This window comes from Mesorhizobium sp. AR07 (assembly GCF_024746815.1).
Taxonomy (GTDB): domain Bacteria; phylum Pseudomonadota; class Alphaproteobacteria; order Rhizobiales; family Rhizobiaceae; genus Mesorhizobium.
Window position 1 is genome coordinate 1,215,088 of record NZ_CP080525.1, and the last position, 444,736, is coordinate 1,659,823.

At 63.3% G+C, this 444,736-nt stretch carries 422 protein-coding genes, 7 tRNA genes, 1 other RNA gene, 5 pseudogenes and 2 riboswitches (1 of these 437 cut by a window edge); of the genes and pseudogenes, 190 read left to right on the forward strand and 245 right to left on the reverse strand.

Going from position 1 to position 444,736, the window contains the following annotated elements; genetic code table 11:
- Positions 1–129 precede the first annotated feature (129 nt).
- Entirely contained in the window at positions 130–1,095 is a 966-nt protein-coding gene (locus BPNPMPFG_RS06340; protein WP_258594048.1) for a tyrosine-type recombinase/integrase, read from the reverse strand.
- 682 nt (positions 1,096–1,777) lie between these two features.
- Here BPNPMPFG_RS06340 and BPNPMPFG_RS06345 point away from each other — a divergent pair.
- The gene (locus BPNPMPFG_RS06345; RefSeq protein WP_258594051.1) at positions 1,778–2,554 is read left to right on the forward strand and encodes a hypothetical protein; all 777 of its coding nucleotides are present in this window, start codon (positions 1,778–1,780) and stop codon (positions 2,552–2,554) included.
- A 193-nt stretch (positions 2,555–2,747) separates the two neighbouring features.
- Here the strand turns inward: BPNPMPFG_RS06345 and BPNPMPFG_RS06350 are convergent, their stop codons facing one another.
- The 4 genes from BPNPMPFG_RS06350 to BPNPMPFG_RS06365 form a co-directional block, all read right to left on the reverse strand.
- Positions 2,748–3,047, reverse strand: coding sequence for a DUF6074 family protein (locus BPNPMPFG_RS06350; RefSeq protein WP_413776835.1), 300 nt, complete (start codon positions 3,045–3,047; stop codon positions 2,748–2,750).
- A 175-nt stretch (positions 3,048–3,222) separates the two neighbouring features.
- Entirely contained in the window at positions 3,223–3,519 is a 297-nt protein-coding gene (locus tag BPNPMPFG_RS06355) for a DUF982 domain-containing protein (RefSeq protein ID WP_258594054.1), read from the reverse strand.
- A 211-nt stretch (positions 3,520–3,730) separates the two neighbouring features.
- Positions 3,731–3,967 carry a hypothetical protein gene (locus tag BPNPMPFG_RS06360; RefSeq protein ID WP_258594056.1) on the reverse strand — a complete coding sequence of 79 codons (237 nt, stop codon included), beginning with the start codon at positions 3,965–3,967 and terminating at the stop codon, positions 3,731–3,733.
- Between the two features lie 112 nt (positions 3,968–4,079).
- Positions 4,080–4,457 carry a hypothetical protein gene (locus BPNPMPFG_RS06365; RefSeq protein ID WP_258594057.1) on the reverse strand — a complete coding sequence of 126 codons (378 nt, stop codon included), beginning with the start codon at positions 4,455–4,457 and terminating at the stop codon, positions 4,080–4,082.
- Positions 4,458–4,703: 246 nt separating this feature from the next.
- On the opposite strand from BPNPMPFG_RS06365, the gene map reads away from it, so the two are divergent.
- On the forward strand, positions 4,704–5,531 hold the full coding sequence (map, locus tag BPNPMPFG_RS06370) for a type I methionyl aminopeptidase (RefSeq protein ID WP_258594059.1): 828 nt from the start codon (positions 4,704–4,706) through the stop codon (positions 5,529–5,531).
- A 46-nt stretch (positions 5,532–5,577) separates the two neighbouring features.
- Here map and BPNPMPFG_RS06375 read toward each other — a convergent pair whose 3' ends face one another.
- The gene (locus BPNPMPFG_RS06375) at positions 5,578–6,372 is read right to left on the reverse strand and encodes a sensor histidine kinase (protein ID WP_258594061.1); all 795 of its coding nucleotides are present in this window, start codon (positions 6,370–6,372) and stop codon (positions 5,578–5,580) included.
- Positions 6,373–6,483: 111 nt separating this feature from the next.
- On the opposite strand from BPNPMPFG_RS06375, the gene BPNPMPFG_RS06380 reads away from it, so the two are divergent.
- Positions 6,484–6,933: a hypothetical protein gene (locus tag BPNPMPFG_RS06380; RefSeq protein WP_258594063.1), complete on the forward strand. Its 450-nt coding sequence runs from the start codon at positions 6,484–6,486 to the stop codon at positions 6,931–6,933.
- On the opposite strand, the gene BPNPMPFG_RS06385 is transcribed toward BPNPMPFG_RS06380, so the two are convergent.
- Both BPNPMPFG_RS06385 and BPNPMPFG_RS06390 read right to left on the reverse strand, forming a co-directional pair.
- Positions 6,900–7,667 carry a response regulator transcription factor gene (locus tag BPNPMPFG_RS06385; RefSeq protein WP_258597077.1) on the reverse strand — a complete coding sequence of 256 codons (768 nt, stop codon included), beginning with the start codon at positions 7,665–7,667 and terminating at the stop codon, positions 6,900–6,902. The genes BPNPMPFG_RS06380 and BPNPMPFG_RS06385 overlap by 34 nt on opposite strands.
- Positions 7,668–7,684: 17 nt before the next feature.
- Positions 7,685–8,542: a MipA/OmpV family protein gene (locus tag BPNPMPFG_RS06390; RefSeq protein WP_258594065.1), complete on the reverse strand. Its 858-nt coding sequence runs from the start codon at positions 8,540–8,542 to the stop codon at positions 7,685–7,687.
- Positions 8,543–8,801: 259 nt separating this feature from the next.
- Between BPNPMPFG_RS06390 and radC the strand changes: the two genes are divergently transcribed.
- From radC to BPNPMPFG_RS06415, 5 genes are all read left to right on the forward strand, one after another.
- The gene (gene radC, locus BPNPMPFG_RS06395) at positions 8,802–9,563 is read left to right on the forward strand and encodes a RadC family protein (protein WP_258594067.1); all 762 of its coding nucleotides are present in this window, start codon (positions 8,802–8,804) and stop codon (positions 9,561–9,563) included.
- A 149-nt stretch (positions 9,564–9,712) separates the two neighbouring features.
- Positions 9,713–11,140 (forward strand): coiled-coil domain-containing protein, encoded by a 1,428-nt coding sequence (locus tag BPNPMPFG_RS06400; protein WP_258594068.1) that lies wholly within the window; start codon positions 9,713–9,715, stop codon positions 11,138–11,140.
- 232 nt (positions 11,141–11,372) lie between these two features.
- Positions 11,373–11,711, forward strand: a complete 339-nt coding sequence (locus BPNPMPFG_RS06405; protein WP_258594070.1) for an ArsR/SmtB family transcription factor — start codon at positions 11,373–11,375, stop codon at positions 11,709–11,711.
- Positions 11,708–12,157, forward strand: coding sequence for an SRPBCC family protein (locus BPNPMPFG_RS06410; protein WP_258594071.1), 450 nt, complete (start codon positions 11,708–11,710; stop codon positions 12,155–12,157). The genes BPNPMPFG_RS06405 and BPNPMPFG_RS06410 overlap by 4 nt, the downstream gene beginning before the upstream one ends.
- The gene (locus tag BPNPMPFG_RS06415) at positions 12,145–12,786 is read left to right on the forward strand and encodes a glutathione S-transferase family protein (protein ID WP_258594073.1); all 642 of its coding nucleotides are present in this window, start codon (positions 12,145–12,147) and stop codon (positions 12,784–12,786) included. The genes BPNPMPFG_RS06410 and BPNPMPFG_RS06415 overlap by 13 nt, the downstream gene beginning before the upstream one ends.
- Before the next feature lie 51 nt (positions 12,787–12,837).
- Here the strand turns inward: BPNPMPFG_RS06415 and BPNPMPFG_RS06420 are convergent, their stop codons facing one another.
- Genes BPNPMPFG_RS06420 through BPNPMPFG_RS06450 form a run of 7 tightly spaced genes read right to left on the reverse strand, consistent with a single transcriptional unit; the run spans position 12,838 to position 20,158 of the window.
- A complete protein-coding gene (locus BPNPMPFG_RS06420; protein ID WP_258594075.1) occupies positions 12,838–13,764 on the reverse strand; it encodes an acetamidase/formamidase family protein in 927 nt (308 codons plus the stop codon).
- A gap of 26 nt (positions 13,765–13,790) precedes the next feature.
- Positions 13,791–14,744, reverse strand: a complete 954-nt coding sequence (locus BPNPMPFG_RS06425) for an ABC transporter permease (protein WP_258594077.1) — start codon at positions 14,742–14,744, stop codon at positions 13,791–13,793.
- A 5-nt stretch (positions 14,745–14,749) separates the two neighbouring features.
- On the reverse strand, positions 14,750–15,775 hold the full coding sequence (locus BPNPMPFG_RS06430; RefSeq protein WP_258594079.1) for an ABC transporter permease: 1,026 nt from the start codon (positions 15,773–15,775) through the stop codon (positions 14,750–14,752).
- Positions 15,775–17,313 carry an ABC transporter ATP-binding protein gene (locus tag BPNPMPFG_RS06435; RefSeq protein ID WP_258594080.1) on the reverse strand — a complete coding sequence of 513 codons (1,539 nt, stop codon included), beginning with the start codon at positions 17,311–17,313 and terminating at the stop codon, positions 15,775–15,777. The genes BPNPMPFG_RS06430 and BPNPMPFG_RS06435 overlap by 1 nt, the downstream gene beginning before the upstream one ends.
- Positions 17,314–17,373: 60 nt before the next feature.
- Complete coding sequence (locus BPNPMPFG_RS06440; protein ID WP_258594082.1) at positions 17,374–18,390, reverse strand: BMP family lipoprotein; 1,017 nt, start codon at positions 18,388–18,390, stop codon at positions 17,374–17,376.
- The gene (locus tag BPNPMPFG_RS06445) at positions 18,387–19,397 is read right to left on the reverse strand and encodes a nucleoside hydrolase (protein ID WP_258594084.1); all 1,011 of its coding nucleotides are present in this window, start codon (positions 19,395–19,397) and stop codon (positions 18,387–18,389) included. The genes BPNPMPFG_RS06440 and BPNPMPFG_RS06445 overlap by 4 nt, the downstream gene beginning before the upstream one ends.
- An 8-nt stretch (positions 19,398–19,405) precedes the next feature.
- Positions 19,406–20,158 (reverse strand): glutamine amidotransferase, encoded by a 753-nt coding sequence (locus BPNPMPFG_RS06450; protein ID WP_258594086.1) that lies wholly within the window; start codon positions 20,156–20,158, stop codon positions 19,406–19,408.
- A 223-nt stretch (positions 20,159–20,381) separates the two neighbouring features.
- On the opposite strand from BPNPMPFG_RS06450, the gene BPNPMPFG_RS06455 reads away from it, so the two are divergent.
- From BPNPMPFG_RS06455 to BPNPMPFG_RS06500, 10 genes are all read left to right on the forward strand, one after another.
- Positions 20,382–21,266, forward strand: a complete 885-nt coding sequence (locus BPNPMPFG_RS06455; protein ID WP_258594088.1) for an alpha/beta hydrolase — start codon at positions 20,382–20,384, stop codon at positions 21,264–21,266.
- Positions 21,267–21,312: 46 nt separating this feature from the next.
- A complete protein-coding gene (locus tag BPNPMPFG_RS06460; protein WP_258594090.1) occupies positions 21,313–22,314 on the forward strand; it encodes a LacI family DNA-binding transcriptional regulator in 1,002 nt (333 codons plus the stop codon).
- Positions 22,315–22,570: 256 nt separating this feature from the next.
- On the forward strand, positions 22,571–23,758 hold the full coding sequence (locus tag BPNPMPFG_RS06465) for a carbohydrate kinase family protein (protein WP_258594093.1): 1,188 nt from the start codon (positions 22,571–22,573) through the stop codon (positions 23,756–23,758).
- A gap of 72 nt (positions 23,759–23,830) precedes the next feature.
- Positions 23,831–24,604, forward strand: a complete 774-nt coding sequence (locus BPNPMPFG_RS06470; protein WP_258594095.1) for a glutamine amidotransferase — start codon at positions 23,831–23,833, stop codon at positions 24,602–24,604.
- A 27-nt stretch (positions 24,605–24,631) separates the two neighbouring features.
- Positions 24,632–25,402: an ATP-binding cassette domain-containing protein gene (locus BPNPMPFG_RS06475; RefSeq protein ID WP_258594097.1), complete on the forward strand. Its 771-nt coding sequence runs from the start codon at positions 24,632–24,634 to the stop codon at positions 25,400–25,402.
- 34 nt (positions 25,403–25,436) lie between these two features.
- Positions 25,437–26,423, forward strand: coding sequence for an autoinducer 2 ABC transporter substrate-binding protein (locus BPNPMPFG_RS06480; RefSeq protein WP_258594099.1), 987 nt, complete (start codon positions 25,437–25,439; stop codon positions 26,421–26,423).
- A gap of 68 nt (positions 26,424–26,491) precedes the next feature.
- Positions 26,492–27,418: an ABC transporter permease gene (locus BPNPMPFG_RS06485; protein ID WP_258594101.1), complete on the forward strand. Its 927-nt coding sequence runs from the start codon at positions 26,492–26,494 to the stop codon at positions 27,416–27,418.
- A complete protein-coding gene (locus tag BPNPMPFG_RS06490; protein ID WP_258594103.1) occupies positions 27,415–28,371 on the forward strand; it encodes an ABC transporter permease in 957 nt (318 codons plus the stop codon). The genes BPNPMPFG_RS06485 and BPNPMPFG_RS06490 overlap by 4 nt, the downstream gene beginning before the upstream one ends.
- Before the next feature lie 2 nt (positions 28,372–28,373).
- Complete coding sequence (locus BPNPMPFG_RS06495) at positions 28,374–29,690, forward strand: M20 family metallopeptidase (protein WP_258594105.1); 1,317 nt, start codon at positions 28,374–28,376, stop codon at positions 29,688–29,690.
- Between the two features lie 97 nt (positions 29,691–29,787).
- On the forward strand, positions 29,788–30,414 hold the full coding sequence (locus BPNPMPFG_RS06500) for an isochorismatase family protein (protein ID WP_258594107.1): 627 nt from the start codon (positions 29,788–29,790) through the stop codon (positions 30,412–30,414).
- A gap of 86 nt (positions 30,415–30,500) precedes the next feature.
- Here BPNPMPFG_RS06500 and BPNPMPFG_RS06505 read toward each other — a convergent pair whose 3' ends face one another.
- Together BPNPMPFG_RS06505 and tig are read right to left on the reverse strand one after the other, a co-directional pair.
- Positions 30,501–31,025 carry a hypothetical protein gene (locus BPNPMPFG_RS06505; protein ID WP_258594109.1) on the reverse strand — a complete coding sequence of 175 codons (525 nt, stop codon included), beginning with the start codon at positions 31,023–31,025 and terminating at the stop codon, positions 30,501–30,503.
- A 163-nt stretch (positions 31,026–31,188) separates the two neighbouring features.
- Positions 31,189–32,664: a trigger factor gene (gene tig / locus BPNPMPFG_RS06510; RefSeq protein WP_258594111.1), complete on the reverse strand. Its 1,476-nt coding sequence runs from the start codon at positions 32,662–32,664 to the stop codon at positions 31,189–31,191.
- 584 nt (positions 32,665–33,248) lie between these two features.
- On the opposite strand from tig, the gene BPNPMPFG_RS06515 reads away from it, so the two are divergent.
- Complete coding sequence (locus BPNPMPFG_RS06515; RefSeq protein WP_258594113.1) at positions 33,249–34,259, forward strand: zinc-binding dehydrogenase; 1,011 nt, start codon at positions 33,249–33,251, stop codon at positions 34,257–34,259.
- A gap of 562 nt (positions 34,260–34,821) precedes the next feature.
- A tRNA-Leu gene (locus tag BPNPMPFG_RS06520) sits at positions 34,822–34,904 on the forward strand.
- A gap of 106 nt (positions 34,905–35,010) precedes the next feature.
- Here the strand turns inward: BPNPMPFG_RS06520 and BPNPMPFG_RS06525 are convergent.
- The 3 genes from BPNPMPFG_RS06525 to BPNPMPFG_RS06535 all read right to left on the reverse strand — a co-directional run bounded on the left by BPNPMPFG_RS06525 (position 35,011) and on the right by BPNPMPFG_RS06535 (position 38,221).
- Positions 35,011–36,459, reverse strand: coding sequence for an aromatic amino acid lyase (locus BPNPMPFG_RS06525; RefSeq protein WP_258594115.1), 1,449 nt, complete (start codon positions 36,457–36,459; stop codon positions 35,011–35,013).
- Between the two features lie 65 nt (positions 36,460–36,524).
- On the reverse strand, positions 36,525–37,106 hold the full coding sequence (locus BPNPMPFG_RS06530) for a GDYXXLXY domain-containing protein (RefSeq protein WP_258594117.1): 582 nt from the start codon (positions 37,104–37,106) through the stop codon (positions 36,525–36,527).
- Positions 37,103–38,221, reverse strand: a complete 1,119-nt coding sequence (locus BPNPMPFG_RS06535; RefSeq protein ID WP_258594118.1) for a DUF2157 domain-containing protein — start codon at positions 38,219–38,221, stop codon at positions 37,103–37,105. Before BPNPMPFG_RS06535 ends, BPNPMPFG_RS06530 begins: the two co-directional genes overlap by 4 nt.
- A gap of 236 nt (positions 38,222–38,457) precedes the next feature.
- On the opposite strand from BPNPMPFG_RS06535, the gene BPNPMPFG_RS06540 reads away from it, so the two are divergent.
- The 3 genes from BPNPMPFG_RS06540 (at position 38,458) to trmFO (ending at position 40,569) form a co-directional block, all read left to right on the forward strand.
- Positions 38,458–38,598 (forward strand): DUF1127 domain-containing protein, encoded by a 141-nt coding sequence (locus tag BPNPMPFG_RS06540; RefSeq protein ID WP_013531315.1) that lies wholly within the window; start codon positions 38,458–38,460, stop codon positions 38,596–38,598.
- A gap of 48 nt (positions 38,599–38,646) precedes the next feature.
- A complete protein-coding gene (locus tag BPNPMPFG_RS06545) occupies positions 38,647–38,787 on the forward strand; it encodes a DUF1127 domain-containing protein (protein WP_019858543.1) in 141 nt (46 codons plus the stop codon).
- 372 nt (positions 38,788–39,159) lie between these two features.
- Positions 39,160–40,569 carry a methylenetetrahydrofolate--tRNA-(uracil(54)-C(5))-methyltransferase (FADH(2)-oxidizing) TrmFO gene (gene trmFO, locus BPNPMPFG_RS06550; RefSeq protein ID WP_258594120.1) on the forward strand — a complete coding sequence of 470 codons (1,410 nt, stop codon included), beginning with the start codon at positions 39,160–39,162 and terminating at the stop codon, positions 40,567–40,569.
- A 16-nt stretch (positions 40,570–40,585) separates the two neighbouring features.
- Here the strand turns inward: trmFO and BPNPMPFG_RS06555 are convergent, their stop codons facing one another.
- The 7 genes from BPNPMPFG_RS06555 to yajC all read right to left on the reverse strand — a co-directional run bounded on the left by BPNPMPFG_RS06555 (position 40,586) and on the right by yajC (position 48,506).
- Positions 40,586–42,745, reverse strand: coding sequence for an SGNH/GDSL hydrolase family protein (locus tag BPNPMPFG_RS06555; protein ID WP_258594121.1), 2,160 nt, complete (start codon positions 42,743–42,745; stop codon positions 40,586–40,588).
- An 83-nt stretch (positions 42,746–42,828) separates the two neighbouring features.
- A complete protein-coding gene (locus BPNPMPFG_RS06560; protein WP_258594122.1) occupies positions 42,829–43,782 on the reverse strand; it encodes a sterol desaturase family protein in 954 nt (317 codons plus the stop codon).
- Positions 43,782–44,216, reverse strand: coding sequence for a hypothetical protein (locus tag BPNPMPFG_RS06565; RefSeq protein ID WP_258594123.1), 435 nt, complete (start codon positions 44,214–44,216; stop codon positions 43,782–43,784). Before BPNPMPFG_RS06565 ends, BPNPMPFG_RS06560 begins: the two co-directional genes overlap by 1 nt.
- An 82-nt stretch (positions 44,217–44,298) precedes the next feature.
- Positions 44,299–45,141 (reverse strand): phytoene/squalene synthase family protein, encoded by an 843-nt coding sequence (locus BPNPMPFG_RS06570; RefSeq protein ID WP_258594131.1) that lies wholly within the window; start codon positions 45,139–45,141, stop codon positions 44,299–44,301.
- Between the two features lies 1 nt (position 45,142).
- Positions 45,143–45,535: an Mth938-like domain-containing protein gene (locus tag BPNPMPFG_RS06575; RefSeq protein WP_258594133.1), complete on the reverse strand. Its 393-nt coding sequence runs from the start codon at positions 45,533–45,535 to the stop codon at positions 45,143–45,145.
- 28 nt (positions 45,536–45,563) lie between these two features.
- Positions 45,564–48,113 (reverse strand): protein translocase subunit SecDF, encoded by a 2,550-nt coding sequence (gene secDF / locus BPNPMPFG_RS06580; RefSeq protein ID WP_258594134.1) that lies wholly within the window; start codon positions 48,111–48,113, stop codon positions 45,564–45,566.
- Between the two features lie 51 nt (positions 48,114–48,164).
- Positions 48,165–48,506, reverse strand: coding sequence for a preprotein translocase subunit YajC (gene yajC / locus BPNPMPFG_RS06585; RefSeq protein ID WP_010909882.1), 342 nt, complete (start codon positions 48,504–48,506; stop codon positions 48,165–48,167).
- A gap of 292 nt (positions 48,507–48,798) precedes the next feature.
- On the opposite strand from yajC, the gene BPNPMPFG_RS06590 reads away from it, so the two are divergent.
- Together BPNPMPFG_RS06590 and BPNPMPFG_RS06595 are read left to right on the forward strand one after the other, a co-directional pair.
- The gene (locus BPNPMPFG_RS06590) at positions 48,799–49,674 is read left to right on the forward strand and encodes an ATP-binding protein (RefSeq protein WP_258594136.1); all 876 of its coding nucleotides are present in this window, start codon (positions 48,799–48,801) and stop codon (positions 49,672–49,674) included.
- A 90-nt stretch (positions 49,675–49,764) separates the two neighbouring features.
- Entirely contained in the window at positions 49,765–50,430 is a 666-nt protein-coding gene (locus tag BPNPMPFG_RS06595; protein WP_258594138.1) for an HAD-IA family hydrolase, read from the forward strand.
- A gap of 69 nt (positions 50,431–50,499) precedes the next feature.
- On the opposite strand, the gene BPNPMPFG_RS06600 is transcribed toward BPNPMPFG_RS06595, so the two are convergent.
- The 14 genes from BPNPMPFG_RS06600 to BPNPMPFG_RS06665 all read right to left on the reverse strand — a co-directional run bounded on the left by BPNPMPFG_RS06600 (position 50,500) and on the right by BPNPMPFG_RS06665 (position 66,451).
- Entirely contained in the window at positions 50,500–52,017 is a 1,518-nt protein-coding gene (locus BPNPMPFG_RS06600) for a peptidoglycan DD-metalloendopeptidase family protein (RefSeq protein WP_258594140.1), read from the reverse strand.
- A 190-nt stretch (positions 52,018–52,207) separates the two neighbouring features.
- On the reverse strand, positions 52,208–52,867 hold the full coding sequence (locus BPNPMPFG_RS06605) for a protein-L-isoaspartate(D-aspartate) O-methyltransferase (protein WP_258594142.1): 660 nt from the start codon (positions 52,865–52,867) through the stop codon (positions 52,208–52,210).
- The gene (gene surE / locus BPNPMPFG_RS06610; RefSeq protein WP_258594144.1) at positions 52,864–53,622 is read right to left on the reverse strand and encodes a 5'/3'-nucleotidase SurE; all 759 of its coding nucleotides are present in this window, start codon (positions 53,620–53,622) and stop codon (positions 52,864–52,866) included. Before surE ends, BPNPMPFG_RS06605 begins: the two co-directional genes overlap by 4 nt.
- Positions 53,622–54,926 carry a serine--tRNA ligase gene (gene serS / locus BPNPMPFG_RS06615; protein WP_258594145.1) on the reverse strand — a complete coding sequence of 435 codons (1,305 nt, stop codon included), beginning with the start codon at positions 54,924–54,926 and terminating at the stop codon, positions 53,622–53,624. Before serS ends, surE begins: the two co-directional genes overlap by 1 nt.
- Positions 54,919–55,098 (reverse strand): hypothetical protein, encoded by a 180-nt coding sequence (locus BPNPMPFG_RS06620; RefSeq protein ID WP_258594147.1) that lies wholly within the window; start codon positions 55,096–55,098, stop codon positions 54,919–54,921. Before BPNPMPFG_RS06620 ends, serS begins: the two co-directional genes overlap by 8 nt.
- Positions 55,099–55,118: 20 nt before the next feature.
- Positions 55,119–55,994, reverse strand: coding sequence for a twin-arginine translocase subunit TatC (gene tatC / locus BPNPMPFG_RS06625; RefSeq protein ID WP_258594149.1), 876 nt, complete (start codon positions 55,992–55,994; stop codon positions 55,119–55,121).
- Positions 55,991–56,794, reverse strand: coding sequence for a Sec-independent protein translocase protein TatB (tatB, locus tag BPNPMPFG_RS06630; protein ID WP_258594151.1), 804 nt, complete (start codon positions 56,792–56,794; stop codon positions 55,991–55,993). The genes tatC and tatB overlap by 4 nt, the downstream gene beginning before the upstream one ends.
- A gap of 30 nt (positions 56,795–56,824) precedes the next feature.
- Positions 56,825–57,046, reverse strand: coding sequence for a twin-arginine translocase TatA/TatE family subunit (locus tag BPNPMPFG_RS06635; RefSeq protein ID WP_013895102.1), 222 nt, complete (start codon positions 57,044–57,046; stop codon positions 56,825–56,827).
- Between the two features lie 169 nt (positions 57,047–57,215).
- Positions 57,216–57,980, reverse strand: coding sequence for an SMC-Scp complex subunit ScpB (gene scpB, locus BPNPMPFG_RS06640; RefSeq protein ID WP_258594154.1), 765 nt, complete (start codon positions 57,978–57,980; stop codon positions 57,216–57,218).
- Positions 57,977–58,777, reverse strand: a complete 801-nt coding sequence (locus tag BPNPMPFG_RS06645) for a segregation and condensation protein A (RefSeq protein WP_258597079.1) — start codon at positions 58,775–58,777, stop codon at positions 57,977–57,979. The genes scpB and BPNPMPFG_RS06645 overlap by 4 nt, the downstream gene beginning before the upstream one ends.
- A 61-nt stretch (positions 58,778–58,838) precedes the next feature.
- Positions 58,839–59,858 (reverse strand): beta-N-acetylhexosaminidase, encoded by a 1,020-nt coding sequence (nagZ, locus tag BPNPMPFG_RS06650; protein ID WP_258594155.1) that lies wholly within the window; start codon positions 59,856–59,858, stop codon positions 58,839–58,841.
- 137 nt (positions 59,859–59,995) lie between these two features.
- Positions 59,996–63,301: an SPOR domain-containing protein gene (locus BPNPMPFG_RS06655; protein ID WP_258594157.1), complete on the reverse strand. Its 3,306-nt coding sequence runs from the start codon at positions 63,299–63,301 to the stop codon at positions 59,996–59,998.
- A gap of 103 nt (positions 63,302–63,404) precedes the next feature.
- Positions 63,405–65,162: an arginine--tRNA ligase gene (gene argS, locus BPNPMPFG_RS06660; protein WP_258594159.1), complete on the reverse strand. Its 1,758-nt coding sequence runs from the start codon at positions 65,160–65,162 to the stop codon at positions 63,405–63,407.
- A 74-nt stretch (positions 65,163–65,236) separates the two neighbouring features.
- Positions 65,237–66,451 (reverse strand): deoxyguanosinetriphosphate triphosphohydrolase, encoded by a 1,215-nt coding sequence (locus tag BPNPMPFG_RS06665; protein WP_258597081.1) that lies wholly within the window; start codon positions 66,449–66,451, stop codon positions 65,237–65,239.
- Between the two features lie 76 nt (positions 66,452–66,527).
- Between BPNPMPFG_RS06665 and erpA the strand changes: the two genes are divergently transcribed.
- The 4 genes from erpA (at position 66,528) to BPNPMPFG_RS06685 (ending at position 68,470) form a co-directional block, all read left to right on the forward strand.
- Positions 66,528–66,875: an iron-sulfur cluster insertion protein ErpA gene (erpA, locus tag BPNPMPFG_RS06670; protein ID WP_258594160.1), complete on the forward strand. Its 348-nt coding sequence runs from the start codon at positions 66,528–66,530 to the stop codon at positions 66,873–66,875.
- 2 nt (positions 66,876–66,877) lie between these two features.
- The gene (locus BPNPMPFG_RS06675; protein ID WP_258594162.1) at positions 66,878–67,273 is read left to right on the forward strand and encodes a VOC family protein; all 396 of its coding nucleotides are present in this window, start codon (positions 66,878–66,880) and stop codon (positions 67,271–67,273) included.
- A 17-nt stretch (positions 67,274–67,290) separates the two neighbouring features.
- Entirely contained in the window at positions 67,291–68,085 is a 795-nt protein-coding gene (xth, locus tag BPNPMPFG_RS06680) for an exodeoxyribonuclease III (protein ID WP_258594163.1), read from the forward strand.
- Positions 68,086–68,170: 85 nt separating this feature from the next.
- Positions 68,171–68,470: a hypothetical protein gene (locus BPNPMPFG_RS06685; protein WP_258594165.1), complete on the forward strand. Its 300-nt coding sequence runs from the start codon at positions 68,171–68,173 to the stop codon at positions 68,468–68,470.
- A gap of 218 nt (positions 68,471–68,688) precedes the next feature.
- Here BPNPMPFG_RS06685 and BPNPMPFG_RS06690 read toward each other — a convergent pair whose 3' ends face one another.
- The 8 genes from BPNPMPFG_RS06690 to BPNPMPFG_RS06725 all read right to left on the reverse strand — a co-directional run bounded on the left by BPNPMPFG_RS06690 (position 68,689) and on the right by BPNPMPFG_RS06725 (position 79,629).
- Entirely contained in the window at positions 68,689–69,516 is an 828-nt protein-coding gene (locus tag BPNPMPFG_RS06690) for a tetratricopeptide repeat protein (RefSeq protein ID WP_258594167.1), read from the reverse strand.
- The gene (gene ilvD, locus BPNPMPFG_RS06695; protein WP_258594169.1) at positions 69,503–71,227 is read right to left on the reverse strand and encodes a dihydroxy-acid dehydratase; all 1,725 of its coding nucleotides are present in this window, start codon (positions 71,225–71,227) and stop codon (positions 69,503–69,505) included. Before ilvD ends, BPNPMPFG_RS06690 begins: the two co-directional genes overlap by 14 nt.
- 289 nt (positions 71,228–71,516) lie before the next feature.
- Positions 71,517–72,764, reverse strand: a complete 1,248-nt coding sequence (locus BPNPMPFG_RS06700; protein ID WP_258597083.1) for an OmpP1/FadL family transporter — start codon at positions 72,762–72,764, stop codon at positions 71,517–71,519.
- A gap of 359 nt (positions 72,765–73,123) precedes the next feature.
- Complete coding sequence (locus BPNPMPFG_RS06705; protein ID WP_258594170.1) at positions 73,124–75,907, reverse strand: valine--tRNA ligase; 2,784 nt, start codon at positions 75,905–75,907, stop codon at positions 73,124–73,126.
- Between the two features lie 293 nt (positions 75,908–76,200).
- Positions 76,201–77,028: a PopZ family protein gene (locus tag BPNPMPFG_RS06710; protein WP_258594172.1), complete on the reverse strand. Its 828-nt coding sequence runs from the start codon at positions 77,026–77,028 to the stop codon at positions 76,201–76,203.
- Between the two features lie 196 nt (positions 77,029–77,224).
- Positions 77,225–78,610: a TolC family outer membrane protein gene (locus BPNPMPFG_RS06715; protein WP_258597085.1), complete on the reverse strand. Its 1,386-nt coding sequence runs from the start codon at positions 78,608–78,610 to the stop codon at positions 77,225–77,227.
- A 186-nt stretch (positions 78,611–78,796) separates the two neighbouring features.
- Positions 78,797–79,465 carry a protein-L-isoaspartate O-methyltransferase family protein gene (locus tag BPNPMPFG_RS06720; RefSeq protein WP_258594174.1) on the reverse strand — a complete coding sequence of 223 codons (669 nt, stop codon included), beginning with the start codon at positions 79,463–79,465 and terminating at the stop codon, positions 78,797–78,799.
- Between the two features lie 90 nt (positions 79,466–79,555).
- A tRNA-Cys gene (locus BPNPMPFG_RS06725) sits at positions 79,556–79,629 on the reverse strand.
- Between the two features lie 225 nt (positions 79,630–79,854).
- On the opposite strand from BPNPMPFG_RS06725, the gene BPNPMPFG_RS06730 reads away from it, so the two are divergent.
- Positions 79,855–80,061, forward strand: a complete 207-nt coding sequence (locus BPNPMPFG_RS06730; RefSeq protein ID WP_258594175.1) for a hypothetical protein — start codon at positions 79,855–79,857, stop codon at positions 80,059–80,061.
- Positions 80,062–80,079: 18 nt separating this feature from the next.
- On the opposite strand, the gene BPNPMPFG_RS06735 is transcribed toward BPNPMPFG_RS06730, so the two are convergent.
- Entirely contained in the window at positions 80,080–80,337 is a 258-nt protein-coding gene (locus BPNPMPFG_RS06735) for a hypothetical protein (RefSeq protein ID WP_258594177.1), read from the reverse strand.
- 223 nt (positions 80,338–80,560) lie between these two features.
- Between BPNPMPFG_RS06735 and BPNPMPFG_RS06740 the strand changes: the two genes are divergently transcribed.
- Positions 80,561–80,635, forward strand: a tRNA-Asn gene (locus tag BPNPMPFG_RS06740).
- Positions 80,636–80,766: 131 nt separating this feature from the next.
- On the opposite strand, the gene BPNPMPFG_RS06745 is transcribed toward BPNPMPFG_RS06740, so the two are convergent.
- Positions 80,767–81,138, reverse strand: coding sequence for a YybH family protein (locus BPNPMPFG_RS06745; RefSeq protein WP_258594179.1), 372 nt, complete (start codon positions 81,136–81,138; stop codon positions 80,767–80,769).
- A 139-nt stretch (positions 81,139–81,277) separates the two neighbouring features.
- Between BPNPMPFG_RS06745 and BPNPMPFG_RS06750 the strand changes: the two genes are divergently transcribed.
- Together BPNPMPFG_RS06750 and BPNPMPFG_RS06755 are read left to right on the forward strand one after the other, a co-directional pair.
- Entirely contained in the window at positions 81,278–81,502 is a 225-nt protein-coding gene (locus BPNPMPFG_RS06750; protein ID WP_258594181.1) for a hypothetical protein, read from the forward strand.
- Positions 81,503–81,597: 95 nt separating this feature from the next.
- Entirely contained in the window at positions 81,598–81,927 is a 330-nt protein-coding gene (locus tag BPNPMPFG_RS06755) for a hypothetical protein (RefSeq protein ID WP_258594183.1), read from the forward strand.
- 81 nt (positions 81,928–82,008) lie between these two features.
- On the opposite strand, the gene BPNPMPFG_RS06760 is transcribed toward BPNPMPFG_RS06755, so the two are convergent.
- A complete protein-coding gene (locus tag BPNPMPFG_RS06760; RefSeq protein WP_258594184.1) occupies positions 82,009–82,200 on the reverse strand; it encodes a hypothetical protein in 192 nt (63 codons plus the stop codon).
- 130 nt (positions 82,201–82,330) lie between these two features.
- Here BPNPMPFG_RS06760 and BPNPMPFG_RS06765 point away from each other — a divergent pair, with 130 nt between their 5' ends.
- Positions 82,331–83,155 carry a class I SAM-dependent methyltransferase gene (locus tag BPNPMPFG_RS06765; protein ID WP_258594185.1) on the forward strand — a complete coding sequence of 275 codons (825 nt, stop codon included), beginning with the start codon at positions 82,331–82,333 and terminating at the stop codon, positions 83,153–83,155.
- 248 nt (positions 83,156–83,403) lie between these two features.
- On the opposite strand, the gene BPNPMPFG_RS06770 is transcribed toward BPNPMPFG_RS06765, so the two are convergent.
- From BPNPMPFG_RS06770 to BPNPMPFG_RS06775, 3 genes and pseudogenes are all read right to left on the reverse strand, one after another.
- A complete protein-coding gene (locus BPNPMPFG_RS06770; RefSeq protein ID WP_258594187.1) occupies positions 83,404–85,281 on the reverse strand; it encodes a polysaccharide biosynthesis protein in 1,878 nt (625 codons plus the stop codon).
- A gap of 262 nt (positions 85,282–85,543) precedes the next feature.
- Positions 85,544–85,651: pseudogene (locus tag BPNPMPFG_RS43605) on the reverse strand (ATP-dependent DNA ligase); the annotation flags it as partial.
- A 106-nt stretch (positions 85,652–85,757) separates the two neighbouring features.
- Positions 85,758–86,222 (reverse strand): hypothetical protein, encoded by a 465-nt coding sequence (locus BPNPMPFG_RS06775; RefSeq protein WP_258594188.1) that lies wholly within the window; start codon positions 86,220–86,222, stop codon positions 85,758–85,760.
- A gap of 223 nt (positions 86,223–86,445) precedes the next feature.
- Between BPNPMPFG_RS06775 and BPNPMPFG_RS06780 the strand changes: the two genes are divergently transcribed.
- The 6 genes from BPNPMPFG_RS06780 (at position 86,446) to BPNPMPFG_RS06805 (ending at position 90,019) form a co-directional block, all read left to right on the forward strand.
- Positions 86,446–86,697, forward strand: a complete 252-nt coding sequence (locus tag BPNPMPFG_RS06780; protein ID WP_258594190.1) for a hypothetical protein — start codon at positions 86,446–86,448, stop codon at positions 86,695–86,697.
- A gap of 383 nt (positions 86,698–87,080) precedes the next feature.
- Complete coding sequence (locus tag BPNPMPFG_RS06785) at positions 87,081–87,377, forward strand: hypothetical protein (RefSeq protein WP_258594191.1); 297 nt, start codon at positions 87,081–87,083, stop codon at positions 87,375–87,377.
- Positions 87,378–87,582: 205 nt separating this feature from the next.
- Positions 87,583–88,014, forward strand: coding sequence for a cupin domain-containing protein (locus BPNPMPFG_RS06790; protein ID WP_258594193.1), 432 nt, complete (start codon positions 87,583–87,585; stop codon positions 88,012–88,014).
- Between the two features lie 198 nt (positions 88,015–88,212).
- Positions 88,213–88,971, forward strand: coding sequence for a copper homeostasis protein CutC (locus BPNPMPFG_RS06795; RefSeq protein ID WP_258594195.1), 759 nt, complete (start codon positions 88,213–88,215; stop codon positions 88,969–88,971).
- Positions 88,968–89,465 (forward strand): GNAT family N-acetyltransferase, encoded by a 498-nt coding sequence (locus BPNPMPFG_RS06800; RefSeq protein ID WP_258594197.1) that lies wholly within the window; start codon positions 88,968–88,970, stop codon positions 89,463–89,465. Before BPNPMPFG_RS06795 ends, BPNPMPFG_RS06800 begins: the two co-directional genes overlap by 4 nt.
- Positions 89,466–89,533: 68 nt before the next feature.
- The gene (locus tag BPNPMPFG_RS06805) at positions 89,534–90,019 is read left to right on the forward strand and encodes an SRPBCC family protein (protein WP_258594200.1); all 486 of its coding nucleotides are present in this window, start codon (positions 89,534–89,536) and stop codon (positions 90,017–90,019) included.
- Between the two features lie 20 nt (positions 90,020–90,039).
- Here the strand turns inward: BPNPMPFG_RS06805 and BPNPMPFG_RS06810 are convergent, their stop codons facing one another.
- From BPNPMPFG_RS06810 to BPNPMPFG_RS06825, 4 genes are all read right to left on the reverse strand, one after another.
- Complete coding sequence (locus BPNPMPFG_RS06810; protein ID WP_258594202.1) at positions 90,040–90,882, reverse strand: acyltransferase family protein; 843 nt, start codon at positions 90,880–90,882, stop codon at positions 90,040–90,042.
- Positions 90,883–91,248: 366 nt separating this feature from the next.
- Positions 91,249–92,046, reverse strand: a complete 798-nt coding sequence (locus BPNPMPFG_RS06815) for an FAD binding domain-containing protein (protein WP_258594203.1) — start codon at positions 92,044–92,046, stop codon at positions 91,249–91,251.
- Between the two features lie 116 nt (positions 92,047–92,162).
- Positions 92,163–94,511, reverse strand: coding sequence for a xanthine dehydrogenase family protein molybdopterin-binding subunit (locus BPNPMPFG_RS06820; protein WP_258594204.1), 2,349 nt, complete (start codon positions 94,509–94,511; stop codon positions 92,163–92,165).
- A 130-nt stretch (positions 94,512–94,641) separates the two neighbouring features.
- Positions 94,642–95,139, reverse strand: a complete 498-nt coding sequence (locus BPNPMPFG_RS06825; RefSeq protein WP_258594206.1) for a (2Fe-2S)-binding protein — start codon at positions 95,137–95,139, stop codon at positions 94,642–94,644.
- Between the two features lie 249 nt (positions 95,140–95,388).
- Here BPNPMPFG_RS06825 and BPNPMPFG_RS06830 point away from each other — a divergent pair, with 249 nt between their 5' ends.
- Entirely contained in the window at positions 95,389–96,573 is a 1,185-nt protein-coding gene (locus tag BPNPMPFG_RS06830) for an FIST signal transduction protein (protein ID WP_258594207.1), read from the forward strand.
- Between the two features lie 4 nt (positions 96,574–96,577).
- On the forward strand, positions 96,578–97,918 hold the full coding sequence (locus BPNPMPFG_RS06835; protein ID WP_258594208.1) for a hybrid sensor histidine kinase/response regulator: 1,341 nt from the start codon (positions 96,578–96,580) through the stop codon (positions 97,916–97,918).
- A gap of 460 nt (positions 97,919–98,378) precedes the next feature.
- Here BPNPMPFG_RS06835 and BPNPMPFG_RS06840 read toward each other — a convergent pair whose 3' ends face one another.
- A complete protein-coding gene (locus BPNPMPFG_RS06840; RefSeq protein ID WP_258594210.1) occupies positions 98,379–99,062 on the reverse strand; it encodes a response regulator in 684 nt (227 codons plus the stop codon).
- Between the two features lie 217 nt (positions 99,063–99,279).
- Between BPNPMPFG_RS06840 and BPNPMPFG_RS06845 the strand changes: the two genes are divergently transcribed.
- From BPNPMPFG_RS06845 to BPNPMPFG_RS06855, 3 genes are all read left to right on the forward strand, one after another.
- On the forward strand, positions 99,280–99,975 hold the full coding sequence (locus BPNPMPFG_RS06845; protein ID WP_258594212.1) for a fumarylacetoacetate hydrolase family protein: 696 nt from the start codon (positions 99,280–99,282) through the stop codon (positions 99,973–99,975).
- 4 nt (positions 99,976–99,979) lie between these two features.
- Entirely contained in the window at positions 99,980–100,630 is a 651-nt protein-coding gene (gene maiA / locus BPNPMPFG_RS06850; protein ID WP_258594214.1) for a maleylacetoacetate isomerase, read from the forward strand.
- A 137-nt stretch (positions 100,631–100,767) separates the two neighbouring features.
- Positions 100,768–101,808, forward strand: coding sequence for a zinc-dependent alcohol dehydrogenase family protein (locus BPNPMPFG_RS06855; protein WP_258594215.1), 1,041 nt, complete (start codon positions 100,768–100,770; stop codon positions 101,806–101,808).
- A 30-nt stretch (positions 101,809–101,838) separates the two neighbouring features.
- On the opposite strand, the gene BPNPMPFG_RS06860 is transcribed toward BPNPMPFG_RS06855, so the two are convergent.
- Entirely contained in the window at positions 101,839–102,702 is an 864-nt protein-coding gene (locus BPNPMPFG_RS06860; RefSeq protein WP_258594216.1) for a DMT family transporter, read from the reverse strand.
- 105 nt (positions 102,703–102,807) lie between these two features.
- Between BPNPMPFG_RS06860 and BPNPMPFG_RS06865 the strand changes: the two genes are divergently transcribed.
- A complete protein-coding gene (locus BPNPMPFG_RS06865; protein WP_258594217.1) occupies positions 102,808–104,211 on the forward strand; it encodes an aminotransferase-like domain-containing protein in 1,404 nt (467 codons plus the stop codon).
- Between the two features lie 258 nt (positions 104,212–104,469).
- On the opposite strand, the gene BPNPMPFG_RS06870 is transcribed toward BPNPMPFG_RS06865, so the two are convergent.
- The 3 genes from BPNPMPFG_RS06870 to BPNPMPFG_RS06880 form a co-directional block, all read right to left on the reverse strand.
- A complete protein-coding gene (locus tag BPNPMPFG_RS06870) occupies positions 104,470–104,967 on the reverse strand; it encodes a MaoC family dehydratase (protein WP_258594218.1) in 498 nt (165 codons plus the stop codon).
- 193 nt (positions 104,968–105,160) lie between these two features.
- Positions 105,161–105,589, reverse strand: a complete 429-nt coding sequence (locus tag BPNPMPFG_RS06875) for a phasin family protein (RefSeq protein ID WP_258594221.1) — start codon at positions 105,587–105,589, stop codon at positions 105,161–105,163.
- Positions 105,590–105,699: 110 nt separating this feature from the next.
- Positions 105,700–106,995, reverse strand: a complete 1,296-nt coding sequence (locus tag BPNPMPFG_RS06880) for a DUF445 domain-containing protein (RefSeq protein WP_258594223.1) — start codon at positions 106,993–106,995, stop codon at positions 105,700–105,702.
- 275 nt (positions 106,996–107,270) lie between these two features.
- Here BPNPMPFG_RS06880 and rirA point away from each other — a divergent pair, with 275 nt between their 5' ends.
- Entirely contained in the window at positions 107,271–107,735 is a 465-nt protein-coding gene (gene rirA, locus BPNPMPFG_RS06885) for an iron-responsive transcriptional regulator RirA (RefSeq protein WP_258594224.1), read from the forward strand.
- A gap of 148 nt (positions 107,736–107,883) precedes the next feature.
- On the opposite strand, the gene BPNPMPFG_RS06890 is transcribed toward rirA, so the two are convergent.
- From BPNPMPFG_RS06890 to hemP, 5 genes are all read right to left on the reverse strand, one after another.
- Positions 107,884–108,675, reverse strand: a complete 792-nt coding sequence (locus BPNPMPFG_RS06890; RefSeq protein ID WP_258594226.1) for a heme ABC transporter ATP-binding protein — start codon at positions 108,673–108,675, stop codon at positions 107,884–107,886.
- Between the two features lie 40 nt (positions 108,676–108,715).
- On the reverse strand, positions 108,716–109,819 hold the full coding sequence (locus BPNPMPFG_RS06895; protein ID WP_258594227.1) for a FecCD family ABC transporter permease: 1,104 nt from the start codon (positions 109,817–109,819) through the stop codon (positions 108,716–108,718).
- Between the two features lie 12 nt (positions 109,820–109,831).
- Positions 109,832–110,698: a heme/hemin ABC transporter substrate-binding protein gene (locus BPNPMPFG_RS06900; RefSeq protein ID WP_258594228.1), complete on the reverse strand. Its 867-nt coding sequence runs from the start codon at positions 110,696–110,698 to the stop codon at positions 109,832–109,834.
- A 71-nt stretch (positions 110,699–110,769) separates the two neighbouring features.
- Positions 110,770–111,831 (reverse strand): hemin-degrading factor, encoded by a 1,062-nt coding sequence (locus BPNPMPFG_RS06905; RefSeq protein ID WP_258594230.1) that lies wholly within the window; start codon positions 111,829–111,831, stop codon positions 110,770–110,772.
- Between the two features lie 19 nt (positions 111,832–111,850).
- Positions 111,851–112,057, reverse strand: coding sequence for a hemin uptake protein HemP (hemP, locus tag BPNPMPFG_RS06910; protein WP_258594231.1), 207 nt, complete (start codon positions 112,055–112,057; stop codon positions 111,851–111,853).
- A 200-nt stretch (positions 112,058–112,257) separates the two neighbouring features.
- Here hemP and BPNPMPFG_RS06915 point away from each other — a divergent pair, with 200 nt between their 5' ends.
- Both BPNPMPFG_RS06915 and BPNPMPFG_RS06920 read left to right on the forward strand, forming a co-directional pair.
- Positions 112,258–114,429 carry a TonB-dependent hemoglobin/transferrin/lactoferrin family receptor gene (locus tag BPNPMPFG_RS06915; protein ID WP_258594233.1) on the forward strand — a complete coding sequence of 724 codons (2,172 nt, stop codon included), beginning with the start codon at positions 112,258–112,260 and terminating at the stop codon, positions 114,427–114,429.
- Between the two features lie 5 nt (positions 114,430–114,434).
- Entirely contained in the window at positions 114,435–114,878 is a 444-nt protein-coding gene (locus BPNPMPFG_RS06920; RefSeq protein ID WP_258594234.1) for a hypothetical protein, read from the forward strand.
- A 348-nt stretch (positions 114,879–115,226) separates the two neighbouring features.
- Here BPNPMPFG_RS06920 and BPNPMPFG_RS06925 read toward each other — a convergent pair whose 3' ends face one another.
- Positions 115,227–115,445 (reverse strand): hypothetical protein, encoded by a 219-nt coding sequence (locus tag BPNPMPFG_RS06925; protein ID WP_258594235.1) that lies wholly within the window; start codon positions 115,443–115,445, stop codon positions 115,227–115,229.
- A gap of 55 nt (positions 115,446–115,500) precedes the next feature.
- Between BPNPMPFG_RS06925 and BPNPMPFG_RS06930 the strand changes: the two genes are divergently transcribed.
- Both BPNPMPFG_RS06930 and hmuQ read left to right on the forward strand, forming a co-directional pair.
- Positions 115,501–115,992, forward strand: coding sequence for an energy transducer TonB family protein (locus BPNPMPFG_RS06930; RefSeq protein WP_258594236.1), 492 nt, complete (start codon positions 115,501–115,503; stop codon positions 115,990–115,992).
- Positions 115,993–116,057: 65 nt separating this feature from the next.
- Positions 116,058–116,372, forward strand: coding sequence for a heme-degrading protein HmuQ (gene hmuQ / locus BPNPMPFG_RS06935; RefSeq protein WP_258594238.1), 315 nt, complete (start codon positions 116,058–116,060; stop codon positions 116,370–116,372).
- 7 nt (positions 116,373–116,379) lie between these two features.
- Here the strand turns inward: hmuQ and putA are convergent, their stop codons facing one another.
- Entirely contained in the window at positions 116,380–119,988 is a 3,609-nt protein-coding gene (putA, locus tag BPNPMPFG_RS06940) for a bifunctional proline dehydrogenase/L-glutamate gamma-semialdehyde dehydrogenase PutA (protein WP_258594239.1), read from the reverse strand.
- Between the two features lie 162 nt (positions 119,989–120,150).
- Here putA and BPNPMPFG_RS06945 point away from each other — a divergent pair, with 162 nt between their 5' ends.
- Positions 120,151–120,603: an Lrp/AsnC family transcriptional regulator gene (locus tag BPNPMPFG_RS06945; RefSeq protein WP_027029407.1), complete on the forward strand. Its 453-nt coding sequence runs from the start codon at positions 120,151–120,153 to the stop codon at positions 120,601–120,603.
- Between the two features lies 1 nt (position 120,604).
- Here the strand turns inward: BPNPMPFG_RS06945 and BPNPMPFG_RS06950 are convergent, their stop codons facing one another.
- Both BPNPMPFG_RS06950 and BPNPMPFG_RS06955 read right to left on the reverse strand, forming a co-directional pair.
- Positions 120,605–121,804 (reverse strand): cytochrome-c peroxidase, encoded by a 1,200-nt coding sequence (locus tag BPNPMPFG_RS06950; RefSeq protein ID WP_258594241.1) that lies wholly within the window; start codon positions 121,802–121,804, stop codon positions 120,605–120,607.
- 7 nt (positions 121,805–121,811) lie between these two features.
- Positions 121,812–122,261, reverse strand: a complete 450-nt coding sequence (locus tag BPNPMPFG_RS06955; RefSeq protein ID WP_258594243.1) for a FixH family protein — start codon at positions 122,259–122,261, stop codon at positions 121,812–121,814.
- A gap of 151 nt (positions 122,262–122,412) precedes the next feature.
- Between BPNPMPFG_RS06955 and BPNPMPFG_RS06960 the strand changes: the two genes are divergently transcribed.
- Entirely contained in the window at positions 122,413–123,333 is a 921-nt protein-coding gene (locus tag BPNPMPFG_RS06960; protein WP_258597086.1) for a sugar kinase, read from the forward strand.
- 167 nt (positions 123,334–123,500) lie between these two features.
- Here the strand turns inward: BPNPMPFG_RS06960 and BPNPMPFG_RS06965 are convergent, their stop codons facing one another.
- From BPNPMPFG_RS06965 to BPNPMPFG_RS06975, 3 genes are all read right to left on the reverse strand, one after another.
- On the reverse strand, positions 123,501–124,523 hold the full coding sequence (locus BPNPMPFG_RS06965) for an aldose epimerase family protein (protein WP_258594245.1): 1,023 nt from the start codon (positions 124,521–124,523) through the stop codon (positions 123,501–123,503).
- Between the two features lie 94 nt (positions 124,524–124,617).
- Positions 124,618–126,075, reverse strand: a complete 1,458-nt coding sequence (locus tag BPNPMPFG_RS06970) for an NAD-dependent succinate-semialdehyde dehydrogenase (RefSeq protein ID WP_258594246.1) — start codon at positions 126,073–126,075, stop codon at positions 124,618–124,620.
- A gap of 224 nt (positions 126,076–126,299) precedes the next feature.
- The gene (locus tag BPNPMPFG_RS06975) at positions 126,300–127,247 is read right to left on the reverse strand and encodes an AEC family transporter (protein ID WP_258594247.1); all 948 of its coding nucleotides are present in this window, start codon (positions 127,245–127,247) and stop codon (positions 126,300–126,302) included.
- Between the two features lie 125 nt (positions 127,248–127,372).
- Here BPNPMPFG_RS06975 and BPNPMPFG_RS06980 point away from each other — a divergent pair, with 125 nt between their 5' ends.
- The 11 genes from BPNPMPFG_RS06980 to BPNPMPFG_RS07030 all read left to right on the forward strand — a co-directional run bounded on the left by BPNPMPFG_RS06980 (position 127,373) and on the right by BPNPMPFG_RS07030 (position 136,780).
- Complete coding sequence (locus tag BPNPMPFG_RS06980; RefSeq protein ID WP_258594249.1) at positions 127,373–128,182, forward strand: caspase family protein; 810 nt, start codon at positions 127,373–127,375, stop codon at positions 128,180–128,182.
- A 3-nt stretch (positions 128,183–128,185) separates the two neighbouring features.
- Positions 128,186–128,734: a histidine phosphatase family protein gene (locus BPNPMPFG_RS06985; protein ID WP_258594251.1), complete on the forward strand. Its 549-nt coding sequence runs from the start codon at positions 128,186–128,188 to the stop codon at positions 128,732–128,734.
- A 218-nt stretch (positions 128,735–128,952) separates the two neighbouring features.
- Positions 128,953–129,027: transfer RNA gene (locus BPNPMPFG_RS06990), tRNA-OTHER, on the forward strand.
- Between the two features lie 2 nt (positions 129,028–129,029).
- Positions 129,030–129,099: transfer RNA gene (locus BPNPMPFG_RS06995), tRNA-Met, on the forward strand.
- Positions 129,100–129,460: 361 nt separating this feature from the next.
- Positions 129,461–130,603, forward strand: a complete 1,143-nt coding sequence (locus BPNPMPFG_RS07000; protein ID WP_258594253.1) for a slipin family protein — start codon at positions 129,461–129,463, stop codon at positions 130,601–130,603.
- Between the two features lie 176 nt (positions 130,604–130,779).
- Positions 130,780–131,061, forward strand: coding sequence for an acyl carrier protein (locus BPNPMPFG_RS07005; protein ID WP_010909964.1), 282 nt, complete (start codon positions 130,780–130,782; stop codon positions 131,059–131,061).
- A 56-nt stretch (positions 131,062–131,117) separates the two neighbouring features.
- A complete protein-coding gene (locus BPNPMPFG_RS07010) occupies positions 131,118–132,308 on the forward strand; it encodes a beta-ketoacyl-ACP synthase (RefSeq protein WP_258594255.1) in 1,191 nt (396 codons plus the stop codon).
- A 51-nt stretch (positions 132,309–132,359) separates the two neighbouring features.
- Entirely contained in the window at positions 132,360–133,631 is a 1,272-nt protein-coding gene (locus BPNPMPFG_RS07015; RefSeq protein ID WP_258594257.1) for a beta-ketoacyl-ACP synthase, read from the forward strand.
- Positions 133,632–133,667: 36 nt separating this feature from the next.
- A complete protein-coding gene (locus BPNPMPFG_RS07020; protein ID WP_258594259.1) occupies positions 133,668–134,696 on the forward strand; it encodes a zinc-binding dehydrogenase in 1,029 nt (342 codons plus the stop codon).
- 127 nt (positions 134,697–134,823) lie between these two features.
- Complete coding sequence (locus BPNPMPFG_RS07025; protein ID WP_258594261.1) at positions 134,824–135,804, forward strand: lipid A biosynthesis lauroyl acyltransferase; 981 nt, start codon at positions 134,824–134,826, stop codon at positions 135,802–135,804.
- A gap of 142 nt (positions 135,805–135,946) precedes the next feature.
- On the forward strand, positions 135,947–136,780 hold the full coding sequence (locus tag BPNPMPFG_RS07030; RefSeq protein WP_258594263.1) for a class I SAM-dependent methyltransferase: 834 nt from the start codon (positions 135,947–135,949) through the stop codon (positions 136,778–136,780).
- Here BPNPMPFG_RS07030 and BPNPMPFG_RS07035 read toward each other — a convergent pair.
- The 3 genes from BPNPMPFG_RS07035 to BPNPMPFG_RS07045 all read right to left on the reverse strand — a co-directional run bounded on the left by BPNPMPFG_RS07035 (position 136,759) and on the right by BPNPMPFG_RS07045 (position 139,992).
- Positions 136,759–137,979, reverse strand: coding sequence for an NAD(P)-binding domain-containing protein (locus BPNPMPFG_RS07035; RefSeq protein ID WP_258594265.1), 1,221 nt, complete (start codon positions 137,977–137,979; stop codon positions 136,759–136,761). The two genes, BPNPMPFG_RS07030 and BPNPMPFG_RS07035, sit on opposite strands and share 22 nt — an antisense overlap.
- A gap of 159 nt (positions 137,980–138,138) precedes the next feature.
- Positions 138,139–139,347 carry a carboxylate--amine ligase gene (locus tag BPNPMPFG_RS07040; protein WP_258594267.1) on the reverse strand — a complete coding sequence of 403 codons (1,209 nt, stop codon included), beginning with the start codon at positions 139,345–139,347 and terminating at the stop codon, positions 138,139–138,141.
- Between the two features lie 216 nt (positions 139,348–139,563).
- Positions 139,564–139,992: a L,D-transpeptidase gene (locus tag BPNPMPFG_RS07045; protein ID WP_258594269.1), complete on the reverse strand. Its 429-nt coding sequence runs from the start codon at positions 139,990–139,992 to the stop codon at positions 139,564–139,566.
- Between the two features lie 223 nt (positions 139,993–140,215).
- Here BPNPMPFG_RS07045 and BPNPMPFG_RS07050 point away from each other — a divergent pair.
- From BPNPMPFG_RS07050 to BPNPMPFG_RS07075, 6 genes and pseudogenes are all read left to right on the forward strand, one after another.
- Positions 140,216–141,498: pseudogene (locus tag BPNPMPFG_RS07050) on the forward strand (acetylornithine deacetylase/succinyl-diaminopimelate desuccinylase family protein).
- Positions 141,499–141,647: 149 nt separating this feature from the next.
- Positions 141,648–143,126 carry an ABC transporter substrate-binding protein gene (locus tag BPNPMPFG_RS07055; RefSeq protein WP_258594271.1) on the forward strand — a complete coding sequence of 493 codons (1,479 nt, stop codon included), beginning with the start codon at positions 141,648–141,650 and terminating at the stop codon, positions 143,124–143,126.
- Positions 143,127–143,400: 274 nt separating this feature from the next.
- Positions 143,401–144,348 (forward strand): ABC transporter permease, encoded by a 948-nt coding sequence (locus BPNPMPFG_RS07060; RefSeq protein WP_258594273.1) that lies wholly within the window; start codon positions 143,401–143,403, stop codon positions 144,346–144,348.
- Positions 144,345–145,214, forward strand: a complete 870-nt coding sequence (locus tag BPNPMPFG_RS07065) for an ABC transporter permease (protein ID WP_258594276.1) — start codon at positions 144,345–144,347, stop codon at positions 145,212–145,214. The genes BPNPMPFG_RS07060 and BPNPMPFG_RS07065 overlap by 4 nt, the downstream gene beginning before the upstream one ends.
- Complete coding sequence (locus tag BPNPMPFG_RS07070; protein WP_258594279.1) at positions 145,211–146,833, forward strand: ABC transporter ATP-binding protein; 1,623 nt, start codon at positions 145,211–145,213, stop codon at positions 146,831–146,833. The genes BPNPMPFG_RS07065 and BPNPMPFG_RS07070 overlap by 4 nt, the downstream gene beginning before the upstream one ends.
- Before the next feature lie 142 nt (positions 146,834–146,975).
- Positions 146,976–148,085 carry an SEL1-like repeat protein gene (locus tag BPNPMPFG_RS07075; protein ID WP_258594281.1) on the forward strand — a complete coding sequence of 370 codons (1,110 nt, stop codon included), beginning with the start codon at positions 146,976–146,978 and terminating at the stop codon, positions 148,083–148,085.
- Positions 148,086–148,123: 38 nt separating this feature from the next.
- Here BPNPMPFG_RS07075 and BPNPMPFG_RS07080 read toward each other — a convergent pair whose 3' ends face one another.
- Positions 148,124–148,609: an NUDIX domain-containing protein gene (locus BPNPMPFG_RS07080; protein ID WP_258594283.1), complete on the reverse strand. Its 486-nt coding sequence runs from the start codon at positions 148,607–148,609 to the stop codon at positions 148,124–148,126.
- A gap of 47 nt (positions 148,610–148,656) precedes the next feature.
- Positions 148,657–149,088: a TerB family tellurite resistance protein gene (locus BPNPMPFG_RS07085; RefSeq protein WP_258594285.1), complete on the reverse strand. Its 432-nt coding sequence runs from the start codon at positions 149,086–149,088 to the stop codon at positions 148,657–148,659.
- Positions 149,089–149,263: 175 nt separating this feature from the next.
- On the opposite strand from BPNPMPFG_RS07085, the gene BPNPMPFG_RS07090 reads away from it, so the two are divergent.
- The 3 genes from BPNPMPFG_RS07090 to BPNPMPFG_RS07100 all read left to right on the forward strand — a co-directional run bounded on the left by BPNPMPFG_RS07090 (position 149,264) and on the right by BPNPMPFG_RS07100 (position 151,720).
- Positions 149,264–150,049: a TSUP family transporter gene (locus BPNPMPFG_RS07090; RefSeq protein ID WP_258594287.1), complete on the forward strand. Its 786-nt coding sequence runs from the start codon at positions 149,264–149,266 to the stop codon at positions 150,047–150,049.
- A gap of 293 nt (positions 150,050–150,342) precedes the next feature.
- Positions 150,343–151,173 (forward strand): helix-turn-helix domain-containing protein, encoded by an 831-nt coding sequence (locus BPNPMPFG_RS07095; RefSeq protein WP_258594289.1) that lies wholly within the window; start codon positions 150,343–150,345, stop codon positions 151,171–151,173.
- Between the two features lie 127 nt (positions 151,174–151,300).
- Complete coding sequence (locus BPNPMPFG_RS07100; protein WP_258594291.1) at positions 151,301–151,720, forward strand: VOC family protein; 420 nt, start codon at positions 151,301–151,303, stop codon at positions 151,718–151,720.
- Positions 151,721–151,722: 2 nt separating this feature from the next.
- Here BPNPMPFG_RS07100 and BPNPMPFG_RS07105 read toward each other — a convergent pair whose 3' ends face one another.
- Entirely contained in the window at positions 151,723–153,198 is a 1,476-nt protein-coding gene (locus BPNPMPFG_RS07105; RefSeq protein ID WP_258594293.1) for a cobyric acid synthase, read from the reverse strand.
- A 2-nt stretch (positions 153,199–153,200) separates the two neighbouring features.
- Positions 153,201–153,815 carry a dimethylsulfoniopropionate lyase gene (locus BPNPMPFG_RS07110; protein WP_258594295.1) on the reverse strand — a complete coding sequence of 205 codons (615 nt, stop codon included), beginning with the start codon at positions 153,813–153,815 and terminating at the stop codon, positions 153,201–153,203.
- Between the two features lie 144 nt (positions 153,816–153,959).
- On the opposite strand from BPNPMPFG_RS07110, the gene BPNPMPFG_RS07115 reads away from it, so the two are divergent.
- Both BPNPMPFG_RS07115 and mmsB read left to right on the forward strand, forming a co-directional pair.
- Complete coding sequence (locus tag BPNPMPFG_RS07115; RefSeq protein WP_258594297.1) at positions 153,960–155,126, forward strand: isobutyryl-CoA dehydrogenase; 1,167 nt, start codon at positions 153,960–153,962, stop codon at positions 155,124–155,126.
- 26 nt (positions 155,127–155,152) lie between these two features.
- Positions 155,153–156,037, forward strand: a complete 885-nt coding sequence (gene mmsB / locus BPNPMPFG_RS07120; RefSeq protein ID WP_258594299.1) for a 3-hydroxyisobutyrate dehydrogenase — start codon at positions 155,153–155,155, stop codon at positions 156,035–156,037.
- Between the two features lie 272 nt (positions 156,038–156,309).
- Here the strand turns inward: mmsB and BPNPMPFG_RS07125 are convergent, their stop codons facing one another.
- From BPNPMPFG_RS07125 to BPNPMPFG_RS07145, 5 genes are all read right to left on the reverse strand, one after another.
- Positions 156,310–156,954, reverse strand: a complete 645-nt coding sequence (locus BPNPMPFG_RS07125; protein ID WP_258594301.1) for a cytochrome c oxidase assembly factor 1 family protein — start codon at positions 156,952–156,954, stop codon at positions 156,310–156,312.
- An 85-nt stretch (positions 156,955–157,039) separates the two neighbouring features.
- On the reverse strand, positions 157,040–157,405 hold the full coding sequence (locus BPNPMPFG_RS07130) for a hypothetical protein (RefSeq protein WP_258594302.1): 366 nt from the start codon (positions 157,403–157,405) through the stop codon (positions 157,040–157,042).
- Positions 157,406–157,547: 142 nt separating this feature from the next.
- Positions 157,548–158,927 carry an aspartate aminotransferase family protein gene (locus BPNPMPFG_RS07135; protein WP_258594304.1) on the reverse strand — a complete coding sequence of 460 codons (1,380 nt, stop codon included), beginning with the start codon at positions 158,925–158,927 and terminating at the stop codon, positions 157,548–157,550.
- Between the two features lie 247 nt (positions 158,928–159,174).
- A complete protein-coding gene (locus tag BPNPMPFG_RS07140) occupies positions 159,175–161,244 on the reverse strand; it encodes a prolyl oligopeptidase family serine peptidase (RefSeq protein WP_258594306.1) in 2,070 nt (689 codons plus the stop codon).
- A 226-nt stretch (positions 161,245–161,470) separates the two neighbouring features.
- Positions 161,471–162,652, reverse strand: coding sequence for an MFS transporter (locus BPNPMPFG_RS07145; protein ID WP_258594308.1), 1,182 nt, complete (start codon positions 162,650–162,652; stop codon positions 161,471–161,473).
- A gap of 267 nt (positions 162,653–162,919) precedes the next feature.
- On the opposite strand from BPNPMPFG_RS07145, the gene BPNPMPFG_RS07150 reads away from it, so the two are divergent.
- The 4 genes from BPNPMPFG_RS07150 (at position 162,920) to BPNPMPFG_RS07165 (ending at position 169,306) form a co-directional block, all read left to right on the forward strand.
- The gene (locus BPNPMPFG_RS07150; RefSeq protein ID WP_258594310.1) at positions 162,920–164,497 is read left to right on the forward strand and encodes a trimethylamine methyltransferase family protein; all 1,578 of its coding nucleotides are present in this window, start codon (positions 162,920–162,922) and stop codon (positions 164,495–164,497) included.
- 391 nt (positions 164,498–164,888) lie between these two features.
- On the forward strand, positions 164,889–165,374 hold the full coding sequence (locus tag BPNPMPFG_RS07155) for an endonuclease domain-containing protein (RefSeq protein ID WP_258594312.1): 486 nt from the start codon (positions 164,889–164,891) through the stop codon (positions 165,372–165,374).
- Positions 165,371–167,941, forward strand: coding sequence for a GcvT family protein (locus tag BPNPMPFG_RS07160; protein ID WP_258594314.1), 2,571 nt, complete (start codon positions 165,371–165,373; stop codon positions 167,939–167,941). Before BPNPMPFG_RS07155 ends, BPNPMPFG_RS07160 begins: the two co-directional genes overlap by 4 nt.
- A gap of 9 nt (positions 167,942–167,950) precedes the next feature.
- A complete protein-coding gene (locus BPNPMPFG_RS07165; protein WP_258594316.1) occupies positions 167,951–169,306 on the forward strand; it encodes a M24 family metallopeptidase in 1,356 nt (451 codons plus the stop codon).
- On the opposite strand, the gene BPNPMPFG_RS07170 is transcribed toward BPNPMPFG_RS07165, so the two are convergent.
- On the reverse strand, positions 169,271–170,098 hold the full coding sequence (locus BPNPMPFG_RS07170; protein ID WP_258594318.1) for a phosphate/phosphite/phosphonate ABC transporter substrate-binding protein: 828 nt from the start codon (positions 170,096–170,098) through the stop codon (positions 169,271–169,273). The genes BPNPMPFG_RS07165 and BPNPMPFG_RS07170 overlap by 36 nt on opposite strands.
- Before the next feature lie 82 nt (positions 170,099–170,180).
- Complete coding sequence (locus BPNPMPFG_RS07175) at positions 170,181–171,191, reverse strand: fatty acid desaturase (RefSeq protein WP_258594321.1); 1,011 nt, start codon at positions 171,189–171,191, stop codon at positions 170,181–170,183.
- Between the two features lie 229 nt (positions 171,192–171,420).
- Here BPNPMPFG_RS07175 and BPNPMPFG_RS07180 point away from each other — a divergent pair, with 229 nt between their 5' ends.
- From BPNPMPFG_RS07180 to bmt, 3 genes are all read left to right on the forward strand, one after another.
- Entirely contained in the window at positions 171,421–172,278 is an 858-nt protein-coding gene (locus BPNPMPFG_RS07180; RefSeq protein WP_258594323.1) for a helix-turn-helix domain-containing protein, read from the forward strand.
- A 74-nt stretch (positions 172,279–172,352) separates the two neighbouring features.
- Entirely contained in the window at positions 172,353–172,955 is a 603-nt protein-coding gene (locus tag BPNPMPFG_RS07185; RefSeq protein ID WP_258594325.1) for a DUF1989 domain-containing protein, read from the forward strand.
- A gap of 104 nt (positions 172,956–173,059) precedes the next feature.
- Complete coding sequence (gene bmt, locus BPNPMPFG_RS07190; protein WP_258597088.1) at positions 173,060–174,082, forward strand: betaine--homocysteine S-methyltransferase; 1,023 nt, start codon at positions 173,060–173,062, stop codon at positions 174,080–174,082.
- Positions 174,083–174,101: 19 nt separating this feature from the next.
- On the opposite strand, the gene BPNPMPFG_RS07195 is transcribed toward bmt, so the two are convergent.
- The 3 genes from BPNPMPFG_RS07195 to BPNPMPFG_RS07205 all read right to left on the reverse strand — a co-directional run bounded on the left by BPNPMPFG_RS07195 (position 174,102) and on the right by BPNPMPFG_RS07205 (position 177,289).
- On the reverse strand, positions 174,102–174,386 hold the full coding sequence (locus tag BPNPMPFG_RS07195) for a hypothetical protein (protein ID WP_258594327.1): 285 nt from the start codon (positions 174,384–174,386) through the stop codon (positions 174,102–174,104).
- 213 nt (positions 174,387–174,599) lie between these two features.
- Positions 174,600–176,726, reverse strand: coding sequence for a VWA domain-containing protein (locus tag BPNPMPFG_RS07200; RefSeq protein ID WP_258594329.1), 2,127 nt, complete (start codon positions 176,724–176,726; stop codon positions 174,600–174,602).
- Between the two features lie 2 nt (positions 176,727–176,728).
- Positions 176,729–177,289 carry an RNA polymerase sigma factor gene (locus BPNPMPFG_RS07205; protein WP_258597089.1) on the reverse strand — a complete coding sequence of 187 codons (561 nt, stop codon included), beginning with the start codon at positions 177,287–177,289 and terminating at the stop codon, positions 176,729–176,731.
- Between the two features lie 156 nt (positions 177,290–177,445).
- On the opposite strand from BPNPMPFG_RS07205, the gene BPNPMPFG_RS07210 reads away from it, so the two are divergent.
- The 6 genes from BPNPMPFG_RS07210 (at position 177,446) to BPNPMPFG_RS07235 (ending at position 179,849) form a co-directional block, all read left to right on the forward strand.
- Complete coding sequence (locus BPNPMPFG_RS07210) at positions 177,446–177,769, forward strand: ArsR/SmtB family transcription factor (protein WP_258594331.1); 324 nt, start codon at positions 177,446–177,448, stop codon at positions 177,767–177,769.
- Entirely contained in the window at positions 177,766–178,191 is a 426-nt protein-coding gene (locus tag BPNPMPFG_RS07215) for an SRPBCC family protein (RefSeq protein WP_258594333.1), read from the forward strand. The genes BPNPMPFG_RS07210 and BPNPMPFG_RS07215 overlap by 4 nt, the downstream gene beginning before the upstream one ends.
- 58 nt (positions 178,192–178,249) lie before the next feature.
- The gene (locus tag BPNPMPFG_RS07220) at positions 178,250–178,468 is read left to right on the forward strand and encodes a hypothetical protein (RefSeq protein WP_258594334.1); all 219 of its coding nucleotides are present in this window, start codon (positions 178,250–178,252) and stop codon (positions 178,466–178,468) included.
- A gap of 14 nt (positions 178,469–178,482) precedes the next feature.
- Complete coding sequence (locus BPNPMPFG_RS07225; protein WP_258594335.1) at positions 178,483–178,932, forward strand: DUF1801 domain-containing protein; 450 nt, start codon at positions 178,483–178,485, stop codon at positions 178,930–178,932.
- 89 nt (positions 178,933–179,021) lie between these two features.
- A complete protein-coding gene (locus BPNPMPFG_RS07230; protein ID WP_258594336.1) occupies positions 179,022–179,414 on the forward strand; it encodes a VOC family protein in 393 nt (130 codons plus the stop codon).
- Positions 179,415–179,441: 27 nt separating this feature from the next.
- Positions 179,442–179,849: a DUF1801 domain-containing protein gene (locus BPNPMPFG_RS07235; RefSeq protein WP_258594338.1), complete on the forward strand. Its 408-nt coding sequence runs from the start codon at positions 179,442–179,444 to the stop codon at positions 179,847–179,849.
- Positions 179,850–179,860: 11 nt separating this feature from the next.
- Here BPNPMPFG_RS07235 and BPNPMPFG_RS07240 read toward each other — a convergent pair whose 3' ends face one another.
- From BPNPMPFG_RS07240 to BPNPMPFG_RS07265, 6 genes are all read right to left on the reverse strand, one after another.
- Positions 179,861–181,039 (reverse strand): BaiN/RdsA family NAD(P)/FAD-dependent oxidoreductase, encoded by a 1,179-nt coding sequence (locus BPNPMPFG_RS07240; protein ID WP_258594340.1) that lies wholly within the window; start codon positions 181,037–181,039, stop codon positions 179,861–179,863.
- A gap of 103 nt (positions 181,040–181,142) precedes the next feature.
- Complete coding sequence (locus BPNPMPFG_RS07245; RefSeq protein WP_258594341.1) at positions 181,143–181,880, reverse strand: dienelactone hydrolase family protein; 738 nt, start codon at positions 181,878–181,880, stop codon at positions 181,143–181,145.
- Positions 181,881–181,986: 106 nt separating this feature from the next.
- A complete protein-coding gene (locus tag BPNPMPFG_RS07250) occupies positions 181,987–183,291 on the reverse strand; it encodes a CynX/NimT family MFS transporter (RefSeq protein WP_258594342.1) in 1,305 nt (434 codons plus the stop codon).
- The gene (locus BPNPMPFG_RS07255; protein ID WP_258594344.1) at positions 183,288–183,965 is read right to left on the reverse strand and encodes a FadR/GntR family transcriptional regulator; all 678 of its coding nucleotides are present in this window, start codon (positions 183,963–183,965) and stop codon (positions 183,288–183,290) included. Before BPNPMPFG_RS07255 ends, BPNPMPFG_RS07250 begins: the two co-directional genes overlap by 4 nt.
- Before the next feature lie 74 nt (positions 183,966–184,039).
- Positions 184,040–184,735 carry a hypothetical protein gene (locus BPNPMPFG_RS07260; protein ID WP_258594345.1) on the reverse strand — a complete coding sequence of 232 codons (696 nt, stop codon included), beginning with the start codon at positions 184,733–184,735 and terminating at the stop codon, positions 184,040–184,042.
- Positions 184,736–184,824: 89 nt separating this feature from the next.
- Positions 184,825–186,399 carry a trimethylamine methyltransferase family protein gene (locus tag BPNPMPFG_RS07265; RefSeq protein ID WP_111547485.1) on the reverse strand — a complete coding sequence of 525 codons (1,575 nt, stop codon included), beginning with the start codon at positions 186,397–186,399 and terminating at the stop codon, positions 184,825–184,827.
- 275 nt (positions 186,400–186,674) lie between these two features.
- Between BPNPMPFG_RS07265 and BPNPMPFG_RS07270 the strand changes: the two genes are divergently transcribed.
- Positions 186,675–187,373 carry a corrinoid protein gene (locus tag BPNPMPFG_RS07270; protein WP_258594349.1) on the forward strand — a complete coding sequence of 233 codons (699 nt, stop codon included), beginning with the start codon at positions 186,675–186,677 and terminating at the stop codon, positions 187,371–187,373.
- A gap of 79 nt (positions 187,374–187,452) precedes the next feature.
- Here the strand turns inward: BPNPMPFG_RS07270 and BPNPMPFG_RS07275 are convergent, their stop codons facing one another.
- Positions 187,453–187,608, reverse strand: a complete 156-nt coding sequence (locus BPNPMPFG_RS07275) for an entericidin domain-containing protein (protein WP_258594350.1) — start codon at positions 187,606–187,608, stop codon at positions 187,453–187,455.
- Positions 187,609–187,672: 64 nt separating this feature from the next.
- On the opposite strand from BPNPMPFG_RS07275, the gene BPNPMPFG_RS07280 reads away from it, so the two are divergent.
- A complete protein-coding gene (locus BPNPMPFG_RS07280) occupies positions 187,673–188,305 on the forward strand; it encodes a DUF1638 domain-containing protein (protein ID WP_258594351.1) in 633 nt (210 codons plus the stop codon).
- Here the strand turns inward: BPNPMPFG_RS07280 and BPNPMPFG_RS07285 are convergent.
- Positions 188,302–189,225 (reverse strand): NAD-dependent epimerase/dehydratase family protein, encoded by a 924-nt coding sequence (locus BPNPMPFG_RS07285; RefSeq protein ID WP_258594352.1) that lies wholly within the window; start codon positions 189,223–189,225, stop codon positions 188,302–188,304. The two genes, BPNPMPFG_RS07280 and BPNPMPFG_RS07285, sit on opposite strands and share 4 nt — an antisense overlap.
- Before the next feature lie 135 nt (positions 189,226–189,360).
- Between BPNPMPFG_RS07285 and BPNPMPFG_RS07290 the strand changes: the two genes are divergently transcribed.
- The 6 genes from BPNPMPFG_RS07290 to BPNPMPFG_RS07315 all read left to right on the forward strand — a co-directional run bounded on the left by BPNPMPFG_RS07290 (position 189,361) and on the right by BPNPMPFG_RS07315 (position 194,188).
- On the forward strand, positions 189,361–189,936 hold the full coding sequence (locus tag BPNPMPFG_RS07290) for a DUF4893 domain-containing protein (protein WP_258594353.1): 576 nt from the start codon (positions 189,361–189,363) through the stop codon (positions 189,934–189,936).
- Between the two features lie 99 nt (positions 189,937–190,035).
- Positions 190,036–190,818: a formyl transferase gene (locus tag BPNPMPFG_RS07295; RefSeq protein ID WP_258594354.1), complete on the forward strand. Its 783-nt coding sequence runs from the start codon at positions 190,036–190,038 to the stop codon at positions 190,816–190,818.
- A 304-nt stretch (positions 190,819–191,122) separates the two neighbouring features.
- A complete protein-coding gene (locus tag BPNPMPFG_RS07300) occupies positions 191,123–191,425 on the forward strand; it encodes a virulence factor (RefSeq protein ID WP_091575482.1) in 303 nt (100 codons plus the stop codon).
- Positions 191,418–192,044: a methylenetetrahydrofolate reductase C-terminal domain-containing protein gene (locus BPNPMPFG_RS07305; protein ID WP_258594355.1), complete on the forward strand. Its 627-nt coding sequence runs from the start codon at positions 191,418–191,420 to the stop codon at positions 192,042–192,044. The genes BPNPMPFG_RS07300 and BPNPMPFG_RS07305 overlap by 8 nt, the downstream gene beginning before the upstream one ends.
- Positions 192,041–193,132, forward strand: coding sequence for a methylenetetrahydrofolate reductase (locus BPNPMPFG_RS07310; protein WP_258594357.1), 1,092 nt, complete (start codon positions 192,041–192,043; stop codon positions 193,130–193,132). The genes BPNPMPFG_RS07305 and BPNPMPFG_RS07310 overlap by 4 nt, the downstream gene beginning before the upstream one ends.
- Positions 193,133–193,213: 81 nt before the next feature.
- Positions 193,214–194,188, forward strand: a complete 975-nt coding sequence (locus BPNPMPFG_RS07315) for a methyltetrahydrofolate cobalamin methyltransferase (RefSeq protein WP_258594359.1) — start codon at positions 193,214–193,216, stop codon at positions 194,186–194,188.
- 79 nt (positions 194,189–194,267) lie between these two features.
- On the opposite strand, the gene BPNPMPFG_RS07320 is transcribed toward BPNPMPFG_RS07315, so the two are convergent.
- Positions 194,268–194,510: a hypothetical protein gene (locus tag BPNPMPFG_RS07320; protein WP_258594360.1), complete on the reverse strand. Its 243-nt coding sequence runs from the start codon at positions 194,508–194,510 to the stop codon at positions 194,268–194,270.
- Between the two features lie 89 nt (positions 194,511–194,599).
- Here BPNPMPFG_RS07320 and BPNPMPFG_RS07325 point away from each other — a divergent pair, with 89 nt between their 5' ends.
- The 3 genes from BPNPMPFG_RS07325 to BPNPMPFG_RS07335 all read left to right on the forward strand — a co-directional run bounded on the left by BPNPMPFG_RS07325 (position 194,600) and on the right by BPNPMPFG_RS07335 (position 198,249).
- Complete coding sequence (locus BPNPMPFG_RS07325; protein WP_258594362.1) at positions 194,600–196,690, forward strand: ASKHA domain-containing protein; 2,091 nt, start codon at positions 194,600–194,602, stop codon at positions 196,688–196,690.
- A 192-nt stretch (positions 196,691–196,882) separates the two neighbouring features.
- Positions 196,883–197,062, forward strand: a complete 180-nt coding sequence (locus tag BPNPMPFG_RS07330) for a hypothetical protein (RefSeq protein ID WP_319945978.1) — start codon at positions 196,883–196,885, stop codon at positions 197,060–197,062.
- Between the two features lie 233 nt (positions 197,063–197,295).
- Entirely contained in the window at positions 197,296–198,249 is a 954-nt protein-coding gene (locus BPNPMPFG_RS07335) for an alpha/beta hydrolase (protein WP_258594365.1), read from the forward strand.
- A gap of 28 nt (positions 198,250–198,277) precedes the next feature.
- Here BPNPMPFG_RS07335 and BPNPMPFG_RS07340 read toward each other — a convergent pair whose 3' ends face one another.
- On the reverse strand, positions 198,278–199,177 hold the full coding sequence (locus BPNPMPFG_RS07340; RefSeq protein WP_258594367.1) for a LysR substrate-binding domain-containing protein: 900 nt from the start codon (positions 199,175–199,177) through the stop codon (positions 198,278–198,280).
- A gap of 221 nt (positions 199,178–199,398) precedes the next feature.
- On the opposite strand from BPNPMPFG_RS07340, the gene BPNPMPFG_RS07345 reads away from it, so the two are divergent.
- The 3 genes from BPNPMPFG_RS07345 (at position 199,399) to BPNPMPFG_RS07355 (ending at position 201,342) form a co-directional block, all read left to right on the forward strand.
- Complete coding sequence (locus BPNPMPFG_RS07345) at positions 199,399–199,584, forward strand: hypothetical protein (RefSeq protein WP_258594368.1); 186 nt, start codon at positions 199,399–199,401, stop codon at positions 199,582–199,584.
- Positions 199,585–199,923: 339 nt separating this feature from the next.
- Positions 199,924–200,058 carry a hypothetical protein gene (locus tag BPNPMPFG_RS07350; protein ID WP_013894968.1) on the forward strand — a complete coding sequence of 45 codons (135 nt, stop codon included), beginning with the start codon at positions 199,924–199,926 and terminating at the stop codon, positions 200,056–200,058.
- Positions 200,059–200,403: 345 nt separating this feature from the next.
- Complete coding sequence (locus BPNPMPFG_RS07355; RefSeq protein WP_413776900.1) at positions 200,404–201,342, forward strand: GlxA family transcriptional regulator; 939 nt, start codon at positions 200,404–200,406, stop codon at positions 201,340–201,342.
- Positions 201,343–201,360: 18 nt separating this feature from the next.
- Here the strand turns inward: BPNPMPFG_RS07355 and BPNPMPFG_RS07360 are convergent, their stop codons facing one another.
- The 15 genes from BPNPMPFG_RS07360 to BPNPMPFG_RS07430 all read right to left on the reverse strand — a co-directional run bounded on the left by BPNPMPFG_RS07360 (position 201,361) and on the right by BPNPMPFG_RS07430 (position 219,285).
- Complete coding sequence (locus BPNPMPFG_RS07360; protein WP_258594370.1) at positions 201,361–202,161, reverse strand: ABC transporter ATP-binding protein; 801 nt, start codon at positions 202,159–202,161, stop codon at positions 201,361–201,363.
- Complete coding sequence (locus tag BPNPMPFG_RS07365) at positions 202,158–202,931, reverse strand: ABC transporter permease (protein ID WP_258594371.1); 774 nt, start codon at positions 202,929–202,931, stop codon at positions 202,158–202,160. Before BPNPMPFG_RS07365 ends, BPNPMPFG_RS07360 begins: the two co-directional genes overlap by 4 nt.
- Positions 202,932–203,022: 91 nt before the next feature.
- Complete coding sequence (locus BPNPMPFG_RS07370; protein ID WP_258594373.1) at positions 203,023–203,973, reverse strand: ABC transporter substrate-binding protein; 951 nt, start codon at positions 203,971–203,973, stop codon at positions 203,023–203,025.
- Between the two features lie 162 nt (positions 203,974–204,135).
- Positions 204,136–204,480 carry a peptidase inhibitor family I36 protein gene (locus BPNPMPFG_RS07375; protein WP_258594375.1) on the reverse strand — a complete coding sequence of 115 codons (345 nt, stop codon included), beginning with the start codon at positions 204,478–204,480 and terminating at the stop codon, positions 204,136–204,138.
- A gap of 89 nt (positions 204,481–204,569) precedes the next feature.
- Positions 204,570–205,418 carry a DUF1194 domain-containing protein gene (locus BPNPMPFG_RS07380; RefSeq protein WP_258594377.1) on the reverse strand — a complete coding sequence of 283 codons (849 nt, stop codon included), beginning with the start codon at positions 205,416–205,418 and terminating at the stop codon, positions 204,570–204,572.
- An 88-nt stretch (positions 205,419–205,506) separates the two neighbouring features.
- Positions 205,507–208,068, reverse strand: coding sequence for a GcvT family protein (locus BPNPMPFG_RS07385; RefSeq protein WP_258594378.1), 2,562 nt, complete (start codon positions 208,066–208,068; stop codon positions 205,507–205,509).
- Positions 208,069–208,225: 157 nt separating this feature from the next.
- Entirely contained in the window at positions 208,226–208,984 is a 759-nt protein-coding gene (locus tag BPNPMPFG_RS07390; protein ID WP_258594379.1) for an FkbM family methyltransferase, read from the reverse strand.
- Positions 208,981–210,213 carry a hypothetical protein gene (locus BPNPMPFG_RS07395; protein ID WP_258594381.1) on the reverse strand — a complete coding sequence of 411 codons (1,233 nt, stop codon included), beginning with the start codon at positions 210,211–210,213 and terminating at the stop codon, positions 208,981–208,983. The genes BPNPMPFG_RS07390 and BPNPMPFG_RS07395 overlap by 4 nt, the downstream gene beginning before the upstream one ends.
- Before the next feature lie 34 nt (positions 210,214–210,247).
- Entirely contained in the window at positions 210,248–211,678 is a 1,431-nt protein-coding gene (locus BPNPMPFG_RS07400) for an aspartate aminotransferase family protein (RefSeq protein ID WP_258597091.1), read from the reverse strand.
- A gap of 105 nt (positions 211,679–211,783) precedes the next feature.
- Entirely contained in the window at positions 211,784–212,791 is a 1,008-nt protein-coding gene (locus BPNPMPFG_RS07405) for an NAD-dependent epimerase/dehydratase family protein (protein ID WP_258594382.1), read from the reverse strand.
- Positions 212,788–213,219, reverse strand: a complete 432-nt coding sequence (locus BPNPMPFG_RS07410) for an EamA family transporter (protein WP_258594383.1) — start codon at positions 213,217–213,219, stop codon at positions 212,788–212,790. The genes BPNPMPFG_RS07405 and BPNPMPFG_RS07410 overlap by 4 nt, the downstream gene beginning before the upstream one ends.
- A 124-nt stretch (positions 213,220–213,343) precedes the next feature.
- A complete protein-coding gene (locus BPNPMPFG_RS07415; RefSeq protein WP_258594384.1) occupies positions 213,344–214,696 on the reverse strand; it encodes an FAD-binding oxidoreductase in 1,353 nt (450 codons plus the stop codon).
- A gap of 2 nt (positions 214,697–214,698) precedes the next feature.
- The gene (locus BPNPMPFG_RS07420; protein WP_258594385.1) at positions 214,699–216,132 is read right to left on the reverse strand and encodes a UbiA family prenyltransferase; all 1,434 of its coding nucleotides are present in this window, start codon (positions 216,130–216,132) and stop codon (positions 214,699–214,701) included.
- Between the two features lie 222 nt (positions 216,133–216,354).
- The gene (locus BPNPMPFG_RS07425; protein WP_258594386.1) at positions 216,355–216,618 is read right to left on the reverse strand and encodes a hypothetical protein; all 264 of its coding nucleotides are present in this window, start codon (positions 216,616–216,618) and stop codon (positions 216,355–216,357) included.
- Positions 216,619–216,795: 177 nt separating this feature from the next.
- Positions 216,796–219,285, reverse strand: coding sequence for a mechanosensitive ion channel family protein (locus BPNPMPFG_RS07430; RefSeq protein WP_258594387.1), 2,490 nt, complete (start codon positions 219,283–219,285; stop codon positions 216,796–216,798).
- A 248-nt stretch (positions 219,286–219,533) separates the two neighbouring features.
- On the opposite strand from BPNPMPFG_RS07430, the gene BPNPMPFG_RS07435 reads away from it, so the two are divergent.
- From BPNPMPFG_RS07435 to BPNPMPFG_RS07455, 5 genes are all read left to right on the forward strand, one after another.
- Complete coding sequence (locus BPNPMPFG_RS07435; protein ID WP_258594389.1) at positions 219,534–220,793, forward strand: sarcosine oxidase subunit beta; 1,260 nt, start codon at positions 219,534–219,536, stop codon at positions 220,791–220,793.
- A gap of 89 nt (positions 220,794–220,882) precedes the next feature.
- Positions 220,883–221,179, forward strand: a complete 297-nt coding sequence (locus BPNPMPFG_RS07440; RefSeq protein ID WP_258594390.1) for a sarcosine oxidase subunit delta — start codon at positions 220,883–220,885, stop codon at positions 221,177–221,179.
- The gene (locus BPNPMPFG_RS07445) at positions 221,176–224,184 is read left to right on the forward strand and encodes a sarcosine oxidase subunit alpha (protein ID WP_258594392.1); all 3,009 of its coding nucleotides are present in this window, start codon (positions 221,176–221,178) and stop codon (positions 224,182–224,184) included. The genes BPNPMPFG_RS07440 and BPNPMPFG_RS07445 overlap by 4 nt, the downstream gene beginning before the upstream one ends.
- Entirely contained in the window at positions 224,177–224,764 is a 588-nt protein-coding gene (locus tag BPNPMPFG_RS07450; RefSeq protein ID WP_258594394.1) for a sarcosine oxidase subunit gamma, read from the forward strand. Before BPNPMPFG_RS07445 ends, BPNPMPFG_RS07450 begins: the two co-directional genes overlap by 8 nt.
- A gap of 176 nt (positions 224,765–224,940) precedes the next feature.
- Positions 224,941–226,383 carry an MFS transporter gene (locus tag BPNPMPFG_RS07455; protein ID WP_258594396.1) on the forward strand — a complete coding sequence of 481 codons (1,443 nt, stop codon included), beginning with the start codon at positions 224,941–224,943 and terminating at the stop codon, positions 226,381–226,383.
- A 38-nt stretch (positions 226,384–226,421) separates the two neighbouring features.
- Here BPNPMPFG_RS07455 and BPNPMPFG_RS07460 read toward each other — a convergent pair whose 3' ends face one another.
- Positions 226,422–227,126 carry a nitroreductase gene (locus BPNPMPFG_RS07460; protein ID WP_258594398.1) on the reverse strand — a complete coding sequence of 235 codons (705 nt, stop codon included), beginning with the start codon at positions 227,124–227,126 and terminating at the stop codon, positions 226,422–226,424.
- Positions 227,127–227,330: 204 nt separating this feature from the next.
- Here BPNPMPFG_RS07460 and BPNPMPFG_RS07465 point away from each other — a divergent pair, with 204 nt between their 5' ends.
- Genes BPNPMPFG_RS07465 through BPNPMPFG_RS07480 form a run of 4 tightly spaced genes read left to right on the forward strand, consistent with a single transcriptional unit; the run spans position 227,331 to position 234,003 of the window.
- Complete coding sequence (locus tag BPNPMPFG_RS07465; RefSeq protein ID WP_258594400.1) at positions 227,331–227,894, forward strand: helix-turn-helix domain-containing protein; 564 nt, start codon at positions 227,331–227,333, stop codon at positions 227,892–227,894.
- A 27-nt stretch (positions 227,895–227,921) separates the two neighbouring features.
- On the forward strand, positions 227,922–230,375 hold the full coding sequence (locus tag BPNPMPFG_RS07470) for a GcvT family protein (protein WP_258594401.1): 2,454 nt from the start codon (positions 227,922–227,924) through the stop codon (positions 230,373–230,375).
- On the forward strand, positions 230,375–231,556 hold the full coding sequence (locus BPNPMPFG_RS07475; RefSeq protein ID WP_258594403.1) for a pyridoxal phosphate-dependent aminotransferase: 1,182 nt from the start codon (positions 230,375–230,377) through the stop codon (positions 231,554–231,556). The genes BPNPMPFG_RS07470 and BPNPMPFG_RS07475 overlap by 1 nt, the downstream gene beginning before the upstream one ends.
- On the forward strand, positions 231,553–234,003 hold the full coding sequence (locus tag BPNPMPFG_RS07480; protein WP_258594404.1) for a GcvT family protein: 2,451 nt from the start codon (positions 231,553–231,555) through the stop codon (positions 234,001–234,003). Before BPNPMPFG_RS07475 ends, BPNPMPFG_RS07480 begins: the two co-directional genes overlap by 4 nt.
- 132 nt (positions 234,004–234,135) lie before the next feature.
- Here BPNPMPFG_RS07480 and BPNPMPFG_RS07485 read toward each other — a convergent pair.
- The 7 genes and pseudogenes from BPNPMPFG_RS07485 to BPNPMPFG_RS07515 form a co-directional block, all read right to left on the reverse strand.
- Positions 234,136–234,721: pseudogene (locus tag BPNPMPFG_RS07485) on the reverse strand (NAD(P)H-dependent oxidoreductase).
- Positions 234,721–235,302, reverse strand: a complete 582-nt coding sequence (locus BPNPMPFG_RS07490) for an NAD(P)H-dependent oxidoreductase (protein ID WP_258594405.1) — start codon at positions 235,300–235,302, stop codon at positions 234,721–234,723. The pseudogene BPNPMPFG_RS07485 and the gene BPNPMPFG_RS07490 overlap by 1 nt, the downstream one beginning before the upstream one ends.
- A 205-nt stretch (positions 235,303–235,507) precedes the next feature.
- Positions 235,508–236,911, reverse strand: coding sequence for an FAD-binding oxidoreductase (locus BPNPMPFG_RS07495; RefSeq protein WP_258597092.1), 1,404 nt, complete (start codon positions 236,909–236,911; stop codon positions 235,508–235,510).
- Positions 236,911–238,224: a cytosine deaminase gene (locus BPNPMPFG_RS07500; protein ID WP_413776836.1), complete on the reverse strand. Its 1,314-nt coding sequence runs from the start codon at positions 238,222–238,224 to the stop codon at positions 236,911–236,913. The genes BPNPMPFG_RS07495 and BPNPMPFG_RS07500 overlap by 1 nt, the downstream gene beginning before the upstream one ends.
- Positions 238,225–238,405: 181 nt before the next feature.
- A complete protein-coding gene (locus tag BPNPMPFG_RS07505) occupies positions 238,406–239,257 on the reverse strand; it encodes an ABC transporter permease (protein ID WP_258594407.1) in 852 nt (283 codons plus the stop codon).
- On the reverse strand, positions 239,244–240,074 hold the full coding sequence (locus BPNPMPFG_RS07510; RefSeq protein WP_258594408.1) for an ABC transporter ATP-binding protein: 831 nt from the start codon (positions 240,072–240,074) through the stop codon (positions 239,244–239,246). The genes BPNPMPFG_RS07505 and BPNPMPFG_RS07510 overlap by 14 nt, the downstream gene beginning before the upstream one ends.
- 11 nt (positions 240,075–240,085) lie before the next feature.
- Entirely contained in the window at positions 240,086–241,090 is a 1,005-nt protein-coding gene (locus BPNPMPFG_RS07515) for an ABC transporter substrate-binding protein (RefSeq protein ID WP_258594410.1), read from the reverse strand.
- 268 nt (positions 241,091–241,358) lie between these two features.
- Here BPNPMPFG_RS07515 and BPNPMPFG_RS07520 point away from each other — a divergent pair, with 268 nt between their 5' ends.
- Both BPNPMPFG_RS07520 and BPNPMPFG_RS07525 read left to right on the forward strand, forming a co-directional pair.
- Positions 241,359–241,742, forward strand: coding sequence for a RidA family protein (locus tag BPNPMPFG_RS07520; protein WP_258594412.1), 384 nt, complete (start codon positions 241,359–241,361; stop codon positions 241,740–241,742).
- Between the two features lie 55 nt (positions 241,743–241,797).
- Positions 241,798–242,601: a creatininase family protein gene (locus BPNPMPFG_RS07525; RefSeq protein ID WP_258594413.1), complete on the forward strand. Its 804-nt coding sequence runs from the start codon at positions 241,798–241,800 to the stop codon at positions 242,599–242,601.
- Positions 242,602–242,607: 6 nt separating this feature from the next.
- Here the strand turns inward: BPNPMPFG_RS07525 and BPNPMPFG_RS07530 are convergent, their stop codons facing one another.
- Entirely contained in the window at positions 242,608–243,117 is a 510-nt protein-coding gene (locus tag BPNPMPFG_RS07530) for a tyrosine phosphatase family protein (protein ID WP_258594414.1), read from the reverse strand.
- Positions 243,114–244,160 (reverse strand): threonine-phosphate decarboxylase CobD, encoded by a 1,047-nt coding sequence (gene cobD / locus BPNPMPFG_RS07535; RefSeq protein WP_258594415.1) that lies wholly within the window; start codon positions 244,158–244,160, stop codon positions 243,114–243,116. The genes BPNPMPFG_RS07530 and cobD overlap by 4 nt, the downstream gene beginning before the upstream one ends.
- Here cobD and cbiB point away from each other — a divergent pair.
- Positions 244,159–245,130, forward strand: coding sequence for an adenosylcobinamide-phosphate synthase CbiB (gene cbiB / locus BPNPMPFG_RS07540; protein WP_258594417.1), 972 nt, complete (start codon positions 244,159–244,161; stop codon positions 245,128–245,130). The two genes, cobD and cbiB, sit on opposite strands and share 2 nt — an antisense overlap.
- Positions 245,131–245,541: 411 nt before the next feature.
- Here cbiB and cobO read toward each other — a convergent pair whose 3' ends face one another.
- Genes cobO through BPNPMPFG_RS07560 form a run of 4 tightly spaced genes read right to left on the reverse strand, consistent with a single transcriptional unit; the run spans position 245,542 to position 247,694 of the window.
- Entirely contained in the window at positions 245,542–246,186 is a 645-nt protein-coding gene (gene cobO, locus BPNPMPFG_RS07545; protein WP_258594419.1) for a cob(I)yrinic acid a,c-diamide adenosyltransferase, read from the reverse strand.
- Between the two features lies 1 nt (position 246,187).
- Complete coding sequence (cobU, locus tag BPNPMPFG_RS07550) at positions 246,188–246,703, reverse strand: bifunctional adenosylcobinamide kinase/adenosylcobinamide-phosphate guanylyltransferase (protein ID WP_258594421.1); 516 nt, start codon at positions 246,701–246,703, stop codon at positions 246,188–246,190.
- Positions 246,696–247,499, reverse strand: coding sequence for a CbtA family protein (locus BPNPMPFG_RS07555; RefSeq protein WP_258594423.1), 804 nt, complete (start codon positions 247,497–247,499; stop codon positions 246,696–246,698). The genes cobU and BPNPMPFG_RS07555 overlap by 8 nt, the downstream gene beginning before the upstream one ends.
- 15 nt (positions 247,500–247,514) lie before the next feature.
- Positions 247,515–247,694 (reverse strand): CbtB domain-containing protein, encoded by a 180-nt coding sequence (locus tag BPNPMPFG_RS07560; protein WP_258594425.1) that lies wholly within the window; start codon positions 247,692–247,694, stop codon positions 247,515–247,517.
- 36 nt (positions 247,695–247,730) lie between these two features.
- A riboswitch (cobalamin riboswitch) is annotated at positions 247,731–247,928 on the reverse strand.
- A gap of 142 nt (positions 247,929–248,070) precedes the next feature.
- Here BPNPMPFG_RS07560 and BPNPMPFG_RS07565 point away from each other — a divergent pair.
- The gene (locus tag BPNPMPFG_RS07565) at positions 248,071–249,240 is read left to right on the forward strand and encodes an aromatic ring-hydroxylating oxygenase subunit alpha (RefSeq protein ID WP_258594427.1); all 1,170 of its coding nucleotides are present in this window, start codon (positions 248,071–248,073) and stop codon (positions 249,238–249,240) included.
- Between the two features lie 3 nt (positions 249,241–249,243).
- On the opposite strand, the pseudogene BPNPMPFG_RS42865 reads toward BPNPMPFG_RS07565, so the two are convergent.
- Positions 249,244–250,442: pseudogene (locus BPNPMPFG_RS42865) on the reverse strand (MFS transporter).
- A gap of 370 nt (positions 250,443–250,812) precedes the next feature.
- On the opposite strand from BPNPMPFG_RS42865, the gene BPNPMPFG_RS07575 reads away from it, so the two are divergent.
- Both BPNPMPFG_RS07575 and BPNPMPFG_RS07580 read left to right on the forward strand, forming a co-directional pair.
- A complete protein-coding gene (locus BPNPMPFG_RS07575) occupies positions 250,813–251,808 on the forward strand; it encodes a heparan-alpha-glucosaminide N-acetyltransferase (protein WP_258594431.1) in 996 nt (331 codons plus the stop codon).
- Positions 251,805–252,281 (forward strand): methyltransferase family protein, encoded by a 477-nt coding sequence (locus BPNPMPFG_RS07580; protein WP_258594432.1) that lies wholly within the window; start codon positions 251,805–251,807, stop codon positions 252,279–252,281. Before BPNPMPFG_RS07575 ends, BPNPMPFG_RS07580 begins: the two co-directional genes overlap by 4 nt.
- A gap of 167 nt (positions 252,282–252,448) precedes the next feature.
- Here the strand turns inward: BPNPMPFG_RS07580 and BPNPMPFG_RS07585 are convergent, their stop codons facing one another.
- From BPNPMPFG_RS07585 to mgtE, 3 genes are all read right to left on the reverse strand, one after another.
- The gene (locus BPNPMPFG_RS07585) at positions 252,449–253,654 is read right to left on the reverse strand and encodes an integrase core domain-containing protein (protein ID WP_258594433.1); all 1,206 of its coding nucleotides are present in this window, start codon (positions 253,652–253,654) and stop codon (positions 252,449–252,451) included.
- A 267-nt stretch (positions 253,655–253,921) separates the two neighbouring features.
- A complete protein-coding gene (locus BPNPMPFG_RS07590; protein WP_006203215.1) occupies positions 253,922–254,308 on the reverse strand; it encodes a MerR family transcriptional regulator in 387 nt (128 codons plus the stop codon).
- Positions 254,309–254,458: 150 nt separating this feature from the next.
- Positions 254,459–255,877 (reverse strand): magnesium transporter, encoded by a 1,419-nt coding sequence (gene mgtE, locus BPNPMPFG_RS07595; RefSeq protein ID WP_258594434.1) that lies wholly within the window; start codon positions 255,875–255,877, stop codon positions 254,459–254,461.
- A 498-nt stretch (positions 255,878–256,375) separates the two neighbouring features.
- On the opposite strand from mgtE, the gene BPNPMPFG_RS07600 reads away from it, so the two are divergent.
- The 5 genes from BPNPMPFG_RS07600 to sucD all read left to right on the forward strand — a co-directional run bounded on the left by BPNPMPFG_RS07600 (position 256,376) and on the right by sucD (position 261,380).
- Complete coding sequence (locus tag BPNPMPFG_RS07600) at positions 256,376–256,945, forward strand: LuxR C-terminal-related transcriptional regulator (protein ID WP_413776864.1); 570 nt, start codon at positions 256,376–256,378, stop codon at positions 256,943–256,945.
- 134 nt (positions 256,946–257,079) lie between these two features.
- Entirely contained in the window at positions 257,080–258,270 is a 1,191-nt protein-coding gene (locus BPNPMPFG_RS07605) for an aminotransferase class V-fold PLP-dependent enzyme (RefSeq protein ID WP_258594438.1), read from the forward strand.
- 12 nt (positions 258,271–258,282) lie between these two features.
- On the forward strand, positions 258,283–259,263 hold the full coding sequence (locus BPNPMPFG_RS07610) for an HpcH/HpaI aldolase/citrate lyase family protein (protein WP_258594440.1): 981 nt from the start codon (positions 258,283–258,285) through the stop codon (positions 259,261–259,263).
- A gap of 19 nt (positions 259,264–259,282) precedes the next feature.
- Positions 259,283–260,467: a malate--CoA ligase subunit beta gene (locus BPNPMPFG_RS07615; protein WP_258594442.1), complete on the forward strand. Its 1,185-nt coding sequence runs from the start codon at positions 259,283–259,285 to the stop codon at positions 260,465–260,467.
- Positions 260,468–260,480: 13 nt separating this feature from the next.
- Positions 260,481–261,380, forward strand: a complete 900-nt coding sequence (sucD, locus tag BPNPMPFG_RS07620) for a succinate--CoA ligase subunit alpha (RefSeq protein ID WP_258594443.1) — start codon at positions 260,481–260,483, stop codon at positions 261,378–261,380.
- Between the two features lie 26 nt (positions 261,381–261,406).
- On the opposite strand, the gene BPNPMPFG_RS07625 is transcribed toward sucD, so the two are convergent.
- Positions 261,407–263,845 carry a GcvT family protein gene (locus tag BPNPMPFG_RS07625; RefSeq protein WP_258594444.1) on the reverse strand — a complete coding sequence of 813 codons (2,439 nt, stop codon included), beginning with the start codon at positions 263,843–263,845 and terminating at the stop codon, positions 261,407–261,409.
- 270 nt (positions 263,846–264,115) lie between these two features.
- Positions 264,116–264,200: transfer RNA gene (locus BPNPMPFG_RS07630), tRNA-Leu, on the reverse strand.
- 237 nt (positions 264,201–264,437) lie between these two features.
- Between BPNPMPFG_RS07630 and lipB the strand changes: the two genes are divergently transcribed.
- Entirely contained in the window at positions 264,438–265,181 is a 744-nt protein-coding gene (lipB, locus tag BPNPMPFG_RS07635; RefSeq protein WP_258594445.1) for a lipoyl(octanoyl) transferase LipB, read from the forward strand.
- 165 nt (positions 265,182–265,346) lie between these two features.
- On the opposite strand, the gene BPNPMPFG_RS07640 is transcribed toward lipB, so the two are convergent.
- From BPNPMPFG_RS07640 to proS, 4 genes are all read right to left on the reverse strand, one after another.
- Positions 265,347–266,597 carry a site-2 protease family protein gene (locus BPNPMPFG_RS07640; protein WP_258594446.1) on the reverse strand — a complete coding sequence of 417 codons (1,251 nt, stop codon included), beginning with the start codon at positions 266,595–266,597 and terminating at the stop codon, positions 265,347–265,349.
- Between the two features lie 523 nt (positions 266,598–267,120).
- Positions 267,121–267,813 carry an ABC transporter ATP-binding protein gene (locus BPNPMPFG_RS07645; RefSeq protein ID WP_258594448.1) on the reverse strand — a complete coding sequence of 231 codons (693 nt, stop codon included), beginning with the start codon at positions 267,811–267,813 and terminating at the stop codon, positions 267,121–267,123.
- Positions 267,810–269,096, reverse strand: coding sequence for a lipoprotein-releasing ABC transporter permease subunit (locus BPNPMPFG_RS07650; protein WP_258594449.1), 1,287 nt, complete (start codon positions 269,094–269,096; stop codon positions 267,810–267,812). The genes BPNPMPFG_RS07645 and BPNPMPFG_RS07650 overlap by 4 nt, the downstream gene beginning before the upstream one ends.
- Positions 269,093–270,421, reverse strand: a complete 1,329-nt coding sequence (gene proS, locus BPNPMPFG_RS07655; RefSeq protein ID WP_258594451.1) for a proline--tRNA ligase — start codon at positions 270,419–270,421, stop codon at positions 269,093–269,095. Before proS ends, BPNPMPFG_RS07650 begins: the two co-directional genes overlap by 4 nt.
- Positions 270,422–270,638: 217 nt before the next feature.
- Here proS and BPNPMPFG_RS07660 point away from each other — a divergent pair, with 217 nt between their 5' ends.
- Positions 270,639–273,137: a caspase family protein gene (locus tag BPNPMPFG_RS07660; RefSeq protein ID WP_258594453.1), complete on the forward strand. Its 2,499-nt coding sequence runs from the start codon at positions 270,639–270,641 to the stop codon at positions 273,135–273,137.
- 501 nt (positions 273,138–273,638) lie between these two features.
- Here BPNPMPFG_RS07660 and BPNPMPFG_RS07665 read toward each other — a convergent pair.
- The 19 genes from BPNPMPFG_RS07665 to BPNPMPFG_RS07755 form a co-directional block, all read right to left on the reverse strand.
- Positions 273,639–273,923 (reverse strand): DUF1467 family protein, encoded by a 285-nt coding sequence (locus BPNPMPFG_RS07665; RefSeq protein ID WP_258594455.1) that lies wholly within the window; start codon positions 273,921–273,923, stop codon positions 273,639–273,641.
- Positions 273,920–274,324: a methylmalonyl-CoA epimerase gene (gene mce / locus BPNPMPFG_RS07670; RefSeq protein ID WP_258594456.1), complete on the reverse strand. Its 405-nt coding sequence runs from the start codon at positions 274,322–274,324 to the stop codon at positions 273,920–273,922. Before mce ends, BPNPMPFG_RS07665 begins: the two co-directional genes overlap by 4 nt.
- Before the next feature lie 120 nt (positions 274,325–274,444).
- Positions 274,445–276,115 (reverse strand): ribonuclease J, encoded by a 1,671-nt coding sequence (locus tag BPNPMPFG_RS07675; protein WP_258594458.1) that lies wholly within the window; start codon positions 276,113–276,115, stop codon positions 274,445–274,447.
- A gap of 34 nt (positions 276,116–276,149) precedes the next feature.
- Entirely contained in the window at positions 276,150–276,971 is an 822-nt protein-coding gene (locus BPNPMPFG_RS07680) for a biotin--[acetyl-CoA-carboxylase] ligase (protein ID WP_258594459.1), read from the reverse strand.
- 5 nt (positions 276,972–276,976) lie between these two features.
- Complete coding sequence (gene nuoN / locus BPNPMPFG_RS07685) at positions 276,977–278,413, reverse strand: NADH-quinone oxidoreductase subunit NuoN (RefSeq protein ID WP_258594461.1); 1,437 nt, start codon at positions 278,411–278,413, stop codon at positions 276,977–276,979.
- 19 nt (positions 278,414–278,432) lie between these two features.
- Positions 278,433–279,938, reverse strand: coding sequence for an NADH-quinone oxidoreductase subunit M (locus BPNPMPFG_RS07690; protein WP_258594463.1), 1,506 nt, complete (start codon positions 279,936–279,938; stop codon positions 278,433–278,435).
- Positions 279,938–281,911 (reverse strand): NADH-quinone oxidoreductase subunit L, encoded by a 1,974-nt coding sequence (gene nuoL / locus BPNPMPFG_RS07695; RefSeq protein ID WP_258594465.1) that lies wholly within the window; start codon positions 281,909–281,911, stop codon positions 279,938–279,940. The genes BPNPMPFG_RS07690 and nuoL overlap by 1 nt, the downstream gene beginning before the upstream one ends.
- Before the next feature lie 10 nt (positions 281,912–281,921).
- Positions 281,922–282,230: an NADH-quinone oxidoreductase subunit NuoK gene (nuoK, locus tag BPNPMPFG_RS07700; protein ID WP_027025980.1), complete on the reverse strand. Its 309-nt coding sequence runs from the start codon at positions 282,228–282,230 to the stop codon at positions 281,922–281,924.
- A 1-nt stretch (position 282,231) separates the two neighbouring features.
- Positions 282,232–282,852, reverse strand: a complete 621-nt coding sequence (locus BPNPMPFG_RS07705) for an NADH-quinone oxidoreductase subunit J (protein ID WP_258594466.1) — start codon at positions 282,850–282,852, stop codon at positions 282,232–282,234.
- A 124-nt stretch (positions 282,853–282,976) separates the two neighbouring features.
- Positions 282,977–283,468 carry an NADH-quinone oxidoreductase subunit NuoI gene (gene nuoI / locus BPNPMPFG_RS07710; protein ID WP_136622278.1) on the reverse strand — a complete coding sequence of 164 codons (492 nt, stop codon included), beginning with the start codon at positions 283,466–283,468 and terminating at the stop codon, positions 282,977–282,979.
- Complete coding sequence (gene nuoH, locus BPNPMPFG_RS07715) at positions 283,468–284,511, reverse strand: NADH-quinone oxidoreductase subunit NuoH (protein ID WP_258594467.1); 1,044 nt, start codon at positions 284,509–284,511, stop codon at positions 283,468–283,470. The genes nuoI and nuoH overlap by 1 nt, the downstream gene beginning before the upstream one ends.
- 2 nt (positions 284,512–284,513) lie before the next feature.
- Positions 284,514–286,595: an NADH-quinone oxidoreductase subunit NuoG gene (gene nuoG / locus BPNPMPFG_RS07720; protein WP_258594468.1), complete on the reverse strand. Its 2,082-nt coding sequence runs from the start codon at positions 286,593–286,595 to the stop codon at positions 284,514–284,516.
- Between the two features lie 73 nt (positions 286,596–286,668).
- Positions 286,669–287,364: a helix-hairpin-helix domain-containing protein gene (locus tag BPNPMPFG_RS07725; RefSeq protein WP_258594470.1), complete on the reverse strand. Its 696-nt coding sequence runs from the start codon at positions 287,362–287,364 to the stop codon at positions 286,669–286,671.
- An 80-nt stretch (positions 287,365–287,444) separates the two neighbouring features.
- The gene (nuoF, locus tag BPNPMPFG_RS07730; protein ID WP_258594471.1) at positions 287,445–288,749 is read right to left on the reverse strand and encodes an NADH-quinone oxidoreductase subunit NuoF; all 1,305 of its coding nucleotides are present in this window, start codon (positions 288,747–288,749) and stop codon (positions 287,445–287,447) included.
- Between the two features lie 10 nt (positions 288,750–288,759).
- Positions 288,760–290,046, reverse strand: a complete 1,287-nt coding sequence (locus tag BPNPMPFG_RS07735; protein WP_258594473.1) for an NADH-quinone oxidoreductase subunit E — start codon at positions 290,044–290,046, stop codon at positions 288,760–288,762.
- Positions 290,047–291,237, reverse strand: coding sequence for an NADH-quinone oxidoreductase subunit D (locus tag BPNPMPFG_RS07740; RefSeq protein ID WP_258594474.1), 1,191 nt, complete (start codon positions 291,235–291,237; stop codon positions 290,047–290,049).
- A gap of 9 nt (positions 291,238–291,246) precedes the next feature.
- Positions 291,247–291,852, reverse strand: a complete 606-nt coding sequence (locus BPNPMPFG_RS07745) for an NADH-quinone oxidoreductase subunit C (RefSeq protein ID WP_258594475.1) — start codon at positions 291,850–291,852, stop codon at positions 291,247–291,249.
- 4 nt (positions 291,853–291,856) lie between these two features.
- Positions 291,857–292,438, reverse strand: coding sequence for a NuoB/complex I 20 kDa subunit family protein (locus BPNPMPFG_RS07750; protein ID WP_023720749.1), 582 nt, complete (start codon positions 292,436–292,438; stop codon positions 291,857–291,859).
- The gene (locus tag BPNPMPFG_RS07755) at positions 292,429–292,794 is read right to left on the reverse strand and encodes an NADH-quinone oxidoreductase subunit A (RefSeq protein ID WP_095087214.1); all 366 of its coding nucleotides are present in this window, start codon (positions 292,792–292,794) and stop codon (positions 292,429–292,431) included. Before BPNPMPFG_RS07755 ends, BPNPMPFG_RS07750 begins: the two co-directional genes overlap by 10 nt.
- 387 nt (positions 292,795–293,181) lie before the next feature.
- On the opposite strand from BPNPMPFG_RS07755, the gene BPNPMPFG_RS07760 reads away from it, so the two are divergent.
- The 8 genes from BPNPMPFG_RS07760 (at position 293,182) to BPNPMPFG_RS07795 (ending at position 303,348) form a co-directional block, all read left to right on the forward strand.
- The gene (locus tag BPNPMPFG_RS07760; protein WP_258594479.1) at positions 293,182–294,381 is read left to right on the forward strand and encodes a winged helix-turn-helix domain-containing protein; all 1,200 of its coding nucleotides are present in this window, start codon (positions 293,182–293,184) and stop codon (positions 294,379–294,381) included.
- 29 nt (positions 294,382–294,410) lie between these two features.
- Positions 294,411–294,617, forward strand: a riboswitch (cobalamin riboswitch).
- Between the two features lie 39 nt (positions 294,618–294,656).
- Positions 294,657–295,085, forward strand: coding sequence for a DUF1636 family protein (locus tag BPNPMPFG_RS07765; RefSeq protein ID WP_258594481.1), 429 nt, complete (start codon positions 294,657–294,659; stop codon positions 295,083–295,085).
- 2 nt (positions 295,086–295,087) lie between these two features.
- On the forward strand, positions 295,088–296,125 hold the full coding sequence (cobW, locus tag BPNPMPFG_RS07770; RefSeq protein WP_258594483.1) for a cobalamin biosynthesis protein CobW: 1,038 nt from the start codon (positions 295,088–295,090) through the stop codon (positions 296,123–296,125).
- 18 nt (positions 296,126–296,143) lie between these two features.
- Positions 296,144–299,719 (forward strand): cobaltochelatase subunit CobN, encoded by a 3,576-nt coding sequence (locus tag BPNPMPFG_RS07775; RefSeq protein ID WP_258594484.1) that lies wholly within the window; start codon positions 296,144–296,146, stop codon positions 299,717–299,719.
- On the forward strand, positions 299,716–301,197 hold the full coding sequence (gene cobG, locus BPNPMPFG_RS07780; protein ID WP_413776837.1) for a precorrin-3B synthase: 1,482 nt from the start codon (positions 299,716–299,718) through the stop codon (positions 301,195–301,197). Before BPNPMPFG_RS07775 ends, cobG begins: the two co-directional genes overlap by 4 nt.
- Positions 301,198–301,199: 2 nt before the next feature.
- Positions 301,200–301,832 (forward strand): precorrin-8X methylmutase, encoded by a 633-nt coding sequence (locus tag BPNPMPFG_RS07785; RefSeq protein WP_258594486.1) that lies wholly within the window; start codon positions 301,200–301,202, stop codon positions 301,830–301,832.
- Entirely contained in the window at positions 301,829–302,587 is a 759-nt protein-coding gene (locus BPNPMPFG_RS07790) for a precorrin-2 C(20)-methyltransferase (protein WP_258594488.1), read from the forward strand. Before BPNPMPFG_RS07785 ends, BPNPMPFG_RS07790 begins: the two co-directional genes overlap by 4 nt.
- On the forward strand, positions 302,584–303,348 hold the full coding sequence (locus tag BPNPMPFG_RS07795) for a precorrin-3B C(17)-methyltransferase (protein ID WP_258594489.1): 765 nt from the start codon (positions 302,584–302,586) through the stop codon (positions 303,346–303,348). Before BPNPMPFG_RS07790 ends, BPNPMPFG_RS07795 begins: the two co-directional genes overlap by 4 nt.
- On the opposite strand, the gene BPNPMPFG_RS07800 is transcribed toward BPNPMPFG_RS07795, so the two are convergent.
- Positions 303,336–304,085: a cobalt-precorrin-6A reductase gene (locus BPNPMPFG_RS07800; protein ID WP_258594490.1), complete on the reverse strand. Its 750-nt coding sequence runs from the start codon at positions 304,083–304,085 to the stop codon at positions 303,336–303,338. The genes BPNPMPFG_RS07795 and BPNPMPFG_RS07800 overlap by 13 nt on opposite strands.
- A gap of 112 nt (positions 304,086–304,197) precedes the next feature.
- Between BPNPMPFG_RS07800 and cbiE the strand changes: the two genes are divergently transcribed.
- Genes cbiE through cobT form a run of 7 tightly spaced genes read left to right on the forward strand, consistent with a single transcriptional unit; the run spans position 304,198 to position 310,569 of the window.
- On the forward strand, positions 304,198–305,427 hold the full coding sequence (gene cbiE / locus BPNPMPFG_RS07805) for a precorrin-6y C5,15-methyltransferase (decarboxylating) subunit CbiE (protein WP_258594492.1): 1,230 nt from the start codon (positions 304,198–304,200) through the stop codon (positions 305,425–305,427).
- Positions 305,424–305,810, forward strand: coding sequence for a cobalamin biosynthesis protein (locus tag BPNPMPFG_RS07810; protein ID WP_258594493.1), 387 nt, complete (start codon positions 305,424–305,426; stop codon positions 305,808–305,810). Before cbiE ends, BPNPMPFG_RS07810 begins: the two co-directional genes overlap by 4 nt.
- Entirely contained in the window at positions 305,807–306,571 is a 765-nt protein-coding gene (gene cobM / locus BPNPMPFG_RS07815) for a precorrin-4 C(11)-methyltransferase (protein ID WP_258594495.1), read from the forward strand. The genes BPNPMPFG_RS07810 and cobM overlap by 4 nt, the downstream gene beginning before the upstream one ends.
- Positions 306,568–307,386: a uroporphyrinogen-III C-methyltransferase gene (gene cobA, locus BPNPMPFG_RS07820; protein ID WP_258594496.1), complete on the forward strand. Its 819-nt coding sequence runs from the start codon at positions 306,568–306,570 to the stop codon at positions 307,384–307,386. Before cobM ends, cobA begins: the two co-directional genes overlap by 4 nt.
- Entirely contained in the window at positions 307,383–308,696 is a 1,314-nt protein-coding gene (locus BPNPMPFG_RS07825; RefSeq protein ID WP_258594498.1) for a cobyrinic acid a,c-diamide synthase CobB, read from the forward strand. Before cobA ends, BPNPMPFG_RS07825 begins: the two co-directional genes overlap by 4 nt.
- Before the next feature lie 60 nt (positions 308,697–308,756).
- Entirely contained in the window at positions 308,757–309,518 is a 762-nt protein-coding gene (gene cobS / locus BPNPMPFG_RS07830) for an adenosylcobinamide-GDP ribazoletransferase (RefSeq protein ID WP_258594500.1), read from the forward strand.
- A 40-nt stretch (positions 309,519–309,558) separates the two neighbouring features.
- Positions 309,559–310,569, forward strand: coding sequence for a nicotinate-nucleotide--dimethylbenzimidazole phosphoribosyltransferase (gene cobT / locus BPNPMPFG_RS07835; RefSeq protein ID WP_258594501.1), 1,011 nt, complete (start codon positions 309,559–309,561; stop codon positions 310,567–310,569).
- A 70-nt stretch (positions 310,570–310,639) separates the two neighbouring features.
- Here the strand turns inward: cobT and BPNPMPFG_RS07840 are convergent.
- Positions 310,640–310,715 (reverse strand) — tRNA-Lys (locus tag BPNPMPFG_RS07840).
- A 106-nt stretch (positions 310,716–310,821) separates the two neighbouring features.
- Positions 310,822–311,730: a PhzF family phenazine biosynthesis protein gene (locus BPNPMPFG_RS07845; RefSeq protein WP_258594503.1), complete on the reverse strand. Its 909-nt coding sequence runs from the start codon at positions 311,728–311,730 to the stop codon at positions 310,822–310,824.
- 101 nt (positions 311,731–311,831) lie between these two features.
- On the opposite strand from BPNPMPFG_RS07845, the gene BPNPMPFG_RS07850 reads away from it, so the two are divergent.
- The 4 genes from BPNPMPFG_RS07850 (at position 311,832) to BPNPMPFG_RS07865 (ending at position 315,420) form a co-directional block, all read left to right on the forward strand.
- A complete protein-coding gene (locus tag BPNPMPFG_RS07850; RefSeq protein ID WP_258594504.1) occupies positions 311,832–313,124 on the forward strand; it encodes an efflux RND transporter periplasmic adaptor subunit in 1,293 nt (430 codons plus the stop codon).
- 4 nt (positions 313,125–313,128) lie between these two features.
- Positions 313,129–313,830: an ABC transporter ATP-binding protein gene (locus tag BPNPMPFG_RS07855; RefSeq protein ID WP_258594505.1), complete on the forward strand. Its 702-nt coding sequence runs from the start codon at positions 313,129–313,131 to the stop codon at positions 313,828–313,830.
- A gap of 2 nt (positions 313,831–313,832) precedes the next feature.
- The gene (locus BPNPMPFG_RS07860; RefSeq protein ID WP_258594506.1) at positions 313,833–315,050 is read left to right on the forward strand and encodes an ABC transporter permease; all 1,218 of its coding nucleotides are present in this window, start codon (positions 313,833–313,835) and stop codon (positions 315,048–315,050) included.
- Between the two features lie 127 nt (positions 315,051–315,177).
- Positions 315,178–315,420 (forward strand): hypothetical protein, encoded by a 243-nt coding sequence (locus BPNPMPFG_RS07865; protein ID WP_258594508.1) that lies wholly within the window; start codon positions 315,178–315,180, stop codon positions 315,418–315,420.
- A gap of 97 nt (positions 315,421–315,517) precedes the next feature.
- On the opposite strand, the gene BPNPMPFG_RS07870 is transcribed toward BPNPMPFG_RS07865, so the two are convergent.
- Positions 315,518–316,234 carry a hypothetical protein gene (locus tag BPNPMPFG_RS07870; protein ID WP_258594510.1) on the reverse strand — a complete coding sequence of 239 codons (717 nt, stop codon included), beginning with the start codon at positions 316,232–316,234 and terminating at the stop codon, positions 315,518–315,520.
- Positions 316,235–316,241: 7 nt separating this feature from the next.
- Positions 316,242–317,354, reverse strand: a complete 1,113-nt coding sequence (locus BPNPMPFG_RS07875) for an endonuclease/exonuclease/phosphatase family protein (protein WP_258594512.1) — start codon at positions 317,352–317,354, stop codon at positions 316,242–316,244.
- A 189-nt stretch (positions 317,355–317,543) separates the two neighbouring features.
- Here BPNPMPFG_RS07875 and BPNPMPFG_RS07880 point away from each other — a divergent pair, with 189 nt between their 5' ends.
- Positions 317,544–318,107: a BA14K family protein gene (locus BPNPMPFG_RS07880; protein WP_258594513.1), complete on the forward strand. Its 564-nt coding sequence runs from the start codon at positions 317,544–317,546 to the stop codon at positions 318,105–318,107.
- Between the two features lie 96 nt (positions 318,108–318,203).
- Here BPNPMPFG_RS07880 and ilvC read toward each other — a convergent pair whose 3' ends face one another.
- Entirely contained in the window at positions 318,204–319,223 is a 1,020-nt protein-coding gene (ilvC, locus tag BPNPMPFG_RS07885) for a ketol-acid reductoisomerase (protein WP_258594514.1), read from the reverse strand.
- A gap of 24 nt (positions 319,224–319,247) precedes the next feature.
- Positions 319,248–319,901: a TetR/AcrR family transcriptional regulator gene (locus BPNPMPFG_RS07890; protein ID WP_258594515.1), complete on the reverse strand. Its 654-nt coding sequence runs from the start codon at positions 319,899–319,901 to the stop codon at positions 319,248–319,250.
- Between the two features lie 152 nt (positions 319,902–320,053).
- Between BPNPMPFG_RS07890 and BPNPMPFG_RS07895 the strand changes: the two genes are divergently transcribed.
- Positions 320,054–320,482 carry an anthrone oxygenase family protein gene (locus tag BPNPMPFG_RS07895; protein ID WP_258594516.1) on the forward strand — a complete coding sequence of 143 codons (429 nt, stop codon included), beginning with the start codon at positions 320,054–320,056 and terminating at the stop codon, positions 320,480–320,482.
- 43 nt (positions 320,483–320,525) lie between these two features.
- On the opposite strand, the gene BPNPMPFG_RS07900 is transcribed toward BPNPMPFG_RS07895, so the two are convergent.
- The gene (locus BPNPMPFG_RS07900; RefSeq protein WP_258594518.1) at positions 320,526–320,984 is read right to left on the reverse strand and encodes a MarR family winged helix-turn-helix transcriptional regulator; all 459 of its coding nucleotides are present in this window, start codon (positions 320,982–320,984) and stop codon (positions 320,526–320,528) included.
- Between the two features lie 100 nt (positions 320,985–321,084).
- On the opposite strand from BPNPMPFG_RS07900, the gene BPNPMPFG_RS07905 reads away from it, so the two are divergent.
- Positions 321,085–321,390 carry a Rieske (2Fe-2S) protein gene (locus BPNPMPFG_RS07905; RefSeq protein ID WP_258594520.1) on the forward strand — a complete coding sequence of 102 codons (306 nt, stop codon included), beginning with the start codon at positions 321,085–321,087 and terminating at the stop codon, positions 321,388–321,390.
- Between the two features lies 1 nt (position 321,391).
- A complete protein-coding gene (locus BPNPMPFG_RS07910) occupies positions 321,392–322,120 on the forward strand; it encodes a glutathione S-transferase family protein (protein ID WP_258594522.1) in 729 nt (242 codons plus the stop codon).
- Positions 322,121–322,159: 39 nt separating this feature from the next.
- On the opposite strand, the gene BPNPMPFG_RS07915 is transcribed toward BPNPMPFG_RS07910, so the two are convergent.
- The 4 genes from BPNPMPFG_RS07915 to BPNPMPFG_RS07930 form a co-directional block, all read right to left on the reverse strand.
- Positions 322,160–323,743, reverse strand: coding sequence for a CHAT domain-containing protein (locus tag BPNPMPFG_RS07915; RefSeq protein WP_258594523.1), 1,584 nt, complete (start codon positions 323,741–323,743; stop codon positions 322,160–322,162).
- 1 nt (position 323,744) lies between these two features.
- Positions 323,745–324,965, reverse strand: a complete 1,221-nt coding sequence (locus tag BPNPMPFG_RS07920; protein ID WP_258594524.1) for a tetratricopeptide repeat protein — start codon at positions 324,963–324,965, stop codon at positions 323,745–323,747.
- Between the two features lie 36 nt (positions 324,966–325,001).
- Positions 325,002–326,207 (reverse strand): FAD-dependent oxidoreductase, encoded by a 1,206-nt coding sequence (locus tag BPNPMPFG_RS07925; RefSeq protein ID WP_258594526.1) that lies wholly within the window; start codon positions 326,205–326,207, stop codon positions 325,002–325,004.
- A gap of 129 nt (positions 326,208–326,336) precedes the next feature.
- Complete coding sequence (locus tag BPNPMPFG_RS07930) at positions 326,337–326,747, reverse strand: winged helix-turn-helix transcriptional regulator (RefSeq protein WP_258594527.1); 411 nt, start codon at positions 326,745–326,747, stop codon at positions 326,337–326,339.
- A gap of 127 nt (positions 326,748–326,874) precedes the next feature.
- Here BPNPMPFG_RS07930 and BPNPMPFG_RS07935 point away from each other — a divergent pair, with 127 nt between their 5' ends.
- On the forward strand, positions 326,875–327,765 hold the full coding sequence (locus tag BPNPMPFG_RS07935; protein ID WP_258594528.1) for an SDR family oxidoreductase: 891 nt from the start codon (positions 326,875–326,877) through the stop codon (positions 327,763–327,765).
- A gap of 41 nt (positions 327,766–327,806) precedes the next feature.
- Here the strand turns inward: BPNPMPFG_RS07935 and BPNPMPFG_RS07940 are convergent, their stop codons facing one another.
- From BPNPMPFG_RS07940 to BPNPMPFG_RS07950, 3 genes are all read right to left on the reverse strand, one after another.
- Complete coding sequence (locus BPNPMPFG_RS07940; protein ID WP_258594530.1) at positions 327,807–328,847, reverse strand: SDR family oxidoreductase; 1,041 nt, start codon at positions 328,845–328,847, stop codon at positions 327,807–327,809.
- 41 nt (positions 328,848–328,888) lie between these two features.
- Positions 328,889–330,808 carry a potassium transporter Kup gene (locus BPNPMPFG_RS07945; RefSeq protein WP_258594531.1) on the reverse strand — a complete coding sequence of 640 codons (1,920 nt, stop codon included), beginning with the start codon at positions 330,806–330,808 and terminating at the stop codon, positions 328,889–328,891.
- 103 nt (positions 330,809–330,911) lie between these two features.
- The gene (locus tag BPNPMPFG_RS07950; protein WP_258594533.1) at positions 330,912–331,652 is read right to left on the reverse strand and encodes a pyridoxine 5'-phosphate synthase; all 741 of its coding nucleotides are present in this window, start codon (positions 331,650–331,652) and stop codon (positions 330,912–330,914) included.
- Between the two features lie 112 nt (positions 331,653–331,764).
- Between BPNPMPFG_RS07950 and BPNPMPFG_RS07955 the strand changes: the two genes are divergently transcribed.
- Positions 331,765–332,169 (forward strand): SpoIIAA family protein, encoded by a 405-nt coding sequence (locus BPNPMPFG_RS07955; RefSeq protein WP_258594535.1) that lies wholly within the window; start codon positions 331,765–331,767, stop codon positions 332,167–332,169.
- Positions 332,170–332,188: 19 nt separating this feature from the next.
- Here the strand turns inward: BPNPMPFG_RS07955 and BPNPMPFG_RS07960 are convergent, their stop codons facing one another.
- The 10 genes and pseudogenes from BPNPMPFG_RS07960 to BPNPMPFG_RS08005 form a co-directional block, all read right to left on the reverse strand.
- Positions 332,189–333,316, reverse strand: coding sequence for an ATP-dependent DNA helicase (locus BPNPMPFG_RS07960; protein WP_258594537.1), 1,128 nt, complete (start codon positions 333,314–333,316; stop codon positions 332,189–332,191).
- Positions 333,317–333,372: 56 nt separating this feature from the next.
- Entirely contained in the window at positions 333,373–334,302 is a 930-nt protein-coding gene (locus BPNPMPFG_RS07965) for a DMT family transporter (protein WP_258594539.1), read from the reverse strand.
- Between the two features lie 38 nt (positions 334,303–334,340).
- A complete protein-coding gene (locus BPNPMPFG_RS07970) occupies positions 334,341–334,712 on the reverse strand; it encodes a nitrile hydratase accessory protein (protein WP_258594540.1) in 372 nt (123 codons plus the stop codon).
- On the reverse strand, positions 334,699–335,358 hold the full coding sequence (gene nthB / locus BPNPMPFG_RS07975) for a nitrile hydratase subunit beta (RefSeq protein ID WP_258594542.1): 660 nt from the start codon (positions 335,356–335,358) through the stop codon (positions 334,699–334,701). The genes BPNPMPFG_RS07970 and nthB overlap by 14 nt, the downstream gene beginning before the upstream one ends.
- Positions 335,355–335,960 (reverse strand): nitrile hydratase subunit alpha, encoded by a 606-nt coding sequence (gene nthA, locus BPNPMPFG_RS07980; RefSeq protein ID WP_258594543.1) that lies wholly within the window; start codon positions 335,958–335,960, stop codon positions 335,355–335,357. The genes nthB and nthA overlap by 4 nt, the downstream gene beginning before the upstream one ends.
- A 73-nt stretch (positions 335,961–336,033) precedes the next feature.
- Complete coding sequence (locus tag BPNPMPFG_RS07985; protein ID WP_258594544.1) at positions 336,034–339,198, reverse strand: efflux RND transporter permease subunit; 3,165 nt, start codon at positions 339,196–339,198, stop codon at positions 336,034–336,036.
- Positions 339,195–340,458, reverse strand: a pseudogene (locus tag BPNPMPFG_RS07990) (efflux RND transporter periplasmic adaptor subunit). The gene BPNPMPFG_RS07985 and the pseudogene BPNPMPFG_RS07990 overlap by 4 nt, the downstream one beginning before the upstream one ends.
- Positions 340,459–340,584: 126 nt before the next feature.
- A complete protein-coding gene (locus BPNPMPFG_RS07995; protein ID WP_258594546.1) occupies positions 340,585–341,253 on the reverse strand; it encodes a LysE family translocator in 669 nt (222 codons plus the stop codon).
- A gap of 114 nt (positions 341,254–341,367) precedes the next feature.
- Positions 341,368–341,943, reverse strand: coding sequence for an acetolactate synthase small subunit (gene ilvN, locus BPNPMPFG_RS08000; RefSeq protein WP_258594548.1), 576 nt, complete (start codon positions 341,941–341,943; stop codon positions 341,368–341,370).
- 85 nt (positions 341,944–342,028) lie between these two features.
- Positions 342,029–343,810 (reverse strand): acetolactate synthase 3 large subunit, encoded by a 1,782-nt coding sequence (locus BPNPMPFG_RS08005; protein ID WP_258594550.1) that lies wholly within the window; start codon positions 343,808–343,810, stop codon positions 342,029–342,031.
- 440 nt (positions 343,811–344,250) lie between these two features.
- On the opposite strand from BPNPMPFG_RS08005, the gene BPNPMPFG_RS08010 reads away from it, so the two are divergent.
- On the forward strand, positions 344,251–346,053 hold the full coding sequence (locus BPNPMPFG_RS08010) for an NAD(P)/FAD-dependent oxidoreductase (RefSeq protein ID WP_258594551.1): 1,803 nt from the start codon (positions 344,251–344,253) through the stop codon (positions 346,051–346,053).
- Between the two features lie 252 nt (positions 346,054–346,305).
- Here the strand turns inward: BPNPMPFG_RS08010 and tmpB are convergent, their stop codons facing one another.
- Positions 346,306–346,890 carry a (R)-1-hydroxy-2-trimethylaminoethylphosphonate oxygenase gene (gene tmpB, locus BPNPMPFG_RS08015; protein WP_258594552.1) on the reverse strand — a complete coding sequence of 195 codons (585 nt, stop codon included), beginning with the start codon at positions 346,888–346,890 and terminating at the stop codon, positions 346,306–346,308.
- Positions 346,887–348,038, reverse strand: a complete 1,152-nt coding sequence (gene tmpA / locus BPNPMPFG_RS08020) for a 2-trimethylaminoethylphosphonate dioxygenase (RefSeq protein WP_258594553.1) — start codon at positions 348,036–348,038, stop codon at positions 346,887–346,889. The genes tmpB and tmpA overlap by 4 nt, the downstream gene beginning before the upstream one ends.
- A 118-nt stretch (positions 348,039–348,156) precedes the next feature.
- Between tmpA and BPNPMPFG_RS08025 the strand changes: the two genes are divergently transcribed.
- The gene (locus tag BPNPMPFG_RS08025) at positions 348,157–349,053 is read left to right on the forward strand and encodes a LysR family transcriptional regulator (protein ID WP_319945979.1); all 897 of its coding nucleotides are present in this window, start codon (positions 348,157–348,159) and stop codon (positions 349,051–349,053) included.
- 59 nt (positions 349,054–349,112) lie between these two features.
- Here BPNPMPFG_RS08025 and BPNPMPFG_RS08030 read toward each other — a convergent pair whose 3' ends face one another.
- The 3 genes from BPNPMPFG_RS08030 to BPNPMPFG_RS08040 are packed head-to-tail and all read right to left on the reverse strand — an operon-like array spanning position 349,113 to position 350,576.
- Positions 349,113–349,643, reverse strand: a complete 531-nt coding sequence (locus BPNPMPFG_RS08030) for a GNAT family N-acetyltransferase (RefSeq protein WP_258596667.1) — start codon at positions 349,641–349,643, stop codon at positions 349,113–349,115.
- Positions 349,644–349,699: 56 nt separating this feature from the next.
- Positions 349,700–350,008, reverse strand: coding sequence for a hypothetical protein (locus BPNPMPFG_RS08035; protein ID WP_258594554.1), 309 nt, complete (start codon positions 350,006–350,008; stop codon positions 349,700–349,702).
- 4 nt (positions 350,009–350,012) lie between these two features.
- A complete protein-coding gene (locus tag BPNPMPFG_RS08040) occupies positions 350,013–350,576 on the reverse strand; it encodes a helix-turn-helix domain-containing protein (RefSeq protein ID WP_258594555.1) in 564 nt (187 codons plus the stop codon).
- 154 nt (positions 350,577–350,730) lie between these two features.
- Between BPNPMPFG_RS08040 and BPNPMPFG_RS08045 the strand changes: the two genes are divergently transcribed.
- Positions 350,731–352,563 (forward strand): ATP-binding protein, encoded by a 1,833-nt coding sequence (locus BPNPMPFG_RS08045; protein ID WP_258594556.1) that lies wholly within the window; start codon positions 350,731–350,733, stop codon positions 352,561–352,563.
- A 224-nt stretch (positions 352,564–352,787) separates the two neighbouring features.
- Here BPNPMPFG_RS08045 and BPNPMPFG_RS08050 read toward each other — a convergent pair whose 3' ends face one another.
- Positions 352,788–353,579, reverse strand: coding sequence for a GGDEF domain-containing protein (locus BPNPMPFG_RS08050; protein WP_258594557.1), 792 nt, complete (start codon positions 353,577–353,579; stop codon positions 352,788–352,790).
- A 128-nt stretch (positions 353,580–353,707) separates the two neighbouring features.
- The gene (gene miaA, locus BPNPMPFG_RS08055) at positions 353,708–354,676 is read right to left on the reverse strand and encodes a tRNA (adenosine(37)-N6)-dimethylallyltransferase MiaA (RefSeq protein WP_258594558.1); all 969 of its coding nucleotides are present in this window, start codon (positions 354,674–354,676) and stop codon (positions 353,708–353,710) included.
- Between miaA and serB the strand changes: the two genes are divergently transcribed.
- Together serB and BPNPMPFG_RS08065 are read left to right on the forward strand one after the other, a co-directional pair.
- On the forward strand, positions 354,666–355,553 hold the full coding sequence (serB, locus tag BPNPMPFG_RS08060; protein WP_258594560.1) for a phosphoserine phosphatase SerB: 888 nt from the start codon (positions 354,666–354,668) through the stop codon (positions 355,551–355,553). The genes miaA and serB overlap by 11 nt on opposite strands.
- Positions 355,550–356,122: a GNAT family N-acetyltransferase gene (locus tag BPNPMPFG_RS08065; RefSeq protein ID WP_258594561.1), complete on the forward strand. Its 573-nt coding sequence runs from the start codon at positions 355,550–355,552 to the stop codon at positions 356,120–356,122. Before serB ends, BPNPMPFG_RS08065 begins: the two co-directional genes overlap by 4 nt.
- A gap of 46 nt (positions 356,123–356,168) precedes the next feature.
- On the opposite strand, the gene BPNPMPFG_RS08070 is transcribed toward BPNPMPFG_RS08065, so the two are convergent.
- The 6 genes from BPNPMPFG_RS08070 to BPNPMPFG_RS08095 form a co-directional block, all read right to left on the reverse strand.
- Positions 356,169–357,686, reverse strand: a complete 1,518-nt coding sequence (locus BPNPMPFG_RS08070; RefSeq protein ID WP_258594563.1) for a DegQ family serine endoprotease — start codon at positions 357,684–357,686, stop codon at positions 356,169–356,171.
- A 192-nt stretch (positions 357,687–357,878) separates the two neighbouring features.
- Positions 357,879–358,067, reverse strand: coding sequence for a DUF2065 domain-containing protein (locus BPNPMPFG_RS08075; RefSeq protein ID WP_258594565.1), 189 nt, complete (start codon positions 358,065–358,067; stop codon positions 357,879–357,881).
- Between the two features lie 6 nt (positions 358,068–358,073).
- The gene (hflC, locus tag BPNPMPFG_RS08080; RefSeq protein ID WP_258594566.1) at positions 358,074–359,042 is read right to left on the reverse strand and encodes a protease modulator HflC; all 969 of its coding nucleotides are present in this window, start codon (positions 359,040–359,042) and stop codon (positions 358,074–358,076) included.
- A complete protein-coding gene (gene hflK, locus BPNPMPFG_RS08085; protein WP_258594567.1) occupies positions 359,042–360,157 on the reverse strand; it encodes an FtsH protease activity modulator HflK in 1,116 nt (371 codons plus the stop codon). Before hflK ends, hflC begins: the two co-directional genes overlap by 1 nt.
- Before the next feature lie 150 nt (positions 360,158–360,307).
- The gene (locus BPNPMPFG_RS08090; RefSeq protein ID WP_258594568.1) at positions 360,308–360,826 is read right to left on the reverse strand and encodes a dihydrofolate reductase; all 519 of its coding nucleotides are present in this window, start codon (positions 360,824–360,826) and stop codon (positions 360,308–360,310) included.
- On the reverse strand, positions 360,826–361,842 hold the full coding sequence (locus BPNPMPFG_RS08095) for a DUF4424 domain-containing protein (RefSeq protein WP_258594570.1): 1,017 nt from the start codon (positions 361,840–361,842) through the stop codon (positions 360,826–360,828). The genes BPNPMPFG_RS08090 and BPNPMPFG_RS08095 overlap by 1 nt, the downstream gene beginning before the upstream one ends.
- A gap of 131 nt (positions 361,843–361,973) precedes the next feature.
- Between BPNPMPFG_RS08095 and cobF the strand changes: the two genes are divergently transcribed.
- A complete protein-coding gene (gene cobF / locus BPNPMPFG_RS08100) occupies positions 361,974–362,747 on the forward strand; it encodes a precorrin-6A synthase (deacetylating) (protein WP_258594571.1) in 774 nt (257 codons plus the stop codon).
- A gap of 12 nt (positions 362,748–362,759) precedes the next feature.
- Here the strand turns inward: cobF and BPNPMPFG_RS08105 are convergent, their stop codons facing one another.
- The 4 genes from BPNPMPFG_RS08105 to modA all read right to left on the reverse strand — a co-directional run bounded on the left by BPNPMPFG_RS08105 (position 362,760) and on the right by modA (position 365,810).
- Positions 362,760–363,101 (reverse strand): winged helix-turn-helix domain-containing protein, encoded by a 342-nt coding sequence (locus tag BPNPMPFG_RS08105; protein WP_258594572.1) that lies wholly within the window; start codon positions 363,099–363,101, stop codon positions 362,760–362,762.
- 81 nt (positions 363,102–363,182) lie between these two features.
- A complete protein-coding gene (gene modC / locus BPNPMPFG_RS08110) occupies positions 363,183–364,295 on the reverse strand; it encodes a molybdenum ABC transporter ATP-binding protein (RefSeq protein ID WP_258594573.1) in 1,113 nt (370 codons plus the stop codon).
- On the reverse strand, positions 364,292–364,996 hold the full coding sequence (modB, locus tag BPNPMPFG_RS08115; RefSeq protein WP_258594574.1) for a molybdate ABC transporter permease subunit: 705 nt from the start codon (positions 364,994–364,996) through the stop codon (positions 364,292–364,294). Before modB ends, modC begins: the two co-directional genes overlap by 4 nt.
- A 19-nt stretch (positions 364,997–365,015) precedes the next feature.
- Complete coding sequence (modA, locus tag BPNPMPFG_RS08120; protein WP_258594575.1) at positions 365,016–365,810, reverse strand: molybdate ABC transporter substrate-binding protein; 795 nt, start codon at positions 365,808–365,810, stop codon at positions 365,016–365,018.
- Positions 365,811–365,982: 172 nt separating this feature from the next.
- Here modA and BPNPMPFG_RS08125 point away from each other — a divergent pair, with 172 nt between their 5' ends.
- Together BPNPMPFG_RS08125 and tsaA are read left to right on the forward strand one after the other, a co-directional pair.
- Positions 365,983–366,192 carry a TOBE domain-containing protein gene (locus tag BPNPMPFG_RS08125; protein ID WP_095202217.1) on the forward strand — a complete coding sequence of 70 codons (210 nt, stop codon included), beginning with the start codon at positions 365,983–365,985 and terminating at the stop codon, positions 366,190–366,192.
- A gap of 15 nt (positions 366,193–366,207) precedes the next feature.
- Positions 366,208–366,699: a tRNA (N6-threonylcarbamoyladenosine(37)-N6)-methyltransferase TrmO gene (gene tsaA / locus BPNPMPFG_RS08130; protein WP_258594576.1), complete on the forward strand. Its 492-nt coding sequence runs from the start codon at positions 366,208–366,210 to the stop codon at positions 366,697–366,699.
- 15 nt (positions 366,700–366,714) lie between these two features.
- Here the strand turns inward: tsaA and BPNPMPFG_RS08135 are convergent, their stop codons facing one another.
- Positions 366,715–367,509 (reverse strand): thymidylate synthase, encoded by a 795-nt coding sequence (locus tag BPNPMPFG_RS08135; RefSeq protein WP_258594577.1) that lies wholly within the window; start codon positions 367,507–367,509, stop codon positions 366,715–366,717.
- A gap of 366 nt (positions 367,510–367,875) precedes the next feature.
- A complete protein-coding gene (locus tag BPNPMPFG_RS08140; protein WP_258594578.1) occupies positions 367,876–368,187 on the reverse strand; it encodes a DUF2853 family protein in 312 nt (103 codons plus the stop codon).
- 169 nt (positions 368,188–368,356) lie between these two features.
- On the opposite strand from BPNPMPFG_RS08140, the gene ssrA reads away from it, so the two are divergent.
- Both ssrA and BPNPMPFG_RS08150 read left to right on the forward strand, forming a co-directional pair.
- Positions 368,357–368,716, forward strand: a transfer-messenger RNA (tmRNA) gene (gene ssrA, locus BPNPMPFG_RS08145).
- Positions 368,717–368,825: 109 nt separating this feature from the next.
- A complete protein-coding gene (locus BPNPMPFG_RS08150) occupies positions 368,826–369,383 on the forward strand; it encodes an AAA family ATPase (protein WP_258594580.1) in 558 nt (185 codons plus the stop codon).
- A 44-nt stretch (positions 369,384–369,427) separates the two neighbouring features.
- Here BPNPMPFG_RS08150 and BPNPMPFG_RS08155 read toward each other — a convergent pair whose 3' ends face one another.
- Positions 369,428–370,633 carry a multidrug effflux MFS transporter gene (locus BPNPMPFG_RS08155; RefSeq protein ID WP_258594582.1) on the reverse strand — a complete coding sequence of 402 codons (1,206 nt, stop codon included), beginning with the start codon at positions 370,631–370,633 and terminating at the stop codon, positions 369,428–369,430.
- Positions 370,634–370,817: 184 nt separating this feature from the next.
- Between BPNPMPFG_RS08155 and BPNPMPFG_RS08160 the strand changes: the two genes are divergently transcribed.
- The 4 genes from BPNPMPFG_RS08160 (at position 370,818) to BPNPMPFG_RS08175 (ending at position 372,694) form a co-directional block, all read left to right on the forward strand.
- Positions 370,818–371,507: a TetR/AcrR family transcriptional regulator gene (locus tag BPNPMPFG_RS08160; RefSeq protein ID WP_258594583.1), complete on the forward strand. Its 690-nt coding sequence runs from the start codon at positions 370,818–370,820 to the stop codon at positions 371,505–371,507.
- 118 nt (positions 371,508–371,625) lie between these two features.
- Positions 371,626–372,165, forward strand: a complete 540-nt coding sequence (locus BPNPMPFG_RS08165) for an SspB family protein (protein WP_258594585.1) — start codon at positions 371,626–371,628, stop codon at positions 372,163–372,165.
- Positions 372,166–372,180: 15 nt separating this feature from the next.
- Positions 372,181–372,426, forward strand: a complete 246-nt coding sequence (locus BPNPMPFG_RS08170) for a DUF4169 family protein (RefSeq protein ID WP_258594586.1) — start codon at positions 372,181–372,183, stop codon at positions 372,424–372,426.
- Between the two features lie 46 nt (positions 372,427–372,472).
- Positions 372,473–372,694 (forward strand): ribbon-helix-helix domain-containing protein, encoded by a 222-nt coding sequence (locus BPNPMPFG_RS08175; RefSeq protein ID WP_258594587.1) that lies wholly within the window; start codon positions 372,473–372,475, stop codon positions 372,692–372,694.
- 63 nt (positions 372,695–372,757) lie between these two features.
- Here the strand turns inward: BPNPMPFG_RS08175 and BPNPMPFG_RS08180 are convergent, their stop codons facing one another.
- Entirely contained in the window at positions 372,758–374,560 is a 1,803-nt protein-coding gene (locus tag BPNPMPFG_RS08180; RefSeq protein ID WP_258594588.1) for a chloride channel protein, read from the reverse strand.
- A 164-nt stretch (positions 374,561–374,724) separates the two neighbouring features.
- Here BPNPMPFG_RS08180 and BPNPMPFG_RS08185 point away from each other — a divergent pair, with 164 nt between their 5' ends.
- From BPNPMPFG_RS08185 to BPNPMPFG_RS08195, 3 genes are all read left to right on the forward strand, one after another.
- Complete coding sequence (locus BPNPMPFG_RS08185) at positions 374,725–375,147, forward strand: MarR family winged helix-turn-helix transcriptional regulator (protein ID WP_258594590.1); 423 nt, start codon at positions 374,725–374,727, stop codon at positions 375,145–375,147.
- 121 nt (positions 375,148–375,268) lie between these two features.
- Positions 375,269–375,574 (forward strand): hypothetical protein, encoded by a 306-nt coding sequence (locus tag BPNPMPFG_RS08190; RefSeq protein ID WP_258594591.1) that lies wholly within the window; start codon positions 375,269–375,271, stop codon positions 375,572–375,574.
- Positions 375,575–375,590: 16 nt separating this feature from the next.
- Positions 375,591–376,493 (forward strand): RNA polymerase sigma factor, encoded by a 903-nt coding sequence (locus BPNPMPFG_RS08195; RefSeq protein ID WP_258594592.1) that lies wholly within the window; start codon positions 375,591–375,593, stop codon positions 376,491–376,493.
- A gap of 43 nt (positions 376,494–376,536) precedes the next feature.
- On the opposite strand, the gene BPNPMPFG_RS08200 is transcribed toward BPNPMPFG_RS08195, so the two are convergent.
- Positions 376,537–380,490 (reverse strand): AsmA family protein, encoded by a 3,954-nt coding sequence (locus BPNPMPFG_RS08200; protein ID WP_258594594.1) that lies wholly within the window; start codon positions 380,488–380,490, stop codon positions 376,537–376,539.
- A gap of 176 nt (positions 380,491–380,666) precedes the next feature.
- Between BPNPMPFG_RS08200 and BPNPMPFG_RS08205 the strand changes: the two genes are divergently transcribed.
- Positions 380,667–381,653, forward strand: a complete 987-nt coding sequence (locus BPNPMPFG_RS08205; protein ID WP_258594595.1) for a Dyp-type peroxidase — start codon at positions 380,667–380,669, stop codon at positions 381,651–381,653.
- A gap of 35 nt (positions 381,654–381,688) precedes the next feature.
- Here the strand turns inward: BPNPMPFG_RS08205 and BPNPMPFG_RS08210 are convergent, their stop codons facing one another.
- The 3 genes from BPNPMPFG_RS08210 to BPNPMPFG_RS08220 all read right to left on the reverse strand — a co-directional run bounded on the left by BPNPMPFG_RS08210 (position 381,689) and on the right by BPNPMPFG_RS08220 (position 384,268).
- Positions 381,689–382,210, reverse strand: coding sequence for a hypothetical protein (locus tag BPNPMPFG_RS08210; protein ID WP_258594597.1), 522 nt, complete (start codon positions 382,208–382,210; stop codon positions 381,689–381,691).
- 150 nt (positions 382,211–382,360) lie between these two features.
- Positions 382,361–382,849, reverse strand: a complete 489-nt coding sequence (locus BPNPMPFG_RS08215) for a hypothetical protein (protein WP_258594599.1) — start codon at positions 382,847–382,849, stop codon at positions 382,361–382,363.
- The gene (locus BPNPMPFG_RS08220) at positions 382,850–384,268 is read right to left on the reverse strand and encodes an FAD-binding oxidoreductase (RefSeq protein ID WP_258594600.1); all 1,419 of its coding nucleotides are present in this window, start codon (positions 384,266–384,268) and stop codon (positions 382,850–382,852) included. It lies immediately after the preceding gene.
- A 122-nt stretch (positions 384,269–384,390) separates the two neighbouring features.
- Here BPNPMPFG_RS08220 and BPNPMPFG_RS08225 point away from each other — a divergent pair, with 122 nt between their 5' ends.
- On the forward strand, positions 384,391–384,876 hold the full coding sequence (locus BPNPMPFG_RS08225; RefSeq protein WP_258594601.1) for a thioesterase family protein: 486 nt from the start codon (positions 384,391–384,393) through the stop codon (positions 384,874–384,876).
- Between the two features lie 148 nt (positions 384,877–385,024).
- Positions 385,025–385,222, forward strand: a complete 198-nt coding sequence (locus BPNPMPFG_RS08230) for a hypothetical protein (protein WP_056582983.1) — start codon at positions 385,025–385,027, stop codon at positions 385,220–385,222.
- A 25-nt stretch (positions 385,223–385,247) separates the two neighbouring features.
- On the opposite strand, the gene BPNPMPFG_RS08235 is transcribed toward BPNPMPFG_RS08230, so the two are convergent.
- Positions 385,248–385,727, reverse strand: a complete 480-nt coding sequence (locus BPNPMPFG_RS08235; RefSeq protein ID WP_258594604.1) for an Lrp/AsnC family transcriptional regulator — start codon at positions 385,725–385,727, stop codon at positions 385,248–385,250.
- Positions 385,728–385,816: 89 nt separating this feature from the next.
- On the opposite strand from BPNPMPFG_RS08235, the gene BPNPMPFG_RS08240 reads away from it, so the two are divergent.
- A complete protein-coding gene (locus tag BPNPMPFG_RS08240; protein ID WP_258594606.1) occupies positions 385,817–386,719 on the forward strand; it encodes an EamA family transporter in 903 nt (300 codons plus the stop codon).
- 5 nt (positions 386,720–386,724) lie between these two features.
- Here BPNPMPFG_RS08240 and BPNPMPFG_RS08245 read toward each other — a convergent pair whose 3' ends face one another.
- Positions 386,725–387,612 (reverse strand): dienelactone hydrolase family protein, encoded by an 888-nt coding sequence (locus tag BPNPMPFG_RS08245; protein WP_258594607.1) that lies wholly within the window; start codon positions 387,610–387,612, stop codon positions 386,725–386,727.
- A 263-nt stretch (positions 387,613–387,875) separates the two neighbouring features.
- Between BPNPMPFG_RS08245 and BPNPMPFG_RS08250 the strand changes: the two genes are divergently transcribed.
- On the forward strand, positions 387,876–388,031 hold the full coding sequence (locus BPNPMPFG_RS08250; protein WP_258594609.1) for a hypothetical protein: 156 nt from the start codon (positions 387,876–387,878) through the stop codon (positions 388,029–388,031).
- A gap of 9 nt (positions 388,032–388,040) precedes the next feature.
- On the forward strand, positions 388,041–388,478 hold the full coding sequence (locus tag BPNPMPFG_RS08255; RefSeq protein WP_258594610.1) for a hypothetical protein: 438 nt from the start codon (positions 388,041–388,043) through the stop codon (positions 388,476–388,478).
- Positions 388,479–388,500: 22 nt separating this feature from the next.
- Here the strand turns inward: BPNPMPFG_RS08255 and BPNPMPFG_RS08260 are convergent, their stop codons facing one another.
- The gene (locus BPNPMPFG_RS08260) at positions 388,501–389,055 is read right to left on the reverse strand and encodes a TetR/AcrR family transcriptional regulator (RefSeq protein ID WP_258594612.1); all 555 of its coding nucleotides are present in this window, start codon (positions 389,053–389,055) and stop codon (positions 388,501–388,503) included.
- Between the two features lie 109 nt (positions 389,056–389,164).
- Here BPNPMPFG_RS08260 and BPNPMPFG_RS08265 point away from each other — a divergent pair, with 109 nt between their 5' ends.
- Positions 389,165–389,587: a tautomerase family protein gene (locus BPNPMPFG_RS08265; protein WP_258594613.1), complete on the forward strand. Its 423-nt coding sequence runs from the start codon at positions 389,165–389,167 to the stop codon at positions 389,585–389,587.
- An 18-nt stretch (positions 389,588–389,605) separates the two neighbouring features.
- Here the strand turns inward: BPNPMPFG_RS08265 and BPNPMPFG_RS08270 are convergent, their stop codons facing one another.
- Positions 389,606–391,924, reverse strand: a complete 2,319-nt coding sequence (locus BPNPMPFG_RS08270) for a glucose/quinate/shikimate family membrane-bound PQQ-dependent dehydrogenase (RefSeq protein ID WP_258594614.1) — start codon at positions 391,922–391,924, stop codon at positions 389,606–389,608.
- Here BPNPMPFG_RS08270 and BPNPMPFG_RS08275 point away from each other — a divergent pair.
- Entirely contained in the window at positions 391,911–392,948 is a 1,038-nt protein-coding gene (locus BPNPMPFG_RS08275) for a DUF2059 domain-containing protein (protein WP_258594616.1), read from the forward strand. The genes BPNPMPFG_RS08270 and BPNPMPFG_RS08275 overlap by 14 nt on opposite strands.
- Positions 392,949–393,028: 80 nt before the next feature.
- Entirely contained in the window at positions 393,029–395,725 is a 2,697-nt protein-coding gene (locus BPNPMPFG_RS08280) for an ATP-dependent helicase (protein WP_258594618.1), read from the forward strand.
- Between the two features lie 242 nt (positions 395,726–395,967).
- Here BPNPMPFG_RS08280 and BPNPMPFG_RS08285 read toward each other — a convergent pair whose 3' ends face one another.
- The 5 genes from BPNPMPFG_RS08285 to BPNPMPFG_RS08305 form a co-directional block, all read right to left on the reverse strand.
- On the reverse strand, positions 395,968–397,005 hold the full coding sequence (locus BPNPMPFG_RS08285) for an ABC transporter permease (protein WP_258594620.1): 1,038 nt from the start codon (positions 397,003–397,005) through the stop codon (positions 395,968–395,970).
- Positions 397,002–397,799 carry an ATP-binding cassette domain-containing protein gene (locus BPNPMPFG_RS08290; protein ID WP_258594621.1) on the reverse strand — a complete coding sequence of 266 codons (798 nt, stop codon included), beginning with the start codon at positions 397,797–397,799 and terminating at the stop codon, positions 397,002–397,004. The genes BPNPMPFG_RS08285 and BPNPMPFG_RS08290 overlap by 4 nt, the downstream gene beginning before the upstream one ends.
- 73 nt (positions 397,800–397,872) lie before the next feature.
- A complete protein-coding gene (locus BPNPMPFG_RS08295) occupies positions 397,873–398,880 on the reverse strand; it encodes a substrate-binding domain-containing protein (protein ID WP_319945980.1) in 1,008 nt (335 codons plus the stop codon).
- Positions 398,881–398,985: 105 nt separating this feature from the next.
- The gene (locus BPNPMPFG_RS08300) at positions 398,986–399,891 is read right to left on the reverse strand and encodes a sugar phosphate isomerase/epimerase family protein (protein ID WP_258594624.1); all 906 of its coding nucleotides are present in this window, start codon (positions 399,889–399,891) and stop codon (positions 398,986–398,988) included.
- Positions 399,891–400,925 carry a Gfo/Idh/MocA family protein gene (locus BPNPMPFG_RS08305; RefSeq protein WP_258594626.1) on the reverse strand — a complete coding sequence of 345 codons (1,035 nt, stop codon included), beginning with the start codon at positions 400,923–400,925 and terminating at the stop codon, positions 399,891–399,893. Before BPNPMPFG_RS08305 ends, BPNPMPFG_RS08300 begins: the two co-directional genes overlap by 1 nt.
- 196 nt (positions 400,926–401,121) lie before the next feature.
- Between BPNPMPFG_RS08305 and BPNPMPFG_RS08310 the strand changes: the two genes are divergently transcribed.
- A complete protein-coding gene (locus tag BPNPMPFG_RS08310; protein ID WP_258594629.1) occupies positions 401,122–402,192 on the forward strand; it encodes a LacI family DNA-binding transcriptional regulator in 1,071 nt (356 codons plus the stop codon).
- On the opposite strand, the gene BPNPMPFG_RS08315 is transcribed toward BPNPMPFG_RS08310, so the two are convergent.
- Positions 402,155–402,469: a ferritin family protein gene (locus BPNPMPFG_RS08315; protein ID WP_064988189.1), complete on the reverse strand. Its 315-nt coding sequence runs from the start codon at positions 402,467–402,469 to the stop codon at positions 402,155–402,157. The two genes, BPNPMPFG_RS08310 and BPNPMPFG_RS08315, sit on opposite strands and share 38 nt — an antisense overlap.
- 184 nt (positions 402,470–402,653) lie before the next feature.
- On the opposite strand from BPNPMPFG_RS08315, the gene BPNPMPFG_RS08320 reads away from it, so the two are divergent.
- From BPNPMPFG_RS08320 to BPNPMPFG_RS08345, 6 genes are all read left to right on the forward strand, one after another.
- Entirely contained in the window at positions 402,654–403,733 is a 1,080-nt protein-coding gene (locus BPNPMPFG_RS08320) for a sensor histidine kinase (protein ID WP_258594630.1), read from the forward strand.
- A gap of 5 nt (positions 403,734–403,738) precedes the next feature.
- Complete coding sequence (locus tag BPNPMPFG_RS08325) at positions 403,739–404,350, forward strand: response regulator transcription factor (protein WP_258594631.1); 612 nt, start codon at positions 403,739–403,741, stop codon at positions 404,348–404,350.
- 360 nt (positions 404,351–404,710) lie between these two features.
- Complete coding sequence (locus BPNPMPFG_RS08330; RefSeq protein ID WP_258594633.1) at positions 404,711–404,947, forward strand: hypothetical protein; 237 nt, start codon at positions 404,711–404,713, stop codon at positions 404,945–404,947.
- A 186-nt stretch (positions 404,948–405,133) separates the two neighbouring features.
- Complete coding sequence (locus tag BPNPMPFG_RS08335) at positions 405,134–406,888, forward strand: ABC transporter permease (RefSeq protein ID WP_258594634.1); 1,755 nt, start codon at positions 405,134–405,136, stop codon at positions 406,886–406,888.
- A 23-nt stretch (positions 406,889–406,911) separates the two neighbouring features.
- Positions 406,912–408,228 (forward strand): ABC transporter ATP-binding protein, encoded by a 1,317-nt coding sequence (locus BPNPMPFG_RS08340; RefSeq protein WP_258594635.1) that lies wholly within the window; start codon positions 406,912–406,914, stop codon positions 408,226–408,228.
- A 208-nt stretch (positions 408,229–408,436) separates the two neighbouring features.
- On the forward strand, positions 408,437–408,730 hold the full coding sequence (locus tag BPNPMPFG_RS08345; protein ID WP_258594636.1) for a hypothetical protein: 294 nt from the start codon (positions 408,437–408,439) through the stop codon (positions 408,728–408,730).
- 18 nt (positions 408,731–408,748) lie between these two features.
- Here BPNPMPFG_RS08345 and BPNPMPFG_RS08350 read toward each other — a convergent pair whose 3' ends face one another.
- Positions 408,749–410,302 (reverse strand): trimethylamine methyltransferase family protein, encoded by a 1,554-nt coding sequence (locus BPNPMPFG_RS08350; RefSeq protein WP_258594638.1) that lies wholly within the window; start codon positions 410,300–410,302, stop codon positions 408,749–408,751.
- 12 nt (positions 410,303–410,314) lie between these two features.
- Positions 410,315–412,729 (reverse strand): GcvT family protein, encoded by a 2,415-nt coding sequence (locus BPNPMPFG_RS08355; protein ID WP_258594640.1) that lies wholly within the window; start codon positions 412,727–412,729, stop codon positions 410,315–410,317.
- Between the two features lie 306 nt (positions 412,730–413,035).
- Here BPNPMPFG_RS08355 and BPNPMPFG_RS08360 point away from each other — a divergent pair, with 306 nt between their 5' ends.
- The gene (locus BPNPMPFG_RS08360; RefSeq protein WP_258594641.1) at positions 413,036–414,517 is read left to right on the forward strand and encodes an esterase-like activity of phytase family protein; all 1,482 of its coding nucleotides are present in this window, start codon (positions 413,036–413,038) and stop codon (positions 414,515–414,517) included.
- Between the two features lie 146 nt (positions 414,518–414,663).
- Here the strand turns inward: BPNPMPFG_RS08360 and BPNPMPFG_RS08365 are convergent, their stop codons facing one another.
- Positions 414,664–415,452 carry a L,D-transpeptidase gene (locus BPNPMPFG_RS08365; protein WP_258596669.1) on the reverse strand — a complete coding sequence of 263 codons (789 nt, stop codon included), beginning with the start codon at positions 415,450–415,452 and terminating at the stop codon, positions 414,664–414,666.
- Positions 415,453–415,593: 141 nt separating this feature from the next.
- On the opposite strand from BPNPMPFG_RS08365, the gene BPNPMPFG_RS08370 reads away from it, so the two are divergent.
- Positions 415,594–417,066, forward strand: coding sequence for an MATE family efflux transporter (locus BPNPMPFG_RS08370; protein ID WP_413776838.1), 1,473 nt, complete (start codon positions 415,594–415,596; stop codon positions 417,064–417,066).
- Between the two features lie 31 nt (positions 417,067–417,097).
- Here the strand turns inward: BPNPMPFG_RS08370 and BPNPMPFG_RS08375 are convergent, their stop codons facing one another.
- The 3 genes from BPNPMPFG_RS08375 to BPNPMPFG_RS08385 all read right to left on the reverse strand — a co-directional run bounded on the left by BPNPMPFG_RS08375 (position 417,098) and on the right by BPNPMPFG_RS08385 (position 419,147).
- On the reverse strand, positions 417,098–418,006 hold the full coding sequence (locus tag BPNPMPFG_RS08375; protein ID WP_258596671.1) for an MFS transporter: 909 nt from the start codon (positions 418,004–418,006) through the stop codon (positions 417,098–417,100).
- Entirely contained in the window at positions 417,891–418,307 is a 417-nt protein-coding gene (locus tag BPNPMPFG_RS08380; RefSeq protein ID WP_258594644.1) for an MFS transporter, read from the reverse strand. Before BPNPMPFG_RS08380 ends, BPNPMPFG_RS08375 begins: the two co-directional genes overlap by 116 nt.
- Before the next feature lie 174 nt (positions 418,308–418,481).
- A complete protein-coding gene (locus BPNPMPFG_RS08385; RefSeq protein WP_319945981.1) occupies positions 418,482–419,147 on the reverse strand; it encodes an SH3 domain-containing protein in 666 nt (221 codons plus the stop codon).
- Here BPNPMPFG_RS08385 and BPNPMPFG_RS08390 point away from each other — a divergent pair.
- On the forward strand, positions 419,123–419,698 hold the full coding sequence (locus BPNPMPFG_RS08390) for a TMEM175 family protein (RefSeq protein ID WP_258594647.1): 576 nt from the start codon (positions 419,123–419,125) through the stop codon (positions 419,696–419,698). The two genes, BPNPMPFG_RS08385 and BPNPMPFG_RS08390, sit on opposite strands and share 25 nt — an antisense overlap.
- 84 nt (positions 419,699–419,782) lie before the next feature.
- Here the strand turns inward: BPNPMPFG_RS08390 and BPNPMPFG_RS08395 are convergent, their stop codons facing one another.
- The gene (locus BPNPMPFG_RS08395; RefSeq protein ID WP_258594649.1) at positions 419,783–420,064 is read right to left on the reverse strand and encodes a hypothetical protein; all 282 of its coding nucleotides are present in this window, start codon (positions 420,062–420,064) and stop codon (positions 419,783–419,785) included.
- Positions 420,065–420,247: 183 nt separating this feature from the next.
- On the opposite strand from BPNPMPFG_RS08395, the gene BPNPMPFG_RS08400 reads away from it, so the two are divergent.
- Positions 420,248–421,114: an SDR family NAD(P)-dependent oxidoreductase gene (locus tag BPNPMPFG_RS08400; RefSeq protein WP_258594650.1), complete on the forward strand. Its 867-nt coding sequence runs from the start codon at positions 420,248–420,250 to the stop codon at positions 421,112–421,114.
- Between the two features lie 8 nt (positions 421,115–421,122).
- On the opposite strand, the gene BPNPMPFG_RS08405 is transcribed toward BPNPMPFG_RS08400, so the two are convergent.
- Positions 421,123–421,548, reverse strand: a complete 426-nt coding sequence (locus tag BPNPMPFG_RS08405) for a low affinity iron permease family protein (protein WP_258594651.1) — start codon at positions 421,546–421,548, stop codon at positions 421,123–421,125.
- Positions 421,549–421,810: 262 nt separating this feature from the next.
- Here BPNPMPFG_RS08405 and BPNPMPFG_RS08410 point away from each other — a divergent pair, with 262 nt between their 5' ends.
- A complete protein-coding gene (locus BPNPMPFG_RS08410) occupies positions 421,811–423,082 on the forward strand; it encodes a hypothetical protein (RefSeq protein ID WP_258594652.1) in 1,272 nt (423 codons plus the stop codon).
- 102 nt (positions 423,083–423,184) lie between these two features.
- Here the strand turns inward: BPNPMPFG_RS08410 and BPNPMPFG_RS08415 are convergent, their stop codons facing one another.
- From BPNPMPFG_RS08415 to BPNPMPFG_RS08425, 3 genes are all read right to left on the reverse strand, one after another.
- A complete protein-coding gene (locus BPNPMPFG_RS08415; RefSeq protein WP_258594653.1) occupies positions 423,185–423,478 on the reverse strand; it encodes a hypothetical protein in 294 nt (97 codons plus the stop codon).
- A gap of 191 nt (positions 423,479–423,669) precedes the next feature.
- On the reverse strand, positions 423,670–424,311 hold the full coding sequence (locus tag BPNPMPFG_RS08420; protein WP_258594654.1) for a DapH/DapD/GlmU-related protein: 642 nt from the start codon (positions 424,309–424,311) through the stop codon (positions 423,670–423,672).
- Between the two features lie 85 nt (positions 424,312–424,396).
- Positions 424,397–424,900: a CreA family protein gene (locus BPNPMPFG_RS08425; protein ID WP_258594656.1), complete on the reverse strand. Its 504-nt coding sequence runs from the start codon at positions 424,898–424,900 to the stop codon at positions 424,397–424,399.
- Between the two features lie 188 nt (positions 424,901–425,088).
- Between BPNPMPFG_RS08425 and BPNPMPFG_RS08430 the strand changes: the two genes are divergently transcribed.
- From BPNPMPFG_RS08430 to BPNPMPFG_RS08440, 3 genes are all read left to right on the forward strand, one after another.
- A complete protein-coding gene (locus BPNPMPFG_RS08430; protein ID WP_258594657.1) occupies positions 425,089–425,667 on the forward strand; it encodes an SCO family protein in 579 nt (192 codons plus the stop codon).
- Between the two features lie 10 nt (positions 425,668–425,677).
- Positions 425,678–426,550 carry a 50S ribosomal protein L11 methyltransferase gene (locus BPNPMPFG_RS08435; protein ID WP_258594658.1) on the forward strand — a complete coding sequence of 291 codons (873 nt, stop codon included), beginning with the start codon at positions 425,678–425,680 and terminating at the stop codon, positions 426,548–426,550.
- A gap of 146 nt (positions 426,551–426,696) precedes the next feature.
- Entirely contained in the window at positions 426,697–428,541 is a 1,845-nt protein-coding gene (locus BPNPMPFG_RS08440) for an aminopeptidase P family protein (protein WP_258594660.1), read from the forward strand.
- A 222-nt stretch (positions 428,542–428,763) separates the two neighbouring features.
- Here the strand turns inward: BPNPMPFG_RS08440 and BPNPMPFG_RS08445 are convergent, their stop codons facing one another.
- From BPNPMPFG_RS08445 to murC, 13 genes are all read right to left on the reverse strand, one after another.
- Complete coding sequence (locus tag BPNPMPFG_RS08445) at positions 428,764–429,060, reverse strand: AzlD family protein (RefSeq protein ID WP_258594661.1); 297 nt, start codon at positions 429,058–429,060, stop codon at positions 428,764–428,766.
- Positions 429,057–429,785 carry an AzlC family ABC transporter permease gene (locus tag BPNPMPFG_RS08450; protein ID WP_258594663.1) on the reverse strand — a complete coding sequence of 243 codons (729 nt, stop codon included), beginning with the start codon at positions 429,783–429,785 and terminating at the stop codon, positions 429,057–429,059. The genes BPNPMPFG_RS08445 and BPNPMPFG_RS08450 overlap by 4 nt, the downstream gene beginning before the upstream one ends.
- Before the next feature lie 213 nt (positions 429,786–429,998).
- A complete protein-coding gene (locus BPNPMPFG_RS08455; RefSeq protein WP_258594664.1) occupies positions 429,999–430,691 on the reverse strand; it encodes a DUF2461 domain-containing protein in 693 nt (230 codons plus the stop codon).
- Entirely contained in the window at positions 430,691–432,895 is a 2,205-nt protein-coding gene (gene ligA / locus BPNPMPFG_RS08460) for an NAD-dependent DNA ligase LigA (RefSeq protein ID WP_258594666.1), read from the reverse strand. The genes BPNPMPFG_RS08455 and ligA overlap by 1 nt, the downstream gene beginning before the upstream one ends.
- 192 nt (positions 432,896–433,087) lie before the next feature.
- On the reverse strand, positions 433,088–434,761 hold the full coding sequence (recN, locus tag BPNPMPFG_RS08465) for a DNA repair protein RecN (RefSeq protein ID WP_258594667.1): 1,674 nt from the start codon (positions 434,759–434,761) through the stop codon (positions 433,088–433,090).
- Between the two features lie 120 nt (positions 434,762–434,881).
- The gene (locus BPNPMPFG_RS08470; RefSeq protein WP_258594669.1) at positions 434,882–435,751 is read right to left on the reverse strand and encodes an outer membrane protein assembly factor BamD; all 870 of its coding nucleotides are present in this window, start codon (positions 435,749–435,751) and stop codon (positions 434,882–434,884) included.
- A gap of 262 nt (positions 435,752–436,013) precedes the next feature.
- Positions 436,014–436,964 (reverse strand): UDP-3-O-acyl-N-acetylglucosamine deacetylase, encoded by a 951-nt coding sequence (lpxC, locus tag BPNPMPFG_RS08475; RefSeq protein ID WP_258594671.1) that lies wholly within the window; start codon positions 436,962–436,964, stop codon positions 436,014–436,016.
- Between the two features lie 279 nt (positions 436,965–437,243).
- Positions 437,244–438,923, reverse strand: a complete 1,680-nt coding sequence (gene ftsZ, locus BPNPMPFG_RS08480; RefSeq protein WP_258594674.1) for a cell division protein FtsZ — start codon at positions 438,921–438,923, stop codon at positions 437,244–437,246.
- A 66-nt stretch (positions 438,924–438,989) separates the two neighbouring features.
- Positions 438,990–440,297, reverse strand: a complete 1,308-nt coding sequence (gene ftsA / locus BPNPMPFG_RS08485) for a cell division protein FtsA (RefSeq protein ID WP_258594676.1) — start codon at positions 440,295–440,297, stop codon at positions 438,990–438,992.
- The gene (locus tag BPNPMPFG_RS08490; RefSeq protein ID WP_258594677.1) at positions 440,294–441,235 is read right to left on the reverse strand and encodes a cell division protein FtsQ/DivIB; all 942 of its coding nucleotides are present in this window, start codon (positions 441,233–441,235) and stop codon (positions 440,294–440,296) included. Before BPNPMPFG_RS08490 ends, ftsA begins: the two co-directional genes overlap by 4 nt.
- Positions 441,223–442,149 (reverse strand): D-alanine--D-alanine ligase, encoded by a 927-nt coding sequence (locus BPNPMPFG_RS08495; protein ID WP_258594678.1) that lies wholly within the window; start codon positions 442,147–442,149, stop codon positions 441,223–441,225. The genes BPNPMPFG_RS08490 and BPNPMPFG_RS08495 overlap by 13 nt, the downstream gene beginning before the upstream one ends.
- 473 nt (positions 442,150–442,622) lie before the next feature.
- Entirely contained in the window at positions 442,623–443,588 is a 966-nt protein-coding gene (gene murB, locus BPNPMPFG_RS08500; RefSeq protein ID WP_258594680.1) for a UDP-N-acetylmuramate dehydrogenase, read from the reverse strand.
- Positions 443,585–444,736, reverse strand: partial view of a UDP-N-acetylmuramate--L-alanine ligase gene (murC, locus tag BPNPMPFG_RS08505; protein ID WP_258594681.1) — the 3' portion only. It continues 255 nt past the right edge of the window; the window shows 1,152 of its 1,407 coding nt (coding positions 256–1,407); the start codon falls outside the window, past its right edge; the stop codon is at positions 443,585–443,587. The genes murB and murC overlap by 4 nt, the downstream gene beginning before the upstream one ends.

The following is a 444,736-nucleotide window of genomic DNA, read 5'->3' on the forward strand; positions in this document are numbered from 1 at the left end:
ATAGTTCGCCCATTTTTTCCCCCATCTACTATTGAGATGCCCGTCGATCAGATAGCAGGGGCGCAATCAAAGCAATGCCCTGTGAGACGAGCCTCCGTGCGATCCATACGCTGAAACCTCTGTAGATTGTCAAATGTCCGGCGCCAGCCGCCGGATTGTGTCCGCTACATACGACGGCGCTAGGTGTGCGTAGTGCTTCTCTGCCATGCGGGTGTCGCTGTGGCCGAGCGCCTGGGCGACAATTATCAGCGGCGCTCCATTCCTGACCATCGTGCTAGCGTAGGTGTGCCGGAGCTCGTGGAGCGTCACATCAGAGAGGTTCGCTTGCTTTAGAAGCGTTTTCCAAGGCCGATGGTAAACTGCAGCGGCCCAGGCCACGCCACTGTCCTGTGCCAGAAGTGGCTCACTGCCTCCCCTGCCCTTTGCAAGTCGCTCAAACAATTCTGCGCCGCCCGCAGGCAGAGGGATGTGGCGAGGCTTGCCACTTTTGCTTTCAGCAACGAAGACCGATTTATTGACGGCGTCGTAATCCGTCACCCTGAGTCGTGCCAGTTCGCTGAAACGCGCGCCCGTAACCAACGCCGCAGAGACCAAATCTCTTATTGCGCCGTTGCTGGCGGCAACAAGTGTCTTCTGCTCCGTCGGAGTGAGAAAGCGAATCCGCGCGGCCGTGGTTCCACGGTAGGGCCTGACCAAACGCCAGGCTGTGTCGTCGCTGACCAGTCGATTGTTGAAAGCCCAGTTGAGAGCGGCTTTCAGCGTCGTCAGGGTTCGGTTGGCTGTGTCGCGCCGGCGCCGGATCACCTCCGGATCGGTGAGATCGACAGTGACAGAGTTAATCTTCTCCGCGTACTTTCCGGTTCGAAGCCGCTTTTGCGACGAAACCATGCCGTCCCGCCACGCACGAACCTTCTCGATAGTCAGATCGACAACCTTGACGCTTCCAAGCTTCGGCCGGATGTGAAACGCAGCTCGCCCCTTCGCATCGTCGATCGACTTCATGCCTTCAGCACCCCGAGCTTCGAAATATCGATCGAGGGCGGCATTGACCGTCAAAGCCGGAGCCGTTTCGTTTCCAGCACACAGGGTCTTCACCCAGGCCCTCGCCGCGGCTTTGGCCTGTTCATGGGTCAGAACGTCGGCCCCGTCAGCCGGCAACACATCATCAGCGCGCCCAAGCTTGGCCTGGAGACGCTTTCCATCTGTGGACCTCGAGGCACCCAGCCATGAGCCCCCGCGCCCATGCGTGCCGCGTCCTCGCCGGTATCCAAGTCTCACGCCGGGGCTGATGACCTCCCACTCCGGAGTGTCGGATGCGGGAAGCATCGCTCTGCTAGTCCTGCTGGCTAGGGTGCTGCGTCTCTGGGCCATTCGTGTCCTGGAGTTGTCGTTGTCGATTTCGTTGCTTTGTGAGCCACGAAACCGCATTATCGGCCTTGAGACTATATGCGATAAAGCCTAGCAAAATCAAATGTCTAATAGAATCTCACCAAGTCTCACTTTGTGCCAGACATCGCCCTTTCACGGCGGTAACAGGGGTTCGATTCCCCTTGGGCGTACCAGAGATTTCAAGCATCTAGTGGCCTTTTGAGCTGGCAAGCGACATCGCCTCAACCTTGCCTTGTGTTCAACGTTCATTTGGGTGCAGCAATCTGTGAATCTCTCGCGGCCACGCACAAGCACCATCTGACTCCGATGTATCAAAAAAGTTGCTTTCGTTCCTTTGTCAGAGAGCAAATCCTGTGAAACTATAAAATGCTGGACTCGGGCGGAGCAAATGAAGGCTATCGATCGTTACAAGAAGGATGTTGATGCCTTGATTGCTCGCGGCGAAAGGCTCCGGTTAGCTATTCGCTATGAAACGGTTCCCGAGAATATGGGTCCACAAGGATTGACTAAGGAGCAGATCGCAGCACTTCCCTCCGTAACGGAAACCTACCAATCATGGTACTCGGAGGCTCTGGCTCTCATTAAGCAAATTTTGCCAGACCGAGCAGACGATTTTCAATCGTACTACATGCCTCCAAAGACAAGAAAAGACGTTAAGTATGAGAACTATACTATGTTCGATTATCTGAAAGGTCTTCAGTCACGCTGGGGTGACGGGGTAAAAACTTCAGCTGGAATTACGGTTCTCGACCAACAATTTCAGATTGTACGAGCGTTGCGAGCGCGATTCGAGTCGTCTCTCTTCGACATAAAGGCACTTGTCCAAGCAGATTTGTTAGATGACGAACTGGCCGCCGCCGAAGAGCTTAACAAGAACGGTTTTACCCGCGGCGCCGGAGCGATTGCGGGGGTGGTGATTGAAGCACACCTCTCCGAGGTTTGTGATCGACACCAGATTCAGCCTAAGAAAACGAATGCAAGCATTGCGGATTTCAACGACGCATTGAAGGGCGCTTCAGTAATAGAGGTTTCGACGTGGCGGTTTATCCAGCACCTCGCGGATATTCGGAATAAATGCGACCACAAAAAGACCGTAGAACCAACAAAAGCAGAAGTTGCCGACCTCATTGATGGGACACGGAAGATAACAAAGACGATATTCTAAACGGCAGACCGCCGCCGTCCCCCACCCGACCTGAGGCAAGGTCGCAATTGCTCCTCCCTCTCCGATCACCCTGGCCCGACATTGCCGGCCAGTCGGGAACTTGCCATCGAAGGTGGCGAGCACCGATGTATTGCTGCCCCAGTTCAGCTTGACACCGGCGTTGATGGCAAACCTTGCAGAGCAATTTCGGCCTTCAGGCAGAAAGACCCGGCGCCGACCCCGCGTCCGCACCCGCCGACATCTCCCTCTGCACGGCCAGAAAAAACCTGCGCACTTCATCGCTGGCTGCTGTTCTGTCCCTGCCCGACCCGACAACGAGATCGAGCAACTCGGATGCCTTGGCCCGCCAGAACGAGGTGGCGGGCTCGCCGTGCAGATTGCCGAGCTTGGCGGCAACCTCTCTGACCAGGAACACCTGACGGTCGATCGGGAACGCACGGACTTTTTCTGGCGACATCTTCCGAACCATGAACTGACGCAACGAATCAACCATTGCTGAACAAGCACTGGCGTAGCCGCGAAGGTGGAAACGGAAGCTTAACGGCACCGACGTTGACGCGCCTTGATACATTCGCATGAGATGAAAATGACGCGCTCACGGCATCGCCGCATGGGTTCAAACGCGATCGTTGATGGTTCAATCGGGCAAGCAGAACGGTGGACGGCCTTTAGGCCTGCAGCGGTCTCGCCTCACTGCTACGCCTGCTCGGCGTCATCATGTCCCTGGCCATCAGTCCGCTGGCACGACAAAACGCCATGAATGCACGGCATGCCTCCTCGGTCTTGACCACGTCCACCGTGGCGCCGAAGCAGGCATTGAACGCCTTCTGATAGAGCGGGCCCCGACGGCGCACGGGCCAGTCCTGAAGAATATCGAGCGCCTGTTCAACGCCGTAAATCTCCTCCACCGGCAGGCCGGGCGCGGGTGCGATCCGCACCGGCACCTCGAATTGCAGTCTGTCCATTTCTTGGTCTCCCGAACTGGCGTCGCCAAAGCAACGCCGTTCGTCGTCAAAAGTTGCTTTGACCGGCCTCTAGCCAAGAAATGTGTCGTCACTGCGGTGCGACCAATTGGTCGTCACTGCGGTGCGACCAATTGGTCGTCACTACGGTGCGACCAACTGGTCTGCGGTCGCGACCACTGCGTGAACGCGACCGCGCCAGGGTCCGCCAGGCTTACTGGTTGGCCGGATCTGTCTCCGCTTCGAAAGCCATGCGGGTGGCGGTGATCAGCACGAAGACCGTCGGCACTGCGAAGATGCCGCCGAGAACAAGGGCCGCCGTTGCCGACAGACGAAGCGTCTCGGCGACCGCCCAATAGACAGTGCCGATGCAGATGAGCGCCTGGACGGAGAGGAAAGCGGCCGCCGAGGCGGCGCGCGACAGGGTTTTGAATGTCTTGATGCGTTGCATTGAAATAATCCGGAAACGACGCGCCGCATGACCGGTGCGCGGCCGACAGCCGCCGCAAGATCACGACGCGAACAGGGATAGGTATGAGGTGAAAGCTGCGGTCCTGGACCGCTCAGGCCGCGATGAACGGCGGTGCGCGCGGCTGGTGGGCATTGGCCTTGGGCGCGGAGACCGTCCCGTGTCCGGCAACAAACGTTGAAGGCGAAGCACGGTCGAAGCGAAGGAAAACAGCTTCGGGAACCGGTAGGCCGGGATGACCGCTGGCAAATTTGGTCAGCACCGGCCGGCCGGCGCGAACCTCCAGCGCCGGCGCCTTGCCGGTGACACGCAGCAGCGCCGCCACCTCGCCGGACCGTTCCAGGCCGACGCTGGCGCCAGCTTGCGCGGGGTTCGCGAAGGCCGGCACGTCGGGGCGGCCAAGGCACAGCATCGCCAGCAGCACCATGCCCATCAGGCATGAGCAGGCTGCCGTCAGCGGCGCTTCAAGCAACCTGGTTTGCCTGGCCGCCGTGAGGGGACGCGATCTCCAAAACATCACCCGCCCTAACGCACGATGGCCGGAAAGGAAAGCAAGCCGGGCAAAAACCGGCAAGACATCGCCCATTCGAGGCGAATATCCCGAACTGAGCGGCTGCATCAGGCAGTTCTTCCTTGAACCTTTTGCCCTCAAGTGCCAAATCTGGGTGGATTTTCACGTCGGCTCTCTTGCAGGGCTCTACCCGGCACTACGGAAAAAATGGTCACCTATCTCGACGCCGCCACGGCACCGCTTAGAAACACCGGCCAGATCCGCCTCTATGGCGAGGAAGGCTTTGCCGGCATGCGCAAGGCATGCGATCTCACCGCGCGTTGCCTCGACGCGCTGGTGCCGATGGTCGAGCCGGGCGTCACCACCGAAACAATAGACCGCTTCGTCTTCGAATTCGGCATGGACAACGGCGCGCTGCCGGCGACGCTCAACTATCGCGGTTATACCAAATCGTCCTGCACCTCGATCAACCATGTCGTCTGCCATGGCATTCCCGACAACAAGCCGCTCAAGGATGGCGACATCGTCAACATCGACGTCACCTACATCCTCGACGGCTGGCACGGCGATTCCTCGCGCATGTATCCTGTCGGCACGATCAAGCGCGCCGCCGAGCGCTTGCTGGAGGTGACGCATGAATGCCTGATGCGCGGCATCGCGGCGATCAGGCCCGGCGCCCGCACCGGCGCCATCGGTGCCGCCATCCAGACCTATGCGGAGGCCGAGCGCTGCTCGGTGGTGCGCGATTTCTGCGGCCACGGCGTCGGCCAGCTTTTCCATGACGCGCCGAACATCCTGCACTATGGCAGCGCCAACGAGGGCGTCGAGATGCGGCCCGGCATGATCTTCACCGTCGAGCCGATGATCAATCTCGGCCGCCCGCACGTGAAGGTGCTGTCGGACGGCTGGACGGCGGTAACGCGCGACCGCTCGCTGTCGGCGCAGTACGAGCACACGATCGGCGTCACCGACACCGGCTGCGAGATTTTCACGCTGTCGCCCAAAAAGCTCGACCGCCCCGGCCTGCCGGCCTAGTTTTGCCGCGGAGGCATGGGCATCGGGTTACCCGGCAGGAGACCGTCTAGGACGGTTGGGCACTTGGACCATTCGGCAGGTCGACGGTAACGATAAGCCCGTTGGGTTGGTTGTCTTGCAATGCGATCTTGCCGCCATGGCCCTGGATGATGTCCGCAACGATCGAGAGGCCCAGGCCAAAGCCATGCTTCGACGCAACACCGCGTGACGTGTCTTCCTTGAAGAAAGGCTCGAAGACCCGAGCGCGGGCCGGCATCGGAATGCCCGGCCCATCGTCGCCGACCGTGATACGCGCCGCCATGTCGGTCTCTGTCAACGCGACGATGACGTTGCCGGCGAATTTGACCCCATTGTCGCAGAGATTCGTGATGGCGCGTGCCAGCGCATTGGGTTTGCACCAGCCCAGAAGCCGGTCCGGTCCGGAATAGGAAACCGAAAACCCTACATCGGAGAATTCGGCGCAGACGGTTTGCAGCACGCTGGCAATGTCGGCACGCTGCAGCTTCTCCGTCGAGACATCGTTGCGCAGATAGGTCAGGGTCTCGTCGATCAGATCCTCGATGTGCTGGACATCGGACAACATCGCGGTTCGGATGGGTCCGTCGTCCATGCGCTCGGCGCGAAGCCGCAGCCGCGTCAAAGGTGTGCGCAGATCATGACTGACGCTGCGCAACATGCGCGTGCGGTTTTCGATCATGGTGCGGATACGGGTTCTCATCCGGTTCAGGGCGCGCGCCAGGCCGACCATTTCGATGGAGCCGCGTTCGACGAAAAGCTCGTCGCTATTCTCGATCGCGGCCGAACTTACAGCCGCCGAGATACGTTTCAGCGGGTCCGTCACGGTCCATACCGCAAAGAGCCAGATCAGGAGGGGCAAGGCAATGAAAGCCATAAACCTGTAGAACAAGCCACGGACGAAGCCTGATGTCAGCAAAGTATCGGGTACGCCGAAATGAGCCAGGACGGTCTGCTGGTCCAGGTCAAGGACAAACGCGTATTGACCGTCGACTGTGAGCCATCGTCCGTCAACCGGCTCCTTCCCGACCCGGAAAACCCATTCGATATTTCGCCACAATGCATAAGAGTTTGGACCGCTATCGATCTGTTTTTTCGGCAGTATCTTGAAATCGAGACCCGCACGAGCCGCCGCCGCAAGGATGGTGTTGCGAGTCTCCGCTGGCGCTTCGCGCAACAAGGCACCAACCACTGCGGCTCGTCTGCCGCTATCGTCCATGACCGGCAGGTCGATACTCCTGGTAAAAGTTTCGACGGCCGATCCGACCGACATGATGACGATCACTGCCATGAAAATGATTGCCGCAAGCTGCCCACGCACAGACTGCGGCAGGCCGCGGCGGATGAAATCCCTCATACTTCCTCAACCGTCGCGGTGAAGATGTAACCGCCCAGCCGAACAGTCCTGAGAAGCAGCGGATCGCGCGCATCCTTTTCTATCTTCTGGCGGATCCGGCTGACATGGACATCGACGCTTCGCTCGATCGGCCCGGCAAGCCCGGCATGGGTTACGCCGAGAAGTTCCTCGCGCGAGAGAACCCGGCCCGCATTGCGGCAGAACGCGAGCAACAGGTCGAATTCATGTGTCGTGGTCGCAACGCGCGCATTGCTCGGATCATGCAATTGCCGACGTATGGGGTCGAGGCGCCAGCCGTTGAAGCGAAGCACCTTCGAGCGATCCCGTTCGTCGGGAGCGTAGGCCGTGCGGCGCAGCAACGCCCGTATCCTGGCCGTCAGTTCGCGCGCGCTGAACGGTTTCGTCACATAATCGTCCGCGCCGATTTCCAGTCCGAAGATGCGGTCGATTTCTTCGCCAAGCGCGGTAAGTATCAGGATCGGAACGTTCGTTCCCACACGAAGACGGCGGCAGATGCTGAGACCGTTCTCACCGGGCAGCATGACATCGAGCACGATGAGATCGAACTTCTGGTTGCGAAGCGCGGCATTCATTTCGACGCCGTTCCCGGCTATTTCCACGATCATGCCGTTGTCGGTGAGTGTCTCGCCCAGCATGCGCGCGATCTCGATATCGTCTTCGACAATCAGTATGCGCGAACCTTGCCTCGCCGATTTGAACTCGGCGTTCAAATCGCTCCAGCTTGAGTTTGCCGCAGCCTGCATTGTTACCTGTGTGGTCATCAAAACCGATATCCGACAAGAAGCATCCCTGAAGGCTGAACCTTGTCGACGACAATGGGGCTGTCGGCGGCGTCACCCACAAGAATGCCGACCCCCGCCTGGCCACGCACCATCCATTTCTGGTTGAGCATATATGTGGCGGAAATCGAAAAATCGGCGCGCTTCAACCCGGCGCGGGCATCATAACGCGCCAGCCCCGAGCGGGCCGATTGTTCAGGCGTGACACCAAAATAGGCCTGCATGTAATTTGCGTCGGCGAAGACGACGGATGCGCCGGCGCCGATTATCAACGATTGGGACAGAGGCTGGGTCACCTCAATCCCGACCGTGCCCAGCAGGCCGTCGCTGCCGCCGATGGTCTTGTCCAGCTGTGCGAAGATTTCAGCCGGGCCGAACTTCACTGCAGCCTTGGCGCCGACTGTCGCGCCCATGTCGACATCCCCCAGGCCGCGCAGGCGATCGGAGTCGTCTTCCTTGCGGCCCATCTCATAGCCAAGGCGCGCGCTGAGTTTGAACGGCCCTTGTTCATAGACAGCGATGTTGGCGCCTGTCGGATCGATCGTCACTGTGTCGCGGAATGTCGCTGTGACGAAAGGCACCGGCATGATCTTGAACTCATCGCTGCCCTCGTATTTGGGGACGATGATGGCGCCGCCGCCAAGCACGACATGCCAGTCGGCCAGCTTCTGTTCGAGGCGCCCGAAACGGGAAGGCTCGGGCGGCGGAATGAAATCGTCGGAATTGACCGCAATGGCGTCGGCCGCCAGCACGATCCCCGAATGCGTTGAAAACAGGATTGCCATCGCCGCAAGAGAGGTCCGGCCGGCAAACATTCCAGAATCTATTTTGGCTAACATGCATGCTCCAGAGCAGCGAGGCAGTGAGCCCCTGATGCTCTGACTATTTCAGGTGAAAGTGGCTGCATGCGTGAAGTGATGTTAAGTTTTGTTGCGCAATCTTGGTCTCATCTTGGCGCTTGCATGAGAGACGTTGGAAGCGGGCAACCGCAGCCGGCACGGCGCGCTCGCGTGGGTCGTCTCACGCTGGCAGAACAGAACGGTTTCAATCCAAGCCAGAACGGTTTTAATGTCTGCGCCAGAGGAGTGTGGGCGGCATATGGGGAACACAAGCGACGACGAGCGGGGGTTCTTCCCGCAAAAGCCGATCCAGCCTCTTGCGAAAGCGAAGGCCAAGTCGAGCGAGGAAAAACCGCATTATCTCGGCCATCGTGACCGCTTGCGCGAACGCTTTGCCTCGGCCGGTCCGGACGCCCTGCCCGACTACGAATTGCTGGAACTCCTGCTCTTCCGCCTGATCCCCCGCGCCGACACCAAACCGGCCGCCAAGGCGCTGCTGGCGCGCTTCGGCACGCTGGCCGAAGTGCTCGGCGCTCCGCTCGGCCTGTTGCAGGAGGTCAAGGGCATCGGCCCGGCGGTGGCGCTCGACCTGAAAATCGTCGCGGCGACCGCGCAGCGCATGGCGCGCGGCGAGGTCCGCGGCCGCGAAATCCTCTCGTCCTGGACGCAGCTTCTCGACTATTGCCGCTCGGCAATGGCGTTCGAGGAGCGCGAGCAGTTCCGCATCTTGTTCCTCGACAAGAAGAACGCGCTGATCGCCGACGAGGTGCAACAGGTCGGCACCGTCGACCACACCCCTGTCTACCCGCGCGAGGTGATCAAGCGCGCGCTCGACCTCTCGGCGACCGCGATCATTCTGGTCCACAACCACCCGTCAGGCGATCCGACGCCATCGCGGGCCGATATCGAGATGACGAAGGAGATCGTCGACGCAGCCAAGCGGCTGGGCATCGCTGTGCATGACCACATTATCATCGGGCGGAAAGGTCACTCCAGCATGAAGGGCCTGTTGCTGATCTGATCATGCGCGTTGCGTGCGAGGCTCCTTCGAAGACTCCCGGGCATCGTTTGATTGCACGAAGACGGCTGGCCGGAGGCTCGATATAAGACGGCTATCTTAAACCCGCGTACCTTGCCGAGTGAGGGTGAGCGCAAGGGGGGTGTTCGGTCATGAAATTCAGGGGTCTGATCAAGCGCGCTGACAATGCGGACAGGGCATTCGAAGAGCTCCAAACAGCGTTGGCGGACGCGGTCGAGGAGTGTCTCGGCCTCGAGGACTTGCCCGTGGTGGAAAACGACACCGTATCGGATGAGAACCCTGCGGCAAAGGATGACGGCTCGCAGCCTGAGGACAATCCGGACACTGCCGAACCCGCGCGACGGCTGACTTCGCATACGCAAAGCCGTCTGGCTGGGTTGAGTTCCTTTGATGGGCTCTTTCGCGATGCGCAGGAGTATTTCGAGGAGATCAACGCGAAACTGTCGGACATCGCGAACTCGCACCATTTGACACGCGAATTCTTCTACATCCTTCATGCCGACATTCTTCGCGCCAACGAACTGGAACTGGCAAATGTCAGCCTTACCGCGGAACAAAGACTGCTGTTGGAACAGCTCCATGATGCGACCAGAAAGCAGCACGAGCTCGAAAGCACTGTTGAGGCCTTGCATCAGCGCGAGACAAGCTTGGCCCAAGACAATGAGGCGCTTCGCGGTGCGCTGGCTGCAGCAAGGCTGGAACTCGTAGAGGCAGCGAATACGAGCGCAAAAAACGAAGCGGAGTTCGGTGACGTCGCTAAGACGCTTTCCGCCATAACGGTCGAGGCCGATAGACGCGCCCACGAGAACAAGCTGCTGCGGGAAAAGCATGTCAACCTGTCGATCGATCTCGACAAGGCGCTAAAGCGGGAAGCCGAGGCGCGGCACAGGCTCGACGAACTCTCGACGATGCATGCCAACGAAGCAGTGCGACAATCGGAACTGCTAGCTGCGCTTGGCAAGAGCGAGAAGGAGTCGGCGCGGCTCCAGAAGTCGCTTGAGATCGCCCAAGCGAAGATGGCAGAAATGACGGAAGCCGGCCGTATCATGGAAGGCGACAGGGAAGCCGAGCTTGAACGCAGTCGCGCGGAGATTCGAGGGTTGCGTTCTGAAATCCGGAGCCTCCACTCGCGACTGGAACTTGCCTCGAACGAAAATAGTGGAGCCGCAAGCGAGATCGCGAAGCTCAAGGTTCAATGGAGCGACGCCGTAACCGAAAGGCAAGTGGCGGATGAAAGGTTGTCCGCTCTCCTCAAGGAGAACGAAAGCGACAAGAATAACCTTTCGAAGGTGAGCGCAAATTTTTCGCAACTTTCCCTGCAGCAGGCATCCGAACAGATACAGCTCGATATCCAGAGACAGGAATGCGAGGATCTGCGCGCCGAAATTGCGTCGCTCAACGCTCGGATCAAGGAACTGTTGCCCTATGAGCGGCTCCATAGGGTCACGAACGCCAAGCCGCGCGATAGCGGCATCGTCGATGCTGCCGGCGGGGTAGTGGAGACGGCGCACGCCACAAGCAGGCGGCGCGTTCGTCGGAGCCTACGCGCTACGTCCTAGCTAAGGGCGGCTGCTTTCACCGAGAAGAAGAGTGTGCGGATTCCGTGGCTGATCAGGGCGTGAGGGTACTGAGTAAATAGCCGTGCGTGACCACATCATCATCGGGCGGAAGGGCCATTCCAGCATGAAGGGCCTGCTGCTGATCTGACGATGTCGGCTTTTAGGACGAAGGCGTTCGTCGGATTGCTGCCAATGGTTGACGCCGCCAGTGACAAGAGCGATACTTCGCTACATGGTGAAGTATCAAGCATCAGCTATCGACCGCACCTTCTCCGCGCTCGCCGATCCTACCCGGCGGGACGTCCTGCTGCGGTTGAAGGAGGAGCCCGGCCTGTCGGTTAGCGAACTCGCCCGGCCGTTTTCGCTAAAGCTTCCTGGAATGATGAAGCATCTGGATGTCCTATCCGATGCGGGATTGATCACACGGGCCAAAGCCGGTCGCATCGTGTCGGTTCACCTATCTGTCGGGCCGATGCGGGAGGCAATGGATTGGCTCAAGCGGTATGAACGCCTCTGGACGGTAAGCCTCGATCGGCTTGTCGCGCTCGTCGAAGAGGATGGCGAGCGATGACCAAGAGCCTCCCGAGCGTGACCATCGTGCGCAGAATCAAGGCACCGCCAGCCAAGGTTTACGCGGCGATCACACAGCCCAAACTGATGATGCGGTGGTGGGGGCCTGATGCAGGGCCGACGCTCAGCGCCGAGGCGGACGTGCGACCGGGAGGTCGATTTAGCGTCGTATTCCGGTTGCTGAACGGCGATGAGCACAATCCTACCGGGGTCTATCAGGAAGTGGTTCCCGAGAAGAAGCTCGTTTTCACCTGGGAATGGCCCGGAATGCCAGAACGAGAGTCGCTGGTGACGTTTCTGCTTGAGCCCTTTGACGGCGGCACCGAGCTGACGCTGATCCACGAGCATCTTCCCGACGAAGAGGCGCGCAAGAGCCATGAGGAAGGCTGGAGAGGCCTCCTCGACAAGCTGCCAGTTTTCCTTGGAGATGCCGGATGGTCGACCTGATTCTCACCACCTTCGACTGGGTTCCCGAGCCGCCGCGCGGCTATGTGCGCGACATACGGGTGCGTTGGGCCTTGGAAGAGGCCGGCTTGCCCTATCGCGTCGAGAGCGTGCCATTTCGCGCTCGCAATGCCGAGCATTTCGCCCACCAGCCGTTTGGCCAAGTGCCGTGGTTGACCGATGGAGACATCTCGATCTTCGAGAGCGGCGCGATCCTGCTGCATCTCGGCGAGCGTAGCGATGCGCTGCTGCCCGCCGATCCGCGCGATCGCAGCGACGCCAAGGAATGGCTGTTCGCGGCCCTGAATTCGGTCGAGGCGGCGAGCCTGCCCTGGTCCATATTGGTGTTCTCGGGGGAGAGCCACGATACGGCGGCCTGGAAGATTTTGGACGGGTTTCTCAAGCTTCACCGACTCCAGCGTATGGAGCCGGTATTGGCGGGACGCGAATGGCTCGCCAGGAGCTTCTCCGTCGCCGACATCCTGATGGCGGATGTGCTGCGCCTCGTCGATCGGTTCGACGGGCTAGCGAATTATCCCGCTTGTCGCGACTACGTCGCGCGCGCCACGGCTCGCCCGTCCTTCGTGAAGGCACGCGCAGACCAGATGGCACATTTTGCTGCGGCAGACTGAGACCGGGAAAGTCGCCGCGCTATGACAATAGCCGGACCGCCTGGAGCATCCTCAAATGGGCAACGCGCTCTTTGGTATCGAACACAGCACGCTGAACGACGGGTTGACCAGGTTTCCGACGCGCAGTTTGCAGCATTGGCTGACAAGCTGGTGCGCGTCCATCAGATCCAGTTTCGTTCGCCGTGCAACCCACCGGACCAGGCCGGATGCGGCGATCCGGACGGCGTCGTCGACTGGTCGTGCGCCGCCGATGACGCCGATGTGGCTGGCGGTTTCCAGCCTCGGCCAATCGAAACCGTCTTCGGGCGCAAGCCGCTCGATTGAAAGCGTCGTGTTGAAGGCGCCTTCGATCGCGGTGCCCGCGATCTCGCCGTCGCCCTGCGCATAATGTCCGTCGCCGATATAGACGTGCCCGCCATCGACATTGGCGCGAAGGTAAAGCGTGGCGCCGGGGCCGAGTTCCGGAATGTCGAGATTGCCGCCAAAATCACCTGGGACGACGCCGAGACGGACTTCGCCATGCGCCGGCGCGACCCCCAGGGTTCCATGAAACGGCTGGAAAGGGACCTGCAACTGGGCGCCAGAACGCGTTGGTGTCACAAGCGAGGTCCGCTCGGCGGCGAATCTCCAGATCCAGACACGTTCGTCCTGCGGCTGTTGAAGATTCGGATTGGCACGCGTGCCGGAGAGCAGCCCGAAATCCGGCGAGATCGTCGCAACACCCCAGTCGCGGGCGGGTTCCAACGCTATCAGGCGGATGGCGAGAATATCTCCGGCCACAACGCCGTCGACGGCAATCGGTCCGGTCAGCGGGTTGACCTTCGGGTATGGCGCAACCTCGCGCGGTCGGCCGTCGACATCGGTCAGCCTGCCGGAAAAGCAGTCCTCGGTGAAAACGGTGAAAATCTCGCCTGGACGCACGGTCCTGCGAGGCGCATGGCCGCCGAAATGAAACACGAAGTCGTTTTCTCGCTGCATGTCTTGGCCGCCTTGCGTGATGATGGTCAAAGGTTTGAACGTTGCGGATCGGATGGCTCGCGCATCGGCCCTGGTTTGAGAATTCTGGCTGGGCGGTTGCGGACGTGAAGCCGCCAGCGCGCGAATGTCAGCCCGAGAATGGCCGCGAGATAGGGCAGCATCAGGACGAACTGCGAGGGGATGGCCAGCGCCTGGAGGCGGTCACCCAACGCCCCGAAGAAGCCGAACAGCACCGCCGCGGCAGCCGTTGTCCAAGGCAAGCCGCCGCTGAACAGGGTCGCGGCAAGACCGATGAAGCCGCGACCGCTGGTCATTTCCGGGAGGAAGAAGTGCAGCTTGTCCATCGAGATCTGCGCGCCGGCCAGACCGGCGAGCAGGCCGCTGATGGCAAGCGCCAGCGCCTTCATGCGCGCAACGTCGATGCCGGCGGAGCGTGCCGCATGTTCATCCTCTCCCGAAGCGCGCAGGTAGGAGCCGATCGGCGTCTTGTAGAGGAAGACAAAGCACGCCGGCACGGACAGGAAAGCCAGGATGACGACGATGCTCTGCCCCTCCAGCGCCGGACCGAGCACCGGCACATAGGACAGCGCACCGGCCGGGATGTGCCAGAGATCCGGGAAGGTGACTGGGCGCAGGCCCCCTGGGCTTCGATAAAACCATTCCAGCGCGAACAGACTGCCGCCCGCGCCCAGAAGGTTGATGCCGAGGCCGGCAACGATGAAATCCGCGGAAAACCGCAAGGTCATCAGCGCCAGAAGCTGGGACATCAGGATCGACGCGACCAGCGCGCACAAAAGCGCAAATGCCGCACTTCCGGACGCATTGCCGACGGCAATGGCCGTAAACGCGGCTACCAGCATCATGCCCTCCACGGCGACGTTGAGGATGTTGGCCCGCAGCGTGATCATCGCCGCCAGGGCCGCCAGCACGATCGGCGAGGATTGTTCGAGCACCGAGGCGAGAAAAGAGATGTATGCCATCTGCTCTAGTCCCGCGCACGGGCGCTGAGCCGCGCCGTCATCAAGAGCACGAGAAGGCCGGTGAGGAGATTGACGAGCGACCGCGGCACATCGGTGGAGATCTGCATGTAGGCGGCGCCGTTGATGATCATAGCATAGAACAAGGCCGTCGCCAGCGCTCCGATTGGGTGGATGCGCGCCAGCAAGGCGCATGTGAGGCCAACCAAACCGTAGTTGGGGGAGAAATTCTGCTCAAAGCGATGGCCGATCCCCAGGACGTAGAGTGTACCCGCCAAACCGCCGAACCCGCCGGCCAGCAGCATGGCCATGACAATGCGCTTGTCGGCGGGAACGCCAATGGTCCTGGCAAAGCGCAGATTGGTGCCTGATGCACGCAGTTGCGCGCCCCATTCCGTCCTGAACAAGGCCACCCAACTGACCACCGACAGCACGGCAGCGACGATGATTCCGCTGGTGGCGCCGGGCACGCCGGGAAACGCCGGAAGCCATATCTTTTGCGGCAGCAACTCGCTTACGGCGCCGTAGCTGGTCGGATCGCGGATGACCTGATTGGCGAGATAGGAGGTGAACAGCAGCACAATGATGTTCAACATCAGCGTCGTGACGACCTCGTCGACGGCTAGTCTGACCTTCAGCACCGCGGGAATCCAGCCGAGCAACGCGCCGGCCAGGATGCCCCCCACGACCACCAGTGGAAACAGCACGACCGCCGGAAGGCCGGAAAGAAAGACGCCGATCACGGTGGCCGTGATGGCACCGGCGTAGAGTTGGCCTTCGCCGCCGACATTGAAGACGCCGGCCCGGAACGAAAAGATCACGCCGAGCGCGATCAGCGTCAACGGCGTTGCGCGATTGAGGAACAGGGCGAAATTGCCGAGCGAATCGAAATTGGCCAGAAGCAGGTCGCGATAGGCGCGGACCGGCTCGTCGGTAATGGCGGCAACCAGCACGAAGCCGATAGCGAGCGTCAGCGCGATAGCTGCAACCGGCGCGCGAATGGCCTTCAGCAGGTCGATGACGACGCGGCGCATCAGTTGACCGTCCCGAGCGAGCCGTTCATCAGCGCCCCGACCGTCACCTCGTCCGCATCGCCGCGCTCGAGGACCCGCAAGAGCTTTCCTGAATACATCACGCCGATCCTGTCGGAGAGCGCGAAGATCTCGGACAGCTCGGACGATATCAAAAGGACGGCACGGCCGCGATCGGCGGCCGCCATGATGCGCTCGTAGATGAATTCAGCGGCACCGATGTCGAGGCCGCGCGTCGGCTGGCTGACCACCAGAAGCGTCGGATCCCGGTTCAGCTCTCGTGCGATCACGACCTTTTGCATGTTGCCGCCCGACAGGCTGCCGACCGGCGTCGAGGGCTGCGCGCCTCGAATGTCGAACTCCGCGATCTTGCTTGCCGCGAAGGCGTCGACCTTGTCGGTGCGCACGAATCCGTGCCTGATCAGACCCGCGAGCCTGTAATTGGTCGCGGCCAGATTCTCGCCAACGCTCATGGTGGCGCCAAGGCCACGATCCAGACGGTCTTCCGGGACGAAGCCGAGGCCCGCCTGCTGGCGGCCCGGTACGCCGACGGTGGTGACGTCCTCGCCGTCGAATTCGATCGATCCGGCCTGGAGATCGGTGAATCCGGCGATGACTTCAGACAGCTCGGTTTGCCCGTTGCCGTCGACGCCGGCGATACCGACGATCTCGCCGGCCCGAACCTCGAAGGAAATGTCATCGAGCAGCAACCTTCCGGCGGCATTGGACACCGAGACATTGCAAAGCCTGAGCCTGGTGGGGCCGAAGGCGCGCTTCCGCGGCTGACCGGTGCGGCCGACAAGAAAGACATCGCGGCCGACCATGTCGCGGGCAATGTCAGCCTCGCTGACATCGCGCGTGAGATGCGTCGATATGGTTTTGCCGTGGCGCAGCACCGTCACCCGGTCGGAGACCGCCTTCACCTCACGAAGCTTGTGAGTGATGAAGAGGATCGTCCTGCCGCGTGAGCGCAGCCCATCGATGATGCTGATCAACTCGTCGACTTCCGGAGGCGTCAGCACCGCGGTTGGTTCATCCAGGATCAGCAGTTCCGCATTGAATGCCAGCGCCTTCAGGATCTCGACACGCTGACGCTGTCCGACAGACAGTTCGCGGACCGGCGTCAGCGGGTCGAGGCCGAAATTATAGCGCTCAATAAGGGCCGCGGCCCGCGCGACCATTGTCCGGCGGTCGGAGAAGATCGCCAGCCGGGTTACGTGCCGGCCGAGGAATATGTTTTCCGCGACTGTCATCGAGGGGACCAAGGTAAAATGCTGGTGGACCATGCCGATGCCGAGCCGGCTCGCCGCGATCGGGCTGGCGATCTCGACCTTGCGGCCGCCGAGTTGAATGACACCCGCGCTCGGCTGGTGAATGCCGGCCAGAATGTTCATCAGAGTCGATTTGCCCGCGCCATTCTCGCCGCAGATGACATGGACTTCACCGCGCCGGACGCTCAACTCGACGTCTCGCAGCGCCACCTTCTCGCCGAACGTCTTGGCGATGGCCGAAAGGTGCAGGATTTCATCCGAGCCGGTCATGGCACAAGTCCACCAACAAGACGACGGGCGGGATCGAACCCGCCCCATCTGCTTTCAAGCCTACTTGAAGGCCGTCTCGACCTTAAGCGCGCCGTTCACGACTTTTGCTTTCGCCTCGTCGATCTTGGCCTTTACCGAGGCCGGCACCAGGGCATCGTTATAGACCAGGCCGACACCGTCATTGGCCAGGCCATAGATCTTGAGCTTGCCGAACTCGGCCTTGCCGTCACGGACCTGCCCGATCGAGTCGTAGATCGAGTTGCCGATCTGCTTCAGCATCGAAGCAAGGACGTTCTCGGGGTGCAATCCGTTCTGGTCGGAGTCGACGCCGATCGCATATTTTTTGGCGTCCGCAGCGCCTTTCAATATGCCCAGGCCTGCAGGACCGGCGACGTTGTAGACGACGTTGGCGCCATTCTCGATGGCGGTCTTGGTGAGGTCATAGGCTTTCTGGGCATCGTTGAAGTTGCCTATGAAGATCACCTGGACTTCGATGTTCGGCACCACTGTCTTGGCGCCCTGCTTGAAGCCGACGATGAAGTCCTGGATGACCGGGAGGTCCATGCCGGCGACCACCGCGATCTTCGGCTCACCGGAGGAAAGCGGGAATTCCGCCTTGTCCGTCGCCGCAATCGCCGCGAGTGCCCCGGCGAGATAAGATCCCTCGTTCTGCGCATACTTCACCGAAAGAACGTTCGGCAGATCCAGCTGATCGTCGAAGAAGACATACTTCTGTTCGGGATGCTGGGGCGCGACGGCCGCCAGGTTGTCGTGCATGTTCGGCCCGGTGAAGATGATGTTCCATTCGCCGGAATTGGAGACCGCTTCAAGATTCTGGCGCCACAATTGCGGATCGCTCGGCGAGGCCTGCAGCAGGCGCGTGCGCACGCCGTCCGCCTCCGCACGCGCAAAGCCGGTTGCGGCATTGTCGTTAAAACCCATGTCGCCCAGATTGTCGCTCATCACATAGACGGCGCTGAGCTTGTCGGCCGCGTTCGCCGCGCTCGCCATGATCGAGACGGACAGCAATCCGCCGGTAACGCCGGCCAGTAACTTCGAAAGGATCCTCATCATCATCGTGTTCCCTGTTGTTGTATCGTTTGATGTGCTGCTGCTGGAATTGCGTTGCGGGCTTCGGCATCGCCGAGTTGGAGTGACGCGATCGACGCGATCGACACCAAAAGAGCCTCCTGCGTGGCCGCGACGTCGAACTCGATCACCACGTCGCAGTTGGCGGGCTTGTCTGACCTGCCCAGGAAATCGACGACGGTGCGCCCGTAGTTCAGCCCCGGCGCCGTCTCGATGTCGACGCGGGCCCTGACGGTCCTTGCAATGCCCGGCTGCGCGGCCACGAGCACGGCGCAGGGATCATGCAGCGGTGCTTCAGCCGGCGTGAGGACATTCGGCTTGTGTGTTGCACGCAGGGACGCCAGCAATTCTGCCGCGAATTTCGCGGCAGGCGCGCTAAGCGCCGCGACGCGCGCAATCAGCGTGTCCGTGATTGGCACCGTGCCACTCGCATCCACCGGCACCATGGTCAGCGGAATCCCCGAACCGTAGACGATCGCCGCTGCCTCGGGGTCGCACAGGATGTTCCATTCGGCCGCCGCCGTTTTCGTCCCCAACCCCCACGCACCGCTGAGCGTGACGATCCTGCCGATCACTGGCTGGATCCGCGGGTAGCGGCGCAGGGCAAGGGCGATATTGGTCAGCGGTCCGGTTGCGACGATCGTCAGGCCGGGCCGCGCGACGGCCTCGGCTGCGATCCGATCGACGGAATGCTCCGGGTCCAGTTCCACGCGCGCCAGGTCGTCGCGAACGGGGTCGAGTGCGCTCTCCATGTCGAGAATGCGGGCGATCAGGCGCTCCCGAAGCAGCGGCCCGACAGAGCCTTCGCACACAGGCGCAACCAGCGGAAGGGCCGCGGCGACGGCAATCGCGGCATTGATGGCTGTCCGATCGCTCGAAAGATGTCCGGCCCCCGTCGTCACGGCCAGAAGGCGGACCGCCGGATGTCCCAACGCGGCCAGGATGGCGAGTGCGTCGTCGTTGCCGGGGTCGCAGTCGTGCACAAGGTCAAGCATCGGCGTCGTCAGCCGCGACCCGTCCAGGCGACGAGATTGCACCACATGGCCTTGTAGCCGGGCCAGTTGGTGAATTCGGCGGGACACCAATGCGGACTGCAGTCCGACATGAAGGCAGCCGTGCGGCCCTTGCCATGTTCGGTCAATGCCAGAAGCGGATCGTCGCCGACGGTCGCCAGGAGCTCCGCGCCTTGCGCCAGCGTCACGCGATTGTAGCCGAGCAATGCCGGCAACGGCCCTTGCACCCCGTCGAGCACAGGATGGGTATCGCGCACGATCTGGCCGACAACGCCTTCGGGATGTTCGCGCCGGTCGTCCGTCGCCATCAAGCGAACGGGAAGACAGGCCTCGACCGGCGTATCCTTCCAGCAGCCCTTGGCTTCGATCCCGGTAAAAGTCAGGTAGCCGCCGACCATGACCAGCCCGCCGCCGCCCTGCACGTAATCCGCGATCACGTTCAGCCTGTTGGGAGACCGCTGCGCGTGCAGCCAGGTCTTGGGGGCGAGCAGCAGCGTGTTGGCCCCGATGTCGCTCAGGATTACGGTCGCGTATTTCCGCAACCCGTCGACAGTGTCGGGAAAATCCGTCGGAGCGGCATGGTTCTGGATGACATCGACCTGGTAGCCGCCGGCCTCGAGCGCGGCCTTGAGGATCGAATAGCCCTCCCCGAACGATGTCGTGGTGAAGGAATCGAACCCCTTGGTGTGCGTCGCCGTCGTGAACCAGGTCTCGCCGACAATCAGGATTCTCTTGCCAGTCATCACATTCTCCCGACCTTGTATTCGGAGGCGGATGTCGCGTATGGGCGATTGGCCAGATGCTCGACATTGCCTTGTCTGGATGCTATCTACACGAGTAGAATTGCACTTGCAAGCATTGCGGACCGAAGCGCCTGTGCAAAAATTAAAGCGTCGTGCCATGGCTGGACGTGACAGGACGCCTGCGGCACGCTGCGTGCGCGGATCAGAGGAAGAGGTCGTTCGAATGCCGCTGTATCGTCAGTTCGAAACGCAGGAACAGCTCGACTGGGAGTACAGGCCGGAGCTCAGGATAGACGACCCCAAGGCGTTCGAGAACATTATCGCCGGCCGCATTGCGGAGGCCGAAGCGGCGAGAAAAACCCTCAACCGCACGCCCGACGTTCACTACGGGCCGACCCGAATGGAGAAGCTCGACATCTATCCCGCCAGCAAGGCCGGTGCTCCGATCGTGATCTTCATCCATGGCGGCTACTGGTTCGACGGACGCCTGAAAAAGGAGAACTACATCTGGGTGGCCAAGGGCTTTACCGGCAATGACGTGACCACCGTCATTATCGACTACGACGTTTGCCCCAAGGTCACCGTGGACGAGATCGTCCGCCAGTGTCGGGCCGCGATTGCCTGGGCTTACAAGAACGCCAGCACATTCGGCGCCGACGGCAACCGGATCTATGTGACCGGCAATTCCGCCGGCGGCCATCTGACGGCGATGATGGCGGTGACCGATTGGGTGAACGATTACGGGCTGCCGGCGGACGTCATCAAGGGGGGCTGCCCGATCAGCGGCCTCTATGACATCGAACCCTTCCAGTACACATGGATCCAGCCGAAGATACAGTTCAACGGCCAGCAGGTCAGGCGCAACAGCCCGATACTGCACGTACCGCACAATGGGATTCCGCTGCTCGTCAGCTGGGGTTCCAACGAGAGCACGGAATTCTGGCGGCAATCGGAGGAGTTCTGCGCGGCCTGGCAGGCCAAGGGCAACAAGGTCCAGGCCCATCCGCAGGAGGGCTGCGATCATTTCACGGCCATCAGCGCCTTTGCCGACAAGGAAAGTTCCTTCTTGAAGCAGATCATGAAACACATGCATGAATGCTGGGTCTGAGGACACGGAAAGTTCGGCCGGTTTCCCGAGGGGCAAGGCAGGTGTGATGGTCACCCGATCGGACGTTGCAAGGCGCGCAGGGACTTCGACAGCCGTCGTCAGCTATGTCGTCAATGACGGGCCGCGGCCTGTCGCGACCGAAACCCGGCAACGCGTGCTCGACGCCATCGCCGCGCTCGGCTATCGCCCGAACCGCGTCGCACAGTCCTTGCGAGGGCAACGGTCGCGCGTCCTCGGCCTGATCGTCCCCGACATTTCCAACCCGTTCTACGCCGAGCTGGCCCGGGTGATCGAGAACTGCGCCGACCTCTCGGGATACACGCTTGTGCTCGGCAACAGCGAGCAGGATGCGCAACGCGAGCTGCGCTATGTCCGCACCTTTCTCGACCGGCAGGTCGATGGCCTCTTTCTGATCAGCGGCAGCAGTTCCGATGAACTGACCGCTCTGTTCTCGGAGATTGCCATTCCCTTCATCCTGCTCGATCGCCGCCTCAACTATGCGCCGAACGCCTTTCTCCTGGCGACGGACAGCTTCGCCGGCGCGGTCACCGCGACCAGGCATCTTCTCTCGCTCGGCCACACCGACATAGCCGCACTTTGCGGCCCGGTTCGGGTGCCAAGCGAGCGCGCACGAGGATACGCGCATGCGATGGCCGATGCTGGCCTCAAGCCGGTCCTGCATCACAGCCAGGAGTACGACCGCCAGTCATCCTATGAACTCGCCCGCATCATGTTGGCGGCACCGGAAAGGCCGAGCGCCATCTTCGCCACCTATGATCTCGCCGGGATCAGCATCTTGCGCGCCGCCGCAGATCTGGGGCTCAAAACTCCAGCCGACCTCGCGGTCGTGGCCTATGACAACATTCTGGAGGGACAATACACCGTCCCTCGCCTGACGACGGTCGCCCAGCCGACCGAAGAGCTGGGCAGCAGCGCTACCAGACACCTCATCGGCCTGGTCGAAGGCGACATCGAAGTCAAATTTGGAATGGAATTCATCGTGCCAAGGCTGATCATACGTGAAAGCTGCGGCGGCAGCCGCGCATAGGCGGCCGATGAATCAAGCCCTGCTCCGAACGCCCGATTGAGCCGCACGGACCAAACAAAGTGCAGACAATTCGCGTGCACAATCTTTTTGCCGAAAATTTGAAATTTGTTCAATCGCAGAAAGAACGATCCTGCAATTGGCTTTCATACGGTACAATCTTCCAAGAAAAGACGGGTACCATCTCCTCTTTTAGAAGATGATTTCATTGAGGCGTGACCTTTCCGCTGTTACCGTTTGAAACGCTTCAATTGGAACCATGCAATTGCTACGCAAGCGCCCGACGATAGCGGATGTCGCACGAACCGCCGGTGTTTCCATCGGAACGGTGTCGAACTTCATCAATGGGACCGCCGGCCTCAAGGAAGGCACGCGCGACCGGATCGAGAAGGCGGTTGCCGCGCTGATGTACCGGCCGAGCTCCTTTGCGCGCTCGCTGCCGGGCCGCGCGCCTCGCAGGCCAAAAAACCTCGATCATCTGCCAAGGCTTCTGGTCGCTGGCCGGGTGAGCGTCGACTTCCTGTGCCGCGTCGACGTGTTGCCACATCGTGACGACCGGATCACCGCCAGCCATATCGAAAAGGCGTTGGGCGGCCCCGCGGCCAATCTCGCGGTTGCTGCCGCCGGGGTCGGAGCGCCCTACGCTCTCGATGTCGAGTTGGCGACGGCGGTCGGCGAGGATGCCGAGAGCGACTGGGCACTCGGCGCACTTTCGAAACTGGGCGTCCACGCCTTGCCGATCCGCAGCACGCCCAACAACCGCCTCTCCCAAGCCATCGTCATCATCGAGCGCAACGGCAGCCGCACGATCATCAGCGAGCCGTTCGAGCTTGGCGAGGTCGATTTGACCGCCAATCTCGATATCCAGCCCGAGCAACGTCCGGCCTGCCTTCATATCGAGGGCTTTCACTGTGAAACGATGACCGCCTCCATCGCGCGTTTTCACCAGGCAGGCTGGAAGGTGAGCCTGCATTCGGCCGGCCTGCCCAAGAGCGCGCGCACGCCGGAAACCTTCACGCAGATGGTCAGACAGATCGACCTGACCTTCATCAACGACGTCATGATGCGGGAGATTTTCGACTTTCGCACCCGCATGGCGACAATGATCGAGGAGGTGCGGCTGATGCTGTCACGCATCAAGCGGCGCGGAACGGTCGTGCTCACCCTCGGCGAATTTGGCGCGGTCGTCTTTCCGGCAAATGGCGGCCCGCAGATCGAGGTGCCGGCACTGCCGGTCAATCGCGTCGATGCGACGGGCGCCGGCGACAGCTTTGCCGGCATCTTCCTCAGCCTCTGGCTGCACGGCGCATCGCTGGACGATGCCGCCCGCCATGCGGCGATTGGCGCAAGCCTGACGACAACGGTCGAAGGCGCGCAGGGATACATCGCGGACTTCGCGACACTGAAGGCTGCCGCCTTGGCGAACAGCCCCATGATGGCAAGCTGAATCAATGGCTTATCGACGTTTAGATATCCAGCAGACGGGCGTCCGATCTGGCGACATCAGGAGAATATGATCATGGCGAAAACAAAAGTCCTTCTGGTCGGCGAGAGCTGGGTGAGTTCGGCGACCCATTACAAAGGCTTCGATCAGTTCGGCAGCGTTACCTTCCATCTCGGTGCAACGCCTCTGGTCGACGCCTTGAAAGACAGCGAATTCGATCTTGACTACATGCCGGCCCACGAGGCTGTCGAAAAGCTGCCTTTCACCATGGAGGGGCTGTCGCAATACAAGGCGATCATCCTGTCCGACATCGGTGCGAACTCGCTCCTGCTCCATCCCGACGTCTGGCTGCACGGCAAGACGGTTCCCAACCGGCTCAAGCTGCTGCGCGACTGGACGCTGGCCGGCGGCGGCCTGATCATGATCGGCGGCTATTTCAGCTTCCAGGGCATCGACGGCAAGGCCCGCTGGCATCGCACGGCGGTCGAGGATGCGCTGCCGGTGACCTGCCTTCCCAACGATGACCGACTCGAAATTCCCGAAGGCTTTCGGCCCTCGATCACTGGCCCCAGGGATCATCCGATTTTTGCCGGCATCGAAGGCGAATGGCCCCTGCTGCTCGGCGCCAACGAGGTCATCGCCCGCGATCGGGACGATATCGAGGTTCTGGCGCGGCTACCACAGGACCAGGGCAGCCATCCCTTGCTGGTCACCGGACGCCATGGCGAGGGCCGCACGCTGGTCTGGACATCGGACATCGGTCCGCACTGGCTGCCCAACAGCTTTGTCGAATGGCCCGGCTACGCACGCCTTTGGACCAACGTGCTTCACTGGGTCAGCAAGGCCTAATCAAACAGCAATCGCCGGGGAACCGCCATGACCGCACCTTTTCTTGTGGCCAGAAACATCGCAAAACGCTTCGGTGCGCTGACCGCGCTGGCAAATGTCGACCTCGAGATCCGCTCCGGCGAGGTGCTGGCGCTTCTCGGCGACAATGGCGCGGGCAAATCGACTTTCATCAAGATCCTGGCGGGCGCCCATCCGCCCAGCGATGGCGAACTCGTCATCGAGGGCACTCCGGTGGCCTTTTCTTCACCCAAGGACGCGGCGTCATCGGGAATCGCGACGATCTTCCAGGAACTGGCGCTCTCGGAAAACCTGTCGATCGCCGAAAACGTCTTTCTCGGCCGGGAATTGAAACGCTCGATTTTGGGCATTCCTTTCCTGAAGCGCAAAGAGATGCGGCAGCGCGTCGACGGCCTTCTGAAAGAACTCGACGCTCATATTTCCGATCCGGAAGCGCCTGTCGGCAGCCTGTCAGGTGGCCAGCGTCAGGCCGTCGCCATCTGCCGGGCGCTCAATCTCAATGCCAGGCTGGTCATCATGGATGAGCCGACGGCAGCGCTTGCCGTTGCCGAGACGCGCAAGGTGCTGGCGCTGACGCGGCGTCTTGCCGCGCGTGGCTGTGCCGTCGTCCTCATCAGTCACAACATTTCCGAGGTCTTCGAAGTCGCCGACCGGATCGTGGTGTTCCGGCGCGGCCGCAAGGTGGCCGAACGGCAGGCCTCCGAGACCAATCACGAGGAAGTCGTTTCGCTCATAACAGGCGCTCATCCCGACGTGCGGGCGCTTGAAAAAGCAAACTGAAACGCACGTCATTTCCAGAGAGGATCAAACCACAATGCTTTCACAGTTCAAGAAAATGCTCACCGCTTCCGTGCTGTCACTTGTCGTTGCGACGGCGGCGCATGCCGCGGACAAGCACAGAGTAGCCTTCGTCCCGCAGCTGATCGGCATCCCCTATTTCAACGCGATGGAAGCCGGCGGCAATCGCGCCGCCAAGGATCTGGGCGTCGATTTCATTTATTCTGGTCCGGTCGACACCAATCCGGTCGACCAGTTGCAGATCGTCCAGAACCTGATCGACCAGGGTGTCGAGGCGATTTCGGTCAGCGTGCTCGATGCCTCCAGCATCGCCCCCGTTGTCGAGAGCGCCAAGGCCAAGGGCATCAAGCTGTTCACCAGCGACAGCGATGCGCCCGACAGCGGCCGCGCGGTCTATGTCGCCCAGGCGACCGACGAAGGCTTGGGCACGACGATCGTCGACGAACTCGTCAAGCGCGTTGGCGAGGACGCAACGATCGGCATCGTATCCGGCGAGGCAACGGCGTCCAATCTCAACGCCTGGATCGGCTTCATGCAGAAACAAGCCGCCGGCAAATATCCGAAGCTGAAGCTGCTCGCGCCGCAGTTTGCCGGCGGCACGGCGGAGCGTGCCGCGCAGATCTCCGGTGACCTCATGGCCGCCAACCCCGATATCAAGGCCATCATCGCCGTTGCGTCCTCGACATGCCCGGGCGTTGCCCAGGCCATCGAAACCGCCGGCAAGATCGGCTCCGTCATCGGCGCCGGCTATTGCAGCCCGAACACGGCACGCTCCTACCTGAAGAGCGGCGCCTTCGGCTTCACCGTGCTGTGGGATCCCGAGCAGCTCGGCTATCTCACGGTCTGGACCGGCAAGCAGCTGATCGACGGCAAGACCTTCGCGGCGGAAAACAAGGTTCCGGGCTTCGACAAGCCGGTCACCTACGACGCAGCAAAGGGCATTCTGCTGCTCGGACCACCGGCTGTCTTCACCAAGGACAATGTCGACAAGTTCAACTTCTGAGCCCCGGCATGAACGCGGTGCGACAGTTTGGAAACGGTATTGTCTCCATGAACGGGCGGGAGTGGTCTTTGCTTGTCGCCTGTTTGCTGGCGATCATCATTTTCTCTATCGCATCGCCCCACTACGCGACCTCTGGCAATGCTGCCACGGTCCTGCGCAACAGCGTCGAGCTGCTGCTGATCGGCCTTGGCATGACCCTGTTGCTGGCTATGGGCGGCATCGATGTGTCGATCGGCATCGTCATGGGTCTCGCGGCCATCGCAATCGGCCGTGTGCTGGGTGCCGACGGCAATCCGCTGCTGGCGCTCCTTGCAGGCCCTCTGGTCGGCGCGTTGCTGGGCTGTGTGACGGCTACGGTCGTCGTCCTCGGCCGCGTTCCGGCGATCGTCGGAACGCTCGGCCTGCTCGGTGTCTACCGCACCTGTGTCTTTGTCCTTCTCGGCGGGCAATGGCTTTCCGGCCTGCCGTCGAGCCTCACCAGCCTGCTCGCAACCACCGTGCTCGGCGTCCCCGTCCCTGCCCTGGTGATTGCCGTGGCCTATCTGGCCGTCTGGCTGGCGTTGCGGCGAACCCCCTATGGGCTGCACTTGCTGGCGATCGGCAATTCGGAGGAGAAGGCGCGGCTGTCGGGCATCCCGGTGATCAAGACCCGCTTCATGACCTTCGTCATCAGCGGCGTTCTGACCGGTATTGCCGCCACTTTCTATGTCGCCACCTACCGCAATGTGGAAATGACGATCGGCAGCACGCTGGCGCTCGATGCGATTGCCGCGGTCATTCTCGGCGGCACGAGCATATTGGGCGGCAGATGCAGCCTGATCGGCACCGTACTCGGCGTGCTTCTCCTCAGAATCCTCCAGAACGGATTGCTGCTGATCGGCATCCCCTCTCTCTGGCAGCCCGTCGTCACCGGCATTCTCATCATCGGCGTGCTTGGCTTCGAAGCCGTCTCCAACCGCTTCCCTGTGGCTCAACTCCTGCGAGGCCGCGCATGAAAATGCTTGGCAAGCTGCAGGGCCCAGCCCTCACCCTGGCTTTGCTGTGCGGGCTTTGGCTGATCGTGATCTTTGGCTTGGCTGCGCTCAAGCCTTCAGCCTTCAATCTCGGTACCGTCACCACCATCCTGCAATTCTCGACGATCCTGGCCCTGGTCGGCCTTGGACAAGGGCTGGCCATCCTGGCCGGTGGCGCCGGCATCGACCTGTCGGTCGGCGGTGCGGTCTCGCTCTCCGCCATCGTTGCAATGCTCTCCCTCAAGCTGGGACTGCCGCCGGTTCTGCTGCCCGCCGTCTGCATCCTGGCCGGCGCGATGCTGGGTGCCTTGAACGGATGGCTGGTGAACGGCCTCGCCCTTCTCCCCTTCATCGCCACACTGGGCACATTCTTCGTCTATTCCGGTCTGGCGCTTGCCGTCACCGGCGGCGCGGCCCAGGCGGGCGTGCCCTCCTGGCTGCTTGTGTGGGGGCGCGGCGTCGTCATGGGCATCCCGGTGCCCTTTCTCACGCTTGCCATCCCCTGCTTTGCGCTTGCCGGCCTGGTGCTGATGTCGACGGCCTGGGGGCGCTGGATCTACGCGATGGGCTTCAACGAACGCTCAGCCAAGCTGGTTGGCATTCCGGTCGACCGCGTTCGCTTCATTCTCTACGCCTTGAGCGGCGCGCTTGCGGGTGCCGCCGGCCTTGTCTCGATTGCCTGGCTCGGCAGTGGCAGGCCCAATATCGGCCAGAACCTCGAACTCGAATCGCTGACCGCCGCCATGCTGGGGGGCATCGTCATCACCGGCGGGCGTGGTGGCGTCGGCGGCGTGTTCGCAGCCGTCCTGCTGCTGGTCACCCTGAAGACCGGTCTTCTACAATTGAACATCAACACGGTCTGGCAGGTGGGGATTGTCGGCGCCCTTCTGGTTTTCGTCCTGCTCGTCGATCGACTGTCCCAACGTTGGAGATAACAATGCCGTCCATGGAAGAGATCATTGCCGCGCGCGTCGAGGCAAACGCCGATCGCATCGTCGAAACGCTGAGCGATCTCGTCGCCTTCCCCTCGATCGTGAAATCCAACCCGAGGGACGCCGGCCCCGGCGAGCGTGATTGCCAGCTGTATCTGCAAAAGCGCCTGGAGGTCCTCGGCTTCTCGACCGATCTCTGGGATCCGGACGGCCCGGCGCTCTACGCCAAATATCAGGGACGCGCCGGCGCCAATAAGGGCAGGACCTTCGAGGGCAGACCCAATCTCGGCGGCGTCTTGAAGGGCACCGGCGGCGGCCGCTCCATCATGCTGACCGGCCATATCGACGTCGTCCCGCCGGGCGCCGCCGGACACTGGACGACCGACCCGTTCCAGCCCGTCCTCAAGGATGGATTTCTGCACGGCCGCGGCACGGTCGACATGAAGGGCGGTGTCGCCTGCATGCTGATGGCCGTCGAGATTTTGAAGGGACTCGAAATCTCCCTGTCCGGCGACGTCGTCTTCACCACCGTCGTCGATGAGGAAATCGGCGGCATGGGGTCGCTGGCCATGGTCGATCGCGGCTTTCACGCCGATGCCGGCATCATGACCGAACCGACGGCTAACAAGATCGCGCCGCTTTGCCACGGCATTCTGTGGGGAAAGATCGTCATCGACGGCATTGGTGGGCATGCGGAACTGACGCCGAATGCCTGGTATTCGAGCGGTCCGGTCGATGCCGTCCAGCTTTGCCGGCAAATCCTCGACGGCATCGACATCCTTAACCGGCGCTGGATGTTCGATCCCAGAAAGAACCATCCGTTGATGGAGCTGCCGAACCAGATCATCGTCACCCAGATCAATGCCGGCGAACACCCCTCCTCCATGGCGGGGCGCGGCGAAATCATCATCGACGCGCAGTATCTGCCAAGCGAGCATGACGAGTTCAAGCTGGGCGGCAACGTCAAGCGCGAAATCGAAGAGCATATCGCCAATGTCTGCCAGGCAGATCCCTATCTGCGCCAGCACCCTGCCCGGGTCGAGTGGATCCTCGACGCGGATTGCGCCGAGATCCCGTCGGACAATCCTTTCGTCAGCGTCTTTCAGGAGGCCGTCAAGGAAGCCAACCTGTCGCCGGTGCTGAGTGGTTTTGGCGCGCACAGCGACATCGGACTGCCGACCGGCCTTGGCAACACCCCGACTGTCAACTTTGGCCCAGGCGACCCGGCGCAGGCGCATCAGCCGAACGAACGCGTCTCGGTGCGCGATCTCGTCGATTGCACAAAGGCGATTGCAATCGCCGTCGAGAGATGGTGTCGCTAAAGCAATTCCAGGAAAAGTGTGAAACGATTTTCCAAGGAAAAGCGCGTAGCGCTTTCCCCTTAGGGAATTGCGTCAAGACGAACGGGACGAATGGGCAATGCCTCGACAAAGCAAGCAACCATGGCCTTTCGACAAGGAGCGTGCAGCGCTTCTGGTCATCGACATGCAAAGGGATTTCGTCGATCAAGGCGCAATCATGGAGGTGACGGCGGCTCGCCATCGCATCCCGGTCATGCGGCAAGTTATCGACTTTTGCCGCGCCGCTAGCATTCCGGTCGTCTACACGCGCCATGTTCTCAGCGACGGTTTCGAGATTTCGCCGCTGGAGACGACCTATCAACCTAAGCTGAAGACCACGGGCATGCGCGAGGGCAGCGTCGGCACCGAGATCGTGGCGGAGCTGGCGCCGCAGCCCGGTGATGTCGTCGTCGACAAGCACCGCTACGACGCGTTTTACAACACCCGGCTCGACACGGTGCTGCGCAACATCCGCGGCACCGGCAAGGTGGACACGGTCATCATCATCGGCACGGTTACCAGCATCTGCTGCGAATCGACGGCGCGCAGCGCTTTCATGCGCGACTACAAGGTCGCCTTCATCAGCGATGCCAATGGCGGGCTGGATGAAGCCTCTCACAACGCAACGCTCGATATCATCGGCAAGGTCTTTGGGCGCGTTCTAACAGCCGGAGAGCTTGCGGAAGAGATCCAGGCGAGTGCCTAGAGCGGTTCGACGTTCCGTGAAACGGTGAACCGTTCCAGCAAACAGAGCCAGGCACCAGCCTGTCGCCGCCCTGCCTCGCGATTCGGTCACGGCGGCCTGGTGTTGCAGCTGCCGGCAACCTGGTTGACCGCTTCGCCGAGCCCGGCGAGGTTGAAATCGGCCTCCCCGCGCCCCGACAGCAGCCCGAACCGCCATGAAAGCTGGAGCCGGTTGGCGGCCGCAAGGCGTTTGATGCCGTCGGCACCCTCGCGCACCAGCATCCGGCCGCGCGGCCCGACCGACCAGCTTTCATCGAACTTGTTGCCCTGGTCGAGCGTGATCGACACGGTGATCTTGCGGCTGGCCGAGACGGCGTCGTTCAGTTGCAGCCATTCGGTCCAATGCGGTTCGCCGTTCGCCCGGCAGGCAATGGTCAGGACCGGGCTGTAGCTCAATGCGCCACCGCCGGTGATCAGCTTGTTGGTGGCATAGAGCGACGCTGTGACAAGGCCGCCTTCGCCCCTGTCGAACCGCCAATTGTCAACCACCGTGTCGGCCTGGGCAATGCCGCAGACCGAGACAAGGACCAACGCTATTGCCGCAGCGTGGCCCACTTCGACGAACAGCCTCAACGACCCCTCCAACAACCCAAGCGGCTTGCAGTAGAAGCGCAGATAATGATCAAAGGTTGCTCGCCACAGGCCGTCGCTCGCGAAGCATCGCGGCTGTTGCAGTTTGGCAACGAAAAAGGCCGCCTCGGGGGCGGCCTTCGTCGATTCCATGGGAGCGCAGGGCTTATTCGGCGTCCTTGGCGGCCTTCTTCTTCGGCGCGGCCTTCTTCTTGGGCTCTTCCGCGTCGTCGGCCTTGTTCTCGTCGGCCTTCTTGGCGGCGGCTTTCTTCGCCGGCTTCGCCTTGGTCGCGGTTTCGGCCTCCTCGTCGTCGGCCATCAGTTCTTCCTTGCTGACCTTGACGTCGGTCACGGAGATCTGGCCGAGCAGATGGTCGACCACCTTCTCCTCGAACATCGGCGCCCGCAGCGTGTTCAACGCTTCCGGGTTGCTGCGGTAGAACTCGAAGACTTCCTGCTGCTGGTTGCCCGGATAGCGGCGCACCTGCTCGAACAGGCCGCGCTGCAGCTCTTCGTCCGACACCGTGACGCCGGCCTTCTCGCCGATCTCGGCCAGCACCAGGCCGAGACGCACACGGCGCTCGGCAAGACGCAGATATTCGGCGCGTGCCTCTTCTTCCGTCGTCTCTTCGTCGGCGAAGGTGCGGCCGGCTGCCTCCAGGTCGCGATTGACCTGCGCCCAGATGTTGTTGAACTCGGCGTCGACGAGCTTCGAAGGCGCCTCGAACGAGTAGGAGGCGTCGAGCTGGTCGAGCAGCTGGCGCTTGACCTTCTGGCGCGTCATGGCGCCGAACTGGTTCTCGATCTGGCCGCGCACGACGTCACGCAGGCGCTCCAGCGACTCGAGGCCAAGGTTCTTGGCGGTCTCGTCGTTGATTTCCAGTTCGCCGGGCTTGGAGATTTCCTTGACCGTGACGTCGAAGGTCGCTTCCTTGCCGGCCAGATGCGCCGCCTGATAGTTTTCCGGGAAGGTCACGGTGACCTGCTTTTCGTCACCGGCCTTGGCGCCGACCAGCTGATCCTCGAAGCCGGGGATGAACTCCTTCGAACCCAGCACCAGCGGCTGATCGGTGCCGGCGCCGCCATTGAAGGCCTCGCCGTCGATCTTGCCGACATAGTCGATGGTGACGCGGTCGCCGGTGGCTGCCTTGCCGGTCTTCGGCTCATAGCTGCGCGCCGATTCGGCAACGCGCTGGACCTGCTCGTCGATCTCGCTGTCCGGCACGTCGAACACCTGACGCGTCACCTTGATGTCGGAGAAATCCTTGATCTCGATCGTCGGAATGATTTCATAGTTGAGACGGAATTCGAAGTCGGCGCCGCCGGCCAGGATCTTCTCGGCTTCCTTCTCGTCCTCGGTCATGATGACTTCAGGCTGCATGGCAGCCTTTTCGCCGCGCCCGGTAATGATCGAGCGAGTCGAATCATTGAGGATTTCGTTGACCACTTCGGCCATGAACGACTTGCCGTAGACCTTGCGCAGGTGCTGCACCGGCACCTTGCCGGGGCGGAAGCCGTTGATGCGGACCTTGTTCCTGGCGTCCGAAAGCCGAGCCATCAGCTTGGCTTCCATATCACCGGCCGGCACGGTGATCTTGATCTCGCGCTTGAGACCGGAGTTGAGCGTTTCGGTGACCTGCATCGTAAAACCTTTGTTTTCACCAATGAGACTGCCACGGCCTCTGCCGTTCACAGCCTGCCGGTATAATCTTGCCGGGAATGGCTTTTGGTACGGAACCTGGCAATTTGACCGAAAATACGGCTCAAATTTTCCCAAACTGCGTTCCAAAATGTGAATAAGTTCTTGTTTTTCCTACTTCTTATCACATCTTGTAGAAGCGGATCGTCGCGTCCCGTCACATTCGACACGCCTTTTGTCACAGGCGGGGCTAATTTTCAACCATCTTCGCATTTCGGCGAATAACCATCATTTTGGCCCCTGACCCAACATTTGGTCCTGCCCCAACACTTGTTCCTGACATTGACAGAATGATGGCTACATGGATTGCCGGTCCATGCGGATGTGGCGGAACTGGTAGACGCGCCCTGGATTTAGGTTCCCGCAGTCAGTTCGCTACCGGAGTCGCCACGGTGGCTCGGACACCTCGTGGGGGGTGGACGCATAATATCAGGCCTCACCTATGGAATCGAATGTGCTACGGTTCCGCAATGTCTTGGCAACACGTTCGTATATCCCACTTCGGTGGCCCCGAGGTCTTGGAGCTGGTGAGCGAGCCAACAATCCCAAATCCGGGTGCTGGCGAGGTACGCATCAAGGTTCTGGCAGCCGGAACCGGTTTCACGGATAGCTTCATTAGGCGTGGCCGTTACCCCGACTTCAAAGGACCGCTGCCGTTTACTCCCGGCTACGACCTGGTAGGTGTCGTGGAGAAGGCTGGTCTCGACGTTGTCTTGCCGCGTGAGGGGCAAATCGTTGCCGATCTCTGCGTGGTCGGTGGTTACGCACAATATGCGATTCGTCCCGCGCGTTTTCTTGTGCCGGTTCCTGCTGGCGTCGATGCGGCAGAGGCCGTTTGCATACCGCTCGCCTACCTGACAGCCTTTCAGATGCTCACGCGCTATCGGCGCTTATCACCCGGCGATACGATTCTCGTTGTCGGCGCATCAGGCTCGGTCGGTACGGCGCTACTCGATCTCTCGCGTCATCTTGGCCTCAAGGCAATCGGCACGTGTTCGGCGGCGAACCTCGCCGTGGTTGAGCGATTTGGTGGTAAGGCAATCGACTATCGGGCTGGCGACTTCGTTGATGAGGTCCGCAAACTCACGACTGGGCGGGTTGGCGGCGCCGGTGTCGATGCGGCATTCGATGCGATCGGAGGGGCGCATTTCAACCGGTCATTCGCCTGTCTCGCGCCGGGGGGCATCCTCATCGGCTACGGCTCCCAGACAATGGCAATCGGGCGCGAAAGCTTGATCGCGGCAGGGCTAGGATTGGCACGCCTGAAGCTATGGGGCGCATTGAGCTTCCTGTTCCGTGGCCGTACGGCGCTTTGGTACAGCGTCACAGACCGCCGCTTGTCGCATCCTGAAGAGTTCAGGACTGACATGGCTGCTTTGTTTGAGTTGCTCCGCAACGGCGCCATTCATCCGATCGTTGTCGGTCGCGAACCACTAGCCGCAGCGAAAGATATCCACACACGTATCGACGCCGGCGGGTTCGGCGGCAAAATCGTTATGCTGCCCTGGCTAGCGACGCAGGTGGCTACCGACAAGTAACCGCTTCGCACTGCCAAAGGCCCCGCGCCAGCGCCTGTCACTCCACCCGCCACGGAGGTCGCCTGCGGCTGGAGAACCGGAAGAACGGGAGCTTCGGGGGCATCCCATTGACCAAGCGCGCCGCCCTCGCGCTGGAACGCCACCGCATCCACAGCAAGACGCCTGACCGGCCCTTCGGTGACTTCAAGTACCGTTGGGCGCTGCTCATCGGATAACATGCTGTTTATAAACGCTTTTTTATGTCATGACAGGATCAGTATATATCACGCCTCGTGAATGGAATGGTAGCAACCTTTAAAAAGGTGTGGAAAATACCGAATCGATGCACACACGAGAGGCTGCCCACAACGGTTCTTAGCTTCCTAAACGGTCCGCAATGTTGATTGGGCTAGATGACGCGCCATTCCGCAGCGCGGAGACTCGCAGAAGTCGGCCCCTAGGACGTCAGTCGTCGAGAGAGTGCGAGGTCGCTACCTTCACACTGTCGCGTTCAGCGGGTCCGAATTGAGCTTGAAGTTGTGACATGGCCTGTGACATAGACGTGGCACAGGTCACCAGATCGGCGGGTATGGCGGAATTGGTAGACGCACCAGATTTAGGTTCTGGCGTGAAAACGTGGGGGTTCGAGTCCCTCTACCCGCACCACCCTTCGCTCTTCGAGCTTCGGGTGGCAGGCCACCTGAAGCTCGTTAGCGAAGGAGTCCTCCGAAGCCTTGGCGAAGGAGGACCGCGACAGTCCTGGCATCAGTGCCTACGCCTCGAACGCTCTCCCTGTGAACCATGCGGCGAGCTTTGCAAGCTCTGGCCCCAGCACACGATCATCACCGACAGGCGGCACGATAGCCCTGATTTCATCGACGAAGGCCTGAAGCGCCGGTGGCGCCGCGCGTTCGGTGACGTGCAGCGCCTGCGATGCGATCATCGCCAGCATTGCCATCGCAGCATCCAGGCAGCGGCCGGCGGTCGCCTCCTTGGTCCATGCGAAGAACGCCGTGGTGGCGACATCGTCCTGTCCGGCGCCGGCCGATTCGGTGCCGGGAATGAAGGTGCGTTGCGCCGCAAGCTTGGCCTGCTCGAGATAGCCGGTGATCGCCATCGGCACATAGCCGACATTGCCGTGGCCATCGCTGTCGGCCCAATGCCGGCCGGTCATCAGGAGATCGGGCAGCAGCGAGACCTTGCCGTTGAGCAGCTTGGAGGCGTGACGGTCGCAGAGCAGGCAGATATCGGCCCATATCGCCGCCAGGTCGTCCAGCGCCGGCGTCGCCATGGCATTGTGGTAGCCGCCGGTGCTGATGCAGCGCCCGAACGGATGGGCGTCATCGGGTGGGATGTAGACCGGGTTGTCCGATATCGAAGCCAGCGACACGGTGGCCGCCCGCTCGGCCCCCGCCAGAGCACGATGCATTTGTCCAAGCACGCGCGGCACGATCCGGTAGCTGACCGGCGCCTGATAGTTGCGCCGCCCGTCTCCGGCGCCGACGAGAAATTCCCGCAACCCGCGCAGGGCTGCCGCCTCATGCTCATCGCCCCATAGCGTGTCGAGCGCGGCATCGTAGTGCTCGAGCGGGGCGCGAAATGCTTCGATCGACAGTGCGAACACCTTGTGCGCCATGCGGATGCGGCGGCGTGCCGCGAGCGCTGCGTCCGCCACCAGGGCGGCGGCGCACGGCGAGCCGTTGATCAGCGAGCCCCGTTCCTTGACTTCCAGGTCGAAGCGCGTCGAAAGCTCGGCAAACAGCGGATAGAGCGCCAGGATCTCACCGGCGCCGCCTTGACCCGAAGCCGGCACCGTTGGCATCGGCCCGCCATCGAGCATCGCCGCGACAGCAAGCGCGATGCGCGGCGTGGTGGCGGCGTTGCCCTCGATGAAGTTCGTCAGGCGGGCAAGCACGATCGCCCTGACCACCCGATCCGGCAGCGGGTCGCCGAACGAGGTCGCCGCAGCGAACGCCTTGATGCGGGCATGGCGGTCCCGCTCGTCCGGTTCGAGCTTGCGGCTCGCCAGTTCCCCCATCGCGGTGGTGACGCCATAGATGACCGGCGGTGGATCGGATTCGATGAGCCTGAGGAACGAGGCACGGCATTCGGCGATGCGCCGCAAGGCCTTCTCGCCGATCTCCACCGTGTCCTTCTCCCAGGCGACGCGCAAAACGGTGTCGAGGTTGATGTCTTCACGCGTCGACAGGGTAACTGGCATGCTTCTTACCGTCCAAGGGGGGCTGCCGAGGGCTTGCGTCGACCATCAAGGTCGACATCATTGGTCTAATAAAGCGGCTCTTCGAACAGCGTCTTGTCGCCATCCATCAGCGCCTTGATCTGCGCCGTGCCGTTACCGGCGAGCGCAATGCGGATCCCGAACGGCCGCACCCGCATGTCGTTCTGGATCTGCATCCCCTCGCCCTCAGGCAGATAGAACCGCTCGATGCCGTAGTCCGGTGCGATTGTGGCATCTGGCTCAAGGCCCCAGCCGGACGCAACCTTGCCGACAATATCGGCTTCGTCGGGACCGGCAGCTGATGGAGCCTGGCCGAGCCATGCTGTCGTTGCCAGCCAATAACCATCGGCACCCTTTTTCAACCTGACCACAAGGGATGTGTCGTCCGTAGTCAGTTTTCCGGTCGGGATGTTGGCGATCAGCTTCACCGGTATCCGGGAAATGTCATAGCCAAGGAGAATGTAGTCGCCACGCAGAAGATCGCGCGGATCTATCGGCTCGACCTTGAGCAGCACTTCCTTGCCGTTGCGCAGGACCGCTGCCCGCCCCGCAATGATCCAGCTCAGGAAGCCGATCTGGATGAGCGACAGCACCAGCGCCGAGATAACAAGTCTCTTCCCGGTCATCATGCTGCTGCTCCCTGAACGGCTGGACCCTTCATGCGTTTCTCGATGCGTATGATGATGAGGGCAAGAATGCCGAGCAGCACGGCCGCCGCAAGGAAGAAGCCTGCCGTGTCGAGCATCGACTGCAAGGTCACCACATAGATAATGGCGAGTTCGAAGGCGAAGCCGGCATAGGCAAGCCAGCGCAAGCCTCGGCTTTCCCGTCCCGCCAGCACGATCGCCGCGACGATGCCGGCCAGGGCGACGACCGAAGCGATGGCGAAACCGCTGTTGTAGGTGCTTTCATTGGCCAGTTCGAGCTGGATCATTGCCAGTCCGGTGAGGAAGCCGAGCAAAGCGTGCAACGGCAAGCGGCCGCCGAGCTGGACGATCCTGTCGACCGGCTCCGGCGCGAACACGGAAGCCGCGAACAGCAGTGCCGATACCGCGACCAGCGGGATCGCCACCTGCAGCGTGTCGTGGTTCGTGACCAGCAGCACGAGGTAGAACAGCAGCGACAGGATGATCAGGTGCCGGGCCGCCTGGCTGCGGGTCCAGAAGGAGATCGCGAACAACACCAGGGCCATGGCGATGAAGGGGTGCGGAAAATCCCTGCTCCGGAAATAATCGAACCCTTCCAGGAACAGCCATGCATCGGCAATGCCGACCGAAGCGACAGTCAGGGGATTGGAGCGCAGCGCGACCGCGGCAAGCGCCGTGCCGACGCCCCAGGTGATCACCGCCGACGATTCGTCCCCGGAAAAATGATACATCTGGCCGATCAGCGCGATCGAGCCGCCGAAGGCCGCTGCCGCCACGATCCACAGCGCCTCGCCGATCGCCGCATGGTCGCGCGTCTTCAACACCGCACCGCCGACATAACCGCCAAGGATGACGGCAAAGAGGGCCGCCACCCGCGCCAGCCTTGGGATGGCTTCCCAGTTGGCGGCGACGAAAATCAGGATGGCGGCGCCGAACAGCAAGGCGGCCATCATCGCCAGGATCGAGCCGAAGCTGAGCGACTTGCGCTCGTTGGCTTCGACATCCCGCGCCAGGGAATCAGCCGTCTCGGTATTGATCAGGCCGGCCTGCAGCCAGCGCGCGATATCCGACTTCACTCGCGACGAATAACCCGCCATGCCGCTTTCCCCCCAGTTTGGTCTTTTTTTCAACCGATCCGGTCAAACCGTTGACGCAACGGCATTTTCCGATTCGGGTTTCTTTGTGTCAGGTCCGTGAACGCGCGTTAATGCTGCATTGCACAATTTGCATTGCTGCCATGCAGCCATAGCGCTTTTAAATCGATATGGGCACGCCTATTTATGGTTCGTACACAAACGGAATGATCCGCAAGAAAGACGAAACGAGAAATACCATGAACCTGATCCGCAACTACCGCAACTGGCGCCGCTACAGGGACACCGTGTCCGAGCTGAGCCGCCTGAGCAACCGTGAACTGACCGACCTCGGCATCAGCCGCAGCGACATTCCTTACGTCGCTCGCAAGGCGGTCTAATTCTTCGGACCGCGAATGGTCCGAACAAGTTTTGAAAAGAGAACGACAATGAACCTGATCCGCAACTATCGTAACTGGCGCGTCTATCGCGAGACGGTTACCGAGCTGGGTCGCCTTTCGAACCGCCAGCTGCATGACCTCGGTATCGTCCGCGACGAAATCAAGATCATCGCTCGCCGGGCTATCTAACCAGAATTTCGCCAGGGTCGACCTCCTCCCCGACCCTGACGGATCCGGTCAACCTTCACCTCCTCCCGAGGGTTGACCACCAAAACGGCGCCCGCCGCACCTCCTCCCGCGGCGGGCGTTGTTTCCCAAAAAAGGGTTTCGCCCCTTTTAAAAACGGCGAAAGAAATTTCGTCAAAGCCGACCTCCTCCCCGGCGATGACGAATACGGTCGGCCTTCACCTCCTCCCGAGGGTCGACCCCAAAAACGACACCCGCCGGACCTCCTCCCCCGGCGGGTGTTGTTGTTTTCAGGGTTGGTTGCGCTCACGGCTTTCCGCCTTGCGCCGCGCCCGGCAATTGCAATCGCTGCACCAAGCGATTATTCCGGCGCTCATGAGCAAAAATCCCATCCATATCATCGGCGGCGGCCTCGCTGGTTCCGAAGCCGCCTGGCAGGCAGCGCAAGCCGGCGTTCCGGTTATCCTGCATGAAATGCGGCCCGTTCGCGGCACCGACGCGCACAAGACCGACAGCCTGGCCGAGCTTGTCTGTTCCAATTCCTTCCGCTCCGACGACGCCGAAAACAACGCCGTCGGCCTGCTGCATGCCGAAATGCGGCTGGCCGGCTCGCTGATCATGAGCGCCGGCGACGCCAACCAGGTGCCGGCCGGCGGCGCGCTTGCCGTCGACCGAGACGGCTTCTCCGACGCCGTGACGAAAAAGCTCGAAGCGCACCCGCTGATCACCATCCAGCGCGAGGAAGTGCCTGATCTGCCGCCGGTGGATTGGGACCAGGCGATCGTCGCCACGGGTCCGCTGACCGCGCCTTCGCTTGCCCAGTCGATCGCGGAGGCGACCGGCGCCGACGCGCTCGCCTTCTTCGATGCCATCGCGCCGATCGTCCATTTCGACACGATCGACATGGACACCTGCTGGTTCCAGTCGCGCTACGACAAGGTCGGGCCAGGCGGCACCGGCAAGGACTACATCAACTGTCCGATGGACAAGGAGCAATATCTCGCCTTCGTGCAGGCGCTGGTCGACGGCCAGAAAACCGAATTCAAGCAATGGGAAGGCACGCCCTATTTCGACGGCTGCCTGCCGATCGAGATCATGGCCGAACGCGGCGTCGAAACGCTGCGCTATGGGCCGATGAAGCCGATGGGCCTGACCAATGCGCACAATCCGACGGTAAAAGCCTATGCCGTCGTCCAGCTGCGGCAGGACAATGCGCTGGGTACGCTCTACAACATGGTCGGTTTCCAGACCAAGCTGAAGCATGCCGAGCAGGTGCGCGTGTTCCGCACCATACCGGGTCTCGAAAACGCCGACTTCGCCCGCCTCGGCGGCCTGCACCGCAACACCTACATCAATTCGCCGACCTTGCTCGACGCTTCGCTGCAGCTGAAATCGCGCCCCGGCCTGCGTTTCGCTGGCCAGATCACCGGCTGCGAGGGCTACGTCGAAAGTGCGGCGATTGGTTTGCTCGCCGGACGCTTCGCCGCCGCTGAGCGGCTTGGCCATGCACCGTCCCTGCCGCCGCTCACCACGGCCTTCGGCGCCCTGCTCAACCACATCACCGGCGGCCACATCGTTTCGGACGATGAACCGGGAAAACGCTCCTTCCAGCCGATGAATGTCAATTTCGGCCTGTTTCCGCCCGTCGAAGCACCGAAGATCGAGGGCAAACGCATGCGCGGAAAGGACAAGACCGTCGCCAAGCGGCATGCGGTGACGTCACGTGCGCTGGCCGATTGCCGGCAGTGGCTCGGCTTGGCGGCGCAAGCGGAAGCGGCAGAGTAGCCCTCCCTCCTCCGCTTCAGTGCGGCCGCACATCCGAGACCGTTGGCCGTGGCAAGTTGAGCATCGTGGTTGCCGTCGCGAACACAGCGTCGGCAATGTGGGAATGGCCTTCCGCGGTCGGATGGAACGGACCACCTAGGCAAACCTCAACCAGATCGAGCAGCGCCCAGTCTTGCGGCGGCGGCGGCGTGCCGCTCGCCTTGGACTGCACGAAGAGGCAGATGTCGTTGATGGTGCGGAACCAGCGCTCGCGCGGCGCATAGGCACGCGTGTCGCGAGACGCCTTGAAATCGGCGTCGCGATAGGCGGAAAACGGCTCAAACTCCGACCACTTGTCCGGTCGCGGTCCGTCCGCGTGATAATAGGGCAGCATCAGGCTCTCGGCGGCCGTGACGCCGCTCGACGAGCTCTTTTGCGCACAGATCCCATGCTTGGCGAACGCGGCACGCTGGGCATCGACGAAATGCCAGTTTCCAGCGCGGGCGGCGTCGCGCGTCGCCGGATAAAGCACATTGTTGGCGAAGTCGCTGATGGGACGGAGCGTAGGCACATCGATCGACAGCACCCCACCGACGTTGAAGCCTTCAAGCCTTTCACGTGGTGTGGCTTCGCCACAGAGCCTTCCGTCCTGGTTGAATTCGATCTTGGGAAACGCGGTCAGCACGATGTTGGGCATTCCGCCATTGCTGGCGATCGGCAGCGGCGCCAGCGCCTTTCGCAAGGCGGCAAAGCGTGCCGGCAGCTCCTTTGCCCGGATTCGCGCCGTGGCAACATCATGCGCCTTGGCGATGCGCGCGACAGTTCGAATGACTGACGCGCCGAGGGCGTTGGCGCGGAACCTGCTCTCGACATCTGCGTATGGAGGCGTTGTCTTGGTCAGCGCATCCACGATGAGCGGTGTGAAGCCGACATCGTTTCCACCGATCGACACGATCAGCATGTCGATCGTCCGCAGGAACCGCCCCGGTTTGCAGTCGAGGAGTTTGGCGCTGCGCAATGCGCGGCCTTGCTCGTCGGTGAGCGGCGTGTCGAAAGCCACCGTTCGGCTTGCATGGGTGCGCAGAAGATCATCGCGGCATAGTTCGATCATCAGGCGATCGATCTGTGACAAGTCGCGACGCAGTTTGCCGCCGGACGAAAAATAGGAATCGTTGACTGTCTCAACCCCGGCATAGGAAAAAAGCAGCCCTTCCGTCACCTCGGCCCCCGAGCAGGCGAAGCCGAGGAACGTCACCGCGCTGTGCTTGGGATCGGCAAGAGCGACCTGCAAGGCGGTGCGCAGATGATAGCTATAGGCCGAACGATGGCATTTGCGGTCGAGCCAGCCAGCCGGCGCATTCTGATAGCGAACCGGCAACGAATAGGCTGGCACCGATTTGATCGCCTGAGTATCGGAGTCATAGACGAAGGAGATGTTGAGAAGTCTCCGTCTTGACAGCGGATCGATCTCCACCGGCGAATCGGGATTGCCCTCGCCCGACGAAAAACTGTCGCCGATACCGGCGATGAGCCGGTCGCGAACCCAGATGGCAGGCTGCGAAAGCACCGTGCCGTCGGGCAAGGTCACAGACACATCGACACCGCGCGCTGCTTCCGGAATATCTGGTTCGAAGGGAATGCGCGCTTCAAAGAGCGCGGCGCAGGGCTGTTCCGCCGTGGCCGAAAGCCGCCCGCGGCCGGCAACGAAAATCGGCCGCGCGGCCTGCCATCGGCAGATACCGGCCGGCGCATCCGTCACACTGAAGACAACGGTGTGGCCTTGCGGGCGCACGTAGTCGGTACGAAGCGCCGTTCCGAAACTGTCGCTGGCGCAGGACGAATGCCACTGTTCGCGACTGTCCCAGCAGGTGGAGCGGCGAAGATTGACAGGATTGGCCCAACCGCGTTCAGGACGGCCCGCACCCCTGGGATTTGGATAGAGCGTGGCGTCCTGTTTGTACCACTCACGCAGCCAGCGCGGATCGTTGAGCAGCCGTTCGAGATCGGAAACAGCCGTCGCCGTGAAGGCGCCGCCATGGGTTGTCATGACTTCGGCCATGGCCTCGCGCTGCATGTCGAAATCGGTGGTTTCGGTGAAATACCGGAACGGATGCTTGACCCACCAGTCGATGGCCGGCGCCGCGTAAGTCAATGTTGTGACAAAAAGAAAGAAGCAAGTGGATACAAGACGAAGCATGATCACCACCCCCAAAATACTAAGTAGTCAAAATTAGTACCAAGTCCTCATGCTGTCAAATGGACACCAGATCGCATTTAACTTCACTCTGCGGCCAGATAGACACTCGCTGCAGGTAGCCCCGGCTTGCCAGCCTCATCAGGATTTCGCCGGACATAGGCGGCCTTCAGGCTCTCCGAGGTTTCGCGCGAGCCGTCATGGCTCCAGCCCGGCGGCTTGATCAGATAATTCAGGCGATCGCGCAACGTCAGCCCTGGGGCAAAAGCATCCCTGAACATGCCGATCCATTCGTGGAATGCCACTTTCAGCGGGTTGAAGGTGCCCAGATTCTTGACGATGCCGTAGCGCGGCCGGTCTTCCTCCAATTCCTCGACGAAAGTGCCGAACATCCGATCCCAGATGATCAGCGTGCCGGCATAGTTGGCGTCGAGATAGCGCGGATTGGTGGCGTGGTGGACGCGGTGGTGCGAGGGCGTGTTGAAGACGAATTCGAACCAGCTCCACATCTTGCCGATGGTCTCCGTGTGGATCCAGAACTGCCAGACCAGGTTGAAGCCGAAGGTGAAGGCAATCACCGCCGGATGAAAGCCGAGCAGCACCAGCGGCGCCTGCAGCACGAACATGAAGGTGAACAGACCGGTCCAGCTTTGTCTCAGCGCCGTCGACAGATTGTAGTGCTGGCTGGAATGGTGGTTGACGTGCTCGGCCCACACCCAGCGCACCCGATGCGCAATGCGGTGGTAGACATAGTAGCGCAAGTCATCGAGCAGGAAGGCGGCCAGGAACACCCAAACCGACAGGCCGAGATTGAAGACGCGGAATTGCCACAGCCACAGCAGAGCCCAGTAGGACACAACGCCAAGCAGCAGCCCGGCAACGACATTGCCGGTGCCCATCATCAGGCTGGTCAGCGTGTCGCGCGTCTCGAACGAGCCCTTGGCGCGGCCGGTGCGCACCAGCCAGAGCTCGATCAAAATGGCGGCGACGAAGAACGGGATGGCCAGCTGGGTGACTTGCGGAAAATCGTAGCTGTCCATCACGCAGCCTCCCCTACGGAATTTGAACGGTGCGGCTCGAGCGCTTTCAGCACGCCTTGCGCATCTGCTGCACTGGCAAAGCGGAAGCGGCCGCCCTTCCAGGTGAAATCGGCAAGCCGGAACGAAACCGTGTTTGCATCGTCGCCGGCCAACGCCATGATGTCTCGAGAGATGACGATGCGGGTCAAAAAGCAGTCGCCTATGCTGTGCACGATGCCGACGCGCCCTCGCTCGATATCCAGAAATGCCGTCCTGGCATCCGCCGTCAGGCGGACCATCGTCGCGATCTCGTCGGGAAAATCCTCGGCAAAACGGCTTATTGCCTGATCCGTGCCGGTAAGCGTGGCCGTCTTGCTGCCACCGGTGAGATGCACTGAAGCAACCGACAGCGCAATGCCAAGGGCGACGATCGCGACCAGCAAAGGCAAGCTCATGGATGGGTATCTCCTCCGGCCCCCCTGTTGTCTGTGGCAACAGTTCTGGCTCGGGGACTCCTTAGCACGATTGACGTTTACGTCAAAGTGCCAGCCAGCCCTTGCTAGCGCGACGCAGCAACAGCCAATGTCGGCGCAAGGCCGACAGCCGCGTCACGCCGTCGAGCGGCGAGCCATTCTCCATTTTCGTGAGATAGGCCCGCGACAGCGCCAGCGGCAGAAATGCCTGATGCAACGAGGCCGGCAGAGCCGATGCGCCCTGTTCGAAAGCCGAAAGATGATCCCGCGCCAGCGCGATCATCGCCGCCACCGCGCGCTTGGCGCCTGGACCTCCGTCCCCAGCGAGGAATTCTTGCGGCGAAGAGCCTGCCGCAGCCAGAATATCGGCCGGGACAAAACACTGCCCGCGCCGGCGGTGCAGCGGCAGCAGAAGTAAAAGACCGGTCATCGCCTGCGCGCAGCCGGCCCTGCCCGAAAGCTCGGCAAAACCAGGCGCCTCAACGGGATCGAGCGTCATCGCCGCAAGCTGGATGAGCGCGGCTGCCGTCTCGCCGCAATAGCCTTCGAGATCTGTGCGCGACGGCATCGGGTCGTCGTAAAGATCGAAAACGCGCGCATCGAGCATGTTCCCGAAGGCCTGTTTCGGCAGATTGTACGTTGCTATCGTGGCATTCAGGGCTTCGGCAACAGGATGGCCGGCGCCCGCCTCTCCGCCGGCGGCAATGACATCGCGCCACCATTGCAGCCGCACCTCGCCCGGCAGTGGCTCGTGGATGCGATCGCGAATGCTTGCGATTTCGGCGTTGAAGGCATAGAGCGAAAACAGCGCGTCGCGCTTTTCGGCCGGCGCGTAGAGCGCTGTGAGGTAACGGTCATGGTCGGCGGCGCGCACCGCGTCCATGACGATTTTGGCATTTTGGGACATGTCAATCGACGGCGATGAGCGCGGCGGCCACGGCGCGCTCTTCCGCCAGAAGGACGTTGTAGGTCCGCACCGCGGCTCCCGTCGACATCGGGTCGGACGCAATGCCTGCCGCCTTCAGCGCGACCCGCAGTGCCGCAGGCAATGGCCGGAGTTCCCTGCCCATGCCGACCAGCAGGATCTCGACCTTGCTTGCCTCGGCCAGCAGTCTGTCGAAATCCGCCACCGTCAGCGCCAGGGGATCCGCCGGCTCCCAGCCATGGATCCCGGATGGCAGGCACATGAGCGAACCGCGATGCGACATGTCGGCAAAGCGGAACCCGCCATTGCCGTAGGCCTCGATCGGCGCGCGGCCGGGAAAATGCGCCTCGCGGATGACGATGCCTTTGCCGGTCACCGTTTTGTCACCCCCTCGGGGCCGCGCGTCAGGTCGCGACCGCCTTGCCGCCGCTGACCGGCTTCTCCTCGTCGGCTGTGGTCTGCGGCCGCAGCTTGAACAGGATCAGCAGCGGTGCCGCGATGAAGATCGACGAATAGGTGCCGAACACGACGCCGAACAGCATCGCCATGGTGAACGAGCGGATCACCTCGCCGCCGAACAGCACCAGCGCCAGCAGCGCCAGGATCGTCGTCACGGAGGTCAGCGTCGTTCTCGACAGCGTCTCGTTGATGGCGTTGTTCAGCAACTGCGGGAGCGGCATGCGCTTGTATTTCCGCAGGTCCTCGCGAACACGGTCATAGACCACGATCGTGTCGTTCAGCGAATAGCCGATAATGGTCAGGATCGCCGCCAGCGATGATTGGTTGAACTCGAGCCCTGTGATGACGAAGAAGCCGATGGTCATGACCACGTCGTGCACCGTCGCAACGATGGCGCCAACCGCGAACTGCCATTCGAAGCGGAACCACACATAGACCAGGATGCCCAGCAGCGCGATCAACATGGCGATCGTGCCTTGCTTGGCGAGTTCGCCCGAAACTGTCGGCCCCACCACTTCGACGCGGCGGAAGTCATAATTATCCTGCAGTTCGCCGCGCACCTTGTCGATGACCGTCTGCTCGGCATTCTCGCCGCCATCCTGGGTACCGACGCGGATCAGCACGTCGTTCGGCGCACCGAACTGCTGTACCTGGACTTCACCGATGTTGAGGCTCGACAGCCGGCCTCTGATGTCTGCGAGATCGGCATTGCCACCTTTGGCCTGCACCTCGATCAGCGAACCGCCCTTGAAATCGATGCCGTAATTGATGCCGACGGTCATGAACAGCACCACGGACAGGATCGAAAGTGCGCTCGAGAGCGTGAACGTCCAGCGCCGGATGCCCATGAATGGGATCTTGGTGCCCGGCGGAACGAATGTGACCGGCGCGCGCGGCATTTCCTTCGGTCGCGCACGGCGCAACCAGATCGATACCAGCATCCGGGTGAAGGTGAAGGCGGTGAAGACCGTGGTCAGGATGCCGATGGCGTAGGTGATGGCAAAGCCCTTCACCGGCCCGGTGCCGAGATAGAACAGCACCACGGTGGCAATCAGCGACGTGACGTTGGAATCGACGATGGTCGCCAGCGCCTTCGAGAAGCCAGTGTCGATCGCCTGGATCACAGAGCGTCCGGCGCGTCGCTCCTCGCGAATACGCTCGTAGATCAGCACGTTGGAATCCACCGCCATGCCGATGGTCAGCACGATACCGGCGATACCCGGCAAGGTGAGCGTCGCGCCGAGCAGCGACAACAGCCCGACGATCATCGCCACGTGCACCGCCAGCGCGATGTTGGCAAGGAAGCCGAGGAAACCGTAGGCGACGAACATGAACACGACCACGAGGATCGAGCCGATGATGCCGGCGACCTTGCCGGCATGGATGGAATCCTGGCCGAGGCCCGGGCCGACTGTGCGCTCTTCGATCACCGTCAACGTCGCCGGCAAGGCGCCGGCGCGCAGCAGCACGGCAAGGTCGTTGGCGCTCTGGGCTGTGAAATTGCCGGAAATCTGGCCGGTGCCGCCAAGGATCGCCTCGCGGATCTGCGGCGCCGAGATCACCTGATTGTCGAGGATGATGGCGAACAGCTTGCCGACATTCTGCGCGGTCGCCTGGCCGAAGCGCGCCGCACCTTTCGAATCGAAGCGGAACGACACCACCGGCTCGTTGTTCTGCGAATTGTATGTCGCCTGCGCATCGACAAGGTTCTCGCCCGAAACGATGACGCGGTTTTCGATCAGATAGGGAACCGGCGGATCGTCCTGCGAATACAGCACTGTCGAGCCGGCAGGCGGACGGCCATTGAGCGCGTCCTGCACCGGCATCGACTGGTCGACCATCTGGAAGGTCAGCTTGGCGGTCTGGCCGAGGATCTCCTTCAGCCTTTGCGGATCCTGCAGACCCGGCACCTGGACCAGGATGCGGTCGTCGCCCTGCCGCTGGACGATAGGCTCCGTCGTGCCGAGTTCGTTGACGCGGCGCCCCACCACCTCGATCGACTGCGTCAGCGCGGTCGATGTGCGGTATTTGATGCCGGCGTCGGTGACATTGAACTTGAGCAGGCCGGGCTCGGAATCGTCGAGCGTCATTTCCTTGATAGAGCCGCCGGTGAACAGGCCGGCCGCGACTGGTTCGGTCAGCGACTTCAGCGCCGTCTTGGCAACGTCGAGCTGAGCGGGATCGGTGATGCGGACCTGCAAGGTCCGTCCGGTGCCGGCAAGGCCAGTATAGCCGATCTTGGCGTCACGCAGCAGAGTGCGGATTTCGTCGCGCGTCGTCTCCAGCCGGTCCTTGATCAGGTCGTTCTGATTCATCTCCAGCAGGATGTGCGAGCCGCCCTGCAGGTCGAGGCCGAGCGTCATCTGCCGCTTCGGTACCCAGCTTGGAAGCTGCGCCAAAGTGCTTGCGGGAATGAGATTGGGCGCGGCGAGGATCACTGTGATGGCCACGGCCACCCAGATCAGGATCATCTTGAAGCGCGAAAAATAAAGCATATGGCGTCGTCCGTCAGAGCGTATCCGCGGATCGCTCCGCCTGAAATTCGGTTATTTCTTGGCGTTCTGGTTCGCCACCGGCTCGCCCTTGACGCGCACATCGGCAATCGTCGAACGCAGCGCGGTCACCTTGGTGCCACCACCGAGGTCGATCTCGAGCTCGTTGTCGTCAATCACCTTGGTCACCTTGCCGACGAAGCCGCCGCCGGTGACGACCGTGTCGCCACGACGAACCGCGGCCAGCATCTCGCCGCGCTTCTTCAGCTGCGTGCGCTGCGGCCGGATGATCAGAAAATACATGATCACGAAAATCAGGACAAACGGCAAAATGCTGATGAACATATCGGGAGAGGCGCCGCCGATGCCTTGGGCGTATGCCGGTGTCACGAACATCGAGGTACTCCTGAATTTTGAAAACAGCCGCCAACCGTCCTGTGGAGTTTGGCGGCCCCTTGAAATTTGGCCGGAATATAGTCGGTAAAGTTGTCAATGCAACTGCGCGGCCGACCAAATCGGCTGCTTTTCCGGCCTGTTGAGCCGTGTTAGAGCATGATCGCGAAAAGCGCGAGCCGGTTTTCGGAAAAGATCACGCTCGAACAAAAGGTTGCAACCGGTTTCGAACCCGACGGAATCGGCCAGCTTCCCGCTCCCCACACGTCAAAACCGCGAAAAACAAAAGACAGACATGACCGACAGCAGCATCGACGCCCTCAACAAGAAACTCGACCGGCTGATCGAGGCGGTTAGCCGCCTCGCCCCGCCGCCAGTGCTTGAAACCGACATCGGCGAGGCTGACTGCTTCGTCTGGCAGGCCGATCCCGGCTATCTGGAGCCGGTGCGCAAGGTCAACCGCGTCGACATCGGCCTGATCCGTGGCGTCGACCGGGTCCGTGACATCCTGGTCGACAACACCGAGCGCTTCGCCGCCGGCTACGCGGCCAACAACGTGTTGTTGTGGGGCGCGCGCGGCATGGGCAAATCGTCGCTGGTCAAGGCCGTGCATGCCGAAATCAACGCCAAGGCCAAGTCCGACCTGCCGCTGAAGCTGATCGAGATCCACCGCGAGGACATCGACACGCTGCCGAAGCTGATGGGTTTGCTGAAGGCAGCCCCCTTCCGCTTCATCCTGTTTTGCGACGACCTCTCCTTCGATCACGACGACACCTCCTACAAGTCGCTGAAGGCAGCGCTCGAAGGCGGCGTCGAGGGCCGCCCGGCCAATGTCATCTTCTACGCCACCTCGAACCGCCGGCATCTTTTGCCGCGCGACATGATCGACAATGAGCGCTCGACCGCCATCAACCCGTCCGAGGCGGTCGAGGAAAAGGTGTCGCTGTCCGACCGCTTCGGCCTGTGGCTTGGCTTCCACAAATGTTCGCAGGACGAATACCTCGACATGATCGACGGTTACATCAGCCATCACGGCCTTGCCATCGATCCCGAGACGCTGCGCGCCGAGGCGCTGGAATGGGCGACGACGCGCGGCAGCCGCTCGGGCCGCGTCGCCTGGCAGTTCACCCAGGACCTGGCTGGCCGGCTCGGCAGGCCGCTCAAGGACTAATGTGTAGACAGTTGCTGACTTGACCACGGATCGATACGGAACCGTTTCGACCCATCGTCATATTCTCAAGCCCGAAACCGGGGGAGAAGAATGCGCACGATCATGATGGATGTGGATGGCGTTTTGGTCAGCGGCCGTCCAATCGACGGCGCTCATCTCTTTACCGATCTGGAGAAGGACCTAGGTATCCCGCTCGACTTGCTGCAACGCGAATTTTTCGTGCCGCGTTGGCCTGCGATTGTCACCGGTCAGCGGCTTCTCGAGCCGGAACTCGCCGATGTGTTAGCTGCCATCGCACCTGATGTCGCAGCTGAAACCCTTATCAAATACTGGTTTGAGAACGATTCCCGAATTGATCGGGAGGTGCTCGGCGCAATTTCTGAACTTCGAAGGGACGGCAAGCGAGTTTTTCTAGCCACCAATCAGGAGCACAGGCGCGCGAGCTACCTGATGAACGATATGCGCCTCGCTGACCACGTGGACGGCATCATCTATTCGGCAGCACTTGGTCATCGCAAACCTTCCGCCAAATTCTATGAGCTTGCTACTAAATTTGCGCAGACCAGGGCTTCAGACATAGTCCTGATCGATGACGCGCAGGACAATGTGCTGGCCGCCAGGGCCTGTGGGTGGGGCGCCCTACACTGGAAGGAAGGCGTGACCGCTGCGACGCTGATTGCATTCTCCGCCAAGGGCGCGCCAAACTTGTCGGATGCACCCCAACTGAAAAAGCCCGCTCCTTGCCGGGCGGGCTGAGCCGGCGGGCCGGACTGGAGGTCAGGCGGCCCGCAAATCGCTTTTTTTCTTCTATTCGAGATAGCCCGACTATTCGAGATAGCCAGAGGGGTCGACCGGGGCGGAATTCTTGCGCACTTCGAAGTGCAGCTTCGGCGAGTCCGTCGTGCCGCTCATGCCCGACAGTGCGATTTCCTGGCCGCGCTTGACCTTCTGGCCGCGCTGCACCTCGATCGAACTGGCATGGCCGTAGACGGTGACCAGGCCATTCTCGTGGCGCACCAGCACCGTGTTGCCGAATTCCTTGAGGCCGTCGCCGGCATAGATGACGACGCCATTCTCGGCCGCCTTGACCGGCGTGCCCGTCGGCACGGCGATGTCGACGCCGTCCTTGCCCGCGCCAAAATTGGAGATCACCCGGCCACGCACCGGCCAGCGCATCTTGCCGATGCCGGTGGCGTCAGGCGCGACGGCATCGTCGGACTCCGCCTGCTGGATGACCTTCGAATCTTTCTTCGGCGGCGTGTAGGACGCCAGCGTTTCCGACGGCGTCGCCTTAGCCGCGGGCTGCGTGGTCGCCGTGGTCACCGGATCGATCTTCGCCGGCTTGGCGCTGGCGACGGTCGCGGTCCCGCCGGCCGGCACCTTCAGGGTCTGGCCGATCTTGAGCAAGCCATCCTGCATGCCGTTGGCCTGCTTGATGGCGACGACACCGACACCGGTTTTCCTGGCGATGGAAGAAAGCGTGTCGCCCGACTGGACCGTATAGGTGCCGGCGGCACCGGTCGCCTTGGCCGCGGCCACCTGCGGCTTGGGTTCCTTGGGCTGGCTTGCGGCGGCCGAAGCATCCACCTGAGCGGCGGACTTGCCCTCCTTGAGCTTCGGCTGCTGCGGCAGCACGGCGACCTTGTCCGGCGCGGTCGCCGGCAGGTCGTGCTTGCCGTCCTTCGCCGGCTTGGCGTCGGCGACTTTCGGCTCGGTTTTGCTCGAATAGGCATAGGCCGGGATGACCAGCTTCTGGCCGGTCTTCAGCCCCTTGGTCGCGCTCAGCCCGTTGACCTTCATGATCACGTCGGCCGGCACCTTGTAGTGCTGCGCCAGGCCGGAAATCGTTTCGCCATCCCTGACGACGATCTCGGTTGCATGCGGGGTACCAGCCTCGGCCACGCGCGGTGCATCAGGCTGCGCGACCTTGAACGGCGATGACGACGGAGCAGCAGTGCCGGTCGCTGTCCTGACATGCGGCGCCGCGGCCAATGCGGTGCGCACCGGCCTTGAAGCAGGCGCAAGCACGGGAGCCGGCTGCGCCTGAGCAGAAACGGGCGGAGGCAGCGGCCGCGTCGAGACCGGTTCGAGACTGGAGCGGCTGACCGACTGAGTATGGGTGCCGTCGAGCGGAGCGGCCGCGACATCGCCCGGATAGGGCTGCACGGCATCCTGCTTGTTGATGATGGCGCGCTGATTGTTGGTCGATGAGGTAAAGACGTCATCGACGCTGTTGAAGCGTGAAGCCTGGGAGCTGCACCCCGCCGCGGCACCAGCGACCATGAGTACGGCGCAACCACGCATCAGGTTGCGTCCATTTACCTTCAAAACACTGAGTTGCATCGCACTGACCCGCACATACCCGGTACAAACTAGGCATGATTAAAGCGCGTTAATGTTACTCGTCGGTTAACCCTATGGAATCCGCCGCGATTTTTCTTAAAATATTAGAGGATGGGCTTGGGGATGGTCCGTGGGTACCGGAAGCGCAGGAAGCCTGCCAATCGCAGGCCGGCTGGATATCGACGATACGCTAGATGATGGCAGCGACGCTGGGCAGGATGGGCTGCAGGCGCACGAGGCCGATGTCCTCGCGCTCGAAACGGCTGCCGACCTTGGTCAGCTTGGCCAGCACCTGTTCGCCCTCTTCGGGCCCGATTGGGGCGATGACGATGCCGCCGCTCGACAATTGGTCGAGCAGGAAGCGCGGCAGGCTGTCGAAGGCGGCCCAGGCGACGATGCGATCGAACGGCCCTTCGTTCGGCAGACCGCCGGAACCATCCGCCTGGCGCACGATGACATTGCCGATACCGAGCGCCTCGAAGCGCTGCCTGGCCTGCTCGACAAGCGTCTTGTAGCGATCGGCGGTGACGATCCGCGCCGCCAGCCGCGACATCACCGCGGCCGTGTAGCCCGAACCGGTGCCGATCTCGAGCACCCGGTTGCCCTCTTCGATGGCGAGTGCCGCGATCACCGCCGCCTGCAGGTCAGCACCCTCGATCGCCTCGCCGCATTCGATCGGCAGCATGCGATCCGACCAGGCGATCGGATGGAACTGGGCGCCAAGAAAACCGCGCCGCGGTGTCGCCTCGAAAGCCGCGATCAGCGCCTTCGGCACCGTCCCCCTGCCGCGCAAACGCAGCAGAAAGGCGGCAAAGCCTTCGCGGTCATCGATTGGAAGCCCCTGATTCATGCGAGCGCCTTGCTCAGCTGGTCACGGATTTCATGCGCGGTGAGGTCAAGCTGCAATGGCGTCACCGATACAAGCCTGTTGCGCAAGGCGTAAAGGTCGGTGCCTTGCTTGCCTTCGACCGGCTCGCGGCCGAAGCGCAGCCAGTAGTAAGGCAGGCCGCGCCCGTCGCGGCGCTCGTCGACCCACAGGCTGTGCACGAGCTTGCCTTGCGAGGTCACCACCGTACCGGCGACGTCTTCGGGAAGGCAGTTCGGAAAATTGACGTTGAGCAGCACGCCGTCCGGCAGTGGCGTCGCGACCAGCTTCTTCAGCAGTGCCGGCGCCAGCGCCTCGGTCGTCTCATAGGGAACGACGCGATCCTCGCCGACATAGCTGTAGCCCTGGCTGAGCGCAATCGACCGGATGCCGAGCAGCGCGCCTTCCATGGCGCCGGCGACGGTGCCCGAATAGGTGACGTCGTCGGCGATGTTGGCGCCGGAATTGATGCCGGACAGGATCAGATCGGGCGCGCCGGGCAGGATCTTCTTGACGCCCATGATGACGCAGTCGGTCGGCGTGCCGCGCACGGCAAAATGCTTCTCGCCGATCTTGCGCAACCGCAGCGGCTCCGAGATCGACAGCGAATGCGCATAGCCGGACTGGTCCTGCTCGGGCGCCACCACCCAGACATCGTCGGACAGCGTGCGTGCGACCCGTTCGAGCGACGCAAGCCCCTCGGCATGAATGCCGTCGTCATTGGTCAGGAGAATCCGCATTATTTCGATTCGATCTTTTCCAGGCCGCCCATGTAAGGCCGCAGCACTTCAGGAATGGTTACGCTGCCATCCTCATTCTGGTAGTTTTCGATGACAGCTATGAGCGCGCGACCGACGGCGGTGCCCGAACCGTTGAGCGTATGGACGAAACGATTGCCCTTGCCGTCCCTGTCCTTGTAGCGGGCGTCCATGCGGCGCGCCTGGAAATCGCCGCACACCGAACAGGACGAGATTTCGCGATAGGCGTTCTGGCCGGGCAGCCAGACCTCGATGTCGTAGGTCTTGCGCGCGCCAAAGCCCATGTCGCCGGTGCACAGCGTCATGGTGCGGAACGGCAGGCCGAGCCGCTTCAGCACTTCCTCGGCGCATTGCGTCATCCGCTCGTGTTCGGCAAGCGACGACTCCTGATCGGTGATCGACACCAGCTCGACCTTGTAGAACTGGTGTTGGCGCAGCATGCCGCGCGTGTCGCGCCCGGCCGAGCCTGCCTCCGAGCGGAAGCATGGCGTCAGCGCGGCGTAGCGCAGGGGCAGTTTTTCATGCGCGGTGATCTCTTCGCGCACCAGATTGGTGAGTGGCACCTCGGCGGTCGGGATCAGGCCAAGCCTGCCCTCCCCATGCGGCGTGAAAAACAGATCCTCCTCGAACTTCGGCAGCTGGTTAGTGCCGAAAAGAACGTCGTCCTTGACCATCAGCGGCGGGATGACTTCCTCATAGCCATGCTCGGTCGTGTGCAGGTCGAGCATGAATTGTCCGAGTGCGCGTTCCATCCGCGCCAGCCCGTTCTTCAGCACGGTGAAGCGCGAGCCCGACAGCTTTGCCGCGCGCTCGAAATCCATCATGCCGAGCGCTTCGCCGATCTCGTAATGCTCCTTCACCCAGTTCGGGCGCGCCGGCACCTTGCCGACGATGTGCTTGACGACATTGTCGTGCTCGTCCTTGCCTACAGGCACATCGTCGAACGGCACATTGGGCAGCACCGCCAGCGCGTCGTTCAGCGCCTTGTCGAGCTCGCGTTCTCGCGCCTCGCCATTCTGGATGAACGTCTTTATATCGCCGACTTCGGCTTTCAGCCTTTCGGCAAGTGCTGCATCGCCCGAGCGCATGGCGTTGCCGATCTCCTTCGAGGCGGCGTTGCGGCGCTCCTGCTTGGTCTGCAGCTCGGTGACGTGTTCGCGCCGTGCCTCGTCCGAGGCGATCAGCCCGTCGACCGTGGACTGCGCCTCGCCCGCCGACCACGAGCGCTTGACCAGCGCCTCGACAAGGGCCTTCGGGTTGTCGCGAATCCATTTGATGTCAAGCATGATTTGAACGCTCCTGGGTAGCATGTCGCCCAAAAGTGCACAGCGGTTTTGGGACAACGACATGCTTCAAAACAAAACTGAAACGCATCGCCATGATGGCGATGCGTTTCAGCCAGAGGGCGTAAACCGCATCCTTGATCGATGCAAGATGAGGCTGGGCGGCGGTTGTCATTTTCCGCCGCCGGCGCTTGCCTACGAGGCTGCCGGCGTCGGAGGCTCGTCTGGGACTTTGTCCGCCACGGTTTCCGCCGCGTCCTGCTTCTCGCGTGCCACCCGCTGCTTTTCCTGATCGCGTTCGATCAGCCGGGCAGCCCAGATGGAGACCTCGTAGAGCAGGATCGTCGGAATGGCCAAGCCGATCTGGCTCATCGGATCGGGTGGCGTCAGCACCGCCGCGACGACGAAGGCGATGACGATCGCCCATTTGCGCTTCTCCGCCAGCGCCTTGGACGACAGCATGCCGACCCGCGTCATCAGGCTGGTCACCACCGGCAGCTGGAACACCAGGCCGAAGGAGAAGATCAGCGTCATGATCAGGCTGAGATATTCCGACACTTTCGGCAGCAGCGAAATCTGCACCTGATCGTCGGTGCCGGCCTGCTGCATGGCGAGGAAGAACCACATCACCATTGGCGTGAAGAAGAAATAGACCAGCGACGCGCCCAACAGGAACAGCACGGGCGATGCGATCAGGAATGGCAGGAAGGCATTGCGCTCGTTCTTGTAGAGGCCGGGCGCGATGAACTTGTAGATCTGCGTGGCGATCAGCGGAAACGCGATGACCATGCCGCCGAACATGGCGAGCTTGACCTGGGTGAAGAAGAATTCCTGCGGCGCGGTGTAGATCAGCTCGACCTTGTGCGGATCAAGCCCGGCCCATTTCGTCGCCCATTTGAACGGGACGACCAGAAGGTTGAACAGCTTCTTGGCGAAGAAGAAGCAGACGAGGAAGGCGACGAAGAAGCCACCGAGCGACCAGATCAGCCGCCGGCGCAGCTCGATCAGATGCTCCATCAGCGGCGCCGACGATTTTTCGATCTCGTCCTTTTCCTTGTCCGAAACGCTCACTTGGCGGCTCCCGCCGTCTTTTTGGCCGCCGGCTTCTTCGCCGGGGCAGGCTTCGGTTCGGCTTTCGCCCCGGTCTTGGTCGAGATCGGCTTGGTCGGGATCGGCTTCGTGGCTTTGGGCGTTTCAGGCTTTGCCGCCGTCACCGCCTTCGCCGGCGCCTTGGATGCAGGCGTGGCCTTGGCGGTCGCCGCTTTCGCGGGTGCGGAAACCTTTGCGTCCTTTGCCGACGCCTTGGCAGGCGCTTTTGCAACCGGCGTCGCCTTGGCCGGCGCGGCCTTGGCGACTTTCTTCGCCGTCGACGCCTTCGCCGCCACAACCGGTTCCGTCGGCGCCGACGCCGTCACCACCGATTCGTCGGTCATTGCCGGGAAAATCGGCTCTGCCGGCGCCGTTTCCGGTCCGCTGACGCCAGGCATGGTCGTCGCACCGTTCTTCAACGGTTCGGCCGCCTGCGGCGTCGAAGCGGCGGGTGCTGCCGGATCGGCGGCCGGCTTCGGCTTCATCGCCGCGTCGACGCCCGAGCGCACATCGGCTGCCGCCTGTTCGAACGGATTGAGCTGCTTCTTGATCTCGGCCATCGGGCTGAGGCCCCTGAGCTCGTCGACCGACTTCTTGACGTCGTCGAGCTCGGCTTCCTTCAGCGCTTCGTTGAACTGTTTCTGGAAATCGGCCGCCATGGCGCGCAGCTTCGCCGTCGTGCGGCCGAAGGTGCGCAGCATATTGGGCAAATCCTTGGGTCCGACGACCACGATCATGACGATCGCGATGACCAGCATTTCGGTCCAGCCGACTTCAAACATGGCACTCTGTTCCGACTAGAACTGTTTGGCTCAGCTCTTGCTGGCCTTTTCCTTCACGGCCGAAACGGTCTCGTCGGCACGGTGTTCGACGGTCCGCTTGTCTTCGGCAACGTCATCATCGGCCATGCCCTTCTTGAAGCTCTTGATACCCTTGGCCATGTCACCCATCAGCTCGGGAATCTTGCCGCGGCCGAACACCAAAAGCACGATCACCAGCACGATCATCCAGTGCCAAATCGAAAATGAACCCATAGCAAATCTCTCTCGAATGTTTTCCCTGGCGATGATCTATGCGTTTTCGCGTTGGGATTCAAACACAACTGCGACAGAGTTTATGAAAGGGTGGCGGATGTCACGCATTTTCGGCGTGATGGCCCGCTACGAATCCGCGCATCCTCGACAGATTGGCCGCTATTGCCAGTCAATCTTCCGTGACGCGCGGCGTCAGCAGGCCGAGTTCCTCAAGATCGATATCGGTCAGCGCATCCTCGTCGTCGGTCAGCGCATCGGGATCGGCAGGCGGTTGCGGAATGGAGAAATTCGATGGCATGCGGCCCGACAGCAGGCCGGCCCCCTTCAGTTCCTCCATGCCGGGAAGATCGCGGATCTCCTCCAGCGCGAAATGGTCGAGGAAGGTCTCGGTGGTGCCATAGGTAACAGGACGTCCCGGCGTTTTGCGCCGGCCGCGCATGCGCACCCATTCGGTTTCCAGCAGCGTGTCGAGCGTGCCTTTCGAGGTTTCGACGCCTCTGATGTCCTCGATCTCGGCGCGCGTCACCGGCTGGTGATAGGCGATGATCGCCAGCACCTCGAGCGCCGCGCGCGACAGCTTGCGCTGCTGCACCGTGTCGCGGCTCATCAGGAAGGCCAGGTCACCGGCGGTGCGGAACGCCCAGGCGTCGCCGACGCGGACCAGATTGACGCCGCGCCGCGCATAGATCTGCTGCAGGTCGGCCATCGCCAAGGCGACGTTGATGCCGTCGGGCAGGCGCGCCGCGAGCTGCTTTTCGCTGACCGGCTCGGCGCTGGCGAACACGATCGCCTCTGCCATGCGCACGGCTTCCGCCATATGCAGCCGCTCGGCCGGGTTCTGCACCTGCTCGGTCGGTTCCTGGGTAAACAACGCCCCTTCCGATTCGTCGTCGACCTTGAACGGGATAACCGAAGCGTTGGCGCGTTCGCTCATGATGCCACCTCGACTGCCTTGATTGCCTGCGCGCGGCCGCGCAGATAGATCGGTGCGAACACTTCGTCCTGCCGCATATCCATCCTGCCTTCGCGCACCAGTTCCAGCGTGGCCGCGAACGAACTGGCGATCGCCGTGCGCCGCTCCTCGGGGCTGGTCATGTACTCGATCAGAAAGCTCTCCAGCGTCGCCCAGTCGCGCAGCGACCCAACCAGGCGGGTCAGGATATCGCGCGCGTCCTTGAGCGACCAGACACCGCGCCTGGCGATCGTCACATTGGTGATCGCCTGCTTCTGCCGCTGCTGGGCGTAGGCGGTCAAGAGATCGTAGAGCGAGGCCGAATAGGTGTTTCGTTTTTCGATGATGACCATTTCCGGCATGCCGCGCGAAAACACGTCGCGGCCGAGCCGGTTGCGGTTGACCAGGCGCGCCGAGGCGTCGCGCATCGCTTCCAGCCGCTTCAGCCGGAACTGCAGCACCGCCGCCAACTCCTCACCGCTTTCGCCCTCGTCGCCCGGCTGCTTGGGAATGAGAAGCTTCGACTTGAGGAAGGCCAGCCACGCCGCCATCACCAGATAGTCGGCGGCAAGCTCGAGCCGGAGCGCCCTCGCCGTCTCGACAAAGGTCAGATATTGCTCGACCAGCGCCAGGATCGATATCCGCGCCAGGTCGACCTTCTGCGTGCGGGCAAGATGCAGCAGAAGATCGAGCGGACCTTCGAAGCCGGCCACATCGACGACCAGGGACGGGTCGCCGGTGACGCGTGAATCGTCATTCTCGGCCCACAGACGGTCCATCGGCGCTGCCTTCGCGGCCTTGCTTTCCAATGTTTCCGCCACGTCCCGTTCTTCCTTCGTGTCAGGCCACCGCGTCAAAGTAGGTGGCGAATTCGGCGCGTATCTCGGTTTCTTCAACCGCGTCATGTTTCCTAATATAGGTCAGCGCCCGTTTTGCACGCTCCAGCGACTTGCCCTCAAGGCTCGTGGTCCGCGATGCGATGCCGGCCATTTCCTCGAAAACGCCATTGCAGTGAAGGACCAGATCGCAGCCGGCCGCAAGGATCGAGGCCGCCTTTGTCGGGAAATCCCCAGAAAGTGCCTTCATCGAGGTATCGTCGCTCATCAGCAAGCCGTCGAAGCCGATCTCGCGCCGGATGATCTCGTCGATGACCTTGCCGGAGGTCGTCGCCGGGTTCTTCGGGTCGATCGCGCTGTAGACGACATGCGCGGTCATCGCCATCGGCAGATGGTTGAGTTCCTTGAACGGGGCAAAGTCATGCCGCTGCAGATCGCTCAGCGAGGCATTGACAACAGGCAATTCGAAATGCGTGTCGGCAAAAGCGCGCCCATGACCCGGAATGTGCTTCATCACAGGCAGCACACCGCCCGCCATCAGCCCTTCCGCGGCGGCGCGGCCGAGTTCAATCACCGGTCGCGGCTCCTTGCCATAGGCACGCGCGCCGATGACGTCGCTGGCGCCTTCGATCGGCACATCGAGCACCGGCAGGCAATCCGCCGTGATGCCATAGCGGAGCAGGTCGAACGCATGCAGCCGCGCCATCAGCCAGGCCGCGCGGGCGCCGGCATCATGATCGTCGCGCCACAGCGCGCCAAGCGCACCGCCGGCCGGATAGTTCGGCGCCAGCGGCGGCCGCAGGCGCTGCACCCGGCCGCCCTCCTGGTCGATGAACACCAGCGCGTCCGGGCGCCCGATGCAGTCGCGCATCTCGGCGACCAGATCGCGAATCTGCTCGGTTTCGCCGATGTTGCGCGCAAACAGGATGAAGGCCCACGGGCATTCATTGCGATAGAAATTGATTTCTTCGCGGGTGAGCGATTTCCCGGCACAGCCGAGGATCATGGATTTTGATTCGGTCATGCTAGGAGTTTAGGACTTCGCGCGATCAAAGGGAATCGTCCCGGACCACATGCGGTGAGCCGCCCGGTCTGCGTCCACATGAAAAAGAAAAAGCCGGCGCGGTCCGAGACCGCGCCGGCTTTTTTCGTGTTCGGCTGCTAGCGCGAGACGAAGCAGTTGCCGCCGGCGGCCTTGTAGCTGGTGCACAGGTTGATCGCATCGTTGCGCGACTGCGCAGGCACGCGGACCCGGTAGAACGTCCCCTTGCCGGCGATCTCGGCCTTGACGATGTTGGCGGTGCGGCCGGCAAGCACGCTGCCGTAGCGGCGCTGCAGATCCTGATAGCTGGACTGGGCGCTTTCGACGGTCGGCTGCGAAGCGATCTGCATCGACCACGAGCCGCCACCGGTCGCGGTGGATGCCGGATCGATGGATGCTACCTGATCGGGCTTGACCTCGCCGACGACATCGACCGGCTGATCGGACGGGCGCTGCGGCGCGACCGGAACCTTGGCCGGGGTGTTGGCCGACTGCGCCTTGGCGTCAGCCTTGGGCTTGGCTACGGGCTTTAGTGCCGGCTCGTTGTCTGCCTGTGCGGCGGCGATCGGTACGGTGCCGGTCTGGTCCGCGTTGGCCTGACCCGACGGGGCGACATGCTGCGGTGCCGGATCGGTCGGCTCAGCGGCGGCCACCTGCGGTGCGGCGGGCGCCGGATCCTCCCGCGGCACCAGCGAACCGTCTGATTTGACCACCATGGTTCTCACCTTGCGCGGCGCAACGGCGATGACATCGGTGTTGGTACCCTTGTCGGTATCCTGCAGCACCTGCGCGATGCGATCCTCCGACTTAGGTGCCGGCGCCGCGTTCTCGGCGGGTGCCGCGCCAGCCGTCGACACGGCGTTGCCATCACCCGTTCCACCGGCGGCTGCGTTCTGGTCAGCCGAAAGATCAATGGCGCGGGCCGGATCCTTGGCTTGCACATCCACCGGCACTTCGGTGTTGGTGACCAGCTTTTCCTGGACCGGCACGGCGGGCTTCGTCCCCTTGGCCACCGCGTCATAGACCTTGTTGTCCTGGTTCGGCACCACGGCACCGCCCGGATTTTCCGGCTTGACCTTGATCGGCGTGTTGTCTGCCTTGACGATCACCGGCGCTTCACTGCCGCCCTTGCCGCCGAAAGACAGCGCAAAGGCACCGAGGCCGCCAGCGACCGCCACCGCGCCGACAATTGCGGCAATGACCAGGCCACGGCCGCGCGAGTGCTTCGTGGCCTCCCGCTCTAGACCTGGAACGGCCATCGCCTCGTCCAGTTCTGGGTCGTAGTCGAGTTCATCGACGGTGAAATCGTCCGCCTGCGAAGCCTGCTGGCTGCCGGGCAAATTGTCGAGGTCGAAGCCATCGGCGGCATCGGCATAGGCTGCCGGCGCGCGGGCAGGCATTTCCGTCGGCCGCGCCGCATAGGTCCGCGCTTCAGGCTGATAGGCCGGTTTGACACCGTCATAACCCGGCTTGGGCTCCTCATGGCCCCGATTGAACCCGGCATTGTAGGATTCATCGCTATAAGAGGCACTGCTTGCGGGAGCGGCAGCAACCTCGACCGCGTTCATCTCGGTGAGAAGGCTGGAGAACTCGGCGTCGAGATCGTCATAGCCGGGCGTCGCCGGTTCATCCTCCTCGAAGTGCAGTTCCGGGATGTCGAGATCGTCCGCCAGGGCCACGACACGCTCGGGCACATCGACTGTCTCGACATCGGGCATATCTTCGTAACGCGCGGACTGTCGCGGTTGCGGCACGGAGACAGGGGCCGCATGGGCGACGGTCTCGACCGGCTCGCTCGGACGGTAGGACGGCATCGCGGCCACTGCCGGCGCTGCGGCCCGGGGCGTTGTCGAAGCGGTCGGCTGAGCGCTGAACGCCGGCTGGGCGCTAAACGTCGGCTGCTGCGGAACCGGCGTCACGCGGCTCCACGAACGGGCAGGCTCAGCCGGTGTCGAACGTTCCGCCAGCCAATCGAGAGAATCCACCGAATTGTCCCGGGAAGCGGCCGCATCACGCGGATCGAGGCTTTTGGCCAAAGCTGCGTCAAACGCATCATCGTCGAAATCGACATCGCCATGCCCGGCGATGTCCGAGCCCAAATCGTGGTCCTGAAGTTCGTCAAGCAGAAGATCGTCGAGATCCACATCGGCAGCCTGGGCGGCGCCAAGGTGCCGAGGCTCCTCGGGCGCGGGTTCGTCAAGACCCCAATCGAGATCGCCGACAAGATCAGCCGGCTCCTCGGTGGTCCTTGCAGCCACTGCGACAGGCGGCTGAACGGCGACAGCCGGCTGAGCCACGGGCTCCTTGGCCGCCGGCACCGTGCGTGCGGTCATGGCGCCCAGAAGCGCGTTCAACTCGTCTTCCAGGCTTCGTTCGTCCGCGACGGGGGCCGCAGGCGCGACGGTGGCTGCTGGCGCCATCGGCTGGACCGCGGCGGCGGCAACCTCAGCGACCGGCTCATTGGCCGTCTCGGCAGCCGCGTCGTCAAAGCTCAGGTCGAAAGCATCATCCAGCGCGTCTTCACGGCTGGACATCTCGCCCGTCGCATCCGCGAAATCGGCAAGCACATCATGCGCCTCATGCTCATGGAACGCGGCCGGCTCATCGGCGCGACGGTCAAAATCCATGTCGACATCAGCCATGGCGTCGTCGAAATGGCCGGCAAAATCCGCGTCGGAGATTGCCTGGGCGTCACGCGCGGTCGCCTGCGCCGGCACAGGGTACTCCACCGGATCCGCAGCCATGTAGGGCTGCTCCGCCGAATGGTCGTCGAGCATCAGCTCGTCTTCAAGCGAGATCGCAACCGCGTCGTCGAATTCATGATCGGAGGCTGGTTCGACGGAGGCAGGCACATGAGCAACGGCAACAGCGTGCTGGGCCTCTTCGGCTTCGTCATCGATCCGGAAGCCCCGATCGAGCGACGCGGCAAGCTCGTCCTCCATCGGCTGGTCGTCTTCGAAAGGCGAAACATCTTCGAGCGAACTGGCAACGGCATCGTCGAAATCGGAATCGAAAGCCGGCTCGGCGGACGGCGCGGCTTCGGCAGCGCCAAAACCCGCATGGCTGGCGACGGCCACGTGGTCGTCGAGATCAGCCATATCCAGATGGAAATCGTCATCGAGCGACGCCGCGAGCTCGTCATCCATCGCGCCGGCATCGGTCGTTTCGAATGCCGGCTCATGAGCCTGGGCGGCAACGTCACTGTTGTCAGCGCCGAAATCGCCCATCAGCTCCTTTTCGAGATCGATGTCGAAATCGCCCTCTTCCGCCGGATGATCGGCGGCAGGGGTTTTCGGCTGGGCGGGCGACTGCGGCTTGACCGGCTGGCGCGGGTCGAACCCCATGATCCTGGTCAGTTCCGCGAACGGATCATCGTCAGAGACGTCGTTGTTGTCGGCTACTCTCAGCTGGGTTCTGTCTGCCATTATTGTTCCCGAACTCGCACTCATTCGGACGCCATGGACGTCGCGCAGGGTTGGCCCATACCAGCGCAATGTGGGCAAATGGTGACAGGTTTTTTAGTCAAACCTAACGCATTTCGGTTGGCGCGGCGGCTCCGATCAGCGTCAGGCCGGACGTCAGAACGTCCGAAACAGCCTGCACCAGCCCTAGTCTGGCATGTGTCAATTGTCGGTCGTTAACCTTAACAAAACGTAAGTCCGGATTATCAGTGCCACGGTTCCAGTGCCCATGGAAACTGGAAGCCAGATCATAGAGGTAAAATGCCAGCCGGTGCGGCTCGAGCGCAAGTGCGGCGGACTCGATCAGGCGCGGATATTCGGCAAGCTTGCGGATCAGGCCGATCTCGCCCTCGTCGGTCAGCAACGCCACCGCGGACGCCAGGCTGTTGCGGTCGAAATTGGCCTCGCCCAACTGCTCGCTCGCCTGCCGGAACACCGAATGGCAGCGCGCCGAGGCGTACTGCACATAAAACACCGGATTGTCCTTGGACTGCTCGGTCACCTTGGCGAAATCGAAGTCGAGCGGCGCATCGCTCTTGCGATAGAGCATCATGAAGCGGATCGCGTCGCGGCCGACCTCTTCCACCACTTCGCGCAGTGTCACGAAATCACCCGACCGCTTCGACATGCGCACCGGCTCGCCATCGCGAAACAGCTTGACCAGATTGCACAGCAGCACAGTGAGTTTCACCTCGCCGTCGGCAATCGCCCGCGCCAAGGCCTCCAGCCGCTTGACATAGCCGCCATGGTCGGCGCCGAGCACATAGATCAGGTCGACGAAGCCGCGATCGACCTTGTCCTTGAGATAGGCGACGTCGGCGGCGAAATAGGTGAATGAGCCATCCGACTTGACCAGCGCCCGGTCCATGTCGTCGCCGACGGCCGTCGAGCGGAACAGCGTCTGCTCGCGATCCTCCCAATCGTCCGGCTTCTCGCCCTTGGGTGGCGGCAGCTTGCCCTTGTAGATATGGCCCTTCAGCGTCAGGTCGTTGATCGCCGAGCGGATCTTCCTTGCGTTGTCTGCGTGCAGCGTGCGTTCCGAGAAGAACACGTCGTGATGCACGTTGAGCAGCGCCAGATCCTCGCGGATCATCGCCATCATCGCATCGATGGTGCGGTCCTTGACGATGGCCAGTGCCTCGTCATCCGGCATCTGCAGCAACGAGCGGCCAAACTCCTTGACCAGTGCCTGGCCGACTGGAACGAGATAATCGCCAGGGTAAAGCCCGGCCGGAATCTCGCCGATATCGTCGCCAAGCGCCTCGCGGTAACGCAGCACGACCGAACGGCCGAGTACGTCGATCTGCGAGCCGGCATCGTTGATGATGTATTCCTTGGTCACGTCGTAGCCGGCGAACGCCATCAGATTGGCGAGCGTGTCGCCGACCACGGCGCCCCGGCAATGGCCGACATGCATCGGCCCCGTCGGATTGGCCGAGACATATTCGACGTTGGTTTTCCTGCCGCCGCCAATTGTCGAGCGGCCATAATTGCGGCCTTCGCCAAGCAGCGCGGTCAGATGCGTCTGCCAGAAACCGTCCTTCAGCCTGAGATTGACGAAGCCGGGACCAGCGACCTCGGCGGCGGCGACATCCTTGTCGTCGCGCAGCGCCTGCGCCAGTCTTTCGGCCAGCGCGCGCGGATTCTGGCCGGTCGGCTTGGCAAGAACCATGGCCGCATTGGTCGCCAGGTCGCCATGGCTGGCGTCACGCGGCGGCTCGACGGCGATACGCGACAGGTCGGGCGAAACGCCGTCATTGTCTTTCAAATCAAGCGCTTCGACGGCTTTTATGATTCGCGCGCTGAAATCGGCGAAGATATTCATCTGTGTGACTCTGGGGTCTGGCTCTGGGGCTTTGCAAAGAATCCGGCTCGTTGGCCGGCAAAATCGAGCCCGCCCTAGCTCAAATCCGGAGTGCGGTCAAACAAACGCCGGTGTTCCTTCAGCGCGTAGGTGTCGGTCATGCCGGCCAGGAAGTCGGCAACGCTGCGCGCCTTGATGCGGTCGTCGGCCCGATCCAGCCCCTCGCGCCAGCCATCAGGCATGGCGCGCGGGTCGGCGAAATAGGCGTCGAACAGATCGTTGACGATCCGCTCGGCGTCCGCGCGCACCCGCATGACCTCCGCATGCCGATAGAGGTGCTTGTAGAGAAACGCCTTCAGTTCCTTCTCGAAGGCAGCCATTTCGGTCGAGAAAGTTACCATCGCCTCGCCGGCCGACCTCACCGCTTCGGCGCTCCTCGGCCTGATGCGCTCCAGATTGGCTGACGTGGAAACGATGACGTCCTCGACCATAGCGGTGATCTGCCGCCGCATCAATTCGTGGCCGGTGCGCACGTCATCGAGTGCCGGATAGCGCGCACGCACGCCCTTCAGGATCGTTCCTGGCAGCGAAACCGTCTCCAGCATGTCCAGCGTCAGCAGCCCTGCCCGCAGGCCGTCGTCGATGTCATGCGTGTTGTAGGCGATATCGTCGGCAATCGCCGCGCACTGCGCCTCGATGCCGGCAAACCGGTCCAGTTCGAGGTCGTGCAGCTGCGAATAATCACGGATCGCCTGCGGCACCTGCCCTTTCAGGCCGTTTCCGTGGGCATCCGTCAGTGGCCCATTGTGCTTGACCAGGCCCTCCAGCGTTTCCCAGGTCAGGTTCAGCCCATCGAATTCGGCATAGCGCGCCTCGAGCCTTGTCACGATGCGCAGCGATTGCGCATTGTGGTCGAAGCCGCCCCAGGCCGCCATCTTCTCGTTCAGCGCATCCTCGCCGGTGTGGCCGAAGGGCGTGTGTCCGAAATCATGCACCAGCGCCACCGCCTCGGCGAGATCCTCGTCGCCGCGCAACGCCCGCGCCAGCGCACGCGCGATCTGCGCCACTTCGATCGAATGCGTCAGGCGGGTGCGATAATGGTCGCCTTCATGGGCGATGAAGACTTGCGTCTTGTGCTTGAGTCGCCGGAACGCCGTCGAATGGATGATGCGGTCGCGATCGCGTTGGAACGGCGTACGCGTCGGGCTTTCCACCTCGTCGAACAGCCGTCCGCGCGACTTTGCCGGATCGCAGGCATAGACCGCGCGTGGCCGATAGCCGAATCCGATGTCGCCAAGCTCATTTGTCATGGCTGATGCTGCCGCAGTTGACTTGCCCCGTCGCGCTTCATACCTATCATGTGAAACCGAAAGCAAGGTGACGCCCATGGGCGCTGATGCCAAGACCGCCATGAAAGTCGACATGACCGAGGCCGCCGCCAGGCGGATCGCCAGGATTGTCTCGGGCGAAGCCGGCAAGACGGCGCTGCGCGTTTCGGTCGAAGGCGGCGGTTGCTCCGGCTTTTCCTACAAGTTCGACCTGGTCGAGAAACGCAACGACGACGATGTCGCCATCGAGAAGGATGGCGCCACGGTGCTGATCGACGACCTGTCGCTGGTCTATATGGGCGGCTCGGTGATCGATTTCGTCGACGATTTGATGGGCCAGTCGTTCCAGATCAGGAACCCGAATGCGGTCGCTTCCTGCGGCTGCGGCACGAGCTTTTCCATATAGGGATGCCTGCTGTCGGTGCGGTCCGTCAGATCGCGCTGTCGGCTGGACGCGACCTCGACGCGACGCTTGCCTTCTGGCGCGACGTGCTCGGCATGGGCCTGCATGCACGCTTCGATCCGCCCGGCATCGCTTTCATCATGGCCGGCGACGTGCGCTTGCTGTTTACCGATGGCATACCAGCCGGAACCGTCTATCTCGACATATCGGGCCTCGACGATTTCCACGGCCAGGCGAAAGCCGCCGGCGTCCCCTTCATCGCGCCGCCGACGCTCGTCCACCGCGACACCGAGGGCCAGTTCGGCCCGGCGGGGGAAAGCGAATGGATGGCCTTCCTAAAGGACCCGGCTGGCAATACGATCGGCTTGGTCGAACGCCACCCGCCGCACGAACCCCATTGAACAGCATCGAGATCGCCATGAAAATCGTCACCTGGAACATCAACGGTGTCCGCGCCCGCATCGGCAACCTGACCCACTGGCTGACCGAGAGCGCGCCCGACATCGTTTGCCTGCAAGAGATCAAGACCGTCGACGACCAGTTCCCGCGCGCCGAGATCGAGGCGCTTGGCTACAATGTCGAAACGCATGGCCAGAAGGGTTTCAACGGCGTCGCCATCCTGTCGAAACTGCGCTTCGACGAGGTTATCAGAGGCCTGCCCGGCGACGATGCCGACGAGCAGGCGCGTTTCATCGAAGGCGTGTTCTCGACCGACAAGGGCGCGTTGCGCGTCGTCTCGCTCTATCTGCCAAACGGCAATCCGATCGATGACGAGAAGAAGTATCCTTACAAGCTGTCCTGGATGGCGCGGCTGGAGCGCTGGGCCGAGGAACGGTTGAAGCTGGAGGAAGCACTCGTGCTGGCCGGCGACTACAACGTCATTCCCGAGCCGATCGATGCGCGGTTTCCCGAGAACTGGCTAGGCGACGCGCTGTTCCAGCCGCGGACGCGGCAGTCCTTCCGCCGGTTGCTCAATCTTGGTTTCACCGAGGCGGTGCGCGCGGTCACCGATGCGCAGGACACCTATACGTTCTGGGACTATCAGGCCGGTGCCTGGCAGAAGAACAACGGCATCCGCATCGACCATCTGCTGCTGTCGCCGGAAGCCGCCAACCGATTCTCTTCCGCTTCGATCGAAAAGCATGTGCGCGCCTGGGAAAAGCCGTCCGACCACGTCCCGGTGGCGATCGATCTCGCGCTGCAGCCGGCCTGACAGGCGCCCTCTGTCCTGACGCCGGACCTCATATAGCCACATTCCGGCGCATGATGGGGGATCATCATGGCGGCCGGGGGTTCCCATGACCATTCGAATTGCTCTTTGTCCAATCGGCCTGGCATTTGCCATGGCCGCTCCTGTGGCGGCCCTTGCCGCTCAGGAATGCCTGGCCAATGGAAAATCGTACCAGGTCGGCCAGGTCGCCTGCCTGACGATTGCCGACCAGAGCCATCTTGCCCGCTGCGACATGGTGCTCAACAACACATCGTGGACAAAGGTCGGGGACAGCTGCCCTGAAAACACGATGGCGCCGCATCCCCATGTGACGCCGATCTCGACGCCGACTCCCAGCATGGTGCCGACGGAGCCGACGCAGAACTGATTTTCCCGAGAGCCGATCTCCCCCTTGTGGGGGAGATGTCCGGCAGGACAGAGGGGGGCGCTGTCCCGCCAACATATCAGCTGATTGCAAATTGCATACTAACGCGGGTCTTCGGCGCTTCCAGGTTTGACCGAAGAGAAGCGATTCTTCGCGCCCCCCTCTGCTCTGCCGGGCATCTCCCTCACGAGAGGGGAGATCAGCAGTTCGGCTGTCAGGCCCTACTGGTCGGCGTTGCTGCCCTTGGTGAGGATATCATCGGCCAGCGAGATCGCGGTGCGGCGGTCGGCTTCGCCGGCGGTGGCGAATGCCTCTTCCTGCATGCCTCGAATCCAGGGCTGATCGGCCGGCGAGGCGCGTTCGAGCGCCGCCGTCATCATCGCCAGACCACGAACGATCTTGCCGCTCTGGAACAACAGGTGGCCCAGCGTCGCCTGCGCGCCGGCATGGCCCTTCTCGGCGGCGAGCTGGAACCAGCGTCCGGCCTGCTTGACGCTGGCCTTCACGCCGCCCTCGCCCTTCAGGAACATCTGCCCCATCTCGAACTGTGCGTTGGGATTGCGGTAGTTGGCGGCGGCGCGCATGTAATATTCCTGGGCAGCCACCTCGTTTTCGGTGACCGGACTGCCGGGAATGCCCTTGCGCAGGTAATCGCCGAGCGCCACCAGCGCGTCGGAGACATAGCTCTCCTCGGGAGAGCCGGGTTCGACATCCTGGTCGACGATCTCCGAGAAGAACTTGAACGCCTCATAGTCGTCGCGCGCCACGCCGTCGCCTTCGGCATACATGCGGGCAAGCTTCCAGGTGGCGCCGATCTGGCCGTTCTCGGCCGCGTATTTATAGGCTTCGGCCGCCTGTTCCTTGTGACCGTTCTTGTAGGCGGAAAAGCCGAACTGGAACACCGCCCACGGGCTGGACTGCGGCTTCACGCCGGTCTTGTCGTCGAACACCTTGTCGTCGAAGGCCATGGCCTGGCCCACGGCGCCAAAGATCGCAACCGCGACCAGTGCCGGAAGGACAGATGACCTCAACAACTCAGATATCCGCATAGCAGTGTGTTTCTTTGGCACCGCCCGGATGGGTGACCGCGCCATCGCGCGCCGGCCCTACCGTCTGTGCATATTTCCATATCGCGCCCGACTGATAGTCGGTGGTGCGCGCCTTCCAGGTCTTTGCCCTCGCCGCCAGTTCGCTATCGGACAACGCCACCTCGATCGTGCCGTTCACCGCGTCGATCGAGATCACGTCGCCATCCCGGAGCAGCCCGATCGGACCGCCCACGGCTGCCTCAGGCCCGACATGGCCGATGCAGAAACCACGCGTCGCGCCCGAGAAGCGCCCGTCGGTGATCAGCGCCACCTTGCCGCCCATGCCCTGTCCGTAGAGCGCTGCCGTCGTCGACAGCATCTCGCGCATGCCGGGGCCGCCGCGCGGCCCTTCGTAGCGAATGACGAGAACCTCGCCTTCCCTGTAGTTGCGATGCGTCACCGCCTCGAAGCATTCTTCTTCCGAATCGAAGCAGCGCGCCGGGCCGGAGAATTTCAACTCCGACATGCCGGCGACCTTGACGATCGCGCCTTCGGGGGCAAGGTTTCCCTTCAACCCTACGACACCGCCGGTTTGGGTAATGGGTGTGTTGGCCGGTCGGACCACATCCTGGTGTTCATTCCAGGCAACGTGCTCCATATTTTCGGCCAAAGTACGGCCAGTCACCGTCAGGCAGTCGCCATGCAGGTAGCCGTGGTCGAGCAATGTCTTCATCAGCAACGGAATGCCGCCGGCCTCGAACATGTCCTTGGCGACGTACTTTCCGCCCGGCTTGAGGTCGGCGATGTAGGGCGTCTTCTCGAAGATTTTCGCCACATCGAACAGGTCGAACTTGATGCCGGCTTCATGGGCGATCGCCGGCAGGTGAAGTGCTGCGTTGGTCGAGCCGCCGGTGGCCGAAACCACGGTCGCCGCATTTTCCAGCGCCTTCAGCGTGACGATGTCGCGCGGCCGGATGTTCTTTGCGATCAGCTCCATGATCTTTTCGCCCGAGGCGAAGTTGAAACGGTCGCGCATCTCGTAAGGCGCCGGCGCGCCACAGGAATAGGGCAGCGCCAGACCGATCGCCTCGGCGACGGTGGCCATGGTGTTGGCCGTGAACTGGGCGCCGCAGGAGCCGGCCGACGGACAGGCCGCCTGCTCGATTTCGAGAAGCTCGGAATCATCGATCGTGCCGACCGAGTGCTGGCCCACCGCCTCGAACACATCCTGTACGGTGATCTGCCTGCCGCGATAGCTGCCGGGCAGGATCGAGCCGCCATAGATGAAGATCGACGGCACGTTGAGACGCACCATGGCCATCATCATGCCGGGCAGCGACTTGTCGCAGCCGGCCAGCCCGACTAGTGCATCGTAGCAATGGCCGCGCATGGTGAGCTCGACCGAATCGGCGATGACCTCGCGCGACACCAGTGACGACTTCATGCCCTGGTGACCCATAGCGATGCCGTCGGTGACGGTGATGGTGCAGAATTCGCGCGGCGTGCCGCTGGCGGCCGCGACGCCCTTCTTGACCACCTGCGCCTGGCGCATCAGCGAGATGTTGCAGGGTGCCGCCTCGTTCCAGCAGGACGCGACGCCGACCAGCGGCTGCGCGATCTCGGCCGCCGACAATCCCATGGCATAGAGATAGGAACGGTGCGGCGCACGCGCCGGACCGACGGTCACATGGCGGCTAGGGAGCTTAGCCTTGGAAATGACTTTGGCGTCCATACTCTTCCTTGCCGCGGGCGGTGCGGCCTGCCCCATCGCCGAGCCTTTTGGCGCGTGTCCCGAGACAAGATCGAGGTGCGCCGGGTTTATGGCGGGAAATAGGCAATTTCCTCGACCTGACTTTTAGCGCAGGGGTTGTTCAGAAAGTGTTGCTAAAACGTCACAATCGCACGAAGCGAAAGCGGTGCGGCTTGAATGCAACGCAGCTTGGATGCACAGGCGCCTGCTGCACCCGCTCAACGAAAAAGGCCGGGCATTGCCCGGCCTTTTTATTCGATTTTCCAGAGGCTTAGAACTTAATCTTGAGACCACCCGAAAACGCCGTGACCAGATCGTTGCCGAAGTCGTAGCTGACTTCCTGCCCGGCCACGTAGCCGTTTTCGCCGGCCACTGTTCCGGAGTGGCCGCTGGTCAGCACACCGATCGCGCCGGCCAGGCGAACTTCGATGTTGGGCCTGGGCGTATAGGCGACGCCGCCGCCCAGCGTCCAGGTGTCGGTTTGGGAGCCATAGCCATGCGAGGTGCCACGATCCCAGGAAAGCTGGCCAGCCGCACTCCACTCATCGTTGAATTTGTGGCCGATACCGCCGGTGACAGTCCAGCCATCACGATACATCAGGTCCAGCGAGGTGATCTGACCTGAATGAAGAGCATCACCCGTAACGCATGCCGCGGCGGGAGTACCTTGGACGCAGATCGGAACACTCTGCAGCAGGCTCCAATTGACCCACTTGAGAGAACCAAAGGCGAGCCAACCGGGCGCAATGCCCGACTGCAACTTCAATTCGACCGTGTCCGGCATGTATTCCGTGGCGCCGTAAATCGGGAGCACGACACTGCCGACATGCGTCAAATCCAGCGTACCTGAGATGTTGTCGAGCTTGACCCGCGAATTGTAGACGAGGCTCGCACGCAGCGCGATATCGGGGATTTCGTAGGCAAGGCCGGCGCGCCAGCCCCAGCCGGTCCCTTTGAGATCAACACGACCGGTTCCCTGGAAACCTGGCACCAGCGGCGACACCAGGTCTTCCTTGAAGCCATAGACTTCCTGATAGTAGACGCCGCCGATGAAGCGAAGCTGGCCTTTGCCGGCATCCATCTTGTAGGAACAAGTGCCAGCGTAGTTGTTGCTCTTGATGTCGGTTTCGATGTTGGACTCAGCACCGGCCCACAGACCCGGATTTGTGTGCGCGCCCCAAGGCTGGGAATAGTCGAACATACAGTCGACGCCCTTGACGAGCTCGGCCTTAACGCCGATGCGCGGCACCCAGTAACTCTTGCTGTCGTTCGCCGTGCTGCCCAGGAACGTCAAATTGCCGTTTAACGGGTTGGTATCCACTGCATTCTTGAGTTTGCGTTGCGGCATCACATAGGTCGATTCCGCTTCGGTAGCGAACGGAGCCGGGTCGAACAAAAGATCGATGTCGTAGCCGCCGCGCTCTATGCCGCCAGCATGCGCCGCGTGCATGGCCGTCCCGATCAAAGCCAGCGAAAAGCACCCCGCCCCCAGCAATGCTTTCAGTCGCAGAATAGTCATGAATATCCTCCCCGAATTCGAGTGCACCAAGCTAGAACCAATTCAGGTTAACCGTGCAACAACGAATTCAAGAGGCGTACATGTACATGTCCGCCAGGCGCATTTTCGACATAATGCGAGCCGGCGTCGTTGGGTCGAAAAACGGCTCCCAGGGCGTATGTTACCCCTGAAACGGGAGAAAAACCGACCCGAAAGGCTCAAAAACGGCGACTTTTGGGGGTCCAGAGCCCCATTGTTACATTATGGCAACAATGGGGCGCAAACTTTCCGTTTACGTCAACATTAACGCAACGGAATGCATGTTTTCGAGGCAAAAAGCCCCTTTTTTCGGGAGGGCCGAGGCGCCGCGAATCTACTCCTCAACCGGCATCGCGGACCCTGGTCAACGCCACCGACAGCTTGTCCTGCGCATCGCGGTATTCAGCGAGCTTTTCACGCTCGGCGTCGACGATCTCGGCCGGCGCGCTGGCGACGAACCATTCATTCGACAGCTTCTTGTGCAGCCGCGCGATTTCCTCAGTGACCTTGGCCAGCTCCTTCTGCAACCGTATTGCCTCGGCTGCGAGATCGATCAGGCTGCCAAGCGGCAGGCAGATTGTCGCCTCGTTGAGCACGATCTGCGCAGAACCCTTTGGCGCGACATCGGCCAGCGAGATCTCGCCGACCCGTGCCAGCCGCTTGATCGCGGAGTCCTCGCGAACCAGCCTTTCGCGTGTCAAATCGTTGGCGCCGACCACGACGAGTGGTGCAATGGCCGCCGGCGGCACGTTCATCTCCGAGCGCACGGAGCGGATGCCCGAGACGAGATCGACCAGCCAGTTGATGTCGGCGGCAGCGTCAGCGTCCTCGAAGTCCGGCGACGGCCATGCAGCATGACACAGCAGCGACGGCCGTTCCTTGCCTTCGCCAGCGGTCTGCGCCCACAGTTCCTCGGTCATGAACGGCATCATCGGGTGCAGCAGCTTGTAGATCTCGTCGAGCACGAAGGCGACGCAGGCGCGGCTCTCGGCCTTGGCCGCCTCGTCCGTGCCCATGAACACCGGCTTCAGCAGCTCCAGATACCAGTCGCAGAACAGGTTCCAGACGAAGCGGTAGGCGGCCCCTGCCGCCTCGTTGAAGCGGTATGAGGTGATGCCGTCGGTGATTTCGCGCGCGGCCCGCGTCAGCTCGGTCAGGATCCAGCGGTTGACCGCCAGCTTGGCATCGTTGAGCCAGAAATCGTCATTGCGCGCGACTTCGTTCATCTCGGCGAAGCGTGTCGCGTTCCACAGCTTGGTGCCGAAATTGCGATAACCGGCGATGCGCGCCGGATCGAGCTTCACGTCGCGGCCTTGCGCCGCCATCACCGTCAAGGTGAAGCGCAGAGCGTCGGCGCCATATTCGTCGATGAGATCGAGCGGGTCGATGACGTTGCCTTTCGACTTCGACATCTTCTGCCCGTTCTTGTCGCGCACCAGCGCATGGACGTAGACCGTGTGGAACGGCTCCTCGTCCATGAAATGCAGGCCCATCATCATCATGCGGGCGACCCAGAAGAAGATGATGTCGAAGCCGGTCACCAGCACGTCGGTTTGATAGTAAGTCTTCAGCTCGGGCGTCTGGTCCGGCCAGCCGAGCGTCGAGAACGGCCACAGCGCCGACGAGAACCAGGTGTCGAGCACGTCCTCGTCGCGGGTCAGGATCTCGCCCGGCTTGAAATTCTCGAGCTTGTCCTCGACCCAGGCCTTCCATGGCCCTTCCAGCGCCAGGTAATATTCGATCGCCGCGCCCAGCGCCTCTTCCTCGGTCTTCTCGACGAAGACGCGCCCGTCCGGCCCGTACCAGGCCGGGATCTGGTGGCCCCACCACAGCTGGCGCGAGATGCACCAGGGCTGGATGTTTTCCATCCAGTCGAAATAGGTCTTCTCCCAGTTCTTCGGCACGAAATTGGTGCGGCCCTCGCGCACCGAGGCGATCGCCGGCTTGGCCAGTTCCGCCGCGTTGGCATACCACTGCTCGGTCAGGAACGGCTCGATCGGCACGCCGCCGCGGTCGCCATGCGGCACGGCGTGGCGATGCGGTTCGACCTTCTCCAGGAATCCGCCTTCTTCCATCAGCTCGACGATCTTCTTGCGCGCGACGAACCGGTCGAGGCCGTCGAGTTCATCCCAGACCGCCTGGCGTTCCGGCGTCACTTCGAGACCAACGAGGAAATCCTCATTGTCCTTGAGGGTCACTGCCGCCTCGACGGTGAGGATGTTGATCGCCGGCAATTTGTGGCGCTTGCCGACCTCGAAGTCGTTGAAATCATGCGCCGGCGTGATCTTGACCGCGCCAGAGCCCTTCTCCGGATCGGAATACTCGTCCGCGACCACCGGGATCTTGCGGCCGACGATCGGCAGAACGATGTTCTTGCCGACCAGATGCCGGAAACGTTCGTCGTCCGGATGCACGGCGACGGCGGTGTCGCCCAGCATCGTCTCGGGGCGCGTCGTCGCCACGGTGATGAAGGTTTTTGGATTTTCCGGATCGAAGACCTCGCCCTCGATGGGATAACGGAAGTGCCAGAGATTGCCGTTGACCTCGTGCTGCTCGACCTCGAGATCGGAGATCGCGGTCAACAGCTTCGGGTCCCAGTTCACAAGGCGCTTGTCCTTGTAGATCAGCCCTTCCTTGTAGAGCGTGACGAAGACTTCGAGCACCGCCTTGGACAGGCCCTCGTCCATGGTGAAGCGTTCGCGCGACCAGTCGGCCGAGGCGCCGAGCCGCTTCAGCTGGTTGAAGATCGCGCCGCCGGATTCGGCCTTCCACTCCCACACCTTTTCGACGAACTGTTCGCGTGTGAGATCGCGGCGGTGGATCTGCTTTTCCATCAGCTGCCGCTCGACCACCATCTGCGTGGCGATGCCGGCATGGTCCATGCCGGGCTGCCACAGCACGTTCTTGCCGCGCATGCGCTCGAAGCGCACGAGAATGTCCTGCAGCGTGTTGTTGAGCGCGTGGCCCATATGCAGCGAGCCGGTGACGTTGGGCGGCGGGATGACGATGGTGAAGGCTTCCGCCCCCTCCTCGGCCCCGGCGCCGGCGCGAAACGCGTCGGCCTCTTTCCAGACTTTGGCGATCTTCGGCTCGACGGTTTTTGCGTCGTAGGTCTTTTCAAGCATGGGAAAATGGTCCGCGCTGTCGGGAGTTTTGCTGGTCCGGTGTAAATCGGAAGGTTTTGGCCAAGTCAACCGCAAGGGCCGCCTGCACCCTCGACGTCAAATAGATGTGGGCTGGATCAGGTCAAGGAAGACCCGCTTGCGAGACATTGCAAACCGAACCCTGGGGCGCCCCCACGTTCATCGTCAGGGACCCCGACGGCAATCTCATTTGCTTTGCGGCCGGCACCGGCTAACCGCACCAACAGAAACGCCGCCTCACCGGCGGCGTTTCTGTTGGTAACCGGCATGCGAGATTACTGCGCCCCGCGCGCCACGCGCTCGATTTCCTCGCGCACCAGCCTTTCGACCAGCGTCGGCAGATTGTTGTCCAGCCAATCCTGCAGCATCGGCCGCAGCATCTCTTCGGCCATCTCGTCGAATGTCTTCTTGCTGCGGCTGGCAAACGCATCGGACAGCTCGCCAAAGGCGGCGGCAACCTGCCGGCCGGTGTGCTCGGAAACGATTGCCGGACGCGGCGCGTCGCTGGCCGCCACCGGCCGCGCCACGCTTGCGCCCGGATGAGACGGCTCGACGGCTGCTTTCGCGGTCGGTTCGTCCCCTGGAGTCGCCACTGGCGGCTGGGCCACCGGCTTGCGTGCCTCGACCCTGTCCGGCACCGCCCTGGCCTGCTCGCCGACCGCTGCGATCTCACGCCGCCAATCGGCAACGGGGGCTTCAGTGACAGAACGCGCCGCCGGCACGTTGGCCGTGGCTAGCGGGGCCGGCTCGGCGGCGACCCGGGCGCTGACCTCAGCAAGTGTCATCGATGGCTTTGCCGGAGCGGGATCGGGGCGCATCGGCGTTTCCATGTGCGCGATCACCGGCTCGGACGCCGGCAGTTGCGCCTCGACCTCCGCCAGGGTGACCGGCTTCCTGACCTCCGGAGCGGCATGCAGGTCGGCACGGAATGCCTCGACATCCGGAGCTGCATCGGCGCTCGCCGCCGGCTCCAGATCCTGGCGCAGCTCATCGGCGTCGCCCGGCTGCTTGCGGCCGCTGTCACTGTCCTCGATGATCCGCCTGATGGAAGCCAGTATCTCTTCCATGGAAGGTTCGCGCTGTGCGCTGCTTGCCGTTGCCATCGTCACATCCGCCGCCCTTGTGACCCGTTGCAGATTTCCGCTCCGGCAAAGCCGGATCGAATCATGGCGACAGCGTAACCGACGGATCGCCGCACGAGAATCCCCAATCTGGGGACTTGTGGGATTTCAACAGATTAGAGAACTTCGGGAAAGATCACGTTCAAACAGGATGATCGCGAAATCCGGACGAACGCTCTCAGCGGCCGTCCGGCGTGCGCAGGCCGAACCACTTGTCCTTGACCGCGTTATAGTGCTCTTCAGGCTTGTATTTCGTCACCTGCAAGCCAAGGCGGTCGACGGACAGGCGGCCGGTCGCCTGCAGAATGGCATAGCTTGCCACCACCACATCATGCTCATAGCCGGCCTGGTTGATCTCGGCGGTGATGACCGTCGCCTGTGCGTTGAGGACATCGAGCGTGGTGCGCTGGCCGACATTGCGCTCTTCGATGACACCGTTCAGGGCCAGCTTCGCGGCCTCGATCACTTGCCGGTTGGCCGCAAGGCTTTGCTGCGCCGCAGTGTACGCGGTCCAGGCGGCGGTGACGGCCTGGCGTACTTGGTCGCGGCTGACATCGACTTCGATACGGGCCTGGCTGAGCTGTTCCTTGCTCTGCCGCACGAGCGCCGAGGTGCGGCCAGCGGAATAGATCGGGATGCTCAGCGTGGCTCCGACACTGGCCGAATTGGTGGTGCCGTCCTGTGTCCCGAAGACGCCCGGCACGGTGTTGCGATAAGCGCTCGAGACACCGGCATTCGCGGACAGCTGCGGCAGCAGCGCGCCTTCGGACGATTTCACCGAAAAGGCGGCGGCGTCGACCGCGTGCTGGGTGGCAAGGATGGCCGGGTGCTCGTTCGAGGCCACTCCGACGGCGGCGGCGAGGCTCGACGGCAACAGCTTTGCCACCGGCGAAGCGGCTTTGAGCTTGCCTGGTTCGTCGCCGACGATCTGGCGATAGGTCGCGGCACTTGCCAGCGCCTGCGCCCGGGCGGCGCTCAGCGATGCCACGGCGGCGGCCCGCGAAGCGTCGGCCTGCGCCACGTCGGTACGCGTGCCTTCGCCAACCTCGAAGCGTGAACGCGCCGCACGCGCCGTTTCGGTCAGGAATTGCAGGTTCTGTTCGGTCAGCACGGCGATCTGCCGGTCGCGAATGACGTTCATATACGCCTGCGCCGCGCTGAACAGCGTGTTCTCTTCGGTGTTGCGCAGGTTTTCGACCTGGGCACGGACCTGCGATTCGGCGGCAGCGACATTGTTCCTGGTCTGAAAGCCGTCGAACAACGTCTGATTGATCTGGACGCCAAAATTGCCGGTGGTCAGCGCCACGCTTGTGTTGCCGCCGTTGAGATGGCTGCTGGAGTAATCGATACTCGCCGAACCGGTGACCGTCGGGCGCCAGCCCGACTTGGCGATGGCGACGCTCTCATCTGTGACACGCACGCCGGCGCGGGCCGCATTCAGCGTGGAATTGTACTGATAGGCCTTTGCAAGGGCACCAAGGATGGTTTCCGCCGAGGCTGAGAATGGAGACAGCGCTGTCGCGGAAACGAGGACGGCGGCGAAAAGACTCTTGCGTACAGGCAGCACGGTATATCCCTCATTCGTTTTCCATGGGAACCGCGCCGCGCCAGCTTCTCCTTTTGAGCAGCGGGCGCCGCGTGTTTAATGTTCCCTGCTGCTCAGCCCCAAAGCGCCCCCAGTTTGCGGATCAGCAACAATTGTTCAAATGCAAGCGACCATGACAAAGCCTCTCCTGCAAGGCAAATTCACTCAGAATTCGAAGGCACGAATACGTTCAAATCCCGGTAGTGGCTTAATTGCCGCATTAAACGCGCGTCTTCCGGTTACAACCCCCCCGGCTTTAAAAAAAAGTCGGGCCACACCGGAATTGCCCTGCCCTTCGACCGCGACGAGTCGGCCGCCTTCGGCAAGCTGGTCGAGCAGCGGCGCCGGCACTTCCGCGACGCTGCCGCCGATGAAGATGACGTCATAAGGCGCCCGGGCGGCGTGACCTTGCGACAGCGCCCCCTGGACAACGGTCACATTGCCGCAGCCCAGTGACGAAAGCGTCGACCTGGCTGTTTCGGCCAACGCCGAATCGCTTTCGAGCGCCACCACGGACTTGGCCAGCCGGGACAGAATGGCCGAGGCGTAGCCGGTGCCGCAGCCGACATCGAGCGCCGAATCGGTCGGATTGATCTCGGCCAGCTGGATGAGTTTGGCCAACGGCGAGGCTTCCATGAGGTAGCGCGCGCCGTCCACGCCGGCGGCAATGCGGATGTCCTCGTCGATATAGGCGAGATCGCGCTGGGCGGCCCCGACAAAGACCTCTCTGGGGACGACAAGCATGGCGTCGAGCAGCGGCGCGCTGGTCACGTCGGTGGTGCGGACCTGACCATCGACCATCTTGACGCGAAGCTCGGAGAAATCAGTGCTCATGTCCCAACCAATCCGCTTGCCGCGCCAGAACCGCGGTTCATTGTGTCAGGAGCTTCAGGCCCCGGCGCTGCTGCGCGGGGGCCTGGGTATTGGAGGCCTCGCCCGGAATCGAACCGGGGTGCAAGGATTTGCAGTCCTCTGCGTAACCACTCCGCCACGAGGCCTCATTGCTCCCGGCGTTCCACCCGGTTCCAATAGGTTGCGGCGAAAATGCCGTCAAGCGGCCACGGTGCATTCGCAGCGGTTTCCTCCGCGCCAATCCGGGCGGCATCCCGTCAAATCGTCAGGCCCGGGCCTCGGGGCGACATATTAGCGGGCTGTTAAGTATGACTCGCCGCCGGAGGAAACTCATCGACGGCCCATACGTTGAGCACGGCAGGAGGCAAGCCATGCGTACGGCAATGGCGGCGAAAGGCAAGAAAGCGGTGTCCGGCCTGTCGCTGCCGCAATGCGAAGAGCTTTTGCGCTACGCCATCGACCGCCTCTGCATCAGCAGTGCGAGCAGGTTGTCGCCGCACGACCGCGCAAAGCTTGCCTCGGCCGCGGCGATTCTCAAGCAGATATGCGAAGCACTGGAAGAGCACGCCGATCGTTGAGTCGCTGCGCTGTCGGCTTCAGTCCGGCCGTCGGCGCCGTTCCCACCAGACAACGAGGCGGCGGCGGTGGCGGCGAACCAGGGCAAATTCATAAGACAGCACCAGCAATCCGATCGGAACCATCCAGAAGCCGAGGATCGGCAGGAAGCCGAGGATGCCGCCGATGGTCAGCAGGATACCGAGGGTGATTCTGAGGCCACGCGACTGCGGCATCTTGAACTCGCGCCCGAAAGCCGAGATTTTCCGCGCCGGCATCTGGTTGTCTTGTGCTGTCATCGTCTCGAAATGTTGACCCGTTTGATCGTTGAGGAGCATTGATAAACCAAAGCCGCGGCCGCGCTTTCGGTTCCGTACCCCTGCCAAGACGGCTAATATGAGCGCGTCCGTGAACGATTGCGAGAAACGCCCGCGCGAAAAAGCCTCGGAAAAATGCGAAATCCTTCTTTGCAAAGCCGAAAAGGGCAGCTATAGGCTGCGCCACTCACATAAGAGCATCCGTTCCCCGGTAGCTCAGTGGTAGAGCAACCGGCTGTTAACCGGTTGGTCGCTGGTTCGAATCCGGCCCGGGGAGCCAATCTTTTCAAGCACTTAGGCAAGTATCGCGTCGGCGCAAATTTGCGGCTAATTCGCTGCGGGCTACGTTCGGGGCTACATTTCCCTTGGTACAGTTCTGTCGCCCGATGTAGGTTGTGGCCGGCTGGTCGGTCATTCTGCGGCGAGGTCGCTGCTGTTCAGGCTACACATGCGGATCAACCATCCTCCGCCGGCCTGACGCTCAAAGACGCTAAGCGAAGTTCCGTTTCCGGTCGCTTCCCCTTCCGAATAGGCCGCGAGAGACCAAGCCAAGTCCCCGGAGCCTCCTGCCTCTATCACAGCAAGTGTTTTGTCTGGACCGGCGTGCTGGGTCCAGATGCCATGCAGCGTCTCTATTGCGGCGCGGCCGCGAGCCGGGGGCGCATAGGGAGAATGCACTTCCGCGTCATCTGTGAATATGGATGCACAACCGGCAGCATCCCCGGCTCGATAGGCCACAATGTAGATGTCCCAAAGTTCCTGCAGTTCATTGCGGATCGACATTTATCCCTCTCCGTAGCCTGCTCCTTCGTTCGCATGTTTCGTCGATATTAGCAGGAGCGCATACATCTTAGCCAGCCGGCGCCTGGGCAGCGCGGGGACGATCCTGGCGCTTGTTGCTCAAAACAGAGCGGAGGCCCAAATGGGCGGCGATAAGCCCTGGCATGATGTTATTCACGACCATCAGGTCGAATGTTTCGCTTCGGAGAACGGTTTGACTTCGGACCTGGCTTGGGAGTTGATCCTAAAACACGGTAACAGCCGCAAGGCCGTGACTAAAGCTGCGCAGGGTTTAAAAGGTATGCAAGGCAACACGGCCGATCAGCACCCTGCTCCCCTGTGGAGCCGACGCCGCCGCTGGCGATGAGCGTGAGCCGACGAAAGCGATGATTGCGCCGTTTCATCCGCTGGAAGGTTGGTCTGGGGGCGCAGACTTGAACGTAGGCCGTTATGAAAATCTCGATGTCTCTTGTAGCGATGATTGTACTTTCTGTGCTCTGCTTTTCAGCCCAGGCCGCCGAAGCCAACACCGGCCACAAAAAGCTCACACCAGAACAATTTGCCAATCTCACGCCAGATCAGCAGGCGGCAATTAGGATCTGCAGGACTAGAATGAGAGCTGCAGGAAATGGGCCTAACCCTGTTTTTATGCAAAGCTGCCTGAAGAATCCTGGGAATCTTAAAGCCAACAACGGCGGTAGAGGTTTTGCCGGCCCAAAGCGTAAGGCGTTGATGAAAACGCACCGCTATCAGGCAAGACTGCGTTACCAACGGTTACATGGGGTGCCCTAAAAATGTGCCCGCCACCCTGAGGCAGCGGGCCAAACCAACGGCAGTGTTGGATTGCTCGGAAGCACAACGGCACGTTGGACTTTACAGCCCTTGCCCTCCCCCACCCGGCGTCAGAGCGTTGATCAGCTGAACCTGATCAAAGTCATCCCATTCGATGAACGTCCTACACGATGCCATGAATTCGCCCTTACGCGCCGCTTCGGCCATGTTCGTCGGCCGGTGATCGAACAGGGCTTGGCGCGTCTTGGTGACGAGCGCGTTGGCCCGCGCCACGCCCGGCGATTTCGGGTCATCGCTGGACTCGGCATCATATGCGCCGCCAGCAGTGTCCTCTTCGCATTTCGTTTGAGACTATCGCGACCTCGCCAAGGGCCTGATCGAGGCTGTCGGCCACGAAAAGGCGATGCACCAGGGCGTCGGCGGCGAATATGAAGGCATTGGCAAGATCGAGGCTGCGTTGCTGACGCATCTCGGGCTTGCCGAGGGACATTTCGTCGTCGATGTCGGTTGCGGTTCCGGGCGATTGGCGGCCGCGCTCTCGCGTGGACCAAAAATCGCCTATCACGGCACTGACGTCGTGCCCGAATTTTTGGACTATGCGAGGGCGCATTCGGCGGAGGATTTTCGTTTCAGCCTTGTCGACGGATTGTCGATACCCGAGGCGGATAGTGTCGCCGATTTCGTGACCTTCTTTTCGGTCATGACGCATTTGATGCTCCACGAAACTTATACCTACCTTTTGGAGGCCGCGAGGGTGGTCAAGCCAGGTGGCCTGATCGTGGTGTCATTTCTCGACCCTTCAAACACTTGGCATTGGGAAACCCTCCGGCGCACAGAGGCGGAGGCTCGTGCTGGGACGTTGGTTCATCTGAACGCGTTCATCGAGCCGAAAACAATGATGACGCTCGCCAATCGGCTAGGCATGGAGCTCCAGGCCATCCACAAACGGGCACGCCGTTCATCCCCGTCACAGAGCCAATTGCGCTGTCCTGGGGCGGGATGGTTCGAGCTGGAACGATTGACTATTCTCCCGGGGACCTTTGCGAGCTGGGTCAATCCATCGCTGTCCTTCGCAAACCCCCGCTCGATGAGTTCCCATCCGAGACCTGACAATGTCGGCGTCATCGAAATTGGGTCAGGTCAAAGCAGGGGCGCCTTCGCGCGCCCGCGCGTTTTGGGTGGCAAATTCTCGCGTGCGCGCGCTAATGGTTCGCCAAGCGTCGTTTAAACACGCTTCCCGGTGGCCGCTAGGCCCCAGTGAAACCGGGGCTGAACAAGTGCTTCACGCGACCAATCAGCCCCGGTTTGACCCATTGTGCCGCCGGGCGCTTCATGCCCTTCGGCGGCCACCCTGCTTCATGGCCTTGTTGATTCTTAGACGATGCGCCGCCTCCCCCTCACTTCTGGCAGGCAACCGGCGCGATGGCGAATGAGGGTCTTCCGATTGTCAGCTTCGCAGGTGACACCGCGATGAGATCAGTGTTTGCGCGAGTCCTCCCCGCTCATCAGCAGGTGAATCTCGCTTCCTGGAGTAAACTCCCCGACGGTCGATTTCAGAAGCCGTAGGGCACCGGGCAAATCTTGGGCGTCGATCCTGCGCTTCATTTCGTCGAAGATGCGCACGATCAGCGCTCCCTCGATCGACCGTGGAGATGCAGCCAGGATCCCCGATGCAGCGGTCCCGCTCAAGGTTTCCTTGTTGTCGAAAAGTTCCTCGTAAAGTTTTTCCCCAGGCCGGAGCCCGGTGTAGACTATCTGAATGTCGGTGTCCGGGCGGCGCCCCGAGAGACGGATGAGATTTCGAGCAAGATCGACGATCTTCACCGGCGAGCCCATGTCTAGAACGTAGATTTGGCCGCGCTCCTGTTGCCGCTCCCGGCTATGCGCCGCCGCCTGCAGGACGAGGAGGCAGGCTTCCGAAATTGTCATGAAAAAGCGTTCCATTTCCGGATGGGTAACTGTCACAGGGCCGCCGGCTCTGATCTGCTTCTCGAACAGCGGTACCACGGATCCGGCCGAGCCCAGGACGTTGCCGAACCGAACGGTGACGAAACGTGTGCCGTTGACCGCCGAGTCCAGATCCATTGCCTGGCAGAACATCTCCGCCATCCGCTTGGTCGCGCCCATAACGCTAGAGGGATTCACAGCCTTATCGGTCGACACCATAATCATCGTGGAGACGTTGGCACGAAGCGCGGCCTCAGCGACATTGCGCGTCCCGATCGCGTTGGTGAAAAGGCCTTCAAGCGGCTGAGCCTCAACGATCGGCACATGCTTGAGTGCTGCTGCGTGGAACAGCACGTCGGGCCCATGGGCGGCGACGATTCTGTTGACTACGTCCTTTTCGCGCACGTTGCAGAGGGCAGCATGCAACTCGAGGCTCGGCCGGGTTCCAGCGAGTTCAGTCTCGATAGAGTAGAGAAGGTGTTCGCTGGCGTCGACGAGAATTAGGCCGCGTGGGTTCAGGGCTGCAACCTGTCTTGCCAGCTCGGATCCAATCGAACCGCCGGCGCCGGTGATCATGACGGTCCTGCCCTCGACCATCGAGGCGATCTTGAGCGCATCAAGTCTAACGGGCGGCCGATGCAGCAGATCTTCCAACTTGATCGGACGCGGCTCAATTTCAGCATCGATGCTTTGCATATCGAGAAGGTTCGGTAGCTTCAGGATTTCGACTTTCTGCTGTGCCGCAATCTCAACCAACGCTTCGATGCTGGCGTGCCGTTGATAATCCTCGCGGGAACGCGTCAGGATGAGCGCTTCGGGTCGCCGCCCCTGTGCCTCAAATTGACTGAGGATCTGCGGCAGTCTTTCCAGCGGACCCAACACTGGAACCCCGCGAATAGAACGTCCGGTCCTGCGACTCCGTTCGTCGATTATCGCAAGGATATTGAATGACGCATTATTTCTCTCCTTAGTGGCCCTCAGGAAGGCGTCGGCGTTGTCGGTGGCTCCAACCAGCAGCACGAACTTACAGGTGCCGCGATCGAACAAGCGACCGGTGTCGTGGCGATTACGATAGAGCCGATATGCGGCACGCGGCCCGGCTAGCAACAGGATCAGGAAGGCCCAGGCGATCAAGATCGAAGAGCGGGGAATCGAGCCCAGTCGATACAGCAGGAATTGGGCCACTGTGAAACTAGCGACGGACGCGCTAGCAGCATAGGTGATTGCTAGGAGATCCGAGAGCGACGCATAGCGCCAAATACCACGGTTCAGGCCAAACAAGAAACCGACGCCGCTGACAATAAGCCCGAATAGAGCCGCCGCACCAAGGAAATACGTCAGGCTTTGAACGACAATATCGAAATCAAACCTCAAAACGAGCGAAAGCAACATCGCGACAGCACCCATTATGCCGTCGTGAGTCAACGCCAATCCCCGCAATACTAGCGGCCGAGAAATCCTCCAAGACCGAGTCGTATTGTCTCCGGTATCAACACGCTCTCGCCGTTTGCGTTCTGCCAGAGACACTAGTTTAGACCTTTAAGGCGGCGATCATCCGCCGACATCTAATTTCCAAACAACCAAGGCTCGGTCGCCCGGGTCTCAGTATAGAGCTCTGGCGCTGACATGTGCCAGCAACTTCTGAAATGGGAATCGTTCACGCGCGATAGACCCGCGAGCGGTCGCCGTCGAACTTAACCTCGTGAATCCACTCGTCGCCTTCAGGAGGCTTCTCTACCAAGGTCGGCAACAGAGGCTCGACAAATTTCAAACGCATGCACTGACAATCCCAAACCCGCGTTCCGCGGGTGCTCATGCAGGCACAAGCACCACGCTCCCATTAGGCTAAAACGCCTCTCGGGTGCGCGATGGCTGTATTTTGATCATTGCTTGACGAGCACGCCCGTGTAGGTCTGGCCCGCAAGCGTAACCGTTCCGGCAAGCGCTCCGTCGGGCTGCATCGCGAAATTGACGTCCGCGCCGTTCGGGAGGCGCTTAAGCTTCAGCGTGGATCCTACAATTCTTCCAGTACCGGCGGCCTCTCCCGGAGAATTGTCGCCTAGGTTCCCCCACGCATAGGTGGCCGTCACCGTTCCATTCGACGAAATCGTCTGGACCGTCAGTTTGGTTTCATCCATCCCCTCCGGTCGCCCAGCCCAGATGCCCGAAAATGCCGCATACTTGGTTGGAACAGCCTTGTCAGGGGGAGTGACCGCCACAGATTGATCCGAAATTGCGGAGCTGGCGGGCGCCAAGGCTGGCGCGGAAGGAGTAGGCTGCGACGCCTCAGGGGCCGATTGGCAGGCGGCCAGAGCAAGCGCTGCCAAGCCGAGCACCGCGTTGAACATTCGGTATGCCATTTCCGAAACCCTCTGGCCCGTCCTTATCACTATTCACTATTTGGCCCCAAACCCTAGCGTACCTGCGTAACGTCGTGGGCTTCAAACCAATTCTGCGGAAAACCCTCCGAAGCGGCAGCGACGGTAGGAACGCGATGGCTCCAGGCCGCCCGCCTTCGCGAAAAAGCGATAAGCAGCGGGGAACCCGCGACATGCGAGCGCGTTTCTTGGCATGCTCAAGAAGATCGCCTTCGTAGCGGTGCTGATCCAGGTCGCCGCCTTTTCGGCCCTTACAACTCAGACGGTTCTTTTTGCGTCATCCACTGCTACGCAAGCCGCCAACGTGCGGCCCGGCGAAACTGTCGCGGTCACTGAGAAAGAATGCGCCAAGGGCAAATTTGGCTCTAGTGGCATCAAGTGCCTCGGAACGACAGATGGGCGGCGAATTCCTGCAGAATATCAACGCCTTCAATGTGCGCCGTGACGCCTTAGGTTTTGACGGCCTACCGTTGCTACAATCAATTGGCCGCTGGGGCGTTTCGTTCTTCGACGCTTGCCTATTCGGACCGGATGAGGGCAACGTACGGGAGCGGGTAATCTACACCGTCTTGTTTCCATCTTCGCCTGAGTTGTATCATGGTGGAGGCGGTTAGCGTAGTCGAGCAGTGCATGCGGTTCCACTCCGGAGCCTTCTTCTTCCGTGGTGAGCGTCTGTACGAGTTTGATTTTGGCGCAATGATCCGGCACTTGCCGCTTCAATCCGCGGCATCAACTCCCCGCTCGGCGCTCCAATGAAATTATCCGCGTCTTAACTAATATAGACAATTCTACTAAATGGCGTTGCATCGACTCGCGGGGAGCGGAGTGGTGACTGACCTTGTTGATGGGGATGACGTTCCAAAATCCAGCCCGTCCAAGCGCTGGCGAGCAATCGCTCTGGCGGCAACACAGTTCATCCCATCCATCATTTCGATAGGATGTGCGGTCGCGGTCGGGTATTTTGCGTATGCGGCCGCCAACCAAAAACCACCAGCCGACATGGCTGCGCTGGCGGTGTCGATCCTGAAGTCCAGCGATGCCTCCCCGGAAATGCGAGAATGGGCCGCGGACGCTATAGGAATACAGACCGAGATTGGAATGCGCGCCAAAACCATTCAGCAATGAACTGTGGCACTTCAGATGAAATGGCTGGTGGATTGAGTTTGGGTAACGCGGCACCTCCAACACGCAGGACATATCCTCCGGTTTGCGCGCGATAGTCCCATATTCCGCCGCCGAAACCTTTCGCCTCTTTCAGACAGCGCTTTCACCGAGTAGTGCTTGCACGCCGATGTCCGCCGCGCGATAGATGCGTTGGTTTGGAGGAATCATGCGGAAAATCTTGGCATCGGCATTGCTGCTCGCGGTCGCGTCATTTGTACTCCCCGCCCATGCGCTGGACAGCAGCGGCACGCCCGTCGTCGTTACCCCGCTTGCCTCCCGCACGACGACCGCCTCAGGCCAGCCGATCACGCTGCCGCAGAAAAACTTGCAGGTTCTGGTGTCGACCTACGACATCGCGCCGGGTGCCACCTTGCCGGTGCACAGGCATCCCTTCCCGCGCTACGCCTATGTCGAGGCCGGGAGGCTGAAGGTCACCAATGTCGAGACCGGCAACAGCAACACCTACAAGACTGGGGATTTCATCATCGAAATGATCGGCCAGTGGCATCAGGCCACCAATGTCGGTGACACCGAGGTCAAGCTGCTGGTGATCGATCAGGTCGAGGAAGGCGCCAAGAACACGGAGTTGCGCCAATAGCGTTGGGCTGATCCGTACCCAAGGGCCAGGAAAGCCTTTCGCCGCGCGTCGCTGTATCGGCGTTGTACAGCTTGGCCGAATGCCGCACGTCCAGGCTTCGGCTTTCCGCCTGGCCCAAATGGCGGCGCGCTGTCCACGCTTTCGCGCCAGCCGGCCCGATGCTAGGGCTGGCACCGACATCATGAACTGGATCGCCCCTTGACCAAAGAAACTCGCCTGCCGCTGATCGAAATCTGTGTCGAAGGCATCGATGGCCTGCTGGCCGCGCAGGCTGCCGGCGCCGATAGGGTCGAACTGTGCGCCAGCCTGATCGAAGGCGGTATCACGCCGAGCCTCGGCACGGTGCGCGCCGCCCTCGACCAGGCGACCGTGCCGTTTCACGTCATGGTGCGGCCGCGCGGCGGCGATTTTCTCTACAGCGAAACCGAATACCGTTCGATGCTCGCCGATGTTATCGCGCTGCGCGACCTCGGTGTACCCGGCGTGGTGTTCGGCTGCCTGAACGCCGACGGCACGATCGACGAGGCGCGCATGAGCGAGTTGACGGAGGCGGCAGGCTCCCTGAACGTCACCTGCCACCGTGCCTTCGACATGACGCGCGACCCCGCCGAGGCGCTCGAAACGCTGATCCGCAGCAAGGTCGGCCGCGTGCTGACCAGCGGCCAGCGCGACAGCGCGGTCGAGGGCATGTCGCTGCTGACGGATCTGGTGCGACAGGCCGGCGACCGCATCGTCATCCTTGGCTGCGGCGGGCTCGACCTCGGCAACATCGCCGAAGTGCGGGGAAAAACCGGTCTGTCGGAAATGCATTTCGCCGCTCTCAAGGATGTGGCGAGCGCCATGGATTACCGCAACCCGCATGTCGGCATGGGCGGCTCCGACCTCGACCGCGAGTACCGCAACACCTTGACCGACATCGACCTCGTGGCGGCCACCATTGCGGCTGCCAAGGCATGAACCCGCCCCCTGCCCTGATCAGCCGTGTATCGGCCGAGGACGAGGCGGCGATCCTCGCGCTCAACAATGAGCATGCCGCTGAACTGTCGTGGCTCGAGCCGGAGCGGCTGTCCGTCCTGCTCGGCGAGGCGTTTTACGCGCGCCGCATCGGCGATCTCGAAGCCTTCATCATGACCTTCGACCAGGATGCCCGTTACGACAGCCCGAATTTCGTCTGGTTCCGCGAACGCTACAAGCGCTTCGTCTATGTCGACCGTGTCGTCGTGGCGGCAGCCGCGCGCGGCCGGGGCCATGCCCGCCGGCTTTATCAGGACCTATTCGGCCATGTTGAGCGCGCCGGCCACTCGCTGGTCACCTGCGAGGTCAACATCGACCCGCCCAACCCTGCCTCGGACGCCTTTCACGCCGCCCTCGGCTTTGTCGAGGCCGGCGACGCCGTCATCCATGGCGGCAAGAAGGCGGTGCGCTACTACGTCAGGCAAATCTCTGCCTGATCCGCTGGCGCTAGCCGCACAAAGAAGCCGCAGCTAATATAATGTTTCCGCCAACTGGAGGAAACGCCATGCCAAGCAACGTCTTCCGCTTCGACGAAAGCTGGCACATCCCAGAGGGCACGCCGCAGGAAGTTTGGGAGGTGCTCTCGGATGCCGAATTGCTGCCGCTCTGGTGGGGTGACGTCTACAAGGATGTGGTGCCGCTCGACGGCAAGGGCAAGGCGACCATCGGTTCGCGCGCAAGAGCACGGGCTCGCGGCGCCCTGCCCTATGAGCTGAATTTCATCATCGAGGCCGCTGAACTCGAACCCGGCCGACTGGTGGTGGTGAAAACCCTTGGCGATTTCGACGGCCTGTGGCGGGCGGAATTGTCGCCGTTCGGCACCGGCACGCATGTGCAATTGACCTGGCAGGTCACGGTGCTGCGGCCGATCCTCAAATTCCTCGCACCGTTGCTGCGACCGGCCTTCGCCTGGAATCATCGCTGGACTACGCCGCGCGGCGAAGCCGGCCTCAGGCGCTATCTGATCGAGAAAAAGAGCCGGTCGGTTTAGCGCCAACAGCGCTACGGCACTCACCAGTTACGATTAAGCCATTCACGCGCCGGTCGCTCGATGAGGTAGTAGCTGCAGAGCGCGCAGGCAAAGACTCCTGCCAGCATCGGGATCGGCGCGCTGCCCTGCTCATAGACGAATTTGTAGAACGGCTGCTGCCACAGATAGAGCGAGTACGACCACAGCCCAAGCGTCGCCATCGGCCACGACGACAGCAATCCGGTCAAGTATCGCGGACTGAAATCGAGCGCGTTGACGGCCAGCGCCAGCAGTGGCACCGCGAAGAGATAGTGGATCGGTGTTGGCACCTTATCGAGAAACAGCACAATGGCGCAGATCGATGCCGCCAGCGCCACATACTTGCCGCTGAAGACCGCCGGCAGCCTGCCGTCGGCCTTGAGCAGGCAGATCGACGCCGACAGCAGGATCGACGCGATATGCACATCGGTGCGCCAGTAGGTGGTTTCGTAGTCCATCCCGAAGACCCAGTACGAAACCGCGCCGTTGGCCATCGCAAGCAAGGCCAGCGCCAGCAGCAGCAGGATGACGCGGGAGCGGCTCGAAACGATGACGCTGATCAGCGCCAGGATGATATAGGCGTGCTCCTCGACGCAGAGCGACCAGATATGGTCGAGCGCTCCCGCCCGCGTAACCAGAATTCCAGCGTAGTTGTAGGTGAATGTCAGCGCGGTCAGCGCCGCCTTCCATTTGAAGGCGATGAATGTGCCGGAGAGCGCGATCATCGCGACGATGACGAAGACCAGAAGTGCGGGATAGATGCGCGAGAAGCGGCGTTTGAAGAATTTCTTCAGCGGGTAGCGTTCGATGAACAGGATCTCGCCCATCAGCCGGCCGCTGAGCACGAAGAAGAATTCGACGCCCCAGCACCCCGAGATTGATTCCGGGAACGGGAAAAAAATGGCCGATCAGCACCAGGGCGATCGACAGGCCGCGCCAGCCGTCGAGATAGGCGAGCCTTGTTCTGGCCGACCGGTCGGCGGCGGACCGGGTCACGGCAGGAAGAGTAGCGGAGATATCGGCCATGCCGGCGCCTTTCGCCTTGAAGCTGCGAAAGGCCACGGTTCAACATCTGCTCCGTAGCCCGGCTCGCATTCCCGCCCAAACCCATATTGCAGTGCAATATAAACTTGTGCAAGCGCGAGATGCCGATACCGGGGAAAAGAAAAGGGGCCGCGAAGGCCCCCTCCCCAAACCGGTGATTCGCCTGTTCAGGCGTTGGCGGCAGCCACGGCGCGCTTGGCCATCACCGTGATCAAGTTGGCGCGGTAATCGGCCGAGGCGTGGATGTCGGTCATCAAGTTCTTCGCCGGCACCTTCACGCCATCGAGCGCCGAGGCAGCGAAATTCTTGGCTAGGGCTGCCTCGATCTCCTTCGAGCGGAAGACGCCGTCGTCGCCAGCGCCGGTGACGGCGACGCTGACGCCATCCTTGCCCTTGGCCACGAACACGCCGACGATCGCATAGCGCGATGCCGGGTTGCGGAACTTCTCATAGGCCGCCTTGGCCGGCGCCGTGAAGGTGACCGCGGTGACGATTTCGCCTTCCTTCAACGACGTCTCGAACAGGCCCTTGAAGAACTTGTCGGCGGCGATCTCGCGCTTGTTGGTGACGATGGTGGCGCCCAGCGCCAGCAGCGCCGCCGGATAGTCGGCCGCCGGATCGTTGTTGGCGATCGAGCCGCCGATCGTCCCCTTGTGGCGCACCGCCGGATCGCCGATCAGCGACGCCAGATGGGCAAGCGCCGGGCAGGCCTTCTTCAGCTTCTCGTCATTGGCAACGTCGTGATGCGTCGTGGCGGCACCGATGGTCACTGTCTTGCCCGACACCTTGACGCCCTGCAGCTCCTTGATCCGCGACAGGTCGACAAGATCGGACGGTGCGGCGAGCCGCGTCTTCATCGCCGGGATCAGCGTCATGCCGCCCGAAAGCAGCTTCGCGTCACCGGTCTTGATCAGCTTGGCGGCCTCGGTAACCGAGGCGGCGCGGTGATAGTTGACTGAGTACATTTGTCTTTCTCCCTTCGGGGAAAGAGCGAATAGGGAGTTGCAAATAGCGAGTAGGAATCTCATGCCTACGCACTCTTCTTTTTCCCTATTCGCTACTCCCTATTCGCTATTCGCTTTCAATGCTTCGTCGCGCGGATCGCTGCCCACACGGAGGAGGGCGATGCCGGCATGGCAAGATCGTTGCTGCCGATGGCGTCGGTGATGGCGTTGATGACCGCCGGCGGCGAGCCGATGGCGCCGGCCTCGCCGCAGCCCTTGATGCCGAGCGGATTGCCCGGGCATGGTGTGTTCGAGGTCGACACCTTGAACGATGGCAGGTCGCTGGCGCGCGGCATGGTGTAGTCCATGTAGCTGGCCGTCAGCAGCTGGCCGCTGTTGTCATAGTGGGCGCCTTCGAGCAGCGCCTGGCCGATACCTTGCGCCAGTCCGCCATGCACCTGGCCTTCGACGATCATCGGGTTGATGATGTTGCCGAAATCATCGGCGGCGACGAACTGGATGATCTCGGTCATGCCGGTTTCCGGGTCGACCTCGACCTCGCAGATGTAGCAGCCGGCCGGGAAGGTGAAGTTCGAAGGATCGTAGAACGCGGTCTCCTTCAGCCCGGGCTCCATGCCGCCCGGCAGATTATGGGCGGTGTAGGCGGCGAGCGCCATCTGGAACCACGGCACGTTCTTGTCGGTGCCGGCGACTTTCAGCGCGCCGTTCTCGATGATGATGTCGCCCTCGTCGGCCTCGAGCAGGTGGGCGGCGATCTTCTTGGCCTTGGCCTCGACCTTGTCGAGCGCCTTGACGACGGCAGACATGCCGACCGCGCCCGAGCGCGAACCATAGGTGCCCATGCCCATCTGCACCTTGTCGGTGTCGCCATGGACAATGGATACGGAATCGAGCGGCACGCCGAAGCGCTCGTTGACCAGTTGCGCGAAGGTCGTCTCATGGCCCTGGCCGTGGCTGTGTGAGCCGGTCAGCACCTCGATCGTGCCGACTGCGTTGACGCGCACCTCGGCACTTTCCCAAAGTCCGACACCCGCCCCAAGGCTGCCGACCGCCGCCGACGGCGCGATGCCGCAGGCCTCGATATAGCAGCTCATGCCGATGCCGCGCAGCAGCCCGTTCTTGGCGGCGGCGGTCTTGCGCTTGGCAAAGCCGGCATAGTCCGACGCCTTCATCGCCGCGTCGAGCGAGGTTCCGTAATCGCCGGCGTCGTAGCACATGATGACCGGCGTCTGGTGCGGGAACGAGGTGACGAAGTTCTTGCGCCGCAATTCCGCCGGTGACACGCCGAACTGACGTGCCGCGGTCTCCATCATGCGTTCCATGACGAAGGTCGCTTCCGGCCGCCCTGCCCCGCGATAGGCATCGACGGGCGCGGTGTTGGTGTAGATCGCCTTCACATTGGCATGGATCGCCGGGATGTTGTACTGGCCCGACAGCAGCGTCGCATAGAGGTAGGTCGGCGTCGCCGACGAGAACAGCGACATATAGGCGCCGAGATTGGCCTTCGTCTCGACCTTCAGGCCAAGGATCTTGTGATCCTTGTCAAAGGCCATTTCGGCATGGGTGTGATGGTCGCGGCCATGCGCGTCGGTCAGAAAGCTCTCGGTGCGGTCGGCCACCCATTTGACCGGCACGCCGGTCTTCTTCGACGCCCACAGGCAGACGATTTCCTCGGGATAGATGTAGATCTTGGAGCCGAAGCCGCCGCCGACATCGGGTGCTATGACACGCAGCTTGTTTTCCGGCGCCACATTGTAGAAGGCGCTCATCACCAGCCGCGCCACATGCGGGTTCTGTGATGTCGTCCAGCAGGTGTAGTGGTCTTCGGCCTTGTCGTAATGGCCAAGAGCCGCGCGCGGCTCCATGGCGTTAGGCACCAGGCGGTTGTTGATGATGTCCATCTTGACGACATGGGCCGCCTTCGTGAAGGCCGCGGCCGTCTCGTCGGCATTGCCGATGTCCCAGTCGAAGATCAGATTGTTGTCGGCCTCCGGGTGGATCTGCGGCGCCCCCTTGTCCATCGCCTTCGAGGCATCGACGACGGCCTTCAGCTCCTTGTAGGTGATCTCAACCGCCTCGGCCGCGTCGCGCGCCTGGCCCTTGGTTTCCGCCACCACGACGACCACCGCATCGCCGACATAGCGGACCCGGTCGAAAGCGAGCGGCGACCATGCGCCCATCTTCATCGGCGAGCCGTCCTTGGAGTGGATCATCCAGCCGCAGATGAGGTTGCCGATGCCGTCGGCCTTGAGCTCCTTGCCGGTCAAGACGCCAATGACGCCGGGCATGGCCTGGGCCTTTTTGACGTCGATCTTCTTGATCTGCGCATGCGCGTGCGGGCTGCGCACGAAGGCCGCGTGCTTCATGCCGGGAACCACCATGTCGTCGACATAACGGCCGGCGCCGGTGATGAACCTTTTGTCTTCCTTGCGCGCGACCCGAGCGCCAACACCTTCAATGCCCATCAGAAATTCCTCCCGAAATGCTGAAATAGCGAATAGCGAGTAGCAAGTAGCGAGTAGTGAATTGTGGTGAGTTGGCGTTTGGTCAGACTGCTGACCATTCGCTACTCCCTATTCGCTACCCACTTCCCTCTCACGCCGCTTGCCTGGCTTTGCCCTTCGACCCCTTCATCGTCTGCGACGCGGCGAGAATCGCCTTGACGATGTTGTGGTAGCCGGTGCAGCGGCAGATGTTGCCTTCGAGCTCGGCGCGCACCGTCGCCTCGTCGAGGCCTTCGGGATGGCGGTTGATCATGTCGGTCGCCGTCATGATCATGCCTGGCGTGCAGAAGCCGCATTGCAGCCCGTGATGTTCCTTGAAAGCGGCCTGCACCGGATGCAGGTCGGCGCCATTGGCCAGGCCTTCGATCGTCACCACGGTCGAGCCGGAGGCCTGTATCGCGAGCATCGAGCAGGATTTGACCGCCTTGCCGTCGACATGGACGACGCAGGCACCGCATTGCGAGGTGTCACAACCGACATGAGTTCCGGTAAGGCCGAGATTCTCCCGCAGGAAGTGAACCAGAAGTGTTCGGTCCTCGGCAGCCCCGCTGACCCGTTTTCCGTTCACCATCAACGAAACGTCCGACATGGTTCCTCCCTGGGTATCAACCTTGGTCATCACGCTGCCGATGCGGTGTTGGCGCTTCGGCCATGCGTTATTCGTACACCGCATAACGGACAAAAAACAGCGCGTCGGAAACGCCGCACATTGTACTTTCGGTCATGGCCGAGCCCAGGCGTGCAGCCCAGGTCGCCCCATTGCCAAAATACCGATTGAGGGCAACAATGCCGGTCGACGCTCGCGCCTCCGACGCGCACAAAAAACGCGTCGGAGGAAATGCGGAGAACATCGCTGGCCAGTTCACGGACGCGCTATGGATGCGGCCTGTCGGCGCTCACCACGGACGAGCCCGACATGGGCGCGTTCGCCAAGGCGATCGCGTTGGAAGCCGCGGCGATCGATGCGGGCTTTGCCCTGCTGTTCTTTTCCCAGAGCCTGATCGAGGCTGGCGCCCTTTCCCAGGCGCTCATGACCCACGCGCCGACGCTCCACCATGCGGGCTGCTCGACCGCCGGCGAGATCACGCCGCAGGGCCTCGAGGACGGTCATGTGCTCGCCATGCTGCTTCCATCCGCGGCGTTCACCGCGGTCAGCGCGATGGTCGACAACCTGTCCTCGTCGGGCATGGACAGGATCACCAGCGAGGTCGAGGCTTTGCGGCGGTCGCTGCGCGGGCGCCTGGGTTATGATCGCACCAAAGGCACGTTCGCGCTCTGCTTCATCGATGGCCTCTCCTATGCCGAGGAAGCGGTGAGTTCGGCCATCCATTGGGGCCTCGACGACATACCGTTGATCGGCGGCTCGGCCGGCGATGACCTGAAGTTCGAGACGACGCGCCTGATCTCGAACGGCAAGGTCACCTCCGACAGCGCCATCATCGTGCTGATCGCCACTGAAATTCCCTTCCATGTCTTCAAGACCGACAACTTCGTTCCCACCGACGAAAAACTGGTGGTGACGGCGTCCGATCCCGATCACCGCATCGTGCGCGAGTTCAACGCCACCAATGCGGCGGAGGAATATGCGGCTTCCGTCGGCATCGTCCCGCGGACGTTGACGCCGCTGAGCTTTGCCTCGCATCCGGTGGTGGTGAAGGTGGGCGGCGAATATTATTGCCGGTCGATCCAGAAGATGCACCCGGACGGCTCGCTGTCGTTCTTCTGCGCCATAGACGACGGCGTCGTGCTATCGATCGCCCAGCCCAAGGACATGGTCGAAGCGACGCGCGCAGCACTCCGGGACGTCGAGGAGAGGCTTGGCGGCATCGACATGATCCTCGGCTTCGACTGCGTGCTGCGCCGCCTGGATGCGCGCAACCGCCAGGTCTTTCGCGACATTTCGGAGCTCTACCGGCTCAACAACGTCATCGGCTTTGGCACCTACGGCGAACAGTATCGCTCGATGCACCTGAACCAGACCTTTACCGGCATCGCCTTCGGTGAGCGCCAGGCGGCGGAATGACAAGATGCCGCTCAAGGACATAAACGATCTCGAGAAGCTGAAGAAGATCAACGCGGCACTGGTCAGCCGGGTCGAGCGCTCGATGGACCAGCAAGGCAACGCTTTCTCGCTGTTCCAGACCGCGATTTCGCTGGAAAATCGGGTGCGTACGCGCACCGAGGAACTGCATTCGACGCTGCGTCGGCTGGAACAATCCAACATAGACCTCAGCGCCGCCAAGGAAAACGCCGAACTGGCGAACCTGTCCAAGACCCGCTTCCTCGCCGCCGCCAGCCACGACGTGCTGCAGCCGCTGAATGCGGCCCACCTCTCGGTGTCGGCGCTGGCCGAAGTGCAGACCAGCGACGAGGGCAAAAAGCTCGTGCGGCAGGTCGAGCGCTCGCTGGAGACGATGGAGGACCTGCTGCGCACGCTGCTCGACATCTCCAAGCTCGATGCCGGCGTGGTGCAACCTGACATCGGCGACGTCAGCCTGGAGGCGCTGTTCTCGTCGCTGCGTTCGGATTTTCAGCCGGTGGCGGAACTGAAGGGGCTGTCGCTGAAATTCCGGCCGGTCAACGCCGTGGTCCGCTCCGACCGCACATTGTTGCGCCGCATCCTGCAGAACATTCTCTCCAATGCGCTCGGCTATACCCGCTCGGGCGGCGTGCTTGTCGGCACCAGGCATCGCGGCGACACCATTCGCATCGACGTCGCCGACACCGGTTGCGGCATTCCCGACGACCAGCGCGAGGCCGTGTTCGAGGAATTCCATCGCGGCACCTCATCAGTCAATGCCGAGCTGGACGGCGGCGGTCTCGGGCTCGGGCTCGCCATCGTGCGGCGCATGGCCAGCGCGCTCGGCCATCCCGTGACATTTTCATCGAAAGTCGGTCGCGGCACGATTTTCCACATCGATGTGCCGGTCGGCATCGGCGCCACGGCGGATGCCGTCGCCAGCGCCGCCAGCATGGAACGGCCACGCGGCTACGGCCTGTTCGGCACCAAGGTGCTGCTGGTCGAGAACGATGTCGAGGTGCTGCAGGCCATGACCTTCCTGCTCGAACGCTGGCAATGCCTGGTGCGGGCAGCGACCTCGACCGACGATGCCCTTGACATGCTTGGCGACACCGACTGGGTGCCCGACATCGTCATTGCCGACCAGCATCTCGACGGCGGCGATCTCGGCACCGCCACCATCGCCGAAGTCCGCGACTATCTCGGCCGCGCCGTGCCGGCGCTGATCGTCACCGCCGACAGTTCCGAGGCTGTCGCCAAGGCGGCGCGTGCGGGCGGCATCGAGCTGATGCGCAAGCCGCTGAAACCGGCGCAGTTGCGCGCGCTGCTGGCGCATTTGCTCGCCTAACCCTTCTTGTGTCGAACTGGAGGACAGCGAGGCAATTTTGGACCGGATGCGAGCTGGAAAGCCGAGAAGCCGGAAAAGCGAGGCAGGCGGCGAAAGGAAAATGGTGCACTGTCACCGTAATTGGAAGCACACATGTTCAACAGTACAGCGCGGGCTGTAGCTTACCGCGACGGGTTACGCTTGCCCAGTAGCCTCGTCCGCTCTGCCGCCAAAATCATGCCGGCCAAATGAGGCCTCTTCAGCGCTATTTATGAATTACGTCAGCGCCATTATGAATTACGGTGGAATTACGGTGACAGCGCACTTTTTGCCATGTTCGCCCGGCCATCGTCGAACGCGGCGCCTGGCTTACCCTCCCCTCGATGGGGAGGGTCGGCGCGTAGCGCCGGGGTGGGGTGCGGCGCCGACCCCCACCCCGCTCCGCTTCGCGGATCGACCCTCCCCACAAGGGGGTGTAGTCTCAAAACCCCGCCTGATCCCGAAACAACTCCGCATTGTCCAGCTTCGACACCTCGATCACCGCTTGCGTGCGGCTATACACATTGAGTTTGCGCAGGATTTCGGAGACATGCGCCTTGACCGTGGTTTCGCCGACCTGCAGCTCGTAGGCGATCTGCTTGTTGAGCAGGCCCTGGCGCAGCATCTGCAGCACGCGCAGCTGTTGCGGCGTCAGGGTCGACAGGCGCTGCACCATGTCGGCGCGGTCGGTGCTGTCGGCGTCGGGTGTGCGGCCTTCATAGGTTTCCGGCACGTAGATCGCGCCTTCCATCACCGAGCGTATCGCGGCGGCCAGGTCGCTCTTGCGCGCCGATTTCGGGATGAAGCCGGCGGCCCCGTAGGACAGCGCCTCGGAAATGATCTTCGGCTCCTCATAGCCCGAGACGATGACCACCGGCAGGCGCGGATAGCGGGTCCTGAGCTGCAGCAGCCCGTCGAAGCCATGCACGTCGGGCATGCTGAGGTCGAGCAGCGCCAGATCGAACGGCTTGGCGCCGGCCAGAAGATCGAGCGCCTCGGTGATCGAGCGCGCCTCCACCGTGTCGACTTCCGGATAGGCCATCTGCACGGCGCTGTGCAGCGCCTCGCGAAACAGCGGATGGTCATCGATGATCAGGAACCGGGCGCGATCATTGATTGCGGTCATGGCGTTCGTTGCGAAGCCCCGTTTCAGTTTTCCGACATAGCCTAGTCCCGCGAGCATGGCCGGATTATTGCCAAATAGTCTACCGTCAATCTCCTCATTCCTTGTACAAGCCTTGCGGAGCGGTGCCTTATCAAATGCGACGCCTTGCCCGACCTCGAAAATCGGCCGAATGTACCGCCAGCCCTCCGACACCCAAGACCCAATCCAGAGACAGATCATGACCGCCTTCGCTCTTCCCGCCCCGCCAACGCCTTCGGTGGCGATCAGCGGCTCGCCCGAGCGTTTTGCGGTGCGCCGTATCTTCTGCGTCGGCCGCAACTACGCGGCGCATGCCCGCGAATTCGGCAATGACGAGCGCGACCCACCTTTCTTCTTCACCAAGCCGGGCGACGCGGTGGTCGATTCCGGCGCCACAATCCCCTACCCGCCCCTGACCGGCAATCTGCACCACGAGATCGAGCTGGTTGCCGCGATCGGCAGACCGGGCTTTCGCATTGCGCGCAGCCAGGCGCTGGATCATGTCTGGGGTTACGGCGTCGGCATCGACCTCACCCGCCGCGACCTGCAGGATGAAGCCAAGAAGACGGCGCGGCCCTGGGACTGGTCGAAAGCGTTCGACCGCTCCGCCCCTTGCGGTCCGCTGATCCCCGCGGCAAAATCCGGCCACCCGCAAAAGGGCCGCATCTGGCTCGCCGTCAACGGCAAGGTCAGGCAAGATGCCGACCTCGCCGAGCTGATCTGGCCGATATCAGATATCGTGTCGATCTGCAGCGAGGCGGTGGAACTGGAGCCCGGCGACCTGATCTTCACCGGCACACCGGCCGGCGTCGGCGCGGTTCGTGCCGGCGACACGATGACCGGCGGCGTCGACGGCATCGGCACGATCGAAGTCACCATCGGCCAGTCGAAGTGAACGCATGAGCGACATCGTCCTGCACAACTACTATCGCTCCTCCACCTCCTATCGGGTGCGCATCGCGCTGGAGATGAAGGGGCTGACCTACGACTATGTCCCGCATCATCTGCGCCATGGCGAGCATCTGGAAGCAGCCTATCTCGCGGTCAATCCGCAGGGGCTAGTGCCGGCGCTGATCCTCGGCGACGGCACGCTCTTGATGCAATCGCTGGCGATCATCGAATTCCTCGACGAGACCCGCCCCGAACCGCCGCTGCTGCCGAAGGATGCTCCTGGCCGGGCGCGGGTCAGGATGCTGGCGCAGATGATCGCCTGCGACATCCATCCCGTGAACAATCTGCGCGTGCTGACCTCGCTGCGCACTCTGTTCGGCGCCGGCGACGAGGACATCGCCAACTGGTTCCGCCACTGGGTGAACGAAGGTTTTCGGCCGCTTGAAAAGATCCTGGCTTCCGCGGCCGAGACCGGAGAATTCTGCCATGGCGACAGGCCGAGCCTGGCCGATATTTGTCTCGCCGCGCAAGTCACCAGCAATGCCCGCTTTGGCGTCGACCTGACGCCCTACCCGACGATCGCGCGCATCAACGCCGCCTGCATGGCGCTGCCGGCCTTCCAGAAGGCGGCCCCCCAGAACCAGATCGATGCCGAGTAAGGCTTCATTCGCCGACTCGTTACGTCAGCACCGAAGCGACCGGCCAACCTGTCTGGCGGAATCGATTTTCGCTTGACCAGACAAGGAATCGGCTATCGTCGCTTTCGATATGCCTGCGTGAAGGGTGGGAGTTGCCAATGAAAGCCGTCGTCTTCGAGAAATTCGGCGAAGCGCCGACGATTCAGACCGTTCCCGATCCGAAACCGGCTGCCGATGGCGTCGTCATCAAGGTCGAGGCGACCGGGCTGTGCCGCAGCGACTGGCATGGCTGGATGGGGCATGACGACGGCATCCGCCTGCCGCATGTGCCGGGCCACGAACTGGCCGGCATCGTGGTTGCCGCCGGCAAGCATGTTACCCGCTGGAAGGCCGGCGAGCGCGTCACCGTGCCGTTCGCCGTCGGCTGCGGCCACTGCTTCGAATGCACCTCGGGCAATCACCAAGTCTGCGAACATCAGACGCAGCCTGGCTTTACCGGCTGGGGTTCCTTCGCCGAATATGTCGCCATCGAACACGCGGACACCAACCTCGTGCGCTTGCCCGACGAGATGGAATTCGCCACCGCCGCCAGCCTCGGCTGCCGCTTCGTCACCTCGTTTCGCGCCATCGTCGACCAGGGCCGGGTGACGCCTGGCGAATGGGTGGCGGTGCATGGCTGCGGCGGCGTTGGCCTGTCGGCGATCATGATCGCCAGCGCCATGGGCGCCAATGTCATCGCCATCGACCTCACCGACGAGAAGCTCGATTTCGCCAAGAAGATCGGCGCCGTCGCCACCATCAATGCGTCGAAGACGCCGAATGTGGTCAAGGCCGTCAAGCAGATCACCAATGGCGGCGCGCACATGTCGATGGACGCGCTCGGCCACCCCACCACCTCGTTCAATTCGATCGCCAATCTGCGCCGGCGCGGCCGCCATGTGCAGGTCGGCCTGATGCTCGGCGACCACGCGAAATCTGCGGTGCCGATGGACAAGGTGATCGCCTTCGAGCTCGAAATCCTCGGCAGCCACGGCATGCAGGCTTATCGCTACCAGGCGATGATGGACATGATCCGCAACGGCAAGCTCAGGCCCGAATTGCTGGTCGGCAAGAAGATCAGCCTCGATGAGGCGCCGGCCGCCTTGATGGCGATGGGCGGCTTCGAGGGCATCGGCATCGGTGTGGTGACGAAATTCTAGAGAGCTACCGCAAGGCCGTCAGAGCCAAACCTACCTTGCAAACTTCTTCGCGCCGAACACGCATAGCACCACGCCGAGCGTGACGACGATCATCAGCGGGCTGACCTGTTCGTGCAGCAGCGTCGCCGCCAACGCGAGGCCGAAGAAGGGCTGAAGAAGCTGCAACTGCCCGACGGCGGCGATGCCGCCTTGCGCAAGGCCGCGATACCAGAAGACGAAGCCGATCAGCATGCTGAACAGCGAGACATAGGCCAGCCCGATCCACGCATTGGAGCCGACGGCGGCGAAGGACGGCGGCAGCGTCGCAAACGTCAGCACCAGCATGATCGGCAACGACAGCACCAGCGCCCAGCAGATCACCTGCCAGCCGCCGAGCTTGCGTGACAGCGCCGCCCCTTCCGCGTAGCCCAAGCCGCAGGCAATGATGGCGGCAAGCATCAAACCATCGCCGACCGGCGACGCGGTCACGCCTTGCATCAGGGCAAAACCGGCGACCAGCGCGCTGCCCGCGCACGAAAACAGCCAGAACACCGGGCGAGGACGTTCACCGCCGCGCAACACGCCGAAGATCGCGGTTGCCAGCGGCAGCAGGCCGACGAAGATGATGGAATGAGCCGAGGTGACATGCTTGAGCGCCAGCGCCGTCAGCAAGGGAAAGCCGACCACCACGCCGAGCGCGACAATGACCAGCGACAGCAAATCCCTGCGCCCGGGCCGCTTCTGACGAAACAAAAGCAGCATCGCCAGACCAAGCAGTCCGGCAATCGCCGCCCGGGCCGACGTCACGAATGTCGGATCGAAATCCATCACGGCGACGCGCGTTGCCGGCAGTGAGCCGCTGAAGATCAGCACGCCAACGAATCCGTTCACCCAGCCGCTCGCCGTCTTGTCCATTCCAGGCTCCATTTCTTTCGCCCTCTATCGACCAGCAGGTATGGTCTGGCTAGAGACAATGGGGTACAATTTCATGAAACTGTAATGGCAAATCGAGCAGTACGGATGACGGTAGCAGCGTTCGAAACCGAAGACACACTCACCCTTGTCGAGACTGTAATGGCGACCATCCGCCAGCGGATTGCCGCGCGCAGCCTGACGCCGGGGGCGCGACTGCCGTCGATCCGCGCCTTCGCCAAATCCATGCAAGTGTCGAAGTCCACCGTGGTCGAAGCCTATGAGCGGCTCGCCGCCGAAGGCGCGATCCGGTCCCGGCCGGGCTCGGGCTTTTATGCCGCCGGATCGCTGGCGCCGCTGTCGCTGGCCGAGATCGGTCCCCGGCTCGACCGCGCCGTCGATCCGCTCTGGATCTCGCGCCAGTCGCTGGAAGCAGGCGACGACACCCTGAAACCCGGCTGCGGCTGGCTGCCGGCCTCATGGATGCCCCAGGCTGGCCTGCGCCGGACGCTGCGCACGGTGGCGCGTGCCGACGACGTCGCGCTCGCCGACTACGGCACACCGCTCGGCCTGCCGCCGCTGCGGCACCTGCTGGCCCGGCGCATGGCCGAGCACGGCATCGAAGCCTCCCCCGAGCAGATCATGCTGACGGAATCGGGCACGCAGGCCATCGACCTGCTTTGCCGTTTCCTGATCGAGCCGGGCGACACGGTGCTGGTCGACGATCCCTGCTATTTCAATTTTCATGCCCTGCTGCGCGCCCACCGGGCCAAGGTCGTCAGCGTTCCCTACACGCCGTCGGGGCCTGATATCGAACTGTTCGCGCAGGCATTGGCCGAGCATCGGCCGCGCCTCTACATCACCAATTCCGCCATCCACAACCCGACCGGCGCGATCCTGTCGCCTGTCACCGCGCACCGGCTGCTCAAGCTCGCCGATCAATCGGATCTGACCATCGTCGAGGACGACATCTTCGCCGATTTCGAACATGCCCCCGCCCCCAGGCTGGCGGCGTTCGATGGCCTGAGCCGGGTCATCCATATCGGCAGCTTTTCCAAAACGCTGTCGGCGTCGGTTCGCTGCGGCTTCATCGCAGCGCCCCGCGACTGGATCGAACCCCTGACCGACCTCAAGATCGCCACGACCTTCGGCGGCGGCAGGCTTGCGGCCGAACTGGTGCTGACTCTGCTGAAGGACGGCAGCTACCGCAAGCACATGGATCTGCTGCGGGCGCGGCTTTCGCTCGCCATGGGCGAGACGGGCGCCCGCCTGAAATCGATCGGCATCACGCCCTGGATCGACCAGCCGTCCGGGCTGTTCCTGTGGTGCAGCCTGCCGGATCGCGTCGATGCGGCCGAAGTCGCCCGCCGCGCTCTGGCCGACGCCGTCGTGCTGGCGCCCGGCAATGCGTTCAGCCTGTCCCAAACGGCCAGCCGCTTCCTGCGCTTCAACGTTGCCCAATGCGCGGACGAGCGGATCTTCAAGGTGCTCGAGGCGGCGATGGCGCATTGATATTGCGTTGTCATCGGTTAGCGAGCCGTACAGACCTCCCGCACGCAGTCGCGCAACCAGCGCTGCGCGAGGATATTCTGAGTTCAGAGGCCGCCGCGCGGGGGATGCAACTCACCTTTCAGACAGCAACGGCGCTGGCCCTGGTCGCACTGCTCTTTGCGCTTCTCTCAGCCCACGCCGCTGGCCGCGCGGTGCCCAATGCTTCGCAAGGCACGACGCCATCAGATGGCGGCCTGAGTAGAATTCCCAAATAGGCTCTCAGGCCCCTGCCCGCTTGCGGCGCTCATAGAGCATGACCAATGTTTCAGCCGTCAAAGCAGGCTTTTCCTCGCCTTCGATCTCGACCGTATTGGCCGCTTTCATCAGATACTGGCCGGGGCCTCTGTCCTCCATGGACAGCAGCGTGGAGCGCAGCCTGATGCGCGCGCCGACCTTGACCGGTGCCAGGAAACGCACCTTGTCGAAGCCATAGTTGAAGGCAGCCTGGGTGTTTTCCGGCACGATGCCCATGCCGAGCGCCAGCGCGCCGATGATCGACAGCGTCAGGTAGCCGTGCGCGATCGTGGTGCGGAACGGGCTTTGCCGTCGCGCCCTCTCGGGATCGACATGGATCCATTGATGGTCGCCGGTGCATTCGGCGAACTGGTCGATACGATTCTGGTCGACCGTCGTCCACTCCGACACACCAAGCTCCTGCCCAGCCATCGTCCTCAACTGCTCGTAGGTCGGCGGCGTCTTAGGCCGTATTTCAGTCATTCCTGGTTTCCCGATCGCTTCCAACGCCTCCGGACCACGAACTGGCGGCCCCTGTCAATTCGCCCTGTGCGAATCCGTTCCGCCGATTTTGGCCGCAATGGTGCCATGCGGCCCGGCGCAGTGGCAGGTCAAATCGGGATTTCTTGGCTTTCAGGGCTGACGGCGGCAACAAAGCCACCTTGGCCGCAGGCCGCTACTTCTTGTCGTAGCCGGCGCGGATTTCCTCCATCGCCTCCTTGATGCGCGTGCGCAGGATGTCGACCGATTCGGTGCCGGATTTCTTGACCAATTCAGCCACTTCGCTGGCATTCTTCAACGCCGCCTCGAAGGATTTTCTGGCGAACTCTGTTTGTTTGCTCATCAATTCCTGCGGGTTGCCCGGCGCCCTGTAGCTTTGCGCCATGTCGGTGACCTCGCGCAGCGTGTCCTGCAGCATCTCGCGTTGCCTGGACAACAGCGAGGACGCGCCGGCGGCACTGGCGCGCGCCGATTTCTCCAGCGCCTCGAGGTTCTTGCGGTGATGCGCGAGAATCGTCTCGATATCGACGTTAGGCACTTTCAGGTCGCGGCCGAACTTGCCGAACATGTCCATGAAGGAATCGGAATCCGGTTGCTTGGCCATGCTGGTCTTCTCCCCTGTCGCCGCCGATTGGGCTCCCGGACGAGAGAATAGCACCGAAGTGCTGCGTGTCCATTCGAACGCAGTGGAATCGGCCCAGGCCCGAACGGACGTCAGCCGACGAGGAACAGCCGCTCGGCGACATAGAGCACGATGCCGGCAAGCCCACCGATGATCATGCCGTTGAAGCGGATGTATTGCAGGTCCCTGCCGATGTTCATCTCGATCAGCCGCGTCAGCTGTGCAAGGTCCCAGCGCTTGACCTGGTCGGCGATGAATTTCGACACGCCGCTCTTCTGGCTCTCCACGAACGAAGCGAGCGCCACCACGAAGCCCTGGTTCATGTCGGCCCTGATATGCGCATCGCCGGCAAGATGCCGGCCGACCTCGACGAGCATGTTGGCGAGATGCGCGCGGATGATCGATTCAGGCGCCTTGGTATCTTGCTCGATGAACTGGCTGAGGCTTGCCCACATGTCGCCGGCCAATCCCCTGACCTCCGGCCGGGCGAGGAAATCGCGCTTCAGCTTCTCGGCGCGTTTGGCATATTGCTTCGATGTCCTGAGCTTCTCGATGAAGGCCTGCGCGAAACGGTCGAATTCGGCGCGCATCGGGTGGTCGGGATCGGCCCGCACCTCGTCGAGCAGCGAGCCGGCCGAGGCAACGATCTTCTTCAGGAGATAAGCGTCGGCACGAAACAGGTTGAACAGCGACGGCAGTTCCTCGCGGATCTTCTCGCGCATCGTCGCCAGCGCCTGTTCGTCGTTGAGGAACCGGCCGATCACCTTGGTGAATTCGTCGAACAGTTTCTGGTGGCGACGGTCGTCGGTGAGCGCCGACAGCAGCTCAGCGGCCAGCGGCGCCAGCGGCACCTTTTCGATCTGCTCGAGCATGCGGCTGGTGACGAAGCCACGCAGGCCGGATTGCTCGACGGCGGCGAGCGTCTGCGGCACCAGCCGCACGACGAAGCGCGACAGGCCGGCGGCGCGTTCGGCATCGGCAAGCCAGTCGGCGACGAGCGCCGAAAAATCGACCTCGGCAAGCTTTTCACGCACCGGTTCCGGGGCGAGGAAGTTGACCTCGATGAAGCGGCCGAGATTGTCGGCAATACGGCTCTGGTTCTCGGGAATGATGGCTGTGTGCGGGATCGGCAGCCCCAGCGGCCGCCTGAACAGCGCCACCACCGCGTACCAGTCGGCCAGGCCGCCGATGGTCGCGGCCTCGGCAAAGGCGGCGACGAAACCGAGCCACGGATAGGCGTGCTCGAATGACTTGGCGAGCCCAAACACCACCACGCAAAGCGCCAGCGCTGCCGTGGCGGCAAACTTTGTCCGCCGCAACGCGGAAAGCTTGGCATGCGCATCGGTATCGAAACGGACAGGCGCCAGGGGCGGAGCCGATTGTGACATGGATGAGCCGCTCCTCGTCAATCTCGGGCCTATTTAGTGTTTCATCAGCCGATTTGCCCGTGACAGTCGATTTTGCCTCACATCCTGCCGCTGCGCACATAAAGTTGAGCAGAATATTCATCTATCATGGGCAGCTAGTCTGGAATTGTTCCAAGGTATAGGCCATATTCCGCCCAGGCCAATGTGGCGAATCCGAAATTCCGGATCAAAGCCGCATCAGCAAAAAATTCCAGATCTGGCGTGGTTGCACCGCACCAGCGCCTTGTGAGGACAAAATGCGGCTTACGCGCCAGACCAACTATGCCATGCGCATACTGATGTATTGCGCGGCGAACGATGACCGATTGAGCCGCATCCCCGAGATCGCCGCCGCCTATTCGGTGTCGGAGCTGTTCCTGTTCAAGATCCTGCAGCCGCTGGTCGAACATGGCCTTGTCCAGACCGTGCGCGGCAGGAATGGCGGCGTCAAGCTTGGCCGGACGGCCGAAGCCATCAGCCTGTTCGATGTCGTGCGTGTGACGGAAGAGAGCTTCGCCATGGCCGAATGCTTCGAGAACGATGCCGCCGAATGCCCGCTGGTCGACAGCTGTGCGCTGAATTCGGCGTTGCGCGAGGCGTTGAACGCGTTCTTCGCCGTCCTCGCCCGCTACACGATCGCCGACCTGGTCGCGGCGCGGCCAAACGTGCGCAACCTGCTCGGCATCGACATGCTGGTGGAGCGCCGCGCCCCGGCTGCCTGAACCAGAGCACATCGACCAGGTCTGTTGAGATTCAGGTCAGGCCGAGTCGAGAATGGTGGTTCCGAGAACCGGAACGGAGCGTACGTTTGGGTACGTGAGTACCGGGAGCGCAGGATACCGTCATTCGCAGGCCGGCCTCACCTGAATATCAACTGACCGACGATTGCGGCAACACGAACGGCACGTTGCCGGCCGGCAGCACGCCGACCCTGAGCCGGCAGTCGAACACTTTTTCGATCAGATCGTCGCTCAGCACATCCTGCGGCGACCCGGTGGCGGCGAGCCTGCCGCCATGCATGACAAAGATCCGGTCGGCAAACATGGCCGTCAGGTTGAGGTCGTGCAGGATGGCGACCACGCCGCCGCCCCTTCTGGTGAAGTCGCGGGCGATGTTCATGATGATCAGCTGGTGCTTGATGTCGAGGCTGGAAACCGGCTCATCGAGGAACAGATAGCGCGGCTTGCCGTCGAGCACCGGCGCCCAGACCTGGCACAGCACGCGCGCAAGCTGGACGCGCTGTTGCTCGCCGCCCGAAAGCTCCTGGTAGAAACGCCCGGCAAAACCGTCGAGATCGACGCGCGCCAGCGCCCGTTCCGGCAGCCGCATGTCCTCGCCCGGCAGGACACCCGAACGGCCGCCGACAAGGCCGAGCTTGACCACCTCTCGCACCGTGAACGGGAACGACAGCGCCGTCGCTTGCGGCAGCACCGCTCGCTGGGCGGCAATCTCGACCGGCTTCATCGCCGAGAGATCGCGGCCGTTGAGGGCGACATGCCCGGTGTAAGCAAGCTCTCCCGATAGCGCTTTGAGGAAGGTCGTCTTGCCGGAGCCGTTGGGGCCGACGATGGCCGCCACTTCGCCTGGCCGCGCGGCGAAATCGACACCGGTAACGATGCGTGTGCCGGCGATCGCCACGGAAACATCCCTTGCTTCGATCATCCAAGCCTCACAGGTTCCAAATCTTACAAATCCCCAAATCTTACAAATCAGCCACGCCGCGCTTGCGCAGCAGGATCCACAGGAAGAACGGCGCGCCGGCGATCGCGGTGACGATGCCGATCGGCAATTCGGCCGGCGCCACGATGGTGCGCGCGACGGCGTCAGCCAAGAGCAGCAGCGACGCACCGAGCAGCGCCGACGCCGGCAACAGATAGCGATTGTCCGGCCCAATCAGCAGGCGCAGCAAATGCGGCACGACAATGCCGACGAAGCCGATGCCGCCGCTGACGGCGACAGAGGCACCGACCGCCGCCGAGACGCCGACGATGGCCGTGTATTTCAGCCGTTGCACCGGTATGCCGAGATGACCGGCGGTCGCCTCGCCCAACGCCAGCGCGTTGAGGCCGCGCGCCAGGAACGGCATCGCCGCCAGCGCCAGCACGATGATTGGTCCGACCGAAGCGATCTTCGCCCAGGTCGCGCCGCCGAGCGAGCCGAGTTGCCAAAAAGTCAGGTCGCGCAACTGGCGGTCGTCGGCCATGAAGATGAGGATGCCGGTCAGCGCCATGGCGAGCGCCGTCAGCGCGATGCCGGCGAGCAGCATGGTGGCGACCGAGGTTTGCCCCCGTCGCGTGGCGACCTGATAGAGCACCAGCGTCGTGGCGAGCCCGCCGCAGAAGGCCGCCAGCGGCAGCGCGAGCGTGCCGAGCATGGCCGTCACCGGCGCCAGCACCGTGGCGCCGAGCACGATGACGGCAACCGCGCCAAGGCTGGAGCCGGCCGAAACGCCGATCAGGCCGGGGTCGGCGAGCGGATTGCGGAACAGCCCCTGCATGACCGCGCCGGAGACCGCAAGTGCGGCCCCAACCAGCATGCCGAGGACGACGCGCGGCAGTCGGATGTCGTGGACGATCAGGCTGTCGCGGGCGCTCAGCGCGGCGTCGGCCGGCACGGTGCCGAACAGCCAACCGCTGATGACGTTGACGGCCGACGCGTCCGATGCTCCTGACGTGAGCGACAGCAGCACGGCAATGACGAGCCCCAGGCACAGCAGCAGGATAACGATACGGGCGCGGCCCGAGCGATCGCCTTCGGATGCACCCGCCATCGCCTTCACCGGTCCGGCGATCGATTGATCGACCATGATCTGCCCCGCTCAGTCCGTGACCTGCCCGCCATAGAGCGAGACGGCGAGGTCGTGGATGGCGTCGGCCGTGCGCGGCCCGAAGCCGAGCAGATAGGCACCATCGATGCGGATCAGCTTGCGTGCGGCACCCGCCGGCGTCGAGGCGATCGAAGGGTTGGAGAACAGTTCGTCGTCCGATACCGGGGGACCGGCATTGCTCATCATCAGGATCACGTCCGGCCTGGCGGTGACGATCGCCTCGTCGGACATTTGCTTGTAGCCGGAAAAACCTTCCGCGGCATTGACCCCGCCCGCCAGCTTGACCATGCCGTCGGCGGCGGTCTCGCTGCCGGCGGCCAGGATCTTGCCGCCCTGTATCGACAGCACGAACAGGATGCGCCTGCGCTCCTTGATAGAGGCCGTCTTCTGTTCGGCGGCCGTGAGCTTGGCATCGAGTTCCTTGGCCAGCACTTCGGCCTTGGCGTCGACTCCGAGAGCCTTGCCAACGATGCGGACCTTTTCCAGGATGCCTTCGTGGCTATAGTGCTCGGGCACTTCGATGAAGGGAATGCTCGTCTTCTTCAGCACATCGACGGCTTCCCTGGGACCGCTGCCGTGCAGTGCCAGGATACCGGTCGGATTGACCGACAGGACGCCCTCCGGCGACAACTGGCGCATGTAGCCGACATCGGGCAGCTTAAGCGCTTCTTTTGGGTAGCGGCTGGTGGAATCGCGAGCCACCAGACGCTTCTCCTCGCCGAGCGCATAGACGATCTCGGTGATCGAACCGCCAATGGCCGCGATCTTCGAGGGATCGGCAAAGACGGTCGCGCCCTCCGCGGCGTTGCCGGGTTGCAAGGCGACAAAGGCCAGGGAAAGACCGAGCGCCGGCCCCATTGCTGATCTTAGAATGGGCGCCAGCCTGAGAACAGGCGCCATTCTTGAGAAGGAAACCATTTCTATCGTCCTCAGGCTGCGGTCGGGCTTGGGATGCGCGGCAGGTTCTCCGCCAGGAATCGCCAGTCGTCGCGCTCGCTCTCGCCTTCATGGCGCTTGCCGAAGAACTGGATGATCATCTTGCCATCGGCGTCATAGACCTCGAGCGAGGTGACATGACCGTCCTTGGTCGGCTTGCGCACGGCCCAGACCTCGTGGATGTGGTCGGTCCGCAAATGCAGATGGAAGGTCTCGTCCAGCACGTTGATCCATGGTCCCATCGGCTTGATGGATTTGATCGGGCCGGAATGGATCTGGATGCAGCCGCGATTGCCGACAAAGCACATGATCGGCATTTCGCCCTCGGCGGCATGATGGAACATGGCACGGACGGCATCATTGTCGAGCAGCCAGGCATAGTCCTGGCCGACCATGCGCACCGCCTGCCGGCGGCTGAGCTTCAGCGTTTTCAGCATGCCGAAGAACTGGTGCACGTCGGTCAGCCGGCTCCAGCGGTCGCGCAGATCGTCGAGATTGGCGATCGCTTCCGCATCCTGGACCTCGTCGTCGGAGATCGGTCCTGAAATGTCGACCGAAGGCTCCTGATTCGACGATTCGAGCGCGGCAACCAGCTTTTGGTAGGCGTAAAGGCTGGAGGCCGGCCGCAGATGCACCTTGTGCACCGCCTCGCCGGCTGCGTCGAAGAACTGCAGGCTGCGGCGGATGTCGTCGCCATCGCGCTTTTCCACGGCAAAGCCGTGCGCCCAGACTTTCGGGAAGATGCGCAGGTCGATGTTTTCGCCGAGCACCATGGCATTGTGGTTGCCGGTGACGACCTTGTCATAGACGCCGATCTTTTCGTGTACGGCGCTTTCATTGCGGGTCAGCGCCATGACTTCGCCGACGGCTTCGAGGCCGGTCAAAAGATCGTTGACGCGCGGCTCGATGCGAACGACGCCGTCGCCGCAATGCGCGGCGACCAGCTCGGCTTCCGAAATGCCAAGTTGGCTAGCCAGATCACGCTCGCGCGTCTTCGGATTTTCCGTCCGTGCCCGCCGGATTTCATGCGGGGCGGGTTTTACGCGCTGGTCCATGTGTCTCGTCCCTACTGCCTTACTTGTTGAGAATGAGCTTGCCCTGACGGGTGATTTTCAGCCGGTAGAGCGCGCCATGATGCTCGATGCCGATCTCGTGCTCACCCTGGAACAGGGTGTTGCTGGAGAGAGTGCGTACCGCCAGCGGAACCCGGTCGAAGCGGGTGGAGGCATCGTCGGAACGGCGGACGCGATAGCGAAAATCGTTGGGATTGTGCGTGTTCATCTGGATCGATCCCTTTCCTGTGCCGGGCGTCTGGCTAGGCGTTACGTGAGTGCCGATTCATTTCTTGACTTGGATAGTCATGTTTATTAGTCAGTGCAATACCGGATTAAATGAGTCAACATTTAAGACACCGGATACGATCAAAAATGCCAGCAAGCCCAGGCCAGCCAGCATGAAACCTGGATTTTTGGAGTTGGGGCATGGGGTTATTGGTTTGGAATCAACGCGGCTGGTCCGCGGCGAACGGTGCGGCGGCTTTGCTGGCAAGTGTGGCGGCAATCGCCCTCCTCACGCCACTCGCCAACGCCCAGCAGGCAACGCAGCAGACGGATCAATCGAAGACCGGGCAGGAAAACGCCCCGGCGGGCGCGACGTTGCTCGACAAGATTCTCGTTATCAGCCGCACCGGTGAGACGGCGATCGAGTCGCTGGCATCGGCCAGCCATGTCGATCAGGAACAACTCGACCGCCGCATGGCGACGACACCCAACGAGATGCTGCTCGGCGTGCCCGGCGTCACGACACAAGCTGATGCCAGGCACGTCAGCTCCAGCATCAACATCCGTGGCCTGCAGGATTTCGGCCGTGTCGCGGTCATCGTCGACGGCGCGCGTCAGGATTTTCAGCGCTCCGACCACGGCACGCAGTCGACTTTCTACATCGACCCCGAAGTCGTCAAATCCGTCGACGTGATCCGTGGTCCCGTCGCCAACACCTATGGCTCGGGCGCCATTGGCGGCGTCGTCTTCTTCGACACCAAGGACGCCGAGGACTTCCTCAAGCCGAACGAGACATGGGCTGGTTCCGTCACCGGGCGCTATGAGAGCAACGGCAAGGGCTGGACCACCAGCGCATCCGGCGCCTACCGCTTCAACGAGAACTGGGACGCGCTCGGCAACATCGTCTACCGCAACTATGACGACTACAAGGACGGCGGTGGGGACGTCGTCAAGGGCACCGGCTTCGACGTGCTCAGCGGCCTCCTCAAGACCACCATCCGGCCGACCGACAACAGCGAGCTGAAGCTCGGCTGGGTCGGCTCGAGCGACGGTTGGGACGAGATCAGCGGCGGCGCGCCGGTCAACGACGTCGACCTGAAGTCGAACACCTTCACCGCCCGCTACAACATCACGGACGAAGACAAGAGCTGGCTCGATCTCCACATCAACACCTCCTACAACAAGACCAACCTCGATCTGACCAGCCTTGTCGCTCAGAGGCGATTCGACCCTGTCACGGGCCTTCCGATTGTTTTGCCGGCGGGATCGCAATCGACGTTCGACGTCGGCACCACCGGTATCGACATCTGGAACACGTCACGCTTCGAAACCGGCGGGATCGCGCATGAACTGACCTATGGCGGCGACTGGGTCGGCGACAACGTCAAGACGGGCGGCGCAGCCGGCGGCGACAGTTTCTATACGCCTTCGGGCAAGCGCAACGTGTCCGGCGGCTATGTCCAGGACAAGCTCACCTGGGAGTGGCTCGAAGTCATCGCCGGGCTGCGCTACGACAATTACAGCCTCAAGGATGACACCCACAACACGTCTGGCGATCGGCTGTCGCCGCGAGTCACTGTCGGCGTCTCGCCCTTCGAAAGCGCAGGCCTTGCCGGCCTGCAATTCTACGGCACCTATGCGGAAGGCTACCGGTCGCCCTCGCTGACGGAGACGCTGATCAGCGGCAACCATCCGGCGGGCGTTTCTTTCCCGTTCCTGCCCAACCCCAATCTGCGGCCTGAAACCGGCAAGACGACGGAGTTCGGCATCAACTACAAGCAGAACGATATTCTCGAATCCGGCGATGCACTCCGCATCAAGGCGGCCTATTTCAACAACGATGTCGACGACTACATCGAAGGCGTGACGTTGTCGCCGTTCAACCCGACCAGCGGTTGCCCTTTTGGTCCCGGCATCCCGATCTGCTTCCAGTACCAGAATTTCGCCAAGGCCAAGATCAATGGCTTCGAGCTGGAAGGCGTCTACGACGCCGGCTGGGGCTATGCCGGCCTCTCCGCTTCGATCACCAATGGCCACACCATTTCCTACAAGAGTGTGGAAGCGGACCTCGCCACCATCCCGTCCTCACAGGTCACGGCCCAGCTCGGTCTGCGCTTCCTCGAGGACAAGCTCACCGTCGGCGGCGAGGTGCAGTACAATGGCAAGCCGAAGGGCAATGCGGTGGCCAAGAACTATACGCTGGTCAACGCCTTTGCCAGCTATCAGGCGACCGACAATCTGAAGGTCGATTTCCGCGCCGACAATCTGTTCGATGTCAAATACGCCAACCCGTTGAACGGCAGCACGACGGTTGCCGTCCATGAACCGGGCATAACGCTGAAACTGGCCGCGACGATGCGTTTTGGGGGCTGACGACAATGACGAGCTTGATGACATCGCTTCGTCTGCTGACCTCGACGGTGGCGATGTCGCTTGCGATGGTTCCGGCGTGGGCTGAGCAGTCCGCGCCGGTCCCCGCCCTGACCCTCGAACTCAATGGCGCGCAAGCCTCCGACAAGGGCTGCCGCCTGACCTTCGTGGTCAACAACACTCTCGGCGCCGACCTCTCCAAGGCGGCGTTCGAGATCGCCTTGTTCAACGAAGCCGGTGTCGTCGACCGGCTGACCGTACTCGACTTCAAGGAATTGCCGGCCGGTAAGACCAAGGTGACGCGGTTCGACCTGGCCGGCACCGATTGCGCCAAGGTCAGCCGTGTGCTGATCAACAGCGCGACGGAATGCGCGGGTGCGGGCGTCGAGCCGAATGCCTGCATGCGCAAGCTGAAGACGGACACCAAGACCGGTATCGCTTTCGGCGTCTGAGGTGGGACTGCATCCTGCATTCACGCGAAACCCGGCGGCTTGGCCCTTGGCCGGCTGTCATGTGTTGTCGTTCGGACCAAACGATCTTGATTTGACAATTCTGCGCGGGTCGCTGCAGGTCTCGCGGCGAGACATGCAGGAAATCAACCCTCTCCCCAACGCCGGCGCCGAGCTGGCGATAACGCCAACCGAGCCGCTTGCGCAACCACGGCCGTCGGTCTGGAATCGCAAATGGACGGCGGCGATCGTCGTCTCCTGCCTGCTCCATGCCGCGGTCGCGGCGGCTTTTCTGATCTCGCCCTCGGGGACATTCGATTCCCAGGATGCCATGCAGTCGGAAGGCAGCGATCAGTCGGGCACCAACGTTGTCGGCAGCGCGTTGGATCGTGATCCGGCGGCAATAAATGTTGCGCTGGTGCCGAACCCGCAACCGACCAAGCCAGAGCCGGCAAAGGCGGCCAGGCCGACGCCGCCAACGCAGCCTTCCCAGCCCGCGCCGGAAGCGACGAAGCCGCCCCCGAAGCCTTTGCCGGAACCTGTCAAACAGCCTGCGGTGACGCCGGACATATTGGTGGCTAGCGCCCCACGCTCCGATGGCCAGAGCGTGGCGCCGAAGGCTGAAATGCCGGCACAGCCGACCGTTCAGGCTGAGAGCGCCGAGGCGCCTGTCGCCGTTCCAGAGCAGCCGCCGATTCCCAGCGTCAGGCCAACTCCGGCAGCCGCGCCGGCAACTGCAAGCGAAGCATTTGAGAAGCGCGGCACGGCGGATGGCCACGAAATTAAGGCGGCAATTGCCAGCAAAGGCAGAAAGCAGACTGATGCCGGCAATGCGGCTGCGTCTCGCTACAGCGGCGAGGTGGCAAGCAAGTTGGCTCGCGCCAACCGCCGCATTTCGAAAACAGCGCAAACGAAGGCTCGCAATAACGCATTGGTCGCATTCGAGGTGCTGGCCAACGGCAACATCGGTGACCTGCAACTTGCCAGGAGTTCAGGCTCTCCGGAGCTCGATCGATTCGCCTTGGACCTTGTACGCCAACAGGCCCCTTTTCCTCCCATCCCCCCTGAGACCGGCCTGTTAAGCTGGCGGTTCAAAGCACCGGTCGGTCCATTCTGAGCGCCCGGCGCGCTGTAAAACCCAAGCGCCAACAATCACAGTTCATCAACATTGAAAGGAACCCGATGTACATCGCCATGAACCGCTTCAAGGTGCAGAACGGCTCGGAAGCCGATTTCGAAGCCGTCTGGAAGAACCGCGATTCCAGTCTTGCGGAGATGAAGGGCTTTCGGGAATTCCATCTGCTGCGCGGCCCGGTCAACGAGACCGAAGGCTACACGCTGTTTGCGTCGCACACGGTGTGGGCGAGCCATGACGATTTTGTCGCCTGGACCAGGTCCGAGAATTTTCGCGCCGCCCACAGGAATGTCGGCACGACAAAGGTTCACTACCTGGGCCACCCGCAGTTCGAGGGCTTTTCCGTCGTCGAAGGCGCGTAAACCAAGCTCAAGCCCCGGCCAGCAGGCTGGCATTGCCGCCCGCCGCTGTGGTGTCGACGCAGACGGCGCGCTCATGCGCATAGGCCGCCGGGTTCAGCACCTCGCTGACCAGCAGCACGATCGGGCCGGAGCGGTCGGCGATGACCTTGCGCACGATGCGCACGGCCTCGGGCGTGCCGGAAAAGGCGACCACGTCGACGCGCAGCGAGCGCGCTTCGACCGGATCAGGCCGGCCATCTATGGCTGCCAGCGGCAGGCCCTTGCCGGTCAGCGCCGAGAGCGCAGCCGGTGCGCCCGGCGCAACCGCCAGCACCGCATTGCCGGCGGCGAGTGCCTGGATCGCCTGGGCAAGCAGCGTGTCGGCGTCGGGGCCGAGGCACAGCACCCGTCCGCGCGGTGACAGCGACAGCGTGTTGGCTTCCCCGGTCGGCCCGGGCAAATCGACCTGGCCGAAATCGATGCCGGCGGCGGCACCAATGGCCGCCGCACCCTTGCCGCGCAGATGCTTCCTCAGGATGGCGACGCGGTCAGGCCGCGTCGACCAGCCGCCCAGCGTTGGATCGGGCAGATTGTCGGCAAGCTCGGTCGCCGTCACCTTGTGGCCATCGGCGAGGTGCGTGCCTGCCTCCGGCCCCTTGCGGAAGCGGCGGAGGTAGTGCGGGCCGCCGGCCTTTGGCCCGGTGCCTGACAGGCCTTCGCCGCCAAACGGCTGCGAGCCGACGACGGCACCGATCTGGTTGCGGTTGACATAGATGTTGCCGGCATGGATGCCGTCGACGAAATGCTGCACGCGGCCCTCGATGCGGGTGTGCAAGCCAAAAGTCAGGCCGTAGCCCTTGCGGTTGATGGCCGCGATCACCGCGTCGATCCCGTCGGCATCGAACGTCGCGACATGCAGCACCGGCCCGAACACCTCGCGATCCATCTCCTCGATGCCCTTGACCCGGAAGACGTGCGGCGCGACGAAGCGGCCATCCCTGGGCGCCTCGAGCTTGGCGATCAGCCGGCCCTGCAGCCCCATCTTCGTGCAGTACTCTCGGATCGAAGTCTGCGCCTCGTCGTCGATGACCGGGCCGACATCGGTCGAAATCCGCCAGGGATCGCCGATGCTGAGCGCCTCCATGGCGCCCTTCAGCATCTCCAGCATCTTCTTCTCGACGTCTTTCTGCACATAGAGCACGCGCAGCGCCGAGCAGCGCTGGCCGGCACTCTGGAAGGCCGAGGCCAGGATGTCGCGCACCGCCTGCTCGGGCAGCGCTGTCGAATCGACGATCATAGCATTCAACCCGCCGGTCTCGGCGATCAGCATGGCGTCGGGCGCGGCGGTCTCGGCCAGTTGCTTCTCGATCAGCTTGGCGACCTCGGTCGAACCGGTGAAGCAGACGCCGGCAATGCGCGGGTCTGCGGTCAGCGGCGCGCCGACCGATGGACCGTCGCCGGGCAAAAGCTGGATGACATCTTCCGGCACGCCGGCCTCGCGCAGCAGTTCGACGGCGCGGAAGGCGATCAGCGGCGTCTGCTCGGCCGGCTTGGCGATCACCGAATTGCCGGTGACGAGCGCCGCGGCGATCTGGCCGGTGAAAATGGCGAGCGGGAAATTCCACGGCGAAATGCAGACGATGGCGCCGCGCGCTTGCGTGCCCGTTTCCGCATTGGCCGCCTCGGCCGCGTAGTAACGCAGGAAGTCGACCGCCTCGCGAACTTCTGCAACCCCGTCGGCCAGCGATTTGCCAGCCTCACGGGTGGCCAGCGCGAAGAACTCGACGGCATTCGCCTCATAGAGATCGGCGGCGCGGTTGAGGATGGCGGCGCGCTCTGCGACGGGACGTTTTGCCCACGCCGGCTGCGCCTCCGCCGCGATGCGCACCGCGGTCGTTACCTGCTTGGCGGTGGCTTCGCTGACCGTGCCGACCACTTCGGACGGCTTCGCCGGATTGGCCACCGGGCGCTGCTTGCCATAGCCGGCGGCCCGCGTGATCGGCTTGGCATGCCAGCGGTCGGGGCCTGCAAACGCCGCCTTGGCCTTGTCGATCGCCGCCAGCGTCACCGTGTCGGTGATGTCAAAACCCTTGGAGTTGCGGCGCCCAGTGCCGAAGATCTGGGATGGCCGGACAATCGCCGGATTGGCGGCGGGGCCCTGATCCTCGACCGTTTCGAGCGGATCGCGGGCGATGTCCTCCGGCTCGACCTCCTCGTCGGTCAGCTGATGCACGAAGGAAGAATTGGCGCCGTTCTCCAGCAGCCGGCGGACCAGATAGGCTAGCAGATCGGAATGCGCGCCGACCGGCGCATAGATGCGGCAGCGCGTGCCCTCGGCCTTGCGCACCGTTTCGTGCAGCGCCTCACCCATGCCATGCAGGCGCTGGAACTCGAAAGAATCGCGATTCTCGGCCATCGACAGAATGGCGGCGACGGTGTGGGCGTTGTGGGTGGCGAATTGCGGATAGATGCGGTCGGTCATCGACAGCAGCTTCTTCGCGCAAGCCATGTAGGAGACGTCGGTGTTGGCCTTGCGGGTGAAGACGGGATAGCCGGTAAGTCCAAGCACCTGCGCCCGTTTGATCTCGGTGTCCCAATAAGCGCCCTTGACCAGCCGCACCATGATGGTGCGGTCGTATTTCTTGGCAATCGCATAGAGCCAGTCGATGGCAAAGGCGGCGCGCGGGCCGTAGGCCTGGACGACGACGCCAAAGCCGTTCCAGCCGGCGAGCTCCGGCTCGGCCAGCACCCGCTCGATGACGTCGAGCGACAGGTCGAGGCGGTCGGCCTCCTCGGCGTCGATGTTGAGACCCATACGCGAATGCCGTGCTGCCAGTGCCAGCGATAGCAGGCGCTCGGACATGACAGGCAGCATCTCGTCCTTCTGCGCCACCTCGTAGCGCGGATGCAGCGCCGACAGCTTGACCGAAATGCCGTGGTTCTGGCGGATGTCCGGGCCGTTGGAACCGGCATCGAGCGAGGAAATGGCGTCAGCATAGGCCTTGTGATAGCGCAGCGCATCGGCCTCGGTGCGAGCCGCCTCGCCCAGCATGTCGAAGGAATAGAGATAACCCTTCTGCGTCATCGGCCGGCCGCGCTTGACGGCCTCGGCGATGGTGCGGCCAAGCACGAACTGCTCGCCCATCTCGCGCATGGCGGCGGCCACCGCCTTGCGGATGACCGGTTCGCCCAGCCGGCGCACCATCGAGCGCAGCGTGCCTTCGATGCCGCCCTCGCCTTCATCGAGAACGCGGCCGGTCAGCATCAGCGCCCAGGTCGAGGCGTTGACGAAGATGGAGCTCGAACCGCCCGAATGCGCCGACCAGTCGTGCGGCGCGATCTTGTCAGCGATGAGATCGTCCATGGTCTCGGTGTCGGGCACGCGCAGCAATGCCTCGGCCAGGCACATCAGCGCCACACCTTCCTTGGTGGAGAGACCGTAGGCTGAGAGGAAGACCTCCATCAGCCTCGGATCGGAGGAGCCGCGCACCGCCCTCACCAGATCGGCGGCGCGGGCCGAGATCGCCTTGCGGTCTTTCGCGGAAAGCCCCGTCGCCTCGGTCAGTCGTTTCACCGCCTCGTCTTCGTCGGGCAGGTAGTTGGCACGGATCTGCTGGCGAATGGTATCGAGCGGCATGGTGGTCCTGCGGAGCGAGCATCAGGAAGCGGGCCGGCGGTCACCGGACCGAATGGCGCAAGCTAGCACAGGTACGGATTTCAGTCGGTCCAAAGAAATCGACATGATGGAACGTTCGATCTATCATAGCGGCCCAATACAGGCATATGGACTGCTCTTTCGATGACAGAAGACCAATTGGACCGCATCGACCGAAACATCCTGTCGGCGCTGGCAAGCGATGGCCGGCTTTCCATGTCCGAACTGGCGGCAAAGGTCGGCCTGTCGAAGACGCCGGTGCAGGCGCGGGTGAAGCGACTGGAGAAGGACGGCTACATCAGGGGCTACCAGGCGATCATCGATCGCGAGCGCATGGGCGAAGGCCATGTAGCCTTCGTCCAGGTCAAATTGTCCGACACCCGTTCCGCCGCGCTCGATGCCTTCAACCGGTCCGTGCAGGCCGTGCCGGAGATCGAGCAGTGCCACATGATGGCGTCGAGCTTCGATTATCTGCTGAAGGTCCGCACCCGGGACATCGCCGCCTATCGCCGCGTGCTGGGCGAGCGCATCTCGGCCCTGCCCCACGTCGCCCAGACCTCGACCTTCGTGGCGATGGAAACGGTGAAGGACAGGTAATTTACTCCGCCAGAGTCTTCAAAAATGCCACCAGTGCCGCACGTTCGCGGTCCGACAACTCCAACGGGTGAATTTCGGATGTCCCCTCCACGCTCGGCGCAGCCTTGGCGTAATGCGCCACCACCTCGTCGAGCGATGAAAACTGTCCGGCATGCATATAGGGCGGCCGCGTGGCGGCGCCGCGCAATGACGGCGTCTTATAGGCGCGAATGAGCTGCGGCCCATCCTTGACCATGAAACGCAGTTCGCCGCAGGCGCTGACATTGCCGTCGCGAAAATCGCCCATGCAGTTGAACGGGTCGGCCTCGACCTGCGCCACGGCATCGATACGGCCGCGATCCGGCGGCAGATCCGAGACGGGCGGCACGCCGGTGTTGTGAAAACTGTTGTCGGTGAAGCGCGGGCCGTCATGACAGGTCACGCAATTGGCCTTGCCGATGAACAGTTTCAGCCCGAGGATTTCCTCTTGGGAAAAGACCGCATTGCCTTTCGGCTCGGCGCCGGTGACCAAGTCCAGCGCAAAGCGGTCGAAGCGCGTCGGCGCCGGCTCGATCGACCGTTCGAAGGCGGCGATCGCCTTGCCGACATTGGCAAAGACGCCGTTGATCGCGTGGCGCTGCGCGCCGCTCATCGCGTTCCACGCGGCCTTCTCGGCGTCGGTGCCAAGCGGGCTCGCATTCGACGGCATGCCGGAAAAATCGGGCAATGGCCCGAAGATGCGCTCATAACGTTCGCCGAAGCGCGCCTTGATGTAATGCGCGTAGGCGGCGCGGTTTCCCGCCTGCTCCAGCGGGTTTTCGAGCGGGGTCAGCGCTTGCGCCCAAAGACTGTCACGGCGGCCGTCCCAGAAGAACCAGGGATCGCGCGCCACACCCGCCAGTGGCATGGTGCGCCGGTTGGTGCGGCCGACGCCCACCGCTTGCGGCAGGTCGTCCTGGAATTGCCGGTCGATCTTGTGGCAGGTCGAGCAGGAGACCGTGCCGTCGCGGCTCATCCCCAGATCGAAGAACAGCGTCGAACCAAGGGCGGCAGCGGCCGGCACGTCGGCAAAGCGGTTGGTGGTATCGGGCTTCAGCGACGGCAGCGCCGACAGCGCCAGCGAGGCGATGGTCTTCTTCTCGTCGTCGGAAAAATCCGGCTTGCCGCAGCCGGCAAGGATGAAGACCACCATCAGCGCCAGAAAAAGCGAAAGGCGCCTCATTGGTTGCTCACAGCACCACGTTGAAAAGCACCGTGTCGGAGCCGGCGCCGGCCGAAATGGCGAAATGCAGCTGCCACCAGCCGCTCATGGTGAATTTCACCCCTTCGATCCGATAGCGCCCGTCGCCGAGATAGTCGGTCGCCTGCGGGCTGGTCGGCAGGCCGTGATTGTGCTGCGGCATGCCGCCGGAGATCGTGATCGCGGCCCCTTCCACCGAAGCTCCTGTCTTTGTCTTCAGCGTCAGCAGCCAGGATTCCAGTTCGCCTTGCCGCACAACGCCCCGCTCCGGTGCGAAGCTGGCCACGAACAATCCGTTGTCGGTGTTCTTCGTCCGCGAGACGTCCGGGCCGGCAGGCTGCGACGATCGCGGCGCCGTCAGATAGACGACGGCGAGAATGCCGGCCAGCAAGGCAGCCAGACCAAGACCCGCCAGAAGATAACGCCATAACGATGCCAAACCGGTTCCTCTTCTACAGACAACGTTTTGCCGGACGGATCGCGTCCCGCCAGCCTGTGGGAAAACGCTGTGGCGTAAAAAACCCTGCTTGCCAAGCATGGCGCTGCCGATGGCAAAAAGCTACATCACCGGGATCACTGGAGGATTGCAGATGGCAGGAAACGGCGTCGCCTCGATCGGCGAATGCATGCTCGAACTGTCGGGCCAGACCGGCCCGAACTGGCGCATGGGCTTTGCCGGCGACACGTTCAACACGCTGTGGGCGCTGCATGCGTTGAGCGGCGACCGGCCGGCAACTTATGTCTCGGCCTTCGGCGATGATCCCTTCTCGCAAGGCCAGATCGGCTTCCTCGCCGAAAACGGCATCGGCATCGGTTCCAGCCCGATCATAGCGGGAACGCGGCCCGGTCTTTATGCCATCACGCTGACCGGCGCCGAGCGCTCCTTCACCTACTGGCGCGGCGACGCCGCCGCCCGGCAGCTCGCCTCCGATCCGGCGGCGTTGTCGAAAAACCTGGAAAATCAGTCGCTTGTCTATTTCAGCGGAATCACTTTGGCAATTCTGGAAGATGCCGCGCGCGCTACGTTGCTGACAGCCGTGGCCAAGGCACGGGCGGCGGGCTCGACTGTCGCCTTCGATCCCAACTACCGGCCGCGGCTCTGGCGCAAGCGCGGGGATGCGCAATCGGCGATCACCGAAGCACTTGCCGTCACCGACATCGCCTTGCCGACCTTCCCCGACGAACAGATGCTGTTCGGCGACGCGACGCCGCAAGCGACCGCGGAGCGGCTCGGGCAACTGGTCGCCGAGGTGGTCGTCAAGAATGGCGAGCAGCCGGCGCTGATCGCCGAAAACGGAACATCGCACGATGTGCCGGCGATCCATGTCGCAGAACCCGTCGACACGACCGGCGCCGGCGATTCCTTCAATGGCGCCTATCTGGCCGCGCGCCTTGCGGGCCACGCTCCGGCGGATGCCGTATTGCGCGCGCACCGCGTCGCCGCCGCCGTGGTGCAGGTGCGCGGCGCGCTGGCGCCGTTCGAGATTCTACGAACCGCGTTCGACGGCTAAGGTCTGTTGAGATTCAGGTCAGGCCGAGCCGGAGTCGAAGACGGGCGCGAAGCGACCAAACAAGGTGGGTTCCGAGAACCGGAGCGGAGCGTACTTTTCGTACGTGAGCAGCGGAAGCGCAGGAAGCCGCCATTTGCAGGCCGGCCTCACCTGAATATCAGCAGACCTTAAGGCAACCGGAAGCGATATTCCGTCACATGATGGTAGATCGCGCCCGGCCACAGCGTCGCCTGCGGGAAATACGGTCGGTTCGGCGCATCCGGCCATATCTGCGGCTCCAGGCAGAAGCCGCAGAAGGCCTTGTAATCTCGCCCTTCCAACCCCTTGCGCGGCGTCACGTACTGGCCGGTGTAGAGCTGGACGCCGGGCTCCGTGGTCCACATCTCCATCTCGACACCGGAACTCGCCCCTTGCGTCCACGACGCCTGCTTGAGCGGCCCGCGCGTCGGAGCGAGGCAGAAATTCTGGTCGTAGGGCAGCTGGTCGCCTTCGGTTTCCATGCGCAGCGGCCGCGCCTGGCGGAAATCGAAGGGCGTGCCGTCAACCGGCTTGACCACGCCGGTCGGGATCATGTCGCCATCGACCGGCAGGTAGGCGCCGGCATTCAGCATCATCCTGTGGTCGAGAATGTCGCCGGCGCCGCCATCATCGAGGTTGAAATAGGAATGCTGGGTGAGATTGCACAGCGTCGGCTCCTCGCAGGTCGCGGTCAGTTCGACGCTGAGCGCACCGGGGATCTTCAGCCGGTAGGTGCAGGTGACGTCGAGCGCGCCGGGAAAGCCCATCGTCCCGTCGGGGTCGTGCAGCGTCAGCGTGACGAAATCCCTGCCATGCAAGGAGACCGTCCACGGCCGGTGGGAATAGCCTTGCGAGCCGCCATGCAGCGTGTGCTTGTCGAGGAAGTTGCGCTCGGTCTGGTAGCGCTGGCCGGCGACGGTGAAGCGGCCGTCGCGAATGCGGTTGGCATAACGACCGACGACCGCGCCGAAGAAGGCGGTGTCGGTCTCGTATGGTTCAAACCTGTCATAGCCGAGCACCAGCGGTGCATCATGCCCGGTCAGGCGCAGATCCTGGATGATCGCGCCGAGCCCGAGAATGTTGGCGGTGAGACCACCGCCCCTGATCGTGAAGCGACGCACCGGCTCGCCTGCCTGCGTCGTACCGAAAACCTCACCGTCCTTCATCGCCATGCCCGCAAACGCCAGTTGATCCAGAGGATTTCGGCTGGTTTTCTCCATCCGAGGCAGGCAGGTCACAGGCCTGCCTGCCTTGGGGATAGGGTTATCAAAAGCCGAGGCCGCCGATGCAGACATATTTGGTATCGAGGTAATCCTCGATGCCCTGATGTCCGCCTTCCTTGCCGAGGCCGGATTCCTTGACGCCGCCAAACGGCGCCTCCGGCGTGGTGATGAGGCCTTCATTGACGCCGACCATGCCATATTTCAGCCCTTCCATGACGCGGAAGGCGCGGCCGAGATCGCCGGTGTAGAAATAGCAGGCAAGGCCGAATTCGGTGTCGTTGGCGAGCGCGACGGCCTCTTCTTCGGTCTCGAACTTGAACACCGGTGCGACCGGGCCAAAGATCTCTTCCTTCATGAAGCGCATCTTGGGGGTTGCGTTGGCGATGACCGTCGGCTGGAAGAACGAACCGCCGAGCGCGTGGCGCTTGCCGCCGGCAACGATCTTGCCGCCCTTTGAGGTGGCGTCGGCGATCAGTTCCTCGACCTTCTCGACCGCCTTTTCGTCGATCAGCGGCCCCTGCTGCACGCCGTCCTCGAGGCCGGAACCGACCTTCAGGCCGTTGCTGGCGGCGGCGAGCTTCTCGACGAACTTGTCATAGACGCCGGACTGAACCAGGAAGCGGTTGGTGCAGACGCAGGTCTGGCCGGAGTTGCGGTATTTGGCGGTGATGGCGCCGGCGACGGCACGTTCAAGGTCGGCGTCGTCGAAGACGATGAACGGCGCGTTGCCGCCAAGTTCCATCGACACCTTCTTGACGGTGACGGACGACTTCTGGATGAGAAGTTTGCCGACCTCGGTCGATCCTGTGAAGGTGATCTTCGACACCAGCGGATTGGCGCAGATCTCGTCGCCGATCTCGCTAGCCGAACCGGTCAGGATGTTGATGACGCCCTTGGGGAAGCCGACTTCCTCGGCCAGCGCGCCCCAGGCCAGACCCGAATACGGCGTCTGCGACGCTGGCTTGACCACCGCAGTGCAGCCGGCGGCGAGCGCCGGTCCGAGCTTGCGGGCCAGCATCGAGGACGGGAAATTCCACGGCGTGATGGCGGCGATGACGCCGACCGGTTCCTTGGTCACCAGGATGCGGCGATCGGCCCATGGCGAGGGCACCACGTCGCCATAGGTGCGGCGACCTTCCTCGGCGAACCACAGGATATAGGACGCGGCCGAGCCGATCTCGCCCTTCGATTCGAACAGCGACTTGCCCTGCTCGATGGTCAGCAGCTCGGCCAGCACATCCTGGTTGTCCATCATCGCATCGTGCAGCTTGCGCAGCAGCTTCGAGCGCTCGAGCGCCGTCGTCTTGCGCCAGGTCTTGAATGCTTTTTCGGCGGCTTCGATGGCGCGGCGCGTCTCGGCCTTGCCCGACTTCGGCACGGTGCCGATTTTGAGGCCGGTGGCCGGATTGTTGACGTCGACCGTCTGGCCGCTGTCGGCCTGCACCCATTCGCCGTTGATGAGATTGGCCTGCCGCATGAAATGGCTGGTTTTCTGAAGCATGGTCTATCCTCCGTTCGGCGCTTACGGGCCGGTCTGTGAAGTCTTCGATGAGCGTGCGCCATGGACTGAAGCCGGCACGCCGGAGCCAGTGCTCTTTACCGAGAGCAAGGCCCGCAAGCAATCGCAAGATGGCATATAGGGGTTGGGCCAGCCAGAGACGAGAGCAGCTGACGTATGGCATGCCGACCGCAGGCCGGCATCATCTGTAATATCGACATGTTCTATCAGAAAACGTGGAGCGCCACGGTCAGCCAGAAAGCGGTGGTGACCGCGGCGCAGGCCGTCGCGATGGTCATCTGGTTCGAGGCCAGCGCCTGGCCAGTGTTGAACTGCACGGCGATGAGATAGGAATTGATGCCGGACGGCAGCGCCGCCACCACGACCGCCACCTTGGCCGTCAAGGGCGGCAGGCCGAGCAGCCATACGAAGGCAAGGACTAGCGCCGGCATCAAGAACAGCTTCAGCACCGAAAGCGCCAGCGCCGGCCGGACATTGCCGGAAATGCCGAAGCGGCGCAGGCTGAGCCCCATGGCGAACAGCGCCACCGGCCCGGCCGTATTGGCCAGCACATCCACCAGCCGCTTGACGAGGTCGGGCAGCGGCACGCCGCCGAGGCGCCATGCCAGCCCCGCCAGAATGCCGATGATCAGCGGATTGATGAATAGCCGTCTCAGGAAACTGCGGATGATGCGCAAGGGATGCACGGGCTCGCCACCGCTGCGGCCGAACATCTCGAACAGCACGATCGAAGCCATCATCATGACCGGCAGATGCACGGAGACCAGCAGCGACAGCACTTCGAAGCCGCTCGGCCCGAATATGCCAAGGATGAAGGGGGCACCAAGCAGCACGACATTGGAATAGGCCGAAGACACGCCGCCAACGACGCCGGCGCGGGCGTCCCGTCCGAAGATCCGCGTGGTAACCAGATGGCCGGCGGCCCAGGTAATCGCCGCCGCTGCGAAATAGGCCCCCCATAGCGACCATGGCGCGACGCCGTGGAAATCGGAATTCACCATGGTCTGGAACAACAGCAGCGGCATCGCCACGCTGACCGCAAAGTCGGATATCCCCTCGCCGCTCGACGGCTTCAGATAGCCGGTGAACCCGGCGAGATAGCCGAGCCCGACAAGGCTGAAGACGAAGAGGACGGTTTCGGTGAGCGGCGACATTTTTCAGGGATAGGCGAGCCACGGTCGCGGCGCAATCGCGCCTGAATTTGATCATGCCCGAATTTGATCACGGTCGGCTGGCAGCGTTATGGAGGGTTTGGATCATCGGGGCGGACAAACGACAAATGGCTTTTGTCGAAATCTCGACGCGCAATCTTTTCCGGCAGATATGGCTGACGGCTTTCGTCGCAGCACTGCTTTGCCTGTATGCAACCATGCTTCAGGCGGCGGAAACGAAAAGCCTGAGAGGCGTGGCGCTGATCATCGGCCAGTCGAAATACGAACACATCGCCGCCCTCCCCAACCCGGCCAATGACGCCCGCGACATGGCCAAGATGCTGACCGACCTTGGCTTCGACGCCCGCAACGTCACCGACCGCGACGGCCTCGGCTCGACACTGCACTGGCTAAGCATGAGCAATGCCGATCCCAAGACCCTGCTCGAGTCCATCGCAGCCCGTAGGGCGGCACTTGAGGTGCTGACAACCGAGGCCGCACCCGTCGACTGGGCCAATGCCCAGAACGGCATCGGCATGAGCCTGCTCAACCTCGGCAATCTCCAGCGGACCGACGAATATCTCGGTGATGCCGAAGCGGCCTTCACGGCGGCGCTGAAAGTGTTCACCCGCGAGAGCCAGCCGATGCAGTGGGCGTTCGAACAGAACAATCTCGGCGACATCCATTGGAACCGCGCCAGCTATGGCGGCGGCAAGGCCGAATATCAAAAGGCGATCGAATTCTTCGAGAACGCCAAGCAGGGTTTTACCGAAGCCGGCTACACGATCCCCATCCCGTTGACCGATCAGAAGATCGACCTGGTGAAAGCAGTTGGCGAAGACGTAGGCTCGGTCCGACCGCGCCTTGTCTTTCGACTGGCTTTACCGTCCCTATATGTCCAGTCCCGGAGCCCATTGCCGGGAACCGGAGAAGGATAGCGGATGATTCGATTTGTGCTGGCGCTGTTTCTGCTGACCGTCCCTGTCGCGGCCCATGCAACGGACGCCGGCTGGGCGCTGCTGCGCGACGGCGGCCATGTCGTGCTGCTTCGCCATGCCATGGTCACCGGCACCACCGATCCGGCCAGTTTCGACATCGATAGCTGTGCCAACCAGATCAACCTGTCGGCGCGCGGCAAGCAGCAGGCGAGCAAGATCGGCGCCTTGTTTGCCGCCCGCGCGGCACCCATCGAGCGGGTGCTGTCCAGCCGCTATTGCCGCTGCCTCGACACCGCGCGCATCGCCTTCGAGGCCGAGCCGAAGCCCTTCGTGCCGCTCGATCTCCTGAAGGGCGACGAGACGCAGAAGGCGGCGCAGATCGCGGCGATCATGACGGAAATCCGCGCCTATTCCGGCTCCGACAACCTGATCATGGTCACCCATCTGGAAAACATCGTCGCGCTCACCGGCATCTCACCGCGCGAAGGCGAAGCGGTGATCGTCGAGCCGAAGGGCGACGGCCTGCGCGTGCTCGGCCGCGTCACCTTCTGACAGGCCCGTCATCCCGGGTAACTGTTGCCGAAATGCCACGACTGAAAGAAGCCGCAAATTCGCCGCGACAATGCCGCTTGCGACAACCCGTCGCAGGGGCTATAGGCGCGCTCCCGGTCACGAGAACCGAAGCGAGCACAGTGGTTTGGAGCTTTCGTCTCCGCCCGTGCAGGCGGCTTTGCCGCCCTGTATACGGCGCCGCTTTGGAGATTGGGATTGCGGGTGTAGCTCAGAGGTGAGAGCGCTGGATTTGGGTCCGGAGGTCGAGGGTTCGAGTCCCTTCATCCACACCACGGATAGCTCAGTTTGGTTAGAGCATCAGATTCATAATCTGACTGTCGAAGGTTCGATTCCTTCTCCATTGGCCTGATAAGCCAGCACCCTGCCAGGTGTTATCTGAAAAACGGTCCGGGACTGGAATGCTGAAGATCTGACGGACGGCACAAGCCTTCGGGCGCGGGTCGTATCGAAAAGTCCGACGCCATCGGCTCGCGGCCAGGCCCGCGGTGATGGTCAAGGCGCAGCGTCGCCGGCAAGGGAGGCTCCGGCCTCCGGCGCCCGTTTCGCTGCCCCGCGATCCGCTCCCGCAGGCCCGCCACGGATCGATGCCACCAGTCCCCGGATCATTCGTGCCCGGACCATGACGACGCGAAACGAGAAACGAAAGGGACGATCGACGCATGACTTGACGCCTCGCAGGGGGCCATGCCCGACAGGAGTAAGACAATGACCATTCTCGACAAGGTTCTTGGACGCGAGCGCGTCCTCGTAAGGGAAAACGAACGTGCCCTCACCCTCTACAAGGGGGAGATCAAGGCTGTCCTGATGCCGGGCGAGCACTCGCTCGCCAACCGGCGCGGCAGCCTTGAAGTGTCCCGGCACGATCTGAAGAACCCGGAATTCGTCTCGGCATACGAGAAGGCGTTGTTCGACAAGCTCCCGGATGTGGCCGCGCGTCATTTCACCGTCGTTCGCACCGGGCGCACGGACGTTGCCGTCATTGAAGGTGACGGCAACGTGCATGCCGTGTTGGCGCCGGATCGCAAGCTCGTGCTGTGGACCGATGCCGGCCCGTGGAAGGTGACGCTGATCGACACGTCAGTCGATCTCGCCATCGATGCCGCGGTCATGCGCCGGCTCGGCCAGGCCCGGAAGACGGAATTGATGTCCGTCCATCCGGTCGTCGACGGTCAGGCCGGACTGCTGTTCATCGACGGTGTCCTGGTGCGGACGCTCATGGCGGGCGTGCATGGCTTCTGGAATGTCGGACGCGTGGTGCAGATCAAGGTCGTCGACCTCAAGCGCCAGTCGCTCGATGTCGCCGGGCAGGAAGTGCTGACCAAGGATCGCGTCACGATCCGCGTCAACATCGCAGCCGAATACTGGGTCGTCGATCCGGTCAAGGCGGTGAGCGCTGTGAAGGACTTCTCCGAAGCCCTCTACCGCGCCCTCCAATACGCCTTCCGCAAGACGCTGAGCGCGCTGACGCTCGACCAGATCCTTGAAAAGAAGGTTACGGTCGACGAGGAAGCGGCGGCCAAGGTTCGCGCCGACATGGCCGGGATCGGGTTGGAGGTCAGCGATATTGCCCTCAAGGATGTCATCCTGCCGGGCGAGATGCGCGAGATCCTCAACCAGGTGGTGTCGGCCGAAAAGCAGGCCGAGGCCAACATCATCCGTCGCCGCGAGGAGACGAACGCCACGCGTTCGCTGCTCAACACGGCCAGGGTGATGGCGGAGAACCCGGTGATGCTGCGGCTGAAGGAGCTCGAGGCTCTGGAAACCATCGCCGGCAAGGTCGAGCGGCTGACCGTCCACAACGGAACAGGCGGGCTGCTCAACGACCTGGTCAAGCTCCGCGACAGCTGAGCTGTCGTAACGTCAATGGGAAGGGCCGCCGGGTTAGCCGGTGGCCCTTCTTGCGTTTCTTGAGCACGTTACCCATCTGCGCCCGGCGTATCAGGCCTTTTCCTGCCGGGAAAAACCGATTAGACAGCGCCCAAACACATGCGGACAGATTCCGCCCGCAACCGAAGGAAAAGCCCTTGTCCACCACGTTCGACAAAGTCGCCAAGATCATTGCCGACACCAGCGAGATCGATATCGACACCATCACGCCCGAGAGCCACACGATCGACGATCTCGGCATCGATAGCCTCGATTTCCTCGACATCGTCTTTGCCATCGACAAGGAATTCGGCATCAAGGTGCCGCTGGAAAAGTGGACCCAGGAGGTCAATGACGGCAAGGCTTCGACCGACGACTATTTCGTCATGAAGAACCTGTGCGCCAAGATCGACGCGCTGGTCGCCGCCAAGACCGCCTGACGGCAGTTGAGCGCGCGACCTTGACGCGCTCTTTCGCCTGACCCACAAAGCCGCTCATGAGCAGCCCCCGCGACGTCGTCATCACTGGTATCGGCCTTGTCTCTTCGCTGGGAGAGGGTCCGGACGCCCACTGGCAGAAGCTCGCGCAGCCGGGCCTGCGGCCGGTGCTCGAAGCCGCGCGTTTCGCGCCCTACACCGTCCATCCGCTACCTGAGATCGACTGGAACCTGCAGATCGCCAAGCGCGGCGACCAGCGCCAGATGGAAACCTGGCAGCGGCTCGGCACCTATGCCGCCGGTCTGGCGCTGGACGACGCTGGCATCAAGGGCAATGACGAGCTCTGCACGACCATGGACATGGTCGTGGCCGCCGGCGGCGGTGAGCGCGACGAGGCGGTCGACGCCGCCATTCTTGCCGCTTCGGAAAGCCGCAACGACCGCGACGTGCTGCTCAATGAGAAGCTGACCACCGAACTGCGGCCGACGCTGTTCCTGGCCCAGCTTTCCAACCTGCTTGCCGGCAACATCTCCATCGTCCACAAGGTGACGGGCTCGTCGCGAACCTTCATGGGTGAGGAAGGTGCGGGCGTCTCCGCCGTCGAGACGGCAGCCGCGCGCATCCGCTCCGGCCAGTCGACGCACATCCTGGTTGGTGGCGCCTTCCAGACCGAACATTCCGACATGCTGCTCGGCTATGAGCTTGCCGGCTATTTGCATCGCGGCCCGTGGAAGCCGGTCTGGCAAAGACAGGGCGCCGAGGGCGGCGGCGTGGTCTCAGGCTCCGGCGGCGCCTTCCTGGTGCTGGAGCAGCGCGAACACGCGACAAGCCGAGGTCGGAAAATCTATGCCGAGCTCGGGCCGGTCGTGTCCGGCCGCGCCAGGCGGTCACGGGGAGAACTCGACGCCGAGATCGCCGCGCTGCTCAGCCAGGCGGCGCTGCCGAACGGCAAGCTGCTTGCCCTGTCAGGCGCGTCGGGTGCGCATGCGGCAACCACCGCCGAGAAAGCAGCACTCGATGCCAATCCGGCGATCGCCGCACGCGGCTTCTCGACGCTGACCGGACATATGAAGGAAGCACAGTTTCCGTTCGCCGTGGCGCTGGCCGCACTCGCCGTCGACCGCAAGGCCGCCTACCCTGTTTTTGATGCCGCTGCCGAGAAGCCGTTCGAAGGCGTTCCCGCAACCGTCCTTGCAACGGCGATCGGCTATCACCAATTCGAGGGCATGGCACTGGTCAACGCCGCCTGAGGCGGTACTGCGCGATCCATGCTGCAACGATAAACGCTCGAGGGTTCCCGGATGGCCAATCTGAACGATCACATGGGCAGGCCGATCGTCGCCGTCACCGGCATCGGCGTGGTGACGTCGCTCGGTATCGGCAAGGCCGACAATTGGGCGGCGCTGACCTCGGGCAAGTCAGGCATCCACCCGATCACCCGTTTTCCGGTCGACCATCTCAACACCCGCATCTCCGGCACCGTCGACTTCCTGGCGTCGAGCTCGAAGGGCGCCAGCCCCCTGACCTACGAGCTGGCCGAAACCGCCGCGCGTGAGGCCGTGGCCGAGTCCGGTCTCGATTCCAGTGATTTCGGCGGTCCTCTCTTTCTCGCCTCGCCGCCGGTCGAACTCGACTGGCATGAGCGCTTCTCGCTCTACAATTCCGACAAACAGGATGCTGGCGCCGAAAGGCTGCTGCGGGTGGCGCGCGGGCTGAAGGAGACAGACATTTTCGAGACCACCCAGTTCGGCTCGATCGCCGACCGGCTCGCCGACCGTTTCGGCACCCGCGGCCTGCCGATCACGCTGTCGACCGCTTGCGCCTCCGGCGCCACCGCCATCCAGCTCGGCGTGGAAGCGATCCGCCGTGGCGAATGCGACCGGGCGCTGTCGATCGGCGCCGACGGTTCGGCGACCGCCGAGGCACTGATCCGCTTTTCGCTGCTGTCGGCGTTGTCCACCCACAACGACATCCCGGAAAAGGCATCCAAGCCCTTCTCCAAGGACCGCGACGGCTTCGTGCTGGCCGAAGGCTCTGGCGCTCTCGTGCTGGAGTCTCTGGAGGCAGCGCTCGCCCGTGGAGCGACAGTCCTCGGCATCCTGCGCGGCTGTGGCGAAAAGGCCGACGACTTCCACCGCACCCGCTCCAAGCCGGACGGTTCGCCGGCGATCGCGGCGGTTCGTGCCGCCCTTGCCGACGCCGGCCTGAGCAAGGACGAGATCGACTACGTCAACGCCCATGGCACCTCGACGCCGGAAAACGACAAGATGGAACACCTGTCGCTGTCGACGGTGTTCGGCGAGCGGATCGGCTCGATGCCGGTCTCGTCGAACAAGTCGATGATCGGCCACACGCTGTCGGCGGCCGGCGCCGTCGAGGCGGCGTTCTCGCTGATGACGATGCGCGAAAGCGTCATTCCGCCGACCATCAACTACGACAATCCCGACCCGGCGATCGTGCTCGACGTGGTGCCGAACAAGAAGCGCAACGCCGAGGTTCGCACCGTCCTCTCGAACTCCTTCGGCTTCGGCGGCCAGAACACTTGCCTTGTCATGGCGCGGGAACCGGTCTAAGCGACCTTTTTCCGCCAATCAGAACCGACAGGCTCCATGCGCGCACTGCAACTTATCGAGGACCGCCGTCTTGAGACGATGGACCTGCCGCCCCCGCCGCCTCCCGCACTCGGCGAGGTCACGCTGCGCATCAAGGCGGTGGCGCTGAACCATATCGATGTCTGGGGCTGGCGCGGCATGGCCTTCGCCAAGCGCAAGCTGCCGCTGGTTGTCGGCGCCGAGGCCTCCGGCGAGGTCGAGGCGGTCGGCCCCGGCGTTTCCAGCCTCTTGCCCGGACAATTGGTGTCGATCTACGGCGCGCGCACTTGCGGCCTTTGCCGTGCCTGCCGCGAAGGCCGCGACAATCTCTGCGAACATGTCTCGGGGGTTCACGGTTTTCATCTCGACGGCTTCGCGCAGGAGAAGATCAACCTGCCGGCTCGCCTGCTGGTCCCCGCCCCGCCTGGCGTGACCGACATCGGCGCCGCGGTGGCGCCGGTCACCTTCGGCACCGTGGAGCACATGCTGTTCGACAACGCCAGGCTGCAGCCCGGCGAGACCATCCTTGTCCATGCAGGCGGTTCCGGCATCGGCTCGGCGGCCATCCAGCTGGCGAAGCGGATGGGCTGCACGATCATCACCACGGTCGGCTCGAACGACAAGATCGACAAGGCCAAGGCGCTCGGCGCCGACCATGTCATCAACTATCGCGACGACCGTTTCGAAGGCGTCGTGCGCAAGCTGACCAAGAAGAAGGGCGTCGATGTCGTCTTCGAGCATGTCGGCGCCGACACCTTTGCCGCCTCGATGCTGTGCCTGAAGCGCGGCGGCCGCCTAGTGACCTGCGGTTCGACTTCAGGCGTGTCGACGCAGATCAATTTGATGCAGCTGTTCCAGCAGCAGTTGAAACTGCTGGGGTCCTTTGGCTGCCGCATGGAGAACATGGCCAACGCCATGCAGAAAATGGCGGCAGGACAGGTCGCACCGGTCATCGACACCGAAGTCGGCTTCGACGATATCGAGGCCGCGCTGAAGCGCATGGAAGGCCGCGACGTGTTCGGCAAGATCATCCTGCGCGTCGGCTAGAGCCGGATGATTTCAGGTCGAATCGACCTGAAATCTGAATCCGCCTCTAAATCAAAGGAATAGAGCATGATGTCGTCCGAAAACCGCTTCACACTTTTCGGCATCATGCTCTAGAGCCTAGACCTCAGTGTTCAAGAAGTTTCGCCGGGATCTCAAATTTCGCTACGGCAGGCAGCTGCGCCAGTTGAACTACTGGCTGGTCGCGCGCGCGGCGATGATCATCATCTCGATCCTGCGCCTGCTGCCGGCCGACAGCGCGCTGAATTTCGCCGACCGCGTCGCGCGCCGGGTCGGCCCCTGGGTGGGGCGCCATCAGGTGGCCGTCGACAATCTGCGCAAGGCCTATCCGGGAAAGAGCGAAGCCGAGATCCAGTCCATCGCGTCGGACATGTGGGGCAACATGGCCCGCCTTGCCGCCGAATACATCTTCCTCGACGCCCTGTTCGACTACGATCCCGCCGCCACCAGCCCGGGACGTGTCGAGGTCAAGGGGATAGAACACTTCGTCGAGATCGCCGCCGAAAAGCAGCCGCACATCGTCTTCACCGGCCATCTCGGCAATTTCGAACTGTTGCCGGTGGCGGCGGCGACCTTCGGCATGAACATCACGGCACTGTTTCGCCCGCCCAACAACCCTTATCTCGCCGAATATATCCTTTCGACGCGCCGCTCGACCATGGGATCGTTGCTGCCCTCGATGGCCGGCGCCTCGTTTGCGTTGGCGGGGGTCCTGGAGAACGGCGGCAACATCGGCATCCTTGTCGACCAGAAATTCTCCAACGGCCTGGAGACGACATTCTTCGGCCGTCCCTGCCAGAGCAATCGGGTGCTCGGCACCCTTGCCCGTCACTACGACTGCGACGTCTATCCGGCGCGCTGCGTCAGGCTTCCGGGCAACCGCTTCCGGCTCGAGATCGAGGACAAGCTGACCTTGCCGCGCACCGCCGACGGCAGCGTCGATGTCCACGCCACCACCCAGCTTCTCGCCGACGTGGTCGAGCGCTGGGTACGCGAAGACCCCGGCCAGTGGATGTGGTTCCACAAAAGGTGGGAGATCAGCGGCCGGCGGCGCCGCCCGCAGGCAAAAGCACCAATCGCCGGTGCCTGAGCTCGCTGATTGGGTGCGCCTACCGCAATTCATGAGCCGGGCGATCCAGTCCTGACATTCCTAACTTTGTTGGTCAGGGAATCTTAAACGGCCGGATGCGAACATCCCAGAGATCTTCATCGGTTGGGATGGTGCCCGTTGCATGGTTAGTCTCGAAACGCGGCGCCTTGACCGGGACAGCCTCGAAGACCGTTCGTTCGGCCGTTTTGGCAGGGCCTGGTCGCACATCCGCGAGCGGGGTCTGTTCGAGCCGATCAGGCTCGTCTACCGGCATGGGATAAGCGCAAGCGTCGGCTTTGTCCTGAGAAACGCCCGTTATGTCGTCGCCGACCGCCTCGCGCGCGAATGGGATCGCCGGCACGATGTCGATACGGCCGGCTCGATCCAGCTCGCTGCGTTGGATATCGTCGGACCGCATCGCGACAAGGGCAACGAAGCCGTATGCACGTCGCCGAGAACCTTTGATTTCATCATGAAGTCGCTGCCCAGCGACCTCCAAAACCATACATTCATCGACATCGGCTCCGGAAAGTCGCGAACGCTGTTGCTGGCGTCACGATATCCATTCGCGGAGATCATTGGCGTGGAGTTCGCGCGCGAGCTGGTCGAAATCGCCAGAGGCAACATCGAGCGCTTCAGGGATCCGTCACGGAAATGCCGGGCGCTCAGTGTCGTCGAGGCGGATGCGGCGACTTACGAATTTCCCGAAGCGCCGCTGGTGGTTTATTTCTACAATCCTTTTTCCAAGGACGTGTTCGACATCGTGCTGAAAAATCTGGTGTCGTCGCTCGAACGGCACAAGCGGGACTGTTTCATCATCTACGGAAGCTCAAGCCACCGCGCCATCGATTGGGCAAGGCCGGCAATCCGCGAAGCCGGCATTTTTACCGAACTTACCGTGCCGCCAATGCCCGGCTTCCTCGATGCGATCCGAACCATCGACTACGCGGTCTTTCAGGTTCGCGCGGCGGCGTAGCCCTTGTCTCTGGCCTTGATGAAGCGCGCGACGTTGCGCGCGGCATATGGCGTGCCGGCGGTGAACCGCATCAGCGGGCCAAAGCTGCCGACAGCGCTCGCGCCAACGAAATGCAGGCCTGGAATGCTCGACTCGAAGCCCGCGGAGAGCACCGGAGCCCCTTCCCGGCGCGCAATCGCGGCAAGCACATCGGGCGCGAACAGCCCGAGCCTGGCGATATCGATCTGGTAGCCCGTGCCCAGCAGGACGTGATCGAAGGTGGCGGCATCCTTCTCGAACCGCAGTTCGATGGCATGGCCCTTGGCGGCCGCGCCAACAATCCTGCTGCCGGCATTGACCCTTATTCCGTCGAAGTCCGGCTTCAGCCAGCCTGACGCGCCGGCCCCAAGACTGCGCTTGTTGAGCCCTGCCCTGGCTGCCTCCGGAAACCGGTGCACAAAGCCTGGAACTTCGACCAGCCAGGACAGTGGAAAAGGACCGACCCTGGAAGGAGACGCAAGGCGCTCCGAAGCGAAGTCGCGCAAGCTCCAGCTTTTGTTTCCCGACAGCGTTCGATACCCAAGCCAATGGATGTCGCCACGGCAGACAAGGTCGACATCCGCCCCGCATCGTTTGAGCAGCACCGCGGATTCGCAGGCGCTCTGCCCGCGCCCGATGACGGCGACGCGCTTGCCGCGGAAGGCCTCGTAGCCGGCATGTTCGCTGGGATGGCTGACCAGTTCGCCGGGCATTCCCTTGAAGACGGCGGGTATCATCTGCTGGTTCATCAGGCCGGTGGCAATAACGACACGCCGCGCATGAACGGCAGCCCCGTCGGCAAGAGCGAGACGAAACCCTTCCTTCGCCGTTTCAACGCGGCTGACCATGCGCGTATCCAGATCAGGAACCGTCTGGCCTTGAATCCACAGTCCATAGTCGACGAAGTTTTCGAGCAGCAGCGGTTCGCTCGACGAGATTCCAAGGCCTTCCGCGTAAGAGTCGAGCGACAGCGGACCTTTGGTGTGGCCGATATAGGTCGCGTGCCAGGGAGAGCGCAGCCTCATGCCCCTTGGCATGTGGTCACGCCAGAAGGACATGGCGCCGCCAAAGGCAAGCGTTTCAATGCCCGCCGCTTTGAGGGCGGAAGCAACGGCCAGCCCGAACGGCCCGGCACCGATCACGGCCACCTCGCAATCGGTCCTGAGCATGGGAGCGGTCATGTCATTGGTCTCGTGGGTCTGTTTTCCGTCAGCCTGACCCCGGCTGGAAGCAAACTCAGGCACATCGTCGTCCTAAACATTCCCAGGTTAAGAATGAGGAAAGGAACCGCATCCTGCTGCCTCGCCGGCAGATGAACCGGCGTTGTCAGTTAATCATTTTCACCGGATGCGAAGTATCCGCCTCATCAGCACTCTCCACACGGTCAATGGTATGTCGATCAGACCCGGCACCGGGTCGCTTGCCGCGAATGTCGCCCATGCCCGTACCGGGCCAAATGAGCGCAAATAGGCCTGTTTTGTCAGACGGCCGCTCGAGATCAACTTGCCGGCCGCCACCACGTCCCGAACCAGATACATCCAGGATGTATTCGGCCGCGCCGAGACTGCCGCGACCTTGTGGCCCGACTTGATTGCCCAAAGCATGGCGCCGAGATCGACGCCGGCGGCGGCGGCCAGCCCAAACCATGTCCAGGGCCGCGGATTGACGTCGAGTATCTTCAACGAGCCGTCGCGGGGGTCGCGTTTGAATTCGACCTCCACCAGTCCGTGGTGGTCGATCGATCCAAGCAGCCGGCGCGCGATGTCGATCAGCTGCGGCTCGTCGACGACCTCGACAAACGTGCTGGTATAGCCGAAGTCGACCGGATATTGCCGGCTGCGACGGGCGGTAAACTCGGCCACCGGCGCGCCCCGGTTCCACAGCGCCGCATAGGAAAACTGACTTTCCCCTCCCCCCGGTATCATTTCCTGAACGACGACATTCTCGATGCCGATCTCTCCGGCAGTCCATTTGTAGGCTGTCAGGAACGTCGCCTGGTCGTTGGCGAGAACGGCCTTTGCACGGGCGAAACGGCTGCGCCCGCCCATGTTCGGCTTCAGGATGACGGGAAAGCGAAGCTTGGCGGCGGCTGCCTGCTCCAGCGAAGTAAACTCGTAGGTCAGCGGAATGGCGAGTGCCAGTTCGCGGGCACGGCGATAGAGGAGCGGCTTGTCACAAACCCATTTCAGCTGCTGCCATGGCGGCAGCAACACGTCGAATGCAGCGGACAATTGATCGATGGATTGCGACACCAGCCGAACTTCAGGGTCGCCGCCGGGGATCAGAAGAAAGCCCTCCAACCCTTGGGTCGCGGCCAGGTTGAGCAGGAAGGCGACGGCGCCGTCATCATCGGGACCGGGCCACGTCATCTGCCGATGAGCGTAGCGCGAAAAGCGGGGCAAGGGCGTGTCGGCGCTTACCAGCCAGACAGGCACTTTCTGCATCCCAAGGCTCCTGGCCAGCGCCAGCGTGCCATGCGCCCCACCAAGAATAACCACACCAGCGGGCCGGCCGGAAACACGATCATCCATCTCTGGCTGCACAAGCATCTGTCAATTCCGGCAATGGGCACTCAATGGCGAAGTTCCTGGCGGACCGAATCATCTGTTCCAACCGCCGCTGACTTCGCCGGCTAAAGACAATCCGGAAAAGCATGCGGTGCTTTTGCCGTCGGCAATTGCGTAAAGCAGTCATCAGAGCGGCTCAATGATCCCTTCAACATTGAACCGGTCCAACATGGTGGCGGCTGTGATGCCCGACTGCCCCTAGTTCGTCACGACAATTCGCGTGTTGCCGAAACCCACTTCCTTCACCATCGAATAGAAGGTTGCGGCATCGGCCGTGTGCAGCCGCACGCAGCCATGCGACGCCGGGCGGCCCAGCTGCCTGACGGCGCCGGTTCCGTGGATGGCATAGCCGCCATGGAAGAACACGGAATAAGGCATCGGCGACATATGATATTTGCGCGAATACCACATCCGGGCCGTGCGTTGCGGCCGATAGGTGCCGCGCGGCGTGAAATAACCCGGACGCGCGGTCGAAACACTCCACCGGTAAACCGACAGGCCATAGCGGACCGTCATCGTCTGCGTCGAAACGTCTATGTTTGCAACGAGGCTGGCTGCCCAGCCCTGCCCCGCGGCACCGAACAGCATCGCGACGAACACGGCCGCCATGAGAACTGTCTTTTTCATGCGATCAAACCCCTTTGATTGCCCCTTGCCTGCCTGCCATCACGGTGTTTTTCACCTTTTTTGATGGCAGGTGACCGGGATAACACACACTCCTTGACCAATTGGCCAATCCGAAGCGGCGAATTTGAACGATTTCGCGCGATAGTTGCCGCAACGACACGTCGCGCGGTCCTGACCACGAGCGGGCTTGCAAAACCGCTGATATCGCTGCTCAACTCGTCGCATGAACGAGCGACTCCTCAAGGCAATCGAAGACCGGCGCGACGATGTCGTCGCGCTGACCGCCGACCTGATCCGTTTTCCGACCATCAACCCACCCGGCGAAGCCTACCGGCCATGCGCCGAATATCTTGCCGCGCGGCTGAAGAAGAGCGGCTTCGAGACCGAATTCATCCGCGCCGAAGGCACGCCCGGCGACACCGATCGCTACCCGCGTGTCAATGTCGTTGCCCGTTTCGACGGAAGGTCGCCCGGAGCCTGCGTCCACTTCAACTCGCATATCGACGTTGTCGAAGCCGGCGAAGGCTGGACCGTCGATCCCTTTGCCGGCACTGTCAGGGACGGCAAGGTCTACGGCCGTGGTGCCTGCGACATGAAGGGCGGCCTGGCCGCCTCGGTCATTGCCGCCGAGGCGTTCATGGAGGTCTTTCCCGACTTTCCCGGCGCCATCGAAATATCGGGCACCGTCGACGAGGAGTCCGGTGGCTTCGGCGGTGTCGCCCATCTGGCAAGGCTCGGCTACTTCTCGAAACCCAGGGTCGATCACGTCATCATTCCCGAACCGCTATCAACAAGGACCGCATCTGCCTTGGCCATCGCGGCGTCTGGTGGGCGGAGATCGAGACCAAGGGCGAGATCGCGCATGGCTCGATGCCGTTCCTCGGCGACAATGCGGTGCGCCACATGGGCGCCGTGCTGCAGGCCTTCGAGGATGAACTGTTTCCCGCACTCGAGCGCAAGACGACACGCATGCCGGTCGTGCCCGAAGGCGCAAAGCGCTCGACCATGAACATTAATTCCATCCATGGTGGCCAGACCGAGGATTTCCGGCCCGGCCTGCCTTCGCCCAACGTGCCCGATTCCTGCCGGCTGACCATCGATCGTCGCTTCCTGCTCGAGGAGGATCTCGACACGGTCAAAGGTGAAGTGACCGGCATTCTCGACCGGCTGAAGCGCGAGCGCAAAAAATTCGACTACGAGATCCGCGACCTGATGGAAGTGCTGCCGCTGATGACGGAGCGCGACGCGCCTGTGGTCAAGGCGGTGGCGCAAGGCATCATGGCGATCTTCGACCGCGAACCGGACTATGTCATCTCGCCCGGCACCTATGACCAGAAGCACATTGCCCGCATCGGCCACATCTATGATTGCATCGCCTATGGCCCCGGCATTCTCGACCTCGCCCACAGGCCGGACGAGTGGGTCGGCATATCGGACATGGTGGAATCGGCCAAGGTGATGGCGATCGGGCTCAATGTGCTGCTGCGGGGCACGGAAGCGGGATAGCTGCGCATCACGACAAGCTTCGACCTGCCGATGGGGCCGCCAGGACAAAAACATTCCCCGCCGCACCAGCGGGCAGCACGAAACGCAATTTACTCCGTGACAAAATCACGCTTCTATCGCCCGGGTTTGAACACATGGGGAATTGCACGATGAGATTGTGGAAAACCATTCTGGCCGCTGCGGTGCTGTCGCTTGCCACTGGTACCTCGGCATTCGCCGCGCGAACCGACCTGGTCATCGGCATTCCGCTCGAACCGCCGCATCTCGATCCGACCGCCGGCGCTGCCGCGGCGATCAAGGAGGTTCTCTATGCCAATGTGTTCGAGGGCCTGACCCGCATCGGCCCGAACAGCGAAGTGCTGCCGGACCTGGCGCAAAGCTGGACCATTTCCGACGACGGCAAAATCTACACCTTCAAGCTGCATACTGGCGTGAAATTCCACGACGGCACCGGTTTCGATGCCAGCGACGTGAAATTCTCGCTCGACCGCGCGCGCGCCGACAATTCGGTCAACGCGCAAAAGGGCCTGTTTGCAGCCATCGACAAGGTCGACGTGGTGGATTCTGCGACCGTCAAGGTCACGCTGAAGCACCCGCAAGGCTCCTTCCTCTACAATATGGGCTGGGGCGACGCGGTGATGGTGTCTCCCAAATCGGCGGACACCAACAAGGAAAAGCCGATTGGAACCGGACCGTTCAAGTTCCAGAACTGGGCCAAGGGATCGTCGATCACGCTGGTGAAATCCGACCGCTACTGGGGTGCTCCGGTGTTTCTTGACAAGGTCGAGTTCCGCATTGTTCCGGATGCCGCCGCCTACGTTCCGGCACTGCTTTCCGGCGACATCCAGGCCTTCCCCTTCTTCGATCCCGACAGCGTCGCGCAGGTCAAGGACGATCCGCGCTTCAAGGTGGTGGTCGGAGCGACCGAGGGCGAAACCATCCTGTCGATGAACAACAAGAAGCCGCCCTTCGACAAATTGCAGGTCCGGCAGGCGATTTCCTACGCCCTCGATCGCAAGGCAATCATCGACGGCGCCTCGGCCGGCCTTGGTCTGCAGATCGGCTCGCATATGTCGCCAACCAACAAATACTATGTCGACCTCACCGGCCGTTATCCGTATGATGTCGCCAAGGCCAAGGAACTGCTGAAGGAGGCAGGCCTAGAGAACGGCTTCAGGGCGACGCTGAAGCTGCCGCCGACCGCCTATGCCAGGCTCGGCGGCGAGATCATCGCCTCGGAGCTTCGCGACGTCGGCATTGGTCTCGAAATCATCCCGGTCGAATGGGCGCAGTGGCTGGATCAGGTGTTCACCAAGAAGGATTACGACCTGACCATCGTCTCGCACACCGAGCCCAACGACATCGATATCTATTCGCGCAAGGACTACTACTTCAACTACGACAACCCCGCCTTCGACAAGGTCATCGCCGACCTGGACCTCACCTCCGACGAAGCCAAGCGCAAGGCGCTTTATGCACAGGCGCAGAAGATCCTGGCCGATGATGCCGTGGTTGGCTTCCTCTACGAACTGCCGAAGGTCGGCGTCTGGGACGCCAAGCTGCAAGGGCTATGGGAAAACGCACCGATCCAGGCCAATGATTTGACCAAGGTGAAGTGGTCGGATTGAAGACCCAGGCTATCCGGCGGAAGTTGCGTTCCGTCCCACCCCCCTCTGCCCTGCCGGGCATCTCCCCCCCAGGGGGGGAGATCGGCAGTTCGGCCGATGGCACCCCCTTTGCAACCTTCGTGGTTTGCGCAAGGTCAGTGATTGGCGAAAGCCACGATGAGAGCGCAATCTCCCCCCTTGCGGGGGAGATGTCCGGCAGGACAGAGGGGGGTGGGACGGAGCGATACCATTTCCCGCTTCTTGCCATTGGCAACGCAGCGGTCTCCCAATATCCATGACCGCCTATCTCCTCAAGCGCCTTGCCATTGCGCTCGCCACGCTGGTGCTGGCCTCCATGGTGGTGTTTACCGTGCTGGAGATCCTTCCCGGCGATCCGGCGCGACTGATGCTGGGCATGAACGCCAGCGCTAACCAGGTCGAACTGTTGCGCAACCAGATGGGCCTCAACGCGCCGCTTGGCCTGCGCTATCTGCACTGGGCCGGCGGCCTCCTCAGTCTCGATTTCGGCCGCTCCTACACCTATTCGGTGCCGGTCATCGATCTGGTGCGTGAACGGTTGGCCGTCTCGCTGCCGCTGGCGCTGATCGCGCTGGCACTCTCCACCATCATCGCCATCCCGGTCGGCCTGTTTTCGGCCAGCCGGCGCGGACAGGCTGGCGACACCGTGGCGATGGGCGCCGCACAGCTTGGCGTCGCCGTGCCCAATTTCTGGTTCGCGCTGATGCTGATCTATATCTTCGCCGTCTGGCTGCGGCTGGTTCCTGCCGGCGGCTTTCCCGGCTGGCACGCCGGCGCCTGGCCGGCGCTGAAATCGCTGCTGCTGCCCGCCGTGGCGCTTGCCTTGCCGCAAGCGGCCATCCTGGCGCGCGTCACCCGCTCCGCACTGATCGAGGTGTTGACCGAGGACTATATCCGCACCGCCCGCGCCAAGGGCCTGCCCTACCGCGCGGTCTTGTGGCGGCACGCATTGCGCAACGCCATGATCCCGGTGCTGACCATTCTCGGCCTGCAATTCGCCTTCCTGCTTGCCGGCACCATCATCATCGAGAATGTCTTCTACCTGCCCGGCCTAGGCCGTCTGGTGTTCCAGGCGATTACCCAGCGCGACCTGATCGTCGTCGAAAGCGTCGTCATGCTGCTGGTCGCCGCCGTCATTGCCGTCAACCTCCTCGTCGACCTCTCCTATGCGGTCGTCGATCCGCGCCTGAGAAGCCGGCAATGACGCTGCACATCGACGTCCCCGAAGAGACATTCGGCAGAGTCCTGGCCAAGGCGTTCAGGAACCCCGCTTTCGTTACCGGCTTCATCATCACCTTGCTGATCCTGGCGATAGCGGCCGTCTCCTATGCCTGGACGCCCTACGACGTCACCAGACTGGTCATATCTGACAAGACACAAGGACCCTCGCTGGCGCACTGGTTCGGCACCGATCATTTCGGCCGCGACATCCTGTCGATGGTCATGGTCGGCGCCCGCAATTCGATTGCCGTGGCGCTGGTCGCGGTCGGCATCGGCATGGGTGTCGGCGTGCCGCTTGGCGCCTTTGCCGCGGCGCGCGGCGGCCTCGTCGACGAGGCGTTGATGCGGCTGAACGATCTCGTCTTCGCCTTTCCCGCCTTGCTGTCGGCCATCATGATCACCGCCATCTTCGGGCCGGGCGCCGTCAACGCCATCATCGCCATCGGCATCTTCAACATCCCGGTCTTTGCGCGTGTCGCCCGCGCCGGCGCGCTGGCGATCTGGCCGCGCGAGTTCATCCTTGCGGCGCGCGCCGCCGGCAAGAGCAGCACCCGGATCAGCATCGAACATGTGCTGCCCAACATCGCCACGCTGCTCCTGGTGCAAGGCACTATCCAGTTCGCGCTCGGCATCCTGGCCGAGGCCGGGCTTTCCTATCTGGGGCTGGGCGCCCAGCCGCCAATGCCGAGCTGGGGCCGCATGCTGTTCGACGCGCAGACCCGCATGGTGGTGGCGCCATGGATGGCGATCTTTCCCGGCATGGCGATCGTCGTCACCGTGCTTGGGCTGAACCTGCTGGGCGATGGCATCGCCGACATCCTCGACCCGAAATCGCGGCGGCAGCGATGAGCCTGCTCGACATCGAGAACCTGTCGCTGACCATCGGCGACACGCAGATCCTGAAGAACATGGAGCTTTCCGTCGCGCCCGGCGAGGTGATGGGGCTGGTCGGCGAGTCCGGTTCGGGCAAGTCGATGACCGCGCTGACGGTAATGCGGCTTCTGCCTCATGCCGCGCGCGCCGCCGGGCGCGTTACATTCGGCGGCATCGACATCCTCGCGGCGACCGAGGACCAGATGTGCGCTTTGCGTGGCGACGACATCGGCATGGTGTTCCAGGAACCGATGACGGCGCTCAATCCGGTCAAGACCGTCGGAGAACAGGTCGCCGAAGGCATACGCTGGCATACCAGGGCAAGCCGCGCCGACGCCGAGGAGCGAGCGCGAAAAATGCTCGACCGCGTCGGCCTGCCCGAAGCGAAATTCCCGCTGTCGCGCTATCCGCACGAACTGTCGGGCGGCCAGCGTCAGCGCGTCGTCATCGCCATCGCCTGTGCGCTGAAGCCGAAGCTGCTGATCGCCGACGAGCCGACGACGGCGCTCGACGTGGTGCTGCAGGCGCAGATCCTCGACCTGTTGCGCGACCTCGTCGCGGCGAGCCGCATGGGCCTGCTGTTGATCTCGCACGACCTCGCCGTGGTGACCGAGATGGCCGACCGCATCACCATCTTGCGCCGTGGCGAGGTGATGGAAGCCGGCGATACGGTGCGCACGCTGTCCGAACAGCTCCACCCCTACACGCGCCAGCTGGCGCAGGCTTCGATGCATGTGCCGGCGCGCGCCAGGCCGCATGGCGTCGGATCGGGCCAACCCTTGCTCCAGGTCGAGGGTGTCACCCGCGACTATCCCGGCCGGCGCACCTCGCTGTTCAAGCGCGCGTCAGCGATCCGTGCCGTTGACGACGTATCCCTGTCGATGGCGCCGGGCCAGTCGGTGGCGCTGGTTGGCCGCTCCGGCTGCGGCAAGTCCACGCTCGCCCGCATGATCCTGGCGCTGGACCGGCCGAACGCGGGCACGATCCGGTTTCGCGGCGAGACCATCACCGGCAAGAGCGAGGCGGAACTGAAGCCTGCCAGGCGTGACATGCAGGTTGTCTTCCAGGATCCCTATGGCTCCTTCGACCCGCGCCAGAAGGTCGAAAAACTGGTCGCCGAACCCCTGCATGTGCTGGCGAAGAAGCCGACGCGCGCCGAGCGCCGCGAGATGGTGGCGCATGCGCTGCACGAAGTCGGCCTCGACCAGCGCGACATGGACAAATATCCGCACGAATTTTCAGGCGGCCAGCGCCAGCGCCTGTCGATCGCCCGCGCCATCATCACGCGCCCCAAGCTGGTCGTCGCCGATGAGCCGGTCTCGGCGCTCGACGTCTCGATCCGCGCCCAGGTCCTCGATCTGTTCGCGGAGCTCAACCAGAAGCTCGGCATCGCCTATCTCTTCATCACCCATGATTTGACCGTCGCCCGCGCCATCACGGACGAGGTGCTGGTCATGCATGACGGCAAGATCGTCGAGCGCGGCAAGACGAACGAGGTGCTGGATCACCCGCAATCCGAGGCGGCCAAGGCACTGGTCAGCGCTGCCCCGGATCTGCAGCGGGCAATCGCTCGGCGGATGCGGGAGCAGGGGTAAAGCCCCTCCATTTTCGCGATGGTCGTGACATAGGATATCCCACAAAACCTCATGCTCGGAGCGCATGTACCGAGCGCAAAAATCCAAATATGGTTGGAGGACCAAACAGGTACGAGGAAGTGGCTCCATGCGGTCGCGTCGAATGATTGCCGCCGGATTGTTCGGATTGTCGATGGCGGGGGCGGCCTTTGCCGGTCAACCGACTGAGTGCGACAGTCTGGCGGGCTCGCCCACCGATCCGAATCGGGTCGGCGCGGGAATTGGCCTCTACGGGATCGAACCGGTTGAGGCCATTGCGGCTTGCGGGAGGACGCTGGCCGCCGACCCGAACAATCCGCGCCTGCTTTTCAACCTCGGCCGGGCGCATGAAGCAAGCGGGCGCATCGGGTCGGTGTCGGTTGACGAAATGGCACTGGCCGGCCGAACCTATAAGAGTGCAGCGGACCAGAACTATCCCGCGGCGCAAATCGCATTGGCCCCTTTCTATTGGCGCGGCAGCGATGGTTTCCAACAAGACACCAGGCAGGCCATGCTCCTGTTGGACAAGGCGATGGCGTCAGACGCCACGGAGGCTAAATCGCAGCGCCGGAACCTGTTCGCGGACACGGCCTTCGCCGTTGACCCCAACGAGGCGCAGCTTCAATTTGTCAAGGAGGCCGCCAACGCTGGCGATGCAGACGCACTCTATGCGCTCGGCCTGCCGTTGAGCTTGGGTGAAGACAGGCAAGCGGATGTCGCCCTGCTCTGGCACCAAGCGGCGGCGCTCGGCAGCGCCCAGGCCGCGTTTGATCTCGCAAGAATGTATTTCAAGGGCAAAGGCGGCCTGTCGACGAACCCGGAAGAGTCGCTACGGCTGATCCTTAAAGCCGCCGCCGGTGACGATCCCCAGACTTGGGACGCTGCGGCAACGGCCTATGAGCGGGGCAGCTACGGCCTGCCGAAGGACGACAAGCAGGCTGCCCGGCTCTTCAAGCAGGCAAGCGACGAAGGCAACAAATACGCGCTGTACGATCTCGGCAGGTTCTATGAGGAAGGCAAAGGCGGATTGCCCAAGGATCCGCGTGAGGCGGCACGCCTTTACAAGCTGGCGGCCGATCAGGGCAACGACGACGCCGTTCTCGCGCTCGCCCGCGACATGGCGGAGGGTCGAGGAGGCTACGAAGCGGACAGGGTCAAGGCGATCGCGTTTTTGAAGCGTGCCGCACGCTGGAGCACGCAGGCGAAGGACGAACTGACGAAGATGGGCGGGTGACACGGCACGTGGCCCTCACACATTAAGATAGAGACCCCTCAGATCATCTGGAATTTTCCGGTGGTCTTGAATCGGAGATAGGCGTCGACGCTGCGCGCCATGTTGGGCAGCATTTCGGGCAAGCGGTCGGGCGCGAACCAGCCGACGGCGCTGCTCTCGTCGTCGGTGACGGCCGGCTCGCCTTCAAACGAGCGCGTGTAAAACATCAGTGCGAAGAACTGGGCACGATCGCCATTCGGAAACTGGAAGGTTTCATAGTGCGGGTCGCAGCCGAACCCGAACGGCTCGACATCGCTGACGATCAACCCGGTTTCCTCAACCACCTCGCGGATTACCACCGCTTCCAGGCCCTCGCCTTCCTCGGCATTACCGCCAGGCAGGCCCCACAAGCCAAAATCGGTCCGTTTCTGCAGCAGGATGTGGCCGTCGGCGCGTTCGATGATGATGCGAGCGCCCGGCATCAGCACCAGGCGATCCCCGATCAACGCTCGCAACTGTCCCAGATAGCTGTCGGCAAAGGCCATTCAAACGCTCCCCCGCGGCATCCAGCGAACCGTTGCTCGGCTATGCCTCAGCCTTCCGGCTTGACCACGTCGACCGGACTGATGTCGAGCAGATCGAGCGTGCGGCGCAGCAGCCGCACCTCACTCTCGGCCAGTTTCGAATCCGCCTTGGCGATCTCCGCCATATGGCGGGCGAGCAGCTTGCGTCGCTCGACGTCGAGATCGCGAAACAGCGCAATCGCCTGCGAGCCGTTGGTCTCGTAGCCGAACTCGTTGAGATATTCGATGACGCTGTCGATGCTGGTTTCCGGAATGCCGAAGGCGTCCTTGCAGATGCGCCGAAAGGCAACCATCTCGCTCTCGCTGACCGACCCGTCGGCCAGGATCATGCGGAACAGCATCAGGAGTTCCGCCGATAGGACCGGATCGCCCGCCACCTTGCGCACGCCTGGGTCGCCGTCGAAGATCGAGCGTATCTGGTCGAGCAATGCCATCGCCATCAGTTTCCCTGTTCGATTCGCCTAATGCATACACAAAAGCCAGGCGCGTCATACGATTTCATACGAAGCGCGACGCGCTTGCATAGAGGTAGCGCGGAATCGGCCTTGCGCAAACCGGCTTGCCATGGTCGAACCCGCACGATCCTTCTAACGCCTGAATGTCCCAATCGATCCGATGTCCGACCTCACCACCCAGACCGTTGCCTTGCTCGGCATCGCCGCCTTCGCAGCCGGCTTCATCGATTCGATCGCCGGTGGCGGCGGGCTGATCACCATCCCCGCATTGCTGCTCGCCGGTTTCTCGCCCGTCGAGGCGCTTGGAACCAACAAGCTGCAGGGCATGTTCGGTTCCGGCTCGGCGACCATCCATTATGCGTCCAAGGGCCATGTTGATCTGCGCCGGCAATTGCCATCGGCGCTGCTCGCGCTTGCCGGCAGTGCTGTCGGCGCCTTGCTGGCAACGATCGTGCCTGGGGATCTCCTGCGCGCCCTTCTGCCCCTGGTGCTGATCGCCATCGCGCTCTATTTCGCGCTCAAGCCCAACATGAACGACGTCGACCGCGCTGAACGGCTGTCGCCATTCCTGTTCGGACTGACCCTGGTGCCCGCGATCGGCTTCTATGACGGCCTGTTCGGACCGGGTGCCGGCTCCTTCTACATGCTGGCCTTCGTCGCACTCGCCGGTTACGGCGTACTCAAGGCGACGGCGCACACCAAATTGCTCAATTTCGCCTCCAACATCGGTGGCTTCATCGTCTTCGCCGCCGTCGGCGTGGTCTCCTGGAAGATCGGCCTGATGATGGGCGTTGCCCAGTTCCTCGGCGCCCGCGTCGGCGCGAGCCTGGCCATGCGCATCGGCGCAAAACTCATCAAGCCATTGCTGGTGATCGTCTGCGTGGCGCTGGCCGTGAAGCTCTTGGCCGACCCGGCGAACCCGCTGCGTGTCATGATTGGTGAGTGATCACGCGCGCCCATGCCGGCGGCTGCTTGATGCGCGGCGCCTGAGAGACCGTTTCGAAATTCGCTCTGGCGAGTCATATGATGGTGGTTTCGAGAACCGGAGCGCAGCGGACATTTGGGTCCGTGAGCACCGGAAGCACAGAAAACGCCTTCAGATGGCCGCCAGAGTAGAGTTTCCAAACGGTCTCTGACACGTTTCCCTTGAAATGGGGACTAGGAGCGCCCGGCCAAAACCGGGCGCTTTTTGATTCTGATCAAGGGTCTGCTAGATTTGCTTTGGCGGAAGGATGGTCGATGCCAAGCGAAATGCAACGCCCTCAAGAGCAGGACCGGTCCATCCCCGGGCGGTTCGAGATGCGCCGGCGTCTGCCCAATCCTGGACTTGAGGGCATCGTCACCGACATTTGCGGCTATCGCGAAACGGCAGCCGGCCATTTCCGCAACGTCGAATACGCATCGCTGACCGTGCCGCTGGTCATCAGCTTTGCCGAGCCGTTCGCCATCGGGCTCGGCAAGACGCCGGGCGACAATGACCGCTTCGCTAGTTTCGCCGCCGGCCTTTATGCCGGGCCGGTGACGATCGAGTCCTTCGGCGGCGCCTGCTGCATCCAGGTCAACTTCACCCCGCTTGGCGCACGCCGGTTCTTCCGCCTGCCGATGATCGAACTGACCGACAGCATGGTCGTCCTCGACGACGTCCTCGGCACCGAAGGCATCGCGCTGCGTGAACAGCTTGGCAACGCGCCGGACTGGGGCACGCGTTTCGACATCGCCGAAGCTTTCGTTGCCGCCCGGCTGAACAAGGCCGCTGAAACACCGCTCGAAATTGTCTGGGCCTATGACCGCATCGTCGCGTCGGGAGGCCGGACCCGCATTTCATCGCTCGCCGAACGGCTGGGCTGGAGCCGCAAGCATCTCGCCAGCGGCTTTTCCAACGCCATCGGCATCGGTCCCAAGACGCTGTCGCGCATCGTGCGCTTCAATCGGGCACTCGGCCTGTCGAGGCGTCAGACCGCCGACTGGGCGGATATCGCCGCCGATTGCGGCTATGCCGACCAGGCGCATCTGGTGCGCGAGTTCCGCGACCTTGCCGGCGAGACGCCGACCGCACTTGTCGTCAGGTAACATTTCTTCAAGACGCTGGAACGGCCTTCGAACAGAATGATGCATGTCGCCCAAAAGTGCGCAGCGGTTTTGGGACAACGACATGCTCAAACAGGGTTTATCGAGCAACCCAACCGAAGGAGTTCCCATGCCCACCACCCCTGAAGCGCCCCGCCTCTACCCCGCTTTGCGCTATAAGAACGCGGCAACAATGATCGACTGGCTGTGCGATGCCTTCGGCTTCAGCGTTCGGGCCCGCTATGGCGAAGGCGATATCGTGCACCATGCCGAACTGGTTTTCGGCTCTTCGATGATCATGCTGGGCACCGTGCGCGACGACGACTACGGCAAGATGGTCGGCGAGCCCGGCTCTGGCGGCGGCAAGTCGATCTATATTGCCGTCGACGATGCCGATGCGGCCTATGCCAGGGCAAGGAAGGCCGGTGCCACGATCATCCAGGAATTGACCAATCGCGACTATGGCAGCCGCGAATTCATCTGCCGCGACCCGGAAGGCAATGTCTGGTCGTTCGGCACCTATTGGCCGAAGGCAAGCGAAAAGGCGTAGCTCTACCGCGCCAGCGCGAAAATCGCGTCGCAGTCGAGATGGGTTTCCAGCTCGGCCGCGACCTCGTCCAGGGCCCGCTCGACCTCGGCGCGGTAGTCGATGCCGCCGCCTCTGATGCCGAGGCCTTCGAGAAATTTCCCGCGAAAGCCGTCGGCGCCAAACAGGCCATGCAGATAAGTGCCGATCACCTTGCCATCGGCTGACACCGCACCGTCATCGACACCGTTGATGACCGCCGAAGGTCGCATGGTATCCGGACCTGTGGTGCGGCCGAGGTGGATTTCGTAGCCCTCGAGCGGCAGGTCGAATTGTACCGAGCGGGCGCTGACATTGCGCACTGTCTTTTCCGGTTCCATCACCGTTTCGATATCGAGCAGGCCGAGCCCTTCGGCCTCAGTGACGCTGCCTTCGATGCCGTCGGGGTCGCGCACCACGCGGCCAAGCATCTGGAAACCGCCGCAAATGCCGACGACATGTCCGCCACGCTTGCGGTGGACGAGAAGGTCGCGATCCCAGCCGTTCTCGCGGAACTTCAGGAGATCGCCGATCGTCGACTTGGAGCCGGGAATGACCACCAGTCCGGCATCGGCCGGCAGCGGCTTTCCCGGCGGCACGAACGCCACTTCGACCTGCGGTTCGGCCTTGAGCGGATCGAGATCGTCGAAATTGGCGATGCGGCCAAGCATCGGCACGGCCACCTTCAGCGCGCGCCTCTCGCCGGACGCCAGCCGCTCCAGCACCACCGAATCCTCCGAAGGCAGCCGCGCCGCCGCCTTCAGCCACGGCACGACGCCAAAACAGCGCCAGCCGGTGAATCTTTCGATCGACCTTATGCCGTCATCGAACAGCGAGACGTCGCCGCGAAACTTGTTGATGAGGTAGCCGACGATCATGCGCCGGTCCTCTTCCGGCAGGATCAGATGCGTGCCGGCGACCGAGGCGATGACACCGCCGCGATCGATGTCGCCGACCAGCACCACCGGCACATCGGCGCGCGTGGCAAAGCCCATATTGGCAATGTCGCGGCTTCTGAGATTGATCTCGGCCGGCGAGCCGGCGCCCTCGACGATGACCAGATCGGCGCCCTCGCCGACCTTGCCCCAGGAGTCCAGCACGGCGTCCATCAGCTGGCCCTTCAGTGCCTGATAGTCGCGCGCCCGCGCTTCGCCGAACACCTTGCCCTGCACGATGACCTGCGCGCCGACATCGGTCTGCGGCTTGAGCAGCACCGGGTTCATGTGGACCGATGGTGCGACGCCGCAGGCGATCGCCTGCAGCCATTGCGCGCGGCCTATCTCGCCGCCGCCGGCATTGTTGTCGCCTGGAATGTCGGCGACGGCGGCGTTGTTCGACATGTTCTGCGGCTTGAACGGCCGCACCTTCAGGCCGCGCCTTTTTGCTGCGCGGCAGAGGCCAGCGACCAGCACCGTCTTGCCGACGTCCGAACCCGTGCCCTGCAGCATGATGGCCTTGGCCACGATCAGCCCCTGCCCTGCGCGACGGTTCCGGTGATGTTCGATTTCTGCGCCAGCGGCCCGCCACGCCAGATGTAGAGTGCCAGCAGCGGCTCTTTGCCGGTACGCATGGCATGGCTGACGTTGGAAGCGTGGTGGACGACCTCGCCGGCCTCTCGGACACGAAAGCCGCTCTCCCCCATCCGCCATTCGGTGCCGCCGGTGAGCGGAATGTAGATTTCCTCGGCAACATGATGATGATCGGGATAGACGATATCGGGGCCAAGGATCAGCAGACCGGCGGCGGCCTCGTCATTGGCAAAATGGCCGCGCGTGCCGAACACCTCCAGCCAACCGTAATTGTCGATGAATGCCTTGCCGAAATCCGCCTCGCTATAGGTCTGCCCCCAGCGGAGGTCATTGCGACGCTCCGCCAGCAATCGCACCAGCGGCTTGGCATCCGGCGGCGCCAGTTCGACGGCGCGATCGAGATGGCGCAGGCAGCCAAGCGGATGCGGCTCCAGCGCGCGATCTGGCATCTCCCAGGCAATCCGCGCCACGGCGTCGCGCACAAGGGCGTCATCCACGGAAGCGAGATAGGCGTGGAACCGTCCCAGCAGCTCATCGAATTTTGTCGTCACATTTCGCTCCGGACATGCATTGGTGCACAGCCGCTCCGCGGAGGGTCGGGTTGCGCGGCGGCATCATTGGTCTAGATTGGTGTGCGCGCAAAGCCAAAAACGACAGGCCAGCGAACTAGCCGGCCAGCACACAGGGAGCACGCCATGGACGCCGCGGTCGATGCGAGCACCAGCCAGTTCGAACTCAACGAGGAACAGCGCGCCATCCAGGAGATGGCTCGGGCCTTCGCCGCCGACCGCGTCGCGCCGAACGCGCTCGATTGGGACCGCAGGAAACACTTCCCGGCCGACGTGATCCGCGAGACCGGGCCGCTCGGCCTCGGCGGCATCTATGTCAGGGACGATGTCGGCGGTTCGGCGCTCGGCCGGCTCGACGCGGTTCTGATCTTCGAGGCGCTCTCGCACTCCGATCCGGCCTTTTCGTCCTTCATCTCGATCCACAACATGGTCGCCTCGATGATCGACCGTTTCGGCAATGACGAGCAGCGCCAGCGCTTCCTGCCCAAGCTCACCGCGATGGAATGGCTGGCGAGCTATTGTCTGACCGAGCCGGGTTCCGGCTCCGATGCCGCCGCGTTGAAGACACGCGCGGTGAAGAGCGGCGGCGACTATGTCCTCAACGGCACCAAGCAATTCATCTCGGGCGCCGGCGACAGCGATGTCTACGCCGTCATGGTGCGCACCGGCGCCGACGGCCCGAAAGGCATTTCCACCATCGTCGTGCCGAAGGACGCGCCCGGCCTCTCCTTCGGCGCCAACGAGCACAAGATGGGCTGGCACATGCAGTCGACCCGCCAGGTCATCTTCGAGGATTGCAAGGTGCCGGCGGAAAACCTGCTGTCGGGCGAAGGCGCCGGCTTCGGCATCGCCATGGCGGGGCTCGACGGCGGCCGGCTGAACATCGCCGCCTGTTCGCTCGGCGGCGCGCAATCGGCGCTCGACAAGGCGCTGTCCTACACCGCCGAGCGCAAGGCCTTCGGCTCGAAGATCAACCAGTTCCAGGCGCTGCAGTTCAGGCTCGCCGACATGGAGACCGAGCTGCAAGCGGCGCGCATCTTCCTTTATGCCGCGGCCTCGAAGCTCGACCGCAAGGCGCCGGATGCCGGCAAATGGTCGGCGATGGCCAAGCGTTTCGTCACCGACACTGGCTTCACGGTCGCCAACGACGCGCTGCAGCTGCTCGGCGGCTACGGCTACCTGCACGATTACGGCATCGAGAAACTGGTGCGGGACCTGCGCGTCCACCAGATCCTCGAAGGCACCAACGAGATCATGCGCGTCATCATCGCCCGCGCCCTGATCGGTCGCTGACGCCAGAAGAACCCGGGAGAGAGACAATGACGACGATCGCTTTCATCGGCCTCGGCAACATGGGCAACCCTATGGCCGCCAACCTGGTCAAGGCCGGGCATGCCGTGCATGGCTTCGACCTGATGCCGGAGAATCTGACGGTCGCGCGCGAGCATGGCGTCGTCATCATGGCCAACGCGCCGGCCGCGGTGAAGGACGCCGATGTGGTGATCTCCATGCTGCCGGCCGGAAAGCATGTGCTGTCGGTCTATGAGGACATCGCGCCCAAGGCGAAAAGGGGCGCGCTGTTCATCGATTCCTCGACCATCGACGTCGAATCGGCGCGCAAGGCGCATGCCATCGCCGCCAAACACGGCCTGCTGTCGATCGATGCGCCGGTCTCGGGCGGCACCGGGGGTGCTGCGGCCGGCACGCTGACCTTCATGGCCGGGGGCTCCGACGATGCCTTCGCCACCGCCGAGCCGATCCTGAAGCCGATGGCCGGCCGCATCGTCCATTGCGGCGGCGACGGCGCCGGACAGGCCGCCAAGATCTGCAACAACATGATCCTTGGCATTTCGATGATCGGTGTCGCGGAGGCCTTCGTACTCGCGGAAAAATTGGGCTTGTCGCATCAGGCGCTGTTCGACGTCGCCTCGACATCTTCGGGTCAGTGCTGGTCGCTGACCACCTACTGTCCGGTGCCCGGACCGGTACCGACTTCGCCCGCCAACCGCGACTACAAGCCCGGCTTTGCCGCAGCGCTGATGCTGAAGGATTTGAAGCTGGCGCAGGAAGCAGCACAAGGGTCCGGAGCGGTGACTCCGCTTGGTGCCGAGGCGGCCCAGCTCTATGCGCTGTTCAACGCGCAGGGGCACGCCGGCGCCGACTTTTCCGGGATTATTAACTTTCTGCGCGGCAGCAATCCATAAGCTGCGAATACAACTGGGTTTTCCTGTATTTCGAGAGAAACTCGTCAAATTTAGGTTTGCTTAAGCTCTCGATAACCCCCCGGTAACGATGTCCCTATAAAACAGATTGCGAGGCGGACATATCGCATCCGCCCAGCGCTCCGGATCAGGTCTCGCGTACCGGAGCCCGTAAGTTTCGCAAGTGTTCTGTTGGCGAAACGCCATGCGTATCTGGCAAAGCCGCGTTCCCGATGGAGCGCGGTTTTTGCATTCTGCCCGCCTGCGCGTTCCGCCTATATTCCGATTGCCGCATTCGGAATTGGGACATGATCCTCATTGAGCAGGACGATCGGCGCATCGACCCCGTCCACCTTGACGACCAGCAGGCGCAGGCTCCATGTCCCGGCCGTTCTGGTAGCAGTCGAATATGCTGTGCCCTTGCCCTTGGCGCCGTGGACCGGAATGCTGAACTGGGCGTCACCAGCCCCATTCGCGTTGACATTAAGGTGGCCGCCGACCCAGAAACTGTCGGTTACGCCATCACCGAGAGCGGCCTTGACGCGATCGTCGGCGCGAAGCTTGTCCATCGTCATGTGATAGGCATCGCTGCCTTTCAGCACATAAGGAATGCTGCCGACCGTCGCCGCACAGCCGCCGATCCCGACCACCCAGATGACAAGGCCGGCGATCGCCCAGTTGCGTTGCGTCTTGCGGAATTGTTCGGCGTCGCGCCAGGCGCGGTTTCGCCAGGCCCAGCGGCTGCCGCGCGCGCCCAGCACGATGATCATGATGATGTTGACGAACGGGATCAGCGCCAGCAGAGCGATGAAGGTGCTGTTGCCGATGCCCCAGATCCAGTTGAGGAAGAAGGCGCCCCAGTTCCAGCGGTCAAGTTCAGCCGGAATTTCGGCGGGCTGATTGAGCGGTTGTCCGGCCATGATGTTCCCCATCGGCAGATATGCCTGATGGGGTTCTAACCCATGACCTCGGAAAACGGGAATCGGTTTTTTCGGCCTCTCGTTGTCAGGCCTTGTTGGAAAGCCGGCGAAAATTCGCCTTCACGGTACGGCTTGCCGGCTTCAGCGCGGCGCTGATCGAGCGTTCCGCGGCAACGCCATTGAACAGTGACGGCGTGCGGCCGGAAAAGACTTCCGGCCAGAACCGCGAGGCCGATTGCAGGAAAGACATTTGCGCCGCAAACGCGCCTTCGGCCATGGCCACGGTCTTCTCGTTTACCGCACGCGCCGTCTCCGTGCCCCATGGCTGGCTGCTCCCGGCATCCATGGCCATCAGCGGCAGGCGCATCATCGCCACCATCGGCGCCAGCATCAGGTCGCCGCCGATGCCGGCTGCTTCTTGCGCGCGTCGGCTCTTGCCTGTCTTTCTCATGAAAACAAAACCCCTTCTCGCGGCCGAATCAGCCGCTGCCTCACACACTACGCGCTGGGGATGGAATTCGTTCCCCATCGCGACAGCATGTTTCTCGAGGCCGGGCGTTCCCATCGAGAACGCCCGGGTCGAGGGTCGAGCCCTACCGCTTGCGCAGGTCGGCTTGCGCCAGATCCAGCGCCTTCGAGATGCGATCGCAGGCCATGTCGATCGTGTCGCGGGTCCAGATCAGCGGCGGCGACAGGATCATCGTATCGCCGGTGGCGCGCAACATCATGCCGTGCGCGATCGCGTGGTCGCGCACGGTGACAGCGGCACTGCCCGACGGCAAGAACCGCTCCTTGGTCGCCTTGTCCTTGACGATCTCGATCGCGCCCATCAGCCCGATCGAGCGCACCTCGCCAACCAGATCGTGCCCGGCAATGCGCTCCTGCAACGCCTTGGCGAAATACGGGCCGGTATCGTTCCTGACGCGGTCGACAAGCCCTTCCCGCTCGATGATCTCGAGGTTCTTCAGCGCCACGGCACAGGCCACCGGGTGACCGGAATAGGTATAGCCGTGATTGAACTCGCCGCCCTTCTCGACCAGCGTCGAGGCGATGCGGTCGCCGACCAGCAATGCCGACAGCGGCTGGTAGCCCGATGTCAGCGCCTTGGCCGTGGTGATGGTGTCGGGCTCGATGCCGAGCGTCTGTGCCGCGAACCATTCGCCGGTGCGTCCGTAGCCGGTGATGACCTCGTCCAGCATCAGCAAGACATCGTATTTGCGGCAGATGCGCTGCACTTCCGGCCAATAGCTGACCGGCGGTATCTTCACGCCGCCCGCCCCCATCACCGGTTCGCCGATGAAGGCCGCGACCTTGTCGGCGCCGGCTTCGAGGATCGCATCCTCGACGGCCTTGGCCGCGCGCAGGCCGAAATCGTGATCGCTTTCGCCGGGCAGTGCTAGCTCATAGGCGTAGGGCATCATCACATGGACGATGTTGGGCACCGCGCCGCCGAGCTGCTTGTGCATGCCATCCATGCCGCCAAGCGAGGTGCCGGCAACGGTCGAGCCGTGATAGGCCATCTTGCGCGAGATGATACGGTTCTTCTCCGGCTTGCCTTCCAGCACCCAGTAATGGCGGACAAGACGCAGCGCCGTGTCGTTGGCTTCCGAACCGGAAGAGCCATAGAACACCTGATTGACGTGCTTCGGCGCGATCTCGGCCAGCTTTCTCGACAACAGCACCGGCGTCGGCGTCGAGCATTTGAAGAAGGAGTTGTAGTAAGGTAGCTCCTTCATCTGCGCATAGGCGGCCTCGGCCAGCTCGTCGCGGCCATAGCCGATGTTGACGCACCACAGCCCGGCCATGCCGTCGAGTATCTCGGCCCCTTCGGAATCGTAGATGAACGGCCCGTTGGCATGGGTGATGATGCGCGAGCCGGCCTCGCGCAGTTCCTTGTGGTCGGTGAACGGATGGAGATGATGCGCGGCGTCGATCTGCTGAAGCTGCTTCAGCGAGTAATTCTGATAGGTCATGGATTTTGATCTTTCCTCTGGATTCTGTCCGGCCATGCCGGGGCGAATGCGTCAGAAGATGACAGGTGGCGAATAACCGATGCGGGCGCACAGCCGCAAAAGCTCGGCGCGCAACGTGCGCGGTGACGGTGTCACCGCGACCCGGAATGCGCGAGCCGATATCCTAACGAGAGCCATGGACGGCACCTTAGAGCAAAGGGCGGTCGAGGTGAACCACCCTTTGCGTCAGTGGCGCCCAGACTTCGACTCAAGCCTTGCCGCTCAGTGCCCTTTGCAGGAAGACATACTTCATCGCCGTCTGAGCCGCCTGCGGCCGGCGATCGCCGCGGCCGCCATGTCCGCCTTCGGTCTCTTCGAAGAACAGCGTCCGCGCGTGGCCTGCTTCCTGCAGGCGGGCGGCCATCTTGCGCGCATGGCCGGGATGCACGCGGTCGTCAGCAGTCGACGTCGTCAGCAGCACCGGCGGATAGGCGGTACCGGCGTCGACACGCTGGTAGGGCGAGTAGGCCGAAAGCCACTTCGCGTCTTCCGGTTTCGACGGATCGCCATATTCGGCCATCCACGAGGCGCCGGGCGGCAATTCGGTGTAGCGCAGCATGTCGAGCAGCGGCACCTCGATGATGACGGCGCCGAAAAGCTCGGGATGCTGCGTCAGCGAAACGCCGGTCAGCAGGCCGCCATTCGAGCCGCCCTGGATGCCGAGCGAAGCGGCCGTGGCGATGCCTCGCTTGACGACGTCCTGCGCGACCGCGGCGAAATCGTCGAACCCGTTCTGGCGATTGCCCTTCAGCGCCGCCTGATGCCAGGCCGGGCCGAACTCGCCGCCGCCACGAATGCAGGCCTGCACATAGGCGTTGCCCTTCTCCAGCCACAGCCTGCCGCGCACGCCGGCATAGCCGGGCAGCAACGGCACTTCGAAGCCGCCATAGCCATAGAGCAGCGTCGGCGCCGGACCTTTCTGGTCGCGCCGCCGGACGACGAAATATGGGATCATCGTGCCGTCCTTCGAGCGCGCCTCGAATTGTTCGGAGATCAGCGGCGACGCATCGAAACGCGCCGGCTGCGACTTCACGGTGGCGAGCGTCTCGCCATTGTCGTCGGACCAGATGATCGAACTCGGCGTCAGGAAGTCGGTGAAGGAGAAGGAGACGCTCGAGCCGAAATGCTCGGCATGGCTGATGCCGACAGTGCCGTTTTCAGGCAATGCGACCGGTTTCATGGACCAGCCGTCCGCCTTGCGCTCGCAGACGATGACCTTGCCCCGCACATTGTCCATCAGGCTGATGAACAACCGGTCTTGCGTGCGGGCGATGCCGGCGATGGACACGCGATACGCCGGCTCGAACAGGGTCTCCACCGGGCCGAGCGCGTCTGTATCGACCCAGCGCGCCAGATTCAGCGAATAGAGGCCGTCAGGCTTGCACGTCGTGCCATCCGGCGCCGTCCACGTGCTGCGCACGCCGAAGACGAGCTGATCCCTGAAGATCGCGGTGTCGGTCATGTCATCAGGCAGCGGCAGACGTTTGTTCTCGCCCGAAGGCAGCCTCAGGAAAATATGCGAGGCGAAGAAATCGAGCGTCCGGGCCAGGATCAGGTAACGCTTGTCGCCGTCGAACTCGACGGCAGTGCCAACCGCGAGATCCTCCTTCTGTGCCTCGAAGATCGGTGTCGCGTCTTCCAGCTTCGTGCCGCGCTTCCACAGCTTGACCACGCGCGGATAACCGGACTGCGTCTTGTCGGCCTCTTCGAAGGCCGCGGAGACGATGACCGTGTCCTTGTCCAGCCAACCGAAGCCCGATTTGGAAGCGGGTGCGCGAAACCCGCCCTCGACAAAAGATTTGGTCGCAATGTCGAACTCGCGCATTTCGCTGGCGTCGCCGCCATCCGGCGACATCGAGACAAGGCAGAGGTTGAAGTCCGGATAGAGCCGGCTGGCGCCGCTGAACACCCATTTGATCCCGTCTTTCGCCGCAAGCTGGTCGAAGTCGATGATCGTCTCCCATTCGGACTTCTCGGTCTTGTAGGACGCGACCGTGGTGCGGCGCCACAGGCCGAGCACGTTGGTCTTGTCCTGCCAGAAATTGTAGACATGACCGGCGGTTGCCGCGCCGACCGCGATGTTGTCCTCGGCTGTCATCAGGTCGAGCGCGGTCTGAAAAGACGTCTGATAGGACGGATCGCCCTGCAACTCGCCGACTGTGATCTCGTTCTGACCATGCACCCAGTCGAGCGACTGCTTGGCTGTCCGGTCCTCCAGCCAGAGAAACGGATCGTCGGTTGAGGGAGCGGATTTTGGCGTCTTGCTAGGCTTGGTCATGAGGTCTCCGATAAACGCATCGCTTTGGCGCTGCCAACATCGATATGTTGTGTCCGATATTCAATATGTTCAGCCGACGATTGCGGCTTTCCCGACCAATGAGGCTCGCCAAGGCCAGCGCCAGGCGCATCAGGCCGAGCTTGATCGGCAGGCCACTTGCGCCGAGAATATCCACGCCGTGCCGGCCACTGCATCCCCGTCTCACCATTGCCCGAACCGGTCGCGATCATGCCTTGCCGCTCCGGCGCACGGACGAGCGATACAGCGCGAACATCACCAGCAAGGCGTCGAGGCCGGCGATCACGACCGGCAGGCCGAGCGGGCCTATGCCTTGCATGAGCAGGCCGGCACCGGGCGGGCCGACGATACCGCCAGCACCCCACATCAGCGCGAAGGCGGCGTTGCCGGCGACCAGCACCGAGCCCTTGAACCGGCTGCCCAGTTCGACCAGCGCCATCGTGTAGACGCCGTAGCCGACCGCGCCCATCACCAGCAGCACGACCCAGATCAGCGGCGTCAAGATCAGCAGCGGCAGCAGAAGCGCACAAAAGGCGGTCGCCAGCGCACAGACGATGATCATGGCACGGCCGCCAAAACGCTCCGCCAGCAGGCCGAGCGGAATCTGCAGCAGGATGTTGCCCAGCGAAAGCGCCATCACCAGCGAGGCAAGCACGGCTTCCGCCAGGCCATAGCTGGCGCCGAAGACCGGAACCAGCGCGTAGGTGCTCTGCTGGACCGCGGCCGAAACCAGGACGGCAAGCAGCAGCGCCGGCGCCACCTTGGCAAAACCGACAAGACCGCTGGCAGGCTGGCCATCATCCTCGAAACCTGTGAGCTTTGACGAGACGGCGCGCAGGATCACCGCGCAGAGCGTGAAGCCGGCGACACCGACCAGGAAGGGAGGCCAGCCCGACGTGCCGAGCAGGGTCAGCGCGAATGGCCCGGCTGCGTAACCGGCGCCCATCATAGTGTTGAACACACCCATGACCCGGCCACGCCGCGACGGCGGCGCCAGCGACAGCGCCCACACCTCGCCAAGGATGTAGAGCGGGTTGATGACCACGCCGATGATGAAGCGGATGACGAACCAGGCCACCCAATCCTGCAGATAGCCGATGCCCAGGAAGCAGAGCGCGCCGATCAGCGAGCAGCCGACCGCCAGCGTGCGCGCCCCGACCAGCCGCACCGCCGCCGGCACGAACGAAGCCGAAAGGATCAGGCCGAGCGGCATCATCGCCGCCGAAAGGCCGATCAGCGCCGGCGACATGCCTTGCTTCTGCATCAGCAGCGTGAACAGGGGCGAGCTCAACCCTTGCGCCGCGCCGAACATGGCAAGTGCTGCGGTGACGCCGGCAAGCGCTGCCCACCGCGTTCCCGCTTCGCCTTCGCTCGAGCCGGTCGCGACCATGCTGTCATCCATCTGAAGTGCTGGCATGTGAGGTGCTGGCCATCCGGCCGGCAAGCCCGACTAGCTACTGGTTCGGTCTGAACAAAGGAAGGGCCGGACGGCGAAATCCGCTTGCGCCAACGGGACGCCGCGATCGGGCGATGTCGCGATCGCGCAACTGCCCTTCCGGCATGTCGCTTCCCTCGCCCTAGTGGTCGCCGCCTCCGCAATGGCCGGCGGGTCGCCGGTCCATTATGCCGCCCGCTACCGCATCGTACGAGGACCATCATGACCGCCGCCCTACAACCCTTGGAACCGGCATTGGCCACCGACCGCGCCCGTCGCGGCGGCCGTGCCGGAAAGCGCGCCGGCGGCTCGGCCGCGTTCGAGCAGCCGGCTTTCCGCCAGCTGAAGAACCCGCTGACGCCGACCAAGCTGGTTTCGGACGACGAGCTGGAATCGATCCACCTCGCCTCCTTGCGCGTGCTGAGGGAAATCGGCGTCGACGTTCTGCATGACGAGGCCCGGCGCATCATGAAGGCGCACGGCGCCGACGTGCGAGACGGCAGCGAGCGGGTGCGCTTCGACAGCGACATGATCCTCGAACTGGTGTCGCACTGCCCGTCGGAGTTCACCATCCATGCCCGCAACCCCGCGCACAATGTACGCTTCGGCGGCAACAATCTGATCATCTCGATGATGGCGTCGGCGCCCAACTGTTCCGACATCGATCGCGGCCGCCGGCCGGGCAACCAGCAGGACTACCGCAACTTCCTCAAGCTTGCGCAGATGCACAACATCCTGAACTGCACGGGCGGCTATCCGGTCGAGCCGACCGATATCCATCCGTCCGTCCGGCATCTCGAATGCATCCGCGATCTCAGCGTGCTCACCGACAAGGTGTTCCACATCTATTCGCTCGGCAAGGAGCGCAATGTCGACGGCATCGAGATCGCCAGGATCGCACGCGGCATCAGCCACGAGCAGATGCTTGAGGAGCCGTCTGTCTTCACCATCATCAACACCAATTCACCGCTCAAGCTCGACGTGCCGATGATGGAAGGCATCATCCAGATGTCGAGCAAGGGCCAGGTTGTCGTCGTCACGCCGTTCACGCTGTCGGGTGCCATGGCGCCGGTCACCATCGCCGGCGCGCTGGTGCAGCAGAACGCCGAGGCGCTGTCCGGCATGGCCTTCGCCCAGATGGTGCGCAAGGGCGCACCCGTCGGCTATGGCGGCTTCACCTCCAATGTCGATATGAAGTCCGGTTCACCGGCCTTCGGCACGCCGGAATACATGAAGGCGCAGTTGGTCGGTGGTCAGCTTGCCCGCCGCTACAACATCCCCTACCGCACGTCCAACACCTGCGCCGCCAACACGGTCGACGCGCAGGCGGCCTACGAGAGCGTGTTCTCGTTGTGGGGCGCCATCCAGGGCGGCGGCAATCTGATGATGCATGCCGCCGGCTGGCTCGAAGGCGGCCTGCGCTGCTCCTACGAGAAGACAATTCTGGACATCGACCTTTTGCAGATGGTGGCGGAGTTCCTGACACCGCTCGACCTGTCAGAAGAGGCGCTCGGTTTCGACGCCATCCAGTCCGTCGGCCCCGGTGGTCATTTCTTCGGCACCCAGCACACGCAGGACCGCTACAAGACCGCGTTCTACTCGCCGATCCTCTCCGACTGGCGCAATTTCGAGACCTGGGCGGAAGCCGGCTCGCCGACAGCGCTCGAAAAGGCCAACAAGGTGTGGAAGGAACGGCTGGCTTCCTACGAAGAGCCCTATATGGACCCGGCCATCCGCGAGGAGCTCAACGCCTTCGTCGAAAAGCGCCGGTCCGAGGGCGGCGCGCCGACCGATTTTTGATCATCTGTATTGCTTTGATGAACAGTCGACCCCCACTCCGTCGAGCTTCGCTCGACACCTCTCCCCCGATCGGCGGGGTAGAGGAAGGGCGCGAGTTCGCCGGCCTTGGCTCCTTTCCTCTCCCTCCGGAGGGGGAGAGGTGGCGCTGCGTAGCAGCGACGGAGTGGGGGAAGCCGTTCGCGAAACGCGCTGTCGCCGCAAAACAGGTACAACCCAGCGAGCATGAAACCTCAGCCAAGCACGCAATCAGGCGGAAGCATTGATTTGATGAAAGGTCGACGCCCCACTCCGTCGAGCTTCGCTCGCCACCTCTCCCCCGATCGACGGGGGAGAGGAAGGGCGCGAGTTCGCCGGCCTTGGCTCCTTTCCTCTCCCTCCGCAGGGGGGAGAGGTGGCGCTGCAAAGCAGCGACGGAGTGGGGGAAGGCGTTCGCGAAACGCGCAGTCGTCGTAAAACAGGCACGACCCAGCGAGCACGAAACCTCAGGCAAGCGGGCAATCAGGCGGAAGCATTGCTTTGGCTTGAACTGAAGGCGCGCAAGCTCGGCGGCCATCGCTTTACGCGCCAGTTCTCCATCGGCCCCTTTTTTGCAGACTTCGCCTGCCGCGAAAAATGGCTTGTTGTTGAAGTCGACGGACACCGTCATGCCGACAGTTCATATGACCGCCGCCGCGACGATTTCATGCGCGCCCAAGGCTATTCGATCGTGCGTGTTTGGAGCCATGACGTCCTGAAACATCGCACTTCCGTCTGTGAAACCCTCCTTGCCGCGCTTGATGGCAGGCTGGCCGAAAACATCGCCGTATCTGACCTGCGTTTCGTTTTCACGCCTCGCTCATTCGATTCAATCTCTTCAAAAACGGACCTATCTTTATGAAATCTCATGCAAAAGCGGTTGTCATCGGCGGCGGCGTCGTCGGCTGCTCGGTTCTCTACCATCTGGCCAAGGCCGGCTGGACCGACATCATGCTGATCGAGCGCTCGGAGCTGACCTCCGGCTCGTCCTGGCATGCGGCGGGCGGCTTCCACACGCTGAACGGCGATCCCAACGTCGCCAAGCTGCAGGCTTATACGGTGCAGCTCTACAAGGAGATCGAGGAGATTTCCGGCCAGTCCTGCTCGCTGCATCTGACAGGCGGCGTGATGATGGCCGATACGCCCGAGCGCATGGACTTCCTGCGCCTCGCCCACGCCAAGGGCCGCTATCTCGGCATGGACACCGAGCTGATCACGCCGTCCGAAGCCAAGGCGATGTTTCCGTTGATGGACGAGACCAATTTCGTCGGCGCCATGTGGGATCCGGTCGAAGGCCATCTCGATCCGTCCGGCACGACGATCGCCTATTCCAAGGCGGCCAAGAAGCTCGGCGCCGAGATCGTGCTGCGCAACCGCGTCGTCGAGCTGACGCAAGAGGTCGACGGCACCTGGAACGTCGTCACCGAACAGGGCACGGTTCACGCAGAGCATGTCGTCAACTGCGGCGGCCTGTGGGCACGCGAGATCGGCCGCATGGTCGGTGTCGAACTGCCGGTGCTGGCCATGGAGCACATGTATCTCCTGACCGAGCCGATGCCGGAGGTCGAGGAATTCAACAAGTCGACCGGCCGCGAGATGATCGGCGTGCTCGACTTCAAGGGCGAGATCTACACTCGCCAGGAGCGCAACGGCATTCTGCTCGGCACCTATGAAAAGGCCTGCAAGCCATGGTCGCCGGTCAATACGCCATGGGATTTCGGCCATGAACTGCTGCCGCCGGACCTCGATCGCATCGCGCCGTCGCTGGAGATCGGCTTCAAGCACTTCCCCGGCATCGAGAAGGCCGGCATCAAGCAGATCATCAACGGCCCCTTCACCTTCGCGCTCGACGGCAATCCGCTGGTCGGCCCGGTACAGGGCCTGACCAATTTCTGGTGCGCCTGCGCCGTCATGGCCGGCTTCAGCCAGGGTGGCGGCGTTGGTCTCGCGCTATCGAACTGGATGGTCCATGGCGACCCCGGCTTCGATGTCTGGGGCATGGATGTCGCCCGCTTCGGTGAATGGGCAGGCCTGCGCTACACCAACGCCAAGGTGCGCGAAAACTATTCGCGCCGCTTCTCCATCCGCTTCCCCAACGAGGAACTGCCGGCGGCACGTCCCGCCCAGACGACGCCGCTCTATGACACGATGCTCGCCAACAACGCCGTCATGGGCGACAGCTGGGGTCTTGAGACACCGCTGTGGTTCGCACCAAAAGGCAAGGAGCCGAAGGACATCGTCTCCTTCCATCGCTCCAACGATTTTGGGCCGATCGGCGAAGAGGTGCGCGCAACGCGTGAGCGCGTCGGCGTCACAGAGATTGCCAACTTTGCCAAATACGAAGTGTCGGGACCGGGGGCGGAAGATTTCCTCAACCGGCTGATGACCAACCGCATGCCGAAGACCGGCCGCATCGTGCTGACGCCGATGATCAACGAATTCGGCAAGCTGATCGGCGACTTCACCATCGCCAAGGCCGGTGAAGATCGCTTCATGATCTGGGGTTCGTCCGCCGCGCAGAAATACCACATGCGCTGGTTCGAGAAGCATTTGCCGAAGGACGGTTCGGTGCGCATCCACCGCTTCGACCAGACGCTCGTGGGACTTTCGATCGCCGGGCCGAGCGCGCGGGATTTGCTGCAAAAGCTCGTGGATACCGACATTTCGACAAAAGCCTTCCGCTTCATGGATTTCCGCGAGATGGCGGTCGGCGGCGCGCCCTGCCTGGTCAACCGCATCACCTACACCGGCGATCTCGGTTACGAGATCTGGATGGCGCCGGCTTACCAGCGCCTCGTCTACAAGGCGATAAAGGATGCCGGCGAGGAGTTCGGCCTCGTCGATTTCGGCATGCGTGCCTTGCTCTCCATGCGCCTCGAAAAGAACTTCCCGACCTGGTTCCGCGAGTTGCGGCCGATCTACGGGCCGTTCGAAGGAGCGATGGACCGCTTCATCAAGCTCGAGAAGAACGATTTCATCGGCCGCGAGGCCGCCGCCAAGGAACAGGCGGAGGGACCGAAACTGCGCCGTGTCTCCTTCATCGTCGATGCCGCCGACGCCGATGTGATGGGTGACGAGCCTATCTGGGCCAAGGTCAGCAAGGACTATGGTACGGTGGAAAAGCCGCATGGCTACGGCGCGCCGCGCTTCGATAAGGGCGGCAAGGAAATACGCGGCTCCAAGGCGGCCGAAGGCGCTTCCGCCGTGCGCGGCATCGTCGACGGCGACTGGCGCGTGGTCGGCTGGGTCACGTCGGGCGGCTATGCCCATTATGTGCAGAAGTCGATGGCGCAAGGCTATGTGCCGGCAGCGCTCGCCGAGGACGAAAGTGCGGGGCTGTTCGAGATCGAGATCCTCGGGCATCGCCGGCCGGCCCGCATCAATGTCGAAGCGCCTTTCGACCCGAGCGGCGAGAAGATGCGGACCTGAGGTTCGACCATGGACAACGGGGCGCCAAAGGGCAGCTTTGGCCGTCATCGCAAGATCATGCCGTTCGAGCCTGGCTCGATCGAGGCGTTGCGCGACGCCTCCCGCCAGAAGGCGGCTTCGCTCAACCAGCATGTGCTGGGCTATGGTGCGCAAGCGGAAGCTGAATGGGCCGCGGCAGGCATTGCCGCTCCCGACCTGCCCGCCATGCGCCAATACAGGCTGGAGCGCATCCGCGCCGAGCTGAAGCGCCGCGACTATGCCGGCGCCCTGCTCTACGACCCCGTCAACATCCGCTACGCGACCGATTCCACCAACATGCAGCTGTGGGTGGCGCACAACCCGACGCGGCATTGTTTCGTCGCCACCGACGGACCGGTGGTGCTGTTCGACTATTTTTCCTGCGAGCACCTGTCCGATCATTCCGGCGTCGTCGACGAAGTGCGCCCGGCTGTGTCGTGGATGTACCTCTATGGCGGCGAGTTGACGGAGCAAAAGGTTCGCCGCTGGGCCGCCGGCATCGCCGATCTGGTCCGAGAACATGGCGGCGGCAACAGCCGCATTGCTGTCGATCACATCAACCCTGAAGGCGTCGAGGAACTGGCTCGCCTAGGAGTTTCGATCGGCAATGGCGAAGCGGTGATGGAAAATGCGCGGCTGATCAAATCATCGGACGAAATTCTCGCCATGCGCCGCGCGATTGTCGCTTGCGAGGCGGCAATGGGCGAGATGGAACAGGCTCTGAAGCCGGGGATTTCCGAGAACGAATTGTGGGCTGAACTGCATCGCGGCAACATTGCGCGCGGCGGCGAATGGATCGAGACGCGACTGCTGGCGTCAGGTCCGCGCACCAATCCGTGGTTCCAGGAATGCTCGTCGCGCAAGATTGAAGCAGGCGACCTTGTCGCCTTCGACACCGACCTGATCGGCCCCTACGGCTTCTGCGCCGACCTGTCGCGCACCTGGCTGTGTGGCGATACAGAGCCAACTAACAAACAGCGCGATCTGTTCCGCATCGCCGCCGATCAGATCACCCACAACACCGAATTGGTGCAGCCGGGTACCTCGTTCCGCGACCTTGTCGAACGCTCATCTGTGCCACCGGGAGACTGTTTCCCCACCCGTTATGGCGTGCTCTACCACGGCGTTGGTCTGGCCGATGAATACCCGACCTTGCCGCATGCCAGCGACTGGACATCAGATACGCCGGATGGCGTGCTCGAACCCGGCATAGTGCTGTGTGTCGAGAGCTATATTGGTCGGCTCGGCGGGCACGAGGGCGTCAAGATCGAAGAGCAGATCCTGATCACCGAAGCCGGCAACGAGCAGCTTTCAACCTACCCGTTGGATGCGAGGCTGCTCGGCTAGTCCGGCAATCGCCTCGCGCAACGCGGCCAGCGTCTTTTCCGGCGTCGTCCTGGCGGTGATGAACGGCAGGCCTTTACGCCGTCCTGTCCAGCCGACGATCACGACTTTCCGCGCCGCCGGCTCGAAGCGCTGCGCCAGCGCCCAGCTTTCGCAGTCGATGGCCGCGACATCCGCCCTGCCCTCGGCCACAGCGACGATCGAATCGCGATGACCGCCGCTTTCGCTGCGCGACGAGAAAATGTCGAGGCTTTCGCCGGCCGCCTGCAGGTCGCGTGTCAGCGCAATGATGCCCGACATCGAATCAAGGCTGTTGAAGGTGAAGCGCTTGCCACGCATTAGGTCGAACGGGATGAGCGCGCTGCCGTCCGCGGGCGATCGAACCTCTGGCCCCTCGCCTGTCCGCATCACCAGCGCGCTCGAATAGAGTTCGCCCTGGCCGCCTTCATAGGCGTCGTAGCTCGGCTGGCCGACCACCTGCAGATGCCTGGACAGGCCAAGCTCCATCGGCCCCCAGCAGGTCTGCGCGAACAGCAGCGCCGGATGCAGCCACAATTTGTGAAAATCGAGTTCGTCCGGCGGCAATGTCGCCGGGTCAGGCGCGATCAGTATCCCCTGGGCATCGCGAATGCCGCCCGGCACTGGTGGAAGATCGCCATTGCGGCGCACGATCGTTTGCGGCGCGTCGATTCCCTTTTTTCGGAAGGCGTCGCGCAACCGCGCCCATTGGGCGTCGACCTCGTCGCGCATTTCGGGCCAGTCATACATCGGCAACGCCGCAACCAATTCGCTCATGCCGGGATCTGACCGTTATGTCTGGGATTGAAGGGAACCGACCGCAGCCAGTCTAGCGGCAACACCTGCCCGCCGCAAAAACTCATTCCTTGGGCGGCTCGGCAGGAACCGGCGCGGAGCCGAGGCCATTGATGCTGCGCGCCCTGATGCGTGGCTTGAAAGCGCGGCCCGGCTCCGCCGCACGCCGCAACACCGGGTGCACGATCGGCTCCTTCGCCTTGAACGCATAGGCTTTGATCAGCGCGAAATAGTTCGGATAGGCATAGCCATTGTTCATCCGCAGCCATTCGTCACGACGGTCGCTAAACAGTTTCGGCAACCGGTACCAGGCCACGGTCGGGATCTTGTGGTGGACGAAATGCAGATTGTTGTTGAGGAACAGGAACGACAGCGGCGAGCGCTCGACGATCACGGTGCGGCCCTCCGGATGCTCGGACCATTGATGCTCGGCGAAGGTGCGGATCGCAATCAGCGACTGGCCGAGCCAGACGGGCACCAGGACATAGAGCCACAGCGGGATGCCGAAGCCAAACTGCACGATCGGCATCACGATGGCGAGGCCGATCGCATGCAGCAGCCAGGCCTTGCGGATCGCCTTGTCGCCGGCGATCATCCGCTTGGCGTCGTCGATGAAAAAGCCGATGCAGGACAGCCACGGGCCGAGGAAGAAACGGCCGGCCATGGTGTTGTTGATCTTGAGCAGGAATTTCATCGTTGGCGGCAGGTCTTCATGCATCCAGAGCGCCTGGTAGTAGCTTTCCGGATCATCCAGCGGATCGGTCAGCCTTTCGTCGGCATGATGGCGCAGGTGAAGCGTCTTGAAGCGGCGGAACGGCCAGACGAGGCCGATCGGCAGAAACACGAAGGCCTCATTGATCACAGCATTGCGCGTCGGATGACCGTGCAGCACTTCGTGCATGAGCGATGATTGCAGCGCGGCGACAAGCGCCAGAATTGCGAGAGCCAGGACTGGATAGGAGGGCCAGAGCAGGAAGCCGGTTGCAAGCCATGCAGCGTAACAGAAGAATGCGAGAACCACGGTCGGCCACTCGATGGCCGGTACGCTACGCTGCCTGATGCTCTTGCTCGTCATGCTATCGACCACTGTCCCTCAGTCGCCGGAACCCCAAATGGTTCCTGACAGCATTGTGTCAGGAGAAGTGATTCCACTCAACGAGACAAAGTGTACAAAATGTTGCCATTGCGCATTTTTGACCGCACATGTTACACATTGTAAACGGACTTAGGGATTCATTTACGCCTGAAACGCCCATCTGGGAGCTTTGGCGCAAATTTTTCCTCAGGATTCGGGGAGCCAGGTGATGGACAAACGAGATCTGTCAGCAATCTTTAGGGAGCGTCTGAAGCTGCTCCTGACACGGTCCGATCTCAACCAGTCGGCATTCGCGACCGCTGTCGGCATCGATCGGTCGGCCTTGTCGCAGTTGCTGTCCGGCGCCTCGACACGCCTGCCGCGAGCCGAAACGCTGCTCAACATCGCCGCCGAATTCAAGGTCTCGCTGGACTGGCTGCTTGGCCTCAGCCAGGACGAAGGCCTCACCGGTGAAATCCGCGAGAGCCTGGAGATCGAGGAAGCCCCGGATGGTTTCGATCGCACGCTGCTGGCCAAATGGTTCGCCGAGGCGGCGGGCACCAAGATCCGCTATGTGCCGGCCGGCATTCCCGATCTTCTGCGAACACATGCGCTCGTCGACTACGAAGCCAACATTACCAACAGGAGCCGCCAGGCACAGGCCAGCGAGACCCAATACCGCATCGAATACAACCGGCGCCCGGAAACCGATATGGAAGTCTGCATGCCGCGCCACACGCTGGAGATCTTCGCCCGGGGCCTCGGCGTCTGGGACCGTTTTCCGGCGGTCGACCGCCAACAACAGCTCGCCCATATGGCTGCGCTGCTTGACGACCTCTACCCGACCTTCCGCCTGTTTCTCTATGACGGCCGCATGCGCTACTCCATTCCCCTCACCATCTTCGGACCCTATCGGGCGGCCATCTATGTCGGCGACATGTATGTGGTGCTGAACGCCACCCAGCCGATCCAGGCCCTGACCCGGCATTTCGACAATCTGATCCGCGCCGCCGACGTCAACCCGCATGAGGCCGCCGCCTTCGCGCGCAATCTGGCCGATATGTCGTTCGCGTCAGGCTCTGCCTGATCGGCGGCAACCGTGGTCGTTTCAATGGGCCTCCAGCCATCGAACGAGCCATTCGCATTTCCAAAGGACAGCCCATGCCAGACCCGCGCCGCATCGTCGTTCCTGCCCAGTCGGGCCGCTCCATCCGCGTCTCGCGCGGCGACCTCGTTCGCATCATCGACCCGAAAGGCCAGCAGGTTTCCGATCTCTGGGCATTCACCACCGAACCCACGCTCGACTGGCTGAGCACCTCGCAGACCCGCGACATCACCGAGCGGCTTTTTCCCGGTATCGGCGACAGCTTCTTCAGTGCCACAGCCAAGCCAATGCTGACGCTGGTCGAAGATGCTTCGCCCGGTCCGCACGACATGCTTTACCCCGCTTGTGACAGCGCTCTTTATGAGCGCGCCGGGTTTCCCAATCATCCGAACTGCCGGGACAATCTGATGCAGGCGCTTGCCACTGAGGGCATATCGCTCCCCTTCGCCCCCGATCCGGTCGATCTGTTCCAGAATTCATTGCCGCAACCGGACGGTCGCCTCGTTGTCGACGCCTCGATCAATCCGCCGGGCGGCTATGTGACCTTGCGCGCAGAACAGGATCTCCTGCTGGTGATCACCGCCTGCTCGGTGGACTACTATCCCACCAATGGCGGTATCTGCACCGAAATTCACGTCGAGATCATCTCGACACCATGAAGAGCGGCCTCCGATCTGGCGATCGCCATCACGGCAAAATCATTGACTACACATAAAGACTTCTTTATATCCTTATTCGACTTCGAAACATGAAAGCCAATCCGATGACGACGACCAACCCGATCGATGCACTGCTGGCTGAAAAGGGCGTGCTGCTGGCCGATGGCGCCACCGGCACCAACCTGTTCGCCATGGGGCTGGAGGCCGGCGAAGCGCCCGAACTGCTGAACGAGACGGCGCCCGACACCATCACCAGCCTGCACCAGAACTTCGTCGATGCCGGCGCCGACATCATCCTGACCAATTCCTTCGGCGGCACCCGTCACCGCTTGAAGCTGCACCATGCGCAGGACCGCGCGCATGCGCTGAACAAGCGCGCAGCGGAACTCGCCCGTACCGTCGCCGACAAGGCCGGCCGCAAGGTGATCGTCGCCGGCTCGGTCGGCCCGACCGGAGAATTGCTGGTGCCGCTCGGTGCCATGACCTATGACGAGGCGGTCGATGCCTTCGCCGAACAGATCGAGGGTCTCAAGGCCGGTGGCGCCGAAGTCGCCTGGATCGAGACCATGTCTGCTCCCGACGAGATCCGCGCCGCCGCCGAGGCTGCCATACGCGTTGGCCTGCCCTACACCTACACCGGCTCCTTCGACACCGCCGGCCGCACCATGATGGGCCTGCTGCCGAAGGACATCCACGGCGTCACCGATGGGCTGTCGCAAACGCCGCTCGGCGTCGGCGCCAATTGCGGTGTCGGCGCCTCCGATATCCTCGCCTCGCTGCTCGACATGACCGAAGCGAAGCCGGAGGCGACTGTCATCGTCAAGGGCAATTGCGGCATTCCCGAATTCCGTGGCACCGAGATCCATTATTCCGGCACGCCGGAACTGATGGCCGACTACGTGCGTCTCGCCGTCGATGCCGGCGCCAAAATCGTCGGCGGCTGCTGCGGCACCTCGTTCCAGCACCTCGCCGCGATGCGCAAGGCGCTCGACGCCCACACCAGGGCGGATCGTCCGACTGTTGCCGCGATCGTCGAGCGCATCGGCCCGATGCGCAACAAGGTGGCGACGGAAAACACCGCCGAGACCAGCGAAGCCCGTCGCGAGCGTCGCCGTAGCCGGGCCTGACGCGAAATCGCTTTTGTGATTATTCGCTGTTGTCGGCGTAGCTCGACTGCGCCGACTTGAAGTCCGTTCCGGCACCGACCGCATCGCTGCGCATCGTCATCAGCGCCCCCGATGAGCCCGGATCGGTGATCTGCTCCAGCATGACCCGAAAGCGGTCATTGTTCAGCGCCGACATGGCGGTGTGACGCGCTTGAGCGACATCGTCGCTGATGCGCCGCGATTCCGCCGACGGCGCGGACGAAGCAGCCGATCCTAGTGCCGGCATATCTCGTGAGATCGAGTTCGCAACAGTCCTGATCAGCAATTCTGGCTCCCTCAAGCCCAAACATCAGCCTCTGGGTAACAAGAGGAAATTGCGATCATGTACCGGAAATCCAACGCAATTTAATGACCTGAGAAATTCCTCAAAAAAAGGCCGGCAAGGGAATGAATCCCTCGCCGGCCTGCCTCACCCGCCCGTTGGTCGGTTTCCCCTGTCAGAACGATCCCATCTGAAAGAAACCGGCCGTCATCGCCACTACCGGTTACCGCCCAGCGCCGAGGCAAGGCGCACAAGCGAAAGGAACTCGGACCTGTACCCAAACGGGTCGGCTCCTCGAGCGGCGGTGGCGATCTCCATGACCTTGTCGTAACCGAACTTCGCGGTCGCATCCTCGTCGCGCAGCTTCTGGCCGAAGGCTGCGACCGCGACTGAGAAGCGCTGGTCGGTGCTGGCCTGGTCGAAGGACGCCACCTCATTGGCCGAGGTCACCGGCGTGGTGATCAGCTTCGAGACGTCCTCGTTGGGCAGCTTGTAGCGGATCTTGACGAAGGCATATTCGTCCGCATTGGCGACGCCGCCATTGTTGACCGTGGCCTGGCCATAGCGCAGCGGGTCGATCTGCTCGCCGCCGCTGCCCTTGGGCGTGATCTCATAGATCGCGGTGACAGAATGCCCCGAACCGATATCGCCGGCATCGACGCGGTCATTGTTGAAATCCTCGCGCTTGAGCGCCCGGGTCTCGTAGCCGATCAGGCGATATTCGGAGACCTTGTTGGGATTGAACTCGACCTGGATCTTGACGTCCTTGGCGATGGTGAACAGCGTCGAGGATGCATCCTCGACCAGCACCTTCTCGGCCTCGGCCAGCGTGTCGATATAGGCGGCGGTGCCGTTGCCGTTCTGGGCGATGGTCTGCATCATCTGGTCGTTCAGATTGTCGCGGCCGAAGCCGAACACCGACAGGAATACGCCGGTCTTGCGCTCCTTCTCGATCAGCCGCTTCAGATCATCGTCATCGCTCTGGCCGACATTGAAGTCGCCGTCGGTGGCCAGCATCACCCGGTTGACGCCGTCCTTGACGAAGGATTGCTGGGCAAGTCTGTAGGCCTCCTTGATGCCCGCCTCGCCGGCCGTCGAACCGCCCGGCTGCAGGCTGTCGATGGCCGCCAGGATCTTGTCCTTCTCGGACCCCTTGGTCGGCATCAGCACCGTGCCGGCTTCCCCGGCATAGGTGACGATCGAAACCGTATCGTCGGGCTTCAGCTTGTTGACCAGCAGCCGGAAGGCCGACTGCAAAAGCGGCAGCTTGTCCGGTTCGTCCATCGAGCCCGAGACATCGATCAGGAAGACCAGATTGGCCTTCGGCTGCTCGGCCGGCTTGATGTCAAAACCCTTGATGGCGACATGCATCAGCTTGGTGTGCGTGTTCCACGGCGTCGGCATGACGCTGACGGTCGAGTTGAACGGCGTCGTGGCCGACTCCGGACCCTTCCAGTCATAGGGGAAGTAGTTGATCATCTCCTCGACACGGACCGTATCGGCCTGCGGCACAATGCCTTCCTTCAGCGAACGGCGCACGAAGGAATAGGAAGCCGTGTCGACGTCGATCGAGAAGGTCGAGACCGGGTCCTCAAGCGCGGCATGCACCGGATTGGTCTTGAAGTCCTCGATGCGGTCGCGGTTTTCCGCTTGCGGCTGGGTCTGGTCGGCCAGCGTCATGGCGGGTTGTTGCGGAGCCATCAGCTTGGACTCGCCGGCCGGCATACGGGCGACCCGGGACGTGCTGGGCGCGCTTGTGGTGCCATCCAACGCAAACTCGCCCGTCGGAGCTGGCGCAGGGGCCTGCCTGCCGCCTTGCGGTTGATTGGCTGTCGCCGGAGCCGCCGGGAACAGACCCGCTACCGTGCCTGATCCGGATTTCGGCGGCGAAGCCGGTGCGACAAGGACATCGGTAGCGTCGCGGCTTTCCACATCCGCGTCGGCCTTCTTGTCCTTCGCCAGCTCGGTCGGCGCCGGCTTCGGCTCGGCCAGCGGCTTCACGGTCGCCGGCTTGTCGGCCAGCGTCTCGGTGATCTTTTCGTCTCCCCCGAAGGTGGACGGCTGTTCCCTCAGCATATGGAAGGTGGCGTATCCGGCGATCGGCAGGGCGATGAGCCCCGCAAGGGCCGGCGTGGCAATGAGTTTCTTTTGCATGATCTCGCTCCAGAGCTTTTGTGCTCGCTCTGTGAGACGAAGGCCGCCAACCGATCCTTGGGTGACTGGAGAAATATTTTCCTGATCAAAAGCGCGCATGGCGGCTTCGAAGGCACGTGCCTTCGCGCTCTCGCCCGGCGCCGGCGCCGCGATGTCGCGCAGCTTCTTGAGTTCGTTGTCGTCGACCATGGTCACACTTCCCCGGCCGAGCGCATCAGCGTCTTCAGCCGTTTCTTCGCTTCATGGATGTGCCAGGAAACCGTCGTCTCCGAGATCGCCATCGCCTCGGCGGCGGCCGCGTGGCTCAAGCCCTCGCCATAGACCAGCAGCACCGCATCGCGCTGCTTGTCCGGCAGTTGCCGCACCGCCGCCCACAGAGCCTCGGTCGGATCTTCGGGCTCGGCGGAGGCTTCACCCGATATCAGGCTGTAGGCGCCATAGGCTTCGGTCTTGACCGCTTCGCGGGTGGTCTTGCGCATCATGTCGCGCGCCGCGTTCAACGTCACGGAATAGAGCCATGTCGTGAAAGCGCCGCCACCACGATAGTCGCGGATCGCCTTGCCGAGCCGGACGCAGACCTCCTGGGCGATGTCTTCGGCATCGGCCTTCTTGCCGCACCAGCGATAGGCGGCGCGATAGACGAAGTCGTAGTGCCTTTCCAGCAATGTGCCGAAGGCTCCCCTGTCTCCGCCCTTCGCCCGCCCGATCAGTTCGGCGTCGGAGGCTTCGCTCTCATCCAGCATCATCGCCATCATTTGCCTATTGGACGAAGGCTAATGGCGATTCCTTGGGGCAAGGGAAAGTTTTTTTTGAAAACGGTCGGATCGTGACCACCGCCGCCGCCGCTTGACAGATACATATCTCGGCGGTTATACGTCAATCAATAGCCACCGGGTTATCGATCCCAAATGACCAACGCTCACGACGTCCTGTTCAGAACCCTCTCCGATCCGACGCGTCGGGCGATCTTCGAGCGCCTGTGCCGCGAAGGCGAGCAGACGGTCGGCGCTCTGACAGCGCAGTCCGGCGTCTCGCAACCGGCCGTATCGAAGCATCTCGGCGTTCTCAGGCAGGCCGGGCTGGTGCGTGACCGCCATCAAGGACGACAGACGCACTACAGCGCCCAGCTCGGCGCACTTGCACCGCTGACTGACTGGACAAACCAGATGAACGCGTTCTGGCAGGGCCGGTTCGACGACCTCGAAGACCTGCTCAAAAGAATGGACCAATGACCAACATCGCGATCGAAACGCGCTCCGTCGTCGTCGAACGCGAGATCCCTTATCCGCCGGAAAAGATCTGGCGCGCGCTCACCCAGCCGCATTTGATCGAGGAATGGCTCATGAAGAACGACTTCAAGCCAGTCACGGGTCACCGTTTCAATCTGCGAAAGGACCCGCGGCCTGGCGTGAGTATTGTTGTCGACTGTCAGGTAACGGCAATCGAGCCGAACAAGACGCTGTCCTACACCTGGGAAGCCTATGGCCTCGAAAGTGTCGTCACCTGGACTCTCGTGCCGACCAGCACGGGCACCCGATTGCGCATGGAGCAGTCCGGTTTCCGGCCGGATCAGGAGCAAGCGTACCGGGGCGCGAAGAGTGGGTGGCGGCGGTATTCTGCAAACCTCGATCAGGTCCTTGCGCGGACCGATTGAAGTCCGCCGGCAAGCGTATCGCTGGATCCGCTTCGGCTCGTTTTGACAGGAGGTACCATTGGACTGGAACAAGTGGGTTCGGCAAATTCATCGCTGGCTGTCGATCATCTTTACGCTGACCGTCATCGCCAACTTCGTCGCCATGGCATTGGGGCAGCCTCCCGCCTTGGTTGTCTACTCGCCGCTCTTGCCACTCTTCTTGCTGCTGTTCAGCGGCTTGTACATGTTCGTGCTGCCGTACGTCGCCAAGGGGCGCGGCGGGCAGCGGGCGGGCTGATAGGAATGGGCAAAATGGCCAAGACGCAACGGCAACCGACCAAGGTCGCGGCCAAGGCCGCACCGGTCCTGCTCTCGGGCGGCAACCCGCAAATCGCCAAAGGGGATGGCGACGCCCCCGTGCAGGCCTACATCGCCGCAATGCCGGGCTGGAAGCGCGGCCTTGGGGAGCGCCTGGACATGCTGATCGTGCGCAACGTGCCTGAGGTGCGCAAGGCCGTGAGGTGGAACTCGCCGTTCTACGGCATCGAGGGCCAAGGCTGGTTCGTGGCGTTCCATGTCCTGACCCACTACGTGAAGGTGACCTTCTTCAACGGCATGTCGTTGCGACCGATCCCGCCCGGCGGCACGGTGAAGAGCAAGGAAGCACGCTGGATCGACATTCGCGAAGGCGACGAATTCGACGAGGCACAGATGGCGGACTGGGTGAAGCAGGCCGCCGCCCTGCCCGGCTGGATCCCTTAACGGCGGCGGACAGAGTGAAGCCGCCAGCACAATTCAAAACCCCGCCCTGCCGACAGGGCGGCAGCGAACGCGACAAAGGAGGAATAGCGATGAAGATCAAGCTGACCAGCATCTATGTGGACAACCAGGACAACGCCCTGCGCTTCTACACCGACGTACTGGGCCTGACCAAGAAGGCCGATTTCAGCAACGGGCCCTATCGCTGGCTGACCGTTGCCTCGGCCGAAGAGCCGGATGGAACGGAATTGCAGCTCGCCCTCAACGACAATCCGGCCGCCAAGGCCTATCAGCAAGCCATCTTCAAGCAGGGCCAGCCCGCTGTGATGTTCTTCACCGACGACGTCAAGGGCGACTACGAGCGCATCAAGGCGAGCGGCGGCGAGTTCACCATGCCGCCGACCGAGGTGACCGGCTCGACCATCGCCCAGCTGAACGACAGCTGCGGCAACCTCGTTCAGATCACCCAGCTGGCGCGCTGGTAAGCGCGGCAAGGCACAGGAAGGTATCCAATGACCGCATCGCAACAGATCGACCAGCTGATCGCAGGCCTCACGGATTGGCGTGGCGAAACGCTCGCCGGCGTCCGCAAGACCATTCTTGAAGCCGATGGCGAGATCATCGAGGAATGGAAGTGGATGGGCAGCCCGGTGTGGTCCCGCGACGGGATGATCGCCATCGGCAACGCCCACAAGGACAAGGTGAAGCTTACCTTTTCACACGGCGCCAGCCTGCCGGATCCCGACAAGCTCTTCAACAACGGTTTTGGCGGCAAGGTGTGGCGCGCGATCGATCTTTTCGAGGGCGACGAGCTCGACGAGCGTGCCCTGAAGGACCTCGTCCGTGCCGCCATCGATTACAACCAGGCCAAAAAGAAGAAGAAAGCGCCTTCGGGTGCTCGGGCGAAGTTGCAAAAATAGTATCATCGGCCCTAAGCCGCTTGCCCAGCGACCCAGCCGGACGACCACGCCCACTGGAAATTATAGCCACCCAGCCAACCCGTGACGTCGACGACCTCACCGATGAAAAACAGGCCCGGAACGGATTTCGCCTGCATCGTCTTCTGGTCCAGTCCGTTGGTGTCCACGCCGCCAAGCGTCACTTCGGCGGTGCGATAGCCCTCCGAACCGGCCGGCTTGATGCGCCAGTTATTGACCGCGGCGGCGACAATTTTGATCTGGGCATCCGAAAGATCGGCAAGGTTGCCGTCGATCCCGGTGCGCTCGGCGATCGACTGTGCAAGGCGTTTCGGCAGGTGATTTGCCAGCACCGTCTGCACCGCTTGCCGGCCATTGCCATGCTTGGCGCTACGAATGAGGTCCGCCACATCGACCCCCGGCAGCATGGCGATACGGATTTCGTCGCCCTCGCGCCAATAGGACGATATCTGCAGGATGGACGGTCCGCTGACGCCGCGATGCGTGAACAGCATCGCTTCGGAAAACCGTGTCTTGCCGCAGGCGACTTCCGCGTCGACGGCATTGCCGGCGAGCGGCGCCAACCGCTCGAGCGTCTTTGCGTCGAAGGTCAGTGGCACCAGCGCCGGCCGCGTTTCGACGACGGCAAGGCCAAACCGTTCAGCAAGCTCATAGCCGAAGCCGGTCGCCCCCATCTTGGGGATCGACTTGCCGCCACACGCCACGACCAGGGACTGGCAAGTGACCGTGCCGGTGGAGAGGGTGAGCACAAAACCCTCCACGGTTTTGCGGACATCACCGACCTCGACCGACAGTACCAGTTCCACGCCCCTGCCCTGCATATCCCCGACCAGCATGTCGATGATCTGGCGCGCGGAGCCGTCGCAGAACAACTGCCCCAGCGTCTTCTCGTGATAGGCGATGCGGTGGCGCTCGACGAGCGAAATGAAGTCTCGCTGCGTATAGCGGCTAAGCGCCGAGATGCAAAAATGCGGATTGCCGGAGAGAAAGTTCTTCGGGCTTGCGTGAATATTGGTGAAGTTGCACCGGCCCCCACCGGAGATGCGGATCTTTTCGCCGGGCATTGCCGCATGATCGAGGATCAGCACCGAGCGGCCGCGCTTGGCCGCCTCCACGGCGCACATCATTCCGGCGGCACCCGCGCCGATGATCACGACATCATAGGATTGCATCAGGCCAATCGTTCCCGCTCGACCGGCGCTATCTTATAAGGCCGCGCCATTCGTGCAGTCTCTACCCGTTCGGTACGCCCGCAGGCAACGCCTTGATCGAGGTTTAGATCAGCGTTTCGGCGAAGAACGTCGTCAACCGCTTCCAGTGGCGCTCGGCGCCTGCGGCATCGAAAACACTGTGGTCGGGCACGCACCAGCCATGCGCCATGCCGACATAGTTCTCGATGACATGGTCGACTTCCGCAACCCGCAGCGCCTCGGCAAGCCGCGCCGACTGCTCCGGTGGGAAACTTCTGTCGACACCGGACGTGCCGACATAGACACGCGCCCTGAACGAGGCTGCCTTGCGATGCGGGCTGTCAGCGGCGTCGCTGGCCAGATTGCCGCCATGGAAACTGGCGGCTGCTTTTATCCGCTCGGGATAGGTTGCAGCGGCATTCAATGCCCGTGCGCCGCCCATGCAATAGCCGACCGTACCGACCGGCCCGGTGACGCCTTCAGCCGCCAGCGCATCGAGGAACGCGCCACTGTCGCTGATGGTCATGTCCTGCGTGGTGCCGGTGACCAGCGCCATCAGCGCCGTCTTGGTCTTTTCCTCGCTGAATGCGGTCTTGGCGTCAAATGGCCCATAGGGCGCATTGCGATAGAACAGGTCCGGCACCAGCACCGCGTAGCCTTCGCCCGCCAACCGTTCCGCCATGCCGTCGAGCGCAGCGCGCGGCCCGAAGGCGTCCATATGGAGGATGACGCCGGCCTTGGCCGAGGAAGCGTTTGCGGAGCGGAAAAGCCCTGCTTTGGCAACGCCATCCCCAGTCTTGATCTGAAGGTCCTGTTTCGTCATCGCCCGCTCCGTTCATTTGTCGTGCGATACATATCCGGCCAAGCCGATACGGCAAGCCGTTCCCTGAGCTCGACAGTCAACATTTCGTGCAGGCTTGCGTGAGGCGCTATCTGTCGTCGGCGCGCACGGTTCGTGCGCCCACATGCAGCGCGCGCCCGGCGCCGAGCCCCATGATGGCTACGCCAAGCCCGAGCGCGACAAACAGGAAGGCCGATGCCGAAAAACTGCCGGTCCAGCCACGGATCAGGCCCACCAGCAGCGGGCCGAATGCCGCAAGCACGTAGCCCACGCCTTGCGTCATGCCTGAAAGATGGGCCGCGACATGCGAATCCGGCGAACGCAGCACGATCAAGGTCATGGCAGCCGCGATCAGGCCGCCCTGCCCGATGCCTTGCAGGACCGCCCAGAAAAGCACGGTCGAGGGCGGAGCGAAAAGAATGCCGAGCAGCGCAATCACCGCGGCCGCGACGAGCGCCACATTGATGCCGCGCTGGTCCTTGAGCCGCATCGCAAAGGACGGCACTGCGAGGCACGTGATGACCTGGGCCATCACCGAAACCGAAACCATGGCGCCGGCGGTGGCCGCATCGAAGCCGCGCTCGCGCAGGATCGGCGCCAGCCAGCCGAAGATGCAGTAGGCGAGTGCCGACTGCAGCCCCATGAACAGCGTCACCTGCCAGGCCAGGCGATCGCGCCAGAGGCCGACAACGCGAAAGCCGCGATGGCTGACCTGCCGCCGGCTGGCAAGCGCCTGCGGGATCCAGATCAACAGCACGACCAGCGTCGGCACCGCCCACGCAGCGAGCGCCCCTGACCATGAACCCGTGACTAGGTGCTCGATCGGCAGTGTGAGGCCGGCGGCGGCGGCCGAACCGGCGCAGAGCGCCATGGTGTAGAGCCCGGTCATGAGGGCGGCCCTGTCGGCGAAATCGCGCTTCACCAGGCCCGGCAGCAGCACGTTGCCGATGGCAATGGCGCCACCGGCAAGGAAGGTGGCGACAAACAGCAAGGGAACCGATTCGAACCCGCGCAGTCCCGTTCCCAACACCAGCAAGGCGAGTGCGCCGAGCAAAGTGCGCTCGGCTCCAAAGCGCTGGGCAAGCCCTGGTGCAAAGGGCGCAAACAGGCCCAGACACAGGACGGGCAGCGTGGTTAGCAGGCTGGCCCCCGTCGTCGAAAGCCCGGTTGCCTGCATCACCTCGGGCAGCAGCACCGACAGGCTGGAAAACAGCGGCCGCAAGCTGAAGGCGATCAACACAAGGCTCGCGCCAAGCACGATGCGCGCGGTACGGCTGCGCAGTTCAGGCGGCCGCGGCACAGGGAGACTGTCGGCTTCCGCATCGATGAGCTCCAAGCCCTTGATGGCCCCGGACTGCGCCTTGGGGTCAGGCTGACGAAAACTCTGGTTCATTGGGAAAGCAGTCTTTCAAGCTGGGCAAGCACCGGTGCCATGAAGGCGCGGACGGCGGCAACCGCGCGGTCGGGATCGCTTGCGGCGATGGCGTCGACGATTTCCGCGTGCGCCTGCTGATCCGGTTCGGGCAGATTGCCGTCGAGGGTCGCGTGTATGGTTTCGGTGATAGCAGCGGTGAAGAAGTCGTAGAGCTCCATCATCGCCCTGTTGCCAGACGCCGCGACGACCGACTTGTGGAAGGCGAGGTCGCGCCGGATGAAGGCTTCGCTTCCGCCGTCCGCGACCGTGCCGCGCGCGGCAAGCAGTCGCCGCATCTCGTCGAGGTCAGCCGGCGTATGACGCAAGGCGGCGAGCCGTGCGGCCTCCAGGTCCAATGCTGCCCTCGCCTCCCATTGATCGCGCAGGCCGGCGCGCTTCACACGGTCGAGCGCGGCGGAGGCATCGACGGTGGAGCGCACATACGTGCCCGAGCCCTGGCGCGTATCGAGCAATCCCTGCGAGACCAGCACCCGCACCGCTTCACGCACCGTGCCGCGGCTGACCGACAAAAGGTCGGTCAAGGCCGCCTCATTGGGGATGCGCTCACCAACGCTCCAGCGGCCACTGACGATCTCAGCGCGCAGGCTTTCGGCCGCGCTGTCGGTAAGATTGGTTCTGATAGCAGGTTGCATCGGCCTATTCATCAAGTCATCTGATGACTTGATGAATAGGCCGACCCCTGTCAGCCGTCAAGGGTGCATTTCAATCAACCAGTGACCTGCGCAAAGCTTGCCATATGAAACGCCTGGACCTCCGGGGGATAGCGATAGGCGATGCCATAGGGACAGGCGTTGCGGTCGAGGCAGCCGCCGCTGCGGCACGGTTCGCCATCCGCTCCCCGCACATGCGCCAGGCACGACTGGTAGGCGAAACCTTGCCCGGAGTAGGCGTCGGCCGGGCAGGATTTCAGGCAGGGTTTTTCCAAACAGGCATCGCAAAGGTGGGGCGCCGTCTCTGCGGCTTGCACCGGAAGCGCGTCCTCGAACAGCAGCGCACCGCGATAGGCGTGCCACAGCCCATAGTGCGGATGCATGAGGATGCCGAGCGGCGACGGCTTGAGCCCTTCTGCCCGCATCGCCCATTGCTGGAACGGCAGATAGGGCTTGTCGGAGGGCGAAACGGCCCGAGCCGAAAATGTCTGCGCCACCGCTCCGATCACTTCGCGCGACCAGGTGTCGAGCGGATTGGCGATGGTTCTCGACTGCTTTTCCCGCCAATGCAGAAAATGCGGCCAGGGCGCGGCACCTGCCTGCCCCACCAGCAGGACGGCCTTGGCGGAAGCGCCTGACTGGCCGGGTGGCGGCGCATCGCTTGCCATGAAATTGAAACCGCCACGAAGGATGAGGCCGTTGGCGAGAAGCGCCGCAGCAATGCTGTCAACGCTGCCAGCAGGCGCAATCATTCCTTCTTGACCGGATCGGAGAACGCGCTCCGCCAGACTTCCTTGTGGATGATGTTGGCGACTTTAGCCCCGCCTGATTCGGGCTCCTTTCAAGTGAAGGCGTCGGGCATCGATCCCTTCTTCTTGGCGATGAAATCCTTCAACGCTTCGTCGATGCTCGGATCGAGATACGGCGCCTCATAGCTTTCCAGCCAGCGGCGGGCGAGTTCGTTGGCGCGCTGCGGCGCGGTCTTCTCGCCCTCGGCCAGCCACTGTTCGTAGGAATTGTTGTCGGCGATGTTGGAGCGGTAGAAGGCGGTCTGGAAATTGGCCTGCGTGTGGTCGCAGCCGAGATAGTGGCTGCCGGGGCCGACCTGGCGAATGGCGTCCATCGCCTGGCCGTTTTCCGACAGGTCGACGCCTTCGGAAAATTTCTGCGTCATGCCGAGCTGGTCGATGTCCATCATGAATTTTTCGTAGCAGGAGGCGAGCCCGCCCTCGAGCCAGCCGGCCGAATGCAGCACGAAGTTGGTGCCGGCCAGGATGGTCGAATTCAACGTGTTGGCGCTCTCATAGGCCGCCTGGGCATCAGGAACCTTGGACGCGCAGAGCGAGCCGCCGGTGCGGAACGGCAGGCCGAGACGGCGGGCAAGCTGCGCCGCGCCATAGGACACCAGCGACGGCTCCGGCGTGCCGAAGGTCGGTGCGCCCGACTGCATAGAGATCGACGAGGCAAAGGTGCCGAACAGCACCGGCGCGCCCGGCCGGATCAGCTGCGTGAACGACGCGCCGGCCAGCACTTCGGCCAGAACCTGCGTCAGCGTGCCGGCGACCGTTACCGGGCTCATCGCGCCGGCGAGGATGAACGGCGTGACGATGCAGGCCTGGTTGTGGCGCGAATAGACTTTCAGCGCACCGAGCATGGTCTCGTCGAACACCATCGGCGAATTGGCGTTGATCAGGCTGGTGAGCACCGTGTTGTTCTCGACGAAGTCGTCGCCGAACACGATCTTGGCCATGGCGACAGTATCCTCGGCGCGCTCCGGCGCGGTGACCGAGCCCATGAACGGCTTGTCGGAATATTTGATGTGGCTGTAGATCATGTCGAGATGGCGTTTGTTGACCGGCACGTCGACCGGCTCGCACACCGTGCCGCCCGAATGGTGGATCGACGGCGCCATATAGGCGAGCTTCACGAAATTCTGGAAATCCTCGATCGTCGCATAACGTCTGACGCCGTCGAGATCGCGCACGAAGGGCGGGCCGTAGACCGGCGCGAACACAGTGGCGTTGCCGCCGATCTGCACGGAGCGCTCGGAATTGCGGGCGTGCTGGGTGTAGACGGACGGCGCGGTCTTCAGCAGGGAGCGGCACAGGCCCTTCGGAAAGTGCACGCGCTCGCCCTTGACGTCGGCACCGGCCTCTTTCCACAGCTGCAGCGCTTCCGCGTCGTCGCGGAAGATGATGCCGATCTCCTCGAGCACCGTGTCGGTGTTCTTCTCGATCAGCGCCAGGCCTTCCTCGTCCAGCACTTCATAGACATTGATCTTGCGCTTGATATAGGTGAGCTGGGTGCCGGGGCCGCCGCCCGAACGTGCCGCACGCCGGGCAGCCGCCCCGCCGCTGGCGCCGCGCCCGCGTCGCGCGTTTGACGCTTCCTGATCGACTGCCGCGTGTTCGCTCATGATCGCTCTTCCCTGATTTTGTTCTTGTCCGGAATCCATAGCGGCTGCCTCTCGCCGCTTCTTGCCAGATCGTAGCCATGCACCCTATTCGAAACGGCCCGCCAGCGCCAACGTCTGTCGCAAAATCGACAAGAATTCCAAGAGAGTTACGGTCGCTTTCCTTTTGCGGGAAGTCGCAAATCAGCTATGGATACATGCCCCCAGCGGGTTAGGTATGAACGCGAATATTGTGTGCCTTGCGACGCAGTCGCGATGCCGGCAGGAGCTCGATACAAATGGCCGACGACGAGATCATCCTTTCCGAACTTTCCGACGACGAGTTGGTGCAGCAGATGCACGACGATCTCTATGACGGGCTGAAGGAAGAGATCGAGGAAGGCACCAACATCCTGCTCGAGCGCGGCTGGATCCCCTACAAGGTGCTGACCGAAGCGCTGGTCGAAGGCATGCGCATCGTCGGCGAGGATTTTCGCGACGGCATCCTGTTCGTGCCTGAAGTGCTGTTGTCGGCCAATGCGATGAAGGCCGGCATGTTCATCCTGCGTCCGCTGCTTGCCGCCACCGGCGCGCCGAAGCAAGGCAAGATGGTGATCGGCACCGTCAAGGGCGACATCCACGACATCGGCAAGAACCTCGTCGGCATGATGATGGAGGGTGCTGGCTTCGACGTCATCGACCTCGGCATCAACAATGCGGTCGAAAAATACCTCGATGCGATCGAGCAGCATCAGCCCGACATCATCGGCATGTCGGCGCTGCTGACCACGACCATGCCATACATGAAGGTCGTCATCGACACGATGAAGGAAAAGGGCATCCGCGACGACTATGTCGTGCTGGTAGGCGGTGCGCCGCTGAACGAGGAATTCGGCAAGGCCGTCGGCGCCGACGCCTATTGCCGCGACGCGGCGGTAGCGGTCGAGACCGCCAAGGACTTCATGAAGCGCAAGCACAACGTCCGCGCTTCCGCCTGAAAACGAAAAGGCCGCAATGACGCGGCCGTTTCACTTGGCGCGGGACGGCGCATCTACCCCGCCCGATGGCTGAGTTGCCTTATTGGGCAGCGTTGGCAACTCTCTTGCCAGCATTCTTTGTGGCGTGGACCGTGCCGGCGGCATCCTTGCCAACGCCGCGAATGGTGTTTGCGCATGCCGAAACCAGCAGAGCACTGGCGATCAGCGCAACGACTGCATATGTGGATGTTTTCATGGACGGTTTATCCCTCTCTCGATAGATTCGCCCCACAGCAACGAAAGCCGGCTCAGCTGGTTCCATGGCCAAGATACAAAAAAGGAAACCGACCGAAGCGGACAGGCTGCTCGTCATCGCCTGCGGAATGATTGCGCGCGAGGTGTTGGCCGTCAAGGAACAGCTCGGGCTCGATCATCTGGAATTGACCTGCTTGCCGGCCGAATTTCATTTCTATCCGGACCGCATCGCGCCGGCCATGGACAAGGCCATCGAACAGGCCAAGGCGGAGGGCTACATCAACATCTTCGTTGGCTATGCCGATTGCGGCACCGGTGGCCTACTCGACCGGATCTGCGAGAAGCACGGCGTCGAGCGCATGGCCGGCCCGCATTGCTTCGCCTTCTACCAAGGCATGCAGGCCTATGCGAAAATCGCCGACGACGACATGATGTCGTTCTACATGACCGACTTCCTGTGCCGCCAATTCGACGCCTTCTTCATGAAGCCGCTCGGCCTCGACAGGCACCCTGAGCTGATCAAGGACTATTTCGGCAATTACGAGAAGCTGATCTATCTTGCCCAGACCAACGATCCGGAACTCGACAAGGTCGCCGAAAAAGCCGCAAAAATGCTCGGTCTCGCCTATGAACGCCGTGCGACAGGGTATGGCGACCTGACAGCGGGAATGGCGCAGGCTGCGGCACACGCCCGCTAGGCAGCCCCCTCTTCCGCGCGCAGTTCCGCAAGCACATCGGCAAAGCTCGTCTTGCAGACGAAACCCAGCCTGTCTCTTGCCCGCGAGGCGTCATAGACGCGGTCGATGGAAGAAAACATCGTCCAGCCCTTTCGCGCGTAAAGCGTCGGAAACTCCGGAAAATAGCGTGCGACGACCGGCGGGGCGGCGGCGATCAAAGCCGCGCAATCGTCGGGCAGGAATGGTGTCGGCGCCGAGATGATGAAAATGTCGAAACCCAGCTGCGGCGCCTTTTCGAGGGCAAGAATGTGAGCATCGGCCGCGTCCTCCACCGTCAACCGGCGAAACAGAAGTTCATTGGCCTTGGTGTTGGCATCCGACTGCTCGATGGCATGCGCCATGTCGTCGGCTTCCGGAAAGAAGCGGGCCGTGCGCAGCACCACCACCGGCAGCCCGTGCTGGATGTGGTAGAGGCGGCAGAGATGTTCGGCCGAAAGCTTGGTGACGCCATAAATGTTGCGCGGCTCGGGCGACATCGCCTCCGTCAGCCACGCCGCCTTGCGCGCGCCACCTGTGAACCCGTCGCGTATCGCTTGCGAAATCATCAGCGAGGTCGTCGAGGTGAAGACGAAGCGAGCCACGCCGCACGCCACCGCTGCATCGAGCAGATTGAGCGTGCCTTGCACATTGGTTGCGACGAAATCGCTGTTGGCGCGGCTCTCTATGTTGGGCTTATGCAGTGCGCCGCTGTGGATGATGGCTTCGATGCGGTTCTCGCTGACCGTTTGCATGACCAGATCGCGATCGGCGATCGAGCCGACAATCTGCGTCTCCGCTGATGGAACGGGATCGAGCCCGATCACTTCATGGCCAAGCTTGCGCAGGCGCGACGCCAGCGCGCTGCCCAGCCAACCCGACGATCCCGTGAGCAAGATAAGCATTCGCCATACCATGATTTTTGACCGTGACGCTGTTAAGCACGGATGACAGGTCGCCGCGAACTGGTAAATCTTGCGCCAGACGGGCAACACGCTGCTCCAGTCATCAACTGCCAGTCGCAAACACGGAAGCCCATGATGATCCTTCGTTCCCTGCTCGCCGCTACCGGTCTTCTCTGCTGCACCCTTCCCGCGCTTGCCGATGGCGAGGTGCAGAAACTCATCACCCCAGCCGACAAGGCACGGCTCGACAAATATGGCGAGACCCGCAAGGCGGCGCTGGCCGAGGCGAAAGCGGGAGACCCCGCCGAGGTCAAACAGCTCGATGCCTTGCTGGCAAAACCGCTGGTGGCTTTTTCCGACAAGGATTTGACCGGCACCTGGCGGTGCCGCACCATCAAGGCCGGCGGATTGTCCCCGCTCGTCATCTATGGCTGGTTCAAGTGCAAGGTGACCGACGACGGGTCCGGCTGGCGGCTGGAAAAGACCAGCGGCTCGCAGCGCACCAAGGGCCGCTTCTTTGACGATGGCGAGAAACGCTCGATCTATCTCGGCTCAGCCTACGTCAACAGCGACCCGGCAAAACCCTATGGCAATGGCCCGCGGACCGACCAGGTCGGCTACGCCTTCCGCAACAGCGCCAGCGAATGGCGCATTGAATTTCCGGCACCCTATTACGAATCGAAGCTCGACATCCTCGAATTCAAGCGCTGACCAGACCTTATTGGCGGGCTTTGGGCACACCAAGAATTAACCTGCCCGGCCTAGCATCCGGCCCATTCTCGAGAATGGGCTTGGAGGGCGGCAATATCCATGGCAGCGTCGGAATCCAGTCCGCGACCGATCGCGATCGTCACCGGAGGGGGCCCGCATGTATGGGCGATCGTCAATGCGATGACCGACCGTATCGGCCCTGTCAGCGTCGTACTCGAAACGCCTGAATCCAAAAAGCAATTGCTGCTTGGCCGCGCTCGACGCCAGGGCTGGATCTCGGCCATCGGCCAGCTCGGCACCATGGTGCTGAGCAGGCTTGGCAAGCTGTCCCTCGCCGGCCACGCCGCGCGACTGATAGAAGAGGAGAAGCTCGAGACCGAGCCGCGGCACGACCAGGCGATCATCCATGTTGCTTCCGCCAACGGGCCGGAGTGCCTCAAGGCGATCGAGAAAATCCAGCCCGGCGTTGTCCTGCTTGCCGGCTGCAGGATGTTGTCGAAGGACATGTTGGCCAAAATGCCCTGCCCGGTGCTCAACTACCACGCCGGCATCACGCCGAAATACCGCGGCATGAATGGCGGCTACTGGGCGCTGACATCGGGCGATCCGCAGAATTTCGGCACCACCGTGCATCTGGTCGATGCCGGCGTCGATACGGGCGCCGTGCTGAAACAGGTGCGCGGTCAGCCGAAACGCGGCGACAGCATTTCGAGCTACGCGCTGCGCCAGGCGGCGTTCTCGCGCGACATCTGCGTCGAGGCGGTCAGCGACGTGCTGGCCGGAAAACTCGCCACCTTCGACCCAGGCCTGCCTTCGCGACAATGGTATCACCCGACGATCTGGTTCTACCTCTGGACAGGCCTGAGAACCGGCATCTGGTAGCGCATTCGTCGTCCGCAATCGCGTGCGCCACGCCGGCTTTTCCGACGCGTCGAACCTGGCGCAGGCAGACGCCGCAAACGAATAAACGCACCTTTCATTTTACGACATCCGAATGCGTCGCTTTTGAATGCGCGCGCGTCGTCCCATAACAAGCAGCCCAACTGCGCTTCCGGCAATGCTCGTTTCACTGCATCGGCCCGGAAATCGGAATCGATCTTCGGAAAGCACGATCCAGCGGAATTGAAGTGGTAGAGCGTCCTTGTGCGTCCAGTGGACGAACTGCGCTCTACGGGAGTGGGAATTCATGGCCGATCTGATCGTCGTCTACTGGCGCGACATCCCTGCGCAGGTCATCGTCAAGAAGGGCCGGCAGAACGCCAAGCGCGAACTGCCGCTGCGCTTCACCGAAGCGATCGACATGTGCGCCATGCGCACCGGCGCCGGCGGCACCGACGATTATCTGGCCGAATGGCGCAAGGCCGATCCTGTTCCGGTCGGCGACGACCTCGAAGCCGAGGTCGAAAAGGCATTTCAGGATCTCGACACGAAATACGACCGCGAGCGGCTGGTCGCTCTGGTCAAGGCGGGCGGCAAAGAAAATGTCTGAAACCACTCCTGCCAAGGATGGGCCGGCGGTTACCCAGGCCACTCTGGTCAAGAAGGCAGCGCCGAAGTCCGACTACAAGCCTGCCGACGTGTCGCCGCAGCGGCGCGTGCAGCGTTCCTTCGCGGTCAGGCTGTGGTCGATCAGGCACTCGCGCCTGCTCGAATGGTTTTATGCCCGATTCGCCGACATGTTCCTGCTCCTCCATCCCCTGTGGAAGGGCATCGGCTACGGCCGTATCGAAGGGCCAGTCAAATTTGTCGAGAAGCGCGTCAAGGGCTTCATGTTCGACTGCCGCATGTGCGGCCAGTGCATATTGTCCTCGACCGGCATGTCGTGCCCGATGAACTGCCCCAAGCAGCTGCGCAACGGCCCGTGCGGCGGCGTACGCGCCAACGGCAATTGCGAGGTCGAGCCCGATATGCCCTGCGTCTGGGTCAAGGCCTGGGAAGGCTCGCAGAACATGGTCCACGGCGAGAGGATCCTGACCGTGCAGAAGCCGGTCGACCAGTCGCTGCGCGAAACCTCAGCCTGGCTGCGGGTAACCGCGCAGGCGGCCGCCGCGCGCGAAGCAGCCGCCGCCGCCAAGAACGGGGCGGCAAACACCGGGGCATCGGCATGATCGGACGCCAGCGCGACGAGAACCCGGCCGGCATCCATCTGCCGCTCGAGCCCCTGCCCGGCCACACCTCGCGCGGCCGGCTGGAGCGCGTGCTGCGGCGCGGTGAATTCGCGGTGACGACCGAGCTCAACCCGCCCGACAGCGCCGATCCGGAGGACGTCTATAACAGGGCGAAAATCTTTGACGGCTGGGTCGACGCCATCAACGCCGTCGACGCATCGGGCGCCAACTGCCACATGTCGTCAGTCGGCATCTGCGCCCTTTTGACCCGCATGGGGTATGCGCCGATCATGCAGATCGCCTGCCGCGACAAGAACCGCATCGCCATCCAGGGCGACGTGCTGGGCGGCGCGGCAATGGGCGTCGCCAACATGCTGTGCCTGACCGGCGACGGCGTGCAGGCCGGCGATCAGCCCGGCGCCAAACCGGTGTTCGATCTCGATTGCATGTCGCTCCTGGAAACCTGTCGCATCATGCGCGACAACGGCAAATTCCTGTCCGGCCGCAAGCTGACCACGCCGCCGCAGCTTTTCCTCGGAGCGGCGATCAACCCATTCGCACCGCCGATCGACTTCCGCCCGCATCGCCTGGGCAAGAAGATCGCCTCCGGAGCCCAGTTCGTGCAGAGCCAGTATTGCTTCGACGTGCCGATGTTCCGCACCTACATGCAGAAGGTGCGCGACCTCGGCTACACCGAACAATGCTTCATCCTGGTTGGCGTCGGACCGCTCGCCTCGGCCAAGACGGCCAAATGGATCCGCTCCAACGTGCCTGGCATCCACATCCCCGATTCGGTCATCAAGCGGCTTGAGGGCGCGCAGGACCAGAAGAAGGAAGGCAAGCAGCTCTGCATCGACATCATCAACGAGGTGAAGGAAATACCAGGCGTTTCCGGGGTCCATGTGATGGCCTACCGGCAGGAGGAATATGTCGCCGAGATCGTCGATGAATCGGGCGTGCTGAAGGGCCGCCAGCCATGGAAACGCGAGATCCGCCGCGACGACCAGATGGTCGCCGACCGGCTCGAGCACATACTGCACGACGACATTACCGAAACCCAGGTGGACATGGTGAAGACCGCGCACTGATGGCGCCGACGACCACCCATTCGCTTGAACGAAACCAGACAAAGATATAAAGAAATCTTTATATCACGGCGGAGAGAATTCATGACCCGGACCATCGTCGCCTCGGCGACACGAGAAATCATCATTGGCTTCGACCAGCCGTTCTGCGTAATTGGCGAACGCATCAATCCGACCGGCCGCAAGAAGCTGGCCGCCGAGATGATCGCGGGCAATTTCGAGACCGTCATCAGGGACGCGCTCGAGCAGGCAGCCTGTGGCGCCACCATGCTCGACGTCAATGCCGGCGTCACCTCGGTCAACCCGAACGAGACCGAGCCTGGCCTGCTGGTCCAGACGCTGGAGATCGTCCAGGGCCTGGTCGACCTGCCGCTGTCGATCGACTCCTCGGTCACCGCCGCGATCGAGGCAGCGCTGAAGGTCGCCAAGGGCCGGCCGCTGGTCAACTCCGTCACCGGCGAGGAAGAAAAACTCGAAGCCATCCTGCCGCTGGTCAAGAAATACAACGTGCCGGTCGTCGCCATCTCCAATGACGAGACCGGTATTTCGATGGATCCGGATGTGCGCTTCGCCGTCGCCAAAAAGATCGTGCAGCGCTGCGCCGATTTCGGCATCCCGGCGCATGACGTCGTCGTCGACCCGCTGGTGATGCCGATCGGCGCGCTGGGCGATGCCGGCCGCCAGGTGTTCGCGCTGCTGCGCCGGCTGCGTGAAGAGCTCAAGGTCAACACCACCTGTGGCCTCTCCAACATCTCGTTTGGCCTGCCGCACCGCCACGGCATCAACGCCGCCTTCATCCCGATGGTGATCGGCGCCGGCATGACATCAGCCATCATGAACCCGGTGCGGCCGCAGGAAATGGAAGCCGTGCGCGGCGCCAATGTGCTCAACGGCACCGACGAGAACTGCACCAACTGGATCAGGACCTACAAGGACTACAAGCCGGCCGAAGGCGGCCAGGCGGTTGCCGCTCCGACGCAAGTCAATGCGCCGGGCGACGCTGCCAACAATGGCGGCCGCCGCCGTGGCGGCCGCGAAGCCCGCATGGGCCGGGGATAAGCGCGCAATCGTGGAATGTCCTGCAAACCTCACCGAACCGATCGTGCAGATGATGCCGTCGGGCCGGTGTGCGTTTCGGTCAGGCCATGCCCAAAATGGTGTCGAACAGCACCATTCCCGCCCACGACCCGAAAATGCCGGTCAGGCCGCCGACAATGAAGTCATCGTCGGCGGCCGGCCAGAACCCGTGCAGCAGCAAGGCCCCGACAATCGCGCCGACAATGCCGGACGCCAGATATTGCGGATTGCGCAGCCATGGGCCGCGCAGCAGGCGCACCATGGTGAAAGCAGTAAGTATGGCGGACACGAGGAGATCGGTCATGATTGGCCTCTGGACCATCAGACACTCCGCCCATTAGTGAAACGATCCGTTAAACGGCATCGACAATTGTCATCGAGACTAGTGCAAGCATGAACTCACCCGCCAACATCACCGATCCGCTCGTGCTGTTCATGCCGTCGGGCAAGCGCGGGCGGTTTCCGGTCGGCACGCCGGTGCTCGATGCCGCGCGCCAGCTCGGCGTCTATGTCGAGAGCGTCTGCGGCGGGCGCGCCACGTGCGGACGCTGCCAGATCGAAGTGCAGGAAGGCAATTTCGCCAAGCACAAGATCGTTTCCTCCAACGACCACATCACGCCCAAGGGCGCCAAGGAAGAGCGCTATGAGCGCGTCCGCGGCCTGCCCGAACGGCGCCGGCTCTCCTGCTCGGCGCAGATCCTCGGCGACCTCGTCATCGACGTGCCGCAGGATACGGTCATCAACGCGCAGACCATCCGCAAGGATGCCGACACAAGGGTGATCGCCCGCGATGCGGCGATCCGCATGTGCTATGTCGAGATCGAAGAGCCCGACATGCACAAGCCGCTTGGCGATCTCGACCGGCTGAAGATCGCGCTGATCCACGACTGGGGCCTGAAAAACCTCGATTTCGATTTCTATCTGCTGCCGCAGGTGCAAGGCATCTTGCGCAAGGGCAACTGGACGGCGACCGCCGCCATCTACAAGGACGCCGACACCGAGACCGCGCGCGTCGTGGCACTGTGGCCCGGCCTCAAGAACGAAGCCTATGGGCTGGCCTGCGATATCGGCTCGACCACCATCGCCATGCACCTGGTGTCGCTGCTGTCGGGCCGCGTCGCCGCCTCGTCGGGCACATCGAACCCGCAGATCCGCTTCGGCGAGGATCTGATGAGCCGCGTCTCCTATGTGATGATGAACCCCGATGGCCGCGAAGGCATGACGGTCGCCGTGCGCGAGGCGATCTCCGGCCTTGTCGACAAGGTTTGCGCCGAAGGCAATGTCCAGCGCAACGACATCCTGGATTCCGTCTTCGTCGGCAATCCGATCATGCACCATCTGTTCCTCGGCATCGACCCGACCGAGCTTGGCGGCGCCCCCTTCGCGCTCGCCGTGTCGGGCGCCGTGCACATCAAGGCCTCCGACATCGGCCTGAAGCTCAACCAGGGCGCCAGGCTGTACATGCTGCCTTGCATCGCCGGCCATGTCGGCGCCGATGCGGCGGCTGTGACGCTGTCGGAAGGCCCGCATCGCCAGGACGAGATGATGCTGATCGTCGACGTCGGCACCAATGCCGAGATCGTGCTCGGCAATCGTGCGCGGGTCGTGGCTGCCTCTTCTCCGACCGGCCCCGCCTTCGAGGGCGCGGAAATCTCCGGCGGCCAGCGCGCCGCGCCGGGCGCCATCGAGCGCGTGCGTATCGATCCCGACACGCTGGAACCAAAGTACCGCGTCATCGGCTCGGAACTGTGGTCCGACGAGCCGGGCTTCCTCGACAGCGTGCAGGCAACCGGCGTCACCGGCATCTGCGGTTCGGGCATCATCGAGGTGGTGGCGGAAATGTATCTCGCCGGCATCATCTCCGAGGACGGCGTCATCGACGGCGGGCTTTCGGCGCGCTCGCCGCGCGTCACCGCCAATGGCCGCACCTTCTCCTATGTGCTGAAGGAAGGCTCCGCCGCATTGAAGGAAGATGGGCCGAAGATCACCATCACCCAGACCGACGTGCGCGCCATCCAGCTCGCCAAGGCGGCACTCTATGCCGGCACGAAGCTGTTGATGGAAAAGCAGAACACCGACCATGTCGACCGCATCCACTTCGCCGGCGCCTTCGGCTCGTTCATCGATCCGAAATACGCCATGGTGCTGGGCCTGATCCCGGATTGCGACCTCGACAAGGTCTCGGCCGTCGGCAACGCCGCCGGCGCCGGTGCGCGCATGGCGCTGCTCAACCGCGGTTATCGCCGCGAAATCGAGGACACGGTCAGCAAGATCGAGAAGATCGAGACGGCGCTCGAACCGAAGTTCCAGGAGCATTTCGTCTACGCCATGGCGCTGCCCAACAAGGTCGATCCGTTCCCGAAACTGTCGGCGGCGGTGAAACTGCCGCCGCGCAAGACGGTCAGCGAGGATGGCGTCGCCGGCGACGCCGCCCCACGCCGGCGTTCGCGCGAAGGCCACGCCGCCCGGCGCGGCCGGGAATAGGCAGCCGCAGCCAGGGCGCCCCTCCCCGAACTCATTTGTATGCAAATGTTTCCGGGTCGCCCGATCCGGAAACCGAAACGCTGTTTTCGTGAAATCCGCCAGATACATGGACGGCGCATTCAACCGGCATCGAACGGCAGGCGGAAAATACCTTTCAGCCCCCGCAACGCTCCAAGGGAGACAACAATGTCGATGCTCGAAAGCCTCGGCCGCCATGGCGCGGCCATCAGACAAGCTCACGACCGTAGCAAGGCAAGGCGCCTGCTGAACAACCTGCCGCCCGAGATCCAGAAGGACATTGGCTGGCCGATATCGCCGCGATCCAACGACAAGGCCGCGCTCATCAGCACGATCTGGAGCGCCGCGCGCTGATGAATTTCGCCGACAAGTGCAAACTGCTCGGCACGCGCCGGGGATCTCGCACATCTCCGGCGCCTACCAGCAGCCGGCTGCGCTCCGCACTTCTGCCGCGTCGCTGACCACCACGGCACGGATCACACCGCCGTGTAGACACAGCGTAAATCTTGACATTTTCCACCAGGGCACGATGTTCGGAGACAGTGGGGGTTCTCTTAGTCGGCTTTGGCCGAAGTTCGTGTATCCGCATGCCAAGTTTCAAAAGCCATTTCGTTTCGTTTGTGCTCCGGTACAGCCGCAAGAAGGCGTTTTCCAGCCCGGAAAACCTGCAGCGGTGGATCGCTGCCGCGCGCAAGACCGAGACCCACCAGCCGCCTGCCTCGCTACGCCAGCGTCTCGGCATCGAGATGCATACGGTCGATGGCTTCCCCGTTTATGAAATCGCTCCCAAGGCCGGCGAGCGGAAGCGGATCCTGTATCTGCACGGCGGCGCCTATGTCTTTGAAATCACGCCCTATCATTGGCACCTGATCGCCGACATGGCCGACCGGCTGGGCTACGGCATCACCGTGCCGATCTATCCCATCGCCCCTGAACACGACTTCCACGCCATGTTCGGCATGGTCGGCGACGTCTACCGGCAGATGCTCGACGAGACGGAGGCCGAGGACATCATCTTCATGGGCGATTCCGCCGGCGGCAACATGGCCGTGGTGCTGACCATGATGGCGGCGGAAGAGGCCCTGCCCCTGCCGTCGCGTCATGTGCTGATTTCGCCGGGGCTCGACATGTCGCTGTCCAACCCAAAGCTGTTCGAGGCCGAACGCAACGACCCGTGGCTCGGCATTCCCGGTGGCCTGGAGGCGATCCGCATGTACAGTGCCGGCATCGACCGCAACGACTGGCACATCAGCCCGCTCTATGGCGATCTCTCGGTGTTGCCGAAGACGCTGCTTCTGACCGGCTCGCACGATCTGCTCAGCCCGGACAATCTGATCTTCGCCGAAAAAGCGCGCGCGGCTGGCGTCGAAATCGAGGTCGTCTACGAGGAAGGCATGTTCCACGTCTGGCCGTTGATCGACATGCCGGAATCACGCCGGGCCCGCCAGCACATCGTCGCGTTTCTCAGCGAGAGCCACTCGCCGATCAGGCAAGATACGAGACCAAGGTTCGAAGCGCCCTCCGCCGAGGCAGCGGAGTAGCGCTTTCTGCTCCGAAGTTACCGGCGGATCAGAACTTGCCGGTTTCGCGGAACACTTCGAAGGTCGCGCGGATATGGTCGGCGACGGCCTTGACCGGCGCGCTGGCGTCCGGCGCCACCACCATCGCCAGATTGTAGGTGCCGATGTCGGGCATGCCGTCCTTCGAGCAGAGCTCAACCATGTCGTTGCCAAGGAACGACTTCGGCAGCGGCGCCACGGCGAGATCGGACATGATCGCGGCGCGCTGGCCGGCCGTGTGCGCGCTCATATAGGCAATGCGGTAATTGCGGCCTCCGCGGCTTAATGCGTCGAGCGCGCCAGCCCGCCAGGCACAGCCCTCTTCCCACAGCGAGACGGGCAAGGGTTCGCGCAGATGCGCACAGCCGCCCTTGGCGCCGGCCCAGACGATCGGCTCGGTCAGCAGCACCTCGGCGCCCAGCGCACTGGTCTTGTAGGAATTGGTCAAGAGCGTGATGTCGAGCGCCCGGTCATCCATGCGCCGGCGCAGATTGCTGCTCTGGTCGATGGTGACATCGACGGCGATCGACGGATGCGATTGCGCGAAACGCTTCAGCACATGCGGCAGCACGCGCTCGCCATAGTCGTCCGGCGAGCCGAGCCGGACAACGCCGACAATCTCGGGAATGATGAACTTCGACACCACCTCGCGGTTGATCGACAGCAGCCGGCGAGCATAGCCGAGCAGCATTTCGCCATCCGTGGTCAGCGACACCGAGCGGGCGTCGCGCGCGAACACCGAGCGGCCAAGAATGTCCTCCAGCTTCTTGATCTGCATGGAGACGGCCGACGGCGTGCGGAAGACGGCATTGGCGGCGGTGGTGAAGCTGCCGGTCTCGGCAATCGCCACGAAAGTGCGCAAAACGTCGAGATCGAGCAGCGGCAGCGGATGATTGAGCGGGGCGTTCATGGGAAGTGACCTTCAATTTTTCTGATACAAAGCATCATTCCATTTCGTTTGATTGAACATCAGATTGGGAGGATAGTCAACTCCATCGAAGCAGGTTGCTGCCACAAGTAGCCATGAAACGACACGACACAGACCTGCAATCGACATGAAATGAAGCTGAAACAAACCCGACGTAACCCAGTCACCGTCTGGCATCCCTGTCGGCATCAAAGGAGAACAAAATGTCTATCCTGTCGTCCATCGGTCGTATCGCGACCGAGTTCAACGCGGCCCGCGCCCGCTACCAGACCGAACGCGCCATCCGCTCCCTGCCGATCGAACTGCAGAAGGATATCGGCTGGCCTGAAGCTGCCGACACCAAGACCGGCGTACGCAATGGCGTTGGATCCTGGGCTGGAGCAAAGTAGATCGTGTGTGCCAAATGCTGAAGGCCTGCCGCGCCAACCGCCCGGCGGGCCTTCTCTGTTTTATTTGTGTTCAAATGAGTTTTGGAGCCATGCCGCCAGCGCATGGCGCATATGAGCAAGCCGCATAGCGATCCATTTTTCCGCTTAGTGCCCTGTAAACAATCGTAAATTTCAGGCAACCTGCCAAAATATGTCGCAATCGGTGTCGCTTTTCATATCAAGCGCTTCGCATTTGCGATTTAGTTTCTGCTTACACAAGCCTATATCAGCCTCAGCAAACGAGCTGCCCCACTCCATCAAGCGAAGGCGACCCGTCTGAGCAACCGAATGGAGATGATCATGAAGCTTTTTGCCCGCCTCTTCGCCCGCCGCGAAATGAACCTGACCACCGCTCTCGAGCGTCAGCGCCTTGCCAACACCATGCCCGGCCAGACCGGCGCGATGGCTGCGGCGCGTCTCGGCTTCGTCGCCTGATTTTTTTCCAAGGCAGCTTCCCTGCCGCTGCTTTCAAGACCGCAACGCCGCCTGGCTCCAGCCGAGGCGGCGTTTTGTTTTGCCCCAGGGCGCAAATTGCCCGTCTTTTGAACGGTTGGGGGCCGCTTCCCGGGCTCGCCGCATGCCGGGTTGCCCATTTGCGACCCATGTCGCAAATTTAATGTTGTCCTGGCAGCGTAGCCAATTGACAGACATGGTTTTTCCTGATGTCGCTATGCTATTCGCGACATCCTGTTCGCGTCATGGCCGCGTGAGGTTCCCTTGAACGCCGTAAAGCATCCGATCAAGCGATCGTTTGTATTCTTCCTTGTCCCCGATTTCACCATGATCGCTTTTGCGACCGCGCTCGACCCACTCCGCTCGGCCAACCGCATGCTCGGTTATGAGGCCTATCGCTGGCGTCTCGCCAGCATTGACGGCAAGCCGGTGCGTGCCTCGAACGGCGTCGAATGCGCCGTCAACACCTCGCTGGAGGATGAGCGCAAGAAGATGGCCGGCCCCGAGCGGCCGAACATGGCCATCGTCTGCAGCGGCATCAATGTCGAGCGCTACCAGAACAAGTCGGCCTTTGCCTGGCTGCGCGAGGAGTACAATCGCGGCGTCGCCGTCGGCGGCCTGTGCACCGGCGCGCATATCCTGGCCGCCGCCGGCCTGCTGTCCAACAAGCGCTGCGCCATCCACTGGGAGAACCTGCCGGGCTTTTCCGAGGCGTTTCCGAAGGCCAATGTCTTTGCCGATCTGTTCGAGATCGACCAGAACATCTACACCTGCGCCGGCGGCACCGCGGCACTCGACATGATGCTGAAGCTGATCGGCGACGATTTCGACGAGAACCTCGTCAACCGCGTCTGCGAGCAGGTGCTGACCGACCGCGTGCGCAGCCCGACCGACCGCCAGCGCCTGCCGCTGCGCGCCCGCCTCGGCGTGCAGAACTCGAAGGTGCTGACCATCATCGAACTGATGGAGGCCAATCTTTCCGAGCCGCTGTCGCTGATCGAGATTGCCGACCATGTCGACCTGTCGCGCCGCCAGATCGAACGGCTGTTCCGCACCGAGATGGGACGCTCCCCTGCCCGCTACTATCTCGAAATCCGGCTTGACCGCGCCCGGCATCTGCTGATCCAGTCGTCGATGCCGGTGGTCGAGGTGGCGGTCGCCTGCGGCTTCGTTTCGGCCTCGCATTTTTCGAAATGCTACCGCGAACTCTACGCCCGCTCGCCGCAACAGGAACGCGTCGACCGCAAGCAGTTGCTGGCGGCCTGATCCGGTACGCCTCCCGGGTCAAGAAGCCTGGGCCGGCTGCGCTTGCGCCGTGCGCATCGCCTCGACGCGGATGTCCTCGGTCAGCCGCGCCTTCAGCGCCGAGAATTCCGGGCTGGTCTTCAGCGTGTAGTGACGCGGATGCGGCAGGTCGATGGCGACATCCGACTTGATGCGGCCGGGCCGCGCCGTCATCACGATCACGCGCGAGGCCATGAAGATCGCCTCCTCGATGTCGTGGGTGACGAACAGCACGGTCTTCTTGCGGCGCTCCCAGATGCCGAGCAGCAGCTCCTGCATCAGCCCACGCGTCTGGTTGTCGAGCGCGCCGAACGGCTCATCGAGCAAGAGAATCTCGGGATCGTTGGCCAACGCCCGGGCGATCGCCGTACGCTGCTGCATGCCGCCGGAAAGCTGTTTCGGCCAGTGGTCCTCGAACCCTTTCAGACCGACGAGGTCGACATAGGAAGCGACGATCCCGTCCCGCTCCCTTTCGGCCATGCCGCGTTCGCGCAAGCCGAAGGCGATGTTCTCCGCCACCGTCAGCCACGGGAACAGCGTATAGGACTGGAAGACCATGCCGCGATCGGGTCCCGGCCGGGTCACCGCCTTGCCGTCGAGCAGGACACGTCCTTCGCTCGGCGCTTCGAGGCCGGCGACAATTCGCAGCAATGTCGACTTTCCGCAGCCGGACGGGCCGAGGATGGTGATGAAGTCGTTGGCGGCGACCGCCAGGTCGATCGGCATCAGCGCCTTGACCGGCTGCCCGCCGCGCACGCCGGCGAAAGTGCGCGAGACGCCCTCGATCAGCAGCTTGCTCACGCCAGGCTCCATGGAAAGAGCCAGCGATTGAAGGCTTTGAAGGCGAAATCGGACAACAGCCCGATCAGCCCGATGACGATGATGCCGAAGATGATCTGCCCCGTCGCAAGCCGCGACTGGCTGTTGATGATCATGTAGCCGATGCCGGAGGACGAGCCGATCAGCTCGGCAACGATGACATAGGTCCAGGCCCAGCCAAGCACCAGCCGCAGCGTCTCGGCGATCTCGGGCGCATTGGCCGGCATGATCACCCGCCTGACGATGCCGTTGTTGGTGGAACCCAGCGTATAGGCAGCCTCGACCAGGTCGCGCCGCGTCGAGCCGACCTTGACCGCTATGATCAGGATGATCTGGAACACCGAACCGACGAAGATGACGAGCAGTTTTTCCAGCTCGCCAATGCCGGCCCACAGGATGAGCAGCGGGATGAAGGCCGAGGCCGGCAGATAACGAGCGAAGGAGACGAATGGCTCAAGAAACGCTTCCACCGGCTTCCAGGCGCCCATGGCGATGCCGAGCGGCACCGCGATGACCGACGCCAGCAGGAAGCCGCCGAAAACCCGCCAGATGGTGATCAGTATGTCGAGCCAGAAACGGTCCTCGACCAGCAGCCGCCAGCCATCCCGCAGCATCGAGAGTGGATCGGCGAGGAAGATGCGGTTGACATGACCGCCAAGCGTGATCCACGCCCAGAAGGCAACGAACAGCACGAAGAAGGAAATGCCGAGCACGGTTCGGATGCCCGGCGAGACTGGATGCAAGGGGCGCATCTTCAAATCGTCCCCATCTTCAAATCGTCACTTGTCCAGGAGAAAACGGCGGCGCCAGGCGCCGCCGCAAGACGGGTCAAAGGCCTGGCTGTCAGTTCGACACCGCGCTGGTGTCGGCCAGCGTGGTGACGTCGGGCGCTTCCTTGATCAGCCCCATCTGCAACAGCAGATCGCCGGCGGTCTTGGAAAAGTCCTGGAATTCCTTGGTGAAGAACTGCTTGTTCTCCGCCCGGTCGGCCCATTTCAGATACTTCGCCGAACCCTCGAACTCCTTGGCCGACTGCTTCACGTCGGCGCCCATGATCTCGTATGATTTCTGCGGATCGTTCTTGATCAGGTCGAGCGCTTCGAAATAGCTGTCGGCGAGCGCCTTGGCGGCATCGGGATTGGCCTTGAGGAATTCAGGCGTGCAGCCGACCGTATCGAGCACCATCGGGTAGTCGAGCGTCGTTGCAAGGATATGGCCCTGGTCGGATTTGTCGCGTACCGCCGAGATGAACGGCTCATAGGTGACGGCGGCGTCGTTCTGGCCGGCGAGGAAGGCTTGCGCCGCCGCGTCCGGCTCCAAATTGACGACGGTCACATCCTTGGTCGACATGCCGTTCTTGTTCAGCACCCAGGCAAGCATGAAATAGGGTGACGTTCCCGGCGCCGAGGACGCGACATTCTTGCCCTTGAGATCGGCGACGGTCTTGATGTCGTTGCGGGCGACGATGCCGTCCGCGCCATAGGATTTGTCGAGCTGGAAGATCTGCTTGGTGGTGACGCCGCTGGCGTTCCAGACAAGCCAGGTCTCGACCGTGGTGGCGGCGCATTGCAGGTCGCCGCTGGCGATGGCGAGTGGCCGGCTCGCTTGCGGCACTTTCTTCAAAGTCACGTCGAGCCCGTGTTTCTCGAAGATCCCTGCCTGCTTGGCAAGCGTCAGCGGCGCGAAGCCGGTCCAGCCGCTGATGCCGATGGTGACCGATGTCGCGGCCATCACCGGAGCGGACAGACCGGTGGCAAGTGTCAATGTTGCGGCAAGAACGGCGATCCTGGTCATGTCAGTTCCCCTTTTTTTCTCTGGGGAAATTGTCTCACAGACGCCAATCGGCTTGTCAATGAACAGGATGGTGAGGCGCAAGGCAGACCTGGCGGCGATAGCCCAGCTGGATCGGCGGCCGGACACCGAAACGCAACCGGCCGCCGGAAATCCGGCATGGCTTCAGTAGTCGTCGCAAGTGCACTCCGCCGACGAGATGCGGTCGTTCCAGTCGCCATCAGCGAGATTGCGAATCCTGCGCCTGATCTCGATCGAACGGCCCTCCATCTGAGTGTCCTCGTAGGCAACGAGCGTGCAGCCGCGGCGCACGATCACCGACGACACACGGTCGTTCCAGAACTGGCCGCCGCGAAAACTCACCACATCGTCAGCCTCCATCTCCAGCGCTCGGCCGCGAAAATTCGCGTGCTCGAACATGATGCAGGCGGGCCCATCGTTGTACTGGGCGCTGGCGCCGTCGGCACAAAGCACGGATGCGACAGCCGTCAGGATGGCAAGACGTTTCATCTGGTGTTTCCTCGTTTTGACCGCTGCCCCCTCCGGCTGGATAGCGCGGTCCGGCCATTTTGCCAATGCTTCGGTCTGGTAAAGAAAACCTAGCGGCTGTCGAGCATCCAGCTGCGGTTGCGCCACATCTTTTCGCCGACAAGGCAGTCGCTGGCGGGCTTGTCCTGCGCCAGCACCACCGGCGGATGATCGGCCTCTTGCGCCGCCCATTGCGGCGAGGCCGACCCGGCAAGCTCCAGCACCAGCTTGCGGCGGATGGCCCCGGGAAATTGCGTCCAGTCGTTGACCGGGATCATGAAGGCTCCGGGACCGCCGATGACACAGTCGCTGTAGTAGCGATCGAGATTGTTGACGTCGTAGGCGCCGGAAAAGCCGCCTCGGGTCATCAGCGGCAGTCCGTTGATGACGATGCCTTGCCTGATCAGTTCGTCACGGGCGAGGTTGACCGGCGCGCCCTGGTTGTTGGGACCGTCGCCTGAAATGTCGATGACCCGCTTCGTCCCCTGGTAGCCGCTTTCGGCGAAGAGATCGCCACCGAACTCCAGCGCGCCGGAGATCGAGGTGCGCCGTGCACTGCCCGGCGGCTGGGCGGACAATTGCGCGACCACCCGCTCCGCATCGGTGCGACTGGCGATCACCGTCCACGGCACGATGACGCGCTGCCAGGTGGTGCCGGCCCATTCGACATAGGTAACCGCGATCTTGCCATAAGCGCCGTCGGCGATGGCCCGCAGCACATTGTCGTGCGTCAGTGCCGCCGCGTAGCCGTGACGCTGGATCTCGAGTTCATCCGGCGACATAGACAAGGAAACATCGACGGCCAGCACCAGTTCGACATCGACCGGTTCATCCGCGAGGGACGCCGGCGTCAGCCAGAGCATCAGCGCCAGCACGGCGCCGCCCGAGAAGACATGTCTTGCACACCGGAAAGCAGACATGCCGCAAGGGTAAGCGAGAATCGCCAGTTTAAAAAGAGAAAAGCCCGGCCATGAGCCGGGCTTCACGCCGTTTGCTCCCTGCGAGCTCTCAACTGCGCGGCTTGAGGTTCTCCGGGTCGTAAAGCGGCTTATAGCCGACGGCGGCCACCTCGACCGGATAGGTCTCGCCAAAGTACTCGATGGCGAGCTTGCGGCCTTCCTGGGCATATGCCCACGGCAGATAGGCGAGACCGATATTCTTGCCGATGGTCGGGCCATAGGCCATCGAGGTCGTGAAAGACCGACGGCCGAATTCGTCGACCAGCGTCTCGCCCGTCTTCGGGTCCATCACCGGCATCGTGCCGACGGGATAACGGGCAACGCCCTTCGCATCGACGTTTTCGGTCATAACCAGCGTGCACAACATGGCCGGCTGGTGCTCACGGGCGCGGTACTCGACATGCCTGGCCTTGCCGCAGAAATCGTTCTCCTTGACCTTCGGACGGGCGAGATCGGCTTCGAGCAGATTGTACTCGGTCAGAAGGTCGGCATTCTGCAGGCGCAGGCTCTTTTCCATGCGGCGGGTGTTGGCATAGGTCTCGACACCGAACGGCATCACACCGGTCGAGCGCAGCGCGTCCCAGACGGCTAGGCCGTCCTCGTAGCGCGTGTGCAGTTCCCAGCCCTGCTCGCCGACGTAGGAGATGCGGAAGGCGGTGACATCCTTGCCGCCGATCCTGACCGGCTTGATCGCCGCGAAGGGGAAGTTTTCCAGGGATAGCCCATCCGGTTTCTCAACCACCTTCTGCAGGGTTGCCCGGGCATTCGGACCCCAGATGCCGATGGTGACGAATTTCTCGGTGACGTCGGTGATGGTGACGTCGAAACCTTTGTCCTGCGCGGTGCGTCGCATGTACTGGAAGTCGCGCGGGCCGGCGTCCGCCCCGTCGATCAAACGACAGCGGTCGGCCATGCGGATGACGGTAAAGTCGGCGCGCACCATGCCTTCCTCGTCGAGGAAGTGGGTGTAGATGCCCTTGCCGATGTTGTTGTCGCCGCCGATCTTGGCCGCGCACAGCCATTCCAGCAGCGCGACATGGTCCGGACCCTCGATGTCATACATGGCGAAGTGCGACAGGTTGACGATGCCGCAATCCTCGCTCATGGCCAGGTGTTCGGCATTGGACACGCGCCAGAAATGGCGGTTGTCCCATTCGTTCCCGCGCACCGGCACGCGGTTGCCGTATTTCTCAAGCAGGTGCTCGTTGGCGGCGTAGCCATGGGCACGCTCCCAGCCGCCCAGTTCCATGAAATAGCCGCCGAGTTCCTTCTCGCGCTCCCAGAACGGCGAGCGCCTTATGTTGCGGCCCTTGGAGAACGGCTCGCGCGGATGCACCGCGGGATTGTAGACCTTCATCGCCGTCTCGGTGCATCGATCCCAGATGAACTGCTCCTTCGTCTGGTGCGGATAGAAGCGCGCATAGTCGATGGCATGATGGTCGATCGCCGTGCGGCCGTCGGTCATCCAGTCGGCAATCAGCTTGCCCATGCCGGGACCGTCCTTGACCCAGATGGCGACGGCATACCACAGGCCCCTCACCTTCTGGCTTTCGCCCATGGAGGGCCCGCCATCCGCCGTCACCTGCAGCAGCCCGTTGAAGGAATGGCTTTCATTATAGCCGAGTTCGCCCAGGATCGGCGTCAACTCCATGGCGCGTTCGAGCGGCGCCAGGATCTGCTCCATGTCGAGGTCGCGCTGTGAGGGGGAAAGCCGGGCCTGGTCCTTCTCCAAGAGGTCACGCGGGTGGCAAAGGCGTGGATTGGTCTCTTCGTAATAGCCCCATTCGATCTGCCCGCCCTCGGCGGTCTTGGGATCGCCAGTGTCGCGCATATAGGCCGAGTTGCCCTGGTCGCGCAGCAGCGGCCAGCCGATTTCCTTGCCGGTGCCGGCGAACTCGTTATACGGGCCGAAGAAGGTAAGCGGATGGTCGATCGGCATCACCGGCAGGTCTTCACCAACCATCTCCGCGATCAGCCGGCCCCAAATGCCGGCGCAAACCACGACATAGTCGGCCTCGATGGTGCCGCGGTTGGTCACCACGCCGGTGATGCGGCCATCCCTGACGACGAGCGATCTGGCCGGCGTGTTGGCGAAGGATTTGAGCTTGCCAGACGTCTCCGCCTGGTCGACCAGCTTGCCGGCAACGGTCTGCGAGCGCGGGATGACAAGACCGGCATCGGGGTCCCACAGGCCGCCCTGCACCATCTCTTCTTCGATCAGCGGAAATTTTTGCTTGATCTCGGCGGGGTCGATCAGGCGGGCGCGCGTGCCAAAAGCCTTTGCCGAAGCGATCTTGCGCTTGATCTCTTCCATGCGGCTGTCGTCGCCGACGCGCGCCACTTCGAGGCCGCCGATGCGCGCGTAGTGGCCCATCTTCTCGTAGAAATCGATGGAATAGAGGGTCGTCCAGCACGACAGGAAATCATGGCTGGTCGTGTAGCAGAAGTCGGAGGCGTGCGCCGTCGAGCCGATATCGGTCGGGATGCCTGACTTGTCGATGCCGACAATATCGTCCCAGCCGCGTTCGATCAGGTGATGGGCGATCGATGCGCCAACAATACCGCCCAGGCCGACGATGACGACCTTCGCCTTTTTCGGAAACTCTGCCATTGCCCGCGACTCCAAAGTGATAAAGCGGGCGGACTATAGGGCGGAGCGATGGGACTGATGAAGCCTGTTTGCGACATTGGCAAAAAGCCGAGCGACCAGACGGTAGAATGGCTCACGTCAGGCACCTTGGGCGGTTCGCTTTTCGCGGAAGGCCAACTCAGGCGAAGGCCCAGACGTCCTCGGCCTGGAAACCGACCTGATAGCCTGACGTCTTCAGCTTGACCACGACCTGGCCGATCTCGGCGGCGGGCAGCGCGCCGACCTCGACCTTGATCATGCCGGGACGATAGCGCTTGAGGTCGAGCTGTTCGAAGACGATCCAGTCGGCGCCCTCGCAATCGACGAGGAAGGCGTCGATATAGCTGATGCCGTTGCGGTCGAGCAATGTCTGCAGCGTTTCCGACGGTACCTCGATGTCTTTCAGGTGCGGCGCAAACTTGTTGAAGTTGGCATCAGCCTCGCCCCAGGCATTCTTGCCCGACATAAGGTTGGTGTCGGTGACCGACGAACAGCCGATGAACTCGATGGGCAAGGTGCCGGCCTCGAGCGCGGCGGCATCGAAGGTGTGAACGGTGATCGTGCCCTTCGTCTTCGTCACCGCGACCGGCTCTATGACAAAGCGGCTGGTGTCGGGGTAGTTGGCGCGCAGCCGTTTCTGATTGTACGGGATCGGCTCGACCAGCATGGCGCGTGCGCCGGCTATGCGGTGCAGCCATGGCGTGACGTCATCGAACAGCGCACCGTCGCAGGCGCCGACATTGACCATCTGGAATGGGGCCCCCGCCCTACCGAAGCGCGCTTTCAGCGCCGCCCTGGCCAGGAACTTCGTGCCGCGCAGCGCCGGCCCGCGATCAAGCAGGCCGACGGGAAGACCGAGCGAAAGGGCGATGCGCGCCAGGCTGGATACGGAACTCATGGTTTGTCTCCGGGAATGATTTGCAAGGCGGCGCGATGCTGGCCACGGGCCACTGTTGCCCACAGCGCCATCAGCGGCGTCGCCAGCAGCAGGAATGGCGGGATCAGATTGGGGAAATAGATACGGGTGTCATGGATCGGGAAGACGGCGAACTTCGCCAGCACGCCGAGCACCAGCGCTGCGAACAATATGCCGGCACGCCGGTCGAGGCGAAAGCCGGCGCGACTGGTTGCGTACCAGCAGGCCAGCGCCAGCACCGATACGCCGACCCAGCTGTTCAGGCTGACGGCGCGCAGCAGCGACGTGGCATACGCCCGGAGATAGGCAACGATCGAGAATGCCGGTTCGAACCCATCCATATTGTAGTGCTGCTCGATGCTGGAGAACCACAGATGCGGCCACCAGCCGGGATGATGCGCCCAGTGCGAAATGGCGAAATAGGCAACGAAGGATGCGGCAAAGCCAGCCAGCGCTCCCCACGCCTTTTGCCGGAAGGCGACCAGCAGCACGGCGAAAATGGCAAGGAAAACAATATTGTCCGGCCGTGCCATGAAGGCGAGGAAGAGCAGGACCGCCGTTGCCACCTCGCGACCACGGACATAGGCGTAGAGCCCGCCTAGAAACAGCGCCGAGCACAACAGGTCGGGCGTCGAAGCACGCGCCGCATCGCCGAAATCGGCCATGATCAGCACCGCGCCGACGACAGGCGCCAGCGCCAAGGCCCGCTCCGAACGCAGCCAGAGCAATGCGATCGCGCCGAACAGCAGCACCGAGAACACCGAGACCAGGCGCATCGCCTCGACCGGCGACATAACCGAACTCATCGTCGACAGGATCTCGGCGTAGAGGAACTTGATCCGGTACATGCCGAGCAGCGAATGGAAGTCGGCGGCATTTTCCGCCATGTGGCTGCGGAAGCCGCCGCCATCGTCGGTCAGCGCCTTGTAGTCGCCTGCCGACACGCCTGATTTGACGATGTTGTAGGCATAGTCATGCAGCGCCTGCGCATCGGGATAGGTGCCTTCCTCTGATATGGCGAGATAGGGCAGCATGTCCCAGTTGGCGTCCGGCATCACCCATGCCGTGAACGCCGTCAACAGGATGTAGAGCGCGAAAGCCGCCGCGCCGATGGGTGCGGCCAGCCGCGCATAGGTCCCCTCGCCCCACGCCAGACCGGCCTCGGTGAGCCGGTCGAGTGGGTTTTTCGCGGTGGGGGACTTGGTCAGCATGATCTTGCTCGGTGACCTTCGCTTAACGGACCTGTCAGCGGACCTGGCTTTTGACGAAATCCTTGACGATCGAAACGATGCCGCGCGACAGCAGGCTGTCAAAAGCATCGACAAAGCGGTCGACATGCTCGCGCTGGCAGATCAGCGGCGGCTCGAGCCGGATGACGTTGCGGTTGTATTCGGTGAAGGCGACGAGCACGTCGTAGTCGCGCAGCAGCAGCGCACCGACGAAGCCCGACAGCGACCCCTTCAGCTTGTCGTCGAGCACGCTGACAATCGGCCGCAGAACCATCGGCAAGGTCTGCGAGAAGTCGTGGAACTCCAGCCCGATCATAAGACCCTTGCCGCGCACATCCTTGATGATCTTGGGGTATTTATCCCTGAGCGTCTGCAGCCGCTGCAGCAGGTAATCACCGGTGACAGCGGCGTTGTCGATCAGCCCCTCGTCGTAGAGCACGTTGAGCCCCTCGATCGAGGTGACGCAGGCCTCGCCCATGCCGCCGAAGGTCGCCATGGCATGGATCATCGCCGTCTTCGGCGTGCCGTAGGCCTTCATGTAGACCTCGCGCCGGGCAATCATCGCACCGACCGCCGCCTTGCCGGCGCCGAGCGACTTGGCCAGCGCCGTCACGTCAGGAATGACGCCGTAATGCTCGAAGGCATAGAAGCGGCCCGAACGGCCATAGCCGCACTGCACTTCGTCGGCCACCCACAGCACGCCATACTGGTCGCAGAGCGCGCGCAGCTTCTGCCAGTATTCGGCCGGCGCCTGGATGATGCCGCCGCCGCCCTGGATGGTTTCGAGCACGATGACGCCGACCTCCGGGTCGGAGCGGAACAGGCGTTCGATCGCCTCGATGTCGGCAAAGGGAATGCGGACCGTATTGTCCGCCATCTTGAAATCGGCGCGATAGAGCTGGCCGTCGGTGATGCCCAGCACGCCCTTGGTCTTGCCGTGGAAGGAATTCTCGGCATAGACGATCTTCGGCCGCTTCGGGCCGGCAGCGCGCTCGGCGAGCTTGACCGCCGCTTCCATCGCTTCCGAACCGGACGAGCCCAGGAAAACCATGTCGAGATCGCCGGGCGAGCACTTGGCGATGTTGTGCGCGAGGGCCGCCGCATATTGCGACATGAAGGCGATGGCGATTTCCTGGCGCTTCTCTTCCTGGAATTTCTTCCGTGCTTCCAGGATGCGCGGATGGTTATGGCCGAAGGCCAGCGAACCGAAGCCGCCGAAGAAGTCGAGGATCTTGCGGCCGTTCTGATCGATGTAGAACATGCCCTCGGCACGCTCGATCTTGATCTTGTGGAAGCCGAGCAGCTTCATGAAATGCAGCTGGCCGGGGTTGAGATGCGCCTTGAACAGGTCGGTCATACGCGCAACGTCCATCGCCTTGGCCTGCTCGACGCTGATCAGGTCGGGCTTGGCGATGGTGACGGGCGACAGCGCCGGCGCACTGACCATGGTGCGCGCATTCGTCTGTTCGAGCTTGGCCATGACGGTCATTTCAATCTCCTGTCTGCGCGCATGACCAGGATCGTGCGCAACGAAAGCTGTTTTGCGAGCCTGCTATTCGGCGGGCACATGTTTGGTGGCCACAGTGGGACCGGCCTTCTTGGCCCGGTACTCGCTGTAGGCGGCGATCAGCATGTCCTCGTCGCGATATTGCGGCACCCAGCCGAGCTGGCGCTCGGCCTTGGAGACGTCGAGCACGCACTCCTCGTCGGCGATCAGGTATTGCTCCGGATCCATAATCGGCATGTTCAAGAGGTCGAGCAGGTCGAGCGTGCGCTTCACCGCCCAGCCCGGCGTCGGAATCAGCATCGATTTCGAACCGGCATGCCTGATCAGGTCGCCGAGCAACTTCTTCACCGGCGGCGGGTTGAGCGAGCCCAGATTATAGGCCTCGTTCGGGACCCCGGCCTTCCAGGCGGCGCGCGCGGCCTCGGCGCAGTCGAACACCGAGATGAACTGATAGGGGTTTTTGCCCGAACCGATCATCGGCACCGGAAAACTCCAGTCGATCAGCTTGAACAGTTTTTCCAGAATGCCGAGCCGGCCGGGCCCGATGATCAGGCGCGGGCGAAACAGCGAGATCGACATGCCGCGCCTGCGCCATTCGGCGGCCAGTTCCTCGGTCTTCTGCTTCGACCAGCCATATTCGCCAAGCGGCGCGACCGGATGCTCCTCGGTCATCGGCTGGGTGACCGTGTGGCCGTAGATCATGTCGGTCGTATAGTGGACGAGTTTTGGCGCACCGGCTTTGTCCATGGCCTGCATGATATGCTCGGTGCCATGGAAATTGACCGGGAAGAAGAAATCGTGCCGCTTGGCGCGCACCTGGATCGGCGACAGCATCTTGGCCGATAAATTGTAGACCATGTCGTCGGCCTTCAGCCCAACCGCGGCGACCGAGGCCGGATCGGTGACGTCGCACTGGATAAAGCGGACGTTGCGGTAATGCGGCAGGTCACTCCTGACGATGTCGGCGACGACAACCTCTTCACCATCGGCCACGAGTTTCGGGGCAAGGTGGCGGCCGACGAAACCGTCGCCACCGAAAATCACATGTCTCATCGAACGATCTCGCTGTGAATCTTGTCGGACGAAAGGGAAGCCGTTTCCTCATCATGCCCGCGCCCGCTTTGCGCGATCAGCACCGTGCCGACGCAGATGAAGGCGATGCCGGCGATGCGCCAGGCGTTGAGGTCTTCGCGAAAAATGAAATAGGCGAAGATGGCGACGGCGACATAGGCGAGGCTGAGGAACGGATAGGCAAAGGAAAGCTCGACCTTGGACAGCACATAGAGGTGCGAGGCCATCGAGATGACGAAAGTGCACAGGCCCAGAAACACCCAGGGGCTGAAGACGATCTGCAACAGCTTGACGAGCGGGTTGACGCCCTCGAACGAGATCGGCCCGAGCGACATCATGCCTTGCTTCAGCATCAGCTGTGCTGCGGCATTGGTCATGACGGTAAAGAGAATGAAGACGATGTATTTCATGTGTTCCAAGCCACCCCTTCACGCTTCCTACTACAAACCCGCAAACATTTCGTGAAGTCATAAGAATGTTTTGAGTGAATCGCCGAGTTAACGATTTGATAACCAAGAATTACTCAAGCTTTATCTATTCCGCAGCCTCGACCGTGCCGCGCCGCGTATCGAGCCTCTTTGCCGTTCGCGCCCAGAAACCCGACATGAAGGCGGGATCGCGAAGCGCCTCCAGCCTTGGCCATTCGGAAAAGGACGAAGCGAAGATGTCGGCGCCCATACGGGCATCCTTGTAGGGATTGACCGCGCCTCCGGCCTCGACCGCGATGCGATCGAGGTCCCGCAGCAGCGCAAGGGTCGCAACTCCCCTGTTGGGGAAATCCAGTGTCAGCGTGTAGCCGGGACGCGGGAACGACAGCAGCGCCGGCGAACGAATGGAGCCGAAGCGTTTCAGCACGGTGAGGAACGACCCCTGCCCGGCTCGCCTGGCAGCCGTCAGCAGTGCCGGCACCGCCTCGCGCGCCGCCGCTTCAGGCACCACGCTCTGATGCTGGAAAAGTCCTTTCGGCCCGTAAAGCCGGTTCCAGTCGCGCACACCGTCGAGCGGAAAGAAGAAGCCCTGATAACCGACCTGGCGCGGCGCCGTCGACCGCCCCTTCTTCCACCGGTAGGCGGCGTTGAAGGCGGTCAGGAACGGGCGGTTGAGGACATTGAACGGTGGCTGGACCGGCACCGAGAGATTGCCGCCGGCGCGCGAGGCGGCATGCGAACCGTGCTCGGCATGATTGCCGGTGAACAGCAGGCCACGGCCACTGTCGCGACCGCCGGCGAGCTGGTCGATCCAGGCGACCACATATTCATTGGCCTGGTCGGCCGCCTCGGCCAAATCGAAGAATTCGTCGAGATCGCGAAACGGCGTCGCCTTCTCGACGATGTCGAGCGAAGGCACCCGCATCAGCCGGATCGAGGCCGACAGGATGAGACCGGTCAGCCCCATGCCGCCGATCGTCGCCGCAAACAGCCGCGAATTGTCTGTCGCCGAGCAGCGATGCGTCTTTCCGTCGGACCGGAGCAGCGTGAGGTTTTCGACATGGCAGCCAAAGGTGCCGCGCCGGTGATGGTTCTTGCCATGCACGTCGTTGGCGATGGCGCCACCGAGCGTGACGAATTGCGTGCCTGGAACCACAGCCGGGAAGAACCCGTAAGAGGCGGCGTGCGCGATGATGTCGGACAACAGCACGCCGGCATCCGCTTCGAGAACACCGGTCTCGGCGTTGAAGGCGCGGATACGGTTCAGCGGCCGCATGTCGACGACCGTGCCGGCCTCGTTCTGGCAGGAATCGCCGTAGGAGCGGCCGTTGCCATAGGCCAGCAGCGACGCTGGCTTGGCCTGACCGCCCTTCAGCAGCGCAATGCCGTCCTCGGCGCCGATCGCGCGCGGCGCCGGCGGCGTGGCAAGGCCAAAGCTCGGGAAGCGTTCGGTGGCCATGCCTACCAGCCTCCGATGACCAGCATCACGGCGCCGATCAGCACCACGATCTGGCTGCGCCAGTCGCGGATGATGAAGACGACAGGGTCATCGTGCATCTCGTCGCGGCGAGCAAGAATCCAGACACGCATGGTGAGATAAAGCACGATCGGCGCCAGTGGCCAGATCAACCACGGATGCGGATAGAGTTCGCGCACCGCGACACTGTCCATGTAGAGCGCCAGCACCAGCGCCGAGGAGAAGGCCGAGGCCATGCCGGCCTGGGCAACGATCTCCTGGTCTTCGGTGCGATATCCACGCCCTGCAATGCGCTCGCCAGGCGGGATGGCGGTGGTGCGCAACTCGACAAAGCGCTTCACCAGCGCCAGCGACAGGAAAAAGAAGATCGAGAAGGCGAGCAGCCAGAACGAGACGTCGACACCGGTCGCGGCCGCGCCTGCCAGAACGCGGATCGTGTAGAGGCCGGCGAGCGTCAGCACATCGACCAGGAGCATGCGCTTGAACGACAGCGAATAGGCCGTGGTGACGACCATGTAGCCGCCGAGCACCGCCAGGAATTCGAGCGATATCAGGGCGCCGGTGCCGATGCCGATCGCCAACAGCACGACGATCGCGCCAAGCCCGAACGGGATCGACAGCGCGCCGCTGGCGAAGGGTCGGTTGCGCTTGGTGGGGTGCTTGCGGTCGAGCGCGAGGTCGAAGAAATCGTTGAGGATATAGATGGCAGAGGCCACTGCGCTGAACGAGATGAACGCCAGCAGGCATTCCCAGATCATGTCGGTGTTGAAATATTCATGCGAGAGCACCATCGGCACGGCGATCAGCGAATTCTTCAGCCACTGATGCACGCGCAGCATCTTGACGACGGTCCGCAACGTCGGCTTCGGCGCCGGCATCGCTTCGGCGCCGTGTGCGGCCTGCCAGCGCGCGGCATGGCGGTCAGGCGCCACGACGATTGCGTTACGCGCCGCGTCGAAGACCTGGAGGTCGTGGCGGCTGTTGCCGGCATAGTCGAAGCCACCGTCGCCATAGGCCGCGATCAGCGAGGCTCGCTTTTTGCCCGAAGTGAGATTGTCGAGACCGTCGGTCGCCAGCACCCGGTCGAAAATGCCGAGATGGGCGGCGATGGCGTCGGCGAATTTGCGCGGCGTGCCCGTCGCCAACACGATCTTGCGGCCTTCCGCATGCTCGGTGCGAATGCGATTGAGCAACGCCGCACGATAGGGCAGCGATGCCGGATCGATGTCTATGCGCTGGGCGATTGCCTGCTTCAGCCGCGCCGGGCCGCCGGCGGCCCAGAAAGGCACTAGGAAGATATAGAGCGGGTTCTTCTTGAGAAGGATGAACAATCCTTCCCACAACAGGTCGGTCGCGATCAGCGTGCCGTCGAGATCGACCGCAAGCGGTATTGCGTTCCTGTCCGACCGCGCATCCATGTCCGTCCTGCCCTGCCAGCGTATGATCCGGAAACGGACCTCGTTGCGCGCCGCGTTTCGGCGTCTTGAAGCTGGTATAGCGGCGAACGGCATATTGAACGTTAAAACGCCCGGCGCAGGCCGGTCCGGGCCGCGGTATTTCCCCCGTCATCGTTAAGCAGCGATGACCGGAAACGATAAAAGGCCGGGCAATGCCCGGCCTTTCCTGTCATGCCGTCGGAATTACTTGATGCGGGCGACGCCGCCGGAGATTTCGACCGTTTCCGAGCCGGTCAGGGCTTCGAGGTCGCCATTGGGCAAGGTGACGAAACAGCCTTTCGGGCAGAATTCGACGGTTTCGCCAGCAGCCAAGGCAAGGTCGGATTTGCTGCCGCCCTCGGTCACGACCAGCGTGCGGGTCTCGGCGTCCTTGTTGACCGCGCTGGCGGCATGGGCCGAGCCGATGGCGGCGACCAAGGCGACGGCAGCGACGAGAGACTTCCACATGTTGCAATATCGGTGTTCCCACCGCCTCTGTTGCATTTCGCAAGGCATTTTCGCCTTTGCATGGAAGCTTATATGAGACGGAAGCTGAACCGCAACTGAATGCCGCATTCATGCCGCAATTGGCTTTGGCAGGTTGCGGGCGCGCCCTTTCGAAGGCCTGCCGACTGTCAGAACACCCTAGTCGGGGTCCGGTTTGCGAACCTTGCGCCCCGTCCTGGCCAGGCGCTTCTTCTCTGCGTCGGCTTCGGCCTTCGCCTGTTCCTGCTCGACAAAGTCGGCCTCGATCTTGTCGTCGTCGGTTGGCCAGGCCTTGGGCTTGTGAACCTCGACGACGGCGCGTGGCGTCGAGGGAATCTCGATGTGCTCGCCCCTGAACTTCTCGAGCACGGCGAAACGGATGTCGTTCTGTGCGATGTTGCCGTTCATCACATCGGCCAGGAACACGCGGATCTCGAATTCGAGCGCGGCCGCGCCAAAATTGGAAAACAGCACGAAAGGTTCGGGATTTTTCAGCACCAGCGGATGGCTGCGCGCGATCTCCAGCAAGATGGCATGAACCTGCTTGACGTCGCTGCCATAGGCGACGCCGACCTTGATATCGACGCGGCCGAGCTTGTTGCGATGCGTCCAGTTCCCGACGGCATTGTTGATCAGGTTCGAATTGGGCAGGATCACCGACTGTCGCTGGAACGTTTCGATCTCGGTGGCGCGCACGCTGATCCTCTTGACGGTGCCGCTGACATCGCCGGCGACGATCCAGTCGCCGACCTTGAATGGCCGCTCGGCCAAAAGGATCAGGCCGGAGACGAAATTGGACACCACATTTTGCAGGCCGAAGCCGATGCCGAGGGAAAGGGCACCGGCGACCAGCGCAAGGCTGGACAGGTCGATGCCTGCCGCCGAGATGCCGACGAGCGCCGCCAGTGCGACGCCGGCATAGCCGACCGCGAGCCGGATCGAGTTGCGCACCCCGGTGTCGACCTTGCCACGCGCCATGACAGAGCCGTCGAGCCAGCCCTGGAACCAGCGCGTCAGGAAATAGCCGATGATGAAGACGACGATGCCCGAAAGGATGCCGGTGACCGAAATCGTCACCGAACCGATATTGATCCCGGTTGCAAGCTTGTAGGCCCAGGCCTCGATGTCGCCGGGCTGGAAGCCCCACATCAAGAGGATCAGCGGCAGGAACACCAGCACGATCAGCAGATTGATGGCGACGCTGACGACGAGCCCGAGCTGATCGAGTGCGGTATCCTCGTAGCTGGAATTGGCCGACAGCCAGCGCCCGACGGACGTGTTGGCGAAAGCACCCTCGTCGCCGATCGCCCGCGCCGACAGGAAGCCGATATAGGCGGTGATCAGGGCGGTGCCGGTAACCACGACCTGCAGCGAGACGAACAGGGCAAGGCCTATATAGCCGAGCAGCGCCGCGACGATGGTGAACAGGCCAAGCGCCAGCGATGTATAGCGCAGCCATGCCGGCCAAGGCCGCCAGCTTCCATCATGCGCCTTGAACGGTCTCAGCATCGCCATCAGGATCAGGATGACGCCAACGATGATGGTGGCGCCGAAACTGCGGGCAATGGTCAGCGACAGCGGCGAACCCATCTTGTCGTTGACCACCGACAGGAAGGTGTTGACGCTGATGACCACGGCCATGGCGGTGGCCAGGCGTACCAGCCAGCGCGCCGGCCCCGTCTCGACCGGGATGAGGCGCCAGTTCGGCAGCCGCGGCTCGAGCGCCGCATTGGTCAGCCGGTTGACGCAGAACACCACTGCGATGACGGCCGCCAGCGCGTTCAGGAAGACGCCAATGTCGCCGCGCAACACATTGTAATAATTGAAAAAGAAAATCGTCGACCCGAGAAAGGCGCCGACCGCCAGCGTCGGCAGCAAGGTCGACCAGAACGCCACCGACAGGCGGCTGAGATAGGACGGGTCCTCGACTGTCGGGTCGGCTTCGAACACCCGTCCGAACAGGCGCCTGCCGCCGACCAGCAGCACCAGCGCCAACCCGAGCGCCACGAAGGTCGCCGCCAGCATGGCCTGGAACTTGAACTTGAACGCAAAGCTCAGCCAGGACGACACCGCCTTGTAGAAATTGCCGAACTCGTCCCTGGCATCGGAAAAAACCTGCGGGCTCAGTGCGTCGGTCAGCACGTATCGCTTGGTCAAAAGGTTGCGGAACAGTTCGCTGCGCATATTGCCGATCTTGTCGATCAGCCCGCTGATGCGGATCGACAGGTTCTGCGCGCTGGCAACAACCGCGTTGATTTCGGCCTTTTCTGATGCGAGCGCCTGGCGTTCGCCGGTCACTATATCGGGCTCCTGCGGCTGGCCCGCCGCCGGCGGCGGGCCAAGCACCTCGATCCGATTGTTGATATCGGTGAGGCGCGAACGGAACGCCAGCGCGCTGGTAAGTGCCGCCCGCGACAGATCCTCCAACTGCAAACGGATATCCACGAGTGAGGCATCGTCCTCACCGTCCTGCTGTATTCTCTTCTCGAGATCGTCAGTCTTGGCCGTCAGGCCCTGGATGACTTTCTGCTGATCGGTGATCAATCCCGCGGCGCCCTGGCCGAGCGCTTGCGCCATAGCGTCGAACGAAGGCGGCGCCGAAACGACGAGCGCGAGGATCAAAATGAGGCGAAGCAATCGAAAAAGCATGATGTGTTGGCGACTCACGGGCGGCAAAGGCAATTTGAAAGCCTGTCCTTGATAAAGACGGCCATATCGTGGGGCAAGCCGTCGCGTCGGATCGCTAGACCCCATCGGATCGCCAACCCCTTCCAATCGCCAACCTCTTCCAATCGCTTGACCAAGCGTCGGCCAGTCGAAAGGCGATGGCGCAATATTGGCTTTGCGGACGCGCCCTGCTCTATAGTCTGCCGCATCGCCGCAACCGGATGACATCAATGGCAGAGTACTCGGCCTTTTCGCTGCTCGCGAACGCGCTCAAGGGAAACAAGGACTGGAAGCCGGCCTGGCGCAAGCCGGATCCGAAGGCATCCTATGATGTCATCATCATCGGTGGCGGCGGCCATGGGCTGGCGACGGCTTACTATCTCGCCAAGGAACATGGCATCACCAATGTCGCGGTGCTGGAAAAGGGCTGGCTCGGGTCGGGCAATGTCGGCCGCAACACGACGGCCGTGCGTTCCAACTACCTCTTGCCGGCAAACACCCGCTTCTACGAACACTCGATGAAGCTGTGGGAGAACCTGTCGCACGAACTCAACTACAATGTCATGTTCTCGCAGCGCGGTTGCCTGAACCTGGCGCACACGCCGGCCCAGTTCGACGACTATGCAAGGCGCGGCAACGCCATGCGCCATCTCGGCGTCGACGCCGAGCTGATGACGAAGGCTGAGATCAAACGCCTCATCCCGGCGCTCGACATCTCCGACAGCGCCCGATTCCCGGTGGTTGGCGGCCTGATGCAGCGGCGCGCCGGCACCGCCCGCCACGATGCGGTGGCCTGGGGCTACGCGCGCGGCGCCGACCGTCGCGGCGTCGACATCATCGAGAATTGCGAGGTCACCGGCTTCCTGCGTGACGGCGACCGTATATCAGGCGTGTCCACCTCGCGTGGCGACATCCGCGCCAGGAAAGTGGCTGTCGCGGTCGCCGGCAGCACCGGCCGCGTCATGCAACTGGCCGGCGTCGAGACGATGCCGATCGAGAGCCATGTGCTGCAGGCCTTCGTCACCGAATCGCTGAAACCCTTCATCGACACCGTCGTCACCTTCGGCATGGGCCATTTCTACATGTCGCAGTCCGACAAGGGCGGCCTCATCTATGGCGGCGATATCGACGGCTACAACAGCTACGCCCAGCGCGGCAATCTGCCCATCGTCGACGAGGTGATGAGCGAGATGCTGGCGCTGTTTCCGGGTCTTGCCCGCGTGCGCATGCTACGTTCCTGGGGCGGTGTCTGCGACATGTCGATGGATGGCTCGCCGATCATAACCACCGGCCCGCTGCCCGGCATGTACCTCAACTGCGGCTGGTGCTACGGCGGCTTCAAGGCGACGCCGGCCTCCGGCTGGTGCTTTGCCTGGACCATCGCCAAGGATCAGCCGCACGACTTCAACGCTCCCTTCACGCTCGACCGCTTCCATCGCGGCCTGGTGATCGACGACAAGGGCCAGGGTGCAAACCCGCGGCTGCATTAGACCATGATCCGTAAAAGTGGAAACCGGTTTTCTCGGACAAACGGAACCGTTTGTCCGGAGATCACGGTCAAACAAGAAGATACGATCCAATGTTGATCACCTGTCCCTATTGCGGCCCGCGCGACGTCATCGAGTTCACCTATCAAGGTGACGGCAACCGCGAGCGTCCCGACCCCGCCTCGCAGAATTTCGAGGCGTGGAACGCCTATGTCTATAACAGGCTGAACCCGGCCGGCGACCACAACGAGATCTGGCAGCATTCCGGCGGTTGCCGCGCCCATCTGCGGGTCGTGCGCAACACGCTGACGCATGAGATTTCCAGCGTCGCCTTCATGCGCGGTGATCACACCTCGGCCGCGCGCCGCAAAGCGGAGGACAGATCATGAGCCCGCGCCGCACCGACACTGGCGGCCGCATCGATCGGCTGAAAACCATCCGCTTCACCTTCGACGGAGCGCCCTATACCGGCCATGCCGGCGACACGCTTGCGTCGGCGCTGCTGGCCAAGGGCGTCACCCTTTTCGGCCGCTCGTTCAAATACCATCGCCCACGCGGCCTGCTCACGGCAGGCGTCGAGGAGCCAAACGCCCTGGTCACCGTGCTGAAGGGCGAGGTTCGCGAGCCGAACATTCCGGCGACCATGGTCGAGATCCATGACGGGCTGGTGGCCGTCAGCCAGAACCGCTTTCCCTCGCTCGCCTGGGACGTCAACGCCGTCAACCAGCTCGGCGGCAAGATCCTGTCGGCCGGCTTCTACTACAAGACCTTCATGGGCCCGGTGTTCGGTCCACTCAAAGGCACGCGCTTCTGGATGTTCTGCGAGCATTTCATCCGCCGTGCCGCCGGTCTCGGCAGCGCCGGATCGGCGAAGGACCCGGCCCGCTACGAACGCATGAATGCCTTTTGCGACGTGCTGGTGGTCGGCTCCGGCCCGGCCGGGTTGATGGCCGCCAAAGCCGCAGCCGATCAGGGCGCCCGCGTCATGCTGGCCGATCTCGAGCCGCGCTTCGGCGGCTCGGCCAACTGGTCGGACGAAACGATCGATGGCGCACCCGCCGCCGACTGGGCGCGCCGCACCGTCGCCCAACTGGAAGGCCGCGACAATGTCCGGCTTTTGCCGCGTACCACCGTCTGGGGCTACTACGACAACAACACGCTTGCCGCGCTCGAACGGGTCAGCGACCACAAGGAGCAGCCCGGCAAGGGTGAGCCGCGCCATCGCTACTGGGCGATCCGCGCCAAATCCGTGGTGCTGGCCACCGGCGCCTTCGAACGACCGCTGGTGTTCCCGGGCAATGACAGGCCAGGCGTGATGCTGGCACATGCCGCAGAGCGCTACGCCAACGAGTTCGGCGTGATGCCGGGCGAGCGGATCGCGCTGTTCACCAACAATGACAGCGCCTATCGAGCGGCCGTCGCCCTGAAGAGAGCGGGCGCCGCGATCGTCGCGATCGCCGACGTCCGGCCGGAGCTCTCGGCCGAAATGCGCAAGCTGGCCACTGGGGCCGAGGCCGAGATCTTTGCCGGCCATGCCGTCGTCGCCACCGAGGGTGGCAAGGCGCTGTCCGGTCTCAAACTGCAGCGCTTCGACATGGCCAACGGATCGCTCAGCGGCGATGCGCGCAGCATCCATGCCGACTGCCTGCTGATGTCGGGCGGCTGGTCGCCGACCATCCATCTGGTCAGCCAGGCCGGCGCCAAGGCGGAGTGGAACGCCGCGCGCCAGGCCTTCCTGCCGCCAAAGCCGAACCAAGAATGGCCAACACAGCAATGGATCGGCGCTGGCGCCTTCACCGGCAGCTTTTCCACCACTGAGGCCATCGCCGAAGGCCGCGCCGCCGGTCTTGCCGCCGCGGGTGGACAGAGCACGCCCTCCATGCTGCCGACAGTCGAAGCCGCACCCGGCGATCCCGATCCGGCTCCCGTCTTCGAGATCAGGGCCAAGGGCAAGAGCTTTGTCGATTTCCAGCACGACGTGACTGCGGAGGATGTGCGGCTGGCGCATCGCGAAGGCTTCGTCTCGGTCGAACATCTGAAGCGCTACACCACGCTTGGCATGGCGACCGACCAGGGCAAGAGTTCCAACGTACCCGGCCTTGCCATCATGGCCGAGGCGCTGGGCAAGCCGATCCCCGAGGTCGGCACGACGCGCTTCAGGCCGCCCTTTGCGCCGGTGTCGATCGGCTCGCTGGCGGCCGAGCGTTTCGGCGACCTGAAACCCGAGCGGCTGACGCCGATGCATGACTGGCATCTCGCCAATGGCGCGACGATGTATTCCGCCGGTCTCTGGTATCGCCCGATGATCTACGGCCATGCCGGCGAGACGGTCGAGCAGGCCTATGTGCGCGAAGCCAGGGCGACGCGCGAAAGCGCCGGCATCGTCGATGTCTCGACACTGGGCAAGATTGCCGTGCAAGGCCCCGATGCCGCCGCATTCCTCGACCGCGTCTACACCAACATGTTTTCGACGCTGGCCGTCGGCAAGGCACGCTATGGGCTGATGCTGCGCGAGGATGGCCTTGCCTTCGACGACGGCACCACCTGGCGGCTTGGCGAGCAGGATTTTCTGATGACCACCACCACGGCGAACGCCGGCAAGGTGATGCAGCATCTGGAATATTTCCTCGACGTGATCTGGCCGGACCTGAAAGTGCACGTCACCTCGGTGACCGACGAATGGGCGGGTGCCGCGATCGGCGGGCCGAAGGCCAGGCAGATCCTCGCCGCCTGTGTCACCGGCACATCGGTCGACAACACTGCCTTGCCCTTCATGGGCATCGTGCGCGGCGCGATATCGGATGTGCCGGTGATGATTTGCCGGCTGTCTTTCTCCGGTGAAATGGCCTTCGAGGTCTATTCCGGCGCCGGCCATGGCACCCATGTCTGGGATGCGTTGATGGAGGCCGGCAAGCCGTTCGGCCTGGTCACCTACGGGCTCGAGGCGCTGGGCACGATGCGCATCGAGAAGGGCCATGTCACCGGCGCCGAGATCGACGGCCGCACCACGGCGCGCGACCTGCATCTCGACTGGATGCTGTCGAAGAAGAAGCCTTTCATCGGCTCGGCGATGATGGACCGCGAGGGCCTGATCGCATCTGACCGCCTGGAACTGGTCGGCCTGATCTCGCTCGACAACAAGCCGCTCAACGGGGGCGCGCACATCGTCGAGCAAGTCGACGAGGCCAATCCGCACGGCTCGATCGGCCACATCACCGCCTGCTGCTACTCGCCGGCGCTCGGCAAGCATATCGCGCTGGCGCTGGTCAAGGGCGGCAAGGCGAGACGCGGCACACGCGCCCACGTCTCCGATCCCTTGCGCAACCGGTTCGGACCGGTCGAGATCATCTCCAACCACTTCTTCGATCCGGACGGGAGCCGCATGCATGGTTGAGCGTCAATCCCCGCTTGAGCCGGAGTTTCACGTTGGCTCGCACGGCAATTTTGAGCATGGCGTCGAGATCATCCTGACCGAGACGCGGCCGGGCTCGATCGTGCAGGTCGCCGCCTGGCCGGGCGAGGAGAAAAAACTGATGGCCGCCATCCGCACCGTCACCGGGCTCGCGCTGCCCGATGGCGCCGGCGGCGGCTTGAGCGACGGCGTGAAGTCGGTGTTCGGCTTCGCGCCGGGAAAATTCACCATTGCCGACGAAGCCGAAGGCCTGGGCGACGCCTTTGCCGAGGTGGTCACCCCTGCCATCGGCACGGTCACCGACCTCTCGCACGGCCGCACCGCCATCCGCATTGCCGGGCCGAAGGCCGAATGGGTGCTGGCGAAATTCTTTGCCATCGACTTCTCGCTGCCGGCCTTTCCGGTCGGCGCCGGCCGCTCGACCACCCATCATGATGTCTTCGCCCAGATTCAGCGCACCGGCGCCGACCAGTTCGACCTCTATGTCTTTCGCTCGTTCGCGCGCTCGTTCTGGAAGGCGCTCTGCCATGCCAGCGAGGAAGTCGGCTACGAGGTGCAGTAGGCGGCGCGGCCGAATGGTCGCATTGCCTCTGCTTCTGGCATCAAGGCCGGCCGCTTCTGCCGCTAGAGAATCGCGCCGCAAGCGGCCATGATGGAAAAAAGCGGCCGCCAGACCGGCCCAAGGGGTATGAAAATCCCGTCTCAGGCTCGGCATATTCGTTTGGTTCGAACATCCCCATGACCGCAGAAATATCCGCCGGCGCCACGGATCGCGCCGATGTGTCGGCTAGAGCCATGCTCCTGCTGCCGCTGACGGTCGCCTGCGGTGTCTTCATGACCAGCCTCGACCAGAATGTCGTGGTCACCGCGCTGCCCGGTATCGGCGAAAGCCTCGGCCGCCCGCCCAGCCAGCTCGGCCTCCTGATCACCGTCTATGTCGCCAGCCTGATCATCTCCATGCCGCTTGGCGGCTGGGCCGCCGACCGCTTCGGCCTGCGCAACGTCTACTGTTTTGCCTTGCTGGTGTTCGCCACTTCATCGGCCCTTTGTGGGCTGTCAAACGATATCTGGATGCTGGTCGGCGCCCGCGCGCTGCAAGGGTTTGGTGGCGCGCTGATGGGCACGCTCGGCCAGGTCGTCATCCTGCAGACCTTTCCGCGCAGCCGCACGCTGAAGATCAACATGTACATCTCGCTGGCCGGCCAGTCCGGGCCGCTGGTCGGCCCGCTCGTCGGCGGGGCATTGACCACCTACATTTCCTGGCGCTGGATCTTCTTCATCAATGTGCCGTTCGCGCTGGCGGCGGCTTTTCTTGCCGCCTCGTTGTTCCCGACGCTGACCAAGCCGGTGCGCACGCCATTCGATTTTCCGGGCTTCCTGCTGGTCGGCAGCGGCATGGTGCTGCTGGTCTTCGGCATGGATTCGCTTGCCGCCAAGGACGCTGCCGGCAGTGTGATCGCCGGCGAACTAGCACTGGCGCTCGTCATCCTGACCGTCGCCTCGTTCTATTGCCTGCGCGTGCGCAACCCGCTGCTCGATCTCAAGCTGTTGCGCATCCGCACCTTCCGCATCTCCTTCCTGACCGGCGGCGGGTTGGACACAATCGGCCTCAGCTCCGTCGTCTTCCTGCTGCCTTTGATGTTCCAGCTCGGCTTCGGCATGAGCGCCGTGCAGGCGGGCTCGTTGACCTTCGTCGCCGCGGTCGGCTCGGTGGCCATCCGGTTCTTCATGCCGCGCGTCCTCAACCGGTTCGGCTTCCGTCGCGTTCTGGTCTTCAACACGCCGATCGTCGCCGTCATGGTGGCCGGCTTTGCCTTGATGCAGGCGACCACGCCGGTGTGGATCGTGCTTGCCTACATCTTCGTCTTCGGCGTCTTCCGCTCCGCACAATGGGCCTCGACCGGCAATCTCGCCTATTCCGACATCGCGCCCGAGCAACTCGCCCGCTTCAGCGCGCTCTATTACATATTGTGGCAGCTGGCGGTCGCCATCAGCGTCGGCCTCGCCGCCGCGGCACTGTCGTTTCTCGCCAGCGGCGGTCCGGCGGTCGCCAACGATTTCCGCATCCTGTTCGTGATCGAGGGCGTCATTACGCTGTGCGCGCTGCTCGCCTACCTCAAGCTGACGCCGCAGGACGGCGCCCATGTCAGCGGCCACGGCGCGCAGATGAACACGGAATAGGACAAGCCGCCCAAACCCGGCCCGCCGCGACAGTCGGCTTATTCGCTGAACGTCACCCACTCTTCCAGCGGCACGCGGTCCGTGCGGAAGGCGTTTTCGGGCTTAGATGTATCCTCAAGGCCAAGCGCCATGCCGCAGACGACGATTTCCTCGTCGGGGATGTTGAGCACCGGCCTGATCTGCCGGTGATAGGGGGCGAACGCCGCTTGCGGGCAGGTATGCAGGCCCCTGCCCCGCGCCGCGACCATGATGTTCTGCAGGAACATGCCATAGTCGATCCATGAGCCCTGGTTGAGCCGGCGGTCGATGGTGAAGATCATGCCGACCGGCGCGTCGAAGAAGACGAAGTTGCGGTCGTGCTGGGCACGCATCTTGTCGACCTCCCGGCGGCCGATGCCGAGCGCGCCATAGAGGCCGAAGCCGTTGGCGCGGCGACGGGTCAGATAGGGCTCGAAGAACTGGGTCGGATAATAGCGGTACTCGTCCCAATCGGCCTTTTCGGCGCGAATGCCCGAATTGAGGATGGCGTCGGTGATCTGTTGCTTGGTCTCGCCCTTGGTGACGTAGACCTTCCATGGCTGCATGTTGGTGCCGGATGGCGCGCGCGCCGCAACCGACAGAATGGCGCGGATGATGTCGTCGTCGACCATGTCGGGCAGAAATGCCCGCACCGAGCGACGCGACAGGATCGCCTCGTCGACAATCTCGGCTTCGCCCGCAACTCGGGTGTTGTTTTCCAGCATGGGCCGTCCCTTAACCCTCGTCTCGAGCGGACGTCCCCATTCGCCGTTCGTGCCCGAGCCTTTGCATGAACCGCCAAAATCCTGCAAGCAAATCTTGAGCTTTCGTGAAAATCCACTTGATTTTTTCATGAACTTGATTTCTCATGAAATTCGGCTGCAAATTTTCATGAAGTGAGCATTTTGCCTTCCCCTATCGCAAGAACATTGCAGGGACCTGACGAACGCGTGCTGGCCGGCGACATCCGGGCCTTGCGCAAGCTGCGTAGACTGACGCTCGCGGAGATCGCGCTGAAACTCGGCCGTTCGGTCGGCTGGGTCAGCCAGGTTGAACGTGGCCTGTCGACGCCATCGCTCAGCGACCTCAGGGCCTTCGCTGAATTGTTCGGCGTGCCGATCAGCCTGTTCTTCAGCCATGACGTACCGGTCGAAAGCGAGCGCGGCGTGATTGTGCGCGCTGGCAGGCGCCGCACGCTTGGCACAAGCGAATCCGGCCTGGTGGAGGAGCTTCTGTCGCCCGATCTCGGCGGTAGCTTCGAGATGGTGCGCTCTGTCTTCGCGCCGGGCGCGGAGCTGAAGGCCGAGGCGCGGCGGCCGACCGAGGAGGCCGGATACATCGCGTCCGGACTGTTCGACATCGAGATATCAGGCGTGTGGCACCGGCTTGGCGAAGGCGACTCCTTTCGCTTCGAGGGCAAGCCTTACCGCTGGCGCAATCCGGGTACCGAGCCGGCGGTTGTCATCTGGGTGGTTTCGCCGCCAGTCTATTGAATGAACAGGTTTGTTGGGGAGAAGAACATGGCCGGTTTGCCGAGCACGGCACGCGTGGTGATCATCGGAGGTGGTGCCGTCGGCACGTCCTCGCTCTATCATCTCGCCAAGGCGGGCTGGACCGACTGCGTGCTGCTCGAAAAGAACGAGCTGACCTCCGGCTCGACCTGGCACGCCGCCGGCAATGTGCCGACTTTCTCCTCGTCCTGGTCGCTGATGAACATGCAGCGCTATTCGACCGAGCTTTACCGCGGCCTGGCCGAGGCGGTCGACTATCCCATGAACTATCACGTCACCGGTTCGCTGCGGCTCGCCCACTCGGTTGAGCGCATGCAGGAGTTCCAGCGCGCCAAGGGCATGGGCCGCTATCAGGGCATGGACATCGACGTCGTCGGCGTCGACGAGATCAAGCGCCGCTATCCCTTCATCGAGACGCATGACCTGAAAGGCGCGCTCTATGACCCGAGCGATGGCGACATCGATCCGGCGCAATTGACCCAGGCGTTGGCCAAGGGCGCGCGCGACATGGGCGCCAAGATCATCCGCTTCTGCCCGGTGTCAGACATGCGGCGCGAGAACGACGAGTGGGTGGTTGTAACAGCGCAAGGCGAGATCCGCTGCGAGATCGTCGTCAACGCCGCCGGCTACCGCGCCGCCGAAGTGGGCCGGATGTTCGGCCGCGAGGTACCGATGATGGTGATGAGCCATCAGTACATCTTGTTCGAGGAAATCCCCGAACTGGCGGCATGGTCGAGAGAACAGGGTCAAAAACTGCCGCTGCTGCGCGACGTCGACACCTCCTACTATCTGCGCCAGGAAAAGAACGGCATGAATCTGGGTCCCTATGAGCGCAATTGCCGCGCGCATTGGGCGACCCACAATGATCCGATGCCGGAGGATTTTTCCTTCCAGCTGTTCCCAGACGATCTCGACCGGCTGGAACATTATCTGGCCGACGCCGTCGCCCGCGTGCCGATCCTGGGCACCGCCGGCCTGTCGAAGGTCATCAACGGTCCGATCCCCTACACGCCGGACGGCAATCCGCTGATCGGCCCGATGCCCGGCGTTCCCAACGCCTTCGAGGCCTGCGTCTTCACCTTCGGCATCGCCCAGGGCGGCGGCGCCGGCAAGGTGCTGGCCGAATGGGTGACGCAGGGCCAGACCGAATGGGACATGTGGTCGTGCGACCCGCGCCGCTTCACGTCCTTTGCTGCCGCGCCGGACTACTGCGTCGCCAAAGGCATGGAGATCTACGGCAACGAATACGCCATCCAGTTTCCGCGCCATGCCTGGCCGGAGGGTCGCGACCGCAAGCTGTCGCCGATCCACGATCGCATCAAGGCGCTTGGCGCCCGCTTCGACGTCTACAATGGCTGGGAGCGCGCCACCTGGTACGCGAAAGATGGCGATGACGTTTCCGAGAAAGCGACGCTGACCTTCCGCCGCGACGGGCCCTGGCAGCATCGCGTCCGTGAGGAATGTCTTGCCGTCCGCGACGCCGCCGGCATTCTTGACCTGCCGGGCTTCTCGCGCTTCAACCTCGACGGCCCGGGCGCCGCCGAATGGCTGAGCTTGCAGGTCACCGGGCTGGTGCCGAAGCCCGGCCGCATCGGTCTCGTCTATTTCGCCGACGACAAGGGCCGCATCGTCACCGAAATGTCCGTCGTGCGTCACGACGAGAACCTGATGACGCTGATCACGGCGGCGGTCGCGCAATGGCATGATTTCGAATGGCTGAAATCGCGCATGCCCAAGGGCCCACCATTCAGGCTGATCGGCCGGACCGAGGAATTCTCCACCCAGATCCTGGCCGGCCCGAACTCGCGAAAAATCCTCGCCGATGTCTGTGACGCCGACCTCACTTTGCCGTGGCTGACGCATCAGGAGACGAAGATCGCCGGCCGCTGGGCGAAGCTTATTCGCGTTTCCTTCGCCGGCGAACTTGGCTGGGAAATCCACACCAGGGTCGACGACACCGCCGCCATCTTTGACGCCATCTGCGCGGCCGGACAGCAGCATGGCCTGAAGCCGTTTGGCATGTACGCGCTGGATTCGCTAAGGCTCGAAAAAGGTTACCGCACCTGGAAAGGCGACCTGTCTACCGACTACTCGATCCTTCAGGGCGGGCTGGAGCGTTTCGTCAAATGGGACAAGCCCGACTTCCGCGGCAAGGCGGCCTTGCTGAACGAAAAACAGCAAGGCGTGAAGAAGCGCTTCGTCACGCTGGTTGTCGAAAATCCCGGCGATTGCGACGCGCCCTCCGTGTCGACGCTTTGGCATGACGGCAAGATCGTCGGCGAAACGACTTCGGGCGGTTGGGGTCATCGCATCGACAAATCGATCGCGCTCGGCATGCTGCGCACCGACCTCGCTGAGCCGGGCACCGCAATCGAAATCGAAATCTTCGGCGAGCGTTTTCGGGCGATCGTGCAGAAGGACGAGCCGCTATGGGATCCGAAGAACGAGAGGCTGAGAGCATAATGCCCAGACCATCATCACGCATTTCCGGCATCGTGCCTTCGGGCAAGGATGGCTGGGAAGTCCATTCCGCCGCCTGGGCCCGCAAGGCGGCCGGCGAAGACATCATCATGCTGTCGGTGGGCGACCATGATTTCGACACGCCCTCGGAAACGATCGAAGCCTGTGTGGCCGCGGTTCGCGGCAGCAATCATCACTACACCCCGCTTCCCGGCCTGCCGCGCCTGCGCAAGGCAATGGCGGCAGCCTCGAGCGCCTGCACCGGCATCGAGACGACGCCGGATCAGGTCATCGCCACGCCGGGCGGCCAGGCCGCACTCTACGCCGCCGTGCAGGCCGTGCTCGATTCCGGTGATCACGCCATCGTGGTGGCGCCCTATTACGCCACCTATCCCAACACGTTCAGCGCCGCCGGCGCCAGTTTCACCGTGGTCGAGACGCCGGCCGAGGATGGCTTCCAGCCGCATGCCGACATGATCCGCGCCGCACTTCGGCCAAACACACGCGCGATCCTGATCAACACGCCGAACAATCCGACAGGTGCGGTCTACTCGCGCGAGCGGCTGGAGCACCTCGCGGAGGTCTGCCGGGAGCATGACCTCTGGCTGCTGTCGGACGAGGTCTACTGGACGCTGGGCGGCGGCGAGCACGTCTCGCCGCGCTCGCTGCCCGGCATGGCCGAGCGCACGCTGGTCATCAATTCCATGTCGAAGAGCCACGGCATGACCGGCTGGCGCATGGGCTGGCTGACAGGCCCCAGCGAGATGATCACGCTGCTGATCAATCTCAACCTGGTGACGACCTATGGCCTGCCGGCCTTCATCTCGATCGCCTGCGCCGAGGCGCTCGAGAACCGTTATGGCGTCAAGGAGATCGCCGAACGCTATGCGGCGCGGCGCACCGTCTTGCTCGACGCCGTGCGCGGCATGAACGATGTCACCGTGCGCGGTTCCGATGGCGGCATGTATGTCATGCTCGACATATCGGCCGTCGAACCCGACGACGAAAAGTTCGCCTGGGCCTTCCTCGACAAGGAAAGGGTCGGCGTCATGCCCGGCTCCAGCTTCGGCGAGGCGGCCGCCGGTCACATTCGCATCAGCCTCTGCCAGCCAGAGCCCGTGCTGCAGGAAGCAGCGCTCCGGCTGCGCCGCTTTGCTTCCAGCTACCGTCGCGAGGCCGCATGACCGCCAAGGCTATCCCCACGAAAGCCCGTGCCGTCATCATCGGCGGCGGCGTCTCCGGCTGTTCGGTCGCCTATCATCTGGCCAAGCTCGGCTGGACCGACATCGTGCTTCTGGAACGCAAGCGGCTGACGTCGGGCACGACATGGCATGCCGCCGGCCTGATCGGCCAGTTGCGTGGTTCGCAGAACATGACGCGGCTGGCGAAATATTCGGCCGACCTCTACGTCAGGCTGGAAGCCGAGACGGAGGTCGGCACCGGCATGCGTCAGGTCGGCTCGATCACCGTGGCGCTGACCGAAGAGCGCAAGCACGAGATCTATCGGCAGGCGTCTCTCGCCCGCGCCTTCGATGTCGACGTGCGCGAGATTTCACCCAGGGAAGTCAGTGAGATGTATCCGCATCTCAATGTCTCCGACGTCGTCGGCGCCGTGCATCTGCCGCTCGACGGCCAGTGCGACCCCGCCAACATCGCCATGGCGCTGGCCAAGGGCGCACGCCAGCGCGGCGCCACCATCGTCGAGAATGTGAAGATGACCAAGGTCCACACCAGGGCCGGTCGCGTCACCGGCGTGTCCTGGGCGCAAGGCGAAGAACAAGGCACGATCGAAGCCGACATCGTCGTTAACTGCGCCGGCATGTGGGCGCGAGAACTGGGTGCGCAGAACGGCGTCACCATCCCGCTGCACGCCTGCGAGCACTTTTACCTCGTCACCGAGCCGATCCCCGGCCTCACCCGCCTGCCGGTGCTTCGCGTGCCCGACGAGTGCGCCTACTACAAGGAAGACGCCGGCAAGATGATGCTCGGCGCTTTCGAGCCGGTGGCCAAGCCCTGGGGCATGGACGGCATCCGCGAGGATTTCTGCTTCGACCAGTTGCCCGAGGATATGGACCATTTCGAACCGATCCTCGAAATGGGCGTCAACCGCATGCCGATGCTGGCGACCGCCGGCATCCACACCTTCTTCAACGGTCCCGAGAGTTTCACCCCGGATGACCGCTACTATCTTGGCGAAGCGCCGGAACTTTCGGGCTACTGGATGGCGACCGGCTACAATTCGATCGGCATCGTCTCCTCCGGTGGCGCCGGCATGGCACTGGCGCAATGGATCAACGATGGCGAGGCACCTTTCGACCTGTGGGAAGTCGATATCCGCCGCGCCCAGCCTTTCCAGAAGAACCGTCGCTATTTGAAGGAGCGCGTCTCGGAAACGCTCGGCTTGCTCTATGCCGACCATTTCCCCTATCGGCAGATGGCGACATCGCGCAACGTCCGCCGCTCGCCTCTGCATGAGCATATGAAGGCGCGTGGCGCCGTCTTCGGCGAGGTCGCCGGCTGGGAGCGCGCCAACTGGTTCGCCCGCGAGGGCCAGGAGCGCGAATACCGCTATTCCTGGAAGCGGCAGAACTGGTTCGACAACCAGCGCGAGGAGCATCTGGCGGTCAGGAACGGCGTCGGCCTGTTCGACATGACCTCGTTCGGCAAGATCCGTGTCGAGGGCCGCGACGCCTGCGCTTTCTTGCAGAAGCTCTGCGCCAACGACATGGACGTGGCGCCGGGCAAGATCGTCTACACGCAAATGCTCAACCGGCGCGGCGGTATCGAGAGCGACCTCACCGTCTCGCGGCTGTCCGAAACGGCTTTCTTCCTCGTCGTCCCCGGCGCCACGCTGCAGCGCGATCTGGCCTGGCTGCGCAAGCATCTGACCGACGAATTCGTCGTCATCACCGATGTCACCGCCGCCGAAGCCGTGCTCTGCCTGATGGGGCCGGACGCGCGGAAATTGATCCAGAAGGTCAGCCCGAATGATTTCTCCAACGAAGCCAACCCGTTCGGCACATTTCAGGAGATCGAGATCGGCATGGGCCTGGCCCGCGCCCACCGCGTCACCTATGTCGGCGAGCTCGGCTGGGAGCTCTATGTCTCGACCGATCAGGCAGCCCATGTCTTCGAGGCCATGGACGAAGCCGGCGCGGATGTCGGGCTAAAACTCTGCGGGCTGCACACGCTGGATTCCTGCCGCATCGAAAAGGCCTTCCGCCATTTCGGCCACGACATCACCGACGAAGACAATGTGCTGGAAGCCGGCCTCGGCTTTGCGGTGAAGACGGCGAAGGGCGACTTCATCGGCCGCGACGCGGTGCTGCGCAAGAAGGAGGCCGGCCTGTCACGCCGGCTGGTGCAGTTTCGCCTCGCCGATCCGCAACCCCTGCTCTTCCACAACGAGGCGATCCTGCGCGACGGCAAGATCGTCGGCCCGATCACCTCGGGCAATTACGGCCATCATCTCGGCGGTGCTGTCGGGCTGGGCTACGTGCCGTGTCAGGGCGAGAGCGAGGCGGATGTGCTGGCTTCATCCTACGAGATCGAGATCGCCGGCGAGCGTTTTGTGGCGGAAGCATCGCTGAAGCCGATGTACGATCCGAAGTCGGAGCGGACGAGGATGTAGCCCCGTTTCACGGGGAGAAGGTGGCCCGAAGGGCCGGATGAGGGGCGGCGCCAGAGTCCGAAAAGTTTGTGCTGCCCCTCATCTGCCTGCCGGCATCTTCTCCCCGTAAACGGGGAGAAGGACGCTAATCCTTCAAAACCGCTCCAGCTTGCGCCGCACCCTGCCCAGGAACGCCGCCCTCGTCCTCGGTGTCGAGGCGTCCATCAGGTAATGCGCCAGGAAGAACGTCCGGCAGCGGGTGGCGCACAGCGCCCGCATGCCGCGCAGCAGCGTTTTGCGTCCGGGCTGGCCGACGACGACGCTCCACCAGGTCGGTGCGCCACAGGTGGTGATGACGCCGATCTTCGTCACATGCGTCATCAGCGATTTGATCCGCCCCTTGCCGGCCGGCAGTTGGAAGGCGACATCCGTCGCCCACCCGGTCGAGCCAGCCTTTCAGTATCGCCGGCAGCCCGTACCACCAGGTCGGATAGACGAACAGGATCGCCTCGGCCCAGTTGAGCAGCTCGATATGCGGCTTCAGCGCCGGGTCCTGCGGCGCCTGGTTGTTGTAGGAGCGCCGCTCATCGCAGCCCATCACCGGGTCGAATTTCTCGGCATAGAGGTCGAGCAACCGCACCTCCCAGCCCCGTGCCTTCAGCACCTCGACGGCGGTATCGCGGATTGCGGCGCAAAAACTCTCCGGCACCGGATGGCAGTAGACCACCAGCGCGCGCATCAGAAGGCATCCATGCTGGCCGCGACCTTGGCTATGAACGCCTTGCGGGTCTCAATGGTCGACAGGTTCATCGCGTAATGCGCGAGATACGTCACCGATGCGCCTGGTTTTACCGTGGCGCGCAGCATGCGCTTGACCAGTTTGCGCGGCGGATCGCCCATCAGCACGGCGCGAAACCGGCTGCCGCCATAGGTGGTGACCGCGGCGACCTTGCGAATGTTGTGCAGCGACGGCTGCACCTTGCCGTCGACCAGCGTGAACGACACGCCGGGCAGGAAGACGCGATCGAAGAAGCCCTTCAGCACCGCCGGAAAGCCGTAGTTCCAGACCGGATAGGAAAGCACCAGCGCATCGGCCCGCAGCAGGCGCTCGACATAAGGGGCGGCAGGGTCCGCCGGGCCGCGCTGATTGTGATAGTCCAGCCGCTCCTGGCGCGTCAGCCGTGGATCGAAATCCTCGGCATAGAGGTCGCAGTTATCGACCGCATGGCCCGCAGCCGTCAGCCGCTCGACGATCGTCCTGTGCAGACAGGCATTGAAGCTGGTTTCGACCGGATGGGCGTAGAGGACGAGGATGTTCACGGGAAAACATCCCGAAGGTCAGCGCGGGGCGCCCCCCTCTGCCCTGCCGGGCATCTCCTCCTCAAGGGGGGAGATCGGACTGCTGCATCGCTTTCGCGAATTGTCAACGCAACAGGAAGCGCGCAACTCTGAAACTGCCAATCTCCCCCCTTGAGGGGGGGATGGCCGGCAGGCCAGAGGGGGGTGGACGAGCGCAAACCTCTCCTCATCCCGTCCTCTGCAGCCCCTTGAACAAAAAAGTCCGGCCCGAGCGGTAGTCGTAATCCGGATTTTCCCAGGCGATCATCTTGCCGGGGTTGAGCAGGCCTTGCGGATCGGTCTCGCGCTTGAAGGCGAGTTGCACCGCGTCGGTCTGCTTCATGCCGCCCTCTTCCAGCGTGTAGCGGTGCGGGTTGAAGACCGGACAGCCATTCTCCTCATGCAGTCGCACGATCTCGTCGAGCCGCGCCTCGGTGGTGAACTTCACCAGCGGCAGACCGAAGCAGGTGATGTTGCCGTCCAGCCGCACGAATTCGAGATGGGAAAAGACTTCGCCGGGGAACATCGCGTCCATCTTCTCGACCAGCGCCAACTGGTTGGGAAAGGGATAGAGCGATTGCAGATAGGTGATGTCGGGGTCGACGCGCAGCGCCCTCAGTGTCGTGTGGTTCCAGGCCAGCTCATAGGCCGGGGGCAGACCCTTTTTCTCCTCCGGCGAGGCGATAGCGACGTTGAAGATAACCTCGCCACCGGCACGGCGGGTGAAGGCCATGAAGGCATCGAGCCCATGCTGCGCCACCATGACGACGCAGATACTCTGCCCCTCCTTCAGGAACTTCTGGTGCCGCTTGAAATAGAGCTGCGACACGGGTGCTGAAATCGGCGTGACCAACTTGGTCAGGATACCGTCCTGGCAAGCGAGCGCATTGCCATAGCGGGCCGCATCCATGAAGGTGTCGAAGCCGACGATGACGTCGACCCAGTCGTAAGCGGCGGTCAGCGGCATCTCGACTTCTGATATGATGCCGTTGGTGCCATAGGCGTGGGTCACCTTGTGCAGGTCCTCGCCGGTCAGTTCGAGCGCTTTCGGCTCGGCCTCCATGGTCACCACACGCAGCCGCAGGACATTGCCGAAGTCGCGCAGGCCGCCGAAATTGATCGAGCCGACGCCGCCCGAACCGCCGGCGATGAAGCCGCCGATCGAGGCGGTGTTGTAGGTGGAGGGCGACAGCCGCAGCTCCTGTCCGGAATGCGCCCGCGTTGCCTTGTCGATATCGGCCAGGACCGCGCCCGGTCCGGTCACCACGCGGCCCGGCGCGATCGACTTGATCTCGTTCATCTCGGCGAGATTGAGCACCACGCCGCCCGAAAGCGGCATCGCCTGCCCATAATTGCCGGTGCCGCTACCGCGTGGCGTCACCGGCACGCCATGGCGATGACAGGCGGCAAGCACCCGGATCAGTTCGGCCTCGCTCTTCGGCGTCACGATGAGGTCACCGGTGACATGGTCGAGCTGCCGTTTCAGCACCGGGCTGTACCAGTAGAAGTCGCGGCTCTTCTGCTGGACGATGGCTGGATTGTCGTCGAGCTTCAGGCCTTCGAGATCGCGCTTGAGCGCCGAAACGTCCATCATTCCACCATCAGCTCGTCGAGTTCGGCATAGTCGGGCAATTGCCGGTCGATCGCGCGCCCGCTACGCACGACGATGCGATCCGATTCGGGCCGCGACAGCAATTCCGTCCAGCTTCTGCCTTTGAACACGATGAAATCGGCATCGCCGCCGGCGGCAAGCGTGCCGAAACCGTCGAGCCGCATGACTCCAGCCGGCGTCGCGGTCACCGCTTGCGGCCAGTCGGCGACCGGGTGGTCGAAATGCAGGATGCGCGTCGCCATGCGGTAGACTTCCAGCATGTCGAGATCGCCATAGGCATAGAACGGGTCGCGCGTGTTGTCGGAGGCGACAGCGACCGGAATGCCCCTCGCCTTCATCTCGTGCAGCAGTGTCACGCCGCGCCAGCGCGGCGTCGTGCCATCGCCGCGCCGGTCCTGCAGATAGAGATTGCACATCGGCAGCGACACGACCGCGAGCCCGGCCTTCGCCACCTTGTCCAGCGTGTCCAGCACATCGAGATCCGGCTGGCGCGCCAGCGAGCAGCAATGACCGACGAGGATGTTGCCCTCAAAACCGTTCCAGAGTGCGGCCTCGGCGATCTTCTTCAGCGAAATCGCGGCGATGTCGTCCGTCTCGTCGGCATGGAAATCGAGATCGAGGCCATGCTTGATCGCCTGTGCGAACACGTGATCGAGCAACTCTTCCAGGTCCGGCACCATATAGGTGACGACACCGAGCACACCCTTGGCCGACGCAACCCGCTTCGCCAGCCTGTCGAACCACTTTTTGTCGCGCACGCCCTCGATGCCGATCAGGCATGCGCCCTGCAGTTCGATGCTGCCGCGCCAAGCCTCGCGCATCGTCTCGAACACCGGCCAGGAGATTTCCTCTTGCGGCGCGACACTATCCAGATGGGTGCGCAGCGCCCTGGTGCCATGCGCGTAGGCAGAGCGCAGCGAGAAATCCATGCGTCGCGCCAGGTCCTCGGCGCTCCAGCGTGCCACGCGGTCAGCGCCAGCCGCGTTCAGCGCGCCCATGAACGTACCGTCGGGATTGGGTTTTCGTGGCCAGATATGACCCTTGTCGATATGCGTATGGCAGTCGACGAAGCACGGCAGGATGATACGGCCGCCGAAGTCGATCGCCTCAACGGGCGCCTTCGATCGGCCATGCGCGGTGATACTGGAAACCCTGCCGTCGGCCACAGCGATGTTAGCAAGCGCAAAGCCGTCGCTGTCGAAGGCAGCGGTGAACCCTGGTGTGACCGACGCGTGCACGCGAACATTGGCAAGTAAGAATTGGCCGGATTCCGGAATGATCCCCGAGGTCATCGCCGCCCCTCATCCGCCTGCCGGCACCTTCTCCCCGTATAGAGACGGGGAGAAGGGACGCGCTCCAGCGATGGCGACCCCCTCTCCCCGTCTCTATACGGGGAGAGGGTAAGGGTGAGGGGCAGCACTGACCTCGGGATAGGTGGGTGGAAGCTGCCACTGCATGCGAAATACAACAACGCTACCGCTCCTGCTTCAGCGCGCTTTCGTGCCAGCGCCTTAGAATGAGATGCGAAATCAGCGACAGCACGAGGAAAATCAGGATGCCGGTGAGCGAGATCAAAAACAGCGCCGCGAACAGCCGCGGCGCGTTGAGCCGGTAGCCGGCCTCGATGATGCGCGAGGCAAGGCCAGACGACTGGCCGGTGGTGCCGGCGACGAACTCGGCCACCACGGCGCCGATCAGCGACAGGCCGCCGGCGATCTTCAAGCCGCCGAGGAAATACGGCATCGCCGCCGGCAGCCGCAGATAGCGCAACTGCTGCCAGCGCGTCGCGCCATTGAGCTTGAACATGTCGCGCAGATTGCGGTCGACCGAGTTGAGGCCGAGCGTGGTGTTGGACAGGATCGGAAAGAAGGCGACGATCCAGGCGCAGAGCAGAAGCTTGGTCGTCTGGTTGTCGACATAGATGTTGATCAGCGGAAAGATCGCCACGATCGGCGTCACCTGCAGCACGATGGCGAATGGGAAGAACGACATCTCGACCCATTTCGATTGCGCGAACAGCACCGCCAGCCCGACGCCGCCGATGACGGCCAAAGCCAAGCTGAGGAAGGTGATCCGCAAGGTCACCAGCAGCGAGGAGAACAGCAGGCCGGCATCGTTGTAGAGCGTCCACAACACGACGCCGGGACGCGGCAGGATGTATTGCGGAATCGCGTTCCACACGCAGACGCGGTCCCACAACCAGATCGCCAGGATCATGATCGCCAGCGGCAGCACCCAGCGGCCGATCCGCTCGAGCCGCTCCTGGCGCACGCGGCGCGCTTCCTCCGGGTCGAGCTTGAGCACCCCCTCGTCAATGGCCGTCATGATGCGCGCCCGCCGTTGAATTGATGGCTTTGACCAGCACATCGGAGGCCTGCCGGCACAATGCCGCATAGTCGGGCGAGGTGCGAAATACCTCGTCGCGCGGATAGGACGCCTCGATCGCCAGTTCGTCGAACACCCTGCCCGGCCGCGCCGCCATGACGACGACACGGTTGGAGAGAAACACGCTTTCGAAGACGCTGTGGGTCACGAAGACGACGGTGAAGCGCTCGTCCTGCCACAGTTCCAAAAGATCGTTGTTGAGCTTGAAGCGGGTGATTTCGTCGAGTGCGGCGAACGGCTCGTCCATCAACAGCACGCGTGGCTTGGTCACCATGGCGCGGGCGATCGAGACGCGCATCTTCATGCCACCCGACAGCTCGCGCGGCACCGCGTCTTCGAAGCCGGTCAGGTGAACCCGCGCCAGCATCTCCATCACCGCCGGTGTCGCCTTGGCGCGGGAGACGCCTTTCAATCGCAACGGCAGCCAGACATTGTCGAAGACACTGGCCCAGGGCAGCAGCGTCGGCTCCTGGAAGACGAAGCCGATGTTCGAGCGGTCAAGCGAGCCGCCGCCGCGCCAGTCGAGCACGCCGGACGTTGGCGTCGACAGGCCGGCAATCAGCCGCAGCGCCGTCGACTTGCCGCAGCCGGACGGGCCGAGCAGGCTAAGGAAGTCGCCTTCCCGGATCGTCAGATCGACATCGCTGAGTGCCGTCACGCCATTGGAAAAGACCTTGCCGACGCCACGCAGTGCCAGCAATGCCGGGCCTACACCCGACGCGTTCGCCGGCGCTTGCGCCACTTGGTCCTGCATCATGCCGGAACGGCCTACTTCTTCAACTCGACCCCGACGCCCTTGTTGACGAAGGTCAGCGTGTAGGCCTTCTTGATGTCGATGCCGGCTGGCGTGACCTTGGCCTTGACCATCTTGTCGTAGAAACTCTGGATGCGCGCGTCGTTCATGGCGCCGATGCCGAGCTTCTCGGTGTCGCCGGAATCGGCCAGGCCAAACTTCTTCATCTGCGCGATCGAGAAAGCGATCTGCTCATCGCTCATGTCGGGGTTGTCTTTCTTGATCATGTCGTTGGCGGCCTTGTTGTCGCCGTACAGATATTTGTACCAGCCCTTGGCCGAGCCATCGACGAAGCACTGGACCACCTCCGGCTTCTTGTCGATCGTGTCCTGCATCACCTCGATCGTCGTCGAATAAGTATCCCAGCCATAGTCGGCAAGCAGGAACTGGTTCGGCACGAAGCCGCCCTCCTTCTTGACCGCGAACGGCTCGGAGGTGACGTAACCCTGCTGGATCGACTTCTTGTTGGCGAGGAAGGGAGCGGTGTTGTAGGTGTAGGGCGCGCGCTTGGCGGCGTCGAAGCCGAGTTCGATGACCATCCACTGGAAGAAGGTCTGCACGCCCTCGTCGCCCAATATGTACTGGTCGGCGTTCTTCAGATCCTCCCATTTGTCGAGCCCCTCGCCGGGGTGGGACATCATGACCTGCGGGTCCTTCTGAAAGTCGGCCGCCACCACCCGCATCGGAATGCCTTGCTGGACGGCATCGAAGGCCGACAGCAGATTGCCGCCCATGTAGAAGTCGATCTTGCCGGCCAGCAGCATCGGCCGGCCGCTGACCTGCGGACCGCCCTGCATGATGGTGACGTCGAGGCCGCAGGCGGCGTATGTGCCGTCGGCCAGGGCCTGATAATATCCGCCATGTTCCGGCTCGGCCAACCAGTTGGTGCCGAAGGTGACTTTTTCGTTCGCTGCCGCGCCGAACGTGCTGGCCGCAAGCAGGGCCACCGCCGCCGCCGAGATCTTCTGCTTTCCGTACATAGACACCACCACCCTTTGTTTGCTCCGGCGCGCCACGCGCCAGGCTCGACACCAAAGATTCAAGAAGCAAGACACATGCCACCGGCGTCTCGCGCCGGGACCGCTCGCTTGAACGACATTGCCATACCAAGCGCGGGCGGGTCATGCTGTACGGAAGGCATCGTGCCTATTTTTTGAACGCCTGTCCACAATCGCTCCTGCACCATGCACCGGCATCTTGAAGGTGTGGTGCATCCGGTCTTAGGCTGGCGGTATCTAGGAGATTGCCATGTTCAAGTTCCTCACCCCGAAGTCGATCAAGCCGCCCTTTGCCCGCTACAGCCACGGCGTCGAAGTGCCGGCCGGCAAGCGGCTGGTGCTGTGCTCGGGCCAGGTCGCCATCACGGCGGATGACCAGATTCCGGAAGACGCCGGCGCGCAGGCGGAGCTCTGCTTCAGCAACATCGCAGCGGTGCTCGGCGAGGCCGGGCTGGGGCTCAGGGATATCGTCCGCATCAACGCCTATGTCACCGACCGTGCGCATCTGCGGCCCTATATGGACATTCGCGACCGGCTGTTCTCCAGCCCGGCGCCGGCCTCGACGCTGATGATCGTCTCCGGTTTTGCGCGGCCCGAATTCAAGGTCGAAGTCGAGGCCATCGCGGCTGGGTGATCGACAGGCCGCCCTTGCCGCGCTAGGTCTGACCCATTCATCGAAGAGGCATGACATGACCGTTGCGAAGAAGCGCGTGTGGTGGGGCGATTACCGGACCACGGAATACGCCTCGATCGACCCGGAGACGACGATCGCCGTGCTGCCGGTGGCGGCGATCGAGCAGCATGGTCCGCATCTGCCGGTCTCGACCGACACGTCGATCATGAACGGCATGCTCGACACGGTGATTGCCCGGCTGCCCGACGATCTCGACATCCGCATCCTGCCGGTGCAGGCGGTGGGCAAGTCGAACGAGCATCTTCACGCACCGGGTACCCTCACCTTGCCGGCAACGACACTGGTCGAGGCCTGGACCGAACTTGGCCTGTCGATCGCGCGCGCCGGCGTGCGCAAGCTGATCGTCGTCAACTCGCACGGCGGCAACGAAGAGATCATGGGCATCGTCACGCGCGAATTGCGCGTGCGCGAGAAGATGCTTGCCGTGAAGACCAGCTGGCAGCGTTTTGGCCGCCCGGCCGGCATGTACACCGAAGTCGAGGACCGCCACGGCATCCATGGCGGCGATGTCGAAACGTCGCTGATGCTGCATTTCAGGCCGGATCTCGTCGACATCGGCAAGGCCGACAATTTCGTTTCCAATGTCGCCAAGGCCGAGAAGGAATTTTCGCTGCTGCGCCACACCGGCACCCACGCCTTCGCCTGGATCGCCAGCGACCTCAACCCGAACGGCGTGGTCGGCGATGCCAGCATCGCGACGGCCGAAAAAGGCCGGCTGACCGCTGAACATCAGGCCGACGGTTTCATCAGCCTGCTGCGGGATGTGCGCAAGGCGAAGCTTGCCGACTGGCTGAAGTAGCTATTTTTAGCTGTCGATCTTGAGGGCAAACGGCTTTCCTTCGAACGCGTCCGCGCCGCGCCCGATCGCCTCGATCGCCTCGATCATGCGGCCGTTGCGGTCGAGCAGTATGTCGGCCACCGCAATCAGCCGCGGGTTGGGCGTCGCCGATGGCGACAGCGTCCGGAGCGTCCGCGCCAGTTCGGCCTCGTTGCGCTTCGGCGCAAGTGCCGCGGCGATGATATAGGCCGACGCGGTCGAACGGCTGATGCCGGCATAGCAATGCACGACCATCGGCTTTGTCCGGTCCCATCGGCGCGCGAAATCGAGCAGATTGCGGACATGCTGCTCGCCCGGCATGGTCATGCCGTCCTGCGCCACAGCAATATCGTGCATGACCAGATGCAGATGGTTTTCCCTGGATATGGAGGCTGGGCGCACCACCTCGGTTCCGGCGGCCAGCAGCGACAGCATTCGCTCGGCGCCGGTCCTGGCCACCGTTTCCTCGATCTTTGCCAGCGAGCAGACATGGATCATTGTTTTGAGCCCCCCGATTGATCCTCGCGCCGCGACGCCCATTCGGCAAGAGCGGATTCAAGCCGTTGCCATTCCACCTCGCTCCCCGGCAGACCGGCGCGCAAGACATCCGGGCGGTCGGCGAAATGGCGAAGCAGGATGCCGCGCTCGCCAAGTGCGGAAAACAGGCCGGCGGCATCGGGCAGGCGGAGATAGCGGAACAACGTGGTGCCGCCCGCGACAGCAACGCCGAAGCGGCCGAACAGCGCATCGAGCCGCGCCGATGCCTCCCCCAGCGATATTCGCATCGTGTCCTGCCAGGCGGTGTCGGCAAGCGCGCGAATGCCATAGTCCAACGCCGGGCCGGCAACGGCCCACGGCCCGAATTGCCTGTCCAGCCGTTCGACCGTCGCCGCATCGGAGAGCGCGAAACCGAGCCGCAGACCGGCCAGGCCAAAGAACTTGCCGAACGAGCGCAGCACCACGATGCCGCCCTGGCCGACATCGCCTGCGAGGCTGTGCTGACGTGGGCCGACATCCATGAACGCCTCGTCGACGACCAGCAGCCCGCCCTTGGCGCGCATCATTGCGGCCAGCGCCAGCAACCGGTCGCGCTCGACGATGCGCCCATCCGGATTGTTCGGATTGACGATGACGGCAAGATCGGCTTCGGCCAGCACGGTGAAATCGCTTACCTCGGTGACCTCATGTCCGGCGATCGCTGCTGCCCGCGCATGTTCGGCATAGGTCGGTCCCAGCACCAGCGCCTTGCCGGGGGCGATCAGCGATGCGACGTGCGGCAACAGGATCTGCGTGCCGGGTGCAGCCACGACATTGGCTGGCGAAGGCGCACCATAGGTGCTGGCCGCGATCTCGACCAGTTCGCGGGCGCGCCCGGCTTCCGGCAGCCGCGACAGGGTGGTGGCGGGCAGCTCGAAAAGCGGATAGGAGTGCGGATTGATACCGGTCGAGAGGTCGACGAAAGGCAGCAGAGCGTTGGGGAAAAGCGCCCTCGCCCGGCCAAGACTTCCACCATGGTCCACCGCTCCTTCAAGAAGCTTCATGTCAGTCCTGATCGCTTTCCTGTCATTGGCCGTCGAATTCGCCCTTGGTTATCCGGACTGGCTGTTTCGCGCCATCGGCCATCCGGTGACGTGGCTCGGCAGGCTGATATCCTTTCTCGACCGCCGGCTCAACCACGCCGCTGATCCCGACGCGCTGCGTCGCAAGCGCGGTGCCCAGGCGCTGCTGGTCATCGTGCTGGTGCCGGCGGTGATCGGCCTTGGCGTGCAGATCCTGCTGCTGTGGTTCGTTCCCCTCGGGCTGATCATTGCCGCCCTTCTGGCGACATCGCTGCTGTCGCAGAAGAGCCTCTACGAACATGTCGAGTCGGTGGCCGACGCGCTCGACACCGGTGGTCTCGCTCTGGGCCGCGTCGCCGTCTCGCGCATCGTCGGCCGCGATCCGGAAACACTCGACAGGGCCGGTGTCTGCCGCGCGGCGATCGAGAGCCTGGCCGAGAATTTTTCCGACGGCATCGTTGCCCCCGCCTTCTGGACCGGCGTCGGCGGGCTGGCCGGCGGCGGCGCCTACAAGGCGGCCAACACCGCCGATTCGATGATCGGCCATCGCACCCCACGCCACGAGGCGTTCGGCTGGGCGGCGGCGCGCTTCGACGATTGGATCAACCTGCCGGCATCGCGGCTTACGGCGCTGCTGATCGTGCTGGCGGCTTTCCTGGTCAGGGGTGCCGATCCGCGTAATGCCTGGCACTCGGTGTGGCGCGACGCGAAAAAACACCGCTCGCCCAATGCCGGCTGGCCGGAAGCGGCGATGGCCGGCGCGCTCGGCCTGGCGCTCGCCGGGCCACGCAGCTACGGCGGCGTGCTGGTCGACGACGTCTTCATGGGCGAAGGCGGCCGCCGCGAAGCCGACAGCATCGATATAAGGCGGGCGCTGAAACTCTACCGTGTCGCCGACTATCTGCTGATCGCGCTGTTCGGGTTGGTTGCGGCAATCGTCATTGTGGTGTGATTCTCCCACCCTCCCCCTTGTGGGGGTGAGGCGTGTCCGGCCATAGCGGAGGGCGGTCGTGCAGGCCGGGTCCCCGCTGCCTACGGCAGCATCCCGGCGTTCACCGGCCTTTCAGCGCGCCACTGGCGCGCCGAATTCGCTTCGCGAACCGGCTGGTCACCCCCACAAGGGCAAGGCAATCGCATGTGAGAAGCCGAGGTTTCGCCCTACGAATACCCCCACCCCTAACCCCTCCCCACAAGGGGGAGGGGGATTCCGTAGGCGCTGATCTCCGCAAATTGCCGACGTTTTACGCCAAAGGGGAAGAGCGCGGCAGCTTCCCTCCCCCTTGTGGGGAGGGTTAGGGTGGGGGTCCTTCTTCGCAAGAATCCATATGCGATTGCCCTGCCCACAAGGGGGAGGGTAAAGCTCTCAGAACTCGATACCCTGCTGTGCCTTCACGCCTGCCGAGAAATGGTGCTTGGTCACGCCCATCTCGGTGACGAGGTCGGCGGCCTCGACCAGCGCCGGCTTGGCGTTGCGGCCGGTGACGACGACATGCAGGCCTTCGCGCCGCGCTTTCAGCGCACCAACCACTCTGTCGAGATCGAGATAGTCGTAGCGCAGTGCGATGTTCAACTCGTCGAGCACCAGCAGGCTGATCGACGGATCGGCCATCAGCTCGAGCACTTTTGCCCAGGCGGCTTCGGCCGCGGCGATATCGCGCTTCAGATCCTGGGTTTCCCAGGTGAACCCCTCGCCCATCGCATGCCAGACGACGCGGTCGCCGAACGTCGCGAAGGCGTCCTTCTCGCCGGTGTGCCACTTGCCCTTGATGAACTGGACGACGCCGACGCGCTTGCCGTAGCCGAGCATGCGCAGCGCCAGGCCAAAGGCGGCAGTGGTCTTGCCCTTGCCCGGGCCGGTGTTGACGATGAGCAGCCCCTTCTCGACCGTCTTGCTCGCCACCTCGGCGTCCTGCACCGCCTTGCGCTTGGCCATCTTGGCGCGGTGGCGTTCTTCGTCCCTGTTGTCCATGCGCTTGTCGTCGATGGGCTTGTCGTCGATCTCGGTCATCTCATTTCACCTTCAGCGGCAGCCCCGCCACCATCAGCAGCACCGTATCGGCGACGGCGGCCACTTGCTGGTTGAGCCGGCCGGCGGCATCGCGAAACCGGCGCGCCAATGCATTGTCCGGCACGATGCCTTGCCCGACTTCGTTGGACACCACGAACCAGGGCCCGTGCGGCCACGACAGCACATCCGCCAGCCGCCGGCATTCCAGATCGAGGTCGTGGTCGGCCAGCATATGATTGGTCAACCACAGTGTCAGGCAGTCGACAAGCACCGGCTGGTTGTCCGGCAAGGCCTCGAGCGCGCCAGCGAGATCGAGCGGCGCGTCGATGGTCGTCCAGCCTTCGCCGCGCCGCGAGCGGTGCAGTGCGATACGCTCGCGCATCTCGTCATCATAGGCTTGCCCCGTGGCGACATAGGTCCATGGCGGCGGCAAGGTCGTCGCCAGGGTTTCGGCGTGCGCGCTCTTGCCGGAGCGCGCACCGCCGATGATGAAGGTCAGTGCCTTGCTGTCAGGCAAAGCTGTCGCGCAGGCTGGTCGCTGTGCCGGTGAAGCGTCCGCGCGCCACGCCGACGACCGCACCGAGCACCAGCCAGAACACCAGGTTGGTCACCGTCACCGCCACCACGAACTGATGATGCAGGCCTTCCGGGATCGGCGTCTCGAAGCTGTCTGGCTGCGGTGCGCCGACAATATGCGGGGCGATGATCAGCAGGACGGCAAGGATCGCCAGCGGCAGCGACTTGCGGAAGGCGATCAGGCCGAGACCCGCCGCGGTCGCCACCACCGTTGCCGTCCACCAGATCTGGCGCTGCATGAGATCGGCCGCCGGCATGGCAGGCAGTTCCGGCGGCAGGCCGAGGCCAGGCGCCAGCGTGAACACGGCAAAGCCGGCCAGCCCCCAGAACACGCCCTGGCGCCAATTGCCGATGCCGCCGGCAAATTCGGAAACCGCGACCAGGATCAGCGCGAAACCAATGCCGGTGACGATATTGGCAACCACGCTGAAGGCGAAACGCTCGAAACCGTCGGCCGGAGCCCAGCCTTCGTCTTCCGCTGCCGGAGCGGCGGCTTCCGCCGGCGCCGGGGCGGCGGAACTCATGGCGTTCCCTGCCGGAGCGGCCGTGCTCATGGCATTGGTATCCGTAGCGGCAGGAGCGGCATGGTCATGGTGATGGCCGCCGCCGGCCTGTTCGTAGACTTCCGCCTTGAGGATCAGCGGCACGGTGGCATAGGCCTGCATGCAGGCGAGAACGACGCCGGCCACGAGCCCAGCGATCGCCGCGATGAACACGGCGTTGCGAAACAGGTTCATGATGTCAAATCCTCGTCAGTGGCAGGGAAACGCCATCGAATGGCGATAGTCGTGAGCCGCATTGTGGACCGCATCGATATGCGAGAAGCCGACAAAGCCGACAACGAAGATGCCGAGCAGCGCCAGGAGCGCAAGCTGCATGAAGCGCGACTGCGAGGAGACGGAGGTGCCGAGGGAGACGGAAGCGGTAGTCATGTCTTGTCCTTTCGCCCTCCACCCGAGGGCATCGAAGTCAGTTTCCTGTCGACGGCAGGTCTCCTGGCTCGCGGATCAGCGCCCTTCCCCACCTTCCCGAAGAAAAACCTTCAGTGGCATATGGAGAGGACTACCGCATACAGTTGCGGGGGCAGCCACGGCATTGGGCAACAAGTCAGCCCGCACCGCATTCCCTCTTGGCTCCAAAACGGAACCGACGACAGTCCAGACTATAGGCAGAATCGTCGCGCCCGGCAAACCAAATTCCGCCGGCAACCATCGCGAATGCGTCGTGCCACCAGGCGCCTCCCGAGAGTCCCGCAATTGACAATTCCCGTGGCCAGGTGTCGGCTGGCATCTTCACAGGAAGCCAGCCATGCAGCCCATTGCCAGCGAGCGCTACCCCTACAACGGCCTGACCCGAGCCGAACCGACCCTGCCGTCATCGGCCTATTGGGATGCGGACAACTATCAGCGCGATCTCGATGCGATCTGGTACAAAGACTGGCTGCTCGTCTGCCGCGAGACAGACCTCGCCCAGCCGCTTTGCTTCCGCACTTTCCGCGTCGGCACGCAGGACATCGTCGTGCTGCGTGACGAGACCGGCGAACTGCGCGCCTTTCACAACACCTGCCGGCATCGCGGTTCGCAGCTTTGCCAGGAGAGCGAGGGCCGGCTGAAGGCGCGGCTGATCACCTGCCCCTATCACGCCTGGTCCTATTCGCTGCGCGGCGATCTCGTGCGCGTGCCGTCGAGATCGCTGCCGGATGGTTTCGACAAGGCCGATCACCCGCTTTATCGGGTGGCGCTGTCGGTCTGGCGCGGTTTTGTCTTCGTCAACCTGCAGGAGGATGCGGCGGGTTCGGCGCAGGCATCCTTCGATCCCGCCTCCGGCGATCTCGGCAACTGGCCGCTGGAGACGCTGGTGAGCGGCCATGTGCTGCGCAAGGTGATGAACTGCAACTGGAAGATCTTTTGGGAAAACTTCAACGAATGCCTGCATTGCCCGGGCGTCCACAAGGATCTGTCGCGGTTGGTGCCGATCTATGGCCGCGGCCTGATGGGCCGCCATGACGATCCCGAATGGTCCCGCCACGCCGACAATGACGCGCCGGAATTTTCCGGCGGCCTGCGCGCCGGCGCGCAGACATGGTCGCGCGACGGCCAGGCGCATGGGCCGGTCTTTGCCGGCCTCACATCAGCCGAGCGCGCCGCAGGCCAGACCTATGCCACCAACCTGCCGTCGATGTTCATCGTCGGCCATGTCGACTATGTCAGAACGGTGCGGCTGGTGCCGCTCGGGCCCGAGCAGACCGAGCTTGTCGCCGAATGGCTGTTTGCACCCGAGGCGCTTGATGCAACCGATATCGACAACATCGTCGCCTTCGGCAAACAGGTGCTGGAGGAGGATGCGACGATCTGCGAGGTCAACCAGAAAGGCCTGCGCTCGATGCGCCACACGGCCGGCGTGCTGATGCCCGAGGAATACGACCTGCACCGCTTCCACAACTGGGTGCGCGATCGCCATGCTGCGCTGTCGCCCTGATCCTCACAGCGATTTCGGCAGGTAGCGCCAGGTCACGAAACCGCAGACCGCCGCCAGCAGGCCGAGCGTGACGAACACCGAGCCCAGGCCGAAGAAGGCCAGCACCACGGAGTAGACCAGCGGCGGCGTCAGTTCCGAAAAATCGAGATAGGTGCGGTAGACCGCCGCCATCTGCGATCTTTCATAGGATCGCACCGAGCGCATGAAGGCGGTCGAACCCAGCGCATCCAGGGCGATGGTGAAGAAGGCGCCGCAAAGCAGGAAGGCGCCGGTGAGCAACGGTACGCTTTCGCCGACGAAACCCGCCGCAAAGAGGGTGGCCGACATGGCGAAATAGGCAAATGTCATGGTCCGGCGGCCACCAAAGCGCTTTCCCGCCTTGCCCCAGAAGATGGCCATGAACAGCAGCGCGTTGCCGGCCGAAACCAAAAGGCCTCCGGCCAGCTTGCCCTCGCCGGTGATCACCATGAACAGCGGCCCGTAGACGAAGAACGTCGTCCAGAAGCAGGAGCGGCCGAAAGCGATCAGCCAGGCCAGCCTGAGCCTCGGCTGGGCGATGAAGCGGCCGATATTGGCGAGCGGATTGGCCGGCCGCGACTTGCCCGGGCGGATCGACTGGTTGTCGCCCAGCCGGTAGATCCAGAACAGCGCCAGCAGGGCAAACGCGAACGCGGCCACCGCGCCGTGCGCGGCATAGATGCCGAAGCGCGTGTAGAGGAAGATGCCGAGCGTCGGCCCGCCGGTCCAGGCGAACATCGACCATGCCATGCGCAGCGATTCGGCTGCATGAAGTCGGTCTTGCGGATGTGGTCCATGATGTAGAGGTTGAGCGTGATCGACAGCGCGCTGGCACCCATGACGCGGCACAGCATGCCTGCCAGCTGGCCGGCAAGCGTGTGGGTGACGAAGAACAGCGAGCCGATGGCCAGCAGGCAGGCGCCGGCTGTGTAGACCCAGCGCCGGGCAAAACGGCGGATCAGCATCGGCATGAACAGCGTCACCGACAGGCCGAGCATCGCCACGATGGTGTAGAGGATCGAGACGATCTGCTCGTTGTGCAGGATCTCGTAGGCCTGGATCGGGATGACGCTCGACACCGTGGCGCGGGCGAAGGATTCGACGGCATAGAGCGAGGCGAAGGTGCGCGCGTCCGCCGGTCGCAGGGCCGGTAACCAGATCGGATGGCGCACATGGGTGGACATTGCTTCCCCAAAGCAGAATCACAGGATCAAATCTGCCGTGGTGATGCCTGCGCCAATAAGAGGAAACCGACGCCTACCCGGCAAAAAGCGAAGTCGGCCAAAGGCTTTCCGGCACTGGCCTAAGGTGTGTTGAGATTCAGGTTGGGCCGAGCCGAAAACGGTGGCTTTCGAGAATCGGAGCGGAGCGGATAGTCAAGTCCGTGAGCACCGGAAGCGCAGAAAGCCGCCGTTTGCAGGCCGGCATCATCTGAATATCGACACACCTTAAAGCAGCGCCTGATCCAGCTTTTGCATACCGAAGCTGCCGGTCTTCTTTTGTCCGGGGCAACCGTGATAGTCGTCTTGCGGGCTAAAATCAGATCGCGAGACCATGAGCATCCAAACGCCGACCGCACCCGTTCAGGATCAATCGAAACGCATCGTCGCCATCGACATCGTGCGCGGCATCGCGCTCATCGCCATGGCGAGCTACCATTTCACCTGGGACCTGGAATTCTTCGGCTACACCGATCCCGGCCTCACCGCTTTCGGCTGGTGGAAAATCTACGCGCGCTGCATCGCCTCGACCTTCCTGTTCCTGGTCGGCGTCAGCCTGTACCTCGCCCATGGCCAGCAGATCCGCTGGAACGGCTTCTGGAAGCGTTTCGCCATGGTTGCCGGAGCGGCGATCGCCATCTCGGTCGTCACCCGCATCGCCACGCCGGACGGCTTCATCTTCTTCGGTATCCTGCACGAGATCGCGCTGGCAAGCCTGCTCGGCCTGCTGTTCCTGCGGCTGCCGGCGCTGCTGACGTTGCTGGTGGCAGCGCTGGTCATCGCAGCACCCGTCTATCTGCGCTTCGAGGCCTTCGACCATCCGTGGCTGTGGTGGGTCGGCCTGTCGGCGATCAACCCGCGCTCCAACGACTATGTTCCGCTGTTTCCGTGGTTCGGCGCGGTGCTTGTCGGCATCGGCGTCACAAAACTTGCCGCGGCCGCAGGTGTCTTGACGTGGCTGGCGAACCTCAAGCCCGGACGCTGGGCCAACCCGCTGCTCTTCATCGGCCGCCACAGCCTGGCCTTCTACCTGATCCACCAGCCGCTGCTGATCGGCTGTGTGTGGCTGTTCTCGCAAGTCATGCCGGCGCAGGTCGAAACCCCGCAGGTGAATTTCCTGAAAACCTGCCAGCGGTCATGCGAACAGTCGCGCGACACCGAATTCTGTTCGAGCTACTGTGTCTGCATGCTCGATACGCTGGAGGGCGAGGCCACGCTTGATCGGCTCTACAACAACGACCAGAGTGCCGAATGGAAGGCGCATATTTCCGATCTCGCCGGCATGTGCACTGCCAAGACCGACGACAAGATGACAGAGGGGGTCAAATGACCGGAAACCAGCCGAAGCCGGGGCTCATACCGTGGCCGCCGGTGATCTATGTCGCCGCCATCGCTATCAGCGTGGCGCTCGGCCTGCTCTATCCACTGCCCTGGATCGGCGACCTCTTGGGCGATATCCTGTTTGCCGCCGGCTGGGTGGCGCTGTTCGGCGTCGTGGCACTCTGGTTCACCGCGATCCGCACTATGGTCCGGGCCAAGACCACGCTCAACCCCAACGCGGTGCCCGATCACCTCGTCACCACAGGTCCCTTCGGCATCACCCGCAATCCGATGTATCTGGCCAACACGCTGCTGTTGATCGGCGTCGCCTTTGTTTCGGGGATAGCCTGGTTCCTGCTGTTCGCCTTCATCGCTGCGTTCGCCACGCAAAAGGTCGCCATCGAGGGCGAGGAAAAGGTGCTGACGGCCAAGTTTGGCAAGAAATACCGGGACTACGCGAAACGAGTGCGGCGCTGGATTTGAGGCGCCCTACCTGAGCAGTGTAGGGAAGACCAGGAGAATCGCTTCAGATCAATGACAGTTTCCAACTTGTGGCAGAGACCAACAATTTGTCGATGTCGGCGCCGCCCCTCACCTGCCTGCCGGTGTCCAGCCGATAGATGGGTAACACTTTGAACCGGATACATGGGTTACAGTTCTCCCCCTGTATTGTCCGTTGCAGCGCCAAGCGGTTTGGTTGGCGCGGCGCTGCGGCGGACAAGCTTCATGCGCCTGGTGTCGATGATGCCGAGCGGATGGGCATGGAAGGAGAGTGCCCATTCGCCGCCCTCGGTTTCGGTGGCGGCGACCGCTTCGCCGACCAGCGCCTTTGAGATGTAGATGAAGCCGCCATTCCACCTGATTTCGCCATTGTGGCGCACATGGCGCACCGCCGCCTCGTCCGGATAATCGGGCTCGGGTGCTGTTTTTGGCATGGCGCGCTGTGACGGGCGGTAATGCTGGGCTGGAGTGTCCATGGCGAGCGCCTCATGCGGACGCTCCTCATTGTAGCTACGCCGGAAGGCCTCGAAGGCCTGGCCCTGAGCCGTTCTGTCGGCCTCCGGCGTCTCAGCCAATGGCAGCATGGTCAGATGAAAGCGCTCGTGGCGTCCATTCTGCTGCGGCTTGCCAGGCGCGATCCGCTCCAGGATGATCCCGAGCTTGATGAAGCGCACCGCAAGCGGCGTCAGCCCAGTGACGCCGGCCGATGCAAACGGTGAACCGTTGTCGCTTCTGAACCGATCCGGCAGGCCATGCTCCTCAAACAACCGCTCGAACACCGGCCAGGCCTCGCTCTCTGCTGTTGACCCCGTCGCTTCCAGCGCCAGCAAGTAGCGGCTCGACGCATCCATCACCGTCAAGGGCTCGCAACGCCACCCGTCAACAGTCCGGAACCAACCCTTGTGATCACCCGTCCAGACTGCGTTCGGCCCCTCTGGCTCCGGCCACGGACCATTGCCGCAGGCCCGCAGGTGCGGCCGCTTGCGAGTGCCGACAAGTCCATGCCGCGCAAGGATCGCGCCCACCGTCGAGGCTGAAGGCCAGACCAGCTCGGGCGCCGTGCGCTTGAGCCGCGCAACGATCTTCTTAGGCCCCCACAGCGGGTGCGTCTCCTTCGCCGCGACGATCCGCTCCACCAAGTCAAGCGCCGTCGCCCGGCCATGATTGAGCGGTGCTCGCGGCAGATCGTGCAAACCTTCCGGGTCAAACGCGCGATAGCGACCAAGCCATTTGTAGCCGCTCTTACGCGAGATGCCGTACGCCGCACAAAGCGCGCTCATCGTCTCCTCGCCTGCCAGACAATCCGCAACAAACCGAAGTCGTTCGTCCATGATGCCAGTCTCTCGCCAAACCATCGCCGGTCCTCCCGGCGGACAAGAAAACTGTCACCCATGCTATCGGTCCATTCTGTTACCTATCTATCCGGTTCGGACACCGGCACCCTCTCCCCGTATAGTGACGGGGAGAGGGTCGCTCATCGCCGATTTCGCCAACGTCGCAAGAATGGCGCCAAGGTTTGCGGCCAGCCCACTTCTCCCCGTCACTATACGGGGAGAAGTGCCCGGCAGGGCGATGAGGGGCGGCGCCAGCGCCTGGAGGCGATTGTCCTGTCGGGAAGACCGTCAGGTATTCACACCGAGTTCGACCAGCCGCTCGACGCAGGATTCCTCTGCCTGGTCCAGTTCGGCCAGCGTCTCTTCGAGATCGCGCCGCTTCTGCCGGAGATCCTCGCGCTTTTCCTCAATGCGCTTGATCATCAGCTTGAGTTGACCGACCTCGCCGGGCGGCTCCTTGTACATCTGGATGATTTCGCGGATTTCGTTGATCGAGAAGCCGAGCCTCTTGCCGCGCATGATCTGCCGGATAAGGTGGCGGTCGGACGGGCGAAACAGCCGCGTGCGGCCGCGCCGCACCGGCTGCACCAGCCCTTCGTCTTCATAGAAGCGCAGCGTCCGCGTCGAGACGTCGAATTCACGGGTCAGCTCGGTGATCGAATAATATTCCCGCATTGTCACTCCCGCACGCCGGAATCCCGGCGATCGCCAGTCATCCGGCGTCGCCTTCTGTCCCGCACCAAACCCAGGCCACGCCGGAATCGACATGGCGCCCCGCGCGAGCCTCGCATGGCATTTACGTAAAAGTCAATTGAGGGCTCGCCTTCAAGGCACCCCGAACCACCACGTGGCAATACCGAGAAAGGCGAAGAAGCCGACGACGTCGGTGACCGTGGTGACGAAGACCGCCGAAGCGACCGCCGGGTCGACCTTGAAACGGTCGAGCAGCAGCGGGATCAGGATGCCGGCCAAGGCTGCCGCGAACATGTTGATGATCATCGCCGCCGCGATGATGCCGCCAAGATTGTTGTCGTGGAACCAGATCGCGGCGACGATGCCGATCAGGATGGCAAAGACGATGCCGTTGATGAAGCCGACGCCCATCTCGCGGCGAATGATACGGCCGGCATTGTAGATGTCGAGATCCTTGGTTGCCAGCGCCCGCACGGTGACGGTCATGGTCTGCGAGCCGGCATTGCCGCCCATGCCGGCGACGATCGGCATCAGCACCGCCAGCGCCACGATATGCTCGATCGTGCGGTCGAACAGGCTGATCACCGACGCCGCCAGGAATGCCGTCAACAGATTGATCAACAGCCATGGAACGCGCGAGCGCGAGGTCGAAAAGACACTGTCGGACAGCTCTTCGTCACCAACGCCGCCCATGCGCATCAGATCTTCCTCGGCCTCCTGCTGGATGACGTCGACGACGTCGTCGATGGTCAGCACGCCGACCAGCCGCTCATTCTCGTCGACGACGGCGGCCGACAAAAGGTCGTACTGCTCGAATTCCCGCGCCGCCTCTTCCTGATCCATGGTGGCGGGAATGGCGTGCCGCGTTTCATGCATGACCTCCCCGACCTTGACAGCGCGCCTGGTGCGCAGGATCTGGTCGAGGTCGATGGCGCCGAGCAGCTTGAAGGTCGGATCGATGACGAAGATCTGGCTGAAGCGCTCAGGCAGGTTCTTGTCCTCGCGCATGTAGTCGATGGTCTGGCCGATCGTCCAGAACGGCGGCACCGCGACGAACTCGGTCTGCATGCGGCGGCCGGCCGTCTCTTCCGGATAGTCGAGCGAGCGGCGCAGCCTGATCCGTTCGGTGAACGGCAGCTGCGACAGGATCTCGTCCTGGTCTTCCTTTTCAAGGTCTTCGAGAATGTAGACCGCGTCGTCGGAATCGAGCTCCTGCACCGCCTGGGCGATCTGCGCGTTGGGCAGGTTGTCGACGATCTCCATGCGGATCGCCTCGTCGACCTCGGTCAGCGCGGAGAAGTCGAAATCGGCGCCCAAGAGTTCGACCAGCGCGCGGCGCTGTTCGGGATGCAGCGCCTCGAGCAGGTCGCCGAGCTCCGACTGGTGCAGGTGGTCGACTTCATGCTTGAGCGTGAGCGTGTCGCGATCGGCGATCGCCGCGCCGATCTGGGCAAGGAAGGACGACAGGACGACGCCGTCCTCGCCATAGATATCGGCCCGAGCATCCTCAGCGGCCCTGGCGCCGGTCGTCCGTTCGTCCTGGCCTTCCACCAGCGCCTCCCGCCATCGCAATTCGGAAAAGGTGCGTCTCAGGTCTAGAACATCGGACCCAAAAGGGGAAACCGGTTTTGGGAAAACCCGATGCTCAATCCAGAGATAGCGCGGCAGCACGATTCGATTTGGGAACCCATCGCTCTAACACACTGAATATCAAACGAAATGCGCGTGCTCCATCAGGTCGACTACACCCGGAGGCCGACATCGCCAGGCCCGGGCTGACGACGCCAATCCGGTCAAAACCAACCGGATACCGGTTCAGGTGGCGCGACAGCGCATGTCGCTGGGGAAAGAGCACCCTTGTGCGGTTGCAGCGATTGTCATGACGCAGGGTCCGGATATCAGCCGGATCCGCCCATATCCGCAACCGGTCCAGAACGGAAGCCCTTGAGCGCACGGTCGGCGAGAACGAACGAAGCCACATCAGCACAGCAACGCGTTCGCGTCGTTGTCGCCGAGCGCAATCCGCTTGTCATATCGGCGCTGCGCGAAATGCTGGAATGCGACGGACGTTTCGAATTGCTGAGCGCCGTGCCGAGCGGCAAGCAACTCCTGGAACTGGCAATGAAGACCAAGTTCGATGTCGCTGTCATCGGTTGGAGGCTCGCCGACATGGACGGTGCGGATGTTCTGGCCGAAGTCCAGAGCCGCAAGCTCGATATGCGCATCACGGTGTTTTCCAACGACCATGACATCGGCATCTTGAAGCAGTGCGTGCGGCTTGGTGCTCAGGGCTACTGCTTCCAGTTCGACGATCCGCATATCATCTTCGAGACGATCCTGGCGGTCGCGCACGGCCGCATCTGCATCCCCTACATCGACATCAACAAGGTCAACGACACGCCTTTGGCGCAGCTCACGGTTCGCGAGCGCGAGCTGCTGGCGGTGCTTTCCGACGGCTGGACCAACCTTCAGATCGCGACGCGCACGGGCATCTCCGAGAATACGGTGAAATACCACCTCAAGAATCTCTATGACAAGCTTGACGTCCGCAATCGGGCGATGGCCGTCGCCCTCTATTCGAGCGAGAAGCGGCGCGGTCCTAAACAGCCTTTCGGGTAGGCCCAATGGGTAGGCCAAGCGGGTAGGTTCGACCCACCCGCGCGCGGCGAGAACTTACCCACCAAGGTGTTGTTGCCCCTCGCCGTCCAGACGAAACTCCCTCCACAAATCTCTAGCATCGGAGGAGTTCGCGCATGGCTGGGTTCACCCACCTTTTTATTCCAGGACCCACCAACATTCCGGAGCAGGTCCGGCAGGCGATGAACCTTCCGATGGAGGATATGCGCGCCGGATCATTCCCCGATTTCACGCTGCCGCTGTTCGAGGACATCAGAAAAGTCTTCAAGAACGAAACCGGCCGCGTCTTCATCTACCCGTCGTCCGGCACCGGCGCCTGGGAGGCGGCCATGACCAATGTGCTCAGCCCCGGCGATCGCGTGCTGATGTCGCGCTTCGGACAGTTCTCGCATCTGTGGGTCGACATGGCCGAGCGCCTCGGCTTCGAGGTCGACGTGATCGACTGCGAGTGGGGAACCGGCGTGCCGCTCGACCTCTACGCGGAAAGACTGAAGGCGGACAAGGCACACCGCATCAAGGCGGTCTTCTGCACGCAGAACGAGACCGCGACCGGCGTCACCAGCGATGTCGCCGGCTGCCGGGCCATACTCGACGCGGCGAACCATCCTGCCCTTCTCTTCGTCGACGGCGTGTCGTCGATTGGCTCGATCGACTTTCGTCAGGAAGAATGGGGTGTCGACTGCGCCGTCAGCGGCTCGCAGAAGGGCTTCATGCTGCCCGCCGGCCTCGGCTTCCTCTCCGTCAGCAAGAAGGCGCTCGTCGCTTCCAGGGTCGCGACCCACCGGCGCTGTTTCTTCTCGTTCGAGGACATGATCCGCGCCAACGACGCCGGTTATTTCCCCTACACGCCGGCGACGCAGTTGCTGCGCGGCCTGCGCGCCTCGCTCGATCTGATCGCCGAGGAAGGTCTCGACAACATCTTCGTTCGTCACCATCGCCTCGCCGAAGGCGTGCGCAAGGCGGTCGACGCCTGGGGCCTGAAGCTTTGCGCGAAGGCGCCGAAATGGCACTCCGACACCGTCAGCGCCATCCTGGTGCCGGAAGGCATCGACAGCGCCGACGTCGTCAAGCGCGCCTACCAGACCTACCGGACCTCGCTCGGAGGCGGTCTCAACAAGGTGTTCGGCAAGGTCTTCCGCATCGGCCATCTCGGCTGGCTGAACGAGGTGATGGTGCTCGCCTCGTTGTCTGCGGCGGAAATGGCGCTGCTCGATTGCGGCGTCCGGCTGGCGCCGGGCTCGGGCGTCGGCGCCGCCATCCAGCACTTCCGTGCCTCGGCCGGGGTATCTGTCGCCGAGGCGGCGTGAGAGGACGCGACCATGAGCCACACGATCAACCATCTGAAAAAGCTCCGGCTGCAGCGCAGCGAACTTGCTGTTCCCGGCTCCAGCCCGGAGATGATCGAAAAGGCGGCGAACAGCGCCGCCGACTTCGTCTTCCTCGACATCGAGGACGCGGTGGCGCCGCCGGACAAGGAACGCGCCCGCAAGAACATCATCCAGGCGCTCAACGACATCGACTGGCGCGCCAAGGGCAAGACCGTTTCGGTGCGCATCAACGGCCTCGACACGCACTACATGTATCGCGACGTGGTCGACGTGATGGAACAGGCCGGCGACCGGCTGGACACCATCCTTGTGCCGAAAGTCGGCGTTCCGGCCGACCTCTATATGGTCGAGGCCATGGTCAACCAGATCGAGATGGCCAGGGGCTACAAGACCCGCGTCGGCCTAGAAGCCCTCATCGAGACGGCGCTCGGCATGGCCAATGTCGAGGCGATCGCCGCGACGCCCGGCCGCCTGGAGGCGATGCATTTCGGCGTCGCCGACTATGCCGCCAGCAACAAGGCGCGCACCGTCAACATCGGCGGCCTCAATCCCGACTATCCGGGCGACCAGTGGCATTTCGCTCTGTCGCGGATGACGGTTGCCTGCAGGGCCTACGGCCTGCGCGCCATCGACGGGCCGTTCGGCGATTTCTCGGACCCTGAGGGCTACACCGCGGCGGCAAGGCGCGCGGCGGCACTTGGCATCGAAGGCAAATGGGCGATCCACCCCTCGCAGATCGCGCTGGCCAACAGCGTGTTCTCGCCGCCGGAAAAGGAAGTCGTCCGCGCCAGGCGCATCCTGGAAGTGCTGAGGGAAGCCGAGGCGCTCGGAAAGGGCGCGGCAGCGCTCGACGGCAAGATGATCGACGCGGCGTCGGAACGCATGGCGCGCAACGTGCTGGTGGTCAACGAAGCCATCGAACGCGCCGGCCAACTTGATAGCCAACAACAGCCGCACGCCGCCACGCACTGAAGGTTTTTGGGAGGACAAGATGGACATTCACGAATACCAGGCCAAGGAACTGCTTGCCCGCCACGGGATTCATGTTCCGCGCGGCGGCCTGGCCTACAGCCCCGAGCAGGCAACCTATAGGGCGCGTGAAATCGGCGGTGGCAAATGGGTCGTCAAGGCGCAGGTTCATTCCGGTGCCCGCGGCAAGGCCGGCGGCATCAAGCTCTGCGCCAATGACGAGGAGATCTCCAACGCGGCCGAAGCAATGCTCGGCCGCAAGCTTGTGACCCAGCAGACCGGCCCGCGGGGCAAGCTGATATCGCGGCTCTATCTCGAGGAGGCCGTCGACATCGCGCAGGAGCTCTATGTCGGCTTCGTTCTCGACAGGAAACAGGAGCGCGTCATGATCGTGGCGTCGGCCGCCGGCGGCATGGAGATCGAGGATATCGTCGAGAGGGCGCCGGATTCCATCATCCGGACCACGGTCGATCCGGGAGTCGGCATGCAGCGCTTCCAGGCGCGGGAGATCGCTTTTGGGCTCGGCCTGGATCAGAAGCTGATCGGCAAGGCGACCGAAACCATCTTCAGCTGCTACCAGGTGTTCCGCGACTACGACGCCTCCATGCTGGAGATCAATCCGCTAGTGGTGACCCGCGACGGCAACCTTGTGGCGCTCGACGCCAAGATGTCGTTCGACGAGAACGCGTTGTTCCGGCGGCCGGAAATCTCCGAGCTGCGCGACAAGAGCCAGGAGGACCCACGCGAGACCTTCGCCAGCGACCGCGGCCTCTCCTATGTCGGCCTCGACGGCAACATCGGCTGCATCATCAACGGCGCCGGCCTCGCCATGGCGACGATGGACATGATCAAGATCGCCGGCGGCGAGCCGGCGAACTTCCTGGACATCGGCGGCGGCGCCTCGCCGGAGCGGGTGGCGAAATCGTTCCGCGCAGTGCTTGGCGACAAGAATGTCGAGACCATCCTGGTCAACATCTTCGCCGGCATCAACCGCTGCGACTGGGTCGCGGAAGGCGTCATCAAGGCGATCCGCGAAGTCGGCGTCAACGTGCCGCTGGTGGTGCGGCTTGCCGGCACCAAGGTCGAGGAAGGGCGCCGCATCCTGGCCGATTCCGGCGAGGCGGTGATCGTCGCCGAAACGCTGGCGGAAGCCGCCGAAAAAGCCGTCGCCGCCTGGCGTTCGGCAACGCTCAAAAAAGCAAGCTGAGGGAGCTCAAGACATGGCAATCCTGCTCAACCGCGGCACCCGGGTCATCGTCCAGGGTTTTACCGGCAAGATCGGCAGCTTTCACGCCGAGGACATGAAGCGTTATGGCACCAAGCTCGTCGGCGGCGTGACACCAGGCAAGGGTGGGCAGACGCATCTCGGCCTGCCGATCTTCAACACCGTCAAGGGCGCGGTGCGCGAAACCCGCGCCGAAGCCAGCATCGTCTTCGTGCCGCCGCCTTTCGCCGCCGACTCGATCATGGAAGCCGCCGATGCCGGCATAAAGCTATGCGTCTGCATCACCGACGGCATCCCCTCGCAGGACATGATGCAGGTGAAGCGCTACATGCTTCGCTACCGTTTCGAGGACCGCATGCGGCTGATCGGGCCGAACTGCGCCGGCGTGATCACGCCCGGGCAGGCACTGATGGGTATCATGCCGGGCAGCATCTATCTCCCCGGCCGCGTCGGCATCGTCGGGCGCTCGGGCACGCTCGGCTATGAGGCCGCCTCGCAGATGAAGGCGCTTGGCATCGGTGTCTCGACCAGCGTCGGCATCGGCGGCGATCCGATCAACGGCTCTTCCTTCAAGGACATGCTGAAGCTGTTCGAACAGGACGACGAAACCGACGCCGTGGTGATGATCGGCGAGATCGGCGGACCGCAGGAGGCGGAAGCCGCGATCTGGGCGCGCGACAACATGCGCAAGCCGCTGATCGCCTACATCGCCGGGCTTTCCGCACCAAAGGGCCGGCGCATGGGCCATGCCGGCGCCATCATCTCGGCCTTCGGCGAGTCGGCGCAGGAAAAGGTCGAAATCCTGAAAGAGGCCGGCGTCGTCATCGTGCCGACGCCATCGTCTTTCGGGGAGGTCGTGGCCGATACCCTGGCCCGGATGAAGAAGGCCGCCTGATTTCCGGCCTCTATGCTCGGGATCCCTCACATACGGCCGCGCGCGCCTTCCGGATCATAGGGAGAGTCGGCGATAACCTTTGCGGGACGGCGCTCGCCCAGAATTGAAACCTCCAGCGCCGTGCCGGAGGTCCCAAGTTCCAGCGGCAGCAGCGCCAGTGCTATGTCGTGGCCGAACGTATAGGAATAGCCTGCAGACGTGACGCGGCCGACAAGCTTGCCGTCGCGATAGACGACCTCATAGGCAAAGGCGCTCGCCCCGTCCGTATCGATGGACAGCGTGACGATCCGGCGTGCCGTACCCTGCTTTTGCTTCGCAGCCAGGGATGCGCGGCCGATGAAGTCTCCCTTGTCGAGCCTCACGAAGCGGTCGAGACCACTCTCCCAGGCCGACAGTTCGAGGTTCATGTCGCGGTACATGGCGCGGTAGGACTTGTCGAGACGCAGCGATTCCAGCGCCTGCAACCCGACCAGCCTGAGCCCGTGCGCCTCGCCTGATTTCAGAAGCGCATCCAGCAAGTGCCGCTGATAGCAGAGCGGATGATAAAGCTCCCAGCCGAGTTCACCCGAGTAATTGACGCGCATCAGCCGCACGTCGCTGGCCAGGCCGACGGTCGCCGACTGCACGCTGAACCAGGGGAAAGCCTCGTTCGACAGATCGATCTCGGTCAGCGGCTGCAAGACGTCGCGCGCCTTGGGCCCGACCACGGTGAAGCTGCCGTGATCGTTGGTGACATTGCGCAGTTGCACGCTGCCGTCCTTCGGCAGCAGCCGGTTGAGGTCGTCGTAGTTCCAACGCTCGGCGCGCGGTGTTGAGACGAGGTAGAACAGGTCGCTCAGCAATCGCGCCACCACATACTCGGCCTGCACGCCGCCGGCCGGCGTGAGGTGATGGGCGAGCGCGACGCGGCCGGGGCGCGGCAACCGATTGGCGAGGATACCGTCGAGCCAGCGCTCGGCGCCAGGGCCGCTGACCTCGAACTTCGTCATCGGCGTCATTTCGACAAGGCCGACGGCTTGGCGGACGGCCCGAACCTCCTCGCCGACATAATTGCCCTTGGCGGTCCAGCGCCAGCTGTACGAATTGCGGGCCTCGACACCCGAGGGCGCGAACCAGCTCGGCATTTCCCAGCCGTTCAGCACATCCCACACCGCGCCGAGCTGGCTCAAGCGGTCGTAGGACGGAGCGGTTTTCTGCGGTCGTGCCGCCGGCATGTCCTGGCCCGGATAATGCTGTGCCGCGTGGGTGCCCCAGGCCTCCCTCACCTTCTCACGAGTCCAGCTCTTGTTGGCATATTCGCCGAAGCGGCGCGGATCCAGTTCTGCCGTGTCGATGCTGTTGCCGCCCTCGGCAATCCGCTCGGAAAGATAGTGGCCGATCGCTCCGCCCCACAGGATGCCACCCGGTACACCTTCGGCGAGCCAGACATTCCGAAGCCCCCACGCCTGCCCCATCAGCGGCAGCTCGTCTGCCGTCATCTGGAAAGGTCCGCGCACATTCCGCTTGATGCCGGCACGCCCGAGCGCGGGCACCAGTTCCGTTGCCCGCTCCCAGTTCCAGGAAACGGCATCGAAATCCTCGTCGAGCAGGTCGGCACCGAACCATTCCGGCACGCCGTTCTCGGCAAACAGCTTGAGTTGCTCTGTTCGCTCGTAGGGGCCGAACATCAGCCCATCGCCTTCTTCGCGCAGATAACCCTCGTAACCCTCGTCCCTCAGGATCGGCATTTCCGGAAGGCCCAGACGCTTGCGTTCCACCACTTCGGGCACTGCGTCGGTGATCCAGTACTGATGCACGATCGGGATTGCGGGAATGTCGAGACCCAGCATGGCGCCGGTCTGGCGCGCATAATTGCCGGTGGCGAGGATAACGTGTTCGCAGACGATGTCGCCACGAGAGGTTCTGACCTTCCAGTCGCCGCCCGGCGTCCGTTCGAAACCCGTCACTTCGGTGCCGAGTTGGATCTTTGCGCCGAGGTCGCGTGCGCCCTTGGCCATGGCCTGGGTCACATCAGCGGGCGCGATGTGGCCGTCATCGGGATGATAGAGGGCACCCAGCATGCCGCTGTTGTCGAGGAGCGGCCAGATCTCGCGCGCTTCGGCCGGCGATACGATCCGCGCCCGTACCCCCTGGGCCTCCGCGACGTCCATGTAGCTGCGGTACTCATCGAGCCGGTCGCGCGTGTTGGCGATGCGCAGCTGGCCGCATTTGTGCCAACCGACCTTCTGGCCGGTCTCGGCCTCAAGGCCTTCATAGATCTCGATGGACTTGGCGATCATTCGGCCGACGCTGAGACTGCGCGCATAGGAGGGTATGAGCCCCGCTGCATGCCATGTCGAACCGGCGGTGAGCTGCGTTCGCTCGAGCAAGGCGACATCGCTCCAGCCGCGCTTTGCCAAGCCGTAGAGAATGCCGGCACCGACACAGCCGCCACCAACGACCACGGCACGAACGTGAGTCAACATACGCGATGCCCCCGAATGGAATTGTGATGAGCACTATAGGCAAGCGCGAGACTGTCAGTCACGCATTTTGCAGCGCCAGCGCCTTTTCCTTGCCGGGCTTACGGCAGGCAGGGGAAGCAGAAATCTTGAAAGAAGCCGGCGTCGTCAGCGAAGCGACGGCCCGGTCTGAATGACGCGCCGCTGCCGTTTCGATCCTCGGGAAGCCCCGTGACCGCGACGTGTCATCGCTTGCAGTCCCGGCTCGCCAGAAGCAATCTGTCAGGGAAATTTTGGTGCGGTCGAGAAGACTCGAACTTCCACGGGTTGCCCCACAGCGACCTCAACGCTGCGCGTCTACCAATTCCGCCACGACCGCACGTGGTAGGAGCCGGAACCGACCGGCTCGCGGCGTGTAGCAAATCGTTTCCGGCGAAACAAGTGCGCGGCAAGCAATAATGTCAGGCGATTGGCATAATGCTCCACAGGGCTGGGATGCAGGGCCGGAACTGGACGTTTCGGCCTGATATCGCCATATGGGAGGCAAATGCATGTCGCCCAAAAGCGCAAGGCGGTTTTGGGACCACGACATGCATAAACGAAAAGACGAAAAGTCATGACAGAACGCAGCCAGATCGCCACGTCGTTCCTGCCGCTCCCCGGTTCAGCACCGGTCGAATGGCGCATCGAGCCGGGCCTCACCGCCTATCCCGATGCGCTGGCCTTCATGGAGGCACGTGCCGAGGCGATCCGCAGTGGGGCGGCCGGCGAAATGGTTTGGCTGGTCGAGCATCCGCCGCTCTACACCGCCGGCACCAGTGCCCGCGGCGAGGACCTGATCGACGCGAACCGCTTCCCTGTGTTCGCGGCCGGGCGCGGCGGCGAATACACCTATCACGGCCCGGGCCAGCGGGTCGCCTATGTCATGCTCGACCTGAAGCGGCGGCGCGAGGATGTCCGCGCCTTCGTCGCGGCGCTCGAACAGTGGATCATCGGCACGCTCGCCGCCTTCAACGTGCAAGGCGAGCGCCGCGAGGACCGGGTCGGCGTCTGGGTTGTGCGGCCCGATCGCCCTGCTTTGCCGGACGGCTCGCCTGCCGAGGACAAGATCGCCGCCATCGGCATCAGGCTGCGGCGCTGGGTGAGCTTTCACGGCATCGCCATCAATGTCGAACCTGACCTCGACCATTTCAGCGGCATCGTCCCGTGCGGCGTGCAGGATCACGGCGTCACCAGCCTCGTCGATCTCGGCCTTCCCCTTGGCATGGCCGATCTCGACCTGGCCCTGAAATCCGCCTTCGAGGACGTGTTCGGTCCTACCACGATTTTGCAAGTCGAAGCAGCACGCAAGGCCGGCTGAAGCTTCCCGCCTGGAACCTGCGCAAGGTGTGTTGAGATTCAGGTCAGGCCGAGTCGAGAACGGTTGGTTCCGAGAACCGGAACGGAGCGTACATTCAGTACGTGAGTACCGGAAGCGCAGGAACCTGCCGTTCGCAGGCCGGCATCACCTGAACATCAACACACCTCAGATGAGCTGCGCGGACGCCCACAGAACGCCATAGCCGTGGATGGCGAACACCGCCAGCAGCGCGCCGGCGATGACGAAGCGGTCGACTGTGCGGATCGGCTTCAGCTCGTGGCGCGGCTTGACCCCGCTGCTCATCGTCAGCAGGCTGAGGATCGAAAAGACCGCTCCCGCCGCCAGCAGAAAGCCTGGGGAAAAGCCGGCCTGCCGGCCAAGCGCCAGGAAGGCCGAAAGCAGGGAGAACGAAGCCAGCGCCAGCATGATCGGCCCCGGGCAGATCTGGCGCAGCACCTGGCCGCCGTCGAACTTCCACACCGGCACCAGATTGGCGATGTTGAACAGGGCGGCAAAGCCCGCCAGCGTCGCCAGCAGCACTGCTGCCAGCCGATGTCCTTCCGCGCCGGCAAAGGTGCTGGCGGCTATTGCGATTGGCACCAGGAAGGCGGAGAAGCCGGCGCCCATCAATGCCACGAAGGCCACTTCAAAACGGCTGTCATAGGGTCGCCCGCCAATGGCGATGCCGCCGAGCAGCGGGATGAAGATCATGCGTGCCTTGCTGTGCCCCATCAGGCGAAATGCCGCCATGTGGCCGAGCTCGTGCAAGGCCACCACCGACGTCAGGATCGCGGCCAGCGCCAGCCCGCCGAGGTGAAGACCGAAGAACGGCCACAGAATCAATGCCGACAGCGCGGCGAAGCCGACCTGGCTGAGCGGATGCTCGAACCAGCCGCCCTTGCGATACTGCCCGGTCCTTGCCCAGCGCTGCAGCTTGGAGAGTTCACGGCGCATGGCGAAATAGCGGAACACCAGGAAGGCAAAGCCGCGATAGCGATCGGTCTGGCTGAGCGTGACCCGCGTGCCGCTGCCTTCGGAAACGAGCTCAGTGGTCTCACGAAAATCCTTCCAGAACGAGGTATCGAGCGCAGTGTCCTCGATGACACGCATCGAGAACCGGCTGCCCTCCACAACGTCTTCAAATCGCGACTTGCGTTCGATCGGCTTGCCGTCGCGGCCTTCCCAGGACAGCATGATGCGGGCCATGCCCTCCCCGTCCAGTGTCTCGGCCGAAAGGATCTCACCGGACCAGCCGGCATCGCTACCGAACGGCCATAGCGCCTGCCAGAGGCGCTGCCGGTCCGCTGCTATCGTGCGGCTGAGTCGGACCGTGCGCAAACCAAGCGGCACGGTCATCAACAGAAAGATCAGCCCGAGATTGCTGGCCACGAGGATGGCCGTGACGATGGGCGACACGCGACGTTGCTCCTGCCTTGGAGGCACACCCTAGCGTCGCGGCGGCAAGAAAGACTTAACGGCGGAACTCGCTTCCCCTGTCGCAAAACATCCGCGTCAGCGACGCTTCAATGAAGGCATGGCGCCGAGTTGATGCCCCCTCTCCCCGTTCTTCACGGGGAGAGGGTAAGGGTGAGGAGTAGCGCGACCGAGGGACGCTTGCGTTCGCGCCACGTCCTCACCACCAAATCACATGGCTCCGATCCAGATCGCCATGGAAATGAGAAAGGTGCTCATGCAAACCAGTGAGACGACATCCTGAACCAGATCGGTCATAACTCTCTCCTGTTGTTGATATGTTCGCAATTTGTTCTAATTTTGTTCGAATGTCAACGACCGGAATCCGGCAGTGTCCGGAATTTCCGGGCGATCAAATCGGCAGGGTTAAGAAAAGGTTGACGGGCGTGCGACAGCTGTGGATGGAGCGGAACGCGCTCTGGTGACGGGCTGTCCCCGAGCCCGCCATCGCTTGTCGAGATTAAAGTCAGCCAGCGCCGAGCGGCACCACTTTGCCGTCAGCGAGCGTGACGCGCCGGTCCATGCGGGATGCCAGTTCGTGATTGTGGGTGGCGATCAGCGCGGCAAGGCCCGATTGCTTGACCAGCGCCGCCAGCGCCTCGAAGACATAAGACGCGGTGACGGGGTCGAGATTGCCGGTCGGCTCGTCCGCCAGCAGCACCAGCGGCGCATTGGCGACCGCACGGGCAATGGCGACGCGCTGCTGCTCGCCGCCGGACAGTTCGGACGGCCTATGCTGCGCCCGCTTGCCGATCTGCATGTAGTCGAGCAGTTGCGCCGCGCGTTCGGAGGCCTCCTTGCGGCTTAGCCCCTTGATCAGCTGCGGCATCATGATGTTTTCCAGCGCCGAGAATTCCGGCAGCAGGTGATGGAACTGATAGACGAAGCCGACATCGTTGCGGCGGATCGCCGTGCGCTCGTCGTCGGAGAGCCGCCCGCAGGCACGTCCGGCCAGGATGACGTCGCCGGCGTCGGGACGCTCCAGCAGGCCGGCAGTGTGCAGCAGCGTCGACTTGCCGGTGCCCGACGGCGCCACCAGCGCCACCATCTCGCCGCGCTTCAGCGAGAAATCGGCGCCGTTGAGAATGGTGAGCTTGCGCGGCCCCTGGACATAGTGCCGCTCGACGCTCTTCAGCTCGATAATGGCCTCTGCCATCACTCGTACCTCAAGGCTTCGACCGGATCGAGACGGGCGGCACGCCACGCCGGAAACACGGTTGCCAGGAACGACAGCCCGAGCGCCATCAGGATGACGTAGGTCGTCTCGCGTGGATCCATCTTCGCCGGCAACTGGCTGAGGAAATAGAGTTCCGGGTTGAACAGCACCTTGCCGGTCATCCAGGAGAAGAACTGGCGGATCGATTCGATGTTGGTGCAGATCAGCACGCCGAGCAGCACGCCGGCGAGCGTGCCGGTCACGCCGATCGCAGCACCCGTCATCAGGAAGATGCGCAGGATGGCGCCGCGCGAAGCGCCCATGGTGCGCAGGATGGCGATGTCATGCCCCTTGTCCTTCACCAGCATGATCAGGCCGGAGATGATGTTGAGCGCCGCCACCAGGACGATCAGCGTCAGGATCATGAACATGACGTTGCGCTCGACCTGCAGGGCGGAGAAGAAGGTCTCGTTGCGCTGGCGCCAGTCGACCATGTCGATCGGCCGCTGCGCCGCCGCCTCCACCTTCGGTTTCAGCGCGTCGACATCGTCGGGATTGTCGACATAGATCTCGATCGTCTGCGCCCGGCCGTCCATGTTGAAATAGGCCTGCGCTTCGGAGAACGGCATATAGACGATGGAGGTATCATATTCGGACATGCCGACTTCAAAAATCGCTGTGATCGGATAGCCCTTCATCCGCGGCGTGGTGCCAATCGGCGTCACGTCGCCGTCGGGCGAGATCAAGGTGATGGTGTCGCCGAGCGCCAGGCCGAGATTCTCGGCCATGCGCTTGCCGATGGCGACGCCCTCGCCTGTGTCGAAACCGGCGATCGAGCCCTGCTTGATGTTGGCCGCGACGATGGCGATCTTGCTGAGATCCTCACCACGGATGCCGCGCACCAGCGCACCGGTCCCACCGCCGACATTGCCTTGCGCCAGCACCTGGCCGTCGATCAAAGGGATGGCGTATTTGACGCCGGGCACGCCGTTGATGCGGCCGGCGACCTGCGCATAGTCCTCAAGCGGCGAATCGAGCGGCTGCACGATCAGATGGCCGTTGACGCCGAGAATGCGCGTCAACAGCTCCGCCCGAAAACCGTTCATCACCGCCATCACCACGATCAGCGTGGCGACCCCCAGCATGATGCCGAGGAAGGAGATCGAGGCGATCACCGAAATCACCGTCTCCTTGCGCCGCGAGCGCAGGTAGCGCCAGGCAACCATGCGCTCGAAGATGGAAAAGGGGCCGGCGCCCGCCGTTCTTGCCGCCACCGCTTCGCTCATGCGGCCGCTCCGAAGCGCTTTTTCACGTCGGCGATCGGCAGCGTCTCGCGCTCGCCGGTCCTGCGATTCTTGATCTCGACCTCGCCAGCGGCAACACCGCGCGGCCCGACGATCACTTGCCAAGGCAGGCCGATCAGATCGGCTGTGGCGAACTTGCCGCCCGGCCGCTGGTCGGTGTCGTCGTAGAGCACATCCTTGCCGGCGGCGACAAAGGCGGCATGCAGCTCGTCACAGACGCGGTCGCACTCCGCATCGCCCGCCTTCATGCTGATCAGCCCGATGTCGAACGGCGCCACCGCTTCCGGCCAGATGATGCCGTTGTCGTCATGGCTGGCTTCGATGATCGCCGCGACCAGGCGTGACGGGCCAATGCCGTAGGAGCCGCCGGAGACGAAATGGTCCTTGCCGTCGGGCCCGGTCACCTTGGCGCCCATCGGCTTGGAATATTTGTCCCCGAAATGGAAGATGTGACCAACCTCGATGCCGCGCGCCGAAACCTTGTCGTCTTCGCCGATCTTCGCCCAGGCCGCCTCGTCATGCATCTCATCGGTGGCGGCGTAGGGCGTCGTCCATGTCTTGACGATGTCGCCGATCTCGGCGTCGTTGGCGAAGTCGGTCTTCTCTCCGGGCACATCGAGCGAAAGATAATCGCGATGGCAGAAAACCTGGCTCTCGCCAGTGTCGGCGAGAATGATGAATTCATGGCTGAGATCGCCGCCGATCGGCCCGGTGTCGGCCCGCATCGGAATCGCTTGCAGGCCCATCCGCGTAAACGTCCTGAGATAGGACACGAACATCCTGTTGTAGGCCGCTTTTGCACCCTCGAAGTCGAGATCGAAGGAATAGGCATCCTTCATCAGGAATTCGCGTGAACGCATGACGCCGAAGCGCGGCCGCACTTCGTCGCGGAACTTCCACTGGATGTGGTAGAGATTGAGCGGCAGGTCCTTGTAGGATTTCACATAGGCACGGACGATCTCGGTGACCACTTCCTCATTGGTCGGACCGTAGAGCATGTCGCGGTCCTGCCGGTCCTTGATGCGCAGCATCTCCTTGCCGTAATCGTCATAGCGGCCGCTTTCGCGCCACAGATCCGCCGACTGGATGGTCGGCATCAGGATTTCCAGCGCGCCGGCGCGGTTCTGCTCTTCGCGGATGATCCGGCAAACCTTGTCCAGCACCCGCTTGCCGAGTGGCAGCCACGAGAAACTGCCCTGCCCCTGCTGGCGGATCATGCCGGCACGCAGCATCAGCCGGTGCGAGACGATTTCGGCCTCGCGCGGATTTTCTTTGAGGATAGGCAGGAAGTAGCGCGACAAACGCATGGACTGGTCCGTGAGTGAGGATGGCCGCGCTGGAATCGGCGCGGCACGGGCTTGCTTGCCCCGGCTTCATAGCCATTTCATGGCGGAATGGAAACCCGGCGAAGCGGGTACATTGGCGCCCTCGTGCCCGGAACCCTTTCGTTCCTTGGATCGTGTCACTCCGGCTTGCCTGAGCCGGAAAGCCGTGGGACCCTGTCGGCTTGGCTGGATTGGGTCATTGCGGTTTTTCCTGGCGGTCATCCTGGGGATCTTTTTCGTCTCGGCAGCCCATGCCGAGCGGCGGGTCGCGCTCATCATAGCGGCCGACGACTATCGGATCGTGCGTCCGCTGAAGAACGCGGTGAACGATAGCCGCACGATCGAAGTGGCGCTGAAAAAACTCGGGTTCGACGTCACCACCGAAGCGAACCGCGACTTGAAACGTATGCGCCGCGCGCTGGAGGACTTTCGCGACGAAGCGGCCGGAGCGGATGTCGCGCTGATCTATTTCTCGGGCCATGGCGTCGAGATTGCGGGCGACAACCGTCTTCTTCCGATCGATGCCGATCCGTCTTCGCTCGACCGGTTGAAGGCCACAAGTCTTCCGCTCGAAGAGGTGCGTGAGACAGTGACCGCGGTCGGCAGGATCGGCCTCGTGGTGCTCGATGCTTGTCGCAACGATCCTTTTGGCCAATCGGGAGACAGTCAGCCTGGCGAAGGACGCGGCGTGGTGTCCATCGCGCCAGAGGTGAAAGCCGAGATCAAGCCAGGGCTTGGCCGCATGGGGCGCGCGGAAAATGTACTGTTCGCCTTCTCTGCGGCGCCCGGTCAGACAGCCTCTGACGGCGCATCCGACAATTCCGAGTTTTCCGCCGCATTGGCCAAGTTTCTGCCCACGGACGGGCTGGAAATACGCTCCGTGCTGACGCTGGTGCAGCAGCAGGTCTACGATCTGTCGCGCGGCAGACAGCTTCCCTATGTCGAGAGCGGCTTGCCACAGCTTTTCTTCGCCGCGCAAGCCAGCAAGGACGCCCTGCCCGAACGCGATCGGCTACTGCTCGCCATGGCTGACGTCACGCCAGACTTGCGCATCGAGGTCGAGGCGGTGGCGGCCAATGCCGACATGCCGCTGGCGCCGCTATACGCCGCGCTTATCACCTCCGACGGCAAGGCGATGGCGCCAAGGCTGCGCCACCAGAAACTCCAGGAAGCTGCCGACGCCTTCACAAAGGTCAGGGCCGATTTGCGCAACTTCGCCTCCTCCGATCCGCAGGTGACGGCATTGCGCCAACAGGCCGAAGCGCAATTGGCACTCGGGTCGTTCGACGAGGCACGTGCACTGCTTGGCAAGGCGGCGGACATCGACGGCAAATCTCGCGACGATCTGAAAAACCGCTTCATCGAGCGTACGCTGTCGGAGGCAACGACGTATTATCTCACTGGCGGCGCCTCGCAGGCGCAATTGCGTTACGACCTCGCCATCCAGGACTTTCGCAAGGCGGTGGCGCTTTACGCTGATGTCGATGGTTTCCAAATACCGGACGACGCGCGCTACCAGCAGACACTGTCCTGGGAACTGATCGGCACATTGGAAACGACCGTCGGCAATTTGCAGGAAGCTGGCAAAGCGTACGATTCCATGGTCCGGTCGGCTGAGAAACGGGCGGCGGCCGAGCCCGACAAGATCGACCACCAGCGCGACCTTGTCGTGGCGCGGAACAAGGTGGCCGACGTCAAGAAGGCGAAGGGCGATATCCCCGGTGCGATCGCTCTTTACGAGCAGGCGCTCACCACGATGAAGGCTGTCCTCGAAAAGGAGCCTACGCTCGGCTATCTGCGCGACTACGCCGTCTGCTTCAACCGCATCGGCGATGCCATGCGGGTATCGGGCGACGGCCCCGGTGCGCTGGCGAACTACCGTTCGGCGCTGAAGGTGGCCGAATTCCTGGTCGAGAAAGCGCCGGACGACAACAGCTTTCGGCGCGACCTTTCCGTCAGCCATTCCAAGGTCGGGCTGGCGCTCAGGCTGACCAACGAGCTGGAAAGCTCGATCGCCGAATATGAAGCGTCCTTGCAGATCACCGAGGCACTGGCGAAGAAGATGCCGGACGACGCCGAACTGCAGCGTGACATTACCGTCAGCCTCACCGCTATCGGCGACCTGCAGCGGCTGACCGGGCACAACGAAAAAGCTTTCGAACCCTACCAGCGCAGCGTCGATATCGCGCAGAAGCTGGTGGCGCGGGACCCCGGCAACACACTATGGCGGCGTGATCTCGAGCTTGCCCTGGGCAAGATAGCCGACGCCCGCGCCGAGGCTGGAGACCTTGATGGATCGCTCGCCGACCGCCGTTCCGCGCAGGCCATTGCGGAATACCTGGCCGAACTCGACCCCGACAATGCCGAATGGCAGCGCGACCTTGCAGTAGGCCACAACCGCATCGGCGATGTGCTGATGGCCAAGGGGGACAAAATCGGCGCGGCTGCCGAATACCAAGCCGGTTTCGTGATCGCCAACACGCAGTTGCAAGCCGACCCGGGCAATGCACAGCGCACGGTCGATGCCGCCTTCAGCCGCTACAAGCTGGCAATCGCCGGTGTTGACCCTTCGAGAAATTTCAAAGCGGCGCTGACCATGCTAACCGGCTTGAAATCGCAAGGACGCCTGCCGGGTGCCAACGAAGGCTGGATCGGCATGGTCGAGAAAGCGATGGCTACGGCCGGTCTCGCAAAATAGCTTCCAGCCGGTGGTGCGAGAGAGCCGAACCCCTTCGGGGATCGGCGTCCCAATTCTTTGCGCGCGTCAACTCAGGAAGGCTGGAAGGCTCAGTCGATCCCTACTGGTCGTTTCCCAAGCAAAGCCTGCCACACTATTGTGCAGTGCAGCACGAGAATGCCCGTTTCAGGGCAAAATTCTTCGTGACATTTTCATTCGCCTTAGGCTAGTGTGCCTCGATAACCGAGAGGGTAGAGAAAAATCTGCTCTCCTACGCGGTCAAAGTCTTGGGAGGATGCGATCTAGGCGCGGTTACTCGCTGCCACCGGAAACCGGAAACAGATCGGACGCGTTTAAATTGCAAGGCCTCGTGCCTTGCTTTTTTTTTGCAAACATCTGGTTAGCGCCAAAGGTTGACAAACGACATGACCATGCGTCAACCAGCGCAAGGTCAGAATCGCAGCGAGCCTTCAGGCGATATCGTGTCGATCTCGAATGTGCTGAAGCTCGGGCCTGAACGGTCTATTTCGTTGGGGTCTGACCGAATTCCGGAATGATGTGCGGAACCTCGTCGAGGCTGTACCCCAACCCTTTCGTCAAGCCATAGAAAATGCCCATGATTACCGCCGTGGCGACGGTCGTTCGCAGGACGGCGCGCAGCATATGCGGGCCGCGCGGTGCACTTGGAACCGTGCCCAGCGTCACGTCGTGATCGTCGTCCTGTGTCCTGACGCTGAACGGCAGCACGACGAACAGCACGATCCACCAGGTGGCGAAGAAAAGTGCGGTGAACGAAACCCAGCTCATGATTGCTCCAGTTCGATCAGCGTGCCGAAGAAATCCTTCGGATGCAGGAACAGCACCGGCTTGCCATGCGCCCCGGTCTTCGGGTTGCCGTCACCCAGCACGCGCGCGCCGGCAGCCTTGAGCTGGTCACGCGCTGCCAGGATATCGTCGACCTCGTAGCAGAGATGGTGCATGCCGCCGGACGGGTTTTTCTCCAGGAAGGCGGCGATCGGCGAGCCCTCGCCCAACGGCTCCAGAAGTTCGATCTTGGTGTTGCCGACATTGACGAACACCACGGTGACGCCGTGCTCCGGCAGTGCCTGAGGCTCCGTCACTTCGGCGCCGAGCGTGTTGCGATAGGCGGCAACGGCGGCAGTCAGATCCGGCACGGCAAGCGCGACATGGTTCAGGCGTCCGAGCATGGGCTTTCCTCAGGGCAGTAAGGCAATAGGGCAGTAGGGAAGAATCTGACGTTCTGACGTAATGCGCCGCATCCTTGTCCCCTACCGCCCTACTGCCCTACTCCCTTATTCCCCTGTTCGTCACCTTGTGACGAACACCGTCACCAGCGGCTTCTTGCCCCAGGCTTCGTTGGCGGCGCCGCGCACGGCGCGCCGTACCGCTTCTTGCACCATGTCGAGGTCTTTTCGGCGCTGGCGGGGGATCGAGTCCACCGCGCCGACCGCCGCATCGATCATCAGATCCTCGAGCGTCTCGCCGCTGGCATCGGCCTCGGCGACACCGATGGCGACCAGATCGGGATCGCCGGCGAGTTCATATTTGTCGTCGAGCACGACATTGACCGCGACATGGCCGGCAAAGGACAGTTTGCGCCGGTCACGAATGCCCATCGCCTGATCGGTGCCGATCAAATTGCCGTCCTTGTAGATGCGGCCGAACGGCACCTGGTCGATGATGGTGGCTGGTCCGGGTGCAAGCCGCAGCATGTCGCCGTCGCGCACCTGCGCCACCTGGCCGATGCCGGAGGTCGACATCAGCGACCCCTGCGCCACCAGATGCGCCGCCTCGCCATGCACGGGAACGCCGATCTGCGGCCGCACCCATTCATACATCTTGCGCAACTCGCTGCGCCGCGGATGGCCGGAGACATGCACCAGCGCGTCGCCGTCCTCGATGATCTTGATGCCGAGGTCGATCAAGCGGTTCTTGATCTCGAGGATAGCCTTCTCGTTGCCGGGAATCGTGCGCGAGGAAAACACCACCGTGTCTCCCGCCGTCAGCGACACCGATTTCATCTCTTCGCGCGACAGCTTGGCAAGGGCCGCCAACGGCTCGCCCTGGCTGCCGGTGCAGATGATGACCAGGTTTTCGCGCGGTATGAAGCCAAAATCCTCTTCGGCGATGAACTCGGGCAGGCCGTCCATGTAGCCGAGCTCGCCAGCCACATCGATGACGCGCTTCAGCGAGCGGCCGAGCACCAGGCACTGGCGGCCGGCATCGCGCGCCGCCTTGGCGATGGAGACGATGCGCCCGACATTGGAGGAGAACGTGGTGACGGCGACGCGACCCTTGGCAGCCTGGATGACGCCCTTCAGTCCCTCGCCGACGGCGACTTCCGAAGGTGACTCGCCTTCCCGCAGCGCATTGGTCGAATCGCAGATCAGCGCCAGAACGCCCTTGTCGCCATAGGCGCGGAAACGCGCCTCGTCGGTTTTCGGGCCGATGGTCGGCTCCGGATCGATCTTCCAGTCACCGGTATGGATGACGGTGCCGGCTGGCGTGGTAATGGCCAGCGACATCGGTTCGGGAATCGAGTGCGCCACCGGAATGGCTTCGATCTCGAACGGACCGACGGTGAATTTCTCGCCTGCCCGGTAGATCGTCAACGGGATCTTCGGTGCGCCCTGCTCGCCCTGCCGCTTGGCTTCGAGCAGGCCCGCGCTGAACGGTGTCATCCACACCGGCGCCTTCAGCTTCGGCCAGGTGTCGAGCAGCGCGCCGTAGTGGTCTTCATGCGCGTGCGTGATGATGATGCCGCGCAGATTGGCGAGGTTCTCCTCGATGAAACGCGTGTCGGGCAGCACCAGGTCGACCCCGGGCAGGCTGGCATCGGGAAAGGTCACGCCGACATCGATGACGATCCACTCGCGCGCGCTCGGCGGGCCGTAGCCATAGAGGGCGAAGTTCATACCGATCTCGCCGACGCCGCCGAGCGGCACGAAGACGAGTTCGGCGTTTTCCGCTTTCGCCATGATTTTTCCCTTCCTGGCCCTCAGGCCAAGTCCACTAGGCGCTGGCCGAAGCGACCGCGCCGAAATGTACGTCGCCGGCGGCGATCGTCACAACCGAACCCTCATCGTCGCGGATCACGAAACGGCAGTCCTCGTCAATGGTTTCGAACACCCCGCGCACCACATTACCGTCAATTCTGACAGCAACCTGCCCGCCAAGCCCCGCAGCGCGTGCCAGCCAGCGTCGCCTGACGGCGGCAAGCCCGCGCCCTTCGTCCCACAGCCTGGCATTTTCGCTCCAGGCATCCGACAGCGCCAGAAACAGCGTTTCCGCATCGCATGTCGCGCCCAGCGCGCGCAATGATGTTGCCGGATAAGGCAAATCCTCGGGATAAGCCACAACATTGACGCCGATGCCGACAGCCACGGCGAAGCGACCGCCGTCAAGGATCGCCGATTCCAACAGGATGCCGGCCAACTTGGCGCCGGAGGCGAGCACGTCGTTCGGCCATTTCAGTTCGAAACGGTTCTTGCCAGCGCTTGCGCCGTCGAGACCGATGGCGATCCGGCCTTTCGGCACCACGGCATCGAGTGCATCGGCCAGCGCCAGCCCGGCAACGAAGCCAAGCGTCGCGGCAAGGCGAAGTTCGCCGCTGGTGATGACAAGCAGCGTCGCCGCCAGATTGCCTTCGGGCGTCGCCCAGACACGACCGCGCCGGCCGCGCCCGCTTTCCTGCTTCTTGGAAACGACCCACAATTTGCCCGGATCACCTGCCCGGGCGTGGTCCAGCGCCACTGCGTTGGTGGAGCCGATCGTGTCATGCGCCTCAAGCCGGAACCCTTCCGACGCCGAGGTTGGAGCCAGCCGAAATGCCATGCCGTCTAGAAGAAGGTCTTGGCGGCGGCTTCGGCGTAGGTGCCGATCGGCCCGCCGATCAGCACGTAGAACAGCACGAAGGCGCCGGAGACGCCGAGCACGAGGCGCAGTTCACTGGCCATCGGCACAAAGCCGCCGACCGGTTCGTCGAACCACATGATCTTGATGATGCGCAGATAGTAATAGGCGCCCACCACCGAGGCCAGCACGCCGATGATCGCCAGCGCGTAGAGATGGGCGTTGATGGCGGCGAGGAACACGTACCACTTCCCCCAGAAGCCGGCGAGCGGCGGAATGCCAGCCAGCGAGAACATCAGGATGGTCAGGATCGTCGCCATGATCGGGTTGGTCGACGACAGACCGGCCAGATCGCTGATCTGCTCGACATTGCCCTCCTTGCGCCGCATGGCGAGGATGAAGGCGAAGGTGCCGAGCGTCATCACCAGGTAAATCAGCATGTAGATGGCAACGCCACGCACGCCGGCCTGGCTGTTGGCGGCAAGGCCGACCAGCGCATAACCCATGTGGCCGATCGAGGAGTAGGCCATCAGCCGCTTGATGTTGGTCTGGCCGATGGCCGCGAAGGCGCCGAGCGCCATCGAGGCGATCGAGATGAAGACGATGATCTGCTGCCAGTCGGCGGCAATCGGCTTGAACGCACCCATGGTGACGCGCACCATCAGCGCCATCGCCGCCATCTTGGGTGCGGCCGCCAGGAAGGCCGTCACCGGTGTCGGCGCGCCCTCGTAGACGTCGGGCGTCCACATGTGGAACGGCACCGCCGAGATCTTGAAGGCAAGGCCGGCCAGCACGAAGACGAGACCAAAGACGAGGCCAAGCTGGCGCTCGCCGCTGCCCAGCGCCGTGGCGATCTCCTGGAAGCCAGTGTTGCCGGTGTAACCGTAGACCAGGCTGATGCCATAGAGCAGCATGCCCGACGACAGCGCGCCGAGGACGAAATATTTGAGGCCGGCCTCGGTCGAACGCAGATTGTCGCGGTTGATCGCGCACAGCACGTAGATCGCCAGCGATTGCAGTTCGAGGCCAAGATAGAGCCCGATCATGCTGTTGGCCGAGATCATCAGCATCATGCCAAGCGTGCTGAGCAACACCAGCACCGGATATTCGAACTTGTCGAAATGCTCCGCCTTGGCGAAGCGCATCGACATCGCCAACGTCACCGCCGAGCCGATCAGCGCCAGCACCTTCATGAAGCGGGCAAAGGAATCCAGGATGTAGGCACTGCCGTAGGCGCTGCCCTGCCCGGTTTGGAAGATCAGCCAGGCGCCTGATATCACCAGCACGGCAACGGCAAGGCCGGTCACCGTATTGGCGGTGTTGGCGCGCGAATAGGCGCCGACCATCAGCAGCGCCAGCGCGCCGACGGCAAGGATCAGCTCTGGCGTCGAGAGCGACAGGCTGGAGAGAAGGTCCGGCGTCATGGTTCGCAAAACCCTTGGGTTAATTCGCCGCCGCGGTCTGCGCGGCGCCGATGGATGCAGTGACATTGGTGACGAGCGACTTGACCGATTGGGCCGTCGCGTCGAAGACGGGCGCCGGATAGACGCCGAAGAAGATGACCAGCACGACCAGCGGGTAGATGATCACCTTCTCGCGCGGCGACAGATCGAGCAGGCCCTTCAGGCTGTCCTTGGTGAGCGCGCCGAAGATCACCCGGCGATACAGCCACAACGCATAGGCCGCCGACAGGATGACGCCGGTGGCGGCGAAGAACGCCACCCAGGTGTTGACGCGGAAGACGCCGAGCATAGTCAGGAACTCGCCGACGAAGCCGCTGGTGCCGGGCAGGCCGACATTGGCCATGGTGAAGATCAGGAACACGGTGGCGTATTTCGGCATGTTGTTGACCAGGCCGCCATAGGCGGCGATCTCACGCGTGTGCATGCGGTCGTAAATGACGCCGACGCACAGGAACAGCGCGCCGGAGACGAGGCCGTGGCTGAGCATCTGGTAGATGGCGCCCTGCACGCCTTCCTGGTTCATGGCGAAGATGCCCATGGTGACAAAGCCCATATGGGCAACCGACGAATAGGCGATCAGCTTCTTCATGTCCTCCTGCATCAGCGCCACCAGCGAGGTGTAGATGATGGCTACGACCGACAGTGTGAACACCAGCGGCGCGAACATTTCCGAAGCCAGCGGGAACATCGGCAGCGAGAAGCGCAGGAAGCCATACCCGCCCATCTTAAGCAGGATAGCGGCCAGGATCACGGAGCCTGCCGTCGGCGCTTCGACGTGCGCGTCGGGCAGCCAGGTGTGCACCGGCCACATTGGCATCTTTACCGCGAAGGAGGCGAAGAAGGCGAGCCATAGCCAGGTCTGCATGTTGGCCGGGAAATTATGCGTCAAAAGCGTCGGGATGTCGGTTGTGCCGGACTGATAGAACATCGCCATGATGGCGAGCAGCATCAGCACCGAGCCGGCCAGCGTGTAGAGGAAGAACTTGAACGAGGCATAGACGCGCCGCTTGCCGCCCCAGACGCCGATGATGATGAACATCGGGATCAGGCCGGCCTCGAAGAAGACGTAGAACAGCACGATATCCAGCGCGCAGAACACGCCGATCATCAGCGTCTCAAGCAGCAGGAAGGCGATCATGTAGGCCTTGACGCGCTTCTCGATCGCTTCCCACGAGGCCAGGATGCAAAGCGGCATCAGGAACGTCGTCAGGATGACGAACAGCATCGAAATGCCGTCGACGCCCACATGATAGGAGATGCCGGAATCGAGCCAGGCGACCTTCTCGACGAACTGGAAGCCGGCTTGCGAATTGTCGAAGCCGGTCCAGATGAACAGCGAGATGATGAATGTGAAGGTCGTCGTCAACAGCGCGATGGCGCGGATGTTGCGGCGCGCGTTTTCACTGTCATCATTGATGAACAGGATGAGCAGCACACCAACCAGTGGCAGGAAGGTGACCAGCGAGAGGATTGGCCAGGCGGTCATCAGAGCATCATCCAGGTGACGAGTGCGGCAACGCCGATCAGCATGGCGAAGGCATAGTGGTAGAGGTAGCCGGTCTGCAGCTTGACGACCCGGTTGGTGACATCGACGACGCGCGCCGAGATGCCGTCCGGGCCGAGGCCATCGATGATGGTGCCATCACCGGTCTTCCACAGGAAATGGCCGAGGCGCTTGGCGGGCCGCACGAACAGGAAGTCGTAAAGCTCGTCGAAATACCACTTGTTGAGCAGGAAGGCGTAGAGCCCGCGATGCCGGGCGGCCAGATTGACCGGCATTTCCGGCGAGCGGATGTAGAACTTCCAGGCCAGCGCGAAGCCGATCAGCATGGCGATGAAGGGCGACAGCTCGACCCACAGCGGCAATTCGTGGATCTCGTGCAGGATGTGGTTGTCCGGCAGCGTGAACAGCGATGCCTTCCAGAACTCGGCATAGCCCTCGCCGATGAAGGCGCCGTGGAAGATGATACCGGCAAACAGTGCGCCCGCGGCCAGGATGAACAGCGGCACCAGCATCACCGGCGGCGATTCATGGACGTGGTGCATGACCTCGTGGCTCGCCCTGGGCTTGCCATGGAAAGTCATGAAGATCAGCCGCCAGGAATAGAAGGAGGTGAAGCAGGCGGCGATGACCAAAAGTATGAAGGCGAGGCCCGCAACCGAATTGTGCCCGGTAAAGGCGCTCTCGATGATGGCGTCCTTGGAGAAGAAGCCGGCGGTGCCGATGACCGTCACCGGAATGCCGACGCCGGTGAGCGCCAGCGTGCCGATCACCATCATCCAATAGGTGGATGGGATCAGCTTGCGCAGGCCCCCCATCTTGCGCATGTCCTGCTCGTCGGAAACGGCATGGATGACCGAACCCGAGCCAAGGAACAGCAGTGCCTTGAAAAAGGCATGCGTGAACAAATGGAAGATCGCGGCGCCGTAGGCGCCGACGCCGAGCGCCACGAACATGTAGCCGAGCTGCGAGCAGGTCGAATAGGCGATGACGCGCTTGATGTCGTTCTGGACGAGACCGACGGTCGCGGCGAAGAAAGCGGTGAAGGCACCGATGAAGGTGACCACCGTCAGCGCCGAATGCGACAGTTCGAACAGCGGCGACAGCCGCGCCAGCATGAACACGCCGGCGGTGACCATGGTGGCGGCATGGATGAGCGCCGAGACCGGCGTCGGGCCTTCCATGGCGTCCGGCAGCCAGGTGTGCAGCGGCACCTGCGCCGACTTGCCCATGGCGCCCATGAACAGGAGCAGGCAGACGACCGTCATGGCCGCCTGCTTGTCCAGCGCATAGCCGAGGAAGGTCAGCACGGCGGCGCCCTGCGGTGCGCCTTCAGCGGGAATGAACGTCGCCGCATTGGCGAAGATGGTGCCGAGATTGACCGAGCCGAACAGCACGAAGACGCCGAAAATGCCGAGCGCGAAGCCGAAATCGCCGATGCGGTTGACGACGAAGGCCTTGATCGCGGCAGCGTTGGCCGACGGCTTCTTGTACCAGAAACCGATCAGCAGGTAGGAGGCAAGACCCACCCCTTCCCAGCCGAAGAACATCTGCACCAGATTGTCAGCCGTCACCAGCATCAGCATGGCGAAGGTGAACAGCGACAGATAGGCGAAGAAGCGCGGCCGGTTCGGATCGTGGTGCATGTAGCCGATCGAATAGATGTGAACCAGCGCCGACACGGTGTTGACCACCACCAGCATCACCACCGTCAGCGTGTCGATGCGCAGCGCCCAGGACGCCTCCAATCCACCCGATTGGATCCAGCGCATCACCGGCACGGTGAACACCTCGCCATGGCCGAAGCCGACGGTGAAGAAGGCAACCCACGACAGCACCGCGGCGATCACCAGGAAGCCGGAGGTGATGTATTCGGACGCCTTGGCGCCGAGCGACGTGCCGAACAGGCCGACGATCAGGAAGCCGAGCAGGGGAAGGAAGACGATGGCCTGATACATGGTGGTTCCGTCAACCCTTCATCATGTTCACGTCTTCGACCGCGATCGAGCCGCGGTTGCGGAAGAAGACGACGAGAATGGCAAGTCCGATGGCAGCCTCGGCCGCTGCGACCGTCAGCACGAACAGCGCGAACACCTGGCCGACCAGATCGCCAAGCGCCGCCGAGAAGGCGACGAAATTGATGTTGACCGCAAGCAGGATCAGTTCGATCGACATCAGGATGACGATGACGTTCTTGCGGTTCAGGAAGATGCCGAACACGCCGAGCGTGAACAGGATCGCCGATACGGTCAGATAATGTGCGATGCCGACAACCATCTCAGAGTCCTTCGCCCGACTTGACCTTGCGGATTTCCATGCCGGTCGCCGGCGTGCGGCCGACCTGGGCCGCGATCGACTGCCGCTTGATCCCTTCCTTGTGGCGCAGCGTCAGCACGATGGCGCCGATCATGGCGACCAGCAGCACGAGGCCCGAAATCTGGAAGTAGTAGAGGTAGTCGGTATAGAGGATGTCGCCGAGTGCTGCCGTGTTTGTCCGCGTGGCGAGATCCGGAATTGGCTTGGAGACCGTCGAGGCCAGCCGCGGCGCGAATGTATAGCCGCCCAGCACGACGATCAGTTCCGCCGCCAGGATCAGCCCGACCAGCGCGCCGATCGGCGCATACTGCAGCGCGCCTTCCTTCATCTCGGCGAAATCGACGTCGAGCATCATGACGACGAACAGGAACAGCACCATGACCGCGCCGACATAGACGACGAGCAGGATTATCGCCAGGAACTCGGCGCCCGTCAGCATGAACAGGCCGGCGGCGTTGAAGAAGGTCAGGATCAGGAACAGCACCGAATGCACGGGGTTGCGCGACGAAATGACCATGAACGCCGACGCCACCGCGACAAAGGCGAAGAGGTAGAAAAAGGCCGCCTCTAGTCCACTCAGCATGGGGTTCCCCCGGGTTCCTGTCAGACAGATATTCGTCTGTCCGTTCTTTGGCTTCGTTCCGCCTCCGGTACCGAAGCCGCGTGTTCCTTAGACGAGGCCCCTCGCCCCGTCCATGCGTCAAATATCAGCGGTACGGCGAGTCCAGCGTGATGTTCCGCGCCAGTTCGCGCTCCCACCGGTCGCCATTCGCCAACAGCTTATCCTTGTCGTAGTAGAGTTCCTCGCGCGTCTCCGTCGCGAACTCGAAATTCGGCCCCTCGACGATGGCGTCGACCGGGCAGGCTTCCTGGCAGAAGCCGCAATAGATGCACTTCACCATATCGATATCGTAACGCACCGTGCGGCGCGTGCCGTCATTGCGGCGCGGGCCGGCCTCGATGGTGATGGCCTGCGCCGGGCAGATCGCCTCGCACAGCTTGCAGGCGATGCAGCGTTCCTCGCCATTGGGATAGCGGCGCAGCGCATGCTCGCCACGGAAGCGCGGGCTGGTCGGCCCCTTCTCGTGCGGATAGTTGATCGTCTCCTTCGGCGCGAAGAACTGGCGCATCGACAGGAAGAAGGCGCTGACGAAATCCTGCAACAGCAGCGATTTTGCGGCTTGGGACAGAGCGGACATCACGCAAACCCCGTGATCTTGAGGAAGGCGGCGGTAGCGACCACCATGAAAAGCGAGATCGGCAGGAACACCTTCCAGCCGAGCCGCATCAGCTGGTCGTAGCGATAGCGCGGCACGAAGGCCTTCACCATGGATATGCCGAAGAACACGAAGCACACCTTCAGCACGAACCAGATGACGCCCGGCACCCAGGTGAACGGCGCGAAGTCGAAGGGCGGCAGCCAGCCGCCGAGGAACAGGATGGTGGCCAGCGCGCACATCAGCACGATGGCGACATATTCCCCGAGGAAGAACAGCAGGAACGGCGTCGACGAGTATTCGACCATATGGCCGGCGACCAGTTCCGATTCGGCTTCCACCAGGTCGAAGGGCGGCCGGTTCGTCTCGGCCAGCGCCGAGATGAAGAAGATGATGAACATCGGGAACAGCGACAGCCAGTTCCAGTCGAGGAAGGTGTTGGGCAGGCCAAGCCGCGTGCCAAGCCCGTCATGCTGCGACAGCACGATATCGGACAGATTGAGCGAGCCCGCGGTGAGCAGCACGGTGACGATGACGAAGCCGATCGAGACTTCGTAGGACACCATCTGCGCGGCCGAACGCAGCGCGCCGAGGAACGGATATTTCGAGTTGGACGCCCAGCCGCCCATGATCACGCCATAGACCTCGAGCGAGGAGATGGCGAAGACATAGAGGATGCCGACATTGACGTTGGCGATCGCCCAGCCCTGGCTGACAGGAATGACCGCCCAGGCCGAGATCGCCAGCACCGCCGAGACCAGCGGCGCCAGCAGGAACACGCCCTTGTTGGCGCCGGACGGAATGATTGGTTCCTTGAAGACGAACTTCAAAAGGTCAGCGAAGGCCTGCAGCGTGCCCCAGGGGCCGACCACGTTCGGACCGCGGCGCAACTGCACCGCCGCCCAGATCTTGCGATCGGCGTAGAGGATGTAGGCGACGAAGATCAAAAGCACGACGATCAGCACGACCGACTTCAACAGGATGATCAGCGCCGGCAGCACGTAGAAGGAGAAGAAAGTGTCCATGCTTATTCCGCCGCCTGCTTGAAGCCGCTCTTGGCCAGCGCCGAGCATTCCGCCATCACGGCCGACGCCCGCGCGATCGGGTTGGTCAGGTAGAAATCCGCGACCGGCGAGGTGAAGGTACCCTTGTTCAGCCGCCCGCCGAGCTTCGCCACCTTGGCGATATCCTCGGCATTGCCGGCCGCGACCTGATCGATGCGGGCCAGATGCGGGTACTCGCCGTAGAGCTTCGCACGCAACTGCGGCAGCGAATCGAAGGGCAGTTTCTTGCCCAGAACATCCGACAGTGCCCTGAGAATCGCCCAGTCCTCGCGCGCGTCGCCTGGCGCGAAGCCGGCGCGGTTGGTCTGCTGCACACGGCCTTCCGTGTTGACGTAGGTGGCCGATTTCTCGGTGTAGGCTGCCGCCGGCAGGATGACATTGGCGCGATGCGCGCCCTGGTCGCCATGCGTGCCGATATAGACGACGAAGGCGCCGCCGGTCTTGGCCATGTCGATCTCGTCGGCGCCGAGCAGGAACAGCAGTTCCATTTCACCCAGCATGCCGGCGACGTTCTTGCCGCCTTCGCCCGGCACGAAGCCGAGATCGAGACCGCCGACGCGCCCAGCCGCATTGTGCAGCACGGCAAAACCGTTCCAGTCGGCGCGGGCAGCGTTGACCGCGGCGGCGAGTTTTGCTGCCTGGCCGAGGACAGCCGCGCCATCGGCGCGCGCCAACGCGCCCTGGCCGACGATGATGAGCGGGTGCGTCGCCTTCTTCAGCGTCTGGAAGAACTTGCCATTGCCGTCGGCCAAATCCTTGAGCGAATCCGGTCCGGCACCCAATTGTTCGTAGTCGTAGCGCGTGTCGCCGATATCGCCGATGACGCCGACCGGCAGATTGCCGATCCGCCAGCGCTTGCGGATGCGGGTGTTGAGCACCGAGGCCTCGAAGCGCGGATTGGCGCCGATGATCAGCACCGCATCCGCCTGCTCGATGCCCTCGATGCTCGGGTTGAAGATATAACTGGCACGGCCAAGCGCCGGATCGAGTGCGGCGCCATCCTGGCGGCAGTCGGTATTCTTCGAGCCGAGCGAAGCCATCAGCAGCTTCAGCGCATAGATTTCCTCGACCGCCGCGAGATCGCCTGATATGGCGCCGATCTTGTCCGGAGATGCCTTCGACGCCGCGTCCTTGATCGCGGCAAAAGCCTCGGCCCAGCTTGCCGGAACCAGACTGCCGTCCTTGCGCACATAGGGGCGATCAAGGCGCTGCGTGCGCAGACCGTCCCAGATGAAGCGGGTCTTGTCGGAAATCCACTCCTCGTTCACCTGCTCGTTGACGCGCGGCAGGATGCGCATCACTTCGCGGCCTCTGGAGTCGATGCGGATCGCCGAGCCGACGGCATCCATCACGTCGATGGATTCGGTCTTGGTCAGTTCCCACGGCCGCGCCTGGAAGGCGAACGGCTTCGAGGTCAGCGCGCCGACAGGGCAAAGGTCGATGACATTGCCCTGCAGCTCGGAGGTCATCGCCTGTTCGAGATAGGTGGTGATCTCGGCGTCCTCGCCACGGCCGATCAGGCCAAGCTCGGAAATGCCGGCGACTTCCGTGGTGAAGCGGACGCAGCGCGTGCAGTGGATGCAGCGGTTCATCACCGTCTTGACCAGCGGGCCGACATACTTGTCTTCGACCGCACGCTTGTTCTCGTGATAGCGCGAGGAATCGACGCCGAAGGCCATTGCCTGGTCCTGCAGGTCGCACTCGCCGCCCTGGTCGCAGATCGGGCAATCCAGCGGGTGGTTGATGAGCAGGAACTCCATCACGCCTTCCCGGGCCTTCTTGACCATCGGCGTGTTGGTGAAGATTTCCGGCGCCTCGCCATTCGGCCCGGGACGCAGATCGCGCACGTTCATGGCGCAGGAGGCCTGCGGCTTGGGCGGGCCGCCCTTCACCTCGATCAGGCACATACGGCAATTGCCGGCGATCGACAGCCGCTCATGGAAGCAGAAGCGCGGCACTTCCGCGCCAGCATCTTCCGCCGCCTGCAGCAGCGTGTAGTGGTCGGGTACAGTGATCTCTTTCCCGTCGACCTTGAGCTTTGCCATTCGCCTCAAACCCCTGCGGATGTCCCGCAATCTCTTGTTCCGGGCGCTGTCGAAACCGCACCCGGCATTTCATTCACTTCTTGACGGCGAGTGCCGCCGCCTGGGCAGTCCAATCGTCACGGCCGATGCGGCCGGTGAGCGACAAATAGTCCTCGACCCAGGCGATCTCTTCCGGCGCCCACGCCGCGATCTGGGCATATGTCCAGATGCCGAGGCCGTTGAGAACCTTCTCCAGCTTCGGGCCGATGCCCGATATCGCCTTGAGGTCCGACGGCATCGCCGGCCGATCCATGGCCTTGGGCTGCCGGAAATCCTCAGGCAACAGCCCGGCCGGGACCACGCCCATTGCCGGATCCGCGTCGACGACCGGCGCTGCGTCGGCTGTTTCCCGGGCAACCACGTCGGTCACATCCTGAGCGAAGGACTGCGCTTCGGCGATCAAGGTCTTGGTCGCCGCTCGGGCCTTGGAAGCATTCTTTTCCGTCTCCGAGAAGAACTCGGCACGCGCCTCGAAATCGTCGATGATGGGCTGCAGCAGCCGCTGCGAGGCTTCGGCAGCTCCGGAGAACGCGCCCATCCAGACGCCGAAGGCATGGTTGGCGAGCCCGATGCCGAGCGCCGACATCGCCACCGCACCCGCCACAGGGTGCGCGAGAAGGTTGACGGCACTCACCATCTCCTTCGGCATCATCCTTGTCAGGTCCTGGTTCATCTTCTCGAGCTGGTCCAAATTGGGCATCAATGAGTAGGGTGTCGAATACGGCGCCATAGATATCTCCTGGTCGTTTCTTCGTTCGCCCGCCCCGGTTGTCTCAAATCGGGCTCTTGCCCGTATTTCAATCGTTCTCTCTATTCCGCCGCCACCATCACCGGCTCGGCCCGGTGGGCATTGCGCGAAAACTCGTCGATGCGCCGCTCCACCTCGCCGCGGAAATGCCGCATCAGGCCCTGGATCGGCCATGCCGCCGCATCACCGAGAGCGCAGATCGTGTGGCCCTCGACCTGCTTGGTGACGTCAAGCAGCATGTCGATCTCGCGCTTCTGCGCCTCGCCGCGCACCAGCCGCTCCATCACCCGCCACATCCAGCCGGTGCCTTCGCGGCACGGCGTGCACTGGCCACAGCTCTCGTGCTTGTAGAAGTAGGAAAGCCGCGCGATCGCCTTCACGATATCGGTCGACTTGTCCATGACGATGACAGCCGCCGTGCCGAGGCCGGATTTGAGGTCGCGCAACGCGTCGAAATCCATCGGCGTGTCGATGATCTGCTCGGCCGGCACCAGCGGCACCGAGGCGCCGCCGGGAATGACCGCCAGGAGATTGTCCCAGCCGCCGCGGATGCCGCCGCAATGCGTCTCGATCAACTCGCGGAACGGGATCGACATCGCCTCCTCGACGGTGCACGGGGTGTTGACGTGGCCGGAGATGCAAAACAGCTTGGTGCCGACATTGTTGGGCCGGCCGAAGGACGAGAACCAGGCCGCACCGCGACGCAGGATGGTCGGCGCCACGGCGATGGACTCGACATTGTTGACCGTGGTCGGGCAGCCATAGAGGCCGACATTGGCAGGGAATGGCGGCTTCAGCCTGGGCTGGCCCTTCTTGCCTTCGAGGCTTTCGAGCAGCGCCGTCTCCTCACCGCAGATATAGGCGCCGGCGCCGTGATGCATGTAGATGTCGAAATCGTAGCCGGACGTGTTGTTCTTGCCGATCAGCTTGGCCTCGTAGGCCTCGTCGATGGCGCGCTGCAGCGCTTCGCGCTCGCGAATGAACTCGCCGCGCACATAGATGTAGGCCGCGACAGCGCCCATGGCGAAGCCGGCGATGAACGAACCCTCGACCAGCGTGTGCGGATCGTTGCGCAGGATGTCGCGATCCTTGCAGGTGCCGGGCTCGGACTCGTCGGCATTGACGACGAGATAGCTCGGACGTCCGTCGCTCTGCTTGGGCATGAACGACCATTTCAACCCGGTCGGGAAGCCGGCGCCGCCGCGGCCGCGCAGGCCCGAGGCCTTCATCTCGTTGACGATCCACTCGCGCCCCTTGGCGATGATGCCGGGCGTGTTGTCCCAGGCACCACGCGCCATCGCGCCGGCCAGCGACTTGTCGAAGAGGCCGTAGATGTTGGTGAAGATGCGATCTTTGTCCTGAAGCATTTTTCGTCCCTCAGACCGGCTTCTTGCCGAAGATGCGGATGTATTCGGCGACACCGCCCTTGGCGAGCGCCTTGGCCTGCTTGACCCAGTCGTCGCGATCGATGCGGCCATGGAAGGAGAGATAGCCGTCCACCCATTCGCGCTCGGCCTTCTTCCACGAAGCGACCTGCGCGAAGGTGAAAATGCCAAGCGAATGCAGGATGCCTTCGATCTTCGGGCCGACGCCGGAGATCAGCTTGAGATCGTCGACCAGCGCCGGCCTGTCGATGCCGGCCGGGCGATTCCTGTCCTCGAGCGAGGGCTTTGCCGGCCTGGCCTCGGCCTCCGGCGCCTTGAAGGCGGTTGCCGGCTCGGCCTTGGTCTTCGGACCATTGCGTTGCTTGGAAACCTGTTCGACCTCGGGGGCTGCCTTGTTGGCATTGGCGGCCGAATGCAACGGCGCCGAGACGCTCGCCGCCTTTTCCGCCGCCGGCGCGACCTTGGCGGCCGAAGGCGTCTTCAAGGCCGGGCTGGTTTCAGGCGCGTCGGTCTTCGGCTTGCCGGCGTTGGACGGTGCAACAGGAGCGGCCGGTGCTGGTGCTGCCGGGGCGGTTGCGACCGGCGCGGCGGCGGCAGCCGGCGCCGCAGCGTGGGCGGCCTTGGTCGCCGCCTTGGCTTCCCTGTCGCGCGTGCTCTTGAGAATTGCCTTTTCGCTGGTCAGCGTCGTCAGCCCGGTGATCGGCTCCGACCCCGTGCGGCCATCCTGCGGTCCAGGCGCCACCGAGGCGCCCTTGCCGGCCTCATAGAGATCGATGATTTCGCCAAGCCGCTCCGGCGTCAGATCCTCGAACGTGTCCTTGAAGATCATCACCATCGGTGCGTTGACGCAGGCGCCAAGGCATTCGACCTCTTCCCACGACAAGGTGCCCTTGGCGTTGGTGTGGAACTGGTCGTGATGGATTTTTGAACGGCACACATCCATCAGCGCTTCCGAGCCGCGCAGCATGCAGGGCGTGGTGCCGCAGACCTGGATGTGGGCGCGCGTACCGACCGGGCTCAACTGGTATTGCGTGTAGAAGGTCGCGACCTCGAGCCCGCGGATACGCGGCATGCCGAGCATATCGGAAATCGTCTCGATGGCCGCCTTCGTCACCCAGCCTTCCTGCTCCTGCGCCAGCATCAGCAGCGGGATGATCGCCGACTGTTCGCGGCCCTTCGGGTATTTCTTGATCCATTGCTTCGCCGCCGCCGCATTCGCCCGGTTGAAGGCGAAGGCTGCTGGCTGGACGCTGGCTTCTGCGAGACGGCGGACTGACATTTAGCGATCGACCTCACCAAACACGATGTCGAGGGAGCCGAGAACGGCGGTGACGTCGGCCAGCATGTGGCCACGGCAGAGGAAATCCATGGCCTGCAAATGCGCGAAACCGGGTGCGCGCAGCTTGCAGCGATAGGGCTTGTTGGAGCCGTCCGAGACCAGATAGACGCCGAATTCGCCTTTCGGCGCCTCGACGGCCGCATAGACCTCGCCGGCCGGCACGCGGTAGCCCTCGGTGTAGAGCTTGAAGTGATGGATCAGGGCTTCCATCGAGCGCTTCATCGCCTGGCGCTTCGGCGGCACCACTTTGCCGTCGAGGTTCGACACCGGGCCGGTGCTCTCCTTGCCGAGCAGGAGATCGACGCACTGGCGCATGATCCTGGCCGACTGGCGCATTTCTTCCATGCGCACGAGATAGCGGTCGAAACAGTCGCCGTTCTTGCCGATCGGAATGTCGAAATCCATTTCCGAATAGCATTCATAGGGCTGCGATTTGCGCAAATCCCAGGGGGCGCCGGAGCCGCGCACCATGACGCCGGAAAAGCCCCAGGCCCAGGCGTCGGCCAGCGAAACGATGCCGATATCGACATTGCGCTGCTTGAAGATGCGATTTCCCGTCAAAAGCGCGTCGAGATCGTCGATCGACTTCAGGAACGGGTCGATCCACTTGCCGATGTCCTCGACCAGCTTCTGCGGCAGGTCCTGGTGCACGCCGCCGGGCCGGAAATAGGCCGCATGCATGCGCGAGCCCGAGGCACGCTCATAGAACACCATCAGCTTTTCGCGCTCGACGAAGCCCCACAGCGGCGGCGTCAGCGCACCGACGTCCATCGCCTGCGTCGTCACATTGAGGATGTGCGACATGATGCGGCCGATTTCGCAGTAGAGCACGCGGATCAGCTGGCCGCGCTTCGGCACTTCGATGCCGAGCAGGCGCTCGGCGGCAAGCGCGAAGGCATGCTCCTGGTTCATTGGCGCGCAATAGTCGAGCCGGTCGAGATAGGGCACCGCCTGCAGATAGGTTTTTGCCTCGATCAGCTTTTCCGTGCCGCGATGCAAAAGCCCGATATGCGGATCGACGCGGTCGACGACTTCGCCGTCCAGCTCGAGAACCAACCTCAGAACACCATGCGCCGCAGGGTGTTGAGGTCCAAAGTTGATGTTGAAATTGCGGACGGAGGTCTCAGCCATTCTGGCGCCTCAATTCGTCTTGGCTTTTTCGTCCCCGGGCAGCACGTAGTCGGTGCCTTCCCAAGGGGAAAGAAAATCGAAATTGCGGAATTCCTGCTTCAATTCCACTGGCTCATAGATGACGCGCTTGGCCTCGTCGTCGTAACGCACCTCGACGAAGCCGGTCAGCGGGAAATCCTTGCGCAGCGGGTGGCCTTCGAAACCGTAATCGGTCAGCAGGCGGCGCAGGTCGGGATGGCCGGAGAACAGCACGCCATAGAGATCGTAGGTCTCACGCTCGAACCAGTCGGCGCCGGGAAATACGCCGGTGATCGACGGCACCATCGTTTCCTCGTCGGCCTGAACCTTGACGCGGATGCGCACATTCTGCTTCGGCGACAACAGATGATAGACGACGTCGAATCGCTTGGCCCGCGACGGATAGTCGGCGCCGCAGACATCGATGATCGAGATGAACTGGCAGCGCGCATCGTCGCGCAGGAAGGTCACCACTTCGACCAGGTCGCGCGGCTCGACATGGATGGTCAACTCGCCATAGGCGATCGCCGCGTCATTGACGCGGCCAATCAGCTTCTCGCCCAGATAGGTCGACAGTTCACTCAGGGATGCGGTCATGGATTTACCGTTCGATCGTGCCGGTGCGGCGGATCTTCTTCTGCAACAGAAGAATGCCGTAAAGCAGCGCTTCGGCGCTCGGCGGGCAGCCGGGCACATAGATATCGACCGGCACGATGCGGTCGCAGCCGCGCACCACCGAATAGGAATAGTGGTAGTAGCCGCCGCCATTGGCGCAGGAACCCATCGAGATGACGTAGCGCGGCTCCGGCATCTGGTCGTAGACCTTGCGCAGCGCCGGCGCCATCTTGTTGGTCAGCGTGCCGGCGACGATCATGATGTCGGATTGGCGCGGAGACGCGCGCGGCGCGACACCAAACCTCTCCGAGTCATAGCGCGGCATCGAGGTATGGATCATCTCGACCGCGCAGCAGGCGAGACCGAACGTCATGAACATCAGCGAACCGCTGCGCGCCCAGGTGATCAGCGCTTCCGTCGAGGTGACGAGAAAGCCCTTGTCGGCCAGCTCGTTGTTGATCTCGAGGAAGAACGGATCGTCCTCCCCCACCGGCCTGCCGGTGTTGGGATCGATCAGGCCCTTGGGCTTCGGCGCGACGAGCGTGCCGGAACTGTCGTTCAATCCCATTCCAGCGCTCCTTTTTTCCATTCATAGGCAAAGCCGATGGTCAGCACCGCCAGGAAGACCATCATCGACCAGAAGCCGAGCATGCCGATCTTCGAGAACGACACCGCCCACGGAAACAGGAAGGCCACCTCCAGATCGAAGATGATGAACAGGATCGACACCAGGTAGAACCGGATGTCGAATTTCATGCGGGCGTCGTCGAACGAGTTGAAACCGCACTCGTAGGCGGAAAGCTTTTCGGGATCGGGATTGCGATAGGCGACCAAGAAGGGGGCGGCCAGCAGTGCCAGTCCGACGACCAGCGCCACGCCGATAAACAGGACGATGGGCAGGTATGAACCTAGAAGTGCGTTCATGCTCGGCTTTCCGTTGGCGCCAATCCACTTTGATTACAGCACCGGACCCTAATGCGGAAGCGTGACAGTTTAACCGCTGAACCGTTTTAAGGGCCTATGCTGCAACGCGGCGAGGGTTAGCGCAGCACTTCCAGCGAAGCAAGTCAAACCTTGTTCAAAACACTGACCTGGACGGCATATCCGGAGAAACTGGTCTCATCCGCTCCTGTTTGATTTCCTTCACATTTTACTCCACTTTTCTCTCCTGACATGGTTGCCGCCAAAACCCTGCTAGCATGGAGCGGAATCACCATGCAGGTACCGCAAAAGTGATCTCGGTTTACGGCGGGAACCTGCGCGGACAAAGAAGCCAAACCTCGGTCAAATCATCCTAAGAGTGACAACGGCATGAAGGAAAAGATCTCGCTCCCCATGGCCCGGCACATCGCGCTCGCCGCCCAGGGGTTTCTGGATCCCCGCCCCGCAGGTACGCCCGACCGCCGCCATTTTGCCCGGGTGCTTTCCCGCACAGGCCTGCTGCAGATCGATTCCGTCAGCGCTGTGGTGCGAGCGCATTACATGCCGCTCTATTCGCGCCTTGGCCCCTACCCCCTTGCTTTGCTCGACAATGCCGCCGTGACGCGCAAGCGCACGGTGTTCGAATACTGGGCGCACGAAGCCTCTTTCCTGCCGGTCGAGACCTACCCGCTGATGCGCTGGCGCATGCAGCGGGCCGAGCGCGGTGACGAAATGTATCTCGGCCTCGCCAAATGGGGCCGCGAACACGCCGGCTACATCGAAGATATTTATCGCGCGGTGGTCGAGCGCGGTCCGATCGCCGCTTCGGCGCTCGAAGGCCAGAAAGGCTCCGGCGGCTGGTGGGGCTGGAGCCATGCCAAGCACGCCTTCGAATGGCTATTCTGGGCCGGGCGCATTACCACGGCGCATCGTCGTGGTTTCGAGCGGTTCTATGATCTGCCCGAACGCGTGCTGCCGCAGGCGATCCTCGACTTGGCCGTACCGGCCGCCGAGGACGCGCACCGCGAATTGCTGCGCATTTCAGCCCGCGCCCATGGCATCGCGACATCAGCCGATTTGCGCGACTATTTCCGCCTGTCACCCGCCGACATGAAGGGCCCGCTGGAGGAACTGGTTGAAACAGGCGAGCTGCTGCCGGTGCGCGTCGAGGGCTGGGACAAGCCGGCTTACCTTCACAAGGACGCGCGCCTGCCAAGAAAAATCGAAGCCCGTGCCCTGCTGGCGCCGTTCGATCCGGTCGTCTTCGAACGATCGCGCACCGAGCGGCTGTTCGATTTCCACTATCGCATCGAGATCTACACCCCGGCCGACAAGCGCCAGTACGGCTACTACGTCCTGCCCTTCCTGCTCGGTGACAGGATCGTGGCACGCGTCGACCTCAAGGCCGACCGCCCCGCCAGTGTCCTGCGCGTCCATGCCGCCTATGCGGAGCCCGGCGCGCCATCCGAGACCGCCGCTCAGCTCTTCGAAGAACTGAAGTCGATGCAGGGATGGCTGGGGCTCGAACGCATCGAGGTGACGCCGGCTGGTGATTTGGGGCCGGCGCTGGCCGACATAGCGGTGTCGTAAGCTCGCGTTGACACCACTGCCCGCAAAAGCCTAAATCCAACCCAGACGGTCTCTTCTCTTCAACGAGAGGAGCCAAGAGGGAATGCGGTGCGAGATGAAAAATCTCAAATCCGCAGCTGTCCCCGCAACTGTAAGCGAAGAGCCAAGGCCGAAAGCCACTGGGATGTCCCCGGGAAGGCGGCTACCCAAGGCGATGACCCGCGAGCCAGGAGACCTGCCGTCTGCGACTGTAGAATCCGATCGCCCGGCGGGTTTCCGGGCAAGGAGCCCGATTTTTGGACCACGACAGCAGTTTTTCGGCTGGTACAGCGGATGTTTCGTCCGGCGATAGCGATGCCTTGGCCGGCGTGACCGTCATCGTCTGCGCCTCCTGCCGCGACGAGACCGGCTCCGACGCCCATCCCCGCGCAGGCGAACTGCTGGCGCAGGACACGCGCAGCGCTGCCTCTGGCGAAGACATCCGCGTCCGCACAGTCGAATGCCTCGGCAATTGCAAGCGCCGGCTCAGCGCCGCCATCCTGCGCGATAGCTGCTGGAGCTACGTCTTCGGCGACCTGACCGCGACCAGCGGCGCCGATCTCGTTACCGGCGCCAAACTCTTCGCCACCTCGACGGACGGCCTCATTCCGTGGCGCGGCCGTCCCGATAGCCTGAAACGCGGCCTCGTGGCCCGCATCCCTCCCCTCGACCTGTTGAAGGACTGATCATGACTGCTTCCGTCTCCCGCGTCCCCTGCACCGTCGTCACCGGCTTTCTCGGCGCCGGCAAGACGACGCTGATCCGTCATCTGCTGGAAAACGCCGGCGGCAAGCGGATCGCCATCATCGTCAACGAATTCGGCGACATCGGCATCGACGGCGAGATCCTGAAGGGCTGCGGCATCGAGACATGCCCGGAGGAAAACATCGTCGAACTGGCCAATGGCTGCATCTGCTGCACCGTCGCCGACGATTTCGTGCCCGCGCTCGACCAGATCTTGTCGCTGACGCCGAAGGTCGACCACATCCTGATCGAGACCTCGGGCCTCGCGCTGCCCAAGCCACTGGTGCAAGCCTTCCAGTGGCCGACGGTGAAGAGCCGTGTGACGGTCGACAGCGTCATCGCCGTCGTCGATGGTCCGGCACTGGCCGAGGGCCGCGTCGCCAACGATATGGACGCACTTCAGGCGCAGCGCGCCCAGGACACGACGCTCGATCATGACGACCCGGTCGAGGAAGTGTTCGAGGACCAGATCGCCTGCGCCGACCTGATCATCCTGTCGAAGAGCGACCTGATGGACGTCGCCGGCTCGGCCCGCGCCAACGCCATCATCAATGAACACTCCGCCCGTGCCGTGAAGATCGTGCCGACGTCGCATGGCAAGGTCGATCCCTCCGTGCTGCTCGGGCTCGGTCTCGCCGTCGAGGACGACATCGAGAACCGCAAGTCCCATCATGACGGCGCATTCGACCACGAGCATGACGACTTCGATACGTTCATTGTCGACATTGCCTCGATCGCCAATCCGGACGAACTGGCAAAACGCGTCGCTACCGCCGCCGAACAGGAAAACGTGCTGCGCGTAAAAGGCTTCGTCGAGGTCGGCGGCAAGCCGATGCGGCTTTTGCTGCAGGCCGTCGGCCCGCGCGTCAATCACTATTACGACCGCGCCTGGACGGCGCAGGACGACCGCCGCTCGCGTCTCGTCGTCATCGGCCTCAAGGGGCTGAACCGCCCGGCGATCGAGCGTATACTCGCCGGCTGACGCAAACCACGGGCCGCGATGCACATCCTCACCACGACCTCCGCCTCGCTCGACGATCTCGCCGAGCCGGTCGATCTGCGGCAGACGCCGGCGGATATCGTGGCCCTGTCCTTCACCGACAGCGATCTCGCCGGACTGGCGGCGGCATGGAAGGCCGATGCTGGCCACCTGCCCTCGATGCGGCTGGCGGCTTTGCGTGACCTTCGCCACCCCATGTCCGTCGACCTCTGGGTCGACAGCGTCGCCCGCCATGCCAAAATCATCCTCGTGCGCATCCTCGGCGGCTACGACTGGTGGCGCTATGGCTGCGACCAGCTTGCCTCGACCGCCCGCGCACGCGGCATAAAACTGGCGCTGCTGCCCGGCGAATGCCGCGACGAGGACCTGCGCCTGATCGAGTCCTCGACCCTGCCGCGCGAGGAATTGGACAGCCTGCTCGACTATTTCCGCGAGGGCGGCCCAGCGAATATGAGTGCGCTGGTGCAAAGGCTGGCGCGGTTGGCTGGGTCTGAAGCGACGATTTCGGCGCCGGTCGCGGTTCCGAAGGCAGGGTTTTACGAGCCGGGACTTGGGATTGTTGATCATCCGAGTGCCGTGCGGGTATCGATGATAGGTAGCGATCCTGCCCACGTCCGTGCCCCCATCATCCCCATCCTGTTCTACCGCTCGATGCTGCTGGCAGCCGATGTCGCGCCCATCGATGCTCTCTTCGAAGCGCTGCGGCTGTGCGGCATTAACCCAGTCCCCATCTTCGTCTCCAGCCTCAAGGACCCGGTATCCCTGGCATTCGTGGAGACCGCGCTGGCCGCGCTCAAACCCGCCGCCATCATCGCCGCGACCGCTTTCGCGTCTGGCGCTGAACCCGGCAAAGAGACTCTGTTCGACCGCGCCGGCGTGCCTGTGTTCCAGGTCATCGTCGCCACCACCCGCCGCGATATCTGGGAAAACAACCAGCGTGGCCTGGCGCCCGCCGACCTCGCCATGCATGTCGTGCTACCGGAACTCGACGGCCGCATTCTGGCCGGCGCCATTTCCTTCAAGGGCGAGAGCGAGGTCGATCCCGCACTTGGTCACCGCGCCTTCGCCAACCGGCCGGAGCCGGATCGCGTGGCGCAAGTCGCGGACCGCGTCGCGGCCTTCATCCGCCTGCAGGAGACGCCAAGCGCCGAGCGCAAGCTGGCCATTCTGATCCCTGACTATCCGAGTGCCCCCGGCCGCACCGGCTATGCCGTCGGCCTCGACGTGCCATCCAGCGTGCTGGCCATGCTGCATGACCTCAAGGGACAGGGCTATGCCGTTGACGGGATTCCGCAATCGCCGCGGGCGCTGCTGGATGCGCTGGAGCGTAGCAATGATGGGCTGAAACTGGAGGACTATCTCGACTTCTCGAAGGAACTGCCGGCTGAGGCAATGGCTGTCGTAGAGGCGGCCTGGGGGAAGACGGAAGATGAAACAGGTTTGTTCGAGGCGCCCCCCTCTGTCCTGCCGGACATCTCCCCCTCAAGGGGGGAGATTGGCATTTTCGCTGTTGGCTCCCGCCCCGCATCCTTGGCTATTGGCGAAAGCGGAGATGGAAGCGCAATCTCCCCCCTTGAGGGGGAGATGTCCGGCAGGACAGAGGGGGGCGCGACAGAACGCCAACCTTCGCGGCTAGTCGGCGAAAATCACTTCCCCTTCCGTGCCGCCACCTTCGGCAACATCACCGTGGCACTCGCCCCGGATCGCGGCCGCTCGGCGGATCGCCGTGCCGATTACCACGACCCAACGCTGCCACCGCGCCATGCGCTGATCGCCTTTGGCTTGTGGCTGCGCAAATCGCTCGGCGTTCATGCCCTGATCCATGTCGGTGCGCATGGCACGCTGGAATGGCTGCCGGGCAAGACGGTCGCGCTCTCGGAGAACTGCTTTCCCGAGATCGTCACCGGTCCCCTGCCCGTCATCTACCCCTTCATCGTCTCCAACCCCGGCGAAGCTGCGCACGCCAAGCGGCGCATCGCCGCCGTCACCCTTGGCCATCTGCCGCCGCCGCTGACTGGCGCCGGACTGGACGAAAACCAGCACAAGCTCGAGCGGCTGGTCGACGAATATGCGCAGGCCGACGGGCTAGACCGTCGCCGCCGTGACCGTCTGGCCAAGCTCATCGTCGACACCGCGCAAAAGACCGGCCTTGCCTCCGAAGCCGGCGTCGCCGGAACCGACGCGCCCGACGAAGCGCTGCGCCGCATCGACGCCTGGCTCTGCGATCTCAAGGATTTCGCCATCAAGGACGGACTGCACATCTATGGCCGCGCGCCCGAGGGCGAGCCCGACGCCATGCGCCGCCAAAGTGCGGCGGCCGAGAAGACGGCGCTGCTCGCCGCGCTCGATGGCCGCCACGTCAAGGCTGGACCGGCCGGCGCGCCCGCGCGCGGCCGTTCCGATGTCTTGCCCACCGGCCGCAACCTGTTCACGTCGGATCCGCGCACCATGCCGACGCCGACCGCCTATGACCTCGGCAAGGCGGCGGCGGAGGAAGTGGTGCGCGGCTACATGCAATCGCATGGCGACTGGCCGCGTTCGCTGGTCATCGATCTCTGGGGCTCCGCCTCGCTGCGCACCGGCGGCGAGGAGATCGCGCAAGGCCTGGCGCTGATGGGCTGCCGGCCGCAATGGGATGCCGCGACCGGCCGCATCACCGGCATCGAGGTCTTGCCGCCGGCCACGCTCGGCCGCCCGCGCGTCGATGTCACCTGGCGCATTTCAGGCCTGTTTCGCGACATGTTCCCGACCCAGATCGCGCTGATCGATGCCGCCGCCAACGCTGTTGCCGCCCGCGACGAGGACGATTCGGAAAACCCGCTGGCGGCCAAGGCCCGCGCCGATGGCAAGATCAGCCCGCGCATCTTCGGCACTTCGCCCGGCACCTACGGCGCCGGCGTCGAGGACCTGCTGTCGAGCGGCGACTGGACGGCGCGCGAAGAGATCGGCCGCGCCTATCTCGACGCCACCTCGCATGCCTATGGCGGCGCCGACGGCGAAGGTGTCTCCGCGCCCGGCGCCTTCGAAGGCCGCATCGCCGAAGCCGATCTGCTGGTCCACACCGGCGACGACCCCGGCCGCGACATTCTCGAAGGCTCCGCCGACGTCGCTTTCATCGGCGGTTTTTCGGCAGCACTTGCCGCGCTTGGCAGGAACGCCGACGTCATCGTGCTCGACACCACCGATCCGCAAAAGCCGAAGCCCCGTTCGCTCAGTGAGGCGGTGGCCCGCGTTGTACGTGCCCGCGCCGTCAATGCCCGCTTCATATCTGGCCAGATGCGCCACGGCCCGCGCGGCGCCTCGGAATTCGCCGAAACGGTCGACCGGCTGGTCGGCTTCGCCGAGACCACTCATGCCATATCGGGCGCCCTGATCGAGGCCGTGCATGATGCCTATCTTGGCGACGCGGAAGTTCGCGCCTTTATCCTGCGCGAGAACCCCGCCGCCGCGAAGGTGATCGCCGAGCGCTTCCTGTCGGCGCGGCACCGTGGCCTCTGGCACCCCTTGCGCAATTCGATCGACGACGATCTTGCCGCGCTGATTGCCGAGGCCGAGGCGCTCGGGGTCGCGGCATGAACGCCTTCTCGCGCCGTGGCGCCTGCCCAGCCCTGGCAGCACCCATGCAGACCGGCGACGGGCTGCTGGTGCGGCTCAACCCTGTCACTGGAGGATCGTCGCCGAAGCTTTTGATTGGACTCGCCGAATCCGCCTTGCGGCACGGCAACGGCATCATGGAAGTCACCGCGCGCGGCAGTTTGCAGATACGCGGCCTTACAGGGGATAGCGCGGCGCTGCTGGCGACGGAGGTCGATGCGCTTGATATCGCCGTGCGCACCGGCGTGCCGGTCGAGACCGGGCCGCTGGCCGGCATCGATCCGCAAGAGGTAGCCGATCCTCGGCCGCTGGCCGAGGGCATTCGCAAAGCTATCGATGAAGCGGGGCTGACGCAGCGGCTTGGACCGAAGGTTTCGGTCGTTGTCGACGGCGGGGGGCAACTGACGATGGATGCCGTGACGGCTGATGTGCGGCTGGCTGCAACGCGCACCGATGCGGGAGTTCGATGGCTGGTGTCTGTCGCGGGTGATGGGCAGAATGCGAAGGTGCTTGTCCTTGCCGATGAAGACTCGGCGCGTGACATCGTCATCGCCGCTCTAAGAATGATTGCCGAAAAAGGCCGGGAGGCACATGCAAGGGATTTATCGGAGAGGCAACTGACATCGCTCGCCGGTTGGCGATCCTTCCCACCCCCCTCTGTCCTGCCGGACATCTCCCCCGCAAGGGGGGAGATTGCGCCCTCATCTCCGCTTTCGCCAATCGCAGGCGTTGCGCCAATAGCTGACGCTGTAAGAGGAGAGCCGGCGGCAGAACTGCCGATCCCCCCCCTTGCGGGGGAGATGTCCGGCAGGACAGAGGGGGGTGGGAAGGAATGCCGGCCTATTGGAATTTTTAATCTGGCCACCTCCGCCACCGCCCTCGGCATCGGCCTGCCCTATGGCAGCATGCCAGCGGACAAGATCATCGGCCTCGCTCAAAGCGCCCTAACCCGCGGCACCACCGAAATCCGCCTCGCCCCGGGCCGTGCCTTGCTTTTCCTTGGCCAGCCATCCGCCGCCAACCAGCCCCTCCAAGACGCCGCAGCCACCCTCGGCTTCGTCACCGACGCCGCCGATCCGCGCACGCGCATCGCCGCCTGCCCTGGCATGCCGGCCTGCGCTTCCGGCCGGATCGCGACGCGCGATATTGCCGAGGCGATAGCCGCTGAAAACGCCGACATCCTCGACTTCACCCTGCACATTTCCGGCTGTGCCAAGGGCTGCGCCCATCCGGGCAAAGCAGCGCTTACCTTGGTCGGCGGCGAAAACGGAGCCGGACTTGTCGTGAACGCGACGGCAAAGGCCCTTCCTGCCGGGTACAGGCCGCGCTATGACGCCGCGCGCGGCCTCAGCCGCGTCGCGGCAATGATCCGCAGCGCACGACTTCCCGGCGAAACCGCCGCCGCTTGCCTGACAAGGCTTGGCGCGGCCGGCATCGTCGAGGCTTACCGACAGGAATGAGCATGGCCGCCTACGACTACATCCACGACGGCACGGCGATCTACGAGCGCTCCTTCGCCATCATTCGCGCCGAGGCTGATCTGTCGCGCTTTTCCGAAGCCGAGGCTGATGTCGCCATCCGCATGATCCACGCCTGCGGCCAGGTCGAAGCCACCAGGCATTTTGTCTTTTCCACGGATTTCGTTGCCGCCGCGCGCGCAGCGCTTTCGGCTGGCGCGCCGATCTTCTGCGACGCGGAAATGGTCTCGCACGGCGTCACTCGCGCCAGGCTGCCGGCCGGCAATGAGGTGATCTGCACACTGCGCGACCCGCGCACGCACGAAATCGCCAAGGAGATTGGCAACACCCGTTCGGCGGCTGCGATCGACCTGTGGGGCGAACGCATGGCAGGTTCGGTGGTTGCTATCGGCAACGCGCCGACCGCGCTCTTCTATCTCCTGGAAAAACTGCGTGACGGCGCGCCGAAGCCGGCGGCCATCATCGGCATGCCGGTCGGCTTTGTCGGCGCGGCCGAATCGAAGGATGCGCTGGCCGGGAATTCCTATGGTGTGCCCTATGCCATCGTGCGCGGCCGGCTGGGCGGCAGTGCCATGACCGCCGCCGCGCTCAACGCCCTGGCGAGGCCCGGCCTGTGAACGCCCCCGCGAAAGGCCGCCTGGTTGGTGTCGGCACCGGTCCCGGCGATCCCGAACTGTTGACGCTGAAGGCCGCGCGGGCCTTGGCCGAGGCCGATGTCGTGGCCTATTTCGCCAAGCGCGGCAACAACAGCAACGCGCGCACCATTGTCGAAGCGCAATTCCGCCCGGGCATGACGGAATTGCCGCTGCTCTATCCCGTCACCACGGAAATCGACAAGGATCACGACGACTACCGGTCGCAGATCACCGGTTTCTACGAAGAATCGGCCGAGAAGGTCGCCGAGCACCTTCAGGCAGGCAAGATGGTTGCGGTGCTGTCCGAGGGCGACCCGCTGTTCTACGGCTCCTACATGCATCTGCATGTGCGCCTCGCCCATCGTTTCCCGACCGAAGTCATTCCCGGCGTCACCGCCATGTCGGGCTGCTGGTCGGCCACCGGCCTGCCGATCGTCCAGGGCGACGATGTGCTGACCGTGTTGCCGGGCACGATGAGCGAGTTCGAACTCACCCGCCGGCTGGCCGACACCGACGCCGCCGTCATCATGAAGGTCGGTCGCAACCTGCCCAAGATCAGGCGTGCGCTGGAGGCAACCGGCAAGCTGACGCGCGCCGTCTATGTCGAGCGCGGCACCATGGCCAGCAGCATCTCGATGAAGCTCGCCGACAAACAGGACGACAAGGCGCCCTATTTCGCCATCGTGCTGGTCGCAGGCTGGTCCGGCCGGCCCGGCGTTTTGGGAGCGCAAGCATGAGTGGCCGTCTTACCGTCATCGGCCTTGGGCCTGGCAATGCCGATCAGGTCACGCCGGAAGCCAGCCGTGCTGTCGCCGATGCCAAGTTCTTCTACGGCTACAAACCCTATCTCGACCGGCTCGAGCTGCGCCCGGACCAGACCCGCGTTGCATCAGACAATCGCGAGGAGCTCGCGCGCTCCAAGGATGCGCTGGCCAAGGCCGCCGAGGGCCATGACGTTGCCGTGGTCTCCGGCGGCGATCCCGGCGTGTTCGCCATGGCCGCCGCCGTCTGCGAAGCGATCGAGGCAGGCCCAGCCGAATGGCGTGCCGTCGATGTCACTGTGGTGCCCGGCATCACCGCCATGCTGGCCGTTGCCGCGCGTATCGGCGCCCCGCTCGGCCACGATTTCTGCGCCATTTCGCTGTCCGACAATTTGAAGCCTTGGGAACTGATCGAGCTGCGCCTGCTCGCGGCAGCCGGCGCCGGCTTCGTCATCGCGCTCTACAACCCGATCAGCAAGGCGCGCCCTTGGCAGCTTGCCCGTGCCTTCGAATGCCTGACCGCGATCCTGCCTGGCACCACGCCTGTCATCTTCGGCCGCGCCGCCGGTCGCCCGGACGAGCGCATCGAGGTCACTCTGCTGGCCGATGTCGAGGCCGAGAAGGCCGATATGGCGACCTGCATCATCATCGGCTCGCCCGAAACCCGGATCATCAAGCGAGGGGACAGACCGGCGCTGGTCTACACGCCGCGATCGTCGACGGGTCACAAGAAATGATCGACCCCAAATTGGTTGACAATCGCGGCCAGCGCTTCGACGGTTTCAGCCGAGGCCACGTCCGGCAAGGCCGGCCTGCCGACCATGACCACTTCGATGCCAAGTGCCCGCGCCGCGGCGATCTTGCCATAGGTCGCCTCGCCGCCGCTGTTCTTAGACACAACGGCGTCGATGCGATGTTTTTCGAGCAGCGCGCGTTCTTCCGCCTCGCGGAACGGCCCCCTGGCCAGAAGATAGCTCGCATCCGGAACCGCCAGCTTCGGCTCGACCGCATCGACGCTGCGGATGAGATAGTGGTGCTGGGGTGCTGCTTCGAAGGCGGTGACCTCTTGTCGGCCCAGTGCCAGGAACACGCGGCGCGGCGCCGATCCGAGCGCCTGCGCGGCATCGCCAACCGTATCGACCTGCGTCCAGCGGTCGCCCTCGACAGGCTGCCAGCCGGGGCGCCGCAAAGCAAGGATCGGCGTACCGGTGGTGTGCGCGGCTTGCGCCGCATTGGCCGAGATTTGCGCCGCATAGGGATGCGTGGCGTCGATCAGCAGGTCTATGCGCATCTCCCGGAGATAGGCGGCCAACCCATCGGCGCCGCCAAACCCTCCGGTTCGCACCGGCACACCCTGTGCGACCGGGCTCTCGGTGCGGCCAGCCAGCGACAGCACGACCGAGGCGCGTGCGGCCAGTTGTCCGGCCAACTGCCGGGCTTCAGTGGTGCCGCCGAGGATCAGGATTTTCTTCATCTACACCATGATGGATTGCGCCCCGTAGGATCGCCAGCGTTGCAGCCAGTTCCCTTCTCCCCGTCACTATACGGGGAGAAGGTGCCGGCAGGCGGATGAGGGGCGGCGCGACATGTCAAAAATCAAGCAGCCAAAGCCTAAATGGCTCACCATCGTCGGCATCGGCGAGGACGGTTTAGCGGGTCTCGGCGATGAGGCCAAGCGGCTGATCGCCAAGGCGGAAATCATCTTCGGCGGCAAGCGGCACCTCGCCCTTGTCGCTTCCTTCGCCAAGGGCGAGGCGCGCCCGTGGCCGGTTCCTTTCGATGCCGAGATGGCCGATGTGCTGGCGCTTGCCGGCAGAAACGTCTGCGTGCTCGCCTCCGGCGACCCGTTCTTCCACGGCGTCGGCGCCACCCTAGCCCGCAAGGTGAAGGCGCAGGAGATGCATGTCATCCCCGCGCCTTCAGCCGTTTCGCTGGCAGCCGCCCGCCTTGGCTGGGCCCTGCAGGATATCGAGACCGTGTCGCTGCATGGCCGGTCGCTCGACCTCATCCGGCCGCTGCTGCAGCCGAACGCTCGCATATTGGCGCTGACATCGGACGCCGAAGCACCCGCTGCAATCGCGCGCCTGCTGACCGAACTGGACTTCGGCACATCGCTGCTGACGGTCCTTGAGGCGCTGGGCGGGCCGAACGAAACATTGCGTTCGACCCGTGCCAATGCCTTCGACATCGAAAACATCAATCCGCTCAACGTCCTGGCCATCGAAATTGATTCAAATCCGCAAGCACGCGTGCTGCCGCTGACATCAGGCCTTGCCGATCATCTGTTCGACCATGACGGTCAGATAACCAAGCGCGAAATCCGCGCCATCACCCTTTCGGCACTGGCGCCGAGGCGCGGCGAATTGCTGTGGGACATCGGCGCCGGCTCCGGCTCCATCGGCATCGAATGGATGCTCGCCCACCCCTCGATGCGCGCCATCGCCATTGAGGCCGACCCGATCCGCGCCGCCCGCATTGGCCGCAACGCCGCTGCCTGCGGCGTTCCCGGACTTGTCGTCGTTGAAAGCACCGCGCCCACGGCACTGACCAAGCTGGACACGCCAGACGCGATCTTCATCGGTGGCGGCGGCAGCGATGCCGGCGTGTTGAGCGCCGCCATCAAGGCCCTGCGCGCCGGCGGTCGTCTCGTCGCCAATGCGGTGACACTGGAGATGGAGACGCTGCTTCTCGCGCGTCATGTCTCGCTTGGCGGCGATCTCACCCGCATAAACATATCCCGCGCATCGCCGGTCGGATCGATGCAGGCCTGGCGGCCGGCCATGCCGGTCACGCAATGGAGCTGGGTGAAACCATGATGGTCGCGGGCATCGGCAGTCGAAAAGGTGTGACGGTTGAGGACGTGCTCGCGGCGATAGAAACCGCGCTGGAGACGCATGGGCTGGCGATGACGGCGCTGTCCGCTTTGGCGACCGCCCCTCTGAAGCAGGACGAAGAGGCCATCCTTGCCGCCGGGCGTCAGCTCGATCTTCCGGTCATCGTCGCCGATGCGGCCGCGATCGAGGCCGCCTCATCAGCCACGATCAGCCATTCCGATCTCTCGCTCGATCTGGCCGGCACGCCGTCGGTTTCCGAAGCATCCGCCCTCGCCGTCGCCGGCAAAGGCGCGAGGCTGCTTGGCCCTCGCACGGTGCTCGGCCCGGTCACATGCGCCATCGCCATCGGCGGAGATGCGCCATGACCGTGCATTTCATCGGCGCCGGCCCGGGCGCGGCCGATCTCATCACGCTGCGTGGCGCGAGGCTGCTGGCAAGCTGCCCGGTCTGCCTCCATGCCGGTTCGATCGTCGCTCCCGAACTTCTGCAGCACTGCGCGCCGGGCACGAAGCTGATCGACACCGCGCCGATGTCGCTCGACGAGATCGAGGCCGCGTATCTCGATGCTCATAAGGCCGGGCATGATGTCGCCCGCCTGCATTCCGGCGACCTGTCGGTGTGGAGCGCGGTTGCCGAACAGATCCGCCGGCTGGAAAAGCACGGCATCCCCTACACGCTGACGCCCGGCGTCCCCTCTTTCGCCGCCGCGGCCGCAGCACTTCGCCGCGAGCTGACCATTCCCGAAGTCGCGCAAAGCCTGGTGCTGACCCGCATCTCCGGCCGCGCCTCAAAGATGCCGCCCGGTGAAACGCTTGCCGGCTTCGGCCGCACTGGCGCCACGCTCGCCATTCATCTCGCCATCCACGCCATCGATCGCGTCGTCGCCGAGCTGACGCCGCATTATGGCGGCGATTGCCCGGTGGCGGTCGTCTTCCGCGCCTCCTGGCCGGACGAGCGCGTGCTGACCGGTACGCTAGCGACCATCGAAGCGCAACTAGCTGCCGATCCGATGGAGCGCACGGCGATCATCTTCGTCGGCCGCTCGTTGGCGGCGGAAGGCTTTGGCGAGAGTTCATTGTACGACGCCCACTACCAGCGGCGTTTTCGCGGACGGGACGGATTGTGAACGGCAGCACCAAGAACAAAGGCCAGAACGCCACGCTCGAACAGGCCTTGTCGCGGCTGAATTTCAAGTCGCGCCGGCTCGAGCCCGGCCATGTCTGGCTGGCCGGCGCCGGCCCCGGCGACCCTGGCTGCTTGACCCTGGAAGTGCTGGCGGCTTTGGCCGAGGCGGACGCGCTGGTCTACGACGCGCTGGTCTCCCCCGATGTCGTCGCTGTTGCTGAAAACGCCGAGCTGTTCTTCGCCGGCAAGCGCGGCGGACAACCATCGATGAAGCAGGACGACATCACCGCCCTTCTGGTCCGGCTGGCGCGCGAGGGCCGCCGCGTCGTCAGGCTGAAGGGCGGCGATCCCTATATTTTCGGCCGTGGCGGCGAAGAAGCTTTGGCGCTGGCGCGGGAACATATCCCGTTTCGGGTCCTGCCCGGCCTGACATCGGGCCTCAGCGCGCTGGCTGCCACCGGCATCCCGGCCACCATGCGCGGCATCAACAAGGCGGTGATCCTGGCGACCGGCCATGCCGCCGGCACCGATGACGATATCGACTGGGCGGCGATCGCCCGCACCGGCCAGCCGGTCGTGGTCTATATGGGCATGGCCAATTTGCCCCTCATCGCCGCTGCACTGCTCGACGGCGGGTTGGCGCCGTCGACACCGGCGGCGGTGATCGTTGCCGCGACGACGCCGCAGGAGCGCATTGTCGTCGCCACGCTCGCCACCATTGCCGAGGAAGCCGCCGCCGCCGGCCTCGCCTCGCCGGCGCTGATCGTCGTCGGCGGCATCGTCGCCATGCGCGCGGCACTTGCGGGGGAAGCATGACCGCCCGCGCCATCATCATCGGCGCGCCGCGCTCCGGCTCGGGCAAGACCAGCGTCACCATCGGCATCCTGCGCGCGCTTACCCGGCGGGGCTTGAAAGTGCGCGGCGCCAAATCCGGCCCCGACTATATCGATCCCGGCTTCCACACCGCCGCCACGGGCCTTTCCGGCGTCAATCTCGACAGCTGGGCGATGCCGCCGGCGCTGCTCAACGCGCTCGCCGCGCAGGCGGCCGACGATACCGACTTCGTCATCCTGGAAAGCGCCATGGGCTTGTTCGACGGCATTCCGGCGGCTCCCGGCCGCACCGGCTCGGCGGCCGATCTTGCCCGGCTCTACGGCCTGCCAGTCCTGCTGGTGCTCGACGTTTCCGGCCAGTCGACCACCGCGGCAGCGGTTGCCAAGGGTTTTGCCACCTACGATCCGGATGTGCGCATGGCGGGCGTCGTGCTCAACCGGCTGGGCAGCGAACGCCACCGCCGGCTGTCCGGCGATGCCATCGAGGCGATCGGCCTGCCGGTCGTCGGCGCCATCCTGCGTGACCCGTCGCTCAATCTGCCCGAGCGCCATCTCGGCCTCGTCCAGGCCGGCGAATATGACGACCTGCTGGCGCATCTCGACCGGCTGGCCGACATGGCCGAAAAATCGCTCGACCTCGATGCCATCATGGCGCTGGCGACACCCCTCGCCCCAGCGTCCGGCGGCTTCGCCGATGCTCTGCCGCCGCCCGGCCAGCGGATCGCGCTGGCAGAAGATGCCGCTTTCACCTTCCTCTACCCGCATGTCGCGGCCTACTGGCGCAAGGCAGGCGCGGAGATCGTCCCGTTCTCGCCGCTCGCGGACGAAGCACCCGACGATGATTGCGACGTCTGCTGGCTGCCCGGCGGCTATCCCGAGCTTCATGCCGGCAAGCTCGCCGCCGCCGCGAATTTCCGCGCTGGCGTGACAAGATTCGCCGCGACGAAGCCGATCCATGGCGAGTGCGGCGGCTTCATGGTGCTTGGCGAAGCGCTGGAGGACGCCTCTGGCGAGACGCATGCGATGCTCGGCCTGCTCGGCCATTCCACCAGCTTTGCCAAACGCAAGATGAATCTCGGCTATCGCGAGGCGCGGCTGCGCGCCGATTGTGCGCTGGGCGCACAGGGCGCGCTGATCCGTGGCCACGAATTCCACTATGCGCAGATGTTTGCTGCCGGCAATGACGAGCCGCTGGCCGACCTCGCCGACGGCCAGGGCAACCCGATCGGCGCTTCCGGCTATCGGCGCGGCCATGTCAGCGGCACGTTCTTCCACGCCATCGCGAGGGGCTAGGGCATGATCCCAAGAAATGGCAACCGGTTTGCGGAAAAAATCCGACTCAAGGTCCGGAACATGCGCCTTTCGCCGCGACAGATTCCTGACGATATCGCGCTCTGCCTGGTCTTCTTCACCCGGCTGCCGCTGCCCGTCTTTGATTTTCGCGGCCGCGGCCTTGCCGCCGCGATCTGGGCCGCACCGGTTGCCGGCCTTGTCATCGGCCTGATCGGCGCCATCGTCTTTGCCACGGCGGAACGGTTTGGCCTCGCCATGGGGCCGGCGGCGGCGCTTGCCCTTGTTTCAACGGTGCTCACCACCGGCTGCCTGCATGAGGACGGGCTGTCGGATGTCGCCGACGGCTTTGGCGGCGGTAAATCGCGCGGTCGTAAGCTCGACATCATGCGTGACAGCCGCATCGGCGCCTACGGCGCCATGGCGCTGGGTCTGTCGCTGCTCATCCGCTGGAGCGCACTGTCGGAGTTTGTCGAGCCCACACAGGCCCTCTTCGCCCTGATCGCCGCACACGCGGCCTCGCGCGGCGTCTTGGGCGCCTTCATGCACCTGCTGCCCCCGGCGCGCTCCGACGGCCTCTCTGCCGACGCCGGTACGGTCTCATTCGAAACTGCCGTCGCCGGTGCCGTGCTCGGCGCCATCCCGCTGCTCTTGCTCGGGCTCGGCGGCGCCCTTGTCGCGCTCATTCTGCTTGGCCTGCTGTTTGCCGCCTTCCGCGCGCTTTGCCTCAACCAGATCGGTGGCCAGACCGGCGACACGATCGGCGCCTTGCAGCAGCTGAGCGAAGTCGCCGTGCTGCTCGTCGCTTCCGTAGCCCTTTCCTGATCCCCCTTTGGCCTGATTCCCTTTTGGAGACTTTGCCCCCATGCCCTTCAAATCGCTCGATGAACTGCGCACCGCCTGCATCGATCTGCCCACCGGCAGCGATGCCGCCGCCAATGTGGTCGCCCGCCGCCAGGACACACTGACCAAGCCGCAAGGCAGCCTTGGCCGGCTTGAGACCATCGCTGCTTGGCTGGCGCGCTGGCAGGGCCGCGACATGCCGAAGCTCGACCGCGTCAAAGTCTTCGTCTTCGCCGGCAACCATGGCGTCACCGCGCAAGGCGTGTCGGCCTATCCTTCGGAGGTCACCGTGCAGATGGTGGCCAATTTCGCCGGCGGCGGTGCCGCCATCAACCAGCTCGCCCGCATCGCCGGCGCCGAGCTCGACGTCATTCCGCTCGACCTCGACCATCCGACCGGCGATTTCACGCAAGGGCCGGCGATGGACGACAAGGCGTTTCTCGCCGCCGTCTCCGCCGGCTATGACGCGGTGACGAAAGACCTGGATCTCGTCTGCTTCGGCGAAATGGGCATCGGCAACACCACGCCGGCGGCTGCCATTTCAGCCGCCCTGTTTGGCGGCGGCGCGGAAAAATGGACCGGGCGCGGCACCGGCGTCGACGATGCCGGCCTCAAGCGCAAGGTGGTTGCCATCGAAGCCGGCCTGAAGCGCCACGCTGCGGCCCTCAGCGATCCGCTGGCAGTAGCCGCCGCGCTCGGCGGGCGCGAACTCGCCGCCATCTTCGGCGCCACGCTGGCCGCCCGCCATCTGGGCATACCAGTACTGCTTGACGGCTTCGTCTGCACCGCCGCCGCCGCACCGCTGGCAAGACTGCATCCGACCGGCCTCGCCCACACCATATCAGCCCATGTCTCAGCCGAATCCGGCCATCGCGGTCTGCTCGAAGCGCTCGGCCTGCCGCCGCTGCTCGATCTCGGCATGCGGCTCGGCGAAGGCTCCGGCGCCTGCCTCGCCGTCAACATCGTCCGCTCGGCGCTGGAGTGCCATGCCCGCATGGCAAGCTTTGCCGAAGCTGGGGTGTCGGAGAAGTAAACGCTGACTGCCCGAGGCGCGTCAAACGCGTCTCGCTTTCAGGGTCTTTCCACCAAGTCTTTGAAGAATTTGGTGGGTGCGCACAGGATTGAACTGTGGACCCGCTGATTAAGAGTCAGCTGCTCTACCAACTGAGCTACGCACCCACTCGGCCGGCAAAAACCGGCGTTGGCGGGCATATAGCCGCCACCATCGGTCCTGTCCAGCCCTGCCGGAATCATTTCCCGACAAATCGACCAAGCCTGGTTGAGATCAGGCGAACAGTCTGCCTTCCGCCACCTTGACCGCGTTGCCGCCGATGCGCGCCGAGGCCAGTTTTCCGCCTTGCACGGTCAGTTCGAGGCGGATGCGCGAGGCCCGGCCCATCTCCAGCCCCTGCTCGATCCACAGCTGCGAGACGCCGTCGGTCGGTCCGTCGAAATGCATGATGGCGCCGGCGAAGGCGGCCGCCGCCGAGCCGGTCGCCGGATCCTCATAGGACGGCGTGCCGGGCACGATCATGCGCGCATGGAAGGCGCTTTCATGGTTCACCGTCTCGCGGCAGTAAACATAGGGGCTGGCGAAGGCCCACTCGCTCTTGCGCGGCGCCAGTTCCGACCACGCCTGGTTGTCCAGCCGGATTCGCCCAGCAGCCTCGAGATTGGCAACCGGGATGGTGACGTAGGGCACGCCCGCCGACCAGAACGAGACACGGTGATTCTCGAAGCCGATTTCATGCGGCGCCAGCCCAAGCGCCGCACCGATTGCTTCCGGATCGGCGTCGAGCTTCAGCGGCTCCGGCAATTTCGCCAGGTCGAACTCGGCAAAAATGTTGCCATCGTGCCTGCTGACGGCGCAGCGCACCGGGCCGATGTTCTCTTCCAGCACGAAGATGCCGGCGCCATCCTCTTCCGCCAGTTCGGCCAGCGCGATCGCTGAACCGACCGTCGGGTGACCGGCGAAGGGCATCTCATAGTCGGGCGTGAAGATGCGGATGCGGTTTCGGTGCTTGGGATTGTCCGGCGGCAGCACGAAGACCGATTCCGACAGGTTGAACTCGCGCGCGATGGCCTGCATCGCTGCCGTGTCCAGACCTTGGCAATCCAACACGACGGCCAGCGGGTTGCCGGCCAGTCGCTCGGTCGTAAACACATCGTAAAGCAAGTAATTCCGAGCTTGCATTCCTGCCTCAATCCCAACATGGGCGAAATTTAATTTGATATTTGAACCAGTAAGCCTGATCTGTGCACAGATAGGGACATTACGCATCATAGGGGTCCGACGTGGACCAAATTGTCAATCCGCCAAAGACGGAATCGGATTCCGCCATCGAGACCGCGCTCGGGCTCGACAGACAAGGCCTGCGCAAGACGCGCCGTCGCGGCTGGCTCTATGCGCTGCTGACACTGATCGTGCTCGTCGCCGGGCTGGGCCTTTATCAATGGTATGCCGGCTCGCCGGCCAAGATTGACTACGCCACCGTGCCGGCCGCCATTGCCGATCTCACCGTCGAGGTGTCGGCGACCGGCACGCTGCAGCCCCTCACCCAGGTCGACATTTCCAGCCAGTTGTCCGGCATTATCCGTTCGGTGTCCGTCAAGGAAAACCAGCAGGTCAAGAAGGGCGATGTGCTGGCCGCCCTCGACACCGCCAAGCTGCAGGTTCAGATCGAGCGGGCGCAGGCATCCGCCAAGGGCGCGGCCGCCAATGTCGAGGATGCCACGGTAACGCTTGCCGAGAACGAAAAGGCGCTTGTCCGCGCCGCGGCGCTGACCAAGCGCGGCATGGCGACCGACCAGTCGCTCGAAGCTGCGACCGCGACGCGTGACCGCTCCAAGGCGGCGCTCGACAGTGCCGAGGCCAATCTCGCCATCGCCAATGCCGATCTGAAATCGCAGCAGACCGACCTCGCCAACAGCACCATCTATGCGCCGATCGACGGCATCGTGCTGACGCGCTCGGTCGATCCCGGCCAGACGGTCGCCTCCTCGCTGCAGGCACCGGTGCTGTTCATCATCGCCGCCGATCTCAGAAACATGGAACTGGTGGCGGCCGTCGACGAGGCCGACATCGGCGCGGTCAAGGCCGGCCAACATGCCCGCTTCACCGTCGACGCCTTCCCGGAGCGGCCGTTCGATGCCGAAATCCGCGACATCTCCTACGCCTCGGTCACCACCGACGGCGTCGTCACCTACAATGCGCGGCTCGAGGTCGACAACAACGAGCTGTTGCTGCGGCCCGGCATGACCGCCACCGTTTCGGTCGTCACCCGCCAGGCCAAGGGTGTGCTCACCGTACCGGCCACCGCCTTCCGCTATCGCCCGGCGCAGCAGGCGGCTCGCGCCTGGAGCCTGAGCGACCTGTTCACCGGCCGCATGGGTCGCCCCGGCGGCAATCGCCAGCGCCAGGCGGCGACGGCGCCCACCGACGGCTCGCGCACGCTCTATGTGCTGGAGAACGGACAGCCGCGTCCGGTCAACGTCAAGATCGGTTCCACCGATGGCGAATTGACCGAGATCACCTCGGGCATCGAGGCAGGCGCTCAGGTGATCACCGCGTCGCAGCAGCGGAACTGAGGCCGTGGCCGCGACCCTTATCACCTTCGACAAGGTCTGGAAGAGCTATGGCCAGGGCGAGGCCAAGGTCCATGCGCTGGCCGGCGTCGACCTTGCGATCCGGCGCGGCGAATTCGTCGCCATCATGGGCCCGTCCGGCTCCGGCAAATCGACGGCGATGAACATCATCGGCTGCCTCGACACGCCGACGGCCGGCACCTACGCCTTCATGGGGCTGGACGCCGGTCGGCTCGACCGCAACCGCCGCGCCATGCTGCGCAACCTTTACATCGGCTTCGTCTTCCAGGGCTACAATCTGCTGGCCCGCACAACGGCGGCGGAAAATGTCGAACTGCCGCTGATCTATCGCGGCGTCGCCGCCCGCGAGCGTCGCGACCTTGCCATGCAGGCGCTGGCCCAGGTCGGCCTTGTCGGCCGCGAGCATCACACGCCGGCAGAACTGTCCGGCGGCCAGCAGCAGCGCGTGGCGATCGCGCGCGCCATCGTCACCCGCCCGACCCTGCTCGTCGCCGACGAGCCGACCGGCAATCTCGACACCGCCCGCACGCACGAGATCATGGAGCTGCTGACTGAGCTCAACACCGAGCTTGGCCTGACCATCGCCATGGTCACGCATGAGGCCGACGTCGCCGGCTATGCCGAACGCACCATTCACTTCCTCGACGGCCACGTCGCCTCCGATTCCAAGAATCTAGAGGTTGCCTAGCCATGATCTGGGAAACCGTCCGCCTCTCGCTCCGCTCGATCCGCCGCAACGTGCTGCGCTCGTTCCTGACCCTATTCGGCATCGTCATCGGCGTTGCCGCCGTCATTGCCATGCTCACCATCGGCTCCGGCACCACCGAAAAGGTCAAGGCCGACATCTCCAAGCTCGGCAGCAATCTGCTGGTCGTCCGCTCCGGCCGCCCTGCCGGTCCCGGCGGTCCGGGCGGGCTTGACCAGGTGGTCCGTCCGCTGGCCGAAAAGGACCTTGCAGCACTTGTCGCGCACCTGACTGGCGCGCGCGCCATTTCGCCGGCCTCGCAGAAGCAGGTGCGCGTCATCTTCGGCACCGAGAGCCTGACCTCGGGCGTCACCGGCACCGACAGCGCCTATCTCGATGCGCGCGACTGGAAGCTGGTGTCCGGCCGCCCGTTCAGCGATTCCGAAACCCGCTCGGGCACCGGCGTGTGCCTGATCGGCGAGACGGTGCGCCAGCAATTCTTCGGCGCCGGCGATCCCGAAGGCGAGATCATCCGCGTCAACCGCACCTCCTGCAAGATCATCGGCCTGCTCGAACCCAAGGGCTATACCGGCTTCGGCCAGGATCAGGACAATGTCGTCTTGATGCCGCTGCATGCCTATCAGCGCCGCATCGCCGGCAACCGCGACATCGACAACATCTACATCGCCGCCGACGACCGCACGCCGACAGCGGAGTTGCAGCCGCGCGTCGAGGACATTTTGCGCGATGCGCGCCGCGTCACCCCCGACCGCGAGAGCGATTTCGCCATCCGCGACATGACCCAGATAGCCGACGCCATGGCCAGCGCCACCACCACCATGACCGGCATGCTGGGCGCGGTCGCCGGCGTCAGCCTGCTGGTCGGAGGCATCGGCATCATGAACATCATGCTGGTCTCGGTCACCGAGCGCACCCGCGAGATCGGCATCCGGCTCGCCATCGGCGCGCATGAGAAGCACATCCTGATCCAGTTCCTGGTCGAGGCTACGGTGCTGTCGCTGCTCGGCGGCATCATCGGCATCCTGATCGGCCTGGCGCTGGCGGGCCTCGCCTCGGTGACGCTGACCATCCCCTTCGCGCCGAGCCCGGCGGTCATCCTGCTCGCCGTCGGTTTTTCGGCGCTGATCGGCATGGTGTTCGGCTTCTTCCCGGCCCTGCGCGGCGCCAGGCTCGACCCGATCGACGCGCTGCGCCACGAATAGAGCAGCGGAAATACGTCGGCGCTCGAAACCGATCTTGCGCAGCCCTTGGCGTGTTAACTCGCGTCGCCACTGTCGCGACGCAGTTGGCGATGCTAGGGCAAGGCATCTTCGGTCGGGGGAACAACACATGAGCAAGAGGGCGCGACTGATCCTGGCGATGGTCCTCATCGAGGCCATCCTTGCAGGCATCCGGTGGTATCTCGCCCGCTACGGCATGGCCAATCCCGATCGCGTCACCGCCGATTTCCAGGTGGTCGTCGGCCAGACCATGGGAATGGCGATGGGCGGCCTTCTGGGGATCGGCTTCATCTTGTTCTTCGTCGCCGCCAGCAACGACCGCAAGGCGGCGCAGAACAAGACGCGCCGTTAGAGCGGTTCACCCTTTCACGGAAACGCCGAACCGCTCTATCTCTTTGTTTTAACGCAATTCCGGACGGAAAACCGTTCACACTTTTCCTGGAATTGCTCTAATCCACGCCGGCAAAATGCCATTCGACCAGCGGCTTCATGTGAGGCGCCAACCCGTCCGGAAGGTCGGCGGCGTGGCGGATGATCACCGGCCCCTCGATCTCCGGCTCGGCCTCGGTGGCCACGAAGGCTGAGATGCGCCTGGCGACCTCGTCGGCGGGCGCCGTCACACGGTAGCGGCGGAAGATCACCGTGCCGCTGTCGGTCGACAGGACGTGCCAGCGCCTGTCGCGCGCAGCACCGGATAGATCGAGGCCGGTCTCTTCGCGCACTTCCCGGATCATGTTGAAATCGACATCGACCCGCCCGTCTCGAAAGTCTGTCGGCTCGAACGAGCCGGCGGCGAAATAGACACGGCCCGCGTTGACCGTATGCGATCCCATGCGGATCGCCACCAGCGCATTGTCGCCGGCCACCAGCACGGCATGCCCATAGGCGTGCTCGGCACCCGAATTCTCGCGCCGCTTACGCCAGAGCATGAAAGTGGAGTAATTGACCGCATGGCAGCGGCCAACGAGACGGTTGTCGCGATACGCGAGATGCGACAGCAACACCACCGTGCCGTCGAACAGCGCCGGCTTGGCCGCTATCTCGCGCTGCCAGTTCTCGGCGATGGCCTCTGCGTTATCCAGCGCGAACGGGTGCGGGCCGGGATCGAGCCGGACGTCGACGGCATCGACCGACAGGATGACATTGCGCGGTAGGTCGAAACTCATAGGCGTATCATCTCATATCGAGGGTAATGGCCACCGGGCAATGATCCGATGCCTTCGGCCGGTCCCAGCCGGCGCGCGGAAAGCGGTCTACCTCCTGGCCAGGCGGGAAAATTGTGCGCCAGGGCTGGCCGTCGCGGATGATGTCGGGAACGGCCGTCGCGTTGCTGGCAGCCAACGCCTTCGACAACAGGATGTAGTCGAGTTGGCACAGATGCCGCTCCTCCGGTCCGCGCGTGTGGTAGAAGCTCCAGCGATTCATTTCCGGCCGCCGTTCGACGACGTTTTCGCAGAAGCCGCCTTCCGTCAGCACGTTGATGCAGGACTGGTTCTCGTTGACCACTTCGAAGCGGTAGCCGTCGATCGCATGGCCGGCTATCTTCACGCGCTGCCGGTAATCGTTCATGTCGCCGCAGATCGCCCAGCGCTTGTCGGCGGCGTGGTCCTTGCCAAAGCGCTCCTCGATGATCCGGCGCACGGCTTGCGCCTCGGCGATGCGCACCGGCATCGTCGCCTCGCGCCCGTCAAGCCCGTTGCGCGGCGAGCCCATCGACTTGAAGTGCACGAGATAGAGCGTCAGCGGTACCCCGCCCACGGTCACGTCGACTTCCAGGCAGTCGCGCCGGAAGATGCGCTCATTGGCCTGGTTGCCGAGTGCCTCGAGCTCCGGCGTGTGCAGCCCGAACTGTTCATAGGTGACATAGGCGTGGCTGGTCATGCGCACAAATTCGATCGGCTGGCCCTGCGCGGTCTCGTTGCGCATCATGACGGCGACGTCGATCCCGCGCGAATCATTGCCTGACGTGGTGTATTTCTGCCGGTAGCCCTGCCCGACCATCTTGAACAGATAGCCATATTCGAAGGCCTTCAGTGCCTCGATGTTGTCGACCTCCTGCATGCAGATGATGTCGGCGCGGGTGGCCGCGATCGCCAGCGCCGTCAGCTGGCGCGTGTCGTCGGATTGGGCGATGGCGCGGGCCTGCTCCAGCATCTTGTATTCCGCTTCGCTCTGGATATCGAACAGCGCCAGCGTGCGATCTTCGTTGAGCTGGTTGCGATAGCCGGAAAAATCGAACCTGTTCATCAGGTTCTCGACATTGAAGGTGGCAAGACGCAGCGACATGCCATGACCTTTGCCCGCAAGTGCCGCATAAAACAAGATCGCGGGACCACCCGCGGAGATCGATTGGTCCTGATGGCACTCGCGCCCTGGTTGACGGAACCTTTCCGTTCATCCGCCGTTCAGATGCAAACACCCACAGTAGGCTCATTCCTCGGGTAGGCGTGGGGCCTGAATCTCTTGGAGAGTGCAATGAATTCGCTCTTTTCTTCCACGGTCAAATCAGGGCTGATTGCCCTCGGTATCCTCTCCGGCGTCACGGCACCGTCCGCCGCAGGCCCGATGATGCAGCCGGACCTGTCGATTCCCACCAGCACGGCGGCGCCGACGGTCACACCGGTCCGCGACAGCTGGGCGGGCGGCAACGACCGGCAGTTCAACGGCGACAATTGGAGATGGCGCCGGTCGGGCAACTGGAACGGGGGGCGCCACTGGAACGGCGGCGGCAACTGGAACGGCGGCCGCCACTGGGATCGCGGCGGTTGGCGCCACCATTATCGCGGCGGCGGCTATTACGATGACGGTGCGGCTGCTGTCCTCGGCCTTGGCTTGGGCCTTGGCCTGGGCAGCATGTACAACAACTACGACTACTACGATGCGCCGCCGCCGCGCCGCTACTATCGCACCTATCGGACGCAGCGGGTTTCGAGCGCCCATGTCCAATGGTGCTATAACAGGTACCGGTCGTATCGCGCCTGGGACAACACGTTCCAGCCCTACAACGGCCCGCGTCAGCAGTGCTACTCGCCCTATTGATAAGCTGGCCTGTAGCTGAGCCCGGAAATGAAAACGGCGCCACGTGGCGCCGTTTTTGATTTTGGCCCATTCGAAACGTTCGAACGTCGATCTCGCTCAGTTCTTGGCTTTATCGACCAGCTTGTTCTTCGAGATCCACGGCATCATCGCGCGCAGCTTGGCGCCGACTTCCTCGATCTGGTGGCTGTCGTTGTTGCGGCGGATGCCCTTGAAGCGCGACATGCCGGCGCGGTATTCCTGCATCCACTCCGAGGTGAACTTGCCGGTCTGGATGTCCTTCAGCACGCGCTTCATCTCGGCTTTGGTCTCGGCGGTGATGATGCGCGGGCCCGAGACATATTCGCCCCATTCGGCGGTGTTCGAGATCGAGTAGTTCATGTTGGCGATGCCGCCTTCATAGATCAGGTCGACGATCAGCTTGACCTCGTGCAGGCACTCGAAATAGGCCATTTCCGGCGCGTAGCCGGCTTCCACCAGCGTCTCGAAGCCGGCGCGGATCAGTTCAACCAGGCCGCCGCACAGCACGACCTGCTCGCCGAACAAGTCGGTCTCGCATTCCTCGCGGAAATTGGTCTCGATGATGCCCGAACGGCCGCCTCCGACGCCGCAGGCGTAGGACAGCGCCAGGTCAAGCGCGTTGCCCGAGGCATCCTGGTTGACGGCGACAAGGCACGGCACGCCGCCGCCCTTTTGGTATTCGCCGCGCACCGTGTGGCCGGGGCCTTTCGGCGCGATCATGACGACGTCGACCGTCGACTTTGGTTCGATGAGGCCAAAATGCACGTTGAGGCCGTGGGCGAAGGCGATCGCCGCACCGTCGCGGATGTTCGGCGCGATCTCGTTCCTGTAGATGTCGGCCTGCAGCTCGTCAGGTGTCGCCATCATCATCAGGTCAGCCCATTTGGCGGCGTCCGCCACGCTCATCACCTTCAGCCCATCGGCCTCGACCTTCTTGGCGGTCGCCGAGCCGGCCTTGAGGCCGATGGCGATCTCCTTGGCGCCGGAATCCTTGAGGTTGAGCGCATGCGCCCTGCCCTGGCTGCCATAGCCGATGATGGCGACCTTCTTGCCCTTGATCAGGTTGAGATCGGCATCGCGATCGTAATAGACACGCATTTTGTCTTCCTTCCCGTTTATGAATCAGAGGCCTTGCGGCCGGTTGTTGCTCTTGAAGAGAGCGAGAAACTGCTGCGTCGCCCGCGCGGCATCGCCGCCGATCGCCGCCTCAGTCAATTCCAGCCGGTCGCCGAGCAGCAGACGGATCTGCACATCGCGGGCAACCAGCCCGAAAAAGGTCCGGAACGCCGTTTCGGCATCCGAGAATTCCAGAAGTCCGGCCTGCCGACCGGCTTCAAGCACAGGCTTCAGCCGCTTTGCGAGCGCAAAACGACCATTCTCGAGCACGACGGCACCGAGGTTGTCCTTGCCGGAACCAGCATGGCCGACCGCGACGCGGTTGAGCGCGATCGAGGTGTCGCTGGAGATCACCTTGAGCCAGTCCGAGGCGAAGCGTTCGAGACTTGCCGTCAGCGAGGCGAGGTCGAGCCCCTTGCCGTCGACCTGCGCCACCCGCACCTTCGACGCCTGCCACTGCACGGTTGCCGTCAGCAGCCCGTCACGGTCGCCAAACCATTTGTAGAGCGTTTCCTTGGAACAGCTCGCCCGCCGCGCCACGGCGGTCATGGTCAATTGATCGCCCTCCTCGACCAGCAGGCGAAGTGCCGCATCCAGAACGGCCTTCTGCCGCTCTGTCAGCGCTTCGCTGGCGTCGATGTCGGGCACGATGTGCAACACAATCTTTCCTCGGCAGGCGAATTCGTCTGCAATTCAAACGAGCCGTACCGTACGTTACGGTTCGGCTCTTCTATGACCCATTGTCCAGACCCGCGCAAGCCCTATTCTGTCCTGACGGCGTCGATGCCGGCTCAGATGGATCGGGGAAGACGATGTTCATCGGATTGCTTGCCTTGACGGTTGCCGCCACCTTCTCCGGCGCCGCGATTTACGTCAGCGTCGCCGAGCAACCGGCGCGGCTTCGTCTCGACGACAGGGCGCTGCTGCAGGAATGGCAGCCGTCCTACAAGCGCGGCGCAGCGATGCAGGCGTCGATTGCCATCGTCGCCTGCGTACTTGGTCTGATTGCCTGGTGGCAGACCGGCGGTTTCGCCTTTCTGGTTGGCGCGGTGATGATCATTCTGCCCTGGCCGTGGACGCTGATCGCCATGATGCCGACCAACAGGGTGCTCGAGGCGATGGAGGCCGGCAATCCGCAAGCCAGGTTCCTGATCGTCAAATGGGGCAATCTGCACCTGGTTCGCGTATCACTTGGCGTGCTGGCAACGCTATGCTTTCTCTGGGGCAGCCATCTGGGCTGACCTCGGCCAGATCTTGGCGGGCCGTGCGCTCAGCGCGATGGCATCAGTCCTCGACCGGCGGATGTCGCAGCCGGCCGAGCAGCGCCGACATCATGGCCAGTTCATCCGCTGAGAGTTTGGCGCCGACCAGTTCGGTGATCGACCGTCCGTAGACAGCCCACATAGCGCGGCGCGTCTCGCGGCCCTTGGCTGAGATGCGGATGGTGTGGCCGCGGCCGTCATCGGCCACCGGCAGTTTCTCGACCAGCCCGTCAGCCTCGAGCCGGGCCAGCAGCCGCGAGATGTTGTACTGCGCAAACAGGGTGCGCTCGATCAGCTGGAACGGTCGCAGCCCGCCCTCACTTGCCTCGGCGAGCTCATGCAGCACGTCGTACCAGGCAAGCGGCGGCAGGCCACCGGCCTTCAACGCCTCTTCGGCACGTTCCATCAGCTGGCGCGAAACCCGCATCATGCGAGCCCAGGCCTTGATGGCTGCGGGCGAAGGCATGGCTTTCTCAGTCATGACTGCATCCTAGGCGATAGATGCAATTGCATCAAGCTTGACGATCAATGCAGATGCATCTATATTGATGCAATTGCATCAATATCTGAAGGCAAATGCCATGAAACATGAAATCTGCAAGATCGCCGACATTCCACGGACGGGCAGCCTGATCGCGCCGTTCTTCGGCCGTGAGGTCCATGTCTATCGCAGCGGCGAGCGTATCCGCGCCGCTGCCAATGTCTGCCTGCATTTCGGTGGGCCGCTCGACTGCAAGGACGGCAGGCTGGTCTGCCAATGGCACCGCGCTTCATTCGACATGGCAAGCGGCGACCGGCTCGATGGGCCAGCGCCGAAGACATCCCGCTTGATGTTCCTGTCGACACGCGTCGAGGACGGCGCGTTGAACTATGTCTGGGGTGAATGAGATGACCGAAAAGCTCATTCTCGTCAGCCATCCTCTCTGCCCCTATGTGCAGCGCGCCGCGATTTCGCTGGCCGAGAAGGGCGTGCCGTTCGAGCGCGTCGACATCGACCTCGCCAACAAGCCGGACTGGTTCAAGGCGATCTCGCCGCTCGGAAAGGTGCCGCTGCTGCGCGTGCAGCGAGATGGCGAGGAAACGGTGATCTTCGAATCCGCCGTCATTCTCGAATTCCTCGAAGAGACACAAGCCAATCCCCTCCACCCCGCCGACCCTTATGCCCGCGCCCGGCATCGTGCCTGGATCGAATTCGGCTCGGCCATCCTCAACGCCATCAGCCGGTTCTATTCGGCCCAGACCGAGGCCACCTTCATTGCGGAAGGCGACGCTCTGTCGGCGATGTTCGATCGTCTTGAAGCCGAGTTGGCGGACGCCGAACGGAACGGACCGTGGTTCGCCGGCGAACGCTTCTCGTTCGTCGACGCCGTCCACGGTCCGGTTTTCAGATATCTCGACGCCTTCGACCGGATCGGCGATTTCGGCATCCTGGACGACAAGCCCCGTGTCCGGGCCTGGCGCGAGGCGCTGAGTGAACGCCGGTCGATCAGGCAAGCCGTGGTGTCGGACTATCCGCAACGCCTGCATGCATTCTTGCAGGCGAAGGGATCGCATCTTTCGACAATCATCCGCCGAAACGATCCGGCCAAACCGTTTGCACAAGCACGATCAGCCTGAACGGATCGATCGCGGACAGGCGACCGCCGTGTGGCCTTGTCAGTTCTCGAACATGACGAAGGCGGCCCATACCCGCGGGTCCTGCGCGCCTGATATCTTGCCGTCGCGGGCGTCGCGGCGGGTCTGGCGCAGCGCCTCCGGATAGGTCTGCCCGGCGGCAAGATGGTCGTAGAAGCTGACCATGAAGGCGGCGGTTCCGGCATCGTCCACGGGCCAAAGGGTCAACAGCGAACGCTTCGCGCCGGCAATGTCGATCGCTGTCGGCAGGCCGCGCAAACCGCCGACGAATGTCTCCTGGCCACGGGCCGTCTCGCAGGCGGAGAGCACGAGCAGGTCGAGGTTCGACAGGTCCCACATCATCAGCTCCATGCCATAGAGCCGGCCGTCATCATCGTCGCGCTTCATCGACTGCCGGTCTCCGGACTGCGACAGCACCACCTGGCTTTGCCAAAGCGCATTCACCGCGCCGACACCGCCCTCTTTCTCATCGCGGTACGCGCCGTGGGTGGCCAGATGCGCAACCGTCGCCTGTTCCATGTCGCTGCGCACGGCCCGCTCGCTGGCCGCCGTTCCAACAAGCATTTCGACGGAATAGTGATCGCCGCGCAGGATCGAGGCAATCGCGTCGACCTCCTTGCGGGTGCCCGGCAGCGGTTCCGCGCCCTTTTCCGACCCGCGTGCATAGTCGAGACCACCGGCCAGCAAGGCCTTGCCGGTCTTGGGAAAATTCTGATCGACGCCGGCGTTCAACAACGATTCCGGCCGTGTCAGCATGCGCACGACGAAGCGGTCATCGAGTGGCGCGCCCTTGCCGTCCCGCAGCATGGGAAATGGCACCGAAAACAGCTTGCCGTCCGGCACTACGAAAAGCGTATCGGCGCCGCCAAGCGATGGCTCCAGGGGTGCGATCAGACCGGCATAAAGCCCGGTGAACGTGGCGTTCAGATCGATCAAGGTCACAGCACCACGCTCCTGCGCGGAGCGGGTCGACCTGAGGTTCGCCATGCGTGTTTCCCGCGCAGCCGGGATCAGCCGGCGCGGATCGCCGAGGTCATAGAGGCTCGGCTGCTGATCCTTGCGCGTGGCGATCGCATAAAGGCGCTCGTCTTCCAGCGGATCGGCGCTCTCGCGGTCCGCCCGCCACTTGCGGGTGATGAAGTAATCGATCAGCGCCTCGTTGGGCTTCAGCAGCGTGTTGGCCGTCGGCAACGGCTTGTCCACCACGCTCTGGCTGAAATTATACCTGGTCGTGACCCTCGCGATGACCTTTTGGTACATCGCCTCAACCTGGTCCGGCTGCACGGCACCTGGATCGTCGGCAATGTCGCCACTGGATGCAGCCTCCTGGTAGGCCAAGGACAGCCGTATCCCGGTCTGGATCAAATGCCGTGTCTCCACGTCGTTCGGATCGATTAGACGGGACAGTCTGCGCAACAGATCCCGTTTGTCGTTTTCGAGCGTCGGCCAGCGCCGCACCGCGTCAGCGAATGCCGGCACCACCGATGCATTGCCTTTTGCGAGGCGCGCATAGTCGTAGAGCATGTCGTCGGCCAAGGCGCGGCTGGCCTCGGCGACGACAGGGTTGCCGGCGGTGCTCACCTGGAACCAGTTCCAACGCAGCATGTCATCGTCGAGAGCGGCGAAATCGGCGGCCGGCGGCCGCGGGATCTGTCTTCGCCTTGAGATTGGCCATGGCCTGACGCGCGGCAAACGTCAGCGGATGCACCACGCCGAATTTCGACTCGGCGATGCGATAGGCCCGGTCGAGCTGGCTCATGCTGTTTTCGGTGTCGCCCAGGGCGGCGAAATGCGCGGCGAGCAGGTTGGCGATCTTGATTGCCAGTATTTCGGGATAACTCGCATCATTGGTCAGCGGTTGCAGATAGGCAATCGTCGGGTCGTCGAGCGGCTGCGCGCCGGAGAGCGCCCTGGTGTAGAGCAGCCACGCATCGGCCTGCTCGATCAGATTACCTTCCTGCTTGAGGACAACAGCGATGTCCCGGTCCTGCCGGAAATAGCGCAAGGCCTCGTCGTACTTGCCGAGGTCGAGGTAGTCCTGAGCCGTGTTGTTGGCGCTGACCAGAACGTTGAAGTGATTTGGCCCGTAATAGGCAGTGCGCTTTTCGAGCACATTGAGATCATACTGCAAGGCGCGTGTCGGGGCCCCCATCTGGCGCAGCATGTCGGCCAGATTGTTCTGCAGCTTCCAGATGAAACGATCATCGGTGCCTGTTACCCGCTCGGCCATCTCCAGATTGCGCTGTTCAATGTTGATCGCTGAAGCGATCTGGCCGAATACGGCTATCCCTGTCGCCAGCACATCGTTGGCATACATGAGTTCCTGGGATTCCTTGCCGCGGTAGTGGGCGTAAAGATTGGTTGCCGTCGCGCACATGGAAACGAAGCCCTGATAGTCTTTCTCGGCCTGCTTCAGCATCGCGTAGTTGAGATAGAAGTCGGCCCGTTTCGCGACATCCAGCTGCATCGCCCTGGTTTTCAGGCCTTCGGCAAAAATCTCCTCGGCGTTGTCGAGAATCTGGTTGTTGAGGAACGTCGCGCCAGCGTTGGAGTAGCTCTCCACGGTGAACTCGTAGAGGTCGCTTCTGGCGGCATCGAGCAGCGTTGCCCGCAACTGCGCATAATCTTCGTCGAAGCGCCCGGCATCCATCATCAGCTTGTAGGCCGCGTCGATGCGGTCCGTCAGGGCCGCCTGGCTATCCGATAGCTGCTGCTGTCCCTGGCTTGCCGTCTGGGCCTGTGCCTTCGGCAAAGGCAGCACCACGACCAGCATCGCCAGCGCAAATGCAACGCGTGACAGGCGGCGTGGTTCTCGGACTATGGGCATGACAATTTTCATGCGGATCGGTCTGATGCAAAAACTCTACGGCGCGGTCGTATCATGACCCGGATCGTGTCCAAAATCCCACCGCGCTTCCTTCAGCCCGGTCCGCTTGAACGGATCGATCACCGTGCCGGCCACCATCGAGGCAAGAAACTGTGGCGCCGGGGGGATTTTCGCCACTGTCGCCACCAGCCTGTCGCGGATGAAGGGCAGCGTTACCGAATCCGACTGGTAGAATGGCGTGAACGCCAGCGACAGCGCCTGGAAGATCCGCACATGCCAGCGCCGCGCCTTGGCATAGGCTTCAAGCGCCGCCTCGACGCTGCCGGTTCTTGCCAGCGCATGGCTGAGCGCCGCGGCGTCGAGCAGGGCCATGTTGGCCCCTTGCCCGAGCTGCGGGCTGGTCGAATGCGCGGCGTCGCCGATTATGGCCAGTCGCCGGCCGGCCGGCCACTTCATCGTGTGGTGACCATAGCGCGCCAGCGAGAGCTGGTCGAAATCCTCGATCTGGCTGGTGAACGCCTCGCATTCGGGCCACAGCGAGACCACCCTTGCTTTCCAGGCGTCGAGACCCACTGCCCGCACCCGCTCGACATCAGCCGGCTTGAGGCTCCAGAAGAAGGCCACCATCTTGTCAGCACCCGGCTCCGGCCGGCCGATCGGCAGCACACCGATCATCACGCTGGCCTTGTCGTAGCGCTGCAGCAGCGCATGCTCGTCGAAGCCATCGCCGCGCCATCCAAGTGACGCCCAGAACGCGCCATAGGTGAGCGGGCGCGGCGCACCCGGATTGCCCACGCTTCGCCTCAGCTTCGAGCGCGAGCCGCTGGCGTCCACGACAAGGTCGAACGGCCCTGCCCTGCGTCCGTTGCCACGGATCAGTGTCGCCCGTTCGCCCGCCTCCAGCGTGTCGATCTCGATGCCGGTTTCAATCGCGATCGCCTCGCGCCGCGCGGCGCGAAAGAGCACGCCGAACAGGGCCGCCCGATGCACCGCCAGCCCGAAACGGCCGCCGCGTTGCGCATCATAGCGGACATCGAGCACGGTGCGCCCTGTCGCCGCATCCGCGCCATGCAGGCGGTCGATGCGGCTGCCCAGGGCCAGTATGTCGTCGAGCAGGCCAAGATCAGCCAATACCGTCAGCCCTGTCGGCTGCAGGATCAGCCCGGAGCCGACCGGCTTCGGCTCCTCGAAGCGCTCGAACATGGTGACGTTGTGCCCGGCACGCTTGAGATAGAGCGCCATGGCCAGCCCCGCCGGGCCGGCCCCGGCAATCGCGATATCGTAGGAAATGCCAATGCCCCCGAGCAGACTGGCCGGGACAATCCTTCAGCTGTCCGACGAAATCAAGCCGCTGTCGGCCCCAGCAGGCCGTCAGGCCTGTGTGGCATCGAAGCCGGCGCGCGCGGCACGCACCGCGTTGTGGTTCAGCTCCGCCCACTCAAGCAAATGCCGCAGGGCACCGAACATCGACCGTCCAAGGTCGGTGAGGCTGTACTCGACGCTCGGCGGCTTGGTCGGGAACACTTCGCGATGCACATAGCCGTCGCGCTGCAGGTCGTGGAGCGTCTGGGTAAGCATGCGCTGCGAAATGTCGGGAACCAGTCGCCGCAACTCGCCGAAGCGATAGGGCTGCTCGGCTAGTGCCGACATCAAGAGCGAACTCCATTTGGCCGAGAGACCCTGGATCACGTCGCGGACCGGGCAATCGGAAATGTTTCCGCCACCGCTCATGGCTCTGTAGATCTCGAGCTTGGATTTCAGATTGACGATCGTGCTGTCCACGGCTGGTTCCCTGGCTGTGCCTACCTCCCGAAAAACTGCCTCCTTTACGGCCACGGGTCAATTCCTATTTTAGTGCTGGTCTCTTTTTGAGACCTACCCTTTTCTCCGACCCATGCCAGGATCACCCATGAACAAAACTCTTCTCGTCACCGGAGCGTCCGGCCAGCTCGGCCGCGGCGTCATCAACCACTTGCTGGATACATTCAAGGTCCCGGCCGCGCAGATCATCGCCACCACCCGCACGCCGGCAAATCTGGCCGACCTGGCAGCGCGCGGGGTCACCGTTCGCGAGGCCGATTTCGACGATCATGCCTCGCTCGCCAAGGCCTTCGCCGGTGCTAGCCGGGTGCTCGTCATTTCGACCAACGAACTGGCAGTCCAGGGAAAGCGTCGCGAACAGCAGCTCGCCGCTGTCGCCGCGGCCAGGCAAGCGGGCGTCGCCCACCTGCACTACACCTCGATGCCCAACACCGAGCCGGGTTCACCGGTTCTCTTCGCCCCCGACCATTACGACACCGAACAGGCGATCAAGGCGAGCGGCATCCCCTACACGATCTTCCGCAATGGCTGGTACGACGAGAACCTGTTCATGGCGATGCCGCAGATCCTGGCTTCGGGTCAGTGGTACACCTCGGCGGGCGACGGCCGCATCTCCTACGGCGCACGCGACGATCTGGCGGCGGCGATCGCTGCTGGGCTGGCCTCCGACGCCAGCGAAAGCACGACCTACACGCTGACCGGCCCGCAAGCCTACACCACGGCGGAGGTCGCGGCCCTGGTCACCGAGGTGACCGGCAAGCCTATCCAGGTCGTCCAGCTGTCCGACGAAGCCCTGACCGAGGGCATGAAGGCAGCCGGCCTGCCCGAACCCATCGCCAGGCTTCTCGTCTCCTTCGACGCCGCCACCCGGGCCGGCGGCCTTGGCATGGTGACGGATTCGGTCGAAAAGCTCTCCGGCCGCAAGTCGATGTCGCTGGGGCAGTTTCTCGAGGCTAACAAGGCCGCCCTGGTGGGCTGAAGTCGGCGCGGCGAAAAGTCCAGTATCGATTCTTCGCCGCGCTACTTCGCCTTTTTGACCAACCCAAGCCGGATCAGGCTTTCGCCTGTGGCCACGAGCGCATCTTCGCGTGATCGCGGTGCCCAGCCGAGCAGGCGCACGGCCCTCGCTTTGGTCGCATTCTTGACCTTGCCCAATTCCGGCACCAGCTGTGCGACTTCCGGGTTGAACAGGCCCACGATGCGCACCAGCCAGTCGGGAAGCTCCCGCGTCGAGACACGCGCCCCGGCATCGCCCAGCCGCATTTTCAAGGTCTGCGCGATCTCGCGCACGGTCATGAAATCGCCGGCAACCGCCAGGAACCGCTTGCCCTTGGCGGCGGGGTTGGTCATGGCACGCACATGCAGGTCGGCCACGTCGCGCGCGTCGACGACGCCGAAAGACAGGCGCGGCAGCCCCGGCATGGCACCGTTCAACATACGCTGGACAAATTCGGTGGAGGTCGAATGGTCGGACCCTAGAACTGGTCCGAAGATGCCGACCGGATTGACGACCGTGAGTTCCAGTTTGCCGCCCTCGGCGGCAATGAAATCCCAGGCAGCACGTTCCGCCAGGGTCTTCGACTTCACATAGGCGCTGACCTTGCCCGCCGGATCGGTCCAGTTCTCCTCGGTGAACGGCTGGCCGCCGGGCGGTAGCTTGCCATAGCCGATTGCCGCGAAGGACGAGGTCAGCACGACGCGCTTGACGCCGGCGTCCCGCGCCGCGCGCAGCACCCTTAGCGCGCCCTCACGGGCCGGGATGATCAGGTCGTCCTCATGCTTCGGCACGCCAGGCGGAAACGGCGAGGCGACGTGAAGCACATAGTCGCAGCCGGTGACCGCTTCCGACCAGCCCGCATCGGCCATGAGATCGGCGACGGCAAACGAGAGTTCGGCTCCAGGGGCGGCGCCACCGGCCTTGAGCATGGCGAGAACGTCGGCTTCGCGCTTGCTCGACCGCACGGTCGTGCGCACGCGGTAGCCGGCTTTCAGCAATTCGAGGATACAATGAGCGCCAAGGAAGCCGGAGCCGCCGGTAACAAGCACCAATTCGCCGCTCATTCCCGCCTCCGCATCTGTTGAAGTCTACGCGTTCGAGCCCGTCAGATCGCCACCTGCGTACCGATCTCTACCACGCGTCCGGTGGGAATCTGGAAATATTCCGTCGCATCGGCGGCGGTGCGCGCCAGGCCGATGAACAACCGGTCCTGCCACACCGGCATGCCGGAATTGGGCGAGGCCTTGAGCGAACGCCGCGACAGGAAGAACGAGGTCGTCATGATGTCGAACTTCCAGCCCTGCTTGCGGCAGATCGCCAGCGCGCGCGGGATGTTGGGCTGCTCCATGTAGCCGAAGGTCAGCGTCACCCGCATGAACAGCTCGTTGACCGTCTCCATCTTGACCCGGTCGCTGTCCGGCACCACCGGCTGGGGCGCGGTCACCACCGAGAGGATGACGTTCTGCTCATGCAGCACCTTGTAGTGCTTCAGGCTGTGCATCAGCGCAGTTGGCGCGCTCAGAGGATCGCTGGTCAGGAACACCGCCGTGCCGGACACCAGCTGTGGCTTCTTCTTCAACAAATTGCCGGCGAGGAAATCGAGCGGAATCTCGTTGCGGCGGGTCTTGTCGAACAGATAGCGGCTGCCCCGCACCCAGGTCCACATCGCCATCACGATGGTGAAGGCCACCGCCAGCGAGGCCCAGCCGCCTTCGAACACCTTGACGATATTGGAGGCAAAGAAACCGATGTCGATGAACGCAAACACCGCCGTCATCGCGACCGCCACCCACAGCCGCCATTTCCAGATCCGCGTCACGACCACAAACAACAGCACCGTGGTCACCAGCATGTTGCCGGTCACCGAAATACCATAGGCCGACGCCAGCTTGCTCGACTCGCCAAAGCCGACGACCAGCAGCATCACCGCCAGCGCCAGCAAGAGATTGACGCGCGGCATATAGATCTGGCCGGACTGTTTTTCCGACGTGTGCAGGATTTCCAGGCGCGGCAGCATGTTGAGCTGCACGGCTTGCCTGGTCAGCGAGAAGGCGCCGGAAATCACCGCCTGGCTGGCGATGACCGTCGCGGCGGTCGCCAGCACGACCATCGGGATCAGCGTCCAGCCCTCGTTCATCTCGAAGAACGGATGGCCAACCACGCCATTTTGCGCCAGCACGAAGGCGCCCTGTCCGGCGTAATTGAGCAGCAGGCAAGGAAACACGATCGCCAGCCACGCCAGCACGATCGGCTTGCGGCCGAAATGGCCTAGGTCGGCATAGAGCGCTTCGGCACCGGTCACGGCGAGGAAGACGGCGCCGACTGTGACAAAGGCCACGTCGGGCGAATGGATCAGGAAGGCGACGATATAGTGCGGGCTGATCGCCAGCAGGATTTCTGGGTCGTTGATGATATGCTTCAGGCCGGAAAGGCCGATGGCCAGGAACCATACCGCAGTCACCGGGCCGAACACCAATCCCACCCCGCCCGTGCCAAAGCGCTGCACCGCGAACACCATGGCGAGGATGACCAGAGTTAGCGGCACTACATAAGGCTGGAAGGCAGGCGTGACGACATTCATGCCCTCCACCGCAGAAAGCACCGAAATGGCCGGCGTGATGACGGCGTCGCCGAAGAACAGGGAGGCTCCGACGATGCCGATGCCGAGAATCACCGCCGAGCGCTTCGGGAAACTGCCGCGCGCCAGCGCCATCAGCGACAGCACGCCGCCCTCGCCGCGGTTGTCGGCACGCAATACGAACATGATGTACTTAATCGTAACCGTAATCGTCAGCGACCAGATGATCAGCGACAGGACGCCAAGAATATCGCCGCGATCCGCGATGCTACCGCGGGACGATGCCACCAGTGCCTCGCGAAAGGCATAAATCGGGCTGGTACCGATATCACCATAGACAACACCGAGCGCGCCCAGCATCAGCACCTTGGTGCTGTGCTGTTCGACTGCTGGATGGCTCGATTGTTCGACGGGTTCTGCCTCACTACCAGCATTGGCAAGGGCCATGGACGACACTCCGATAAGCGCGCGGTGCTCTACGCTTGCTGCGATGCAATATCAAGTGCCGTCGCGTGATGGCTGCCATGCCTGCCGCGTGAGGCTGCCATCGCTACCACCCGCAAGCCTTGAGAAACCGACCCACCGTGCCGGCCATGCCATACTCCAACGCGTCGGCTGTCAACCCATGTCCGATCGACACTTCGGCCAATGCGGGAATGCGCTTTGCCAGGTCAGGTAGATTGCTGACCACCAGATCGTGCCCGGCATTGACCTGAAGGCCGGCGGCAAAGGCAGCGTCGGCGGTTTTTCCTAGTCTTTCCAGCTCCTTGGCCGCTCTGGCGGGATCGGAATGATAGCTGCCGTAAGGACCGGTATAGAGTTCGATGCGGTCGGCGCCGGTGTCGCGCGCGGCCGTCACACCCTGCGGGTCCGGATCGGAAAACAGCGACACGCGCAAGCCCCCCTTCCTCAGACGCTTGACGATCGGTGTCAGGAACGCGGCCTCGGCGGCAAAGTTCCAGCCATGGTCTGAGGTCGCCTGCGCCGGATCGTCCGGCACCAGCGTCACCTGCTCCGGCTGATGCTTTTCCACAAGCACCAGGAAATCCTCGGTCGGATAGCCCTCGATGTTGAATTCCGCGTTCGGAAACTCGTCGTCGATCAGCGACCGGATCTCAGGCAGGTCGGAGTGTCTCGTGTGCCGCTCGTCGGGGCGCGGATGCACCGTCAGCCCATGCGCGCCGGCTGCCAGCGCGATACGGCCGAGGCCGGTCACGCTCGGCCACGGCAGGTCGCGCCGGTTGCGCAGCATGGCGATGGCATTGAGATTGACGGAGAGCTTTGCGGGCATGCGGACGGCCTCGGAAATCATTCGACGCGCCACCTATAATGCCTTTGGCGGGAACAGACAGGGGTTTCGGGTGTTCCAGTCATGGTGAACGAGTCCGGGAAAGGAAGTGCTCATGAATTTTCTCGATTCCGTGCCGGCGATCCGTCGTCTCGAGACCAGCCGTGACGACCTTCTCGCCATCGACATCGTCGGGCACATCTCTGCCGCCGACGGCGAAAACCTTTTCGGGTTGATGGAGGCGGCCTATGCTCTTCACCAGCGCATCGATGTGCTGGTGCGCCTTGTCGACCATGATGGCGTCGACTGGGCCGAGATCGCCAACGAGACCCTGAAGCAGGGCACCACCCATGCCTTGGAGCATGTTGGCCGTTGCGCGGCGATCGGCGAGCCGGACTGGGCCGCGGACGCGCGACGCACTCTGCCGGCTTCGCCAGCAATCGAATTCAGACATTTCAAGATCGAGGACGAAGCCGCTGCTTGGCAATGGCTCGGCGCCCAGCCGACCGAAGAGCAATAGCTACCTGGCGGAGCAATAGCTACCTGACGATCGTCAGCCGCTCGGCCGCCCGTGTGATGGCGGTGTAGAGCCAGCGTTGGCGGGTTTCCTTGAAGGCCCAGCTCTCGTCGAACAGCACGATCTCGTTCCACTGCGAGCCCTGTGCCTTGTGCACGGTCAGCGCGTAGCCATAGTCGAAATCGTCGAAACGCTTTTTCTGCTGCCAGGGGATGTCGGCATCTGGATCCTCGAAGGCCGCCTTGAGCAGCTTGATCTTGGCGACGCCGCGATCCGGATCGTCCTCTTCCGGTGAAACCAGCAGATTGATGCCGGGCTTCACCGTCTCGCGTGACGAGGTCATCACCTTCCACAGCGAGCCGTTGAGCAGACCCTTGGCCGGATCGTTGCGCAGGCAGACAAGCTTGTCGCCGGCCTGCGGATAGTCGGCATTGAAGCCCTTGAGCTCACGCAGGCGCTGGTTGTAGCGCCGCCGCGTGCGGTTGGTGCCGACCAGCACCTGGTCGGCCTTCAGCACTAATTCCTGGGTAACGTCTTCCTTGCCGATCACCTGTGCGGTGCCATAGTCGCCGCGCATGAATTCGCGCCCCTCGCGCACATCGAGCGCCAGCCGCAGGATAGGATTGTCGCGCGCCTGCCGGTGGATCTCGGTGAGCAGGAAATCCGGCTCGTGGTCGGTGAAGAAACCGCCGCCGGAAATCGGCGGCAACTGGCCGGGGTCGCCAAGCACCAGGATCGGCGTGCCGAAGCTCATCAGGTCGCGGCCAAGCTGCTCGTCGACCATCGAGCATTCGTCAATGACGACCAGTTTCGCCCGCGAGATCGGGCTCTGGCGGTTGAGCGAAAAGGTCGGCGACATCGAGGTCTTGCCGGTGACCTCGTCCGATACCGATTCCTCGCCCTTGGGCCGGTAGATCAGCGAATGGATGGTGCGCGCGTTGACAGCGCCCTTCGAACGCAGCACCTGCGCCGCCTTGCCGGTGAAGGCGGCGAACTGCACCTGACCGTCGACATGCTCGGCGAAATAGCGCGCCAACGTCGTCTTGCCGGTGCCGGCATAGCCGAACAGCCGGAACAGGTGCGGCTTTCCGGTCTTGAGCCATTGGGCGACCGCCTTCAGTGCTTCGTCCTGCTGCGGTGAAAATTCCATCTGATCGTGTGAGCGGATTCGCGAGGCGAACGCAAGCGTTCGGTTGATTCCTACTGTCAGCCGGTGGCAATGAGGGATGTGCCCGCAAAGGCGAGCACCGCCCCTGCCCATGCCGGCGCCGATGGTCTGTAGCCCGTGCGCAGCCACACCATCGGCAGCACCAGCACCGGCGACAGTGAGGACAATGTCGAAACGATGCCGACCTGTCCGCTCGCCAACGCAGCCATTAACAGCGACATGCCCATGCCTGTGCCGATCAGGGCGCCGCAGATGCCGATCGTGAGCGTCCTTGCCGATGGCCTGGGGCGCTTGCTGACGGCAGGCAAAGGAACGAGCACCAGCAGCAGGAACAACACGGCTGATACGCCGGTTCGAATCGACATCGCCGTGAAAGGATTGACGCCCGACGCCATCACAGGGCGTGCCACCAACGCGCCGGCCGCCTGCCCGAGCGCCGCGATCAGACCGAAGGCAAGACCGACAAGCAGGGTCATCTGTTTTGCTGGCAGCACTGGCGTTTCTATGGGCGGTGTCGGGAAGATGCCTTCCGGCTGAGCCTTGGCGGGACGTCCAAACAGGATGGCCAGAACAATGCCACCGATAACCAGCGCCACGCCGGCCAGTTTGATATGGCTAACAGTCTCTCCCAGAAACAAATAGCCCATGACCAGGGCAAAGGGTGACGTCAGCGAGAACACCAGCAACGCCAGACGCGGCCCAAGCGCGAATATCGACGAGATATAGGCCGTCGACGCGATAAAGATTCCGAACACGCCGGAGGCTGCAAGGTAAGCCATCTGCCAAGGCAAGAGGCCCGCCCAACCACCCAGCACCGTTGCGCCGATGGCTGTCGCCACGGTCACCGCTGCCGTTTGCAGCCGGGTCAAGGTCAACGCGTCGATGCGGCCGATCAGTTCACCGGCGAGCATTCCACTGGTGGCTATGCACAATGCCGCGCCGATCGAGAGAATTTCCGACAGATACATTCATTCTCTCATTGTGACGGACGGCGGAAGTCATTGCCTCACCTGACGGATTCGAATTCCGGATCGTTCTCCAGCAGGATCGGCTTGCCGTGCGGCGTCGCATGCGCGGCGCGCTCCCAGGCTTCAGCCATCGCGTCGACATCCGCCTTGGCGGCGAACCCCTTGGACGCAAGCAGGCCTTCCAGCGCCGCCAGCCAATGCTCGTAATAGTCATGGCCGTCGGCCGCAGCGCTGGGCTTCTTCACCTGCGCCGACAGCGCTTGCGCCCACTCAGCCCACGAGAACAGGCCCTTGTCGTGCAGCGCCACCGTCATCGCGAAGGCTTCGGCCTGCCACGGCTCGGCGAAGACCGGCGCATCGACGCCCTCCGGCGAGTCGGCGGTGGGCCCGTTTGCCTCACGCCGGCTCAAGATAGCTCTCCCAAGCATCGATCGACACGCTTAGCGTCGGATCGGCGCCCTCGCCCCAGATTTCAGGCCCTTCGAAAACCACGGTGTAGACCCATTGCGGGTTTTCGCCCTGGCCATGCGCATTGCTGTCGGGAAACACGAAGCCGTCGCGCACCGCCTCGATCGTTCCGCGCTTGCCGCGTGCGTAGCGCGGCAGCCGCGTGTGGCCGGTCGGGTTGAAGTTCTTGGTCCGCACGGGATCGCCGGCCTTGAACCGCGCCGGTTGCGCCACCGGTCGGTTGCAAGGTCCGCCCTTGGCCAGCACATCAGGCACGTTTTCCGCCTTCAGCACCCGTTTGGGTATCGCTGTCGGATCGACCGCCGTGCCTGCCTTGAGATCGCGCCCGCTGACAAAGCCATGGCGCTTGAGCAGGATCTCCAGCGCCTTGATCCAGATCTCGTAGTAGCTGGAGGCATAATAATCGGCGGGATGCAGCGATTCCCGTGCACGCCGGCTCTCATCGATGTTCCACGCCCCCATTGCGCCGGCGCACAGCGTGACGCCGAGCGCCCGCCTTTCCCACGCGGCATGGAAATACGGCTCGTCCACTTCGGGAGCCACGGGGCCGAAGCCCATCTGCCCACCGAGGTCCTGCGGCCCGTTCATGCCGGCTGCCTCGCCAGTCCGGTGCCGATCATCGCGTCGCGGCTGACCAGGTCGGCCAGCCGTTCCTCGCTCCAGCCACCGGTGCCATCGGGCCGCATCGGCACGACGAGATAGCGCAGTTCGGCGGTCGAATCCCAGACACGGATCTTCTTGGTCGTCGGCAGCGTCAGCCCGAACTCTTCCAGCACCCCGCGCGGATCGATGACCGCGCGCGAACGATAGGGAGGCGCCTTGTACCAGACCGGCGGCAGGCCGAGCACCGACCACGGATAGCAGGAGCACAGCGTGCAGACGACGAGGTTGTGCGTCTCATCGGTGTTGAACACCGCCTGCATGTGCTCGCCCTGACGGCCAGTGTAGCCGAGCGAGCCGATCGCCGCCGTCGCATCGCACTTCAGCCACTCGGCGAATGCCGGATCCGCCCAGGCCTTGGCTACCACCCTGGCGCCGTTGCGCGGGCCGATCCTGGTCTCATAGGTGTCGACGATGACGTCGATAGCGGCCGGATCGATCAGCCCCTTGCGGGTCAGGATCGTCTCAAGCGCGCGCACCCGTGCGGCAAAAGGATCGAGTTCATTGTCGTGGTCATGATCATGTGACATGGCGGCAAAGTACGTTTCCGGTCATGCCGCCGCAAGCACGACGGCTTGGGCCAGATCTTCTCGACCTCGATTTCTATTCGGCCGCCGCTTTCTGCGGCTCGAGCTGCTGCTCCTCGTCGACATCGAACAGCGATGGCTGCGTGACAGGCTCCTCCCGGATTTCCTCGCCCTTGCGCTTCTGCCATAGCCCGAGCAGCCAGCCGGAAAAATTCTCCATGTAGACATAGATCACCGGTGTGACGAACAGCGTCAGCGCCTGCGATGCGACGAGACCGCCGACCACCGCCACGCCGAGCGGCTGGCGCAGTTCGGCACTGGCGCCGGTGCCGAGCGCGATCGGGATCGTGCCCATCAGCGCCGCCAGCGTGGTCATCATGATCGGCCTGAAACGCATGATGCAGGCCTTGTGGATGGACTCGACCGGCGACATGCCTTCTCGTCGCAATTCGAGCGCGACGTCGATCATCATGATGCCGTTCTTCTTGACGATGCCGATCAGCATCAGGATGCCGATAACGGCAATGACCGACAGGTCCATTCCGGCCAGCCGCAAGGCGACCAGAGCGCCCAGCACCGCCGACGGCAGGCCGGTCAGGATGGTCAGCGGATGGATGAAGCTCTCGTAGAGGATGCCGAGCACGATATAGATGGTGAGGATGGCACCGCCGATAAGCAGGCCCTGGTTGGCAAGTGAATCCTGGAAGGTCTTGGCCGTGCCGGCGAAGGTGGTCGAGATCGCCGTCGGCATGCCGATCTGCTCTTTCAGCGCGTTGATGCGGGTCACGCTGTCGCCGAGCGCCACGCCTTGCGGCAAATTGTAGGAGATCGTCACGGCCGGAAGCTGGCCGAGCTGATTGACGGTCAAGGCGCCTGCGGTGCGATCGACGCGGGCAAAGGCGCCAAGCGGCACCAGGCTGCCGCTGGCGGTCCTGACCTGGATGGCCAGCATGCGCTCTGGCGACCACTCGATCTTCGGATCGAGCTCCATGACCACCTCGTAGCTGTCGGCCGAGCCGAAGATGGTCGAGACCTGCTGGGTGCCGAAACCGCCGTAGAGGCTAGAGCGCAGGATATCGGTACTGATGCCGAGTGTCGCCGCCTTGTCGCGGTCGACCACCAGCGTTGCCTGCAAGGCATTGTTCTGCAGATCGCTGGTGACATCGGTGAAGGTCGTGTGGTCGGCCGCCAAGGCGTCGTTCAGCTTCTGCGCCCAGATGTCGGTCTGGCCCGTATCGAGGCCCTGCACGACAAGCTGGTAAGCGCTGGCCGAGGATCGCGAGCCGAGGCGCAGGTTCTGCACCGGCTGCATGTAGGCCTCGATGCCCGGCACATTGGCGAGTTGCTTGCGCAGATCCGACTGCACCTTGTCGATGTCAGGGCGTTGGCCCTTGTCCTTCAACTGCACATAGAGCTGGCCCTGGTTCAGTGCATTGCCGCCGCTGCCTGCCGACCATGCCACATGCGAAACATAGGGCGAATGGGCAAAGACGTTCGCCACCTGCCCTTGCAGCTTCACCATGGCGTCGAAAGAAATGTCCTGGCGCGCGATTGTCGTCACCGAAATCTGGCCGATGTCTTCCTGCGGGAAGAAGCCCTTCGGCGAGATCTGGATCAGCCACACCGACGCTGCCGCCGTGCCGATGAAGACAAGGAAAACCAGGAAGGTGTGGCGCAGGCAGAAGGTCAGCATCCAGTCATAGCCACGCATGAAGAAATTATGCTTCTGGACCTGGCTATGCGCGGCTTCCCGCTCGGCCTTCGACACCGACAGCAATCGCGAGCACAGCATCGGGGTTAGCGTCAGCGACACGAACATCGACGCCAGGATGGCGACCGTCACCACCACCGCGAATTCGTTGAAGATGCGCCCGATGACGCCGCCCATCAATAGCACCGGTATGAACACGGCCACCAGCGAGATCGAGATCGAGATGATGGTAAAGCCGATTTCGCGCGCGCCCTTCAGAGCGGCTTCCATGGCCGAGAGCCCGTCTTCCTCCATGTGGCGGAAGATGTTTTCGAGCATGACGATGGCATCGTCGACGACGAGGCCGACCGCCAGTGTCAGCCCCATCAGCGAGATGTTGTCGATGGAAAAGCCGAACAGGAACATGACGCCGAGCGTAGCGATAAGCGAGATCGGCACCGCCACCGCCGGGATGATCGTCGCCGTCACCCGGCGCAGGAACAGGAAGATCACCATGATCACCAGGGCGATGGTGAGCAGCAGCGTGAACTGCACATCGCTGACTGCGGCGCGGATCGAGGTCGAGCGGTCGTTGAGCAGCTTGATGCTGGCCGCGGCCGGCATCTGGTCCTGGAAAGACGGCAGCATGGCCTTGACGCGGTCGACGACGTCGACGGTGTTGGCGTCGGGCTGGCGCTGCACCGCCATGATGATCGCGCGGGTGCCGTCATACCAGCTCGCCGTCGTCGTCGTCTGCACCGAATCGATGACGCGGGTGACTTCGCCCAGTCGCACCGGATGACCGTTCTTGGTGGCGATGATGATATTGGAAAAGCCTGCGGCGTTGGTCAGCTGCGTGTTGGCCGTGATGGTCAGCTGCTGCTCGTTGTTCTGCAGCACGCCAAGCGGCGTGTTGCTGTTTGCCGAGGCTATCGCCGTCTGCAACTGGTCGATCGAGATGCCACGCGCGGCAAGTGCGGTCGGATCGATCTGGACGCGCACGGCATATTTCTGCTGGCCAAAGATCGAGACCTGCGCGACGCCATCGATCGTCGACAGCGACGGCGAGATGACGTTCTCGGCGAAGGCATCGAGATCGGTCAGCGGAACCGTGTCGCTGACCAGCGACATCAGCAGGATCGGCGCGTCGGCGGGATTGACCTTGCGATAGCTTGGCGGCGACGTCATCTCCGGCGGCAGCGATTTCTGCGTGCGCGCGATCGCCGCCTGCACGTCGGCCGCTGCCGCGTCGATGTTGCGATTGAGCACGAACTGGATGGCGATCGAGGTCGAGCCGAGCGAGTTGGTGGTTGAAATCGAATCGATGCCGGCAATGGTGGCGAACTGCTTGATCAGCGGCGTCGCCACCGACGTTGCCATGGTTTCGGGCGAAGCGCCGGGCAGCGAAGCCGAAACATTGACCACCGGAAACTCGGCGCTCGGCAGCGCGGCGACCGGCAGGAACTTGTAGGCAAACAGCCCGCCCAGCACGAGGGCGAACGACATGAGCAGCGTGGCGACGGGCCTGCGGATGCAGAATTCGGAGATCATTGACGTGCCTCGGCGGGCTTGTCGGCCTCGGCCACCTTTGGAGCAGCCTGGCCGCCGGCATCGGCCTTGCCTTCGTGCACCGCGGCACCGTCCTTGAGCCGCGTCTGGCCTTCGACGACCACCTTCTCACCGCTTTTCAGACCTTGGCTGATGGCGCTGCTGTCGCCTGCCGTCAGCGCCACTTGCACCGGCCGCATCTCGACGGTGTTGTCCGGCTTGACCACATAGACGAACGGCCCCTTCTGACTGGGCTGCACCGCGACCGTGGGAACCGATGTCATCTTCGGCATGATGCCGGCGTCGAGCACGACATTCACATACTGGCCCGGCCACAGCGAAAGATCGGCATTCGGCACGCTCGCCCGCGTCGCGATCGTGCCGGAGGCCGTATCGACGCTGGAATCGACGAAATTGAGCGTGCCCTTGCCGATCGGCGTCGGATCGCCGTCCTTGATCAACGTCACGGCACCTTGCACCGGTGCCGCCAATGCCTTGTGCAGCAGAGCCAGATTGCTCTCGGGAAGATTGAAGTTGACCTGCAGCGGATCCATCTGGGTGATGGTCACCAGCGGGGTCGCCGTGCTGCTGTTGCCATTGCTGGTGGTGACGAGATCGCCGACGGCGACACTGACGGAGCCCAGCCTGCCGGAGATCGGCGCCGTGATCGTCGCAAAGCCAAGTTGGACGTTGTCGGCATCGATTGTCGCCTTGTCGGCATCGACGGTCGCCGCGGCGGCCTTTTGCGCCGCCACCGCCTGATCGTAGGTTTGCTGCGTGCCGGCCTGCTTGGCGACGAGGTCCTTGGCACGCTGAAGATCGGACTGGGAGCTGGCGAGCAGGGCCTGATCCTTGGCGAGTGTCGCCTGATCCTTGGCCAGTTGCGCTTTCAACGCGCGGTCGTCCAGCGAAAACAGAACGTCGCCGGCCTTCACCATCTGCCCGTCCTTGACGTCGATCGATACGATCTGGCTCGAAACCCGCGCGTTGATGTTGACGACGGCCGGAGAGGAGACGAAACCGATCGCATAGCGCCGGATTGGGAAATCGGCCGTCGAAGCGACGGCCGAGAGGATGGATTGCCGAGCGTGCCGCGCTGGCGGCATTTTTGTCCGAAGCCGCCGCCGGTTGGTTCGACGCGGCCACCTGTTTTTGACCGATGAGCTGTTGAACCTTGCCCAGCGCGTCAGGCGAAAGATAGAGCCATGCGGCCGCGCCCAGGCAAGCGACGGCAAGCAACGAAAGAACGACTTTTCCACGCATGGTCAAAAGGCCCTCTCCATCCGGCACGGCCCGATGGTGTCATTCTAGCGCAAATCACGGCCCATTGCCGCGATTTCGCCAAATAGATAGGACACGCATTTGTCGGAAAAGGGCCAAAACACGGCATTACGAAGATTTAATGTGCACTGCACAATGGATGTGCACTCGGCCTTCGGTCCAGTCAGGACGGCCAGCGATCGACCGTAGCATCGGCCAAAGTGTCGCCGCCAGCAGCACACCCATGGCGATGTTGAACCATTTCAGCCGCACCGGGTCCGATAGGAAACCGCGCAGCGCGGTGCCGAAACCCGCCCATACCGAGACGCTTGGCAAATTGACCACGGTGAAGGCCACCGAGATCAACACGATCGACAGGAATGGATGCTCGGGGTTGGTGTAGACGGCCATGGCGGTGATCGCCATGACCCACGCCTTCGGGTTGACCCACTGGAACGCCGCCGCGTCGATGAAACGCATCGGCTGCCCCTTCGTCTCACCTTTGCCGGCCAGCGTGCGTGACATGGCGATCTTCCAGGCGAGGTAGAGTAGATAGGCGGCACCGGCGATCTTGAGTGCGGTATGCAGCGCCGGAAACGCGGTCAGCACCGCACCAAGGCCAAGGCCCACGGCCACCAGCAGCACCAGGAAACCGATGCTGATGCCCAGCATGTGCGGAACCGTTCTGACGATGCCGAAATTCACCCCCGATGCGAGAAGCATGAGATTGTTCGGCCCCGGCGTGATCGACGTCACCAAGGCGTAGACAAGCAGGGCAAGGAATGCGTCAAGGGACATGATATCCTCCCAGATACGTCAGCACTATTGTCTCTTTTATTGGCTGTGCAAAGGCCAGGGCCGGATCGTAGCCGAGCCAGCCTTGCCTTGGAAAATTTGTACGGCTGGGCCGGGCTACATCGCCTGCGGGCCGCGGTTCAATGCCGCCACGCCGGTGCGGCAGATTTCGACCAGCCCGAGCGGCTTCATGATGGCGATGAACTGGTCGATCTTGGTGCCCTTGCCGGTGATCTCGAAGATGAAATGCTCGGTGTTGGCGTCGATGACGCTGGCGCGGAAGGCATCGGCCAGTCGCAGTGCCTCGACGCGGGCCTCGCCGGTGCCGGCCACCTTGACCAGCGCCAGTTCCCGCTCCAGCGGCCGCTCCTGGCCGGATTCATGCGAACGCACGGTCAGGTCGACCACGCGGTGGACCGGCACGATGCGCTCGAGCTGATGCTTGATCTGCTCCAGCACATGCGGCGTGCCGCGTGTCACGATGGTGATGCGCGACAGGTGCTTCTCATGCTCGGTCTCGGAGACGGTCAGGCTCTCGATGTTGTAGCCGCGCCCGGAAAACAGGCCGATGACCCGGGCAAGCACGCCCGGTTCGTTGTCGACCAGCACCGAAAGCGTGTGGTTTTCCGGCCTCTCCGTCTCCTTGGCGATGAAGTAGGCGGAGCCTGTGGGTTGAAGGTGCTGTGCGTTCATGACCTGAATCTCGATTTCAAACTGTTGAGCTAATTCTCTGTTTGCGCACGGCTTCTCGCGACAGCCCTGCCTCGGCTTGGGCTACCTAAACCAGTTCCCTGCCCTTGGCGTCGATGGCGTTGGCCACCGCCTCGTCGGTCGCTTCGTCGGGCAACAGCATCTCGTTATGTGCCTTGCCCGACGGGATCATCGGGAAGCAGTTGGCGAGCGTCGCCACGCGGCAATCGAACAACACCGGCTTCCTGACCGAAATCATCTCCTTGATCGCGTCGTCCAGTTCGTCCGGCTTCTCGCAGCGTATGCCGTGGCCGCCATAGGCTTCCGCCAGCTTGACGAAGTCCGGCATCGCTTCGGTGTAGGAATGCGACAGCCGGTTGCCATGCAGCAGCTGCTGCCACTGGCGCACCATGCCCATATACTGGTTGTTCAAGATGAAGATCTTGATCGGCGCGTTATGCTGCACCGCGGCACTCATCTCCTGCATCGTCATCTGCACCGAGGCGTCGCCGGCGATGTCGATCACCAGCGCGTCGGGATGCGCGATCTGCACGCCGAGTGCCGCCGGCAGGCCATAGCCCATCGTGCCCAGCCCGCCCGACGTCATCCAGCGGTTCGGCTTTTCGAAATGATAGTGCTGCGCCGCCCACATCTGGTGCTGGCCGACCTCGGTTGTGATGTAGGTGTCCATGTCCTTGGTCAGTTCGTAGAGCCGCTGGATGGCGTATTGCGGCATGATCACGTCGTTGTTCATCTTGAAGGCGAGCGAGTCGCGCGCGCGCCATTTGGCGATCTGCTCCCACCAGGGGTAGAGCGCCTTCTTGTCGGTCTTGGCGGTCGCCCGCCACAGCCGCACCATATCCTCCAGCACCCGGCCGACATCGCCAATGATCGGCACTTCCGTGTGAACGTTCTTGTTGATCGACGACGGGTCGATGTCGATGTGGATCTTCTTCGAGTTCGGCGAAAACGCGGTCAGCCGCCCGGTGATACGGTCGTCGAAACGCGCGCCGATGCAGATCATCACGTCGCAGTCGTGCATGGCCATGTTGGCTTCATAGGTGCCATGCATGCCCAGCATGCCCATCCAGTTCTTGCCCGAGGCCGGATAGGCGCCGAGCCCCATCAGTGTCGAGGTAATCGGAAAACCGGTGAGATCGACCAGTTCGCGCAGCAGATGGCTCGCCTCCGGGCCGGAATTGATTACACCGCCGCCCGAATAGATGATCGGCTTCTTGGCGCCGGCCATCAATTCGACCGCCGCCTTGATCTTCTCCAGGTCACCCTGGACCTTGGGCTGGTAGCTGGTGCGCGGCGCGATCTGCGGCGGGACGTAAAAACCCCTGGCGAACTGCACGTCCTTCGGGATGTCGACCACGACCGGACCGGGGCGGCCGGTGGTCGCGACATGGAAGGCCTCGTGGATGGTCGCGGCGAGCTCGTTGACGTCCTTCACCAGCCAGTTGTGCTTGGTGCAGGGGCGCGTGATGCCGACCGTGTCGCATTCCTGAAAAGCGTCGGAGCCGATCAGCGAGGTCGGCACCTGCCCGGTCAGGCAAACCAGCGGGATCGAATCCATCAGCGCGTCCTGCAGCGGCGTCACCGCATTGGTGGCGCCTGGGCCGGAGGTCACCAGCATGACGCCGGCCTTGCCGGTCGAACGCGCATAGCCTTCGGCCGCATGACCGGCGCCCTGCTCGTGGCGCACCAGAATGTGCTCGACCTCGTCCTGCTGGAAAATTTCATCGTAGATCGGGAGAACCGCGCCGCCCGGATAGCCGAAGACATGCTTGACGCCATTGTCCTTCAGCGCCTGCACCACCATTTCGGCGCCCGTCATTTCGCGCCGCTCACTCTGTCCGTTGCTCATCGGTCTGGTCCCGTACTGTCCGCCGTCTGGCGATTGCTGGTCGTTTAGTTGTGTTTCAGGCAATAAAAAAGGCCCCCGGAGGGAGCCTGTGTGTTGCGCATGGGAGGTTTTCGCCCGGCGGTTACACCGCCTTGCCCACACGCCTTCCTACGAGAATGAGTGCCGTTTTCATGGTGGCGGACACTAAGGGCGGGAAAGGCAGCCTGTCAACGGGAAAAATCGCGCTGGCACGCGCAGCGTCCCGGCGCAGCTCCGGTGGTCGGCCAGACGCCCTGCAGCGGGAAACGCGCGGATGTGGTCTCTTTTGGGCAAGCCGTTGAAATTGCTTGAAACTATGGTGGGGCGTGACGAAGGTGGTCATCTTTGCCGATACTTGATCTTCCGGCCGGCACGTCCGGCGGAGCCACCATGACGATCTGGATTTCACGGGAGGAAAGCTGATGCTCGACAAGGCCCCAAACAAGAAACTGTCCGACCTGCTCGATACGTTCGGCGCCGCACTTGCCGCCAATGACATCGAGAAGGCCGTCGGCTGTTTTCAGGAGGACTGTTACTGGCGCGACCTCGTCACCTTCACCTGGAACATCAAGACCATGGAAGGCCGCGACCAAGTCCGCGACATGCTGAAAAGCCAGTTGTCGAAGACCAAGCCATCCCACTTTGCCATCGCCAAGGGCGAGGACGCGACCGAGAGCGGTGGGCTGATCGACGGCTGGATCAGCTTCGAGACGGAAGTGGCGCGCGGCTTCGGCCATATCAGGCTGAAGGACGGCAAGATCTGGACGCTGCTGACCACCATGGCCGAGCTGAAGGGCCATGAGGAGCCGGCGGGTTTTGCGCGGCCGATGGGCGCCAAACATGGTTCGGGCAAGAACCGTCCGACATGGAAGGAAGAACGCGAGAAGGAAGCCGCCGAACTCGGCTTCAAGACGCAGCCCTACACGGTGATCATCGGCGGCGGCCAGGGCGGCATCGCGCTCGGCGCTCGGCTGCGGCAGCTCGGCGTTCCCACGATCATCATCGAGAAGAACGAGCGGGCCGGCGACAGCTGGCGCAAGCGCTACAAATCGCTCTGCCTGCATGATCCGGTCTGGTACGACCATCTGCCCTATATCGATTTCCCGAAGAACTGGCCGGTCTTCTCGCCCAAGGACAAGATCGGCGACTGGCTGGAAATGTACACCAAGGTGATGGAGCTGAATTACTGGTCCTCGACCGAGGCCAGGAGCGCCTCCTATGACGACAAGACGAAGGAATGGACCGTCGTCGTCCACCGCGACGGCAAGGACATCACCCTGAAGCCGAAGCAGCTGGTTCTGGCCACCGGACAATCCGGCAAGGCCAATATGCCTAAGTTCAAAGGCATGGAAAACTTCAAGGGCGATCAGCATCACTCATCGAAGCATCCTGGCCCCGATGCCTTTGCCAGCAAAAAAGCTGTTGTCGTCGGCTCGAACAATTCCGCCCACGACATAGCCGCCGCACTTTGGGAAGCCGGCGTCGATGTCACCATGGTGCAACGCTCGACCACGCATATCGTCAAGTCCGACACGCTGATGGAAATCGGGCTGGGGTCCCTTTACTCGGAGCAGGCGGTTCAGAGCGGCATGACCACGGCTAAGGCCGATCTCGTCTTTGCCTCCCTGCCCTACAAGATCCTGCACGAATTCCAGATCCCGGCTTACGCCGAGATGAAGAAGCGCGATGCAAAATTCTACACGAGCCTGGAGAAGGCCGGCTTCATGCTCGACTGGGGCGATGACGGTTCCGGTCTGTTTATGAAATATCTGCGGCGCGGTTCGGGATATTACATCGACGTCGGCGCTTCCGATCTGATCATCAATGGCTCGATCAAGCTGAAAAGCGGTGTCGACGTGACTGAGATCAAGGAGCATTCGGTGCTGCTCAGCGACGGCTCGGAATTGCCCGCCGATGTCATCATCTATGCCACCGGCTATGGCTCGATGAACGGCTGGGCGGCCGACCTGATCTCCAGGGACGTCGCCGACAAGGTTGGAAAATGCTGGGGCCTCGGCTCGAACACCACCAAGGATCCCGGTCCATGGGAGGGCGAATTGCGCAACATGTGGAAGCCGACGCAGCAGGAAGCGTTGTGGTTCCATGGCGGCAATCTGCACCAGTCACGCCACTATTCGCAGTTCCTGTCGTTGCAGTTGAAGGCCAGGCAGGCAGGCCTGCCGACGCCGGTCTACGGGCTGCAAGAGGTCCACCACAAGGGATAGTCGAGCCGCAGGAGGTGCGGCCATGGCCGCACCTCCTGGCTGTATCCCTGTCAATTGCCAATGGGCAAAGCTCTGACCGGTTCGGGCTTACCGGCCGCATCGAGGCGATCCGGCTCGCCCAGAGAGACGCTCGCTGCGGGAGCGTCCGCGGCATGCTCGCGTTCCCGACAGGTGTCGGGCCTATATGGCGTCACCGCACCTTGCCCGTCGAAGCAGAAACACATGACTGTCTCCCCTCGTGATGGGTTGCGGTCAGGTGCGATCGCGAAAGTCGCGAACGACCCGCTGCAGCAGCGGCACATAATCGCGAAACGTCCTCGTCTTCATGTTGGCGATCTTGCCGCTCTCATCCCAGATGCGGACCCGAACCGCTTCCTCATGGAACGGGTTTTTGCGGAACTCGGCCACCTCGTCGGCGTTCATCGGCCCGCCCTGCAGCGACAGCGTGTGCACCGAGGCTTGCGAGAGCCTGCCGAAATAGCTCGGGTCAGTAGCGCAGAGATAGCGCTTGGCCGAGACATGCAGCCTGACGCATTCGACGATGACCGGCGGAAAGAACGGCGCCAGCACCTCGCCGCCGGCTTCGTCATGATGCTTGTCCTCGACATCCTCGGGCGAATAGGTGCCGAATTCGCTGGTGTAGTGGCCGATGTCGTGCAGCAGGGCCGCCGCCACCAGCTCGTCCGGTGCGCCGTCCTGCTCGGCGAACCACGCGCCCTGCAGCATGTGCTCCGACATGGTGAGGGGTTCGCCGAGATAGGATTCGGCCCCCCGGCGCTCGAAGATGTCGGCGATGAACTCGACGATGGTGTCCGCGTTCAAATCCTGGCCGCTCATTCCGCCGCCTCCTTGAAACCATGTTCAATCGCCGCCAGCGTCGACAACAGGCCGTCCTTGTCGGCGTAGCAGCCTTGCAGCCAGCGCTTGCCGGTGCCGGAAAATGCCTTGCGCGCATGCATAACGCGGGTGTTGTCGACGATGAACGCCTGGCCCGCCTCGAGCTTGAAGGTCACTTCGAAGGATGGATCCTCGATCAGTTCGGCAAACCGGCGATAGGCGGCGTAGTAGGTCTCCATGTCGGCGAACGGCACGTCGACCGTCGGCGCCAGCGAGCGGTTGTTGAAGCGGATGCAGATCAGCTCGCCATCGGGCCCGAGCTCGATCATCGGCCGCTTCGCCTGCAGCCGCACACCCGACGAACCGGCATATTCGAAACGCGCCGGGCATGAACTCAACAGCCGGAAACCTTCGGGGTTCTCGGTCTGCAGGGCGGCCGCGACGGCAAAACCGTCGACGACGCTGGACTCGCCGCCCTCCACCGTATTCTCGATGCAAGACAGGATCTGCAGCGTCGGCACCGGATCGCGATAGGGATTGTCGGTGTGGGCCTGAAGGCCGAGATTGGTGTAGGCGAGATTGTTCGGGTTGACCTCGGCGCGGACTTCGAACCAGCGCCCGTAATTGGTCTCCCTGATGTAGCCGAACAGATCGGACACTTTGCAAAGCGCTCCGGATTCGGTCGGCAGATCGTCCATCACCGCGAAGCCACAGGCTTTCACCGCCGACAGCCATTGCCGCAGCACGGCACGGTCGCGGCTGGCGGCATGGTAGCCGGCGCGCGGCACCGAATTCTGCATCGTCGCCTTGGTCCATCGCACGATGCCCTCGCCGGTCCAACCAGGCTGGCGGGCCGCGTCACGATCATAGGCATTGGCGCTCAACCAGGCCGCGGGAAAGCTCACCGTCTTTGCTTCCGGCACGAAGCTGACCTCGAGCGCATCGCCCTTGATCGACGCCGTGCCGATCTTCGTCCCGGCGGGTATGTCGAGAATGGTGATCAGCCGCTGGCCGTTGCCCGCGCTGCGCGTCTTGTCGTCCAGTGCATTGTCGCGCAGCCACATGGCGTGAAAGCGGGTGCGCGTCCCGTCCTTCCAGCCAAGGTCGATTGTTTTGCCTTCGTCGCCGATCAGCGCGTGGGTAAGCATGGAGATCCGTTCCTGTCCGCTACGCCCACGGTCCGATCCGCAGGTTTCGATTGCATGTTGACCGGGTGGAAGGCATAACTGAAATTATCATTTTTCGGCCAATGGCCATGAATTGCTAATGCCTAGAACGATTGTCCCGCCCTTGCCACCGCTCGACTGGCTGCGCAGTTTCGAGGCCGCGGCGCGGCTGTCGAATTTTACCGCCGCGGCAGCCGAGCTTGGTTTGACCCAGGCGGCCGTCAGCCAGCACATCCGGTTTCTCGAGGAACGGCTGAAGACCCGTCTGTTCTCCAGGCTGGCGCGCGGTGTCGCGCTGTCGCCGGAAGGCGCCGCCTACCTGCCCCACATCCAGTCGGCCTTCGCCACCATCGGCAACAGCACCGCCGAACTGTTCGAGCCGCGCGCCGTCCAGACCGTGACGCTGCGAGCGCCGATCTCCTTTGCCTTGCTGATGCTCGTTCCGGCGCTGCCCGATCTGGCCAAGGCGCTGCCGCGCATCCAGCTCGACCTGGTGACGATCCACCGACCGACCGACTACGACCTGCCGGGTTCAGTGCTCGACATCCGTTTCGGCAACGGATCCTTTGCCGGACGCGAGGCCGACAGGCTGACCGCCGAGCGGCTCGTGCCGGTGGCTGCCCCGGCCCTGGCCGGTGACGCCGACTGGACCTCCCTGCCCCTGCTTCTGGTCGCAGGCGCGCGCGAGATGTGGGCGGAATGGTTCGCGGCCGCGGGGTTGGCCGGCCATCCCAGGCGATCGCACCGCTTCGACAGCTTCGTCGCCGCGATGGAGGCGGCCAGAGCCGGCGCCGGCGTGCTGCTGGGCTCGCGGCCGCTGGTCGATGCCGCGCTCGACGGCGAAATGCTGGTCAGGCTTTCCGACTTCGAACTCTCCAGCACTTCGGGCCATTTCCTGACCAAGGCATCGACCGCGCGCCTGACCAGTGCCGAGCAGGAATTCCACCAGTGGTTGCTGTCGCGCCTCTCCGGAATGGCGCCGACACTAGCGACATGAGGTCTTGTCTCTATGCATGTCGTTGTCCCAAAACCCGGGCCACTTTTGGGCGACATGCATCAGCTGGACGACGTGCCTATCCGCTTCCAGTAGATCAGCGTGCCGGTCAGCCCACCATGCGGCTTCAAGGCATAGTCCGGTATCTCGCCCGCCAGCGTGAAACCAAGCTTCTCGTAGAGACCGGAAGCGCCGTCCTCGGTCGCGGTATCCAGAACCAGAAGCGTGCGGCCCTGCTCCACGGCGAGGCGCTCAGCCGCCCGCATCAAGTGCGTGCCGACACCCCTGCCCCTGTGATCGACGCGTGTCATCAGCTTGGCGATCTCGGCCCGGTGCGGCTGGTTGGGTGGGCAGTCGAGCAGCAAGGTGACGGTGCCGACCAGGGCCTCGCCGTCCCAGGCGCCAAGCACCGCCCTTTCCCCTCTTGCCGCCGCAGCCAGCGACTTGTCCCAGAATGCGCTTGCCGCTTCCGGTACCAGCGGATGCATGAAGCTAACAGATCCGCCGGTCGCCACCGTCTCGATCAGCAGATTGGCCAGCATGTCCAGTGTTTCCTGGGTCGAAGTCACCGCTCTGATATCGATGGGCTTCATCATGGAATGTCCTGTAATTTAAATTGTGATGGAAAGTCTGATGCGGGCACATCGCCCTAGTCCAGATGGCGCACGCGGCGTCGCTTTCGTGCGGCCTTGATGGCGCCGATGCGCTCGGTGTCCTCTTCCCTGAGATGCCGCCCGCGCTCCAGAATCTCGAGCGTGTACTCCTCATAGGTCAGGCCCAGCCGCTCGGCCTTGTCCATGCGCAGCAGCATGACCTCGTGGCTCGGCGCCTTCCACGCCTTGGCATGGGCGGCCTGCCAGGCAAGGAAGATGTAGGGATCGCCCTTGCCCCATGGCGGCCCCTTGTACTCATCGAGAGGCGGTCCCCCATTGTGGGAGCGCTTTGGTTGTCTGGCCATGAGTTCAGCCCCTGACCAGCGCGACGAGATAGTCGGCGCCCGGCGCCAGGGCATGGAAGGTGCAGTCCGACGGCGCCCCGAGCGCCAGGCAGTCGCCGGGTTCAAGCCTGTGCACCCTGTCGCCTTCGACGAATTCGAGCTGCCCGGAAATCAGCCATATCTGCTGTTTGATGAAAGCGTAGGAGGCTGCGGGAAAGCTGACCCTGGCGTCCGCCGGCAACCGCACCCTGATCAGCTCCAGCGGCATGTCCGAGGCCGGCGACAGATGCCGCCTGACATAGCCGGTATCGGGATCGCGCCAAACCGGTTGATCGGCCTCGCGCAGCAGCCCGCCGCCTTGCAGTTCGGCGCGCGCGATCAGGCTCGACAGCGTCATGCCGAAGGCCGCCGCGATGCGCACCAGAAGCGCCGCTGTCGGGCTGGTCTTGCCGCGCTCGATCGTGCTCAGCATCGCCTTCGACACAGCGGAACGCTCCGCCAGTTCGGCCAGCGACCAGTCCCGCATGATCCTTTCGGCATGGATCCTTCTGCCGATGGTCGAAGAAATATCGTTCGCTATATCATCCATACGTCCATTATAGCGAAATCTCGATGCCGGGAAAGAGCCGTCTCGCGACAATTTTCTCAGGCTCCTTAATCGTCTCTACACCATCCAACCTCATCCCGCCTTAACCGCACTCCTGTAGGATCGCCGCTCCAGGGGAAATGGGGTTGGCCGATCCATGTATGTCGAACGCGAAGCCTCCGTCGGAGAACCGACATCGCAGGAGCGCCGCAACGCAGAGCAGAACGACAGGCGCATCCTCGGCAATGTCGTGCAATGCGACGGCGCGCGCGCCACCATCAGTGCCTATGCGGACGATATCGACGGCGCTGTGACCGGCCTGTGGACGGTCGGCAAGATGATTTCCATCAATCTCGGCTCCACGCGAACCGTCGGCCTCGTCTACGGGATCGGCAAGTCGGACCGCGCCTGGAGCAATGAAGGCCAAAACCCGATCGAGGTCAGCATCGAGCTGATCGGCGAAGTCCGCGACGGAGCCGAGCCCGGCGCCAAGCCGGTCTTCGACCGCGGTATCACCACCTATCCGCATATCGGCGCCGTCGCGCATCGCATCCGCACCCGTGACCTGCAGGCGGTCTATGATCTGGCCGGGCGTCATTCGATCACCATCGGCACGCTCTCGCAGGACGAGACGATCGCCGCCAACATCGCCATCGACGATACGCTGGCGCGTCACTTCGCCATTGTCGGCACCACCGGCGTCGGCAAATCCACCGCCGTCTCGCTGCTGCTGCGCAAATCGATCGCGGCGCGGCCGGATCTGCGCATCCTGATCCTCGATCCGCACAACGAGTTCGCGGCGTCGCTGCCCGAATATTGCGTCAGGGTCGATTCCAAGACGCTCGATCTTCCGTTCTGGATGTTCAAGCTGGAGGAATTCGCCGAAGTGCTGTTTCGCGGCCGCGAGACCGTGCCGGAGGAGATCGACGCCTTGCGCGACCTCATCCCCGCCGCCAAGAACCTTTACCGCAACCCGAATTCGGGCGCCTATCTGCGGCGCGGCAGCGATGCGCTGACCGCCGACACGCCGGTGCCTTACCGCATCGCCGACCTCATCAAGCAGATCGACGAGCGTATGGGCCTGCTCGAAAGCAAGAACGATCGCCCGACGCTGAAGTCCCTGAAGACGCGCGTCGAATCGGCGGCTGCCGATCCACGCTACCGCTTCATGTTTAACTCGCGCCTGATCGAGGACACCATCCACGAGACGATCGGCAACCTCTTCCGCGTGCCGCATCATGGCCGCCCGGTGACCTGCTTCGAGATGGCCGGCATGCCGTCCGAAGTGGTCAATTCCGTCTGTTCGGTGCTGGCGCGCCTGGCCTTCGACCTCGCTCTGTGGAGCGAGGGCAAGCTGCAGCTTCTGTTCTTGTGCGAAGAAGCGCACCGCTACATGCCGGCCGATCCGCGTCTCGGCTTCGCGCCGACCAGGCACGCGCTGTCGCGCATCGCCAAGGAAGGCCGCAAATATGGCTGCTATCTCGGCGTCGTCACCCAGCGACCGGGCGAGCTCGACCCGACCATCCTGTCGCAGTGCTCGACCTTCTTCGCCATGCGGCTTGCCAACGAGCAGGACCAGGCGATCATCCGCTCGGCGATTGCAGACTCATCGGCCTCGACGCTGGCTTTCCTGTCCTCCATGGGCCAGCGCGAGGCCATTGCCTTCGGCGAAGGCGTGGCGACGACCATGCGGCTGAAGTTCGAAAAACTGTCCCCGGAATTGCTCCCCGGTACGGCCAAGCGCGATGAGACAGCATCGTCGAAGTCAGGCGAGGATGTCGACCTTGTGGCAATCGTCGAGCGGCTGCGCAACGTGCCGAAGTCAACACAGCAGGCGATGGCCTTCGCCGAAGTCGTCGATTCAGGCCGCCAGGCCGGCGATCCGGATTACCGCAAGCCGCCGGCCGCCCGCGGACCATCAGACGACGATTTCGACATGCGCTACGGCCTCAAGCCCGCGACCTTCGGCCTGCGTCCGCAAAACGACTGAACCTGCGTTACGTCTTTCTGCCGACAAGTTGAGAAACCACGTCAAGCGTCCAAGAGCTCTGTTTCGTTGGCGAGCATGGGCAAATCCCGAAAGGGAATTCATCAGGCCGAGTTGAATGACGTGGCTTTCGAGAAGCCGGAGCGGAGCGGACATTTAGTCCGTGAGCACCGGAAGTCGAGAAAGCCGAGTCAGGCGACCGGCCTCATGAATTCTTCTTCGGGATTTTAGGCGCAGACGCGATTGCGGCCTTGCCTCTTCGCCTCATAGAGCTGGCGGTCGGCACGGCGATAGAACTCCTCCGCCGTTTCCTTGCGGTCCCAGACAGCCAGCCCGACGCTGGTGGTGATCTTGAGGCGGACGTTGCCTGACAGTACCGACATGTTGGCAATCGCCTTGCGGATGCGTTCGGCAAACTTGCCCAGAAGTTCGGCGTCCATGTTGGGCGTAACCACGGCGAACTCCTCGCCGCCCAACCGTGCCACCACGTCGTGATAGCGTGTCATGTCCTTGAGACAGCTGGCGACGGCCCTGAGCACCTCGTCGCCGACATCATGGCCATGGGTGTCGTTGACCTGCTTGAAATGGTCGAGATCGAGGATCATTAGCCCGACGGGCTTTTCGATGCGCCGGAACTCCTCGAGATACTCCTTCAGCGCATCGTCGAAATAGCGCCGGTTCTGCATGCCGGTCAGGCCGTCGGTCAGGGCCGCATGCTCGAGCGTTTCCGAGCGGGCGCTGAGCGAAACCGTCATGGCGCGCAGCTTGCCTTCTTCCGTCGCCTGCTTGCGGATGAGCGGATAGATGAAGAAAATGCCGAAGAACAGCGCCGTGGCCAAAAGCACGCCGGTCGCGAACAACAGCTTATTGAGATAGATGACCTTGTCCATGCCCGACGCCGTGTGGAGTTCCGTGGCGAAGGATTGCAGAAGCCCATAGGCATGCAGCGTCACCAGGCCGGCGGCCAGGATCACGAAGATAAAGACGAAAAACGCTGATTCCGCCTTGTGGAAACGCATCTGCTCCCCGATGGAAAAGTGCCCACCGACCTTATGGCATGGCCCGCCTTACGGAGGGTTAATTCGGACAACCGCAACGGGAACCTTTCCTTGCACGTCAACTTTTCAGGTTGCAATGAAAATAGCGATCAGATCGTGGTTTCCAGATCGTCACCGGGGTGCAATCTTTGCCATTCCGGCCCCAGCTGATGCCTGAACCAGGTCGTTTGCCGTTTGGAATATTGCCTGGTCGCGATCTTGGCCCGCTCGATCGCCTCGGGAAAACCAAGCTCTCCGGCCATCGCCGCCTGCAGTTCGCGAACGCCGATCGCCTTCATTGCCGGCAAGTCTGGGTCGAGGCCAAGCGCCGCAAGTTGCTTGACCTCCTCCAGCGCGCCCTTGTCCAGCATCTGATCGAAGCGCGCCTCGATCCGGCTGACCAGCGCCGCCCGGTCCGGCTCGATCACGAAGAAATGCGCACTCTCCCTGTCGATGAGCGGCCGGCCACGCTCTGCCTGCCATTCCCGGATCGAACGGCCCGACGCGTCGAGCACCTCCAGTGCCCGCACGATACGCTGGCTGTCGGTCGGCTTCAGCATCATGGCGGCCGCTGAATCCTCGCGCAGCAGCAAGCCGTGCAGCTTGACGGCGCCCTGCTCTTTCAGCTCGTAGCGCCAGCGGTCACGGACCCGCTGTGGAATGTCGGGCATTTCCGAAATGCCCTCGGCAAGCGCGCGGAAATAGAGCCCGGTGCCGCCGACAAAAATCACAGGCCGTTCGAAGAGCGTGCCGTCAGGCCGTTCGAAGAACGTGCCGTCGTCGATCAGCTTCATCACGTCGCGCAGCCAGGCGCCGGTGGAATAGGCGGTGGCGGGGTGAACATGGCCGTAGAGAAAATGCGGCGCGCGGGCGAGGTCTGCCGCTCCCGGCCGGGCGGTCAGCACGTTGAGCACCGAATAGCCCTGCATGGAATCGGTGTTGACGATGACGCCGCCCTTGCGCTCGGCCAGATCGAGTGCGAGCGCCGACTTGCCGCTGGCGGTCGGCCCGGCTATCAGGATCGCGTTCTTCACGCGGCCCTCGCCCGCCCGTCCGCCGGAATCTTCCATGCCGCTCATCGCCACGCTTGTTTCCCGTCCCGCCGACCGCGCTTTGTCGCTGTCGCTTGCGAATATGGCGTCACGGTCGGTCGACGCAAGCGCTGTTGTCTGGCTTGCCGACGGGATTGCCTGCGATCTTGCCTTGCCTGGGGAAGCTGACGCCGCCGATGTGAGTGCCGCCTTGCGCGCGGCACTGGCCGCTGAACCGGTCGATGTGATCGTCCAGCAGGCTGAAACGCGTCGCAAGAAAATCCTCATCGCCGACATGGATTCGACCATGATCGACCAGGAATGCATCGACGAGCTGGCCGACGAGATCGGCGTCAAGGAGCGGGTTGCCACCATTACCGCGCGATCGATGAATGGCGAGATCGCTTTCGAACCGGCCTTGCGCGAGCGAGTGGCATTGCTGAAGGGCCTCGACGCGGCGGTGGTCGACCGCATCGTCGCCAATCGCCTGACGCTGGCCTCGGGTGGCCGCGCGCTGGTTCAGACCATGCGCGCCAACGGCGCCTGGACGGCGCTGGTGTCCGGCGGCTTCGAGGTTTTCACGACGCGCATCGCGGCCATGCTTGGCTTCCAGGAGAACCGCGCCAATCGCCTTCTCGAACAGGATGGCCGCTTCACCGGGTTGGTCGGTGAGCCGATCCTCGGCCGCGCGGCCAAGGCCGACGCGCTGATCGAGATTTCAGCGCGCCTCGGCCTGACGCCCGCCGACGCCATCGCTGTCGGCGACGGCGCCAACGATCTCGACATGATCCGCCTGGCCGGTACCGGTGTCGCGCTTCACGCCAAGCCGACGGTGGCGGCGCAGGCAAAGGTTCGCATCGACCATGGCGACCTCACGGCGTTGCTCTATGTGCAGGGCTATAGCCAAGAAGAGTTTGTGCAATGAAACCAATGCGTACCGAACGCCTGATCCTGCGCAACTGGGAGGATCGCGACCGCGCACTGTTCCACCGGATCAACTCGGACGAACGGGTCATGGAGTTCTTTCCGTTCCGCCGCGACCGTGCCGCCGCGAACGCCAAGATGGACGAGGTCCGCGCGTGGATCGATGAGGACGGCTATGGCTTCGCCGCGGTCGAGATTGCGGCCACGGGCGAGTGCATCGGCTTTGTCGGGATAACCGGGACCGAAGATATGGACGTCCTGCCCGCCGGCACGATCGAGATCGGCTGGCGTCTCGCCCCGGAATTCTGGGGCAAAGGCTACGTCACCGAGGCGGCCGAGGCCTGGCTCGCCTACGGTTTCGAAACGCTCGGCCTGGACGAAATCGTGTCTTTCGCGGTCTCCGACAACCATCGCTCCACCGCCGTCATGAAACGCCTTGGCATGCGTGCCGACCCGGCCTGCGATTTCGACCATCCCGGCGTCCCGGACAGCCATCCGGCGCTCAAGCGGCATGTCCTCTACAGATTGTCACGCCAGGAGTGGCAGGCAAGAAAAAAGGCGGCTCGATAGCCGCCTTTTTCGTATCAAAATCCGGGCACTAAATGCTCTTTGGACCTCAGTCCATCCGGATGGTCACGAACCTGAGCTCACCGGTCTTCGACGCCAGCATCAAGAGCGCATTCTTGCGCCCCTGCTCCTTCAGCGCGCCGATCCGGTCCATGACGTCCTTGGGCGTGGCAACCGATTCCTGCGCGATCTCGGTGATCACCTCGCCGGGCTGGATGCCGCGTTCGGCGGCGGCCGAATCCTTGGTGACGTCGGTGATGACGACGCCGGAAACATCGGCCGCGATGCTGAACTTCTTGCGCGTCTCGTCGTTCAGTTCGCCAACGGTCATGCCGAGCACCGAAGCCGTCGAGACGGCCGGAGCCTTGTCGCCCTTGCCCTGGTCGGTGTTGCTGCCGTTCTCGCCGCTGGCGAGCTTCTCACCATCCTCGAGCCGGCCGAGCGTCACCTTCACCGTCTGCTCGACGCCCTTGCGCACGATCAGCACGTCGACCGCCTTGCCGACCGGGCTTTCGGCGACGACGCGCGGCAGGTCGCGCATTTCATGGATGTCCTTGCCGTCGAACTTGATGATGACGTCGCCGGCCTGGATGGTGCCATTGTCGACCGGACCGCCCTTGATGACGCCAGCGACCAGCGCCCCCTTGGCGGTGGTCATGCCCAGGCTCTCGGCGATGTCGTCGGTCACCGGCTGGATACGCACGCCGAGCCAGCCGCGCCGCGTCTCGCCGAACTGGCGCAACTGGTCGACGACGCCCGAGGCGAGCTGCGAGGGAATGGAGAAACCGATGCCGATCGAGCCGCCGGACGGCGAAATGATCGCGGTGTTGATGCCGATGACCTCGCCTGCGCTGTTGAACAGCGGTCCGCCGGAATTGCCGCGGTTGATCGCGGCGTCGGTCTGGATAAAGTCGTCATAGGGACCGGAGTTGATGTCGCGGTTGCGGGCCGAGACGATGCCGACCGTCACCGTGCCGCCGAGGCCGAACGGATTGCCGACCGCCATCACCCAGTCGCCAACGCGCATCTTGGTGGAGTCGCCGAACTTCACCGCCGTCAGCTTGTGGCCCTTCGGGTCGACCTTGAGCACCGCGACGTCGGTCTTGGTGTCGGTGCCGACCAGCGTCGCCTTCAAGGTGATGCCATCGGAGAAATTGACCTCAATGTCGTCGGCATCGGCGATCACGTGGTTGTTGGTGACGACGATGCCCTGCTCCGCGTCGATGACGAAGCCGGAACCCAGCGACTGTACTTTCTGCCCGCCATTGCCCTTGTCGCCACCACGGTTCTTGAAGAAATCGTTGAAGAAATCCTGGAAGGGCGAGCCTTCTGGCAACTGCGGCATCGGCACAGCGCCCGGACCTTCCGTGCCCTTCACCGTCTGCGAGGTCGAGATGTTGACCACCGCGCCGAGCAGGCCTTCCGCCAGGTCGGCGACCGAAGCAGGCCCGTCAGCGGCAAATGTCGGCGTCACGTAGGACGGGACGGCAACGGCGCCGACAAGGAGTGTTGCCGCGCCGGCGATGAGCGTCCGCCGTGCCGCGTGCAAAAGGGTGTTGGATGTCATCGAGAAGCCTCCCGGTATTCTTGAAAAGAAAGGCGCTTCGACGAAAACGCCGCGTGACGCCATGTTGGCAAAAAATACGGCACGTTTGCGGCTATGACTATCGGCACAGGATAAATCATTATTTATCCCGAGGATCGAAGCTCGTATCCTAGGGATCGAAACTCGTATCCCAGGGATCGAAGCTCGCCGCCCTCATCCGCCTCGCACCAGCCAGACGATGCCGACGCCGATGGCGATCGCCGCCAGCCCGGCGATCCGCAGCGCATTCTCGGGCAGCGCCAGCACTTCGGTTGCAAGCTTCCTGGCAAGGCCAGGAAAGCCGCCATAGACCAAGCCTTCTATCACGAGGACAAGGCCCATGGCGGCGAGAAAATCCTGCACCGGCCGCTACTGGCCGGTGCTGGGCTGTGCCGCCGGCGCGGCAGGTGCCGTCGCCGGCGCGGTTGGCGCGGGCGAAGCCGGCTTCGCCGGCGTCTCCTTGCCATCCGGATCGCGGAAGAAGCGGAAGAACTCCGAGTTCGGCGACAGCACCATCGTCGTTCCGGTGTTGTCCAGCGCTGTGCCATAGGCATTCATCGACCGGTAGAAGTCGAAGAAGGCCGGATCGCGCTGATAGGCTCCCGCGAAGGTGGCGCTGCGCTGGGCTTCGCCCTCGCCGCGCAGGATTTCGGACTCCTTTCGCGCTTCGGCAACGATCTCGACCACCTCACGATCGGCCCGGGCGGTGATGCGCTGCGCCGCTTCGTTGCCGCGTGCCCTCAGCCGCGCGGCCTCTGCCAGGCGTTCCGCCTTCATGCGGTCGTAGGTCTGTTGCGAAACCTCGGCCGTGAGATCCGTGCGGCGGATACGGACATCCTCGATCTGCAGGCCGAGCGACGTGGCGTCGGGCCGAAGCTGATCGCGAACTTCGCGCATCATCACGGCGCGCTCTTCGGAGAGTGCCGCCTCGAAAGCGCGCAGACCGTAGACGCGGCGCAAAGCAGCGTCGAGACGCGTCCTCAGCCGCGCTTCGGCCAGTTCGATCTGGCCGGACACCGCGGCGCGGAAGACGCGCGGATCCGAGATGCGATAGGCGATGAAGGCATCCACCTCGTAGAACTTGCCGCCCGACACCTGGACGCGGATGTTGTCGAGGTCGAAGCGCAGCACCCGGTTCTCGATCAGTTGCACAGTATCGGCGTCGAAGAACGAAAACGGTGCCTTGAAGTAGATGCCGGGCTCGCTCTTGACGGCGACGATCTCGCCGAACCTGAGCACAAGCGCCTGCTGGCGCGCATTGACCACGAAGACCGACGAATAGAGCAGGAACAGGATGACGGCCGCGGCGACGACGATGATGGGGAGACGATTGGCCATCACTGGTTACCTCCCGTCACGCCACCAGGGGCGGCCGGTGCTGGCGGTTTCGGTTGCAATGCCGGCAGTGGCAGATAGGGGACGACCCCTTGCCCGTTGCCCTGCTCGACGATCACCTTGTTCGAATCCTTCAGAACCTTCTCCATGGTTTCCAGGTAGAGGCGCTTGCGTGTCACATCCGGCGCCTTGGCATATTCGTTATAGACGGAGATGAAGCGCTGCGCCTCACCTTCGGCTTCCTGCACGACCCGGTTCTTGTAGGCGGCCGCATCTTCGCGGACCTGTGCCGCCTCGCCGCGTGCCTGGCCGAGCTTCTGGTTGGAGTACTGGTTGGCCTGCTCGACGAACTTGTCCTCGTCTTGCTCGGCGCGCTGCACCTCGTCGAACGCATCGGCCACCTCGCGTGGCGGTGCCGCATCCTCGATCGAGACGGCGTTGACGTTGAGGCCGGCCTTGTAGCCGTCCAGCGTGGTCTGAATGATCTCACGCACGGAAGCCGCGATGCCCTGGCGGTCGTCGCGGAAGATGTCCTGCGCCGGCCGGCGGCCGACGGCTTCGCGCATGGCGCTTTCGGCAACCTGCCGCAGCATGCCGTCGGGATCGGAGACGTCGAACAGATAGGCCCGGGGATCGGAGACCTGATAAGCCACCGAGAACTGGACGTTGACGATGTTCTGATCGCCCGAAAGCATCAGGCCATTGCCGCTGGTGTTGCCGCCGCCAATGTCGACGAGCTGTTCGGAGATCTTGGCCGTTTCGACGGTTTCGAGCGGCCACCAGTGGAAATGCAGGCCCGGCTGCGACAGCTCGGCCTTCGGCTTGCCGAAGCGCAGTTCAACCGCGACCTCGTCGGGCTGCACGGTGTAAACCGCCTTGAACGCCCACAGCACCACAAGTGCCGCCGCGATCAGCGCGAAAATAGCCGGGCTTGCGCCACCGCCACCAGGCAGCGCGCGCCGCAGCCGGTCCTGGCCGCGGCGGATGATGTCTTCGAGATCGGGAGGCGAGCCCTGCGGGCCGCTCGGTCCCTTTGGTCCCTGCCCCCAGGGTCCTTGATTGTTGCCGCCGCCGCCCCATGGGCCGCCGCCACCGCCGCTTTTGTCGTTCCAGGGCATGAATGTCCTTTCGCTTGGAATTCCCTCAAGCGCCGATGTTACGGCGCAAAATCCAGTGTTGTTCTTCTATAGGGACGCCGCGAGACGCTTTCAACGCGATGCGCTGCCGACTTCGTCCGATTTGGTCCGGTCGCGACCCTTTGTCGTCTTTCAATGCACGTCGCGGCGTCTCTCGTAAACCGAATAGCGCGTTGCGTGGCTGTCCTTTTCCCCGGCTAGAACCTCCTGCGAGCTGACCACGCGCCAGGAATTCGGATCGATTGGGGGAAAATGCGCATCGCCGTCGACCGTGTCCAGCACATGGGTGACGTGCAGCCGGTCGGCCAGCGGCAGCGCCTGGGCGTAGATTTCGCCGCCCCCGATGACGCAGACCTCGTCCACGCCGACCATGCAGCGCCCGCGCACCGTTGCCAGCTGGATCGCGGCTTCGAGCGTATGCGCCACCTCGACACCCTCAGCGCGCCAGGCCTTGTCGCGGGTCACCACGATGTTCAACCTGCCCGGCAGCGGTCGGCCGATGCCTTCATAGGTCTTGCGGCCCATGATGATGGGCTTGCCCATCGTGTCGGCCTTGAAGCGCTTGAGATCGGTGGACAGCCGCCAGGGCAGCCCGCCGTCCCGCCCGATCACCCCATTCTGCGCGATCGCGACATAGATTGCGACATGCATCAGTTGCCGTCCCCGCCATCGCTGTCCAATGGATCGAGAAGCAGGATGTCGATGTCGTGCTCGGGATAGAAATCGTCCGCGGTCATCTCGAAGGTCGTCGGCCCGACCTTTTTGACATTGTCGCCGCAGAACGAGATCAGCGCTTTCGGATTGATCTTGTCGACCGTCAGCTTGAACCTGCCGATGGTGCCCGCCGCCCAGTTGCCGCCAGTGGTCAGGATATAGGCGATGCGGCTTTCGTTGTACTTCGGATAGCCGTCGGGATCATCCTTCGCCGCCTTGCGCACCGCGTTCTCGAACGTATCGTCCATGCAGTAGCGGGTCTTGTAGGCGGCGTATTGGCCCTGGAACTTGCCGTCATAGAAGAAACTGAGCGAAGACGTGCCGCCGACGCTTGGCTTGTAGCGGTGCGAAACGTGAACGTCCTTGTTGGCCGGAAAGGTCGAGCGCCACCAATAGGTCGAACGCAATTGCCAGAACGGCGCATAGTTGGGTTTCGCGCCCCCGCTGTCGTCGACCGTGTCTCCGATGATGATGCCGCGGTTGGCCCAGTCTTCGGCCACCGCTGGCGGCAGCTTCGCCAGTGCCGCCTTCGCCGCGTCGCCGAACGGGTTGAACGGCACATTCTGCGCTTTCAGCTCGGCGCCGATGTCGATGCCAAGCGCGAACACCTTCTGCTCCAGCTGCGGCTTGGCGGCGACGCCGTCGATGGTCAACTCGAAGCCGAGAAAATTGTCGCTCTGATTTTCCGGAATCGCCGGCATCTCCTCGGGACCGCCCGAAATGTCGGGCATCGGGAAGGCGACGATCGCGTCGACATCCTTGTCGGTGTTGTTGTGGAAGACATAGTCGACCGTCACCTTTTCCGGCGAGATGAAGAGATCCTCGCTTTGCATCGCCACGGCATCGCTGCGCGACAGGATCAGGCCGCCGGTGCCGAGTTCGGCAACCGAATCATTGGCCAATGCGGGCGCGGCCGACAGAGCCAGCACGGCGGTCAGAACATATCGCAACATCGAAGCCCCCTAGGCTGGAATGCCAGCGTGACCCTAGCCGTTTCAATGTGGCGTTTCAAAGCCCTTCCGCACCTGCAAGCGCGTCCGAGCGGTCTGGACTAACAGGTTCCGATCGGGCAGGAGTTCGCCCCATGCGCAAGCTTCTCGTCATCGGCATCGGCGCCGGCAATCCCGACCATATGACCGTGCAGGCCATATCAGGCCTGAACCGGGCCGACGTGCTGTTCATTCCCGACAAGGGGGAGAAAAAGAACGACCTTGCCGACCTGCGCCGCCAGATCTGCGACCGCTTCGTCATCAATCCGAAGTCGCGCCGCGTCGAATTCGACGTGCCGGTGCGCGCCGAGCCGGCGCCCTCCTACCGCCCGACCGTCGACGACTGGCACGAGGCCATCGCCGCCATTTACGAAGACCTTGTCCGCAACGAGATTTCAGAGGATGGCTGCGGCGCCTTCCTGATCTGGGGCGATCCTTCGCTCTACGACAGCGCATTGCGCATCCTCGAGCGCGTGCGCCTGAGAGGCAATGTCGCCTTCGAGCTGGAGGTCATTCCAGGCATCACCGCTGTCCAGGCGCTTGCCGCCAGCCACAAGATGGCGCTGAACCGCATTGGCGATTCCATCCTGATCACCACCGGCCGCCGCCTCACCGACGAAGGCCTGGCCGACAATGCCGGCAGCACCGTCGTCATGCTCGACGGCAAATGCGCCTTCAACACGCTGGCCAACAAGGATGTCGTCATCCATTGGGGCGCCTATCTCGGCACGCCGGACGAGATTATTCTCTCGGGCCGGGTCAGTGATGTCGGCGCGGAGATCGAAAAAGTTCGCGAAGAAGCCCGCAGGAGGAAAGGCTGGATCATGGATACCTATCTGCTGCGCAAACCCGGCGAGCCGGAAGAATAGAGCTGGCCCCTCTCATCCGGCATCGATTTCAGCCTGTAACGCCTCCATATGCGTCGCCGCCGCCGCCGCCGCCGCCCGCTCGATGGCGCGGAAGCGGCTGACCACCGCGAGGCCGACCGTCGTCAGTTGCGCGCCGCCGCCCTTGCGGCCACCGGTCTGTGCCGCGACCAGTGGCTTGCCGAACACCCGGTTCATGTCCTCGACCAGGTCCCAGGCGTGTTTGTAGGACATTTCCATGCCGCGCGCGGCGGCCGAGATCGAGCCAAAGGTGGCGATCTGCTCCAGAAGCTCGATCTTGCCCGGTCCGATTCGCCCGTCGGGATCGAGATTTATCCGCAAGCTCAGCGACGGCATTCTTTGTCCTCCGCGATCACGACCGATCCCATCTTAGAAGCTCTTCAGCGATACCGCTATTCCAAAAAAACATAGCGATGGTCATCCATCCGCCTCGGTAGACGGGCCAGCGCCGGTGTTTGCCCGGTCGAAGCTCACCGTCTTGACCACCGCGAAAACCGTGCCGCCGAGCTGAAGCTTCAGCGTCTGCCGCGACTGCTCCGTGATGCGGGCAAGCACGGTTGCGCCGTTGCAGTCGATGCCGACCTCGACTGTCGCGCCCTCGCCCGGGTCAATCGCGACAATCGTGCCCGGCAGAATGTTGAGCGCGCTGAGGCCTGTCGGTTTCTCCGTCGCGATCATCACATCGCGGGCGCGGATGCGGACGCGCACCCGCGCTCCTGTCTTCATCGCCAGCCATGGCACCCGGATCTCGCCTGCGGCCGAACCGAGCACGGTCATGCCGAAAGTCTCGTCATGGCGCAGCACCTTGGTGTCCAGCAAGGCGCCGCCCTCGCCGCGCTCCTCCGCCGGCAGCAGGTCGAGCCTCTGCATCACCGCTGCGGTCGAGCCGCTGGCGATGACATGGCCTTGCGCCAGCATCACCACGTCGCTGGCCAGCCGTGCCACCTCGGCAACCGAGTGGCTGACATAGACGATCGGGATTTTCATCTCGTCGCGCAGCCGTTCGACATAGGGCAGAATCTCGGCCTTGCGCGCCTCGTCGAGCGAGGCCAGCGGTTCGTCCATGAGCAGCAATCTGGGGCTGGCCAGCAACGCCCGGCCGATCGCCACGCGCTGCTTCTCGCCACCCGAGAGCTTTGCCGGTCGCCTGTCCAGCAGCGGGCCGATGCCGAGCAATTCGACAACGGTATCCATCTCCGCGTAGCGCTCCGTTGCCGGCGTGAACCAGCGGCCATAGCGCAGATTTCTGGCCACGCTCATATGCGGAAACAGGCGCGCATCCTGGAACACCATGCCGATGCGGCGCTTGTGCTTCGGCACGAAAACGCCCGCGGCCGTATCGACCAGCACGCGGCCATCGACCTCGATGTGCCCCTTGTCGGGCCGGATCAGGCCCGCGATCATGTTGATCAGCGTCGTCTTGCCGGAACCAGAGGGCCCGAACAGCGCCGTCAACCGCCCAGCGCTCTCGAAGCGGACGTCGATGGCGAAATCACCGAGCCGATGGCTGATGTCGACGAGAACCGTCATTCGATGTCCATCCGCCGGCCAACGCGCCGCGCCAGGACTTCCGAGGCGACCAGCGCCGCCATCGAGATGATGATCGAGATCAGCGTCAGCCTGAGCGCGCCTTCATCACCGCCCGGCATTTGCGTGAAGGTATAGATCGCCGACGGCAGCGTCTGCGTCTCGTTCGGGATGTTGGAAACGAAGGTGATCGTCGCCCCGAACTCGCCCATCGCCTTGGCAAAGGACAGGATCGCCCCGGCGATCAGCCCGGGCAGGATCAGCGGCAGCGTGATGGTGGCGAACACCCAAAGAGGATTGGCGCCGAGCGTTCCCGCCGCCGCCTCCATCTTGCGGTCCACAGCCTCGATCGACAGACGGATCGCCCTCACCATCAGCGGAAAGCCCATGACACCGCAGGCCAGTGCCGCGCCCGTCCATCGGAACGAGAAAACAATGCCGAAATGCTCGGCCAGGAAGGCGCCGGCCGGGCCACGCTTGCCGAAGGTGAGCAGCAGCAGATAGCCCGTCACCACAGGCGGCAGGATCAGCGGCAGATGCACCAGGCCGTTGAGCAGCGTCTTGCCCCAGAATTGTCCTCGGGCAAGCAGCAGCGCGATCAGTATGCCAGGCGGCAGGCTGGCGAGCATCGCCACCGTTGCCACCTTGATCGACAGCCGGACCGCATTCCATTCGTCGGGAGTGAGGTCCAGCAGCCAGTTCATATCGCTATGTCAGGACTTCTTATTTGCTCTTTTTGAGTACCGTAAAACCCTGTTCCTTGAAGATCTTCGCGGCAGCCGAAGACTCCACGCACTTCAGGAAGGCAGGCGTATCCTTGTCCTTCGAATCCGCGGTCTGCGCAATCGGATAGATGATCGGCGGGTGCGAATCCTCGGGGAAGGTGCCGACCACCTTGACGGTCTTATCGGCCTTCGCGTCGGTGGCGTAGACAATGCCGAGCGGGGCTTCGCCGGTCGACACCAGCTTCAGCGCAGCGCGAACGTTTTCAGCCTGCGCGACCTTGCCCTCCACCGACGACCAGACACCCAGCGATTCGAGCGCTGCCTTGCCGTACTTGCCGGCTGGCACGGCCTTGAAATCGCCCATGGCGAGTTTGCCGTCGCCAAGCAGCTTGGCTAGGTCGAAGCCCTTCTCGATCTTGGTCTTGACCTTCGAATCCTTCGGCGCCACCAGCACGATCTGATTGCCGAGCAGCTGCACTTCGGTCTCCGGCTTGGTCAGCTTCTTGTCCGAGAGATACTTCATCCAGTCGAGATCGGCCGAGACGAAGACATCGGCCGGCGCGCCGCCTTCGATCTGCTTGGCAAGCGCCGAGCTCGCCGCATAGGAAATGGTTGCGGCTTCACCAACCTTCTTCTCGCATGCCTTGTTGACCGCATCGAGCGCGTCCTTGAGGCTGGCGGCGGCAAATACGGTCAGCTTGTCGTCGGCATGCGCTGCGGGCACGGCGGCCATGAGCATCGCCGTCAATCCGCCGATGGCGAATGCCTTCAATCCAAAACCCCTGCCGATCATGAAACTCTCCCTAGTTTGAAATCCGTGCGGCCCAAAGCCTGCAAACCGATATATCCGGATGAACATAACAAGGGAAGGCCCGCCGCCTGTTGAAACATTTCATCTGCTCTTGTGAGTGGCACTGCATGGCTGTTCTGATAAGACGTGCGCACAAACCTCGAAAGGAACTCCGATGAAGATCAGTGCCCGCAACATCCTCAAGGGAACGATCACCGAGATCGTCAAGGGAGCCACCACCTCGCATGTCAGGATCGACATCGGTGGCGGCGCCATCGTCACCGCCTCGATCACCAACGAGGCCGTCGCCGATCTCAAGCTCGAAAAGGGCAAGCAGGCCTATGCCGTGGTCAAGGCTTCGGACGTAATGGTCGGCATCGACTAAAAGCGCGGCGGCCCCATGGTTCGCGAAAACGAGATCAGGCCGAGCGAGGTCGCCATCGAGGCCCCGCCGGCGACCGATGCCGGCCTGGTGTTCATCGGCGTCATCCGCACGCCGTGGGCCTCGCGCCTAGTCACGCCGCGTCAGGGCCGCGAGGACGGCCCGGTATGCCGCATCGAAATCTTCGATCCCTGGCGGCAAGCACTGGACGGCATCGAAAAGTTCGAGCTGCTGGAAGTGCTCTACTGGCTGCATCTGTCGCGGCGCGACCTCGTCAGACAGAGCCCGGCCAGCGACGGCACCTCGCGCGGCACATTTTCCCTGCGCTCGCCGGTGCGGCCCAACCCGATCGGCACCTCGATCGCCAGCCTTGTCGGCATCGAGGGATCGACGTTGCTGGTGCGCGGTATGGATTGTGTCGACGGCACGCCGCTGCTCGATCTCAAACCGGACCGCGCGCTGTTCAAACCGATCGCTCCGCCCCAGGCTGGCGATTTCGAGGTGGGATAAAGCCCGGTTCGCGGCTCAGACCGCGATCGGCGCCTTGATCGACGCGTCGGCGACGTAGTTTTCCAACCGAAAATCCTCGAAGCGGAAGGCGAACAAATCCTTCACCTCCGGATTGATCCACATCGTCGGCAGCGCTCTTGGCGTACGCCGCAGCTGTTCGCGCGCTTGTTCGAAATGGTTCGAGTAAAGATGCGCGTCACCCAGCGTGTGGACGAAATCGCCTGGCTTCAGCCCGGTCACCTGCGCCACCATCAGCGTCAACAGCGCGTAGGAAGCGATGTTGAACGGCACGCCGAGAAAGATGTCCGCGGAGCGCTGGTAGAGCTGGCAGGAAAGCCGGCCTTCCGAAACATAGAACTGGAACAGGCAGTGGCATGGCGGCAATGCCATGGCTTCCACCTCGGCTGGGTTCCACGCCGAAACGATCAACCGGCGCGATTGAGGATTGCGGCGTATCTCCTTCAGAAGGTTTGCAATCTGGTCGATCGAGCCGCCATGGCCGTCCGGCCAGGAGCGCCACTGCTTGCCGTAGACCGGACCGAGATCACCATTCTCGTCGGCCCATTCGTCCCAGATCGAAACGCCATGGTCGTTGAGATATCGAGTGTTGGTGTCGCCGGCCAGGAACCACAGCAATTCATGGATGATCGACTTGAGATGCAGCTTCTTGGTGGTGGTGACGGGAAAGCCGCGCGCCAGATCGAAACGCATCTGGTAGCCGAAGACGGAGCGCGTGCCGGTGCCGGTGCGGTCGCCGCGATCGGCACCATTGTCCAGCACATGCTGCAAGAGGTCGAGATACTGGCGCATCGGTTCCGGCTCGATTCGGTTGTGCGACCATTATAGCGGCCAGACAGATGGCCGAACACAGCAAAACGGCGCAGGCGTTGCCGTTCCCACCACTCTCTCCGGACGTTTGCGCCGCCCCTCATTGCCCTGCCGGGCATTTCTCCCCGTATAGTGACGGGGAGAAAGAGGCTGGCCCCAATGCCGACGCTCTTCCTGTAACGCTGGTGATTGGCGAAACCATCAATGACAGCGTCCTTCTCCCCGTCACTATACGGGGAGAAGATGGCGGCAGCCAGATGAGGGGCAGCGCTAGCGCCCGGAAAACTGCAAATTCAAACCTGAAACGATTGCCCTGCCGCGCCTACCTCCGCAAGTCGCGCGCTATCGTCAGAGGGAGCCGAGCTTGCCCAGATCCTTGGCGACAAGATAGTAGAAAGTCACGCGGTTCTTGCTGTGATCGGCGGCCATCGCCTTGCAGACCTTCTCGATCGATGCGTCGGCCTTCTTGTCGTCAGTGATGCCGAGCTTCTTCGATACCCAGCCCGCCTTGACGCGGTCGAGTTCCTTCGGGTCGGTGCAGGACACCAGCGAGGAATCGCGGTTCCTGAGCGCGATGCCCAGATGCTTCACGATCTTGTCGACCACGTCGGCGCTTGCCGCGGCGTCGTACTTCTTCACGTCTGCAAGATAGTCGGCCATTAAAATTCCCCTCGTCGGCGCCACGGATCCGATCGATGAGGGCTGTGGCGCGCTGCTGCAACCTGTGCGCTAGGTCGGTAACTCCTCACCGCTGCAAAGCTTCGGTTGAGACCGCGCCCAAGTCAACCCTTGGCGATGCGGTTTTGACGCGGGGACAAAGTGCCATTGCGGCCTTTCATTTCCGGCGATCAGCCCCTATATTCGGTTTGTCGGCTTGACCGACTATGGCGATAAATGGGCGATGAAATAAGCCGTTCGGACCCGGGGGCGGTACCCGGCGCCTCCACCAAAAACCGCTCTTGTGAACAGAGCGGCTTTTGCTGGGGGCGAAATAGGATCGACGAAGGTGTAAAGATCGTACTTTTGCCCGGCATGGTACCACCGTCATCGGGCTAAACCTGTAGTTGCAAATGACAACTATGCGGAAGCACGTCTCGCCGCGTAAGCGGTGCGATAGCTTCAATTCAAGCCCTAGAGGTTCGCACTTCTAGGCGGGGTTCGGAGGTACCTGGCAACAGAAACCTCCACTTCTCCCCCTCCTTATTACACGCACAACGGCAACTTCCGTCGGCCGACCTTCGTGCAGCCTGTGGGCCCCGAGGCAGCCGCCCTGCGTGCCCCCTCTCCATGGACAAAAGATGCAAAACGATTCCGATCGGTTCTTCGTGCTGACCGGCGGTCCGGGCTCCGGCAAGACCACCTTGATCGAAGCCCTTTGCCGGGCTGGCTTTGCCACCTCGGTCGAAGCCGGGCGCGGCATCATCCGTGACCAGTCCGATATAGGCGGACCCGCCCTGCCCTGGCGTGATCGCGCGCTGTTCGCCGAACTGATGCTCTCGTGGGAGATGCGCTCGCATCAGGCAGCGCGAGAACGGACAGGTCCCGTCTTCTTCGATCGCGGCGTGCCGGACACGCTTGGTTACTTGCACCTGACCGGCCTGCCGGTTCCCGAGCACGTCATGCATGCCGCCAAACGCTTCCGCTATGCCAGCCGCGTCTTTATTGCCCCGCCATGGCCTGACATCTTCACGCAGGATGCCGAAAGAAAGCAGACACTCGACGAGGCCCAGCGCACCTACCATGCGCTCGTCAATACGTACGCGGAACTGGGCTATGAACTGATCCCGCTGCCTCTGACGCCGGTCGAAGCGCGGCTGCGTTTTGTGCTGACCGAAACCGGATTGAGCCGGACATGAAAAAAGGCCGGGGCGACCCCGGCCTTTTCCTTGATTTTGTTTGCTTATTCCGCCGGTGCCTCGACGGCTTCGCGTGCACGGCCAAGCGTGAACCTGGCCAGCGTGAACGAGATCACCGCGCACAGCGTGATGCCGGCCACCATCGGCAGCGGCGTGCCGTCGAAGAACACGCCGGCGACGCCCATGGCGAGCGCACCGATGCCGAAGTGCAGCGTGCCCATCAGCGCGGAAGCCGTGCCGGCGATCTCGCCATGCTCTTCCATGGCTAGCACCGAGGTGGTCGGGATGACCAGGCCAAGGAAGCCGTAGCCGACGAACAGCAGTGCAGCCATCACGTCGAGGCGGTCGATGCCTGTCGCCATCACCGCGAACAGCACCACCATCGTCGTCGCATAGCCGGTCACCGCGACGCGCACCACGCGCCGCAGCCCGAACCGCTCGGACAGCAGTCCGGTCAGCTGCGACATGCCGATGAAGGCGACCGCGTTGATCGAGAAGAACACGCTGTAGACCGATGGCGACAGCCCGTAATGGTCGATCAGGATGAACGACGAGCTCGACAGATAGACGAAGAAGCTGGCAATGCCGAAGCCGGCGATCGCCGTCAGGCCGAGGAAGTTGCGGTCACCCATCAGGAAGCGATAGGCGGTGAGCGCGGTGCCGAAGGAGGAGCCGGCGCGGTCTTCCACCGGCCGCGTCTCCTTGAGCGAGGTCGCCAGAAGGATGGTCGCCAGCAGTGCGGCACCGGTCACCGTCCAGAACACAGCGCGCCAGCCGAAATTCTCGATGATCACGCTGCCGGTCAGCGGCGCCAGGATCGGCGACACCGAAAACACCAGCATCAGCAAGGACATCAGCTTGGCGGCTTCAGTGCCGGTGTGCAGGTCGCGCACGATGGCGCGCGGCACCGCCATGCCGGCGCTGGCGCCGAGGCCCTGCAGGAAGCGGAAGGCGATCAGCCATTCGATCGTCGGCGCCATGGCCGAACCGATGCCCCCAACCATGAACAGCGCAAGGCCGCCATAGAGCGGCAGCTTGCGGCCGACCATGTCGGAGATCGGTCCGACGACGATCTGGCCAAAACCCATCGACAGGAAGAAGATCAGCAGGCTCATCTGCACGGCAGCGGTGCCGGCGTGCAGATCCGCGCCGATCGACGGCAGCGCGGGCAGATACATGTCGATGGCGAACGGGCCGATGGCGGACAACAGGCCGAGCACGACCGCGATGCGGAGGAATTTGGGACTCATGATAAAGGCTTCTTTCGAATCTGGTTGCCGCCGCGGCCGGCGGGTAACCCAAGGACGTTCCATCCCTTGAAATTCCGACTTCCCAGGACGATTTTTCGTCTCTCCGGCGCGAAATCTCTTCAAGTTATGTCCACAAATTTAGACAGGCTTGTCTAATTCGTCAATCACCTCTATATAGATTTTTATGAAGCTGCACGTTTCTCCTGACACTTTCCCGCCACGCGGCCATGAGGCCAAGCGCCTGTCGATCGTCGACTCAGCCGCCGCGGTGTTCTGCCGTGAAGGGTTTGCCGGCGCCAACATCGACCTGATCGCCGTCGAAGCGGGCGTCTCGCGCCAGACCATCTACAATCATCATGGCGACAAGGAGAAATTGTTCGTCGCCGTGGTGCGCGATCTGACCGAGCGCTGCAATGTCGGCATCTTCGCCACGATTGCCACCTTCCCCGATCAGCCAGGGGATCTCGAAGCGGACCTGATCGGCTTTGCCGTGCGCTTGAACCAGAACTGTATCTGCAACCGCGACGGAAAATTCCTGCGCAAGCTGATCCAGACCGAGGGCGAGCGCTACCCCGAGCTGTTTGCCGAGTGGCGCGAACAAGGACCGGGCAGGACATGGCCGGCAATCGCCGCCCGCTTCGCGCGGCTGGCCTATGGCGGTTATCTCGCGATCGAGGACCCCGACGTGGCGGCGCGCCAGTTCCTCGGCCTCGTCAATGCGGAGCTGCAGACGACCTTCATGCTTGGCGGCACGCCGCGCGAGGACGAAGTGTTGCAATCGGCGACAAATGGCGTGCGCACCTTCCTGCGTGCCTTCGGCAAGCGCCGGTCCGTTGCCTCCGTGGAAAAGCAGACCGCGCTCGCCAGCGCCTGAGCGATCAAATCGTCGGCAATAGTCCTCGCCTCGGTGCGGCGGTGATCTATATGCGGTTTACGCCGCCCTCAAGCTTCATTACAGCTATGCGGACGATTCAACGGAACCCGACCGCCACATGGCCGACGACCACATCCGCTACGACATTCTGGCACAGGAGGCGTTGCGCGGCGTCATGCGCAAGGTCCTGGCCGAAGTCGCGCGCACCGGCCTCCCCGGCAACCACCACTTCTTCATCACCTTCCTGACCGGCGCGCCGGGTGTGCGCGTCTCGTCGCGGCTGCGCGAGCGTTATCCCGAGCAGATGACCATCGTCATCCAGTTCCAGTATTGGGACCTCAAGGTGACCGATACCGGCTTCGAGGTTGGTCTCTCCTTCTCCGATGTGCCGGAGAAACTCGAAATCCCGTTTTCGGCCGTGCGCGGCTTCTATGATCCGTCGGTCAATTTCGAACTCGAATTCGACGTCAAGACAGACGGTGCGGCCGTCGAGGAACCGGCCGCTCAAGCCACGCCTGAGCCGCTGACCATCGTCTCGGAGAAAAAGCCGAAGGCCGAAAAGAAGGCCGCCGCCGAGCCGGAAAAGAAGCCCGCCGCGGCCGACGCCGCCACCAAGGGCGCCGAAGTGGTCTCGCTCGACGCCTTCCGCAAGAAATAGCCCACGGTTCGCGCCATGGCCGACATCGTCAACCTTCGCCACGCCCGCAAGCAGAAGGCAAGGCTGGAGAAGGAGCGCGACGCCAGCCAGAACCGTGCCTTGCACGGCCGCTCCAAGGCCGAGAAGGAACGCGACCGTCTGGCCGCGGACAACAGCGAAAGGTTCGTCGCCGGCCATCGCCGCGAACCCTTTGGCGACAAGGACAGCCAGAGCATCGGACCGAAAAGTGCGCAGCGGTTTTCGGATGAATCCGATGGTTAGAGCAATCGGATGAATCCGAGGCTTAGAGCAAAATGAGCGCTCACCCGTGAGCGCGGTCGAAAAGCGCTCGGTGACCATTCGCGGCCACCGCACCAGCTATTCGCTCGAAAAGCCCTTCTACGACGATCTCGTCGCGATAGCGGCGACCAGAAAGCTGACGCTCGCCGCTCTTGTCGCCGAAGTCGACGAGACGCGCCCCCGCGACACCAACCTGTCCTCGGCGCTGAGACTCCATGTCCTGGACTGGGCGAAGCGCGGCGTCAGCTGAATCTATCTTTGTTTTGCGCAATTCCGAACGGAAAACCGTTACACGGTTTCCCTGGAATTGCTTTTAGAGGCTCTCGACCACGTCTGCCTTTTTCCTGCGTCTGGTGCCGAAGCCGAGCAGGGTCGAGCGATCGCGCTCCTCGGCCTGTTTCCTCGACCGCACGCGCATCAAATCCTTCCAGCCGACATAGCCGACCAGTTGCAAGTCTTCACGGGTGACGACCGGCAGATGGGAGACATTCGCCATCAATAGCTTGTCGGAGAGGCCCTCCAAATACTCATCCGGATAGGCCAGCGTGACCTTGCTTCCGGCCAGCAGTTCGCCAAGCGTTGTGGTGCGGTGCGTGCCGGCGCGTCTCCAGCGCAGGATCGCTGGCGGATCGATGAGACCGAGCACATGTCCGTTCTCGTCCATCACGGGAAAACTCGGATGCCGCGTTTCCGGCGCGGTCAGGAACGCCGCCGCGCCATGCAGCGTCATCGTCGCCGGCACACTTTCGACCTCCGACGTCATCACCTCGCGCACCCTGGTCAAGGCGAAGGGATCGACGCGGTATTCACGAACCAGATGATGTCCTCGTCTGGCGATCTTTTCGGTCAGGATCGAACGCTTCATCAACAGCACGGTGACGGCATGCGCCGCCGCGCAGGCTGCGATCAATGGCACCAGCATATGCGTGTTGCCGGTCAGTTCGACGGCAAAGAAGGTGGCGGTCAGCGGCGCCCGCATCGTGCCGCCCATGGTGGCGGCCATCGCTAGCAGCGCCCAGAAGCCCGGATCCGCAGTTGGCAGAACGCCGGCGAGCACCGCTCCCATCGCCCCGCCCATGATCAGCAGCGGCGCCAGCACGCCTCCTGATGTTCCAGAGCCGAGCGCAACCGACCAGATGATGGCCTTCACCACCAAAAGGATCAGTGCCGCTGTGGCGACCGTTCGGCCATCCAGCATGTCGGCGATGTTGTCATAGCCGACGCCAAGCGCCCGCGGCTCGATCAGCCCGCCTATGCCGACCACCAGACCGCCGATCATCGGCCACCACATCCAGTGAATGGGCAGCTTCTGGAAGCCGTCCTCGCAGGCATAGACCATCTGCGTCAGCAGCCCCGACAACAGGCCGGCCGCAACACCGATCGAGACCCATCCGGCAAGGCCGACAAAGGACACCTCCATGCCACCCTGAAACGGAAAGATCGGTCCGGGCAGATGCAACATGGTGCGCTCGACCTCGGCAATGATCGCCGCGACCGCCACCGGAATGAAGCTGCGGGGGGTCCATTCGAAAAGCAGCAGTTCGACCGCCAGCATGATGGCCGCGATCGGTGTTCCGAAGACCGTGGTCATGCCCGCTGCCGCACCCGCCACCAGCAGCGTCTTGCGCTCATTGTCGCTGACCGGCAGCATCTGCGCGATCAGCGAGCCGATCGCACCACCCGTCATGATGATCGGGCCTTCGGCACCGAACGGTCCGCCGGAACCGATCGAGATCGCCGACGATAGCGGCTTCAGGATCGCAACCTTGGCATCGAGTTTCGAACGCCCGAGCAGGATCGCCTCGATGGCCTCGGGAATGCCGTGACCGCGAATCTTCTCGCTGCCGAAGCGCGCCATCAAGCCGATGATCAACGCGCCGATGACCGGAATGACGACGGCGGCATAGCCGAGCGGTGTGTCCTCCAGTTTTAGGTCGGCAAGCGAAAACTGTCCGAAATAGGCGATGTTGGTGGCAAGCCGGATCAGTTTCAACAGTGCGATGCCAGCAAAAAGCCCCGCAGTCGCCACCACCACGGCGATAGCGGCAATGAGCAGCACTCTAGCATCAGTCGTGAAATCCCTGAGGTGGCCGGGATTGGGGTGATGGGTCTTCATGGCAACTCTGCTTCCTTGCGGCGGGCCGTAGCTCGGATATGCGGCACGGTCGAAGCGACCCGCCGGTTTTGTCGGCCTGCATGTATCGTAACACGATATAAATATTCAAGCTGGTTTTGCACCAAACCGTTTGAGCTTTTGCCGAAATAGAACAAAGGTCGGGTATGACGCAGCCCAAGAAACCACGCCCCGCCATTAAGCAGGCCGACTACCAGCGCCTGTCCGAGTTCCGCTATCTGATCCGTCGCTTCCTCGAATTCAGCCAGTTGCAAGCTGAGGACGCCGGCCTGACCGCGCGCCAGCATCAGGCGCTTCTGGCCATCAAGGGTTTTCCCGGCGGAGGACCGGTGACGATCGGCGATCTGGCGGAGCGCCTGCGCATCCGCCATCACAGCGCCGTCGAGCTGGTCAACCGTCTTTGCGAGGCAGGACTGGTCGCCAGGGATCAGGACAAGGACGACCACCGCCGCGTGCTGTTGCGGCTGACCGAGCGCGCCGACGATTGTCTGGCCGAGCTGTCGGCCGCGCATCTCGACGAACTGTCACGCATCGAACCCATGCTGAAGCGCCTGCTCGTTCGCGAGTGAACACTCCGGCGTCTTTGCGGTGCTGACTATTTTCGTCGCAACCCGAATCCTTTGGCTTCAGCGCAGCGTCTCGGACATGAGCGCCTCTGCAGGACGCAAGACAGCCAAAGGAACAGCTGCGATGAAACACCATTTGATACGCTACAAGACGAAGCCGGAGATGGCCGACGAGAATGAGCGGCTGGTCAAGGCCGTGTTCCGGGAACTGCGGAGCAAATCGCCTGAAGGCGTTCGCTACATGACATGGCGGTCCAGCGACGGTACCTTTGTCCATCTGGTCGAGATGGAAACCGAGGGCCATGCCGACATCATACCCGGGCTTGCCGCATTCGAGGCCTTTCAGAACGGCATCCGGGACCGTTGCATCGAACCACCGCATCGTGAGGTGATGACCGTCGTGGGCAATTATCGGATGCTGGACGAGTAATCGCGGATAGAGGCGCATGAGCATATCTGGCGAGACCCGCGAGCCTTTCGATCGCCTGTTCGGGGAATTGCGCCCCAAGCTGCACCGCTACTGCGCCCGCATGACGGGCTCGGTCGTCGACGGTGAGGACGTGCTGCAGGAGGCCCTGGCCAAGGCGTTCGAAGCTCTGCCCAACGCCGGCCCGATCGCAAATCCTGAGGGTTGGCTGTTTCGCATTGCCCACAACGCGGCGCTCGACTTTCTGCGCCGGCGAGGCCGCGAGAAGGCCTTTTCCGATGAGGATCCGGACATGATCGTCGATCCGGCCAACCCCACTGTCGACCGTCAGGCCGCGGCCGCCGGCCTGCATACCTTCATGCGTCTTCCCGTCGCGCAACGAAGCAGCGTCATCATGATGGACGTCCTCGGTTATTCGCTGCAGGAGATCAGCGCTATGCTCGACACCAGCATCCCGGCCATCAAGGCGGCGCTTCATCGTGGCCGCGGCCGCCTGCGCCAACTCGCCGATGAGCCCGAGGATCGCCCTTCCCCCAGGCTGAGTGCGTCCGAACGTCTGCTCCTCGACGCCTACATCGATCGCTTCAACGTCCGCGATTTCGACGCGGTGCGCGACATGCTGGCGGACGAAGTGCGGCTGGAACTGGTCGCCAGGACTCGGCTGAACGGGCGCAAGCAGGTTGGCACATACTTCCACAACTATTCCAGGGTGCAGGATTGGCGTTTCGTGCCAGGCTTCGTCGAAGACAGGCCGGCAGTCCTCGTCCGCGATCCCAACGACCCGGCGGCACGGCCTTCCTATTTCGTGTTGCTGGCGTGGCAGGACGGCAGGCTTGCCGTCATTCGCGATTTTCGTCACGCTCGCTACGTCGCAGACAGCGCCGAGATGTCCCTCCTTGAGACGATTGCCCCTTCGGATTGAGCGACGGGAAGGTCTCCCCCTACTGCCCTACTGCCCTACTGCCCTACTGCAACGACTTCAACAGATTGTCGAGGGTGAACGGATTGGCCTTCGGCTTGGCCGGCGGCGGATTGTCGTTGGCCTCCGGCAGCGGCGCACGCTCCACCTTCGGAGCCTGCTGCGCGGCCTTGCGTTCGGCCTCGAGCCTTGCCTTTTCCTGCGAGGCGATCCGCTTCGCCTCCTCGGCCTTCAGCCGTTCCTGCTCATCGGCTTGCGCCTTGGCTGCTTCGTCGGCGGCCTGCTGCTCGGCTGCAGCCTTGGCATCTGCATCCGCCTTTGCCTTGGCGTCGGCATCGGCCTTGGCTTTAGCGTCGGCGTCCGCCTTGGCCTTCGCTTCCGCGTCAGCCTGAGCTTTGGCGTCGGCTTCAGCCTTCGCCTGGGCATCCGCCTCGGCCTTCGCCTTCGCGTCGGCCTCGGCCTTCAGCCGCGCCGCCTCCTCCTGTTGGCGCAGCTCTTCGGCGGCCTTGTCGCGCGCGTCCTGCAGCGCCACGTAGTAGCGCACCTCGCGCCGCAGCCGCTGCTTTTCGAGCAGCGCCGCCTGCATCGCCTCGACGCGCTGCTGTTCCCTTTCCAGCGCGCGCTGGGTCAGGAACTGCGCCAGCGGCTCGCTGTCGAACTGCCGTTTCACGGCGCCGAACGGCCCTTCGGCGGTGAAATTCATCACCGGCTCGGAGCCGACCAGCGCCTCGTCGCCGGGCCGATAGGTGACCGCGCCCTTGGCGGAAACCGTGCTGGTGCTGAGGTCGGCTGTGATGTCGGCGGACAAGGTCGCCGCCGGATTTTCCAGGCTGATCGGCGGCGCTCGCAGCGTGCCACCAGCGGCCGTGAAGGCGACATCGGTATCCTTGGCCGCAAAACTGCCATCGGCGGCGATCTGCGGCGCGAAGCCGGCGGTCTTGGCCGCATCGATGTCGCGCCCGATCGCATCCGCCTTGGCCAGGAACGCGTTGAACGCGTCGGGATTGACACCTGCGACTTTCAAATCTTTCAGCGATGCCGTGCCGGAACCGGACAAGGCGGCCACCATCGCATCGACCGACTTGCCGCTGGTCGACAGCGCGGTCGAGAAATCGCCATTGCCGCTGATGCCCACATCCGGCAGCACGGTCGCCAGATCGGCGCCGGCCAGTTTCATCTGGCCGGTGAGAAGTCCGGTGCCGTCATTGTTCTTCAGTTCAAACAGGCCCGTCAGCGCACCATTGAGGAATTTCGCCTTGAGATCCGAAACCCGGATGCCTTCCTGGTCGAGTTTGAGCGAAAAGCTGGCGTCATAGGCGGTGGCGAACGGTCCGGCGGCCAGTGCGGCCGTTCTCAGATCAAGGCTGGCGGTGAACGGCAGGCTGGATTTCTGGCTGAACGGAGCAGCCGGCCACCCGCCATTCTTGTCGCCGAGGAAGGCGGAATCGCCGAACAAGGCGACCGCCATCGGGTCGAGATCGAGTTCGTCGAGCATCAGTGCACCGGTCAGATGCGGCACGCCGTCCTTGACGTCGACATTGACGTCGCCGGATACCGCCGCTTCGTTGATGGCGCCGCTCAGATCGCCCAGCACCAGCAGGCCGTTGCCATAGTCGCCCTGCGCCGAGAGCGACGCCGACATGCCCGCGCCCATGCCTGGCAGGCCGATGCCGGTCGTCATCAGCCACGGCTCGATGTCGGCGGCATCGAGGCTGAGCTTGCCCTTGGCGGCGGGGCCTTGCGGCGTGACGGCGACCGTCCCCTCGAAACCGGCCTTGAAATCGTTGCCGGCAAGGCTGAAAGTCGTCACCAGGCCGCCGCCAAACGTGCCCTTGGCCTGGATGTCCGTGGTCGCCTCGCCCAGCATGCCGAGCGGCAGCGCCGGCAGGCCGTAGAGCGCCAGCAGCGCCGTGGCGTCGGGGTTCTTGGCATTGAAGGTCAGCGTCAGCGGCGCTTCACGAAGCTTGTCGGCAGCCCCCTTCCCCGACAGCGACGCCGAAAAGGCCGAGCCGCCGGCCTCGCCTTGTCCGCTGACCGCCAGGCCCGTGGTGCCATCGCCATTGTCGGCGGCACTTGCCACAAGGTCGACGCGTGCGTCCTGGAACAGCTCGGGATAGGCGGCGGCGCGGCTCGCCAGCCCTTTCAGCACGGCATTGTCGGGATAGTGCTGCGCCGCGACGTCGATCAGCGGCTTCAGATCGACGGCAACCACGGAAGCATCGAGCTTGCCGGTCGGGCTCGCCGGAAAATCCTTGACCCGGCCAGTGGCGCTGATCGAGGCGCCTGCCAACCCGCTCACCGACAACCGGTCGATTTCCAGCAATCCGTCGCGCAGCCTGAGCGCCGTGTCGACCGTGTCGGCGGTCAGGCCGCCGGCGCTGACCGGCCCGGCCTTGATCTGGAAATCGAGGTCGCGGTCGGCAAAGCGGTTGGCGCCCTTGTCGCTGACGAAGATCGAGGCGAAGGCCGCCAGCCCGTCGACATCGAGCTCGCCGCCTTCGAGCCGCATGAGCACCGACGGCTTGGCGTCGTCGGGCTGGCTGGAATCGATGCTACCGGAAAACTTCGCCTTGCCCAGGATCAATTCGAGATCGCTGAAGGCCTGGCGCTTTTCCGAGAGATCGACCTTGGCCTTGAAGCCGGCGGCGGGCAGACGGCGGATCGCCTCGTCGACATCCTTCGACAGCCAGGCGGCAAAACCCGACGGTTGCGCCACGGCGAGCAGCAGCGAGCCGGTGAAGCCGAAATGATCCTCGACGCTGAGCATGCCGTTGGCTTCCAGCGTGGTGCGGCCGGGCAAGGTCGCGGCAAGCGATTTCACCGACCAGCCATCATCGGTCGGCTCGGCGGAAAGATGGACGTCGCGCACCGTGGTGTCGCCGGCCACCACCGCCGGCAGCTTGACCTCGACGGTGCCGGGTATGGTCGGCTTCGGCAGATCGTGCAACGCTTGCTCGAGCGCCGAGATGCGCTGATCCAGTGTCGCGCCAGCGCCGGCCTTGGCGCCCACCGCCTCGTCGAACTGCACCTGTGCGCCATTGGCTTCGATGGCGAAGTTCGGCTTCAGGCCGAGATCGACCGAAGCCTTGCCATCGGCGGTGTAGGGATTGTCGAGCGGCCCGGTCTCGAAGCGGAATTCGTCGACACCGAGCTTCTGGTGGTTGAGCGAAAACTTGCCGTTCAGCCGAAAGCCCGGATCTGGCTTGCCGGCACTGACCTTTACCGTCTCGCCATCGGTGCCGCGCAGCGCGGCGCTGTTCTTGTCGGCACCGGAAATCTTGAACTGGCCGGAATAGACGGCGGCACCGTTGACGATGCCGGCATTGCCGTCGGTCTCGATGACCAGCGGATAGGCATCGGGATCTGCCCTCAGCCGAAGCCGCATCTGCCCGGTGCCTTCGGCCTTGCCGGTGGAGGCGGCGACCGTGGTGCGAAGACCATCCAGCCGCAGCGTGCCGTCCATGCGCCATGGGCCGGCCAGCGACTTGGCCGAGATGGTCGAATTGATCTCGGACATGAAATGGCTGCGGCCGCCGGCGGCATGGCGCAGTTCGACCTGCCCTTCGGTCACCGTCAGCTTCTCGATCGAGATCTGGTTGAGGTCGAAGGGCGAGGACGGCCGCATCGCCCAGTCGACAGTGCCGTCATTGGCAATGTCGATGGTCGCTTTCGGCCGCACCAGCCGCATGTCGAAGATCAGCACTTCACCGCGCAGGAAGGGTGCGAGCTCCGCATCCATCGAAAACGTCTCGACGGTCATCGCCGGCTGGCCGTTCGGGCCACCGGCGACGGCGACATTCGAGAAGGTCACCGAGGGGAACGGCAACAGCCGCGCCGTGGCGTCGCCCTGCACGGTCACCTTGCGGCCGAGAATGGCACTGGCCTCGCGCTCGAATTCGGCACGGTAGCCGGTCCAGTCGACAAAATACGGCACCACCAGCGCCGCCAACAGCACCAGCACAAACGAGCCACCGAAGATCACGAACAGGCGTGCGAGCATCAGCTCCGAACGGGTTGATTGAAATTCTGCCGCACTCTACCCGCATCCGCGTGTCGATAAAGAGGCAATTCATCTGGTGTTGCGTGATGTCTCATCCGCATTGCGTGATGTCTCATCCGGTGTTGCGTGATGTCGGATGATCTGAAACAAATCCTGGAAAAGCGGAGATTTTTCTGATGTCGGGCAAGAACTGGGACCGCGTGCCGATCGATGCGCAGAGCGTCGACGCTCCACTGTCGTTGTCGGCGGTCTTTCTTGTCGTCACCGTCGCCAGCGGGCAGAACGCGCTGGCCAAGGTCGCCTCGGTGCTCGGCGGGCTGGACGATCTCGTCAAGACTGTCGGGTTCCGCGACCTTTCCGGCCACCTGTCGTGCATTGCCGGCATCGGCCGCGAGTTCTGGGATCGTCTCTCCGCGGACCGGCGGCCATTGGACCTGAAACCGTTTGCGCCGATCAAGGGACCGGTTCATTCGGCCCCGTCGACAGCGGGCGACCTTCTTTTCCACATCCGCTCCGAACGGCCTGACATGTGCTTCGAATTCGAGCGCATCCTGCTCGACAACCTTGGCGACGCCGTGACCGTCGTCGACGAGGTTTCGGGCTTTCGCTACTTCGATGTCCGCGACCTGCTCGGCTTTGTCGACGGCACGGCCAATCCGACCGGCCTCGATCTGCCCGCCTCGGCGCTCGTCGGCGACGAGGATGCCGACTTTGCCGGCGGCAGCTATGTCGTCGTTCAGAAGTATCTGCACGATCTCCAGGCGTGGGCGCGAACGCCAACGCCCCTCCAGGAAGAGATCATCGGCCGCACCAAGATCGACAACATCGAAATCGACGATGACGATGCGCCGCGCAAGTCGCACAAATCGCTGGCCACCATCGAGGACGCCGATGGCAACGAATACGATATCCTGCGCGACAACATGCCCTTCGGCCGGCCAGGGCAACAGGAGTTCGGTACCTACTTCATCGGCTATAGCAGGTATCTCTGGGTGATCGAGAAAATGCTGCAGCGGATGTATGTCGGCGAGCCGCCGGGCGCCTACGACCGGCTGCTTGATTTCTCCACGCCGCACACCGGCACGACGTTCTTCGCGCCAACCCGCCCCATGCTGCAAACACTCGCTCAGCGCGTGCAAGAGAAGCCCACCGCCGTACGATAGGTGCCCTCAACGGTTTCAGCAGCGACTGCCGGAACTCAGCGTGCGTCGCGCTTCGCTTGCGCCACCTTGGCCGCCTTGCGTTGCCGGCCGAGTTCCATCGGCCGAACCAGGTTCGGCGCCTTCTGGTTTGCCACCGACCGCATGCCCTTGCGTGCGGTGCGCGAGTTATGAGCGGGGCCGTCCGACGTTGCTCGTTGCTTCATGGCAAGTGCCTTGCGCGCGTTCTCGATCAGTGAAACGCTGGCCGCCAGTTGCCGGCGCCGTTCGGCCTCGCCATTCAGCCGCCGCATGGCCATGGCCAGCACCGCGAGCTTCAGTTGCGAGCCGCTGTCAGCCTTCGAGGAGACAGCTCCTTTCGGGGCACCCTTGCCGCGTATTTCGCGGCGGCGGCGATGCGCTTCGGCCTGCGCCTTGTCGCGCCGCTCCCGCAACAGCTTGACCAGACCGGCAAGGTCGGCGTCGGAGAGTTCCTGCACTGCCGGATGGTGCGATTTCTCCACCAGTTCCTGTTCGTCCACGCTCAGCGCGCGCGCCTCTTCCTTGCGTGAAATCGCCATGACACTTCTCCTCCGCTGGCGCCTGCCTGTTCAGGCTTCGCTGTACGGCTCAACTGTCGGCCCGAATGGTGGCGTGGTCAAGACGAGCTGTCTTCGCGGCGCCGCCGCCAGATAAGGCCGAATGCCGAACCAATCAGCGGGCGGATCAGCTCAGGCGCGGTGTCCGACTGACTCCATCAGTGCGGCCAAAACCGCTCCCTCGCGAAAGCTGGTAGAGAAATCCTTGGCGATGAATTCCAGAGTTGAGTCGTGGAACGTCAGGATGAAATGCCGATAGCCTGAAAACAAGTCGGGCACTCGATTCGCCTTTTCCAAGGAAGCGATCCACGACGAGTTGATAACCTCGAATCCCTCGTAAGGCCGCAAGCCCAGTGCGTAAAGACGGTGGCCGCTGATGGCTTCGTCATTCGGCGGGCCGAATTGAAATGCCAGATAAGGGTCTGCCGTCAGGATCGCGACAGCCTGGTTGCCCGTTACAGGCGAAACCGAGCGCGGATTGGTGCCATCAAAGGACGGGTCTGGAATGTTGACGATATAAGCAACGACCAGTCTGCCTTCATCCGCGAAGACGTGAGGCAGTGGAGCGCCGGCGGACGATGGCGGTACGTCGATCGGCAGTAATGTCTCGACCGCCGACATCTAATGGCCGGTGCCCGGCAATATCTTGCCTGGGTTCATGATATCAAGCGGATCGAGCGCCTGCTTGATGGTGCGCATGATGTCGACGCCATGGCCGAGTTCGTGGCGCAGGAAGCCGATCTTGCCTTGCCCGATGCCGTGCTCGCCAGTGCAGGTGCCATCCATGGCGATCGCCCGCATGTTGAGCCGCGCGACGAATTTTTCCGACAGCGCGATCTCCTTGGGGTCGTTCACGTCCATCAGCACCAGCACGTGAAAATTGCCGTCGCCGGCATGGCCGACGATCGGCGCGATCAAGCCCATCTCGGCGATGTCGGCCTCGGTTTCCATGACGCATTCGGCAAAGCGCGAGATCGGCACGCAGACATCGGTCGACAGTCCCTTGGCGCCCGGCCGCAGCGTCAGCGACGACCAATAGGCGTCGTGCCTGGCCTTCCACAGTTTCGTCCGCTCCTCGGCAACGCTGGTCCACAGGAACGGTCCGCCGCCATTCTCCTCGGCGATCATGCCAAAAGTCTCGGCCTGCTCGGCAACGCCGGCATCGCTGCCATGGAATTCGACGAACAGGCACGGGCTCTCGGGATAGTCGAGCTTCGAATAGGTCTTCATCGCCCGCATCTGCAGCGCGTTGACCAGCTCGATGCGCGCCACCGGAATGCCCATCTGGATGGTGGCGATGACCGCGTTGCAGGCCGCCTCGACGCTTGGAAACGGGCAGACGCCACCGGAGATCGCTTGCGGGATGCCTTGCAGCTTCAGCGTCAGCGACGTGATGATGCCGAGCGTGCCTTCGGAGCCGATCAGCAGCCGCGTCAGATCGTAGCCGGCCGCGCTCTTTTTCGCGCGCTTGCCGGTCGTCACCGTCTCGCCGTCGGCCATGACGGCCGTCAGCGACAACACGTTCTCGCGCATCGTGCCGTAGCGCACCGCGTTGGTGCCCGATGCCCGCGTCGCCGCCATGCCGCCGAGCGAGGCATTTGCGCCCGGATCGATCGGGAAGAAAAGGCCGGTGTCGCGCAGATGCCGGTTCAAATCCTCGCGGGTGACACCGGGTTCTACCGTGCAGTCGAGATCCTGCGGATTGACCGCCAGGATGCGGTTCATCCGCGACGTATCGAGCGAAATGCCGCCTCCTGGTGCATTGGTGTGGCCTTCCAGCGATGAGCCGACGCCAAAGGCGATGACCGGCACCGTATGCGCGGCGCAAGCGCGCACGATCTCCTGCACCTCGGCCGTCGTCTCCGGGAAAGCGACGCCGTCCGGCGCCTGCGTCGGAATATAGGTGGTGGTGTGCGCGTGCTGGGAGCGGATGGCCTGGCCGGTCTGGAAGCGTTCACCCAGCCGCTGCTTGAGGATGCCGAGCACCGCAGCGATGCCTTCCTCGTCGCGTTCGACAGGATTGAGGTCGCTCAGAGCCATGAATTCCTCCGCGAATGGACCAGCGCCCACCCTTGTGATGCAGTTATGGATGCGTAGTCTCACCGGCCGCACTCTGTCCAGACCAGCCCGCTATGTCTCAGCACCAGAACAAGGAAGTTTCGATGCCCATTCCCGCCCCCTTCGTTTCCCGACCCATGGACATCGAGAAGGACTGGATCGACTACAACGGCCATCTCAACATGGCCTATTACAACGTGCTGTTCGACCGCTGCTCGGACGAGGCCTTCGAGGCGATGGGCATGGGGCTGGACTACGTGAAGGAGCGGCGGCTCACCATCTACACGGCCGAAGTCCACGTCTGTTATGTCCAGGAGTTGCATCTGGACCACAAGGTCAGGGTCTCCTTCCAGCTGATCGACCATGACGACAAACGGCTGCGGACCTACCAGGAAATCCGCCATGTCGACGGCTGGCTCGCCGCCACTTCCGAAACCCTGTCGCTGCATGTCGACATGTCCGGCCCGAAGGTTGCGCCCTTCCCCGCCGATGTGCTTGCCAAGGTCGAAGCCATGCGCGCCGCCCATTCGGCGCTGCCGATGCCGGAGCGCGCCGGCCGTTCGATCGGGATTCGTCGCAAGACCGCTTGAAGCGGCTCAGCGCCCGCGTTAACCTTACCAAGGTTTTAACGGGAACAAGCCGATTGAACCGTTGCGCGACTCAGCAGGTCGGTCGAAAACGATCCGCATCGAAGTAGCGACACGGGCGGCGGGGCATAAGCCGGTTCGGGGGACGTGCATGAAGACCGACATCAAAGTCGAGGTGGACAGGCTGGCCGCCGATCCGCGCATAACCGACTATGATTTCTGGCGCTCGCTCAAGAACGTCAACAACGAAATCTTCCACATCGCCAACAGCAACGAGCCGATCCCGTTCGACATGATCCGCTGGCGCGCCATCCTGAAGCAGGCGCGCATGAAGCGCGGCCACGCTTAAAGCCTTTGAACCGAAGATCTCGCCCTCAAGACTGGCGTTTCACCGCCCTCAGGGGCGACCGCGCCACGACGGGCGACGACTGGATGATCGCCGTGTTGGTCATCGCATAGGGGATGATGCGGTCGATTACCCGCTCGAGCTCGGCCACCGAGCCTACATGCGCCAGCGCGATGAAACAGTCCTCGCCGGTTACCCGGTCGCATTGCGCGATCTCCGGCAGCTCACGGATGATCTCGGCCACCATGGCCAGTTGCCCCGGCACCGGACGGATGCGCAGCCATGCCGAGAGCGGCAGACCAAGTGCCGCGGGGTTGATCCTGACCGAATAGGCCTCGATCACCCCGCTCTCCTGCAGCCGCTTGATGCGCTCGGCGACACTCGGCGCCGACAGGCCGACCGAGCGTGCAAGTTCCGCCGTGCTGGTGCGCGCGTCCTTTTCCAGCAGGCGCAGGATCTTCATATCCGCCGCATCGAGGCCGGCGCTTTCAGTTCGAAGGCGTATCAAGGAAATCTCCTTGCTTCCGGGAGCAAGATAGCCAGAAGAGCCACTCATCCCCCATATGACTGGACAAAACCGCCTGCGATACTGATCCGATGGATGATCAGACACAAGCTCTCGCGGCAGGCCCTGCCCCTGCCGACCCTGCACAGGGCGGGCTGGCGGCTAAATTGCCACCGCATGTCTGGTTCGGTGTCAGCGCCGTCTTCCACTATCTCGGGCCGGCATTCGCCGTGCTGCTTTTTCCGCATGTCGGCGTGCTTGGCATGGCGTGGCTGCGCATCGCCACCGCCGCCCTGATCTTCGCGCCGCTGACCCGTCCATGGCGAACCTTCGCCCGCGCCGATCGCTCGACGCGCCTGCTGTTGCTGGCCTTTGGTGCCTGCCTGGCGGTGATGAACTGTTCGTTCTATCTGGCGCTCGACCGCCTGCCGATCTCGCTGGTGGCGGCAATCGAATTCGTCGGCACCATCGGCGTCGCATTGATCGGGCTTAGAAGCCCGCGCAATCTCGCCGCCCTTGCCGTTGCCGTCACCGGCACTCTGCTGCTCATCGACGTCAAGTGGTCGAGCGATCCCCTTGGCCTGTTCTGGGCGTTCCTCAACGGCGCGTTGTTCGTCGGCTACATCGTGCTCGGCCACCGGGTCGCTCGCGCGGGCGCCGGCGACGGCATCGCCGCCCTCGGCGGCGCCATGGCGATCGCCTTCCTCGTCGTACTGCCGATCGGCTTCACCGATGCGCTGCCTGCCTTTTTATCACCATTGCTGCTTCTCGCCGCCATCGGCGTCGGCATCTGCTCGTCGGTCATTCCCTACATCTGTGACCAGCTCGCCATGTCGCGTTTGCCGCGCGCGAGCTTCGCGCTGATGCTGTCGCTGCTGCCGGTCACAGCGACACTGATCGGCGTCATCGTACTGCGCCAGATTCCAAGCCTGACCGATTGCATCGGCATTTTTTTGGTGGTTGCAGGTGTTGCCTTCCACAAGCCGGCGCGCTGAAACAACTAAGCCAGCTTCTCCTTCAGGAAAGCGACCGTCCTGCCCCAGGCGAGATCGGCCGCCTTCTTGTCGTAGCGCGCCGCCGAGGTGTCATTGTTGAAGGCGTGGTTGGCGCCTTCATAGACATAGACCGTATATTCGACATGCGCCGCGTCGAGCTCCTTCTTGAAGGCGTCGATGCCGGCATTGGTGCGATCGTCCAGCCCGGCATAGTGCAGCAGCAATGCGGCCTTGATCTTCGACACGTCGGCCGCTTTCGGCTGCATGCCGTAATAGGCGACACCGGCGCTGAGATCGGGCGCGTTGACGGCCAGCATGTTGACCGTGCCGCCGCCCCAGCAGAAGCCGACGGCGCCGACCTTGCCGTTGCCATCCTTGTCGCGCTTGAGGAAAGCGACCGTCGCCACGCCATTGGCGGCCGTCTGCGACGGATCGAGCTTGGCGAACAGGTCGCGCGCCTTGTCTTCATCGTCAGGCGTGCCGCCGAGCGGCGACATAAAATCCGGCGCCAGTGCCACGAACCCTTCCAGCGCCACGCGCCGCGCCACATCGCGTATATGCGGGTTGAGGCCCCGGTTCTCATGCACCACGATGACCGTACCGAGCTTGCCTGTCTGACCGGCCGGCCTGACCAGATAACCCTTCATGTCGCCGCCACTGCCGGGATAGCTGATGTCCTCGCCTTTCACGCGGGGATCGTTGTCGGCAACGATTGCCGCTTGCGCCGAATTTGCCGCCAAAAGCGGCGCGATCGCGGCCGCCGCCGCGCCCGATCCGGCAAGCCTGGTCAGCTGTTCCATGAAGCGGCGTCGGTCGAGCGTCAGATGGGTATATTCGTCATAGGCATCGATCATCGCCTGCGTGATGGCAGGCTTGCTGTTGACGTCGGTCATGGCGCGCTCCTTCTGTCTCGGGTTCTCGACGTTGGTATCCTTGCCGTTCGCAACATAGGGACGAGACCCTCATCGTCCAGTCATCGATGAGTGACATCCTTGTCATGTCGCGATCGGCCGGTGGAGGTCATGACCCTTGCGTCATCACATTCTTGTCATCGGCGACAAATCTTGATGGCGCTGCCACAATAGTAGGGGAGACTGGTCAACCTCTGCCGCGCCCTTGGCGCGGTCACGGTCCTGATCTGAAAGGAACGACGCCGATGACCATGCCCTCCCCGATCCTGGCAACTGCCTTCGTCGTTGCCGCGGCCGCCATTCTGACGCTGTGTGCGACCGTCGTTGCAGCAAGCCGGAAGCCCATGGTCAAGGTTCGCATCCGCCAGCGCCATCCGGTAAACACGAAAACCCAAGGTTGAGGTGAAGTCATGAACGTCCAGGATATCGTCAACACCGTCTCGCAGAAAGCGAACCTCGACCAGGCGACGACGGAGAAAGTCGTCGGCACCATTTTCTCGGTGCTCGAACACGAGGCTGAAGGCACGAGCGCCTCATCGTTTTTCGCCAAGATCCCCGGCGCCGACGACCTCGCCCACCAATATGACGTCATGGCCGCTGCTCCAGCCGGTGGCGGTGGCGGCTTCCTGTCGTCGCTGCAGGGTGCGCTTGGCGGTGTTCTCGGCGAGAAGGCGGGCGCGCTGGTCAACGGCCTTGCCGCGCTCAAGGCATCCGGGCTCGACATGGCGCAGATTCAGAAAGCAGGCACGACGCTGGTCCAGCAGGCCGAAGTCGCTGCCGGGCCAGACCTGACCAACCAGGTGCTCGGCTCGGTCCCCGGCCTGAAGAGCCATCTGGGGATCAGCTGAACGGCTCCCGGGAAACAGCCGTTCAACGCTCGGCGGCTGTCGCACTTTGCGGCAGCAGGCGCATCAGTTCTTCGGCGACCGTATCGAGCGGTGCGCTGTTGCCTTCCGCACGACACAGAATGAGCGCGCCCTCCATTCCCGCAACCGTGGCAACCGCGATGGATGCCGCGCGGGTGGACGGAACACCGGTAGCCTCCAGCTGATCTTTAAGGAGATCAACCCAGGATCGGAACGTCGAGCGCACCACCGCGATCAGGCCGCCCTCGCCCGGGCTGCTGTCGATGGCGACACCGGCGACGGCGCAACCAGATGCACCCGCGGAGGCCAACACCACCTGACGCCACAGATCGACGAAGCACGAAAGCACGTCCGCCGCCGTGGTGCCGGCGCAGGCGCGCTGGCGCCCTATCACCCACTCGCCGGTCAGGCGCACCGCATCTTGCGCAAGCTGGTGCTTTCCGTCCGGAAAATGGTGGTAGATCGAACCGCGCGGCGCCCCGCTGTCTGCAAGCACATCCGAGAATGACGTCGCGTTCACCCCGCGCGCGGCGATCAGCAATGCCGCGCTGCGCACCATCTTCGCCCGACTATCCGATTCCATCACGGCTCCATTGACTATGACGATCGTCATATGGCACTACTGAAGCTCCTATGATGATCGTCATACTCCCCGAAAGGATCATTTCATGCCCATGATCGACGTGTACGCTGCGAAAGGAACATTCCGCAACAAACGTGAGCTGACCAAGGCGCTTAACGAGGCGCTCATGCGGTGGGAGAAGGTGCCACTCATTCCATGGTTCACCGACAACACCGCCGCCTTCATCCACGAGATGGAGCCCGATTCACAGGCAAACGCCAATGGCGACACCAACTATGTGCGCATCCAGGTTCTGACACCGGTCGGCGTTCTCGATCGCGACAAGAAACTTGGCGTGACGAAGGAGATGACCGACATCATTGCCCTTGCGGCCAGTGATCCCACACTGAAGGAGCGCACCTGGGTCCAGATCGTCGAGGCGCCCGACGGCGGCTGGGGTATCGACGGGCATGCCTATACCAATGTGGAAATCGCCACGGAGGCCCGGCGCCAGCTCGCGGCGCGCTAGAAACTCGATTTATTTGCCCTACTTCGGCAACGCATAAGCCATCACATAGTCCCCCGGCTTGGTTCCGACCGAGCCGTGACCGCCGGCGACGATCACCACGAACTGGCGTCCGTCGGCGACCGTATAGGTCATCGGCGTCGATTGCCCGCCGGCTGGCAGCCGCGCCTGCCAAAGCTGCTTACCCGATGTCAGGTCATAGGCGCGCAGATAGTCGTCGACCGCCGCACCCAGGAAGGCGACGCCGCCGGCGGTGATCATCGGACCGCCAATGCCCGGCACGCCGACCTTCAGCGGCAGCGGCAGCGGCGTCATGTCGTAGATTGTGCCGTTGCGATGCTTGTAGGCGATGGTGCCGGTCCGCAGATCGACGCCGGCGACATAACCCCAGGGCGGCGCCTGGCAAGGGACCCCAAGCGGCGACAGGAACGGCCCCATCACCACCGCATAGGGCGCGCCCTCGTTGCGGTTCAGCCCCTGCTCGCTGCCCTTGGTGTTGTCGCCGGGCGGCGGCACGTCCGCGCGCGGGATAAGCCTGGACGTGAAGGCCAGATAGGTCGGCATGCCGAACAGCACTTGCCGCACCGGATCGACGGCCACGCCGCCCCAGTTGAACGTGCCGAAATTGCCTGGATAGATCAGCGACCCCTGCAGCGACGGCGGCGTGTAGCGGCCCTCATAGCGCAATTTGTGGAACGCGATCCGGCAGGCCAGCTGGTCGAACATGGTGATGCCCCACATGTCGGCATCGGTCAGCGGCTTCGGGTTGAAGGAAAGGTCCGACACCGGCTGCATCGGCGATGTTTGGTCGCCTTCGATGGCGCCGCCGGGCGCCGGCACGTCCTTGATCGCGATGACCGGCTCGCCGGTGCGGCGGTCGAGCACATAGAGGTCGCCCTGCTTGGTCGGCCCGACCAGCGCCGGCACCACCATGCCGTCGGCCTTGGTGATGTCGATCAGGCTTGGCTGCGCCGGCACGTCCATGTCCCACAGATCATGGCGCACGGTCTGCCGCACCCAGCGGAATTGCCCGGTGTTGAGGTCGAGCGCGGTGATCGACGACGAGAATTTCTCGACATTGGCGCTGCGCCCGGCGCCGAGTTGATCCGGCGTCTGGTTGCCGAGCGGCACGTAGAGCAGCCCAAGCTTCTCGTCGGCGCTCGGCGTCGACCACATGTTGGGCGAGTTGGCGGTATAGGTCTGGCCCGCCGCCAGCGGCGTCGTCTGGTCCGGGTTGCCGGAATCCCAGTTCCACACCAGGGCGCCGGTGCCGACATCATAGGCGCGGATGACGCCAGACGGCTCCTGCGTCGAATAATTGTCGTTGACCGCGCCGCCGACGATGATCTTGCCGCCTGCTATCAGCGGCGCCGAGGTCGAGTAGTAATAGCCCGATTTCGGATAGGGCATGTTGGTTAACAGGTTCAGCGTGCCGCCCCCGGCGAAGGCGGGACAGACCTGCCCGTTGGCGGCGTCGAGCGCGATCAGCCGCGCATCCGAGGTCGGCAGGTAGACGCGTGTCGCACAGGGCTGGCCGGCAGCGATGGCGGCATCGGCATAGTAGGACACGCCGCGGCAGGTCTGGTGCTGGCGATCCTTGTCGAGCTTGATCTTGGGGTCGTAGCGCCATTTTTCCTTGCCGGTCGCCGCATCGACCGCGATGGCGAAGTTGTGCGGCGTGCATATGTAGAGCGTGTCGCCGATCTTCAGCGGCGTCACCTGGTAGGTGGTCTCGCCGATGTCGTCCGGACCCTTCACATCGCCGGTGCGATAGGTCCAGGCGGGCTGCAGCTTGGCGACATTGTCCGGCGTGATCTGGTCGAGCGGCGAATAGCGCTGGCCATACTGCGTGCGCCCGTAATAGTGCCACTCGCCGGCCGGCACATCGCCGCCGAGATTGGCAGTAGGGATCACTTTGTCTGTATCGAGTTCGCCGGCGATGTCCTTGGGATCCGTCGTCATCGAATAACCAGCCACCGCCAACGACGCCAGAACGGCCAGGATCAGCGGCGCGCGCGCGTCGGGACCGGCCAGGCCCCGACGCGGCCACGGCGTCAGCAGCCATAGCGCCACAAGCACGATGATGCCGCCGCGCGGGCCGAGTTCCCACCAATCGAAACCGGTTTCCCACACCGCCCAGGCCAGCGTGCCGAGCACGATCGCCGCGTAGAGCCACAAAGCAGTCGACCGGCGCCGATAGAGCAGCCAGGCGGCGATCAGGAAGGCGAGACCAACGATGACGTAGTACCAGCTGCCGCCCAACATCGCGAGGCGGATGCCGCCGCCGCCAAGCGCCAGACCGATGAGGAAAAGGATGAGGGAGGTGATGGTGACAGCCAAGATGATACTCCTTCGACTGTTGCGCTTTGCGACGCCCAAGGACAGCCGGATGCACCGTTCTTGCCCCGCGCACAGCTTTCTCCCGCCCGCCCCGCCTGTCAAGCTGGCCCACACGCCAAGGTGGCAATCCCATCTTGCCTGCAGTCGGGTTTTCCAGCAGTCTGCGGTGGATCATCTCTCCCCTGGAGCAGGCAAAATGACGTCATTCGTTCCACCGCTGACGCGCCTGGCGCTTGCGCTCTGCTGCCTTGTCTCTCTCACCATGGCCGCGCCGGCGCAGACAGTCAGCGAGATCAACAAGGCGAACGGCTTCCACGAGATGCTGACGGCTATCGGCCCGGGTTTCGTCGCGGCCGTGAAATCGGCGCCGGGAACGCCGCCGCAAAAAGTTCAGGATGCCCTTGCGGCCGCCATGGAAGGTGCGTTTGATCCGGACAAGATGGAGACAGCCATCGAATCGCGGATGGGCGACAAACTGTCTGCCAAGGACTTGTCCGACCTCGCCTCATTCTACGCCTCGCCCCTGGGCAAACAGGTCACGGCGCTGGAAATCCAGGCTTCCACTCCGCGAGAACGGGAACGCAAGACGATCGAGGGCCCCAAGATCCTGGCCGAACTTCCGTCCAGGGATCCGGCTCGGCTCGCACTGTACAGACAAATCGTGGATGATCTCAGCGCTGTCGACACCGGAGAAGCCGTGGCCTTGAACATGGGCTACGCGATGCTTTCCGAGATGCTGGGGGCGGCCGGAAAGGCCCTGCCCGACGACCAGATCATGGCCCTGTTGCGCAAGCAAACCGAAGGGCTTCGCCGTGACATCGAAACGGACGTCATGAATACAGCGGCCTACAGCTACCGGAATCTGCCGCTTGACGATCTCAAGCTTTACGAGGCTTTCCTGGCGTCACCCGCCGGCAGCCACTATTATGACCAGATGCAGATCGCCCTCGGCGCCGTGATGACGGATGAGGTGCGTTCGTTCGGACATCGATTTTTCGTCGCCCTCGGCTATCGCAAGGCCTGAGCGGCGATATCAGGCACTTTACCGGAACAAAACGTAGACACTTCTGGCCTTTCGCCGCCGAATCACTACATTCGGGGGAGATGTCCGGCTTTTCCGAAGACATGCCCTTTTTCGACGAACCCAATGCGCGGCCCGCGGCCCCGTCGGGCATTGCCGCGCGCGCCATGGCTGCCCGCGGCGGCCACAACAATGCGCCCGACTATCTGAAGGGCCTCAACCCGGAACAGCGGCTGGCGGTGGAGACCACCGAAGGTCCGGTCCTCGTGCTGGCCGGCGCCGGCACCGGCAAGACGCGTGTGCTGACCACCCGCATCGCCCACATCCTCGCCACCGGCAAGGCCTTCCCCTCGCAAATCCTCGCCGTCACCTTCACCAACAAGGCCGCGCGCGAGATGAAGACCCGCATCGGCCATCTGGTCGGTGAAGCCGTCGAGGGCATGCCGTGGCTCGGCACCTTCCACTCGATTGGAGTGAAGCTGCTTCGCAGACATGCCGAGCTTGCCGGTTTGCGCTCCGACTTCACCATCCTCGACACCGACGATGTCGTGCGGCTGATCAAGCAGCTGATCCAGGCCGAGGGCTTGGACGACAAGCGCTGGCCAGCCAAGCAATTTGCCCAGATGATCGACGGCTGGAAGAACAAGGGCCAAGGCCCGGCCGACATCGCCGAGGGTGACGCCCGCGCCTTCGCCAACGGCAAGGGCCGCGAGCTCTACAAGGCCTATCAGGAGCGGCTGAAGACGCTGAACGCCTGCGACTTCGGCGACCTATTGTGCCACCCGATCCGCATCTTCCGCGCCAATCCGGATGTGCTGAAGGAGTACCACAAACGCTTCAAATACATCCTCGTCGACGAGTATCAGGACACCAACACCGCGCAGTACATGTGGCTGCGGCTTTTGGCGCAGCGGCCCGATGGCAAGCCGATCTCCCCCCTTGAGGGGGAGATGTCCGGCAGGACAGAGGGGCGCGCCTCGCGCCGACAGGCTGGAGGGACAGCGCCCCCCTCTGTCGGCTCCGCCGACATCTCCCCCTCAAGGGGGGAGATTGGGCGCTCTTCGGCTGAAGCTCGTGCCACCGTCAATATCTGCTGCGTCGGCGACGACGACCAGTCCATCTATGGCTGGCGCGGCGCCGAGATCGACAACATCCTGCGCTTCGACAAGGATTTTCCAGGCGCGACAATCATCCGGCTGGAGCGCAACTACCGCTCCACCGCACATATCCTTGGGGCTGCCTCCCACCTCATCGCCCACAATGAGGGCCGCTTCGGCAAGACGCTGTTCACCGACCGCGACGAGCCGGAGGACGGCAAGGTGCATGTCCACGCCGCCTGGGATTCCGAGGAGGAAGCCCGCGCCGTCGGCGAGACCATCGAGACCTACCAGCGGCAAAAGCACAATCTCAACGACATGGCGATTCTCGTGCGCGCCTCCTTCCAGATGCGCGAGTTCGAGGACCGTTTCGTCACGCTCGGCCTCAACTACCGCGTCATCGGCGGCCCGCGCTTTTACGAGCGCATGGAAATCCGCGACGCGCTGGCCTTCTTCCGCGTCGTCGCGCAAGGCGCCGACGACCTCGCCTTCGAGCGCATCGTCAACGTGCCGAAGCGCGGCCTGGGCGAGACCACCATCCGCCAGATTCACGACACGGCGCGCGCGCTCCGCGTGCCGATGCTGGAAGCCTCCGCCAAGCTCGCCGAGAGCGACGAACTGAAGCCGAAGCCACGCGCCGCCTTGCGCGAAGTGGCCGCCAATTTCGAGCGCTGGCAAAAAGCGCTGGAAACCACGCCGCACACCGAACTCGCCGAGACCATTCTCGAAGAGAGCGGCTACACCGACATGTGGAAGAACGACCGTTCGGTCGAAGCCCCCGGCCGGCTCGAAAACCTCAAGGAGCTGATCCGCTCGATGGAGGAGTATGAATCGCTGCGCTCCTTCCTCGAACATGTCGCGCTGGTCATGGATGCCGAGCAGAATGCCGAGCTCGACGCCGTCAACATCATGACGCTGCATTCGGCCAAGGGCCTCGAATTCGAGACCGTCTTTCTGCCCGGCTGGGAGGAAGGCCTGTTCCCGCACCAGCGCGCGCTCGATGAAGGCGGCCGCTCCGGACTGGAGGAAGAGCGGCGCCTGGCCTATGTCGGCCTGACCCGCGCCAAGAAGAACCTGCATCTGTGGTTCGTCTCCAACCGCCGCATCCATGGCCTGTGGCAGTCGACCATCCCGTCGCGCTTCCTCGACGAACTGCCGGAAGCCCATGTCGAGGTCGCCGAAAGCGGCAATTCCTACGGCGGCTATGGCAATTCCTATGGCGGCGGTTCCTTTGCCTCCGGTCGCGGCGGCCAAGGCGCGGGAAGACAAAACCCGTATGGCGCGTCGCGCTTCGACAATGTCGGCGCCGACACCGAAAAATCAGGCGCATTCTCCAACACCTACGCGACACCGGGCTGGCAGCGCGCGCAGGCCAACCGCACCGAGGCGACAGACCGCAACTGGGGCTCGCGCTCCGGCCACCAGGTCGAACGCATCGGCTATGGCGAGACCGATTCCGGCTACGGCGCCGGGCGCACCAGCGTCAAAGGCCGCACCATCGACGGCGAACTGGTCGCCAAATCCGTCGCCGACAAGCCGTCCCCCTTCAACGTCGGCGACCGCGTCTTCCATCAGAAATTCGGCAACGGCAACATCTCGGCCATCGAAGGCAACAAGCTGACCATCGACTTCGACAAGGCCGGCCAGAAACGCGTGCTGGACGGGTTTGTCGCGGCGGTGTGAGTGTCCGCCTGCCCTGTTGTCCTACAAGCGATCGCCTTGTGTATGCGTCTACTTTGACGATACGATCATCACTTCAACATCCAACATATCCAGTAGTGGGATCATTTCTCTGGCGGAAGCCCCACCTTCGTCATCCACGGGCGGAGCAGGAGCGAAGCGACGCAGCGCAGACCCGAGGATGACGAAGCGATGGGCGTCTGCGCCAATCGTCAAGGCATGCGGTTCGCCAAGGAAACAGCCCCTCACCGATAGCGCGCCTGATTCCACTTATGCCCGAGCAGCGACAGGATGATGATCAGCCCGTTGAAGAACTGCACATAGAAGCCGCTCAGGCCTGCCGCCACGACGCCGGTCTGGATGAACGACACGGTGACGGCGCCGATCGCGCCGCCGACCACGGTGCCGATGCCACCCCAGGTCGGCGTGCCGCCGACGAACACCGATGCCAGCACCGGCAACAGATAGCCGTCACCCGCGGTCGGCCACCAGGTGAAGTTGATCATCACCGAGAAGGTGCCGGCGATCGCAGCACCAATGCCGACGAAGACGAACACTTTCACCCGCACGCGCTTGACGTCGATGCCCATCTGCTGGGCGCTGTCGGGATTGTCGCCGACCACCCTCACCTGGGCACCGAAGCGGTGGCGGTTGTAGAGCATCGCCGACAGCACGACGAAGGCGATGGCCCAGAAGATCTGCACCGGGATGCCGTAGAGCTGGCTGGAAAAGATCGTGTGGGCCCAGCTGTCGGCAAGGCCGCTCAGCGACATGGACTTGCCCTCGTTGACGATCTGGATCAGGCCGCGCAGCAGGAAATTCATGCCGAGCGTGGCGATCAGCGACGACAGCCCGCCATAGACCACCAGCGAACCGACCAGGAAACCCAGCAGCATGCCGGTGACGAGTGCGGCGGCGATGCCGAGGAACGGGTCGTAGCCGGCCTGCACCACCAGCGCGAAGACCCAGGAAGCAAACCCCATCGTTGCCGGAAACGACAGGTCGATCTCGCCGCAGGTGACGACAAAGACCAGCGGCACCACCACGAACAGCGCCACCGGCAGCGTGGTCAGCACTGAACTGTAGAGATACCAGGTGGTGAAGACGGTCGGGTTGGCGATCATGAACACCGCCATCATCACCACGAACACGCCGAGCGTGCCGAGCGACGCGCGGTTGTCGAGGACGAAGCCGCGCAGCCATTGATCGGATGGGTGTTTCCACTCTTTCTGCGGAATGCCGGCGGCCGGCTCGTGCAGATCGGGCTCCATGGTCTTGCTCATCGTGTTGCCTGCTCCGCGTCGCCGGCGTCGTGCAGCCCGGCGAGCCCGCCAGGGTGTGCAACGTCTTCCATGAAGTTGATGAGGTCTTCGGCCGACTTGACCTCGCGCCGGTCGGCGGTGAGCGCGACCTTGCCGCGATCGAGCACCACGAAGCGGTCGGCGATGTCGAAGACGTGGTGGATGTTGTGGCCAATGAACAGGATCGAGCGGCCGCTCGCCCGCACCTGGCGCACGAAATGAAAGACCTTGGCGGTTTCGGTCAGCGACAGCGCCGTCGTCGGCTCGTCGAGGATGATCAGGTCCGCCTGCTTGTAGATGGCGCGCGCGATCGCCACCCCCTGGCGTTCGCCGCCCGACAGCTGGCCGACGATCGACTGCGGCGTGAACACTTTCGAGGTGAAGCCGATCTCGCGCATCAGCCGGCTGGCTTCCTCGATCTCCTTGTTGACCTTCAGCCAGCCGAGGAAGCCGGTGAGCTCGCGGCCCATGAAAATGTTGCGCACGATCGTCTGCTGCACGGCCAGCGCCCGGTCCTGGAACACCGTCTCGATGCCGGCGTCGCGCGAGCGTGCTGCACTCCATCCAGTCACCGGCTTGCCGCGCACGAGAATCTCGCCGCTGGTCGGCCTGACCACGCCGGACAAGATCTTGATCAGCGTCGATTTGCCGGCGCCATTGTCGCCGATCAGGCCGACCACCTCGCCGCGATCGACGCTGAGATTGACTCCCCCCAGCGCGTAGACCTGTCCATAGGACTTGCTGATATCGCGCAATTCGATGAGGCGTTCGGCCATGGCGATCCTCGCTTGGTTTGCCGATGATGTTGCCGGTCGGGATCGAACCCGACCGGCATGCCGGGATTGCAGATCAGCGCAGCGCCTGCTTGGCGAGTTCGGCGACGATCTCGTAATTCTCAGGCGTGACGAAGCCGGCGCCGGTGTCGACATTCATTGGCGCCAGGCCCAGCACCACCTGCTGGCAGAGGCTGAGGATCGGCAGGTAGCCCTGCAGGAACGGCTGCTGGTCGGCCGTCAGTTGTACCCAGCCGCCTTTGAAGGCCTCGACGATCTGCGGGCTGGTGTCGAAGCCGAAATTGAAGATGTCGCCGGCTTTCCGTCCCGCCGCCTGCATATAGGTCGGCACATTGCCGAGCATCTGCCCGCCGGGATAGCCGACCGCCTTGACGGTGGGATTGTTGAGCAGTGCCGCGGTGATCACCGGGATCGCGAGATTCGGATCGGCTGCCCACTCGGGCAGCGAATTGATTTGAATGACGTCGATGCCGGCCTCTTTCAGAGCCGCGACTGTGCCACGCTCGCGCGCGCCGCGACTTTCGTTATCGAATGGGCCGATCATGATCGCCTTGTCGCCAGCCTTGAGCTTGGCCAGCTTGAACGCCTCGGCGCCGAGCGCGCGGCCCTGCTGCTCCTGCTGGGCACCGACATAGCCGCCGCCGAACGCCGCCGTCGCCTTCGGCACCGGTACGTTCTGGTACATCATCTTGATGCCGTCCTTATGCGCCTGTTCGGCCAGCGGCATGATCGCGGCGTCACCGGGGTGGCCCATCATGGCGATGCCACCAGGCTTGACCGCGACCGCCTCGCGCAATTGCTGCACCATCTTTTCGACGTCCCAGCCCGAGAAGATGTAGTCGACCTTCGGCCCCAGATCGGCCGCGGCCTGCTTGGCGCCATTGTAGACGATGGTGCCGAAGGCGTCGCCCTCGGCGCCGCCGACGAAGAAGCGGATGTGGACGTCCTTGCACCATTGGGCGTCGAGCGCCTGCGCAGGCAAGGTCGAGATTGCAGCGGCGAGCGCCGTGGCGGCGGCCACGACGGTCGAGCGCAGAACTGTCCTTTTCATCGTCATGCTCATGCACTTGTCCTCCCTTTTTTCCCTGGCCGAGCCGAGGGGTTTTTCGACGATCGCTTCGGCAGTGCGCCGTAATCTTCGCTGGCCGGCACCTCCGCCGGCCCGCTCTCACACCGGATCAGGCACGTAGCTGGCGCCTCCCCGGCATTGCTTCAGATACTCAAGCGCGCGTGCCTGTCCGGTGATTTCGAGATCGCCGCGATAGACCGGATCGTGCCAGCCCTCGATGTCGATGGCGCCCTTGTAGCCGGCCAGCCGCAATTCGCTGATCACCCGCGTCCAGTCGCTGTCGCCGAAGCCCGGCGTACGCATCTGCACGAATGGCAGCCGGCCGAACACGCCATGCTCGCGGATCACGTCCCAGCGCACCGTCGCGTCCTTGCCGTGAACATGGAAGATGCGCGGAGCCCATTTGCGGATCTGCGGCAGGGGATCGATCAGGTAGACGAGCTGGTGGCAGGGCTCCCATTCGAGGCCGAGATTGTCGTCGGGCAATTCGTTGAACATCCGCTCCCAGGCGTCCGGATTGTGGGCGATGTTCCAGTCTCCACCAGCCCAGTTGCCGTCCATCGCGCAGTTCTCGAAGGCGATGCGCACGCCCTTGTCGGCGGCGCGCCTGGCCAACGGCCCCCAGACCTCGTGGAAGCGCGGCAGGCTTTCCGGCAGCGGCTTGCCGCGCAGGCGGCCGGTGAAGCCGCTGACCATCGAGGTGCCGAACAGATGCGCGTTGTCGATCACCGTTTCCCAGGCCTGGAGCACGCCGCGATCGACATCCCCGCTCTCCAGCGGATTGCCGAACATGCCGATCGAGGACACCGTGACGTCGGCATCGCCGATTGCCTCGCGGATCTGGCCGGCGAGCCGCGGCAGGTCCTTGCCGCCCAGCGTCTGCCAGAAGAAGGGCTGGATGCTCTCGAAGCCGAGTGGCAGGATTGCCTTAATATAGGCGGCCGGATCGTCGAGGTTGGCTCGCACCATGGTGCCGATCCTGATGTCGAGAAGCGGGTTTGGCATCATTGTCCTCCCTGTGTGGAGATCGCTACCTTGCGTCCGGTTTCGGCGCTCTCGATGGCGCCGAAGACCATGGCCAGGCTCTTGATGTTGTCAGCGCCGCGCGTCTCCGGCTCGGTGCCGGTCTCGATGGCGCGCATGAAATCCTGGATGATGCCGAGATGGCCGCCGACCCGGTCGGCGGGATCGAGCGGCGGCACGGCGATCGGCTGGGTTTGGTCGAACAGGCCCTCCCGGACCGGCCGCACGACCTCTGCCTTCAGTTCATCATTGCCGTCCCAGACCAGGCTGCCGCGTTCCGCGACGATGCGCCAGCCACCTTCCCAGCTGCTGCGAAAACCGGTGGCGCACCAGCTGCCGGCATAGGTGAACAGCCGGCCGCCGCCGAGATCGAAGACAGCACTTGCCGACGATCCCTGCCGGTACCAGGAGTTGGCCGGCTCCCATTCCTGGCAATAGACACTGGCCGGCTCGCCATCCACCATGTAGCGGGCGGCGTCGAAGGTGTGGATCGCCATGTCGAGCAGCAGCACATGGGCCATCTCCTCGCGAAAACCGCCGAAATGCGGCGCGACGAAGAAGTCGGCATGGATGCTGGTCGCGGCACCGATGGCGCCGGAAGAGAGAAAGCGCCGGATGCGCCGGACATTGGCGACATAGCGACGGTTCTGGACGACGGCATGAATACGCCCGGCCTGGCGGGCGGCCTCGACGATTGCGCGCGCATTCTCCGGACTGTCGGCGAGCGGTTTTTCCGTCAGCAGATGGCAACCGTGCGCAAAGGCCGAAAGCGCGACCTCGCGCCGGGCAGCGGGAACCACCACGTCGAAGACGGCATCGGGCCTGGTCTGGTCGAGGACGGCGTCGAGACTGGTGCCGATGACGGCACTGGTGAGGTCGTATTCGCGCGCCCTCGCCTTCGCCCGCTCGGCGTCGAGGTCGACAAGGCCGACAATGGCGAGCCCGTCGATCTGCCTCGCGGCATCGAGCCAGTGCTTGCTCATCGCTCCGCAGCCGGCCAGGACGACTTTGATCATCCAGCGCTCCTCCCTGTTCGGTCCCTCCAGACCGATCGCCACGGCACTCACGGCATAGCCGTAAACGTTTTTCCGTAAACGTTTACGACAACACACCCGAAGGTGTAGAATGTCAATTGGCCGCCTGCAAAAATCGTCCTGTCGCCTTGGCCTGAGCGGCCACCGGTGCTAGCCAAGCAACGGGGAGAACAGTCACTTGGCGTCCAGCATCCACGACCTTGCACGTCACCTGAACATTTCGATCGGCACGGTGTCGCGCGCCCTCAACGGCCGCGCCGACGTCAATGCCGACACGCGCCAGCGCGTGCTCGAGGCGGCCAAAACGCTCAACTATTCGCCCAACCAGTCCGGCCGCAGCCTGCGGCAGGGCGCCACCCATTCGATCGCCTTCATGCTGCAGCCGCATCCGGGCGACCAGCAATATGGCGAGCCGTTCTTCATCCCGTTCCTGATCGGGCTGCAGGCCAAGCTCGCCGAAAGCGGGCTCGACCTGATCGTGGTCATGGGCGCGCCGGGCGACTACCAGCAGGAGCGCCTGCGTCGCGTCGTCGAGACGCGCCGCGCCGATGCGGTGGTGCTGGCCTGGACGCGGCGCGAGGACGAGCGCATCGATTATCTCACCCAGGCCGGCTTTCCGTTCGCAACGCTCGGCCGCAGCCGCTCGGGGGCCAAGTCCTACCCCTCGCTCGACCTCGATTTCGAAAAGGCTGGCGCTGACGCGGTCGATCGCTTGGTGGCGCGCGGCCACCGCCGCATCGCCGCCATCCGCCCGTCGCTCGATCTCAATTTCGGCTATCTGTTCCTCGACGGCTATCGCAAGGCCTTGCGGCGGCACGGCATCGAGGTCGATCCCGAGCTGATCGCGTCCGGCTTCATCAACGAGGCCGGCGGCTACGAGGTGACGCCGCAGGTCATGCGCTCCAAGAACCCACCGACCGCCATCATCTTCAACAATGACGCGATGGCGCTTGGCGGCTGCAAGGCGCTGGCAGAGACGGGCATCAGGCCGGGCCACGACATGGCGGTCATCGTCATCGTCGACACGCCGCTCTGCCGTTACTTCTCACCGGCACTGACCGGCTTCCGCCCGGCGCTGGAGCCGATGGGGCAGCGGCTGGCCGAAATGCTGCTGGCGTCGCTTCCCGCCTTCGCCGGCCCGCAAGGCCCGCGGATCATGCGCGAGGTCTGGCCGCTCGAACTGGTCGCACGCGACAGCGATCTGATGGACCTCAATCCACCTTCTTCTCGCCCCTCTCACCAGCCTTGACGATGTCGCCTGTGGTGAACAGGATTTCCTTCAGTTCCGCCCGCCAATCCTTCTTCTGGCGCAGCAGGAACTCGAGATCCATGCCGAAATGCTTGAACTCCTCGCTCTGCGCGTTCTTCATGATGGCGCGCGCCTGCGGGTCCTTCTCAACCGATATGCGCTGTTCGTACCAGCCGATCGCTTCCGCCTCCTCGATCAGCGAGGTGATCATGCGGGCAAAGGTCCGCACCTTCTGCGACAGTTCTTCAGGCGGTTCGTGATACTGGTCGAAACCCATGCCGTGGTTCTCCTTGCGTGATGGATCGTGGAAAGTCCGTTGCGCACCAGACGTCAGGCGTGCCCTATTGAATGCCCAGCCGCGCTACTGGTTCCGGATCACTGCCGCCTTGCCGGGTCAAAAGGCGGCGCGGTAGTGTCCTCTCCCTTCACGCAAAGCAATTTGATCAGCAAAGAGGGTCGGCATGTCTCGCAAGCCATTCTTGCCGCTCCTCGGGCGCCGATCGCTGCTGCCGGCTTTGCTTGTCCTGCTGGCGGCGGCGATTTTTCTTGCCGACACCGTTACCAATCTCGAGATCGCCGTCGCGGTCTTCTATGTCGCGGTCGTCCTGATCTCGGTTCGCTATCTCGACAGAAGCCGGGTGGTGATGGTGGCGTCGGCCTGCATGGCGCTGACCGTGCTGAGCTTCTTCATGACGCGGGCGGGCTCGATGCCGGCGGGCTTGATCAACTGCGCCATCAGCCTGGTGGCGATTGGCGTCACGGCCTATCTCGCGCTGCGCGCCGCCGCCGCCGAGGCATCTGCGCGCGAGGCGCAGGCCCAGCTTGCCCACATCACGCGGGTGACGGTGCTCGGTGAACTGACCGCCTCGATCGCCCACGAGCTCAACCAGCCGCTGGCGGCAATCGCCATCAATGGCAATGCCGCCCTGCGTTGGCTGGCTGGCAAGCCCGCCAATCTGGACGAGGCAGGCAAGGCCGCCGAGCGAATCGTCAGGGACGCCGAGCGCGCCAGCGACCTGATCAAACGGCTGCGCGCCCTCACCAGACGGGCCGCCACCAAGGCGGTCTGGCTGGATGTCAACCAGATGATATCGGACACGCTGACCCTCGTTCAGAACGAAGTCGGCGCAAACCGTGTCTCCTTGCGGACCGAACTGGCTGCCAATCTGCCCCAGGTCCAGGTCGATCCGGTGCAGATCCAGCAGGTCGTCCTCAACCTGATCCTCAACGCGCTTGAAGCGGTAAGCGGTGAGGAAGAGCGCGACGTGGCGATCCTCACCAGCGGCCTTGGCAAACCCGGCGAGGTGGTGATTGCCGTCCGCGATTCCGGCCGGGGCCTGAACGGCGTCCAGATGGACCGGATTTTCGACGCCTTCTACACCACCAAGCCGGATGGATTGGGCATGGGGCTTGCCATCAGCCGCTCGATCGTCGAGAGCCATGGTGGACGCATCTGGGCAAGCCCGGAGGCGCCGCGCGGGACCACCTTCTCCTTCTCGCTGCCAGCCGGCAAGGCGGCGTCGCGCGAACCAGACCGGTGAAACCAATGAACAAGCCGAAACAGATGGTCTTCGTCATCGACGACGACCCCGCCATTCGCGAAGCACTCGACAGCCTGTTGCGGTCGGTGGGACTGGAGGTGCGCGGCTTTGGGTCGGTTGCCGAGTTCATCGGCGCATCGAGGCCGGATGTCCCGTCCTGCCTGGTGCTGGACGTGCGCTTGCCGGGCAAGAGCGGAATGGATTTCCAAAATGAATTCGTCCGCTCCGACGACCCCTTACCCGTCATCATCATGACCGGCCATGGCGACATCGCCATGTCGGTACAGGCGATGAAGGCCGGCGCCGTCGATTTCCTGCCAAAGCCGTTTCGCGAACAAGACTTGCTCGACGCTATCGCGTCGGCGCTGGAAAAGGATCGGCTAAGGCGGATCGAGGCGGCCGAACTGACCGTGCTGCGCGACCGCCTGGCGACACTGAGCGAAGGCGAACGCAGCGTCGTGACGCTGGTGGTGCTGGGACGCCTCAACAAGCAGATCGCCGGCGAACTTGGCGTGAGCGAGATAACCGTCAAGGTCCGCCGGGCGCGAGCCATGCGCAAGATGCAGGCCGGCTCGCTGGCCGAACTGATCAAGATGGCTGGCCGGCTGGGATTCTAGCCGCTTGCGCGAGCAATAAATCGTGCTTTTTCAGGGCATTGCCGGCGGATCCTTCGGTCCGTGACCGGCAGCGATATGCCTTGGGTAAGCGGGCGTATACTTAAGATTCCGGCGCCTGCGTTGACACTCCGTGAGCGGCGGGCGTAAGGCGGCGTGGCTTCGGCTGATCGAAGCATCAACACAGATCGAACAGATATGGACAGCTATCCCAGTCGCTGTCCGGATACGGCCGCAGGCACGGTCCGGACATTGGCCCCGTCAACACAAATGGTTTCCGGCATGTGGCGCCGGTCGGGCCTCGGCAGGGCATAACCGCCTGCGGCTCGCCTTGCCGTCCTGCCGGACCGCAAGAGGTGAGCCATGAACACCAACATCATCCCCTTCCGCACGCGCCTTGCCTCGCGCCATCTCGCGCATGCCAGGTTCGCCGCCAGCGCGTCTCGCGGCAGCGCCATTGCCTCCGGCACGTCATCGACGCGGCTTGTCTGCGTCTGGCGGCGCGGTGCCGCGGATGGCCGGCTGGAATGCCGCTGGCAGAAGCCCGTTTCCGAAGAGGGCGTCAGTCGTCGAACGGCCCTCACCCGCTTCGCTGCCTGAGACTTTCACTGACACGGCACGGTCCTCCCCGCTGATGATCGAGCTCCTGCGTTCGGCGCGACCACCTCCCGGTCGCGGCCTTTCGCATGCCCGAAATCATCAGGGCTCTCGCCCCAATTGCTTTGGGCAAGGGCGTGAGCCGACATCCAATCAACATGCAATTGGCACATCATCCGGAGGCCGGCCATGATCTTCCTGCCGCACAACCGCACATCCCTTGGCGAGGCCGCGGCGCTTGCACGCGGACGCATCGCGCCCAACGTCTACGACATCATCGCTTTCGCCATGCTGGCCGCGCTGCTGGTGCTGCTGGCGCATGGAGCCGCCGGCATGCGCGCCCCGAGCACACTGCTCTCGACATCGCCGGTGACGCTCGATCTCGCCAACCTGCCGGAATACGCGCTGCGCACGACATTGCGCATGTTCGCCGCGATCGTGGTATCGCTGATCTTCACCTTTACGGTGGCGACGCTTGCCGCCAAGAACCGCCGCGCCGAAATGGTGATCATTCCCGCACTCGATATCCTGCAGTCTGTGCCGGTGCTGGGTTTCCTGACCTTCACCGTGACCTTCTTCATGGGCCTGTTCCCCGGCAGCCAGCTGGGCGCCGAATGCGCCGCGATCTTCGCCATCTTCACCAGCCAGGCCTGGAACATGGCGTTCTCGTTCTATCAGTCGCTGCGCACCGTGCCGGGCGATCTCGACGAGGTCAGCCGCGGCTTCGGCCTTTCGGCCTGGCAAAGGTTCTGGCGGCTCGAGGCGCCGTTCGCCGCCCCCGGCCTTGTCTGGAACACGATGATGTCGATGTCCGGCGGCTGGTTCTTCGTCGTTGCTTCCGAGGCCATCACCGTCGGCAACACCACGGTGCAGCTGCCCGGCATCGGCTCCTGGCTGGCGCTGGCCATCGACAAGCAGGATTTCAAGGCCGTGGCCTGGGCCGTCCTGGCGATGGGCATACTCATCCTGCTCTATGACCAACTGCTGTTTCGCCCGATCGTCGCCTGGGCCGACAAGTTCCGTTTTGAACAGACCGCGGGCCAGGAAAAGCCCCGCTCCTGGGTCTACAACGTCCTGCGCCGCACCCGGCTCATCAAGACCGTCGGCCTGCCGGTCGCCTGGATCTGGCAGCGCGCCATGCTGCTTCGCTTCGGCAGGCGGCGGGCGGCGGAAGCCACCGTCGCAACACGGCGGTTTTCGCGGACCGTCGACCTTGTCTGGCTGGCATTGGTGCTCGTTGTCGCGCTCTGGGGCATGGTCGAGACAATCACCTACCTCCACCAGACGCTCGGCTGGGACGATGTCGTCGTAGCCTTTAGCGGCGGCCTTCTCACCCTGTTGCGCGTGATCGTGCTGATCGCGCTGGCAAGCGTGATCTGGGTGCCGATCGGGGTCTGGATCGGCTTGCGGCCGGCGGTTGCCGAACGCGTGCAGCCGCTGGCACAGTTTCTCGCCGCATTCCCAGCCAATGTGCTGTTTCCGTTCGCCGTCATTGCCATCGTCGCCACGGGCGCCAACCCGAGCATCTGGCTGTCGCCGCTGATGATACTGGGCACCCAGTGGTACATCCTGTTCAACGTGATTGCCGGGGCCAGCGCCTTCCCGTCGGATCTCAAGGAGGCGGCCGGGGTCTTCAAGATCCGATCCTGGTCGTGGTGGCGCCACGTCATGCTGCCAGGGATCTTTCCCTACTATGTCACCGGGGCGCTGACCGCCTCCGGCGGCTCGTGGAACGCCTCGATCGTCGCCGAACTGGCCAGCTGGGGCAATACGAAGCTCGAAGCGTTCGGGCTCGGTTCCTACATCGCCAAGGCCACCGAAGCCGGCGATTTCCCGCGCGTCATTCTCGGCATCGCCGTGATGTCGCTCTTCGTCACGCTCTTCAACCGCGTCCTCTGGCGCCCGCTCTATGTCTTCGCCGAACGCCGCATGCGGCTCGACTGACCCCATTCTTCAGGAGACTGATCATGAACCAAGCCATCATCACCAAGAACCCGCTCGTCGAAGTCCGTGGCGTGTGCCAGACCTACGACAAGGGAAGTGCCGGCCAGCTCATCGTTCTCGACCAGGTTGGGCTGACGCTCGCCTCCGGCGAGATCGTCGGCCTGCTCGGCCGGTCGGGATCCGGCAAATCCACCCTGCTGCGCTCGATCGCCGGCCTCATCCGCCCGAGCCAGGGCGACATCACCTTCGAGGGCAAGAAGGTCTCCGGCACGCCGGACGGCATTGCCATGGTCTTCCAGAGTTTTGCGCTGTTTCCCTGGCTGACCGTGCTGCAGAATGTCGAACTGGGGCTCGAGGCACAGGGCGTCTCTCCCGCCGAGCGCCGGCAGCGCGCGCTGTCGGCCATCGACTTGATCGGCCTCGACGGCTTCGAGAGCGCCTATCCGAAGGAGCTCTCGGGCGGCATGCGCCAGCGCGTCGGCCTCGCCCGGGCCCTTGTGGTGCATCCCAAGGTGCTGCTGATGGACGAGCCCTTCTCGGCGCTCGACGTGCTGACGGCGGAGACGCTGCGCACCGACCTGCTCGACCTCTGGTCGGAAGGCCGCATGCCGATCGAGTCGATCCTGATGGTGACGCACAACATCGAGGAAGCGGTGCTGATGTGCGACCGCGTGCTGATCTTTTCGTCCAACCCGGGCCGCGTCGTCGCCGAGCTGCGCATCGATCTGCCGCAGCCGCGCAACCGGCTGGACCCTGCCTTCCGGGCCCTGGTCGAGGACATCTACGCTCGCATGACCGCCAGGAAGGAAGCGGGCGCCCCTGCCCGCGATGGCGTTTTCCCCGGCTCGGGCATAGCGATGATCCTGCCGCGCGTCTCGACCAACCTGCTCGCCGGTCTGATCGAGGCTGTCGCAGCGCCACCCTACAACGGACACGCCGACCTGCCGCCGCTGGCCGCCAGCCTGCAGCTCGAGATCGACGACCTGTTCCCGATCGCCGAAACGCTGCAGCTGCTGCGCTTCGCGGAATTGGCCGAGGGCGACATACAGCTGACCCCGGCCGGAAAACGCTTTGCCGAAAGCGAGGTCGACGCGCGCAAGCAGTTGTTCGCGCAGCAACTCGCGGCCTATGTGCCGCTGGCTGGCCATATCCGGCATGTGCTTGACGAGCGCGCCGGCCACAAAGCACCGGCGCGCCGCTTCCGCGACGAGCTGGAGGACCACATGTCCGAAGACTATGCCGACCAGACGGTGCGGGCCGTGATCAGCTGGGCCCGCTACGCCGAATACTTCGCCTATGACGAGGAGAGCGATCTCTTCACGCTCGAAAATCCGACGTAGTCCGCGCAACGCCGGAATGCACTGACCTGCGGGCAGGGCCGGGATTCTGATCCCCGGCCCTGCCCGCGATCCCGCATGTCCAAGGCCAGCACCAATGCATGTCGCTCAAAAGTGGCCCCGGTTTTGAGACGACGACATGCATACAAACAAAGACTGAAAGCGCGTCGCATGAATCCGTTCCGATGCGACGCGCTTTAGGAGGTCGACCATGCGCCTCGTTCCACGACAGCTCCTCCATCTGGATTCGCCGCGCGGCAGGCGGATCATCCGCATTGCCGGGATCGCGCGCGAATGGTTCTTGCTGAAACTCTCGGGCGTGGCTCTGCGTCTTGGCCATCGCGTGCTCGTTGCCGGAGCAAGGGCCTTCTGGGCAGGCGCGATCGGCAAAGCGGGCCTGCGCAATGTGCTTCGGATCTCCTCGCGCCTCGACCGGGTGGGCATGCGGCTGATGCGCCAGAGCATCCGTCGGCGACGAGCCGAGAGCCGGGACCGTTACTGGTGAACTGGCGGCGCCCGCGCCTCACGACACCGGCGCCGCTCCGCCCTCTTGCGTGCGGCGCGCGATGAACTCGTCGAGGGCACCGCTGGTGGCGACGGCCGAAGCAGGGGGCACGAAATCGGCCAGCGTGCGTCTCCAGACTCCGGTGGCGCGTTCGCTCGCCGTCTTCGACCCGCTTTGCGTCCAGTTGCCGAAATTCGACCAGTCGGCGACCAGTGGTTCGTAGAAGGCGGTGCGGTAGCGGGCCATGGTGTGGCCGGCCGAAAAGAAGTGGCCGCCCGGCTGCACTTCGGCGATCGCCTCGAAGCCGATGGCGTCGTTGTCGCCGGGTGTTGCCGCGCAGAGTTCTGCGACCGTCTGCAGCGCCTCGATATCGGTGACCAGCTTCTCGAAGGAGACGCTCAAGCCCCCTTCCAGCCAGCCGGCGGCATGGATGCACATCGTCGCCCCTGCCAGCACCGAGCCCCACAGCGCGAACTGCGTCTCATGTGCCGCCTGCGCGTCCGAGATGTTGGCCGCGCTGCCGCCGCCGGACCGCCAGGGCAGCCCGGTGAAGCGCGCCAGCTGGCCGGCCCCCAGCGTCGCCTTGACGTGCTCCGGCGTGCCGAAGGCCGGCGCGCCGGACTTCATGTCGACATTGGAGGAGAAGGAGCCGTAGACGACCGGCGCGCCGGGCCGCACGATCTGCGCCAGCGTCAGACCCGCCAGGGCTTCGGCATGCTGCAGCGTCAGCGCGCCGGCGACCGTGATAGGCGCCATCGCGCCCGCCAGGCAGAACGGCGTGATGACGGACACTTGCCCCGCTCTGGCGAAGTCGATGATGCCTTGCGCCATCGGAATGTCGAGCTGGCGCGGCGAGTTGGTGTTGATGACGGTGTAGCAATGGGCATTTGCCCGGAATTCGTCCTCCGTCAGGCCACGCGCCAGCCGCAGCATCTCGAAGCCGTCCTCGACCTGCGGCGTGCCGCGCGCGAAGACGAAGGGGAACTTGTCGGACAGCGTCAGCTGCGCACGGTTGACGGCATAGTGGCGGAAGCGGTTGTCGACATCCTGCGGCTCGATGCAGGGTCCCAGCATGTGCAGCACGTCGAAATGCTGCACCAGCCGCATCAGATCCTCGAAATCGGCCAATGTGCCCGGCCGCCGGCCACGCTCGAGATCGGTGACGTTGGGTGCGCCGCATCCGGCCAGAAAGGTCATCGAGCCGAGCTCGAGCTTCAGATCGCGGGCACGAGTGCCGGCATAAGCGTGGATCGACTTCGGCGCCGAGGCGAGTGCCGCCGTCACCATGTCGCGGCCGATGCGCACCATATCGGTGTCCGGATCGACCAGGGCGCCGGCGTTGGCGAAATGCTCACGCGCTTGCGGCAGCAACACCTTGATGCCGAGCTCTTCCAGCACGCGCAGCGCCGTGTCGTGGATCGCCGCGACCTGATCGTCGGAAAAGATCGGCTGCGGCAGGAACGGGTTCTTCAGCGAACGATAATCGGGCCGGCGGCTGCTTTCGCTGCCGGCCTCGCCTGTCCGTGCCCGCCGGCGTTCGCGCCTGCCATCACGTGCCGCGTCATCGACCATCGAAAATCCTCCTCATTGCCGCATCGCCTTGCCTTCGGGGTCGTAGGGCGAGGCCGCGATGACACGCGCCGGCCGCTCCGTGCCGACGACATGCACCGAGAGCGCGGTCCCCTCGCCTGCGAAATCTCGATCGACAAGCGCCAGCGCCAGGCTCTTGCCGACCGTATAGCCATAGCCGCCCGAAGTGACGAAGCCGACGCGCCGGCCCCGATGCCAGACCGGCTCGAAGCCGCTGGCATCGGCGTCGATGGCCTCGACTTCCAAAGTCACCAGGCATTGAGGCGTATCGCCAGCCTTGCGCGCCTGCAACGCCGCCTCCCGGCCGATGAAGTCGCCCTTGCCGAAAGCGATGAAGCGGTCGAGACCGGTCTGGCCGGGCGTGTGGCCTTGCGTGAACTCGCGTGACCAGATGCCAAAACTCTTTTCCAGCCGCAGCGCATTGAGTACGTAATAGCCGATCTCGGCAAGGCCGAGATCCTCGCCGGCGGCAAGCAGCGTTTCGCGCAGTGTGGCATGCATGGTCACGGGGCAACTGATCTCGAAGCCGAGCTCGCCGGCTATCGACAGCCGCGCCACCCGCGCCTGCACCATGCCGATGTCGAATGCACCGCAAGCCATGAACGCCAGCGCCGCGCCGGACACATCCTGATGCGTCGTGCGCGCCAGGATTTTGCGTGCGTTCGGGCCGGTCAGCAGGAAGCCGCTCATCGTGTCGGAAAGGTCGGTGACAGAAACGCCCTCCGCCGCATGGCTCTCGAACCAGCGCATGTGAAACTCGCGCAGATAGTAGGAGCCCATCAGCCAATAGTCGCCACCGCCCCAGTTGAAGACGGTGAGGTCGCCCTTCAGCCGCCCATCATGGCCAAGCATCGGCGCCAGCCTCGCCTGTCCCGGCTTCGGCAGCCGGCAGGCGAGCAACCGGTCAAGCCATGCTTCGGCCCCAGGCCCCGAGACCGCATAGCGTGCATAGGCCGAGATATCGACCAGACCCGCCGCGCGCCGGACCTGCAGCGCCTCGTCGCCGACGATGTCGAAGGCGTTGGAGCGCCGCAGCGTCGTGTTCTCGCGAAACCCCATCGGCGCGAAATAGGCCGGGATTTCCAGCCCCCAGGACGCCGTCCATTCGCATCCCGCCGCCGTCATGCCGTCATAGGCGCCGGGGCGTCTCAGCGGCCGGCCTGCCGGTAGCCGCTCATTGGGAAAGGTCATGACGAAGCGGCGCGAATAGAACTGGCGCGTCGTCTGCTTGAGATAACAGCGGTTGGCGGCGAACGCGCCGTAGCGGGCAATGTCCATGCCGAAGATGTCGGCTTGCGGCTCGCCATAAATCATCCATTCGGCCAGCGATTTGCCGACGCCGCCGCCCTGGCTGAAGCCGGCCATGACGCCGCAGGCAACCCAGTAATTCTTCAACCCGCGCACCGGCCCGACGATCGGATTGCCGTCCGGTGTGAAGGTGAAGGCGCCGTTGACCCATTTGCGGATGCCGGCTGTCGCCAGGCAAGGGAAGCGCTCATGCGCCTTGGCGAGTTCCGGGCTGATGCGGTCGATGTCTTCCGGGATCAGCTCGATGCCGTAATCCCACGGTGCGCCTTCCATGTTCCAGTGTTTTGGGTTCTGCTCGTAGACGCCGAGCAGCACGCCCTTGCGCTCTTGCCGCAGATAGGAAAACCCGTCGAGGTCGACGGCAATGCCGATCTCCCGGTCCAGCGCCGCGATCTCCGGAATGTCCTCGGTGATGAAATAATGGTGCTCCATCGGCGTCACCGGCAATTCAACGCCAGCCATGCGGCCGAGCTGCTTTGCCCACAGCCCGCCGGCGTTGACGACATGCTCCGCCACAATCGTGCCCTGCTCGGTGACGACGTCCCAGTGGCCGTCGGCGCGCGCCTTCAGTTCGACGACCCGGTTGCGCAGGATGATCTCGGCGCCGCGCTTTTTCGCCGCGCCCGCATAGGCGTGGGTAGTTCCATAGGGATCGAGATGGCCTTCGTTGGAATCGTGCAGGCCGCCAAGCACCCCCGTGACGTCGACGATCGGGCAGATCGCCTTGATCTCGTCGGGCGTGACCAGCCGCGCTGTCTCGATACCGACCGACTGGAACACCGCCCAGGCCGATTTCAGCCACTCCCAACGCGCGGGGTCGCTGGCGATGTTGACGCCGCCGGTCATGTGCAGGCCGATGTCCTGGCCGGATTCGGCCTCGATCTGGCGGTAGAGATTGATGGTGTAGTCCTGCAGCGCCGCGACGTTGGGATCGGCATTGAGCGCATGGAACCCGGCCGCCGCGTGCCAGGTCGAACCGGCCGTCAATTCGGAACGCTCGATCAGCGCCACATCGCTCCAGCCGAACCGCGTCAGATGATAGAGCACCGAGGCCCCGACCACGCCACCTCCGATGACGACTGCGCGGTAGTGCGACTTCAAGGCTTACCTCCACGGTTAGTCCGAAGGCTGCACCATATACGCACTGGACATAAGTGTCCAGTGCGGCGCGAACACATCGCGCTGCGTCGACCTGATGTGTGATTGGGATCAGTTTCTTTCGCGCGACCATGCGTTTTTATCGGCGTGTGAAAAAGCCGGCGGCGTGCATCGCGCACTGTCACGCAAGCATCACGTTCGCGCCGTAGACCGCGTTTGGGGAGGCGCGCGGCATCATCGATGCCGCACCTCTTTCAGCCATTCGTCCATCGGCCGCTCCGGCAGGCTTTGTCACAAAGAGGATTGTCCATGAAATATTTGTACCGAACAGCGTCGCTTGGCGTCGCGCTGGGCTTGTTCACCGCCTTGACGCCGGCGCTCGCCGACAGCACCGCGACCGTCGGCGGCACCAGCTTCGTCAGCAAGGGCCTGGTCGGCGTCGGCCGCATCCCGGCCGCTCAGCGCGACAAGTTCGGCGAGACGTTCGGCTCCGGCTCCGGCATGGCGATCGACACCGCCGGCTGGACGCATGACACGGCTGGCTACAAAGGCTCGCTCTGGCTGCTGCCGGACCGCGGCTACAATGTCGCCGGCACCACCGATTACCGGCCGCGCCTCAACACCGTCGGCATCGAGTTTGCCCCGCTGGCGCCAGGCGCCGCACCCGCCGCCGGCCAGGAGCAGACGGGCGTCAAGGCGACGCTTGCCGACAGCCTGCTGCTCACCGACGACAAGGGCACTGATGCCACCGGCCTCGATCCGCTGTCGGATGTGCGTGCGGCAACCGGCGACATGCCGATGCTGCCCGCCGCCACCAACGGCAAGCTCGCCCTCGACAACGAAGCGATCGTGCGGCTGCCTGACGGCTCGATGTTCATCTCCGACGAATATGGCCCGAACATCTATCGGTTCTCAGCCGAAGGCCGCCTGCTGTCGGCGACCCAGCCGCCGGCGGCACTGGTGCCGATGCGCAAGGGAGCGCCGAACTTCTCCTCGAACAATCCCGGCCCGGGTGCCGCCGAGCCCGATCCGAAGGATCCCGACACCGGCCGCCAGAACAACCAGGGCCTCGAAGGCATGGCGATGACGCCGGACGGCAAGTTCCTGATCGCCGTGCTGCAGTCGGCGACCAGGCAGGATGGCGGCGACTCTGGCGCGACCCGCCAGAACACCAGGGCGCTGGTCTATGACGCGACGGACCTTGCTCATCTCAAGCTGGCGCATGAATATGTCGTGCCGCTGCCGGTGTTCAAGGATGCCAAGGGCAAAACCAAGGTCGCCGCGCAAAGCGAGATCGTGGCGCTGTCGGACCAGACATTCCTGATGCTGGCGCGCGACAGCGGCAACGGCCAGGGGCTGAAGGGCGATACCTCGCTCTACCGCCAAATCAACATCGTCGACGTCTCCGCCGCCACCGACATCGCCGGCACGGATTTTGACAAGGACAAGCCGGTCGCGCCCAAGGGTGTCGTCGACTCGTCGGTGACCCCGGCCAAGTTGACGCCGTTCATCGACATCAACGACAATGCAGAGCTTGGCCGCTTCGGCCTGCACAATGGCGCGCCGAACGACCACAACAACCTCTCGGAGAAGTGGGAAGCGATGTCGCTCGCCAGCGTGCTCGATCCGAAGCTGCCCGACGACTATTTCCTGTTCGTCGCCAACGACAATGACTTCCTCACCCAGGACGGTTTTCAGGTCGGCGCGCCCTACAAGGCCGACGACGGCGCCAATGTCGACACCATGTTCCTGGTCTATCAGGTCACGCTTCCCGGCCTCGCCAGGAAGTAACGACACCAGGCAGGCGGGCGCGCATTGCGCGTCCGCCTGCCTGGTACGATCGAACGGTCGAACCCGCCGGCGGCGCTCGCCCGCGCAAGGGTGCATCTCGATCCGGCCTGCGATAGTTGCAAGCAGTCTACAGATCGTGAAGGCGCTTACTTCAACATCTCGGCGTCCTTTGGCACGCCCGCATCGATCGGCTCGGCCGTCCTGTTCGACACGGCGGTGATCTTCGCGGCGGCCGACAGGTTCGCGCGCACGAAGACCGGCGCGGGGCCGTTGATGCGGCTGTAGAGGTCGATGATGTCCTGGTTCATGAAGCGCACGCAGCCGGACGAGGCGTTCTTGCCAATGGAATCCCACTCCGGCGTGCCATGCAGCCGGTACATCGTGTCCTTGCCGTCACGGAAGAGATACAGCGCACGCGCGCCCAGTGGGCTCTGCGGGCCGGGCGGCATGCCGTCCTTGTATTTCGCCAGTTCGGGGCGGCGCTGGATCATTTCCGGCGGCGGCGTCCAGACCGGCCACTTCTTCCTCGCCTGAATCACGGCGCTGCCGGTCCACCCGAAACCGGCCTTGCCGAGGCTGACGCCATAGCGAATGGCCTTGCCGCCGTCGCCCACCAGATAGAGGAAGTGCTCGGAGGTATCGACAACGATCGTGCCGGGTTTTTCTCCGGTCGGGTCGGACACGATCTGGCGCACGAACTTCGGATCGATCTTGGCCACCGGGATTGCCGGCAGCTGATAGCCCTCGTCGACGCGCGCCGCATACATGCTTGCGACATCGCCGAATGCCGGATCGCTTGGCGCCGCTGCCACTGGCGGCGGCGCAACGTCGGTCGTGGTGCACGCCGAAAGAACCACGGAGGCCGCGCCCAAAGCGGATGCACCGAGAAACGCGCGCCGGTTCAGGCGCTCAAAAAACAGCGGAATATCGGACATGACCCCCCGGCTATCCATAAGATGTAGTAAGGAACGCGGCCCCACGCGCCCAGAACCAATATCCGATTCCGGAAGCTTTGAGAACATGATTAGATCAAGGCACGGATCGGACTCAGATAAGCCTTCGCCGAGTTGCCAGCCATGGACGAAAAAATGCCCCCGCGCCGCCGCACCGGCGACCTGACCAGCGGCCCGATCCCGCGAACGCTTCTGCTGTTCGCCCTGCCGGTGCTCGGCTCCAACGTGCTGCAGTCGCTCAACGGGTCGATCAATGCCGTCTGGGTCGGCCGCTTTCTCGGAGAATCGGCGCTGACCGCCACCTCCAATGCCAATCTGGTGCTGTTCCTGATCCTCGGCACGGTGTTCGGCATCGGCATGGCGGCCACCATCCTGGTGGCCCAGTCGGTCGGCGCCCGCGACCTGCCCGAGGCTCGCCGCATCGTCGGCACCAGCGCCACCTTTTTCTTCCTCATCTCGGTGGTGTTCGCGGTCTGCGGCTGGATCTGGGTCGACGCCATCCTCAACACGCTCGGCACCCCGGCCGATGCCTTGCCGCTGGCCCGCTCCTATCTGCGCATCATCTTTGTCGCCGTGCCGATGATGAACCTTTTGTCGTTCGTCATGACCGTGCTGCGCGGTGCCGGCGATTCGCGCACGCCCTTCTTCTTCATGGCGCTTGCCGTCGTCCTCGACATCGTGCTCAACCCGCTGCTCATCCGCGGCATCGGGCCATTCCCGGAACTCGGCATCGCCGGCTCGGCCACCTCGACGCTGATCGGCCAGACGGTCAGCGTGATCGCCATTCTCATCGTGCTCTATGTGGGCAAGCATCCGCTGCGGCTGGCCGGTGCCAACCTCGCGCTGCTGCGGCCCGATCCCGCTTTGCTGCGCATCATCGTCTTCAAGGGCGTGCCGATGGGCCTGCAGATGATCGTCATCTCGGCGGCAGCACTTACGGTGATGGGCATCGTCAATTCCTACGGTTCGCAGGTCGCCGCCGCCTACGGCATCGCCGCGCAGCTGTGGACCTACATCCAGATGCCGGCGCTCGCCATCGGTGCCGCCGTCTCCTCGATGGCGGCGCAGAATGTCGGCGCCGGACGCTGGGACCGGATCGGCCGCATCGCCGCCTCCGGCGTCGGCTTCAACCTGGTCCTGACCGGCGCGCTGGTTGCGGTGCTTTGGCTATTCGACCGCTCGGTGCTGAGCCTGTTCCTGAGCAGCGACAGCGCCGCGATCGACATCGCCGCCCACATCAACAATGTCGCGTCCTGGTCGTTCATCCTGTTCGGCATCACCATCGTGCTGTTCGCCACCGTGCGCGCCACCGGCGCGGTGATGCCGCCGCTGATCATCCTGGTGATTTCGGTGCTCGTCGTGCGCACCGGCTTTGCCTATTTCATGCGCGGCGTGATCGGCGAGGAAGCGCTGTGGTGGAGTTTCCCGGCCGGTTCGATCAGCTCGCTTGTGCTGGCCGCGGCCTACTACCGCTTCGGCCGCTGGCGCACCATGCACATGATCGAGGACAGGCCGGCCGCAGGCGAGCCGCCGGACACCGGGCTCGGCGTGCCGCGGCAGCGTGCGAACATGACACCTGAAACGCCAAACGGCTGATCAGCCCGGCCCTGCCGGGCCGGTTCTTGTCTCAACGCCTGTGTTTCAGCCCAAAGCCCAGTGCCACCAGCGCAAAGGCCACGATCATGCCGGCGAACGCCAGGCTCGCGGCGACAGAGCTGGCATAGGTCGAAACGACGCCGATGCCGACGACCGGCAAGGCGTTGCCGACAAAGCAGCAGATGAAGAAGCTGGACACCACTTCGGCGCGGCGATCCGCCGGCGCGATCTCGTTCACTACCTGCAGGCCGCCGCGATAGCCGAGTGCGGCCGCGACACCGCAGCAGGCGGTCGCAGCGATCATCAGCGCCATCGAGGCCAATATCTGTGCCGCCACCACCAGCAAGACGCTCGGGATCATCAGTGCCAGCGCGGCCAGCATCGCCTTGCGGCTCTGCACATTCATCAGCGCCACGATGCTGATCGCCGCGACAATCGCCATTTCGAAGAACAGCGCACCGGCAACCGCGTGGTTGGTCTCATGCAGTTGCGGGGCGAGGATACTCGGCGCCGCCGCGGCATAGAAGCCGACCAGTGCCATCGCGCCAAAACCGGTCACCGCCGGCGCGACGAAGCGCGCGCGAATTTCCTCCGGAACGGCAATATGGGGCCGGAAGGAAATCCCTCCGAAGCCGCCCGGCTTCGCCACGGTTTCGCGCGTGCGCCACAGCAGGATCGTCACCACCACAAGGACCGCCAGATAGAGGATGAAGACCAGCCGCAGTGGCCATGGTTCGTATTGAGCCAACAGTCCCGAAACGAGCGCGCCAAAACCGAGGCCGAGAAAATTGGTGCTGGTGGTGATGACGCTGACGCGGGACTTGTCAGCCTCGGGCAGCAGCTCGGAAATCCAGGCGGTTCCGGTTCCCGCGCCAACGCCGATGCCAAGCCCGCTCAGGATGCGGGCGACATCGAGCGAGAGGACATTGCCGGCAAACAGGAAAGACAAGCGCACTGCCAATGGCGATACCCATCGCCGCGAGAGCTGCTGGCCGGCGACCGATCACATCGGACACGCCGCCGAACATCAGCAAGGCGCCGAGATTGCCGACGACATAGACGGCGTAGATCAGTGTCAGCGTGATTTGTGAAAAACCGAATTGCTGCTTGTAGACGATGTAGAGTGGCGTCAGCACCGTGCTGCCGGCAAACAGCACCGCAATCATCGCGGCTACGGCCGGGATCGCAAGAGCGTCGCCGCGAGCTTGGTTGTGCGTGTGCGCCAAATCGCGAACGGTCATGACCAACCTCGTTACCAGCTTCGGGGATCGCGACGTTAACGCGCCGTCACTCCAGGCGTTCCGGCCGGCAGGTTGCCTGAACAGAATATCCGCCGGCTGAACAGGCTCGGATCAGAGCCAGCGACTCCGATCCGTCATGACATCCTGCCGTGCCGCATCAGACCGCAATCCGTCCTATTTGCAGGAGAAGCCGGGCGCGATCTTGCACTTGCCGGGCCGCGGCTTGTGCGGCGGGCGGTGGTGCGGAGGACGGTGGTGCGGCCTGTGCTGCCAGTGCGGCGGCCGATGCGGCGGGCGCACGATGATGACCGGCGGGCCAACGACGTGGGAGCGCTCGATATAGCCGGCGCTGGCCCAGCCGAGCAAACCACCGCCATGGATCTTGCACCAGCCCGGCTGGCAGCCGGTGACATTGACCCGAAAGCCGGCCGGCAGCGTTCCGACCTTGGCGTGTCCCGCCCCGGCCCAGTGCGCACATTGAGGGCGGTCGTGGTGTGGGCGCTGTAGGCGAAGGCCGCGGCCGACGTGCCGAAGACGGCAGCCAGAACGGTCGCGATCAGAAGCAGAAATCTCATCAGTCCCTCCATTCGATGCCCGGCCATTCGTCTGCCTGGGCCGAGGCTGCGTGCAAGGGGAAAGGCCGTGGTCGGAAAAGTCAACATATGACCGCCCAACCATCTCAACCGGCAGGAGTGATGCAGGGATTTTTCCTGGATATGGTTGAGGAATTTCCCGAACGCCGTTTATCGGCCCTTGAACATCCGCTAACAATTTACTGCCTCGCGACAATGCGTTGCGGGCAAAAGGCGGGATCGATGGGCAAAGGCAGGGTCGAGGCATTCACCGACGGCGTCGTGGCCATCATCATCACCATCATGGTGCTGGACCTGAAGGTGCCGGAGGGGGAGGACTTCTCGGCGCTGCTGCCGCAGTGGCCGATCTTCCTGTGTTACGTGCTTTCGTTCATCAATGTCGGCATCTACTGGAACAATTTGCACAACATGTTCCATACCGTGCAGCGCGTCGATGGCCGCGTCCTTTGGGCGAACCTGCATCTGTTGTTCTGGTTGTCCCTAATGCCGGTAACGACCGCCTTCATGGGTGAGAACCACTTCGCCACGGTTCCGGTGGCGGTCTACGGTTTCGACCTCGCAATGTCTGCAACCGCCTATGGCATCCTGGTCGTCGCGCTGCATCGGCTGCATGGACAAGACACCGCCTTCGCCAAGGCAGTCGGCAGGGACCGCAAGGGAAGGATTTCGCTCGCTGTTTACATCGTGGCCGTTGCGCTGACCTTCGTCGACCGGTGGATCGGCGTCGCGCTCTACGTAGCCGTCGCCCTGGTTTGGCTCGTGCCGGACACACGTTTTGCACGGGTGATCGACAAGTAGCTCTTTTGTTTGACGCCATTCCCTTTGGGAAAGCGCTACGCGCTTTTCCCAGGAAAACCGCTTCACACTTTACCTGGAATTGCTCTACTTGCGCATCGCTTTCAGTTTTTCCGCCACCGAAGCGGCAAGGTCGGCATAGCGCTCCTCCAGCCGTTCCGCCGCCTTGATGATCGAGAAATCATGGCCGAACTTTTCCAGCGCCATACGCAGTTTCTCGACGAACTCGGCCTGTTTCTCCAGGGCGGAGAACAGCGTCTTGACCTGCGCTTCGCTGATGTCGGGGTTGGCCAGCATCTGCGGCACCTCGCGGCCCATCCGATCGCCTGTGGCGGTCTGTTCCTTCAGAATTGCAACCCAGTCCGTCAATCAGGAAATCTCCATTTGCCCCGGCAGCGTGCAGAGCATTTGCTCGGCAACATGTGCAGCATTTGCCCGGCAACATGCGCAGCCTCGACCCGACCGGTCAACCCGAACAAGCGCTGACAGAGGCTTGCACCGGCCAGTTCCAGCGCTAAGTTCAGCGCCATCGCAAGAAGGAATCCATCGCCCATGATCACCGATGCCGAGATCCAGACCGCCCTGCCCGCGCTTGCCCCCGGCAACGCCGCCGTTATCACCGGCGCCGCCAGCGGCATCGGCCTCGCAGCGGCCAAGCGGCTTGCATTGATGGGCATGAGGATCGTGCTCGCCGACATTGGCGGCACGCGCCTTGACGATGCCTCCCGCGCCGTTTCGACGATTGCCGGCGACGATGCGGTGCTCACTGTGGCCGCCGACATTTCGAAAGCGGATGAAGTGGATCGTCTCGCCGAAAGGGCGTTCGGCGCTTTCGAAAACGTGTCGCTGCTGATGAACAATGCCGGCGTCGGCAACAACCCCGGAAAGCCCTGGGAAAACCGCGATGCCTGGAAGCGTCTGCTAGAGATCAATTTCTGGGGTGTCGCGCATGGCGTCGAGGCCTTCGCGCCGCGCATGCTGGCCTCGGCCAAGCCGGGGCTGATCATCAACACCGGCTCCAAGCAAGGCATCACCACGCCGCCCGGCAACCTTGCCTACAACGTCTCCAAGGCCGGGGTGAAAACTTTCACCGAAGGCCTGGCTCATGCGCTGCGCAACGAACCCGGAGCCCATGTCGCCGCCCATCTGCTCATTCCCGGCTTCACCTATACCGGCCTCACCGAAGGCGCGACGGAGAAGCCGGCCGGCGCCTGGACCGGCGAGCAGGTCATTGATTTCATGCTGGCATCCCTGACCAGGGGCGATTTCTACATCCTGTGCCCTGACAATGAGGCGGCGCGGCCGCTGGATGAAAAGCGCATGGCCTGGGCGATCGGCGACATCATCGAGAACCGCCCCGCTCTGTCGCGCTGGCATCCGGACTACAAGGAGCCTTTCGCGGCGTACATGAAGCGCTGAGTTTCGCTTCAGGCCGCGCGCTTTTTCGGCCCGCGCTTCTGCGCCACGGCCTTCTTCGCCGCCATGGCGGTGATCTTCTCGTCATGCCGCATTGCTGCCCTCTCACACCTGTCGCGGATCTCCTCGACTTCGGATTCGGTCAGATGTTCGATGCCGATGAAGTGGTTGTGGCCCTCGCTGACCCGGATCAGTTCATCGAGCTTGGTCTGGATCGCCGCGCCATCACGGTTCTGGGTGTTCTGGATGAGGAACACCATCAGGAAGGTGATGATCGTGGTCCCGGTGTTGATCACCAGTTGCCAGGTGTCCGAAAAGCCGAAGAACGGTCCGCTCACCGCCCAGACGACGACGATCAGGCAGCAGACGGCAAATGTCAGCGGCTGGCCGGTTACATGAGCGACCCGGTTGGCGCTCTTGGTGAAAAGCTTTTCCATCTATCGAATCCCTCAATGCCGCAGCGTGATGAGAAACAACCCGCAGCCGTTTCAGGTTCCCGGTGGAAACAAATACAACCGGCACAATTGAATGCACGCATAAAGAGAATAGGCAGGAAAACACACCTTATGGGTTTAATGTCACAGTAACCGAACAGGCAAAAGTGCCTGTTCCTTCCGCTTCACAGCGGTTTACCTCCAGCCCCTTCCGCTGCGCCACCCCCGCATGGCGGAAGGGGTTTCAGTCCGGAGAGCGCGGAGCATGGTTTCCCGAAAGCGCCGACCGGCACACCGACAGACGGTCGCTCCACTTTCCCGCAGCTTGCTTCGCAGCGCCGGCCTTGGCCTGCTGATGGCCTGCGCGGCCGGGACGGTCAGGGCCGAGCAGCCCGCGGCACCCGCGGGCGAACCGATAGTGGCGCCGGCAGCCGACCCGACAACCGATCCGGTGATCACCAGCAGTCTGGAACGGCACTGGACCAACAACGCACTGGACAGCGACCATGCGGTGAAGGACTGGTACACGCTGTTGCGCGGTTCGCTGCAGAAGCAATGGGGCGACAACGACGCCAACGCCAAGTTGAACGCGAACTTCCAGATAACGCACTACGACAAGACGTCGATCGAGGATGACCGCGCACTGTCGCTGTCGGCCGAGGCCTTCCGCAAGCTCGCGCCAGGTCTCGAACTGCGGGGATCGCTGAGCTATCGCGTCTCCAGCACCGGCGACAATCTGGACATTGGCCCGCTGACGCTGGGCACGCGCGAATTCAAGCAGGTCTTCGGCGCCCAGACACAGCTCGGCATCGATCTCGGCAACGCCACCTCCCTGATCCTCGAGGCCGCCGACAGTTTCGAAAAGCTCGGCGCGACGCATTTCCAGGATGACCTGATCCTGCCGGCGAAGCTGCACGCCGATCGCAACCTCTTCCAGTTGGCGGCACGGGTCACCCGAACCTTCGGCCAGTTCGCCTTCGGCGCCTCGGCGTCGGCACTTTTCGCCAGTGTCGAGGAAATCGGCTATCCGCCGCTGTTCCTGTCATTCAACGCCTATACGCTGCGCGCCGAGGCCGCCTACAAGGCATCGGACGGTTCGACGCTCGGCGTGGCGCTGGGCGCGCAATTCCTGCGCGGCGCCTACGACATCTACCAGCGTTGGCGCCCGACCTGGCAGCTCACCTTCGGCAAGCCGCTGCCACGCGGCTTCGAGTTGCGCGGCACCTATTTCGGCCGCTACGAGACATCGGACACCGACGACCCGCTGGCCTCATGGCTGCAGCGCGCGGAACTGGAACTCGGCATGAAGGTGCGTGAAAACCTCGGCATCGCGTCCGGCATCTTCTACGAGCTCAAGGACAATCTGCTCTACGAGAACCAGGAGCGGCGCAAGGGCATCTACGCCGAAGCGACGTATAACGCGACCAAATCGATGGCCATCGTTGTCCGCGTCGACGTCTCCGAAACTTTCAAGACGGTGATCGACGAACGCCAGCACACCGTCGATGCATTTGTGGGCCTGCGCGCGAAGATCTGATGCGTGTCGCCTAAAAGCGACGCGCATGACGCGCATAAAGGCAGGAGGGCGTGCAAGACCCTCCTGCCCCGACACGGGCATTCGCCACCCGTGACTTATTGCTCAGCGATGGCCGCCCAGCTTGTAGCTGTTGCCGCCAAGGACGTTGACGCCAACACCGTTGAGGACACCGGAAAGCACGTTGGTGTCGTTGCCGTTCAGAATGCCCTGGACGACATTGCCGCTCAGGATGTTGTTGCCGCTCAGGATGCCATTCAACGCGTTCACCTGGCCGAGGCCGATGGACGGCGACACGTTGATCAGGCTGCCCGAGCTACCCCCCCAGCCGCCGGCATAGGCGCCGACAGTCGAGAAGGAAACCATAGCAGCTGTGAGTACAAGTTCGAACTTCTTCATGACTTATCTCCATTGTTGCTAGTAGTTTTTCCTTCGACTTCTTACGACTTACCCCCGCACCGAGTAGTGCATTTTGTCGAAAGTCTTGCAACCATGGAGTGCTTAATCTGACGAATACAATTCGTTTTCCAATTTTTAACACTAATATTTTACGTTAAGAAAATTGGTTACCGTCGACGCATTTACGGAGCTCAAGCGTCGTCGTTTTCCCAGCGGTTGAGGAAGGCCTCGATCGGCATCGCCTGCATGTCGGGAACCGCCCTGGCGAGCTTTTCGACCGGCCAGTCCCACCAGGCGAGAGCTTCGATCCGAGCCGCGATGGCAGCCGTGAAGCGTGACCTGAGCGGTCTGGCCGGCACTCCGGCGACGATCGCGTAAGGCGGCACGTCATGCGTCACCACCGCATTGGCGCCGACCACCGCGCCATTGCCGATGGTGATGCCGGGCATGATCACCGCACCGTGGCCGATCCAGACGTCATGACCAATGGTCACGGCTTTCGCCTGCCGCCGCGCGCGGAACGCGGCGTCGACGCCCAGCCAGCGAAAATACTCGTTCGGCCGGTAGCTGACCTTGTGCTGGGTCAGCCGTTCGATCGGATGCTCCAGCGCGTTGATGCGGCTGTTGGCGGCGATCGAACAGAATTTGCCGATCGTCGTGTAGATCGCTTCGCAATGGCGTTCGAAATAGGAGAAATCGCCGACGCTCACCTCGCGCAGCACCACCCGCTCGCCGATCGAGGCATAACGGCCGAGCTTGCACGCCTTCAACTCCGCGGTCGGATGGATGCGCGGCTCGGAATCCTTTGGGACGAGATTTTCGGAACGGTCCATGCCGGCGGCTTTACCCCCGAGCGATTGGTCCCGCAAGCGGGACCAATCGTCCGTCAGACCGGTTCCGCGAAGGAGTTCGACCTGCCTATTTCGGCTTGCCGTTGGTCCACACCACGTTTTGGCCGTAGAGCGGCACGGTTGTCACCGACATTTTGGCCGAGCCGTTCTGCACCTGGCGCGAATGCGACAGGTAGATCAGCGTCTCGTTGGCCTTGTCGTAGATCCGGTTTACCACCTGCTTCTTCCAGATCAGGCTGATGCCTTGCTTGAACACTTCCTCGCCACCCTCGCTCTTGTCGATGTCGCCGATGGTGATCGGGCCGGTCTGGCGGCAGGAGATCGAGGAATCGGAGGGATCCTCGAACCAGTTGCCCTTGTGCAGCCGATCGATGATGCCGCGATCGAAGTAGGAGACGTGGCAGGTCACACCCTCCACCTTCGGGTCCTTGATCGCCTCGACGATGATGTCGTTGCCAAGCCAGTCGACGCCGACCTTGCCGACTTCCTCGGCAATGGCGGCACCAGCGCCCAGGACAACGCACGCGGCCAACGCGCCGCCGATCAGTCTTCGCCCAATCAGTCCTTGCAACATAGCCTCCTGCGGTTCGAGTTGCCGGTCACAGGTGGGGCGAGCAGCCCGGCTTTGCAAGCAGATACGTCGACACCCTGCGGTTGCGGCAACGCGGCACTTTGCCTGGGCGGGGTCGAACCGCTAAGACTGTGCTGGCGCGGCATGGGGCCGGCGCCCCCGATGATTTCTGCGGACGGACCTTACTGATGATGCGTTCTATTCTGGTCGGCATTCTCGTCCTGATGGCTGCCGGCATCGGCTGGCTGACCTTCGACTGGTACCGCGGCCACTATGGCGGCGAGCCCTTCGGCGCCGCCTTCACGCTGGTCGACCAGAAAGGCGCGCCGATCACCGAGGCCGCCTTCAGGGGCCAGCCGAGCGTCGTCTTCTTCGGCTTCACCCATTGCCCCGAGGTCTGCCCGACCACGCTGTTCGAACTGGCCGGCTGGCTGAAGACGCTTGGAGACGACGGCAAGAACCTGCATGCCTATTTCGTTTCGGTCGATCCGGAACGCGACACGCCCGATGTGATGAACACCTATGTCAGCAATTTCTCGGACCGCATCACCGGCATCACCGGCGACCCGGACAAGGTCCATGCCATGGCCAAGTCGTTCGGCATCTACTGGAAGAAGGTCGACACCGGCGACGGCGACTACACGATGGACCACACCGCTTCGGTGCTGCTGCTCAACGCCAAGGGCGACTTTGCCGGTACGATCGCCTATGGCGAAAGCCCTGACACGGCGATCGCCAAGTTGAAACGACTGGCGGCCAAGAGCTGATACAAAATACATGACCCAGACGCGACTGCATTTCATTACCGGAAAAATCGAGGCTGAGCGCATTTTCGCGGCGTTCGAGGCGGCCTTCGAGGATGAAGGCCTGCCAATCGCCGTACTGGAGGTCGACGAGGACAAGGACATCCACGAAGTCTCGCTCTATGCCGACGACGACGTCGATGCGGTCGAGGCCCGGGTCAAGGACATCCTCGCCGGCCTTTCCCTATCGAAGCCGATCGAGCGCGAGGCCCTGCCCGACATCGACTGGGTGGCGCGTTCGCTGGAAGGCTTGAAGCCGGTGCGCGCCGGCCGTTTCTTCGTCCACGGCGCGCATGACCGCGGGAAGCGCCACAGCGGCGAACTCGCCATCGAGATCGAGGCGGGCCTTGCCTTCGGCACCGGTCACCACGGCACCACCGCCGGCTGCCTCGAAATGCTGGAGCGCGTCGTGCGGCGCGAGCACCCGCGCAATGCGCTCGACCTCGGCACCGGCAGCGCGGTGCTGGCCATCGCCGTCGCCAAGCTGGCGCGCATTCCGGTTCTGGCCACCGACATCGATCCGGTGGCGGTGCGGGTGGCTGCCGCCAATGCACGGCTCAACCACGTCAAGGCGCTGGTGGAGACGGTAACTGCGCCGGGCTTTCACCACCCGATCTTCGGCAAGCGCGCGCCTTTCGATCTCATCGTCGCCAACATATTGGCGCGGCCGCTGATGCGGCTGGCGCCGCAAATGGCCGACCATATCGCGCTCGGCGGCTCGATCGTGCTGTCGGGCATCCTCGAGCGCCAGCGCGACGCCGTCGTCTCAGCCTATGTCGGCCAGAATTTCCGCCACGTGCGCACCTTGCACCGCGAGGGCTGGGTGACGATCCACCTCAAGCGCTGAGACCGGCAGGACCAGCCGTGCGCGGCTTGGACCAAGTCCAGCCGGTTGTCAGTCAAGCGACGCTGTAGCAGGTTGCGCCAACTGAAAATCGATTCCGATTTTCGAGGTCATGCGCTACATCAGCGCCGAATTCAGGGAGGCCCATCATGTTCCAGACCTTCGATTCCGCGGGCGACCCGGCAGTCGGCAAGCCGCGTGTTGCGCTGCTGCGCCAATGGCTGGCGGCCAATGGGCTGGACGGCTTCATCGTACCCCGCGCGGACGAGCACCAGGGAGAATATGTCGCCGACCGCTCGGCACGGCTGAAATGGCTGACCGGCTTCAGCGGCTCGGCCGGCGTTGCCATCGTGCTGCGCGACCGCGCCTTCGTCTTTGTCGACGGGCGCTACACGCTGCAGGTGCGCCACGAGGTCGATCTCGACATTTTTTCCATCGAAAGCCTGGTCGACAACCCGCCTGCCGCCTGGCTGAAGGATACAATTGGCAAGGGTGCGCGGCTCGGCTTCGACCCGTGGCTGCACACGATCAGCGAGGTCAAGGCGCTGCAGGCCTCGGCCGACAAGACCGGCGCTGTGCTGGTACCGCTCGACAAGAATCCGGTCGACATCATCTGGAAGGATCAGCCTGAGGCGCCCGTGGCCCCCGTCGAGCTTCACCCGATCGGCTTTGCCGGCGAGCTCGCCAAGGACAAGCTGGCGCGGCTAGCGGCGGCGATCGGCAAGGACGGCGCCACCCATGCCGTGCTGACCGACCCCTCCTCCATCGCCTGGGCCTTCAACATCCGTGGCGGCGACGTACCGCACACGCCGCTGGCGCTCGGCTTCGCCATCCTTGCCGCCGACGGATCGCACCAGCTGTTCATGGATCGGCGCAAGTTCTCGCGCCAGGTTGCGGCCTATCTGACCCAGCTCGCCGAATTGCATGAGCCCGGCGAATTCGAAACGGCGATCGTCGCTCTCGCCAAGGGCGGCGCGAAGATCGCACTCGACCCGGTGCTGGCGGCGGACAGGCTGCGCATGCTGGTCGAGGACAATGGCGGCACGGTGGTTGCCGCGCCCGATCCCGCCCGCATCCCACGCGCCACCAAGAACCAGGCCGAGATCAACGGTTCTCGCGCCGCGCATCGCCGCGATGGCGCTGCGGTCGCCAAGCTTCTGTGCTGGCTGGAGCGGCAAAAACCCGGTTCCCTCGACGAGATCGCTGTCGTCACCAAGCTCGAGGAGACGCGTCGGCGGACCGGTGAGGAAACGCAGATGCCGCTGCGCGACGTGTCCTTCGACACCATTTCCGGCGCCGGCCCGAATGGCGCCATCATGCATTACCGCGTATCGCGCGCCACCAGCCGCAAGCTGCGGGCCGGCGAGCTGTTCCTGCTCGATTCCGGCGGCCAGTACCAGGACGGCACCACCGACATCACCCGCACGGTGCCGATCGGCCAGCCGACCGAGGAGATGCGCGAACGCTTCACACTGGTGCTGAAAGGCATGATCGGCATTTCCACGCTGCGCTTCCCCGCCGGCACGCGCGGCTCGGAAATCGATGCCGTCGCGCGCATGGCGCTGTGGAAGCACGGCTGCGATTTCGCCCATGGCACCGGCCATGGCGTCGGCTCCTATCTGGCCGTGCATGAAGGCCCGCAGCGCATTGCCCGCACCGGCACCGAAAAGCTGCTCGAAGGCATGATGCTGTCCAACGAACCCGGCTACTACAAGGAAGGTTCTTATGGCATCCGCATCGAGAATCTCATCCTGGTGACGCCCGCGACACAGGTCGAAGGCGGCGACATCGCCATGCACGGCTTCGAGACGCTGACGCTGGCGCCGATCGACAAGCGGCTGGTGCGGACAGACCTGCTGACGCGCGAGGAACTGCACTGGCTAGACGCGTACCATGCCCGCGTGCTGGCCGAGATCGGGCCGATGCTCGACGGCGAGACGCTGGCCTGGCTGGAGAAGGCCACCGCGCCGCTGCCGCACGACGTCAAGATTTAGGAGTTGGTCTTCGAAAGTCGGCACCGCCCCTCATCCGCCTGCCGGGCATTTCTCCCCGTAGAACGGGAGAAAGAAGCTGTCACCGAAGCCTTCGCTAATTTTCAACGGTGCAGAAACAGCTCCGACATTGCGGCAGCGTCCCTTCTCCCCGTTTACGGGGAGAAGATGCCGGCAGGCAGATGAGGGGCGGCGCAAACGTCCGAAACGATCACGCCTCGAACTCTACCCGACGAACTGCCGCGATATGATCAACACCGCCGCGCCCGCCAGAAACATCGCCATCAGCCCGCCGCGCAGCGAAACCACCGCGGTAACGACCAGTGCGGCCCATTCCGCCGGTCCGGCATTCAACAGCTCGGGCGCCACCAGCGTCGTCAGCACCGCCGCCGGCACGGCGTTGAGGCCGGCCTCGACGCGCGGATGGATGTTCTCGAAGCGCGAGATGACCAGATGCCCGCCGATGCGCGTGAGATAGGTGGCTATCGCGCTGGCGATGATGATCCAGAATGTCGTGCTCATGGTCGTGCCTTCACGCCGCTGTGGTGGGGCGGCAGGATGACGGCAAGCAGCACGCCGGCAATGGCGCCGATGGAGACATGCCAGGGCGAGCCCACCGTCTTGTAGGCGATGATGGAGGCCGCGGCACTGGCGATGACCACCGGCAGCCACAGCGGCCGCTTGCGAAAGCCCAGGACAAGGCCGAGGAAATAGATCGGCAGCAGGAAATCGATGCCCAGCGCATGCGTGTCGGGGATCAGCTTGCCGAACACAGCGCCAAGCGCGCTTTCGATCACCCAGAACACATAGACCGGCAGGCCAAGCCCCAGATACCAGGCGAAGCCGACCGTCTGGCCGGAGTTTGCCCTCGCCTCGGCGACCGCGAACTGCGGATCGGTGAGGATGAAATAACCAAGTGCCTGCTGGATGACAGGCCAGTGCGCGATACGCCGGCCGATACCGGCGGAGTAGAGCACGTGGCGGAAGTTGACGGCAAAGATCGACAGCACGATCAGCCATGGCGCGACATGCTGGCCGAACAGCTGGATGCCGACCATCTGGCTGGCGCCGCCGAAGACCAGCGCACTCATCAGGAAGGCTTCGAAGACCGAGAAGCCATTGTCGACGGCGAGCGCCCCGAACAGCACCGCAAACGGCGCCGATGCCACCACGACAGGCATCGAGAGCCGCACGCCCTGCCAGAAATCGCTCCTTGCGCCGCTCTCGGAGATTGCGTCCGTCGCCATTCACCACTCCCTCGGGAACGGCGGTATGTAGGTGGCGTGGCCTGCCTTGTCACACGAATTCGCTTGAGCCAAACGATCAGCGGAAATGATCGTCGCAGCACCTTGTCGAAGGCCAATGCATGTCGCCCAAAAGTGGCCCGGTTTTGGGAGAACGACATGCACAAAACAAAGACCTAAAGCGCGTCGCATGGGTCTGTTCAAACGCGACGCGCTTTAGGTGGCGGCGGCTTTGCCCTCGATCGCCCTGCCCCAGTCGAGCAGCGGCTTGGCGCGCACGGTGAAACCGACGAGTTCGTCGACCAGCGCCGGACCATGGATCCCGGCCGGGTCGATCACATGGCGGACGGCGAAATGCCGGTTGCGGATGGCGGCGACCAGGTCCGCGTCCGTAACATGTTCGAAACCGCGCGGCGTGCGCTTCATGCCGCCTTCGGCATCGACCTCAAGGCCGTTTTTCTTCAGCGCCTTTACCATGGCGCGGAATGTGTCGGGCTGCGCCGCGATGGCCCGACGCATCGCCAACAGCAGCTCTGCCTCGGGCTGCCACCAGGCGACGCCGGCAAAGCAACCCTCCAGCCCGATATGCACGTAGAACACGCCCTGCTCCATCTTGGTGCCGTCAGGCGACAGGATCGCCGACAAATGCCTGTTGTAAGGCCGCTTGTCCTTGGCGAAGCGCACGTCGCGATTGATGCGGAACAGCGACTTCTTGCGATCGCCGCGCAGGCCGAGCCCGGCTGCCGCGAAACGCTGCGTCAGCGTTTCGACCAGATCGCTGAGGGGATCGCGCAACTCCTTTTCGAACAGGTCGCGGTTTTCCAGGAACCACTCCCGGCTCTGATGGAAATCCAGCGCCTTCAGAAACGGAATGGCCTTCTGCCCGAAACCCGTGAATGCGCCTTCCATCACGCCTTGCCGATCCGCGCCAGCCAGGCGTCCTCGTCGATCACCTCAATGCCGAGTTCACTGGCGAGCTTCAGCTTGGAGCCGGCGCCTGGCCCGGCGACCACCAGATCGGTCTTCGCCGAAACCGAGCCCGCGACCTTCGCGCCGAGACGTTCCGCCATCGCCTTGGCTTCGGGACGCGTCATCTTTTCCAGCGTGCCTGTGAACACGATCGTCTTGCCGGCGACCGCGCTGTCGGCCGAGATGGTCACGACATACGGCTTCGGCTTGACTTGCACGAGCAGCGCGTCAAGCACGTCGTCATTGCGCTCGTTGCCGAAGAAATCGCGAAGCGCATCGATCACCGTGTCGCCGATGCCGTTGACCGACGGGAAAACCGTGTGCGGATCGGCTGCCGCCGCTGTCTCCTTGCCGACGCGGATCAGCTCCTCGATGGTCGAGAAGGTCTTGGCAAGCACGGCGGCCGTGGTTTCGCCGATATGGCGGATGCCCAGCGCGAAGATGAAGCGGTCGAGCTCCGGTTCGCGGCGCGAGTCGATGGCGGAAAACAGCTTGTCGAGGCCTTCGTAGTTGCGGTCCTCGACACTGCGCACATTCTTGCGCGTCTTGCCGGAGGCCGCCTCACGCTGCCTGGCCTGCTCCTCGCGCCGCGCGGCCAGCGCCTTGGTGACAGCGGGTCGACGATCCCTGAGCGTAAAAATATCGGCGGCTGTCTTGATCAGTCCCGCATTGAAGAAAGTATCGATGTTCTCGGCGCCCAGCCCTTCGATGTCCATGGCGCCGCGAGATACAAAGTGGCGCAATCTTTCGACCGCCTGCGCTGCGCAGATCAGTTCGCCGGTGCAACGCCGGCGCGAATCCTCCTTGCCGGTCTTTTCGTTGATCTCGCGCGTCGCGGGCGAACCGCAGACCGGACAAATGTGCGGGAATTCGTATGGAACGGCATCGGGCGGACGCTTGTCGATGACGACGCTGACGATCTGCGGAATGACATCCCCTGCCCGCTGGATCACCACGGTGTCGCCGATGCGCACGTCGATGCCGTCGCGGATCGGCTGGCCCGTGCTGTCCAGCCCCTTGATGTAGTCCTCGTTGTGCAGCGTGACGTTTTCGACCACGACCCCGCCAACCGTCACCGGCGCCAGCCGCGCGACCGGCGCCAGCGTGCCGGTGCGGCCGACCTGGATGTCGATCTTCTGCACGGTCGTCATCGCCTGTTCGGCCGGGAATTTGTGGGCGATCGCCCAGCGTGGCTCGCCGGTGACGAACCCCCATCGGCGCTGCAATTCCAGCTGGTCGACCTTGTAGACGACGCCATCGATGTCGTAGCCAAGCGATGAGCGCTGGGTCTCGATGAGGCGATACTGCGCGACCAATTCCTCAACCGACTTCGCCCGCACCATCAGCGGACTGATCTTGAATCCCCACTCCGCGAATTTTTGTACGGACCCGTACTGGGTCGGCGCCGGATCCTGCGATGTATAGCCCCAGGCATAGGCAAAGAATTTGAGGTTGCGGCTGGCGGTGACGGATGCATCCTTCTGGCGCAGCGACCCGGCCGCCGTGTTGCGCGGGTTGACATAGTCCTGGCCGCCAACCGCCGCCGAGCGTTGCTTCAGGGCGTCGAATTCCGCATAGGTCATATAGACCTCGCCGCGTATTTCGATGATTTCGGGCCAGCCCGATCCTTTCAGCTTCGCGGGGATGTCGGCGATTGTGCGAAGATTGGCGGTGATGTCCTCGCCGACGGTGCCGTCGCCGCGCGTTGCACCCTGTACGAACACCCCGCCCTCATAACGCAGCGAGGCCGACAGCCCGTCGATCTTCGGCTCGGCCGTGAAAGCGATGTCGAGATCCTTGTCGCGGTCGAAGAACCGCCGGCCGCGTTCGATGAAGTCGATGACATCCTGGTCGGTATAGGCCTTGGCAAGGCTGAGCATCGGCACCGCATGGCGGACCTTGGCAAAGCCTTCCGCCGGCGGCGCACCGACCCTGCGCGATGGCGAATCCTCGCGCACGAGACAGGGAAAGCGCTCCTCGATGGCGAGGTTGCGCCGCCGCAGCGCATCATAGTCCGCATCGGTGATCGTCGGTGCGTCTTCCGTATGATAGCGGCGGTCATGGCCGGCTATCTCCTCAGCCAACTGCTTGAGCTCTGCTTCGGCCTCGCTTTCGCTGAGCGAATCGACAGGTTTTTCGGCCATGCTTTTCTTCCCCGAACAAATGCATGTCACCCAAAAGTGTGGTGCGGTTTTGGGACAGCGACATGCACAAAACAACAACCAAAGCGCGACGTGCTTTGGTTGCGCGTCACAATAGATCAGGATTTTGGGAAAATCATTCCTGAACAGCAGGATGGAGCCATATCCTGACTCGATCCATGACGCCGGTGATTCTTATGCCGCCGTGGTGTTTTCGCGCAACAATCGCTCGGCCGCCGCGCGGGCCTCGTCGGTGATGGTGGCGCCGGCCAGCATGCGCGCGATCTCTTCCTGCCGGGCCGGCCGGTCCATCTCGGCAATGCCGGTCGCGACGCGGTCGGCGCTGCCCGATTTGGAGATCAGGAAATGCGTCGCCGCGCGCGCCGCCACCTGCGGCGCATGCGTGACCGACAGCACCTGCACGCGCTTCGACAGCCGCGCCAGCCGCTGGCCGATGGCGTCGGCGACAGCGCCACCCACGCCGGTGTCTATTTCATCGAAAACCAGCGTCGGCGCCGAGCCCCGGTCGGCCAGCGCGACCTTCAGCGCCAAAAGGAAGCGCGACAGCTCGCCGCCGGACGCCACCTTCATCATCGGCCCGGGCCGCGTGCCGGGATTGGTGCGCACCCAGAACTCGATCTGGTCGATGCCCTCTTCCATGCGGCTCTCGGCCTCGCTCTTCATCTCGACGATGAAGGCGGCGCGTTCGAGCTTCAGCGCCGGCAGTTCGGCCATGACGGCCTTGGTCAGGCCGACCGCCGCCGCATGACGCAGCGAGGACAGCTGAGCGGCGGCAATGTCGTAGGCCTCGCGCGCGGCAGCGGCCTGCTTTTCCAGCCCGTGCAGACGCTCCTCGCCGGCATCGAGATCGGCGAGATCGGCCGACATCGCGTCGCGCAGCTGCGCCAGGTCGTCGACGGCGACGCTGTGCTTGCGCGAGGCCGCGCGCAGCGAAAACAGCCGCTCCTCGGCCTTCTCCAGCCGCTGCGGATCATATTCGGCGGCACGCAGTGCAGCCTCGACGCCCGATTGCGCGGCGTCGAGCGACAGCATCGCCTCGTCGAGCGATTTGACCACGTCGTCGAGCAGGCCGGGCGCTTCCGTCACCTTACGTTGCAGCCGTCTGAGCAGGCTGGCCAATTGCGGCAACGGCGAGGACGGGCCGGACAGCACATCCTGGGCATCATGGATTTCGGAAGCGATCTTCTCCGCCCGCATCATCGACGCGCGCAGCTCGGCGAGATCGGTCTCCTCGCCCGGCTGCGGATCGAGCTTCGTCAGCTCCGCCACCGCCGCGCGCAGGTAATCGGCCTCGCGCGCGGCCGCCGCCACCTTGGCACGGTGGCGCGAAAGCTCCTGCTCGCAGGCGCGCCACTGCCGCCATGCCTCGCCCGTCGAGCGGACGACGCCAAGATGGCCGCCGAAAGCGTCGAGCACCTCGCGATGGGCGCCCGGATCGACCAAGGCACGCTCGTCATGCTGGCCATGGATCTCGACCAGCGCGCGCCCGACATCGCGCATCAGCGTGACGCTCGAAGGCTGATCGTTGACGAAGACGCGGGTGCGGCCATCCGCCGTCTGCAGGCGGCGCAGGATGATGTCGCCGTCATCGTCGATGGCATTCTCAGCAAGCAGCGCACGGGCCGGATGGTTGCGCGGCACGTCGAAGACGGCGATCACCTGGCCCTGCGCCGCGCCATGGCGCACCAGCGACGCGTCGCCGCGCGCGCCGAGCGCCAGCGACAGGGCGTCGAGCAGGATGGATTTGCCGGCACCGGTTTCGCCGGTCAGCACGGAAAGACCCGGCTGGAAGTCGATATCCAGCTTCTCGATCAGGACGATATCACGGATCGACAGTCTGGAAAGCATCAGAACCCGGATCTAGAACGGCGCGCGAACATTGGAGTCGCAGCGCCGCACTATCTTTTTGTTTGAGCGCCGGATCAATCCGAAAAAGCGTTGCGCACGCTTCGGTCCAATGCCCTGGGGTCAGGCGCCGGTGATCATCTTCCCGGCCTTGGATATCCACGACCCGGCATTCTCGCGCGGCGCAAGCCCGTTGCTCTGCAGCAGCTTGTAGGAATCCTTGTACCACGAGCTATCCGGATAGTTGGTGCCGAGCACGGCGGCGGCGGTCTGTGCCTCCGAGGTCAGGCCCATCGCGTAATAGCTTTCGGTCAGGCGGGCCAAGGCTTCCTCGACATGGCGCGTGTTGGAATAGTTCTCCACCACGGTGCGGAAGCGCTTGACGGCGGCGATGTATTCGCGGCGCTCGAGATAGTAGCGACCGATCTGCATCTCCTTGCCGGCCAGCTGATCGTTGGCGAAGCGGATCTTTTCCTTGGCGTCGTCGACATATTCCGATGTCGGCCAGCGCGTCACCAGGTCCTGCATCGTCTGCACGGTCTGGCGCGCTTCCTTCTGGTCCTGCGTCACGTCCTTGATCTGGCGGTAGTAGCTCAAGCCGATAATGTACTGCGCGTAGGCGGCTTCATCCGTCGACGGATAAAGCGTGAGATAGCGCTTGGCCGCGCCGATCGCCTCATCGTAATTGCCCTGGCGATAGTCGGCGAAAGCGCCCATCACCATCGATTTGCGGGCGAATTCCGAATAAGGGTGCTGGCGATCGACCGCATCGAATTTGCGGCTCGCCTCTTGCAGGCGTCCGGCATTCAGATTGGCAAGGCCCTGATTGTAAAGAACATCGGCCGGTTCTGTCTGGTCGACATAGGTCGACAGGTTGATATCTTTCTCCGACGACATGCAAGCCGACAGGAAGAGCGATGGAACAACCACCGAAAGCGCCAGGAAAACAGCCCGCCGCGGCGCTTTCGATTGACCGACTCGCTTGAAGAACATGATTGGATTCCGCCCTTTCGGCGTTATTTCAATGCGCGTTGCATGCCGTTGTCCCAAACTTGGCCCCCACTTTTGAGCGACATGCACTAATCGACGGCAGCAGCCATAAACCATAACCGCCTTGCCCGGCAACGCTATCTCCGGGCAATCGCACATTTTTGTGGCGGTCTGACGTTGCTTGAACGTCGATGCAATTTCGCCGACAGGTGATGCATTCGCGCAACAGTTCTGCGTGCCTTGAAATCCGAAAGAATTAAGAAAATCAGATCATCCAGGGCGCATAGAGCGGCGCGTTGACGGCGTTCATCTCGGCGCTGCGGCCGCGCTCGCGGCGCGTCGTCTCGACGATCTCGAACGCGGTACGATCCGACAAGAGGCGGCGCAGCGCGGCGGCGTTCATCCTGTGGCCGCCGCGATAGGAACGGAAACAGCCGATGAACCGCGCGCCGGCCAGCGCAAGGTCGCCCATGGCGTCCAGCGTCTTGTGGCGCACGAATTCATTGGGATAGCGCAGGCCGCCCATGTTGATGACGCGGTTGTCGTCACCGATCACCAGCGAGTTCTCCAGCGAGGAGCCGAGCGCGTAACCGGCGGCCCACAGCCGCTCGACATCCTTCATGAACCCGAAGGTGCGGGCGCGCGCGATGTCGCGGCGGAAAATATCGGCATTGAGATCCGACGCGAACAGCTGCCGGCCGATCGCCGGGCTCTCGAAGTCGATCTCGATCTCGAAACGGGTGCCGTCATACGGCTTGAACTCGGCCCAGGAGGCGCCGTTCTCGATGCGAACCGGCTTGATGACCCTTATGTAGCGCCGCTTGACCGACAGCGTTTCAATGCCTGCCTGGTCGATGGCTTCGACGAACGCCATCGCGCTGCCATCGAAGATGGGGACCTCCGAACCGTCTATCTCGACGGCGACATTGTCGATGCCGAGCCCGAACAGCGCCGCCATGATGTGCTCGACCGTGGCGATGTGCTCGCCGGAGGGATCACCAAGCATGGTGCACAGGTCGGTAGCGCCGACTTCGGAAACCAGGGCGCGAAATTCGCGGCCCTGCTCTGCGCCATTGAAAAGCTGGAACACGATGCCTGTGTCGGCATCCGCCGGCATAAAGCTGATGGAAACTTCCTTGCCGCTGTGGACGCCGGTGCCTGTAAGCGACGCGCGCGTCTTCAATGTCGTCTGATAGTCGTGCAAGACAATCCCCATAAGCCCGAAATGCCTAGGTCCGCTTCTCCAGCCCGAGGGCGCGGCTCTTGTTGAAATCGGCTGGCAGGGCGACTTCCCCCGAAATCCCGGCAACCGACTATGGTAGGCCGGAAGATAATGTTCCGGCAGGGATACTCCAAATCACGGTTTCTTACCCTTTGTAACCGCGCCCCGGATCCCGCACGGTCTGATAACCACTTGAAATCACACCGTTTAAAACGTTAACAGGCAAGCAATTGCTTGCCTGCCTGTTAACAATTGTTAAAGCGCGTTTACCGATCAGTTGGCCTGACGGCGCAGGAATGCCGGAATCTCCAGCTGATCGTCATCCTGAGTCGGCCTGACCTGCGGCGTCAGCCGGCCCTGGTCGTCGAGTTGACCGCGGCGCGGCGCGTAGAGCTGCGCGTCCTGGCTGGCGAGACGGCGCACCTCGGGTGCTGCCTGGCGCAACTTGGGTTCGCGCGGCTGTGCCGGCTGCAACCGTGCGGGTTCTTCCTCGCGACGGGTCAGGCCGTTGGTCAGACGCTTCAGCAGGCCCATCGGTCCGCTGTTCTCGTGGTCGACCGGACGGCTCTTGGCATCCACCTCGGCCTTGACCACCGGCGGAAAGTCCTCGACACGCGGCATGCGCTGCGGCGCCATCGCTACTGGCTGCGGGGCCTCGCGCTGCAGCATTTCGCGCGGCTGCGGAGCCGGCTGCATCTGCTGGGCGGCTGGCTGCGGCATCGGCTGTGCTGGCGGCGCCTGGAAGATCTTGCTCTGCGGGCGGAAATCGTCCGCATGGGCGGCGGGCGCCGGGCGAGCCTGCGCCATGGCTGCGGCATTTGCTTCCGCCAGATGGATGGCTTCGGCGACCGGGTCGACGGCGCGTGGTTCGTAGGCTGCCTGCTGGGCCGGCACTGGCCGGCTTTCCACCGCGGCAACGGCTGACCGGCTGACCGGCTTCTGCGGCGCCGTGCGGATCGAGATCGGCGCGGCGGCGATTTCAGCCGCCGACTTGTCGATGCCGGTGGCAACCACCGAGACCCGGATGACGCCTTCGAGTTCCTCGTCGAAGGTGGCGCCCAGGATGATGTTGGCGTCCTGGTCGACTTCCTCGCGGATGCGGGTCGCCGCTTCGTCGACCTCGAACAGCGTCAGGTCGCGGCCGCCGGTGATCGAGATCAGCAGGCCCTTGGCACCCTTCATCGAGGTCTCGTCGAGCAGCGGGTTGGCAATCGCCGCTTCGGCGGCGGCCATCGCGCGGCCCTCGCCCGAAGCCTCGCCGGTGCCCATCATCGCCTTGCCCATCTCGCGCATGACGGAACGGACGTCGGCGAAGTCTAGATTGATCAGGCCTTCCTTGACCATCAGGTCGGTGATGCAGGCGACACCGGAATAGAGCACCTGGTCGGCCATGGCGAAGGCGTCGGCGAAGGTGGTCTTGTCATTGGCCAGCCGGAACAGGTTCTGGTTGGGGATGACGATGAGGGTATCGACGCATTTCTGCAGTTCCTCGATGCCCATATCCGCCGTCTTCATGCGGCGCTGGCCTTCGAAATGGAACGGCTTGGTGACGACGCCGACGGTGAGAATGCCTTTTTCACGGGCAGCACGCGCCACGACGGGAGCAGCACCGGTGCCGGTGCCGCCGCCCATGCCGGCGGTAACGAAGCACATATGGGTGTTGGACAGATGATCGATGATCTCGTCGATGCATTCTTCCGCCGCCGCGCGCCCGACTTCCGGCTGCGATCCGGCGCCAAGGCCCTCGGTGACATGCGCGCCGAGCTGGATCAGCCGATCGGCCTTCGACATGGTCAGCGCCTGCGCGTCCGTGTTGGCCACCACGAACTCAACACCGCGCAGACCGGCGGTGATCATGTTGTTGACGGCATTGCCGCCGCCGCCGCCGACACCAAACACGGTGATGCGCGGCTTAAGCTCGGTGATGTCCGGCTTTTGCAGATTGATGGTCATTGTCTCCGTCCTTTGCCTTTCACGCCGCTTCGCCGCCGCGGCCGCCTATGGGGCTGTCCCCGTCAATTAGAAACTGTCTCTCAACCACTGACTCATGCGATGCAGTTTTCCGCCCGTCCCGGTCATTCTGAGACCGGAAATTCCTTTCGCCGGATGGCTCTCGAAGCTTGCCATCTGCGGATAGATCAGAAGCCCCACCGCGGCCGAGAAGGCCGGTCCCTTTGCCGCTTCCGGCAGGCCGGCCACGCCGAGCGGGCGGCCGATGCGTACATTGCGTCCCAGAATGCGGCGCGCCGCCTCCGGCAGGCCGGCGAGCTGGCTGGCGCCGCCGGTCAAGACAACGCGCTTGCCCACCGCATTGCCGTAGCCGGACTTGTTCAGCCGGTCGCGCAGCAGCTCGAGCGTCTCGTCGATGCGGGCACGCACGATGCGCGTCATCACCGAACGCGGGATCTGCAGCGGCACGTCGCCATCGTCGCCGATCGGCTGGATCGAGACCAGGTCGCGGTCGTCGGCGCTGCCCGGCAGCGCCGAGCCGTGCATCACCTTCAGCCGCTCGGCGGCATCGAGTGAGGTCGAAAGCCCCTTGGCCATATCCAGCGTGACGTGGTTGCCGCCAATGGCGATGGCGTCGCCATGGACGAACTTGCCTTCCGAAAACACCGAGATCGTCGTCGTGCCGCCGCCCATGTCGATGCAGGCCGCGCCCATTTCCAGTTCGTCGTCGACCAGGGCAGCCAACCCGCTGGCATAGGGCGTCGCCACCAGGCGTTCGACCGACAGGTGCGAACGGTTGATGGAAAGCTCCAGATTGCGCATTGGCGCGGCGTCGCCCGTCAACACATGCATGTCGACACCAAGTGCGTCGCCGACCATGCCGCGCGGATCCCGCACGCCGCGCTCGGCGTCGAGCGAGAAGCCGACGGGCAGCGAATGGATCACCTCGCGTTCGGCCTTCAGCGCCTGCTTGGCGCCGGCACCGAGAACGCGCTTGATGTCGGCCTCGTCGGCCTCGTGGCCACCAAGATTGATGGTGGCCGAGAAGGATTCGCTCTTCAGCCGGCCGGCGGTCATGTTGACGATCAGCGAATCGACCGTCAGCCCCGCCATGCGCTCGGCGGCGTCGACGGCGAGACGGATGGCGTGTTCTGCGCGGTCGAGATCGACGACGACACCCGATTTCACGCCTTGCGACTTCTGATGGCCGATGCCGATCACCTGGATCCGGTGCGAACGGCCGCGCAACAGCTTGCCGTCATCGCACGGCTTCAGCTTGGCCACCATGCAGCAGACCTTGCTCGAACCGACATCCAGCACTGTCAGGGTGCCGGACCGGCGCGACGCGGCATCGCCATGACCGCCAAGCCAGCTCATATTTTCGTCTCCGGCTTGCGTTTCAGGCTTTTCGGCTTTTCGTTGAGGGCGGCTTCGCGCTGCGTCGCCGCCTCCGGCGTCAGCTGCACGACCAGCCGGTCGGTCAGACGCATGTCGATGGCAGCGATGTCACGCGACAACAGCCCCTTGTCCTGGTCCATCTTGACCAGTTCGGCGATCGCCTGATCCTCGTCATCCTCGGGAAGCTTGACGGTGATGCCGTTGTCCAGCTTCAGGTCCCAGCGCCGCTCACCGATGCGGATATAGCCTTTGATGCGGTTCGCCAGATCGGGATATTTCTCGACCTTGGCCAGGAAGTCCGGCGCCTTGGCCGGCGCGCCGACGCCGATCAGCAGCGGCAAAAGCACCTGCTTGCCGCCGGAGAACGGCGCGATCACGGCGCCATTCTTCTCGATGACGGAGAGCTCATCGCCTTGCTGCCAGAGCGCGAAGGGCTCGCGCTCCTCGACGCGCACTTCCAGCGTGTGCGGATAGACCTTGCGGACCGCAGCGACCTCGATCCACGGCAGGCCGGAAATCCGCTCGCGCGCCGCCTCGGCATCGAAACCGATCAGCGAGGTCCAGCCGTCGAGTTCGAGCCTGTCGAGGATGTCGATCTCGGAGGTCTGGCGATTGCCGACCACCTTGACCTGATCGACGGCAAAGCCGGTGCGGGCGGTGATGCTCTGGACGATGCCGTCGACATGGCCGCCAAGATACGCGCCATAGGCGCTGCTCGAGGCAACCAGCACGGCAGACATCATAGCCGCGGAGAAGCGCGGCGCCTGGAATTCCCCCACGCCCAGGCGCGCCAGAACGCGCACCGGGCGGCGAAGCACACGCGGCAGCACGAAATGGTCCAGCGACAACGGCAGACCGAACAGCGCCGGCCCAGCCGCGCCCTTCCCCTTGCCTTGTCCCCATTTCAACGCAGACACGAAGCGTCCTCCACCATCCAACTCAACAAATCGCCAAACGAGTGCCCGGCCTGGGCGGCGATTTCAGGCACCAAGGACGTCGGCGTCATACCCGGCTGGGTGTTGACCTCAAGCCAGACAACCTCGCCGTTTTCGGAATGCCGATCGTCGTAACGGAAGTCCGACCGGGAAACGCCCCGGCAGCCGATCGCTTGGTGAGCCTTGAGCGCCAGTGTTTGTATTTTTTGGTAAATATTCGGTGAAACTTTTGCGGGGCATTCGTGCTTTGATCCCCCAGCGACATATTTTGAATCATAGTCGTAGAAGGAATGGCCGGTCGGAATGATCTCACAGACCCCCAGCGCCACATCGCCCATGACGGCGCAGGTCAGCTCGCGGCCATGGATGTAACGCTCCACCATGACGGTATCGCCGTATTTCCACTCGGACGAGCCGATGATCTGCGGCGGATGCGACTGCCCCTCATGCACGATGACGACACCGAAGCTCGATCCCTCATTGACCGGCTTGACCACATAGGGCGGCTTCATCGGGTGCTTGCTCTGGATGGCGAAGCGGCTGGCGACCTTCGATTCGGCGACAGGGACGCCAACCGACCTGACAACCCGCTTGGCCTGCTCCTTGTTCATGGCCAGCGCCGAGGCGAGCACGCCGGAATGAGTGTAGGGAATGCCGAGATATTCGAGGATGCCCTGGATGGTGCCATCCTCGCCGAACGGGCCATGCAGCGCGTTGAAGGCGACATCGGGCCGGAGCTCGGCAAGCACCGAGCCGACATCGCGCCCGACATCGACGCGCGTGACCTGATAACCTTCCTTCTCGAGCTCATCGGCACATGCCTTTCCCGAAGACAGGGACACGGGCCGCTCGGACGAGAAACCACCCAGCAGGACGGCCACATGCTTGCTTTTCATTCCCCGTCATCCCCTCTCACGGCGGACCAAAAACCAAGATTTTCCGCAACATTGAGTCAGAGTCTCCCGGCAGGTTGCCCCCCAGACGGAAAACGCTGAAACGCGTCGAACGACTCAAATCAGGAAACGCTTTGGAGCAGAGAATCAGAGAGTTGATTCACTGGCAAGTGCTTACGATTCCGAGAGATTCACTTTCTGAGAAAATGGGTGAGAAAAGCGTGTCGTTGAGTCTTTGCAGCAACGGTTCACGGGCCGTTTCGGCCGCGTTGAAGTTCATGCATCACGTGAACTTCAGCGCGCGCCAATATGTGTTGAGATTCAGGTCAGGCCGAGCCGGAGTCGAAGACGGGCGCGAAGCGACCAAACTGGATGGCTTTCGAGAACCGCAGTGGAGCCGACATTCGGGTCCATGAGCACCGGAAGCCCGGAAAGCCGCCGTTTGCAGGCCGGCATCACCTGAATGTCAGCGCACCTTAAAGGAGTTGTCCAAGAAACTCCTGCACGGCATGTCCCGGTCGAAAATTGCCGATGCGCTTGATTTCCCATTGCAGCCGGATGCCCGAATTCTCCAGCACCCGCGTGCGCACCGTCTCGCCGAGATATTCGAGGTCGTAGCCGGTCGCGGTTCCCGTGTTGATCATGAAGTTGCAATGCATCGGCGACATCTGCGCGCCGCCGATCATCAGGCCGCGGCAGCCCGCCTTGTCGATCTCCTTCCAGGCCGAAGTGCCTTCCGGGTTCTTGAAGGTCGAACCGCCGGTCTTCTCGCGGATCGGCTGCACGGTCTCGCGGTGGTTCTGCACCGCATCCATCGCCGCCTTGATCGCTGTCTTGTCCTCGGCAAAGCCCTCGAACACGGCGGAGGTGAAGATCAGCCCGGCAGGTGCCGCCGAATGGCGATAGGCATAGCCCATCTCGACATTGCTCAGCGTTTGCACATTGCCCTTGCGGTCGAGAGCGCGCACCTCGACGACGCGTTCGCGCGTCTCGACGCCATTGGCGCCGGCATTCATCCGCAGCGCGCCGCCGATGGCGCCCGGAATACCGTGATAGAAATGAAAGCCGCCAATGCCGGCTTCGAGCGCCACAGCGGCGACGCGCTTGTCGGGCGTCGCCGCACCCGCCTTGATCCTGGCAGGGCCAATCACCTCGGCCTCGCCAAAGCCCTTGGCCGAAAGCCTGATAACAAAACCCGGAATGCCACCGTCCCGAACCAGAAGGTTCGAGCCGATACCGACAATGGTCAGCGGTATGTCCTCGGGAACGGCTTTGAGGAACGTCGCAAGGTCCTCCTCATCGGCCGGCTGGAACAGCACTTCGGCCAGCCCCCCGGCACGGAACCAGGTGATCTTGTCCATCTCGGCATTTGGCGTCAGGCGGCCGCGCAGGCCGGCAAGCCGGTCGCCAAGTCTGTCGATCAGGGCCTGGCCGTGCATCATGAGGCCGTCCCGCCAAGCTCCTTGGGCAGCGCATAGGCCCACTGGGTGATGTTGCCGGCGCCGAGGAAGACGACGAAGTCGCCGGGCTTGGCCAGATCACGGATGATGGGCGCGATTGCTGCCGGACCCTCGATGTAGCGCGCGTCGCGATGACCGCCGGCGCGGATGCGCGACACCAGCGCATCCGATGTCACGCCTTCGATCGGCTCTTCGCCGGCCGCGTAGACCGGCGCCACCATCACAGTGTCGGCGTCGTTGAAACAGGTGGAGAACTCGTTGAACAGATCATGCAGCCGGGTGAAACGATGTGGCTGGGCAATGGCGATGACGCGGCCCTTGGTGGCGCTACGCGCCGCCTTCAGCACGGCCGATATCTCGACCGGATGGTGACCATAGTCGTCGAACACATCGACGCCGTTCCAGGAACCGGTATGGGTGAAGCGGCGCTTGACGCCGGCGAAGGACGACAGGCCCTTCCTGATCGCCTCGGCGGACAGGCCGAGCTCATGCGCGACAGCGATCGCCGCCGTCGCGTTGGAGACATTGTGACGGCCGGGCATCGGCAGGCGCAGGCCGGCGATCGTCGTCTGGCCGCCGCCCTTGCGGTTGCGGATCACCACGTCGAATTCCGAAATGGCACCCGCCATGCGGTGGTTGATGAAGCGCACATCGGCCTGTGCATTCTCGCCATAGGTGATGACGCGGCGGTCCTCGATGCGGCCGACCAGCGCCTGCACTTCCGGGTGATCGGTGCACATCACGCCGAAACCGTAGAACGGCACGTTCTCGACGAACTGGCGGAACGCTTCGCGCACCTTGTCGAAACTGCCATAGTGATCGAGATGCTCGGGATCGATGTTGGTGACGACGGCGATCTCGGCCGGCAGCTTGAGGAAGGTGCCGTCGCTCTCGTCGGCCTCGACCACCATCCATTCGCCATCGCCCATGCGCGCATTGGTGCCATAGGCATTGATGATGCCGCCATTGATGACGGTCGGATCGAGCCCGCCGGCTTCGAGCAGTGTTGCAACCATGGAAGTCGTCGTCGTCTTGCCATGCGTGCCGCCGATCGCCACGGCCTGGCGAAAGCGCATCAGCTCGGCCAGCATCTCGGCGCGGCGCACGATCGGCAACAGTTTTTCGCGCGC

What these genes read in the sequence shown, in the direction of transcription:
- tig (WP_258594111.1), bottom strand. Translation starts at nt 32,664, where the DNA reads ATGCAGGTCACCGAAACGCTCAACTCCGGTCTCAAGCGCGAGATCAAG.
- BPNPMPFG_RS08325 (WP_258594631.1), top strand. Translation starts at nt 403,739, where the DNA reads ATGAACAAGCCGAAACAGATGGTCTTCGTCATCGACGACGACCCCGCC.
- BPNPMPFG_RS07355 (WP_413776900.1), top strand. Translation starts at nt 200,404, where the DNA reads ATGATCGCTTTTGCGACCGCGCTCGACCCACTCCGCTCGGCCAACCGC.
- ftsA (WP_258594676.1), bottom strand. Translation starts at nt 440,297, where the DNA reads ATGAGCTGGCTTGGCGGTCATGGCGATGCCGCGTCGCGCCGGTCCGGC.
- BPNPMPFG_RS06815 (WP_258594203.1), bottom strand. Translation starts at nt 92,046, where the DNA reads ATGTACTCAGTCAACTATCACCGCGCCGCCTCGGTTACCGAGGCCGCC.
- BPNPMPFG_RS07845 (WP_258594503.1), bottom strand. Translation starts at nt 311,730, where the DNA reads ATGCAAGCTCGGAATTACTTGCTTTACGATGTGTTTACGACCGAGCGA.
- nthA (WP_258594543.1), bottom strand. Translation starts at nt 335,960, where the DNA reads ATGTCACATGATCATGACCACGACAATGAACTCGATCCTTTTGCCGCA.
- BPNPMPFG_RS06560 (WP_258594122.1), bottom strand. Translation starts at nt 43,782, where the DNA reads ATGGACAGCTACGATTTTCCGCAAGTCACCCAGCTGGCCATCCCGTTC.
- BPNPMPFG_RS08295 (WP_319945980.1), bottom strand. Translation starts at nt 398,880, where the DNA reads ATGAGCATGACGATGAAAAGGACAGTTCTGCGCTCGACCGTCGTGGCC.
- trmFO (WP_258594120.1), top strand. Translation starts at nt 39,160, where the DNA reads ATGAGCAAAAATCCCATCCATATCATCGGCGGCGGCCTCGCTGGTTCC.
- BPNPMPFG_RS06790 (WP_258594193.1), top strand. Translation starts at nt 87,583, where the DNA reads ATGCGGAAAATCTTGGCATCGGCATTGCTGCTCGCGGTCGCGTCATTT.
- proS (WP_258594451.1), bottom strand. Translation starts at nt 270,421, where the DNA reads ATGCGTTTGTCGCGCTACTTCCTGCCTATCCTCAAAGAAAATCCGCGC.
- BPNPMPFG_RS07285 (WP_258594352.1), bottom strand. Translation starts at nt 189,225, where the DNA reads ATGCTTATCTTGCTCACGGGATCGTCGGGTTGGCTGGGCAGCGCGCTG.
- BPNPMPFG_RS08420 (WP_258594654.1), bottom strand. Translation starts at nt 424,311, where the DNA reads ATGGACCGTTCCGAAAATCTCGTCCCAAAGGATTCCGAGCCGCGCATC.
- ftsZ (WP_258594674.1), bottom strand. Translation starts at nt 438,923, where the DNA reads ATGACCATCAATCTGCAAAAGCCGGACATCACCGAGCTTAAGCCGCGC.
- BPNPMPFG_RS07435 (WP_258594389.1), top strand. Translation starts at nt 219,534, where the DNA reads ATGGCAGAGTACTCGGCCTTTTCGCTGCTCGCGAACGCGCTCAAGGGA.
- BPNPMPFG_RS08255 (WP_258594610.1), top strand. Translation starts at nt 388,041, where the DNA reads ATGAACGTCCAGGATATCGTCAACACCGTCTCGCAGAAAGCGAACCTC.
- BPNPMPFG_RS08495 (WP_258594678.1), bottom strand. Translation starts at nt 442,149, where the DNA reads ATGAAAAGCAAGCATGTGGCCGTCCTGCTGGGTGGTTTCTCGTCCGAG.
- BPNPMPFG_RS06745 (WP_258594179.1), bottom strand. Translation starts at nt 81,138, where the DNA reads ATGTCGATCCGCAATGAACTGCAGGAACTTTGGGACATCTACATTGTG.
- BPNPMPFG_RS07390 (WP_258594379.1), bottom strand. Translation starts at nt 208,984, where the DNA reads ATGAGTTCCGTATCCAGCCTGGCGCGCATCGCCCTTTCGCTCGGTCTT.
- BPNPMPFG_RS07280 (WP_258594351.1), top strand. Translation starts at nt 187,673, where the DNA reads ATGGCCAAGATACAAAAAAGGAAACCGACCGAAGCGGACAGGCTGCTC.
- BPNPMPFG_RS06895 (WP_258594227.1), bottom strand. Translation starts at nt 109,819, where the DNA reads ATGGTCGATCAATCGATCGCCGGACCGGTGAAGGCGATGGCGGGTGCA.
- BPNPMPFG_RS08025 (WP_319945979.1), top strand. Translation starts at nt 348,157, where the DNA reads ATGCCTAGAACGATTGTCCCGCCCTTGCCACCGCTCGACTGGCTGCGC.
- BPNPMPFG_RS08220 (WP_258594600.1), bottom strand. Translation starts at nt 384,268, where the DNA reads ATGGCTCTGAGCGACCTCAATCCTGTCGAACGCGACGAGGAAGGCATC.
- BPNPMPFG_RS08245 (WP_258594607.1), bottom strand. Translation starts at nt 387,612, where the DNA reads ATGACCGACGTCAACAGCAAGCCTGCCATCACGCAGGCGATGATCGAT.
- BPNPMPFG_RS07320 (WP_258594360.1), bottom strand. Translation starts at nt 194,510, where the DNA reads ATGACCGATCTCCTCGTGTCCGCCATACTTACTGCTTTCACCATGGTG.
- BPNPMPFG_RS07215 (WP_258594333.1), top strand. Translation starts at nt 177,766, where the DNA reads ATGACCAACATCGCGATCGAAACGCGCTCCGTCGTCGTCGAACGCGAG.
- BPNPMPFG_RS06540 (WP_013531315.1), top strand. Translation starts at nt 38,458, where the DNA reads ATGAACCTGATCCGCAACTACCGCAACTGGCGCCGCTACAGGGACACC.
- cobW (WP_258594483.1), top strand. Translation starts at nt 295,088, where the DNA reads ATGACTGCTTCCGTCTCCCGCGTCCCCTGCACCGTCGTCACCGGCTTT.
- BPNPMPFG_RS06820 (WP_258594204.1), bottom strand. Translation starts at nt 94,511, where the DNA reads ATGGGCATTGAAGGTGTTGGCGCTCGGGTCGCGCGCAAGGAAGACAAA.
- BPNPMPFG_RS06690 (WP_258594167.1), bottom strand. Translation starts at nt 69,516, where the DNA reads ATGCGGATATCTGAGTTGTTGAGGTCATCTGTCCTTCCGGCACTGGTC.
- BPNPMPFG_RS07665 (WP_258594455.1), bottom strand. Translation starts at nt 273,923, where the DNA reads ATGAGCTGGGTTTCGTTCACCGCACTTTTCTTCGCCACCTGGTGGATC.
- bmt (WP_258597088.1), top strand. Translation starts at nt 173,060, where the DNA reads ATGACGACGACCAACCCGATCGATGCACTGCTGGCTGAAAAGGGCGTG.
- BPNPMPFG_RS06495 (WP_258594105.1), top strand. Translation starts at nt 28,374, where the DNA reads ATGCCGTCCATGGAAGAGATCATTGCCGCGCGCGTCGAGGCAAACGCC.
- mce (WP_258594456.1), bottom strand. Translation starts at nt 274,324, where the DNA reads ATGCTCGGACGCCTGAACCATGTCGCGCTTGCCGTGCCGGATCTGACT.
- BPNPMPFG_RS08230 (WP_056582983.1), top strand. Translation starts at nt 385,025, where the DNA reads ATGAAGACCGACATCAAAGTCGAGGTGGACAGGCTGGCCGCCGATCCG.
- tsaA (WP_258594576.1), top strand. Translation starts at nt 366,208, where the DNA reads ATGGTTCGCGAAAACGAGATCAGGCCGAGCGAGGTCGCCATCGAGGCC.
- BPNPMPFG_RS08205 (WP_258594595.1), top strand. Translation starts at nt 380,667, where the DNA reads ATGTCGGGCAAGAACTGGGACCGCGTGCCGATCGATGCGCAGAGCGTC.
- BPNPMPFG_RS07125 (WP_258594301.1), bottom strand. Translation starts at nt 156,954, where the DNA reads ATGGCCGGACAACCGCTCAATCAGCCCGCCGAAATTCCGGCTGAACTT.
- BPNPMPFG_RS07950 (WP_258594533.1), bottom strand. Translation starts at nt 331,652, where the DNA reads ATGCCCGCAAAGCTCTCCGTCAATCTCAATGCCATCGCCATGCTGCGC.
- BPNPMPFG_RS07725 (WP_258594470.1), bottom strand. Translation starts at nt 287,364, where the DNA reads ATGGCGCCGTATTCGACACCCTACTCATTGATGCCCAATTTGGACCAG.
- BPNPMPFG_RS06440 (WP_258594082.1), bottom strand. Translation starts at nt 18,390, where the DNA reads ATGATGATGAGGATCCTTTCGAAGTTACTGGCCGGCGTTACCGGCGGA.
- BPNPMPFG_RS06410 (WP_258594071.1), top strand. Translation starts at nt 11,708, where the DNA reads ATGACCAAGAGCCTCCCGAGCGTGACCATCGTGCGCAGAATCAAGGCA.
- BPNPMPFG_RS07160 (WP_258594314.1), top strand. Translation starts at nt 165,371, where the DNA reads ATGAAATCTCATGCAAAAGCGGTTGTCATCGGCGGCGGCGTCGTCGGC.
- BPNPMPFG_RS06500 (WP_258594107.1), top strand. Translation starts at nt 29,788, where the DNA reads ATGCCTCGACAAAGCAAGCAACCATGGCCTTTCGACAAGGAGCGTGCA.
- BPNPMPFG_RS07900 (WP_258594518.1), bottom strand. Translation starts at nt 320,984, where the DNA reads ATGACTGAGAAAGCCATGCCTTCGCCCGCAGCCATCAAGGCCTGGGCT.
- BPNPMPFG_RS07760 (WP_258594479.1), top strand. Translation starts at nt 293,182, where the DNA reads ATGAAGGAAAAGATCTCGCTCCCCATGGCCCGGCACATCGCGCTCGCC.
- BPNPMPFG_RS07605 (WP_258594438.1), top strand. Translation starts at nt 257,080, where the DNA reads ATGGCTGGGTTCACCCACCTTTTTATTCCAGGACCCACCAACATTCCG.
- BPNPMPFG_RS07380 (WP_258594377.1), bottom strand. Translation starts at nt 205,418, where the DNA reads ATGTCTGCTTTCCGGTGTGCAAGACATGTCTTCTCGGGCGGCGCCGTG.
- BPNPMPFG_RS07455 (WP_258594396.1), top strand. Translation starts at nt 224,941, where the DNA reads ATGACCGCAGAAATATCCGCCGGCGCCACGGATCGCGCCGATGTGTCG.
- BPNPMPFG_RS07350 (WP_013894968.1), top strand. Translation starts at nt 199,924, where the DNA reads ATGAAGCTTTTTGCCCGCCTCTTCGCCCGCCGCGAAATGAACCTGACC.
- BPNPMPFG_RS08225 (WP_258594601.1), top strand. Translation starts at nt 384,391, where the DNA reads ATGCCCATTCCCGCCCCCTTCGTTTCCCGACCCATGGACATCGAGAAG.
- BPNPMPFG_RS08455 (WP_258594664.1), bottom strand. Translation starts at nt 430,691, where the DNA reads ATGGAAGGCGCATTCACGGGTTTCGGGCAGAAGGCCATTCCGTTTCTG.
- recN (WP_258594667.1), bottom strand. Translation starts at nt 434,761, where the DNA reads ATGCTTTCCAGACTGTCGATCCGTGATATCGTCCTGATCGAGAAGCTG.
- BPNPMPFG_RS06915 (WP_258594233.1), top strand. Translation starts at nt 112,258, where the DNA reads ATGGGGTTATTGGTTTGGAATCAACGCGGCTGGTCCGCGGCGAACGGT.
- BPNPMPFG_RS06400 (WP_258594068.1), top strand. Translation starts at nt 9,713, where the DNA reads ATGAAATTCAGGGGTCTGATCAAGCGCGCTGACAATGCGGACAGGGCA.
- BPNPMPFG_RS07225 (WP_258594335.1), top strand. Translation starts at nt 178,483, where the DNA reads ATGGCCAAGACGCAACGGCAACCGACCAAGGTCGCGGCCAAGGCCGCA.
- BPNPMPFG_RS08210 (WP_258594597.1), bottom strand. Translation starts at nt 382,210, where the DNA reads ATGGCGATTTCACGCAAGGAAGAGGCGCGCGCGCTGAGCGTGGACGAA.
- BPNPMPFG_RS08070 (WP_258594563.1), bottom strand. Translation starts at nt 357,686, where the DNA reads ATGACATCCAACACCCTTTTGCACGCGGCACGGCGGACGCTCATCGCC.
- BPNPMPFG_RS07230 (WP_258594336.1), top strand. Translation starts at nt 179,022, where the DNA reads ATGAAGATCAAGCTGACCAGCATCTATGTGGACAACCAGGACAACGCC.
- nuoL (WP_258594465.1), bottom strand. Translation starts at nt 281,911, where the DNA reads ATGTATCAGGCCATCGTCTTCCTTCCCCTGCTCGGCTTCCTGATCGTC.
- BPNPMPFG_RS06965 (WP_258594245.1), bottom strand. Translation starts at nt 124,523, where the DNA reads ATGGCGATGAAGGACGGTGAGGTTTTCGGTACGACGCAGGCAGGCGAG.
- BPNPMPFG_RS06665 (WP_258597081.1), bottom strand. Translation starts at nt 66,451, where the DNA reads ATGACAAATGAGCTTGGCGACATCGGATTCGGCTATCGGCCACGCGCG.
- modA (WP_258594575.1), bottom strand. Translation starts at nt 365,810, where the DNA reads ATGATCGGCAGGGGTTTTGGATTGAAGGCATTCGCCATCGGCGGATTG.
- BPNPMPFG_RS07450 (WP_258594394.1), top strand. Translation starts at nt 224,177, where the DNA reads ATGGTTGAGCGTCAATCCCCGCTTGAGCCGGAGTTTCACGTTGGCTCG.
- BPNPMPFG_RS06380 (WP_258594063.1), top strand. Translation starts at nt 6,484, where the DNA reads ATGAGCCAGGACGGTCTGCTGGTCCAGGTCAAGGACAAACGCGTATTG.
- BPNPMPFG_RS07585 (WP_258594433.1), bottom strand. Translation starts at nt 253,654, where the DNA reads ATGGTTTGGCGAGAGACTGGCATCATGGACGAACGACTTCGGTTTGTT.
- BPNPMPFG_RS08090 (WP_258594568.1), bottom strand. Translation starts at nt 360,826, where the DNA reads ATGCATGTCGCAATCTATGTCGCGATCGCGCAGAATGGGGTGATCGGG.
- scpB (WP_258594154.1), bottom strand. Translation starts at nt 57,980, where the DNA reads ATGAGCGAACGCGCCAACGCTTCGGTTATCCCGTTCAAGGTCGACGAC.
- BPNPMPFG_RS06360 (WP_258594056.1), bottom strand. Translation starts at nt 3,967, where the DNA reads ATGCAACGCATCAAGACATTCAAAACCCTGTCGCGCGCCGCCTCGGCG.
- BPNPMPFG_RS07650 (WP_258594449.1), bottom strand. Translation starts at nt 269,096, where the DNA reads ATGAGCGAAGCGGTGGCGGCAAGAACGGCGGGCGCCGGCCCCTTTTCC.
- BPNPMPFG_RS08215 (WP_258594599.1), bottom strand. Translation starts at nt 382,849, where the DNA reads ATGTCGGCGGTCGAGACATTACTGCCGATCGACGTACCGCCATCGTCC.
- BPNPMPFG_RS06865 (WP_258594217.1), top strand. Translation starts at nt 102,808, where the DNA reads ATGACGGTAGCAGCGTTCGAAACCGAAGACACACTCACCCTTGTCGAG.
- BPNPMPFG_RS06430 (WP_258594079.1), bottom strand. Translation starts at nt 15,775, where the DNA reads ATGCGCCGCGTCGTCATCGACCTGCTGAAGGCCATTCGCGCGCCGGTT.
- BPNPMPFG_RS06435 (WP_258594080.1), bottom strand. Translation starts at nt 17,313, where the DNA reads ATGACCGGCTCGGATGAAATCCTGCACCTTTCGGCCATCGCCAAGACG.
- tmpB (WP_258594552.1), bottom strand. Translation starts at nt 346,890, where the DNA reads ATGAGCGGCCAGGATTTGAACGCGGACACCATCGTCGAGTTCATCGCC.
- nuoI (WP_136622278.1), bottom strand. Translation starts at nt 283,468, where the DNA reads ATGTCCGCTCTGTCCCAAGCCGCAAAATCGCTGCTGTTGCAGGATTTC.
- BPNPMPFG_RS07675 (WP_258594458.1), bottom strand. Translation starts at nt 276,115, where the DNA reads ATGGCGAAAGCGGAAAACGCCGAACTCGTCTTCGTGCCGCTCGGCGGC.
- BPNPMPFG_RS06765 (WP_258594185.1), top strand. Translation starts at nt 82,331, where the DNA reads ATGCACCAGGGCGTCGGCGGCGAATATGAAGGCATTGGCAAGATCGAG.
- BPNPMPFG_RS08445 (WP_258594661.1), bottom strand. Translation starts at nt 429,060, where the DNA reads ATGAGCACGACATTCTGGATCATCATCGCCAGCGCGATAGCCACCTAT.
- BPNPMPFG_RS07420 (WP_258594385.1), bottom strand. Translation starts at nt 216,132, where the DNA reads ATGGATGCGCGGTCGGACAGGAACGCAATACCGCTTGCGGTCGATCTC.
- BPNPMPFG_RS07020 (WP_258594259.1), top strand. Translation starts at nt 133,668, where the DNA reads ATGCGCGCACTGCAACTTATCGAGGACCGCCGTCTTGAGACGATGGAC.
- BPNPMPFG_RS07085 (WP_258594285.1), bottom strand. Translation starts at nt 149,088, where the DNA reads ATGGCGATGGCATTGCTCGACCAGATACGCTCGATCTTCGACGGCGAC.
- lipB (WP_258594445.1), top strand. Translation starts at nt 264,438, where the DNA reads ATGACAGAACGCAGCCAGATCGCCACGTCGTTCCTGCCGCTCCCCGGT.
- nthB (WP_258594542.1), bottom strand. Translation starts at nt 335,358, where the DNA reads ATGAACGGGCCGCAGGACCTCGGTGGGCAGATGGGCTTCGGCCCCGTG.
- BPNPMPFG_RS08135 (WP_258594577.1), bottom strand. Translation starts at nt 367,509, where the DNA reads ATGCGCCAGTATCTCGACCTCTTGCAGCATGTGCTGGACAATGGTGCC.
- BPNPMPFG_RS07920 (WP_258594524.1), bottom strand. Translation starts at nt 324,965, where the DNA reads ATGCCCATAGTCCGAGAACCACGCCGCCTGTCACGCGTTGCATTTGCG.
- BPNPMPFG_RS07625 (WP_258594444.1), bottom strand. Translation starts at nt 263,845, where the DNA reads ATGTTGACTCACGTTCGTGCCGTGGTCGTTGGTGGCGGCTGTGTCGGT.
- BPNPMPFG_RS07560 (WP_258594425.1), bottom strand. Translation starts at nt 247,694, where the DNA reads ATGACTACCGCTTCCGTCTCCCTCGGCACCTCCGTCTCCTCGCAGTCG.
- BPNPMPFG_RS07915 (WP_258594523.1), bottom strand. Translation starts at nt 323,743, where the DNA reads ATGCTGCGTTGGAACTGGTTCCAGGTGAGCACCGCCGGCAACCCTGTC.
- nuoG (WP_258594468.1), bottom strand. Translation starts at nt 286,595, where the DNA reads ATGGCAAAGCTCAAGGTCGACGGGAAAGAGATCACTGTACCCGACCAC.
- BPNPMPFG_RS07385 (WP_258594378.1), bottom strand. Translation starts at nt 208,068, where the DNA reads ATGGCAGAGTTTCCGAAAAAGGCGAAGGTCGTCATCGTCGGCCTGGGC.
- BPNPMPFG_RS07100 (WP_258594291.1), top strand. Translation starts at nt 151,301, where the DNA reads ATGCCCACCACCCCTGAAGCGCCCCGCCTCTACCCCGCTTTGCGCTAT.
- BPNPMPFG_RS08290 (WP_258594621.1), bottom strand. Translation starts at nt 397,799, where the DNA reads ATGGCCGAACGCCTCATCGAATTGCGCGATATCAGCAAGTCCTATGGA.
- erpA (WP_258594160.1), top strand. Translation starts at nt 66,528, where the DNA reads ATGGGCGCTGATGCCAAGACCGCCATGAAAGTCGACATGACCGAGGCC.
- BPNPMPFG_RS06755 (WP_258594183.1), top strand. Translation starts at nt 81,598, where the DNA reads ATGTCTCTTGTAGCGATGATTGTACTTTCTGTGCTCTGCTTTTCAGCC.
- BPNPMPFG_RS08150 (WP_258594580.1), top strand. Translation starts at nt 368,826, where the DNA reads ATGCAAAACGATTCCGATCGGTTCTTCGTGCTGACCGGCGGTCCGGGC.
- BPNPMPFG_RS07365 (WP_258594371.1), bottom strand. Translation starts at nt 202,931, where the DNA reads ATGCGCCCCTTGCATCCAGTCTCGCCGGGCATCCGAACCGTGCTCGGC.
- BPNPMPFG_RS06445 (WP_258594084.1), bottom strand. Translation starts at nt 19,397, where the DNA reads ATGCTTGACCTTGTGCACGACTGCGACCCCGGCAACGACGACGCACTC.
- BPNPMPFG_RS07270 (WP_258594349.1), top strand. Translation starts at nt 186,675, where the DNA reads ATGGCCGACGACGAGATCATCCTTTCCGAACTTTCCGACGACGAGTTG.
- BPNPMPFG_RS07480 (WP_258594404.1), top strand. Translation starts at nt 231,553, where the DNA reads ATGACCGCCAAGGCTATCCCCACGAAAGCCCGTGCCGTCATCATCGGC.
- cobS (WP_258594500.1), top strand. Translation starts at nt 308,757, where the DNA reads ATGCGCCTTTCGCCGCGACAGATTCCTGACGATATCGCGCTCTGCCTG.
- BPNPMPFG_RS08300 (WP_258594624.1), bottom strand. Translation starts at nt 399,891, where the DNA reads ATGCCAAACCCGCTTCTCGACATCAGGATCGGCACCATGGTGCGAGCC.
- BPNPMPFG_RS08140 (WP_258594578.1), bottom strand. Translation starts at nt 368,187, where the DNA reads ATGGCCGACTATCTTGCAGACGTGAAGAAGTACGACGCCGCGGCAAGC.
- sucD (WP_258594443.1), top strand. Translation starts at nt 260,481, where the DNA reads ATGGCAATCCTGCTCAACCGCGGCACCCGGGTCATCGTCCAGGGTTTT.
- BPNPMPFG_RS07255 (WP_258594344.1), bottom strand. Translation starts at nt 183,965, where the DNA reads ATGCAACCTGCTATCAGAACCAATCTTACCGACAGCGCGGCCGAAAGC.
- BPNPMPFG_RS08050 (WP_258594557.1), bottom strand. Translation starts at nt 353,579, where the DNA reads ATGCGTTTCCACAAGGCGGAATCAGCGTTTTTCGTCTTTATCTTCGTG.
- BPNPMPFG_RS07825 (WP_258594498.1), top strand. Translation starts at nt 307,383, where the DNA reads ATGACCGCCCGCGCCATCATCATCGGCGCGCCGCGCTCCGGCTCGGGC.
- BPNPMPFG_RS06480 (WP_258594099.1), top strand. Translation starts at nt 25,437, where the DNA reads ATGCTTTCACAGTTCAAGAAAATGCTCACCGCTTCCGTGCTGTCACTT.
- BPNPMPFG_RS06570 (WP_258594131.1), bottom strand. Translation starts at nt 45,141, where the DNA reads ATGTCCCAAAATGCCAAAATCGTCATGGACGCGGTGCGCGCCGCCGAC.
- BPNPMPFG_RS07600 (WP_413776864.1), top strand. Translation starts at nt 256,376, where the DNA reads ATGCTGGAATGCGACGGACGTTTCGAATTGCTGAGCGCCGTGCCGAGC.
- BPNPMPFG_RS07955 (WP_258594535.1), top strand. Translation starts at nt 331,765, where the DNA reads ATGAATTTTCTCGATTCCGTGCCGGCGATCCGTCGTCTCGAGACCAGC.
- BPNPMPFG_RS08260 (WP_258594612.1), bottom strand. Translation starts at nt 389,055, where the DNA reads ATGGTGCGCAGCGCGGCATTGCTGATCGCCGCGCGCGGGGTGAACGCG.
- nuoN (WP_258594461.1), bottom strand. Translation starts at nt 278,413, where the DNA reads ATGACGCCGGACCTTCTCTCCAGCCTGTCGCTCTCGACGCCAGAGCTG.
- BPNPMPFG_RS06830 (WP_258594207.1), top strand. Translation starts at nt 95,389, where the DNA reads ATGCGGAGAACATCGCTGGCCAGTTCACGGACGCGCTATGGATGCGGC.
- BPNPMPFG_RS07145 (WP_258594308.1), bottom strand. Translation starts at nt 162,652, where the DNA reads ATGGTCGCGACCGGCTCGAGCGAAGGCGAAGCGGGAACGCGGTGGGCA.
- BPNPMPFG_RS07310 (WP_258594357.1), top strand. Translation starts at nt 192,041, where the DNA reads ATGATCGGACGCCAGCGCGACGAGAACCCGGCCGGCATCCATCTGCCG.
- BPNPMPFG_RS07030 (WP_258594263.1), top strand. Translation starts at nt 135,947, where the DNA reads ATGGTTAGTCTCGAAACGCGGCGCCTTGACCGGGACAGCCTCGAAGAC.
- BPNPMPFG_RS06685 (WP_258594165.1), top strand. Translation starts at nt 68,171, where the DNA reads ATGACCATTCGAATTGCTCTTTGTCCAATCGGCCTGGCATTTGCCATG.
- BPNPMPFG_RS06805 (WP_258594200.1), top strand. Translation starts at nt 89,534, where the DNA reads ATGCCAAGCAACGTCTTCCGCTTCGACGAAAGCTGGCACATCCCAGAG.
- BPNPMPFG_RS06780 (WP_258594190.1), top strand. Translation starts at nt 86,446, where the DNA reads ATGCTCAAGAAGATCGCCTTCGTAGCGGTGCTGATCCAGGTCGCCGCC.
- BPNPMPFG_RS07905 (WP_258594520.1), top strand. Translation starts at nt 321,085, where the DNA reads ATGAAACATGAAATCTGCAAGATCGCCGACATTCCACGGACGGGCAGC.
- BPNPMPFG_RS08125 (WP_095202217.1), top strand. Translation starts at nt 365,983, where the DNA reads ATGAAGATCAGTGCCCGCAACATCCTCAAGGGAACGATCACCGAGATC.
- BPNPMPFG_RS07575 (WP_258594431.1), top strand. Translation starts at nt 250,813, where the DNA reads ATGAGCATCCAAACGCCGACCGCACCCGTTCAGGATCAATCGAAACGC.
- ilvC (WP_258594514.1), bottom strand. Translation starts at nt 319,223, where the DNA reads ATGCGTGTCTATTACGATCGCGATGCCGATCTCAACCTGATCAAGGGC.
- BPNPMPFG_RS07095 (WP_258594289.1), top strand. Translation starts at nt 150,343, where the DNA reads ATGCCAAGCGAAATGCAACGCCCTCAAGAGCAGGACCGGTCCATCCCC.
- BPNPMPFG_RS07165 (WP_258594316.1), top strand. Translation starts at nt 167,951, where the DNA reads ATGGACAACGGGGCGCCAAAGGGCAGCTTTGGCCGTCATCGCAAGATC.
- BPNPMPFG_RS06530 (WP_258594117.1), bottom strand. Translation starts at nt 37,106, where the DNA reads ATGATGACCGGGAAGAGACTTGTTATCTCGGCGCTGGTGCTGTCGCTC.
- BPNPMPFG_RS06710 (WP_258594172.1), bottom strand. Translation starts at nt 77,028, where the DNA reads ATGGCAACGGCAAGCAGCGCACAGCGCGAACCTTCCATGGAAGAGATA.
- serB (WP_258594560.1), top strand. Translation starts at nt 354,666, where the DNA reads ATGCCGCTCATCGCCACGCTTGTTTCCCGTCCCGCCGACCGCGCTTTG.
- BPNPMPFG_RS08335 (WP_258594634.1), top strand. Translation starts at nt 405,134, where the DNA reads ATGATCTTCCTGCCGCACAACCGCACATCCCTTGGCGAGGCCGCGGCG.
- BPNPMPFG_RS08040 (WP_258594555.1), bottom strand. Translation starts at nt 350,576, where the DNA reads ATGGATGATATAGCGAACGATATTTCTTCGACCATCGGCAGAAGGATC.
- BPNPMPFG_RS06490 (WP_258594103.1), top strand. Translation starts at nt 27,415, where the DNA reads ATGAAAATGCTTGGCAAGCTGCAGGGCCCAGCCCTCACCCTGGCTTTG.
- BPNPMPFG_RS07300 (WP_091575482.1), top strand. Translation starts at nt 191,123, where the DNA reads ATGGCCGATCTGATCGTCGTCTACTGGCGCGACATCCCTGCGCAGGTC.
- BPNPMPFG_RS07870 (WP_258594510.1), bottom strand. Translation starts at nt 316,234, where the DNA reads ATGAGTTTCGACCTACCGCGCAATGTCATCCTGTCGGTCGATGCCGTC.
- BPNPMPFG_RS06880 (WP_258594223.1), bottom strand. Translation starts at nt 106,995, where the DNA reads ATGTCACAATCGGCTCCGCCCCTGGCGCCTGTCCGTTTCGATACCGAT.
- modC (WP_258594573.1), bottom strand. Translation starts at nt 364,295, where the DNA reads ATGACGGTTCTCGTCGACATCAGCCATCGGCTCGGTGATTTCGCCATC.
- BPNPMPFG_RS06345 (WP_258594051.1), top strand. Translation starts at nt 1,778, where the DNA reads ATGAAGGCTATCGATCGTTACAAGAAGGATGTTGATGCCTTGATTGCT.
- BPNPMPFG_RS08340 (WP_258594635.1), top strand. Translation starts at nt 406,912, where the DNA reads ATGAACCAAGCCATCATCACCAAGAACCCGCTCGTCGAAGTCCGTGGC.
- BPNPMPFG_RS07775 (WP_258594484.1), top strand. Translation starts at nt 296,144, where the DNA reads ATGCACATCCTCACCACGACCTCCGCCTCGCTCGACGATCTCGCCGAG.
- secDF (WP_258594134.1), bottom strand. Translation starts at nt 48,113, where the DNA reads ATGCTTTATTTTTCGCGCTTCAAGATGATCCTGATCTGGGTGGCCGTG.
- BPNPMPFG_RS08190 (WP_258594591.1), top strand. Translation starts at nt 375,269, where the DNA reads ATGAAACACCATTTGATACGCTACAAGACGAAGCCGGAGATGGCCGAC.
- BPNPMPFG_RS06355 (WP_258594054.1), bottom strand. Translation starts at nt 3,519, where the DNA reads ATGGACAGACTGCAATTCGAGGTGCCGGTGCGGATCGCACCCGCGCCC.
- BPNPMPFG_RS06890 (WP_258594226.1), bottom strand. Translation starts at nt 108,675, where the DNA reads ATGATCGAAGCAAGGGATGTTTCCGTGGCGATCGCCGGCACACGCATC.
- BPNPMPFG_RS08285 (WP_258594620.1), bottom strand. Translation starts at nt 397,005, where the DNA reads ATGAGCAAGACCATGGAGCCCGATCTGCACGAGCCGGCCGCCGGCATT.
- BPNPMPFG_RS06350 (WP_413776835.1), bottom strand. Translation starts at nt 3,047, where the DNA reads ATGGTTGATTCGTTGCGTCAGTTCATGGTTCGGAAGATGTCGCCAGAA.
- argS (WP_258594159.1), bottom strand. Translation starts at nt 65,162, where the DNA reads ATGAATATCTTCGCCGATTTCAGCGCGCGAATCATAAAAGCCGTCGAA.
- BPNPMPFG_RS07060 (WP_258594273.1), top strand. Translation starts at nt 143,401, where the DNA reads ATGACCGCCTATCTCCTCAAGCGCCTTGCCATTGCGCTCGCCACGCTG.
- BPNPMPFG_RS07330 (WP_319945978.1), top strand. Translation starts at nt 196,883, where the DNA reads ATGCTCGAAAGCCTCGGCCGCCATGGCGCGGCCATCAGACAAGCTCAC.
- BPNPMPFG_RS08305 (WP_258594626.1), bottom strand. Translation starts at nt 400,925, where the DNA reads ATGATCAAAGTCGTCCTGGCCGGCTGCGGAGCGATGAGCAAGCACTGG.
- BPNPMPFG_RS08410 (WP_258594652.1), top strand. Translation starts at nt 421,811, where the DNA reads ATGGTTTCCCGAAAGCGCCGACCGGCACACCGACAGACGGTCGCTCCA.
- BPNPMPFG_RS07555 (WP_258594423.1), bottom strand. Translation starts at nt 247,499, where the DNA reads ATGAACCTGTTTCGCAACGCCGTGTTCATCGCGGCGATCGCTGGGCTC.
- BPNPMPFG_RS07505 (WP_258594407.1), bottom strand. Translation starts at nt 239,257, where the DNA reads ATGACGGCCATTGACGAGGGGGTGCTCAAGCTCGACCCGGAGGAAGCG.
- BPNPMPFG_RS07325 (WP_258594362.1), top strand. Translation starts at nt 194,600, where the DNA reads ATGAACTCACCCGCCAACATCACCGATCCGCTCGTGCTGTTCATGCCG.
- BPNPMPFG_RS07945 (WP_258594531.1), bottom strand. Translation starts at nt 330,808, where the DNA reads ATGGCCCTTGCCAATGCTGGTAGTGAGGCAGAACCCGTCGAACAATCG.
- BPNPMPFG_RS06655 (WP_258594157.1), bottom strand. Translation starts at nt 63,301, where the DNA reads ATGGCAGACAGAACCCAGCTGAGAGTAGCCGACAACAACGACGTCTCT.
- BPNPMPFG_RS08265 (WP_258594613.1), top strand. Translation starts at nt 389,165, where the DNA reads ATGCCCATGATCGACGTGTACGCTGCGAAAGGAACATTCCGCAACAAA.
- BPNPMPFG_RS07440 (WP_258594390.1), top strand. Translation starts at nt 220,883, where the DNA reads ATGTTGATCACCTGTCCCTATTGCGGCCCGCGCGACGTCATCGAGTTC.
- BPNPMPFG_RS07735 (WP_258594473.1), bottom strand. Translation starts at nt 290,046, where the DNA reads ATGTCAGTCCGCCGTCTCGCAGAAGCCAGCGTCCAGCCAGCAGCCTTC.
- BPNPMPFG_RS07410 (WP_258594383.1), bottom strand. Translation starts at nt 213,219, where the DNA reads ATGAAATACATCGTCTTCATTCTCTTTACCGTCATGACCAATGCCGCA.
- BPNPMPFG_RS08450 (WP_258594663.1), bottom strand. Translation starts at nt 429,785, where the DNA reads ATGGCGACGGACGCAATCTCCGAGAGCGGCGCAAGGAGCGATTTCTGG.
- nuoK (WP_027025980.1), bottom strand. Translation starts at nt 282,230, where the DNA reads ATGGTTGTCGGCATCGCACATTATCTGACCGTATCGGCGATCCTGTTC.
- BPNPMPFG_RS08185 (WP_258594590.1), top strand. Translation starts at nt 374,725, where the DNA reads ATGACGCAGCCCAAGAAACCACGCCCCGCCATTAAGCAGGCCGACTAC.
- BPNPMPFG_RS08105 (WP_258594572.1), bottom strand. Translation starts at nt 363,101, where the DNA reads ATGCCGTCGCTGAGCTTGCGGATAAATCTCGATCCCGACGGGCGAATC.
- miaA (WP_258594558.1), bottom strand. Translation starts at nt 354,676, where the DNA reads ATGAGCGGCATGGAAGATTCCGGCGGACGGGCGGGCGAGGGCCGCGTG.
- BPNPMPFG_RS06855 (WP_258594215.1), top strand. Translation starts at nt 100,768, where the DNA reads ATGAAAGCCGTCGTCTTCGAGAAATTCGGCGAAGCGCCGACGATTCAG.
- BPNPMPFG_RS07910 (WP_258594522.1), top strand. Translation starts at nt 321,392, where the DNA reads ATGACCGAAAAGCTCATTCTCGTCAGCCATCCTCTCTGCCCCTATGTG.
- BPNPMPFG_RS06735 (WP_258594177.1), bottom strand. Translation starts at nt 80,337, where the DNA reads ATGACAGCACAAGACAACCAGATGCCGGCGCGGAAAATCTCGGCTTTC.
- BPNPMPFG_RS08405 (WP_258594651.1), bottom strand. Translation starts at nt 421,548, where the DNA reads ATGGAAAAGCTTTTCACCAAGAGCGCCAACCGGGTCGCTCATGTAACC.
- BPNPMPFG_RS06770 (WP_258594187.1), bottom strand. Translation starts at nt 85,281, where the DNA reads ATGGGTGCTGTCGCGATGTTGCTTTCGCTCGTTTTGAGGTTTGATTTC.
- BPNPMPFG_RS06645 (WP_258597079.1), bottom strand. Translation starts at nt 58,777, where the DNA reads ATGGACCGTCTGTGGGCCGAGAATGACGATTCACGCGTCACCGGCGAC.
- BPNPMPFG_RS07185 (WP_258594325.1), top strand. Translation starts at nt 172,353, where the DNA reads ATGCCAGACCCGCGCCGCATCGTCGTTCCTGCCCAGTCGGGCCGCTCC.
- BPNPMPFG_RS07430 (WP_258594387.1), bottom strand. Translation starts at nt 219,285, where the DNA reads ATGCTTTTTCGATTGCTTCGCCTCATTTTGATCCTCGCGCTCGTCGTT.
- BPNPMPFG_RS07495 (WP_258597092.1), bottom strand. Translation starts at nt 236,911, where the DNA reads ATGGACGTTTCGGCGCTCAAGCGCGATCTCGAAGGCCTGAAGCTCGAC.
- BPNPMPFG_RS07880 (WP_258594513.1), top strand. Translation starts at nt 317,544, where the DNA reads ATGAATTCGCTCTTTTCTTCCACGGTCAAATCAGGGCTGATTGCCCTC.
- BPNPMPFG_RS08345 (WP_258594636.1), top strand. Translation starts at nt 408,437, where the DNA reads ATGCGCCTCGTTCCACGACAGCTCCTCCATCTGGATTCGCCGCGCGGC.
- BPNPMPFG_RS08170 (WP_258594586.1), top strand. Translation starts at nt 372,181, where the DNA reads ATGGCCGACATCGTCAACCTTCGCCACGCCCGCAAGCAGAAGGCAAGG.
- map (WP_258594059.1), top strand. Translation starts at nt 4,704, where the DNA reads ATGGTCACCTATCTCGACGCCGCCACGGCACCGCTTAGAAACACCGGC.
- BPNPMPFG_RS08180 (WP_258594588.1), bottom strand. Translation starts at nt 374,560, where the DNA reads ATGAAGACCCATCACCCCAATCCCGGCCACCTCAGGGATTTCACGACT.
- BPNPMPFG_RS07515 (WP_258594410.1), bottom strand. Translation starts at nt 241,090, where the DNA reads ATGTACGGAAAGCAGAAGATCTCGGCGGCGGCGGTGGCCCTGCTTGCG.
- BPNPMPFG_RS07170 (WP_258594318.1), bottom strand. Translation starts at nt 170,098, where the DNA reads ATGAGCGAATTGGTTGCGGCGTTGCCGATGTATGACTGGCCCGAAATG.
- BPNPMPFG_RS08360 (WP_258594641.1), top strand. Translation starts at nt 413,036, where the DNA reads ATGAAATATTTGTACCGAACAGCGTCGCTTGGCGTCGCGCTGGGCTTG.
- BPNPMPFG_RS08435 (WP_258594658.1), top strand. Translation starts at nt 425,678, where the DNA reads ATGACCCAGACGCGACTGCATTTCATTACCGGAAAAATCGAGGCTGAG.
- lpxC (WP_258594671.1), bottom strand. Translation starts at nt 436,964, where the DNA reads ATGGGGATTGTCTTGCACGACTATCAGACGACATTGAAGACGCGCGCG.
- BPNPMPFG_RS08415 (WP_258594653.1), bottom strand. Translation starts at nt 423,478, where the DNA reads ATGAAGAAGTTCGAACTTGTACTCACAGCTGCTATGGTTTCCTTCTCG.
- BPNPMPFG_RS07315 (WP_258594359.1), top strand. Translation starts at nt 193,214, where the DNA reads ATGACCCGGACCATCGTCGCCTCGGCGACACGAGAAATCATCATTGGC.
- BPNPMPFG_RS08390 (WP_258594647.1), top strand. Translation starts at nt 419,123, where the DNA reads ATGGGCAAAGGCAGGGTCGAGGCATTCACCGACGGCGTCGTGGCCATC.
- BPNPMPFG_RS08385 (WP_319945981.1), bottom strand. Translation starts at nt 419,147, where the DNA reads ATGCCTCGACCCTGCCTTTGCCCATCGATCCCGCCTTTTGCCCGCAAC.
- BPNPMPFG_RS07895 (WP_258594516.1), top strand. Translation starts at nt 320,054, where the DNA reads ATGTTCATCGGATTGCTTGCCTTGACGGTTGCCGCCACCTTCTCCGGC.
- BPNPMPFG_RS07415 (WP_258594384.1), bottom strand. Translation starts at nt 214,696, where the DNA reads ATGGCCACCGAACGCTTCCCGAGCTTTGGCCTTGCCACGCCGCCGGCG.
- BPNPMPFG_RS07235 (WP_258594338.1), top strand. Translation starts at nt 179,442, where the DNA reads ATGACCGCATCGCAACAGATCGACCAGCTGATCGCAGGCCTCACGGAT.
- BPNPMPFG_RS08045 (WP_258594556.1), top strand. Translation starts at nt 350,731, where the DNA reads ATGTATGTCGAACGCGAAGCCTCCGTCGGAGAACCGACATCGCAGGAG.
- BPNPMPFG_RS07470 (WP_258594401.1), top strand. Translation starts at nt 227,922, where the DNA reads ATGGCCGGTTTGCCGAGCACGGCACGCGTGGTGATCATCGGAGGTGGT.
- BPNPMPFG_RS07260 (WP_258594345.1), bottom strand. Translation starts at nt 184,735, where the DNA reads ATGATTGCGCCTGCTGGCAGCGTTGACAGCATTGCTGCGGCGCTTCTC.
- yajC (WP_010909882.1), bottom strand. Translation starts at nt 48,506, where the DNA reads ATGTTCGTGACACCGGCATACGCCCAAGGCATCGGCGGCGCCTCTCCC.
- BPNPMPFG_RS08430 (WP_258594657.1), top strand. Translation starts at nt 425,089, where the DNA reads ATGATGCGTTCTATTCTGGTCGGCATTCTCGTCCTGATGGCTGCCGGC.
- BPNPMPFG_RS07400 (WP_258597091.1), bottom strand. Translation starts at nt 211,678, where the DNA reads ATGGTCAGTGCGCCGGCGCTGTCGCCCGTCACCATCGCCAAGCCCGAC.
- BPNPMPFG_RS06750 (WP_258594181.1), top strand. Translation starts at nt 81,278, where the DNA reads ATGGGCGGCGATAAGCCCTGGCATGATGTTATTCACGACCATCAGGTC.
- BPNPMPFG_RS06475 (WP_258594097.1), top strand. Translation starts at nt 24,632, where the DNA reads ATGACCGCACCTTTTCTTGTGGCCAGAAACATCGCAAAACGCTTCGGT.
- BPNPMPFG_RS07525 (WP_258594413.1), top strand. Translation starts at nt 241,798, where the DNA reads ATGACCGTTGCGAAGAAGCGCGTGTGGTGGGGCGATTACCGGACCACG.
- cobO (WP_258594419.1), bottom strand. Translation starts at nt 246,186, where the DNA reads ATGACCGAGATCGACGACAAGCCCATCGACGACAAGCGCATGGACAAC.
- BPNPMPFG_RS06905 (WP_258594230.1), bottom strand. Translation starts at nt 111,831, where the DNA reads ATGGACCAGCGCGTAAAACCCGCCCCGCATGAAATCCGGCGGGCACGG.
- BPNPMPFG_RS06705 (WP_258594170.1), bottom strand. Translation starts at nt 75,907, where the DNA reads ATGCTTGAAAAGACCTACGACGCAAAAACCGTCGAGCCGAAGATCGCC.
- modB (WP_258594574.1), bottom strand. Translation starts at nt 364,996, where the DNA reads ATGAACTGGCTGCTGGACCTCACTCCCGACGAATGGAATGCGGTCCGG.
- radC (WP_258594067.1), top strand. Translation starts at nt 8,802, where the DNA reads ATGGGGAACACAAGCGACGACGAGCGGGGGTTCTTCCCGCAAAAGCCG.
- BPNPMPFG_RS06700 (WP_258597083.1), bottom strand. Translation starts at nt 72,764, where the DNA reads ATGACTATTCTGCGACTGAAAGCATTGCTGGGGGCGGGGTGCTTTTCG.
- BPNPMPFG_RS06450 (WP_258594086.1), bottom strand. Translation starts at nt 20,158, where the DNA reads ATGACTGGCAAGAGAATCCTGATTGTCGGCGAGACCTGGTTCACGACG.
- BPNPMPFG_RS07335 (WP_258594365.1), top strand. Translation starts at nt 197,296, where the DNA reads ATGCCAAGTTTCAAAAGCCATTTCGTTTCGTTTGTGCTCCGGTACAGC.
- BPNPMPFG_RS08250 (WP_258594609.1), top strand. Translation starts at nt 387,876, where the DNA reads ATGACCATGCCCTCCCCGATCCTGGCAACTGCCTTCGTCGTTGCCGCG.
- BPNPMPFG_RS07615 (WP_258594442.1), top strand. Translation starts at nt 259,283, where the DNA reads ATGGACATTCACGAATACCAGGCCAAGGAACTGCTTGCCCGCCACGGG.
- BPNPMPFG_RS08195 (WP_258594592.1), top strand. Translation starts at nt 375,591, where the DNA reads ATGAGCATATCTGGCGAGACCCGCGAGCCTTTCGATCGCCTGTTCGGG.
- BPNPMPFG_RS07795 (WP_258594489.1), top strand. Translation starts at nt 302,584, where the DNA reads ATGAGTGGCCGTCTTACCGTCATCGGCCTTGGGCCTGGCAATGCCGAT.
- BPNPMPFG_RS07265 (WP_111547485.1), bottom strand. Translation starts at nt 186,399, where the DNA reads ATGAGCGAACACGCGGCAGTCGATCAGGAAGCGTCAAACGCGCGACGC.
- BPNPMPFG_RS07140 (WP_258594306.1), bottom strand. Translation starts at nt 161,244, where the DNA reads ATGACCAAGCCTAGCAAGACGCCAAAATCCGCTCCCTCAACCGACGAT.
- BPNPMPFG_RS08035 (WP_258594554.1), bottom strand. Translation starts at nt 350,008, where the DNA reads ATGGCCAGACAACCAAAGCGCTCCCACAATGGGGGACCGCCTCTCGAT.
- BPNPMPFG_RS07090 (WP_258594287.1), top strand. Translation starts at nt 149,264, where the DNA reads ATGTCCGACCTCACCACCCAGACCGTTGCCTTGCTCGGCATCGCCGCC.
- BPNPMPFG_RS07785 (WP_258594486.1), top strand. Translation starts at nt 301,200, where the DNA reads ATGGCCGCCTACGACTACATCCACGACGGCACGGCGATCTACGAGCGC.
- cobM (WP_258594495.1), top strand. Translation starts at nt 305,807, where the DNA reads ATGACCGTGCATTTCATCGGCGCCGGCCCGGGCGCGGCCGATCTCATC.
- BPNPMPFG_RS07940 (WP_258594530.1), bottom strand. Translation starts at nt 328,847, where the DNA reads ATGAGCGGCGAATTGGTGCTTGTTACCGGCGGCTCCGGCTTCCTTGGC.
- BPNPMPFG_RS08095 (WP_258594570.1), bottom strand. Translation starts at nt 361,842, where the DNA reads ATGTTGCGATATGTTCTGACCGCCGTGCTGGCTCTGTCGGCCGCGCCC.
- BPNPMPFG_RS08440 (WP_258594660.1), top strand. Translation starts at nt 426,697, where the DNA reads ATGTTCCAGACCTTCGATTCCGCGGGCGACCCGGCAGTCGGCAAGCCG.
- BPNPMPFG_RS08005 (WP_258594550.1), bottom strand. Translation starts at nt 343,810, where the DNA reads ATGAGCAACGGACAGAGTGAGCGGCGCGAAATGACGGGCGCCGAAATG.
- BPNPMPFG_RS08320 (WP_258594630.1), top strand. Translation starts at nt 402,654, where the DNA reads ATGTCTCGCAAGCCATTCTTGCCGCTCCTCGGGCGCCGATCGCTGCTG.
- BPNPMPFG_RS07275 (WP_258594350.1), bottom strand. Translation starts at nt 187,608, where the DNA reads ATGAAAACATCCACATATGCAGTCGTTGCGCTGATCGCCAGTGCTCTG.
- xth (WP_258594163.1), top strand. Translation starts at nt 67,291, where the DNA reads ATGAAAATCGTCACCTGGAACATCAACGGTGTCCGCGCCCGCATCGGC.
- tatB (WP_258594151.1), bottom strand. Translation starts at nt 56,794, where the DNA reads ATGTTTGAAGTCGGCTGGACCGAAATGCTGGTCATCGCGATCGTCATG.
- BPNPMPFG_RS07740 (WP_258594474.1), bottom strand. Translation starts at nt 291,237, where the DNA reads ATGGCTGAGACCTCCGTCCGCAATTTCAACATCAACTTTGGACCTCAA.
- BPNPMPFG_RS08330 (WP_258594633.1), top strand. Translation starts at nt 404,711, where the DNA reads ATGAACACCAACATCATCCCCTTCCGCACGCGCCTTGCCTCGCGCCAT.
- BPNPMPFG_RS06460 (WP_258594090.1), top strand. Translation starts at nt 21,313, where the DNA reads ATGGTCACCCGATCGGACGTTGCAAGGCGCGCAGGGACTTCGACAGCC.
- BPNPMPFG_RS07150 (WP_258594310.1), top strand. Translation starts at nt 162,920, where the DNA reads ATGACCGCCGCCCTACAACCCTTGGAACCGGCATTGGCCACCGACCGC.
- BPNPMPFG_RS08365 (WP_258596669.1), bottom strand. Translation starts at nt 415,452, where the DNA reads ATGTCCGATATTCCGCTGTTTTTTGAGCGCCTGAACCGGCGCGCGTTT.
- BPNPMPFG_RS06985 (WP_258594251.1), top strand. Translation starts at nt 128,186, where the DNA reads ATGATTCGATTTGTGCTGGCGCTGTTTCTGCTGACCGTCCCTGTCGCG.
- BPNPMPFG_RS06545 (WP_019858543.1), top strand. Translation starts at nt 38,647, where the DNA reads ATGAACCTGATCCGCAACTATCGTAACTGGCGCGTCTATCGCGAGACG.
- BPNPMPFG_RS07395 (WP_258594381.1), bottom strand. Translation starts at nt 210,213, where the DNA reads ATGCTGACCAAGTCCCCCACCGCGAAAAACCCACTCGACCGGCTCACC.
- BPNPMPFG_RS07580 (WP_258594432.1), top strand. Translation starts at nt 251,805, where the DNA reads ATGACCGGAAACCAGCCGAAGCCGGGGCTCATACCGTGGCCGCCGGTG.
- ilvD (WP_258594169.1), bottom strand. Translation starts at nt 71,227, where the DNA reads ATGGACGCCAAAGTCATTTCCAAGGCTAAGCTCCCTAGCCGCCATGTG.
- BPNPMPFG_RS08280 (WP_258594618.1), top strand. Translation starts at nt 393,029, where the DNA reads ATGTCCGGCTTTTCCGAAGACATGCCCTTTTTCGACGAACCCAATGCG.
- BPNPMPFG_RS07690 (WP_258594463.1), bottom strand. Translation starts at nt 279,938, where the DNA reads ATGACCGCCTGGCCAATCCTCTCGCTGGTCACCTTCCTGCCACTGGTT.
- BPNPMPFG_RS06970 (WP_258594246.1), bottom strand. Translation starts at nt 126,075, where the DNA reads ATGCTTCAGAAAACCAGCCATTTCATGCGGCAGGCCAATCTCATCAAC.
- BPNPMPFG_RS06635 (WP_013895102.1), bottom strand. Translation starts at nt 57,046, where the DNA reads ATGGGTTCATTTTCGATTTGGCACTGGATGATCGTGCTGGTGATCGTG.
- cobD (WP_258594415.1), bottom strand. Translation starts at nt 244,160, where the DNA reads ATGAAGCTTCTTGAAGGAGCGGTGGACCATGGTGGAAGTCTTGGCCGG.
- BPNPMPFG_RS06385 (WP_258597077.1), bottom strand. Translation starts at nt 7,667, where the DNA reads ATGCAGGCTGCGGCAAACTCAAGCTGGAGCGATTTGAACGCCGAGTTC.
- BPNPMPFG_RS07705 (WP_258594466.1), bottom strand. Translation starts at nt 282,852, where the DNA reads ATGCTGAGTGGACTAGAGGCGGCCTTTTTCTACCTCTTCGCCTTTGTC.
- BPNPMPFG_RS07200 (WP_258594329.1), bottom strand. Translation starts at nt 176,726, where the DNA reads ATGGTCGACGACAACGAACTCAAGAAGCTGCGCGACATCGCGGCGCCG.
- BPNPMPFG_RS06605 (WP_258594142.1), bottom strand. Translation starts at nt 52,867, where the DNA reads ATGAATCAGGGGCTTCCAATCGATGACCGCGAAGGCTTTGCCGCCTTT.
- BPNPMPFG_RS07405 (WP_258594382.1), bottom strand. Translation starts at nt 212,791, where the DNA reads ATGAGACATGTGATTTTCGGTGGCGACGGTTTCGTCGGCCGCCACCTT.
- BPNPMPFG_RS07960 (WP_258594537.1), bottom strand. Translation starts at nt 333,316, where the DNA reads ATGGAATTTTCACCGCAGCAGGACGAAGCACTGAAGGCGGTCGCCCAA.
- BPNPMPFG_RS08030 (WP_258596667.1), bottom strand. Translation starts at nt 349,643, where the DNA reads ATGAAGCCCATCGATATCAGAGCGGTGACTTCGACCCAGGAAACACTG.
- BPNPMPFG_RS06860 (WP_258594216.1), bottom strand. Translation starts at nt 102,702, where the DNA reads ATGGACAAGACGGCGAGCGGCTGGGTGAACGGATTCGTTGGCGTGCTG.
- BPNPMPFG_RS08165 (WP_258594585.1), top strand. Translation starts at nt 371,626, where the DNA reads ATGGCCGACGACCACATCCGCTACGACATTCTGGCACAGGAGGCGTTG.
- BPNPMPFG_RS07070 (WP_258594279.1), top strand. Translation starts at nt 145,211, where the DNA reads ATGAGCCTGCTCGACATCGAGAACCTGTCGCTGACCATCGGCGACACG.
- hemP (WP_258594231.1), bottom strand. Translation starts at nt 112,057, where the DNA reads ATGAACACGCACAATCCCAACGATTTTCGCTATCGCGTCCGCCGTTCC.
- BPNPMPFG_RS07425 (WP_258594386.1), bottom strand. Translation starts at nt 216,618, where the DNA reads ATGTGGAAGTCTCTCGTCGCTGCCGTCGCCTTGGTCGCCGCCATCGGC.
- BPNPMPFG_RS07860 (WP_258594506.1), top strand. Translation starts at nt 313,833, where the DNA reads ATGATCTGGGAAACCGTCCGCCTCTCGCTCCGCTCGATCCGCCGCAAC.
- surE (WP_258594144.1), bottom strand. Translation starts at nt 53,622, where the DNA reads ATGCGGATTCTCCTGACCAATGACGACGGCATTCATGCCGAGGGGCTT.
- maiA (WP_258594214.1), top strand. Translation starts at nt 99,980, where the DNA reads ATGAGCGACATCGTCCTGCACAACTACTATCGCTCCTCCACCTCCTAT.
- cobF (WP_258594571.1), top strand. Translation starts at nt 361,974, where the DNA reads ATGCGCAAGCTTCTCGTCATCGGCATCGGCGCCGGCAATCCCGACCAT.
- BPNPMPFG_RS07755 (WP_095087214.1), bottom strand. Translation starts at nt 292,794, where the DNA reads ATGAACGCACTTCTAGGTTCATACCTGCCCATCGTCCTGTTTATCGGC.
- BPNPMPFG_RS08200 (WP_258594594.1), bottom strand. Translation starts at nt 380,490, where the DNA reads ATGCTCGCACGCCTGTTCGTGATCTTCGGTGGCTCGTTTGTGCTGGTG.
- BPNPMPFG_RS06675 (WP_258594162.1), top strand. Translation starts at nt 66,878, where the DNA reads ATGCCTGCTGTCGGTGCGGTCCGTCAGATCGCGCTGTCGGCTGGACGC.
- BPNPMPFG_RS08470 (WP_258594669.1), bottom strand. Translation starts at nt 435,751, where the DNA reads ATGTTCTTCAAGCGAGTCGGTCAATCGAAAGCGCCGCGGCGGGCTGTT.
- BPNPMPFG_RS07045 (WP_258594269.1), bottom strand. Translation starts at nt 139,992, where the DNA reads ATGAAAAAGACAGTTCTCATGGCGGCCGTGTTCGTCGCGATGCTGTTC.
- BPNPMPFG_RS06555 (WP_258594121.1), bottom strand. Translation starts at nt 42,745, where the DNA reads ATGCTTCGTCTTGTATCCACTTGCTTCTTTCTTTTTGTCACAACATTG.
- BPNPMPFG_RS07135 (WP_258594304.1), bottom strand. Translation starts at nt 158,927, where the DNA reads ATGACCTATCAGAATTACTCGCTGAAGCAGCTTCAGCAGATCGACGCC.
- BPNPMPFG_RS07055 (WP_258594271.1), top strand. Translation starts at nt 141,648, where the DNA reads ATGAGATTGTGGAAAACCATTCTGGCCGCTGCGGTGCTGTCGCTTGCC.
- BPNPMPFG_RS07590 (WP_006203215.1), bottom strand. Translation starts at nt 254,308, where the DNA reads ATGCGGGAATATTATTCGATCACCGAGCTGACCCGTGAATTCGACGTC.
- cobT (WP_258594501.1), top strand. Translation starts at nt 309,559, where the DNA reads ATGCCCTTCAAATCGCTCGATGAACTGCGCACCGCCTGCATCGATCTG.
- BPNPMPFG_RS07305 (WP_258594355.1), top strand. Translation starts at nt 191,418, where the DNA reads ATGTCTGAAACCACTCCTGCCAAGGATGGGCCGGCGGTTACCCAGGCC.
- BPNPMPFG_RS07370 (WP_258594373.1), bottom strand. Translation starts at nt 203,973, where the DNA reads ATGACCAGGATCGCCGTTCTTGCCGCAACATTGACACTTGCCACCGGT.
- BPNPMPFG_RS07075 (WP_258594281.1), top strand. Translation starts at nt 146,976, where the DNA reads ATGATTGCCGCCGGATTGTTCGGATTGTCGATGGCGGGGGCGGCCTTT.
- BPNPMPFG_RS06600 (WP_258594140.1), bottom strand. Translation starts at nt 52,017, where the DNA reads ATGCAACTCAGTGTTTTGAAGGTAAATGGACGCAACCTGATGCGTGGT.
- rirA (WP_258594224.1), top strand. Translation starts at nt 107,271, where the DNA reads ATGCGGCTTACGCGCCAGACCAACTATGCCATGCGCATACTGATGTAT.
- ilvN (WP_258594548.1), bottom strand. Translation starts at nt 341,943, where the DNA reads ATGAACGCACAGCACCTTCAACCCACAGGCTCCGCCTACTTCATCGCC.
- BPNPMPFG_RS06775 (WP_258594188.1), bottom strand. Translation starts at nt 86,222, where the DNA reads ATGTTCAACGCGGTGCTCGGCTTGGCAGCGCTTGCTCTGGCCGCCTGC.
- BPNPMPFG_RS07475 (WP_258594403.1), top strand. Translation starts at nt 230,375, where the DNA reads ATGCCCAGACCATCATCACGCATTTCCGGCATCGTGCCTTCGGGCAAG.
- BPNPMPFG_RS07295 (WP_258594354.1), top strand. Translation starts at nt 190,036, where the DNA reads ATGGCAGCGTCGGAATCCAGTCCGCGACCGATCGCGATCGTCACCGGA.
- BPNPMPFG_RS06870 (WP_258594218.1), bottom strand. Translation starts at nt 104,967, where the DNA reads ATGACTGAAATACGGCCTAAGACGCCGCCGACCTACGAGCAGTTGAGG.
- BPNPMPFG_RS06525 (WP_258594115.1), bottom strand. Translation starts at nt 36,459, where the DNA reads ATGCCAGTTACCCTGTCGACGCGTGAAGACATCAACCTCGACACCGTT.
- BPNPMPFG_RS07015 (WP_258594257.1), top strand. Translation starts at nt 132,360, where the DNA reads ATGGCCAATCTGAACGATCACATGGGCAGGCCGATCGTCGCCGTCACC.
- BPNPMPFG_RS07000 (WP_258594253.1), top strand. Translation starts at nt 129,461, where the DNA reads ATGACCATTCTCGACAAGGTTCTTGGACGCGAGCGCGTCCTCGTAAGG.
- BPNPMPFG_RS07210 (WP_258594331.1), top strand. Translation starts at nt 177,446, where the DNA reads ATGACCAACGCTCACGACGTCCTGTTCAGAACCCTCTCCGATCCGACG.
- BPNPMPFG_RS06535 (WP_258594118.1), bottom strand. Translation starts at nt 38,221, where the DNA reads ATGGCGGGTTATTCGTCGCGAGTGAAGTCGGATATCGCGCGCTGGCTG.
- BPNPMPFG_RS06455 (WP_258594088.1), top strand. Translation starts at nt 20,382, where the DNA reads ATGCCGCTGTATCGTCAGTTCGAAACGCAGGAACAGCTCGACTGGGAG.
- BPNPMPFG_RS07680 (WP_258594459.1), bottom strand. Translation starts at nt 276,971, where the DNA reads ATGGCATTTCGGCTGGCTCCAACCTCGGCGTCGGAAGGGTTCCGGCTT.
- BPNPMPFG_RS06960 (WP_258597086.1), top strand. Translation starts at nt 122,413, where the DNA reads ATGGCAGGAAACGGCGTCGCCTCGATCGGCGAATGCATGCTCGAACTG.
- BPNPMPFG_RS06565 (WP_258594123.1), bottom strand. Translation starts at nt 44,216, where the DNA reads ATGAGCTTGCCTTTGCTGGTCGCGATCGTCGCCCTTGGCATTGCGCTG.
- BPNPMPFG_RS07340 (WP_258594367.1), bottom strand. Translation starts at nt 199,177, where the DNA reads ATGAACGCCCCGCTCAATCATCCGCTGCCGCTGCTCGATCTCGACGTT.
- BPNPMPFG_RS08155 (WP_258594582.1), bottom strand. Translation starts at nt 370,633, where the DNA reads ATGAGTCCCAAATTCCTCCGCATCGCGGTCGTGCTCGGCCTGTTGTCC.
- BPNPMPFG_RS07115 (WP_258594297.1), top strand. Translation starts at nt 153,960, where the DNA reads ATGGACGCCGCGGTCGATGCGAGCACCAGCCAGTTCGAACTCAACGAG.
- BPNPMPFG_RS07750 (WP_023720749.1), bottom strand. Translation starts at nt 292,438, where the DNA reads ATGGGATTGAACGACAGTTCCGGCACGCTCGTCGCGCCGAAGCCCAAG.
- BPNPMPFG_RS06875 (WP_258594221.1), bottom strand. Translation starts at nt 105,589, where the DNA reads ATGGCCAAGCAACCGGATTCCGATTCCTTCATGGACATGTTCGGCAAG.
- BPNPMPFG_RS06800 (WP_258594197.1), top strand. Translation starts at nt 88,968, where the DNA reads ATGAACCCGCCCCCTGCCCTGATCAGCCGTGTATCGGCCGAGGACGAG.
- BPNPMPFG_RS08315 (WP_064988189.1), bottom strand. Translation starts at nt 402,469, where the DNA reads ATGGGTTTCGACCAGTATCACGAACCGCCTGAAGAACTGTCGCAGAAG.
- BPNPMPFG_RS06620 (WP_258594147.1), bottom strand. Translation starts at nt 55,098, where the DNA reads ATGACAACCGCCGCCCAGCCTCATCTTGCATCGATCAAGGATGCGGTT.
- BPNPMPFG_RS06825 (WP_258594206.1), bottom strand. Translation starts at nt 95,139, where the DNA reads ATGTCGGACGTTTCGTTGATGGTGAACGGAAAACGGGTCAGCGGGGCT.
- BPNPMPFG_RS06420 (WP_258594075.1), bottom strand. Translation starts at nt 13,764, where the DNA reads ATGCAGCGAGAAAACGACTTCGTGTTTCATTTCGGCGGCCATGCGCCT.
- BPNPMPFG_RS06465 (WP_258594093.1), top strand. Translation starts at nt 22,571, where the DNA reads ATGCAATTGCTACGCAAGCGCCCGACGATAGCGGATGTCGCACGAACC.
- BPNPMPFG_RS06730 (WP_258594175.1), top strand. Translation starts at nt 79,855, where the DNA reads ATGCGTACGGCAATGGCGGCGAAAGGCAAGAAAGCGGTGTCCGGCCTG.
- BPNPMPFG_RS07985 (WP_258594544.1), bottom strand. Translation starts at nt 339,198, where the DNA reads ATGATCTCCGAATTCTGCATCCGCAGGCCCGTCGCCACGCTGCTCATG.
- BPNPMPFG_RS07375 (WP_258594375.1), bottom strand. Translation starts at nt 204,480, where the DNA reads ATGAAACGTCTTGCCATCCTGACGGCTGTCGCATCCGTGCTTTGTGCC.
- nuoF (WP_258594471.1), bottom strand. Translation starts at nt 288,749, where the DNA reads ATGCTTCAGGACAAAGATCGCATCTTCACCAACATCTACGGCCTCTTC.
- BPNPMPFG_RS07745 (WP_258594475.1), bottom strand. Translation starts at nt 291,852, where the DNA reads ATGACCGCATCCCTGAGTGAACTGTCGACCTATCTGGGCGAGAAGCTG.
- BPNPMPFG_RS07530 (WP_258594414.1), bottom strand. Translation starts at nt 243,117, where the DNA reads ATGATCCATGTCTGCTCGCTGGCAAAGATCGAGGAAACGGTGGCCAGG.
- BPNPMPFG_RS06900 (WP_258594228.1), bottom strand. Translation starts at nt 110,698, where the DNA reads ATGGGGCCGGCGCTCGGTCTTTCCCTGGCCTTTGTCGCCTTGCAACCC.
- BPNPMPFG_RS08380 (WP_258594644.1), bottom strand. Translation starts at nt 418,307, where the DNA reads ATGACCGTTCGCGATTTGGCGCACACGCACAACCAAGCTCGCGGCGAC.
- BPNPMPFG_RS07290 (WP_258594353.1), top strand. Translation starts at nt 189,361, where the DNA reads ATGATCCTTCGTTCCCTGCTCGCCGCTACCGGTCTTCTCTGCTGCACC.
- BPNPMPFG_RS07565 (WP_258594427.1), top strand. Translation starts at nt 248,071, where the DNA reads ATGCAGCCCATTGCCAGCGAGCGCTACCCCTACAACGGCCTGACCCGA.
- BPNPMPFG_RS07035 (WP_258594265.1), bottom strand. Translation starts at nt 137,979, where the DNA reads ATGACCGCTCCCATGCTCAGGACCGATTGCGAGGTGGCCGTGATCGGT.
- BPNPMPFG_RS06840 (WP_258594210.1), bottom strand. Translation starts at nt 99,062, where the DNA reads ATGACCGCAATCAATGATCGCGCCCGGTTCCTGATCATCGATGACCAT.
- BPNPMPFG_RS07935 (WP_258594528.1), top strand. Translation starts at nt 326,875, where the DNA reads ATGAACAAAACTCTTCTCGTCACCGGAGCGTCCGGCCAGCTCGGCCGC.
- BPNPMPFG_RS06405 (WP_258594070.1), top strand. Translation starts at nt 11,373, where the DNA reads ATGGTGAAGTATCAAGCATCAGCTATCGACCGCACCTTCTCCGCGCTC.
- hflK (WP_258594567.1), bottom strand. Translation starts at nt 360,157, where the DNA reads ATGCCCTGGAACGACAAAAGCGGCGGTGGCGGCGGCCCATGGGGCGGC.
- BPNPMPFG_RS06470 (WP_258594095.1), top strand. Translation starts at nt 23,831, where the DNA reads ATGGCGAAAACAAAAGTCCTTCTGGTCGGCGAGAGCTGGGTGAGTTCG.
- BPNPMPFG_RS08010 (WP_258594551.1), top strand. Translation starts at nt 344,251, where the DNA reads ATGCTCGACAAGGCCCCAAACAAGAAACTGTCCGACCTGCTCGATACG.
- BPNPMPFG_RS07510 (WP_258594408.1), bottom strand. Translation starts at nt 240,074, where the DNA reads ATGATGCAGGACCAAGTGGCGCAAGCGCCGGCGAACGCGTCGGGTGTA.
- BPNPMPFG_RS07965 (WP_258594539.1), bottom strand. Translation starts at nt 334,302, where the DNA reads ATGTATCTGTCGGAAATTCTCTCGATCGGCGCGGCATTGTGCATAGCC.
- hmuQ (WP_258594238.1), top strand. Translation starts at nt 116,058, where the DNA reads ATGTACATCGCCATGAACCGCTTCAAGGTGCAGAACGGCTCGGAAGCC.
- BPNPMPFG_RS07925 (WP_258594526.1), bottom strand. Translation starts at nt 326,207, where the DNA reads ATGGCGCTCTATCTCAAGCGTGCCGGGCACAACGTCACCATGTTCGAG.
- tmpA (WP_258594553.1), bottom strand. Translation starts at nt 348,038, where the DNA reads ATGCTTACCCACGCGCTGATCGGCGACGAAGGCAAAACAATCGACCTT.
- BPNPMPFG_RS06980 (WP_258594249.1), top strand. Translation starts at nt 127,373, where the DNA reads ATGGCTTTTGTCGAAATCTCGACGCGCAATCTTTTCCGGCAGATATGG.
- BPNPMPFG_RS07240 (WP_258594340.1), bottom strand. Translation starts at nt 181,039, where the DNA reads ATGCAATCCTATGATGTCGTGATCATCGGCGCGGGTGCCGCCGGAATG.
- mmsB (WP_258594299.1), top strand. Translation starts at nt 155,153, where the DNA reads ATGACGACGATCGCTTTCATCGGCCTCGGCAACATGGGCAACCCTATG.
- BPNPMPFG_RS08160 (WP_258594583.1), top strand. Translation starts at nt 370,818, where the DNA reads ATGAAGCTGCACGTTTCTCCTGACACTTTCCCGCCACGCGGCCATGAG.
- BPNPMPFG_RS07010 (WP_258594255.1), top strand. Translation starts at nt 131,118, where the DNA reads ATGAGCAGCCCCCGCGACGTCGTCATCACTGGTATCGGCCTTGTCTCT.
- nagZ (WP_258594155.1), bottom strand. Translation starts at nt 59,858, where the DNA reads ATGACCGAATCAAAATCCATGATCCTCGGCTGTGCCGGGAAATCGCTC.
- BPNPMPFG_RS07810 (WP_258594493.1), top strand. Translation starts at nt 305,424, where the DNA reads ATGATGGTCGCGGGCATCGGCAGTCGAAAAGGTGTGACGGTTGAGGAC.
- BPNPMPFG_RS06975 (WP_258594247.1), bottom strand. Translation starts at nt 127,247, where the DNA reads ATGTCGCCGCTCACCGAAACCGTCCTCTTCGTCTTCAGCCTTGTCGGG.
- BPNPMPFG_RS07245 (WP_258594341.1), bottom strand. Translation starts at nt 181,880, where the DNA reads ATGACGAAACAGGACCTTCAGATCAAGACTGGGGATGGCGTTGCCAAA.
- BPNPMPFG_RS06390 (WP_258594065.1), bottom strand. Translation starts at nt 8,542, where the DNA reads ATGTTAGCCAAAATAGATTCTGGAATGTTTGCCGGCCGGACCTCTCTT.
- BPNPMPFG_RS07180 (WP_258594323.1), top strand. Translation starts at nt 171,421, where the DNA reads ATGGACAAACGAGATCTGTCAGCAATCTTTAGGGAGCGTCTGAAGCTG.
- hflC (WP_258594566.1), bottom strand. Translation starts at nt 359,042, where the DNA reads ATGGCCAATCGTCTCCCCATCATCGTCGTCGCCGCGGCCGTCATCCTG.
- BPNPMPFG_RS07250 (WP_258594342.1), bottom strand. Translation starts at nt 183,291, where the DNA reads ATGAACCAGAGTTTTCGTCAGCCTGACCCCAAGGCGCAGTCCGGGGCC.
- BPNPMPFG_RS08275 (WP_258594616.1), top strand. Translation starts at nt 391,911, where the DNA reads ATGGTGACAGCCAAGATGATACTCCTTCGACTGTTGCGCTTTGCGACG.
- BPNPMPFG_RS07345 (WP_258594368.1), top strand. Translation starts at nt 199,399, where the DNA reads ATGTCTATCCTGTCGTCCATCGGTCGTATCGCGACCGAGTTCAACGCG.
- BPNPMPFG_RS06720 (WP_258594174.1), bottom strand. Translation starts at nt 79,465, where the DNA reads ATGAGCACTGATTTCTCCGAGCTTCGCGTCAAGATGGTCGATGGTCAG.
- BPNPMPFG_RS06930 (WP_258594236.1), top strand. Translation starts at nt 115,501, where the DNA reads ATGCCGGCACAGCCGACCGTTCAGGCTGAGAGCGCCGAGGCGCCTGTC.
- BPNPMPFG_RS07800 (WP_258594490.1), bottom strand. Translation starts at nt 304,085, where the DNA reads ATGAAGAAAATCCTGATCCTCGGCGGCACCACTGAAGCCCGGCAGTTG.
- BPNPMPFG_RS08065 (WP_258594561.1), top strand. Translation starts at nt 355,550, where the DNA reads ATGAAACCAATGCGTACCGAACGCCTGATCCTGCGCAACTGGGAGGAT.
- murB (WP_258594680.1), bottom strand. Translation starts at nt 443,588, where the DNA reads ATGATGCACGGCCAGGCCCTGATCGACAGACTTGGCGACCGGCTTGCC.
- cobG (WP_413776837.1), top strand. Translation starts at nt 299,716, where the DNA reads ATGAACGCCTTCTCGCGCCGTGGCGCCTGCCCAGCCCTGGCAGCACCC.
- BPNPMPFG_RS06925 (WP_258594235.1), bottom strand. Translation starts at nt 115,445, where the DNA reads ATGTCCGGCGTCACCGCAGGCTGTTTGACAGGTTCCGGCAAAGGCTTC.
- BPNPMPFG_RS07205 (WP_258597089.1), bottom strand. Translation starts at nt 177,289, where the DNA reads ATGGCGATGATGCTGGATGAGAGCGAAGCCTCCGACGCCGAACTGATC.
- BPNPMPFG_RS07445 (WP_258594392.1), top strand. Translation starts at nt 221,176, where the DNA reads ATGAGCCCGCGCCGCACCGACACTGGCGGCCGCATCGATCGGCTGAAA.
- BPNPMPFG_RS08370 (WP_413776838.1), top strand. Translation starts at nt 415,594, where the DNA reads ATGGACGAAAAAATGCCCCCGCGCCGCCGCACCGGCGACCTGACCAGC.
- BPNPMPFG_RS07520 (WP_258594412.1), top strand. Translation starts at nt 241,359, where the DNA reads ATGTTCAAGTTCCTCACCCCGAAGTCGATCAAGCCGCCCTTTGCCCGC.
- BPNPMPFG_RS07995 (WP_258594546.1), bottom strand. Translation starts at nt 341,253, where the DNA reads ATGTCCCTTGACGCATTCCTTGCCCTGCTTGTCTACGCCTTGGTGACG.
- BPNPMPFG_RS07460 (WP_258594398.1), bottom strand. Translation starts at nt 227,126, where the DNA reads ATGCTGGAAAACAACACCCGAGTTGCGGGCGAAGCCGAGATTGTCGAC.
- BPNPMPFG_RS06920 (WP_258594234.1), top strand. Translation starts at nt 114,435, where the DNA reads ATGACGAGCTTGATGACATCGCTTCGTCTGCTGACCTCGACGGTGGCG.
- BPNPMPFG_RS06845 (WP_258594212.1), top strand. Translation starts at nt 99,280, where the DNA reads ATGACCGCCTTCGCTCTTCCCGCCCCGCCAACGCCTTCGGTGGCGATC.
- BPNPMPFG_RS08350 (WP_258594638.1), bottom strand. Translation starts at nt 410,302, where the DNA reads ATGGTCGATGACGCGGCACGTGATGGCAGGCGCGAACGCCGGCGGGCA.
- ligA (WP_258594666.1), bottom strand. Translation starts at nt 432,895, where the DNA reads ATGGCCGAAAAACCTGTCGATTCGCTCAGCGAAAGCGAGGCCGAAGCA.
- BPNPMPFG_RS06415 (WP_258594073.1), top strand. Translation starts at nt 12,145, where the DNA reads ATGGTCGACCTGATTCTCACCACCTTCGACTGGGTTCCCGAGCCGCCG.
- BPNPMPFG_RS07130 (WP_258594302.1), bottom strand. Translation starts at nt 157,405, where the DNA reads ATGAGAAAGACAGGCAAGAGCCGACGCGCGCAAGAAGCAGCCGGCATC.
- BPNPMPFG_RS07875 (WP_258594512.1), bottom strand. Translation starts at nt 317,354, where the DNA reads ATGTCGCTGCGTCTTGCCACCTTCAATGTCGAGAACCTGATGAACAGG.
- BPNPMPFG_RS06595 (WP_258594138.1), top strand. Translation starts at nt 49,765, where the DNA reads ATGCGCACGATCATGATGGATGTGGATGGCGTTTTGGTCAGCGGCCGT.
- BPNPMPFG_RS07175 (WP_258594321.1), bottom strand. Translation starts at nt 171,191, where the DNA reads ATGACGAGCAAGAGCATCAGGCAGCGTAGCGTACCGGCCATCGAGTGG.
- BPNPMPFG_RS07610 (WP_258594440.1), top strand. Translation starts at nt 258,283, where the DNA reads ATGAGCCACACGATCAACCATCTGAAAAAGCTCCGGCTGCAGCGCAGC.
- BPNPMPFG_RS07065 (WP_258594276.1), top strand. Translation starts at nt 144,345, where the DNA reads ATGACGCTGCACATCGACGTCCCCGAAGAGACATTCGGCAGAGTCCTG.
- BPNPMPFG_RS06835 (WP_258594208.1), top strand. Translation starts at nt 96,578, where the DNA reads ATGCCGCTCAAGGACATAAACGATCTCGAGAAGCTGAAGAAGATCAAC.
- BPNPMPFG_RS06945 (WP_027029407.1), top strand. Translation starts at nt 120,151, where the DNA reads ATGACAGAAGACCAATTGGACCGCATCGACCGAAACATCCTGTCGGCG.
- cbiE (WP_258594492.1), top strand. Translation starts at nt 304,198, where the DNA reads ATGTCAAAAATCAAGCAGCCAAAGCCTAAATGGCTCACCATCGTCGGC.
- BPNPMPFG_RS06590 (WP_258594136.1), top strand. Translation starts at nt 48,799, where the DNA reads ATGACCGACAGCAGCATCGACGCCCTCAACAAGAAACTCGACCGGCTG.
- BPNPMPFG_RS07040 (WP_258594267.1), bottom strand. Translation starts at nt 139,347, where the DNA reads ATGCTTGTGCAGCCAGAGATGGATGATCGTGTTTCCGGCCGGCCCGCT.
- BPNPMPFG_RS07080 (WP_258594283.1), bottom strand. Translation starts at nt 148,609, where the DNA reads ATGGCCTTTGCCGACAGCTATCTGGGACAGTTGCGAGCGTTGATCGGG.
- BPNPMPFG_RS07500 (WP_413776836.1), bottom strand. Translation starts at nt 238,224, where the DNA reads ATGACCTCGGGGATCATTCCGGAATCCGGCCAATTCTTACTTGCCAAT.
- BPNPMPFG_RS08240 (WP_258594606.1), top strand. Translation starts at nt 385,817, where the DNA reads ATGGATGATCAGACACAAGCTCTCGCGGCAGGCCCTGCCCCTGCCGAC.
- BPNPMPFG_RS08400 (WP_258594650.1), top strand. Translation starts at nt 420,248, where the DNA reads ATGATCACCGATGCCGAGATCCAGACCGCCCTGCCCGCGCTTGCCCCC.
- serS (WP_258594145.1), bottom strand. Translation starts at nt 54,926, where the DNA reads ATGCTTGACATCAAATGGATTCGCGACAACCCGAAGGCCCTTGTCGAG.
- BPNPMPFG_RS07865 (WP_258594508.1), top strand. Translation starts at nt 315,178, where the DNA reads ATGAGCAAGAGGGCGCGACTGATCCTGGCGATGGTCCTCATCGAGGCC.
- BPNPMPFG_RS06425 (WP_258594077.1), bottom strand. Translation starts at nt 14,744, where the DNA reads ATGGCATACATCTCTTTTCTCGCCTCGGTGCTCGAACAATCCTCGCCG.
- nuoH (WP_258594467.1), bottom strand. Translation starts at nt 284,511, where the DNA reads ATGGACACTTTCTTCTCCTTCTACGTGCTGCCGGCGCTGATCATCCTG.
- BPNPMPFG_RS06950 (WP_258594241.1), bottom strand. Translation starts at nt 121,804, where the DNA reads ATGAGGCGCCTTTCGCTTTTTCTGGCGCTGATGGTGGTCTTCATCCTT.
- cbiB (WP_258594417.1), top strand. Translation starts at nt 244,159, where the DNA reads ATGTCAGTCCTGATCGCTTTCCTGTCATTGGCCGTCGAATTCGCCCTT.
- putA (WP_258594239.1), bottom strand. Translation starts at nt 119,988, where the DNA reads ATGCCGCTCGATACCATTCGCCAGCAGATCCGTGCCAACTACCTGCCC.